The 455,469-nt window shown below is 71.0% G+C and carries 380 protein-coding genes, 2 tRNA genes, 3 rRNA genes and 4 pseudogenes (1 of these 389 only partly in view); 210 read left to right on the top strand and 179 right to left on the bottom strand.

The genetic code is table 11. The annotated features are described in order from the left end of the window. On the bottom strand, nt 1-615 hold the 5' portion of the coding sequence (locus I3V78_RS01945) for a hypothetical protein (RefSeq protein ID WP_204484613.1). 93 nt of this gene lie to the left of the window's left edge; only the first 615 of its 708 coding nucleotides appear in the window; its start codon is at nt 613-615; its stop codon lies beyond the left edge, outside the window. A 102-nt stretch (nt 616-717) separates the two neighbouring features. Here I3V78_RS01945 and I3V78_RS01940 point away from each other — a divergent pair, with 102 nt between their 5' ends. The 4 genes from I3V78_RS01940 to I3V78_RS01925 all read left to right on the top strand — a co-directional run bounded on the left by I3V78_RS01940 (nt 718) and on the right by I3V78_RS01925 (nt 5,161). Further along, nucleotides 718-1,827, top strand: coding sequence for a Kelch repeat-containing protein (locus I3V78_RS01940; RefSeq protein WP_204484612.1), 1,110 nt, complete (start codon nt 718-720; stop codon nt 1,825-1,827). 240 nt (nt 1,828-2,067) lie between these two features. Next, the gene (locus I3V78_RS01935) at nt 2,068-2,424 is read left to right on the top strand and encodes a DNA-binding response regulator (protein ID WP_338023445.1); all 357 of its coding nucleotides are present in this window, start codon (nt 2,068-2,070) and stop codon (nt 2,422-2,424) included. Continuing rightward, on the top strand, nt 2,417-2,935 hold the full coding sequence (locus I3V78_RS01930) for a DUF6232 family protein (protein WP_204484611.1): 519 nt from the start codon (nt 2,417-2,419) through the stop codon (nt 2,933-2,935). Before I3V78_RS01935 ends, I3V78_RS01930 begins: the two co-directional genes overlap by 8 nt. 72 nt (nt 2,936-3,007) lie before the next feature. Next, on the top strand, nt 3,008-5,161 hold the full coding sequence (locus I3V78_RS01925; RefSeq protein WP_204484610.1) for a sensor histidine kinase: 2,154 nt from the start codon (nt 3,008-3,010) through the stop codon (nt 5,159-5,161). A 46-nt stretch (nt 5,162-5,207) separates the two neighbouring features. On the opposite strand, the gene I3V78_RS01920 is transcribed toward I3V78_RS01925, so the two are convergent. Continuing rightward, nucleotides 5,208-5,849, bottom strand: a complete 642-nt coding sequence (locus tag I3V78_RS01920; RefSeq protein ID WP_204484609.1) for a response regulator — start codon at nt 5,847-5,849, stop codon at nt 5,208-5,210. Between the two features lie 166 nt (nt 5,850-6,015). On the opposite strand from I3V78_RS01920, the gene I3V78_RS01915 reads away from it, so the two are divergent. Both I3V78_RS01915 and I3V78_RS01910 read left to right on the top strand, forming a co-directional pair. Continuing rightward, nucleotides 6,016-6,576, top strand: coding sequence for a DUF4879 domain-containing protein (locus I3V78_RS01915; protein ID WP_204484608.1), 561 nt, complete (start codon nt 6,016-6,018; stop codon nt 6,574-6,576). Nucleotides 6,577-6,807: 231 nt separating this feature from the next. Next, the gene (locus I3V78_RS01910) at nt 6,808-7,317 is read left to right on the top strand and encodes a PTS sugar transporter subunit IIA (protein ID WP_204484607.1); all 510 of its coding nucleotides are present in this window, start codon (nt 6,808-6,810) and stop codon (nt 7,315-7,317) included. A gap of 24 nt (nt 7,318-7,341) precedes the next feature. On the opposite strand, the gene I3V78_RS01905 is transcribed toward I3V78_RS01910, so the two are convergent. After that, nucleotides 7,342-7,545, bottom strand: a complete 204-nt coding sequence (locus tag I3V78_RS01905; RefSeq protein ID WP_204484606.1) for a hypothetical protein — start codon at nt 7,543-7,545, stop codon at nt 7,342-7,344. A 237-nt stretch (nt 7,546-7,782) separates the two neighbouring features. On the opposite strand from I3V78_RS01905, the gene I3V78_RS01900 reads away from it, so the two are divergent. From I3V78_RS01900 to I3V78_RS01890, 3 genes are all read left to right on the top strand, one after another. Further along, on the top strand, nt 7,783-8,412 hold the full coding sequence (locus I3V78_RS01900; RefSeq protein WP_204484605.1) for a hypothetical protein: 630 nt from the start codon (nt 7,783-7,785) through the stop codon (nt 8,410-8,412). 33 nt (nt 8,413-8,445) lie between these two features. Beyond that, nucleotides 8,446-9,108 carry a hypothetical protein gene (locus I3V78_RS01895; protein WP_204484604.1) on the top strand — a complete coding sequence of 221 codons (663 nt, stop codon included), beginning with the start codon at nt 8,446-8,448 and terminating at the stop codon, nt 9,106-9,108. A 165-nt stretch (nt 9,109-9,273) separates the two neighbouring features. Then, nucleotides 9,274-9,498: a hypothetical protein gene (locus tag I3V78_RS01890; RefSeq protein WP_204484603.1), complete on the top strand. Its 225-nt coding sequence runs from the start codon at nt 9,274-9,276 to the stop codon at nt 9,496-9,498. 31 nt (nt 9,499-9,529) lie between these two features. Here I3V78_RS01890 and I3V78_RS40450 read toward each other — a convergent pair whose 3' ends face one another. From I3V78_RS40450 to I3V78_RS01865, 5 genes are all read right to left on the bottom strand, one after another. After that, nucleotides 9,530-10,171: a DUF7738 domain-containing protein gene (locus tag I3V78_RS40450; protein ID WP_476756481.1), complete on the bottom strand. Its 642-nt coding sequence runs from the start codon at nt 10,169-10,171 to the stop codon at nt 9,530-9,532. A 3-nt stretch (nt 10,172-10,174) separates the two neighbouring features. After that, complete coding sequence (locus I3V78_RS01880) at nt 10,175-10,702, bottom strand: DUF7738 domain-containing protein (protein ID WP_204484601.1); 528 nt, start codon at nt 10,700-10,702, stop codon at nt 10,175-10,177. A 29-nt stretch (nt 10,703-10,731) separates the two neighbouring features. Beyond that, on the bottom strand, nt 10,732-13,086 hold the full coding sequence (locus I3V78_RS01875; protein WP_204484600.1) for an HET-C-related protein: 2,355 nt from the start codon (nt 13,084-13,086) through the stop codon (nt 10,732-10,734). 68 nt (nt 13,087-13,154) lie between these two features. Then, a complete protein-coding gene (locus I3V78_RS01870; protein ID WP_204496384.1) occupies nt 13,155-14,501 on the bottom strand; it encodes a sigma-54-dependent transcriptional regulator in 1,347 nt (448 codons plus the stop codon). A 60-nt stretch (nt 14,502-14,561) separates the two neighbouring features. Further along, nucleotides 14,562-15,308, bottom strand: a complete 747-nt coding sequence (locus I3V78_RS01865; protein ID WP_204484599.1) for a GNAT family N-acetyltransferase — start codon at nt 15,306-15,308, stop codon at nt 14,562-14,564. Nucleotides 15,309-15,542: 234 nt separating this feature from the next. Between I3V78_RS01865 and I3V78_RS01860 the strand changes: the two genes are divergently transcribed. Then, a complete protein-coding gene (locus I3V78_RS01860) occupies nt 15,543-16,535 on the top strand; it encodes a glutathione S-transferase C-terminal domain-containing protein (RefSeq protein ID WP_204484598.1) in 993 nt (330 codons plus the stop codon). A 4-nt stretch (nt 16,536-16,539) separates the two neighbouring features. Here I3V78_RS01860 and I3V78_RS01855 read toward each other — a convergent pair whose 3' ends face one another. Beyond that, nucleotides 16,540-19,227, bottom strand: a complete 2,688-nt coding sequence (locus I3V78_RS01855) for an AsmA family protein (protein WP_204484597.1) — start codon at nt 19,225-19,227, stop codon at nt 16,540-16,542. Between the two features lie 300 nt (nt 19,228-19,527). On the opposite strand from I3V78_RS01855, the gene I3V78_RS01850 reads away from it, so the two are divergent. Continuing rightward, nucleotides 19,528-19,860, top strand: a complete 333-nt coding sequence (locus I3V78_RS01850) for a hypothetical protein (protein WP_204484596.1) — start codon at nt 19,528-19,530, stop codon at nt 19,858-19,860. Here I3V78_RS01850 and I3V78_RS01845 read toward each other — a convergent pair. The 7 genes from I3V78_RS01845 to I3V78_RS01815 all read right to left on the bottom strand — a co-directional run bounded on the left by I3V78_RS01845 (nt 19,832) and on the right by I3V78_RS01815 (nt 31,492). After that, entirely contained in the window at nt 19,832-20,737 is a 906-nt protein-coding gene (locus I3V78_RS01845; protein WP_204484595.1) for a hypothetical protein, read from the bottom strand. The genes I3V78_RS01850 and I3V78_RS01845 overlap by 29 nt on opposite strands. A 147-nt stretch (nt 20,738-20,884) precedes the next feature. Next, nucleotides 20,885-22,585 carry a lamin tail domain-containing protein gene (locus tag I3V78_RS01840; RefSeq protein WP_239577096.1) on the bottom strand — a complete coding sequence of 567 codons (1,701 nt, stop codon included), beginning with the start codon at nt 22,583-22,585 and terminating at the stop codon, nt 20,885-20,887. Nucleotides 22,586-22,731: 146 nt separating this feature from the next. Continuing rightward, a complete protein-coding gene (locus I3V78_RS01835; RefSeq protein WP_204484593.1) occupies nt 22,732-23,811 on the bottom strand; it encodes a hypothetical protein in 1,080 nt (359 codons plus the stop codon). 12 nt (nt 23,812-23,823) lie between these two features. Then, on the bottom strand, nt 23,824-25,248 hold the full coding sequence (locus tag I3V78_RS01830; protein WP_204484592.1) for a vWA domain-containing protein: 1,425 nt from the start codon (nt 25,246-25,248) through the stop codon (nt 23,824-23,826). Between the two features lie 40 nt (nt 25,249-25,288). Next, a complete protein-coding gene (locus tag I3V78_RS01825) occupies nt 25,289-28,123 on the bottom strand; it encodes a PAS domain S-box protein (RefSeq protein WP_204484591.1) in 2,835 nt (944 codons plus the stop codon). 139 nt (nt 28,124-28,262) lie between these two features. Next, a complete protein-coding gene (locus I3V78_RS01820; protein ID WP_204484590.1) occupies nt 28,263-30,821 on the bottom strand; it encodes a sensor histidine kinase in 2,559 nt (852 codons plus the stop codon). A 152-nt stretch (nt 30,822-30,973) separates the two neighbouring features. Further along, the gene (locus I3V78_RS01815; RefSeq protein WP_204484589.1) at nt 30,974-31,492 is read right to left on the bottom strand and encodes a GreA/GreB family elongation factor; all 519 of its coding nucleotides are present in this window, start codon (nt 31,490-31,492) and stop codon (nt 30,974-30,976) included. A 63-nt stretch (nt 31,493-31,555) separates the two neighbouring features. On the opposite strand from I3V78_RS01815, the gene I3V78_RS01810 reads away from it, so the two are divergent. After that, nucleotides 31,556-31,837 (top strand): rhodanese-like domain-containing protein, encoded by a 282-nt coding sequence (locus I3V78_RS01810; protein WP_204484588.1) that lies wholly within the window; start codon nt 31,556-31,558, stop codon nt 31,835-31,837. 3 nt (nt 31,838-31,840) lie between these two features. On the opposite strand, the gene I3V78_RS01805 is transcribed toward I3V78_RS01810, so the two are convergent. Further along, nucleotides 31,841-32,644 (bottom strand): prolipoprotein diacylglyceryl transferase, encoded by an 804-nt coding sequence (locus I3V78_RS01805; RefSeq protein WP_204484587.1) that lies wholly within the window; start codon nt 32,642-32,644, stop codon nt 31,841-31,843. Between the two features lie 365 nt (nt 32,645-33,009). Here I3V78_RS01805 and popC point away from each other — a divergent pair, with 365 nt between their 5' ends. Both popC and I3V78_RS01795 read left to right on the top strand, forming a co-directional pair. Next, nucleotides 33,010-34,434, top strand: a complete 1,425-nt coding sequence (gene popC, locus I3V78_RS01800) for a subtilisin-like protease PopC (RefSeq protein WP_204484586.1) — start codon at nt 33,010-33,012, stop codon at nt 34,432-34,434. Nucleotides 34,435-34,492: 58 nt separating this feature from the next. Then, a complete protein-coding gene (locus tag I3V78_RS01795) occupies nt 34,493-34,894 on the top strand; it encodes a hypothetical protein (RefSeq protein WP_239576253.1) in 402 nt (133 codons plus the stop codon). A gap of 442 nt (nt 34,895-35,336) precedes the next feature. Here the strand turns inward: I3V78_RS01795 and I3V78_RS01790 are convergent, their stop codons facing one another. Continuing rightward, nucleotides 35,337-36,083 carry an SDR family oxidoreductase gene (locus I3V78_RS01790; protein ID WP_204484585.1) on the bottom strand — a complete coding sequence of 249 codons (747 nt, stop codon included), beginning with the start codon at nt 36,081-36,083 and terminating at the stop codon, nt 35,337-35,339. A gap of 114 nt (nt 36,084-36,197) precedes the next feature. Here I3V78_RS01790 and I3V78_RS01785 point away from each other — a divergent pair, with 114 nt between their 5' ends. The 6 genes from I3V78_RS01785 to I3V78_RS01760 are packed head-to-tail and all read left to right on the top strand — an operon-like array spanning nt 36,198 to nt 42,879. Continuing rightward, on the top strand, nt 36,198-36,887 hold the full coding sequence (locus I3V78_RS01785; RefSeq protein WP_204484584.1) for a TetR/AcrR family transcriptional regulator: 690 nt from the start codon (nt 36,198-36,200) through the stop codon (nt 36,885-36,887). Nucleotide 36,888: 1 nt separating this feature from the next. Next, a complete protein-coding gene (locus tag I3V78_RS01780; protein ID WP_204484583.1) occupies nt 36,889-37,884 on the top strand; it encodes a 3-oxoacyl-ACP synthase III family protein in 996 nt (331 codons plus the stop codon). Between the two features lie 20 nt (nt 37,885-37,904). Next, on the top strand, nt 37,905-39,449 hold the full coding sequence (locus I3V78_RS01775) for an acyl-CoA synthetase (RefSeq protein WP_204484582.1): 1,545 nt from the start codon (nt 37,905-37,907) through the stop codon (nt 39,447-39,449). A gap of 47 nt (nt 39,450-39,496) precedes the next feature. Beyond that, nucleotides 39,497-40,126: a hypothetical protein gene (locus tag I3V78_RS01770; protein WP_204484581.1), complete on the top strand. Its 630-nt coding sequence runs from the start codon at nt 39,497-39,499 to the stop codon at nt 40,124-40,126. 54 nt (nt 40,127-40,180) lie between these two features. Next, on the top strand, nt 40,181-41,842 hold the full coding sequence (locus tag I3V78_RS01765) for a hypothetical protein (protein ID WP_204484580.1): 1,662 nt from the start codon (nt 40,181-40,183) through the stop codon (nt 41,840-41,842). A 2-nt stretch (nt 41,843-41,844) separates the two neighbouring features. Further along, nucleotides 41,845-42,879, top strand: coding sequence for an alpha/beta fold hydrolase (locus tag I3V78_RS01760; protein WP_204484579.1), 1,035 nt, complete (start codon nt 41,845-41,847; stop codon nt 42,877-42,879). A 55-nt stretch (nt 42,880-42,934) separates the two neighbouring features. On the opposite strand, the gene I3V78_RS01755 is transcribed toward I3V78_RS01760, so the two are convergent. Then, nucleotides 42,935-43,945 (bottom strand): lipase family protein, encoded by a 1,011-nt coding sequence (locus tag I3V78_RS01755; protein WP_204484578.1) that lies wholly within the window; start codon nt 43,943-43,945, stop codon nt 42,935-42,937. Between the two features lie 395 nt (nt 43,946-44,340). Here I3V78_RS01755 and I3V78_RS01750 point away from each other — a divergent pair, with 395 nt between their 5' ends. Then, nucleotides 44,341-44,517: a hypothetical protein gene (locus tag I3V78_RS01750; protein WP_204484577.1), complete on the top strand. Its 177-nt coding sequence runs from the start codon at nt 44,341-44,343 to the stop codon at nt 44,515-44,517. Continuing rightward, nucleotides 44,511-45,614, top strand: coding sequence for a hypothetical protein (locus tag I3V78_RS01745; RefSeq protein ID WP_204484576.1), 1,104 nt, complete (start codon nt 44,511-44,513; stop codon nt 45,612-45,614). The genes I3V78_RS01750 and I3V78_RS01745 overlap by 7 nt, the downstream gene beginning before the upstream one ends. Nucleotide 45,615: 1 nt before the next feature. Here I3V78_RS01745 and alr read toward each other — a convergent pair whose 3' ends face one another. From alr to I3V78_RS01730, 3 genes are all read right to left on the bottom strand, one after another. Then, nucleotides 45,616-46,821, bottom strand: a complete 1,206-nt coding sequence (gene alr / locus I3V78_RS01740) for an alanine racemase (RefSeq protein WP_204484575.1) — start codon at nt 46,819-46,821, stop codon at nt 45,616-45,618. Nucleotides 46,822-46,935: 114 nt separating this feature from the next. Continuing rightward, nucleotides 46,936-47,670, bottom strand: coding sequence for an Imm52 family immunity protein (locus tag I3V78_RS01735; protein WP_204484574.1), 735 nt, complete (start codon nt 47,668-47,670; stop codon nt 46,936-46,938). A 12-nt stretch (nt 47,671-47,682) separates the two neighbouring features. Next, the gene (locus I3V78_RS01730; protein WP_204484573.1) at nt 47,683-48,912 is read right to left on the bottom strand and encodes a Tox-REase-5 domain-containing protein; all 1,230 of its coding nucleotides are present in this window, start codon (nt 48,910-48,912) and stop codon (nt 47,683-47,685) included. A gap of 518 nt (nt 48,913-49,430) precedes the next feature. Between I3V78_RS01730 and I3V78_RS01725 the strand changes: the two genes are divergently transcribed. The 4 genes and pseudogenes from I3V78_RS01725 (at nt 49,431) to I3V78_RS01715 (ending at nt 52,328) form a co-directional block, all read left to right on the top strand. Beyond that, a complete protein-coding gene (locus I3V78_RS01725; RefSeq protein ID WP_204484572.1) occupies nt 49,431-50,816 on the top strand; it encodes a hypothetical protein in 1,386 nt (461 codons plus the stop codon). Nucleotides 50,817-50,819: 3 nt separating this feature from the next. Beyond that, a pseudogene (locus tag I3V78_RS40445) lies at nt 50,820-51,143 on the top strand (AHH domain-containing protein); the annotation flags it as partial. 83 nt (nt 51,144-51,226) lie between these two features. Further along, a complete protein-coding gene (locus I3V78_RS01720; RefSeq protein WP_204484571.1) occupies nt 51,227-51,682 on the top strand; it encodes a SitI3 family protein in 456 nt (151 codons plus the stop codon). 109 nt (nt 51,683-51,791) lie between these two features. After that, nucleotides 51,792-52,328 (top strand): hypothetical protein, encoded by a 537-nt coding sequence (locus tag I3V78_RS01715; protein WP_204484570.1) that lies wholly within the window; start codon nt 51,792-51,794, stop codon nt 52,326-52,328. A 12-nt stretch (nt 52,329-52,340) separates the two neighbouring features. Here the strand turns inward: I3V78_RS01715 and I3V78_RS01710 are convergent, their stop codons facing one another. Then, the gene (locus I3V78_RS01710) at nt 52,341-54,158 is read right to left on the bottom strand and encodes an acyl-CoA dehydrogenase (RefSeq protein ID WP_204484568.1); all 1,818 of its coding nucleotides are present in this window, start codon (nt 54,156-54,158) and stop codon (nt 52,341-52,343) included. A gap of 130 nt (nt 54,159-54,288) precedes the next feature. Between I3V78_RS01710 and I3V78_RS01705 the strand changes: the two genes are divergently transcribed. Beyond that, nucleotides 54,289-55,161: a hypothetical protein gene (locus I3V78_RS01705; protein ID WP_204484567.1), complete on the top strand. Its 873-nt coding sequence runs from the start codon at nt 54,289-54,291 to the stop codon at nt 55,159-55,161. Nucleotides 55,162-55,733: 572 nt separating this feature from the next. Beyond that, nucleotides 55,734-56,114: a DUSAM domain-containing protein gene (locus I3V78_RS01700; protein WP_204484566.1), complete on the top strand. Its 381-nt coding sequence runs from the start codon at nt 55,734-55,736 to the stop codon at nt 56,112-56,114. Between the two features lie 91 nt (nt 56,115-56,205). Here I3V78_RS01700 and I3V78_RS01695 read toward each other — a convergent pair whose 3' ends face one another. Further along, nucleotides 56,206-57,585, bottom strand: a complete 1,380-nt coding sequence (locus I3V78_RS01695) for a serine hydrolase (RefSeq protein WP_204484565.1) — start codon at nt 57,583-57,585, stop codon at nt 56,206-56,208. Between the two features lie 184 nt (nt 57,586-57,769). Here I3V78_RS01695 and I3V78_RS01690 point away from each other — a divergent pair, with 184 nt between their 5' ends. From I3V78_RS01690 to I3V78_RS01670, 5 genes are all read left to right on the top strand, one after another. Beyond that, nucleotides 57,770-59,488 carry a glycoside hydrolase family 99 protein gene (locus I3V78_RS01690; RefSeq protein WP_204484564.1) on the top strand — a complete coding sequence of 573 codons (1,719 nt, stop codon included), beginning with the start codon at nt 57,770-57,772 and terminating at the stop codon, nt 59,486-59,488. Nucleotides 59,489-59,621: 133 nt separating this feature from the next. Next, nucleotides 59,622-60,449: an SH3 domain-containing protein gene (locus I3V78_RS01685; protein ID WP_204484563.1), complete on the top strand. Its 828-nt coding sequence runs from the start codon at nt 59,622-59,624 to the stop codon at nt 60,447-60,449. Between the two features lie 77 nt (nt 60,450-60,526). Continuing rightward, on the top strand, nt 60,527-61,639 hold the full coding sequence (locus I3V78_RS01680; RefSeq protein ID WP_239576251.1) for a bifunctional UDP-sugar hydrolase/5'-nucleotidase: 1,113 nt from the start codon (nt 60,527-60,529) through the stop codon (nt 61,637-61,639). 36 nt (nt 61,640-61,675) lie between these two features. Next, nucleotides 61,676-62,800, top strand: coding sequence for an NHL repeat-containing protein (locus I3V78_RS01675; protein WP_204484562.1), 1,125 nt, complete (start codon nt 61,676-61,678; stop codon nt 62,798-62,800). Nucleotides 62,801-62,804: 4 nt separating this feature from the next. Continuing rightward, nucleotides 62,805-64,373: a tetratricopeptide repeat protein gene (locus I3V78_RS01670; RefSeq protein WP_204484561.1), complete on the top strand. Its 1,569-nt coding sequence runs from the start codon at nt 62,805-62,807 to the stop codon at nt 64,371-64,373. A gap of 3 nt (nt 64,374-64,376) precedes the next feature. Here I3V78_RS01670 and I3V78_RS01665 read toward each other — a convergent pair whose 3' ends face one another. The 11 genes from I3V78_RS01665 to I3V78_RS01615 form a co-directional block, all read right to left on the bottom strand. Then, a complete protein-coding gene (locus I3V78_RS01665; RefSeq protein WP_204484560.1) occupies nt 64,377-66,026 on the bottom strand; it encodes a methyl-accepting chemotaxis protein in 1,650 nt (549 codons plus the stop codon). A 23-nt stretch (nt 66,027-66,049) separates the two neighbouring features. Continuing rightward, the gene (locus tag I3V78_RS01660; RefSeq protein ID WP_204484559.1) at nt 66,050-66,289 is read right to left on the bottom strand and encodes a hypothetical protein; all 240 of its coding nucleotides are present in this window, start codon (nt 66,287-66,289) and stop codon (nt 66,050-66,052) included. A gap of 111 nt (nt 66,290-66,400) precedes the next feature. Next, complete coding sequence (locus I3V78_RS01655) at nt 66,401-67,930, bottom strand: ATP-binding response regulator (RefSeq protein ID WP_338023444.1); 1,530 nt, start codon at nt 67,928-67,930, stop codon at nt 66,401-66,403. After that, nucleotides 67,923-69,953 carry an ATP-binding response regulator gene (locus I3V78_RS01650; protein WP_338023443.1) on the bottom strand — a complete coding sequence of 677 codons (2,031 nt, stop codon included), beginning with the start codon at nt 69,951-69,953 and terminating at the stop codon, nt 67,923-67,925. Before I3V78_RS01650 ends, I3V78_RS01655 begins: the two co-directional genes overlap by 8 nt. After that, complete coding sequence (locus I3V78_RS01645) at nt 69,950-70,654, bottom strand: hypothetical protein (protein WP_204484558.1); 705 nt, start codon at nt 70,652-70,654, stop codon at nt 69,950-69,952. The genes I3V78_RS01650 and I3V78_RS01645 overlap by 4 nt, the downstream gene beginning before the upstream one ends. After that, nucleotides 70,651-71,286 carry a cobalamin B12-binding domain-containing protein gene (locus I3V78_RS01640; protein ID WP_239576250.1) on the bottom strand — a complete coding sequence of 212 codons (636 nt, stop codon included), beginning with the start codon at nt 71,284-71,286 and terminating at the stop codon, nt 70,651-70,653. The genes I3V78_RS01645 and I3V78_RS01640 overlap by 4 nt, the downstream gene beginning before the upstream one ends. 242 nt (nt 71,287-71,528) lie before the next feature. Then, a complete protein-coding gene (locus I3V78_RS01635) occupies nt 71,529-72,161 on the bottom strand; it encodes a pentapeptide repeat-containing protein (protein WP_204484557.1) in 633 nt (210 codons plus the stop codon). A gap of 96 nt (nt 72,162-72,257) precedes the next feature. Continuing rightward, entirely contained in the window at nt 72,258-72,890 is a 633-nt protein-coding gene (locus I3V78_RS01630) for a pentapeptide repeat-containing protein (protein ID WP_239576249.1), read from the bottom strand. A gap of 28 nt (nt 72,891-72,918) precedes the next feature. Further along, complete coding sequence (gene sitA5, locus I3V78_RS38920; protein ID WP_239576248.1) at nt 72,919-74,487, bottom strand: SitA5 family polymorphic toxin; 1,569 nt, start codon at nt 74,485-74,487, stop codon at nt 72,919-72,921. Nucleotides 74,488-74,497: 10 nt separating this feature from the next. Continuing rightward, nucleotides 74,498-75,130: a pentapeptide repeat-containing protein gene (locus I3V78_RS01620; protein ID WP_204484556.1), complete on the bottom strand. Its 633-nt coding sequence runs from the start codon at nt 75,128-75,130 to the stop codon at nt 74,498-74,500. Between the two features lie 478 nt (nt 75,131-75,608). Next, nucleotides 75,609-77,177 carry an ORC-CDC6 family AAA ATPase gene (locus I3V78_RS01615; RefSeq protein WP_204484555.1) on the bottom strand — a complete coding sequence of 523 codons (1,569 nt, stop codon included), beginning with the start codon at nt 77,175-77,177 and terminating at the stop codon, nt 75,609-75,611. Nucleotides 77,178-77,829: 652 nt separating this feature from the next. Here I3V78_RS01615 and I3V78_RS01610 point away from each other — a divergent pair. Then, the gene (locus I3V78_RS01610; RefSeq protein ID WP_204484554.1) at nt 77,830-78,612 is read left to right on the top strand and encodes a hypothetical protein; all 783 of its coding nucleotides are present in this window, start codon (nt 77,830-77,832) and stop codon (nt 78,610-78,612) included. 52 nt (nt 78,613-78,664) lie between these two features. Here the strand turns inward: I3V78_RS01610 and I3V78_RS01605 are convergent, their stop codons facing one another. The 5 genes from I3V78_RS01605 to I3V78_RS01585 form a co-directional block, all read right to left on the bottom strand. Further along, nucleotides 78,665-79,261 (bottom strand): superoxide dismutase, encoded by a 597-nt coding sequence (locus I3V78_RS01605; RefSeq protein ID WP_204484553.1) that lies wholly within the window; start codon nt 79,259-79,261, stop codon nt 78,665-78,667. 126 nt (nt 79,262-79,387) lie between these two features. Beyond that, nucleotides 79,388-81,274, bottom strand: a complete 1,887-nt coding sequence (locus I3V78_RS01600; protein ID WP_204484552.1) for a sensor histidine kinase — start codon at nt 81,272-81,274, stop codon at nt 79,388-79,390. Between the two features lie 18 nt (nt 81,275-81,292). Further along, a complete protein-coding gene (locus tag I3V78_RS01595; protein WP_204484551.1) occupies nt 81,293-83,566 on the bottom strand; it encodes a hypothetical protein in 2,274 nt (757 codons plus the stop codon). 32 nt (nt 83,567-83,598) lie between these two features. Then, nucleotides 83,599-85,851, bottom strand: coding sequence for an invasin domain 3-containing protein (locus I3V78_RS01590; RefSeq protein ID WP_204484550.1), 2,253 nt, complete (start codon nt 85,849-85,851; stop codon nt 83,599-83,601). 134 nt (nt 85,852-85,985) lie between these two features. Beyond that, nucleotides 85,986-86,537 (bottom strand): DUF6748 domain-containing protein, encoded by a 552-nt coding sequence (locus I3V78_RS01585; protein WP_204484549.1) that lies wholly within the window; start codon nt 86,535-86,537, stop codon nt 85,986-85,988. A 179-nt stretch (nt 86,538-86,716) separates the two neighbouring features. On the opposite strand from I3V78_RS01585, the gene I3V78_RS01580 reads away from it, so the two are divergent. From I3V78_RS01580 to I3V78_RS01565, 4 genes are all read left to right on the top strand, one after another. Next, complete coding sequence (locus I3V78_RS01580; protein WP_204484548.1) at nt 86,717-88,396, top strand: DUF4215 domain-containing protein; 1,680 nt, start codon at nt 86,717-86,719, stop codon at nt 88,394-88,396. A 196-nt stretch (nt 88,397-88,592) separates the two neighbouring features. Beyond that, complete coding sequence (gene dnaN / locus I3V78_RS01575; protein ID WP_204484547.1) at nt 88,593-89,699, top strand: DNA polymerase III subunit beta; 1,107 nt, start codon at nt 88,593-88,595, stop codon at nt 89,697-89,699. A gap of 17 nt (nt 89,700-89,716) precedes the next feature. Beyond that, nucleotides 89,717-90,802: an acyltransferase family protein gene (locus I3V78_RS01570; RefSeq protein WP_204484546.1), complete on the top strand. Its 1,086-nt coding sequence runs from the start codon at nt 89,717-89,719 to the stop codon at nt 90,800-90,802. A gap of 49 nt (nt 90,803-90,851) precedes the next feature. Continuing rightward, nucleotides 90,852-93,968, top strand: coding sequence for a sensor histidine kinase (locus I3V78_RS01565; protein ID WP_204484545.1), 3,117 nt, complete (start codon nt 90,852-90,854; stop codon nt 93,966-93,968). On the opposite strand, the gene I3V78_RS01560 is transcribed toward I3V78_RS01565, so the two are convergent. Beyond that, nucleotides 93,965-95,536 (bottom strand): aromatic amino acid hydroxylase, encoded by a 1,572-nt coding sequence (locus I3V78_RS01560; protein ID WP_204484544.1) that lies wholly within the window; start codon nt 95,534-95,536, stop codon nt 93,965-93,967. The genes I3V78_RS01565 and I3V78_RS01560 overlap by 4 nt on opposite strands. A gap of 71 nt (nt 95,537-95,607) precedes the next feature. After that, on the bottom strand, nt 95,608-96,543 hold the full coding sequence (locus tag I3V78_RS01555) for a LysR family transcriptional regulator (RefSeq protein ID WP_204484543.1): 936 nt from the start codon (nt 96,541-96,543) through the stop codon (nt 95,608-95,610). Nucleotides 96,544-97,571: 1,028 nt separating this feature from the next. On the opposite strand from I3V78_RS01555, the gene I3V78_RS01550 reads away from it, so the two are divergent. From I3V78_RS01550 to I3V78_RS01525, 6 genes are all read left to right on the top strand, one after another. Beyond that, nucleotides 97,572-99,107, top strand: a 16S ribosomal RNA gene (locus I3V78_RS01550). Between the two features lie 181 nt (nt 99,108-99,288). Next, nucleotides 99,289-99,365: transfer RNA gene (locus tag I3V78_RS01545), tRNA-Ile, on the top strand. Nucleotides 99,366-99,434: 69 nt separating this feature from the next. Then, a tRNA-Ala gene (locus tag I3V78_RS01540) sits at nt 99,435-99,507 on the top strand. Between the two features lie 251 nt (nt 99,508-99,758). Next, nucleotides 99,759-102,725: ribosomal RNA gene (locus tag I3V78_RS01535) — 23S ribosomal RNA — on the top strand. Nucleotides 102,726-102,903: 178 nt separating this feature from the next. Next, nucleotides 102,904-103,020: ribosomal RNA gene (gene rrf, locus I3V78_RS01530) — 5S ribosomal RNA — on the top strand. The 16S, 23S and 5S rRNA genes sit together here with 2 tRNA genes alongside, the layout of an rRNA operon. A gap of 204 nt (nt 103,021-103,224) precedes the next feature. After that, a complete protein-coding gene (locus I3V78_RS01525) occupies nt 103,225-103,674 on the top strand; it encodes a hypothetical protein (RefSeq protein ID WP_204484542.1) in 450 nt (149 codons plus the stop codon). Nucleotides 103,675-103,700: 26 nt separating this feature from the next. Here the strand turns inward: I3V78_RS01525 and I3V78_RS01520 are convergent, their stop codons facing one another. Continuing rightward, complete coding sequence (locus I3V78_RS01520) at nt 103,701-103,904, bottom strand: SlyX family protein (protein WP_204484541.1); 204 nt, start codon at nt 103,902-103,904, stop codon at nt 103,701-103,703. A gap of 63 nt (nt 103,905-103,967) precedes the next feature. On the opposite strand from I3V78_RS01520, the gene I3V78_RS01515 reads away from it, so the two are divergent. After that, entirely contained in the window at nt 103,968-104,264 is a 297-nt protein-coding gene (locus I3V78_RS01515) for a hypothetical protein (RefSeq protein ID WP_204484540.1), read from the top strand. An 8-nt stretch (nt 104,265-104,272) separates the two neighbouring features. Here I3V78_RS01515 and I3V78_RS39780 read toward each other — a convergent pair whose 3' ends face one another. The 3 genes from I3V78_RS39780 to I3V78_RS01500 all read right to left on the bottom strand — a co-directional run bounded on the left by I3V78_RS39780 (nt 104,273) and on the right by I3V78_RS01500 (nt 106,107). Next, the gene (locus tag I3V78_RS39780) at nt 104,273-105,211 is read right to left on the bottom strand and encodes a tetratricopeptide repeat protein (protein ID WP_204484539.1); all 939 of its coding nucleotides are present in this window, start codon (nt 105,209-105,211) and stop codon (nt 104,273-104,275) included. A gap of 8 nt (nt 105,212-105,219) precedes the next feature. Next, a complete protein-coding gene (locus I3V78_RS01505; protein ID WP_204484538.1) occupies nt 105,220-105,567 on the bottom strand; it encodes a putative signal transducing protein in 348 nt (115 codons plus the stop codon). 123 nt (nt 105,568-105,690) lie between these two features. Further along, the gene (locus I3V78_RS01500) at nt 105,691-106,107 is read right to left on the bottom strand and encodes a hypothetical protein (protein ID WP_338023843.1); all 417 of its coding nucleotides are present in this window, start codon (nt 106,105-106,107) and stop codon (nt 105,691-105,693) included. 231 nt (nt 106,108-106,338) lie between these two features. Between I3V78_RS01500 and glpD the strand changes: the two genes are divergently transcribed. Both glpD and I3V78_RS39775 read left to right on the top strand, forming a co-directional pair. After that, nucleotides 106,339-108,063 carry a glycerol-3-phosphate dehydrogenase gene (glpD, locus tag I3V78_RS01495; protein ID WP_204484536.1) on the top strand — a complete coding sequence of 575 codons (1,725 nt, stop codon included), beginning with the start codon at nt 106,339-106,341 and terminating at the stop codon, nt 108,061-108,063. Between the two features lie 149 nt (nt 108,064-108,212). Beyond that, the gene (locus I3V78_RS39775) at nt 108,213-110,093 is read left to right on the top strand and encodes a S8 family serine peptidase (RefSeq protein WP_338023441.1); all 1,881 of its coding nucleotides are present in this window, start codon (nt 108,213-108,215) and stop codon (nt 110,091-110,093) included. 4 nt (nt 110,094-110,097) lie between these two features. Here the strand turns inward: I3V78_RS39775 and I3V78_RS01485 are convergent, their stop codons facing one another. Both I3V78_RS01485 and I3V78_RS01480 read right to left on the bottom strand, forming a co-directional pair. After that, nucleotides 110,098-110,595: an anti-sigma factor family protein gene (locus tag I3V78_RS01485; RefSeq protein ID WP_204484535.1), complete on the bottom strand. Its 498-nt coding sequence runs from the start codon at nt 110,593-110,595 to the stop codon at nt 110,098-110,100. Further along, nucleotides 110,592-111,230, bottom strand: a complete 639-nt coding sequence (locus I3V78_RS01480; protein ID WP_204484534.1) for an RNA polymerase sigma factor — start codon at nt 111,228-111,230, stop codon at nt 110,592-110,594. Before I3V78_RS01480 ends, I3V78_RS01485 begins: the two co-directional genes overlap by 4 nt. Nucleotides 111,231-111,412: 182 nt before the next feature. Between I3V78_RS01480 and I3V78_RS01475 the strand changes: the two genes are divergently transcribed. After that, the gene (locus tag I3V78_RS01475; RefSeq protein WP_204484533.1) at nt 111,413-112,264 is read left to right on the top strand and encodes a hypothetical protein; all 852 of its coding nucleotides are present in this window, start codon (nt 111,413-111,415) and stop codon (nt 112,262-112,264) included. Nucleotides 112,265-112,314: 50 nt separating this feature from the next. After that, nucleotides 112,315-113,148, top strand: coding sequence for a coiled-coil domain-containing protein (locus I3V78_RS01470; protein ID WP_204484532.1), 834 nt, complete (start codon nt 112,315-112,317; stop codon nt 113,146-113,148). A 67-nt stretch (nt 113,149-113,215) separates the two neighbouring features. Here I3V78_RS01470 and I3V78_RS01465 read toward each other — a convergent pair whose 3' ends face one another. Genes I3V78_RS01465 through I3V78_RS01455 form a run of 3 tightly spaced genes read right to left on the bottom strand, consistent with a single transcriptional unit; the run spans nt 113,216 to nt 115,749 of the window. Next, a complete protein-coding gene (locus tag I3V78_RS01465; protein WP_204484531.1) occupies nt 113,216-113,875 on the bottom strand; it encodes a sigma-70 family RNA polymerase sigma factor in 660 nt (219 codons plus the stop codon). Further along, the gene (locus I3V78_RS01460) at nt 113,839-114,465 is read right to left on the bottom strand and encodes a cupin domain-containing protein (RefSeq protein WP_204484530.1); all 627 of its coding nucleotides are present in this window, start codon (nt 114,463-114,465) and stop codon (nt 113,839-113,841) included. The genes I3V78_RS01465 and I3V78_RS01460 overlap by 37 nt, the downstream gene beginning before the upstream one ends. Nucleotides 114,466-114,519: 54 nt before the next feature. After that, nucleotides 114,520-115,749 carry a cytochrome P450 gene (locus tag I3V78_RS01455; RefSeq protein ID WP_204484529.1) on the bottom strand — a complete coding sequence of 410 codons (1,230 nt, stop codon included), beginning with the start codon at nt 115,747-115,749 and terminating at the stop codon, nt 114,520-114,522. Between the two features lie 206 nt (nt 115,750-115,955). On the opposite strand from I3V78_RS01455, the gene I3V78_RS01450 reads away from it, so the two are divergent. The 4 genes from I3V78_RS01450 to I3V78_RS01435 all read left to right on the top strand — a co-directional run bounded on the left by I3V78_RS01450 (nt 115,956) and on the right by I3V78_RS01435 (nt 121,547). Continuing rightward, on the top strand, nt 115,956-116,876 hold the full coding sequence (locus tag I3V78_RS01450) for a hypothetical protein (protein WP_204484528.1): 921 nt from the start codon (nt 115,956-115,958) through the stop codon (nt 116,874-116,876). A gap of 32 nt (nt 116,877-116,908) precedes the next feature. Further along, nucleotides 116,909-117,412, top strand: coding sequence for a hypothetical protein (locus I3V78_RS01445; RefSeq protein WP_239576247.1), 504 nt, complete (start codon nt 116,909-116,911; stop codon nt 117,410-117,412). A gap of 86 nt (nt 117,413-117,498) precedes the next feature. Continuing rightward, on the top strand, nt 117,499-119,367 hold the full coding sequence (locus tag I3V78_RS01440; RefSeq protein ID WP_204484527.1) for a glycoside hydrolase family 15 protein: 1,869 nt from the start codon (nt 117,499-117,501) through the stop codon (nt 119,365-119,367). A gap of 407 nt (nt 119,368-119,774) precedes the next feature. Then, nucleotides 119,775-121,547, top strand: a complete 1,773-nt coding sequence (locus I3V78_RS01435) for a hypothetical protein (RefSeq protein WP_204484526.1) — start codon at nt 119,775-119,777, stop codon at nt 121,545-121,547. Here I3V78_RS01435 and I3V78_RS01430 read toward each other — a convergent pair. The 6 genes from I3V78_RS01430 to I3V78_RS01405 all read right to left on the bottom strand — a co-directional run bounded on the left by I3V78_RS01430 (nt 121,507) and on the right by I3V78_RS01405 (nt 129,037). After that, entirely contained in the window at nt 121,507-122,619 is a 1,113-nt protein-coding gene (locus I3V78_RS01430) for a glycoside hydrolase family 3 N-terminal domain-containing protein (RefSeq protein WP_204484525.1), read from the bottom strand. The two genes, I3V78_RS01435 and I3V78_RS01430, sit on opposite strands and share 41 nt — an antisense overlap. A gap of 70 nt (nt 122,620-122,689) precedes the next feature. Further along, on the bottom strand, nt 122,690-123,103 hold the full coding sequence (locus I3V78_RS01425) for a VOC family protein (protein WP_204484524.1): 414 nt from the start codon (nt 123,101-123,103) through the stop codon (nt 122,690-122,692). A gap of 28 nt (nt 123,104-123,131) precedes the next feature. Next, complete coding sequence (locus I3V78_RS01420) at nt 123,132-124,823, bottom strand: protein kinase domain-containing protein (protein WP_204484523.1); 1,692 nt, start codon at nt 124,821-124,823, stop codon at nt 123,132-123,134. A 190-nt stretch (nt 124,824-125,013) separates the two neighbouring features. Beyond that, entirely contained in the window at nt 125,014-126,972 is a 1,959-nt protein-coding gene (locus I3V78_RS01415) for a serine hydrolase domain-containing protein (RefSeq protein ID WP_204484522.1), read from the bottom strand. Next, nucleotides 126,969-128,450, bottom strand: coding sequence for a GDSL-type esterase/lipase family protein (locus I3V78_RS01410; protein ID WP_204484521.1), 1,482 nt, complete (start codon nt 128,448-128,450; stop codon nt 126,969-126,971). Before I3V78_RS01410 ends, I3V78_RS01415 begins: the two co-directional genes overlap by 4 nt. 89 nt (nt 128,451-128,539) lie before the next feature. Beyond that, nucleotides 128,540-129,037: a hypothetical protein gene (locus tag I3V78_RS01405; RefSeq protein WP_204484520.1), complete on the bottom strand. Its 498-nt coding sequence runs from the start codon at nt 129,035-129,037 to the stop codon at nt 128,540-128,542. A 136-nt stretch (nt 129,038-129,173) separates the two neighbouring features. Here I3V78_RS01405 and I3V78_RS01400 point away from each other — a divergent pair, with 136 nt between their 5' ends. Next, on the top strand, nt 129,174-130,298 hold the full coding sequence (locus I3V78_RS01400; RefSeq protein WP_204484519.1) for a hypothetical protein: 1,125 nt from the start codon (nt 129,174-129,176) through the stop codon (nt 130,296-130,298). A 2-nt stretch (nt 130,299-130,300) separates the two neighbouring features. Here the strand turns inward: I3V78_RS01400 and I3V78_RS01395 are convergent, their stop codons facing one another. The 3 genes and pseudogenes from I3V78_RS01395 to sitA5 (I3V78_RS01390) form a co-directional block, all read right to left on the bottom strand. After that, nucleotides 130,301-130,864 carry an imm11 family protein gene (locus tag I3V78_RS01395; protein ID WP_204484518.1) on the bottom strand — a complete coding sequence of 188 codons (564 nt, stop codon included), beginning with the start codon at nt 130,862-130,864 and terminating at the stop codon, nt 130,301-130,303. A gap of 15 nt (nt 130,865-130,879) precedes the next feature. Beyond that, a pseudogene (locus I3V78_RS40440) lies at nt 130,880-131,032 on the bottom strand (AHH domain-containing protein); the annotation flags it as partial. Between the two features lie 510 nt (nt 131,033-131,542). After that, the gene (sitA5, locus tag I3V78_RS01390; RefSeq protein ID WP_204484517.1) at nt 131,543-132,919 is read right to left on the bottom strand and encodes a SitA5 family polymorphic toxin; all 1,377 of its coding nucleotides are present in this window, start codon (nt 132,917-132,919) and stop codon (nt 131,543-131,545) included. A 493-nt stretch (nt 132,920-133,412) separates the two neighbouring features. Between sitA5 (I3V78_RS01390) and I3V78_RS01385 the strand changes: the two genes are divergently transcribed. Continuing rightward, a complete protein-coding gene (locus I3V78_RS01385) occupies nt 133,413-134,822 on the top strand; it encodes a deoxyribodipyrimidine photo-lyase (protein WP_204484516.1) in 1,410 nt (469 codons plus the stop codon). Nucleotides 134,823-134,840: 18 nt separating this feature from the next. Beyond that, nucleotides 134,841-136,811 (top strand): PAS domain S-box protein, encoded by a 1,971-nt coding sequence (locus I3V78_RS01380; RefSeq protein ID WP_204484515.1) that lies wholly within the window; start codon nt 134,841-134,843, stop codon nt 136,809-136,811. Here I3V78_RS01380 and I3V78_RS01375 read toward each other — a convergent pair. The 4 genes from I3V78_RS01375 to I3V78_RS01360 form a co-directional block, all read right to left on the bottom strand. After that, nucleotides 136,771-138,303, bottom strand: coding sequence for a phytoene desaturase family protein (locus I3V78_RS01375; protein WP_204484514.1), 1,533 nt, complete (start codon nt 138,301-138,303; stop codon nt 136,771-136,773). The two genes, I3V78_RS01380 and I3V78_RS01375, sit on opposite strands and share 41 nt — an antisense overlap. A gap of 19 nt (nt 138,304-138,322) precedes the next feature. Beyond that, a complete protein-coding gene (locus tag I3V78_RS01370; protein ID WP_204484513.1) occupies nt 138,323-139,651 on the bottom strand; it encodes an SGNH/GDSL hydrolase family protein in 1,329 nt (442 codons plus the stop codon). A 165-nt stretch (nt 139,652-139,816) separates the two neighbouring features. Then, a complete protein-coding gene (locus tag I3V78_RS01365) occupies nt 139,817-140,377 on the bottom strand; it encodes a hypothetical protein (RefSeq protein WP_204484512.1) in 561 nt (186 codons plus the stop codon). 59 nt (nt 140,378-140,436) lie between these two features. Further along, a complete protein-coding gene (locus I3V78_RS01360; RefSeq protein ID WP_204484511.1) occupies nt 140,437-140,853 on the bottom strand; it encodes a response regulator in 417 nt (138 codons plus the stop codon). A gap of 309 nt (nt 140,854-141,162) precedes the next feature. Here I3V78_RS01360 and I3V78_RS01355 point away from each other — a divergent pair, with 309 nt between their 5' ends. Continuing rightward, nucleotides 141,163-142,338 (top strand): macrolide family glycosyltransferase, encoded by a 1,176-nt coding sequence (locus I3V78_RS01355; protein ID WP_204484510.1) that lies wholly within the window; start codon nt 141,163-141,165, stop codon nt 142,336-142,338. 37 nt (nt 142,339-142,375) lie between these two features. Here I3V78_RS01355 and I3V78_RS01350 read toward each other — a convergent pair whose 3' ends face one another. Both I3V78_RS01350 and I3V78_RS01345 read right to left on the bottom strand, forming a co-directional pair. Then, on the bottom strand, nt 142,376-142,807 hold the full coding sequence (locus tag I3V78_RS01350) for a hypothetical protein (protein WP_204484509.1): 432 nt from the start codon (nt 142,805-142,807) through the stop codon (nt 142,376-142,378). A 176-nt stretch (nt 142,808-142,983) separates the two neighbouring features. Further along, entirely contained in the window at nt 142,984-143,349 is a 366-nt protein-coding gene (locus I3V78_RS01345) for a Kelch repeat-containing protein (RefSeq protein WP_204484508.1), read from the bottom strand. Between the two features lie 51 nt (nt 143,350-143,400). Between I3V78_RS01345 and I3V78_RS01340 the strand changes: the two genes are divergently transcribed. Genes I3V78_RS01340 through I3V78_RS01330 form a run of 3 tightly spaced genes read left to right on the top strand, consistent with a single transcriptional unit; the run spans nt 143,401 to nt 145,331 of the window. Further along, nucleotides 143,401-143,583, top strand: coding sequence for a hypothetical protein (locus I3V78_RS01340; protein WP_204484507.1), 183 nt, complete (start codon nt 143,401-143,403; stop codon nt 143,581-143,583). Between the two features lie 38 nt (nt 143,584-143,621). Next, complete coding sequence (locus tag I3V78_RS01335) at nt 143,622-144,785, top strand: phosphoglycerate kinase (protein WP_204484506.1); 1,164 nt, start codon at nt 143,622-143,624, stop codon at nt 144,783-144,785. 12 nt (nt 144,786-144,797) lie between these two features. Beyond that, nucleotides 144,798-145,331, top strand: a complete 534-nt coding sequence (locus I3V78_RS01330; protein ID WP_204484505.1) for a WbuC family cupin fold metalloprotein — start codon at nt 144,798-144,800, stop codon at nt 145,329-145,331. Between the two features lie 4 nt (nt 145,332-145,335). Here the strand turns inward: I3V78_RS01330 and I3V78_RS01325 are convergent, their stop codons facing one another. The 4 genes from I3V78_RS01325 to I3V78_RS01310 all read right to left on the bottom strand — a co-directional run bounded on the left by I3V78_RS01325 (nt 145,336) and on the right by I3V78_RS01310 (nt 146,915). Then, a complete protein-coding gene (locus I3V78_RS01325) occupies nt 145,336-145,806 on the bottom strand; it encodes an SRPBCC family protein (RefSeq protein ID WP_239576246.1) in 471 nt (156 codons plus the stop codon). Then, entirely contained in the window at nt 145,806-146,147 is a 342-nt protein-coding gene (locus I3V78_RS01320; RefSeq protein ID WP_204484504.1) for an ArsR/SmtB family transcription factor, read from the bottom strand. Before I3V78_RS01320 ends, I3V78_RS01325 begins: the two co-directional genes overlap by 1 nt. Before the next feature lie 288 nt (nt 146,148-146,435). Then, complete coding sequence (locus I3V78_RS01315; RefSeq protein ID WP_204484503.1) at nt 146,436-146,621, bottom strand: hypothetical protein; 186 nt, start codon at nt 146,619-146,621, stop codon at nt 146,436-146,438. Between the two features lie 93 nt (nt 146,622-146,714). After that, nucleotides 146,715-146,915: a cold-shock protein gene (locus I3V78_RS01310; RefSeq protein ID WP_204484502.1), complete on the bottom strand. Its 201-nt coding sequence runs from the start codon at nt 146,913-146,915 to the stop codon at nt 146,715-146,717. 359 nt (nt 146,916-147,274) lie between these two features. On the opposite strand from I3V78_RS01310, the gene I3V78_RS01305 reads away from it, so the two are divergent. Further along, the gene (locus I3V78_RS01305) at nt 147,275-148,024 is read left to right on the top strand and encodes a proline and serine-rich protein 1 family protein (RefSeq protein ID WP_204484501.1); all 750 of its coding nucleotides are present in this window, start codon (nt 147,275-147,277) and stop codon (nt 148,022-148,024) included. A 44-nt stretch (nt 148,025-148,068) separates the two neighbouring features. Further along, a complete protein-coding gene (locus I3V78_RS01300) occupies nt 148,069-149,229 on the top strand; it encodes a dienelactone hydrolase family protein (RefSeq protein WP_204484500.1) in 1,161 nt (386 codons plus the stop codon). A gap of 21 nt (nt 149,230-149,250) precedes the next feature. Here I3V78_RS01300 and I3V78_RS01295 read toward each other — a convergent pair whose 3' ends face one another. Then, a complete protein-coding gene (locus tag I3V78_RS01295; protein ID WP_204484499.1) occupies nt 149,251-149,586 on the bottom strand; it encodes a tellurite resistance TerB family protein in 336 nt (111 codons plus the stop codon). A 144-nt stretch (nt 149,587-149,730) separates the two neighbouring features. On the opposite strand from I3V78_RS01295, the gene I3V78_RS01290 reads away from it, so the two are divergent. Further along, complete coding sequence (locus I3V78_RS01290; protein WP_239576245.1) at nt 149,731-151,101, top strand: sigma 54-interacting transcriptional regulator; 1,371 nt, start codon at nt 149,731-149,733, stop codon at nt 151,099-151,101. Here the strand turns inward: I3V78_RS01290 and I3V78_RS01285 are convergent. The 8 genes from I3V78_RS01285 to I3V78_RS01250 form a co-directional block, all read right to left on the bottom strand. Then, a complete protein-coding gene (locus I3V78_RS01285; protein WP_204484497.1) occupies nt 151,094-152,494 on the bottom strand; it encodes a serine/threonine-protein kinase in 1,401 nt (466 codons plus the stop codon). The genes I3V78_RS01290 and I3V78_RS01285 overlap by 8 nt on opposite strands. 10 nt (nt 152,495-152,504) lie before the next feature. Further along, nucleotides 152,505-153,983 (bottom strand): hypothetical protein, encoded by a 1,479-nt coding sequence (locus I3V78_RS01280; RefSeq protein ID WP_204484496.1) that lies wholly within the window; start codon nt 153,981-153,983, stop codon nt 152,505-152,507. 81 nt (nt 153,984-154,064) lie between these two features. Next, entirely contained in the window at nt 154,065-157,799 is a 3,735-nt protein-coding gene (locus tag I3V78_RS01275; protein ID WP_338023440.1) for a serine/threonine-protein kinase, read from the bottom strand. Nucleotides 157,800-157,964: 165 nt separating this feature from the next. Next, entirely contained in the window at nt 157,965-160,259 is a 2,295-nt protein-coding gene (locus I3V78_RS01270) for a TonB-dependent receptor (protein ID WP_204484494.1), read from the bottom strand. A gap of 133 nt (nt 160,260-160,392) precedes the next feature. Then, the gene (locus tag I3V78_RS01265; protein WP_204484493.1) at nt 160,393-161,754 is read right to left on the bottom strand and encodes a PepSY-associated TM helix domain-containing protein; all 1,362 of its coding nucleotides are present in this window, start codon (nt 161,752-161,754) and stop codon (nt 160,393-160,395) included. A gap of 17 nt (nt 161,755-161,771) precedes the next feature. Further along, a complete protein-coding gene (locus I3V78_RS01260) occupies nt 161,772-162,512 on the bottom strand; it encodes an energy transducer TonB (protein WP_239576244.1) in 741 nt (246 codons plus the stop codon). Between the two features lie 258 nt (nt 162,513-162,770). Further along, complete coding sequence (locus tag I3V78_RS01255) at nt 162,771-163,451, bottom strand: Fe2+-dependent dioxygenase (RefSeq protein ID WP_204484492.1); 681 nt, start codon at nt 163,449-163,451, stop codon at nt 162,771-162,773. 12 nt (nt 163,452-163,463) lie between these two features. Further along, on the bottom strand, nt 163,464-165,674 hold the full coding sequence (locus I3V78_RS01250; RefSeq protein ID WP_204484491.1) for a PhnD/SsuA/transferrin family substrate-binding protein: 2,211 nt from the start codon (nt 165,672-165,674) through the stop codon (nt 163,464-163,466). A 239-nt stretch (nt 165,675-165,913) separates the two neighbouring features. On the opposite strand from I3V78_RS01250, the gene I3V78_RS01245 reads away from it, so the two are divergent. The 3 genes from I3V78_RS01245 to I3V78_RS01235 all read left to right on the top strand — a co-directional run bounded on the left by I3V78_RS01245 (nt 165,914) and on the right by I3V78_RS01235 (nt 168,440). Beyond that, nucleotides 165,914-167,035 (top strand): Kelch repeat-containing protein, encoded by a 1,122-nt coding sequence (locus I3V78_RS01245; protein ID WP_204484490.1) that lies wholly within the window; start codon nt 165,914-165,916, stop codon nt 167,033-167,035. Nucleotides 167,036-167,038: 3 nt separating this feature from the next. After that, on the top strand, nt 167,039-167,308 hold the full coding sequence (locus tag I3V78_RS01240; protein WP_204484489.1) for a hypothetical protein: 270 nt from the start codon (nt 167,039-167,041) through the stop codon (nt 167,306-167,308). 88 nt (nt 167,309-167,396) lie between these two features. Next, the gene (locus I3V78_RS01235) at nt 167,397-168,440 is read left to right on the top strand and encodes a hypothetical protein (protein WP_204484488.1); all 1,044 of its coding nucleotides are present in this window, start codon (nt 167,397-167,399) and stop codon (nt 168,438-168,440) included. 19 nt (nt 168,441-168,459) lie between these two features. On the opposite strand, the gene I3V78_RS01230 is transcribed toward I3V78_RS01235, so the two are convergent. Next, entirely contained in the window at nt 168,460-169,290 is an 831-nt protein-coding gene (locus tag I3V78_RS01230) for an alpha/beta hydrolase (RefSeq protein ID WP_204484487.1), read from the bottom strand. Between the two features lie 94 nt (nt 169,291-169,384). Between I3V78_RS01230 and I3V78_RS01225 the strand changes: the two genes are divergently transcribed. Both I3V78_RS01225 and I3V78_RS01220 read left to right on the top strand, forming a co-directional pair. Continuing rightward, nucleotides 169,385-170,776, top strand: coding sequence for a M24 family metallopeptidase (locus tag I3V78_RS01225; protein ID WP_204484486.1), 1,392 nt, complete (start codon nt 169,385-169,387; stop codon nt 170,774-170,776). A gap of 104 nt (nt 170,777-170,880) precedes the next feature. Beyond that, nucleotides 170,881-172,236, top strand: coding sequence for an NAD(P)/FAD-dependent oxidoreductase (locus I3V78_RS01220; protein WP_204484485.1), 1,356 nt, complete (start codon nt 170,881-170,883; stop codon nt 172,234-172,236). A 1-nt stretch (nt 172,237) separates the two neighbouring features. On the opposite strand, the gene I3V78_RS01215 is transcribed toward I3V78_RS01220, so the two are convergent. Further along, nucleotides 172,238-173,404 carry a cytochrome-c peroxidase gene (locus I3V78_RS01215; RefSeq protein ID WP_204484484.1) on the bottom strand — a complete coding sequence of 389 codons (1,167 nt, stop codon included), beginning with the start codon at nt 173,402-173,404 and terminating at the stop codon, nt 172,238-172,240. Nucleotides 173,405-173,558: 154 nt separating this feature from the next. Beyond that, nucleotides 173,559-174,470 (bottom strand): flagellar motor protein MotB, encoded by a 912-nt coding sequence (locus I3V78_RS01210; protein WP_204484483.1) that lies wholly within the window; start codon nt 174,468-174,470, stop codon nt 173,559-173,561. Nucleotides 174,471-174,752: 282 nt separating this feature from the next. On the opposite strand from I3V78_RS01210, the gene I3V78_RS01205 reads away from it, so the two are divergent. Genes I3V78_RS01205 through I3V78_RS01180 form a run of 6 tightly spaced genes read left to right on the top strand, consistent with a single transcriptional unit; the run spans nt 174,753 to nt 180,775 of the window. Continuing rightward, entirely contained in the window at nt 174,753-175,133 is a 381-nt protein-coding gene (locus I3V78_RS01205) for a response regulator (protein ID WP_204484482.1), read from the top strand. Beyond that, nucleotides 175,130-175,531 carry a chemotaxis protein CheW gene (locus I3V78_RS01200; RefSeq protein ID WP_204484481.1) on the top strand — a complete coding sequence of 134 codons (402 nt, stop codon included), beginning with the start codon at nt 175,130-175,132 and terminating at the stop codon, nt 175,529-175,531. The genes I3V78_RS01205 and I3V78_RS01200 overlap by 4 nt, the downstream gene beginning before the upstream one ends. Beyond that, the gene (locus I3V78_RS01195) at nt 175,521-176,075 is read left to right on the top strand and encodes a chemotaxis protein CheW (RefSeq protein WP_204484480.1); all 555 of its coding nucleotides are present in this window, start codon (nt 175,521-175,523) and stop codon (nt 176,073-176,075) included. The genes I3V78_RS01200 and I3V78_RS01195 overlap by 11 nt, the downstream gene beginning before the upstream one ends. A gap of 14 nt (nt 176,076-176,089) precedes the next feature. Next, nucleotides 176,090-177,541: a globin-coupled sensor protein gene (locus tag I3V78_RS01190; protein WP_204484479.1), complete on the top strand. Its 1,452-nt coding sequence runs from the start codon at nt 176,090-176,092 to the stop codon at nt 177,539-177,541. Further along, complete coding sequence (locus I3V78_RS01185) at nt 177,538-179,721, top strand: response regulator (protein ID WP_204484478.1); 2,184 nt, start codon at nt 177,538-177,540, stop codon at nt 179,719-179,721. The genes I3V78_RS01190 and I3V78_RS01185 overlap by 4 nt, the downstream gene beginning before the upstream one ends. Beyond that, the gene (locus I3V78_RS01180) at nt 179,702-180,775 is read left to right on the top strand and encodes a chemotaxis protein CheB (RefSeq protein ID WP_204484477.1); all 1,074 of its coding nucleotides are present in this window, start codon (nt 179,702-179,704) and stop codon (nt 180,773-180,775) included. Before I3V78_RS01185 ends, I3V78_RS01180 begins: the two co-directional genes overlap by 20 nt. Before the next feature lie 15 nt (nt 180,776-180,790). On the opposite strand, the gene I3V78_RS01175 is transcribed toward I3V78_RS01180, so the two are convergent. Next, complete coding sequence (locus I3V78_RS01175) at nt 180,791-181,153, bottom strand: hypothetical protein (protein ID WP_204484476.1); 363 nt, start codon at nt 181,151-181,153, stop codon at nt 180,791-180,793. Between the two features lie 162 nt (nt 181,154-181,315). Between I3V78_RS01175 and I3V78_RS01170 the strand changes: the two genes are divergently transcribed. The 9 genes from I3V78_RS01170 (at nt 181,316) to I3V78_RS01130 (ending at nt 192,694) form a co-directional block, all read left to right on the top strand. Beyond that, complete coding sequence (locus I3V78_RS01170) at nt 181,316-182,209, top strand: Vgb family protein (RefSeq protein WP_204484475.1); 894 nt, start codon at nt 181,316-181,318, stop codon at nt 182,207-182,209. A gap of 63 nt (nt 182,210-182,272) precedes the next feature. After that, nucleotides 182,273-183,694: a hypothetical protein gene (locus I3V78_RS01165; RefSeq protein ID WP_204484474.1), complete on the top strand. Its 1,422-nt coding sequence runs from the start codon at nt 182,273-182,275 to the stop codon at nt 183,692-183,694. 339 nt (nt 183,695-184,033) lie between these two features. After that, nucleotides 184,034-185,041: a hypothetical protein gene (locus I3V78_RS01160; RefSeq protein WP_204484473.1), complete on the top strand. Its 1,008-nt coding sequence runs from the start codon at nt 184,034-184,036 to the stop codon at nt 185,039-185,041. Nucleotides 185,042-185,081: 40 nt separating this feature from the next. After that, nucleotides 185,082-185,879 (top strand): hypothetical protein, encoded by a 798-nt coding sequence (locus tag I3V78_RS01155; RefSeq protein ID WP_204484472.1) that lies wholly within the window; start codon nt 185,082-185,084, stop codon nt 185,877-185,879. A 112-nt stretch (nt 185,880-185,991) separates the two neighbouring features. Further along, nucleotides 185,992-187,494 (top strand): hypothetical protein, encoded by a 1,503-nt coding sequence (locus tag I3V78_RS01150; RefSeq protein ID WP_204484471.1) that lies wholly within the window; start codon nt 185,992-185,994, stop codon nt 187,492-187,494. Between the two features lie 47 nt (nt 187,495-187,541). Beyond that, the gene (locus tag I3V78_RS01145; protein ID WP_204484470.1) at nt 187,542-189,935 is read left to right on the top strand and encodes a hypothetical protein; all 2,394 of its coding nucleotides are present in this window, start codon (nt 187,542-187,544) and stop codon (nt 189,933-189,935) included. A gap of 410 nt (nt 189,936-190,345) precedes the next feature. Beyond that, nucleotides 190,346-190,942 carry a WD40 repeat domain-containing protein gene (locus tag I3V78_RS01140; RefSeq protein ID WP_204484469.1) on the top strand — a complete coding sequence of 199 codons (597 nt, stop codon included), beginning with the start codon at nt 190,346-190,348 and terminating at the stop codon, nt 190,940-190,942. A 20-nt stretch (nt 190,943-190,962) separates the two neighbouring features. Continuing rightward, on the top strand, nt 190,963-191,661 hold the full coding sequence (locus I3V78_RS01135) for a TVP38/TMEM64 family protein (RefSeq protein WP_239576243.1): 699 nt from the start codon (nt 190,963-190,965) through the stop codon (nt 191,659-191,661). Between the two features lie 136 nt (nt 191,662-191,797). Next, nucleotides 191,798-192,694, top strand: a complete 897-nt coding sequence (locus tag I3V78_RS01130; RefSeq protein ID WP_204484468.1) for a peptidoglycan-binding domain-containing protein — start codon at nt 191,798-191,800, stop codon at nt 192,692-192,694. Between the two features lie 68 nt (nt 192,695-192,762). Here I3V78_RS01130 and I3V78_RS01125 read toward each other — a convergent pair whose 3' ends face one another. Next, nucleotides 192,763-193,155 (bottom strand): DUF779 domain-containing protein, encoded by a 393-nt coding sequence (locus I3V78_RS01125; protein WP_204484467.1) that lies wholly within the window; start codon nt 193,153-193,155, stop codon nt 192,763-192,765. Next, the gene (gene adh / locus I3V78_RS01120; protein ID WP_204484466.1) at nt 193,155-194,684 is read right to left on the bottom strand and encodes an aldehyde dehydrogenase; all 1,530 of its coding nucleotides are present in this window, start codon (nt 194,682-194,684) and stop codon (nt 193,155-193,157) included. The genes I3V78_RS01125 and adh overlap by 1 nt, the downstream gene beginning before the upstream one ends. Before the next feature lie 234 nt (nt 194,685-194,918). Here adh and I3V78_RS01115 point away from each other — a divergent pair, with 234 nt between their 5' ends. The 4 genes from I3V78_RS01115 to I3V78_RS01100 all read left to right on the top strand — a co-directional run bounded on the left by I3V78_RS01115 (nt 194,919) and on the right by I3V78_RS01100 (nt 200,850). Further along, a complete protein-coding gene (locus tag I3V78_RS01115) occupies nt 194,919-196,169 on the top strand; it encodes a putative DNA modification/repair radical SAM protein (protein ID WP_204484465.1) in 1,251 nt (416 codons plus the stop codon). Between the two features lies 1 nt (nt 196,170). Next, entirely contained in the window at nt 196,171-197,571 is a 1,401-nt protein-coding gene (locus tag I3V78_RS01110) for a UdgX family uracil-DNA binding protein (RefSeq protein ID WP_204484464.1), read from the top strand. A gap of 677 nt (nt 197,572-198,248) precedes the next feature. Continuing rightward, nucleotides 198,249-199,238, top strand: coding sequence for an AAA family ATPase (locus I3V78_RS01105; RefSeq protein ID WP_204484463.1), 990 nt, complete (start codon nt 198,249-198,251; stop codon nt 199,236-199,238). 175 nt (nt 199,239-199,413) lie between these two features. Next, on the top strand, nt 199,414-200,850 hold the full coding sequence (locus I3V78_RS01100; protein ID WP_204484462.1) for a S8 family peptidase: 1,437 nt from the start codon (nt 199,414-199,416) through the stop codon (nt 200,848-200,850). Here I3V78_RS01100 and I3V78_RS01095 read toward each other — a convergent pair. Next, a pseudogene (locus tag I3V78_RS01095) lies at nt 200,838-201,434 on the bottom strand (IS630 family transposase); the annotation flags it as partial. The gene I3V78_RS01100 and the pseudogene I3V78_RS01095 overlap by 13 nt on opposite strands. Before the next feature lie 217 nt (nt 201,435-201,651). Next, nucleotides 201,652-201,777, bottom strand: a pseudogene (locus I3V78_RS40295) (helix-turn-helix domain-containing protein); the annotation flags it as partial. Between the two features lie 114 nt (nt 201,778-201,891). Here I3V78_RS40295 and I3V78_RS01085 point away from each other — a divergent pair. Next, complete coding sequence (locus tag I3V78_RS01085) at nt 201,892-202,875, top strand: S8 family serine peptidase (protein ID WP_204484459.1); 984 nt, start codon at nt 201,892-201,894, stop codon at nt 202,873-202,875. A gap of 112 nt (nt 202,876-202,987) precedes the next feature. Here I3V78_RS01085 and I3V78_RS01080 read toward each other — a convergent pair whose 3' ends face one another. Continuing rightward, nucleotides 202,988-203,383, bottom strand: coding sequence for a hypothetical protein (locus I3V78_RS01080; protein ID WP_204484458.1), 396 nt, complete (start codon nt 203,381-203,383; stop codon nt 202,988-202,990). Nucleotides 203,384-203,527: 144 nt separating this feature from the next. Here I3V78_RS01080 and I3V78_RS01075 point away from each other — a divergent pair, with 144 nt between their 5' ends. Next, nucleotides 203,528-203,803, top strand: coding sequence for a uracil-DNA glycosylase family protein (locus I3V78_RS01075; RefSeq protein WP_239576242.1), 276 nt, complete (start codon nt 203,528-203,530; stop codon nt 203,801-203,803). Nucleotides 203,804-203,855: 52 nt separating this feature from the next. Further along, on the top strand, nt 203,856-205,505 hold the full coding sequence (locus tag I3V78_RS01070; protein ID WP_204484457.1) for an LVIVD repeat-containing protein: 1,650 nt from the start codon (nt 203,856-203,858) through the stop codon (nt 205,503-205,505). A 2-nt stretch (nt 205,506-205,507) separates the two neighbouring features. Here the strand turns inward: I3V78_RS01070 and I3V78_RS01065 are convergent, their stop codons facing one another. Beyond that, a complete protein-coding gene (locus I3V78_RS01065; RefSeq protein ID WP_204484456.1) occupies nt 205,508-206,368 on the bottom strand; it encodes a class I SAM-dependent methyltransferase in 861 nt (286 codons plus the stop codon). A gap of 227 nt (nt 206,369-206,595) precedes the next feature. On the opposite strand from I3V78_RS01065, the gene I3V78_RS01060 reads away from it, so the two are divergent. Then, nucleotides 206,596-207,768, top strand: a complete 1,173-nt coding sequence (locus I3V78_RS01060) for a zinc-dependent alcohol dehydrogenase (protein ID WP_204484455.1) — start codon at nt 206,596-206,598, stop codon at nt 207,766-207,768. A gap of 60 nt (nt 207,769-207,828) precedes the next feature. Beyond that, nucleotides 207,829-208,437, top strand: a complete 609-nt coding sequence (locus tag I3V78_RS01055; RefSeq protein WP_204484454.1) for a hypothetical protein — start codon at nt 207,829-207,831, stop codon at nt 208,435-208,437. A gap of 5 nt (nt 208,438-208,442) precedes the next feature. Here I3V78_RS01055 and I3V78_RS01050 read toward each other — a convergent pair whose 3' ends face one another. Then, a complete protein-coding gene (locus I3V78_RS01050; RefSeq protein ID WP_204484453.1) occupies nt 208,443-209,684 on the bottom strand; it encodes a hypothetical protein in 1,242 nt (413 codons plus the stop codon). Between the two features lie 245 nt (nt 209,685-209,929). Here I3V78_RS01050 and I3V78_RS01045 point away from each other — a divergent pair, with 245 nt between their 5' ends. The 4 genes from I3V78_RS01045 (at nt 209,930) to I3V78_RS01030 (ending at nt 223,718) form a co-directional block, all read left to right on the top strand. Continuing rightward, on the top strand, nt 209,930-212,875 hold the full coding sequence (locus tag I3V78_RS01045) for a DEAD/DEAH box helicase (protein ID WP_204484452.1): 2,946 nt from the start codon (nt 209,930-209,932) through the stop codon (nt 212,873-212,875). 616 nt (nt 212,876-213,491) lie between these two features. Next, nucleotides 213,492-217,595 (top strand): hypothetical protein, encoded by a 4,104-nt coding sequence (locus I3V78_RS01040; RefSeq protein WP_204484451.1) that lies wholly within the window; start codon nt 213,492-213,494, stop codon nt 217,593-217,595. Nucleotides 217,596-217,743: 148 nt separating this feature from the next. After that, entirely contained in the window at nt 217,744-223,365 is a 5,622-nt protein-coding gene (locus tag I3V78_RS01035; RefSeq protein WP_204484450.1) for an RHS repeat-associated core domain-containing protein, read from the top strand. Next, nucleotides 223,362-223,718, top strand: coding sequence for a hypothetical protein (locus tag I3V78_RS01030; protein WP_204484449.1), 357 nt, complete (start codon nt 223,362-223,364; stop codon nt 223,716-223,718). The genes I3V78_RS01035 and I3V78_RS01030 overlap by 4 nt, the downstream gene beginning before the upstream one ends. 77 nt (nt 223,719-223,795) lie before the next feature. Here I3V78_RS01030 and I3V78_RS01025 read toward each other — a convergent pair whose 3' ends face one another. The 3 genes from I3V78_RS01025 to I3V78_RS01015 all read right to left on the bottom strand — a co-directional run bounded on the left by I3V78_RS01025 (nt 223,796) and on the right by I3V78_RS01015 (nt 228,864). Further along, nucleotides 223,796-224,896 (bottom strand): sterol desaturase family protein, encoded by a 1,101-nt coding sequence (locus I3V78_RS01025; RefSeq protein WP_204484448.1) that lies wholly within the window; start codon nt 224,894-224,896, stop codon nt 223,796-223,798. 141 nt (nt 224,897-225,037) lie between these two features. After that, a complete protein-coding gene (locus tag I3V78_RS01020) occupies nt 225,038-227,896 on the bottom strand; it encodes a TonB-dependent receptor (RefSeq protein ID WP_204484447.1) in 2,859 nt (952 codons plus the stop codon). A 26-nt stretch (nt 227,897-227,922) separates the two neighbouring features. Beyond that, nucleotides 227,923-228,864, bottom strand: coding sequence for a hypothetical protein (locus I3V78_RS01015; protein ID WP_204484446.1), 942 nt, complete (start codon nt 228,862-228,864; stop codon nt 227,923-227,925). Between the two features lie 270 nt (nt 228,865-229,134). Here I3V78_RS01015 and I3V78_RS01010 point away from each other — a divergent pair, with 270 nt between their 5' ends. Then, nucleotides 229,135-229,842: a PaxA gene (locus tag I3V78_RS01010; RefSeq protein ID WP_338023439.1), complete on the top strand. Its 708-nt coding sequence runs from the start codon at nt 229,135-229,137 to the stop codon at nt 229,840-229,842. A gap of 7 nt (nt 229,843-229,849) precedes the next feature. Here I3V78_RS01010 and I3V78_RS01005 read toward each other — a convergent pair whose 3' ends face one another. The 5 genes from I3V78_RS01005 to I3V78_RS00985 form a co-directional block, all read right to left on the bottom strand. Beyond that, on the bottom strand, nt 229,850-230,590 hold the full coding sequence (locus tag I3V78_RS01005) for a DnaJ domain-containing protein (protein WP_204484445.1): 741 nt from the start codon (nt 230,588-230,590) through the stop codon (nt 229,850-229,852). A gap of 22 nt (nt 230,591-230,612) precedes the next feature. Next, entirely contained in the window at nt 230,613-232,145 is a 1,533-nt protein-coding gene (locus I3V78_RS01000) for an Hsp70 family protein (protein ID WP_204484444.1), read from the bottom strand. Between the two features lie 32 nt (nt 232,146-232,177). Continuing rightward, on the bottom strand, nt 232,178-234,121 hold the full coding sequence (locus I3V78_RS00995; RefSeq protein WP_204484443.1) for a serine/threonine protein kinase: 1,944 nt from the start codon (nt 234,119-234,121) through the stop codon (nt 232,178-232,180). Continuing rightward, on the bottom strand, nt 234,118-235,203 hold the full coding sequence (locus I3V78_RS00990; RefSeq protein ID WP_204484442.1) for an AAA family ATPase: 1,086 nt from the start codon (nt 235,201-235,203) through the stop codon (nt 234,118-234,120). The genes I3V78_RS00995 and I3V78_RS00990 overlap by 4 nt, the downstream gene beginning before the upstream one ends. Before the next feature lie 127 nt (nt 235,204-235,330). Then, a complete protein-coding gene (locus I3V78_RS00985; RefSeq protein ID WP_204484441.1) occupies nt 235,331-235,903 on the bottom strand; it encodes a TFIIB-type zinc ribbon-containing protein in 573 nt (190 codons plus the stop codon). A 256-nt stretch (nt 235,904-236,159) separates the two neighbouring features. Here I3V78_RS00985 and I3V78_RS00980 point away from each other — a divergent pair, with 256 nt between their 5' ends. Beyond that, on the top strand, nt 236,160-236,843 hold the full coding sequence (locus I3V78_RS00980) for a Crp/Fnr family transcriptional regulator (protein WP_338023438.1): 684 nt from the start codon (nt 236,160-236,162) through the stop codon (nt 236,841-236,843). 525 nt (nt 236,844-237,368) lie between these two features. Here I3V78_RS00980 and I3V78_RS00975 read toward each other — a convergent pair. From I3V78_RS00975 to I3V78_RS00965, 3 genes are all read right to left on the bottom strand, one after another. After that, nucleotides 237,369-238,007 (bottom strand): hypothetical protein, encoded by a 639-nt coding sequence (locus I3V78_RS00975; protein WP_239576240.1) that lies wholly within the window; start codon nt 238,005-238,007, stop codon nt 237,369-237,371. A gap of 120 nt (nt 238,008-238,127) precedes the next feature. Next, nucleotides 238,128-238,826, bottom strand: coding sequence for a suppressor of fused domain protein (locus tag I3V78_RS00970; RefSeq protein WP_204484439.1), 699 nt, complete (start codon nt 238,824-238,826; stop codon nt 238,128-238,130). A gap of 111 nt (nt 238,827-238,937) precedes the next feature. Beyond that, nucleotides 238,938-240,119: a GNAT family N-acetyltransferase gene (locus I3V78_RS00965; protein ID WP_204484438.1), complete on the bottom strand. Its 1,182-nt coding sequence runs from the start codon at nt 240,117-240,119 to the stop codon at nt 238,938-238,940. Nucleotides 240,120-240,402: 283 nt separating this feature from the next. Between I3V78_RS00965 and I3V78_RS00960 the strand changes: the two genes are divergently transcribed. Beyond that, nucleotides 240,403-241,470, top strand: coding sequence for a terpene synthase family protein (locus I3V78_RS00960; protein WP_204484437.1), 1,068 nt, complete (start codon nt 240,403-240,405; stop codon nt 241,468-241,470). A 66-nt stretch (nt 241,471-241,536) separates the two neighbouring features. Here I3V78_RS00960 and I3V78_RS00955 read toward each other — a convergent pair whose 3' ends face one another. Beyond that, the gene (locus tag I3V78_RS00955) at nt 241,537-243,354 is read right to left on the bottom strand and encodes a methyl-accepting chemotaxis protein (protein WP_204484436.1); all 1,818 of its coding nucleotides are present in this window, start codon (nt 243,352-243,354) and stop codon (nt 241,537-241,539) included. 258 nt (nt 243,355-243,612) lie between these two features. Between I3V78_RS00955 and bioA the strand changes: the two genes are divergently transcribed. Beyond that, complete coding sequence (gene bioA, locus I3V78_RS00950; RefSeq protein WP_204484435.1) at nt 243,613-244,923, top strand: adenosylmethionine--8-amino-7-oxononanoate transaminase; 1,311 nt, start codon at nt 243,613-243,615, stop codon at nt 244,921-244,923. A 10-nt stretch (nt 244,924-244,933) separates the two neighbouring features. Here the strand turns inward: bioA and I3V78_RS00945 are convergent, their stop codons facing one another. Further along, nucleotides 244,934-246,028, bottom strand: a complete 1,095-nt coding sequence (locus I3V78_RS00945; RefSeq protein ID WP_204484434.1) for an alkene reductase — start codon at nt 246,026-246,028, stop codon at nt 244,934-244,936. Between the two features lie 144 nt (nt 246,029-246,172). Here I3V78_RS00945 and I3V78_RS00940 point away from each other — a divergent pair, with 144 nt between their 5' ends. The 3 genes from I3V78_RS00940 to I3V78_RS00930 all read left to right on the top strand — a co-directional run bounded on the left by I3V78_RS00940 (nt 246,173) and on the right by I3V78_RS00930 (nt 248,159). Next, a complete protein-coding gene (locus I3V78_RS00940) occupies nt 246,173-246,766 on the top strand; it encodes a TetR/AcrR family transcriptional regulator (RefSeq protein ID WP_204484433.1) in 594 nt (197 codons plus the stop codon). A 66-nt stretch (nt 246,767-246,832) separates the two neighbouring features. Continuing rightward, on the top strand, nt 246,833-247,084 hold the full coding sequence (locus I3V78_RS00935; protein WP_204484432.1) for a GlsB/YeaQ/YmgE family stress response membrane protein: 252 nt from the start codon (nt 246,833-246,835) through the stop codon (nt 247,082-247,084). A 340-nt stretch (nt 247,085-247,424) separates the two neighbouring features. Then, nucleotides 247,425-248,159, top strand: coding sequence for a carboxylesterase family protein (locus tag I3V78_RS00930; RefSeq protein ID WP_204484431.1), 735 nt, complete (start codon nt 247,425-247,427; stop codon nt 248,157-248,159). Nucleotides 248,160-248,184: 25 nt separating this feature from the next. On the opposite strand, the gene I3V78_RS00925 is transcribed toward I3V78_RS00930, so the two are convergent. Further along, nucleotides 248,185-248,769 (bottom strand): GNAT family N-acetyltransferase, encoded by a 585-nt coding sequence (locus I3V78_RS00925; protein WP_204484430.1) that lies wholly within the window; start codon nt 248,767-248,769, stop codon nt 248,185-248,187. 95 nt (nt 248,770-248,864) lie between these two features. Here I3V78_RS00925 and I3V78_RS00920 point away from each other — a divergent pair, with 95 nt between their 5' ends. Both I3V78_RS00920 and I3V78_RS00915 read left to right on the top strand, forming a co-directional pair. Continuing rightward, entirely contained in the window at nt 248,865-249,746 is an 882-nt protein-coding gene (locus I3V78_RS00920) for a 5'-3' exonuclease (protein ID WP_204484429.1), read from the top strand. 63 nt (nt 249,747-249,809) lie between these two features. Continuing rightward, entirely contained in the window at nt 249,810-250,280 is a 471-nt protein-coding gene (locus tag I3V78_RS00915; RefSeq protein WP_420840412.1) for a group II truncated hemoglobin, read from the top strand. Here I3V78_RS00915 and I3V78_RS00910 read toward each other — a convergent pair. After that, nucleotides 250,277-251,332, bottom strand: a complete 1,056-nt coding sequence (locus tag I3V78_RS00910) for a hypothetical protein (RefSeq protein WP_204484428.1) — start codon at nt 251,330-251,332, stop codon at nt 250,277-250,279. The two genes, I3V78_RS00915 and I3V78_RS00910, sit on opposite strands and share 4 nt — an antisense overlap. A 180-nt stretch (nt 251,333-251,512) precedes the next feature. Here I3V78_RS00910 and I3V78_RS00905 point away from each other — a divergent pair, with 180 nt between their 5' ends. From I3V78_RS00905 to I3V78_RS00890, 4 genes are all read left to right on the top strand, one after another. Next, nucleotides 251,513-255,112 (top strand): hypothetical protein, encoded by a 3,600-nt coding sequence (locus I3V78_RS00905; protein ID WP_204484427.1) that lies wholly within the window; start codon nt 251,513-251,515, stop codon nt 255,110-255,112. Nucleotide 255,113: 1 nt separating this feature from the next. Further along, nucleotides 255,114-255,860, top strand: a complete 747-nt coding sequence (locus I3V78_RS00900; RefSeq protein ID WP_204484426.1) for a DUF4184 family protein — start codon at nt 255,114-255,116, stop codon at nt 255,858-255,860. A 211-nt stretch (nt 255,861-256,071) separates the two neighbouring features. Continuing rightward, the gene (locus tag I3V78_RS00895) at nt 256,072-256,428 is read left to right on the top strand and encodes a type II toxin -antitoxin system TacA 1-like antitoxin (RefSeq protein WP_204484425.1); all 357 of its coding nucleotides are present in this window, start codon (nt 256,072-256,074) and stop codon (nt 256,426-256,428) included. A gap of 32 nt (nt 256,429-256,460) precedes the next feature. Next, nucleotides 256,461-257,033: a hypothetical protein gene (locus tag I3V78_RS00890; protein ID WP_204484424.1), complete on the top strand. Its 573-nt coding sequence runs from the start codon at nt 256,461-256,463 to the stop codon at nt 257,031-257,033. A 25-nt stretch (nt 257,034-257,058) separates the two neighbouring features. Here the strand turns inward: I3V78_RS00890 and I3V78_RS00885 are convergent, their stop codons facing one another. From I3V78_RS00885 to ptsP, 3 genes are read right to left on the bottom strand one after another with little or no spacing between them, the layout of a single operon-like run. Beyond that, a complete protein-coding gene (locus I3V78_RS00885; RefSeq protein ID WP_204484423.1) occupies nt 257,059-258,870 on the bottom strand; it encodes a PTS fructose-like transporter subunit IIB in 1,812 nt (603 codons plus the stop codon). Beyond that, nucleotides 258,867-259,832 (bottom strand): 1-phosphofructokinase, encoded by a 966-nt coding sequence (gene pfkB / locus I3V78_RS00880; protein ID WP_204484422.1) that lies wholly within the window; start codon nt 259,830-259,832, stop codon nt 258,867-258,869. Before pfkB ends, I3V78_RS00885 begins: the two co-directional genes overlap by 4 nt. After that, nucleotides 259,832-262,696, bottom strand: a complete 2,865-nt coding sequence (ptsP, locus tag I3V78_RS00875) for a phosphoenolpyruvate--protein phosphotransferase (RefSeq protein ID WP_204484421.1) — start codon at nt 262,694-262,696, stop codon at nt 259,832-259,834. The genes pfkB and ptsP overlap by 1 nt, the downstream gene beginning before the upstream one ends. A gap of 139 nt (nt 262,697-262,835) precedes the next feature. Here ptsP and cra point away from each other — a divergent pair, with 139 nt between their 5' ends. Genes cra through mtnC form a run of 5 tightly spaced genes read left to right on the top strand, consistent with a single transcriptional unit; the run spans nt 262,836 to nt 266,768 of the window. After that, nucleotides 262,836-263,819: a catabolite repressor/activator gene (cra, locus tag I3V78_RS00870; RefSeq protein ID WP_204484420.1), complete on the top strand. Its 984-nt coding sequence runs from the start codon at nt 262,836-262,838 to the stop codon at nt 263,817-263,819. Nucleotides 263,820-263,858: 39 nt separating this feature from the next. After that, nucleotides 263,859-264,914: an LLM class flavin-dependent oxidoreductase gene (locus I3V78_RS00865; RefSeq protein WP_204484419.1), complete on the top strand. Its 1,056-nt coding sequence runs from the start codon at nt 263,859-263,861 to the stop codon at nt 264,912-264,914. Between the two features lie 11 nt (nt 264,915-264,925). Continuing rightward, nucleotides 264,926-265,546 (top strand): methylthioribulose 1-phosphate dehydratase, encoded by a 621-nt coding sequence (locus I3V78_RS00860; protein ID WP_204484418.1) that lies wholly within the window; start codon nt 264,926-264,928, stop codon nt 265,544-265,546. Continuing rightward, entirely contained in the window at nt 265,543-266,085 is a 543-nt protein-coding gene (locus tag I3V78_RS00855; protein WP_204484417.1) for a 1,2-dihydroxy-3-keto-5-methylthiopentene dioxygenase, read from the top strand. The genes I3V78_RS00860 and I3V78_RS00855 overlap by 4 nt, the downstream gene beginning before the upstream one ends. A gap of 5 nt (nt 266,086-266,090) precedes the next feature. Continuing rightward, nucleotides 266,091-266,768 (top strand): acireductone synthase, encoded by a 678-nt coding sequence (mtnC, locus tag I3V78_RS00850; protein WP_204484416.1) that lies wholly within the window; start codon nt 266,091-266,093, stop codon nt 266,766-266,768. A gap of 8 nt (nt 266,769-266,776) precedes the next feature. On the opposite strand, the gene I3V78_RS00845 is transcribed toward mtnC, so the two are convergent. Next, nucleotides 266,777-267,184 (bottom strand): hypothetical protein, encoded by a 408-nt coding sequence (locus tag I3V78_RS00845; RefSeq protein WP_204484415.1) that lies wholly within the window; start codon nt 267,182-267,184, stop codon nt 266,777-266,779. A gap of 130 nt (nt 267,185-267,314) precedes the next feature. On the opposite strand from I3V78_RS00845, the gene I3V78_RS00840 reads away from it, so the two are divergent. The 7 genes from I3V78_RS00840 to I3V78_RS00810 all read left to right on the top strand — a co-directional run bounded on the left by I3V78_RS00840 (nt 267,315) and on the right by I3V78_RS00810 (nt 280,385). Then, entirely contained in the window at nt 267,315-269,237 is a 1,923-nt protein-coding gene (locus I3V78_RS00840; protein WP_204484414.1) for a potassium transporter Kup, read from the top strand. Nucleotides 269,238-269,359: 122 nt separating this feature from the next. Further along, the gene (locus I3V78_RS40290; protein WP_204484413.1) at nt 269,360-269,848 is read left to right on the top strand and encodes a helix-turn-helix domain-containing protein; all 489 of its coding nucleotides are present in this window, start codon (nt 269,360-269,362) and stop codon (nt 269,846-269,848) included. Then, nucleotides 269,794-270,324, top strand: coding sequence for an IS630 family transposase (locus I3V78_RS00830; protein ID WP_204484412.1), 531 nt, complete (start codon nt 269,794-269,796; stop codon nt 270,322-270,324). Before I3V78_RS40290 ends, I3V78_RS00830 begins: the two co-directional genes overlap by 55 nt. Before the next feature lie 487 nt (nt 270,325-270,811). Then, a complete protein-coding gene (locus I3V78_RS00825) occupies nt 270,812-271,996 on the top strand; it encodes a S8 family peptidase (RefSeq protein WP_204484411.1) in 1,185 nt (394 codons plus the stop codon). A gap of 106 nt (nt 271,997-272,102) precedes the next feature. After that, nucleotides 272,103-273,971 (top strand): hypothetical protein, encoded by a 1,869-nt coding sequence (locus I3V78_RS00820; RefSeq protein ID WP_204484410.1) that lies wholly within the window; start codon nt 272,103-272,105, stop codon nt 273,969-273,971. Nucleotides 273,972-274,120: 149 nt separating this feature from the next. Then, nucleotides 274,121-277,897: a choice-of-anchor A family protein gene (locus I3V78_RS00815; RefSeq protein ID WP_204484409.1), complete on the top strand. Its 3,777-nt coding sequence runs from the start codon at nt 274,121-274,123 to the stop codon at nt 277,895-277,897. A 295-nt stretch (nt 277,898-278,192) separates the two neighbouring features. Then, the gene (locus tag I3V78_RS00810) at nt 278,193-280,385 is read left to right on the top strand and encodes an HYR domain-containing protein (RefSeq protein WP_204484408.1); all 2,193 of its coding nucleotides are present in this window, start codon (nt 278,193-278,195) and stop codon (nt 280,383-280,385) included. Nucleotides 280,386-280,415: 30 nt separating this feature from the next. On the opposite strand, the gene I3V78_RS00805 is transcribed toward I3V78_RS00810, so the two are convergent. Continuing rightward, entirely contained in the window at nt 280,416-281,156 is a 741-nt protein-coding gene (locus tag I3V78_RS00805) for a metallophosphoesterase (protein WP_204484407.1), read from the bottom strand. Nucleotides 281,157-281,327: 171 nt separating this feature from the next. Between I3V78_RS00805 and I3V78_RS00800 the strand changes: the two genes are divergently transcribed. The 3 genes from I3V78_RS00800 (at nt 281,328) to I3V78_RS00790 (ending at nt 285,880) form a co-directional block, all read left to right on the top strand. Further along, on the top strand, nt 281,328-282,932 hold the full coding sequence (locus I3V78_RS00800; protein ID WP_204484406.1) for an N-acetylmuramoyl-L-alanine amidase: 1,605 nt from the start codon (nt 281,328-281,330) through the stop codon (nt 282,930-282,932). A 200-nt stretch (nt 282,933-283,132) separates the two neighbouring features. After that, entirely contained in the window at nt 283,133-284,764 is a 1,632-nt protein-coding gene (locus tag I3V78_RS00795) for an N-acetylmuramoyl-L-alanine amidase (RefSeq protein WP_204484405.1), read from the top strand. 12 nt (nt 284,765-284,776) lie between these two features. After that, entirely contained in the window at nt 284,777-285,880 is a 1,104-nt protein-coding gene (locus I3V78_RS00790) for a TolB family protein (RefSeq protein ID WP_204484404.1), read from the top strand. Here the strand turns inward: I3V78_RS00790 and I3V78_RS00785 are convergent. The 4 genes from I3V78_RS00785 to I3V78_RS00770 all read right to left on the bottom strand — a co-directional run bounded on the left by I3V78_RS00785 (nt 285,877) and on the right by I3V78_RS00770 (nt 289,834). Next, the gene (locus tag I3V78_RS00785; protein WP_204484403.1) at nt 285,877-286,728 is read right to left on the bottom strand and encodes a carboxypeptidase regulatory-like domain-containing protein; all 852 of its coding nucleotides are present in this window, start codon (nt 286,726-286,728) and stop codon (nt 285,877-285,879) included. The two genes, I3V78_RS00790 and I3V78_RS00785, sit on opposite strands and share 4 nt — an antisense overlap. Nucleotides 286,729-286,815: 87 nt before the next feature. Then, entirely contained in the window at nt 286,816-287,874 is a 1,059-nt protein-coding gene (locus I3V78_RS39770) for a hypothetical protein (protein ID WP_275583468.1), read from the bottom strand. Nucleotides 287,875-287,979: 105 nt separating this feature from the next. Further along, nucleotides 287,980-288,651 carry a DsbA family oxidoreductase gene (locus tag I3V78_RS00775; RefSeq protein ID WP_204484402.1) on the bottom strand — a complete coding sequence of 224 codons (672 nt, stop codon included), beginning with the start codon at nt 288,649-288,651 and terminating at the stop codon, nt 287,980-287,982. 151 nt (nt 288,652-288,802) lie between these two features. After that, nucleotides 288,803-289,834 carry a RimK family alpha-L-glutamate ligase gene (locus I3V78_RS00770; protein WP_204484401.1) on the bottom strand — a complete coding sequence of 344 codons (1,032 nt, stop codon included), beginning with the start codon at nt 289,832-289,834 and terminating at the stop codon, nt 288,803-288,805. Between the two features lie 68 nt (nt 289,835-289,902). Between I3V78_RS00770 and I3V78_RS00765 the strand changes: the two genes are divergently transcribed. The 5 genes from I3V78_RS00765 (at nt 289,903) to I3V78_RS00745 (ending at nt 296,641) form a co-directional block, all read left to right on the top strand. Further along, the gene (locus I3V78_RS00765; RefSeq protein WP_204484400.1) at nt 289,903-291,351 is read left to right on the top strand and encodes a sigma 54-interacting transcriptional regulator; all 1,449 of its coding nucleotides are present in this window, start codon (nt 289,903-289,905) and stop codon (nt 291,349-291,351) included. A gap of 55 nt (nt 291,352-291,406) precedes the next feature. After that, a complete protein-coding gene (gene ileS / locus I3V78_RS00760) occupies nt 291,407-294,298 on the top strand; it encodes an isoleucine--tRNA ligase (RefSeq protein WP_204484399.1) in 2,892 nt (963 codons plus the stop codon). A 91-nt stretch (nt 294,299-294,389) separates the two neighbouring features. After that, entirely contained in the window at nt 294,390-295,721 is a 1,332-nt protein-coding gene (locus tag I3V78_RS00755) for a cytochrome P450 (protein WP_204484398.1), read from the top strand. Continuing rightward, nucleotides 295,718-296,308, top strand: coding sequence for a TetR/AcrR family transcriptional regulator (locus I3V78_RS00750; protein WP_204484397.1), 591 nt, complete (start codon nt 295,718-295,720; stop codon nt 296,306-296,308). The genes I3V78_RS00755 and I3V78_RS00750 overlap by 4 nt, the downstream gene beginning before the upstream one ends. A gap of 96 nt (nt 296,309-296,404) precedes the next feature. Next, nucleotides 296,405-296,641, top strand: a complete 237-nt coding sequence (locus I3V78_RS00745; protein ID WP_204484396.1) for a hypothetical protein — start codon at nt 296,405-296,407, stop codon at nt 296,639-296,641. A gap of 25 nt (nt 296,642-296,666) precedes the next feature. Here the strand turns inward: I3V78_RS00745 and I3V78_RS00740 are convergent, their stop codons facing one another. The 5 genes from I3V78_RS00740 to I3V78_RS00720 all read right to left on the bottom strand — a co-directional run bounded on the left by I3V78_RS00740 (nt 296,667) and on the right by I3V78_RS00720 (nt 301,110). Next, entirely contained in the window at nt 296,667-297,035 is a 369-nt protein-coding gene (locus I3V78_RS00740) for an MmcQ/YjbR family DNA-binding protein (RefSeq protein ID WP_204484395.1), read from the bottom strand. Further along, complete coding sequence (locus I3V78_RS00735; protein WP_204484394.1) at nt 297,032-298,279, bottom strand: cytochrome P450; 1,248 nt, start codon at nt 298,277-298,279, stop codon at nt 297,032-297,034. Before I3V78_RS00735 ends, I3V78_RS00740 begins: the two co-directional genes overlap by 4 nt. Before the next feature lie 30 nt (nt 298,280-298,309). Further along, the gene (locus I3V78_RS00730) at nt 298,310-299,152 is read right to left on the bottom strand and encodes a hypothetical protein (RefSeq protein WP_204484393.1); all 843 of its coding nucleotides are present in this window, start codon (nt 299,150-299,152) and stop codon (nt 298,310-298,312) included. Next, on the bottom strand, nt 299,149-300,312 hold the full coding sequence (locus tag I3V78_RS00725) for an endonuclease/exonuclease/phosphatase family protein (RefSeq protein ID WP_204484392.1): 1,164 nt from the start codon (nt 300,310-300,312) through the stop codon (nt 299,149-299,151). The genes I3V78_RS00730 and I3V78_RS00725 overlap by 4 nt, the downstream gene beginning before the upstream one ends. A gap of 72 nt (nt 300,313-300,384) precedes the next feature. Next, a complete protein-coding gene (locus I3V78_RS00720) occupies nt 300,385-301,110 on the bottom strand; it encodes a type 1 glutamine amidotransferase domain-containing protein (RefSeq protein WP_204484391.1) in 726 nt (241 codons plus the stop codon). Nucleotides 301,111-301,213: 103 nt separating this feature from the next. On the opposite strand from I3V78_RS00720, the gene I3V78_RS00715 reads away from it, so the two are divergent. Next, the gene (locus tag I3V78_RS00715) at nt 301,214-302,113 is read left to right on the top strand and encodes a LysR family transcriptional regulator (RefSeq protein WP_204484390.1); all 900 of its coding nucleotides are present in this window, start codon (nt 301,214-301,216) and stop codon (nt 302,111-302,113) included. On the opposite strand, the gene I3V78_RS00710 is transcribed toward I3V78_RS00715, so the two are convergent. Then, entirely contained in the window at nt 302,110-302,853 is a 744-nt protein-coding gene (locus I3V78_RS00710; RefSeq protein ID WP_204484389.1) for a Mut7-C RNAse domain-containing protein, read from the bottom strand. The two genes, I3V78_RS00715 and I3V78_RS00710, sit on opposite strands and share 4 nt — an antisense overlap. Next, a complete protein-coding gene (locus I3V78_RS00705) occupies nt 302,850-303,191 on the bottom strand; it encodes an FAM210A/B-like domain-containing protein (protein WP_338023437.1) in 342 nt (113 codons plus the stop codon). Before I3V78_RS00705 ends, I3V78_RS00710 begins: the two co-directional genes overlap by 4 nt. 135 nt (nt 303,192-303,326) lie before the next feature. Here I3V78_RS00705 and lspA (I3V78_RS00700) point away from each other — a divergent pair, with 135 nt between their 5' ends. The 8 genes from lspA (I3V78_RS00700) to I3V78_RS00665 all read left to right on the top strand — a co-directional run bounded on the left by lspA (I3V78_RS00700) (nt 303,327) and on the right by I3V78_RS00665 (nt 309,296). After that, nucleotides 303,327-303,947 (top strand): signal peptidase II, encoded by a 621-nt coding sequence (gene lspA / locus I3V78_RS00700; RefSeq protein ID WP_204484387.1) that lies wholly within the window; start codon nt 303,327-303,329, stop codon nt 303,945-303,947. A gap of 10 nt (nt 303,948-303,957) precedes the next feature. After that, a complete protein-coding gene (lspA, locus tag I3V78_RS00695; RefSeq protein WP_204484386.1) occupies nt 303,958-304,587 on the top strand; it encodes a signal peptidase II in 630 nt (209 codons plus the stop codon). A gap of 12 nt (nt 304,588-304,599) precedes the next feature. Beyond that, nucleotides 304,600-305,895, top strand: a complete 1,296-nt coding sequence (locus I3V78_RS00690) for a prolipoprotein diacylglyceryl transferase (RefSeq protein WP_204484385.1) — start codon at nt 304,600-304,602, stop codon at nt 305,893-305,895. Nucleotides 305,896-305,931: 36 nt separating this feature from the next. Beyond that, nucleotides 305,932-306,978: an MXAN_5187 C-terminal domain-containing protein gene (locus tag I3V78_RS00685; RefSeq protein WP_239576238.1), complete on the top strand. Its 1,047-nt coding sequence runs from the start codon at nt 305,932-305,934 to the stop codon at nt 306,976-306,978. 6 nt (nt 306,979-306,984) lie between these two features. Next, complete coding sequence (locus I3V78_RS00680) at nt 306,985-307,494, top strand: KdsC family phosphatase (RefSeq protein WP_204484384.1); 510 nt, start codon at nt 306,985-306,987, stop codon at nt 307,492-307,494. Nucleotides 307,495-307,652: 158 nt separating this feature from the next. Then, the gene (locus tag I3V78_RS00675) at nt 307,653-308,036 is read left to right on the top strand and encodes a hypothetical protein (protein ID WP_204484383.1); all 384 of its coding nucleotides are present in this window, start codon (nt 307,653-307,655) and stop codon (nt 308,034-308,036) included. 58 nt (nt 308,037-308,094) lie between these two features. Next, on the top strand, nt 308,095-308,352 hold the full coding sequence (locus I3V78_RS00670) for a hypothetical protein (protein ID WP_239576237.1): 258 nt from the start codon (nt 308,095-308,097) through the stop codon (nt 308,350-308,352). Further along, complete coding sequence (locus I3V78_RS00665; protein ID WP_204484382.1) at nt 308,349-309,296, top strand: tetratricopeptide repeat protein; 948 nt, start codon at nt 308,349-308,351, stop codon at nt 309,294-309,296. The genes I3V78_RS00670 and I3V78_RS00665 overlap by 4 nt, the downstream gene beginning before the upstream one ends. 9 nt (nt 309,297-309,305) lie before the next feature. Here I3V78_RS00665 and I3V78_RS00660 read toward each other — a convergent pair whose 3' ends face one another. Continuing rightward, nucleotides 309,306-310,226: a DUF6929 family protein gene (locus I3V78_RS00660; RefSeq protein WP_204484381.1), complete on the bottom strand. Its 921-nt coding sequence runs from the start codon at nt 310,224-310,226 to the stop codon at nt 309,306-309,308. A gap of 372 nt (nt 310,227-310,598) precedes the next feature. Here I3V78_RS00660 and hemL point away from each other — a divergent pair, with 372 nt between their 5' ends. The 9 genes from hemL (at nt 310,599) to I3V78_RS00615 (ending at nt 320,220) form a co-directional block, all read left to right on the top strand. After that, nucleotides 310,599-311,894, top strand: a complete 1,296-nt coding sequence (gene hemL, locus I3V78_RS00655) for a glutamate-1-semialdehyde 2,1-aminomutase (RefSeq protein WP_204484380.1) — start codon at nt 310,599-310,601, stop codon at nt 311,892-311,894. Between the two features lie 31 nt (nt 311,895-311,925). Further along, nucleotides 311,926-313,260, top strand: a complete 1,335-nt coding sequence (locus I3V78_RS00650) for a serine/threonine protein kinase (RefSeq protein WP_338023436.1) — start codon at nt 311,926-311,928, stop codon at nt 313,258-313,260. 113 nt (nt 313,261-313,373) lie between these two features. Next, nucleotides 313,374-314,255, top strand: coding sequence for an STAS domain-containing protein (locus I3V78_RS00645; RefSeq protein WP_239576236.1), 882 nt, complete (start codon nt 313,374-313,376; stop codon nt 314,253-314,255). A 15-nt stretch (nt 314,256-314,270) separates the two neighbouring features. Beyond that, nucleotides 314,271-314,672, top strand: a complete 402-nt coding sequence (locus I3V78_RS00640; RefSeq protein ID WP_204484379.1) for an STAS domain-containing protein — start codon at nt 314,271-314,273, stop codon at nt 314,670-314,672. Between the two features lie 4 nt (nt 314,673-314,676). After that, nucleotides 314,677-315,057 carry an anti-sigma regulatory factor gene (locus tag I3V78_RS00635; RefSeq protein WP_204484378.1) on the top strand — a complete coding sequence of 127 codons (381 nt, stop codon included), beginning with the start codon at nt 314,677-314,679 and terminating at the stop codon, nt 315,055-315,057. After that, a complete protein-coding gene (locus I3V78_RS00630) occupies nt 315,054-316,073 on the top strand; it encodes an ATP-binding SpoIIE family protein phosphatase (RefSeq protein WP_204484377.1) in 1,020 nt (339 codons plus the stop codon). The genes I3V78_RS00635 and I3V78_RS00630 overlap by 4 nt, the downstream gene beginning before the upstream one ends. Continuing rightward, nucleotides 316,070-317,827, top strand: coding sequence for an ATP-binding protein (locus I3V78_RS00625; protein WP_204484376.1), 1,758 nt, complete (start codon nt 316,070-316,072; stop codon nt 317,825-317,827). The genes I3V78_RS00630 and I3V78_RS00625 overlap by 4 nt, the downstream gene beginning before the upstream one ends. A 39-nt stretch (nt 317,828-317,866) precedes the next feature. Next, the gene (locus I3V78_RS00620; protein WP_204484375.1) at nt 317,867-319,783 is read left to right on the top strand and encodes a response regulator; all 1,917 of its coding nucleotides are present in this window, start codon (nt 317,867-317,869) and stop codon (nt 319,781-319,783) included. Between the two features lie 44 nt (nt 319,784-319,827). Further along, nucleotides 319,828-320,220, top strand: a complete 393-nt coding sequence (locus I3V78_RS00615) for a hypothetical protein (protein WP_204484374.1) — start codon at nt 319,828-319,830, stop codon at nt 320,218-320,220. Nucleotides 320,221-320,236: 16 nt separating this feature from the next. On the opposite strand, the gene I3V78_RS00610 is transcribed toward I3V78_RS00615, so the two are convergent. Further along, nucleotides 320,237-321,865, bottom strand: a complete 1,629-nt coding sequence (locus I3V78_RS00610; protein ID WP_204484373.1) for a fumarate hydratase — start codon at nt 321,863-321,865, stop codon at nt 320,237-320,239. Nucleotides 321,866-322,025: 160 nt separating this feature from the next. On the opposite strand from I3V78_RS00610, the gene I3V78_RS00605 reads away from it, so the two are divergent. Then, nucleotides 322,026-323,726 (top strand): dipeptidase, encoded by a 1,701-nt coding sequence (locus I3V78_RS00605; protein WP_204484372.1) that lies wholly within the window; start codon nt 322,026-322,028, stop codon nt 323,724-323,726. Between the two features lie 34 nt (nt 323,727-323,760). Next, the gene (locus I3V78_RS00600; protein ID WP_204484371.1) at nt 323,761-324,540 is read left to right on the top strand and encodes a PP2C family protein-serine/threonine phosphatase; all 780 of its coding nucleotides are present in this window, start codon (nt 323,761-323,763) and stop codon (nt 324,538-324,540) included. A 157-nt stretch (nt 324,541-324,697) separates the two neighbouring features. Here the strand turns inward: I3V78_RS00600 and I3V78_RS00595 are convergent, their stop codons facing one another. Continuing rightward, on the bottom strand, nt 324,698-325,219 hold the full coding sequence (locus I3V78_RS00595; protein WP_204484370.1) for a hypothetical protein: 522 nt from the start codon (nt 325,217-325,219) through the stop codon (nt 324,698-324,700). 135 nt (nt 325,220-325,354) lie between these two features. Between I3V78_RS00595 and I3V78_RS00590 the strand changes: the two genes are divergently transcribed. Both I3V78_RS00590 and I3V78_RS00585 read left to right on the top strand, forming a co-directional pair. After that, the gene (locus tag I3V78_RS00590; RefSeq protein WP_204484369.1) at nt 325,355-326,629 is read left to right on the top strand and encodes a DUF4082 domain-containing protein; all 1,275 of its coding nucleotides are present in this window, start codon (nt 325,355-325,357) and stop codon (nt 326,627-326,629) included. 67 nt (nt 326,630-326,696) lie between these two features. Further along, nucleotides 326,697-328,118, top strand: a complete 1,422-nt coding sequence (locus I3V78_RS00585) for a ComEC/Rec2 family competence protein (RefSeq protein WP_204484368.1) — start codon at nt 326,697-326,699, stop codon at nt 328,116-328,118. 9 nt (nt 328,119-328,127) lie between these two features. On the opposite strand, the gene I3V78_RS00580 is transcribed toward I3V78_RS00585, so the two are convergent. From I3V78_RS00580 to I3V78_RS00560, 5 genes are all read right to left on the bottom strand, one after another. After that, a complete protein-coding gene (locus I3V78_RS00580) occupies nt 328,128-328,514 on the bottom strand; it encodes a hypothetical protein (protein ID WP_204484367.1) in 387 nt (128 codons plus the stop codon). Beyond that, a complete protein-coding gene (locus tag I3V78_RS00575) occupies nt 328,511-330,886 on the bottom strand; it encodes an FdhF/YdeP family oxidoreductase (RefSeq protein WP_204484366.1) in 2,376 nt (791 codons plus the stop codon). Before I3V78_RS00575 ends, I3V78_RS00580 begins: the two co-directional genes overlap by 4 nt. 85 nt (nt 330,887-330,971) lie before the next feature. Beyond that, on the bottom strand, nt 330,972-332,531 hold the full coding sequence (locus I3V78_RS00570; protein WP_204484365.1) for an ADYC domain-containing protein: 1,560 nt from the start codon (nt 332,529-332,531) through the stop codon (nt 330,972-330,974). 142 nt (nt 332,532-332,673) lie between these two features. Further along, complete coding sequence (locus tag I3V78_RS00565) at nt 332,674-336,489, bottom strand: nSTAND1 domain-containing NTPase (protein ID WP_204484364.1); 3,816 nt, start codon at nt 336,487-336,489, stop codon at nt 332,674-332,676. Continuing rightward, nucleotides 336,486-338,309, bottom strand: coding sequence for a sigma 54-interacting transcriptional regulator (locus I3V78_RS00560; protein ID WP_204484363.1), 1,824 nt, complete (start codon nt 338,307-338,309; stop codon nt 336,486-336,488). Before I3V78_RS00560 ends, I3V78_RS00565 begins: the two co-directional genes overlap by 4 nt. 229 nt (nt 338,310-338,538) lie before the next feature. Here I3V78_RS00560 and I3V78_RS00555 point away from each other — a divergent pair, with 229 nt between their 5' ends. From I3V78_RS00555 to I3V78_RS00545, 3 genes are all read left to right on the top strand, one after another. Beyond that, nucleotides 338,539-339,186 (top strand): hypothetical protein, encoded by a 648-nt coding sequence (locus I3V78_RS00555; protein WP_204484362.1) that lies wholly within the window; start codon nt 338,539-338,541, stop codon nt 339,184-339,186. A 31-nt stretch (nt 339,187-339,217) separates the two neighbouring features. After that, entirely contained in the window at nt 339,218-340,135 is a 918-nt protein-coding gene (locus I3V78_RS00550; protein ID WP_204484361.1) for a dienelactone hydrolase family protein, read from the top strand. A 98-nt stretch (nt 340,136-340,233) separates the two neighbouring features. Further along, complete coding sequence (locus I3V78_RS00545; protein WP_204484360.1) at nt 340,234-340,938, top strand: endonuclease V; 705 nt, start codon at nt 340,234-340,236, stop codon at nt 340,936-340,938. Here the strand turns inward: I3V78_RS00545 and I3V78_RS00540 are convergent. From I3V78_RS00540 to I3V78_RS00530, 3 genes are read right to left on the bottom strand one after another with little or no spacing between them, the layout of a single operon-like run. Then, nucleotides 340,925-342,652, bottom strand: coding sequence for an OPT/YSL family transporter (locus I3V78_RS00540; RefSeq protein WP_204484359.1), 1,728 nt, complete (start codon nt 342,650-342,652; stop codon nt 340,925-340,927). The two genes, I3V78_RS00545 and I3V78_RS00540, sit on opposite strands and share 14 nt — an antisense overlap. A 14-nt stretch (nt 342,653-342,666) precedes the next feature. Further along, nucleotides 342,667-343,263: an HD domain-containing protein gene (locus I3V78_RS00535; protein ID WP_204484358.1), complete on the bottom strand. Its 597-nt coding sequence runs from the start codon at nt 343,261-343,263 to the stop codon at nt 342,667-342,669. 30 nt (nt 343,264-343,293) lie between these two features. Continuing rightward, nucleotides 343,294-343,914: a hypothetical protein gene (locus I3V78_RS00530; RefSeq protein WP_204484357.1), complete on the bottom strand. Its 621-nt coding sequence runs from the start codon at nt 343,912-343,914 to the stop codon at nt 343,294-343,296. A gap of 226 nt (nt 343,915-344,140) precedes the next feature. On the opposite strand from I3V78_RS00530, the gene I3V78_RS00525 reads away from it, so the two are divergent. The 4 genes from I3V78_RS00525 to I3V78_RS00510 all read left to right on the top strand — a co-directional run bounded on the left by I3V78_RS00525 (nt 344,141) and on the right by I3V78_RS00510 (nt 349,367). Further along, on the top strand, nt 344,141-344,947 hold the full coding sequence (locus tag I3V78_RS00525; protein ID WP_204484356.1) for an alpha/beta fold hydrolase: 807 nt from the start codon (nt 344,141-344,143) through the stop codon (nt 344,945-344,947). After that, nucleotides 344,944-346,242: a sensor histidine kinase gene (locus I3V78_RS00520; RefSeq protein WP_204484355.1), complete on the top strand. Its 1,299-nt coding sequence runs from the start codon at nt 344,944-344,946 to the stop codon at nt 346,240-346,242. Before I3V78_RS00525 ends, I3V78_RS00520 begins: the two co-directional genes overlap by 4 nt. A 69-nt stretch (nt 346,243-346,311) precedes the next feature. Then, the gene (locus I3V78_RS00515; RefSeq protein ID WP_204484354.1) at nt 346,312-347,472 is read left to right on the top strand and encodes a bifunctional methionine sulfoxide reductase B/A protein; all 1,161 of its coding nucleotides are present in this window, start codon (nt 346,312-346,314) and stop codon (nt 347,470-347,472) included. A 62-nt stretch (nt 347,473-347,534) separates the two neighbouring features. After that, nucleotides 347,535-349,367 carry a hypothetical protein gene (locus I3V78_RS00510; RefSeq protein ID WP_204484353.1) on the top strand — a complete coding sequence of 611 codons (1,833 nt, stop codon included), beginning with the start codon at nt 347,535-347,537 and terminating at the stop codon, nt 349,365-349,367. 3 nt (nt 349,368-349,370) lie between these two features. On the opposite strand, the gene I3V78_RS00505 is transcribed toward I3V78_RS00510, so the two are convergent. Further along, nucleotides 349,371-350,540, bottom strand: coding sequence for a zinc-dependent alcohol dehydrogenase (locus I3V78_RS00505; RefSeq protein WP_204484352.1), 1,170 nt, complete (start codon nt 350,538-350,540; stop codon nt 349,371-349,373). A gap of 137 nt (nt 350,541-350,677) precedes the next feature. Here I3V78_RS00505 and I3V78_RS00500 point away from each other — a divergent pair, with 137 nt between their 5' ends. Together I3V78_RS00500 and I3V78_RS00495 are read left to right on the top strand one after the other, a co-directional pair. Beyond that, the gene (locus I3V78_RS00500; RefSeq protein WP_204484351.1) at nt 350,678-351,697 is read left to right on the top strand and encodes an aldo/keto reductase; all 1,020 of its coding nucleotides are present in this window, start codon (nt 350,678-350,680) and stop codon (nt 351,695-351,697) included. A 95-nt stretch (nt 351,698-351,792) separates the two neighbouring features. Then, nucleotides 351,793-352,044, top strand: coding sequence for a hypothetical protein (locus I3V78_RS00495; protein WP_204484350.1), 252 nt, complete (start codon nt 351,793-351,795; stop codon nt 352,042-352,044). Between the two features lie 26 nt (nt 352,045-352,070). Here the strand turns inward: I3V78_RS00495 and I3V78_RS00490 are convergent, their stop codons facing one another. The 4 genes from I3V78_RS00490 to I3V78_RS00475 all read right to left on the bottom strand — a co-directional run bounded on the left by I3V78_RS00490 (nt 352,071) and on the right by I3V78_RS00475 (nt 355,978). After that, entirely contained in the window at nt 352,071-353,090 is a 1,020-nt protein-coding gene (locus I3V78_RS00490) for an SDR family oxidoreductase (protein WP_204484349.1), read from the bottom strand. 125 nt (nt 353,091-353,215) lie between these two features. After that, nucleotides 353,216-353,749 carry a hypothetical protein gene (locus tag I3V78_RS00485; RefSeq protein ID WP_204484348.1) on the bottom strand — a complete coding sequence of 178 codons (534 nt, stop codon included), beginning with the start codon at nt 353,747-353,749 and terminating at the stop codon, nt 353,216-353,218. Between the two features lie 136 nt (nt 353,750-353,885). Then, on the bottom strand, nt 353,886-354,143 hold the full coding sequence (locus I3V78_RS00480) for a hypothetical protein (protein ID WP_204484347.1): 258 nt from the start codon (nt 354,141-354,143) through the stop codon (nt 353,886-353,888). A gap of 122 nt (nt 354,144-354,265) precedes the next feature. Then, the gene (locus tag I3V78_RS00475; RefSeq protein WP_204484346.1) at nt 354,266-355,978 is read right to left on the bottom strand and encodes a glutamine--tRNA ligase/YqeY domain fusion protein; all 1,713 of its coding nucleotides are present in this window, start codon (nt 355,976-355,978) and stop codon (nt 354,266-354,268) included. 233 nt (nt 355,979-356,211) lie between these two features. Between I3V78_RS00475 and I3V78_RS00470 the strand changes: the two genes are divergently transcribed. After that, nucleotides 356,212-356,661, top strand: a complete 450-nt coding sequence (locus I3V78_RS00470) for a hypothetical protein (protein ID WP_204484345.1) — start codon at nt 356,212-356,214, stop codon at nt 356,659-356,661. Between the two features lie 9 nt (nt 356,662-356,670). Here I3V78_RS00470 and I3V78_RS00465 read toward each other — a convergent pair whose 3' ends face one another. From I3V78_RS00465 to I3V78_RS00420, 9 genes are all read right to left on the bottom strand, one after another. Then, nucleotides 356,671-357,660 (bottom strand): ketopantoate reductase family protein, encoded by a 990-nt coding sequence (locus tag I3V78_RS00465; RefSeq protein WP_204484344.1) that lies wholly within the window; start codon nt 357,658-357,660, stop codon nt 356,671-356,673. Nucleotides 357,661-357,672: 12 nt separating this feature from the next. Beyond that, complete coding sequence (locus tag I3V78_RS00460; protein WP_204484343.1) at nt 357,673-358,137, bottom strand: hypothetical protein; 465 nt, start codon at nt 358,135-358,137, stop codon at nt 357,673-357,675. Nucleotides 358,138-358,239: 102 nt separating this feature from the next. After that, nucleotides 358,240-359,226 carry an ABC transporter substrate-binding protein gene (locus I3V78_RS00455; RefSeq protein WP_204484342.1) on the bottom strand — a complete coding sequence of 329 codons (987 nt, stop codon included), beginning with the start codon at nt 359,224-359,226 and terminating at the stop codon, nt 358,240-358,242. A gap of 36 nt (nt 359,227-359,262) precedes the next feature. After that, the gene (locus I3V78_RS00450) at nt 359,263-359,997 is read right to left on the bottom strand and encodes an ABC transporter permease (protein WP_420840446.1); all 735 of its coding nucleotides are present in this window, start codon (nt 359,995-359,997) and stop codon (nt 359,263-359,265) included. After that, on the bottom strand, nt 359,903-361,579 hold the full coding sequence (locus I3V78_RS38885; RefSeq protein ID WP_239576235.1) for an ATP-binding cassette domain-containing protein: 1,677 nt from the start codon (nt 361,577-361,579) through the stop codon (nt 359,903-359,905). Before I3V78_RS38885 ends, I3V78_RS00450 begins: the two co-directional genes overlap by 95 nt. 295 nt (nt 361,580-361,874) lie before the next feature. Further along, a complete protein-coding gene (locus tag I3V78_RS00435; RefSeq protein WP_204484340.1) occupies nt 361,875-362,342 on the bottom strand; it encodes an ankyrin repeat domain-containing protein in 468 nt (155 codons plus the stop codon). Nucleotides 362,343-362,406: 64 nt separating this feature from the next. Beyond that, nucleotides 362,407-363,816 (bottom strand): hypothetical protein, encoded by a 1,410-nt coding sequence (locus I3V78_RS00430; protein ID WP_338023435.1) that lies wholly within the window; start codon nt 363,814-363,816, stop codon nt 362,407-362,409. A 14-nt stretch (nt 363,817-363,830) separates the two neighbouring features. Then, entirely contained in the window at nt 363,831-364,823 is a 993-nt protein-coding gene (locus I3V78_RS00425) for a hypothetical protein (protein WP_338023434.1), read from the bottom strand. 261 nt (nt 364,824-365,084) lie between these two features. Beyond that, on the bottom strand, nt 365,085-367,148 hold the full coding sequence (locus I3V78_RS00420; protein WP_204496332.1) for an ATP-binding protein: 2,064 nt from the start codon (nt 367,146-367,148) through the stop codon (nt 365,085-365,087). A 209-nt stretch (nt 367,149-367,357) separates the two neighbouring features. Here I3V78_RS00420 and I3V78_RS00415 point away from each other — a divergent pair, with 209 nt between their 5' ends. The 9 genes from I3V78_RS00415 to I3V78_RS00375 all read left to right on the top strand — a co-directional run bounded on the left by I3V78_RS00415 (nt 367,358) and on the right by I3V78_RS00375 (nt 372,809). Then, nucleotides 367,358-367,624, top strand: a complete 267-nt coding sequence (locus I3V78_RS00415) for an AtpZ/AtpI family protein (protein WP_204484338.1) — start codon at nt 367,358-367,360, stop codon at nt 367,622-367,624. Then, a complete protein-coding gene (locus I3V78_RS00410; RefSeq protein ID WP_204484337.1) occupies nt 367,621-368,019 on the top strand; it encodes a hypothetical protein in 399 nt (132 codons plus the stop codon). The genes I3V78_RS00415 and I3V78_RS00410 overlap by 4 nt, the downstream gene beginning before the upstream one ends. Further along, a complete protein-coding gene (gene atpB / locus I3V78_RS00405) occupies nt 368,019-369,059 on the top strand; it encodes a F0F1 ATP synthase subunit A (protein ID WP_204484336.1) in 1,041 nt (346 codons plus the stop codon). Before I3V78_RS00410 ends, atpB begins: the two co-directional genes overlap by 1 nt. Nucleotides 369,060-369,178: 119 nt before the next feature. Further along, a complete protein-coding gene (locus I3V78_RS00400) occupies nt 369,179-369,412 on the top strand; it encodes an ATP synthase F0 subunit C (RefSeq protein ID WP_204484335.1) in 234 nt (77 codons plus the stop codon). Between the two features lie 114 nt (nt 369,413-369,526). Beyond that, the gene (gene atpF, locus I3V78_RS00395) at nt 369,527-370,063 is read left to right on the top strand and encodes a F0F1 ATP synthase subunit B (protein ID WP_204484334.1); all 537 of its coding nucleotides are present in this window, start codon (nt 369,527-369,529) and stop codon (nt 370,061-370,063) included. Between the two features lie 23 nt (nt 370,064-370,086). After that, nucleotides 370,087-371,196 carry a redox-regulated ATPase YchF gene (gene ychF / locus I3V78_RS00390; RefSeq protein WP_204484333.1) on the top strand — a complete coding sequence of 370 codons (1,110 nt, stop codon included), beginning with the start codon at nt 370,087-370,089 and terminating at the stop codon, nt 371,194-371,196. Nucleotides 371,197-371,287: 91 nt separating this feature from the next. Beyond that, nucleotides 371,288-371,842 carry a hypothetical protein gene (locus tag I3V78_RS00385; RefSeq protein WP_204484332.1) on the top strand — a complete coding sequence of 185 codons (555 nt, stop codon included), beginning with the start codon at nt 371,288-371,290 and terminating at the stop codon, nt 371,840-371,842. Beyond that, a complete protein-coding gene (locus I3V78_RS00380) occupies nt 371,839-372,267 on the top strand; it encodes a hypothetical protein (protein ID WP_204484331.1) in 429 nt (142 codons plus the stop codon). The genes I3V78_RS00385 and I3V78_RS00380 overlap by 4 nt, the downstream gene beginning before the upstream one ends. A gap of 35 nt (nt 372,268-372,302) precedes the next feature. After that, nucleotides 372,303-372,809 (top strand): hypothetical protein, encoded by a 507-nt coding sequence (locus I3V78_RS00375; RefSeq protein ID WP_204484330.1) that lies wholly within the window; start codon nt 372,303-372,305, stop codon nt 372,807-372,809. On the opposite strand, the gene I3V78_RS00370 is transcribed toward I3V78_RS00375, so the two are convergent. Next, a complete protein-coding gene (locus I3V78_RS00370; protein ID WP_204484329.1) occupies nt 372,806-373,810 on the bottom strand; it encodes an aromatic ring-hydroxylating oxygenase subunit alpha in 1,005 nt (334 codons plus the stop codon). The two genes, I3V78_RS00375 and I3V78_RS00370, sit on opposite strands and share 4 nt — an antisense overlap. A gap of 103 nt (nt 373,811-373,913) precedes the next feature. Between I3V78_RS00370 and I3V78_RS00365 the strand changes: the two genes are divergently transcribed. Next, nucleotides 373,914-374,585 carry a TetR/AcrR family transcriptional regulator gene (locus I3V78_RS00365; protein ID WP_204484328.1) on the top strand — a complete coding sequence of 224 codons (672 nt, stop codon included), beginning with the start codon at nt 373,914-373,916 and terminating at the stop codon, nt 374,583-374,585. Here the strand turns inward: I3V78_RS00365 and I3V78_RS00360 are convergent. Beyond that, a complete protein-coding gene (locus I3V78_RS00360; RefSeq protein WP_204484327.1) occupies nt 374,582-375,124 on the bottom strand; it encodes a hypothetical protein in 543 nt (180 codons plus the stop codon). The two genes, I3V78_RS00365 and I3V78_RS00360, sit on opposite strands and share 4 nt — an antisense overlap. A gap of 175 nt (nt 375,125-375,299) precedes the next feature. Between I3V78_RS00360 and I3V78_RS39760 the strand changes: the two genes are divergently transcribed. From I3V78_RS39760 to I3V78_RS00330, 5 genes are all read left to right on the top strand, one after another. Beyond that, on the top strand, nt 375,300-376,520 hold the full coding sequence (locus I3V78_RS39760; RefSeq protein WP_338023433.1) for a metallophosphoesterase: 1,221 nt from the start codon (nt 375,300-375,302) through the stop codon (nt 376,518-376,520). 143 nt (nt 376,521-376,663) lie between these two features. After that, nucleotides 376,664-377,188, top strand: a complete 525-nt coding sequence (locus tag I3V78_RS00350) for a DUF2062 domain-containing protein (protein ID WP_204484326.1) — start codon at nt 376,664-376,666, stop codon at nt 377,186-377,188. A 169-nt stretch (nt 377,189-377,357) separates the two neighbouring features. Next, nucleotides 377,358-380,423, top strand: a complete 3,066-nt coding sequence (locus I3V78_RS00345) for an ATP-binding protein (protein ID WP_204484325.1) — start codon at nt 377,358-377,360, stop codon at nt 380,421-380,423. After that, entirely contained in the window at nt 380,420-380,878 is a 459-nt protein-coding gene (locus I3V78_RS00340) for a response regulator (protein ID WP_204484324.1), read from the top strand. Before I3V78_RS00345 ends, I3V78_RS00340 begins: the two co-directional genes overlap by 4 nt. Further along, nucleotides 380,875-383,325 (top strand): hybrid sensor histidine kinase/response regulator, encoded by a 2,451-nt coding sequence (locus tag I3V78_RS00330; RefSeq protein WP_239576234.1) that lies wholly within the window; start codon nt 380,875-380,877, stop codon nt 383,323-383,325. The genes I3V78_RS00340 and I3V78_RS00330 overlap by 4 nt, the downstream gene beginning before the upstream one ends. Here I3V78_RS00330 and I3V78_RS00325 read toward each other — a convergent pair. Beyond that, nucleotides 383,322-384,053: a DNA-methyltransferase gene (locus I3V78_RS00325; RefSeq protein ID WP_204484323.1), complete on the bottom strand. Its 732-nt coding sequence runs from the start codon at nt 384,051-384,053 to the stop codon at nt 383,322-383,324. The two genes, I3V78_RS00330 and I3V78_RS00325, sit on opposite strands and share 4 nt — an antisense overlap. A 543-nt stretch (nt 384,054-384,596) precedes the next feature. Between I3V78_RS00325 and I3V78_RS00320 the strand changes: the two genes are divergently transcribed. The 5 genes from I3V78_RS00320 to upp all read left to right on the top strand — a co-directional run bounded on the left by I3V78_RS00320 (nt 384,597) and on the right by upp (nt 390,731). Further along, nucleotides 384,597-385,832, top strand: a complete 1,236-nt coding sequence (locus I3V78_RS00320) for a cytochrome P450 (RefSeq protein ID WP_204484322.1) — start codon at nt 384,597-384,599, stop codon at nt 385,830-385,832. A 207-nt stretch (nt 385,833-386,039) separates the two neighbouring features. Next, nucleotides 386,040-387,524: a CoA-acylating methylmalonate-semialdehyde dehydrogenase gene (gene mmsA / locus I3V78_RS00315; protein ID WP_204484321.1), complete on the top strand. Its 1,485-nt coding sequence runs from the start codon at nt 386,040-386,042 to the stop codon at nt 387,522-387,524. Between the two features lie 72 nt (nt 387,525-387,596). Next, nucleotides 387,597-388,850, top strand: a complete 1,254-nt coding sequence (locus tag I3V78_RS00310; RefSeq protein ID WP_204484320.1) for a GTP cyclohydrolase II — start codon at nt 387,597-387,599, stop codon at nt 388,848-388,850. Continuing rightward, nucleotides 388,843-390,045, top strand: coding sequence for a URC4/urg3 family protein (locus I3V78_RS00305; protein WP_204484319.1), 1,203 nt, complete (start codon nt 388,843-388,845; stop codon nt 390,043-390,045). The genes I3V78_RS00310 and I3V78_RS00305 overlap by 8 nt, the downstream gene beginning before the upstream one ends. Nucleotides 390,046-390,092: 47 nt before the next feature. Next, entirely contained in the window at nt 390,093-390,731 is a 639-nt protein-coding gene (gene upp, locus I3V78_RS00300) for a uracil phosphoribosyltransferase (protein ID WP_204484318.1), read from the top strand. Between the two features lie 22 nt (nt 390,732-390,753). Here the strand turns inward: upp and I3V78_RS00295 are convergent, their stop codons facing one another. Next, the gene (locus I3V78_RS00295; protein WP_338023432.1) at nt 390,754-393,699 is read right to left on the bottom strand and encodes a hybrid sensor histidine kinase/response regulator; all 2,946 of its coding nucleotides are present in this window, start codon (nt 393,697-393,699) and stop codon (nt 390,754-390,756) included. Between the two features lie 792 nt (nt 393,700-394,491). Here I3V78_RS00295 and I3V78_RS00290 point away from each other — a divergent pair. Continuing rightward, nucleotides 394,492-395,400 (top strand): hypothetical protein, encoded by a 909-nt coding sequence (locus I3V78_RS00290; RefSeq protein WP_204484316.1) that lies wholly within the window; start codon nt 394,492-394,494, stop codon nt 395,398-395,400. Nucleotides 395,401-395,449: 49 nt separating this feature from the next. On the opposite strand, the gene I3V78_RS00285 is transcribed toward I3V78_RS00290, so the two are convergent. The 7 genes from I3V78_RS00285 to I3V78_RS00255 all read right to left on the bottom strand — a co-directional run bounded on the left by I3V78_RS00285 (nt 395,450) and on the right by I3V78_RS00255 (nt 404,204). Then, nucleotides 395,450-396,865, bottom strand: coding sequence for a cytochrome P450 (locus I3V78_RS00285; RefSeq protein WP_204484315.1), 1,416 nt, complete (start codon nt 396,863-396,865; stop codon nt 395,450-395,452). After that, nucleotides 396,862-398,157: an MFS transporter gene (locus tag I3V78_RS00280; RefSeq protein ID WP_204484314.1), complete on the bottom strand. Its 1,296-nt coding sequence runs from the start codon at nt 398,155-398,157 to the stop codon at nt 396,862-396,864. The genes I3V78_RS00285 and I3V78_RS00280 overlap by 4 nt, the downstream gene beginning before the upstream one ends. Nucleotides 398,158-398,305: 148 nt before the next feature. Further along, nucleotides 398,306-400,195 (bottom strand): S8 family serine peptidase, encoded by a 1,890-nt coding sequence (locus I3V78_RS00275; protein WP_239576233.1) that lies wholly within the window; start codon nt 400,193-400,195, stop codon nt 398,306-398,308. Nucleotides 400,196-400,329: 134 nt separating this feature from the next. Further along, the gene (locus tag I3V78_RS00270) at nt 400,330-400,968 is read right to left on the bottom strand and encodes a hypothetical protein (RefSeq protein WP_204484313.1); all 639 of its coding nucleotides are present in this window, start codon (nt 400,966-400,968) and stop codon (nt 400,330-400,332) included. A gap of 148 nt (nt 400,969-401,116) precedes the next feature. After that, entirely contained in the window at nt 401,117-402,208 is a 1,092-nt protein-coding gene (locus I3V78_RS00265; RefSeq protein ID WP_204484312.1) for an Ig domain-containing protein, read from the bottom strand. Then, nucleotides 402,205-402,945 (bottom strand): hypothetical protein, encoded by a 741-nt coding sequence (locus I3V78_RS00260; RefSeq protein WP_239576232.1) that lies wholly within the window; start codon nt 402,943-402,945, stop codon nt 402,205-402,207. The genes I3V78_RS00265 and I3V78_RS00260 overlap by 4 nt, the downstream gene beginning before the upstream one ends. Next, a complete protein-coding gene (locus I3V78_RS00255; protein ID WP_204484311.1) occupies nt 402,942-404,204 on the bottom strand; it encodes a caspase family protein in 1,263 nt (420 codons plus the stop codon). Before I3V78_RS00255 ends, I3V78_RS00260 begins: the two co-directional genes overlap by 4 nt. Before the next feature lie 233 nt (nt 404,205-404,437). Between I3V78_RS00255 and I3V78_RS00250 the strand changes: the two genes are divergently transcribed. Both I3V78_RS00250 and I3V78_RS00245 read left to right on the top strand, forming a co-directional pair. Continuing rightward, nucleotides 404,438-405,055 carry an RNA polymerase sigma factor gene (locus I3V78_RS00250; RefSeq protein WP_239576231.1) on the top strand — a complete coding sequence of 206 codons (618 nt, stop codon included), beginning with the start codon at nt 404,438-404,440 and terminating at the stop codon, nt 405,053-405,055. After that, nucleotides 405,052-405,798 (top strand): anti-sigma factor family protein, encoded by a 747-nt coding sequence (locus I3V78_RS00245; protein WP_204484310.1) that lies wholly within the window; start codon nt 405,052-405,054, stop codon nt 405,796-405,798. The genes I3V78_RS00250 and I3V78_RS00245 overlap by 4 nt, the downstream gene beginning before the upstream one ends. Nucleotides 405,799-405,822: 24 nt before the next feature. Here I3V78_RS00245 and I3V78_RS00240 read toward each other — a convergent pair whose 3' ends face one another. Then, the gene (locus I3V78_RS00240; RefSeq protein WP_204484309.1) at nt 405,823-406,323 is read right to left on the bottom strand and encodes an ureidoglycolate lyase; all 501 of its coding nucleotides are present in this window, start codon (nt 406,321-406,323) and stop codon (nt 405,823-405,825) included. A gap of 101 nt (nt 406,324-406,424) precedes the next feature. Between I3V78_RS00240 and I3V78_RS00235 the strand changes: the two genes are divergently transcribed. The 7 genes from I3V78_RS00235 to kynU all read left to right on the top strand — a co-directional run bounded on the left by I3V78_RS00235 (nt 406,425) and on the right by kynU (nt 415,098). After that, nucleotides 406,425-406,856, top strand: coding sequence for a thiol-disulfide oxidoreductase DCC family protein (locus tag I3V78_RS00235; RefSeq protein WP_204484308.1), 432 nt, complete (start codon nt 406,425-406,427; stop codon nt 406,854-406,856). A gap of 111 nt (nt 406,857-406,967) precedes the next feature. Next, nucleotides 406,968-411,182, top strand: a complete 4,215-nt coding sequence (locus I3V78_RS00230; protein ID WP_204484307.1) for a HAMP domain-containing protein — start codon at nt 406,968-406,970, stop codon at nt 411,180-411,182. Then, complete coding sequence (locus I3V78_RS00225) at nt 411,179-412,747, top strand: ATP-binding response regulator (protein WP_420840411.1); 1,569 nt, start codon at nt 411,179-411,181, stop codon at nt 412,745-412,747. Before I3V78_RS00230 ends, I3V78_RS00225 begins: the two co-directional genes overlap by 4 nt. A gap of 40 nt (nt 412,748-412,787) precedes the next feature. Beyond that, nucleotides 412,788-413,186, top strand: coding sequence for a hypothetical protein (locus I3V78_RS00220; protein WP_204484306.1), 399 nt, complete (start codon nt 412,788-412,790; stop codon nt 413,184-413,186). Continuing rightward, nucleotides 413,179-413,436, top strand: a complete 258-nt coding sequence (locus I3V78_RS00215; protein WP_204484305.1) for a DUF5985 family protein — start codon at nt 413,179-413,181, stop codon at nt 413,434-413,436. Before I3V78_RS00220 ends, I3V78_RS00215 begins: the two co-directional genes overlap by 8 nt. Beyond that, nucleotides 413,433-413,681, top strand: coding sequence for a DUF5985 family protein (locus tag I3V78_RS00210; RefSeq protein ID WP_204484304.1), 249 nt, complete (start codon nt 413,433-413,435; stop codon nt 413,679-413,681). The genes I3V78_RS00215 and I3V78_RS00210 overlap by 4 nt, the downstream gene beginning before the upstream one ends. A gap of 136 nt (nt 413,682-413,817) precedes the next feature. Further along, nucleotides 413,818-415,098 carry a kynureninase gene (gene kynU / locus I3V78_RS00205; RefSeq protein WP_204484303.1) on the top strand — a complete coding sequence of 427 codons (1,281 nt, stop codon included), beginning with the start codon at nt 413,818-413,820 and terminating at the stop codon, nt 415,096-415,098. Nucleotides 415,099-415,120: 22 nt separating this feature from the next. On the opposite strand, the gene I3V78_RS00200 is transcribed toward kynU, so the two are convergent. Beyond that, entirely contained in the window at nt 415,121-415,927 is an 807-nt protein-coding gene (locus I3V78_RS00200) for an alpha/beta hydrolase family protein (protein ID WP_204484302.1), read from the bottom strand. 172 nt (nt 415,928-416,099) lie between these two features. On the opposite strand from I3V78_RS00200, the gene I3V78_RS00195 reads away from it, so the two are divergent. Both I3V78_RS00195 and I3V78_RS00190 read left to right on the top strand, forming a co-directional pair. Next, entirely contained in the window at nt 416,100-417,689 is a 1,590-nt protein-coding gene (locus tag I3V78_RS00195; RefSeq protein WP_204484301.1) for a glucose-6-phosphate isomerase, read from the top strand. Nucleotides 417,690-417,902: 213 nt separating this feature from the next. After that, nucleotides 417,903-418,307 (top strand): response regulator, encoded by a 405-nt coding sequence (locus I3V78_RS00190; protein WP_338023431.1) that lies wholly within the window; start codon nt 417,903-417,905, stop codon nt 418,305-418,307. On the opposite strand, the gene I3V78_RS00185 is transcribed toward I3V78_RS00190, so the two are convergent. Then, the gene (locus I3V78_RS00185; RefSeq protein ID WP_204484299.1) at nt 418,297-418,734 is read right to left on the bottom strand and encodes a DUF4174 domain-containing protein; all 438 of its coding nucleotides are present in this window, start codon (nt 418,732-418,734) and stop codon (nt 418,297-418,299) included. The genes I3V78_RS00190 and I3V78_RS00185 overlap by 11 nt on opposite strands. 245 nt (nt 418,735-418,979) lie before the next feature. On the opposite strand from I3V78_RS00185, the gene I3V78_RS00180 reads away from it, so the two are divergent. Both I3V78_RS00180 and I3V78_RS00175 read left to right on the top strand, forming a co-directional pair. Continuing rightward, complete coding sequence (locus I3V78_RS00180) at nt 418,980-420,386, top strand: hypothetical protein (RefSeq protein WP_204484298.1); 1,407 nt, start codon at nt 418,980-418,982, stop codon at nt 420,384-420,386. Between the two features lie 108 nt (nt 420,387-420,494). Further along, nucleotides 420,495-422,189: a CotH kinase family protein gene (locus I3V78_RS00175; RefSeq protein WP_204484297.1), complete on the top strand. Its 1,695-nt coding sequence runs from the start codon at nt 420,495-420,497 to the stop codon at nt 422,187-422,189. A 43-nt stretch (nt 422,190-422,232) separates the two neighbouring features. Here I3V78_RS00175 and gloA read toward each other — a convergent pair whose 3' ends face one another. Together gloA and I3V78_RS00165 are read right to left on the bottom strand one after the other, a co-directional pair. Next, nucleotides 422,233-422,628: a lactoylglutathione lyase gene (gene gloA / locus I3V78_RS00170; protein ID WP_204484296.1), complete on the bottom strand. Its 396-nt coding sequence runs from the start codon at nt 422,626-422,628 to the stop codon at nt 422,233-422,235. Between the two features lie 5 nt (nt 422,629-422,633). Then, nucleotides 422,634-423,365: a hypothetical protein gene (locus I3V78_RS00165; protein ID WP_204484295.1), complete on the bottom strand. Its 732-nt coding sequence runs from the start codon at nt 423,363-423,365 to the stop codon at nt 422,634-422,636. Between the two features lie 198 nt (nt 423,366-423,563). Between I3V78_RS00165 and I3V78_RS00160 the strand changes: the two genes are divergently transcribed. Then, nucleotides 423,564-426,962 (top strand): ATP-binding protein, encoded by a 3,399-nt coding sequence (locus I3V78_RS00160; protein ID WP_338023430.1) that lies wholly within the window; start codon nt 423,564-423,566, stop codon nt 426,960-426,962. A 28-nt stretch (nt 426,963-426,990) separates the two neighbouring features. Further along, a complete protein-coding gene (locus I3V78_RS00155; RefSeq protein ID WP_204484294.1) occupies nt 426,991-428,280 on the top strand; it encodes a CapA family protein in 1,290 nt (429 codons plus the stop codon). Here I3V78_RS00155 and I3V78_RS00150 read toward each other — a convergent pair whose 3' ends face one another. Next, the gene (locus I3V78_RS00150; protein ID WP_204484293.1) at nt 428,281-428,889 is read right to left on the bottom strand and encodes a hypothetical protein; all 609 of its coding nucleotides are present in this window, start codon (nt 428,887-428,889) and stop codon (nt 428,281-428,283) included. A 302-nt stretch (nt 428,890-429,191) separates the two neighbouring features. On the opposite strand from I3V78_RS00150, the gene I3V78_RS00145 reads away from it, so the two are divergent. Next, a complete protein-coding gene (locus tag I3V78_RS00145; protein ID WP_239576230.1) occupies nt 429,192-429,551 on the top strand; it encodes a helix-turn-helix domain-containing protein in 360 nt (119 codons plus the stop codon). 313 nt (nt 429,552-429,864) lie between these two features. Here the strand turns inward: I3V78_RS00145 and I3V78_RS00140 are convergent, their stop codons facing one another. Next, a complete protein-coding gene (locus tag I3V78_RS00140; RefSeq protein WP_204484291.1) occupies nt 429,865-430,395 on the bottom strand; it encodes a pyridoxamine 5'-phosphate oxidase family protein in 531 nt (176 codons plus the stop codon). 337 nt (nt 430,396-430,732) lie between these two features. Here I3V78_RS00140 and I3V78_RS00135 point away from each other — a divergent pair, with 337 nt between their 5' ends. Continuing rightward, entirely contained in the window at nt 430,733-431,074 is a 342-nt protein-coding gene (locus I3V78_RS00135; RefSeq protein WP_204484290.1) for a hypothetical protein, read from the top strand. A 10-nt stretch (nt 431,075-431,084) separates the two neighbouring features. Here the strand turns inward: I3V78_RS00135 and I3V78_RS00130 are convergent, their stop codons facing one another. Together I3V78_RS00130 and I3V78_RS00125 are read right to left on the bottom strand one after the other, a co-directional pair. Continuing rightward, nucleotides 431,085-431,768 (bottom strand): amino acid ABC transporter ATP-binding protein, encoded by a 684-nt coding sequence (locus I3V78_RS00130; RefSeq protein WP_204484289.1) that lies wholly within the window; start codon nt 431,766-431,768, stop codon nt 431,085-431,087. After that, nucleotides 431,765-433,321 (bottom strand): ABC transporter substrate-binding protein/permease, encoded by a 1,557-nt coding sequence (locus tag I3V78_RS00125; RefSeq protein WP_204484288.1) that lies wholly within the window; start codon nt 433,319-433,321, stop codon nt 431,765-431,767. Before I3V78_RS00125 ends, I3V78_RS00130 begins: the two co-directional genes overlap by 4 nt. Before the next feature lie 192 nt (nt 433,322-433,513). Here I3V78_RS00125 and I3V78_RS00120 point away from each other — a divergent pair, with 192 nt between their 5' ends. Beyond that, nucleotides 433,514-434,014 (top strand): hypothetical protein, encoded by a 501-nt coding sequence (locus I3V78_RS00120; protein ID WP_204484287.1) that lies wholly within the window; start codon nt 433,514-433,516, stop codon nt 434,012-434,014. A gap of 201 nt (nt 434,015-434,215) precedes the next feature. Here the strand turns inward: I3V78_RS00120 and I3V78_RS00115 are convergent, their stop codons facing one another. The 3 genes from I3V78_RS00115 to I3V78_RS00105 all read right to left on the bottom strand — a co-directional run bounded on the left by I3V78_RS00115 (nt 434,216) and on the right by I3V78_RS00105 (nt 436,503). Next, nucleotides 434,216-434,446, bottom strand: coding sequence for a hypothetical protein (locus tag I3V78_RS00115; RefSeq protein ID WP_204484286.1), 231 nt, complete (start codon nt 434,444-434,446; stop codon nt 434,216-434,218). Between the two features lie 135 nt (nt 434,447-434,581). After that, complete coding sequence (locus I3V78_RS00110) at nt 434,582-434,947, bottom strand: response regulator transcription factor (RefSeq protein ID WP_204484285.1); 366 nt, start codon at nt 434,945-434,947, stop codon at nt 434,582-434,584. Further along, a complete protein-coding gene (locus I3V78_RS00105; protein WP_204484284.1) occupies nt 434,944-436,503 on the bottom strand; it encodes an ATPase domain-containing protein in 1,560 nt (519 codons plus the stop codon). Before I3V78_RS00105 ends, I3V78_RS00110 begins: the two co-directional genes overlap by 4 nt. Before the next feature lie 39 nt (nt 436,504-436,542). Between I3V78_RS00105 and I3V78_RS00100 the strand changes: the two genes are divergently transcribed. Both I3V78_RS00100 and I3V78_RS00095 read left to right on the top strand, forming a co-directional pair. After that, the gene (locus I3V78_RS00100; protein WP_239576229.1) at nt 436,543-436,902 is read left to right on the top strand and encodes a (2Fe-2S) ferredoxin domain-containing protein; all 360 of its coding nucleotides are present in this window, start codon (nt 436,543-436,545) and stop codon (nt 436,900-436,902) included. Between the two features lie 240 nt (nt 436,903-437,142). Further along, complete coding sequence (locus I3V78_RS00095) at nt 437,143-438,369, top strand: GYF domain-containing protein (RefSeq protein WP_204484283.1); 1,227 nt, start codon at nt 437,143-437,145, stop codon at nt 438,367-438,369. Here the strand turns inward: I3V78_RS00095 and pdxA are convergent. The 5 genes from pdxA to I3V78_RS00070 all read right to left on the bottom strand — a co-directional run bounded on the left by pdxA (nt 438,366) and on the right by I3V78_RS00070 (nt 443,445). Next, the gene (gene pdxA, locus I3V78_RS00090) at nt 438,366-439,307 is read right to left on the bottom strand and encodes a 4-hydroxythreonine-4-phosphate dehydrogenase PdxA (protein ID WP_420840410.1); all 942 of its coding nucleotides are present in this window, start codon (nt 439,305-439,307) and stop codon (nt 438,366-438,368) included. The genes I3V78_RS00095 and pdxA overlap by 4 nt on opposite strands. A gap of 35 nt (nt 439,308-439,342) precedes the next feature. After that, nucleotides 439,343-440,311, bottom strand: coding sequence for a peptidylprolyl isomerase (locus tag I3V78_RS00085; RefSeq protein WP_204484282.1), 969 nt, complete (start codon nt 440,309-440,311; stop codon nt 439,343-439,345). Between the two features lie 14 nt (nt 440,312-440,325). Continuing rightward, on the bottom strand, nt 440,326-441,315 hold the full coding sequence (locus I3V78_RS00080) for a peptidylprolyl isomerase (protein ID WP_239576227.1): 990 nt from the start codon (nt 441,313-441,315) through the stop codon (nt 440,326-440,328). 20 nt (nt 441,316-441,335) lie between these two features. Next, on the bottom strand, nt 441,336-442,364 hold the full coding sequence (locus I3V78_RS00075) for a peptidylprolyl isomerase (RefSeq protein WP_204484280.1): 1,029 nt from the start codon (nt 442,362-442,364) through the stop codon (nt 441,336-441,338). 64 nt (nt 442,365-442,428) lie between these two features. Next, nucleotides 442,429-443,445: an alpha/beta hydrolase gene (locus tag I3V78_RS00070; RefSeq protein WP_204496310.1), complete on the bottom strand. Its 1,017-nt coding sequence runs from the start codon at nt 443,443-443,445 to the stop codon at nt 442,429-442,431. A gap of 177 nt (nt 443,446-443,622) precedes the next feature. Between I3V78_RS00070 and I3V78_RS00065 the strand changes: the two genes are divergently transcribed. The 3 genes from I3V78_RS00065 (at nt 443,623) to I3V78_RS00055 (ending at nt 445,584) form a co-directional block, all read left to right on the top strand. Next, nucleotides 443,623-443,880, top strand: coding sequence for a CBS domain-containing protein (locus tag I3V78_RS00065; protein ID WP_239576226.1), 258 nt, complete (start codon nt 443,623-443,625; stop codon nt 443,878-443,880). Nucleotides 443,881-443,976: 96 nt separating this feature from the next. Beyond that, the gene (locus tag I3V78_RS00060) at nt 443,977-444,210 is read left to right on the top strand and encodes a GIY-YIG nuclease family protein (RefSeq protein ID WP_204484278.1); all 234 of its coding nucleotides are present in this window, start codon (nt 443,977-443,979) and stop codon (nt 444,208-444,210) included. Between the two features lie 90 nt (nt 444,211-444,300). Then, nucleotides 444,301-445,584: a sensor histidine kinase gene (locus tag I3V78_RS00055; RefSeq protein WP_204484277.1), complete on the top strand. Its 1,284-nt coding sequence runs from the start codon at nt 444,301-444,303 to the stop codon at nt 445,582-445,584. Between the two features lie 22 nt (nt 445,585-445,606). Here I3V78_RS00055 and I3V78_RS00050 read toward each other — a convergent pair whose 3' ends face one another. The 3 genes from I3V78_RS00050 to I3V78_RS00040 form a co-directional block, all read right to left on the bottom strand. Then, nucleotides 445,607-446,521, bottom strand: a complete 915-nt coding sequence (locus I3V78_RS00050) for a type VI immunity family protein (protein WP_204484276.1) — start codon at nt 446,519-446,521, stop codon at nt 445,607-445,609. A 98-nt stretch (nt 446,522-446,619) separates the two neighbouring features. Next, a complete protein-coding gene (locus I3V78_RS00045; protein ID WP_204484275.1) occupies nt 446,620-447,243 on the bottom strand; it encodes a hypothetical protein in 624 nt (207 codons plus the stop codon). A 228-nt stretch (nt 447,244-447,471) separates the two neighbouring features. Beyond that, a complete protein-coding gene (locus I3V78_RS00040; protein ID WP_204484274.1) occupies nt 447,472-447,789 on the bottom strand; it encodes a hypothetical protein in 318 nt (105 codons plus the stop codon). A 73-nt stretch (nt 447,790-447,862) separates the two neighbouring features. On the opposite strand from I3V78_RS00040, the gene I3V78_RS00035 reads away from it, so the two are divergent. Then, on the top strand, nt 447,863-448,144 hold the full coding sequence (locus I3V78_RS00035) for a hypothetical protein (RefSeq protein ID WP_204484273.1): 282 nt from the start codon (nt 447,863-447,865) through the stop codon (nt 448,142-448,144). Between the two features lie 46 nt (nt 448,145-448,190). Next, nucleotides 448,191-448,646: a hypothetical protein gene (locus tag I3V78_RS00030; RefSeq protein ID WP_204484272.1), complete on the top strand. Its 456-nt coding sequence runs from the start codon at nt 448,191-448,193 to the stop codon at nt 448,644-448,646. A 10-nt stretch (nt 448,647-448,656) separates the two neighbouring features. On the opposite strand, the gene I3V78_RS00025 is transcribed toward I3V78_RS00030, so the two are convergent. Continuing rightward, complete coding sequence (locus I3V78_RS00025; RefSeq protein WP_204484271.1) at nt 448,657-449,349, bottom strand: radical SAM protein; 693 nt, start codon at nt 449,347-449,349, stop codon at nt 448,657-448,659. A gap of 101 nt (nt 449,350-449,450) precedes the next feature. After that, nucleotides 449,451-450,287 (bottom strand): NAD(+) diphosphatase, encoded by an 837-nt coding sequence (gene nudC / locus I3V78_RS00020; RefSeq protein WP_204484270.1) that lies wholly within the window; start codon nt 450,285-450,287, stop codon nt 449,451-449,453. 86 nt (nt 450,288-450,373) lie between these two features. Here nudC and I3V78_RS00015 point away from each other — a divergent pair, with 86 nt between their 5' ends. The 3 genes from I3V78_RS00015 (at nt 450,374) to I3V78_RS00005 (ending at nt 455,459) form a co-directional block, all read left to right on the top strand. Continuing rightward, the gene (locus tag I3V78_RS00015; protein ID WP_239576225.1) at nt 450,374-451,750 is read left to right on the top strand and encodes a cytochrome P450; all 1,377 of its coding nucleotides are present in this window, start codon (nt 450,374-450,376) and stop codon (nt 451,748-451,750) included. A gap of 88 nt (nt 451,751-451,838) precedes the next feature. Then, complete coding sequence (locus tag I3V78_RS00010; protein WP_204484268.1) at nt 451,839-453,758, top strand: CotH kinase family protein; 1,920 nt, start codon at nt 451,839-451,841, stop codon at nt 453,756-453,758. A gap of 42 nt (nt 453,759-453,800) precedes the next feature. Beyond that, complete coding sequence (locus tag I3V78_RS00005; protein ID WP_204484267.1) at nt 453,801-455,459, top strand: M14 family zinc carboxypeptidase; 1,659 nt, start codon at nt 453,801-453,803, stop codon at nt 455,457-455,459. Nucleotides 455,460-455,469: the final 10 nt, after the last annotated feature.

The following is a 455,469-nucleotide window of genomic DNA, read 5'->3' as shown; positions in this document are numbered from 1 at the left end:
CACGCTGCCCGGTCCCAGGCGCTGCGGCACGTAGAGCGCCGAGTTCCACCCGATGCTGATGAGGAAGCTGCGGCTGAGCTGGAACTCCAGGTCCACGCCGAGCCGGGCGCCGGGCCGCAGGAAGTGCGTGGCGGGCAGGGTGTCCGAGTACAGATAGGCGTAGGTGAGCAGCAGGCCCGCGTCGAGTGACAGGCGCACCGGGCTGGGGCTCAACGCGAGCCCCACGCCCAGGGGCTTCCAGGTGGCGCCGTACATGCCCGTGTTCTTGTACTTGGGGGAGATGATGAGCGCCTCCGGGATGAGCGCGGTGACGGCCGGCGCGAAGCGGATCTCCCCCGACTTGAGCGCGCGCGCCCGGTACTGCCGGGGGATGAGGGCCTGGTTCTTCTTGAGCCACTCCGCGTCGAGCACCGCCTCCACGTCGAGCGTGAGGCCGGTGTGCACGGGCTGATCCCTGAACACCGGCCCGAAGAAGAAGAAGGCCGCGGGGCCGATGGCGAAGTCCACGGGCGCGGTGACGGACCGCTGGGCGTGCGCGGCGCCGGGCAACAGCAGGCAGAGCAGGGCGAGGGCGAGCACGCGAGGCGCGGCGCGCCTCCAGGAGAAGAGGGTCATGCCCCGCATCCTAGTGAATAGAACCCGGACCCGGAGCGTCCGGGGACGCGCCTTTCCCCCCGCGGCCACTTCCCGGCCGCATCTCCCGACGGATGGTGCTCCATGAAGACAACCCCCCTGTCGTTGCTCCTGGCGGGTCTCGCCACCCTGGCCACGGGCTGCCAGCCCGAGGACACCCTCGCGGCGCCGGCGTCCCCCGAGGCGCTCGTGTCCCAGTCGGCCGCGCTGAGCGTGGGCACCTGGACGGCCAACGCGCCCTCCCAGAACCCGTACCCCTCCGGCCACACCGCCACCCTGCTCAACGGATCGGGCGACGTGCTGGTGACGCGCGACGGCACGGCCGAGGTCTACAACCCCTACACGAACACGTGGCGGAGCACGGGCGCGATGTCCTTCCCGCGCTCGCGCTATGCCGCCACCGCGCTCGCCTCGGGCAAGGTGCTGGTGTCGGGCAGCGGTTTCAGTGACCGGATCGTCCCGTCCCCGAGCGCCGAGGTGTACGACCCGGCCACCGGGACGTGGAGCAACACGGCGCCCATGCTCGCCAACCACATGAACCACACCAGCGTGTTGCTGGACTCGGGCAAGGTGCTGGTGGTGGGCGGCGAGCAGGCCTGGAGCCGCAGCGGGCCGGTGGGCCCCTCCTGCGAGCTGTACGATCCGGACACCAACACGTGGACCGACGCCGCCCAGGGCTTCCTGCCGCGCACCCGGGTCGCCTTGACGGTGCTCTACTCGGGCAAGGTGCTGGCGTCGGGTGGAGGCCTGTGGCTGACGGGCAGCGGCGAGAGCACGGGGCTCGTGAACTTCTATGATCCGGCGACCAACACGTGGTCCCTCGCGGGCTCCCTGACGCCTCGCCAGGGCCATTCGGCCATCCAGCTGTACTCGGGACTGGTGATGCTCGTCGGCGGCCTGCAGACCGGCCCCGTGGAGCTCTTCAACCCCTACACCGGAGACGTCACCCAGACGGCCCCCCTGCCGCTCGCCAACGTCGTCTCCGCGACGATGCTCTACTCGGGCGAGGTGCTGGTGACCAACGACGCGGGCCAGGCGGCGGTGTATGACGCAGGCGCCGACACGTGGCGCTCCGCGGCGAACCTGAACGTGGCGCGCGGCGCGCCCACGGCCACGCGGCTGCACACCGGCGAGGTGCTGTTCGTGGGCGGCTCGGGCACCAGCCCCCAGGCCGTGGAGCGCTTCACGCGCTAAGTCATGGCGCCCGGCCCCGGGCGCGCGCCGCGTCATGAGCGCGGGGGTGTGGGAATCCGCCAGGGCACCGTGGCAGGTTGCCAGGGCGGAGGTCTCCCCGCGCCCATGCCCCGAGGCGGACGGTCGGGGCATGTGGCTTGCTGGAGGGAGAGGGGGAGAGGAGCCCCCCTGGTCCATGTCCCCCACCGTGTCGTCCCGCGTCATGATCGTGCCGGACGCCCCGCTCCCGCCGAGGCCGCGGTGAGCCTGGAGGGGGCGCTGCCCCGCGAGGCGCGGCTGCATGGGGCGGACGAGTCCCTGCGCGCGCTCCTGCGCGACGTGCTGGACGACATGGGCATCCGCCTGGCGCCGGAGGAGGACGCGGCGCGGCCGGACGTGGTGCTGGCCCTGGTGGAGCGCGAGGACAGCGTGTCGCGCGTGCTTCAAGAGGTGGCGGAGGCCTCGGGCCCCACCCCGGTGCTGGTGCTGTTGCCCTTCGAGGACGCGCGGCTGCGCTGCCTGGCCATGCGGCTGGGCGCTCGGGGCTGCTACGCGCTGGGCACGCCCCTGGAATCGCTCAAGCGGTTGTTGCGCGGCACGGAGGTCCCCCATGAATGACGCTCGCTTCCCGGCACGTCCCCGCTCCCGGCCGTGGGGCCTGTGCGCCGTGGCGCCGCCGCCCCCGGCGCCCCCGGGCGAGCACGTGTGGGTGGAGGCCGAGGGCCTGCGCCTCACCAACGAGCGGCTGGAGGTGGCCGGGGGCTCCTGGGGCCTGGCGGAGCTGCGCGGCTATGGCACGCGGCGCGAGTCCCCGGGCCTCGTCCTGCCGCTGGTGCTGGGCGCGGGCGCGGCCCTGGTGGTGCCCGCCCTGCTCTTGCAGCCCGGCTCCTTCCGGGTGACGGCCGCGCTGGTGGTGGCCACGCTGCTCGTCTTCGCCGCCATTGGCCGGCTGGTGGCCGCCGCGGACACCTACTGGCTCGTGGTGCGCACCGCCGAGGGCGAGCGCCCCATCTGGCACTGTCAGGACCATCAGCTCTTCGCCCGGGTGGAGCGGGCGCTCGGCGAGGTGCTGCCGCCCGCGTCGGCCGCCCGCCCTCCGGCGGCGCGTCGGCTTGTCCTGGTGCGCTGACGCGGGGCGCGTCTGGCGCCTCTCGCGGTGCGTCGTCTAGCGTCCGGCCCCTTCTTCTTCCCGGGATGGTGCATGGCCGGATGGTTTTCCTCTCCCCCGCGGGTCTCCCCGCAGACCTTGCTGGCCCTGGCGGCCGGCGTCTGCGCGCTCGTCGCGGGAGGGGCCCTGTTCCTGGCGAGCCAGGCCCCGGCGCTGGGGCTGCGGCTGGTGGAGCACGAGGCGGGCGGTGTCCGGGTCGCGGAGGCGTCCGAGGCCGGGCCGCTCGCGCCGGGCACGGTGCTGCGCGCGGCCCTCACGCCCTCGGGCCGGGTGCCCCTGGAGGGCCTGCTCCTGGTGGACGAGCCGGACCAGCTCGGCCCCTGGGAGCGCTACGACGACTTCATCGCGCGGCACACGGCGCTCGCGGACGCGGCGGCGCGCGGGGCGCTCGTCGTGGAGCGGGAGGACGGGGGCACGGTGCCGCTCGTCACCCACCCGCGGGGCCTCGCCGCGCTGCCCTGGCTCTTCTGGTACCAGGTGCTGGTGGGGTGCGCGGGCTTCCTGCTCGCCGCGGGCATGCTGGCCTTCCGGCCCTCGGACGGGCCCGCGCGCCACTTCGCCCTCTCCGGCCTGGGCATGCTCCTGTTCTGCTGCGCCGCGGCCGTGTACAGCACCCGCGAGTTCCTCCTGGACGGCCGCCTCCTGTGGGCCCTGTCCATGACGAACATGTTTGGCGCCACCTTCTTCACCGCCGCGCTGGTGGCGCTGCTCGCGTGCTACCCGCGCCACCTGGGTTGGGGCTGGCCCCTGGCGTACGTCGTGCAACTCGCGGTGGCGGGCGCCGCCATGCTCGGGTGGACGCCCGGGGTGAGCTGGATTCACGGCTTCGTGCTGGCGCTCTTCTCCACCACCTTCGTGCTGGCGCTCGTGCAGTGGTGGGGCACGCGGGGCCGGCCCGTGGAGCGCGCGGCGCTCATGTGGTTCCTCCTGTCCATCTACCTGGGCACGTGCCTGTTCGCGGGCGCGGTGCTGCTGCCCGCCTTCCTGGGCGTGGCGCTGCCGGTGGCGCAGGGGGTGATGTTCGCGGTGTTCCTCTTCATGTTCGCGGGCATCGCCCTGGGCATCACCCGCTACCGCCTGTTCGAGCTGGACCGGTGGTGGTTCCGGGCGCTGAGCTGGTTTCTGGGCGGCGTGGCCGTCATCCTCTTCGACTTCGCGCTGGCGGCGGTGCTGCAGGTGTCGCAGCTCGGCGCGCTCGGGGTGGCCCTGGCGGCGTCCGGCTGGCTCTACTTCCCGCTGCGCCAGGCGGTGTGGTCGCGCTGGCGGCGCCGGGCGGGACGGGACCGGGGAGACCGCGCGGGCCAGTGGATGCTCGCGCTCTTCTCCGCCCGCACCGAGGAGGCGCTGCGCTCCCAGTGGCATGGCCTCTTGCGCGCCGAGTTCGCCCCCCTGGAGCTGCTGGAGAGCGAGGAGCCCGTGGCCACGGCGCGCGTGTCCCAGGACGGCCTGGAGCTGACCCTGCCCGCGCTCCGGGACGGGCACGCGCTGCGCTTGCGCCACCCCGCGCGCGGCAGTCGCCTGTTCCGCCGCGAGGACATCGAGGACGCCCAGGTCATCGCCGGCATGGCGCGGCGCGCCCTGGAGGCCCAGCGCGAGCGCGAGCAGGGGGCGCTGGCCGAGCGGGGCCGGCTCATGCGCGACCTGCACGACGACCTGGGCGCCAAGCTCCTGTCGCTCGTGTACATGGCGCGCGAGAGCGAGACGGAGGCGCTGGCGCGCTCGGCGCTCCGGGACATGCGCGACGTGCTCACGGCCCTGGAGGCGGCGTCGTGCTCGCTGGCCGAGGCCCTGGGGGACTGGGGCGCGGAGACGCGGGGGCGCGCGGAGGCCATGGGCTTCCAGCTCGTCTGGACGGAGGAGGGCACGGGCGCGGAGCGCTGGCAGCTGAGCGCCCGCCAGCGCACCAACATCGGCCGCGTGCTGCGCGAGTCCATCACCAACGCGCTCAAGCACGCGCGCGCCGAGCGCCTGGAGGTGCGGGTGCGCTGGAGCGACGGTCAGCTCTCCCTGTCCGTCGAGGACGACGGGGCCGCGGGGCCCAGCGAGCCCTCGGCGTGGAAGACGGGCACCGGCACCCGCGCCATCCGCCAGCGCGCCGCGGACCTCGGCGGCACGGTGTCGTGGGAGGCGGGCGCGGCCGGGTGCCGGGTGGAGCTGCGCGTGCCGCTGGAGGCCCCGGCGGCGTGACGCCCGCCTCCCCGCCCGGGTGGCCGCCCCCCCGCGTTCGCGGGAGTCAGTCCCCGATGGGCACGATGCCCCGGCGCGCCGCCTCCAGGGCCGCCTCGGCGCGGGTGGACACCCCGAGCTTGCGGTAGATGTCCTTCACGTACCCCCCCACCGTGTGCCGGCTGAGCGCGAGCACGTCCGCCGCGGCGGCGATGCTCAGGCCCTTGGCCAGCAGCGTGAGCACCTCCACCTCCCGGGGCGTCAGGGACTCGTGGGTGGGCTCGGTGGCGGGCGGCGCGAAGAAGCCGAGCAGCCGCCGGGCGATGGAGGGCGAGAGCACGGGCACCCCCTCGGCGATGCCCTGGAGCATCTGCACGAGGTGCGTGCGCGACTGGTCCTTGAGCACGTAGCCCTGGGCCCCGGCGCGCAGGGCGGGAAACAGGTGCTGGTCGCCATCGAGGATGGTGGTCACGATGCGCAGCGTGGTGGGGTGGCGCTCGCGCAGCGCGTGCAGCACGTCCACCCCGCTGCCGTCCGGCAGCCCCAGGTCCACCAGCGCGATGGCCGGCGAGCGCCCCGCGAGCCGCTCGAGCGCGCCGCGCACGCTCGCCACCACGTCCACCTGGATGCCTGGAAAGGCCGCGATCAACACCGCCCGCAGCCACTCCTGGGCATCCTGCCGGTCCTCCACGATCAACCCCGAGTTCATCGTCCGTCTCTCGCCCGCGACGTGTCACCCCCGTGTTCACGGGCTGACGCTCGCCGACGCCTCCAGGTAGTCACTTTCGCACCTCGCCCCGGGCCACGCATCCTCGCGACGCCCTGGGTGTGGGTCGCGTCACCTGCCGTGACGCTCGAACCGGGGGTTCACACGCATGAAGAAGCACGTGGTTGGCGCCGTGATGGGGCTGTGGATGCTGGGCGGCTGTGGCGTCGAGGCGCCCGGGGAGGCGCCGTCCGCGGAGGCGGCCCCTGCTCCGGCGGCGACCCTGCCCCTCATGTCCCCCCTGCGGGCGCACCCGGCGGAGAGCGCCCCGCTGGCGCCGCCGTCCGACGAGGTCCGGGCCCAGGGCCCCGCGCCGGAGCTGTACAAGGTCGTGGTCCTGGCCGTGTGCTCGGCGGCCTTCGAGGCCGTGTACACGCCCTACCAGTGCGAGGCCGTCACCAGCGGCGGCACCACCGCCTTCAACCACGGCGGCGCGTGGATGGAGGTCATCACCGAGGAGCGCGGCTACCGCGCCTCTGGCTCGGCCACCATGGCGGGCAACGCCACGACGCAGCTGGCCACGCAGAACATCGTGGATCCGAGCACCAGCACCATCATCGGCTACTACCGCTGGTGGCTCGCGGACGGCTACGCGAGCGGCACGTTCACCTATACGGCCACGTCCATCAACACCTACCAAGTGTGGAACGCCTCGGTGTCCATCCTCTGAACCGCGCCCCCATCCTGCCCCGAGGGGCGGGACGCGCGTTGGTTGGACGTCCTTGTTTTTCCTCGGGTGCGCCAGCCGACATCCCGCCCCGGCGGACGCTTCTGTCCGGGGCGTGGGGGACTTGCCGATACGCGAGACCATTCCGAGCATGTGCGTCGGGGGGAGGCTGACGCCCCGGCCGCCGCGCCACCGCGCGCACCGGAGACGCCGCCTCATTCAGGGAGGCACCCAATGCGCTTCACCGAGCACCTGCCGGAGAATTGTATCGTCCCGACCCTGTGGAGCCGGGACCGGGGAGGCGTGCTGCACGAGCTGGCGGGGACGCTGGCGGCGAGCACCGGCGCCTCCCTGAAGAAGGTGGAGGAGCAACTGAGCCTGCGCGAGCGCCTCTGCAGCACGGCCATCGGCGAGGGCGTCGCCATTCCGCACTGCCGGGTGGAGCGGCTGCGCCAGGTGATGGCGTGCGTGGCGGTGAGCCCCGAGGGCGTGGACTTCGGAGCCCGGGACGGCCGGCCCGTGCGGCTGTGGGTGACGCTGGTGTCGCCGGAGCAGGACGCGGGCCACCACCTGCGCATGCTCGCGCGCATCGCGGCGCTGCTGCGCGACGCGCGGCTGAGCCAGGCGGTGCTCTCCGCGCCGAGCGCCTCGGCCATCCGCGGCCTCTTCGTCCGGGCCGAGGACGCCTACCTGGCGTCCCGTCCGCCCCGCAACGACCTGGCCCTGCCCGCGATGGGGCTCTGAGCGAGGGGGCTCTGAGCCCCCGGCTCAGTGCACCTGGCGGACGTTGAAGGCCTGGGGTCCTCCATCCAGGCCCTCCAGCTCCAGGTCGAACTCCACCGGCGTGCCCGGCCCGGCCTCCTCGAGGTCGCGGCTCAGGTTGAGCGACAGGAAGCTCACCTCCTGGCCATTGGCGAGTTGAATGCGGCCCGGCTCCAGCTCGCCCGCCGGGCGGATGATGGTTCCGATCATCGTGGACTCCTCGTGGTGTGTGGGAAAACCCCTCCTGCGAGCGTGTGCACCCGGGCGGAGAGGTTCAACCCGCGCCCCTCCAGACAGTTTGTCCCGCGGGCCCCCGGGGGCGCCGGGTCAATCTGTCGGTGAGCGGCCAGGGCCTCACCGCTCCCTCTCTCGGACGCCTTGCTGGCATGTGGGCTGCAATTCCTCCTGGCACGCCGCGGACAACAACGGCGCCTGGGGAGGATGTCCATGCGGACATGGCTGAGTTGGATGGGAAGTCTCGGGTTGGGGCTCGCGGCCCCGCCCGCGGGGGCCGACACGGGCCCGGACACACGCCACACGGTGTTGTTGGTGCAACCCCTGCGCATGGGCACGGGCACGCTGGGGCTGGGGGTGGAGCACGCCGTGGGGGAGCGGGTGGCGCTGTCGGGCGCGCTGCACGGCTCGCTCGTCGTGGACTCCTTCCGGCTGGCGCCCGGGATCGATCCCGCGACCTCGCAGCGGGTGGGGGTGGACGTGGACCCCGGCGTGCACGTCTACCTGACGGGCCGCGCGCCCGAGGGCCTGTGGGTGGGTCCCCACCTGGAGGCCTCGTGGGAGCGCAACACCACCCAGACCTTCTTGTTCGACGGCGTGACCCGTCGGCCGGTCGAGCTGCGGTCGACGACGCTCTACTACGGGGCGAGCGCGCGCGTGGGTTACACGGCCATCCTCGCCCCGGGCCTGTCGGCGCAGGTGGGGCTGGGCCTCACGGCGCTGCGCATCCACGCGGTGACGCGCAACCCCACCCGGGACGGCTCGGAGACGGTGGAGGTGACGACGAACCGCCCCTGGTCCGTGGCCCCCCGGCTGATGGTGGGCGTGGGCTGGGCGTTCTGACGGCGTGTCTCTCTTTCCTGAAAGGAATCAACCATGCGGACGTGGATGAAGGCCCTGATGGGCGTGGGTGTGTCGTTGCTGCCGTTGAGCGCGGTGGCCCAATCCGGGACGGACCTGGAGACGGAGGCCGGGGGGGCGCGGGAGGTGCGGCGCACGGTCCTCCTGGCGCAGCCGGGCATGCTGGGCCAGGTGGGCGTGGGCGTGGAGCGGGCGCTCGGCACGCACGTGGCCCTGGCGGGCGCGGTGACGGCGAGCGTGAACCTCAATGACTTGCGGTGGGGCGAGGGCGAGGACACGGGGTTCTCCTCCTCGCAGTGGGGGCTGGGCGTGGACCCGGGCGTGCACGTCTACCTCGCGGGCCGCGCACCCGAGGGCCTGTGGGTGGGGCCGCACGTGGAGGTGAGCGGGGTCTACAACACCTCGCGCCACGAGGGCGTCTCCTCGGAGGGCCCCCAGAGCGAGGAGAGCGGGTGGCGCTCGTTCACCTACGGGGCGAGTGCGCGGGTGGGCTACACCCTCATCCTCTCGCCGGGCTTCTCGGCGCAACTGGGCGCGGGGCTCATGGCGCAGCGCACCTACCAGCAGGACGGAGTGATCGGGGGCCCCCTCTCGGCGCCCTCCGGGGGGGAGAAGAGCTACCTGCGCTCCTGGTCGGTGGCACCGCGCATGACGCTCGCGGTGGGCTGGGCGTTCTGAGCCGGCCCCTCCCCGTGGCGCGATGCCCCGGTGTTCCAGATCGCCCCACCCCGGGACGTGGCGGGACGCCCCAAGGGGGGGCCGGGCGCCGGTGCTTCCGAGGGGACGCCGGCTGGCACGCCCGTCGCACTGCCTCCGTGGGTCTGGTCAGGAGCGGAGCGCGTCATGAATCTGGGAGCCGGGGTGCTGGGGTGCGTGGGCGTGGGCACGGTGCTGGCGCTGGGCGCGGTGGTGGCGGACTGGTGGAGCCCGAGTGTCACCACGCTCATCTGCCTGGGGCTGGTGTCGGCGCAGGCGGTGGCGCTCGCCGTGCCGTTCTGCCGTCCGCGCGCGCCGGTCCTGGACGAAACCCCCGCCCCTCAAGGCGGGGCGAGGGCGCCTCGCGGGTGAGGGCGCGGTCACCCGCCTTTGGCGGCGACACTCACGGCTGGCCGGTCTCCTGCTTGATGCGGAGCTCCTCCTGACGGACCTCCTCGAGGCGCTCGGGAGGCGTTTCGAGGAGGGGCTTGGACATGCCGAAGGTCGTGAGTGAGCGGTCGTGGCCATATTGGAGGTGGATGGCGAAGGCCGCGACGTTGTACCGGTAGAGCCCCTGGGTGTGCCCTCGGCCGAAGGACTTGCCCTTCTTGTCTCGATTGATGTCGTTGATGTCGGACTTGGATGTGATGGGGCCGCCATCCACGAAGAGTCGGCCTGGGAAGAGCTTGTGGGGCCAGAAATCGGGCTCGCCCGTGGTGAGCGGGGAGCGCATGGTCCGGCCCATCAAGACCTCGAAAGACTCGGGTCCGGGACGGTGCGGTTCCTGATCGTAGAGATAAAGTCCAAGTTCGTCCCAGGTGAGGATGCCGTCGCGTTCTCGACTGGGAGGTCCGAGGACTTGCCGCCAGCTTTCGGTGTTCTCCCAATCCAGGAGTTGCCCGTTGTAGCGCACGGAGATGCCCTCCACTGAGAGGAGGGGAGACGTCGCGGTGCCTGGGGCTGGGGGCGGCGGGGGCTTTGATTCCTGGCACCCGCTCAGCAGCAGGAGCACGAGGCTCCACTTTATCCACGTGGTGATGTTCATTGCTTATTGTGTGATGCTGAAGACCGTGAGCGAACGGTCATGACCATAGTCAAGGCGAAGGTAGAATTCGCCGAGGTTGTAACTGTAGACCCCACTCATGTAGTCACGGCCGAAGGATTTGCCTTTCTTGTCCCGGTTGATGTCGTTGATGTCAGATTTGGAGGTAACCGGACCGCCATCCACGAAGAGCCGACCTGGAAAGAGTTTGTGTGGCCATGACTCGGGCTCTCCCTGAGTGAGGGGAGAATGCATGGTGCGTCCTAGGAGCACTTCGAGGGACTCGGGCCCGGGACTTTGATCGTTTTTATCGTGGAGGAAGAGCCCGAGTTCATCCCAGGTGAGGATGCCCTCGTGCTCCCGGCTGGGCGGTCCGAGAACCTGTCTCCAGCGCTCTGTGTTGCCCCAATCCAAGAGCTGCCCGTTGTACCGGACCGCAGTGCCATCCACGGTAAGGAGCGGAGACGTGGCGGTTCCTGGGGATGGGGGCGGCGGGGGCTTTGACTCCCGGCACCCGCTCAGCAGCAGGAACATGAGGCCATACCTCACCCAGGAGAGGGGACTCATCGCCCACCCTTTTGCATGAACTGGAGGGCTCGCTTCTTCATCGACTGGAGGCGTTGGGAGGACTGTTTTGTCCAGTCCACCATCCAGCTCTTCGAGCCCAAGCGGGTGAGGGTTGCCCGGTGACCGGGAATCCATGCCTGGACGTGTTCCCTCATCCACCCAGCGCTCCCTTGTGGCGCGATCAGCGCGGGGTGCAGGAAATAGCGGGACGCCGTGAGGACGACCTCCTCCGCGGTGGCCCGACCACTCCAGGCGCGCTGCATGGCCTTCCCCACGTCCAGCACGGCACCCGCCGCGAGATTGGCCGCCAGCGTGTGCAGGGGGTGGTCATCGTGGTCCTTGGCCAGCTGGGTATGGGTGGGGTCGGTGCTCATGGGGTTGCGCAAGAAGGCCGTTTGCGCGTCGTCGATGACATTGGCCACGGAGTGGATGATGCCCCCCAGTGTCGCCGTGACCGCATGCAACGTCATTCCCACGGTCGCGCAGCCCAGGTTGGCGAGCGTGGGGTATTCTTTCTCCAAGGCATGGAGCTTCCCCAGGAATCCCCCCAGGGTATTGCGGCTCTCGTTGTACCCTTGATCCTCCAAGATGATCAGGCCGATTCGCGTGCCGGACGTCATCTCTCCCGCGATGCATTTCTTTTCCTTGCTCATCGATTCCGCGAGGCCCAGGGTGAGGCTCGCCACGGTGTCCAGTCCGCCGAACTGACCACTGGTCAGGACCAGCGCGGAGGCGTTTCCCGCCTTCGCGCCTTGTGCGGGAACCCAGGGCTCCACCCACACCCCGAGATGGATGAGCATCAACTCCACGAAGTTGGTGTGGCTGAAGAAGTCCTCCAGGGTGTGCAGGGCATGGCCGAAGTGCCGGTACCCGTCGGGCGTGCGGCCGTGCTTCACCGCGATGCGCAATTGATTGCTCAGGTAGTGGAACGCGCTGTAGGGCGCGTCCGGCGCGGGGCCGCCGCGGGTACCGGGAATCTGGATGAGCCCAGGCGTGTCCTGACTCGTGAAGATGTAATTCAGGCCATCGAAGGTCTTCTTTCGACAGCCGATCTTCGTGAAGAGCTGCCGAGAGACCTCGGCCTTGCTGTCGGTGCCGAAATTGTGGTGTGCGAGTTCCTGCCAGGTGAGCCCGTTGGCGCGTGCGATGCTGTCCAGTGTCTCACCGTCCTTCACGCGATGCGCCTTCGGCGGCCGTTCTCCCGTGTGGCCACCGGTGCGAATGAAATTCTTCATCCTCAGGGAGTTGACCGCCAACTCCTCGGCCATGACGGCCCCTCGGAACGCCGGGTCGACGGACCGGGCATCCGTGATGCCATTCGGGTTGTCGATGTGTTCCTCGTTCCGGTAGACGCCCAGTCTTTGACTGTCGACGCGAAATGACGATGTGTCCGACAGGTCTTCGTTGCTGAACTTCTCACTCGCCAGGACATCCACAACGCGTGTGATGGTCTCTCGGGACAGCCCTGTGTAGACGGGAGCGCCCTTCTTTCGGACCAGTTTGGGGTCGACGAGCTGGGAGTGGTCGCGCAGCCAATTACCGAAATAGATGGCGGTTCGAACCTGAAGCGGAAAACCCGCCTTCTCCAATGCATCCTCGATGGACTCATGTCCGAAAGAGTCCGCGCGTCCCGAGCCCCGCCCCGCGCCGAAGTACTCCAGCCCTCCCGCTCGGGCGTCGTCCCACTGCTCCGGCGCGCGCACGAAGCGCTGCACGGCCGCCGTCATCCCCGCGTATTCCACCTCCAGCTCCACGGAGCCCTCGGTGGTGGTGTGGCGGGCGAACGCGCGGCGCTGCTGACCCTGGGCGTAGCCGAAGTCGATGAGCGCGTAGGCCAGCCGGGCGCCCTCGTCCAGCGGGGCGTCTCCCTTCACCGCGCTGTAGTGCGTGCGCAGCAGGTGATCCACGTGGTGGCCAAACTCCTCGACGAGGCAGGCGAGCAGCTTCCAGGCCTCCTCATTGTCCCGCCGGGCCTGGAGCACCAGCGCGTGCGCGACGAGGATGGAGCGGCTCTGGGCGTGGTAGGCCGCCGGGTGTCCGTCGAGTAGATCGCACACGAGGACGAGCCGGGCCGGAGGCAGGGCGCCCTGGAGCACGTCGGTGCGCAGGCGCAGGGACGCGGTCCGGGGAATGTCCTCGCCGAAGAGCAGCCGCAGCCATGTCGCCCACTCCTCGGGTGGCATCGACTCGGCGAGCGAGCGCAGCTCGTCCGGGGCCAGGGTGCTGTGGAGCGCTTCTCCTTCCACGGCGACCCAGGTGACGGTGTTCCGGGGCCGAGGGGCCTCCGTGCCGCGCCGTGGACCCACCCCGGACGACGACCCCTTCGACAGCACCTCGCGCGGCCACGTCATGACGCCCCCCTCGGGTGAACTCGCGGCGCCAGTGTCCCGTCGGGTCCTCGCCCCGGTCAAGCCAGGGCTCACCCGGGCCCGGGCGGGGCCTCGTACTTCTTGCGCTTGCGCCAGAGCGTGGAGGCGTCGATGCCGAGCACCCGCGCCGCCTCGTCCAGGGTGGGAGCGCCCGCCATCACCCGCAGGACGTGCTCGCGCTCCACCTCCTCCAGCGTGTGCGGCCCCCCGAGCACCACCTGCTGGCCCGTGGCCGCCGCGATGCGCTCGGGAAACGCCTGGGGCTCGAGCACCGCCGCGGGCCACACGATGAGCGCCCGCTCCACCGCGTTCCTCAGCTCGCGCACGTTGCCCGGCCACGGGTACGCCTGGAGCATCGCCTCCGTGGCCCGCGACAGCTCCGGCACCGGCCTCCGCGCCGCCCGCGCGAAGAAGCCCACGAAACGCCGCGCCAGGGGCAGGAGGTCCTCGGGCCGCTCGCGCAGCCCCGGCAGCTTCACCTCGATGACGTTGAGCCGGTAGAGCAGGTCCTCCCGGAAGCGCCCCTCGGCCACGTCCTTCTCCAGGTTCCGGTTCGTCGCCGCCACCACCCGCACGTCCGCGCGCCGCGTGCGCCCCTCGCCCAGCCGCTCGAAGCGCTTGTCCTGGAGGAAGCGCAGCAGCTGCGCCTGCAGGGCCGGGCTCATCTCCGCCACCTCGTCCAAAAACAGCGTGCCCCCTTCCGCCTGCTCCACCCGCCCGGGCTGGTCGCGCACCGCCCCGGTGAAGGCGCCGCGCGCGTGGCCGAACAGCTCGCTCGCGAGCAGCTGCTCGGACAGGGTGGGGCAGTTGACGGTGACGAAGGGCCGCTGGCGCCGCGCGCTCCAGGCGTGCAGGGCCCGGGCGAGCACGCCCTTGCCGGTGCCGCTCTCCCCGCGCAGGAGCACCGCCGCGTCGGAGGCCGCCGCCCGGGTGACGAGCGCCACGGCCGCGTGCATGGCCGGGGAGGCCGTGTCCAGCGAGGCCTCGGGCACGGCCTCGGCGAGCTGGCCCTCCAGGCTGCTCAACCGCGCGTCGCGCTCGCGGTGGGTGCGCGCGCGTTCCACCTGATGGCGGATCTGCGCGGGGGTGAAGGGCTTGGGCAGGTAGTCGCGCGCGCCCCGGCGCATGGCCTCCACGGCGGTGTCGAAGGTGGCGTAGGCGGTGATGAGCACCAGGTCCAGCGTGGGGGACTCGGCGAGCAGGCGCGGCAGCAGGTCCAGGCCGCTCGCGGTGCCCAGGCGCAGGTCCACGAAGGCCAGGTCCACCGGGGCCTGGGCGAGCGCGGCGAGCGCGGCCTCGGCCGTGGCGGCCTCGCGCACCTCGCAGCCCAGCCCCTCCAGGCACACGCGCAGGGTGGTGCGGATGTTGCGCTCGTCATCCACCACCAGCACCCGCATGGGCGGGGCCACTGCCTCGGGCACGACCGGTCCTGAGTCCATGGTCCCGACTGTACGCCGCTACTCGTCCTTCGGCGCGGCGGGGGCCTTGGCGGCGGGCGAGGCCTTCTTGCGGCCGCTTCCAGCACCGGACAGGGCGCGCACGAGCTTCGCCTTGCGGCTGCTGGTGACGGCGGGGCCTCCGTCCGGGGACGCCACGCCGATGTTCGGGTTGCCCTCGGGGGTGGCCGCGGGGCGCGGCTTGATGCGGCGGGGGGGCAGGAGGTCCGGCCCGCCGGGCACCTTCTGGGCCATGAAGATGGCGGCGTCCAGCTTGGTGAAGTTGCGCGTGCGGTACCAGCTCAGCGCGGACTCGTTGTTCTCGGCCACCTCCAGCACCAGGTGGGTACAGCCGCGCGTGCGCGCCAGGTGCTGCAGCTGCTCGAGGATGAAGCTGCCCACGCCCCGGCCCTGGTAGTCCGGGTGCACGGCGAGCTCCTCGACGAACAGGGGCCGCATGCCGCGCTTCTCGAACCAGCGCGGGTTGACCCAGTTGTCGTCGCCCGTGGCCTCGAAGGCGCACTCCGAGTAGCCGACGATCTCGTTGTCCACCTCGTAGACGAGCTGTTCGATCCACTCCGAGGAGTACACCTCCAGGAAGCGCCGCTTGGAGCGGGGCCGCTGGTACTCCACCGTCTCCCGATTGACGTCCCGGAAGACGAGCTTGAGGAACTCCCAGGCCCGGTTGAGGTCGCGGCGGTGGATGCGCCGGACCCGGACCTCCAGGGGGCCCGTCTTCTTCTTCGCGGGAGGCTTGCTCTCGGCCATGATTCCCCGTCCTAGCCGAGTCCTCGCGGTGATGCGCGCACAACCGTCCACCCGGGGGCGCTTCCCCGTGGGCCGGGCGTCCGTCTGCCCCTTTTCCCCACTCGGGGTCCCACTTTCTTGGGGCGGACGGGTGACTCATGGCCTGATATCAGCGCACCCACGTCGGGTGGCGACGTGGGGCTTCAACGCTTCAACCCAAGGGCATGTTGTGGGGATGCCGGGAGGCATGTGCACGTGGGACTGTTGGTGGACGGAGAGTGGAAGACGGAGTGGTACGCGCCGGACGCGGACGGTCGGTTCGTGCGTCCCCAGACGCGCTTTCGCGACCGGGTGACCGCGTCGCGCGAGGGGCGCTTTCCCGTGGAGCCGGGCCGCTACCACCTCTATGTCTCCCTGGCGTGTCCGTGGGCGTCGCGCGTGCTCTTGATGCACGCGCTCAAGGGCCTCAAGGACGTGGTGGGCGTCACGGTGGTGGACCCGCGCATGGGGGTGGACGGGTGGTGCTTCGCCAACTTCCCGGGCTCGGATCCGGACCGGCTCAACGGCGCGCGCTTCCTGCGCGAGCTCTACCAGAAGGCGGACCCGCACTACACGGGGCGGGTGACGGTGCCGGTGCTCTGGGATACCCAGGAGCGCACCATCGTCAACAACGAGTCGCGTGAGCTTTTGCGCATGTTCGACACCGAGTTCGACGCCTTCGCCCTGCACCGGGTGACGCTCTGGCCCGAGGGCCTGCGCGAGCGGGTGGACGGGGTCATCAGCGCGCTCTACGAGCCGGTGAACAACGGCGTGTACAAGGCGGGCTTCGCCAAGAGCCAGGCGGCCTACGAGCAGGCCTGTCTGGAGCTGTTCGCCTCGCTGGAGGGCTGGGAGCGGGTGCTGGGCCGGCAGCGCTACGCGTGCGGCGACGTGCTCACCGAGGCGGACATCTGCTTCTACACGACGCTCGTGCGCTTCGACACCGTCTACTACTCGCACTTCAAGTGCAACCTGGCGCGGCTCCAGGACTTCCCCAACCTCTGGCACTACCTGCTCGACCTGTACCAGACGCCGGGCTTCACCCAGGCGACGAACCTGGAGCACATCAAGGTCCACTACTACTGGAGCCAGGACGCGGTGAACCCCACGCGCATCGTGCCCCTGGGGCCGCAGCTGGACCTGACGGTGCGGCACGACCGGGAGCGGTTCGGGCCCCGGCGGGTGACGCCGTTGCCCGAGACCGGGTGAGGCTTTAGCGCCCGAAGAGGCCCTTGAGGCGCTTCTTCGCCTCGTCCTCGGCCTTCTTGCGCGCGGCGTCCGCCTCCTGGCGGGCCTTGGCCTCCAGCTCCGCCTTGCGCTTGTCGGCCTCGGCCTGGGCGGCCTGTTTGGCGGCGTCCGTGCCGCCGGTGATGATGTTGCCCACCGCCTCGCCCTTGGAGCCGAGCAGCCCCTTGGCGGCGCCCGCCGCGGCGAGCTTGATGAGGGCCGTGGCCGCGGGCTTCACGTCCAGGCCCGTCACCTCCGGGCTCCACGCCTTGCCCGTGAGCTTGAGCGCGAGCGGCAGGGGCTCGGGGGGCGTCACCTTGCCGAGCGTGAGCGTCTGGATGAGCGGCGGGGCCAGGCTCACCGTGCCCGCCAGGTCCAGCGTGCCGTCCAGGCGGATGCCGCCCGCGAAGCTCATGCCCGCCTCGGGCCGCGTCCAGGTGATGGGCTTGGACAGCTGCGCCACGCCGTCCTTGATCTGCAGGCTGAAGGGCAGCTGCTCGGCGAGCTTCGTCAGGCCCTCGCTGCTCATCTGCTTGCCCTTGAAGGGCAGCGCCTTGGCGAGCGGTCCCGCCACGGCCGCGGGCAGGTCCGCGCCGAAGAAGACGCCGCCGGCGAGGTTGCCCTGGATGGCGCCCGCCATGCGCTCCTGGAGGCTCGCCATCTCGTAGCCCACGCCCTGCAGGTCCATCTGGCCGTCGAACTTGCCGCCGAGCACCTTCTTGGGCGTGCGCGTGGACAGGGCCTGCTCCATGTCCAGCCCCTTGGCGTCGGCCTTGAGCACGAAGGGCCGCTGGGCCTCGGGCGGCCCCAGGCGCACGGAGCTGCCGCTGGCGGACACCGTGCCGCCGTACACCCCCGTGGTGAAGCGCTCCACGGTGATGAGGTCCCCCGCCATCTTCAGCTCGGCGACCAGGTCACTGAAGTCCATCTCGTTCATGCGCAGCGCGCCCACCTCCAGGCGCACCGTGCCGTTCATGCCGTCGAAGCGCCGCGGGTCCTCGGGTTTCTCGGGGGCGGGGGCGCTCGGCTCGGCGGGGGTCTCCGCCTTGACGAGCAACGCGTCCGCGTCGAGCCGGGGGCTCTTGAGCGCCACGGTGAAGTCCGTGGTCTGCCTGGCTCCCTGGCCCGCGAGCGCCACGGAGGCCGTGCCCGTCATCGTGTACTCGCGCACCGCGAGCGCCATGCGGCTCAGGTCCACCTTCATGGGGCCCTTGCCCTGGGCGGGCTGGTAGGTGCCGGCGGTGTCCAGGGTGAAGGTCTGCCCGGGGCGCTTGTCGAGCAGGGCGCCGGGGCGCAGGTCCACGCCCGTCATGTCCGTCTTGGCGTCGAAGCGCAGCGCGCCGCCGCTGGCCGGGGCGCCGGTGAGCCGGGCGGTGAGCTTCATGATGCCGCCGGCCTCCTTGGTGAGCTGCGCGGGGATGTTGAGCCGCACGGGCGTCAGGTCCACGCTCACGTCCAGGGCCTGCTGGGCCTGGTTGCCGCCGCCGCGCACCGTGAAGCCGATGGGCCCGGCGACCTGGTTGCCCACGGACTTGCGCAGGGGCGGGTAGTACTCGGCGAGCCGCGCCGGATCGAGGTTCTGCCCCACCAGCTCGAAGTCACGCACCGAGGGGCTGGGGGTGAGCAGGCCCTGCACCTGGCCCTTGCCGGTGAGGCGCGCGGGGCCCAGCTCCATGAGCAGCTTCTGCAGGGACAGGTCCCCGGTGGCCATGTCGCCCGTCACGTCGGTGTCGAGCACCACGTCGAGCGCCTTGCCGCCCTCGGCGCCGGCGAAGCGCAGGCCGCGCGCCTGCAGGCCGCCCTTGAGCGCGGTGGGGCCGGTGCCGCCGGGCACCGCGGCGCCCAGGTCCGCCGTCCAGTCCGCCTGGAGCGTGCCGGCCTGCAACCCCACCTCGGGGCCGAGGAAGGGCCCGAGCGGGGTGAGGTCGATGGGCTCCGACTTGAGCACGAGGCTCTCGGGCACGGGCACGAGCGAGGCGGGCAGGGGCGCCGTCTTGAGGTCCAGGTGGAAGTTCTGCTTCTCGGCGAGCACCGCCGCGTGGAGCGCGACTTCCAGGGCCTTGCCCGCGCGCAGGTCCTTCACCTCCACGTCCAGGTGGGAGATGGCCAGCTCGCGCCGCGCGCCGGCGCTCAGGTCGATGAGGCGCAGGGTGGCGTCCACGAGCGCCGCGCGGTCCACGCGCACGCCGGACAGGTCCTGCGCGGGCTCCTCGGGGGCGGGCTCGCTCGGGGCGGGCTCCGCCTGGGCGAGCTTCTCCTGCACCCGCGACACGTTGGTGGTGCCGTCCGGCAACTGCACGAGGTTGAGCGTGAGCCCCTTCACCTCGGCGTTCTTCACCTGGATGTTTTTTCCCTTGGACGTCAGCGCGGGCCAGAGGGCCACGCCCACCTCCAGGCGCTTCATTTCCAGGAGCGGCGCGGGCTCGTCCGGCCCGGCGCCCACCTGGACGTCCTCCACCTCCACGCCCACCGAGGGCAGCAGCCGGGTGGACAGCGCGCCCAGGGTGATGGGCCGGCCCAGCTTCTGGGCGTAGACGGCCGCCTCGGCGCGGGCCTTCTCCAGGAGGAAGGCATCCAGCCGCCACAGGGCGAGGGCGAGTCCCACCCCGAGCACCAGGACGATGCCTCCCAGGACGTAGGGCCAGCGCTTCTTCTTCGGCTGCTGTACGGACATCGGTTGGTTCCTCCTCCCGCGAAGGGGACTCTGGGGCGCTTGGAGTCCACCCGGGCGGGCTGGGGCGACGCTTAGCCCAGGCGGACGTCCACCGCACGCCCGACCCGCTCGGAGTGACCGGGTGGAAACGTGGAAGGTGGCACGCTCTTCCGGAGACGGGAGGCGCCCCCCTTCAATGCAGGGCCTTTTTCCGGGATTCAGCCACGAGGCGGGCCGGGGCCTGTCCGCCCGCCCGCCGGTTACCGGGTGGGGGCGGGGCGACCCACCTTCTGGGGTGGGACCTCGTGCCGGGAGACGGGAATGACGAAGCGCAAGGGGAAGACGGCCGACAAGGGGACGCGCGGGGCGTCCGGGGGCAAGACGCGGCGGCGCTCGGAGGCGGTGGGGCGGATCGCGCGGCCCCGGGAGACGTCCGAGTACCGGACCCTGGCCCTGGACGAGCACTCGGTGCAGGTGCGCGAGCAGATCGACGTGGCGCTCTCGGAGGCCCTGCGCCTGCGCGAGGACATCACCCAGCGCATCGACGCCGGGGTCTACGAGGTGCCCGAGGTGTCCAAGGTCCCCGACAGGTCCTTCGGACGCCCGCTCGGGAGCCGGGAGCAGCTCACGGCGCGCCGCGGCCCGCGCGGATGAGCTCGAGCGCGCTCTCCAGTTGGGGCGTGTAGTCCACGCCGGTGATGTCGTCGACGAAGCGCTCGTCCGGGGCCAGGAAGTAGCGGGACTGGCCGTAGGCGCTCTGGAGGAACTGCTGCTGCTGCTCGGGGTCCAGCTCGGCCCAGCCCCGGCCCTGGTTCAAGGCCGCGCGCCAGTTCATCGTCTCGGCGAAGCGCTGGCTCCAGAGCGTTTCGCAGCCGTAGTCCGTGCCGCCGTGCTGGTACTGCCACACCCGGCACAGCTCGCGCACCAGTTGCCGCAGGGGCCGCTGCGCGGCGCTGGAGATGGGCGTGGGCGAGTCCCAGGGCACGTAGAGCACCGAGCCGAACACGAAGGCACGGCCGGGCAGGGCCAGCAGCCCGAGCTTCCCCATCTTGAGCATCACCCGGTCGTAGTCGAGGCTGTCGCCGAACACCTTGCGCAGCTCGGTGATCTGCCGCGCGCCCAACCTGCATCCGGGGGGCTCATGGCCCAGGCGCGTCTGCACACCGCTCACCAGCCGCAGCCCCACGCTCAAGGCCGCGTCCAGCACGATGCGCACGGGCGCCGCCACCGCCTGGCCCAGCCGCCGCGTCCCCATGCGCACATGGCCGCGTGCCAGGGCCCCGAGTCCGCCCACGACGTCCCGGGCCGCCCGGCGGGCATGGCGCGAGGCGCCCCTGAAGGCGCTCGTGCACCCCGCCCACAGCAGCGGGGACAGGGCCCCCTCCCGCGGGGCATGGCGCCGCGTGGCGCGGTGCGGGCGGGCGACGTGCTCGCGGGGCGTGCACAGCCGGGCCACCGGGACCTGGGCGTCTTCCGGGGGGGCGGGCGTGGTGGTGGTGGGCGAGGGGGGCGGAACGGAGCGGGCGCGCATGGGGTCTCCCTGAGAGCGGGCAATCCAGACCTCGCACGATTGCTCTCTTGCTCCTGGGAGGACACCCGCCCGGAGGTGCCGGGAGATGACCGTTCGCGGACACCCCTCCCCGCGCCGAGGCGTCGGGGAGGGGGACTTCGCGGAGGCCTAGAACGCCGAGCCGTCGGCCTTCGTGCCCGCGGAGGACGCGGCGCTCGACAGGCTCGTGTGCAGCACGTAGCCCGTGCCGGTGATGTCCGGGCCGCGGTTGAAGGACACGCCGTCGGTGCCCGCCAGCGACGAGGAGTAGGTGACGGTGTCGACCGTGGCGCCCGCCGCGCTCTTGAGCGTCACGGTGTCCCCGCTGTTGCTCAGGTTGAGCTGGCCGGTGGTGGCGGCCACGGCGTTGGGCGTGGAGCCAATGCCCGAGGCGCCGCCGAAGACGACGATCGCCTTGCCCGCGGCGAGCGAGGTGCCGCTGGCGAAGGTGTGGCGCACGCTCGTGGCGTCCGAGAGCGTGTAGCCGGAGAGGTCCGCCGCGCTGCCGCCCGTGTTGACGATCTCGATGAACTCGCCGTTCACGTCCGAGCCCGCCTCGTTGGCGAGCACCTCGTTGAGGATGAGCCGCGCGCTGCCCGTGCCGCCGCCGCTGGAGGTGGTGAGGGCGAAGGCGCCATCGCTCGTGTCGGTGGTGGCCGAGTTGGCGGCATCGCTCACGCGCACGCGGGCGGTGGTGGTGGCGGTGGAGGGCACGGTCCAGGCGTAGCGGCCGGTGCTGGCGGCGGTGCTGGAGGTGAGGGTGGTCCAGGTGGAGCCGTTGAGGGTGTACTCCAGCTTCACGTTCGTCACGCCCGAGGCCGTCCAGGTGATGGCCTGGGCGCTGCCCACCGTCCAGCTCTCACCGCCGTTGGGCGACGTCACCGTGACGGCCGCGCTCACCGTGTCCGAGGGCACGAGGAAGTCCTTGATGATGGCCATGTGCTGCATGTTGGTGGAGCCGCTGTCGCCGCTCTGCGCGGGGGAGATCTCCGACAGGGGCGAGTACACGCGCGTGTCCACCACCAGGCCGCCCGCGAAGGAGCTGCCACCAATCACGGTCGCCGTCTGGTAGGCGCGCAGGTTGCTGCTCACCAGCACGTGGTCGTACGGCTTGCCCCGGCTCGCGTTGGTGTTGGTGTTGCCGTTCTTGTCCGCCGGGTAGGGGCTCGCCGTGGACACGAGCGAGGAGAACGTGGAGAAGAGCGCCTCGCTGCGGCTGTCCGAGTTGAAGTCACCGCCGATGGACAGGTAGTCGCCCGCGGGCACCTTGCCCTTGATGTAGTTGACGAGCTGGTTGGCCTCGGTGTTGCGCACGCCGCTGCCCGAGGTGAGCAGGTGCACGCTCACCACCCAGAGGTCCTTGGGCCCGGGGATGTCGATGCGCGCCCAGGCGAAGTCCCGGTTGCTCACCTGCGAGTCCGTCCACTCACCGGCCTCGAGGATGGGGTAGCGGCTGATGACGCCGTTGGGGATCTGCGCGCCCGTCTCGCGGTAGTAATAGAAGTTGGAGCCGAAGGCCGTGTTGACGAAGGTGCGGATGTCCGCGGCGGAGTTGGAGCCGTAGTTGAACTCCTGGATCATCACCACGTCCGGCTTGGTGCCCTGGAAGATGCGGGTGCCGTGGCCCGGGTCGTAGCTCTGGTTGTTGCCGCTGGAGATGTTGGCCGCCATGAGCCGCACCCGGGTGGTGGCCAGCTCCGACTGCTGGGTGCTCACGACGTCCTCCGCCGCGCCGTCCTCCGGGGACGGGGCACCGCACGCCGTCAGGGCGAGGGTGAGCAGGGCGGCCCAACGGCCGGCGCGGGTGGGAGTCGAAGCGGGGGAAGACATTCGCACGAAGGGCATCCTGCTCCAGCAATGGAGCGGTCGAGGGGATGCGGAGACCGCCGATCCGGGCGGAAGGTCCGGGTCGGTGCTCCGTGCGCGAATTATCGCCCGGTGAGAGGGCGCTGTTGCGTGACTGTGAGGTGTCAGCCTCACTGCAACCGTTGGAGCACGGACGATTCCTGGCCGGTGGTCTCCTGGCCCAGTTCGGCGAGCCGGAGCGCGAGCTGCTCGGCCTGTTCGCCCTGGGTGGCCAGGTCGCCGCCGCGCACGGACACCAGGGAGACCCGGGCCCGCTCCATCATCGCCACCTGGGCGTGGAGCTGCGCGAGCATCCGGTCCCGCTTGCGGCCCAGGCCGTCCAGCCGGTTGAGCTCCTCGCCGAGCGCGCCCGCGGCCAGCTCCAACTGGCGCCGGGCCACGGGGTCCGCCGCCGCCGCCGCCTTGGCGCGCAGCGCCAGCACCTGGGCGTCCACGTCCTGGGTGCGGGCGCCCTGGAGCTGCGACTCCAGCTGGGTGTGGGCCTCGGCGTGCTTGAACACCTCGAGGGCCAGGCCATCCAGTACCCCCTCCAGCCGCGCGCGGCCCGGGGCCCGGCCGAGCCGGGCCGTCTCCTGGAGACACTCGCGGTGGAGCGTCACCGTGCGCTCCACCAGCTCGCGGGGCTCGCCCGCGAGGCGCGCGCGCAGCCGGGCGCCCTGGGACTCCACGGCGTGGGCGTGCACCTCCAGGTGTCCGGCCAGGCGCCCCACGCTCCAGAAGAGCGCCACCACCGCGAGGCCCGGCGCGGCGTGCAGGGGCCCCAGGTCCTTGTCGAAGAGCCGCGCGTCGAGCACCCGCTGCACGTACAGGCCCAGCGGCATGAGCGCGCCGGCCCCGAGCACCCCGGCGACATACGCGCCCCAGCGGGACGTCCACAGGGGGTGGACCAGGCCCGTCAGGCCCGCGGCGATGACGCCCATGCTCACCCAGGCGAGGGGGGCGGGCAGGTGCAGCTGCGTGGGCAGGCTCAAGAGCAGGGGCAGGCCCATGAGCATCATCGCCCAGGGCTTCCACCCCACGCGCAGGCTGCCCAGGGCCGCGCCCAGCAGGGCGAAGAAGGCCACGTCCACGCGCAGATGCAACCACTCGCCGAGCGCCACCAGCGGGGCCATGCAGGCGGCGCCCGCCAGGGCGCGCAGCGTGCGCACCTCGAAGTCCTCGCGCGCTTGGAGCTGGACGGACAGGGGCATGGCGGGGCTTTCCTAATAGGAGTTGGACTGGCCGAAGGAGCGCAGTGACGTGTTGTGGAGCTTCAACGCTTCACGCTTCACGGAAGTTTCATCGTGGGCGTTGAGATAGGCGGCCTGGGTGCGTTCCACCTCCGCCACCTCGCCCGAGAGCGCCGAGGCCGAGGCGCCAAAGAGGTTGCGCGCCCCGTCCAGCAGGCCCAGGGCCCTTCCGCGGTCCCCCTGCTTCATCGCCTCGGCGGCCGCCTGGAGCTGCTGCGCGCCGAGCGCCCGGGTCACCGCGAGCGCCACCTCCGGGTCCATGCTGTCGCGTCCGTCCGGGGCGCCGGGCTCGGCCCGGGCCTCCAGGTCCAGCGCGAGCGCCACGGGCCGCTCGTGCTCCACGTCCTGGTAGCGCAGGCGCGCGTGCAGCATGGGCCGGTCCTTGGAGGTGGCGTCCAGCGCGAGCGTCAGCTTCACGAGGACCTGGGCCTGTTGGCCCCCGGCCAGGTCGTAGAGGGGAATCACCCGCGCGCCCTCCTCCAGCCGCGAGGCCACGCCCAGGGGCTGGGCGTCCGTGACGCCCTCGGGCAGGGTGAGCCGCAGCTCCACGCCGCTGGCCAGCGTGGTGGCGGCCTGGTCCACCTCGCGCTGGAGGATCTCCGTCAGGCGCTCGGAGTCCTGGAGGTAGCCGTAGAAGCCGCCGCCCTGCTCGGCCAGGGCGCGCATCAGCCGCTCGTTGAAGTCCTCGCCCACGCCCAGGCCGCTCACCGCCATGCCCTCGCGCCGGTAGGCCACCGCCAGCTCCGCCAGCGCTCCCGGGTGGGTGGTGCCCACGGTGGGCACGCCGTCACTCAGGAGGATGAGGCGGTTGGCGCGGAAGTCCGCCAGGTGGGGCCTGAGGGCGCGCGCCCCTTCCTCCAGGCCGCCGCTGAGGTTCGTCTGGCCCTCGTCCTCGATGCCCGCCACGAAGGCGAGCATCCGCGCGCGGGCCTCCTCGGTGACGGGCTCGCTCGGAAAGGTCACCACGTCGGTGCCGTAGTGCACGATGGCCAGCCGATCCTGGGGCCCCAGCCGTCCCACCAGCATGCGCGCGGCGCGTCGGGCATCCGAGAGCTTCTGGCCGCGCATGGAGCCGGAGCGGTCGATGACGAGCGCCAGGCTCACCGGCACGCGCCGCTCCTGGGCGGGGCGCTCGGCGCGCACCGTGAGCAGGGCGTAGGCCTCGCGCCCGGTGCCCGTCGCGAGCACCGCCGAGGACAGCTGGCCCTCGAAGCCGAGCGCGCCCTCCTGCCGCTGGAAGCGAGGCGAGGCGGGGCCGGGCGCCGGGGCCGCCTGGGGCGCGGGCGGCGCCTTCGGGAAGAAGGGGTCGTGGGGCGCGTGGGGCGCGGGCAGGCCCGCCACCGCGGCGCCGAGCGCGAGCAGGGCGGCGGCGGCGAGCAGCACGTGGGTGCGGTTCATGGAGCACAGCCTGCCGCGAGGCGAGGCGCTTGCCCATCCGTCAGCCGACGGAGCTCATCACCAGCTCGCGCACCACGCGCTTGACGGCCGCCTCGTCGAAGGGCTTCTCCAGGGTGGGGTTGGGCACCCGGGCCAGGAAGTCGCGGGCGCCGGGGGTGAAGGCGCCGCCGGAGACGAAGACGAAGCGGCGCTCGAGCCCCGAGCCGTCCTGCTGCACGGCCTCGTACAGGTCCTTGCCGCCCAGGTCCGGCATCATCACGTCGCAGAGCACCACGTGGAAGCGGCTGTCGGTGCGCAGGCGCTCCAGGGCCTGGCGGCCGCTCGTGGCCAGCTCCACGTCGTGCTCGCGCAGGATGCGCCGCAGGGCCCGGCCCACCGCGGGCTCGTCGTCCACGATGAGCACCCGGCCGCGCTGGGTGGGCACGGGGGTGGGCGCGGGCGCGGCCTTCTCCTCGCGCACGCCTTCCTCGCTGGCCGGCAGCACCACGCGCATGAGCGTGCCGCGTCCCGGCTCGCTCTCCACGGAGATGTCCCCGCCCAGGCTGGTGATGATGCCGTGGCAGATGGCGAGCCCCAGGCCCGTGCCCACACCCACCGGCTTGGTGGTGAAGAAGGGGTCGAAGATGCGCCCGAGCACGTCCGCGGGAATGCCGCTGCCCGTGTCCTGCACCTCCACCACCACGCGCCCGTCGCGGCCCCGGCGCGTGAGCAGGCGGATCTCGTTCTTGTCCGCGGCGCCCTCGGGAATGGCCTGGGCGGCGTTCACCACCAGGTTGAGGAACACCTGGCACAGCCGACCCTCGTTGCCCATGACCCGCGGCACCGGTCCGTACTCGCGCCAGAGCTTCGCGCGGTGCTTGATTTCGTTCGCCGCCAGCATCACCGCCGAGTCCAGCACGGCGTGCAGGTCCACCGCGTCCACCCGCTCCTCGTCCGGGCGGGAGAAGGCCTTGAGCTGGCGGACGATCTGCCGCACGCGCTCGGCGCCCTCGCGCGCCTCGGTGAGCACCCCGCGCCACTCATTGGCCTCGGGGCGGGCGGCCAGGCCGCCGGGCGGCATGATGGAGGGCATGCGCCGCAATTCGTCCGAGAGGAAGCCCAGGTTGGAGATGACGAAGGCGAGCGGGTTGTTGATCTCGTGCGCGATGCCCGCGGCGAGCGTGCCCATGGAGGCCATGCGGTCCGCCAGGCTCAGGCGCGACTGCAATTGGCGCTGATCGGTGACGTCCCGGGCGATGGATACCACGGCGGGCTTGCCGTCGAAGAGCAAGGGCAGCGAGGCGAACTCCGCCACGCGCACCTTGCCGTCGCACCGGCGCAGCCGCCGCTCCCCGGTGACCAGCGGCACGGCGTCCGGGGGGGGGGGCGGCTCGTCGAGCAGGAACTCTTGGAGCGTGCGGCCCATGAGGTCCGCGGCCTTCTCGAAGCCGAGCGAGGTGCTCAGGGCGCTGTTGGCGTAGATGATGCGGCCGTCGCGCTGGATGGCGGCGGGCTCGGGCACGCCCTCCAGCAGGATGCGGAAGCTCGCCTCGGACAGCTTGAGCGCCTCCTCGAACTGGCGGCGCTCGCTGATGTCGCGGGCGATGCCCTCCACGGCCACGCACATGCCGCCCGGGTCGAGCACCGGCGTCACCACATGCTGCAGCCACACCGTCCGGCCGTCCGGCTTGGTGAAGCGCACCACCTGGGGCGTGTCCGCCACGCGCTGGGGCTCGGAGAGGAACTGCTCGAGCACCTCCAGGTCATCCGGGTGCACGCGCCGGTGCCACAAGAGGCTGTCGCGGTAGTGCTCCTCGGGAGTGAAGCCCAGGTTCTTGGTCACCACGCCGCTCACGAACGCGAACGAGCGCGTGCCCGCGAGCTGGTAGCGGTAGAGCACGTCCGAGGCGTTCTCCGCGATGCGTCGGAAGCGCTGCTCGCGCTCGCGCAGGGCGCGCTCGGCCTGGCGGTGCTCCATGGACAGGGAGATGGCGCCGGTGGCCGCCTGGAGCAGATCCACCTCCAGCTTGTCCCAGGGCCGCTCGTCCACGCAGTTGTCGAAGCCGATGAAGCCCGCGAGCGTGCCGTGCACCCACAGGGGCAGCGCCAAGAGCGAGCGGATGTCCTGGGGCTCGAGCAGGGCGCGCTCGTCCGGGGGGAAGTCCTTGACGAGGCCGGAGATGGCCTGGCCGCGCGACATGAGCTCGTACCAGCGCGGCAGCTGGTTCTCGAAGGGCAGGCCCTGCAGGTCCGCGTTGTCCAGCTGCGGCGTGATGGACGGCGCGCACCACTCGGCGCGCTGGCTCACCAGCACGTCGCCCTCCACGCTGCGGTGCACCTCGAAGGCGTAGACGCGGCTGGCGCCCGAGGCCTCGCCGAGCGGCTGCATCAGCCGCTCGAAGAGGTTGGGGGACGAGCCCACCCCGAGCAGCCGCTGCTGGATGTCCACCAGCGCCGAGAGGTAGCGCTCGCGCCGCGCCAGCGCCACCTGGGCCTCGTGCCGCTCGGTGACGTCGTGCAGGGTGCCGAGCAGGCCCACGTAGGTGCCGTCCGGGGCATGCACGGGGCGCAGGAAGACCTCGCCCCAGCGGTAGCCGCCCTCGCGGGTGAGGTAGCGCAGCTCGCGCTGGCGCACGTCGCGGGCATCGCTGGCGAGCCGGCGGCCCAGGGTCTCGTAGAGCGCGCGATCCTCGGGGTGCACGTAGTGCCAGCCGGGCTGGCCGAGGCTCTCGTCGAGGGGGAAGCCGGTCAGCTCCGACCACGAGGGCGTCAGGTGGGTCAGCCGCCCCTGCGCATCGAGCTGGAAGACGGCCTCACCCGGGTAGTCGGCGGACGGGGAGGCCGTGCGCTGGGCATGCGCCGAGGGAGATGCGGTCGGTTGGGGCTTCACGTGCATGGAAGAGAAGGACGTCGCGTCCCGGAAGTGGGGGCCTTCCGTGGACCGCCCCGTTGGACGACGACGTTACCTCGCCCGACGGGTTTCTGCACCCCACTCTCGTCGATCCGGGTTTCCACGAGGGGAGAGGGGGGGGCTGTCAGCTGGCGGCGGCGGCCGGGGTCGGGGTCGGGGGCGCGTGGGGAAGGAGGGCGGGGACCTGACGGGGCAGGCGGACATGGAAGCAGCTGCCCTGTTGGGCGCCGGGGCTCTCGGCCCAGATGGTGCCGCCGTGGCGCTGGACGATCTCCCGGCAGATGAACAGGCCGAGGCCCAGGCCGCCGTAGTGGCGCGCGGTGGCGTTGGAGGCGCGCGCGAAGGGCTGGAAGAGCAGGGCGAGGCTCTCGGGGGGAATGCCGATGCCCTCGTCGCGCACGCGCAGCTCCACCCACTCGGGCGCGAAGTGGAAGGCGGCGCGCACGGTGCCGCCGTGGGGCGAGTAGCGCACGGCGTTGGACAGGAGGTTGGTCACCACCTGCTCCAGCCGGGGCCCGTCCCACACGCCCTCCACGGGCGCTTCGGGCTCCTCGAAGAGGAAGCGCAGGCCCTCGGTGCCGCGCAACTCGAAGCGCTCGATGACCTCGCGCACCAGCGGCACCAGGTCCACCCGGGCGCACTCCAGCTCGAAGCGGCCCGCCTGGATGCGCGAGGTGTCCAGCAGGTCGTCCACCAGGCGCGTGAGCCGGTCGGTCTGCCGGGCCATGGAGCGCAGGGCCTTGAGGGTGCGCTCGCGCTCGGGGAAGTCGCCGCCCTTCTCCACGCGGCTGAGCGTGAGCGCGGCGAAGCCCTTGAGGGGCGTGAGGGGCGTGCGCAACTCGTGGCTCGCCACGGAGAGGAACTCCTCGCGCAGGCGGATGGCCTCGCGCAGCTCGCCCTGGGCCAGCTCCGTGCGCTGGGCCATCTCGTTGAAGCCGCGGCACAGCTCCGCCAGCTCGTCGTCCTCGCCCACCGGCACGCGCTGGCTCAGCTCGCCCCGGCCGATGGCGGCGGTGGCCCCGCGCAGCGTGTCCAGGCGGCGGATGATGTCGCGCGCCACGAACTGGGACAGGCCCAGCATGAGCAGCACGCCCAGGCCCAGCATGATGACGAAGGCGGCGCTCGTGCGGGTGATGGCGCGGTAGGCCACGCCCATGTCCTGGGCCACCACCACGCTCCACTCGGTGCCGGGCACGGGCGCGTCCGCGGCGAGCAGGAGCCGCTGGTTGTCCGGACCGAACGTCTCCACCACGCCCTCGTCGCTGCTGGCCAGGTGCAGGCGCAAGGCGTCGGGCAGCTGGGCCACGCTGAGCAGGGGCGCGCCCGCGAGTGTGTCGCGCAGGAGCAGGAGCCCCCGCCGGTCCAGCACCTGCACGCGGAAGCGCTGGGCCGCGGGCGTCACCGCGGCGCTCAGCCGCTCGAGCGACAGGAGGCCCACGAGCAGGCCCTCCATCTTGCCCTCGCGCTTGAAGGGCAGGGCCACGGCCACGTGGGGCAGGCCGAGCTGGCTGATGTAGGGGCGCGAGACGTAGGGCGCGTTGGTGCTCAGCACGCCGGCGTAGAAGTCGCGGTGGGCGAACGAGCCCAGCTCCTCCTTGCCGTAGCTGGCCGCCATGCCCTGGCCGTCCTTGTCCAGGGCGATGGCGGCGTCGAAGGCGCGCGCCTGGGCGGGGAGGTTGCGCAGGTAGAGCTCCAGCTCCTGGCGGTCGCGCGAGGCGAAGGCGGAGCGGAAGCCGGGCGACTCGAGCAGGAGCTGCAGGGACTCGCGCGAGTCGTCGAGGTAGCGCACGAGGAAGTCCGCCTCGCCCACGGCGGCGCGGATGGTGTCGTCGCGCACCTGCCGCTCGATGGCGCCCTGGGCGAGCCACGCCGCGAAGCCGCCGAGCGCCAAGAGCGGGATGACGCCCGCGAAGGCCAGGCCCCGCAGGAGCTTGAAGCCCACGGTGCGCGGCGCCCGGGGGCGGAAGCCCGTGGCGGCGGCGATGCAGGCGAGCGTGAGGATGACGTAGATGAGCGCCGCGGGCCCCGAGCCGATGCGGCCCAGCCCCCAGGCGAGCAGCGAGAAGTCCACCGCCAGGAGCGAGAAGAAGACGCGCGACCAGCCCGGGTGGCGCCGGCGGATGGGGGGCGCGAGCAGGCCCACCCCACAGCCCAGGAACACGAGCCCCATGGGCACGAGCAGGGGCGTGAGCGCCGCGTAGAAGACGGAGGGAAAGCGCTGGTGGGCCACCAGCATGATGACGCCGAAGGCGAGCGCCAGCAGCGCCACCACGCCGCGCAGCACCTCGCGCTTGCGCCAGCGGGGGCTCGCCTCCAGGGCGAGGCCCGTGAGCAGCAGCGGATAGAGGATGGCGCCGGTGAGCGCGGCGGTGCGCACGTTGAGCACCCACCAGTACAGCGCCGTCACGGCCCCGAAGCCCAGGCGCCCGAGCACGTCCAGCCACCGGGGCGCGGGCGGGTAGAGCATGGTGGCCATCAGCACGATGCTGCTGACCAGGTACGCCATGCCCATGAAGCGCACGTACGGGTAGAGCGGCCGGAACTGGGCGGCGTGGAACTCGTAGGGCGCGTACGTCATCGCCACGCCGAACATGAGCCCGAAGAGGGCGGCGGGCCAGGTGATGGGCAGCGAGGGCGTGCGCGCGGGCCCGGTGGCCGGGACCGGCTCGGTGGACGAGCGCATGAGGCTCCCTTCCAAATCAGCTTGTGTGGGTCAAATCCACCGTCCGCCAGAGGATCGTCCATCGTAAGACACGAGCGGGGGGCGGCGAGTCGAGCGCCAGCCCGTCCCGGCCAGCCTGACCAGGACCGGAGGAGGGCTTCAAGCCCGGGGGGTCAGGCGATCTCCAGCACCGTCCACTCCCGCACGTCCCCGGCGAGCTTCACCTCGATGGTGTCACCCGTGCGACGTCCCATGAGCGCGCGGCCCACGGGCGAGGAGGGGGTGATGACGGACAGGAAGCCATCGCCCCCCGGCCCCGTGAGCTCCGTGCCGGCCCCCACGGGCAGGAGGAAGAAGGTGCGCTCGGCGAAGCCCTCCTCGTCCTCGGTGGACATGTCGATGATGGCGCCCATGGCCACGGGCCCCCGGGGGTCCTGGCGCGGCAGGCCCGTGCGCTGCAGGTCGGCCAAGGCCTGCAGCTCCTCGTGCACGCGGCGGGCGCGCTGGGCCTGGCCCGTGGCGAGGCTGCCGTACTCGATGGCGGCGCGGCCGTCTTCCTTCTTCTCGGACTCGGTGGCGAGCGAGCGGGCCGCCTCGCGCGCGTCGGCCTCGGCCCGGTGGGCGAGCCGGTCGCTCTGGTGGAGCCGATCGACGAGTTGGGTGAGCAGGGCGTTCTTGTCCAGCGGTGGCATGCGCGACACAGGACTGTAGCGCCGCGCCGCCGGGTCTCCAGTTTCCGGCTAGAGTCCGGGCCCATGACGCCGAAAGAGCTGTCCGAGAAGGCCCACCAGCTGGTGGGCGAGGGGTGGGTGTTGCTGGACGTGCGCACGCCCGAGGAGTTCCAGCAGGGGCACCCGGCCCCCGCGCGCAACATCCCGGTGCAGGAGCTGCCCCAGCGGCTCGCCGAGGTGGGGCCGCCGGGCACGCGCGTGGTGGTGTACTGCGCGGCCGGGGGCCGCAGCGCCGTGGCGACGCAACTCCTGCGCGCCCACGGCTTCCCCGAGCCCTTCGACCTCAAGTCGGTCAACTACTGGTAGGGCCTAGCGCGCCTGGGGCTGGATGTTGCCGGACGGGCCCGTGGCCCGGGGTCCCGGGACATGGGACTTCCAGGTGGCCAGCCCGTAGAGGCCGAACAGCACCAGCCCGATGCAGCCGTACTGGGCCGGGGTGAGGCCGAGGTAGCGCGCGTCCACGTAGGACAGGTCCGTGGCGCGCAGCGAGTCGAAGAAGAACCGGCCGCAGGCGTAGAACAGCGACAGCAGGGGCAGCAGCTTGCCGCGCATGCCCTCGACGTTGCGCAAGCCCCACAAGAGGGCCGTCAGGGCGAAGAGGAACAGCGCGTCATACAGGCCCAGGTCGTGCCGCGCCCCGCCGGGAAAGTCCACGGCGAGGAAGAAATCGGTGCGCACCCCGGGGTGGTCATGCACCGCGAAGCATCCGAGCCGGGCCACCGCCCAGCCCGGCGCCACGGCCAGGGCGAAGGCATCCGCGTAGTCGCGGAAGCGCAGCTTCTTCACCCGGAAGAAGACCACCGCGGCGAGGATGCCGCCCAGCAGGCCCCCGAAGGAGGACAGCCCGTCCCACACCTTCAGGATCTGGAAGGGGCTCTTGGACAACTCCTCCGGGTGGTAGGCGAAGAGGTGCAGCAGGTGGCCCGCCACGATGCCCGTGCCCACGCCCCACGGCGCGTAATCCTGCAGGGCGTTAGAGTCCAGGTGCCGCCGCTCGGCCTGGGTGGCGAGCAGCCGCGCCGCCAGGAAGATGCCGAGCGCCACGAAGATGCCGAACGGCTCGATGGTGAAGGGGCCGAGCTTGAGGGGAGGAACGTGCAGGTAGGGAATCAATGGGGTCTCCGGCGGGCGGACGGCGGGGCGCCATCATCCGCCTTGGCGCCGAGGTGGCGAGCAAAACAAGGGGGCGAACAACGATATGGGGGAGTGGCTTCCCGGGCGGACCTCCCCGGCGGACCGGCGTTCTGGGCCCGTTTCGCGTCGTATTACGCTTCGGGTGGAGAATGTTTTCCAGTTTCGGACGTTGGGGCGGCGGGCCGGTGGAACGCTCGGGGCCCATCCGGCGTCCACATCGGGGAAGGTGGGGGGGCGTGTCAGGGGGAGACGCTCTAGTCACACCATGGGTTCCCCGGTGTGAACGATGACGCTGTCCCTTTCCGGCCTCGGCAGTGGGTTTTCCGTCAAGGAGCAGAACCGCCATGAAGTCCTATCTCCTGGTCCCGAAGGAGTCGATCGAGACCCACGCCCGGCCGGGTGTCCGGGGCACGGAGCAGGGAGAGCGCGTGCTGCAGCGCAGCACCGCCCTGCAATTCCTCATCAGTGGCCGGGCGCCGGACATGCTGCGCAGCCTCGGCCTGCACTCGGCCACGCTGCCCGGGCGCCTGCCCCAGGTGAGCGCCCCGCTCACGCCGCCGCGCGGCAAGCGCAAGGCCGCGGGCAAGCGCGGCGCCAAGGCCGAGGAGGTCCAGGTCGCCGCCAGTGAGGGGCCGGTGATGGAGCCGCCCACCGCCGCGGAGGTGGGCACCTACCGGCACATGCCGCTCATCGGCGCCACCATGGCCCACTTCGTCTCCGAGCAGGCCGAGCGCATCGCCCGGGCGGAGCTGGACAAGGACTTCGAGTTCATCCCGGACACGGTGCACCTCACCTTCCCGGGCCCGGTGGCCGCCGGCCAGGTGGGCCCGCGCAACCGGGGTCTGTCCTCGCTCGTCAACCGCGAGTGGCCCGAGGAGAGCGGGGTGTCCTCCGCGCATGCCCAGGGCATCAAGGGCGCGGGGGTCATGCTGGGCATCCTGGACACCGGCGTGGACGCGGACCACCCGGAGCACCAGGACCGCGTCATCCAGTTCCGCTACGTGTCGCTCTTTCCCAACTCGCCGCAGAACCCCGCGCGGGACGTGCGCGGCTTCGATCCGGACGGCCACGGCACGCACGTGGCGGGCATCGCCGCGGGCACCTTCCATGGCGTCGCCCCCGAGGTGGACCTGTACGTCGCCTCGGTCATCGAGTCGGAGACCATCCGCACCAGCCTCGGCCGTGTGGCCGCCGGCATGGAGTGGCTCCTGCACCAGTTCTCCCGCCCGGAGAACGCCACCCGCCCGGCCGTGGTGAACCTGTCGCTCGGCTTCCCCGTCCAGGCGCCCCCGGGTGTCAGCGACATGGAGTACCGTCTCAACATCCGCGCCCTGCAGACCCTGGTGCGCCGCCTGGTGGACTCCAATGTCCTACCCGTGGTGGCGGCCGGCAATGGAGGCGCTGGCACGGCTGGCTACCCAGCGGCCTTCCCAGAGGCTCTGTCCGTGGGGGCGGTCGACTTCGCGCGTCGCGTGGCCAGTTTCTCCGCGAGCGGGGTGGTGAATCAGCGCCCCGTCCCCGATGTGATGGGCTACGGCGTGAACGTCTACTCGAGCACAGAACGACGCTGTAACAATCAGGCGTTCTATGAACGAATGAGCGGAACGAGCATGGCCGCCCCTTACGTCGCCGGTCTGGCCGCGCTATATCGCTGCCGGTCGCCTGACTTGACGGCCCTTGAAGTCAGGGATTTGATTCTCGACAATGTGCTCAAGCTGCCGCGAACCGCTGAAGGACGAGCGGGTCGGGGTCTGGCAGTTTATAGGTAGGCACAGCGGCTACCAGGGCCGGCGGCGGATGAGCGCCGGGCCTGGGGGAGGAAGTCGGATGACCAGGAAGACGACAGCCACGCAGCCGCGCCGGAGTTCCGGCCGCTTTCCGCGCATCTCCGCCGTGTCCCCGTTGCCGGGGTCCCGGCTGGAGATGAACCCGGATTGGATCGAGGTCATGGTCATGAACCGCGAGGACGCGGAGGCACCCTGGCAGCCCTCCCTCCAGCGGGACCGCTCCGTCGTGCAGCGCTCCGCCCTGGAACAAGGCAAGCGCTTCCATGACTCGGTGCTGAGCTATCTGCACGCGCACCAGTTGATGGGCTCGGTCCGGTGGATCAGCGATCCCGGCTCCGTTCCCATGATGACCCTCGTCTGTACGCCCCGCGTCCTCGAGCAGCTTCAGCGCTCGAACCTGTTCGACGCCGGCCGGACCGCGGGTCTTGAGATGTATACCTGAGTCAGCCCCTCTGATTGGACATCCGAGCGGGACTCCAGGTTCCCTCGTTCGTCGGGTCTTGCCTCGCCCCATGGGACCGGTGGTGACCAGACTTCGGGTGACGTGTGCTTCTGGGAGCACTGCGTCTTTCCTGTCTAGTCTGACCTTCTGTGCGTCCCATCTATTCCCGACTGGAAATGATTTACTCACTTGACTGCGATGCCGCAACCCCCCTGAACACCCGTGCGGCTTGCGTTTGAGCGGAGACGTCCCAACTTGCACCCCTTTGTCCTGGGCGTGGCGCGGCCGCCACACGCCTGCTCGCCTGCTGGCCGACGGGCCTGTCTTCGGAGGAGAGGGGCCGAGCCGCCTCCCCCCGAGGTCGAATCTCCCTGCTTTCCTTGTAACGAACGAGGAGCGCAAAAGGATCTGACGCGCGCGGCGCTCGGCCCCTGGGGCGAGGCTACATGCTCAGGCCGCCATCCACGTCGATGGTGCGGCCGTTGAAGTAGTCGCACTCGAGGACGAAGCGCACCGCGATCCAGATGTCCTCGGGGACACCGATGCGGCCCACGGGGATGTTGGCCACGAGCAGGTCGCGGGCCTTCTGGTTCATGCCCTGGGTCATGGGCGTCTCGATCATGCCCGGGGCCACGGCGCCCACGCGGATGCCGAAGGCGGCGAACTCGCGCGACCAGGTGAGCGTGTTGGCCGCGAGCGAGGCCTTGGCGGACACGTAGTTGCTCTGCCCGCGATTGCCGTGCCGGGCGATGGAGCTCATGTTGACGATGACGCCTGGCCGCTCGCCCGCCTGCGCCATCTTCGCCACCACCTCGCGCACCATGAGCGTGGCGCCGGTGAGGTTCACCCCGATGACGGCGTTCCAGTCCGCGGTGGACAGCTTCTTCACCTCGCCCGTGGTGCGGTCCTTCTTCACCAACAGGCCATCGCGCAGGATGCCCGCGTTGTTGATGAGGCCATTGAGGCCGCCCATGGCCTCGTGGGCCCACGCCACGAACGCGCCACAGTCCTCCTCGTTCGCCACGTCCAGCCGGCGGCGGTGGATGCCCGCGGGCAGCGCGGCGAGCAGCGTCTCGTTCACGTCACCCACGGCCACCTGGGCGCCCGCCTCGTGCAGCCGCGTGGCGAAGTGCGCGCCCATGCCCTGGGCCCCGCCGGTGACGATGATCTTCAAATCCTTGAGTTGCATGGTGAGGGCGCTCCTGAGGGGCTGACGCGATGCGCTGCCTGCACGCGCGCACGGGCGTCTGGAAAGGATGGTTTTTGACAATACTGCGAGGGAGGTGTTACGCAAGGTTGAAAGATGAATCGGTCTTCAACTCCGCCCGCGCCCCGCGTCGTGCCCTTGACCCCGCGGGGCCAGCGCACGCGCGGCAAACTCCTGCGCGCGGCGGAGACGCTCTTCGGGGAGAAGGGCTACGAGCACGCCTCCATCGCGGACATTACCCGAGAGGCGCAGGTGGCGTTGGGGACTTTCTATGTCTATTTCCCCGACAAGCAATCCATCTTCGTGGAAGTGGTGGATGACCTGGGCGCGCGCCTGCGCCGGCTCATCGCGGAGGCGGTGGCCGAGTGCGAGGACCGCATGGCGGTGGAGCGCGAGGGCCTGCGGGCCTTCTTCCGCTTCGCCAGCCAGCAGCGCCACCTCTACCGCATCGTCCGGCAGGCGGAGTTCGTCGACGAGGCGTGCTACCGCCGCTACTACGACCGCTTCGCGCGCGGCTACGTGACGGGCCTCAAGAAGGCCATGGACGCGGGCGAGGTGCACCGCCTGGACCCGGAGACGATCGCCTACTGCCTCATGGGCCTGGGGGACTTCCTGGGCATGCGCTGGGTGCTGTGGGAGGGCGACGCCGGCCTGGAGCAGGTGGTGGACACCGCCATGGCCTTCATCCGCCATGGCCTGGAGGCGCGGCCGGCCCGTCCGGCCCCTGCCGTCCGGGGCGCCGCCAAGCGCCGCGCGGGGGCCCGCGCGCCCCGGAGCAAGGGCTGAGATGCGCTACGCGAGGGTCCTGGCCACCGGCCGCTACGTCCCCGAGAAGGTCCTCACCAACGCCGACGTGGAGGCACTGCTCGGCGAGCCCGTGGACGCGTGGCTCCAGCAGCACGTGGGCATCCAGCGGCGCCACCTCATGGCCGAGCACGAGGTGACGTCCGACCTGTGCGTGAACGCGGCGCGCCAGGCGCTCGGGCGCGCGGGCGTGAAGCCGGAGGCGTTGGACCTCATCATCGTGGCCACGGACACGCCGGACTACCTGAGCCCGGCCACGGCCTCGGTGGTGCAGGCGCGGCTGGGCGCGAGCCACGCGGGCACGTATGACCTCAACAGCGCGTGCGCGGGGTGGGTGACGGCGCTGGACGTGGCCAGCAAGACGATCGCCGCGGACGACAGCTACCAGCGCATCCTCGTGGTGGGCGCCTACGGGATGAGCCGCTACGTGGACTGGAAGGACAAGCGCACCTGCACGCTCTTCGCGGATGGGGCGGGCGCGGTGGTGCTCGGCGCGGGGGACACGCCCGGGGTGCTCGGCGCCCGGCTGCTCGCCGCGGGCGAGTACCACGACGCGCTGGGCATCTACACCGGCGGCACCTGGCGGCCCGCCACCCCGGAGACGCTGGCGCTCACCGGCGGCCGGCCCGTGGTGCAGTTCGCGCGCAAGTTCCCCGCCACCTTCAACACGGACCGCTGGCCCCCGCTGCTCGCGCAGGTGCTCGCGCGCGCCCGCCTGGGGCTCGGGGACGTGGACCAGTTCATCTTCACCCAGCTCAACCTGCGCACCATCGAGGCCACCATGGAGGTGCTCGGGCAGCCCCTGTCCAAGACCCACTGGACGATGGACAAGTGGGGCTACACGGGCGCGGCGTGCATCCCCATGACGCTCGACGACGCGGTGGAGCAGGGGAAGATCCGGAAGGGAGACCTCATCGCGCTGTGTGCCAGTGGAGGCGGGCTCGCCATGGCCGCGGCGCTCATTCGCTGGACGGTCTGAACCGAGGGGACGCGGACACCATGTTCATCGGGGATTGGATGGGCCGCGGCGCCCTGTACTGGCCCGAGCGGACCGCGGTGGTGGACACCGCCCGGGGCACGGGCGGCCGCTTCACCTACCGGGACATGAACGCGCGGGCCGAGGCGCTCGCGGGCTGGCTGCGCGAGGCGCTGGGCGTGCGCCGGGGCGACCGGGTGGGGCTCGTGGCCCACAACGGCGTGGAGTGTCTGGACGTCCTCTTCGCCTGCGGCAAGCTGGGGGCGCTCTTCGTGCCCTTCAACTGGCGCCTGCGCGCGCGCGAGCTGGCGGAGCTCCTGCGCGACACCTCGCCCCGCGTGCTGTTCCACAGCGGCGAGTTCGGCGAGGGGCTCGCCGCCGCGCTCGGGCAGGCGGGGGGCGCGCCGCCCACGCTCGTGCACCTGGACGGGGAGGGCGCGCCCGGAAGCCACGCGTACGCCGAGGCGCTCGCGCACCGCGCCGCGGCGCCCGTGCTCAACCCGGACGTGGAGGCCGAGGACATCCTCTGCCTGTTGTTCACCGGGGGCACCACGGGCCGGGCCAAGGGCGCGCGCATCAGCTACCGCATGGTGGCGTGGAACACGCTCAACACGCTCGTGCACGAGCTGCGGCCGGACGACGTCACCGTGACGCACACGCCCATGTTCCACACCGGCGGGCTGCTCGTCTACACGCTGCCCCTGCTCACCGTGGGCGGCACGGTGGTGCTCTTGCGCCGCTGGGACGCGGACGAGCTCTTGCGCCTGGTGCCCCGCGAGCGCGTGACGCTCTTCTTCGCCGTGCCCACGCAGTACCAGCAGCTGCACGACGCGCCCCTGTTCCGCGCGGCGGACCTCACGAGCCTGCGCTTCATGACGAGCGGGGGCGCGCCGCTGCCGGAGGCGCTCGTGCGCGCGTGGGGGGCCGTGCACCCGGTGCCCTTCAAGCAGGGCTTCGGCATGACGGAGCTCGGCCCCGGCATCTTCAGCATGGGCCCCGAGTCCGCCCTGGCCAAGGCGGGCTCCATCGGGCGGCCCAACTACTTCGTGGACGCGCGGCTCGTGGACGAGGAGGGCCGGGACGTGCCCGAGGGCGCCACGGGCGAGCTGCTGCTCAAGGGCCCCAGCATGTGCTCGGGCTATCACGAGGACCCCGGGGCCACGGCGGAGGCCATCGACGCCCAGGGCTGGTTTCACTCCGGGGATCTGGCGCGCCGGGACGCGGACGGCTTCTATTTCATCGTCGGCCGGAAGAAGGACATGTTCATCTCCGGCGGCGAGAACGTGTACCCCCTGGAACTGGAGTCCGCCCTGCAGGAGCACCCCTCGGTCCAGGCCAGCGCCGTGGTGGGCGTGCCCGACGCGCTCTGGGGCGAGGTCGGGCGGGCCTACGTTGTGCTCAAGCCCGGGGCCTCCACCACCGCCGAGGCGCTGCTCGCGCACCTGCGCGGCCGGCTGGCGCCCTACAAGGTCCCCAAGCGCCTGGACTTCGTCGACGCGCTGCCCGTGTCGGCCGCGGGCAAGGTGCTCAAGCGCGAGCTGCGCGAGCGGGCGCTCCTGGACGCGTGACGCCCGACGCCGAACTTCTCGAATCTACCCCCAAGGAGAGTCGTCCCATGAAGAAGCAACTGTGGTCCACGCTGATGCTGTGCACGCTGGGGCTGATGGGCTGTGGCATCGAGGATCCGCCGTCGACCAACCCGCCCGTGGACACCGGGCCCAAGTACAACACCGCGGCCAAGCTCAACGCGGCCCTGGTGGGCAAGACGCTGGTGATGACGGGCGCGGACGTGCCCAGCCACCCCAACGGCTATGACGAGGATGTGAACTACGGCCAGGCCACCCAGTGCTACAAGTCCGTCACCATGAAGGTGGAGGGTGAGCAGCTCTACAAGGTCACCAGCGCCCTGGGCACGCTGCGCGATGCGCCCAAGGTGCTCGACCGCGGCACGTGCGACCACGACGCCGTCTCGGGCCAGCTCGAGTTCACCTCCACCACGGTGCTGCTCGAGAACGTGAAGGACGACGGCACGTGCTTCGACGTGACGTACACCTTCCCGGGGGGCGTGGTGCAGGAAGGCCGCGGCGTGCTGAGCCAGGATGGCAAGACGCTCAAGCTGGAGCTGTTCTTCACCACCCAGGCCACGGGCCACCGCTGCGCCAGCGGCGCGCCGGGCGCGTCGGGCGTCACGCTGCAGGGCAAGCCGTTCACCGGCAACGCCGTGCAGACCTATACCCTCCAGTAATCCACCCGTGCCGCGCCGGCGTGCGGCCCCCCCTTCCCCGGAGACGAGACGGACATGACGTGGCGGTTTTCCGAGACAGACAGACGACCGGGAGGGAGTGCGCTGGCGCTGGCCCTGGGCCTCATGGGGCTCGCCTCGCCCGCCTGGGCCCAGGCGAGCCCGCCCCTGCCGGGGGCCTACGCCGGCTGGTATGACACGCGCGACCGCGCCGAGGACGCCGAGCCGCGCGAGTTCACCCTCATCAACTACTTCTTCACCCGGGCCTCGGCCACCAACCTCATCGCCGACCCCGCCGGGCTCAAGGGCGTGTCGCTCGGGCCCTTCGGCGTGGGCGCGGGCAGTGCGGTGACGGTGACGCCCGGGCGCTCGGCCTTCTGGGTGGAGCAGCGCTGGATTCCCGTCCTCGAGTACAGCCCCCACTTCATGGACGGCCTGGCGAGCTTCCGCGCCCAGCTGGAGGTGGACTATCTCTGGGGCCGCTCGGCCAACGCCCTGCAGCAGAACGAGGGTGGCGGCTTCAACGCCGACCAGGTCAACATCCAGACGAAGAACGTCAACGTCGCGCTCTACCCCACGCGCAAGCCGAGCGAACTCGCGCTCATCGTGGGCACCCAGCCCGTCTACGACGCGTACTTCGATCCCACGCGCACGAGCCTCAACGACATCATCCGCACCGGCTACAAGCTGGCCTTCCTGGGCAGCGACGCCACGGGCCTGTCGGCCTTCGGCATCCGCGGGCGCCACCACGGCCGCCTGAGCCTCTTGCCGCTGGGCAGCGCGCAGTCGGACAAGGCGCTCTTGAGCGACCCGCGGCTCAAGTACGCCATCCTCGGCATGGCCGACTACGCCTGGTCCCTGGCGCCCGGCACGAACGTGGGCGTGTCCGCGTGGTACCTGCGCGACGACACCAAGGGCGACGCCTACGCCTTCGAGGGCCTGGTGAAGAGCGGCCCCTCGTCCACGGGCCTGCCGTACTTCGTGGGCACCGCGCGCTTCAACATCGACCGGCCCACGGGTTGGGTGGGCTGGCTCGGCGCCAACTTCCACCACAACATCGACTTCCGCACCGGCCGGCTCGGCGCCTCCGGCTTCGTCATGTACAACGGCGGCCGCTTCACCAGCACCAAGGAAGACACCACGCTCAACCGCGCGGTGGACATCGGCGGCCTGTCCGCCAACCTGGAGGTGCTCTACAACTACGGGCGCACGTCGAACGACTTGCTGACGCTCGAGGGCATGTTCTCCACGGGCGACTCGGACCTCAACGACGGCCGCTACACGAGCGCCTTCACGCTCAACCAGTACGGCCTGCCCGGCGCGGTGTGGTTCAACCACAAGATGCTCTTGCTCTTCCCCTTCACCAGCACCGTGAACAACTACACGGGCGCGGTGACGGACCTGTCCAACCAGGGCTACGGCCTCCAGGCCCTGCTGGCCACGGGCGCGTATGACCTCATCCCCAACAAGCTGCACCTGAAGGTGGGCGCGGGGTATGCCCAGAGCTCCGTCACGCCCACCGAGCTCACCGCGGGCACGGCGCGCGGCCGGGTGCTGGGCACGGAGATCAACGCGGAGCTGCGCTACACCCTCCGCTACCTCATGAGCGTGGGCCTGCACGCGGGCTACCTGTTCCGGGGCAACTTCTACAGCGGCAACACCTTCGTCACCACCAACCCCTGGGCCGGCTTCACCACCTTCACCTGGTACGCGTTCTGACCATGAAGACTCCCATCGCATGGGCCCTGCTCGCCCTGGCGGGCCTCTCCTCCGGCTGCGTCACCTCGTACGCCGCGCGTCCGGCCCTGTCCTTCCAGGACTTCGACTACTCCTCCACCGACGGCAAGCCCTGGCCCACCGCGCGCCTAGCCCTGCCGGACACCGCCGCCGCGCTCGCCCTCCAGCAGGTGCCCGAGGTGGCCTACGTCGAGCTCAACCCCCAGGGCACCCGCACGATCGTGTTCATCCACGGGCTGGGCTCGTACCTGAAGTTCTGGCGCTACCAGCTGGATGCCTTCGCCGCCCAGGGCTACCGCGTGCTCGCCCTGGACCTGCCGGGCTTTGGCAAGTCCGACAAGCCCGCCTCCTTCCCCTACACCATGGAGGCCATGGCGGACGTGGTGCACGAGTTCTCCCGGAAGCTCGGCGCCCCCCGGCCCATCCTCGTGGGCCACTCCATGGGCGGCCAGACGGCGCTGTCCTACGCCCTGCGCTACCCCCAGGACGTCCAGGCGCTCGTGCTCACCTCGCCCGCGGGCTTCGAGCACTTCAGCCCCCGCGAGAAGGCTTGGTTCAAGCGCGCCTTCAGCACCTCCTTCATCAAGAGCGCGACCGAGTACGCCATCTGGGGCAGCGTGCGGCAGGGCAACTTCGAGCACTGGCGGCCGGAGCTCGACTGGCTCATCGAGGAGCGCGTGCGCGTGGCCAGGAGCCCCGAGTTCGACGCCTACGCCTACGCCAACGTGCGCACCGTGAACGGGCTGGCCCACAACGACTTCGTGCGCGACAGCCTCGCCCAAGTGGCCGTGCCCACGCTCATCATCTACGGCGAGGCCGACCGCCTCATCCCCAATGCCTTCCTCCACGGCGGCTGGGCACGGGACGTCATGCGCTACGGCCACGAGCGCATCGCCGGCTCCACGCTGGTGGGGCTCGCCGGCTGCGGGCACACCGTGCAGATGGACTGCCCGGAGGCCTACAACCCCCGGGTGCTCGGCTTCCTGGAGGGGCTCGCGCCGCCGCCCGCCACGCCGTAGCCGCCCGGCACCCCGGAGCCCGTGTGCGCTCCGGGGCCCCGGCCCCCGCGGGGACTCAGGGCACGGCGTGCTTGTTCACCATGCTCCACTGCACCGCGCCGGTGAGGTCCTTCGAGTTGAAGTGACCGTAGGGCGCGGACGAGTAGCGCTTCTCGCCCGTCTGCCCGGGAATCTGCGAGGTGTAGCTGCCGTACACCACGCCCCCGTAGCCGACGATCTCGTCCGCGGTGGAGTAGATGCTGTAGCGGAAGGCGCCCTCGAAGCCCTTCTGGGCGAGCAGGTCATCCAGGTAGTTGGAGCGGCCGCTCACGCCGAACGCCGTCATGTAGCCGGGGTAGAGGCCGTTGGTGTTGCCGCAGGTGTACGTGGTGGTGCCCGTCTGGTAGCACGAGGTGAGCCCGAGGTTGGCGCCCGCGATGCCCACGAAGGTGTCCACCGAGGACGTCAGGGGCTCGCCGATGTAGTACCGGCCGCCCTCGAGCGCGTCCGTGGCGTAGCCGCCGAGGATGGCCTTGCGCGCCAGCGTCACGCCCATGGAGTGCGCGATGACGTCCACCTTGGCGGCGCCCGTATACGCCTTCACCGCCTCGATGAACTTGCGCACCTTCATCACGTTCGTCTTCGAGTGGTACTGGTAGGCGGACATGGACGCGCTCGCGGGCCCCCACGTCGTGGCGTACAGCTCGCTCGTCTTGTAGCCCTTGCTCTGGAAGTACTCGATGGAGGCGTTCCAGCCGGACTGCCCCAGGCCGCCCGTGCCAATGGCCTTGTCCGAGTTGCCGTGGATGAAGATGACGGGCTGGTTGACCACCGTGTCCGAGGAACTCGCCTTGCCGCCGTAGCTGCCGCCGTCCAGGTCCGCGCGCACCAGGTTGTACGCGGGCTCGTACCCGTTGCTCTTGAGCCACGTGGCGAAGTGCGAGGTGACGCCCGTCGTGGACAGCTCCGCCTGCCGGAGGCTGACCGGGGCGGCCTCGGCGGCGGCGTCCTGCTCGGGACCGCAACCACTCACCAGCGAGCCCAACACCAGCGCGCCCATCAATGAGAGGGAATGACGCAGCTGCATGGTTCTTCTCCTGATTGTCTTGAGAGGGGGGAGGCGGCGCCGGGGGAGCCGCGCCGCGCCGCGGATTGTAACAGCGTTCAGGTTCGTCTCCCCGCGCTCCCGACACGCGAGGCGTTGACGCGCGGAGTCGACCCTCCACGTCACGCGAGGGCGTACTGCCGGTCAGCCCCCCTGTCCCGTGGGGTGAGTTGGTGGGTACACGGTCGCCCACTCCAGGCCTCCCGTGGGATGGGCCTCTTGGTTAGGTTGGATGACACCTGAGGTCGGGGCGAAAGCGCCCAACCCCAGGCGTTGCGTGGGACGGGTGTGTCCAGGGGGGCCCGCGCACGAGCGATCTGTCCGGTGCTGTGTGGTGGGTGGGGGGGATTCCTGCAGTCATCATCCCGGAGGTCATCATGCGGACGAACAAGAAGGCGGTCTGGCGGCGCTGGATGTTGGCCCTTGGCACGGCGGCGGTGCTGTGCGGGGGCGGCGCGGCGTATGCGATGCGCAAGGACTGCTGGCAGTGCGCCCCCTGCGGCTGCGGCACGGACGGTGGCCAGCTGCTGTGCTGCGGTGTGGCCGCGTGCTGAACCGCGACGGCAGACGGACGGGGCGCTCGGGTCGGGTGGCGCTCGCGTGCGCGGGTCCGGGACTGTTGGTGCTCCTGTGGTCCGCGGCGCTGCCCCCCGCCGACGCGTGGACGCCTCCGCTCCCCACGCCCCAGGTGCTCGCCTCGGCCCCCCAGGGTCGCGGTGCGCCCGCCAGGCGCGAGCCCGCGGCGGTGGAGATCCGCGCGAGCCCCGCGCCCGCCCCGGTGCCGGCCTCGTTCGCGCCGACCCCCGTGCCGAGTGTCTCGCCGCCTTCCGCCGGGGTGGTGCTGCCGCTGGCCGCCCACGAGCTCGCGTCCGATGGGCTGCCCGTTTCGGCCATGCGCTGCACGCCGGGGGCCGAGGGGCTGTCCTGCGGGAGCTGCCGCGCGGATGGCGATTGTCCCCAGGGGCAGGGGTGCGTCGCCAACCGGCAGACGCGCCGCTTCGAGTGCATGGCGTCGGAGTGCGAGGCCGACGGCCACTGCTTTCCGGGGGACGTCTGCCGCGCGGTGACGACCGGGGCCACGGGCATCGTCGTGCGCCGCTGCGCCCCCGAGGGCGTGCGCGGCCCGGGCGAGCCGTGTGATGCCTTGCCCTTGTCCGCCGCGGGCTCCTGCCGCGAGGGCCTGCGGTGCGTGAATCAGGTGTGTGCCCCGCCGTGCACGCTCGATGGGCGCGTGCGGTGCGAGGCGGGCTTCACCTGCGCCGAGGGCCTGGAGGGGCCGGGCTGCTTCCCGGACTGCCAGCGGCGGGGGTGCGCCGAGGGCCAGCACTGCGCGCGGGTGCGCGAGGGGGACTACCAGTGCCTCCAGGACGCCCAGGGGGCGTGTCAGGACAGCCCCTGCGCCGAGGGGGAGCGGTGCAACCTGCGCATGTCCCGGGGGCGGGCCACGTTCTGGTGCGCGCGGGTCTGTGACTCCACGCGCCAGGATAGCTGCGGGGCGGGCCAGGTGTGCGGCATGGGCAGCGCCACGGCGAGCACCTGCTTCCGCCAGTGCGACCCCCTGGCCCCCGAGCCCTGTCAGTCCGGCTGGTCCTGCGCCACGGTGACCGAGGACATGTCTGTGTTTGGCTGCACGCCCGCGCTGGCCCCGTGAGTCAGGGCGCGACGACGCGCTTGAGGTGGGCGCCCAGCCGGGTGAGCAGCTCGTAGTTGATGGTCTGGGCCCAGGTGGCGAGCGTCTCGGCGTGCAGGTGCTCGTCGCCGTCCTGGCCGAGCAGCGTCGCCACCAGGGGGCGCTCGTCGCGCGTGGCGTGGGTCACGTCCACGATGACGTGGTTCATCATCACCCGGCCCACCACCGGGCAGCGCCGGCCGTTCACCAGCACGTGCGCCTTGCCCGACAGGAGTCGGGGGTAGCCATCGAAGTAGCCCACCGGCAGCACCGCCACCCGCGTGGCGTCCGCGCACCGGTAGGTGCACCCGTAGCCGACGTAGCTGCCCGCGGGCAGCCACTTGACGACCTGACTCGGGCAGCGCCAGGAGAGCACGGGCTTCAACTCCGGCACGCGGCCGAGCACCAGCCGCGCGGACAGCCGCGTCTCCACCGAGGGCCACAGCCCATACAGCGAGATGCCCACGCGCTGCGCGTCATAGCGGGCCCGGGGCAGCACGAGCGTCGCCGCGCTCGCGGCCATGTGCCGTTGCACGGGCTCCTGGACGGGCACGCGGGCGCGCAGGGCCGTCAGCCCGGCCTCGAACACGTCGAGCTGGGACTCGGCGTACTGCTGCTCGGTCACGTCCTCGGTGTTGGCGAAGTGGCTCAGCACGCCCACGACACGAATCACGTCCGCCGCGTCGCGCAGGAAGTCGAGCTCGCCCGCGGCGAGCTGCCCCGGGGTGAAGCCCTCGCGGCCGAGGCCCGTGTCCACGTGCACGTGCACCCGGAGCGGGTGGGGGACCTGGGCCCGGCGCAGCTCGGCCACGAGGCCCGGCCAGGTGCCATCGCCGAGCACCGCCTCGATGCCCGAATAGGCGAGGGCCACGGCCTCCTCGGCGTCCACGGCCCCGATGACGAGCACCTGCCGGGCGGGCAGGCCGAGCGCGCGTTCATGGGCCCGGACGGCGAGGGCGTCTCCCGGGGTGATGAAGTAGAGGACGTCGACGAGGGGATGGACGAGGGGCAGCGCCTGGGCGAGGCCATGGCCATAGGCGTTGCCCTTGAGCACGGCGCCCAGGGAGCGAGGGCCCCCGGTCTCGGTGGACAGCGCGCGCAGCGTGGCCACGTTCGTGGCGAGCGCGCCCGCCGACAGCTCCAACCATGACGCCACCTTGCCCGTGGCTCCCACCAGTCCCTCGTGCATCGTCCGTCCTCTCGCGCCTGCCGCCCGCGTCCCGGTGTTCTGCGCCAGAACCGGAGGCTTTGCACGCGCCATCCGGACAGGCGGGGAGGGAAGCGGATGCGCGGGTGCTTCCGCTCAGGCGATCCCCGCGTCGGTCGCCGTCATCTTCCCGAGAAAACCCCGCTCCTCAAGAAGCCGTTGCACCTGGTGGCCCAGTGCCACCCGCTCGGAGTCGTTGCGAGTGAAACGCTCTGGCGCCAGGACGATGAGGCTGCCCGTGTCCCCCACGGATTCGATGCGGACGGGCTCCGGGAGGGAAGGCAGCCCCTCCCGGAGCCGGGGAAGGTAGGTCATCCACCCGAGGAAGGTGTCCGCCTCGTCATGGCGCGAGAACTCCTCCCAAAGTCCGTCTCCCGTTACGAGGGCCCACTCGGGCTCCCAGGCTCGCGCGAGGGCCTTCAGCACGCGTTCGGCCACGGCGGCGGTGAGCAGCGGCTCGACGCCAGGGGCGTCCTTGGGGAAGGACAGCCGGACGCTGTTCGGTCCTCCCGTCGCGGTCGAGCCACAGTGGAGCATGACCACTCCGCCCTCACCCGACTGACGCTCGTGGCCGGTCCAGGCACTGAAATGGAAGCCATCGCCGTCGTTCTGGTACTTGCCCTGGCCGAAGAAGCGCAGGAAGGCGTCCCGCGTGGGCTCGAAGCGCTGCTGGAGCGCCTGCTTGGGCGAGCGGGCTTGTTCGTACCAGCGCGCATAGCTGGGGTGACAGTCCGCCAGGAGTTGGAAGAAGGATGCCGCGCGCGATGCGCAGGCCTCGGCGGATTCCTCGCGGCAGCCCCAGTAGGCACCCGCCAGATGGGAGTCGCTCATGCGTGATGGGCCTCAGGGCAGGGGCGGCGTATGAACGACCTCTATACCCGGGATCCGCGCCTCCCTGAACGCCCGCTGGAGGATGGGCACCATGCGCGCTTCCGCCACGTGCCAGCGAAGTGGCACCCCGCCGGTGAGTCCTTTCTGCCGTCGGGCTTGTTGCACCATGCCCTCCAGTCCTTCGTATCCCCACCTGGGCTGGAGGTCGGCGTCGAACCACTTCTCGTATTCGCGTGCCTTGGCTTCGAGCAGTGTGCCCGTGCGGGAGTCATAACCGTCGTAGTCCACGCACTTGTCGCCGCGACAGACCTTGTAGGCCCAGCCCTTGGGGGCACCCGTGACCTGGGCCTGATAGGTCCGGGCCTGCTCGGACATGCTGGAGGCGTCCTCCACCCAGTGGCCAGGCCCACCCGCTGGCGGCCACCCGCCTCCCGGACCGGGCAGTCCCGTGTGGGCCATGTGCAGGACGTAGGTCGCTCCCAGTGCGTGGCCTGCCGAGGACACGACCCTGCCCGTGGGCACCGCCACGAGGCGGAGCGCCAGAAGTCCCTCTCCGGAGAGGGACAGCAGGGGCGTCGTGGTGCTTCCCAGTGCACCGCCCCAAGTGGCCGCCTTCGCACTCCCCGCTCCCGCGGAGCCCACGGTCAGCGCGATCCCCGTCGCGAGCCGCGACACCGTACGAACCCTCTCCGCGTAGGGCTTGTGGCGGAACTCCTCCCAGTGTCGCGGTGCATTCGCGTAGAGCTGGCGCACGGTCGCTGGCAGGTGGGCCAGTTCCCGGAGCGTCTCGTCCGTGTGGAAGACCAGTCGATAGAGACCTTCCACCATGTCGACGACCGCGAGGCCCGCCCCTTCGGCGAGCGCCAGGCCGGCATGATCGTCCGGCGCGTAGCGCCCCACGGGGTGCGCGCCGCTTGGTACGTCCAGGGCTCCATCCACCGGGAAGAGCTGCCCTCCGACGATCGCGTAGAAAGGGCCGACCTCGAAAGCGCCCGCGCGCAACGTCCCGTCCTCGGCGAGCCTGGGCGGTCCTGCCTTCTGTACCGCAATGCCCGTGAGGGGTTTGACCAGATAGCCATCCGGACGCAGGACGAGCAGCCGCGCGAAGCGACCCATGCGCGTGTGCAACTCATCCCTCGATACGGGTGCTTGTCCTTGGGCGACCCCCAGCAGGAGGTGGGCCGCCATGCGCCGGGGACCGAAGTTCCCGAGCGTCACGGGCGTGGCCAGCAATGGGGGCACCAGCTCCAACGCATGGTGGGGACGGAGCGAATGGCCATCCGTGGGCAGCGCGGTGGCGGGGACTCCCGCGTGCAGGAGGAATCCCTGGAAATAGTCGAGGACGATAGGGACGGCGTAGGGGCGGCCATCGCCTACGCCGTCAGGCCATCCCAGCCCTCGTTCATCCTCCGCTTCATTCACCGGACGTTCGTCGTGTGCTTGCCGGTGGTGTCGCACGGGGGCACGACCGTCGCCCGCCTCCATGCGATCCTCTTGTGCCTCAGGGCTCGTCTTGGACGCGAGGTGCGTCTCAGTGAGAGACGGGCGCTGTACGTGGACCGGTCTTCCTGACGCTTCGCCCGAGGGGTGGAGCGTGGCACAGGCCAACTGCGATACCAGGAGGGCGATTGCACGCGTCGCGGTCCACCACCTCCTGGGCGAGCCTGTGTCTCCCTTGGGTTCTTCGTGCATCCGTCCGGTGCTCCTGTTCAATGCTCTGTCTGGAAAACAAGGAAAACACACGGTAAAGGGAAAGTCCCATGAGACCCTCCCTCCTCAAGAACCTCCTCGCCTGGCTGCTCACGGGCGTGTGTCTGGCCTCCAGCGCCGCCGTGGCGCAGAGCCTCTTCCTCGTGCCCCAGTTCCGCTACAGCTCGGGCTCCAGCAAGGAGAGCAGCAGCACGTTCATCGCTCCGGCGAACACCGTGCTGACGGGCCGCTGGCATGGCGGCGATGAGAACGGGCAGACCGTCTACCAGTACGCCACGCTCCAGGCCGTCAACGAGTTCAACGAGCCCGTCGCGGGCACCATCGCGGTGCAGACCCTCGGCTGGAGCCACTGGATCAAGGAGTCCGCCGGCATCTGGTTCGACGCGCCCCAGGGCACCGTGTTGATCGGCCGCCAGCACACCGGCGACGAGAACGGCAACACGCGCTACCTCACCGGCCGCGTGACGCTCAACGGGCTGCCCACCGAGGTCATCGATCTGGCCACCTCCGGCGGCATCAAGGAGTCCGGCTCCATCTGGTACACCACGGACGCGCGGCGGGTGATGACCGGTCGCATGCACCAGGGCGACGAGAACAAGAACTCGTACTACCGCGGCGGCACCCTGCGCGTGGCCCTGCCGCCTCCGCCCAATGCCTTCCGCATCATCGTGAAGCTGCATCCGCAGGAGGGCTACTACCCCATGGCGCCCATGGACTTCATTCGCGCTTCCCGCTTCCGCCACCACAAGGGCTGGGGCACGGACCAGGGCTTCAACAAATCCTCCTTCTCGTGGGTCTCCGGCAACGACAAGTCCTGGGAGTACTTCGACGTCCCCGTGAGCTTCATCAACAGCTACACGATCAACCCGGATGGCTCGAACCGTCGCCCCCGGGATTCGAAGTCTGGCAGTGACTGGAACGTCTTCCTCCAGCCCGAGGGCCACCCCCAGGGCAACTTCTCGCCCACCGGCCAGGTGCCCTCGTTCCGCCACCGGCTGCAGGACGGGCGTCAGCAGTACTGGCTCTTCTACGGCTACAACGAGTCCTCCTACATCCTCAGCTTCTCCCACCAGGGCGACTGGGAGGACGTCACCGTGCACACCGCCAATGGACTCATCACCGGCGCGTCGCTGAGCGCTCATGGCGAGCGGACCCTGTACCCTGTCTCCTCATTGCAGACGTATGTCGATGGCAACGTGCAGGTGCTCGTGGTGTACGCGGCCAAGGGCACCCACGCGCTCTACCCCGCGGTGGGCAACTTCCACACGGCGGGCACTGACGAGACGCGGGACGGGGGCGTGTCGTGGGTCATCACCGACAACGTGCAGGAACTCGAGGAGCAGCCGTGGAAGGACTACGCGGGCGCCTGGGGCGAGGTGGGGGAGACGGCCACCACCACCGGCCCGCTGGGTCCCTGGCACAAGAAGATCCAGTAGCCCATGAAGCTGTACTGCACGGCAGTGATGCTGGCCCTCCTCGTGGGGTGTGGCACGGCGTCCCGGGTCGTGCGCCTGGACACGGGCCAGACCGACGCCCTCGTCTTCCACCCACGTTCCGGCGCCAAGCCGGTGGCGCTGGGCCACGGCGAGTTCGAGGAGGCCGTGTCGGAACTGGCTCAAAATGCTCGGCCCCTTCCCTGGCCCCAGGACGCCGCCCGGCGACTGTTCGAGGTAGGGGCGCGGAGCGGTTCGTACACGTACGACACACCGAGTCGCCGCATCACGCCGTTCGCGCCGGGCGAGCACCTGGAGGGGCGGCACACTCCGGAGGTGGTAGGGTGGCGATGTTTCTATCCTGGTCTCATAGCCCAAATGCCGCGCACCCGATTCACCAACGCGGGGAGAACATGGGATTGGACAACAGTCTCGAGCTATCAACGGGCTTGAAGCCCGTGCGGGCATTGCGACTCATGGCCGAGAGCTTCGGGCTCGAGTGGGTCGATGATGCCCATCTCCTCGGGCCAGCGGTATGGGTCAGCGCGATCGAACCCGATCAAGACTTCAAGCTCATGATCGAGGCAGCCTTTCACTTCAGACCCGATCTGTCCGTGGGATTTCGACTCGATCCCAATAGCAGTGAGTACGAGGAGGGAAATCGCATCATGCTGCGCGCGACGATGCTCCTGTTGGAGCAGGGGCGAGAGGGGGTCCTGCTCTTCAACGGGGAGCACATCGTTCTGCAGAGGCTCGGCGGGAACCTGGTGCTCAACGAAGACTCACGGAACTGGACGGACGGGCTCCGGCTGGAAAACGAGATTCGCCTGCCCCACGAAAAGCGGCCCTTGCCCTCGCCCCTGTTGTAGTGGGCTCGAGCCGCTGTCGTGGCACTTCCACCTGGACTCCAGGCACTGCAACGACAACGCCAGCAGCGCGTACGCCTTCTCCGAACTGGGTCGCGCGTATGATTCGCCCATGAACTTCTGGACGGCGAGCTGTGTGCTCCTGCTGGCGGGCTCCGCGTGGGCGAAGCCCGCACCGGTTCTCGGGATGAAACTCGACTGCTTCGATGCGTGGAAGAGCCGGAGCCTGCGAGAGCCGGGTGGCGGTCCTGGGGGCGCGCAGTGGAACACCGAGGCCGTCGTCTGCGCGGTGCGCCTGGATCCCCCGCCGGAGTCCCCGGTGCGCACGGTGCGGTTGCGGCTCCAGGTGGGGGCGCGGGGCTCGCTCACGCCCGTGGGCGAGCTGTACGTGCCCGCCGAGCCCCGGCAGGTGCTGGCCCTTGGCGAGGCGAAGCCCGAGGTGGAGGCCCTCGCCCAGGTCGCCGAGGGACGGCCCGTCTTCTTCGTCCCCGCGTCTGTATTTCACCGCGTCCTGCGCGAAGCGGCCTGTCTGTCCAAGCCGGTGTGCTCGCTGCGCTTCGTCGTGACCGCGCAAGGGCTCGACGCGGAGGGCCGAGCGGTGGCGTCCGCCCGGGAGGAACTCCGGGCGGACTTCGCCTTCGGCGAGTGACCGCTGGACGGCTCAGAACGACTCGTCGGGCAGGTCCATCAGCACCAGGTCACCGCGCTCCACCATGCGCGCGGCGTGCTCCAGCCCCGGTAGCACCTCGTGGCAGAACCAGCGCGCGCTCGCGACCTTGCCCTCGTAGAAGGTCTTGTCGCCGGGGTTCTCCTTCATGCGCTCGAGCGCCACCCCCGCGTGCCGCACCAAGAGCCATCCCACCACCAGGTCCGCCAGCGCCATCAGCACCCGGTTGCCCTGGAAGCCCACGTGGTACACGGACTCGCCCAGCTTGCCCATCAGCGTGCCGAGCATCGTCTCCATCGCCGTGAGCCCCTGGCCCAGCGCCGCCCGCTCCGCCTTGAGCGTCTCTCCGCCCTCGTCCCCCTCCGCCGTCGCGCGCACCTTGCTCAACAGGCCCTGCAGCGTCGCGCCGCCGTCACGCGCCACCTTGCGCATCAGCAGGTCCAACGCCTGGATGTGCGTCGTGCCCTCGTAGAGCGTGTCGATCTTCTGGTCCCGGATGTACTGCTCCATCGGGTAGTCCTTGAGGTAGCCCGAGCCCCCCAGGCACTGCAGCGACAGCGCCAGCAGCTCGTAGGCCTTCTCCGAGCTGTAGCCCTTCACCATCGGCAGGAGCAGGTCGTTGAGCGCGTCGTACTCGGCGGCCTCCAGCGCCCGGTGGCCGCCCTTCATCTCCACGTGGTCCTGCATGAACGCCGTGTAGAGCGCCAGCGCCCGCATGCCCTCGGCGTGCGCCTTCTGCGCCATCAGCATCCGCCGCACGTCCGGGTGCCGCAGGATGGACACCCGCGGCGCCTTGGCGTCCCGCGCCCCCATCAGGTCCGTGCCCTGCTTGCGATCCTTCGTGAACTCCAGCGCGTTCAAGTACGCCGTGGACAGCGTGGCCATGGACTTCATGCCCACCGCCATGCGCGCCTGCTCGATGATGTGGAACATCTGCCGGATGCCGTCGTGCACCTCGCCCAAGAGCAGCCCGCGCGAGGGCCGACCGTCCCCGAACGTCAGCTCGCTCGTGACGGAGCCCTTGAGGCCCATCTTGTCCTCGATCTTCGTGCACACGACACCGTTGTGCTCGCCCAGCACGCCGCCCTCGTCCACCCACAGCTTGGGCACGATGAACAGCGACAGGCCCTTGGTGCCCGGCCCCGCGCCCTCGGGCCGCGCCAGCACCATGTGCACGATGTTCTCCGCGTGGTCCGTCTCCGCGCTCGTGATGAAGCGCTTGACGCCCTCCAGCTCCCAGATGTCCCCCTCCACCCGCCGTGCCTTGGTGCGCGCCGCGCCCACGTCACTGCCCGCGTCCGGCTCGGTGAGCACCATGGTGCCCACCCACCGCCGGTCCATCATCGCCGGCAGGTAGCGCTTCTTCTGCGACTCGGTGCCCAGCCGGTCGATGACCCGCGCCAGCACGTTGCCCAGCGTGAAGAAGGCCAGCGCGGGGTTGGCCCCCACGATGAGCTCGAAGGAGGCCCAGCCGAGCGTGGGCGGCGCCCCCATGCCCCCGAGCGGCACCGGCAGCTCCAGCTGGTGCATCCCCGCGTCGTAGTACGCGTCCAGTGAGCGCTTCATCCCCGGCGGCAGCTTCACCTCGCCGTTCTCCAGCCGCGGCGGGTTCAGGTCCGACTCGGCGAAGCTCGCCGCCAGCTCGTTCGTGCTCACCGCCGCGAAGGTCTCCAGCGTCTGCCGCGCCGCCGTCTCGTCGAAGTCCCCGAAGGGCGCCTTGCCCAGGGTCGTGCGGCCGATGTCCAGGAACTCGAAGAGGTTGAAATTCAGGTCTCGCAGGTTCGGCTTGTAGTGGCTGGACGCGGATGACATGCGGGCCTCGTACGCAAGGTGTGGGAGGGCATCCAGGCTCGCTTTTTCGAGGGGGGTTCGCAACCCGGACCCGCTTGCTGCGAGAATGGCCCCCCGCGCAGTCCCCCTCCGTGTCCCACGAGGCCCGTCCATGAGCATCCGCAGGGTTGGTTTCAACCCCTTCGTCGCCACCGCGAGCCTCGTGCAGGCCCAGCGCCGCGTGGCTCCGGTGGAGAAGCACATCGGCGCCGACAACCCGGAGCTCCAGACCGAGGAGGACGGGCTCGACTCGCTCAACAGCCACTACCGCGCCGAGCTGGAGGCCCTGGAGGCCGAGCGCGCCAAGAAGGCCAAGCAGGTCGAGACGCTGCGCTCCAAGCTCATGCTGCGCGATGGCTACGAGAAGCTCCCCGAGGAGCTGCTCGACCTCAAGGGCGGCGCGCGCGACGAGATGGAGCAGCCGGACCCCCGCCAGGCGGGCAAGCCCGGGGTGTCGCTCGCCCAGCTCGCCCGGGCCAACATCTACGAGCGCGTCTCCCGGGAGGAGCGGGCCGCGGCGCAGCGCGCCGAGCTCGAGCGCGCCGAGGCCGAGCTGCGCGCCGCCGAGAATGCCCTGGCCGCCCAGCAGGCCGCGCTCACCGCCGCCACCGAGTTGGAGGAGGCGGCGCTCCAGGACGAGCCCCTCGCCGAGGATGACGCCGCCGACTGGATGGCCGAGGAGCTCGAGGCACTCCAGGAGGGCGCGGAGGAGGACGCGGACGCCGAGGAGGAGCTCTACAGCGATCCCGCCGCGGACCTGTTCCTCGCGAGCCTGGACGACATCGAGAACCTGGAGACGGCCCCGGTGGAGGACCCCCACGCGGGCGCGTTCGTGGCGAGCCTGGATGACATCGAGCACCTGGCGCCCGAGGTCGAGGTGGCCCCCGAGCCCCGGGCCGCCTCGCCGTCGCTCGAGCTCGAGATCGACGTGGAGGAGCCCGTGTTGCTGCCGTTCGACGAGGACGAGAAGGACCCGGCGGACTGAGTCTAGACGGTGTGGCGCGGTGGCGCTCGGCGGAACGCGTCGACCACGACAACCGACACCGCGCGATGTTCGAGAAGAGCACTCCCATGAAACACGTGACTTCCATTGCGGTCGTGGTCGCGAGCCTGATGGGGTTGGAGTTCGTGTCAGGGTGTTCGCCACGCAGGGCGAACTTGCGCACGGAGGAAGCGCAAGGCAGTCGGTCCGCGCTTTTGGCGCAAGCGGTCACGGTGGCCTGCCGCCCCGGTGATTCGACCATGGCCTGCTGTATCAAGAAGCACCCGTACGATCCCTCGGGCGCCTGCGGTGCTACCGCATCGGACGTCGAGGCGGCGGTCAATGCCGGAGCGAGGAGCGAGACCGCGCTGGAACGAGGGGTGAAGGACAAAGAGGCCGAGGCGGAGGACGACCCCGACGAAGGATGGAGAGCGCACTGCCGGGATACGTATGTTCTGTGTAGGGATCAGAACAAGCCGCGCTGGGTGGGGCCCTGCTACGATTGTTTCAGGCTGTGCGAGGGGCAACGTCAATGGCCCTTCACGTTGTGTTGGCAAAAAACAAGGTAACGCGAGATGAGTGAGTCTCACGACTGGGACAAGGTGCTTGGCGTTTATGCCAAACTGGAGCGGGGCGAAGCGTTGGATTTAAATGCTGATATGCGCGAACTCTTGGGGCGAGTGGCTCAAGATGTGGCGCTCAGTCCTGAAGACGCGGATCGAGCACTTCGTTCCCCACCGGGAGCGGAGACGCTGGTGCGGGAGCTTCGCCGTCGGATTTTCGAAGGAAGCCGGCGGTTGTCCCGGGCGCTCGTTGATTCCGCGCGCCGGAAGAAGACCGGTGATGTCACTGGCGCGCGAGCGGTGCTGGATGCGGTGCTGGCTGTCGAAGTCGTACCGCTCTACCGGAAGCAGGTTGAAATCGCGCTTGACTACGTGGATGAGCCGGAAGGTTAAGCGGGTGTACGCTGAACCCTCCCCTCATTTTCGTCAGTGCCCGTGACCCGTCGGGGTTTTCTCGGTGCACTCGGGATGTAGCCTCTTGACGCTACGGCGCCTTGTCAAAATGAGGGAAGGATTCAGCGGAGGCGGCGCCGCGCTGCTTCATCACCTCGTCCACCCGGTGGCCCAGCTCCGCGAGGGTCTGGGTGAAGTGGATGCCCGTCACCACGCGCGGAAAGCCATTCTCCTCGTCCTGGAAGTTGGCTGACGGGGCCACGCCCGCGTCGTAGTAGCGGTAGCCCAGGGTGGACAGCAGCGCGATGACGTAGTGCCGCGGTGTCTGGCCCGGCAGCGCGCGCACGATGCCCGCGTCACTGCCGTAGTTCTCCGTCTGGCCCGTCTTGTGGAGGAACTCCACCTGGGCCGCCGCGTTGCACGGTCGCGTGTCCCGCCCGAAGACATTGGTGCCCACCGTGGCCCGGCCCTCGGCGTCCAGGAAGCGCGCCGGCACGGCCACGGGCAGCCCGGGCCGGGCGTTCGGGTCTCCGCAAATCACCGTGGAGCTCAGGCCCTCGGCGAAGCCCTGCTCGGCGAGCAGTCCCTTGAGGAACGCGCGCGAGGGCTCGGACAGGGTGGCCGCCGTCACCTCGCGGCCCCGGGTCGTCTTCCACAGCAGCCCCGGCCCTCCGTCGATGAGCAGGAACAGGCGCGCCGTGTCCAGGGCCGTCATGTGGATGCTCCCGGGCTGCCAACCGCGGCCCGTCACCGGCGAGGTCCCATTCACCTGGAGCGTGCCCAGGTCCAGCGCCGCGAGCTCCGCGTTGAGCCGCGCCATGCCGCCGCGCTCGTGCAGCAGCTTCACCAGGGCCTCGGTGGCGCCGTTGTTGGATTCGGTGATCATCGGATCCATCCAGCCACGCACGGGTCGCTCGCCCCGATCCTCCTGGCCCGAGGTGAAGTGGTAGGGCGTGTCGAGCGTCAGCTCGCCCTGGTCCACCATGCGCAGCACCCCGTAGGCGACGAGGATCTTGAACAGCGAGGCGGGATAGGGCGCCATGAAGCGCAGCGGGGCGCTCGCGCGGCCCGGCACCAGGTCCTCCTCGGGGCCCGCGTCCGCCCAGCCCTTCTTGCCGTTCCACCGCTCCGGATCCCAGCGCGTGAAGCGCACCGCGCGCGTGCCCCAGCGCTTGGGCTCGAGGGGCACGACCCGGCCCCGGGGGTAGTCGCGCGAGAGCAGCACGTTGGCCGCCGCCACGGGGCGTCCCTCGGCGTCCAGCTCGATGACGGCCACGTCCAGGTTGGGCGGGGTCGCCAGGCGCTGGCCCGACCGCCGCCAGTCGAGCACCGGGGTGAAGTCCACCGCGCGCACCGCGCCGAGCAGCTCCTGCTCCAACGTGCGCGAGCGGGCCACGGCGGACGAGGCGCGAGGCGCCGCCAGACCCGGCGCGGCGAGGACGAGGACGAGGCAGCACGCCAGCGGTCGCATGCGTCCGCTCTAGCCCCGAGGGCTCCGCGCGTCCATGCCGCCCGACTGTGTCTTTTCCTTCAATGTCGTCCGTGATGGCCGTTAATTCGGTTTAAGTAGGTATTCCAGGTTGGTCGGATTCGTGTTAGGGACGCGCCCGGTGACTCGTGTCCACGAGGACTCACTGCATTCAAGGAGCAATGCCATGACGCGTCGTTTCGTGACCGAGGGGGCGGGGGTTGTCGCCGCGCTCGTGTTGGCGGGCTGTGGTTCGGCGGTCCCCGAGGCCGAGCGCGTCGAGCCGGCGGAGCCCACGGCGTCCGTGGCGTCCCCGGTGGCGGTGAGCAAGAGCTTCACCAAGAAGGTCTACGTGCACCTGATGCCCTGGTTCGAGAGCAACACCACCTCGGGCACCGGGGCGTGGGGCGCGCACTGGACCATGGACAACCGCAACCCCAACGTGGTGGACAGCTCGGGCAAGCGGCAGATCGCCGCGCACTTCTATCCGCTCATCGGGCCGTACGGCTCGGGGGACAAGGACGTCATCGAGTACCAGCTGCTGCTCATGAAGTACGCCGGCGTGGACGGCGTGCTCATCGACTGGCCGGGCACGCTCAACTGCGTGGACTACCCGAAGAACAAGCAGAACGCCGACGCCTTCATCAAGAAGATCGAGTCGGTGGGCCTGGAGTTCGCCATCGTCTACGAGGATCACAACCTCGCGCTGGCGCCCACGTATGGGTGCTCGGTGCCGGACCGGCTCGCCCAGGCGCGCAATGACATGGCCTTCCTGCGCGACAACTACTTCGGCCGCGCCAACTACATCCGCATCAACAACGCGCCCCTGCTGATGGACTTCGGGCCGCAAACGCTCAAGTCGCCGTCGGACTGGACCAATGTCTTCTCGGTGCTGCCCACCAAGCCGACCTTCCTGACGCTCTGGTACCAGAAGGGCGAGGCCGGGGCGAACGCCCAGGGCGAATACCCGTGGATCTACTCGGACTTCACCAGCGGGCTCAATCACTGGTACGCCAACGTGTGGCCGGGCGTGAAGTTCGGCGTGGCCTACCCGGGCTTCAAGACCTTCTACAACGAGGGCGGCTGGGGCAACCCCGCCACGTGGAGCATCGCCCACAACGGCACGGGCACCTTCGGCCAGACCATGGACCTGGCCAAGAACAGCGGCGTGAACTGGATCCAGCTCGCCACGTGGAACGACTACGGCGAGGGCACGATGATCGAGCCGACGCGCGAGTTCGGCTACGGCGCGCTGACCACGCTGCAGCAGAAGCTCGGCGTGCCGTACGGGCAGAGCCAGTTGGAGCTGGTGGCCAAGCTGTATGACCAGCGCAAGCAGTACGCGAGCAACACCGCCAAGCAGAGCGAGCTGAACACCGCCTTCAACTACTTCGTGGCGCTGCAGCCGGACAAGGCCGCCAGCATCCTCAATGGTGGAGGCACCACGACGCCGCCCTCGGGCGGCAACCCCACCGTCACCAACGCGGGCTTCGAGAACGGCCTGACGGGCTGGACCACCTGGTCGCCCAATGGCACGCAGAGCGCCGCCTTCACGGAGACCTACAACGGGGGCTACAACAACAGCGCCTACCACCTGACGCACTTCAAGGCGGGCCCCTTCGAGACCTGGACGTACCAGCAGCTCAGCGGCATCCCCAATGGCAACTACCGGGTGCGCGCCCAGGTGCGAAAGGGCGGGGACTTCGGCTTCTCGCGGCTGCAGGCCAAAACGTGCGCCGACTGCACCCCGGCCGCCACCCAACTGGGCACCTACAGCGGCTGGACGCAGATCGAGACGCCCACCCTCTCCGTGACCGGGGGCTACTTGGAGTTCGGCCTGCACACCCAGGCCACCACCGGCAGCAGCTTCGTCCACCTGGACGACGTGCAGGTCATCCGCCAGTAGACGTCGGCCCCACCTCGGGGGAAATGAGCGATAAGCGCGGCTTTCCAACTTTCCGGGAAAGTGATATCGCGTCGCGCCGGGTCCGGGTGTGGAGACAGCTCCCCTGGACCTTCCCCTGAGGTGGAGGTCAGTCATGCGCGGTGCGACGAAGAGCGGTCATCCCCTGAAGTGGGTGGCGGTGCTGGCGTGGATGGCGGTGGGCTGCGGTGGCGGCCAGACGTCCGTGGACGGCACGGCGCTGGTGGGCGTGGACGAGGGCGAGAGCGCCAGCGCCATCACCGCGTGTGTCACCTCGGGCGCGAGCCTGCAGACCACCACGGACCTGAACGTGCGCAGCGGCGTGGGCACGAGCTATGGCGTGCTCATCACCATTCCGGGCGGCGGCATCGCCAAGGAAGCGGGCGGCGGCTGTCCCACGAGCGGTTGGTACAAGGTCACCTACAGCGGCGTGACGGGCTGGGCCTCGGGCACCTACCTCACGGTGGCGGGCACGGGCTCCACCGCCAGCCGGGACGCGGCGATCGCGCGCTCGCAGACGGCCATGGGCTTCTCCTACTGGTGGGGCCATGGCGCCTTCAAGTCGGGCGCCGCCGTGGGCGCGTGCTCCGGCAACTGCCCGAGCTGCACGCACTCCGGCTCGTACGGCGGGGACTGCTCCGGTTTCGTCGCCAAGGCCTGGGTGGTGCCCAGCACCAACAGCAACATGGCCACGGACTCGCACCCCTACAGCACCGGCAGCTTCAACGTGGACAGCAGCCAGTGGAGCACCATCTCGCGGGACGCGCTGCTCAAGGCCGACGCGCTCGTCTACAACGACGGCGGCGCGGGCCACATCGCCCTGTACGGCTCGGGCGACGGCTGGGGCAGCATGAACCTCTACGAGTGCAAGGGCTGCGCGGCCGGCTGCGTGTACAACGCCCGCTCCCTGGGCACCACCTACCACGCCATCCGCCACTACTAGTCCCCGCTTGCCCTTCGCGCCCCGAGGCGTCCGCGCCTCGGGGCGTTGTCGTTTCAACGGCCGTTCAAGAGGACGTCATGCGCGTGCGCTCGGCGCTGCGGATTCTGTGGGTGTCGGGGCTGCTCGCCGCGGGCGTGGAGGCCGCGCCCCGCGAGGCGGTGGTGCTCTTCACCGGGGACAACGCCGGGGAGATCTCCGACTGCGGGTGCCGACAGGGCCCGGCGGGCGGACTGGCGCGGCGCAAGACGGTGATCGACCGCGAGCGCGCGGGCACCGCCGCCGTGGTGGTGCTCGACGCGGGCAACGCGCTCTTCAAGACGCCGGACGCCGGCCGCGCGCCGGGAGACCGGGAGCGCGCCGCGTTGCTGCTCGAGCAGATGGGGGAGATGGGCACCCAGGCCATGGCCGTGGGCGAGCGGGACCTGGCGCTGGGCACGGGCTTCCTCACCCAGGGCGCGCGCAAGCGCAAGCTGGTGCTGCTCTCGGCCAACCTCACCGACGCGGCCGGCGCGCCCGTGTTCGCGCGCTCGCGGGTGGTGCGGGACAAGGGCGTGGCGTTCGGCCTCATCGGCGTGTCCCCCGAGGGGCCGGTGGCGGGCGAGGCCCGGGTGGTGGGCCAGCCCGTGCTGCCCGCCGTCCAGGCCGAGGCCCGCGCGCTCCGGGCGAAGCAGAAGGTGGACGTGGTGGTGGTGCTCGCCGCGCTGCCGCTCGCCGAGGCGCGCGCGCTCACCGAGCGGCTCGGGGCCGAGGTGGACTTCGTCCTGCAATCCCACGAGGGCCGGCTGCCCGGCGTGGCGCAGCACCCGGGGCAGGGCACGCTCGTGTCCTCGGGGGAGCGGGGCCGGCAGGTGGGCCGGCTCGCGCTGTCGATCGACGGGCCGGGCGCGTTCGTGGACCTGGCCGAGCGGGAGCGGGCGCGGCAGGGGCTCGCGCTGCTGGAGGAGAACATCCAGCGGGGCCGGGCGCGGCTGACGGCGGCCCGGGACGAGACGAACCGCGCGGCCCTCCAGCAGTCCCTGGCGGCGCTGGAGGCCCGGCGGCCCCAGTTGGAGGCCCAGGCCCGGCCGCCCGAGACGGCGCCCGCGCGCACCCAACTGCTGTCCTTTCTTCCGCTCGGGCCGGAGGTGCCGGAGGATCCCGAGCTCACCCAGCGGGTGGCGCCCCTGTTGCCGCCCTCCGCCAGGCCCTAGCGCCACGCCCTGGCGCCACATCGAGGACACGAGATCATGACGTCGCGTAAGCGCGGTGGGTGGGTGCTGCTGGCAGTCGTCGTCCTGGTGCTCGTGGGCGTGGCCCTGCTGCGGCCCCGTCCGGACGCGTCGGTCCCCCCGACCGGCACCGAGGCCCGCCCGGACGCCGCCCCTGGGGCCCCCGTCGCCAAAGCGCCCCCGGGCACGCCCCCGAAGGCCCCTCCGCCGGCCGCGCCCGCGGGAGCGAAGCCGTCCGCGCCCGCCGCTCCCGGACGCGAGGTCATCGCCGAGCTGGGGTGGGGCAGTGGTCCGGACCAGCTCGGGCGGGACCGGCCCCAGGAAGCCAACCCCGAGGGCCCCATGTCGCTCGCGGTGACGCCGCTGGGGGACATCCTGGTGATGGATCAGCTCAATGGCCGGCTCCTGCGCCTGGGGCAGGACGGCAAGGTGCTCGGGAGCACGCCGCTCACCCAGCAGGTGCCCCAGGACGTGACGGTGGCCCAGGACGGCTCGATGCTGGTGCTCGACCGGCTGCGCGACAAGACCGTGGCCATCCTCGACCCGCTCACCGGCACGCTCAAGGGCGAGCTGCCCCTGCAGGGCAAGCACCTGCCCGAGACGGGGCTCATCACCGGCACCTTCGTGGATGGGGATCAGGTGTACGTCGAGCGCGAGCACGGCACGCTGGTCAACATCGGCAGCCTGTCCGGCCAGGCCAACCCCGAGCAGCCCGAGCTCAACGGCCGACCCACGCGGGATGGCCGCTCGCTCATCGTCGCCAATATCGTCGAGGCGCGCGCGGGCCGGGTGCTCGTCAACTCGATTGACCGGGCGTCGAACTCGCGGCGCTTCACCCGCCAGTACCCGCTGGGCTTCCCCATCCTGTTCCTCACCCTGCTGGACTCGGATCGCTCGGGCGTCATCTACCTGGGCGTGGCGGGGGAGCTGCCCACGGGCCGTGCCTCGCCCGCCACCGCCGAGGGCGTGCGCCTGTTCTGTCTGGACCCGCTGGAGGGCAAGGTGCTGGGCCAGGTGGACCTGCCGCTCAGCCCCATGCCCGAGGAGACCTTCCGGGACTTCGCCGTGCTCGACGAGGGCGGCGTCATCTACAAGCAGATGACCGAGACGGGCGTCACCCTGCGCCGGGCGGACTGCCGCTAGCGCCATGAGGCCGCCGAGGGTGTCCGCGGGGGTCTGGGTCTTCATCGGGGCGCTCGCGGTGCGGGGCGCCTATCTGCTCACCGCGCACGGGCCCGCCTTCGACGCGCCGCTCATCGACGCGGACTACTACGACTACCTCGGCACCCGGCTCGCCCGGGGCGAGGGCTTCGACCCCGGTCCCTTCTGGCAGCCGCCGCTCTACCCGCTGGTGCTCGGGGGGCTCTACCGGCTCCTGGGCCCCGCGCTGCTCTGGCCGCGCCTGCTCCAGGCCCTGCTCGGGGCGCTCACCGCGGGGCTCGCGTATGGCCTCGCGCGCCGCGTCTCCGGGCAGGGCTGGGTCGGCGTGCTCGCGGGCGTTGCGGTGGCGCTGCACGGGCCGCTCGTCTTCTATGACGGGGAGCTGCTCGCCACCTCGCTTGGCACCTTCCTGGCCACGCTCGCGCTCTGGCTCGCCGTGCGCGAGCCCCCCACCTGGCGCGCGGCACTGCTCGGCGGGGCGTGCGTGGGCCTGGGCGCGCTCGCCGTGGCGCCCCTGCTGTTGCTCGGGCCGGTGGTGGTGGTGGCCGTGGGCCGCGGGCGGTGGACGCGCGGCGCCCTGGGCGCGCTGGCCTGTGGGGCCGTGGTGGCGTGCGCCACGGGGGCCAACCACGCGCGCTCGGGCGAGTGGGTGCTCATCTCCGCCAACGGTGGCATCAACCTGTGGCTGGGCAACAACGCGGACGTGGATGGGGCCATGGCGCTGCGGCCGGGCGCCGCCTGGGAGACGCTTGTCGAGGAGCCCGCGCGCCAGGGGCTGCACGCTCCCGGGGCCCAGGACGCGTACTTCACCCACAAGGCCCTCGCCTGGTGTGGTGCGCACCCCGGCCCCTGCGCGCGCAACCTCGTATGGAAGGCCCGGCTGCTCGTGCTCGCGCGGGAGCTGCCGCGCAACGAGGACCTGTATGTCGTGCGCACGCAGTCCCCGGTGCTCCAGGCGCTCACCGCGCGGGTGGGGGACGTGGCCCTGCCCTATGCCCTGCTCTGGCCGCTCGCGGCGGTGGGGCTCGTGGGCCTGCTCTCGGGTCCGGGGTCCCGGCGGGCGGGGCTCACCGTGGCGGCGGCCGCGCTCGTGCTGGCGCTGCCCTCGGTCGTCTTCTTCGTGACGGGCCGCTACCGCGCGCCCCTGGCCCCCGTGCTGTGCGTGCTCGCGGCCCTGGGCGTGGCGGCGCTGGGGCGCTGGCGGGGCGCCGCGCGGGCGGCGGCCGGGGGAGGCGCGCTGGCCGTGTTCCTCCTGGCGGTGTGGCCCGTGCGCCTGGCGGTGGACGCCGTGGATTTCGAGGCGGAGCTGCACTACGCGGTGGGGGGCCGTCACGCCCGGCTCGGAGACGACGGGGCGGCGGTGGACGCCTGGCGGCGGGCGCTGGCGCGGCGGCCGGACTACCTGGAGGCGGGCTACAACCTGGGGCTCGCGCTGGAGCGCCTGGGCCGGGAGGACGAGGCCCGGGCCCTCTACGAGGCGCTCGTGCGCGCCCACCCCCGCGAGGCGCTGCCGCGCGACCGCCTGGAGCGCTTGCGCGGGGCGCGCGGACCCTGAACCCTAAGGAGGCGCGTCCTTCTGGAAGCGCGTCGCCCGCTCGCGCAGTTGGCGCGCCCGGGAGGTGAGGCCCTCGGCCGCCTGGGTGATGTGCTCCACCTCCTTGGCCGCCTCGGCCGCCTGGCCCGACAGGGTGTGGATGCTCAGCGCGAGCGACTCGCCCGCCGCCGCCTCCGCCGCGTGGGCGCTCGCCGTCTGCTTCACCTGCCGTTGGATCTCCTCGGCCCCGGTGACGATGCGCTCGAGCGCCTTGGCCGTGTTCGACGACAGCCGCAGGCCCTCGTGCACCCGGGCGCGGCCCTCGCGGATCTGCGCCGCCGCGGCCTCCGTCTCCGTCTGGCTCTGGCGCATGAGGGTGCGGATGCGCTCGGCCGCCGCGCGGGCCTGCTCGGCGAGCTTGCGCACCTCGAGCGCCACCACCGCGAAGCCCTTGCCGTGCTCGCCCGCGCGCATGGCCTCGATGGAGGTGTTCACCGCGAGCACCCGCGTCTGGTCCGCCACGTCGGAGATGAGCTCCATGGCGCGCTCCACCTCCTCGCTCCACTCGGTGAGCCGGTCCACCGTGCGCGCCGAGCGATCCACCACGTGGGCGATCTCCTTCATCTTCTCGTCGGTGACGCGCACGCCGGCGCCGCCCTCGCGCGCGGCCTGCTCGTTGGCCTCGGCGGTGCGCGCGGTGAGCTCCGCCTGATGGGCGCCCTGGGCGAGCTGCTGCGTCATGCGGATGACGGTGGCGGACACGTTCTGCATGCCCCAGGACTGCTCCTGGGCCGCTTGCCTGAGGCCGTCCGTGGCGCGGTGGATGTGGCCCGCGTCCGACTCGGTGACGCGGGACACCTCGGCCATCTCCCCGAGCATGCGCTGCACGTCGGCCACCATGGCGTTGAAGGCCCGGCTCAGGTCCCCCACCTCGTCGAGCGCGGGCGTGGGCACGGTGATGCCCAGGTTGCCCCGGGCCACCTCGCCCGCCGCGTCCGCCAGCGCGCGCATGGGCGCGAGCATCCGCCGCGACAGGTACGCCCCTCCGAGCGCCGCCATGCCCGCGCCGGCGAAGAGCGCCGCCCACATGCGCCGCTCCACCGCCGCCACCTCCTCGTCCAGGTCCTCCATGTAGACGCCCGTGCCCAGCACCCAGCCCCACGGGGCGAACAGCTTCACGTAGGACAGCTTGGGGATGGGGTCGGCCGAGTAGGGGCGGGTGGCGAGGTACTCCACCGGGCCCTCGCCCTGGGCGCGCGCCAGCTCCACGATGTCCCGGAACACCGGCTTGCCCGCCCGGTCCACGTAGCCCGTCATGTCCTGGCCCAGGCGCTGGGGCAGGAAGGGGTGCATCACCAGCCGCGTCTTCAGGTCGTTGATCCAGTAGTACTCGTTGCCCGCGTAGCGCAGGGGCTCCAGGAGGGCGGCGGCGGCGCGGCGCGCCTCGTCCGGGGTCAGCTCCCCCTGGCGCACCCGGGCCTCGTGGGCCTCGAGCAGGTGGTAGCCCACCTCCACGAGCTGGCGCACCTCCCGCAGGCGATCCTCGCGCAGCTGCTCGCGCATGGCGGGCAGCACGTAGGCTTGTTGCAAGAGCAAGAGCGGCAGCACGCTCAAGAGCAGCGCGCCGTGGAACTTCATGAGCAGGCTGGGCCGCCATCCCGGGAGGAACGCCATGTCCCCCCGAGCCTAGGTCAACCTCAACACCGGGGCGAGCGCGCGTCGGGGGGACAGCTCCACTCGGCGTGGCAGCAGTCCCGGCCGTCCCCGCCACAGGGCAGCTGACACGTCTCCACCCAGTCACACGGGTGATGCCCGGACGTCTGGGACGGTGCCTCCCGGGAGGCGGGCGCCGGTGGGGGCTCGGGAGGCGCGGGCGCGGCGGTGGCGCCCGCGACGAAGCCCGCCAGGGCCAGCAGATACCGCCGCATCTCCCGCATGCACCCACCTCCGCGCGTGAGTCGTCCCATCCCCGACGGGGGGCTCTATGTGTCCACGGCGGTCCGGAGCGCGAAGGGGGGGCGCGGGGCGGGGGTGTCGGGTGGGCGACGTCACAGCTCGGACAGCAGGCGGCACAGCTCGTCGGGTGTCACCGGGCGGACCAGGTGCAGATCGAAGCCCGCCTGGCGCAGCCGGCTCGGGTCGCCGGGGGCCTCCTGGGCGGAGAGGGCCACGAGCCGGATGGTGTTGCCCAGCCGCGCGCGGAGCGTCTCGGCCATGCGGTAGCCGTCCTCCCCGGGCCGCGAGAGCGCCACCAGGGCGACCTCCGGCGCGCGCCGCACCGCGAGCTCCAGCCCCCGCAGCGCGTCCGCGGCCACCTCCACCTGGTGACCCCACGTCTCCAGCCGCTCGCGCAGCGCGTGGCTCACCGCCTCGTTCTCCTCCACGAGCAGGATGTGCCGGCCGCGCCGGGGGCCCTCGGAGGAGGACACCTCATCGGGGGCGGCGGGCAGGAGGGGCAGCCACACCACGAACTCGCTGCCGCGGCCGGGCCCCTCGCTGTGGGCCTCCACCTGGCCGCCGTGCAGCTCCACCATGTTGCGCACCAGCGTGAGCCCGATGCCCAGGCCCCCGCGCGAGCGCTCGAGGGACTCGTCCGCCTGGGCGAACAGCTCGAAGACGGTGGGCAGCACGTCGTGGCGGATGCCGATGCCCGTGTCGCGCACGCTCACGCGGGCCCCCGGCAGGTGCTCGGCGTTGGGGGCCGGGCTCAGGTCCAGCCAGAGCGTGCCGCCCCGGTCCGTGTACTTGGCCGCGTTGTCGAGCAGGTTGGTGAAGACCTGCTCCAGGCGCGTCGTGTCCGCGTCCACCCACGCGGGCGCGTCCGGGACCCGGGCCGTCAGCGTGAGGCCCCGCGCCTCGGCCACGGGCCGGAAGGAGAGGAGCACCTGCTCGAGCACGTGGCGCAGGTCCACCCGCGCGCGGCGCAGCTCCACCTTGCCCCGGGTGATGCGGCTCACGTCCAGGAGGTCATCCACCAGCCGCGACAGGTGGTTGGTCTGCCGCTGGATGATGGCGATCATCCGCGACTCGCGCGGGTCCACCGGCCCGCGGCGCTCGAGGATGCCGGCGGCGGTGCCGATGGCGGCGAGGGGGTTGCGCAGCTCGTGGGCGAGCATGGCGAGGAACAGGTCCTTGCGCCGGTCCGCCTCGGTGAGGTGCTCGGCGCGCCGGCGCAGGGCCTGCTCGGCGTGGCGCATGCGCAAGAGCGAGCGCACCGTGGCCAGCAGCTCCTCGCCCTCGAAGGGCTCGGTGAGGTAGGCGTCCGCGCCGCCATCCAGGCCGCGCACCTTCTTGTCCGGCGTCACGAAGGTGGCCGAGGTGTGCATCACCGCGAGCGAGGCCGTCTCGGGGTGGGCGCGCAGGCGCTTGCACACCTCGTAGCCGCTGATGTCCGGCAGCTTCACGTCCAGCACCACCACGTCCGGCCGCTCGCGCTCGGCGATCGCCAGCGCCGACAGGCCCGTGGCGGCCTCGAAGACCCGGTAGCCCGAGGTCTGCAGGAGCCGCGAGGCCAGGTAGAGGCTCGCCGGATCATCGTTGACGACGAGGATCGTCTCTCCCAACGCGTGCTCAGCCACGGTGGACCTCCGCGCCGCTGCCCAGGTTCTTGTGCAGGGCGTCCCGGATGCGCGCGATGGCGACCTCGCGGCTCACGGTGTGCTTGGCCAGGATGGTGGAGGTCTCCTTGGCCAGGCGCTGGCGCTCCTCCTCGTTGAGCTGGTGCGAGGTGTGCAGGATGACGGGGATGTCGCGCGTGCGCGGATCCACCTTGAGCTCGTCCAGCACGTCGAAGGCCGTCATGTCCGGGAGCACGAAGTCCAGGAAGATGAGGTCCGGGGATTGCTCGCGCGCCAGGCGGATGCCCTCCGGGCCGTTGTCGGCCTCGTTCAGCACGTAGGGCGTGCCCGAGAGCATCTGCCGGAAGAGGTAGCGGTGCACGTCGTCGTCGTCGATGATGAGCAGCTTCTTGACGGGCGCGGCGCGGGCCATGTTGGCCAGCTTGCGCAACAGCTGCTCCTCGGCCACGGGCTTGAGCCAGAACTCGTCCGCGCCGAGCGCGCGCGCCTTCTGCTCGCGGTCCATGAGCGTCACCACGAGGATGGGGATGTCGCGCGTGGCCTCGTTCGTCTTGAGCTCGGACAGGAAGCTCCAGCTCGTCTCGCCCTCGAGCATCACGTCGAGCACCACGGCGGCCGGGCGCACGCGCTGCAGCGTGCGGCGCGCCTCGTCCACCGTGCGCACGGGCAGCACCTGGAAGCCCGAGCGCGACAGGTACTTCTCGTAGAGGAAGAGCGTCTGCCGGTCGTCCTCCAGCACGAGCACCGGCGAGCGTCCGGGCTCCAGCTGCTGGCTGCGCTCGGTGATGACGTTGAACTCGGCCACCTCCGGGTGCACGCGCGGCAGGCTGAAGGTGAAGGTGGAGCCGTGGCCCGGGGTGCTCTGCACGGTGAGGTCCCCGCCGAGGAACGTGGCCAGGCGCCGCGACAAGGACAGGCCCAGGCCCGTGCCGCGCACCTTCTTCTGCAGGGGGCTGTCCACCTGGGCGAACTCCTCGAAGATGTGCTGGTGGTACTCGGGCGCGATGCCGATGCCCGAGTCGCGCACCTGGAAGAGCACGCGGTCGTCCGGGCCGGCCTTCACGGACACCGTGACGTGGCCCTTCTCGGTGAACTTGAGCGCGTTGGACACGAGGTTGCGCAGCACCTGGCTCACCTTGGCCTCGTCCGTCTCCAGCGTCAGCTCGTCCAGGGGCTCCGCGAAGCGCAGCTCCACCGGCGAGTCCGACGTCAGCAAGGGCCGCATCATCCCGCGCAGCGCGCCGAGGAAGTCCCGGGCGCCAAAGCGCGTGGGCCGCAGCGTCGTCTTGCCCGACTCCAGCTTGGACAGGTCCAACAGGTCACTCACCAGCTCGAAGAGCGCCTCGGCCGAGCTGCGGATGAACTGCACCTGCTTCTGCTGCTCGCCGGACAGCGTCCCGTTGGCGGGGTTGAGCAAGAGCCGCGCCAGGCCCAGGATGGAGTGCAGCGGGGTGCGGAACTCGTGGCTCACGTTGGCCACCACCCGGCTCTTGATCTCCGCGGTGCGGATCATGCTCTCCGTCTTCTCGTCCAGCTCCGCGTGCAGCTTGCGCACGCCGCGGTTGGACTCCTCCAGCTCGCGGTTGAGGCGCAACAGCTCGTCCGCGCGCCGCTTGAGCTCGCGCTGCTGGCGCTCCGTCTCGCGGTGCAGCGCCGCGAGCTCGCTGAGCGTCTCGCTCACCTGGGACAGCGAGGCGGCGTAGTCCTCGGGGACCAGGCTGCCCACCAGCGCCACGTGGCCCTCGTGGGGCATGCCCCGGAAGGCGAAGGTGCGCGGCTGGCCCCCCACGCACAGCACCACCTCCCAGCCCTCCACGCGCTCGTCTCGCGCGAGCGTGAGCAGCCGCTCCACCTTCTCCTCCAGGCCCGGGGCCGCGAGCTGGCGCAGCGCCGCGCCGGGCACGGCCTCCAACATCCGCACCGCGCGCTCGTCCGCCCAGAGGATCTCCCCGGAGGGGGCACAGGCCAGGGCCACTTCGCGGCTCAGCGCATGCCACACGGGCGTGGGAACGGCGTTCGTCACGGGTGCTCCTCGTCCAGGGCCGTCAGCCCCATCGCCACGGTGACCCGCGGCAGTTCCGCCAGGGACGCATCACCGGCCAGTGATGCCTCCAAGGTCCGCAACACCGTGCGGTAGTCGCCCCCCCGTCCCCGTCGCGGCCAGAACCCGGCGTACCACCTCACGTGGTCGACGAACAGTCCGCTCCGGCCCGTGCCCAGGGAGTCCGCGAGGTAGGAAAATTGCAGCCGGACTTCCTCTTCCAGACCGGCCAGGGAGACGCCTCGTGCGGTGAGTTCACGCACGGTCTGGGACACCAGGCCCTCCAGGGCCCGCTCCAGGGCCAGGGCGGGACCCTCGGTCCACTGGAGCGCCTGCTCGGCGGCCCGCATGTACTCCACCGCTTGGGGGGGCGAGGTCAGGCCCTCGTGCACGAGCGCGGCGCGCAGGCCCTGGAAGTGGGTCGCGATGTGCCGCGAGGACATGCCCCGGGGCACGAGCAGCCCCCGGAGCCAGCGCGCGTAGCGCTCCATGACGCCCGCGTCGCGCGTCTCCAGCGCCTGGACGAGGTAGCGCACGTGGAAGACGGCGTCCTCGCTGCCGAAGCGGCGCGCGCGGGCCTCGCCGTAGCGGGCGAACCAGAAGGGGTCCTGGTACAGGCCCTCCACCGACGCCGCCGCCAGCCGCTCGGTGCGCGCGGCCACCTCCTGGGCCAGCGCGTTCATTCCGGCACCTCCAGCAGCCGGCACGCCGTGGCCACCAGACCCCGCGCGTCCGTGCCGATGAAGGGCACGCCCAGCTCCTCCTGCACCCCGGGCGCCCACTCCAGGGCCAGTCCCCCCACGAGCAGGGGCAGCCGGGGCGCCACCGCGCGCACCGCCGCCACCGCCTCGCGCAGCGCCGGCAGGTGGAAGGTCATCGTCACCGAGAGCGCCAGCAAGTCCGGCGGCGCGCTCTTCACCTCGCGCACCAGATGCTCCACGGGCACACTCGCGCCGAGGAAGCGCACGTCGAAGCCCGCCATCTCCAGGAAGTCGCTCGCCATGCGCGCGCCCAGCTCGTGCAGCTCGCCCTCCACGCACGACACCACCACCGTGCGCCCGTTGGGGGCGTCTCGCGGCAGGTAGCGGTAGAGGTGGGACAGGGCGAGCTGGGAGATGGCCGTGGCCATGTGCTCCTGCGCCACGGAGATGATGTTCTCCTGCCACAGGCGGCCGATCTCCCACTGCGCCTTGCGGATGACCTCGGATTGCAGGGTGGCGAAGGGGATGCCGCGCAGCAGGCCCTCCTCCACCACCAGGCGCAGGGCCTCGCGGCGATTGCCCTTGAGCTGGGCGGACAGGTAGGCCTCACGCAAGGCCGTGAGCTCATCGGTCGATGGGGAGTGGGGGACGGTGATCACGGAAGGGGGCGGGGATGTCGGGGGGGGCAGCGGGCACAGGCTAGCTGGATCCCTGGGGGATGGGGGCCACGGGGGGAGTTCCTTTCCGACGACTCCCAGCAGTCAACATCGCGCACGGGCCCGATGCAGTTCCCGTGGAGCCACGCCCGCTCGCCGGGCTTGTACGCGGGCGAGCGCTCCCTGGAGCCATGGGTGGATCAGAAGAGGACGCCGGGGCAGGTGTCGAGCACGGCGCGGAGGGCCTCGGCGGTGGTGCCGCTCTCCTTCGCGAGGGTGGGGGCGTGGTAGGTGACGGCGACGGTCGCCGAGGGATCCCGGACATGGCCCGCCATGACGATGGACGAGATGTTGCCCGGCCAGGGCAGGCGCGCGAGCTCCTGGCTGCGCGGGATGGGGTCCAGCACGGTGAAGCAGGGCCACGTGGGAAAGCGCAGGGTGCTCGGATCGCAGCCCATGAAGCGGCAGCCGTCCAGGCGCGCCTCGGTGAAGTCGCAGTCCTCGATGACGCCCACGCCGAACTCCGCATAACTGCCGAACTCGGGCGAGTAGCCGAAGTCACAGCCCGACATCCGCCCCTTGAACCGGCAGCCCTTGAGCGTGGCCGAGACCCAGTCCTGATGGTTCTTGAGTTCCTGTTTCACCTCGATGGTGCAGTCGATGAAGTGGGCGCCTCGGAGGAGCAGGTTTCGCCCGCTGACCTTCAAGACCACCTCGCAGTCGCGGAGGGTGAGCTTCGGCCCGAGGAAGTAGAGCGCCCCCTTTGAGGTGAGCTGGACGCGCTCGTTCTGGAGGTCCTTGTGCTCGAGGATGACGTTTTCAAGCCATGCCATGACGTGCTCCTTGACTCAGAAGGTCAGCATCCGGAAGAACTGCTCGGTCATGCGTCTGCCATGCCGCGCCAGATTGCTCGGGGTACCGGACAGGATTCAGAAGATGACGCCGGGGCAGGTGTCGAGCACGGCGCGGAGGGCCTCGACGGTGGTGCCGCTCTCTTTCGCGAGGGTGGGGGCGTGGTAGGTGACGGCGACGGTCGCCGAGGGCGAGTGGGCATTTCCCTCCATGACGATGGGCGAGATGTTGCCCGGCCAGGGCAGGCGCGCGAGCTCCTGGCTGCGCGGGATGGGGTCCAGGACGGTGAAGCAGGGCCACTTGGGAAGGCGCAGGGTGCTCGGGTCACAGCCCATGAAGCGGCAGCCGTCCAGGCGCGCCTCGGTGAAGTCGCAGTCCTCGATGGCGCCCACACCGAACTCATCGTCGCCGACGCGCTCGGGGGAATGGCCGAAGTCACAGCCCGACATCCGCCCCTTGAACCGGCAACCCTGGAGGATGGCACTGCGCCAGGCCAGATGATTCGTCAGCTCCTGCTTCACCTCGAAGGTGCAGTCGATGAAGCGAGCGCCCAGGATGAGCAGGCGCCTCGCACTGACTTTCAGCACGAGGGTGCATTCCCTTAGCTCCAGGTTCGGACCCAGGAAGTAGAGGGAGTTCTTGTCCGTCAATTCCAGACGCTCTCCGCGAAGCTTCTTGTCCTCGATGAGGACGTTCTCCAGCCAGGCCATGGTGTGTGCTCGCTGTGTGCTCGTTGATTCAGAAGGTGAGCATTCGGAAGAATTCGCCTGTCATCCGTCGACCGTGCCGCGCCAGGTTCGATGGTGTACCCGAGAGGATTTCGTACTTGAATCCCGTGGCCACGTCTTCCACATCGACTCCCTGGCGGTTCCACTTGAGCCGACCACGAAATTGGGCGTACACCCGAGCCTCGACGAAACGACCTCGGGCCTCGCGCTCCAGGAGACGCGCCAGCCAATATTTGCCCCGTCGCTGAGCCTCCGCGATGGCGCGGCGCTCCCTGTCGGTGAACTGTGAAGTGCCCCATTCCTTCGCCGCGCGGGAGACTGCCGCCTGGAGCTGGTCGCCAACCGGGTCGGATTTCGGAATGGCCTCGGGCGAGGTGTCCCGCGGCAGGTGCCAGCGCTGGCCATTGCCCAGGAGGACCTGCCGGTTGCCGCCCCGGTGTCTCAGGTCCACGGTGACGGACGGGCCTTTTCCGGGGGCGGTGGGGCCGGTGCCTCGCTGCCGGAGTAGCACCACCGCGAGCGGTCCACCCGGCGTCGCCGCGACCAGCTCCACCGTCGCCACGGCCCGGGTGAGGGCTTCACTCGTGGCCAGGACGTCCAGCGCGCCCGCCGTCCCGGGATGCGTCTGGAGCCCCCAGCGCATCGTCGCCGCCTCGGCTCCGGGCAGCAGCTTCACGCGGGCGGCGACCTCGCCAAGGGTGCGTCCCGTGAGCGCCGCCGCGCCCAGCAGGAGGGCTCGGGCCGCGCTCTCGCCCAGGACGCGGGCATAGTCCCTGCCCGCGCCCCGCAGCTGCGAGAAGCGAGTCGCGGCATGGGCGTCGCGGGTGAGTACCGCCCAGCCCTCCACCAGCCGCCACAGCGTCTCCACGCCGAGCCAGGCCACCATCAACACGGAGAGCGCGGCGGCCAGGCCCTTCGTCACGGGCTCGGGCACCAGCCAGAGCATGGCGTACAGGCCCACGGTCCACACGAGCAGGGACACGACGGCGCGAGGGTGGGTCACCTCGTGTTCCAGCGCGCCGCGTGTCTCCTCCAAGACGCCGCCCAGGGCCAGGGCCAGCGCGAGGGTGCGCCGGTCATCCGCGCGCAGGTCCGGTCCATCGTCGAGCAGGGACAGGCAGTCGCCTCCGCCCTGGCGCTGACACCAGTGGGCGTAGTCGCGGCGCAGGGCGAGCTGGGCCTCGGAGGTCAGGGGTGTCTCGTCCAGGGGCAGCAGGGTCAGGACCCGTCCGTCGGAGACCTCCGCGAGCCATTCGCCCTCCAGCCCTCCGGCGGGCTCGGCGTGCTCGGCGGGGGTCTCCAACCATCGCCGGGCCGTCTCGCGCGGGCTCCCCGGGAGCGGACGGTCCAGACCGAGCCGTCGCAAGGCGACACGGAAGTCCTGGGGCCCTATTGGCAGGGGCTCCTCCAGGCCGCAGACGGGTTCGGCCTCCTCGACCTCCTGGGCCGTGGGGCGCTCGGGGACGGCGCGCCGGAGGGGCTGGGTCGGCACGCAGGCGCTCCACACGGTCAGCAGCAGCAGCGCCCAGGTTCCGAGGAAGCGGCGGGCGCCCTGCCACCATGGGCTCGAAGGAGTCATCGGGGGGATCTCAGAAGAGGACGTCGGGGCAGGTGTCGAGCACGGCGCGGAGGGTCTCGGCGGTGGTGCCGCTGTCCCGCGCGAGGGTGGGGGCGTGGTAGGTGACGGCGACGGTCGCCGAGGGGTCCCGGGCGTGGCCCGCCATGACGATGGACGAGATGTTGCCCGGCCAGGGCAGGCGCGCGAGTTCCTGGCTGCGCTGGAGGGGGTTCAGGAGGGTGAAGCAGGGCCACTTGGGCAGGCGCAGGGTGCTCGGGTCGCAGCCCATGAAGCGGCAGTCGTCCAGGCGGGCCTCGGTGAAGTCGCAGTCCTCGATGACGCCCACGCCGAACTCCGCGTCGCTGACGAACTCGGGCGAGTAGCCAAAGTCACAGCCGGACATCCGCCCCTTGAACCGGCAGCCCTTGAGCGTGGCCGAGACCCAGTCCTGGTGGTTCTTGAGTTCCTGTTTCACCTCGATGGTGCAGTCGATGAAGTGGGCGCCTCGGAGGAGCAGGTTTCGCCCGCTGACCTTCAAGACCACCTCGCAGTCGCGGAGCGTGAGCTTCGGTCCGAGGAAGTAGAGCGCCCCCTTGGAGGTGAGCTGGACGCGCTCGTTCTGGAGGTCCTTGTGCTCGAGGATGACGTTTTCAAGCCATGCCATGACGTGTTCCTGAACTGTTGACGCGGTGAGGTGGTCAAAAGTCCAGTTTTGCGCTGAGTTGGATGTTATACGTATCCACGGGAAAACGGTATCGGCCCGACCCGGCAGATGCTGGTCCATTGCGTTGTGTCTGACTGCTCTCTAAGCACAAAATGTGGCGTGCCACCGGTCTGTTGCCGGTGAACGGTCACGAGTTCGCATGGTCCAAACTCAAGGGATTGCTCCGGACGGCAGAGGCGCGCACCGTCACCGCACTTCGTCAGGCGGTCTAGGACGCCATGATGCTCATTTCTGCATCGGATGCGGCCCAATGATTCAAAGCCTGTGGCTTTCAGTCTCAAGCCACGTGATTTCCGCTGTCAGGTCAACGATGCTCGGGTCCGGTGGAGAAAGGGCACGGCAGCCGAAGCGGTCCAAATGACCCGACATAGCAGATTGCCTGCTATGCATTTGTTCGGCTGCTTCAGCGACCGCTAGATTACTCCGCAGCGGCAACTAGCTCTTGCGCGAGGGACTGCTCAACGTCAGGGGGCGCATCCCTCCAAAAACTTTCAAGAACGGCAACCTCGATAACGGGCGCACCTCGAATCTCTTCCTTTGCATCCTTTTCAGCGATGTCGATCTCCCTGAATTTGCTGTCGAGTTTGCGCATATGCGCATAGCTTCCTAGGTCAATCATGAACGCCTGGAATGAGCCTAGTTGCTTTTTGTGTGTGATGGCCGTGTCGAGACTGTGGATGATACGGTAATCGAAGAGACGATTGAACAGATACCTCAGATTTTCTCGTTCCTGTAACGTCTTCTCGGATATGCAAAAAACATTGCTCTTCCTGTCGAGACAGAATTGACGAATGACAAACGTCGCTCGGAGTAGCGCATCCTGCTCGCTGTGCTCGGAATCCCGTTTCATCTCTTGAATTCGATGTTGGAGATTCTGTAAGGACAATTGTCGCACATCATCTTTCCCGATGCGTGGATCGGCTTGATTGCTTACGTTCTCCAAGGCCTCAAGGAAAAGTGAGAGACAGTCCCGAGGTACTCCTCCGCCAGCGAGAATGAGGCGCCGGAAGCCGTCTCCCTTGAAGAGCTGGTCGTTGAATTCCTTCGGGGAGATTTCGGCTTTCTCCGCAAATTTGTGAAAAATATTTCGGAGTTGCTTCTCTGTCCTATGAAAATCTTGGAGCGTGAAGTCCACGTTTATGGGCTGAAAATCGTGGCGCTCCTGAACTCCAATGGGCTGGCCAGAACGCTCCGCGTAAAGATCGCTAGAGTGACGGAGTGTAGCAATTTTGAAAAATAGAGGCACGTCCTTGCACAGTCGATGAACAAAGTCAGCTATGTGTGGCTGCGCTGCTCGAGGCAGGTGGTAGAAATCGTCGAGCTCAATAAAGACCGACTTGATTTTGGTGCTGTTCTCGAACACCTCTCTGATCCTCTGCTTGAATGGAGGGATCGCGAGGTTGAGCTTCTGAAGCTTCATGTCGCTTCGTTGGTACAACTTCTCGAAACCGCTTTTGATTTGGGCCTTTTCTGCGTCTGATATGGTGAGGTCTAGGGTCTTCTCGAAGAGTTTGGTGCCAACAGTTGCAGATGAGGCCGTTTCCTGACTTGTCTCGCCAGTCTCTTTAATGCTTTGGTTGATTTCATCGGCTTCGGCCTTGAGGCGGTTGAGTTCGGCTATGATTTCTTGAACTAGTTGCCTGACGGCCCTTTTGCGACCGAACCAACCGCCGAGATTTCTTTCAAGTTCACGAAATACCGCTGTCAATATTTCGACCAATACATTGGGAAATGAATGTGTCTTGAAGTCTTCGCAGTTGAGATACACGCGCCTCGTATTCGTGGCGAGGAGCCGAGCTGAATGGTGCAGCAGCAGGGTTTTCCCGCATCCACGCCGACCGAAAACAACATGATTTTGTCGTGCGACAATATCGGTCAAGGTGTTTGAGGGGTCGATGTACTCGATATGGTCTGCCCCTCCCTGCTGCACGCGCAAGGATTCACTTATTACTACACGCAGCTTTTTGAGCTTATCCTCGTCTACCATTTTACGATGCTCCGATTGGCTGTTTGGTCGGGATCATGGGACTTCGAAGGGGAAAATCCATCAAAATACACCTGAAGTCCAAGAGTAAGGAGACTGTGTGGCGAAGGCAGGCACTTAGCCTACAGGATACGACTCCTCCGGAGACGCGGAGTCAGTGGGGGACATCTCTATGGATGGGCTCAGGCATTGGTGCCAGAAGCCAGCCAGGGGGCCAAGGACTCATCGCCCGGCGAGCGGTCCACGGGGGCCAAACCGAACGGACGCGAATGGACTCGCTCGGACAGATGGATGCCTCCTTTTCAGAGGGGAAAGGGGAAAATGGAAGCGAGCCTCTAGTCTCAAAGGAAGGCGGCTCCGCTCACAGCGGGTTGCGCCTCCTGGGCCGTGGGGCGCGCGGTGACGGCTCGCCGGAGCGACCGGGTCGGCACGCAGGCGCTCCACACGGTCAGCACCAGCAGCGCCCAGGTTCCGAGGAAGCGGCGGGCGCCTTGCCACCATGGGCTCGAAGGAGTCATCGAGCGTCATCTCAGCGCGAGGCCCGCGCGCCCGTCCACAACCCCCAAGGTTGCCCACGTCTGACCCAACAGGCTCGTTTCTCGGACTTGACTCGAAAGGTCACGTCCAGGAAGAGTCCTCCGCGAGGGAGGTGCACATGTCGAAGGAAAAGACGGAGACGGATCGCGGGCCGGGCCCGTTCCGGTTGCTCAGGCGCTGCGAGGAGGTCGACCCCCGACTGGGGCGGCTCTACGAATCATGGAACGTGGTCACCGGCAGGCCCGCCCTGACGCTGTTTCCCAACAACAGCGTCCAGTGGCAGCCCCTGCGCGCGATGCTCGGATGGCTCCACTTCTGCCCCGGGCCGGACTCGGTGTCCCTGGAGCTGGAGTGCCAGCCCGACCTCGCGCACGCCATGGATTGGGTGAACCTGCTGACGTGGCTCCACGTGGTCGGCCAGCAGGTGGAGGACAGTGTCCAGACCCAGGCGCACTTCATGGGCCAGACGCTCCCGCCGCCGGAGCCTCCGCGCGGGACCCTGCGCATGACGGAGCGGGCGTGGGGCCGGACGGGCTGGGCGCTCGCGGGCCTCTCCCTGCTGGCGTTGGGGGTGCAGACCTGGCGCCACTGGCCGGCCGCCACCGACATGGCCGCGCCGTCCGGGGAGCCCATCGGGGTGTTCCTCGCGAGCGCCCCGTCCACGGTGAAGCTGGAGAACGAGCGGGTGCCACTCGTGTCCTACCCCCTGCCGGGCAGGCCCTTCGGCGATCAGGCCGTTCCCCCCTGCGAGACCCGCAAGGGTGCGGTGGAGATCAACAGTGGGTGCTGGGTCGCGCTGGAGAAGAAGCCGCCCTGCTTCGACACCCAGGCGGAGTACCAGGGCAAGTGCTACCTGCCCGTGGCGAAGAAGGAGCAGCCGCGGCAGGCCGTGGAGCCGTAGCGCGGCCGCTCTAAGCGGCGCGGACGCCCCGCTCGGCGGGGCGTCCGGTGTCTCAGGCCTTGAAGGTGTTGCCGGCGAACTGCTGGGAGACGAACTCCCAGTTCACCAGGTTCCAGAAGGCCTCGACGTACTTGGGACGCAGGTTGCGGTAGTCGATGTAGTAGGCGTGCTCCCACACGTCGCAGGTGAGCAGCGGGGTCTCGCCGCTGGTCAGCGGGTTGCCGGCGCCGGTGGTGCTGGCCAGCGCGAGCGAGCCGTCCGCCTTCTTCACCAGCCAGCCCCAGCCGGAGCCGAAGGTGCCCACGGAGATCTTGGTGAACTCCGCCTTGAACTTGTCGAAGGAGCCGAACGTGGCGTTGATCGCGTCCGCCAGCGCGCCCGTGGGCTGACCGCCGCCGTTGGGCGACAGGCAGTGCCAGTAGAAGGTGTGGTTCCACACCTGGGCCGCGTTGTTGAAGATGCCACCGGAGGAGGCCTTGATGATCTCCTCCAGGCTCTTGCCCTCGAACTGGGTGCCGGGGATGAGGCCGTTGAGGTTCACCACGTAGGTGTTGTGGTGCTTGTCGTGGTGGTACTCCAAGGTCTCCTTGGAGATGTGCGGCTGCAGGGCGTCGTGGGCGTACGGCAGCGGCGGCAGTTCGAAAGCCATGGGGTTCTCCTGATCTGGTTGGTCGCGGTGGGCGCGAAGTTCCACCTTATAAACGCCTCGTCGGGCACCCGCGAGTCGTAATTCGGGCGGCGCCCGTCCCGGCGCGTGGACCGTTTGCGAGAGGACTCACGCGAGGGGGCGGGCCGCCGGGGCCGCCGGGAGCACGAGGGTGACGGTGGTGCCCACGCCCTCGTCGCTGTGGAGGGTGAGGGTGCCGCCATGGTCCTCCACCACGCGGTGGCACACGGCGAGCGACAAGCCCCGGCCCGTCCACTCCTGTTTGGTGGTGAAGAAGGGGTTGAAGATGCGGTCCAGGTGCTCGCGGGCGATGCCCCGGCCCGTGTCCCGGAGCTCCACGCGCACCAGCTGCGTGTCCACCACGCGCGTGGCCAGCGTCAGCGTGCGCTCGGGCCGGTCCTTGAGGGCGTTGAGCGCGTTGCACAGCAGCCGGGCGAAGACGTCGCCCAGGGCCTGGGTGTCGCCGAGCACCCGCGCCTCGCCCGGGTGGAACTGGCAGTCCACGCGCACGCCGCCCCGGACGAGCTCCGCGTCACGTGTGTGCAGCGCTTGTTGGAGCACCCGGTGCAGGTCCAGCGCCTGGCGGCCCCGGTGCTGGCGCTCGGAGAGCAGTTGCAGCTCGCGCACGATGCCGGCGATGCGTTGGGCCTGCTGCTGCACCGCGGTGAGCATCCGGTGCGGGTCCTCGGCCGGCGGCAGGTCCAGGAGCACGAGCTGCACGTTGCCGAGGATGGCGGCCAGCGGGTTGTTCATCTCGTGCGCCATGCCGGCCGCCAGGTCCCCCATGGCGGCCAGGCGCTGGCTGCGCGAGAGCTGGTCCTGGGCCTCGCGCAGCTCGCGGGTGCGCTCGTCCACCTGGGTCTGGAGCTGGCCGTTGAAGCGCACGAGCTCCTCGTGGGCCCGCTGCAGTTCCTGGCCCATGTCGTTGAAGGCGCGCGCCAGGTCCCCGAGCTCATCCGCGCGTTCGGGGGGCAGGCGGTGGGTAAGCTCTCCTCGGGCGAGCGCCCGCGCGCCGTCCGCGAGCCGGGCGATGGGCCGGGCCAGGGCCCGCGCGAGCAGCGGCGCCAGGACGAGCACTCCGAGCAGCGCGAGCTCCAGCACGCCGAAGGAGCCCCGGGCGAGCGCGAGCAGGGGCGCGAGGGCCTCGTCCCGGGGCCGCGCCACCACGGCCACCCACCCCAGCTCCGGCACCGGGCTGTAGGCGGCGAGCCACGCCTGGCCCCCGTCCTCGTACGTGCCCAGGCCGGGGGCCCGGGCGCCCACCACCGGGGGCAGGCGCGCCGAGAAGTCCGCCGACGCCCGCTCGTGCGCCTCGTCGCCGTCCAGCAGCAGCCGCCCGCGCGCGTCGAGCAGGAAGGCGCGCTCGGCGCCCGCGCCCCGCCGGGAGCCCGCCCCGAGCCGCGCGGACAGCTCCTCCAGGCCCAGCTCCGCGGCCAGTCCCCCGCCCGCGTCCCGGGGCGAGCGCGCCACCACCACCACGGCGGGGCGCTGGCGGGTGGCCGTGAGGTAGGGCGGGGAGACGGCGTGGGCCTCACCCGGAGGCAGGCGCGCGAGCACGTCCACGGCCCGGCGCCGGAAGTCCGCCACCTCGGCGGCGGAGACGGTGTCGTGGCGGCGGAACTGGGGCTCGCGCCGCGCGAAGGCCTCGGCATCGTCCACGAAGACGCTCGCCGTCATCCCCCCGCCCGCGTCGAGCAGGCCCACGAGCGCCAGCCGCTCGCGGCGCAGGAAGACGCGGGTGAGGAACTCCTGGGTGTCCGCGGGGCCCAGGGCCCAGGGGTCCTGGTGCACGAGCGCCCCTTCCAACTCCGCCGCCACGGTGCGCACGTGCGCCCGGGCGTGCTCCGCCTCGGCGAGCGCCGTGCGTTGGTGTTGGCTGGCCACCGCCTCGGACAGGGCGCTCTCCGCGCCCCGGTAGGTGAGCCACCCCACCGCGCCCGTGGGCAGCGCGGCGGTGGCGATGAGCACGAGGAGCAGTCGGGTGCGGATCCGCATGGGGCGTGCTCCGGGGGTTCACGGACAGCTCGTCTGGAGGGACAGGTCGAGCGTGCCCTGCTTGTCCGCGTCGGCCGTGTCCCGCGCGGTGAGCGTCACGCCCGTCCGGGGCGCGCGGATTTCGTTGAGGCTCAGCTGCAGCCAGGTGCGGCCCGAGACGAAGGGCGCCGTCTCGCCGGGGCTCGGCGTGCCCCGGGGCGCGACGGACAGGCGCGCCTTGCCCGTGTAGCCGGGCACGCGGTTGCCCCAGGCATCCCGGGCCATCACGCCGAGCGACCAGTGGTCGGTCTCGGTGATGCACGCGGGGCCCGTGAGCGCGTAGCCGGCGAAGGGCCCGGCCTGGACGGTGAAGGCCTTGGCCTGCTGGCCCTTCACGCCGCCCGCCTCCACGGTGAGGCGCGTGGGCACGTGGGCCCGGGTCAGGGTGACGGAGACGTGGGCCGTGCCCTGGAAGCTCGCGAAGCGGGTGGGGGTGAGGCCCAGGTCCTCGGGGCCCTCGGTGCCGAGCGTGAGGTCGTGCACGTCCTCGGTGGGGTTGCCCCACGCGTCCACGGCGGACAGGCGCACGGGGAAGGCGCCGCCCGCGGTGGGCGCGACCGGGGTGTCCTCCACGAGCAGCCGCCGGGTGGGGCCGGGCCGCACGGTGAAGCCGCCCGTGGTGGCGCTCAGTCCGGGGGGGCCCTCGCCACTCTCCTCCTCCAGCACCAGGTGCGTCTCGCGCACGGCGGCGGTGAGCGTGACCCGGAGCGTCGTCGTCCCGACGAAGGTGCCGCTGGTGGTGGGGCTCAGCGCGCCCTTGGGCACGCCCGGCGCGGCGAGCGTCACCGACAAGGGCGTCTGGGCGCGGTGGCCAAAGCGGTCCAGGGCCTCCAGCGTGAGGGCGAAGGGCTCGCCGGCGCGCACGGGCCCCTCCACGTCCGTCACCCGCAGGCGCACCGGGGGGCCGGGGCTCACCCCGAGCGGCGCCGACGTGCCCCGGACTTCCGGCTGGTGGGGATCCCACACCCCGAGCGACTGGGGGCGGGCCTGGCGGAAGAGGGCGGTGAACGAGGCCCGGCCGTCCACCAGGGCGAGGGCGCCGGGGGTGAAGTCCGCGTCCGTGGGCTGGGTGCCCAGGAGCACCGGGCCGGTGTAGTCGGTGGGGTTGTCCCAGGCGTCCACCGCCTGGAGGGTGAAGGGCTCGGGCTCGCCCACGCGCGCGGGCCCCATGTGCTCGCGCAGCACCTCGAAGCGCCGGGTGGGCCCGGGCACCACGGACAGGCGCTGGTCATCCGGCCGGAGCGTGGCGAGGGTGTCCCGGTTGATGGCGTGGGCGCTCAGGCGCACCTGGGTCGCGACGCGCGTGTCCCGGTAGACGAGGGGCAGTCGGCCCTCGGTGCGGCCGAGCAGCAGGGTGAGCGCCGGGTGGAAGGGCTCGTCCAGGGTGCGCGCCAGGCCCCCCGAGGGCGCGTCGGTGCGCAGCTCCACGCGCACGCCGGTGAGGGGCAGGGCCGCGGGGCCGCCGGTCGCGTCGAGCACCTCCAGGGCGAGCGCCACGGGGGTGCCCGCCTGGAGCGGCGCGAGGGGCAGCCGGGTGAAGCGCACCTGATCCGGGGGCCCGAGCTGGCCCACGGCCACCGTCTGGGTGATGGGGGGCAGGCCCAGGCTGCTGCCCTCCAGCGTGTGGTAGCCGGGCGTGGTGTCCCGGTAGATGAGGTTGCCCCCGCTCTCGCCGGGCGCGAGCGTCAGCTCCATCACGGCCAGGGGCTCGCCGCCCCCGAGCGGCGTGAAGCGGCCCGTGGCCGAGTCGCTCGTGAGGCGCACCGTGCGCGGCCGGGATGTGGGCGAGGGCCGGTCCTCGCCGTCGCGCAGCTCGATGCGGATGGGCTCGCTCCACTCGCCCGTGTGCGCCGAGCGCATGGAGGTGACGAAGACGAGCCGGTGCACGTCCCGGTCCACCACCTCGAAGCCGCCGGAGAGCGTGGTGCGCTGGCCCCGGGCGTCGGTGACGGTCAGGTCATGGCGGCCCGGAGGCAGGTGGGCGGGCAGCGTGGCCTCGAGCACCTCGCGCGACAGGAAGCGCACGTCGCGGACGTCCTCGCCGCCCACGAGGACCTGGAACTGGTTCTCCAGCGTGGGCGGCGCGTCCGAGTCCAGGTCCACGCGCAGCTCCGGCGCGAAGTGGCCCCCCAGGCGCACGCGCGTCACCGTGCCGTAGTCGGCCCGGGCGGGCACGACGGTGTCCAGCCGCGGGGGCTCCGGCGCCGAGCCGCACGCGAGCACCACGGCGAGCAGGGGAAGCAGGGTGCGCATGGGGTCTCTCCGGAAGGGGGCGGCCCGAGGGCCTAGAGTTCGAAGCGGTAGCCGAGCGAGACGGAGGGACCGCCCACGGGGCCCTGGAAGACACTGGCCGCGGGCAGCCGGGCGAGGCCGTGGCGCGCCTGCACCAGGAGGGCGCCCGTGCCCAGGCTCCAGGCGAGGCCCACCCGGGCATGGCCGCCGAGGACGGGGGTGAGCTGCTGCTGACGGCTGGACTCCAGGCTCAGGTGCCAGTCGAGGTGCACGAGGTGCGCGTCCAGCCCAGCGCCCACGTAGGCCGAGAGCGAGCGGGTGAGGGGCAGACGCCAGCGTCCGCCCAGGGACAGGGTGGAGGTGAGGGCCCGGGCGGTGAGGGAGAAGGGCTCGCGCGCCGCGCTCTCGCCCTGGAGGGACAGGCCCCCGTAGGCCACCTGGAGCGCGGCCGTGGCGGCCAGCCGTTCGCCGAGCGCATAGGGGCTCACGTCCGCCTCCACCTCCAGGGCGGGCTGCACGCGCGCGCCGAGGGTCCCCTGGGCCCCGAGCCGCACGGAGAGGCCCCGGGGCGTGCGCGGCTCCAACTGGAGCCGGGTGTCCGCGCGGGCTTCTCCCACCCGGGCGAGCAGCGTGGCGGTGCCGCCCTCACACCGCGTGGGCGCGTGGTAGCGGGTGACGAACTCCCCGGGGCCCAGCGCCGCCACCGGCTCGAAGCCGCCGTGCTCGGCCTGGGTGCCCACCGCGCGCAGGTCGATGGGCACGCCGTCGAGCGGATTGCCCTGGGCGTCCTGGACGACGAGGTGCACGCGGGCGCTGTCCTCGCCATCGCACCGCACGGGCCGCGCCTCGGCGCCCACGCGCAGCCGGGCGGGCGGGCCGGGCACGAGCCGCACCGGGGTGCTCGTGCTCGCCGCGTCCCAGCGGGCCTGGACGAGCGCTTCCCCGGCGCGCGTGTCGGCCACGTACTCCACGCGCGCCCGGCCGCCCTGGGTGCGCACGGTGGCGGGCACGGCGCCGAGCGGGGTGGACAGGGCGAGCTCCGTGCCGTCCGGCGCGAGCTGGCCCTCCGCGTCCCGGGCCGTCACCTGGAGCATGAGGCGCGTGTGGCCATCGGCGGGCAGCGTGTGCGCGGAGGCCTCGAACTGGAGGCGGGGCGGCACGCGCAGGGTGAGCCCGAGCGTGGCGGACGGGGTGCCCTCGAGCAGGGCGGTGAGCTGGACGCCGCCGCCGCCATGGGGGGCGCGGTAGCGGGCCAGGTAGGTACCATCCCCCCGGTCCTGGGGCGGAGACACCTGGCCGCGCGAGGCCTGCAGGCGCACGGCCTGTCCCGGCAGGGCCCGCCCGCGCTCGTCGCGCACGTGCACGGTGAGGTCCGTGCCCGAGTCCCCATCCGCCAGCACCTCGTGGGCGGAGGCCTCCAGGCGCAGCACGGGCCGCACGCCGGGCCGCAACTCCAGGCGCGCGGTGGCGGACACGCCGTCCCCGCTCGCCGTGAGCACGGCCTCGCCCGGGGTGGGGCGGGCAAAGGGCACGAAGGGGCCCACCTGGACGCCGGGGGCCACGGCCTGGGGCTCCCACGTACCGCCCGAGCGGGTGAAGACGGGCGGGGTGCGCGCGGGCGCGCCCTGGGCCTCCACGCCGAAGGCCCACACGCGCACGCCCCGCTGGCCCGAGGCCTCGACGCCGTCCGCCTCGGGCAGCAGCACCAGCGCGGCGCGCGAGGCCACGGGCAGGGGCCAGGGGCGCTCCTGGGTGGGCTCGCCGGGCACGGTGGACAGGAGCGTGGCGTGGGTGTGGCCGGGCACGAGCAGCACGGGCACCTCGGCCTGGCCGGTGGTGTCGGCGCGCACGGGGCCATGGAGGCGCTCGCCGATGCGCACCTCCACGCGGCTCAACGGCGGCAGGCCGGACAGGGGCAGCACCTGCTGACGCCGCGTCTCCAGCACCACGGTGGCGTGGGCGCCGGTGGACGGGGACACGGCGGCGCACAGGATCGGGGCGAGCGTGTCGGCCGGGGGCGCCACGTAGGGGGCCTGGAGGGTGTCCGGCGAGACGCGGGTGGGCGCGTGCACCTGGCCCGCGCTGCACGCCAGGCGGGTGTCGTCGGGCAGGCCCGTCAGGGTGAGGGTGGCGCGCCCATCCCGTCCGGCGAGCAACTGGCGCGGCGAGGCCTCCATGCGCGGCGAGGCCTGGCCCGTGCCCGGCGCGAACAGGCCGCCCAAGAGCGGGGCGCTGGCGACCAGCGCCCCGACGACGCGCCTCGCGCCTGCCTTGACGGGTGCTCGCGCGTGGGTGTGCCCCACCATCCGGATTCATCCCCCCCCTGCCCGGGTGAACGGGCGGGGGCAGGATACCGGCTCGCCCGCGCCGTGCGCTCCAGTGCCGCGGCGAGTGATGGCCGGGGGACGGCTCCGGAGCGGGAACTCCGGAGATTCAACAGTTACTTGCCCTCGAGCACCCGGTTGACGCTCAGGCGCGTGGCGGTGCCCGCCGGGCCGGCGTTGGGGACCTTGATGAGGGTGGCCTCCACCTTGAGGCCGCGGCTGCCGTCGTGGGTGGACTCCAGCATCCGGTCGCGCTGCGCGTCGGTGGCGCCGAGCGCGGCCAGGTCCAGGTCGGTGATGGGGATGCCCTCCTCGTCGGGCTTGTCCACGCGCCGGGCGATGAAGCTCGGGCAGGGCGCGGCCATGCAGCGCACGCCGCTGTCCTTGACGTAGTAGGTGGCCTTGCCCTCGGCGGCCATGCCTTCCCCGGCGGTGGCGGGCGTGCCCCCGGACTCCGCGCTCGGCATCTCCGGCGTCTGGCCGGGCGCGGTCTCCAGCTTCTCGCCGGGCGCGGCCTCCATCTTCTGGCCGGTGGCGGCGGGCGTGCCCCCGGACTCGGCGGCGGGCGCCGACGGGGTGTTGGCCGCGGGACGCGGGTTGGAACTGCACCCGGCGAGCAGGCCCAGGGCGAGGGAGGAGGCGAGAAGCAGGGGACGGGGAGACGGCATGGCGACGGACTCCGAGGCAAGACTCACTCCCAGTCTCGCCGCCTCCGGGGGTGGATGCCACTTCCCGTGTTCGCCCGGGTTTCACAGGAGGGAGTCTCACTGGACGGCGGCGCACGCTCCCAGCCACGGCCGGGCGGGAAGCGTTGACACGCCCCGCCCTCACTTCCAGCATCCGCCCCATGAAGAACCTGCCCCCCGGTGGATCTCGCTTCGCGGGCCTCGTGCTCGCCGCCTTCTTCGTGACGTTCGTGAGCGCCGGCTGTGGAGGCGATGCCTCGGCCCGGTGTGGGGACGGTGCCCGCCAGGCGGCGGAGGCGTGTGACGACGGCAACACGCTGGACGGCGATGGCTGTTCGGCCACCTGCGGCGCCATCGAGGAGGGCTGGGCGTGTGACACGCCGGGCCAGGCGTGCGCGCGCACCACGTGCGGCAACGGGACGCTGGAGAACACCGAGGCGTGTGACGACGGCAACACGGCCACCGGGGACGGGTGCGACACGCGGTGCTTCGTGGAGCGCGGCTGGACGTGCCTCGTGCCGGGCGGCCGGTGCCAGGCGGCGGCGTGCGGGGACCTCGTCATCGCCGGGGACGAGGAGTGCGAGGACGGCAACGCCGTGGCGGGCGACGGCTGCGGCGCCACGTGCCGCCTGGAGCCGGGCTTCAAGTGCTCGGAGGGCGTGGGCGTGGCGTGCGTGCGCACGGTGTGCGGCGACGGCATCGTCGAGGGCACCGAGGAGTGCGACGACGGCAACACGTCGCTCGGCGACGGCTGCTCGACCGCGTGCACGCGCGAGCCCCGGTGCGTGAACGGCACGTGCGAGAGCCGGTGTGGGGACGGCGTGCTCCTGTCCAACGACCCCTCGGAGGAGTGCGATGACGGCAACACGCGCGCCAACGACGGGTGCTCGCCCACGTGCAAGTTCGAGCCGGGCTTCGCGTGCCAGCCGGTGGAGGCCGCGGCGCCGGAGAAGGTCTCCATCCCGGTGGTGTACCGGGACTTCCGGGGCTACGACCTGCCGGCGGCCAATGGCCTGCCGCGGGGCCACATCGACTTCGAGAACAAGAACGGGGTGGAGCGCGGCATCTGCGGGCCGCTCTACGCGTCGTTGAGCGGGGACGGCAAGCCCGTGTACGCGAAGGAAGGCGTGGCGAGCAACACCACGCACGGCCGGGCGGCGTTCGACCAGTGGTACCGGGACACGCCGGACGTGAACAAGACGGTGGCGGGCACGCTGGAGTTCCTGCGCCAGGGCACCTCGCGCTCGTACGTGTTCGACAACAAGACGTTCTTCCCGCTCGACACCGCGGGGTGGGTGGCGCTGGGCCAGGAGCCCCTGCGCACCGCGGGCCAGCACAACTTCAGCTTCACGAGCGAGGCGCGCTACTGGTTCGAGTACAAGGGCAGCGAGGTGCTCAACTTCCTGGGGGATGACGACCTGTGGGTCTTCATCAACGGCCGGCTCGCGCTGGACATCGGCGGCGTGCACGGGGCGGAGGCGGGCACCATCACCCTGAAGGATCACGCCACGGGCCTGGGCCTGCGGGTGGGCGGCATCTACGAGGTGGTGGTGTTCCAGGCCGAGCGGCACACCTCGGCGTCCTCGTACACGCTGACGCTCACGGACTTCGTGGCGCGCCGCACCGAGTGCACGTCCCTGTGCGGCAACGGCACGCTGGACCCCGGCGAGCAGTGCGACGAGGGCGCCAACAACGGCCAGGGCGAGTGCTCGCGCACCTGCACCCGGGGCCCGCGCTGCGGCGACGGCATCGTGCAGCCCGAGGCGGGCGAGCAGTGCGACGACGGCAACCGGGTGGGCGGGGACGGCTGCGACGCCGTGTGCCGGGTGGAGATCAACTGAGGGCGCTGTCCCACATCCACCCATGGTGCTAAGTCCCTGAATTCGGACGGGTTGGGGGGTGGACAGGCTGTCGATTTGGAGTGACGTGGGACGTCACATGCGTTGACGGTTGGAGGGGGGCGGGCTACATCCGGGAGGACGGCGGTCTCCGGGCCGCCCCCCCTTTCCGACCCCCCGGCACTCCAAGGTCTCCGAGATGGAATTCCGCATCGCCGCCGATGAGCTGAAGAAGGCCCTCTACCGCGCCCAGGGCATCGTGGAGCGCAAGACGACGATGCCCATCCTGGCCAACGTGCTGCTCACCGCGCACAAGACGGGCGTGACGGTGACGGCGTTCGACCTGGAGATCGGCATCGTCTCCGAGCACGCCGCCGAGGTCATCAAGCCGGGCGCGGTGACGCTGAGCGCCAAGTACGTCTTCGACATCGTGCAGAACCTGCCGGACGCGCAGGTGACGCTCAAGAAGCTGGCCAACAACTACGTGGAGATCACGAGCGGCCCGGCGCACTTCAAGATCGTCGGCACGGCGCCCGAGGAGTACCCCAAGCTGCCGCGCGAGGAGAGCGCGCCGCTCGTGCAGGTGACGGGCAACACGCTCCTGGAGATGATCAAGAAGACGCAGTTCGCCATCTCCACGGACGAGACGCGCTACATCCTCAACGGCGTGTTCTTCGAGCCGCAGCCGGGCGGCAAGGTGCGCATGGTGGCCACGGACGGCCACCGCCTGTCGCTGGTGGAGCGCGAGCTGGCCGGGGACTTCAAGCTCAAGAGCGGCGTCATCATCCCGCGCAAGGGCCTCATGGAGCTCAAGCGCCTGCTCGACGAGGCGCCGGACGCCGAGTGCCACCTGGGGTTCGCGGAGAACTCGGCGCTGTTCAAGAAGACGGGCCTCACCATGGTGATGCGGCTCATCGACGGGCAGTTCCCCGAGTACCAGCGCGTCATCCCCAAGGAAGGGGACAAGGCGGTGCTGGTGCCCAAGACGCGCCTGCTCGAGGGCCTCAAGCGCATCGCGCTGCTCAGCGCGGACAAGAGCTACGCGGTGCGCATCGGGCTGGCGGAGAACCAGCTGCTCATCACGGCGAACAACCCGGACCTGGGCGAGGCCAAGGACGCGCTGGACATCGCGTACCGGGGCGCGGGCATCACCATCGGCTTCAACGCGCGCTACCTCATCGACGTGCTGGGCGTGACGGACACGGACGAGGTGGCGTTCGAGCTGGGCGACGAGCACAGCCCGGGCGTGCTGCACGCGCCGGGCGATCGCAGCTTCACGGCGGTCGTGATGCCCATGCGCGTCTGAGCCGCTGAGTGGGTGGAGTGACTTCCCAGCCAGCGCCCGTGGCCGCGTCGCGCGACCACGGGTTGGATCGTGCCCGGGCCGTGGCGGTCATCGCCATGGTGATGGGGCACACGTTGGACGCGGTGTTGAAGGACACGGCCCGTCAGACGACGGGCATGCTCGTGTACTGGTCCTTCCGCGCGGTGACGGCGCCCCTGTTCCTGTTCGTGGCGGGGTGGGCGTTCGCCACCACGGTGCGGCGCACGGGCCTGGGCGGCCCGCGGCTCTTGCGGCGCTACCTGCCGCGGGTGGGGCTCCTGCTCTTCTGGGGCTATCTCCTGCGCTGGCCGGGCTGGGGCCTGCCGGCCTTCTTCGCGGGAGACCCAAAGGTCTGGCGGCACTTCCTGGCCTTCGATGCGCTGCATGGCGTGGCGGGGGCGCTGCTGGTGGGCGCGCTCGTGCTGGCGGCGGTGCGTCCCCCGGCCGCGCGGCTGGCGGTGCTGGGCGGCCTGGCGCTGCTCGTTCCGTGGGTGTCGCCCTGGATGCGCGCGGCGGTCAACGGGGGCCCCCTGCCCCTGGCGCTGACGCAGGCCCTGGCGGGCATCACGTCCGCCTTCCCGCTGTTTCCCTGGTCCGCGTACTTCCTCATGGGCGGGGTGACGGGGCTGGCGCTGGGCGAGGTGAAGCGGGCCCCGCACTGGCTCGTGTTGTGCGCCGGGGGCACGGGCCTGCTCGCGCTGCTCACGCTGCGGGGCGAGGCCCCCGGGGCGGGGGACCTGCCGCTGGTGCTCTGGCGCCTGGGGCTCGTCGCCGTGGTGGCGGGGCTCGCCATGCGGCTGCCGGCGCGGCTGGATGGACTGCTCGGGCCGGTGGGCCGCGCCTCGCTCTGGGTGTACGTGGCGCACCTGCCGCTGGCCTATGGCTGGTCCACCCTGCCGGGCCTGGCCTCCCGGGTGGGCCGCACCCAGGACGCCCTGCCCGCGTTGGGCCTCGCGCTGGGCGTGCTGGCGATCTGCCTGGCCGTCACCCTTCCCCTCAAGAAGGCCTATGGCGCATGGCGCAAACGCGCGAAGGCGCCACCGGGGGTGTCCCATCCCCGGGATTCCCAGGACATGATAAAATGACTCGAAGGGTCGCGCGGCGGGGCCGCGGTGGAAAGGCCTTGAGAGTCTCATGAGGTCGTATCGAATCGCCGTGCTGCTCGGCGTGGCCCTGGCCGCGCTGGGGCCCGCCGCGAGCTGGGGCGCGGAGCCTCCGGGCCGGGTGAACTTCCGGAGCTATGGCGCGGAAGCGGGCATCCAGAACCAGGACATCACGTGGCTGACCCAGGACGCGGAGGGCTTCGTGTGGGCCTGCGCCGCGGACGGGGTGTACCGCTTCGACGGGGCGCGCTTCGACCGCTTCGGCAAGGAGTCCGGCCTGCCGTCGATGGCCGTGGCGGACGCGACGCTCGACGAGAAGGGCCGCCTGGTGCTGGTGACGCGCGCGGGCGTGGTGCGCTGGGACGGCGGACGCTTCGTGGCGCTGTCCATGGAGGGCGTGGGCGGGGGAGTGGGGACCCTGCGGGTGGACTCGCGCGGGCGCCGGTGGGTGGGCAGCGAGCAGGGCCTCTTCATGGAGGGGGCGGACGGACGGTTCGTCCCGGCGCCCGGCTGGCCCGGCGGCCCGGTGTACGGGATGTGGATGGACCCCTCGGACGCGCTCCAGATCATGGGGGACAAGCGCCTGTTGAGCCGGGAGCCCGAGGGGACGTGGACGGTGTACGACGTGCCGGGCACGCCCCACGCGGCCTCGTCGGCCCTGGCGCGGGACGGACAGGGGCGGTTGTGGGTGGGGGGCCTGGGGTGGCTGGCCATGCAGCCGTGGCCGGGCGCGGCGCTGGAGGACCGCACCGCGCTGCTCAAGGGCATGTCGGGGGCGGGCAACCGCCTGCGGGTGGGGCGCCGGGGGCAGTTGATGGTGCCCAACAACAACGGCCTCCTGGAGGTGGAGGGCGAGCGCGCGGGGCTGCGGCGGCTCGGCCTGCCCGAGCGCATCGCGCGCATGTGGGACGTGCTGGAGGACCGGCAGGACACGCTCTGGGTGGCGAGCATGGGCGTCAACCGGGCGCTGGGCCGGGGCCTGTGGACCGTGCATGACGTGAGCACGGGCCTGCCGGCGAGCATGACGTGGAGCTCGCTCCGGGACCGGGCGGGGACCCTGTGGGTGGGCACGGACAAGGGGCTGTCCCACGGCACGGCCACGAAGTGGGAGCCGGTGCCGGGGCTGGCCGACTACGCCATCAAGGCCCTGGTGGAGGCGGAGGACGGGAGCCTCTGGGTGGCGGGGACGCCGTCGGGGCTGCACCACTACACGCCGCGCACGGGGGCGCTGCGCACGTTCGGCGAGGAGTCCGGCTACTTCGCGCGCTACACCTTCAAGCTGCTGCGGGCGCGGGACGGGACGCTGTGGGCGGCCACCACCTCGGGGCTGCTGCACGGCGTGCCCAAGCCCGGGGGCACGTGGTCCTTCGCGCCCGCCATGCCGGACGCCGCGCGCTCGAGCGTGGTGGGGCTGGATGAGGACGCCCGGGGGCGCATCTGGACCACGGGCACGGGCCTGTTCGTGCGCGAGCCCGAGGGCTTCCGGCGCATGGGCAAGGAGCACGGGCTCCTGGACGATCACGTGCGCCACCTGATCGTGCGCCGGGACGGACGGCTGTGCGTGTCCTACCGCGAGCCCCTGGGCGTGAGTTGTTTCACCTACCAGGAGGGAGGCCAGCTCACCGGCATGTCGCACCTGAGCCGGAGCACGGGCCTGCACAACGACGTCATCTACCAGCTCGGCGAGGACGCGGCGGGGCGGCTGTGGGTGGGCACGGGGGCGGGGGTGATGTTGGTGGGCGACACGGGCCCGCTGGAGCACTTCGACTCGACGGATGGCGCGCCGGGGGACGACTTCAGCGGCAACGCCTTCATGGCGGAGCCGGATGGCACGGTGTGGGTGGGCACGTCCAATGGACTGGGGCGCTTCGAGGGCGCGCGCTACACGGGGGCGCCGCCGCCGCCGCGCGTGGTGCTGTTGGAGACGCACCTGGGCCCGCGCACGTTTCCCCGTCCGCCGGCGCAGGGGCTGGAGACGGGCTCGGACGACACGGGGCTGGAGGTGCACTTCGCCGACCTGGGCGCCATCGACGAGGGGGCGCTGGAGCACCAGGCGCGCTTGGAGGGCCTGGACACGTGGCATCCGGTGCCGGGGCGGTGGGTGCAGTACAGCGGGCTGCCGCCGGGCGCCTATCGCTTCGAGATGAGGGCGCGCCACGGGCGGGGCGAGTGGGGCGCGGTGGTGGGCTTTCCCCTGCGGGTGCTGCCGCCGTGGTGGGCGACGTGGTGGGCGCTGGGGTTGTGGGGGGTGCTCCTGGGGCTGGCGGGCGCGGGGGTGGTGCGCTGGCGGAGCGTGGCCCTGCGGCGGCGCAACCTGGAGCTGGAGCGGCTGGTGGAGGCGCGCACGGTGGAGCTCGCCCGGGAGCGCGAGAAGGTGGCGCAGGCGGAGAAGCTCTCGGCGATGGGGCAGCTCATGGCGCGGCTGTCGCATGAGATCAACAATCCGCTCACGGCCATCCACAACAACCTGCCGCCGGTGCGCGAGTACTTCGAGCAGCAGGCGGAGGCGCTGGCGCGCTGTCGCGCGGTGCTGTCCGAGCGGCCCGAGGGAGCGGAGGAGGTGGCGCGGTGGTGGAAGGAGCTGGACCTGGAGTTCGTGCTCAAGGACACGCCGGAGGCGCTGGAGGCGATGCGCTTCGCCACCGAGCGCATCCGCTCCATCCAGGCGGACCTGCGGGCGTTCCTGCGCGGGGAGCGGCCGCGGCTGGAGCGGGGGGACATCAACCGCACGGTGAATGACACGGTGGAGTTCGTGCGGCGCTCGCTGCCGCCGGGCACGCGGGTGGACGTGTGGTGCGGGGAGGTGCCGGACGTGCCCTTCCACGCGGGGCAACTGGGGCAGGTGCTGCTCAACCTCTTGCGCAACGCCCTGGACGCGGTGGGCGAGGGGGGCGCGGTGCGGGTGAGCACGCAGGTGCGCGAGGGCCGGGTGGAGCTGGTGGTGGCGGACGACGGCCCGGGGATTCCGCCCGAGCTGCGCTCGCGCATCTTCGAGCCGTTCTTCACCACGAAGGACGTGGGGCAGGGCTCGGGGCTGGGCCTGGCCATCTGCCGGCAGATCATCGCGGAGAACCACGGCGGCACGCTCGAGTTGGACGAGTCGGTGCCGCGGGGCGCGTGCTTCCGGGTGGGGATTCCGCTCGACTAGGCGCGCGGGGCGCGCAGCTCCTCGAGCTCCTGGCGCAAGAGCCAGTCCTCGGGGAAGGCGGTGGTGGCGCGCGAGAGCTGCTCCAGCCGCTTGGTGTCGAAGGCGTGGGACTCCCGCAGGGCGCGCACCTCGCGGTAGAGGGCGGCGAGCGGGGTGGGCAGGGCGGAGGCCTTGCGGGCGCGGGCCTGGGACTCGCCCTCGCCCTCGGTGAAGGCGTTGAGCTCACCGAACCAGTGATCCCAGGCGGCGGGATCGGCGGGGCCGCCGGCGACGGAGGGCAGGCCGGCGGAGAGGAAGAGCTGGGCCACGTTGGGCAGGTCCAGGGTCTGGCCGGCGAGGGTGCCGCGCAGGTTGAGCACCTCGCCGCCGCCCACGGCGAAGCCCTCGAGGGTGAGGCCGCTCGGGAGCGTCACGCGGAAGTCGCCCTGCTCCGGGAGCGAGCCCTCGCCAAAGGCGACGAGCGCGAGCCCGGACCACGGCTTGCCCTGGGCCTGGCCGCCGCGCGAGAGCAGGACGGGCCCCTCCAGGCGGACGAGGGCGGTGGAGAGCCCCTCGGCCACGGGGTGCGGGCCCGGGAGCGCCTCGACGACGCGGCCGGTGAGCTCGCGGCCATCGGCGAGGACGAGGTGGTTGACGGTGCGCGCGCGCAGGGCCTCCTGGAGGCCGTGGTCGCCGCCGCGCTTGAAGGCGAGCGTGGACTCGAAGGCCTCGAGCACCTCGAAGAGGTGTTCGAAGTCCCGGGCGACGAAGAGCTGGGGCTGCATGCGGGTGATGTCGTACTCGGTGTCGGCGCACGAGGCGTCCAGGGGCACCTTCCTCACCTCGGAGGTGAAGCAGTGCCGGGCCTCGCCGATGCTGGAGAGCAGGCCGGCGCCGTAGATGCGGGGCGCGTCGAGCGCGCCGATGAGGCCGTACTCGGCGGTCCACCAATAGAGGCGCGAGGCGCGGGTGCTCTCGCTGACGTAGCGGCGGCTCTGGTTGGCGGCGTGGAGGCGGGCCTCGGCGTGCTGGACCTCGGCGGGCGTGGCGGTGGGGTCCTCCTTGACGATGCTCAGGTGGCGGATGGCCTGGAAGACGGCCTCGTCCTCGATGGTGGAGATGGCCTTGAAGCCCACGAGGCCGCAGCGCTTGAGGTACTCGGCGTAGCGGGCATGGGCGAGGATGGGGGCGTGGCCGGCGCTCTCGTGGACGATGTCGGGCGCGGGGGTGTACTGGATGTGCTCGTGGGTGCGGATGTCGGCGGCGATCGCGAGCACGCCGAGCGACTGCAACTCGGTGAACACGGCGGGAGGAATGAAGCCGCGCACGCTCACGGCGCCCCAGCCGAGGGCGGAGAGGCGCTCATTCATCTCCTCCATGCTGGGGATGCGATCCATGCCGATGCCCGTGGCCTCCAGGCCCTCGAGGTAGACGGGGTGGGCCTTGGTGGCGAGGTGGGCGCGGAGCTGGCCGAGGACGTGGCGCCACACGGCCTGGTCCCGGGGCGTATAGGCGGCGTAGTCCTGGCTCACCACGAAGCGGCGGAGGTGTGGGGGTAGACGAGCGAGGGTCCGTTCGGTGGCGTTCATCGGTATTCCTCCCGGTACCTCCAAATCTAGGGATGAAACCGGGTGGCGGAAATCCGATAAAAAACGACGTCTTAGTCGTTTTTCCGCCGTTTGGGCGCGGCGCGTTGACGCAGTCCGGCAAGGACGAGCTGGGCGGCCTCGGAGGGGGCGCCGCCGGAGGACTGGAGGGCGACCACCTCGACGGCCTGGGGCTCTTCCTCGCGCAGGAGCCAGACGCAGAGGTCCTCGGGGAAGGAGCGCAGGACGCGCAGGTCGGGGGCGATGGCGCAGGCCTGGTAGGCGCGCAGCAGGTCGAAGAGGAGGAGGAAGCTCTGCACGCGCGCGACCTCGCGCACGGACACGGTGTGGGCGCTGAAGCGGGCGCTGTTGGCGGTGCCGTAGGGGTCATCCCGCTGCCAGTCCACGAAGGCCTGTTGGGTGAGATCCCTCACATGGAGGGAGCGACGCCCGGCGTGCTGGGCGGCGAGCGGGCTCCTGGGGCCGGACAAGACGACGAAGGGGAGGCGCAGGAGGGACTCGGCCTCGACCCCCCGGTGTGGAGGCAGGGGAGTGAAGTCCACGGCGAGGTCGAGCTGGTTCGTCTGGACCTGACGCACGAGCTCGAAGGTGCTCCCGAAGCTGACCTCCAGCTTGATGTGGGAGCGGGCGACGTCCTCGGCGATATCGGAGAGGAGGAACTGGGACAGGGTGGGGTTTAGGCCGAGGCGCAGACTGGACTCGGCGCTGGCGAGGTCGCGGAGGCGCTTGAGGTCGAGCTGGTGGAGGGGGGTCTGGGTGCCCTCGTAGAGCTTCTGGCCGCGGGCGGTGAGTTGGAGGCGGCGGCCGGGACCTCTCTCGAGGAGCGACTGCCCATCCGCGAGGGCCTCTTCGAGGGCGCGCAGGTGTTCGCTGATGACGGAGCGAGCCACTCCGAGATGGTCGGCGGCGGCTTCCAGACTTCCGGACTCGACCGCGGCCGCGAAGGACTCGAGCCAGACCAGGTGCCGGGGCAACTTACGGGGAGGCATCGCGCGCATCCTGACATGGGGCACGGAGGGCGGCGCCGACGGGGAAGAAATGCGGACGGATGGCGGTTGACTCCAGACGCGGCGGTGGTACAAGCCGCGCCCCCTGGACCCAGCAGGCGAAACCGCATTGGCGGTGGAACGCGGTCGAGGACAGTCGAAATACGGAGTCGACGCAGTGGGGTTGACTCGAAACGCGGTGGTGGTAGAAGCCGCGTCCCTTCGAACGGGCAGGCGTCACCGCACTGGCGGGGGCAAGTCGTTCGAGGCCAGAAGAAATAAAGAGTCGACGCAGCGAGGTTGACTCGAAACGCGGTGGTGGTAGAAGCCGCGTCCCTCCGGAAGACGGACTGTCGCGCAGGTGACAGAAGGTCGGGCGGAAGGAAAACGAGGGTTGACGAAGCGGGTTGACACTCGGGAGGGCGAAAGGCTAGAAGCCGCGCCCCACGGACGGGAAGGACGAAGTCGCACTGGCGACGGGGACCTCCGGACGAGCAGGACGCAGACGAAATAAGCAGTCAGCGAACGAAGTTGACTCGAAACGCGGTGGTGGTAGAAGCCGCAGCCCCGCTGGAACGGCGAGAAGCAAACGCCGGGCAGCGAAGGAAAAAACGAGTCGACGAAGCGAGTTGACAGGGAAGGCGGAACGGCAGTAGGTTCCGCGCCCCTTCGAAAGAAAAGCCGCCTCGGCGGTTTGGCTTCGAAGCGAAGCGGTGAGACGAAGCAACATCGGTTGCTTGACAGTCGAGCCGGTTCGGAAGTAAAGAAGGCAGCCCGCGCAGCACGGTGGGCGGCACCGACACGGTGAAGCCGACGGTAGCACAGCGCAGGGGCCGCGACAAGCGGTTCGGTCTTTGAAAACCAGATAGCAAGCCCAAAGAAGACAGATTGCGGAAACCGCAGTCAATTCTTGTAGTCCCGGGCACCTGAAGCGAGTCGGCGGGAGTCGATTGGCCGGGTGCCCGTAGAACAGCGAAGGTCAGGAAACCCCTTAGCCGGGACCTGGCTCAGCCGGTTCGACACTTCAAATTCAATTGGAGAGTTTGATCCTGGCTCAGAACGAACGCTGGCGGCGTGCCTAACACATGCAAGTCGAGCGCGAATGGAGCAATCCTAGTAGAGCGGCGCACGGGTGCGTAACACGTGGGTAATCTGCCCGGATGTCTGGGATAACCAGTCGAAAGATTGGCTAATACCGGATAAGCCCCCAGGAGCTTCGGCTCTCGAGGGAAAAGGTGGCCTCTGTATACAAGCTATCACATCTGGATGAGCCCGCGGCCCATCAGCTAGTTGGCGGGGTAATGGCCCACCAAGGCAACGACGGGTAGCTGGTCTGAGAGGACGATCAGCCACACTGGAACTGAGACACGGTCCAGACTCCTACGGGAGGCAGCAGTGGGGAATTTTGCGCAATGGGCGAAAGCCTGACGCAGCAACGCCGCGTGTGTGATGAAGGTCTTTGGATTGTAAAGCACTTTCGACCGGGACGAAAACCCCTTGGCTAACACTCAAGGGCTTGACGGTACCGGGAGAAGAAGCACCGGCTAACTCTGTGCCAGCAGCCGCGGTAATACAGAGGGTGCAAGCGTTGTTCGGAATTATTGGGCGTAAAGCGCGTGTAGGCGGCTTTGCAAGTCGGATGTGAAAGCCCTCGGCTCAACCGAGGAAGTGCGTTCGAAACTGCAGAGCTTGAGTGCCGGAGAGGGTGGCGGAATTCCCCAAGTAGAGGTGAAATTCGTAGATATGGGGAGGAACACCGGTGGCGAAGGCGGCCACCTGGACGGTGACTGACGCTGAGACGCGAAAGCGTGGGTAGCAAACAGGATTAGATACCCTGGTAGTCCACGCCGTAAACGATGAGAACTAGGTGTCGTGGGTGTTGACCCCCGCGGTGCCGTAGCTAACGCATTAAGTTCTCCGCCTGGGAAGTACGGTCGCAAGACTAAAACTCAAAGGAATTGACGGGGGCCCGCACAAGCGGTGGAGCATGTGGTTTAATTCGACGCAACGCGCAGAACCTTACCTGGTCTTGACATCCTCGGAATGCCTCAGAGATGAGGCGGTGCCCGCAAGGGAGCCGAGAGACAGGTGCTGCATGGCTGTCGTCAGCTCGTGTCGTGAGATGTTGGGTTAAGTCCCGCAACGAGCGCAACCCTCGCCTTTAGTTGCCACGCAAGTGGATCTCTAGAGGGACTGCCGGTGTTAAACCGGAGGAAGGTGGGGATGACGTCAAGTCCTCATGGCCTTTATGACCAGGGCTACACACGTGCTACAATGGCCGGTACAAAGCGTTGCCAACTCGCGAGAGGGAGCTAATCGCATAAAACCGGTCTCAGTTCAGATTGGAGTCTGCAACTCGACTCCATGAAGGCGGAATCGCTAGTAATCGCAGATCAGCACGCTGCGGTGAATACGTTCCCGGGCCTTGTACACACCGCCCGTCACACCATGGGAGTCGATTGCTCCAGAAGTCATCTCACCAAGAGGTGCCCAAGGAGTGGTCGGTAACTGGGGTGAAGTCGTAACAAGGTAGCCGTAGGGGAACCTGCGGCTGGATCACCTCCTTTCTAAGGAGACCGGGTACACGGTGAGCGCTTCGGCGCCACAGGGTGTACCAGCCACTTCGGTGGCCGAGGTCGACCAGGTCAACGTTTCTGCAATACTGTCGAGGGCTTGCTGTCTGGTTTTGAGAGGCCGAGCTGAGGCTCGGTTCTTTGAAAGAATTGGACGCTGTGAGGGAAATCCACTGGGCCTATAGCTCAGCTGGCTAGAGCGCGCGCCTGATAAGCGCGAGGTCGGTGGTTCAAGTCCACCTAGGCCCACCAGTCCCCCGAGAGGGGTTGCACTGGGAGACGCGAGGAAGGCCGGCAAGTGGATACCTACGACGAAGGTTTGGGGCTGTAGCTCAGTTGGGAGAGCGCTAGCTTTGCAAGCTAGAAGTCGTCGGTTCGATCCCGTCCAGCTCCACACGGTTGTCCGATGAAGAAACACGTCGGAAGCGTTCTTTGACAAGTGCATACGAAGGGTAGAAATCAATTTCTGCTGAGAAGTTCAGCATGAAGTGGAAGGCCGTCGACTGCGAGAGCAGTGGGTGGGCCGGAAGCTCATGCACTCAAGCAAGTGTAAGTTTTCCGGGTCCGCGACGAAGAGTCGGGGCCTGGGACCTGGACTCGAGTTGTTGGGTGCCGCCGGGAGGCGGGCTTTTGAGGGATTCAGGTAAGTAAGCTACTAAGGGCGTGCGGTGGATGCCTAGGTGCCAAGAGGCGATGAAGGACGTGGGTGGCTGCGAAAAGCTCCGGGGAGTTGCCAACCGAACGTTGAGCCGGAGATGTCCGAATGGGGAAACCCAGCGAGGTGAAAGCCTCGTTACCTCGGCCTGAATACATAGGGCCGAAGGAGCGAACCAGGGGAAGTGAAACATCTCAGTACCCTGAGGAGAAGAAAACAACGAGTGATTCCCAGAGTAGCGGCGAGCGAAATGGGAGGAGCCTAAACCGGTGTCACGCAAGTGGCATCGGGGTTGCGGGTCCGCGGTAGGACCTTTGTCTGTTAGCGGAATCACCTGGAAAGGTGAACCAGAGAGCGTGAGAGTCGCGTACGCGAAAACGGACGGAGGCTGAGCGGGTTACCCAAGTAGGGCGGGACACGTGCAATCCTGCCTGAATCTGCCGGGACCATCCGGTAAGGCTAAATACTCCTTGGCGACCGATAGTGAACTAGTACCGCGAGGGAAAGGTGAAAAGAACCCCGGTGAGGGGAATGAAAAGAACCTGAAACCGCATGTCTACAAGCAGTCCGAGCACTACGGGGCAACCCAGTGCGAGGGCGTACCTTTTGCATCATGATTCGGCGACTTAATGTACGTAGCGAGGCTAAGCCGATAGGTGGAGCCGGAGCGAAAGCGAGTCCGAAACGGGCGACAGAGTTGCGTGCATTATAACCCGAAGCGGGGTGATCTACACATGGCCAGGTTGAAGTGAGGGTAACACCTCATGGAGGACCGAACTCATGAAAGTTGAAAATTTCTGGGATGAGCTGTGTGTAGGGGTGAAAGGCCAATCAAACTCCGTGATAGCTGGTTCTCCCCGAAAGATATTTAGGTATCGTCTCGAGGAATTCAATACTGGAGGTAGAGCACTGGAACGGCTAGGGGTCTCACCAGATTACCAAACCGTACCAAACTCCGAATGCCAGTACTTGTTATCTCGGGAAGCAGTCAGTGGGTGATAACGTCCATTGGCAAGAGGGGAATAACCCAGACCGACAGCTAAGGCCCCCAAGTCTAGTCTAAGTGAACACTAGAAAGGATGTGGCAGGTCATTGACAACCAGGAGGTTGGCTTAGAAGCAGCCATCCTTTAAAGAAAGCGTAATAGCTCACTGGTCGAGACAGGCCGCGCCGAAAATGTAACGGGGCTCAAGACTAGCGCCGAAGCTTCGGATTGCATGCGTCAGGCGCATGCAGTGGTAGGGGAGCGTTGCAACAGCGGAGAAGCTAGACCGTAAGGGCTGGTGGAGCGGTTGCGAGTGCTGATGCCGAAATGAGTAGCGATAAAGGGGGTGGGAAACCCCCTCGCCGTAAACCCAAGGTTTCCTGGGTCAAGTTAATCTTCCCAGGGTTAGCCGGGACCTAAGCCGAGGCCGAAAGGCGTAGGTGATGGCAAGCAGGTTAATATTCCTGCGCCATCTTGTAGACGTTGAACCGAGGAAGGACGGAGAAAGCTAGGCGAGCTGACCGGTGGTTGTGTCAGTCCAAAGGCGTAGGGGTGTCGCGTACGAATAAAGGCGCGGCAGCTATCCCCGAGACCCCATGGCCCCCCTCACGGGGCAAGTCGCTGATGCTCGGCTTCCAAGAAAAGTTCCGCGGGGAGTCTACAGGGTGTCCGTACCGCAAACCGACACAGGTGGGTGAGGAGAAAATCCTAAGGCGCTTGAGAGAACTCTCCTCCAAGGAACTAGGCAAATTTCCACCGTAACTTCGGAAGAAGGTGGGCCCCTGGTAGGTGTAGGCGTACAGCCGAAGCCCAGAGGGGTTGCAGAGAAATGGCGGTAGCGACTGTTTACCAAAAACACAGGACTCTGCGAAGGCAAGAAGCCGACGTATAGGGTCTGACTCCTGCCCGGTGCTGGAAGGTTAAGGGGATTCGTCAGCCGCAAGGTGAAGCGATGATCCGAAGCCCCAGTAAACGGCGGCCGTAACTATAACGGTCCTAAGGTAGCGAAATTCCTTGTCGGGTAAGTTCCGACCTGCACGAATGGAGTAACGACTTCCGCGCTGTCTCGGAGAGGGACTCAGCGAAATTGAAATAGCTGTGCCGATGCAGTTTACCCGCAGCAAGACGGAAAGACCCCGTGAACCTTTACTACAACTTGACAGTGACACTAGGGTTCGACTGTGTAGGATAGGTGGGAGCCTTTGAAGCCGGGCCGCTAGGTTCGGTGGAGGCAACGGTGAAATACCACCCTGTCGGATTCTGGTGTCTAACCATGCTCCCTCATCGGGAGTTGGAACACTGTCTGGTGGGTAGTTTGACTGGGGCGGTCGCCTCCCAAAACGTAACGGAGGCGCGCGATGGTTCCCTCAGCCCGATTGGAAACCGGGCGGCGAGTGCAATGGCATAAGGGAGCTTGACTGCGAGACGGACACGTCGAGCAGGTGCGAAAGCAGGTCATAGTGATCCGGTGGTCCTGAATGGAAGGGCCATCGCTCAACGGATAAAAGGTACTCCGGGGATAACAGGCTTATCTCCCCCAAGAGTTCACATCGACGGGGAGGTTTGGCACCTCGATGTCGGCTCATCGCATCCTGGGGCTGGAGCAGGTCCCAAGGGTTTGGCTGTTCGCCAATTAAAGCGGTACGCGAGCTGGGTTCAAAACGTCGTGAGACAGTTTGGTCCCTATCTGCTGTGGGCGTAGGATACTTGAGAGGCTCTGACCTTAGTACGAGAGGACCGGGTTGGAGACACCGCTGGTGTACCAGTTGTCTCGCCAGAGGCATCGCTGGGTAGCCATGTGTCGATTGGATAACCGCTGAAAGCATCTAAGCGGGAAACCGACCTCAAGAACAGGTATCCCGGGCGCAAGCCCCAGAAGACCCGTCGAAGACGACGACGTTGATAGGCCGGGTGTGTAAGCGTGGTAACACGTTGAGCTAACCGGTACTAATTGGTCGAGAGGCTTACTTTACCTCAATCTCTCAGGAGCCCCCGGTAACCGGGAGGTGTCCGACGAGTCGAGGCCAGGTTCGAGGCCCCGAGCAGCTCCCGAGAGGGAAGCGCCGGGCCCGGAAAGCGGCACTTGCGAACTTCGCAGCCGGAAGTTGATTTCCCTACCCTTCGTATGGACTTGAGACGTACACCAGTTTTCCGGTGGCAATGTCGGAGGGGTCCCACCCGTTCCCATCCCGAACACGGAAGTTAAGCCCTCCAGAGCCGATGGTACTCCGCGGGAAACCGCGCGGGAGAGTAGGTCGCTGCCGGATTTTTTTCTCTTGAAGGCCCCGCGCCTCCACTTCACCGTGGACGCTCGGGGCCTTCTCCTTTTGCGGGCTGAGGCTCTCAAACGCTCGCGTTTGTCTCGTGACAGTCCAGCCGCGAAGGCTTTGTGCTTTTGATCTTCGCGCTGGCAGGGCTTCTCCAGGCTTGGTTGATTGGCATTCCATCCACTCAACCTGGAGCGCTTCACGATGAATCCACTGCTTCGTCCCGTTGTTGGTGCGCTGCTCGCGCTCGCCGTTTGCCTTACGCCCACGCAATCCGAGGCGCGGACCGATTTCCGCCTCACGCTCGGCGCGGACTACCACTTCGATAATGGCGCCTTCTTCCCGTTCACGGGCGCCGTCGACTTCGTTTTCGTGGGTCCTCTCTCGGTCGGCGCCCGGTTCGGTGCGCTGCTCACCACGAACCCCAGCTCCCTGGGCATTCCCCTCGACTTCGATCTGCGAATCACCCCCCGCAACACCCCCATCTACATCGAGGGGCTCGTGGGTCCGTGGATCCTCTTCTCGGGCAAGGCCTTGCGCGCCCACGCCGCCTTTGGCTTCGGTTATCAGGGCCGCTCGGCCAGTGTGGGTATCGAGATCGGCTACCTGGATCCCTCGCCCCATGTCGGTCTGCGCGTGGGTTGGCGGTTCTGAGGCCCTGACGCGGGAACGCTCTTCGCTTAGTAGTGGGGAGGGCGTTCCTGCTGCCGTGCATCCACCAGGCCGGGTTCATCCGCGAGCTTCTTCTTCAGGAGCTCCAACTCGGCCCGTAGCGTGTCGAGCTCCCGCCGCTGCTCGTAGAGCACGCCGCTCAGTTCCTGCAGCAGTTCCTGCTGCTGCATGTACCTCAGCTCCAGTTCCACGATGCGGGGCTCGTTATCCATACCGCCTGGGATAACCCGCCCGCGGCCGGCTTGTCCTCCCTCCTGTTTTCCCCGAGTCCTCCCATGGATGCGTCCCGTCACCTCCTGCGCGCGCGTGAACTCCTCCAGCGGGGTCGGCCCGAACTCGCGGAGTCGGCCCTGGGGGACGCCATCGACGCCGCCTCTCGTGCCGAGGATCTCGTCCTGCTCACCCAGGCGCGCCTGGCGCTCGGTGACCTGCTGGCCGAGCAACAGCGTGAGGAAGAAGCCCTCCCTTTCCTGCAAGCCGTCGTCCGCACGGAGATCGCCAGCGGCGTCGTCGATCAAGAGGTGAAGGCCGCCGCGCGCCTGCTCCGGAGGATTCGCGGCATCCCCGAATGACCCGAGGCTCAGTGCATGCCGCAGGCGTCGCGCACGGCGTCCAGTTTCTCGGGGAAACGGCGCTCGAGGTCCATTCGCGTCACCGTCAGGTCGTTCATCCGTCCGGTCCGTCGCTGAATCTCACACAGCGCCGACAAGGCCTTCATGCTGGTCATCTCCAGGCGGTCCGCTTCCCGGAGGGACTCTTCCGCTCGCTCGATGTCCCCCAGCCGGAACGCCGTGAGGCCCAGGTAGTAGTGCGCCGGCGCCAGCTTGGGGTTCTCCTCCGCGGCCCGGGCGAAGAGCTTGCGGCCGTCTTCCAGCCGACCCTGGTCCACCCGGACGTGTCCCTGCTCGACCCACATGCGTGCCTTGCCCAACGCCTCACCCTGTGTTTCCAACACGCGCATGGCCGCGTCACCTCGCGCCGTGGCGCTCAACAACCGCGCGTACCGCACCCCCACGCCCGTCTGCCCCGGTGCCATCTGGTAGGCCCGTTCCACCGCCCGCAGCGCCCCCTCCTTGTCCCCATCCCGCTCGTGGAAGTCCGCCCGGAGCAGCGCCGCGCGTGGATCCTTCGGCGCCAACTCCTCCGCCCGTCGGAAGGCCTCTTCCTCGCAGCGCTTCATCCGCTGGCCATGGCAGATGCGCGCCAACAACAGCTGCGTCTCCACCGCGCCGGGCTCCTTGCGCTCCGACGCCCGCGTCAGCTCGTAGGCGTCCATCGGCGAGCCCTCGCGCAAGAGCTCCGCCGCCTCCCGCAGGTTGGCGCCCGTCGCCTTCGGATTCTCCAGCAAGGGCTTGAGCAGCGTCACTCGCTTGGCGGGGTCCGGGATCGCCCGGGCGATCGCCAGCTCCTGCTCCGGCATGTTCCGGGGCAACAACATCACCAGCAGGTGAAACCCCAGCGCCGCGCCGCATACCCCAAGCGCCTTCTTGACTCGCGGATGCAGGGGCGCGCGTTCCATGCCCGCCCTCAGGAGACCGCCCTCAGACTCGGACGCCCCTCTTCCGGCAGATCCTCGCCGCAGTTCCAGCACAGCTCGAAGTTGCCCGGGTTCTCCTCCCGGCACCCGGGACAGCCCACCGTCCGGCGCGCCTTGTCCCCGTTGGCCTCCACCTCCGCCACCAGCTCCCGCGCCCGGGCCAGCTCCTCCTCCGGCAACCACAGCTCCACCCACGTCTCCGTGTTCGGAATCTCCCCCCCGAGTGGCGCCAGCGCCTCGCCCCGGACCTCGACCGCGAAGCCCGAGCCCGACAACAGCCCCTCCAAGAGCCTCGCCTCGCCCACCGTCCGGAGCACCGCGAACCGCACTCGCTTCATGCCCTCTTGTCTCGCACGGCCCCGACCTCCCCGCAACAGGGGTCGCCGGCCCGCATCCCCCTCACCCCGGGAGGCGCTCCGGCTCGCTCCTCGGGCAGGCGGGAGGACACCCCGCCGCCCGCGTCACTCCTCCTGCCGCAGCTCGTGGGGCAGGACCGCGTGGGCGTGCCGCGGCGCGCGCGTGTGCAACTCCTTGCTGAGCAGCGCGTCCAGCTCCGCGAGCAGCGTGTCGTAGGGCGTCCCCATGTCCCTCGCCGGCCGCCCCGGCCGCAGCGCCATCCTCACCCGCGGCGCCGCCTCGTCCTCGAAGCCCAGCGTCACCGCCAGCACGTCCGGCCCTCCCGGCGCGGGCACCACCACCGCCGGCGCGGGTTGGCGCTCGGCCTGCTCCACCAGCGGGCTCAGGTGCTCGCGCTCCTCGGCCGTCAGCGCGCGCTCCACCACCGTCTCCCCCTGCTCCAGCACCCGCAGGTGCTTCAGCCGCTCGATCCGCACCGCCTGGGCGCCCGTGTTCGTCCGCCCGCTGCGCTCGTATGTCACCGTCTTCAACGCACCACCTCCTCGCTCGGGTCCCTGCTGGGAGGTATGCATGCCGCTTCTTCCCAGCACCCCTTGACCGTCGGTGGCCAACAGTCCTGGGCGCCTTCCCGCCCGGAGATGTTCTCCCACCCGGCGCCGGACGGACGTCCCACCCCCTCTTCCGTCGTTCGTGTGACGCGTCGCGTTCCGTTCTCCCTGCCACCCGCCGCCGCCCGCCGTTACACTTCTCGCGTGCCTTCCGACTCCGCCGCTTCCGTCTCCGTTCCGGCCTCCGCCGTCCCGCGCGGCGCCCAGGCGCTCGCCTCCCTGCCCGCGCCTCAGAAGCCCCCCACTCGCGCCGAGCGCCTGGCCGCCCTGTCGTCCCAGGCCTTCGATGTGCTCGTCATCGGCGGCGGCGTCACCGGCTGTGGCATCGCCCGCGACGCGGCCCTGCGCGGCTTGCGTGTAGCGCTCGTCGAGCGCGAGGACTTCGCCTCGGGCACCTCCAGCCGCTCCTCGCGCCTGGTCCACGGCGGCGTGCGCTACCTCGAGCATGGCCACCTCGGCCTCGTCTTCGAGTCCAGCATCGAGCGCTACCGCCTGCTCAAGCTCGCCCCCCACCTCGTGCGGCCGCTCGCCTTCGTGTGGCCCACCTACAAGGGCGCCCGGCTGCCCCGCTGGAAGCTCGCCGTGGGCCTCAAGCTCTATGACGCCCTGGCGCTCTTTCGCAACGTGCGCAGCTCGCGCGCCCTGAGCGTGCAGCGCGTGCGCGAGGAAGTCCCCGGCCTGCGCTCGGACGGCCTCACCGGCGGCGCCCGCTACTACGACGCCGCCACCGATGACGCGCGGCTCACGCTCGCCAACGCGCTCTCCGCCTCCGAGGCCGGCGCCACCGTGCTCAACCACGCCGCCGTCCGGGGGCTCGTCATCGAGGCGGGCCGCGCCCAGGGCGCCACCGTGGTGGACGTCCTCACCGGCCAGGAACTCTCCGTGCGCGCCCGCGTCATCGTGAGCGCCACCGGGCCCTGGAGCGATGAGATCCGCAAGCTCGACGCCCAGGACAACGCCCCCGCGGTGCGCGGCTCCAAGGGCGTGCACATCGCCGTGCCCCGCGCGCGCCTGCCCACCCCCGACGACACCGCCCTCACCGTGCTCTCCGGCGTGGACGGCCGCGTCATGTTCATCCTCCCCGCCGAGCACCACACCATCATCGGCACCACCGAGACCACCACCCACGCCCACCCCTCCGAGGTGCGCGCCAGCGTGTCCGACGTGGACTACCTGCTCGCCTCCGCCAACGGCTTCTTCCCCGACGCGAAGCTCGTGCGCGACGACGTGGTGAGCGCCTGGGCCGGCATCCGCCCCCTCGTGGCCAGTGCCTACGGCGCCGGGGGCGCCAACAGCGCCAGCCGCGAGCACGCCATCCACGCGAGCCCCTCGGGCGTGCTCGCCATCTCCGGCGGCAAGCTCACCACCTACCGCGTCATGGCCAGCGACATGGTCAACGCCGTGGAGAAGGCCCTGGGCACGCCTCACCACAAGGCCCTCACCGGCTCCCTGCCGCTGCCCGGTGGCGAGTTCTCCTCCTTCGACGCCGAGGTGGCCAGCGCCCGGGCCGAGGTGGGCCGCGAGGACGTGGCGCGCCACCTGGTGCGCGCCTACGGCCGGCGCTGGCGCCTGGTCTGGGAGCTCACCCGCGAGCGGCCCGAGCTCGCCGAGCCGCTCGCCCCGGGCCTGCCCTACGTGCGCGCCGAGTCCCTGTATGGGGTCTCCCACGAGTTCGTCCACACCCTGGATGACCTGCTCGTGCGCCGCCTCAAGGTGGCCTTCGAGACGCGCGACCTGGGCCGGGCCGCCGCCCGTCTGGCCGCCTCCGACGTGGCCTCCGCCCTGGGCTGGACACCAGAGGACATCGCGCGGCAGCTGGCCGACTACGAGCGTCATGTGACGCGGCTCTTCGGAATCGATCCCGCCTGAGCGCCCTATCGTCCGGTGGGCGGACAGCCTAACGTCCCCCAGTGGGAATGAGCGCCGCGACGCCATGGGTTCGTCAGCGCTCCGTCCTCCGTCGGGACCCGGGTCCCACGGCCGCCATCTCCCCCGGACGGGGTGCAAGGAGAGGTCACGTGAGACGACTGGTGCTGCTGAGCCTGCTGGGTGTGAGCGCGTGCGTGCAGGACCCGCCCGAGGAACCCGTCCAGCAGGAGCGGCCCCTGTGCCCGGACCTCGTCGTGCGGGATGCCTCCGCGGACCCCAGCGCCCTGGCCCACCGCGCCACGGCGCGCATGGACCTGCCCCCCGGAGCGCCCGCCGCTGAGTTGTCGTCGGAGACCCCGGCGGCTTCGGGCGCGCAGCCCGTGATCGTGCGCTTCCGCTCCCAGGCGGGCTCGGTGCGCTCGGCCGCCCTGGCGCGCGCGCGCGAGGACAAGCTGGAGGCGCTCGGCGGACGCGTGAAGTACCACTGGCCCGCGCTGGACACCCTGGCCCTGTCGCTCACCCCCGAGGCCCAGGCCCGGCTCGCGGCGGACCCCGACGTGCTCTCCGTGTCGCCGGACCGCGTGGTGCGCGCCCTGGACCTCGGCACGGGGGCGCGGGTGCTGCCGCTGGCCACCACGCCCAGCACCCAAGGCAGCACCTCCGAGTACACCTACGGCGTGAAGATGACCCAGGCCTCGGACGTGTGGGATCCGGACGGCGAGGGCGTGCTCAAGCCGGGCGCCCCCACCGGCGCGGGCATCCGCGTGTGTGTCATCGACAGCGGCATGGACGTGAACCACCCCGAGCTCCGGGCCGCCTATGTCGCGGGCAAGGACTTCATCGACGGGGATGACCTGCCCGAGGACAAGGACAAGGACGGCAACTGGGGCGGCGGCCACGGCACCCACGTGGCGGGCACCATCGTGGCGCAGCTCGGCCTGCACGGCGCCGTCAACCCCAACGACGCGACCCTGAGCCCCCAGGGCGTGGTGGGCGTGGCACCCGGCGCCGAGCTGTACGTGGCGCGCGTGCTGGACACCTCGGGTGGGGGCCGCACGTCGGACGTCATGGCCGCGGTCACCTGGTGCAACGAGACGGTGCACGCGCACATCGCGTCGCTGTCGCTCGGCGCGCCGGACAAGAACGCCGCCGAGGAGGCCATCTTCAACAAGGCGCTGAGCGACGGCATGTTGTCCTTCGCCGCGAGCGGCAACGGCGGCGAGACGGCCACCGAGTCGAGCCGCAGCTACCCGGCCGCCTATGACTCCGTCATCGCCGTGGGCGCGGTGGACAGCAAGCGCGAGCACCCGCGCTTCTCCCAGGGCGGCCCCCACCTGGCGCTCGTGGCGCCGGGCGTGAGCGTCTACTCCACCTACCCGCGGGGCCACGCCCCCTACGCCAACCTCCACGCGGGCGACACCTTCTACAACTCGTCCGTCTTCGACTTCGTGCCCTTCGAGTCGTACGAGGGCACGCTCGTGGACTGCGGCCTGGGCGGCAGCCTGCGCTCGTGCGCCGAGAACGCCTCCGCCACCTGCGAGGGCTTCGTGGCCTACGTGGACCGCGGCGGCGACATCCGCTTCACCGACAAGGTGAAGAACGTGCGCTCGCAGGGCGCGCGCGCCGTCATCGTCGGCAACCACAACCCCGAGGACGACGCGACGCTGTCCTTCACCCTGGGCTCGCCGGCCACCTGGCCGCCCGTGACGGCCATCCCCACCACGCTCGTGCCCACCTTCAAGTCCCTGGCGAGCGCCGGCGCCAAGGTGCGCGTGGGCATCCAGGGCGCGGACTACTCGACGAGCACCGGCACCTCCATGGCCACGCCCCACGCGGCCGGCGTCGCCGCGCTCGTGTGGAGCGCCAACCCGGCGCTCACCGCCGCCCAGGTGCGCGAGGTGCTCGAGAAGACGGCGCTGCACCTGGATGACCCCGCGGCGCCCGCGCCCGGCCGCAACAACCTCTTCGGCCACGGGCTGGTGCAGGCCAAGAAGGCCGTGGACGCGGCCCGCTCGCTGCCCTCCCGCTGAGGCGTCAGCGCGGCGGCCGGGTGGGCGAGGCCATCAGGCACGCGCCCACCTGGGCCTCCATGCGCGCCGCCGCCTCCAGGCTCGGGTCGAGGCACACCTCCACCCGCGCCATGGACATGAGCCCCTCGCTCCAGGACTCGCCCGCTTCCGACACCCCGCCGTGCACCGGGGCGCGCGTGGACGGGCCCACGTGCAGCACCACGCCCAAGAGCGCCGCCGTCACCGCCGCGAGCCCCAGGCCCCGCCACTCCCAGAAGACGAGCGAGGGCCGGGGCCGCGCGGGCTTCAAGCGGGCCTCCAGCGCGCCGTAGTCCAGCGCCCGCCGGGGCACCGGGCGCCGGGCCCGCCGCGCCATCCAGCCGCGCTCCATGCGCAGCCACTCCAGCGCGCGGCGGCACGTGTCGCAGTGCTCGGCGTGCGCGCTCACGCGCCGGGCATCCGCCTCGGACAGCTCCCGGGCGACCAGCGCGTCCAGGTCCTCCTGCCGGCAGGGGGGATTCATGACCGACCTCCAGTGCTCTCCACGTGGTCCGCGAGCCGCTCGCGCAGCTGCATCCGGGCCCGGTGGATCTCGTTCTTCACCTTGGGCAGCGTCCAGCCCATGACCTGGGCGATGTCCTCGTAGCCGAGCCCGTGGTCGATGCGCAGCAGCAGCGCCGCTCGACGCTCCTCGCGCAGGCTTCCCAGGGCCTCGCTGAGCAGCCCCTCCAGTTCGCGGTCCAGCAGCAGGGCCTCGGGCGTGGGCGAGGGCAGGGCGGCCTCCAGCAGCACCTCGTGCTCCTCGTCCGCCACGTCCAGGTGCGTGGGCCGGCCGCGCAGGGACTCCAGGTGCAGGTGGCGCACGATGCCCAGCAGCCACGAGGACAGCCGCGTGTCGTCCCTCAGGCTCGCGAGCTTCCCGTGGGCCCGCACGAAGGTCTCCTGGGTCGCCTCGTCCGCCGCCGCCTCGTCCTGGAAGAGATCCCGCGCGAAGCGCCACACCGCGGGGGCGTGCCGCTCGAAGAGGACCCGGAAGGCCGCCGCCTCTCCCCGCCGCGCGCGCACGAGCAGGGAGCGCTCGCTCTCGGGCTCCCGGGTCCTGCCGCCCGCGAGGGCCATTCTGACGGCGAAAAGTTGGGCCACGTGCCGGAGTGACATGAACCCGCCCCTGGTTTCAGCGCCCCTTCTCTTTCGTCTCAATCCCCCCGGGCCGTCAAACCCGGACCGCCCTCTCCTGGAGCGGCCGGACGGTCGAGCGCTCGTCGCCCCCCGGGGTGTGTCTCGCGGGGAACGATTCCCACATTGGCCCTGCACAGGACTCATCACCTAGGAGGAACAACATGCGCGGAGCCAAGTGGATGGCGCTGGCGTTGCTGGGGACGGCCCCGCTGGCCCTGGCGCAGCCGCCCTCGGGCGTGGGCACGGGCGTGGCCGCCCCGGCGTCGGAGCAGCCCGCCGCGAGCCCCTCGGGGGCCGTGAGCATCGAGCGGGGCGAGGACTCCGCCGGGACGAGCGCGGCCTTCGGCACCACGGGCCAGCCCGCGGGGGGCGCCATTTTCCCGGGGATTCCGGGACTCAATGGCATCCCGCTGCAGACGCCCGCTACCCAGGGCGGGGTGTTCTTCGGCACGGGCGGGTCCGGCACGGGCGGGTCCGGCATGACGGGCTCGAACCCGGGGCCCACCTATTATGGAGCGCCCGCGGCGCCCACGGACTTGGGGGGCACGTCGTCGTCGTCCCAGGACGTGACCGAGCTGAACCAGCGCGTGAACACGCTGGAGCGCGAGGTCTCCGCCCTGCGGGGCACGGGCGGCTCGGGGGCGGCGGCGCCGAACACGGCGGCCCAGGCGCCCGCGGGGCAGGCCCAGGGGACGGCGGGCACGAACGCCTCGGGGACGCCCGTGACCGGGGCCCCCGATGAGGCCCTGCCCGCCGTCACCGTGGAGTTCGACGGCCGGGTGCGCGACGTCACCTCCAAGTACGTCGAGGTGGAGGACAGCACGGACGGGACGGTGTCCCGGCTGCGCATCGATGACCAGACGCGGGTGTTCCGCGGCTCCACGCGCAACCCCATCCCGGTGAAGCAGCTGTCCGAGGGGGCCCAGGTGCGCACGTCGTTCGCGTACGTGGATGGCGAGGAACTCGCGCGCGACATCGTCGTGCTGTCGCGTGCCCGGGGCTCCCAGCGCTAGGGCACGGCGCGCGGCGTCCCTCGTTCAAACGCTTGGAAAGGAGTGGTCTCATGAGGAAACACACCTGGATGGGCGTGGGGGTCGCCGCGGTGGGCATGGTGCTCGTGCTGGGCGCGGAGCCCGGACGAGCGCAGACCCCTTTTCCGTCCTTCTACCCGTCGCCCACGCCGGGCGCGTACTCGGGGGATGACATCTCCCTGGGCTCGCGCGTCTCGGGGACCGGGGCGAGCACGGGCGTGATCACCCTGACCCAGGACACGTCCACGAGCCAGGACACGTCCACGAGCCAGGACAGCTCGGGGATGTCCCAGCAGGACATGTCCTCGTCTTCGTCTTCGTCCTCCCAGCTCACCGAGGCCCAGTACCGGCTGGAGGTGGCGCGGCTGCGCACCCAGGTGGCCCAGCTCCAGCAGGAACTGGCACGCATGCGCACGCAGCTCGGCCAGGCCCAGGCGGGGCAATCCACCGCCGGCACCTCGGGCACGGGCGGCTCGGGCATGACCGGCACGGGCGGCTCGGGCACGGGCTCCGAGAGCACCTCGGCCATCGGCGACCCCAACGCCGCGGCGCCCGACGGTGCCACGGGGATCGGCTACCCCACGGGCTCGGAGGGCACGGGCGGTGGCGGGGACTCGGACGGCTATGCCGTGGCCAACGTGCTCTACACGGGCCGCATCCGCTCGGTCTCCGCCCAACAGCTCGTGCTGGAGGAGGCGGGCGGGGGCACGCGGACGTTCTCCCTCGGCCGGAGCGTGCGGGTGCTGCGCGATGGCCGGCCCGCGAGCCTGGCGAGCCTGGAGAAGGGCATGCGCGTGAAGACGTCCGCGGACCTCTACGCCCAGGGCAATCCGGTGACGCGCATCGAGGTGCTGGCCGCGCCGTAGCCGGAGCGCGGGGCGGGGTGAATCCATTCCCCGCCTCGTCGCGTAGGGTCCTCGTATGCCGGGCCCTTCACTCCCCCTCCACCGCCGTGAGGTTGCGCGCCAGCCGCTCGAGGCCCCGGCGGATGCGCGTCTTCACGGTGCCGAGGGGCTCGCCGGTGCGCGCGGCGATCTCGCTGTGGCTCAGGCCCTCGTGGAAGGCGAGCTCGAGGGTCTGCCGCTGCTCGGGCGAGAGCGTCGCCAGGGCGGTGTTCACCCCATGGCTGTCGCGGGCGCGCTGCGCGAGTTCCATCGGCGTGGCCGGTGGGGTGGCGAGGGTGCGCGCCTCGTCCTGGCTGGAGGCGAGCTTGTCGCGATGGGCGCGCGCGCGGAGCCGATCCAGGGCGCGGCTGCGCGCGAGCATCGTCATCCACGCGGTGAGCGTGCCCCGGGCGGGGTTGTAGTCGCGCGCGTGGGTCCACAGGTGCACGAAGGTCTCCTGGGTGACTTCCTCGGCGTCGGCGCGATCGCGCAGCACGGCCAGGGCCACCGCGTACACGGTGCCTGACAGCCGCGCGTAGAGCGCCTCGAGCGCCGTGTCGTCGCGCAGCACCACCCGGTGGACCCAGGCCCGCTCGCGCGCCTCGGCCGAGGGCGGCTCCGACGTGGGGTCCGCCCGGGGCTCCGCCCGCCGTGCTTTCAGGTCGGACTCGCTCAGGAGGCCCCCTCGGCGAACTCGACCACGCCCCACAGGATGGAGGCGGCGATGCAGTCGGGGCCCTCGAGCGCCACGTAGGCGTGGGACGACTCGGCGGCCTTGTCCAGCCGCTCGCCGGGCCACACCTCGTGCCCCGAGTCCTCGCGAAAGCCGCCCTGCAGGACGTAGTTCACCTCCGCACCGGAGTGCCGGTGGGCGGGAAACAGCGTCCCCGGCGCGAGCTTCACGAAGGCCGCCATGGCGCCCTCCAGCCGGGGGCCGCCCGCCACGGGCAACAGGAGCACGCCGGGCGCGGGGCCCTCCATCCACGCGTCCGGCTGGGGCAACTGGGCCACCAGCGCGCGCGCCGAGGCCTCGTCCAGGTCGAACAGGCGGGCGAGCTCGGGCACGAAGTCCGCGAAGCGCCCCTCGCCGCGGATGTACGCGAGCAGCCGCGTGCCCAGCCCGGCGGGCGGGGCCACGGGCGTCACGCTCGCGGCGAGCGCCTCGGTCGCGGGGCGCAGGCCCTCCAGGGCGGCCGAGCAGGCCTCGCAGCGCGCCAGGTGGTGCTCCACCGCGAGCCGGGCCTCCCGCTCCAGCGTCCCCAGGAGGTACTCGGGAAGCTGGTCGTCGACGTGAATCATGGGTCCTCGGAGAGCGGCGTGGGTCCAGACAGGCGGGTGGGTGCCCTGGGCTCCCTACGCCTGGGACGGGGGATTGGATGCGGGCGGGCCGCGCCGGAGCCAGAGCGAGCGCATGCCGCGCACGCCGAAGGACGGCGGGTAGTCTGGGCGGGCGGGCTGCCGGGCGGCGAAGTCCAGCCGAGGACACTGCTCCACCAGCGCCTGGAGGGCCAAGGGGGCCTCGATGCGGGCGAGCGGCGCGCCCAGGCAGTAGTGGATGCCCTGGCCGAAGGACAGCACGCCCTGGGGGGCGCGCTGGATGTCGAAGCGGTCCGGCTCGGGGAACTTGCGCGGGTCGCGGTTGGCCGAGGACAGCACGAGCACGAGCATGGTGTCCTCGGGCACGCTGCCGCCGCTGAGCTCCACCGGGCGCGTGGTGCGGCGCAGCGCGGACACCACGGGGGACTCGTAGCGCAGGGCCTCCTCGATGGCGGCGCCGCAGTCCGAGGGGTTGCGCGTGAGCCCGTCGTACTGCTCGGGGTGGGTGAGCAGCGCGTGCAGGGCGTTGCCGATGAGGTTGGTCGCCGTCTCGTTGCCGGCCAGGAGCAGCAAGAGTGCGAAGGAGTTGACCTCCTCGGGCGTGAGGCGCTGCTCCTCGCTGCCCTGCACGAGCAGGGAGATGAGGTCCCCCTGGGGCCGCTGGCGGCGCTCCTCGGCGATGCCCGTCATGTACGCGTGCATCTCGCGCGCGTCCCGCCGGGCCTCGGGGCCGGGCCCTCCCGCGGACGCCACGGAGATGAGCGCGTCGCTCCAGCGCTTGAAGTCGTGGCGGCGCCCGGGCTCGATGCCGAGCATCTCCGCGATGAGGATGACGGGCAGGGGCGTGGCCAGCCCCTCCATGAAGTCGAACTCCTCCGCGCGCACCATCCCCGAGACGAGCTCCCGGGCCAGCGCGCGCACGCGCGGCTCCAGCTCGGAGATCTGCTTGGGGGTGAACGCGCGGCTCACGATGGCGCGCAGGCGCGTGTGCAGGGGCGGGTCCGTGTTGATGAGCGCCGGGGAGGCGGGCCCCCCGAGGATGGTGCCGATGGCGTCGATGGGCTGGCCCCCCAGCCGCGGGCTCGCCGAGGAGAACAGGGCCGGGTTCTTGAGCGCGTGGGCCACGTCCTCGTAGCGCGTGACCAGGTACGCCTGGAGCGGGGCGTTCCACAGCAGGGGGGCCCGCTCACGCATCTCGGCGTAGTAGGGGTAGGGGTCCTGCATGACCTCGCGATCGAAGAAGCTGAATCGGTCCAACAGGCTCATGGGGGGCTCGCGGGAGGGGGGGGCGGAAAGGGGGGCGGCACTATGGCGCCGCCCGCCCCGGGGCTCAACCCGCGCCCCGAGTGAAGCCCGGAGCGACTTGGGGGCTCATGGGGGATGATCCACGGGGGGAGCGCAACTTCCGCCCCGCTCGTGCGACAATACTTCAAAGATTTTCTCCCTTCCGAATCCCCGACACGGAGTGCCCCATGACCACCATCCGTAACTCCTCTCCGAACACCGTGCGCACGGGGACGACGTCTCCCGTGGAGAAGACCGCCCAGACCGTGGCGGCCCAGACGACGGCGCCGGCCGCCGCGCGCCGCAACGTCGTGGCGGACACCTTCGACAGCGCCGCCTCCAAGGTGAAGGGCGCGGTCAACAAGCTGTTCGGCAAGTCGGACAAGGTGTTCGACGGCGTGATGGTGGGCGCCGGGGGCCAGACGTTCCCCGCGGGCACCCCGATGGGCCAGGTGCCGGGCGTCACCCCGCGCAACAACCCCAACCCCTCCGAGACGGTCCTCTACGTCAACGGCATCCAGAACGACAAGGACACCCAGTTCGCGAGCATGCAGCAGATCGCCGACCGCACGGGCGCCAAGGTCGTGGGCGTGCACAACGCCACCGAGGGCATCGTGGCGGACCTGGCCCAGTGCGTGGCGGACAAGCTGGACAAGGGCAAGAACCCGGCCGTGGACTCCATGGCGGACGCCATCTACACCGAGCTCAAGGCGGGCCGGGGCGTGCACGTGATGGCGCACAGCCAGGGCGCGCTCGTCACCAGCCGCGCGCTCAAGGACGTGGCCAACCGGCTGCGCATCGAAGACGGGCTGAGCAAGGCCGACGTGGAGAAGAAGATGAGCGGCGTGAAGGTGGAGACCTTCGGTGGTGCCGCCGCCAACTTCCCGGACGGCCCCCAGTACGTGCACTACGTGAACAACAAGGACATCGTCCCCACCTGGTTCGGCCAGGGCAACGGCAAGGGCGTGGACGAGTGGGCGCGCAACGGCGGCAAGGGCGCCGTCATCAAGCGCTTCGAGTTCGGCTCGGGCATCGGCGGCGCGCACTCGCTGGCCGACGCGTACCTGCCGCAGCGCCAGCCCTTCGATCAGGCCCGCGCCGCCAAGTAGTCCCCGCCGCTCTCTCGAGGAGTGCACGCCCCATGCTCCAGTGGTTGATGTCCGCGGTGGGCCTCGGCCCGCCGCCGCCCCCGAGTGGTGGCCCCGTGACGCGGGAGTCCGCCGGGGAGCTGGTGCGCTGGTACGTGCGCTCCCAGGGCGCGGTGCTCAGCCCCGGGCTCAATGCCCAGGGCTTCGGAGGCATCGGCACGGGGGACTCGCAGGTGTACTTCGAGTTCCACGAGGCCCCGGGCGCGCTGGAGTGCAGCGCGCTCGTGTACAAGTTCAGCGAGCCGCCCAAGCCCGGGGTGCTGGAGGCCTTCCAGGCCGAGGCGCGCGAGGGCATGGACACCGGCGGCGGTGAGGTGGACTACGAGCGGGAAAACCGCGGGCTCTTCCTCAGCCGCCAGTACACCACCATCCCCGAGGGCAAGCAGTTCGCCCAGGACATGAAGCGCCTGGCGGCGGCGAGCGCCGTGTGGGGCGATGAAGTCCTCGACCGCGTGGCCTCGCGCGTCTTCCACCCCGAGGAGCTGGAGAAGCCCTGATTCCAGGCGCCCGGGCCGTGGAGCGGCCAGGCGGCACGGGTGTTGGACCCCCGGCCAAGGTGTCCGGGCATGCCTACCGTCCCGGGATGGGTCCTTCTCGGCGTGACGGCTATCTGCCCCTGCGGGAGTACGCGCTCGTGGGCGACATGCGCACGGCCGCGCTGGTGGGACGCGATGGCTCGGTGGACTGGTGGTGTCTGCCGCGCTTCGACGCGCCTGCGGTGCTCTGTCGGCTGATGGATGCGCGCCAGGGAGGCCACATGCGGGTGGGGCCCACGGGAGCCCATGGCGCCACGCGCCGCTATGACGGCGACAGCTGCGTGCTGGTCACGGACTTCGAGACCGCGCGGGGCCGGGTGCGGCTCACCGACTTCATGCCCGTGGAGCACGAGGGGCGTGAGCCCCGGCTGCTGCGGCTCGTGGAGGGCCTGTCCGGAGACGTGGAGGTGGAGACCGTGTTCCGGCCCACCTTCGACTTCGCCCGGGCGCCCGTGCACCTGGAGGCGCGCGAGCGGCTCGCGCGGGCGTGGGGCGGCGGACAGGCGTTGGCGCTGCGGGGGCCCGGTCGGCTCGGGCCCGGCGCGGACGGCGCGCTCACGGCCCGGACGCGGGTGCGCGCGGGCGATCGCCACTGGGTGACGCTGACGTCCGGCGGCGCGCACGCGGACCCGGCGCCCACGGACGCGGAGGCGGACGCGGCCCTGATCCACACGCGCGCCCATTGGACGCGGTGGATTCAAGCGGGGGACTACGGCGGGCCTCACGCGGCCTGGCTGCGCCGCAGCGCCCTGACGCTCAAGCTGCTCATCCACGCGCCCAGTGGCTCCTTCATCGCCGCGCCCACCACGTCCCTGCCCGAGTGCGCCCGCGGCACGCGCAACTGGGACTACCGCTACGCCTGGCTGCGCGACTCGGCGTGGGTGATGCACGTGCTCATGAGCCTGGGCTACGTGGACGAGGCGGGCGCGTTCCTGCGTTGGCTCGAGTCCCTGGGCCTGGATGAGCGGCCCCCCGGGGTGCTCTACCGCCCGGACGGGGGCTGCCCGGAGGAGGAGACGTGCCTGACGCACCTCGAGGGCTACCAGGGCGCCCAGCCGGTCCGCGTGGGCAATGGCGCCAATGGCCAGCTGCAATTGGATGTCTTCGGCGAGGTCATCACCGCGGCCTACCTCTTCTTCGAGACGTCGCCCGACGGGCATGAGATGCGCCCGGGCGCCTGGCGGATGGTGCGGGCCTTGGCGACCCAGGCGGCGCGGCGCTGGCACGAGCGGGACAGCGGCCTGTGGGAGCAGCGCTGCACGCCCAAGCACTACGTGAGCTCGAAGCTGATGTGCTGGGTGGCGGTGGACCGCGCGCTGAAGCTGTCCCAGCGCCACGGGCTCAACGGCGGGCCGATCGGCGAGTGGGCGGCGGCGCGCAACGCGCTGCGCGAGCTGCTGGAGACGCGCGGCTTCGACCCGGAGGTGGGCGCCTTCACCCATGCCCTGGGCCGCACGGAGCTGGACGCCTCGGTGCTGTTGATGGCCAACCACGGCTTCCTTCCCGCGACGGACCCGCGCATGCGCTCCACGCTGGCTCGGGTGCGCGAGCAGCTCGGAGCGGGCCCCCTGGTGCGCCGCTATGTCCATGCGGACGGACTGCCGGGCGAGGAGGGCGCCTTCCTGCTGTGTGGCTTCTGGGTCGTCGACTCGCTCGCGCTGGAGGGCCGACTGGACGAGGCGTTCGGGCTCTACGAGCAGCTGCTCGGCTACTCCAACGACGTGGGCCTGATGCCCGAGCAGGTGGACCCGCGCACGGGCTGCTTCCTGGGCAACTACCCGCAGGGCCTCACGCACCTGGCGCTCATCGCCTCGGGCCTGTTGCTCTCGCGGCTGTCGGGGCACTCCAGCCGCTGCGCGATGATCGACGCGCGCTGTAGCCAGTCGCTTCCCGTCATACCCGCGCTTCACGTGTGAGCGCAGTGAGCCGCGTCACAGCTTCCCTGTGATGCGCTTCACTGCGCGCCCCGAGCGCACCGGATAGATCGAAGGGGATGTTTTTGGTGAGGGGGCGGCTCCTGGAGCCAATCCCTCATCAAGACCAGGCATGGGCCCCACGGGCCCGTGCTCCGCGACGAGGCCGGGCTTTCTTCCCCCCACCCGGCCTCGTCCGGTTTTTCCCTGCCACCTGGGGACCCTCCTCAAGGAGGCCGGACCTCCGCCTCCGCGACACACGACAGACCGCTGCCGTAGAATGAGGGGCCACTTGTCAGCTTCGGGGAGCAGGTGAGTCCCTGGCGCTGGCTCGCGGTCTCGCGGGCCTCGGGGGGGAGGGACGCATCGCCCGTCTCCTCCGTGGTGACAAGACAGACAGGAAGTGCCCCATGGACCTTCATCCGTTTCACGGCCTGACGCGCGTCTGCGCGCTCGGGGCCGTGCTCCTGCCCCTCGTGGGCGGAGCGCAGCCGTCCCCCCAGAACATCGTGCTGCTCGTGGACAACCACGAGTCCATGCAGAACTACCCCGTGCCCCTGCCCGAGGTCTTCACCCCGGGCTTCTACCCCACGCCCGTCAACCCCGCGCCCGGCGAGCCGGGCGGCAACGGGCCCGCGGGCCATTTCATCAACACCGGCTGCACGGACCCGGCGCTCGTCGAGGCGATGAGCTGGTACGACAAGGACAGCCTGTCCGTGCGCAAGAACGGCGCCATTCCGTACGACGCGGATCCGACGCTCGGCTCGCGCTTCTTCGAGGCGGAGAAGTTCTACCATTCCCGGGGCCGGCGCCTGGGCTGGCAGGTCCGGGAGTCGCCCTACGCCTTGACCTATGACTTCAAGACCCTCGACGCTGGCAACAACACCCTCAACGCCTGCTACCAGACGGTGGGCTGGGAGTCGGTCTACTACTTCACGCCCGTCATCGACGAGTGCATGAAGTGCCTGGAGACCAAGGGCTGGTGGCGGGGGCCGGTGGTGTCCGCGCTGTCGACGGGGTCGATGAAAAGCCCCACCCGGGCCGTGGATGAGCCGCCGCTGTCGCAGGAGGCCCTGCGCAAGTGGGTGGTCAAGGGCGGGGTGCTCAACCTGCGCCCGCCCAAGTTCGTCATCGCGCGCAAGGTGCTCAAGGACCTCGTCGCGTCCGCGACGGACGTGCGTCTGAGCGTGGCCACGTTCGGCCCAGACCATGGCTGGTATGACCCGCCGGATATCCTGTCCGGGATCGCGCTGCGTCCCACGTGCGAGGCCGCGACGGGCGGAGCCCTGCCCGTGGCGGATCAGGACGCCCTGCGCACGGCCCTCAACAACATCCAGTACCGCAACAACGAGCGGTCCACGGGCGAGGCCCTGTTCGGCCTGGGCGGCTACTTCTCCTCCTCCAAGCGCACGGGCCCGTACAACACGTGGGAGAACTGGTTCAAGCAGCCCCTCCATCCGGGCTTCGGCTGGCCGGGCTGCTGCAACGGGGGCACTTACGACAACACCCAGACGGGGCAGTCGGGACAGCTCTGGGGCTTCGCGTCGGACGAGTGGGTCAAGCCGCCCCGGGCCGTCAACGGGGTGTACCTGCCGGGTCAGCCCTTCGAGTCGGCGGACCCCAAGCTGAAGCATTACTGCTCGCCGACCCAGGGCAGCCAGGTGGTGGTGATCACGGGCGGACGGCCCTTCTATGACAACACGGTGCCCATCACCCGGATGATGCAGCTGCTCATCCAGCAGGGCGCCCGGCACCCGGATGGCTCGCTGCTCACCTTCAATTCCCATGACCCGGAGCGCAATCCCGACGTGGGCGGTGTGAATTACTGCGAGCAGTTCGCGCGCTCGAAGGAGGTGTGTGATTACACGGACTGGAACTGGCCCACGGGCCTGGGCCGGGGCAACAAGAACTTCATGGATGACGTGGCGTTCTTCCTGGCCAACACGGACCTGCGCGAGGACCTGCCTGGCGTGCAGTCGTTGCGCACGTCCATCGTGAACTTCGCGGGGCCGGACGAGCCCATGCTGCACAGCATGGCGCTCGCGGGCAACGGCGTGTCCCTGCACGCCCACACCTCGGAGCAGCTGCGCGCGGCGCTCCAGGTGGCCCTGTCCTCCTCGTTCCGGAGACCGGGCCCCGGCATCATCCCGTCCAGCCCTCCAGCAGACCCAGCCGATCCTTGAGCCGCAGCACCCGCCGCACCGCCGCGTCCAGTTGCTCCAGGTACTTGGGGTCTGACTGGACGAGCGGCACGAGGATGCCGAAGTAGTCCAGGCCCCCGGACCAGTCCGGGGGCTCGGTGGTGAGGATGAGATCGTTGCCCGCGAGGAAGGCGCGCCGCACCACCTCCTCGCGGGTGCTTCCCAGATGCTCGGCGAGCGCGGCGATGGCCACGTCGTCCGTCACCGCGAGGCCGCCGCCCTCGTGCGCGAGCGCCACGAGCGAGGGCTCCAGGATGGCGGGGGCCTGGCCATACGCCGTGTAGACGATGTTGGACATCATCACCCCGCCCAGGACGGCGTCGGCCGCGCGGAACACGGCGGCCTCCTGGCGCACGCGCTCCTGCGTCCAGTCCGCCAGCGCGCGCACGTGGTCCGAGTCCGCGTCCAGGTCCCCGTAGCCCGGGAAGTGCTTGCCGATGGGCGCCACGCCCGCGCGCGCCAGGCCCCGGGCGAAGGCGGTGGCCTTCTGGCGCACGCGCGCGGCGTCCCCGGAGAAGGCCCGGCCGTTGCGGAACATGTGCCCCCGGGACGCCACGTCGAACACGGGCGCCAGGTTCATGTTGAGGCCCACGTCGCGCATGGCCGCGCCCACGCGCGCGCCCCAGGCCTCCACCTCGCCGTCCTCCAGGGCCGCCAGCTCCTGCGCTCCGGGCAGCTTCTGGAGCGCGGGGTGGCGCTGGAGCCGGTTGAAGTTCCCCCCTTCGATGTCCACCGCGAAGAAGGGCGGCACGCGCGCGCGCTCCCGGGCCGAGCGGATGCGCTCGCGCGCCGCGTCGAGCTTGCGCAGGGTGGTGCCCACGAACAGCACGCCGCCCACCTCCACGGGCGTCTCCTTGCCCACCTGGGGATAGGCCAGGAGGAGCTGCCCCACCTTCTCGCGCACGGACAGGGCCTGGAGCACGCGCTCCACGCGGGCCGCGTCGGCCTGGCGCTCGGGGAAGCGCGGCGCCTTGCGCGCGGGCGCGGCGGGGGCGAGCAGCGGGACGAGGAGCGTCAACAGCACGGGCAGCGGGGAGCGGGCGACGGCGGACATGCGCGCAGTCTTCCACGGCGCCCCGGACAGGGCCCGAGGGGATTCTCGGCGGAGGGCCCGTGGGCCCGGCTCAGGAGTCGGCGAGCGCGTCGTAGCCCGCGCCGTGGAACTCGAGCAGGCACAGGCCATGGCCAAAGGGGTCCGCCAGCACGGCCATGCGGCCCCAGGGGCGCGTCTGGAGGCCGCCGCGCTCCAGGGTGGCCCCCGCGTCCCGGGCACGCTGGACGGCGGCGTCCAGGTCGCGCACGGTGACGTCCAGGTGCACGGGGGTCCAGTGGCGGTGGTAGTCGCGCACCGCGGCGATGCCCGGCACGGGCGCGCTGCCCGCGGGCTGGGCGAGCAGATCGATGGGCGAGGTGCCGCCGAGCAGCTCCACCCAGTCGTCGCCCTTGCGCCGACCCGGCGTGAGGCCCAGGGCCCGGGTGTAGAAGGCGAGCGCCCGCTCCAGGTTCTCGACATCGATGCAGATGCGCAGCTCGATCATGCCGGGCGTGAAGGCGGCGGGGCGCGCCTCACTCCTCCTGGAGGTTGAGCTTGAGCATGGTGGACTGCTCGGGCTTGACCTCGATGGAGCGGGTCACCGTCTTGGCGAGCGTCGTGTTGACGAGCTTCACGGTGTGGTTGCCGGCCGGCAGCAGCACGGGCGCCATGGGCGTGTCCCCCAGGCGTCGGCCATTCACGTACACGGTGGCGTAGGGGACGATGCGCAGCTCGAGCGAGCCCCGGGGGCCCGTCCGTGCCGCCACGGCGCGCTTGGCCCGCGCGGGCGCCGTCCGCTCGGCGGTGGCCTCCGGGGACTCGGTGGACTCCTCCGAGAGGTCCTCCTCTGCGTCCGGCTCGACGGGCGCGGGCTCCACGGCCGGCGGCGGGGCCGCGACCTGGGGCGCCGCCTTCGCGGCCGCCACCTTGGGGGCGGGGGCCTTGGGCTCGGGGGCCTTGGGGGCGGAGGCCTTGGGCGTGAGGTCCGTGGGCGCGCGGGCCTGGAGGGGCGTGGACACCGGGGTCTCCTCCGGCTGGCTCGCCCGCCACCCGACGATCGCCGAGGCCGACAGGAGCAGCGCGCCGCCCACGAGCGGCAGGGCCCAGCGCCGCGGGGCGCGGGCGGCCGGGGCGGGCGGCGGCTCGGCCCGGGTCGGCTCCTCGGCGGTGGCGGCGGGCGGCGGCGCGGCGACGGGCGCGGGCTCGGTGCCCGGGCGCGAGGCCGTGGCCGGACGCGTGGGCGTGCCGGACAGGCTCAGCCGGCCCCGTCCCGAGCCGGAGTAGGACGTGGGCGTGGGGCACTCGGTGCCCGAGAGCGTGTGGGTGATGTACTGGGCCACGTACTGCGTCGTCACGGGCCGGCCCACCGAGAGGATGAAGTCCTCGAGGTCCGCCTGGAAGCTGGCGCAGTCCGGGTAGCGCTGCTCGCGGTCCTTGGCGAGCGCCAGGTCGAGGATCTCCCCCATGGCCTCGGGCAGGTCCGGCCGCAGCTGGGTGACGGGCACGGGCTGCTGGTGGAGGATGGCCTGCATCAGCTCGGCGTCCGTGGGCGCGACGAAGGGCTTGCGCGCGGTGAGCAGCTCGTAGAGCACCACGCCCAGCGCGTACACGTCCGCGCGCTGATCGAGCGGCTTGGAGCGCACCTGCTCGGGGGCCATGTACGGCAGCTTGCCCTTGAGGGCGCCCGTCTCCGTGCGCGCGCTCTGGCCGGTGGCCTTGGCGATGCCGAAGTCCACCACCTTCACCTCGCCCTGGCGCGACAAGAGGATGTTGTCCGGGCTGATGTCGCGGTGGATGAGGCCCAGGGGCTGCTGGGTGTCCGGATCGATGAAGCCGTGGGCGAAGGCGAGCCCGTCACACGCGTCCGACATGAGCCGGGCGCACACGGTCGCGGGCGCGACGAGGCCATGGGACGCGGCGCGCTTGATGAGCGTGCGCAGCGTGGGCCCGTCGATGTACTCCATGGCCAGGAAGTAGGCGCCCTCGGACTCGCCGAAGTCGAAGATCTGCGCGATGCGCGAGTGCGTCAGCCGGGCGGCGAGCTTGGCCTCGGCGAGGAACATGTCCACGAAGGCGGGCTCCTCGGCCAGGTGCGGAAGGATGCGCTTGAGCACCAGCGTCTTCTCGAAGCCCATGGGCCCGGCGGCCTTGGCGAGGAACACCTCGGCCATGCCTCCCGTGGCGAGCTTGCGCACCAACTCGTATTTGCCCAGCCGCTCCGTCACGTCCTGCGTCTCCCTCGGGCGGACCCGGTGCGCGCTCCTCGACCCGTCCGGCGGACCCCGCCCGGGACAGGGCTCCTGAATAGCAGGTGGCGTCCGAAATGTCCGGGCTTCCCGTGATTTCACTGACAGGGGAGCAGGCGGGCGTGCGGGCGTCAGGTCGTCCCGGTGCCCACGCACCACCGGTCCGGATTCAGGGCCGGGGGCGGCGGGGCAGGCCGGCGTTGTCGGGCACGGGGCCCTCGCCAAGCGCGGCGGGCACGGTCCGGCCGGGCGCCGTGCCCGCGGGGGCACGCACCCGCGCGAGCGCCAGGCGCGCCTCCTCCGAGCGCGGGTGCAGGGCCACGGCGCGCTCGAGCCAGCGCCGCTGCTCCTCGGGTCGGCCGAGCCGGGCCTGGTGCGCCGCCACGCGCAGCATCTCCTCGGCGTAGTCGGGATGGGGGTAGCGGCCCGCGCTCGCGGCCTCCACCGAGGACCAGAGCGACTCGGGCCGCGGCACCTCGTCCCAGCGGGTGCGCACCAGCGCGGGCACCTGGGCGCGCCGCCACGTGGCGTCGAAGCGCCGCGCGTCCTGGCGCACCGACTCGCTGAAGCACAGCCCCGCGGGGTGCTCCGCGCGCTCGCACTCGGCGAGGTAGTCCGTGAAGAAGGCGAGCGGACCGCGCCGCGCGTACGCCTGGAGCGCGTCCCGTCCGTGCGCGCGCTCGAGCGTGCGCGCCATCTCCAGGCCCACGTGGATGAGCCGCGCGCCCTCGCGGGGCTGATGCGCGGCGCGCACCCGCGCGAGCGCGGCCACGGGGTCCGCGGCGATGCTCGCGCGCTCGAGCAGGGCGGTCATCTGGGCGAAGGCCTCGGCGAGCGCGGGGGGGCCGCCGGGCTCCGGCATCCCGGGCGGGTCGATCACCCCGGCCTGGTAGGCGAGCCCGTAGGTGAACAGCCGCGCCAGTCCCTCGTGCACCACGGCGTCCACGGGGTCCGCGAGCGCGCCTTCCCGGCGCACGTGGCCCTCCTCGCGCAGCACCTCGATGATCCGGTGGGACAGGCGCCGCATCCGCTTGGCGTCTCCCTCCAGGTTGGTGGCGAGCGCGATGACCACGTCCTCGGCGGGCAGCATGAGCAGCAGGGTGGTGGTCTCGGGCTGGCCCCCGGCGTGGGCCACCACGGCGTGGCCGCGCAGCGGATAGGTGGCGAAGCCCATGCCGTAGTCGGTGGACAGGCCGTCGCGGGTGCTCATGGGGGCCCACATCCGCCGCGTGGTGGGCTCGGACACCAGCTGGTGCTGGAGCAGGGCGCGCCCGAAGGCGAGCAGGTCCTCCACCGAGCCGCGCGTGCCCCCGCCGGCGAAGCGGCTGGAGACGTCGAGGTAGTGCGAGGGCGCGAGCCGGCCCTGCGACAGGCGGTAGCCCACGGCCTGCTCGAGGTCCCGCGTGCGGTAGTCGTCCAGCGCCGCGGTGTGCATGCCCGCGGGGGAGAAGACGTGCGCGCGCAGGTACTCGCCATACGCCTGGCCGGAGACGGCCTCCACGGTGGCGCCCAGCAGGTTGTAGCCCCAGGTGCTGTAGACGAAGCGCGTGCCCGGCTCGGCGACCAGGGGTTTGTTGACGAACAGGGCGAGCGCGCCCGCGGTGTCCAGGCGGCGCACGTTCTCCGCGGCCTCGGGCCCGTCGTAGTGCGACACGCCGCCCAGGTGCCCGAGCAGCTGGCGCACGGTGACGGGCCAGGGCTGGGCGGGCACGCCGGGCACGAGCGTGTGCACCTCCGCGTCCAGGCTCAGCCGCCCCTGCTCCACGAGCTGGAGCACGGCCACCGCGGTGAAGGACTTGGTGATGGAGGCGAAGCGGTAGGTGGTGCGGGGCGTGGCGGGCTTGTGCCGGGCCTGGTCGCGCAGCCCATACCCGCGCACCCAGCGCCGCTCGCCCTGCATCACTCCCACGGACAAGCCCCCATGGGGGCTCCGCGCCAGCTCGGCCCGCACGAGCGTGTCCAGCGCGCGCTCGGTCTCCGGGGACAGCCCCTCCACCGCGGGCGGGAGGGGAATGGGGACGCCAGGGACACCAGGGACTCCAGGGACGAAGGGGTCCGGCCGCGCCTCGGGGATCCGCTCGGCGGGCGTGCTCCCCAGCAGGAGCGCGGAGAGCACCCACGCCTTCATGGGACGGCCTCGCTGGTGCGCGGCGGGGCGGCTCGAGGCGGGGTGTCCGCGCCTTCCACCCAGGCGGTCACGAGCGCGTCGGTGATGAGCTGCCCGAGCAGGTCCAACCCCTGCCCCCGCGGGTGCACCAGGTCCTCGTGCACGAGCCCGGCCTCGACGAAGCGCGCCAGCGAGCCCTCGCCGCCCATGGCGGAGAAGATGTCGAAGAAGGCGCAGCCCTCGGCCAGGGCGATGCGGCGCTCCACGGCGATGACCTCGTCCAGGTAGGGGCGTTGCACGAAGCGCTGGGCCCCGGTGCCGCCGCGCACCGCGTCGATGGGGCCCACCACCAGGCACGCGGCGTCGGGACCGGCGGCGCGCGCGCGGCGCACGAAGTCGCGCAGGCCCTGCTCCACCTCCTCCAGGTTGGAGCGGCCCCACTCCAGGCGCTTGGCCTCGTTGCCCCCGAGGATGAAGACGAGCAGCCGGGGTGCGCGCTCGGCGAACTGGGCGCGGAAGATGTCCTCGTTCGCGCGCAGGAAGAGGTTGGCGTCCGAGGAGGGCACGCCCAGCGTGTCCAGCACGAGCCCCGGGTGCGCGCGCTGCAGCACCACGCCGAACACCACCGCGCCCTTGCCCTCGGCCACCACCTCCAGCGAGCGCGTGCCCTTGGGGATGTCGAAGGCGAGCGAGCGCGCCTCGCCCTCCCCCCGGGGCTCGGTGGCCGCGAGCACCTGGCCCTCGGTGCGCACCGACAGCGCGCCGCCCTCGGGCACGTCCAGCCACCAGAGCGTGCCCCGGCGCTCGCCCTCCACCGTGAAGCGGCTGCGGGCCCGGGCACTCACGGACTGGTGGTAGGTGCCGCTCAGGCCGAAGGGCAGGGGCGCCTGCTGCATCTCCCCGAGCGTGCGCGGCTCCCACTCGCCCTGGGCGTGGCCCGAGCGCGCGCGCGGCCCGTAGGGCGCGAGCCTGTCCACCAGCAGCACGCCCCGGCCCGCGTCGCCGAAGGTGGCGCCCAGCTCCTCGCGCACCACGTCCACGATGCGGTCCCCCGCGATGAGCGAGTTGCCGAACGCGGCGATGGTGGTGGGGCCGGTGGCCCGGGCGGCCATGAGCGCGTCGAGCGACTCGAAGAAGGGCTCGAGCGCGGTGCGGGCGCAGGGCGCGGCCTCGGGGCCCGTGTCGGCGCCGGGCTCGGGGGCCACGCAGGGGTTGTCCAGCCGGGGCGGCGCGGTGCCGAGCTTCTCGCCGAGCTGGTGCAGGCGCAGGGCCCGAGGCGAGGGCGCGGGCCGGAGGCGGCGCACGGGAGCGGGCGCGGCGGGCGGGGCGCTCGCGACGAGCACGGGCTTGGGCGGCTGGGGCCGGGCGGTCCGCTTGGCGCGGGGACGGCGCTGGGGCGCGGGATCCGAGGGGGGCCGGGACAGCCCCCAGGCGAGCACGCCGAGCAGCGGCACGAGGAGGAGGCCCGTCCACCGTCGGGCACGAGGAGCATCGAACATGCGAGGGCGGAGTCTAGACGCAAACCCCGGGGCCACCCAGGAACCGGCCGGCGCGCGCCGACGTCAGGGGACGCCTGCTCGCTCGCTGCTCAGGGGAGGTACTTGAGGGTCCGGCGCGGCCGGGCGGGGGCCTCGGGCGCGGGGGCCTCGGCCTGCGCCACCACCTCGGCCTCCACCACGGTGCCGCCCTCGGGGGACACGGGCAGTCCGAGCACCGTCACCAGCTTGCGGTACGCCTCTTCCAGGCGCCGGTGCAGGGTGTTGAAGGTGTGCTGGGCGGTGCTGGGCATGTCCTCGGTGTAGGTGAAGTACCAGCGCAGCGTGTCCAGACACTCGTAGAACTGGTCCACCACCGTCTGCTCGCGCGCGGGCAGGTGCATGAGCTCGTGGAAGGTGGCGCTCGTGTAGCGCGTGGCGAGCGTCTCCAGCATGGGCGCGCGGCTGCGCAGGCGCGAGAAGAGGATGAACATCTCGTCCCGGCGTGCATTGAGCCGGCGCATGAGGTGCGCGGCGTCCAGCGCGATGAGGTTGCGCACGCGCAGGGTGCTTTCGTCGGTGGCGGCGGGGGCCTTCTTTCGGCGAGCCATGGCGACACCAGTCTACCTGGGCGCCGTCTGCCCACACCCCCCCCCCAGCAAGGTTTTCCTTGCATGTCCAGGCCTGTTTGTGTGAGTTCGGCGCGTGAACTTGAAATCCGCTCCAGACCAGGAAAGTCAGGAAAGCTTGAGCGAGACCCTGAGGGCCATCGTTCACCCCTTTCTCTCGGAGCGGTTGCTGTCGCGCGGGGCGTTGACGCACCTGGACGCGATCAGCGCGCGGCTGCCGGCCCGGCTCACCTCGCACTTCGGCTACGTGTGCCGGCTGGGGGGCGCGGAGGCGCGGGCGGACCTGCAACTGGCCGTGCGGCGGTGGCCGGGCGGGGAGCTGGTGGCGGAGGGGCGGGGCATGGGGCTCTTCGAGGGGGTCGCCTGGGAGCGCCTGCGGGCCTTCTGCGGCCTCTGGAGCCAGTCGGAGGAGGCGCTGGCGGATCGCGTCCTCCACGTGTGGTGGGAGTTCGACGGGGAGGCGTCGGGCGCGGCGGACCCGGTGCCCGCGGTGTACCTGCGGCCCCGGGAGGATCTGCTGGTGCCGGGGGCGGACCTGGGCTGGTGGGCCGAGGCGTCCCGGGTGCTGACGGGCCGCGTCCTGTCGGCGCCGGTGATCGCGCGGGTCGGCCGGTGCCTGGCGGCGCTCCCGCCGGGGGTGTGGGTCTACCAGCTCGCGGCCCGGGGCGAGCCGCGGCCGTCCTCCGCGAGGCTGCGGCTGCGCGGGTTCGTGCCCCACCAGGTGCCGGCCTATCTGGAGGCCGTGGGCTGGACGGGGGATCGCACGGCGCTGGGGGAGGCGCTGGGCCGGGCGTCACCGTTGCTCGACACGCTGGCGCTGGAGTTGGACGTGGGCGAGGAGGTGCGACCCGGGGTGAGCCTGGACTGCTACGTGCGGCCGGGGCCGGATCACTCGCCGCGGCTCTGGCGGTTCCTGGAGGCGCTCGAGGGGTGGGGCCTGTGCTCCGCGGAGCAGCGCGCCGGGCTCATGGCCTTCCCGGGGGTGATCCACCAGGGGGCGGCGCCGGAGGACTGGCCGGGGCATCTGCGCGGTGACGCGCCGTTCGTGCCGCCCGGCGCGGTGAGCGCGTTCGTGCGGCGGCTTCACCACGTGTCGCTGGCGCTGCGGCCCGGCCGCCTGGAGGCGAGCGTCGCCCTGCGGGTGCGGCACCAGTGGTGCTCGCGGACGCAGCTGGACGCGCTGCTGTTCTGGGAGCGCACGGAGGCCCGACGCGGACCCCGGCCGCCCCGCCTGGCGCGGTAGCGTCAAACCTCCTCGAAGCGTGTGCCCGTCGCGCCCATGCGCTCCAAGGCGTCCTTGATCTCCTCGGAGACGATCAGCGCGACCTCCCACCCCTCGGGACGGAACACCTTGGCGTCGCCGACCCGCGCTTTGTCGATGCGCAAGCAGTCCACCCCCATGTAGTGCCCGACCTTCTCGGGCACTCCATGCTCGGGCTTCCAGAAACTCACCTCGGACGCCGCTTCGTCGATGCAGGAGACGCGACGGGTGGTCACGAGGATGCGGTACTGCGCTGACTGGCCTTCGATGTCCGTGACGATGAGTTGCACATCATGGGGGGCACGCTCCGCCAACATCACGGCTACCTTGACGTGGACGACGGGAATTCGGATTCCGGCCTCGGAGAAGTCCAGCGGCTTTCCGTGGGTCTCGATGGCAGTCTTCAACCGTCCCTCCACGCGCAGGGGCGAGCCGCTCTTGAAGTCCCAGTCGTGGACCTCGCGGCCCTGCTCGTCGAGAGGCGTCCCCAAGTGCCAGCGGTGGGGAACCTGGACGTCGTCCGCCAGTCTGAAGAATCGCTGGGACATGGGGTTGTTCTAACGTCATTTCCCCAAGGTGACGAGCCGGTTCAACTCCGTTCCGGGGGTCGAGATTCGTCGGGCGAGTTCATCCAGCGCGGGCCGCAGCCGCGCCCGGCATTCCGCGATGCTGCGACAGTTTCCCAGCGCTTGGTCCACACGAGCGTAGACAAGCTCACTCTTCGAGTACACCGCACTTGATGTGCTTCGAAGAGGCAAGCAGGCACGGCGCGCTCGGGCAACTGGCCAGACGCACACGGGCTGCACACAAACCGCGGGAGAGCCACAAAAGCGCATCAGTCCCAGTGCCGCGGCAACGACCGCGACTCCACGCCTCGCCCTACAAGATGCCATTACAGCGTGTCGCGGTTGAAGATGGCCAGGGAGTGCCATATCAGCCCGTCTCGGCCGTAGAAGAACAGGATAAGACAGTAAGGACTGTCTGACGGCTCATCCGGATGAGGCGTCCACACGAGCCGGAGACCATCCAGAACCCTTGGACCCACGTCCGGAGAGTGGTTTTGGCACTCCGCTGCGAGCGCGTCTGTTGGGTCGAGTTGCCGGAGATCCCGCCACACACCGGCTGGACTGGAGAGAAGTGTCCTCAGCACTTCCTGATGGCGCTTCATGCCAACGATGTCGCCAGAAACGAGTTCCAGCACCACCTCCAGACTCATGGGTTCCATATCACCTCTCGAAGAGAGACTTGAATGCATTGAACTCGTGTTCGGTCGCCAGCCGGAGAACACCACTTTGGACTCTACTCCTGTGCGCGGCCGCGCTGCGCACAGCTACAGTCGTAACGTGCGTACCGTTCTGCTCGAAGATGTGTTCTCGACCGTTCGGACCCCGAATGACGAATCTGTCGTTCTCCGACTGAATGAATACATCGGCAGGGCGAGCGTTCCTCGCATCGTTGAGCGCTGTCCCGACAGGCCGGCCCTCTATCTGTCGCTGCCGGGCATGCTCGGACTTCGATGGCCCGTCCACCGTCATGGCCAAGACATTGGCGGGAAGGACGACACGGATGGTGCCCTCGGCCACGACGACCTTCACCTTGTCCGCCTCCCGCACGGCCGTCAGCACGTCTCGGATGCCGGCATGGGACTCGATCGCACCGGCGGCTTTCGCGAAGCCCGGCAGCTTCGGAGTCTTGGACACCAGCGCGGCCGTCTCCCCCACCGCCGCCGTGCCCAGCAGGAGGAGAATCCGCACGCTGTTGGGCCCGATGACCTTGCCGAAGCGGTCTCCCGCCTCGCGCAGCTCCGCGAACGTGCTGGCCTCCGCCGCCTCCTCCCAGAGCTTGAACCAGGCCCGTACCAGGTCGAAGAGTTCCCATCCCAGGTAGCCCCACATGAGCAGGGCCAGCGCCGCGGCCACGCCTTTGGAAACGGGCTCGGGTGCCACGACCAAGGCCATGTATCCCATGAGGGTGATGCTCAGCGTCGTCCACAGCTGCGTCCTGGAGAACATGCCGCGCAGTTCCGCGTCGCGGGCCTCCAGCGCCGCATTCACTGAGAGCGCCAGGGCCAGGTCGCGCTTGTCCTCGCCGCCCAGTCCCGGCCCGTCCTTGAACAACTCGAGGCAGTCGCCCGGCGTGCCTTGCTGTTCGCAGAAGCTCCCGTAGGACCGCGCCAGGGGCGTGCGCCACTCCTCGCCCGTGAGCGGGAAGGAGGCCAGCGCCAGCTTCCGGTGGAGGTAGAGTGGGAAACGGGAGTCGGCCACCCGCAGCGGCATGTTCAGCACCAGGGTGGCGAGGGCTTCGTTGAGCTCGAAGTCCCTCACCTGCACGGCCCCGAATCGTGTGGGCAGGGAGAGGCGAACCAGCCCGTCCGCAACCTCGCCCTCCTCCGCCCCCCTGGCCTCCGCTTCAGCCGTGGGAGGCCGGGCGTCCTCATGGAAACGGGGTGTCGGTGGCTGGTAGGACGAACCCACCAGCAGGCAGCTCCGAGGAACGCCCGTGGCGCATGCTGCATGGAGGGTGAGGACAATGAGAAACCAGACGCGCAGCAGGAGGCGCAGCGGAACGCCAAGCATGCGCGGGCCAGCAATACGGGTGGACACGGCGCACCTCTGAAAGCGATGCGACCAAAAACCGTCGCTCTGGAACTACACGGAAACGCGGGTGCGCCCGTCAAGCCACCAGGTTGTCCACGGATAAAAAGACCCATTGGGTTGGCTGAGGGCTCGGCAGGCCCCCTCCTGTCGGCGCTACGCGAACCTCACCGTCTCCAGGGGGACATACGGGAATGTCACGTTGTCGAGAACGAGGCTGCGCCCGTCCGTGTCCCACCGCGCCAGGGTGTACGCGCCCCGGGCCTGCTTCATTGTTGGGACTTGTGGCTCTCCCGCGGTTTGTGTGCAGCCCGTGTGCGTCTGGCCAGTTGCCCGAGCGCGCCGTGCCTGCTTGCCTCTCCGAAGCACCTCAAGTGCGGGAGAGCCACAAAAGCGGATCAGTCCCAACTCCCGCCTCCGTCTGTTGGCGAGGGGACGGCGGGGGCGCGGGAGCCCTTGGGGGCAGGCAAGGGCGCTCGGGGGCCATGCTATCCACCCGCCCATGGCGAACAGTCGCATCGAGGACAGCCGCATCCGCACGCTCGGCGAGCGCGAGGCCAAGGGCGGCGACTACGTCTTCTACTGGATGCAGCAGAGCGCTCGGGCCGAGCACAACCCGGCCCTGGAATACGCGGTGCAGCGCGCCAACGCGGCGAAGCTCCCCCTGCTCGTGGGCTTCGGCCTCATGGACGACTACCCGGGCGCCAACGTGCGCCACTACCGCTTCCTCCTGGAGGGCCTCCAGGACACCGCCCAGGCCCTCGCGCGCCGCAAGATTCCCTTCGTCGTCCAGCGCGGCAGCCCGGAGGCCGTGGCGATCAAGCTCGCCCGCAAGGCGGCGCTCGTGGTGTGTGACCGGGGCTACCTGCGCCACCAGAAGCAGTGGCGCCAGAGCCTCGTGGACGAGGCCCGCTGTCCCGTCATCCAGGTGGAGGGCGACGTGGTGGTGCCCGTGGACACCGCCTCGGGCAAGGCCGAGTACGCCGCGCGCACCCTGCGCCCGAAGATCCACCGCTTGTGGAACCAATACCTCGTGCCCCTGTCCGCCACGCCGCTCAAGGTGGACTCCTCGCGGCTCGGCGTGAAGGGCATCTCGCTCGACGACCTCGACGGGCTGCTCGGCCGGATGAAGCTGGAGCGCCACGCGCCGCCCGTGCACCACCGCTTCCAGGGCGGCACCACCCAGGCCAATCGCATCCTCAAGGCCTTCCTCGCCCAGTACCTGCCTGGCTACAAGGAGAGCCGCCCCCATCCCGAGACGGAGCACGTCTCGCACATGAGCAAGTACCTGCACTTCGGCCAGGTGAGCCCGGTGCGCGTGGCGCTCGCCGCGCGCGAGGCCAAGGCGGCGGACCTCGAGCGCGACAGCTTCATCGAGGAGCTCATCGTGCGGCGCGAGCTGGCGCAGAACTTCTGCGAGTACACGCCGAACTACGACACCTACGACTGTCTGCCACGCTGGGCCCGCGACACGCTCCACCAGCACCGCGGCGACGAGCGGCACCACCAGTACTCCCAGGCCCAATTGGAGGCGGCGCGCACGCATGACCCGTACTGGAACGCCTCCATGCGGGAGATGCGCTACACGGGCTACATGCACAACGCCATGCGCATGTACTGGGGCAAGAAGATCCTCGAGTGGAGCAGCACCCCCGAGCATGCCTACCGCACGGCGTTGACCCTCAACAACACGTACTTCCTGGACGGGCGCGACGCGAACTCGTTCGCCAACGTGGGCTGGGTGTTCGGCCTGCACGACCGGCCCTGGGGTCGGCGGGAGATCTTCGGGACCGTCCGCTACATGTCCTCGGGTGGACTGGAGCGCAAGGCGGACATGGACGCGTACGTCCAGAAAGTGGATGGACTCGTGGCCGAGGCCCAGGCGGCGGGAGTCCGGTTCACGGGCGATTGACGGGAAGGAGTGGTTTCTGTGGTCGACGCATCACGCGCGAGCATTCTGCTGGTGGATGACTCCGACGCGGAACTCGAACGCCTGGAGCAGGTGCTCGCCCCCCTCGCGCACCCCTTCCTGCGCGCCCGCTCCGGAGAAGACGCGCTCGCCCTGCTGCTCGCGCACGACGTGGCCTGTGTGCTCCTGGACGTGCAGATGGGGGGCCTGGATGGCTTCGACGTGGCGCGGCTGCTCGACTCCCAGGCCCATGAGCACGTGCCCCTGGTGCTGCTCACCGAGCTGGCGCGGGACGAGGCCCACGTGCTGCGCGCCTACAGCCGGGGCCGGGCGGACTACGTGCTCAAGCCCTACGACGCGGACACCTTGCGCGTCCGGGTCCAGGGCATGCTGGACGCGCACGTGCGCTCGTCCACGCCGCCGGCCGCGCTGGACCGGGTGGCGCGCCACTCGTTCGTGGAGGTGGAGCGGCAGCGCGACCGGCTGCATGCCTTCCTGATGCAGTCGCCCGCCATCATCAACATCTTCCGGGGCCCCGAGCACACCTTCGATTTCGTCAACACGCGCTTCCTCCAGGTGCTCGGCGACCGCGCCTTCGTGGGCCGCACGGTGCGCGACGCCCAGCCGGAGCTGGAGGGGCAGGGCCTCTACGAGCTGCTGGACGAGGTGTACCGCACGGGCGAGCCCTTCCACGGCGAGACGGTGCCGGTGCGCATCGCGGCCGAGGCGGGGGCGTCCCCGGTGGAGCGCTACTACACGTTCACCTACCAGCCCCTGCGCTCGGCGGACGGCCAGGTGCGGGGCGTGGGCTCGTTCGCGTTCGACGTGACGGAGCAGGTGCTCGCGCGCCAGCGGCTGGAGCAGCTCACGCGCGAGCTGGGCCACAACGAGGAGCAGTTGCGCGCCATCATCGAGGGCATCCACGAGCACGCCATCTTCCTCATGTCGCCCGAGGGCATCATCGAGAGCTGGAACCCCGGCGTGGAGCGCGTGAAGGGCTACACGGCCGAGGAGTTCGTCGGCAAGCCCTTCGCCATGGTCTTCACCCCGGAGGATCGGGAGAAGGACTTGCCCGGCCGGGAGCTGCGCGACGCGGCCCGCCTGGGCGTCTACAAGGGCGAGGGCCCGCGGCTGCGCAAGGACGGCACGCTCTTCGAGGCGGACGTCGTGCTCCAGGCGCTGCGGGGCGAGGACGGCATGCTGCGCGGCTACGTGAAGGTGGTGCGCGACGTGTCCAAGCGCCGGCGGGCGGAGCTCGAGCGCGAGCGGCTGCTGCGCGAGCTGTCCGAGGCGGTGCGCCTGCGCGACGGCTTCCTGTCCATCGCCAGCCACGAGCTCAAGACGCCGCTCACGCCGCTCACGCTCAAGCTGGAGGCGCTCGCGCGTCGCATGGCGCCCTCGGAGGCGGACGGCACGCTCCTGTCGCGCAAGGACCTGGACCTGATGCGGCGCCAGGTGGCGCGGCTGAGCAACCTCGTCAACGACATGCTGGAGGTGACGTCGCTGGGCACCGGGCGCATCCCGATGAAGCGCGAGCGGGTGGACCTGGCGGCGCTCTTGCGCGAGGTGGTGCAGCGCTTCCTGCCCGAGGCCGAGCGCTGTGGCTGCGTGCTGTCCGTGGAGGCGCCGGACGTGGTGGTGGGGCCGTGGGACCGCTTGCGCCTGGAGCAGGTCATCGAGCGGCTGTTGTCCAACGCCCTCAAGTACGGCGCGGGCAAGCCCGTGGCGCTCTCGCTCGTGGGCGAGGCGGAGCGGGTCTGGCTCGTCGTGCGCGACCGGGGCATCGGCTTCGACCCCGCGCTCAGCCAGCGCATCTTCGACAAGTTCGAGCGCGCCAGCTCCGAGCGGCACTACGGGGGCCTGGGGCTCGGGCTGTACTTCACCCGCTACATCGTCCAGGGCCTGGGCGGGAGCATCTCCGCCGAGGGCCGGCCGAACGAGGGCGCCACCTTCACCGTGGAGCTTCCTCGGGAGCAGCCCGCCCCCGGGTGATGCGCGCGGCGGTGCGCACCCCGCCCAGCGCCGTGGCCAGCGTGCTCTGGCCCGGGAACACCGAGTCCCCCACGAGCCACAGCCCCTCCAGCACCGGCCGGGGGCTCATGCCCGTGTAGTGGTGCAGGCCCGCGCGCCGGGGCACGCCGCCCACCGCGCCGCCGTCCCGTCCGGTGAAGCGCTCGAAGGTGCGCGGCGAGCCCGGCAGCTCGTGCCGCACGTCCCCCATCCACTCGGGCGCCAGGCGCCCGAGCCCCTCGCGCATCCGCCGCTGGATGGCTTCCACCCGCCGGGCCCGCTCCTCGGGCGGCTGGCCCGCGAGCGCGGCGAGCGGCACGTGCGTGGACACCGTCACCGTGCGCTGGCCCGGCGGCGCGCGGCCCGGGTCGGCCTCGCCGCTCAGGGACACGAAGAGGTGGTTGCCCTCGAGGAAGGGCGCGTCCGGATCCTGGATGAGCTCCAGGTGGTGCGCGTGCGGCGAGGCCCCCGCCGGCGCGCCCACCACGAGGTAGCGCATCACCGCGCCCCAGCCCCCGTCCACCCGGCGCGCGAGCGCGTTCACCCGTGCGGGCAGCCGCGGGGCCGCGGGGCCGAGCAGCCGCGCGAGACCCTGGGGCAGCACGTTGGCCACCACGTGGCGCGTGCGCAGCGGCCCCTGGCGCGTGTCCACCCGCCAGCCACCCCCGGGCTCGGGCACGAGCGCCTTGACCCGGTTGGCCAGCCGCACCTCGCCCCCGGCGGCGGTGAGGGCGCGCGTGAGCCCCTGGGCGAGCTGGCCGATGCCGCCGCGCACATGCCCCGTGCCCCGCCAGTAGTAGTCCATGGCCGCGAGCGCGAACGGGGCCTCGGCCTCGGCGGCGGTGCACTGCACGGTGATCTGACAGAGCGCGTCCAGGTACGTGCGCAGGGGCGCGAAGCCGCGCAGTCCCAGGTGCTCGAGCACCGCGCCGAGCGGCCGGCCCATCCAGCGCGCCAGGGGCAGGTAGCCCCAGGCCCGAGACGTGTGGCGCAAGAGCGCGCGCAGGTCGAGCGGCGGCAGGAGCGTGGGATCATCGAAGAGGGGCCAGAGCGCGTCGGCCACCTGGCGCTGCAGGGCGAAGAAGTCCCCGAGCGCCTGGACGGGCGCGCCGGGCAGGGCCTGGAGCTGGCCGAGGAAGCGCGCGCGGTCGCGGTACACGGCGAGCCGCAGCGCGGGCGTGCGCAGCTCCACGAGCGGATCCACCCAGTCCACGGTGACGTCCAGGCCGAAGGCGCGCACCCACTGGCCGAAGAGCTGCGACTCGGCGAGACCGGAGAAGAGCGTGGCCCCGGCCTCGAAGGCGTAGCCGTCGCGGTGGAAGGTGCTGGCGCAGCCGCCCGGGTAGTTGAGCGTCTCGCAGAGCACCACCCGGGCCCCGCGCCGCGCGAGCTCCAGCGCGGCCCCGAGGCCCCCGAAGCCCGCGCCCACCACCACCGCGTCATAAGGGGCGTTTGAAGAAGGGGCGTCTGACATGCCCCGAGCCTACCCGCGCTCAGCGCCCGGGGTAGCCGTCCTCGCCGGGCACCAGTTCAGGAGCGGGCAGGGGCTGCACGCCCGCCTCGGCCTTCACGCCCGCGGCGCTCAGCACCCGGACGACCTCGGCCGCCATCACCTGGTGGCCGCGCGCGCTCGGGTGGATGCCGTCCACCTCCAGCCCGTCGATGAACAGGTGCACGTTGCCCGGCTGGCGCGTCACCGCCTCCAGGTCGATGAGGTTCGGGAAGGTGGTGCGCACCCAGTCGTTGAACGCCAGCCGATCGCGCTTCACCGCCGTGTAGTCGCCGTGGTTCGTCTTCTCCTTGGGCAAGAGCGTGCTCACCCACGGCCGGCACAGGGGCGACAGCCGCGACACCAGCGTGCTCATGCGCGTCTTGAGCCCGGTGATGTCCAGCGAGGACAGGTCATTGGTGCCCAGGAGGATGACGCAGTCGGTGATGCCCTTGAGCGAGAGCACCTCTTGATCCAGGTTCTGCAGCTCGTCGTAGAAGCCCTGGCCGGAGACGCCCGCGTTGACGATGGGCACGCCCAGCTGCGCCTCGGCCACCGAGGGCCAGGCCTTGCGCGTGTCGTCGTGGTCGGTGATGTAGCCCTCGGTGATGCTGTCGCCGATGGCCACGAAGGCGCGCGCCGGCGGGCCCTCCACGTCGATGGTGGCCAGGCCGATGCCCTTGGCCCACGCCGTGCCGCCCATCGCGCCCGGGGTGCTCGCGTACGCGCCCTGGCGCGAGTAGCTGCCGGGCAGCGTCTCGATGGCGCTCACCGCCAGCGCGCCCTGCACCTCGAAGGACACGGCGAGCTCGTCGCGAAAGCCCACGATGAAGGGCACGGGGTCGGACTCCACGCGCTTGCGCGCGCCCGCCGTGAAGCCCGCCGCGCCGCCGAACGTCACCGCCACCGGCGCCGTGGCCAGCGAGCCATTGGGCCCCGCCTTGGCCACCGTCACCTTGGTGAGCACCATGGTGCCGTCCCCCGAGCGGAAGGCCAGCCGGATGCGGCTGCCCGCGCGGCCCATGGGCACCCGCAGGCGGTAGGTCGTGGCGCTCGTGCTCTGCGACCAGCGCAGGGCCTGGTGGAAGCCCGGCTGGAAGAGCGGCGCGAGCGGCTTGGGTGGGGTATTGGACTCGTCCGGGCGCACGGGCCCCACGATAATCGTGTCCTCGGGCAAGGGCTGCGGCTGCCCGTCCGAGGGCGACGTGGGCGCGGGCAGCTCGCTCGGAGCCTCTCCCGGAGCGGGTTCCAGATCGCCGCTCTCGGGCCCACATCCGGCCACGAGCAGCGCCCAGGCTCCCACCCACTTCCAACTCCGACCCATTCCGCCCATGCCGCCCCTCCCAGGTGATCGCGCTGCAAGGGTGTGCACTCCTGGCGCCGATGGGGAGATGCGCTGTCGTCGCATCCGGGACGAAAGAAGCCGGAAAACCAGAAGGCCTCCCCCCGCCCTGGAAGCGAGGAGAGGCCGGGGTCACCGCCGCGCGGCGTCAGGGCTTCACGGCAGGAAGCGGGCGAGCGCGTTCCACTTGAAGCTCTTCGAGGCGGTGTTGTCGAGCCACGTGGACACGCCGATCAGGCCCGCCATGGCGATGATGCTCACCACGCCCAGGCTGTTGACGAGCGTGGTGGCGCGCTGGACGTCCTGGGGCGCCTCGGGCGCGGCCTTGAAGCCCGAGTCCATGGGCACGCCGTCCTTGAGGGAGCGCTTGGCCAGGAAGCCCCCGGTCACCGTGTTGACCAGGCCCGTGAGGAGCGTGACGCCCAGCAGCACGTCCTTGGCGATGACGAGCTTGCGCGCGTCCGAGGAGATGGCGCGGCCGTCGATGCGCGAGCGGCCCGCGAACCAGGTGAGCGCCGTGGTGCCAATGCCCAACATGCTGATGATGTTGAAGCCGTTCCACGCGGCGTTCACGATCTTCGCCCGCTCCTGCTTGTTGGAGATGAGCTTCACGGACGGGTTGAGCGCCGTCTGTCCGAAGAGCGAACCGCCGAATCCGGCGGCGAGACCCAGGTTGTGCAGGACGTAGGCGCTGGTGGTGAAGGTCGGTGCGAGCATGGTGGTCCCCTCCTTGGGGCACTGCGTGAAGTGGTGTGTGCTGCGGTGTGGGAGTGAAGCTACACACGGGGTGAGAGGTGGCAGATCGGGGCGAGATGCCCGCCCGTGGAGCAGGCGGCCCGGCTTGGAGCGCGCTCGATGCAGCGGCTGACGACCTCCTCGAAGCGCGAGAGCGTGGTGGCCTTGGAGAGGAAGGCGGTGACGCCGGGGGCGTGCGGGTCGCGCTCGGCGCTGTGCATGATGATGGGGATGCCCTGGAACTCCTCTTCCTGCAGGAGGCACTGGCACAGCTCCACGCCGCTCATGCGCGGCATCTGCCAGTCCGTCACCACCAGGTCGGGCCGGCGCGCGTGGGCGAGCGCCAGGGCCTCGTGGCCGTCATGCGCCCGCAGCACCCGGTGGTCCATCTGCTCCAGCACCTCGGTGTAGAGGTCGAGGAACTCGGGCTCGTCATCGACTAGCAAAATCGTGCTCATGGCCGCACCGGCTCCTTTCCCCTAAGACACGAGCGATCCTGGCTCCGGGCGGAGGCCCCGCGACGTTCCCCCTCCGGGGACGCTCCGCTCACTGGCTCACATGTAAGATGTGGTGCGCATCGGCCCGGATGACCACTGGTACGGCCGAGGTGCCCGCCTGCTCCGCCGCTGGAGGCGGAAGGGGTGAGGGGCCCCGGCCTCTCCCTCTTGCACGAGCCCCGCTCCGGACGGAGGGCGAGCAGAGCGACAAGCGCTCGCCGCGCCGCGCCATTAGAGTGCGCGCTCCCTGAATCGATCCGGAGAGCGGTCATGGCCCGAGGCGTCTTCTGCAACGTCCCCTTCCACGGTCACACCAACGCCACCTTCCCCGTGGTGCGCGAGCTGGTGGATCGGGGCGAGGAGATCATCTACCTGCTCACCGAGTCGTTCCGGGGCCCCGTGGAGCGGGCCGGGGCGCGGCTGTTGCCCTACGTGAGCACGGTGGAGGCGGACCTGAAGGCGGGCACGGTGGGCTTTCTGCCCGCGCGCATGCCGGTGGAGGGCCGGGCGGTGCTGGAGCAGGTGGTGGAGGCGGTGCGCGCGCTGCGCCCGGACTACCTCGTGTACGACCCGTTGTGCATCTGGGGCTTCTTCCTGGCGCGCATCCTGGGGGTGCCCGCCATCTCCTTCCGGCCCACCATGGTGGTGGGGCCGCACTCGCCCGCCGCGGCGGCGTTCCTCCAGAACGCGAGCGCGCGGGCGCCCGAGGCGTTCGCGCGGGCGGGACAGGCGCTGGCCGCGCTCGCCCAGGAGTATGGGCTGCCGCCGGTGGACCTGTGGACCGCGATGCGCCACACGGAGCCGCTCAACCTGGTGTGCGTGCCGCGCGGCTTCCAGGCCGGGGGCGACACCTTCGACGAGCGCTACGTGTTCGTGGGGCCGTCCATCCGCGCGCGCGGCGACACCGGGGACTTCCCGCTCGCGCACCTGGAGGGCGGGCCGGTGCTCTACATCTCGCTGGGCACCGTCTTCAACAACTGGCCGGACTTCTACCGGATGTGCTTCGCGGCGTTCGGCGGCACGTCCTGGCGCGTGGTGCTCGCCACCGGGCACGCGGTGAACGTGGCGGAGCTGGGCGAGGTGCCCGCGAACTTCGTGGTGCGCCCGTCGGTGCCCCAACTGGAGGTGCTCGAGCGCACGAGCGTGTTCGTCACCCACGGTGGGGCCAACAGCCTGATGGAGTCCTTCGCCTACGGGGTTCCGGTGGTGGTCATCCCGCAGATGGCCGAGCAGCCGCTCAACGCCGTCCGGGTGGACGAGCTGGGCCTGGGCGTGGCGCTGCAGAAGGAGGCCGTCACGGTGGAGGTGCTGCGCCAGGCGGTGGCGCGCGTGGCGGCCGAGCCCGGCTACCGCGAGAAGGTGGCGGGTCTGCGGCAGGAGGTGCTGGACTCGGGCGGCTACCTGCGCGCCGCCGAGGCCATCCTCGCGTTCCGCCCCGGCGCCTGAGTCATCCAGGGGGCGCGGTGCGTCCGAGCACCGCTCCCTACTGATCCGAGATCTGCATGAAGATGTCGTTCGTCGTCGGGTCGCTCACGCCACGGCCGTCCACGGTGACGTTGATGCTGTTGCCGCTCGCCGCGCTCTTGTCCTGGGTGTCCGCCGTGACGGCGAAGCCATTCTGCGCGAGCAGGTTGACGTACTGATCACCCCCGCTCGACGACCAGAACCGCGTGGGGATGCCGATGCCATTCACGCTCGCGACGCTGACGTCGCCGATCTCCAACGTGTTCCCATTGGGGACGGTCAGGCCGCACGTCACGGACTGCCTCGGGGGGAGCGTGCCCTGCAGGTTGGCGGGCTCGTCGAACCGGACGGCGGTCTGGTTGGAGATCTGGGTGAAGTCGTAGCTGATGCTCTTCGTGCTGTTGTTGGCGACGGTGATCTGGGTGTGCTTGACGTTGGTGAAGGTGGCCATGATGTTTGTCCTGTCTGGGTGGTGAAATCACGCGGGAGCCGGAAGGCGTTGCCGTCTGGCTCCGTCGTGGTGAAGACAGGAATAGATGGAGCGTGCGCTCGAGGCTGTGCGCCCGCTCACGGCGGGGGCGTGACGCGCGTCACACGTGGCCCTCGACGTGCGCGCGCCCCCGCGCCTCAGGGCGTGTAGAGCTCGGCCGAGGACAGGTACGCGCCCGAGGCCGTGCCGCCCACGACGAGCACCCGCCCGTCGGCGAGCCGCGCCACGGCGGGCCGGCCGCGCGACTGGTTCATGGGCACCGCGCGCCAGGTGCCAGTGCCCGGGTCGTACCGCTCGGCGGAGACCGCGTCCGGGGTGCGGGTGCCGGCCACCTCGAGCACCTGGCCATCGGACAGCGCGACGGCCCGGTGCTGCATGCGGGAGCCCGTCGTGCGACCCGTGGCGCTCCAGGTATTGGTCGCCGTGTGTCCTTCCCGCGCCAGGACCATGCCGCTCGTGGCGACCCAGCCCGAGGGCGGGGCGCAGTCCGGCAACCCCTTCACGGCGAAGTCGTGCGAGGCCGTCAGGGCGTGGCCCCATGGGTGACGCGGACCATGACGAGGGGCCGCGTGCTCGAGGGCACGCAGGCGGGCGCCGTCCAGGTGACGCGGTTGGTGGTGGCGCCGTTCTCGGGCCTGCCCAGCGTGCCGAGCCTGGTGCTCCAGGCGAACATCAGCGGGCTGTCCTCTTCCACGCGGCGCGAGAGCGCGTCCAGACAGGGCCCGGAGATGTGCTAGGCACGGCCCCGTCGAAGCACCCACGGGAGGCTGTGCCAATGAGCGTCATCAAGATGGCGGACCTGGATCTGTCGGGCAAGCGCGTGTTCATCCGCGCGGACTTGAATGTGCCGGTGAAGGACGGGCGCGTGACGTCGGACGCGCGCATCCGCGCCACGCTGCCCACCCTCGAGGCGGCGCTCAAGCAGGGCGCCAAGGTCATGGTCACCTCGCACCTGGGCCGCCCCACCGAGGGCGAGTACAACGAGGAGTTCTCGCTCAAGCCCGTGGTGGACTACCTCCAGGAGAAGCTGCCCGGCAGCCGGGTGCGCCTGGTGAAGGACTACCTCGGGGGCGTGGAGGTGGCGCCCGGCGAGCTCGTCGTCCTGGAGAACGTGCGCTTCAACAAGGGCGAGAAGAAGGACAGCGAGTCGCTCGCCCAGAAGTACGCCGCGCTCTGTGACGTCTTCGTGATGGACGCGTTCGGCACCGCGCACCGCGCCGAGGCCTCCACGCACGGCGTGGGCAAGTTCGCCCCCGTGGCCTGCGCGGGCCCGCTGCTCGTGGCGGAGCTGGACGCGCTGGGCAAGGCGCTCAAGAACCCCGCGCGCCCCATGGTCGCCGTGGTGGGCGGCTCCAAGGTGTCCACCAAGATGGACGTGCTCAACTCGCTGGTGAAGATCGCCGACACGGTCATCGTCGGCGGCGGCATCGCCAACACCTTCGTCGCCATCGACAACAAGGTGGGCAAGAGCCTGCACGAGAAGGACTTCGTCGAGACGGCCCGCAAGCTCCGGGATGAGTACAAGATTCCCGTCCCCACCGACGCGCGCGTGGGCACGGAGTTCTCCGAGACGGCCGCCGCCACGGTGAAGCCCGTGTCCCAGATCCAGGACAACGAGGAGATGATGGACATGGGGGATGCGTCCGCCCAGCGCGTGGCCCAGCTGCTCAAGGACGCCAAGACGATCCTCTGGAACGGCCCGGTGGGCGTGTTCGAGTTCCCCAACTTCCGCAAGGGCACGGAAGTCGTCGCCCGGGCCATCGCGGACAGCGACGCGTTCTCCATCGCGGGCGGTGGAGACACGCTGGCCGCCATCGACATGTTCGGCATCGAGGACAAGATCTCCTACATCTCCACGGGCGGCGGCGCCTTCCTGGAGTTCGTGGAGGGCAAGACCCTGCCCGCGGTGGCGATGTTGGAGGCGCGCGCGCGCAAGTAGACTCGGGGGGCCATGACCGCCCCCCACCGCCGTGCCCTGGATGCTCCCGAAGGAACCCTCGTCGTGCTCTCCCGCGCCCAGGTGGACGCGGCGGCGGAGGCGGCGAGGGCCAGTGACCGCCAGCGTGTCATCCAGCCCCTGCACAAGAGCGAGGCGGAGCCGCTGCAGCGCATGTTCAACGTCATCCAGCCGGGCAGCTACGTGCGGCCCCACCGGCACGTGCGGCCGCCGCTCGCCGAGTCGTGGGTGGTGCTGCGCGGGGCCGTGGCCTTCTTCACCTTCGAGGACGACGGGCGCGTGCGCGACTGCCTGCGGCTGGAGGCGGGCGGCGAGCGCTTCGGCGTGGACCTGGGGCCGGGGCCCTACCATGGCCTGGTGGCGCTCGAGCCGGACACGGTGCTCTTCGAGGCCAAGCAGGGCCCGTACGCGCCGGCCAACGAGACCACCTTCGCGCCGTTCGCGCCCGCGGAGGGCTCGCCCGAGGCGCGGGTGTACCTGGAGGCCCTGCGCGCGGAGTTCCAGCGGCGCGAGGCCTCGCGGGGGTGAGCCGCTACAGGGTGGCGAGCAGCTCGGCGAGGCGCGCGAGCGTCTCCTGACCGCCCTGATCGGCGCCGTACTTGCGCGCCTCGACGAGCACCTGGGGGTTGGGAAACACGAGGTGCATGGTGAGGCGCGTCTTGTCGCCCTGGGCCTCGAACGTCACGGTGACGTGGAACTGCTTGTGCTCGGTGAAGGTGCCGTGGTCGTAGACGAGGCGCTCGGGGCGGACGACCTCGCGGTAGGTGATGAGGTTGTCGAAGGTGCCGTGCTGGGCGTGCGTCATGAGGTACTTCCAGGTGCCGCCGGGGCGCGCGTCCATGGACTCGGTCTGGGTGGAGTAGCCCCGGGGCCCCCACCAGCGATCGACATGCTCGGGCTTCGTCCACAGCTCGAACACGCGCTCGCGCGGGGCGTCGTACACGCGCGTGAGGAGGATTTCCCGGTCGGTGGTGCTCACCACGTCGCGCTTCATGTCGATCATCACTTGGTTCCTTTCGAGGGCTGCTCGAGTTCCTGCAGGTAGTCGCCGAGCCGATCGAGGCTCTCGTCGAAGAAGCGGCGGTAGTGCTCGAGCCAGTGCGCCACCTCCTTGAGGGACTCGCCCTCCAGGCGGCAGGGGCGCCACTGGGCGGAGCGGCCGCGCGAGATGAGCCCCGCGTGCTCCAGCACCTTGAGGTGCTTGGAGACGGCCGGCAGGCTCATGTCGAAGGGCGCGGCGAGCTCGTTCACCGTGGCCTCGCCCGTGGCCAGCCGCGCGAGGATGGCCCGGCGCGTGGGGTCCGCCAGCGCGGCGAAGGTGGTGCTCAGACGGTCTGGGCTCATGGCGTACTTAACCGGCGGGTTGATTAACCTGCGGGTTAATTAACGCCGGAAGCCGTGGCCGTCAAGGGGGTGCACGATCGCGCACGGAGTGGGGGAGGGTGCATCGACCGCTGTTCCAGCGCCTCGCGCGTCTGGCGGCGTGCAGCTTGCCTCGCCAGGACGGAGGGCGACAGTTCGGCCGTGCTTCACTTCATCCCGTCGGGTGCCTCATCCAGGACAGCGGGCCCGTGCTGGGGTGCTGTCCCGGATGAGCCCGGACGGAATGTTCACCGCGCATACGAAGGGGGCTCAGAACCCCTCGGGCAGCGGCTGCGGTCCGGGCACGATGTGGGCGATGTCCGGGTCCACGTCCCCGGGCTGACGCGTGGGGCGGGCCTCCCGGTCACGCTGGCGCTCCTCCTTCTTCTGCTCCTTGTCCCGCTGCTTCTGCTGGCGAGCCATTTCCTTCTGTCGCTTCGTCGACCTTCCCTGCATGGTTGCTCCGCGGATAGAGGAAAAAAGAGGCCCGGCCTCACAGGAGACCGGGCCCCTTACACTAAAAGTAAGGCATGTGCGTCGCGGGTTCAGCTACTCCGCGCGCACGTTCTGGGCCTGCAGGCCCTTGGGGCCCTTCGTCACGTCGAACGTGACCCGCTGACCCTCCTGGAGGGTGCGGAAGCCGTCCATGTTGATGGCGGTATGGTGGCAGAACACGTCCTCGCCACCGTCCTGCGCGATGAACCCGAAGCCCTTCGCGTCGTTGAACCACTTCACGGTACCAGATGCCATTGACTTGATGCTTTCCTGTACAGCAGGGCGTCCATCGCCAAACTGTCCGCTCATTGTCGAGCGCAGATCGGACCTATACCCCGCTCGTCTTGAAGTCGAGGCAGGAAATCTCCCGACCCCTTTTTCAGGACATCCGGTGCACGGGCACGATCATCCGGAAAACAGGGCTCGCCGCGCCTCTGTTCCCAGCGTCATCTGGAGTCCGAAAAGACCCCGTTTTCGATGCGCTCGCTCGCCTGCCTGGTCGGCCTCCAGCCGAGGGCGCGGTTGCCGTGGGAAGGGAATGTTTGAATGCGCACGCCGTGGGCGCGTCAGGAGGAGTGGATGCGCCCGGCGCATCCTTCCCGAGAGAAGAGCCCATGAAATCGCTGCTCGCCGCCCTGGTGTTGCTCGCCGCCCTGTCCGCCTCCGCTCAAACCACGCCGTCCATGGCGCCGCCCTCGGGTGAGCCCACTGGAGCGTCGCCTCCGGGCGCCGCGTCCTTCCGCGGGGGCGGCTCGGACCGCGGGGGCGGCTCGGATCGCGGGGGCGGCTCGGATCGCGATGACGACCGGTGGGGCAACGGCAATGGCAACGGCTCGCGCGCCACGCCCGTGGTGGTCGAGCGCGAGGAGATGGAGCAGCGCATGGCCCGCATGGAGGCGTTGCTGGCCGAGGCCCTGGAGCGCGGCCGCCGGTGGGAAGGCCGGGACCGGCTCAACGCGGCCTACCAGGAGCTGAGCGCCCTGCGGCGGGTGGTCCAGTCCGCGCCCGACGCGCGCTCGTACTACCCGCCCCAGCCGCCGCCGCGGCCCACGCCGGCCCCGCCCCCGCCCCCGATGTACACGCCCATCGCGGACGGCGCGCTGCGCCGCATCACGGACGCCGTGTCGCGCGAGTCCATGTCCGACAACAAGATGCGCGTGCTGGAGCAGGCGATGGGCGGCCACTCCTTCCTCGTGTCGCAGGTGCAGCAGATCCTCCCCCTGTTCTCCTTCTCCGCGGATCGGCTCAACGCGGTGCGGCTGCTCTGGCCGCGCGTGCTGGACCGGCAGAACGGCTACCAGCTCAACAGCTCCTTCTCCTTCTCCAAGGACAAGCAGGAGCTGCAGCGCATCCTCTCCAACTGAGCGGCACTGGTGGGGGGGCCTTTCGGCCTGATTGAATGGCCCCCATGCGTCCTCGTTCACGCGCGCGGCGGTGGTGGCTCGGAGGCGTGGGCGCGCTGCTGCTCGCGGTGGGCCTGGCCGGCGCCTGGATCCGGCCGGGGTTGTCGTTCGTGGCGCGCGCGGCGGGCTTCCAGGACGGGCTCGCCGGGCGCCTGGCGCGGTGGGACCGCGGGCCCGTCACCCTCTCGGATTTGGACGTCCCCTCGCGGCATGGCCCCCTGCGCGCCCGGCTCCACCGGCCCGCGCGACCGGGGGGCCGCACCGTCCTCCTGGTGCCCGGGGTTCACGCCGAGGGCGTCGACGAGCCCCGCCTGAACCGGCTCGCCGGAGACCTGGCCGCCCAGGGGCTCACGGTGCTCACGCTCGAGCTGCCGGACCTCTTGCGCTACCAACTCACGCCCCGCGCGCCGGACATGATCGAGGACGCGGTGCGCTGGGCCGCCGGCCAGCCCGCGCTCGCGCCGGACGGGCGGGTGGGGCTCATGGGCATCAGCTTCTCCGGAGGCCTGTCGCTCGTGGCCGCGGGGCGGCCCGCGCTCGCGGGCGCGCTCGCCTTCACCGTGTCGCTGGGCGGTCATGGGGACCTCGCGCGGGTGCTCGCCTTCCTGTGCACGGGCGTCCAGGCGGATGGCCAGGCGCGCCGACCCCATGACTACGGCGTCGTCATCCTGCTGCTCAACCTGGCCGATCAGCTCGTGCCGCCCGCGCAGGTGGAGCCCCTGCGCGAGGGCATCCGCACGTTCCTGCGCGCCTCGCACCTGGCGATGCATGACCCGCGGCGCGCGGAGGAGACCTTCGCCGAGGCGCGGCGTCAGCGCGAGCGCCTGCCGGAGCCCGCGGGCACGCTCCTGGGCCATGTGAACGCGCGGGACGTGGCCGCGCTCGGGCCGGTGCTCGCGCCCCACGTGAAGGACTTCGCCGGGGCGCGGGCGCTCTCGCCCGAGGGCGCCGCGCCGCCCACGCACCGGGTGTTCCTGCTGCATGGCGCGGAGGACACCGTGGTGCCCGCCCTCGAGGCCGAGCGCCTGGCGCGCGCGCTCGAGCCCCGGACCCGGGTGTGGCTGTTGCGCTCGCCGCTCATCGGCCACGCGGAGCTGGGGGCCGTGGCGGACCCCTGGGAGGTGCTCCGGCTCGCGGCGTTCTGGGCGGCGGTGCTCGACGCCTGAGCGGGTCCGGGCGGGCCGGGCTCAGGCGGGCGGCAGGCCCAGCATCTCGCGCACCTGGCCGAGCATCTCCTCCTCGGCGAAGTGCACCTGGCTGTCGGTGGCGATGAGCGTGCGCACCGTGGACAGCACTTCCTCCGGAGACTGGCGCAAGAGGCCCAGGTTGGGCACGGGCAGGGGCTCGCCCAGCTCCAGGCACCGCTCGAGCCGCTGCAGCTCGTGCGGGGGCACGCTCCAGCGGCGCGCGGCGCCAATCAAGGCGTGGGCCTCGCGCGGGTCGAGCTCGTCGTCGCTCCAGGCGACCTGGAGCAGCAGCTTGAGCAGTTCGATGTAGAAGCGTTCGTCGGTGGGTGAGGTCATCCCGGTGTGTTCTCCGCGAGGGGCAGCGTCGCTCTTTCGCTCGCCCGCGTCCATGGCGCACGCGCCGCCCGCTCGCCAGCCGACGCGCCCGGGAGGCCGCGTGATAGCGTGGGGGTCATGACTTCGTCTGACCGAACCCGTGGCATGCCTCCTTCCGGGAAGGAGGCCGGCGCGTCCGGCGAGCCGCTCGCGCCCCAGGACGTGAGCGTGACGCGGCCCTATACCCACCAGACCCACGCGCCCGAGGGCCCCGCCGTGCGGCGCTTCGTGCTCACCGTGGTGGAGGGCCCCTCGCCCGGTGCGGTGTGGGACTCGGTCTCGGATGCGTGCTCCATCGGTTCGCACCCGAGCAACGACTTCAACCTGGATGACGCCACGGTGTCGCGCTTCCACTGCGAAATCCGCGTGGGGCCCCGGGGCGCGCGGGTGAAGGACCTGGACAGCACCAACGGCGTCATCCTGGACGGGGTGCAGGTGGCCGAGGGCTACCTGAGGGGCGGCAGCCTCCTGCGCCTGGGCCGGGCGGTGGTGCGCTTCGACTACACGCCGGACAACAACCGGCTGCCGGTGTCGGAGCTCACGCGCTTCGGCTCGCTCGTGGGCGAGTCGGTGCCCATGCGCATGTGCTTCGCGCTGCTCGAGCGCGCGGCGGGCCGGGACGTGACGGTGCTCTTGGAGGGCGAGACGGGCACGGGCAAGAGCCAGGCGGCGCAGGCCATCCACCAGGCGAGCGCGCGCCGGGACAAGCCCTTCCTCACCGTGGACTGCGGCGCCATTCCCGCGGAGCTCCTGGAGAGCGAGCTGTTCGGCCACGAGAAGGGGGCCTTCACGGGCGCGGCGGCCCGGCGCATCGGCGCCTTCGAGGAGGCGCACGGCGGCACGCTCTTCCTGGACGAGATTGGCGAGCTGCCCGCGGAGCTGCAGCCCAAGCTCTTGCGCGTGCTGGAGGCGCGGGAGATCCGCCGCGTGGGCACCAACACCTACGTGCCCGTGGACGTGCGCATCATCGCCGCGACCAACCGGGACCTGCGCGCGGAGGTGAACGCGGGCCGCTTCCGCTCGGACCTCTTCTTCCGGCTCGCGGTCCTGCGCATCCCCCTGCCGCCCATCCGCCAGCGGCCCGAGGACCTGTCCCTGCTCGTGGAGCAGACGCTGCTCGGGCTGGGCGCGGATCCCGAGCGGACCCAGGCGCTGCGCTCGCCGGGCTTCATCTCCAAGCTGGAGCAGGCGGCGTGGCCGGGCAACGTGCGCGAGCTGCGCAACTACCTCGAGCGCTGCCTGGTGTTCGAGGACGCGGTGGCGCTCTCGGACGTGGCGCCCCAGGGGGGCCGCTTCGAGGTGGACGCCAAGGTGCCCTACGCCGAGTCGCGGCGGCTGGCGCTGGACGACTTCGAGCGGCGCTACCTGCGCGCGCTGCTCGCGCTGCACCAGGGCAAGGTGTCCCAGGCGGCGAGCAGCGCGGACATGGACCGCGTCTACCTCTACCGCCTGCTGCGCCGCCACGGCATCAAGTGAAGAGCGGGCCGTCCCGCCAGACGTGATGCAGCTGGGCGCGGCCGGCCAGGTGCCGCGTCTGGAAGCCGCCCGCGAGGCCGGAGAAGGCGGCCTCCGTCACCACCACGCCATGGCCCGGGTGGCCCCCGGTCCACGAGGACAGGCGCATGAGCCGGCCGCCGCCCAGGCTCTTGCGGCCCAGGGCTCCGGCGCGCAGCGTGGCCAGGTCCACGTGCAGCGTGGGCGCGAGCGACACCCGCGCCGTGCCCGTCTCCGACAAGGGCTCCTCGGAGAGCGCCAGCGCCATGTCCAGCACCCGCTGCCGCGTCTCGCGCTCGGCGTCGGGCTCGTCCGGCAGCACCGCCACGCCGAGCAGGAAGCTGCCGCCCTCCACCAGCACCTTGAGGCCCAGGGCGTCCGCGCGCGCGCGCACGTGCTCCAGGCGCGCGTCCACCGTGTCGAGCACCGTGTCGTCCACGGGGCCCTCCAGGCGCGCCTCCACGAAGAGGCCCACCGCGCGCACCTGCTGGATGGCGCCGGGCCCGTGGCCCCGCACCGCGCGCCGCAAGTCGTCCAGCATGCCCTCCACCGTGGGGTAGCGCTCCTCGCGCCGCTTCTCCATGCAGCGGGCGATCACCGCGTCCACCGTCCGGGGCACCGCCACGCGCTCGCTCGCCCGGGGCGCCGGCACGTGCAGGTGCTGCTCCTCCAACTCCAACTGGGTGGTGCCCAGGAAGGGGGGCTGGCCCGTGAGCAACTGGTAGAGCAACACCCCCAGGCCGTACAGGTCCGTGCGCGCATCCGGCGTCTCGCCGCGGATCTGCTCGGGCGCCATGGACAGGGGCGTGCCCAGCACCAGGCCGGTGCTCGTGGCGCCCGTGCCGGCGTCCTCCGGCGCGAGCAGCTTGGCCACGCCGAAGTCCACCAGCTTCACCTGGCCGTCCGGGGCCACCATCACGTTCTGCGCCTTGACGTCCCGGTGCACCACGCCCGCGCCGTGCGCCGCGCCCAGCGCCGAGCCCACCTGCTCGAGCAGCTCCAGCGCCTCGTGGCCCGACAGCGGCCCGCGTGCCTGGAGCTCCGCGCCCAGGTCGCGCCCCTCCAGCCACTCCATGGCGATGTAGGGCCTCCCGTCCGACAGCGTGCCGTGCTCGCGCACGTCCACGATGTGCGGGTGCTCCAGGCGCTTGAGCGTCTCGGCCTCCTGCTGGAAGCGGCGCAGCGCGCCGCGCGCCGTGGCGAAGCTCGGGTGCATCACCTTGAGCGCCGCCAGGGTGGGGCCGTGCACCGCGCGGGCGCGGTAGAGCGTCGCGACGGCGCCGCGGTAGTGCACCGCTTCCACCACGTACCCGCCCACGAGCGCTCCAGCGGAGAGCTCCTCGCCATACAGGGATCGCGCGCCGTCGTCCTTCATCCTGGACTCCCTACCGGGCCTGGCAGACGTCCCCGGGGGCCCCGGGAAGGGCGCTGCAGGCGTTGTGGAGGAAGACGGTGATGGGCTCCATCCATTTATTGCCCCCCGTGTCGGTGCAGATCTCGAAGTCCCCGTCCCCCTTCACCAACGGACCATCATCATACTGGCAATGGCTCGTCCGGGGCTCCTTGGGATTGACGCACAGGCCCACGGACGTCGCCGCGCAGTTGGCGCCCGAGCCGGGCAGCGCGCACAGCCGGTGGGTCGCGTAGGCGGCTGAACCGCTCCAGCCCGCGGCCTGGCAGGAGTACATCTTGCGGTACACCGCGCCGTCGACGATCTCCTGCCCGCGACGCACCTTGCCGTCCCGGTCCACGTACACCGTGGTGGCCAGCGCCTCGGCGTCGAAGATGTTGCCGTAGTAGGCGCCCTCGCGCAGGAAGAAGGTGTCGGTCTCCGACAAGGGGTAGCGCGTGGCCGCGCTCGTGCCCGTCTCCACCTGCACCGCCACCGAGCCCGACTGGGTGCTGGAGTAGGGCGCGGACATGACGTTGAAGAAGCCCGACGCCGGGCAGGTGAACGTCACCGAGGGGGACGTCGTGGCGCAGGCGCCCTCGCTGCTCGCCAGCTTGCGCGCGTCCCCGGCGTCACACCCGGCGATGTCGTCGCACACGCGCAGCATCATCCGCGCGCCGGCCGTGGTGCCCAGCAGGCCGCCCGTGCCGCACTGGTCCGGCGCCCGCGCCCCCGCGCCCAGACGCACCACGGCGCCCGGCACGCACCGGCCCAGGCCCTCGGGCCTCCAGCCGCAGTCCCGTCCCTCCGTGGCGTCCGGGACGAGGCAGGCCGCGTAGCTGGGCACCGCCGCGTCCGTGGCCGGGTGGTACAGCACGGGCCGCGTCACGCTCTCCGTGGAGAAGAGCGTGGGGCGGCTCGGGTCCTGGCCGCGCAGGGACAGCTCCACCCGCCGGCCCTGGGCGTTGTTGCGCGCCAGCAGGCACGCGGACACCCAGTTGAGGCACGCCGGGCTCGGCGCGCCCGTCTTCCACTGCGGACACAGCCCGAGCTTGCCCTCCCACGGCGTGCCCGGCAGCCCCGTGGTGGGGTCCGTCCAGGACACCTGGATGCCCACCGGCAAGGCGCAGCTCACCAGGTACGGCATGACCTCGCGCGCGGCGGGATCCTTCAGCTGCTGCTGGAGGTAGGGGTTGGCCGAGACGCCGGAGAACAGCGGCACCAGCCCGTTGCCGATCAGCAGCGGAATGGCCTGGGCGTTGGTGGTGAGGGCGTTGAACACCAGCGCCTGGGTCGTCAGCGAGTTGGCCACCCGCAGCTCCTGGGCCTGGACCGTGGACGGCCCGGCCGGGGGCGCTTCCCCGAGTTCGGGCTGGCAGGCCGTCGTGCCGAGCAGCGCCGAGACCGCCAGTGCGGTCAGTGAACGCGGGGAGTAAGCGGAGGGAGGGGTGCGCCGAACTCGCGGGAAATCCATGTTCAGGGATCGATGCATGGGGTGGGCCAGGGCAGGGAGAGGTGTGTGGCGGGAGGAGCGGGGAGATTGTGGCGCGGGGGGCTACACACGGGGGGGGAGGGGTGTGGTTTCCCAGTCCTCACGCAGCGCGTCGAGGCGGGTGCCCCACAGGGGCGAGGCGGCCGCGGTGCTCCGGGCCCGTTCCAACCAGTGGTGGGCCTCGGGCGCCCGGCCCACCGCGCGCGCGCCCAGGGCGGCCTGGTGGAACACCTCGGTGAGCTCGTCGCCCGAGCAGTCCGGCTCGGCCTCGGCCGCGAGCGCCGTCCAGGCGGCCTCGTTCCACTGGCCCTCGGCCATGTCGTGCACCCGCAGGGCCACCATGCGCCAGAGCAGGCGGGTGTTGGGCGGGGTGGCCTCGGGGGCGCAGTGGGCGGAGAGCCAGTCGAGTTGGGCGCGCGCCCCGGCCTCCTCCCCGAGCGCCGCGTGCACCCGCGCGAGCAGCACCGCGTCCACCGCCACGGGGTGCTCGCGGAAGAAGCGCTCGCCCAGCGCGTGGGCCCGCTCGGCCAGACCCAGCGCCTCGCGCTCGCGCCCCATCCAGTGCAGACACTCGGCGAGCTGGCCGAGGCTCCAGCGCTCCACCTGCGCGTGGCCCAATTCGCGGCCCAGGTGGATGGCCTCGCGCAGCTCCCGCTCGGCCCCGGCGAGGTCGCCGCGCAGCCGCCAGAGGAAGGTGCGGTTGATGAGCGTGGCGGCCCGGTGCAGGGCGTCGCCCTCGCGCTGGCACAGGCCGAGCGCCTCGTCGAAGGCCGCCGCGCTCGAGGGCTCGTCCCCGGCGAGCGCCAGCCCCGTGCCCTGCATCATCAGCGCGATGATGCGCGTCTCCGTGTCCCGCGCGAGCGTGGCCGACTCCACCGTGGCCGTGAGCAGGCGCGTGGCGCGCGTCCAGTCCCCCTGGCGCCAGGTGTGGCGCGCGCGGGCGAGGGCGCAGCGCACCGACAGCCGCGGGTCATCCAGCGCCTCGGCCTTGTCCAGGGCCTCCTGGGTGCGCGCGGCCGAGCCCTCCGCGTCCTCGAGCCAGTCCACCAGCGTGGCCTCCTCGAGCAGCAGGTCCACCTCCAGCGCCGTGTCGCGAAGCGCCTGGGCGAGCGCGCGCGCCGCGCTCAGGTCCGCCAGGGCCTCGCGGAAGCGGTGGGTGCGGTAGCGCACCCGGCCCCGTCCGGCGAGCACCTGGGCGCGCCGCGCGGGCTCCGTCTCCGGCAACTGGGCCAGGGCATGGGTGTAGTCCTGCTCGGCCTCCACGTGGCGGTGGGCCCGGCGCGCGGCCTCGCCCAGGGCGAACCACGCGTGGAACGCCTCCTCGTGCGCGCCCGAGGCCGCGGCGTGCAGGGCGCGCGGGCGCCGCGTGGCCTCGGTGTCCGGGCCCAGGGCGCGCAGGGCCGCGGTGTGCAGGGCGCGCCGCCAGGGGCCGGGCAGGGCACGCTCCAGGGCCTCGCGCACCTGGGGCTGACGGAAGGCGTAGCGCTCCGCGTCCACCGCGCGCAGCAGGCCCGCGCGCGCGAGCCGCGCCAGGCCCGCCCCCGCGTCCAGCCGCGCCGCCCGCGCGGCTTCCGGCGAGGACTCCAGCAGGGGCTCCAGGTGGCGCTGGGCCGCGTCCAGCCGGGCCACCGTCGGCTCGGGGCCCAGCACCGCGCACAGCTCGGCGAGGCCCCGGTGGGAGGCGGGCAGGAGCGCCAGGGCGCGCGCGGCGAGCCGCTCGAAGAGGGGCGTCACCGACACGTGCAGCAGCGCGTCCGCGGCCACGTAGCCCTCGCCCCCGGCCGCGGTGCGCAGCGTGCCCGAGGCGCGCAGGGCCTCGGCCACCTCCACGAGCGACAGGGGCACGCCCTGGGTGAGCGTCTCCAGGTGCTCGAGCACGGGCGCGGGGATGAACTCGGCGGGGTGCAGCAGGTGGCGCAGGAGGCCGCGGCGCGCCTCGCCGTCGAGCGGCGGGAGGTCCACGGCGGCGAAGAGGCCCGCGCGCTCGCCCCACGCGGGTCGGGGCCCGAGCAGCTCCGGACGCGCGGCGGCGCACACCCACAGGCGCGTGTCCGGCGCGGGCAGGGTGGCCATCTCCAGGACCTCCAGGGCGGTGGGGTCCGCCTGGTGCGCGTCGTCCACCAGCAGGGCGAGGGGCCCGGGCCGCGCGAGGGCCTGGAGGGACGTGGCCAGGGCGCGGGAGAGCGCGTGGCGCCGGGCCCCCGGGGGCGTCGCGGGCGGGCGCTGGCCCGGCGTGGCGAGGGCCCACAGGGCCTGCAGCAGGGCCTCGGGCGCGCCCGTGTCGGGGGGCGGGGCGGTGAGCCGGACGACGCGGGCCCCGGGCTCCAGGCGGAGCGCGAGCGCGTCCAGGACGCGGCTCTTGCCCTGGCCCGGCTCGCCGAGCAGCCGCGTGAGGCCCGGCGAGGCCTCGGTGAAGGCGCGCGCCGCATGCGCGGCCAGGGTGTCGAGCAGGGCCTCGCGGCCGAACAGCGGCGGGGGCTCGGTGGACACGGGAGCGGTGGCCTCGTCCGCTCCGTCCGTCAGGTGCGCGGCGGCCTCGGGGGTGGGGCGGGGGGCCGTCTCCGAGTCGGCCGGGTCGTCGACGGGCCACCAGTGCTCCGGGTGCTCCAGGGCCTCGCCCGCCAGCCGGAGCACGGCGGCGCCGGGCCGTACCCACAGGGGCGCCACGTGGAGCACGCGCCGGGTGTCGGGGGCGTCCAGGGCTCGCGCGGCGCGCAGGGCGGCACGCAGGCCCGCCTCGGCCGAGGGGTGCTCGGGAAAGGCCACCAGGGCGCGCTCGGGGTGGAGCCGCGCGAGCAGCCCACCCTCGGGGGCCACGGCCTCGGCGAGCGCGAGCAGGTCCACCTCGCCCGCCACGCCGAGCAGCGCCACGCTCCGGACACCCCGGGCGCGCGCGGGCGTCGGCTCGGGGACGGCCTCCGGTGCGCGCGGCGTCGCCTGGCACGCGGCGTCGAAGGCGGCGAGCAGCTCGGCCACCGAGCCGAAACGCGCGGCGCGCTCCTTGGCGAGGGCGCGCGCGAGCACGTCATCGAGGGCCCGGGGCACCGGCGCGCGCTCGGAGACGCGGGGGGGCCGCAGGTTCACGTGGCCGTGGAGCACCTCGTCCGGGCCGCCGGTGAAGGGGGGCGCGCCGGTGAGCCACTCGAACAGGAGCACGCCCAGCGCGTAGAGGTCCGCGCGCGGGTCCACGTCGGGCGACTCCTGGCACTGCTCGGGGGCCATGTAGAAGGGGGTGCCGAGCCGCTGGCCGGTGCGGGTGAGGTGCACGGGCGCGGCATCCGGCGCGGCGCCGTCTTCCCGGAAGCGCGCGAGGCCGAGGTCGAGCACGCCCAGGGGCCCGTCCGCGCGCAGGAAGAGGTTCTCCGGCTTGAGGTCCCGGTGGACGACGCCCGCCTGGTGCACGCGCGCCACGGCGGCGCCCACGTCCGCGAGCAGGGCGCGCACCCGCTCCAGGGGCAGGGCGCCGGTGCCGGGCCAGGCCGCCAGCGCCTCCGCGAGCGTCTGGCCGCGCAGCCGCTCGAGCACGAGGAAGGGGTGGCCCGCCACCTGGCCCTCGCCGAGCAGGGCGGGCACGGTGGGGGCGCCCACGCGGCGCAGGGCGGCGGCCTCGCGGGCGAAGCGCTCGGAGAAGTCCCCGCGCGACGCCTCCCGAGACACCTTGAGGGCCACCTCGCGGCCATCCGCCTCGCGCACGGCCCCATAGACGCGGGAGAAGCCGCCCGTGCCCAGGGGCGCCCCGAGCCGCAGGCCGGGCACCTCGGGGGGCACCCACGGCTCGGCCTCCACGGCGGGCCCCAAGGGGGGCGCTCCATGGAGGGCACAGGCAACGCCGACGGAGAGACGGCGGTAGCAGACCGGACAGCGCATGGGAGGGCGGCGCGAGGCCGTGGAGGGGGAGGTTACCAGAGCCCCCCGGCCCTTCGCTGCATCCCCTGTCCGCTGCCTCCCCCGGAGGGCGGGCGACTAGAAGCGCACCCGAGCGGTGAGGTAGCCCGTGCGCGCGGCGGTCGGCACGGCCTGGCCCGCGTAGTACTGGTCGTAGAAGAGCTTGTTCGTGAGGTTGTTCACGTTGAGCTGCAGGTCCAGCCAGGTGAGGGGCGAGTAGCTCGCGAAGACATCGAAGCGCCAGTAGTTGGGCACCTTTGTGAGCACCGCGGTCTCCGTGGCCGGGTTGTTCACCACCGTCACGTCCTGGTAGACGGCGCCGCCGCCCAGGCTCAGCTGCTCGAAGGGTTGCACCGTGGTCCACAGCGAGAAGCTGCGCTTGGGGGTGCTCGGCAGCTCCTGGCCCACGAGCAGGGGGTTGGAGTTCTTGAGGATCTCCGAGTTCAGGTGGGTGTAGTTGGCCAGCACGCGCCAGTAGCGGTTGAGGGTGCCGGTGGCGCCCACGTTGAAGCCCTGCACGCGCTGCGCGCCGTCCAGGGTGACGGGGGGCAGGGTGGGGTCGGTGTTGGTGACGCGCGCGTTGGTCTTCTCGATGCGGAACACCGAGCCGCTCACGCTCAGCCGCTCCTCGAGCAGGTCCGCCTTGGCGCCCACCTCGTAGATGCGGTTCTTCTCCGGGGCGAGCGTGGCGGTGTTGTTGGCGAGCGTGCCCGCCTCGGCCGAGGGGTTGGCGGACGTGCCGTACATGGCGTACACGCTCGTCCTCTCCAGCGGGTGGAGCACGAGCCCGAGCCGCCAGTTGAACAGCGTGTCCTTGTTCTCCAGGTCCGTGCGCTCGTTGGTGGCGCTCAGCGCCGAGTAGCGGGTGCGGAAGACGTCCACGCGCGCGGAGGCGAGCACCTCCACGTACTTCGTGAGCTGCACCTGGTCCGCGGCGTACACGCCCACGTCCCACTGGCGGCTGGTGTTGGAGCCCGCGGACACGCGGCTCACGCCGGACAGGTCCGGCGCGGGGTCCGGGTTGAACAGGTCCGCGGGGATGTTCGCGGTGCCCGAGCCCACCAGGTTCACGCGGTCCTGATCCCGCGACTCGCGCGACAGCTCCAGGCCGATGTTGGCCACGTGTTTGGCGATGCCCGTGGTGAGCTCGCCGCGCAGGTCCGTCTGGTTGATGAGGTAGAGGTTGTCGGTGTTCGTCTGGAAGCGCTGCCGGCCGATCGTCTTCGGGTCCACCGCGGGCGCCAGGCCGCGCGGGGCCGTGGGGCGGGCGAAGCGATCCACGCCGCCAAAGCGCAGGGTGTTGGTGAGCCGGGGGCTCGCGGCGCTTCCCTCGCCGAAGCGGTGCTGGAAGCGCGCGGTGCCCACGTGGGCGTTCACCCGCTCACGGTCCTCGGCCGCCACGCCGTACCAGTTCTGGCGCGGCACGTCGTAGCTGATGCCCACCGGGTAGCCCTGGTAGTAGGGCTGGCCGTAGTCGGGGATGCTGCTCTCGTGCTGGTAGAAGTAGTCCACTTCCAGCGAGGTGTTCCGCCCCAGCGCCACGGCGAGCGAGGGCGCGAAGCCCACGCGGTTCTCCTGCACCTCGTCACGGCCGGCGATGTTGGCGCGCTGGCCGAGCACGTTCACGCGCAGCTGCACGCGCTCGCTGAGCACCTGGTTGATGTCCGCCTCCAGGCGGCCCGAGGGCGCCGTGCCACCGGTGAGGCTCACGCTGCGCAGGTCGCGCCGGACCGGCTTCTTGGTGACCAGGTTGATGGCGCCGCCCGTGGAGCCGCGGCCGAAGAGCACCGAGGACGGGCCGAAGAAGACCTCCACGCCGCCCAGGTTGAAGGTGTCGCGGGTGAACCAGCCCAGGTCCCGCACGCCGTCGCGGAACGTGTCCGTCTGCGCCGAGAAGCCGCGCAGGTTGAAGGTGTCGCCCTGACGGCCGCCCTCGCCCGCGCTCACGGTGATGCCGGACACGTTGCGCAGCGCATCGCGCACCGTGGTGGAGAACTGCTCCTCGATGACCTGCTCGGGCACCACGCTCACCGACTGCGGCGTGTTGACCAGCGGCCGGGTGAGCCGGGGCAGGGCGCTCTCCGGCGTGTTGTACTCCTTCTGCTCGGCCGCCTCCTGCACCTGCACGGTGGGCAGCACGTAGGTGTTCTCCGCGCCCGGGGCCTCGGGCGTGGCGGGCACGGCGGGCTCGGTCCTCGCGGGCGGCGTCGTCCCGGGCGTGGCGGGCGTCTCCTGGGCGAGCGCGCCACCGGTGGCCAGCGCCGAGGCCAGACCCACGGCCACCGGGCCCACGGGCCACAGCGCGCCACGGACGCCTCCCTGCGTGCCCTTCGACGAACGGATGCCCGGGGGGGTGGAATGCTTGGATGACATGTCGGTCCTTGGGTGCGGCGGCCGGGGCGACAGGACCTCCCTGTTCCCGGACCGGAAAGTGATTGTGAGAATCAGTTGCAGTGACGCGGCGTGAAAAGGGCGGCGAGAGGGGGGACTCGCCGCCCGGAGAGGCTCAGACGCTGGGTTCGGTGCGGTCGACGGGAGCCACGCTGGCGCGGGCCCTCCGCCACGCGAGGAAGCGGCGCCAGGACAGGGCGAAGCCCGTCCACACGAGGAACAGTCCGCCGAGGCTGCCGAGGGCCGCCACGGTCTGGCCGGGCACGCCGAGCGCCTCGCCGGTGTGGAGGAAGCGCAGCCAGCGGCGCACGCGGCTGGCGGTGGACATGTCCGCGAAGGCCTCGCGGCGCAGTTCCTGGGCGGTGAAGGGATCCATCACCACCTGGGTGGAGGCGAACAGGGGCCAGCCGTCCCTCTCGCGCAGGGCGAGCGTGACGGCGGCGGGGCCCTCCTTGCGCGCCTCGCCCGCGGGGGGACGCTCGGGACGGCCACCGCCCTCGGGACGGGCGCCCTCGGGACGGCCACCGCCCTCGGGACGGCCACCGCCCTCGGGACGGCCACCGCCCTCGGGACGGCCACCCTCGCGGGCACCGGGGGGCCGACCCTCGCCCGGGCCGCGCGCGGGGGCGCCGCCGCCCAGGCGCAGGGTGACGCTCTCCCAGGCGGGGGTGCGCTGCTGGGCGGAGGCGAGCAGCGCCTCGAGCGGCAGGGGCGAGGTGCCCGGAGCGGGCGGGGGGACGGAGGCGGTGAGGGGCGCGCCGGGGCCGCCCGCGGTGGGGGGCGTCTCGCCCAGGGCGGTGAAGACGAGGTTGGAGGCCCAGCGGTAGGAGATGACCATGCCCGAGGCCGTCAGGACGATGAGCACGGGCAAGAGCCAGAAGCCGATGACGTTGTGCCAGTTCCAGTCGCGCGCCTTGCCCTGCAGGCCCCGGCGGAACCAGAGCGAGGGCCGCACGGCGCGCCACGTCCACTTGCGCGGCCACCACAGGTACAGGCCCGACACGCCGAGGAACAGGAACACGGCGTTGCTCGCGCCGGTGAGGGCCTTGCCCACGGGGCGGTTGTCGCCCTGGGCGGCGAGCCACCGGTGCCACTCCACCATGAGCTGGAAGAACGAGCGCCAGCCCTGGGCGCCCCACTCGCGCACCTCACCCGTGTAGGGGTTCACGTACACGCCGGCGTTGCGGCCGGTGCTCACGAGCACCGCGGCGTCCGGCTCCGGGTACACCGTCACGCCGGTGGGGGGCGTCTGGGGCCTGGCGGCACGCACGCGCGCGAGCAGCTCGTCCACGGGCAGGCGGGGCGCGTCCGGGGTGGGGCGCTGGACGGTGCGCGCGTCGCGGTCCGCCCAGTCCAGCACCTGGTGCTCGAAGGCGAGGGCCACGCCCGTGAAGGACATGATGGCGATGACGAGTCCGGCGATCACTCCGGCCACCAGGTGGGGCCAGAAGAGGACGTTGTGCAGGGTGAGGCGCATGGCGTGACGTCTGACCTTCACTTCAAGGTGAACTGAACGGGAATCTCGACGATGACGCGCACGGGCCGGCCCTGATGGCCGAGCGCCGGGGTGAAGCGCCACTGCCGCACGGCTTCCAGGGCGGCCGCGTCGAGCGCGACCACCGACTCGACCACGCGCGGGCTGTCGGGCTCCACGCGCCCGTCCACGCCGATGATGAGGCGCACCAGCACGCGGCCTTCGATGCCCTCGCTCCGGGCGCGCCGGGGGTAGTGGGGCCGCACCTGCTCGAGCACGCGCGGCGCCCGGGCCACCTGCTTGAGGTCCACCGCATTGCCGCCGGTGGCGCCCACCAGCCCGCCCTCGCGGCCTCCGAGCACGCCGCCGAGCACGCCGTCCAGGGCGCTGGCCACCGCCGCCGCGTCCGCCACCGCGTCCGCGCTCGGCTCGGGCACGTCCTCTTCCACGGGCGCCTCGGGCTCGGGCTCCACGGGCGGCGGCTCCGGACGCTTCTCCACCACGAGCGCGGGCACGCTCGGGCGGATCACCGGCCGGGGCACGCTCCGGGCCTGGCGCTGCACCGGGCGCGCCGTCCGGGTGACGCTCGCGCTCGCGGCCGGGGGCGGCGGCGGCGCGAACTGGAAGAACACCAGCTCCGGCTCCTTCGGGGGCTCGGGCTCGCGCACCGCCGGGGAGGCCAGCGCCAGGCCCGCGCCCAGCAGCCCCACGTGCACGAGCACCGCCACGCCCACGGCCCAAGCCCACCGCAGTCCCGGCATCCGTCCCCGAGGGGACTCCCCCATCAGGAACAGGCGTTCACGCGGCCCGGTGTGCACCGGACTCTCGGAGGGCGTCTCATCCATGGAGAGGGGGAAATTGAGAATCATTCTCATTTTCGGTCCCAACGAATATCCCACGCGCCGCGCCCGGTCAAACGGGGGGGGGCGTTGAATCGTTCATGGGGGCGGTAAGCCCGCCTCGGCCCGTGCTCCGGGTGTGAGGGGCTCGCACGTGCGGGCCGACGCCACCCGAGGGACTCAGGGGTCGGACCACTGGCGCAGGAGGTTGTGGTACACGCCGGTGAGCATGACCAGCGAGGGGCTCTGGGGCACCTCCTGGTTGAGCCGCATGATGGCCATGTCCAGGTCGAAGAGCAGGGCGCGCTGGGACACGTCGCGCACCATGCTCTGCACCCAGAAGAACGAGGCCAGGCGGGCGCCGCGGGTGATGGGCGTCACGTGGTGCAGGCTGCTGGCCGGGTAGACGATGAGGTCGCCCGCGGGCAGCTTCACCGCGTGGCTGCCGTAGGTGTCCTCCACCACGAGCTCCCCCCCGTCATAGCTGTCCGGCTCGGACAGGAAGAGCGTGGCGGACACGTCCGTGCGCAGGCGCTCGGCGCCGCCGGGCAGGGGGCGGATGGCGTTGTCCACGTGCGAGCCGAACGCCATGTGCGGCTCGTACCGGTTGAACAGGGGCGGGAAGACGCGCCGGGGCAGCACGGCGGAGATGAACAGCGGGCTCTTCTCCAGGCCGCCGAGCACCAGGTCGCCCAGGGCCCGGGCCTCGGGGCCGCCCTCGGGCAATTGCAGGTTCTTCTTCACCCGGGCGGACTGGTGGCCGGCGGTGCCGCGGCCATCCTCCCAGGTGGCGCGGGCGAAGACCTCGCGGCAGTGGGACACCTGTTCGGCGGAGAGGACCTGGGGGATGTGCACCATCATGGGTGCCCTTCCTTATATGGCGTCCGAGCCGAGCGGGCGCGCCTCGTGGGCGGCGGCGGGCGCGGCCGGCAGCACCACGGTCAGGGTGGTGCCCTGGCCCTCGCGGCTCGTGGCGCTCAGGGTGCCGCCCAGCCCCGTCACGATGGCGTAGCTCACCGACAGGCCCAGGCCCTTGCTGGAGGGGCTGATGGTGCAGAACGGCTCGAACAGCCGGGCGAGCACCTCCTGGGGCATGCCCCGGCCGGTGTCCTGCACCTCCACCACCGCCTCGCCGGTGGGGGCCGTGTACGTGGCCACCCGGAGCACGTGCTCGGCCCCGCCGCTCATGGCCTGCGAGGCGTTGAGCAGCAGGTTGACGAACACCTGGCCCAGGCGCGCCTCGTCGCCCACCACGGCGGGCACCTCGCGGAAGTCGCGCTCCAGGCGCACGCCCGGGCGCAGGTCGCCGCGCAGGATGCCCAGCGCGTGCTCCAGCACGGGCGTCACGTCGATGGTCTGGTGGTGCTCGAGCGGGGCGCGCGACAGGGTGCGCAGGTCCTGGACGATCGTCTTGAGCCGCCCGGCGCCATCGGCCGCCTCCACCAGCGCCTCCACCACCTCGGCCACGTCCCGCGTGAGCGGGTTGTCCTGGGCGCGCAGGCTCTCGCCCACCCGCTGCAGCTCCTCGCGCGCGAAGCCGAGGTTGGCCAGCATGTACGCGAGCGGGTTGCCCATCTCGTGGCCCACCGCCGCCGCGAGCGAGCCCAGCGCGCCGAGCCGATCCGCCTTGAGCTTGGCCTCCATGCGCTTGCGCGCGGTGATGTCCTTGGCGAACACCCGCAGGCCCTCGGGGTCGAGCAGCGGGAAGACGGTGAGCTCCCAGGAGCGCTGGTTGAGGTGCAGCACGCCCGGCGTCACGCCGAGCCCGTCCGGGGGCACCTCCTGGCGCGACCAGGCGAGCGCCGCCTCCACGAGCGGATGCCGGGCGCCGCGCGAGAGCAGATCCGGGAAGGCCAGGTGCGCCGCGGGGTTGGCGTAGCGCAGCAGGCCGTCCGGACCCACCTCCAGCATGGGCTCGGGGTGCAAGAGCGGGAAGGAGGCGAGGCGGTAGAGGGGCTCCTCCTGGGCGCGCAGCTCGGTGACGTCGCGCACGAGCAGCATGGTGGGCGCCGTCTCCGCGCCCGGGCCGCGCGCGCGCACGCTGGCCTCGGCGGCGAACCAGTGCGTGCGGCCGGCCACCTGGGCGCGGTACTCCACCCGGCCACTGCCGCCCCCGTGCCGCGCCGCGCGCGCGAGCGCCACGAGCGGACCCGCCGCCTCCAGGCCGAGCACGTCCTCCAGGCTCCGGCCCTCGGCGTCCCTCAAGTCCTGGCCGAACACCTCGTCGCCGGGCGTCCACACCCGGAGGCAGCGCGCGTGCGCGTCCAGCTCCACGGCCAGGTACTCCGTCTGCCGCGAGGGCGGCGGGCGGCGCCGGCGCGTGCCCCGGCCGGAGGACGGCACGAAGCCCTCGCTGTCGAAGAGGCCCAGCAGCGGCTCCAGGCCCCCGGTGCGATCGGTCAGCGAGGTGAGGGCGGACACGAGCACCGCCGCGTCGTCCTCCGTCAGGCGCGAGGTGAGGATGAGGCCGTCCGCGGGCGTGGGCCCCGTGTAGGCGAACGGGGTGAGCCGCCGCTCGTCGGCGCCCAGGTGCTCGGCGAGGAAGGCGCGCACGGTGCTCTCCTCGGGGTGGCTCGTGTAGATGGCTGTCAGGTCCGCCTCGCCGGAGAGCACCGCGAGCAGCGCCTTGCGGTAGGTGCCAAAGAAGCGCTCCTCGCTGAAGGCCTCCGCCAGGCTCACGCCCCGCTCGGACAGGTGGCGGATGGGCAACAGGTAGCCCGCGGTGGCGCGCGGGGCCACCCAGGCGGCGCGGGCGCCCTGGAGCCGCTCGAGCGACAGCGGCTGACTGGCGCGGCACAGGAGGGCCGCGTGGTACTCGCCCCGGCCGGCCCGCACCGCGCGCAGCACCGCCCGGGCGCGGGGCTCGAACGCCGTGCATTGCTCCGCGGTGCCCCAGACGAGCTCCGCCCGCTCCTCGGCCAGCTCCCGCTCCAGGGCCTCGAAGGAGGGCGCGATCTCCACCACCACCGCGCGGCCCAGTCGCTGGGTGAGCGCCCGGCCGAACAGCTCGGCGCGGACATGCTCCTTCACCTCGCCCATGGACGGAGCGAGGACAAAGCGAATCGGCGTGGCCGGAACGCTCACGTGGGTGCCTCCTGGAATGGCCGGATTCACAGTATCCCCCCCGGCGTGTTGCCCTCCAAGCATGCCGGACATTTCACCAGCGTGCATCGCCCCCCGGCCGTGTCGCACGGCGGGAGACATTCCCATCGTCCTCCAGTGAAGGTCCGCCCTTGCCCGCGGGGATGCGACATCCCTCCACACGCCGCCGCGCCACGTCAGAGGGGGCGCGTAGAACTCCGGGGTTCTCTCGCGGAGGGTGGATGGCTCGGGGTTGGGTGGGACGCCTGCTGGGAGTGGTGGTCGCATGGGGCTGCGTGGCGGGAGTGTGCCCCGCGTCCGCGCGCGCCCCGCGCGGGGCCCCGGCCGTGGGCCTCGCCGTGGGGCCGCATGTGGTGCTCGACGACGGGCGGGTGCTGGCGGCGGGCGGGGGCGGGGTGTTCTCGCCCGCGCACGGCACCTGGCGCGCCTCGGGGCCCGGGCACACGGCGCGCACCCAAGCGGCGGCGGTGAGGCTGGGCGATGGGCGGGTGCTGGTGGTGGGCGGCGCCACGGCGGCCGCGGAGGCGATCACGCGCGCGGAGGTGTACGTGCCCCGGACCCGCACGTGGATCCGGGTGGAGCCCATGCACGAGGCGCGGGTGGACGCCGCGGCGGTGGTGCTCGCGGACGGGCGGGTGCTGGTGGTGGGCGGGCTCGACGCGCGGCGGCTGCCGGTGCGCTCGGCGGAGGTGTTCGAGCCCACGCGGGGAACGTGGACCCGCACGGGCGCGCCGCGGGCCACGCGGCGCGGCGCGGGCACGGGCGTGGTGCTGGAGGACGGCGACGTGCTCTTCGTGAGCGGCCTCCAGGCGGAGCGCTATTCGCCCGCGAGCGGCACCTGGCGCGAGGCGGGGCCGGTGGGCGGCGCGGCGGGCACGCACCGCGCGGGGCACTCGGTGACGCGGCTCGGGGACGGGCGGGTGCTGGTGGTGGGCGGGGGCATGGCGCGCGCGGCGGCCACCGCGGAGGTGTACGCGCCGCGGACCGGGACGTGGCGGCTCGTGGCCCCGCCCGGCACGCCGCGCGAGGCGCATGCGACGTGGGTGCTCCCGGACGGGCGGGTGCTGGTGGTGGGCGGCGCGCACGCGGCGCGGGGGCCGCTGGCGTCGGTGGAGGCGTATGACCCCGAGACGGACACCTGGCGCGAGGCGCCGCCCCTGCGCGAGGCGCGGCGGGACGCGTGGGTGCTCGCGCGGGAGGAGGGCGCGCTGTGGGTGGGGGGCGGCGCGGCGCCGGGCGAGGCGTACGTGCCCGGGCGGTGGGAGGCGCCCCCGCCGGTGGAGGTGTCCTGGACGAGCGGGGCGCGCTTCTGGGAGGTTCTCGTGGACGCCTTGAGGAGGTGACCCGTGATCGCACCCGAGAAGTCGCGCAACGCGCTCTCCGCGCTCCATTCCATCTTGATCGCCGCGAGATCCCTGGCCGAGCAGGAGTCGAGCCAGGAGTCCGCGCGGGTGTTGGACATGGCGGAGTACCTCGTCGTGTTGATGCAGGACGAGGGCGACCAGACGGCGAGCTTCCGGAGTCACCTGCTCGAGCTGGCGCGGGAGCACTGGCTCTGCCAGCTGGCGGTGCAGCGCTTCGACGACGCGTCGGGCGGCTGGGGCCCGGGGGCGTAGGGGCCCGTCGCTCCCGGGACTGTACTCCAGCCGGGGCGTGGTCCAATGAAGCACCCACCCGCGATGGACTCCACGAAGGAAGGCACGCATGGCTCAGGTTCAACTGCGGATCGCGCTCTGGCATGGCGAGGCTCCCCTCTCCGCCCCCAAGCACCTGCTGGAGGGCGACTTCGACGCGCGCCTGGGGGCCGTGAAGACCGCCCTGAAGGTCGCCCGGGAGCAGTGGCTGGACGCGGGCTCGGGCGGGTCGCTTCCCGTGTTGAAGATCTTCGTGGGGCCCGAGGGCGTGCTCGTCAAATCCGACGACGAGGCCGCCATCGGCCACGACCAGTTCAAGCTGGAGGCCGCGGGGCTCAAGGAGGCCAGTGACGGGCTCCTGTTCATCCCCGGGACGGTCATCTGGAAGAAGCCCGCCGTGAAGACCTCGGGAGAGGTTCCGGTCAATCGCCTGGACGGGATCGAGAGCAAGCTGAAGCGCTACCACCAGCGCGGCCTCGACTTCTCCGGGAAGAAGAACCTGTCGTACAGCCCTCAGACGCACACGCTCGTGGGGGACGCCCGCGTCAGCGAGGTGACGAAGAAGCTCATGAAGCTCCGCGCGGATTGGACCCACGGCGAGAACGTCTTCATCGTCCGCAACGTCGCGTATGCCTATTACGAGAAGACCCAGCTGCTGAAGTACTACAAGCAGGCCGAGTACAAGCTCAATCGGGGCAGGAAGACAGGCGAGTTCACGCAGAAGGACAAGGAGCAGAGCAAGGCCATCAAGTTCATCCCGGGCCATGAAGAGGGCGTCTTCACCGTGCCGCTGACGGAAGACGCGCGCATCCGCTGTGGCCTGGAGATCTGCGCGGACCACTACGATGGCCAGCTGAAGCACTCGGCCACGGGCGGTGGGGTCCACCTGCACTTCCTGCTGTCCGACTTCAGCTACACCTACGCGAACAGCGTCGCCGTGCAGGAGGGGGGCTACATCATCCACGCGAGCACGGCCCGGAGTCCGTCCGGGGTGTATACGCGTGACCTCAAGGCCCTCACGCCGAGCCATTCGGTCGATCCCCTGGAGCCGAGCCAGTCGAAGGGCAAGGCCGCCGGCACGCTGTCGTTCTACGCGGTGACGCTCGAGGTGTGAGGTCCCGGCGCGGGGCCCGCTACTCCGTGGGGAACTGAGGCCACCGGGCGGTGAGCCACGCGAGCAGCTGCTCCGTCCACGCGCCCGCGTCGGAGCGGTCCCCCAGGGCGAGCCCCATGCCGTGCGCGCCCTGCTCGAAGAGCTTGAAGGTGACGGGGACGCCGGCCGCCGTGCACGCCTCGGCGAAGCGCTGGGACTGCGACCAGGACACCAGGGTGTCGCCCCGCATCGTCCAGAGGAACACGGGCGGGTGCTCCGGCGTGACGTGCAGTTCGTTGGAGAAGCGCCGCCGCAGGTCCTCGGGCAACTCGCTCCGGCTGAAGAAGCTCTCCGCCGAGCCGGCGAGGCCTCCGGGCCGGTACCCCTCGACGAAGGAGATGACCGGATAGCCGAGCACGACGAGATCCGGGCGCGCGGAGACGGTGCCCGCGAGGTCATCGGCCGGGTCCAGATGGAGCGCGGGCTGGGTGCTCAAGAGGGACGCGAGGTGTCCCCCCGCCGAGTAGCCGAGGACACCCACGCGGGTCGGATCGAGCTCCCACCGCGCGGCGTGGTGGCGCGCGAGCCGCACGGCGCGGGCGGCGTCGGCGTAGGGCGCGAGGAAGGCCTCGGGGGCGTTGCGCACGCGGTAGTCCACCTCGATGCCCACGAAGCCATTCTTGGCGAGCCACTCGGCCGAGCCGCCGCCGCTGCCCGCGTTGGTGGCGTAGCCGCCGCCCCGGAGGACCACCAGCGCGGGCGCGGGCCGGGAGCGCGGCCGTCGGGGGCGATGCAGCCGCAGCTCCGGGGCCGCGCGCCCAGGCCACAGGGGAATGCTCTCGGGGGCGTGCGTCGGCGCGGTGTGGGGCATGGGGGGCTCTCCTGGGGAGGCGTCTTGCCACGATTCAACCATGGGTGGCGGACCCGTTCATCGGGCCTCGGGGCCCATGCGAAGCTGCGCGCCCATGAAGACCTCCCGGCTCCGCTTCCTCGCGCCCCTCTTGCTCCTGTCCTCCGCCTGCGCCACCACGGCCTCCGCGCCCGCCGTGTCCAAGGCCCCCGAGGCCCCGCGGCCCTTCGGCACCCTGCGCGAGCAGGCCGTGCGCCAGCAGGCGTGGCTGCGCGAGCGCATGGACACGGCCCTGCCCGCGCTCATGCGCCAGTACGGCGTGGACATGTGGGTCATCTCCATGCGCGAGTACAACGAGGACCCGGTCTTCCCCGCGCTCGTGGCGCCCACGACGTTCGCCGCCCGGCGGCGCACCATCTACGTGTTCCACGATCGGGGCCCGGACAAGGGCGTGGAGCGGCTCGCGCTCGGCGGTGGCACCCAGGGCGGTGTGTTCGAGGCGTGGCGCTCCACGCGGCAGGTGGACGGGGGCGGCGTCACGCGCAAGGCGGAGCTGTGGGGCACGGAGCAGTGGCACGTGCTCAAGGAGGTCATCGAGGAGCGCAAGCCCAAGGTCATCGCCATCGACGTGTCGCGCACCACCGCGTTCGCCGACGGCCTCACCCATGGCGAGTACGAGGGCATGGCCGAGGTGCTGGGCCCCGCGTGGGTGGCGCGGATGAAGCCCGCCGAGGGACTCGCGCTGGACCTGCTCGCCTGGCGCACCGCGGACGAGGCGCGCTTCTACACGGACCTCACCCGGCTCGTGTGGGAGGTCATCGGCACGGCGTTCTCGAATCAAGTCATCACCCCGGGCCAGACGCGCACCGCGGACGTGATGTGGTGGATGCGCCAGCGGCTCAATGACCTGGGCCTGGGCACCTGGTTCCACCCCTCGGTGTCGGTGCAGCGGCGCGGGCAGACGGAGAAGGACCTGGGCGAGGACCCCGTCATCGAGCGCGGGGACGTGCTGCACTGCGACTTCGGCATCACCGCGCTCGGGCTCAACACGGACACCCAGCACATGGGCTACGTGCTGCGCGAGGGCGAGACCGAGGCGCCCGCGGGGCTGCGCGAGGCGCTCGCGCGCTCCAACCGGCTGCAGGACATCGTGGTGGAGGAGCTGCGGGCGGGCCGCTCGGGCAACGAGGTGCTCGCCGCCTCGCGCGCGCGCATGAGCGCCGAGGGACTGGACGGCACCGTGTACTCGCACCCCATCGGGCTCAACGGCCACGGCGCGGGGCCCATGATTGGCCTGTGGGACCGGCAGGAGGGCGTGCCGGGCCGGGGGGACCACCGCGTCATCCCCTCCCAGTGGTTCTCCATCGAGTTGCAGGTGACGAGCCCGGTGCCGGAGTGGGACGGCCAGAAGGTGCGCTCGGCGCAGGAAGAAGACGTGGTGATGGACGCCCAGGGCCAGGTGCGTTGGGCCTTGGACCGTCAGACGGCCTTCCATCTGGTGCGCTGAGGGCACAGGGGGAGCGGGCGGGGCACCGGGGCCTCTGTCCACTCGTGGACGTGACTCGGTGCGCCAACTGGTCAGACACACCGTCTGTCCGCATTTTTCCCGGCATGGAAAGCAACCGGGACGACGTGCATCACGTGGTGGTGGTGGGGGCGGGCTTCGGCGGCCTGGAGGCCGCGCGCAAGCTCGGCAAGGAGCACAAGCGCGTGAAGGTGACGGTGGTGGACCGCTACAACCACCACCTCTTCCAGCCGCTGCTCTACCAGGTGGCCACCGCGGTGCTGAGCCCCGCGGACATCTCCGCGCCCATCCGCAACATCCTGCGCGGCAAGAACACGCAGGTGCTCCTGGCCGAGGCGCGCGAGGTGGACACGGCGCGCAAGGTGCTGGTGTGTGACGGCGGCGAGCTCGCCTACGACACGCTGGTGCTGGCCACGGGCGCCACGCACTCGTACTTCAACCACCCCGAGTGGTCGAAGATCGCCCCGGGCCTCAAGACGATCAACGACGCGGTGGGCATCCGCGAGCGCATCCTCCTGGCGCTGGAGGCGGCCGAGCGCGAGACGGACCCGGCGCGCAAGGCCGAGTGGCTCACCTTCGTGATCATCGGCGCGGGACCCACGGGCGTGGAGCTGGCCGGGGCGCTCTCGCACATGCTGCGCTACTCGGTGCCCAAGGACTTCAGCCGCATCGACACGCGCACCGCGCGGGTGATTCTCCTCGAGGGCCTGCCCCGGGTGCTCTCGGCGTACTCGGAGAAGCTGTCCGAGGACGCGCGGCGGGACCTGGTGAAGCTGGGCGTGGAGGTGCGCACCGGCGCCATGGTGTCCGGCATGGACGAAGAGAGCGTGTCGGTGGGCGAGGAGCGGATCGCCACGCACACGGTGCTCTGGGGCGCGGGGGTGGCGGCCTCGCCGCTGATGCGCTCGTTGGGGGTGCCGCTGGACAAGGCGGGCCGGGTGAAGGTGGAGCCGAGCCTCACGGTGCCGGGGCTGCCGGACGTGTATGTGATTGGCGACGTGGCCTCGGTGCAGCAGGACGGCAAGCCCGTGCCCGGCATCGCCCCGGCGGCGCTGCAGATGGGGCGGCACGTGGCCAAGGACATCCTCGGGCGGCTCGAGGGCAAGGCCCCCTCGCGCTTCCACTACCTGGACAAGGGCAGCTTCGCGGTGATTGGCCGCGGCTACGCGGTGGGCAACATGTTCGGCAAGGTGGAGCTGAGCGGCTTCCCGGCGTGGGCCCTGTGGGCGGGCGTGCACGTGGTCTACCTGGTGGGCTTCCGCAACCGGCTCGCGGTGCTGCTCAACTGGTTCTTCTCCTTCCTCACCCGGGGGCGCGACGTGCGGCTCATCACCGGGGCCTACGCGCCCCGGCTGCCGCCGTTCTCGCCCCGCGCCGAGCCGCCCGGGGACGGCATCCACGCGGGGCCGGATCCCGCGCACTCGACGCCCCCCATGCACTGACTCAGGGCGCGGCGCCCGTCATGGACTCCAGCAGGGCGACGAGGGCGTGCTTCTCCTCGTCGGTGAGCTCCAGGGGCTTGATGCTCACGGAGACCTGACCGGCGAACTGGCCCGCGGGCTCGCCGCCCTTGTTGTACAGCTCCACGACGTCCAGGAGCGTCTTCTGCTCGCCCAGGTGCATGTAGGGCGCCGTGAGGGCCACGTTGCGCAGGGAGGGCGTCTTGTAGGCGCCCTCCAGCTCGCCGGCCTTGCTCGTCAGGTCGCTGCGCAGCCGCTGTAGGCGCGTGGACTCGGCGCCGATGGGCGCGTCGCTGTAGGGCCCCGCCGAGTTGAAGGCCCACGTGAGCATGGGGTCCGCGCCGGTGGCCACGCCGCGTCGGCCCTCGGTGTCGTCGCGCACGCCGATGTTGTGGAACTGCTCGTCGCTGAGCATGGGGCCCTTGTGGCACGCGGCGCACTGGCCCTTTCTCACGAACGTCTTGAGCCCGAGGTAGGCCGGGTCCTTCTCCTGGGTGCCCGCGTCCACCGCGACGAGGAAGCGCCGCACGTCCTGATCGAAGGGCGCGTCGTTGCGCACCAGCGTGCGCTCGTAGGCGGCGATGACCTTGCCGAAGTTGGCGAGCAGCTGGTCGTCGTCCGTCTCCGCCTCGGGCGTCTTGCCGAACAGGCCCTCGTACTCGGCGGTGTAGGCCTCGCTCAGCCGCGCGCGCAGGATGGCGGGGCTGCTGGCCATCTCCACGGGGCTGAGCAGCGGCAGCAGGGCCTGGTTCCACAGGCGATCCGCGCGGCCGTCCCACATGTACCAGGTGCTGTAGGCGGCGTTGATGACCGTGGGCGGGTTGCGGCCCGTCACGTGGCCAAAGCAGCCCTGGGCCACGGGCGTGTCCACGGTGCGGCCCTCGCCGTCGTGGCAGCTCTGGCAGGAGATGGTGCCGCAGCCGGACAGGAGCGGATCCTTGAAGAGCCGCAGGCCCAGGACGGCCGCCTCGGGGCGACCCTCGTAGCGGTTGGTGGGATCCGCGGGCGGGGTGCGCGTGGGCGAGTGCAGGCTCTGCAGCAGCTCCAGCTCGTCGGCGGAGGGGAAGACCTCTTCGCTCGTGCAGCCCAGGGCGAGGCCACCGGCGAGGGCACTCACGAAGAGCCAATGGCGCGGGGAGTGACGGCTCATCAACGTGTTCTTCCTCATTCTCGTGCGAAGGCGCGCGGACAGGCCGGGGAGTCCAGGCCCGTGAACACTGTAACCCGTGGATATTCCGCGAGGACACCCGCCGGGAGGATGCCCGGCCCACGCGCGGGGTATGGCTGCCTGGTGGCTCGGGGTCCTAGTCGGCGGCGCCGGAGCTGAAGGACGCGCCCGCGAGCACCCGCAGGGTGGGCACGTCCACGGCGGTGCCCAGGCCGGGGCCGCCCAGGAAGAAGAGGTCCACGGCGGAGGCGACGTGCTTGCGCACCCCCAGGAGCACCTCGACGCCCACGCGGCCGCCCTGGGTGGGCACGCTGAGCAGGGTGCTCACCTCGGGCCGGGTGGCGGTCTTGTTCTGGCCGAGCGCGGTGACGGTGGCCCCCAGGCGCAGCTCGTTGCCCAGCACGTCGTGGGCGCGGCCGGAGAAGGCGCCCAGGTCATGGCGCGGGCGCAGGAGCAGGCCCAGCTCGCCGCCCACCTGGAAGTCGCCGCCCGTGTAGCCCAGCTGCACCCGGGGCAGCAGCGCGTAGGCGTCGTGGGCGAGCAGCCGCGCCTGGCCCACGGGCAGCGCCGCGGCGAACTCCGCGGCCACGTTGAGCGGAAAGCCGCCCCGCATGCGCCAGGGGGCCACCCGCGCCGACACCCAGGCCGCCTCCAGGCCCCCACCGTCCGGCGCGCTCAACCCGAGGATGTTCTGGCCCCGCTGGCCGATGATGTAGGCGAACTGGCCACCCACCTGCAGCCACGGCGTCACGCCCACGGCGGCGGTGAGGTGGCCCGACAGCTTGTTCTCGATGAGCGACGTGGTGGTGACGCCCGGATCCCAGTCGCGCGCGAAGTTGAGCGGCAGGTGCTCGTAGTGCCCCTGCATGGAGACGCGCACGACCCCTGGCTCCAGCGAGCGGCCCGTGCCCACCACCAGCGAGCCCAGCCCCGAGGTGTCGAAGCGCAACCGCTCGAGCGCGAAGACGGGCAGCGATCGCGCCCCCTGGGCACCACTCACCCCGGGCAGCAGCAGCGCGCCGAGGACGAGGAGCATGCGAGAAGCCATACCGCTGGACTCCATGAGATGAGAAAGGGGCATTGTTCAGGAAGGCCGACGCGGCGCGCAAGTTCACGCCCGGTCTTCTCGCCTTCCGAGAAGTTTCGTCACCCAACAGTTCAGCCCCGCACGCCGGAATCACCCCGGGGCCTCATTGACCTGCACTGAGCAGTGGACGATACGAACCGGGCGAGGGTCAGCAGACAGCGCCCCCGTCCATTAACAAGTCTCTTGGAGTTCCAGCTCTTTCCTGTCTGGAAGGCCCCCCCGCTGTCGACTCCAGGGAAAACCATGGCCCGCATCCTCGTCATCGATGACAGCCCCACGGTCGCGCTGTCCATGTCCCGCTTGCTGCTGAGCGATGGGCACCTCGTGGAGACGGTGCACGACGTGGCCGAGCTGCCGGGCTACCTGGGCAGCTCGCGGCCGGACCTGGTGCTGTTGGACCTGGAGATGCCGGCCCTGCCGGGGGTGGAGTGGGCCGCGCACATGCGGCGCTTCTACCAGCAGAAGCTCTCCCTCATCATCCACTCGTACAAGCCCTGGGACGCCATGGAGGCCGCGGCGCAGAAGGTGGGCGCGGTGGGCATCATTCCCAAGGGGGCGTCCGCGGATGCCGCGCGCTGCATCATCAACAGCGCCCTGCGCCGCACGGCGAGGCCCATGGGATGAGCCGACCGCTCGTGCGCGTGCACACCGGCGGCCAGCGGTGGCTGGTGCGGGTGGAGGACTTGCAGGAGGTCGTCCCGATGATGGCGCTGACCCGCGTGGCGGGGCAGGGCGGCGGGTGCCGCGGCCTGCTCAACCTGCGCGGCGAGCTGGTGCCGGTGTTCGAGGGCAACGGGGGTGAGGCGCCCCTCGCGTCCACGCGGCTCATCCTCGTGCTGCGCGAGCGCGCGGGCGGGCGCGTGGGGCTGATCGTGGACGAGGCGCGCGACGTGCTCTTCCTGTCCGACGCGGAGCTCTCGGCGCGGCCGGTGGGCGGGGGCCGGATGTGCCACGTGGCGCTGGTGGACGGCGCGCTCTTCACCCTCCTGGAGCCCGACGAGGTGGCGGCGCATGGCGCCTGAGACCGACCCGGTTCCGGACGCGGTGGCGCACGAGGCGCCGGACGCGCTCGCGGACGCGGCCCTGCTCGAGCGGCGCGCCGCCCGCTACGCGCGCCCGGGCACGCCGGGGCTCGAGGCGGTGGCCGAGTACGTGGCGTTCGCGCGGGGCGCGGGCCAGTACGCCCTGCCGCTCGTGTCGCTGCGCGAGGCGCGGCCGCTCAGGCACCTGGCGCGCGTGCCCGGGGCCTCGCCCGTGGTGGCCGGCGTCTTCCAGTTCCGGGGCGAGCCCTTGAGCGCGCACGACCTGGCCGCGTGGATGACGCCGGAGGGGACGCCCGGGGCGCGGGCCGAGTGGGTGCTGGTGGTGGAGCACGCGGGGGCGCGCCTGGGCCTCCTGGCCGACTCCCTGGCCGGCATCGAGCGGTTGCGCGTGGCGGACTGCCACCCGGTGCCCCTCACGCTGGGCGCGCGCGGCGAGTGCTTCCGCGGGGTGCTCGGTGGCCAGCGCCTGCTGCTCGAGCCCGAGCGGCTCTTCTCCCTGCCCGCCTTCTTCCGGGCCTTCTGAAACGGATGTGACCCATGGCTCCCTCCCCCTCGCATGTCGATGGTCGTCTGGGCTCCGCCGCCGAGGAGCTCGAGCGGCGCAAGCGCGTGCTGGACTTCTCCGACGCGGACGCGCGGCGCCTGGCCGACTTCCGCCCCATGGCCGAGGCGAGCAACGGCGCCGTCGTGGAGCGCTTCTACGAGCACCTCATGGCGCACGGGGAGATGCGCTCGCACTTCCAGAGCCCCCAGCACATCGAGGCGCTCAAGCGCGCCCAGTCCCAGTACTTCCTGGAGCTGTTCGGGGGGGCGTATGACCCGGCCTACGTGGAGAACCGCCTGCGGGTGGGCCGCGCCCACGAGCGCATCGGCCTGGGGCCCCTGTGGTACGTGGGCGCCTACAGCCAGTACCTCTGCTCGCTCATCCCGCTGGTGCTCGAGCGCGGCGGGGCCGAGCCCCAGGCGGCGGCGTCCGCTGCCCCCGGGCCGTCCGGCGCCCTGTCCGCCACGCTCCAGTCCCTGGTGAAGGTCATCTGCCTGGACATGTCGCTGGCCATCGACACGTACATCGAGGCCATGCGCGACCGGGAGGCGTCGCAGGTCAACCGCTTCGCCAGCGCCCTGGAGAGCATGTCCGCGAGCCTGGCGTCCTCCTCGGGGGACATCCTGGACGCCACGTCGCGCCAGACGGGCGCCGCCCAGCAGCAGGCGAGCGCCATCGCCGAGGTGACGAGCACCCTGTCCGAATTGCGCCTCACCTCCATGCAGGCCCTGGAGAAGGCCGAGGGCGTCATCACCGTGTCCGAGCGCTCCATCGAGTCCTCGCGCCTGGGGGGCCAGGCGGTGGAGGCCTGCATCCAGGGCATGCGGGAGATCCGCGAGCAGGTGGAGGCCATCGCGGACAAGATCCTCTCCTTGAGCGAGCAGACGCAGCAGATCGGGGAGATCATCGCCTCGGTGAACGAGATCGCCGAGCAGTCCAAGCTCCTGGCGCTCAACGCGGCCATCGAGGCGGCGCGCGCGGGCGAGCACGGGCGGGGCTTCGCGGTGGTGGCCACGGAGATCCGCAGCCTGGCGGATCAGTCCAAACAGGCCACGAGCCAGGTGCGCAAGCTGCTCGGCAGCATCCAATCGGCCACGAACTCGGCGGTGGTGGCCACCGAGGCGGGCACGCGCAAGGTGGAGGCCGGGGTGGAGCTGGCCAACCGCGCGGGGCAGAGCATCCAGCAGCTCGGCGGCAGCATCGAGGAGTCCTCGTCCGCCGCGCGGCTCATCGCCAGCGCCGCGCGCCAGCAGACGGCCGGGGTGCAGCAGGTGGCCGACGCCATGGTGGACATCCGCGACGCCATGAACAGCACGCTCACGAGCCTGGGCCAGACGGAGACGTCCGCGCACCAGCTCAACGACCTGACCCAGAGCGTCAACCAGCTGGTGGACACGTTCTCGCGGCCCAAACAGCCCAAGGCCCCCGAATACCGGCTGACGTGAGCGTCTGGTCCGCCATGACCCCCACGAGCGAGGAGTTGGAGCTGGCCATCCAGAGGGCCTTCGCCACCGAGGCGAAGGACCTGTTGCGCCAGGTGGAGCGCGCGCTGCACGGCCTGGTGGGGGGGGACCTGACGGAGCGCGGCGCGCGCTGCCAGGACATGCTGCGCGGCCTGCACACCCTGAAGGGCGCGGCGGCGGCGGCCCGGCGCGAGCCGGTGGTGGCGCGCACCCACGCGCTCGAGGAGCACGTGCGGGGCGTGCAGGACGGGCGGCTCGCGCTGGAGGGCGAGGGCCTGGACGGGCTCTTCGGCGGGCTCGAACAGGTCTACGAGGCGCTGGGCACGCTCGCGGTGGAGGCGGATCCGGGGGCGGACACGGAGCCCGTGGGGCTGCCCGCGCCGACGCTGCCCGAGGGGGAGCTGCTGCGGGTGTCCCCCGCGCGGGTGGAGGCCCTGGACGCGCTGGTGGGGGAGCTGGTGCTCACGCGGCTGCGCCAGGAGGGCCTGACGCGGCGGCTCCTGGAGACGCGCGCGCGGCTGGGCGAGGCCATGGACCGCTGGCGGGAGCTGGGCGCGCGGCTGGAGCCCTGCAAGCGCACGTTGCCCCGGGCGCAGTGGGCCAGCGTGAAGTCGGCGCGCGATGCCCTGGGCCCGGCCATGGCGGGCGCCTGGCAGTTGCTCTCGGCGGTGGCGCGCGAGGCGCCCGGCCTGCTGGCGCACGGGGTGGGGGTGGACGGGGAGCTGGAGGCGGGCCTGCGCGAGCTGCGGCTCATGCCCCTGCAGCCCTTCCTGGAGGAGTATGCCCGGGTGGCGCGCGAGACGGCGCGCGCGTGCGGCAAGGAGGTGCGCCTGGAGGTGCGCGCGGCCGGGGCCGAGGTGGACCGGGTGGTGCTCATGCGGCTGGGGGACGTGCTGCTGCACCTGGTGCGCAACGCCGTGGTGCACGGGGTGGAAGTGCCCGAGCAGCGCCGGGCGGCGGGCAAGCCGGAGGCGGGCACCCTCACCCTGGAGGCGCGGTGCGAGGGGGCGCGCGCCTTCCTGCGCGTGGCGGACGACGGGGCGGGGGTGGACGTGGCGCGGGTGCTCGCGCGGGCCCGGGAGGCCGGCGTGCGGGTGGACCTCCAGGACACCTCCCCCGAGACGCTGCTCGGCCTGCTCACCCGGCCGGGCTTCTCCACCCGCGAGGCGGCGGATGCCTGGGCCGGCCGGGGGGTGGGGCTGGACGTGGTGGCCGCCTGCCTGCGCGAGCTGGAAGGTCGGCTGCGGCTCGAGCACACGCCGGGGCGCGGCACGGCGTTCCTCGTCGAGGTGCCCGTCTCCACCTCCTCGCACCGGGGGCTGGTGGTGCGGGTGGGGGAGGATGGCTTTGGAATCTTGCTGCACCACGTCGAGCGCGTGGTGCGGGTGGGCCCCCAGGACGTGACGCACCTGGAGGGGCATGCCACGGTGCGTCTGGAGGGCGAGCCGGTGTCGCTCGTGGCCCTGGCGTCGCTGCTCGGCACCCGCGAGGCGGACGCGGGGGGCACCCGGCGCACGGGCGTGGTGCTGCGGCACGACGGCCAGCGGCTGGTGGTGCTCGTGGACGACGTGCCGGGCGAGGAGCGCCTGGTCATCAAGCCCCTGGGGCCCGCCTTCGCCGGGGCGCCCCTGGTGCTCGGGGGGGCCCTGCAGCCGGATGGCGCGGTGCTGCCAGTGCTCCAGGTGGCCGCCCTGTTCGCCCGGGCGCGGGAGGGGGTGGGGTGGGGCAGCGCCTCGACGTCCCTCGCCCGCCGGGCGCCGGCCGCGCCCGCCACGGTGCTGGTGGTGGACGATTCACCCACCCTGCGCACGCTCCTGCGCAACGTGCTCCGGGCCGCGGGCTACCCCGTCGTCCTGGCGCATGACGGCTTCGCCGCCACGGAGCTCTGGGCCCGCCAGTCCTTCGCCCTGGTGGTGACGGACCTGGACATGCCCCGCATGGACGGCGCCGAGCTGTGCCGCTTCGTGCGGCGCTCGGAGCGGCCCCGGACGCCCGTCATCCTGATAACCTCCCAGTCTGGCGTGGAGGCGCGGCGGCGGGCCCTGGACGCGGGCGTGGATGCTTACGTGGTAAAAGGTGAATTCGAGCAGGCCACCTTCCTGGGGTTGGTGCGCCAACTGACGAACACGGGAGAGCACCTCGTTGAAGCTGCTGTTGGTTGAGGACTCGCGCTCCGTCGTCGCGTTTCTCGAACAGATATTGCGCAAGGAGCCGGACATCGAGCTGCTGCCGCCCGTGGACAACGGCCACGACGCGGTGCTCGCCGTGCAGCGCTGGAAGCCTCACCTCGTGCTGATGGACCTGGTGCTCCCCGGCGGCATGGGGGGCGAGGAGGCCATCGCCGCCATCATGGCCACCGCGCCCTGTCCCATCGTCGTGCTCAGCGGCCAGCTGGGCACGCGCGGCCGGGACCGGACCTTCGAGTCGTTGAGCGCGGGCGCGGTGGACGTGCTGGCCAAGCCCACGGCCGGGGGCGTGGAGGCGGTGCGCGAGTTCCGCGAGCGGCTGCTGCGCACGGTGCGCACCATGGCCCACGCGCGGGTCACCAGTCGGCGGCGCACGTCCATCCGCACCCCCTCGCTGACCGCCCTGCCCTCGGTCACCCCGCTGGCCACGCCCGCCACGCCCGTGCCCGCGCCCGCCGAGTCCCCGCCGTGCTCGCTGCTGGCCATCGGGGGCTCCACGGGCGCGCCGCCGCTGGTGTACGAGCTCTTGCGCGCGCTGCCCGCGCCCGCGCCCTTTCCGGTGGTGGTGGCGCAGCACATCGTGCACGGCTTCGAGCCGGGCTTCGCCCAGTGGCTGTGTGGCACGGGGCACTCGGTGGTGGTGGCGCGGGCCGGGGACTGGCTGGATGCGGGGAGCGTGTACGTGTCCCCGGCGGATCGCGACCTGCTCGTGCGGGGGGGCCGCTTGCGCACCCAGCCCGCCAAGGGCGTGGCGGTGCCCTCGGTGAACGTGCTCTTCGAGAGCGTGGCGAGCTTCTACGGGCCGCGCGCGGTGGGCCTGTTGCTCACGGGCATGGGCGTGGATGGCGCCCAGGGTCTGCTCGCCATGCGCCAGGCGGGCGCCCTCACCGTGGCGCAGGAGGGCTCCACCTGCGTGGTGGATGGCATGCCGGGCGCGGCCCGGGCCCTGGGCGCCGCGCGCCAGTCGCTCACGCCCGCGGGCATGGGCGCGCTGGTGGCGTCGCTCGCCCGGCAGGCCATGAAGGGCTGAGCGGCCCCTCGGGTCTCAGGGCGTCGCGGGGCTGGACACGGCCGTGTCACAGTCCGAGCCCGTGCAGGTGCCCGAGCACGCCACCTGGGCGGGGTAGGACTCCAGGATGACGCACTGGGTGCCGCCCGAGCAGCGCAGCCAGTCGGTGCACACCTCCGTGCCCAGACAGCGCTGCTCGCGCTTGCCGTCCAGCATGAAGGACATGCACTGGGTGCCCGCGGCGCACGCGGGGCCCTCCAGGGTGCACGCGGGCGCCTCCGCCACGTTCTTGCCCGTCCTCAACTGGAGCCGTCCCGTCTTCGTCGTGTCCTCCGTGTCGCCGCAGCCCGCCACGCTCCACGCCATCAGTCCCATCACCAGCCAGCTTCGCATCCGCATGTCGCCGTCCTGTCGTCCTTCGAGGTGCGGGGAGCCCCGAGCAAGCGCCGGACCAGCGCCGTCCGCCTGGGCATCGCCTTCCGGACACGGCCGGGCGGGCGGCCCGTCCCCTCAGGAAATTGAGAGGGCCCCGTGGATTTCCCGGCCCTAACGTCCGGGGGCATGACGCCTCCCGTCCCGTCGTTGCGCGAGTTCCCGGTGGCCGCTCCCGGCGAGGGCCCGTATGGCATCACCTCCGGTCCGGAGGGGGCCTTGTGGCTCACCCTGGTCCACGCGGGCGCGGTGGTGCGGCTGACCGTGGACGGCCAGGTGACGCGCCATGACCTCGGGGCGCCCCAGGGCGGGCCCGCGCTCATCACCCCCGGTCCGGACGGCGCGCTCTGGTTCACCGAGTCCCGGGGCCATCGCATTGGGCGGCTCACGCCGGACGGCCAGCGCGCCTTCTTCCCCGTGCCCACGCCGGGCGCCGGGCCCTTCGGCATCACACCGGGTCCGGATGGCGCCCTGTGGTTCACGGAGATGAACGCGGACCGCATCGGCCGCATCACCCCGGCGGGCGACCTCACCGAGTTCCCGCTGCCCACGACGGGCGCCTTCGCCTCGATGATCGCCCCGGGAGCGGATGGTGCCTTGTGGTTCACCCTGAACCAGGCGAACGCCATCGGCCGGCTGAGCGTGGCGGGGGCCTTCACCCTCTATCCCCTGCCCACGCCGAACGCGGCGCCCGTGGGGCTCACGGCGGGCGCGGACGGCGCCCTGTGGTTCGTGGAGATTGGCGCGGGCCAGGTCGGCCGCATCACCCTCGAGGGGCGGATTCACGAGTTCCCCCTGCCGGACCGGGCCGCGCGGCCCCACGCCATCGTCGCGGCGCCCTCGGGGGGGTGCTGGTTCACGGAGTGGGGGACGGGCCGCCTGGGGCATATTTCCCCATCGGGACGGGTCCACACGCATGCCCTGCCGACGCCCGCCTCGGAGCCTCATGGCCTGTGCCTCGGGCCGGACGGGGCGGTGTGGGCCGCGCTGGAGGTGGGGCGCGTCGTGCGCCTCTCGCCTTGAGGCGGCGCCTTGAAGCAGGATGCGGCCCTTTTTCTCCGCCGGTGCGCGGAAGGGGGCCTGGCAGTGACGACTCGGAAGACGAAGCGGCGGTGGCTCGCGGTGGGACTCGCCTTGCCGCTCACGGGCTGTGCCCTGGGCTCCGTGCGCCAGGTGAAGGTGGACGCGCTGGGGCCCTATGACGACGCGCGGGGCGTGGACGTCCAGGTGACGGGCGACGTCCCCCCGGCGCTCGCCGAGCCGCTCCAGCGCGCCTTCCAGGGCGGGGTGGAGGCGCGGGCCCGGCGGCCGGTGGAGGCCCAGGGCGCGCCGCTGCGCGTGGAACTGCGGGTGCTGGAGGCGCTCGCGCCCGAGGCCGCGCCCACCACCGACGCCGATCGGGTGGCCGTCCAGGCGCGCACGGCGTTCGGGCTCACCGCGTTCGAGAAGTCGAGCGGGCGGCTGGCGCTGGAGGGCGTGCTGCTGGCGCCCGAGGACGGCAAGGCGCTGGGGCTCGTGCGGTGGGAGTCGGCGGGGACGCCGGAGGCGCTGGCGGCGCGCGCGGGACGCGAGGCGGGCGAGGCGCTGGGCCAGCGGATGGCGCGGCGGCGCGACGAGTTCGTCAACCGGCGGGCGGCCGACGAGCGGCTGTTCCTCACGCCCACGGCGCTCACGCTGGAGCCCGGCGAGGTGGTGCTGAGCAACGACGAGCTCTTGCTCTTCCGCCTGGGCGTGGGCCTGAGCCGGCGCGTGCAGTTGGACATGTGGGGCGGGGCGCTGCCCATTCCGGCGGCGGGCGGCGTGCCACTCTTCGCGATCCACGCGGTGGGCGGCGCGGGCGCGGCGGGGCTGGGCGTGCTGGGCACGTTCGACCTGGGCCTCAAGGTGAAGGTGCTGGAGGAGTCGCGCTACGTGCCGGGCCTGGCGCTCTCCTATGACTTCCTCAACGTCTTCGCGGGAGCGATTGGCGGCGGCGGCGTGGTGCTGCTGGGCAATGGGGTCGCGGCGGGCGGAGCGGCGGGGGCGGGGGGCGCCAACCTCCAGTTCAACCTCTTCACCCTCACGGCGGCCAAGCACTTCGGGGACTTCCAGCTCACCGCGGGCGCGTACGTGCTGGACAACCACCACCTCATTCCCCAGGGAGCGGCGGTGGTCGCGGGCGGCGCGGGCAGCGTGGACGACGTGAACGGGGGCGTGGTCGCGGGCACGCCGCTGGAGCGTCTGCCCACCTCCGTGCAGGGCTTCATCGGGGCCCAGTACGTGCTCGGGCCCCACAGCGAGCTGGCGGCCGAGTTCCTCCCCCGCGCGCCCTTCGAGCAGTCCGTGCTCACCACGGGCGTGCGCTGGCTCCTGGGCGGCTCGGAGCCCCGGGGCCCGCTGGCGGCGGACCGGCTGCGCGTGCGGCTGGACCTGGCGGCGCTCTGGACCATTCTGCCGACCACGGAGTCCGGTGGCGGGGGCCACCCCTTCCCGCTGCCCTGGGTGGGCGTGGGTCTCTACAAGCTGTGAGGCGCTCGGACGCCCGGGGATGCCATCGAGTGAGGACGCCTCTGGCTCTCCCCGCGCGTCTCGTTTCCAAGAAAGTGAAAGCCAGACATGGCGTTGCTCTCACGCCATGAGAGATAAGTCTTTGGCGCTTAAATGGAAGCCGCGGGGTGGGGGGGCCTGTACAAGGCCATCCACTTCGCGGACGTCTCGTCGCGCGGGTGTCCCTTAGGGGGAATCCAACTTCATCCTGGTCATCACAATGCCCGCCGGAGGTCTGGCGGACGTTGGCGGGCGCTTGCGCCCGGGGCACCCGTGCATCCTCCGTCTGGCTGGCTTCTCGAAACCCATCCGTCCTCCATCATGATCAAACACAGACTGCTTGGCTCCTTGCTCGTCGCGTCGCTCTGGAGTGGTTCCTCCCTGGCGGAGACCGTCTCCGTGGATCTCATCTCTCCGGCCACCTGTGTCCCGGGTGGGGGGCGCCTCGCCCACTGCACCGTCGCGACCCGGCTGCTTGAGGGGACTGATTTCAAGACCGCGGTGCCCCTGCGCACGGTCTTCCAGCGGGTGGTGTCTGGGAATTGCTCCACGCGCTATCCCCTGGAAGTGACCCTGACGCCCGAGGGGAACTCCAGCACACGCTACATCTACATCTCCGAGGCCCAGACCGTCGTCCGAGGCGCCAACCAGCGGCTCCTGACGCGGATCGAGCTCAAGGACTCCTCCTCTTGGACGCCCTATGCGTCCTTCGCCGACTCCTGCCGCATCTCGCTGAACATCCAGTGGAACCAGGTCGACGTGGACTCCGCCGCGCAGGCGAGCGCCATCCTGAGCAGGCTCCAGGCGGACCTGGCCACGAAGGTGGCCCACCGCGATGCCCTCTCCAACCTCGTCGAGTACAGCTCCGCCTTCAGCTTCATGCGCACGCTGAGCAACAGCCTGCTCACCGAGCTGAACAACGAGATGATGCTCTTCCTGCGCGAGCAGGCGAAGGAGTCCGGCGACACCGTCTTCAAGGCGACGCTGCCGTGTGAGTGCGATCCCACCATCCAGGACTGTTCGGGAGCGCTGAACGACACGGAGAAGATTGGCCTCGCCAACCTGTACTTCGCTCTGGGCGTGCTCGGAGACAACTCCAACTACCTGCGTCCGGACGGAACGCCCATGACGTTGGAGGAGTACATCGGCGCGTCGCCCGGCGGCGGCACCGCAAGAGACATCATCGCGAAGCTGTCCCTGCGGACCACGCCGGAAGTCCTCGCCCAGTACCAGGCCCAGCTGCTGGTGGCCTCGGCGCTGGTCAAGGAGGCCCAGGACCACCTGCTCTTGGCCAGGCAGCAGCTCTCCGCCTGGATTCCCCTTCCTTGAATCCTGTTCGTTCACGCCACTTCAAAACGAGCGCAACGCCATGCACAAGACCCTGAACCTCCTCCTCCGTCCGTTGTTCCTGCTTTGCATGCTGGGGGGGCTGCCAGCCTCCGCGCAGTCCTTGTCAGGGGACGCCGAATCCTCCACGGACGTGCGCGACGCCGAGTACGCGCCGATGCAGTGCCCGTGGTGTGAGCCTCCCGAGAGTCCGGATCCGCCGAGCGTTCCCATCCTCCATGGATACGAGATCAACCTTCCCCTGCTTCGGATGGACATGTTGCCGCCGGGCTGGATGCTCATGCCAGTCGGCTACGGAGATGGGCACATCTGGCCGATCTCAGGCGACTACCGGGCCGATATGAACTGGGGCGGTGGCAACGTCGTGTTCAATGCGATCAAAGACAGTTGGTACGATGCCCACGACTTCTATCACGGGCGCATCGTGACCATCGTGGACCCGGGCACGAGCTACGTCCCCATCGCCCAGGTGATGGGCTACTACGAGAATGTGGACCCGGGTCTGGTCCGGGGGTCCGTCGAGATGATCATCCCCAATCAGCCGGATCTTCCCGATCCAGCTCAGGGGCAGGTCGTTGTCGCGCTCCAGGTGCAGACGCCGACGGACTGGCGCGATGTGGCCACTTCCTCCGTCATCCACATCACCAACATACGTCAGATGCATGAAATCGAGGCGACCATCGCGCCCTATCAAAATGTGCGCTTCGAGGTTCGGGTCAAGGCCCATCCGAGTAACGCGAACAAATACATGCTGTGGAAGGTCCGGATGTTCGGCGCGGAGTGCTACCCGGACTTCTTCAACAACGCCCAGTGCCTGTGAGGCCGGGGCTCGCGCGGAGCCGGGCCGTGTGCCTGCTTCGCGGCGTCTTTCCAAACATCGCCAATGCTGGAGCAATCGCGTGATTTCGTGTGAGCGAGGAACGAGGACGGTCGTGCTGGGCATGCTGTTGCTGGCCTGGGGACCCGCGTGTGGCCAGGACGAGGTGCCCCCGGCGTCGGAGGCGCTGGGCGGGACGCCCGCCACCCAGGCTCGACCGCTGGGCCTCGTGGGGGAGATCTGCGCCGACTTCCGGGTCTGGGGCGGCTCGGGCAAGAGCATCTGCAAGTCCAGGGGGACGGATCCCGGCGTGGTGCTCCAGGAACTCGAGGAGGCCCGGCCGGGCGCATGCGAACTGCTGTTCGGTGGCAATCCCACGGGGAAGGCCGAGTGCATGAACACGGTGGCGCGTGTCTACGCCGAGGGGGGCACGGGGTCCGATCCCGTCCTCTGGCTGCAGGGCGCCAACTCCATCCAGCGCCACTTCCGGCTGACGACCAATGCCTCCATGCCCGTCTATGAGAACAGCCTGCTGCGGCTCGAGCAGATCGCCAAGGACATCGTCGGGCCCTCCGAGCGCAGCCTGGAGGACAAGACCAAGACGCTGCGGGATGCCCGCCAGCACGTGGCGGATCCGCTCAAGGCGCGTGCCACGGCGGACAAGGGCGCCGCCAGCGCCGAGGCGGCGTCCCAGCGCGAGCGACTCGCGGCCTTCCAGCGTGACTTCACGGCGTACAAGAGCGCGGTGGACGCGCTCCAGCCGGAGTTCTCCACGACCCTGACGGACTTCCTCGCCTACCGCGCGCAAGAGGCCGCCGTCATCGCGCGGCTCCAGGACCTCGCCCAGCGTGCGTCCGCCGCGGACCTCAATGGCATCGGGCCATTGCAACTGGAGCTCGTGGCGCTCGCCCGCGAGGAGAGCGCCCGGCCCCAGGACGTGCAGCTCCACGCCCGGCGGCTCATCCAGCAGCTCGCCTCCATCGAGGAGACGCACCTGCCGCGGCTCGTCGAGCACGCTGAGTTCCTGACGCAGCACACCCTTTCCCGGCCCGACCTGACCCGGCACTCCGCGGAGGTTCTCCAGTCCATGGGCGGCTACACGGATGCGCGGTATGCCCGGGTCGCGGCCGCCGTGAAGAAGCTACTCGAGGGGCTCCGGCTGCGCCGGGAGGCGCTCGTGGTCTCGCAGTCGGACGAGACCACGCGCCAGTCGTTGGCGAACGCGGCGACCTTGAAGGCCTCCGAGGACTTCCTCGCGGAAGCGAACGCCCGCACGCAGGCGCTCTGGAAGCTGCCGCCCCGCAGCTCCAAGCTCAAGCTCTTCTTCCTGGCCCAGAAGCACGTCGACTTCGAGAGCATCCTCCAACTCGAGCCCGTGTGCCTCAACGCCACGCCCTGGATGGATTCGGGCTGTGTGGCCCTGCGGCGCCAGTTCGGCAGCGCGCGCGGCTACCTCAACACGACCCTGCCGAACATGGTGCGCTCGAACATCGTCAGCCTGCGGCGGAGCGGTGTCTCCGAGAATCTTCTCAAGGACATCGAGAAGTACCTGACCGCCGCGAATCTGCGTCAGGCCGTGATCGCCCACGATGTCGCGCTCCGCGCGTCCGACCTGTGAGCCCGGGCATGTCTCTTTCTGCTTCCCCCTCGCGCGTGAGTTCTTCCATGCGACGCCTCGCTTCCTTCTTCCTCCTCCTGCTGACAGGGCCGGTGTTGCTGGCGGCTGGGTCCGCCCGCGCCAGCTCCCGTGGCTACGAAATCAAGTGGCAGTGCACCTCATTCAAGGCCGCAGGAAGCTGTCTGGATGTCGCCTTCCTGGGCGTGGAGGGCCAGGCCAACTTCGCGGTCAATTCAGTCCCCATTCCCACGCGGACCATTCCAGGCCACTTCATCCGGGATCAGTACCAGAACGAGCAGAACCTCTACGGCGCGCCCTTCAGCTCGGCCCTGCTCCGCTGGGGCCCGAACCAGTTCTTCTTCGACGTCCAGGCCCAGTCTCCGTCCCAGTCGTGTGTCATCGCGGATGACATCGTGACCCTGGAGACAGGGGGGCTGACCGCGCGCCCACTCTTCATGGTCGCGCGCCGGGGCACCGCCTTCCATGGCGCCGCGGATGTCTCCCTGGACCTGCGGGAGATCAACCCGGGGCTGTCCGAGAACATCATGCGGCTGGAGGACGCTTTCGAGCGGCGCAAGCTGCAGCTCACCTCCATCGCGGACAACATCGAGGCGGCCAAGGCGGAGCTGGCGCTCCTCGACAAGCTGCGCGCGGACATCAACGAGCTGGCAAAACGCCCGTTGGACTCTATCTCCGAGCAGGACCTCGAAAACCTGCTTCAGAAGTACGAGGGGATCGACCCGAGCGTCCGTCGCGAGTTCGTGCAATTGCTGCGGGATCTGAAGGCCGACATTGAGACGCTGCGCTCAGAGCTCAACCGCATCATGGCGGACTTCCGCGGGCAGATGGGCGCCCTGGATGATTGGCTCGTGTCCGCGCCGCCCTCGGGTGCTCCGGACCTGGACGCGCCGGGGACCTACACGCCTGGCCTGGAGACCGAGACCCTGCCTCCGGTGCAACTGCCCGACGTGAACGTGGGCGATGACTTCGACGAGAGCAAGGACCCCTACCTCGCCTACGCCATGAACGTCCTGAACCAGCTTCAGGGCACCGAGGCGAACGACGAGGTGGTGAACCGGGGCGCGTTCCTGTCGATCGTCCGCAGCTGGCGTCAGAACCAGAACGTCATGGAGAAAAGCCTCCAGAGCCGGGGTGTCGTCTCCCAGGAGGAAGTGGGCGCGTTCCTCAACGCCCAGCAGATGGTGCTGACGCACGTGCGCGGCTTCATGGACGAGCAGGGATGGTTCCACGACAGCCCCGTCCGGCCCACGACCAAATCGCTCATCGCCTACCTGCGCAAGCGTCCGGACACGAATGCCCAGGCGGAGGCGCTCCAGGCGCAGCTCAACTACTGGCGCGGGACCGAGCCCAGCCTTCAGCAGAAGCTCATCCTCGACACTCTGGACTCACTCACCGGGGGCTGGCGGGCGGTGGACGAGGGCGCGCTCGCGGAGGACCCCACCATCCTCACCCAACTGCTTCGCATCGGGGATTCCGCCGAGGTCCTCATCAAGGAGGTCACCCTGTTTGGCGTGGGGTTGACCCCCGTGGGGGACTTCATCGACCTCTGCGAGGTCGTCACGGGGTGGGAGACGTGCAATCCCCAGGGCAATCAGCTCACCACGGGTGACCGGATGGTCACGTCGCTGGGCATCGTCGGCGGCAGCGGAAAGTTCTGGCGGTTCGTGGCGGCCTCCACGGTGAGCGCGGTCGGCATGACCGTGGCGAAGAAGGCGGCCGACCTCATCGAGCGCTGGATCGACCTGAGCAAGGAGCGGCGCAAGGAGCTGCTCACCGTGCTCGGCGAGCCGGTCATCGAGCGCATCACCAACATCTCCGGCAAGCAAGTGGAGGCCCTGCTCAAGCGACTTGGGCCCGAGACGGTCAAGAAGCTCGGGGCCCACCTCGATGGCAAGGCGCTCCAGGAGCTCGAAAAGCTCAGCATGCTGACGATTCCGGATCCCAGCCGTAGATTGCACGTGCTGACCCATGGGCAATCCGTCAAGGGTCTCGGCGCCATGGACGGCACCCGGCTGGCGGACTTCGAGAACTCGCTCAAGAGCCTCGGCTTCAAGAACGCCGGGCTCGCGGAGAATGGAGACAAGGTCTGGACTCATGTCGATTGCTCAGTGATTCGCGTCGCACCCGCGAGAAGCTCCTCTCCTCCCTATTTCCGAAAGGAAATCTCGATGACGCCTGGCCAGTACAATCGTGATGCCATCGCGGCCAAGGTCACGAGTACGGTCAGCGAGGAAGGCGAGCTGGTATTGAGTCTGCCTGAGTGGTCCGAGAGCACTATCGGCGCGAGCCCTCAAGTGACGGCGTGGTTCGCCAACAAGCTCAAGAAGTCCGTCTCCGAGGTCAGGGCCAATCACGGCGCGGAATTGGAGGAGATGAGGAAGTGGTGGGCCTCCCAGACCCACTTCAATCTCCTGCCGTAAGCCATGTTACGGTCGCCGTGAACGCCCCGGCGCGTGGCCGACGTTCACGGTGACTGAAGGGGAAGGGAACGATGGAACGTCGGCTGACGCCCATGAATGGGGCTGGGTGGCGTCGGGTTGCCCGGTGGGGGAGTCCGAGCCAGAGGCCCTGTGAGTATCAGGTGCTGAGTCGCTCGCTTCACGGAGGACTGTTGTTCTCCCTGGAGCGCGGAGGGGACGAGCGCCTGCGCTGGGGCCCGGGATGGCCTGGTGCCGCGGTCGGACGCTCGGGTGAACTCGCCGTCCCAGGAGGCCTTTCGGTCCAGGCGCTGCCGACCGGCGAGGGTTTCATCTCGGGGGACACCCGCTACGGCTTGCGCATCCACGAGGTAATGGAGGGGGGCGCGCTCCGGTACGCGAAGACGGAGGTCATGCCCTGGCGCCTGGTGATTCGACCGGACGGCGCCCGGTTGGCCATCAACGACCTGGACGGCAACATCCTCTTTTGGGACGTCGCGCGCTGGTGCGCGATTTCCTCCGTGCAGGCGCCGGAATGCGCGGGAATGGCCTTCTCTCCGGATGGGACGCTCTTCGCCGCGGCGTGCCTGACCGGACGCGCCATCGTGTGGGACGCGGACTCGGGACGCGTGGTGCACACCATCGAACTGGAGGCGGGATCGAGCTGTCTCGATGTCGCATTTCATCCGGATGGACAAATCCTGGCGGTGACCACGTGGGGCTCGCGACTGCTTCGCTTCTCTCTCCGGGAGGGCCGGTTGGTGACGCCGCTGGTGGGACCCGCCGCCGGTGCGCGCAGCGCGATCTTCAACCCCTCGGGTGACCTTTTGACGGTGACCCGCTTTGGCTTCCTCGCCCTGGGCGTGGAGGACGGCGAGCGGGTCTTCCGCCATGAGGTCGACAACGACTTCTATGGCAGCAACGTCGTCTTCTCCCCCGATGGGCACTTCCTGGCCTGGGGAGAGCCCGAGGGAACCGTGGGCATCTGGGGCCTCGACCCCGACCCATGACGTTTGAAAGAGTCACCGGCATGGATCCCCTCCGCGACCCGATGACTCCCACGAACGCACGGGGCGCCCGCCCGCCCTGGCGGGTGCTGCTGGGCTGGTCGTGCTTCTGCGGCCTGCTGCTGGCCGGGGTGCTCGTCCCGTTCTTCCTCTTCGCCTCACCCCTGGAGGCGGTCGCCCGGGGCTTCCTCGATACGGCGCCTCCACCCTGGCAGGTGTCGCTGCTGCTCGCGGGGCTGCTGGCCGGGGACATCTTCCTGCCCGTGCCCTCCAGCCTCGTGGGCGCGGCCTCCGGAAGCCTGCTGGGCTTCTGGGGCGGCATGCTCACCTCCTGGGTGGGCATGATGGGGGGCTGCTGGCTGGGCTATCAGTTCGGCGCGCACGCGGGGGGCGCGGCCCTGCGCAAGATGGCGGGGGAGGCGGAGTGGGACCGCGTCGCGCGCGTCTCGGAGCGCTACGGGGCCGCGTTCCTGCTCGTCTTCCGGGCGGTGCCGGTGCTGGCGGAGGTGTCCGTGGTGTTCGCGGGCACCAGCCGCATGCCCCCGCGCACGTTCCTCGCGGTCTGCGCCCTCGCCAACCTGGGCGTCTCGGGCACCTACGCGGCGGTGGGCGCCTTCGCCGCGGGGCTCGGCTCGTTCCTCGTCTTCTTCGCGGGCATGGTGCTCGTGCCCGGCCTGGCCCTGGTGCTCATCCACCGCTTCCTTCCGTTCCGGGCGCGGTAGCGGATGCTTGGAAGGCAAACGGAGTCCGGGGGGAGGGAATTCTCGGACAGGAGGAAACTCTCTTCCCCGTCTTCCGATAATCCGTTTGTTCCGCCTGCCCACGGGCGCGGAATTCTCCTTCCTCAGGGTGTCTTCCATGAACGTTTCGGGTTCGTCGCGGTCCTCGGGTTCCTCCAGCACGTCGCGGTCCTCGGGCACCTCCAGCACGCCCCGGACGACCAGCACCCCCAGCACGCCCCGGACGGCCAGCACGACCCCGGCGGGCTTCTCGGGCACCAGCTCCTTCTCGCGCACCGCCACGGCCCCGCGCACGGCGGCCACCAGCTCCACCGCGCGCAGCAGCTTCGCGGCGGCGCCGGCGTCGGGCTCGCTCAAGCCGGGGATGAGCGGGCCCGCGGTGCGCTCGCTCCAGGACAAGCTGCGCACGGCGGGCTTCAACCCGGGCACCAGCGACGGCAAGTACGGCCCTCGCACCGAGAGCGCGGTGCGCGACTTCCAGCGCTCGCGGGGCCTGCAGGTGGACGGCATCGCCGGCCGCCGCACCATGGCCGCGCTCAACGGCGCCGGGGGCACGTCGGGCACCACGCCGGGCGCTCCCGCCGGGTCGCCCGCCAACGGCACCGCGCGGCTCAACAACCAGCCCGCGGGCAAGGGCATGACCACCGGCACCATCACGGTGAACGGCCGCTCCTACCAGTTCAACTCCGGCTCGCGGAACCTCTTCTCCACGCCCCAGGGCACCTACCGGGTGACGGCGCACCGCAACAGCCGCAGCGAGGCGGCCTTCACGCGCGACGGCGTCGGCTTCAGCTTCCGCCTGGAGGACGCGCGCCGTCCCAACTCGGACGCCATGTACGACCCGCGCGCGGGCCGTGACCGCACCGCGCTGCGCATCCACCCGGACGGTGGCGCCACGGGCACCGCGGGCTGCATCGGCGTGGTGGGCGATGCGCAGACCATGCGCAACTTCCGCGACGACATGAACGCGGAGCTGCGCCGCAACGGCGGCTCGTACACCCTCACCGTGCGCTAGTCCGCGCGCGGTCCCGAGGCACCCAAGGCCAGCCTCCGCGCACGCGGGGACTGGCCTTTTTCACGTCCTCACTCCGGCGGGGGGCCCCGGGGCGGCGGGCCTTCCCGCTGGAGCGCCGCGTACTCGTCGTCCGTGAACACCCGCGAGCGGATGAGGAAGCGCACGCCCTCGGGCGCCTCCGCGGAGAAGCCGCTGCCGCGCCCCTTCACCACGTCCACGGTGAGGTGCGTGTGCCGCCAGTACTCGAACTGGGCGCCGCCCATGTAGAAGGGCGTGTCCACGATGCTGCCCAGGTACACGTCCTCCTGGCCCAGCTTGAAGTCGCCGCGCGGGTAGCACATGGGCGCGCTGCCGTCACAGCATCCCCCGGACTGATGGAACATCAGGGGGCCGTGAATGCCTTGCAGCTTGCGCAGCAGGGCCTCGGCGGCGGGCGTGACGGTGACGCGCTCGAGCGCCATTAGAAGAAGCCCATGGGCTTGGGGTCGTAGCTGACGAGCAGGTTCTTGGTCTGCTGGTAATGGCTGAGCATCATCTTGTGCGTCTCGCGGCCGATGCCCGACTGCTTGTAGCCACCGAACGCCGCGTGCGCGGGGTACAGGTGGTAGCAGTTGACCCAGACGCGGCCCGCCTGGATGGCGCGGCCCATGCGGTAGGCGGTGTTCGTGTCGCGCGACCACACGCCCGCGCCCAGCCCGTAGAGCGTGTCATTGGCGATCGCCAGCGCGTCGTCCAGGTCCTTGAACTTCGACACCGACACCACCGGGCCGAAGATCTCCTCCTGGAAGATGCGCATGCGGTTGTGGCCCTCGAAGATGGTGGGCTGCACGTAGTAGCCCTCGGCGAGCGCGCCGGACAGCCGCGCCCGCTCCCCGCCGAGCAGCACCTGGGCGCCCTCCTGCTTGCCGATGTCGATGTACGAGAGAATCTTCTCCAGCTGGTCGTTGGAGGCCTGCGCGCCCACCTGCGTGGCCGTGTCGAGCGGGTTGCCCTGGATGATCTTCCGCGTGCGCTCCACGGCGCGCTGGATGAACTCCCCGTACATGCTCTCCTGCACGAGGGCGCGCGAGGGGCAGGTGCACACCTCGCCCTGGTTGAGGGCGAACATGGCGAAGCCCTCGAGCACCTTCTGGGCGAAGTCGTCGTCCTTCGAGAACACGTCCGCGAAGAAGACGTTGGGCGACTTGCCGCCGAGCTCCAGCGTCACCGGGATGAGGTTCTCGCTCGCGTACTGCATGATGAGCCGGCCGGTGGTCGTCTCGCCCGTGAAGGCGATCTTCGCGATGCGCTTGTTGCTCGCCAGGGGCTTGCCCGCCTCGATACCAAAGCCGTTGACGATGTTGAGCACGCCCGGAGGCAACAGGTCCCCCACGAGCTCGGCGAACTTGAGGATGGTGACGGGCGTCTGCTCGGCGGGCTTGAGCACGATGCAGTTGCCGGCGGCGAGCGCGGGCGCCATCTTCCACGCCGCCATGAGCAGCGGGAAGTTCCAGGGGATGATCTGCCCCACCACGCCAAGCGGCTCGTGGAAGTGGTAGGCCACCGTGTGCTCGTCGATCTCCGACAGGCTGCCTTCCTGCGAGCGCAAGCACCCGGCGAAGTAGCGGAAGTGGTCGATGGCGAGCGGCAGGTCCGCGGCGAGCGTCTCGCGCACGGGCTTGCCGTTGTCCCACGTCTCGGAGACGGCGAGCATCTCCAGGTTGGCCTGCATCCGGTCGGCGATCTTCAGGAGCACCTCCGCGCGGGCCGCGGGCGAGGTGCGGCCCCAGGCGCCCTTGGCCTTGTGGGCGGCGTCGAGCGCCTTCTCGATGTCCTCGGCGGTGGAGCGGGGCACCTCGCAGAAGGGCCGGCCGGTGACGGGGCTGATGTTCTCGAAGTACTGGCCCTTCACGGGCGGGACGAACTCCCCGCCGATGTAATTCCCATACCGCGGCAGGTACTGCACCTTGCTGCCCTTCTGACCCGGCGCTTCATAGACAGTCGACGACATGCGGACCTCGGGAGTGGGGAATGCCCGGCGAGGAGAGCACCCGGGCCCTGGCCCTGCAAGCCGCTCCCCGGGCGAGCGTCGTGCTGACGCGTTCAGGACGCATCGCGTCGCGACAGCGTTCGAGTGCCCCGCTGGTGGGCGGCCAGGCAGTCACCTCCCAGGTGGGTCTTCCGAGGGAAAACAGGGGGTGGGCGCGAGACGCCGCGCGTCGGACGGGGTGGTTAGACTTGCGGCATGGACGTACGCAAGAAGCTCGAGATCCTCGCCGATGCCGCCAAGTACGACGCCTCGTGTTCGAGCAGCGGCGGCAAACGCAAGGCCGGCAAGGAAGGGCTGGGCAGCGTGGAGGGCATGGGCATCTGCCACAGCTACACGCCGGATGGCCGGTGTGTGTCCTTGCTCAAAATCCTGCTCACCAACTTCTGCATCTACGATTGCCAGTACTGCATCAATCGCATCTCCAGTGACACGGCCCGGGCGCGCTTCACGCCAGCGGAGGTGGTGCAGCTCACGCTCGACTTCTACAAGCGCAACTACATCGAGGGCCTGTTCCTCAGCTCCGGCGTCATCAAGAGCCCGGACTTCACCATGGAGCAGCTCGTCGAGGTGGCGCGCACCCTGCGCGAGGTGCACGGCTTCCAGGGCTACATCCACCTCAAGGCGGTGCCGGGCGCGTCCAAGGAGCTCATCGACGCGGCGGGGCGGTACGCGGACCGCCTGAGCGCCAACATCGAGCTGCCCACGGATGGGGACCTCAAGAAGCTCGCGCCGGAGAAGAGCTTCACCGTCACGGGCGAGACGATGAAGGAGATTTCCTCGCGCGTGGCCCAGTCCAAGGCCGAGCGCGAGGAGAGCCCCAAGGCGCCCAAGTTCGCCCCCGCCGGCCAGAGCACGCAGATGATCGTCGGCGCCACGCCCACGCCGGACGCCACCATCCTCGACACGGCGAGCCGGCTCTACACGCGCTTCAAGCTCAAGCGCGTGTACTACTCGGCCTACAGCCCCATTCCCATCGTGGACGCGCGCCTGCCGGCGAAGTCCCCGCCGCTCGTGCGCGAGCACCGGCTGTACCAGGCGGACTGGCTGCTGCGCTTCTACGGCTTCCGCGTGGACGAGCTCGCCCCGCCCGAGCACCCCGACCTCTCGCTGGAGATGGACCCGAAGCTCGCCTGGGCCCTGCGCCGCCGCGAGTCCTTCCCGGTGGACGTGAACCGCGCGGCGCGCGAGCTGCTCCTGCGCGTGCCGGGCATGGGCGTGCGCACCGTGGACCGGCTCATCCGCATCCGGCGCTGGCACCGCATCACCCTCGCGGACCTGGCGCGCCTGCGAGTGCCCCTCACGCGCGTCAAGCCCTTCATCGTGACAGCGGACCACCGGCCCACGCTGCTGCTCGACTCCTCGCGGCTCGTGGAGAAGGTGAAGCCCGCGCCCACGCAGCTCTCGCTCTTCACCGCCGCCCAGGAAGCGCTCACGGGAGAGCTCTGACATGCGGGTGGAGGTGTCGGACCTGGCGTCCTTCCGCGAGGCGGCGCGCGGCCTGCTCGTGCGGGGCGTGCCGCCCGACAAGGTCCTCTTCACCGAGGAGCGGGAGCGGCAGGCGTCCCTCCTGGGGGCGGACACGGTGGCGTCGAGCGCTCCGGTGGCCGGGCTGAGCGTGCCCCCGGCGTTCCTGGACCTGGCCGAGCGCGTGGCGTGTCACCGCTCCCCCGAGCGCTGGGGCGGGCTCTACCGGGTGCTCTGGCGGCTCACCCACGGCGAGCGCAAGCTCCTGGAGGTGGTGAGCGACGAGGACGTGTACCGCCTGCACACGCTCGCCAAGGCGGTGCAGCGCGACGCGCACAAGATGAAGGCCTTCGTGCGCTTTCGGAAGGTGGACCGGGAAGGGGAGGAGTACTTCATCGCCTGGCACCGGCCGGACCACCTCATCGTGCGCCACGTGGCGCCCTTCTTCGCGCGGCGCTTTCCCTCCATGCGCTGGAGCATCCTCACCCCGGACGCGAGCGTGTCCTGGGACCGGGAGCGGCTCACCTACGGGCCCGGGGTGCCGCGCTCGGAGGCGCCCGAGGGGGACGCGCTGGAGGAGATGTGGAGCACGTACTACGCCTCCACCTTCAACCCGGCGCGCCTCAACGTGCGGGCCATGCGCGCGGAGATGCCCCAGAAGCACTGGGCGACCCTGCCCGAGGCTCGGCTGATTCCGGAGCTGGTGCGCGGCGCCCCCGAGCGCACGGCGAAGATGGTGCGCCCGCGCATGGAGGTCTCCGACGCGAGCCTGTACCTGCCCGAGCACCAGGACCTGGCCTCGCTGGCGCGAGCGGCGCACGGGTGCAAGGCGTGTCCGCTGCACGAGCGCGCCACCCAGACGGTGTTCGGCGAGGGCCCGGTGGACGCGCGATTGATGCTCGTGGGCGAGCAGCCCGGCGACAACGAGGACCGGGAGGGGCGGCCCTTCATCGGCCCGGCGGGCCAGCTCCTGGACGAGGTGCTCGCGGGAGTGGGGCTCGACCGCCAGCAGCTGTACGTCACCAATGCGGTGAAGCACTTCGGCTGGATGGAGGGGGACGAGAAGAAGCGGCTGCACGCCAAGCCCGGCCGACGCGAGGTGCTCGCGTGCAAGGCGTGGCTGGAGGCGGAGGTGCGGCAGGTGAAGCCGCGCATGATCCTGTGCCTGGGGGCCACGGCGGCGCAGTCCTTCCTGGGGCCGGGCTTCCGCATCAACCTGAGCCGGGGGCAGGTGTTCGAGACGCCCTGGGCCCCGGCGTGGATGGCCACGTTCCACCCCTCGGCGCTCCTGCGCATGCCGGACGAGCGCGCGCGGGCCCAGGCGCGCCTGCACTTCGAGGAGGACGTGCGCCGGGCGGCCGAGACCCTGCGCGCTATGCGCTAAGATGGGTTGGTGCTCAATTGTGGCTACATCTGACATGAAGTTGTGCTGAAGGGCTGACTATTGACGCCTCGTGCCGCAGCGTATGGCCACAGAGGCCAGCCCCGACCGCTACTCTAACAGTGAAATGCGGGCCAGTCTCTCGGCTTTATTGAGATCCACTGTTTGTGGAATTTAGCTTGGCGGTTTTACGCCTAGTGTTTGTGCTGACTTAAACTGAAATACTGAAGACCAGTGCAGAGCTATTGGGTCCCGTGCGACGTTGCTACATCCGTGCACAGGGATGTTCCGAATGGGGCGGTAGTTGCGTCTTCGATGAGAGGTGCCTTCGAGGGCGTAGTGCGCTATGGTCAGGTGCGCTGCGCCTTGATGCAGGAGTGTTCTAGACAGCTATGTTGTAACGCGTTTTAATGGTTCACGGTAACTTTCGAGGATGAAATCTCGCTGAGATGTTCACATCGGTTTGCTACAGGAGGCACAGTGATGTTGTCTGAGGTAGTGTGGGTGCGGATGCTGTCCGCAGGCTCATGGAGGGCTTCTTTCCTTTGGGGCCCAGCAAGAACTCGGCGGTGATTCGAGCAAGAGACATCTCCCGGCTGATTTTTTCTAGAGAAGGCTAACTGCCTCTGACAGTAGTAAGCAGATTCAGTCTGCTACTCTGCGCCTTCAAGAGAGCGATTGTGCATTCAGACACCCTCAAGCGACTGTTTAGAGCCATCGGCAATCGCTCTTGGAGCGATGTCACTCAGGTCTCCCAGGTAATCCTCTCTGAAGAGAAGAAAAAGGGACACACGCAGCTTGTGAAGCAGCTTCAGGGGATATTTGATGGTGCGAGCATCGCGCCACCCCTGGCACAAGATTCCTCCCGTAAGGTGAGTGCACTCAGCGAACTGCCGCGAAACCGTAGAAGTAACCAAGTTCTGATGTCTAAGGTGCCACTTGATCGCTTACGGCGCCACATGGTTCTTCGCTCAGACATCGACAATCGACTTGGTCGAATCGAGAAAGAGTTCGCGGCTAGTGAACGATTGTCTCGTTTTGGTCTTAGGAATAAACAGAAGATTTTGCTGTATGGGCCGCCTGGGTGTGGCAAAACGCTTGCGGCGGAGCGTTTGGCGTTTGGTGTTGGGTTGCCCTTGTTTAAGGTTCGTTTTGATGCGGTTATGTCTAGCCTGTTCGGGGAGTCTGCGTCGAACCTTCGGCAGGTATTTGATGCCGCAGAAGATACGCCCTGTGTGCTTCTGTTGGATGAGTGTGATTTCGTGGCGCGAACAAGGCTACAGCAGAACGATGTTGGTGAGGCTCCGCGAATTGTTAATACGTTTTTGCAGATGCTAGATGACTACAATGGTCGTGGGCTCGTTGTCGCCACAACCAATCTGCACACTGTTTTAGACTCAGCTGTCTTCCGCAGATTCGATGAGTCGATAGAGATGCCACCTCCTGAAACTGGGCAAGTCGAAGAATTGCTTCGCTCTACACTGTCATCAATCGATGCTTCTGTTGATATCCGTTGGCAGGAGATTGAAGAGCAGTTGCTAGGGCAGTCTGCGGCGACCATTGTTCGTGTTGCTCAAGAGGCAGCGAAAGAAAGCATTTTGTCTGGGGGACGGGTAGTTGAGCAAAAGCACTTTGCGCGTGCGCTCTCCGCACTGGCGCGTGGACCTTAATCAATTAGAAGAGGCATGCTAAATCGTGACTCCTCCATCTCTTGGTCTCCCTCATTTGAGTCTGTTGGCCCGCCAGTCGGGTAGGCCCAAATTGCGTGGCGGAGGTCGGACAAATGAGCAGACGAATGTAAATAAGTCTCAGCCCGTAGTGCATGCCAACCGGCTCAGCGCTAGTATGAAACGCGTTCAGGCACTCCGTGGCGCAGTCGAGCAAAGTCGTGCCGCGGAGGGGCTTCCTGTCTTGCCGGCAGCTGGGCCGATGCTGTTGAGAGTCGATCCTGATGCTGATGTTGACTACATTCGCAGTTCATTTGGCTTGGAGGTTGTTAGCGAACAGGAGAATGGATTCGTTGTTGCTGTTACTCCAGACTTTGATTTTTCTAAGCTTGAGCAGTGTGTAGACAAGTTTGTTAAAGGGAAAAGAGGGGGCGGCAGCGCTGCGAAGCTGTACGAATTGTATGGTCAAGACGAAGCCGTATTGCGCCCAGAGCGCCTTCTTTCAGAAGGGCTTTACGCTCTTTGGCCTAGGATTGTTGAGGACGGTATATACCTTGTCGATATAGGCATAGAGTGCCTCGGAAGTGTTGAGCTTCCTGATCCTCCTGAGAAAAAGGAAGAAGAGGAAGACTCACGCTTTTTGAATCGACTTGCGGCGTGGCAGCGTAAGCGTGACGCTGTTTATGTGAAGTGGGATGAACTCAAGATGGAGCGTGAAGAACTTCTTGAGCGCTTTGTTAATGCGTACGAAGGAGAGATTGTAAGTAATGTGGATGGTGGGGTAGGTGGTTTTTCTGAGTTGCCAGATAGGTTTACGGCGCGAGTACGAATAAGTGGAAGAGGACTTCGCGATGTCGTGCTGAACATGCCGTATGTTTTCGAGGTGGTGGAACCACAAGATGTAATGAGTCATCCGGGCTTGAGTGCTGTCCGAACTGCTGGTGCACAATCCGTTGCCATTCTGGCGCCGTCGGACGACGCTCCTCGTGTTTGTGTGATCGATAGCGGTATCCAAGAGGAACATCGGCTTCTGTCTGCGGCTATCGACACTGCTGTGTCGCTGAGTTACGTTCCTGGGGATCCAGACGTATCAGATCGAGTGCGTCCTGGTGGCCATGGCACCAGAGTCGCGGGTGCTGTGCTTTTCCCTTTTTCGATACCCGTAACTGGAGCAGTTGCTGCGCCTTTTTGGATACAAAATGCGCGTATTCTGAATGAGGAAAATCAGTTGCCCAAGGGGCTTTTTCCTCCATCCACGCTCACGGCTATTGTTGAGAGGTTAAACTCTTCTTCGCCTAGTACTAAGATATTTAACCACTCGGTTTCGAGTTATTTCCCGTGCAGGCTTCGGCATATGTCAGCGTGGGCTGCGTCTATAGATATGCTGTCGGCGGTGCATGATGTGTTGTTTGTGCAGTCGGCCGGTAATCTTCCTGCTCTTGAGACGCGAACAAATAGATTGGGTATCATCAACCATCTTCAATCAGGTCGAACCTACCCACGCTTTCTTCTTGAGGACTCATGCCGAATTGCGGACCCTGCTCAAAGTCTGCATGCGCTGACGGTCGGCTCGATTGCCTATGGTGCGCCTCACAGCGGAGATCACGTGGCTTGAGGCTGAAAGCCACAGGCTTTGAACCATTGGGCCGCATCCGAGGCAGAAATGAGCAGCATGGCGTCCTCGACCGCCTGACGAAGTGCTGTGACGGTGCGCGCTTCTGCCGTCCGGAGCAATCCCTTGAGCTTGGACCATGCGAATTCAATGGGGTTGAGGTCGGGTGAATACGGAGGCAGGTAGAGCACCTGGCCTCCATGCTGCTCAATGAGGGCGATGGCTTCCTTTCGAAAGTGCGCCCCCGCTCTGTCCAACAAGACGATGTCTCCAGGCCGCAGCATCGTCAGGAGATAATGGCTGACGAAATGGAGGAAGACATCCCCAGTCGTGGCTCCCTCATTCATCATGACGGTTTCCAGCCCATCGAGACTGAGCGCGCCAATCATGCTCAGCACGGTGCCTCGATTGCGAGGGACAGCTTGCGCCACGCGTTGTCCCGTCGGGGCCCAGGCTCGTTCGCGCATCATGTCGATGGTGCAGCCCGCCTCGTCGATGCTCAACACCTTGGGAGTCGGAAGCTCGGGTTGTCGTTGGTGAAAGGCCTCTCGTTGGGCTTGGACGTCGGGTCGTTCGCGTTCGGTCGGGTAGCGGACTTTTTTTGAGCGTGTAGCCCAATCGCGTCAGCGTCCGGCCGATGGTTGCCACGCTCACTCGCACGCCTGTGCGCTCCGTCCACGCTCGCGCCATCTCGGCTCGGGTCCGGTCGGGTTGTTCATCGACCAGGCGACGAAAAGCGCTCAGCTCCCCATCGCCTATTAGGTGGGTTTGCCCACCCCCGTGCGGCCGCGGAGCAGGGCTTCCCGTCTCACGAGTGAGACGCATCCAGCGTTGGACCGTGGCCCTACCCACTCCGAAGCGACGTGCCAATTGCTTGGACGTCCCCTCTCCTTGCTGGAAGGCCTCAACCACCCGTTGCCTCAAGTCCATCGAGAGTGCTGTCGTTCCCATCGCTCCCGATCAACCCCTGGGCGCCTCAGCTCATTCGATTCCCGCTGTCAGGCCCATTCTCCTGAGGAACACAGAGCCCCTGGTGGGCCGTCTATGTTTTCTGCTTCAGGTTTTGGGATCTGGTCTACGATTAAGCCAGATGTTGTCGAGTTTGGAGGCAACTACTCTGTAAACAATCAAACGGAGCCTGTATCTCTCTCCTTCCCTGTGGAGGTTTGTCCTCCGCTCGTAAGGGCAACACGCTTCCCCCCCAGTCCCGAGTGGGACCGCGATTTGATTGGAACGTCGTTTGCTGCACCCAAAGTGGCACACATCGCAGCTGCGCTTCAGTCGTTGTTTCCGGAAGATAGTGCTCAGACATGTCGTGCACTGATTGCTCAGTCTGCCCGATGGCCAAGTTGGGCTCAGCATCTTTCCGAAGACAAGTTAATTGCAGTGCTCAGAACGTTGGGCTTTGGTGTGCCGAGTCTTGAGCGCGCGACTCAGAATGATGAATTCAGGGTAACTCTGAAGACGAGCGGCCGACAAACTGTTAGGGCTAGGGAAGCCCTCGTCTATGAGGTGGCAGTGCCAGATTCTTTACGGGCTCCAGGATTGAATAGTCGGATTTTAATTGAAGTGACGCTTGCTTATGCTGCGCGGCCTCGTAGGACGAGAAGGAACCTGCGCGGATACTTATCGACATGGGTTGACTGGAAGTCGAGCCGACTTGGTGAGTCCGCACAGTCGTTCGTTAATCGAATTTTGCATGATCAGCAAGATGTCGAGGCTGATGGCGAAGGTTCGATTCCTTGGGTTATTGGTGAACGTATCGATAATGGTTATTTACCTGGGATAAGAAGAAACGCGGGAACCTTGCAGAAGGATTGGGCTGTGGTCAGTGCCTACCAGTTGCCCTCGTCTTTTTGTGTGGCTGTCGTCGGACACCCAGGTTGGGATAAGGATCCCAATGCAAGTGCGACGTACTCCCTGGCCGTCTCATTCGAGTCGCTTGAGCGAGATGTCTCGATTTATGAGCCTATTCGAATTCAGCAGGAAATTGCTGTTGATGCTTACGTGGGCGCAGGAGGTGCGTAGTGCGGAGTTTGGCGTGGTTGGATTCTGTCCAATCGCGTCCCAAGGGGGGGGGGCGCTGCAGTAACCTGAGTGGAAATTCTTCTCGAAGGACGCCCCATGTGATCAGGTCGTATTAATAAAACCCAACTCGGTAGCCGTCCCTAGCGAGCGAAAACGCCCCCTGTGGGTGCCGCTGGATGAACTCGCGAACGGCGTTGGTCGGCATGACCAAGCAGGTCTGCCCCTTGGGGTGAAAGCAGTTTTTGCCGTTGTAGTAGAAGGAACCGAAGCTTCCCAATCCAAAACGACCCTTGCCGAGATAATTCACTGAGGCAATAGTGTAGCGAAGGATGTGTCCCTGCGTTTCCCGCACCGCGACCTCGGTGCCCATCTTTACGTTGACTCGGAGCCATGTCTCGATCTGTTCCTTGGTTTGGTCGAAGCAGGGCGAGGGCTGGCGGTCGTCCACGTAAGCAGGGCGAGGGTTCCTCTCGGCCTCACGACGCATTCTCTCGATGTCGCGACGCATCCACTCCTGCAGCGACTCGCCACGTCGGGGTCCATTGTGCTTGTTGGGGGAGGCGTACCGTTTCTTGCGACTAGGCATGGCGTGTTCTCCTTTAGGGCGAGGGTTTACAGGCAGATGCGGGTCTTGTACGAGAGCGTTGATCCGATGGCTGTGTGGCTGGAGGCGGAGGTGCGGCAGGTGAAGCCACGCATGATTCTCTGCCTGGGGGCCACGGCGGCGCAGTCCTTCCTGGGGCCGGGCTTCCGCATCAACCTGAGCCGGGGGCAGGTGTTCGAGACGCCCTGGGCGCAGGCGTGGATGGCCACGTTCCACCCCGCGGCGCTCTTGCGCATGCCGGACGAGCGCGCGCGGGCCCAGGCGCGCCTGCACTTCGAGGAGGACGTGCGCCGGGCGGCCGAGACCCTGCGCGCCCTGGCCTGAGCGGGGGCGTGCCGTGTATGCAGGGGGCTCTCTTGTCGTCGGGGGCCCACACATGACCTGTTCTCGTCTCGTTCCGCTCACCTTGCTCGTGCTGTCCCTGGCGCTTGGGGGTTGTGAGCCGCCCCCGCCGCCGACGCCCCCGGGGCCGGGCGCGGCGGACGACGCGGGCGGCAAGACGCCCTCGGACGCGGGCACGGAGCCTGGCCTGGATGGCGGCACGGACGGGGGCACGGAGCCCGAGTGGGATGGGAGCGCGGTGCCGCTCGAGGAGGTGGGCAACTGGCCCGAGGACACCGGGCCGTTCGCGACGTGCCGGGCCCTCACGGCGGGCACGGGCAACTGCGGCCTGTCCAGCTTCGACCTGTCCACGTGTGACACGGCCAGCCTGGCGCGGGTGCCCGACGAGGGGGTCCACGTGCTGCTCCACCGGCAGGCGGCCTTCAACTTCTACGCCTCGTTGCTCACGCTGCGGGGGGATGGCGGCACGCCGAGCATTGGCACCCGTCCGGCGATCGCGGAGCGGCAGGGCGACGCGCGGGCCTATTCCGTGACGACGAGCAGCTTTCCGGATGGGGGCACGCGGCGCACGGGCGTGGCGCTGTGCGAGTCCTCCGCGGAGGGCGTGTTCACGGGCTGCTATGCGAGCTGCCGCAATGGCCAGGTCATCACCCAGGGCACCTTCCGCTCCCGGCGCATGAACGGGGCGCGGGGCGAGGGCGCCGCCTCCGGTCTGGAGCTCGTCTCGGAGAACCCCGTGGACGTCGGGACGCCCGCGGACGTGTATGTCCATCGGGGCCATGCCTACGTGGTGTCCCTCAACCGCGGGCCCCGCCTGGGCGGGCTCACGGTCTTCGACGTGCGGAACCCTGCCGCGCCCGTGCTGCTGAAGACCGTGCAGTTCGAGGGCGACAACTACTGGAATGGCGTCTGGGCCCAGGGCGATGCCCTCTACGTCGCCAGCGCCCAGCGGGGCGTGCTCGTCTTCGACATCACGACGCCCGCCGAGCCTCGTCTGGTGAGCAACCTGCCCGGAGGCGTCGCCAACAACCACACCGTCTTCGTGGACGGCGACCGGCTCTACGCCACGATCGACGAGTCGGTGGTCCTCTTCGACATCGCCAACCCCCTCCAGCCCGTCGAGCTCCACCGCTACGCGCCCGAGGGCTACTACACCTATCCCCATGACATGTTCGCCGTGGGCGACCGGCTCTACGTCAACTTCGCGGACATTGGCTTCTACGTAGTGGACGTGAAGGATCCCCGCGCCCCGGTCACGCTCGGCGCGTACACGTATGCCTTGCAGTACAGCCATGCGAACGCGGTGGGCGTCTTCGCGGGCCGCACGCTCGTCTTCGAGGGCGGTGAGGGCGTGGGCGAGCACCTGCGCGTGCTGGACATCACGGACCCGACGAGGATGGTGAAGATCGGCCGCTTCCAGCTCCGCCCGGAGGTCTCCATCCACAACCTGCTCCTGGTGGGCAAGAAGCTCTACGTCGCCTGGTACCAGGAGGGCGTGCGGGTGCTGGATGTCTCCAACCCCACCCAGCCCCGGCAGACCGCGTACTACAACACCTTCCGGGAGACGGACCCCAACCGGGGCGAGTCCTACTACGAGGGCGCCATCGGCATCCGCGTGCCCGGGGATGGCTTCATCTACACGGTGGACACCTCGCGCGGCCTGCTCCTGCTGCGCGAGCGCTGAGTTCAGCGCGCGCGGATCCACGCGCTGACGAGCCGGCCCACCGAGACACTCGGGTCCAGGCCGTCGGTGCGCTGGGCGAAGTAGCGGGCCCGGAGGTCCTCGCCATTCAAGTCCTCCAGGTCCGTCAGCCCCCGGCGGGTGAGCTCGGCCGCCATCTCCGCGCGCGGGAACATGAGCCGCAAGGGCTCGCCGATCCGATCCACCTGCTGGGTCACCGCGTCCAGCGACCGCTGCTGCACCGGGCGCATCTCCTCGCGCGTCGTGAGGTAGTCCAGGCACACGCCGCTGCCCGGCGGCCGCGCGGCGATGTACCCGAGCGTGCTCTGGAAGGACTCCCGGGGGAGGTAGATCACCACGCCCAGCCAGGAGAAGAACGCGGGCGCATCGGGCGCGAAGCCCACGGCGGCCAGGCCCTCCGCGAGGGGGTGGGACTCGAAGTCCACCGGGGCGTAGGTGACGGTGTCGGGCAGGGCGATGCCCGCGGCGCCGAGCCGCTCGCGCTTCCACGCCTGGGTGGCGGGGTGGTCGACCTCGAAGACGCGCAGGTGCGGGAAAGGATTGCGGTAGGCGAAGGTGTCCAGCCCCGCGCCCAGCACCACGTACTGCCGCACCCCGGCGGCCACCGCCCGCGCGAGCGCCTCCTCCGTGTAGCGGCTGCGCGCCACCCCGAAGGCCCGGATGGGCCGCGAGGAGCGGAAGGTCGTCGCGCTGTCCTGCTCGGTGAGCTCCGCCCGTTGCCGCTCGGTCAGCAGGCGAGGGGCGATGGGGTCCTCGAGGACGTGCGGCGCCGCGTCGATGACCTGATGGGCCGCGCGCGCGTGAGCCATCCAAAGCGCGGTCTCGCTGGGTTCTCCGGGCTTCATGACGGGCTGCCTCCTGCTCTGGAACAACCCCCCACCGCCGGGGGTCTCTTCCTCGCCTGCCGGGGATACGGCCCGCTTTTCCCGGAGGCCTGGGTATTCCGCCGGGAAAGCCCCCTCGGGCGCAGCCAAGCGGGTTGGCCCGACGTGGGGCGGTCTGTCACCGGGTGCCTTGCGTGCACACCTGTAGGCGGGCGTCGCCAATGACGCACGATTGACAGGGGGAGCACATGAAAGCGCTTTGCTGGCACGGCAAGAATGACGTTCGCGTGGACTCGGTACCGGATCCGAAGATCCAGCATCCCCGCGACGCCATCATCAAGGTGACGTCCACCGCCATCTGCGGCTCGGACCTGCACCTGCTCGACGGCTTCATGCCGACCATGAAGTCCGGCGACGTGCTCGGCCACGAGTTCATGGGCGAGGTGGTGGAGGTGGGCTCGAGCGTGAAGAACCTCCAGGTGGGGGACCGCGTCGTGGTGCCCTTCACCATCTCCTGTGGCGAGTGCTTCTTCTGCCAGAAGGGCCTGTTCTCCTGTTGTGACGTGTCCAACCCGAACAAGGAGATCGCGGCCAAGGCCATGGGCCAGTCGCCCGCGGGCATGTTCGGCTACTCGCACATGATGGGTGGCTTCGCGGGCGGCCAGGCCGAGTACGTGCGCGTGCCGTACGCGGACGTGGGCCCGCTCAAGGTCCCCGCGGCGCTCAAGGACGAGCAGGTGCTCTTCCTGTCGGACATCTACCCCACGGGCTACATGGCCGCGGAGAACTGCGGCATCGAGCAGGGGGACACCGTGGCCGTCTGGGGCTGCGGCCCCGTGGGCCTGTTCGCCATCAAGAGCGCGTGGATGCTCGGGGCCGGGCGGGTGATCGCCATCGACCGCGTGCCCGAGCGCCTGCGGCTGGCGGAGACGCAGGGCAAGGCGGAGACGCTCGACTTCTCCGAGGTGGACGTGCACGACAAGCTCCTGCGCCTGACCAAGGGCCGGGGCCCGGATCGCTGCATCGACGCGGTGGGCACCGAGGCCCACACCCACGGCAGCATCGACGCGGTGATGGACACGGTGAAGGTGGCCACCCACCTGGGCACGGATCGGCCGCACGTGCTGCGCCAAGCCATCATGGCGTGCCGCAAGGGCGGCACCGTGTCCATCCCGGGCGTGTACGTGGGCCTCCTGGACAAGATTCCGTTCGGCGCGGCCATGAACAAGGGCCTGACCATGAAGATGGGCCAGACGCACGTGCACCGCTACCTCAAGCCGCTGCTGGAGAAGGTGGAGACGGGGGAGATCGACCCGTCCTTCGTCATCACGCACCGGCTGAAGCTGGCGGACGCGCCCAAGGCGTACGAGATGTTCCGCGCCAAGAAGGACGCCTGCATCAAGGTCGTGATGACGCCGTGAGCCCGGGCTGATGCAACGGGGGGTGCATGCGGGGGCCGGGACTTGCTAGGAGTCCGGCGCATGCGCCCCTCGTTCTTCCTGTCGCTCTGTGTGTCGTCCACCCTGGCCTGCACCTCGCCCTGGGTGGTGCCGCCGGTGCAGTCCTCCACCACCTCGCCGTCCACCCCGCCCGAGGCGCCCACGCGCAAGGAGATGGAGGCGATGCAGGCCCACAAGCCCTTCCTGGGGCGGTGGACCGGCTCGTTCGAGACGCGCGAGTTCACCAGCGAGGACCGCGTCTGGCGGACCACGAAGCTCGACGTCACGCCCAGCCGCGACGGGCGCGTCATGCACTTCCAGTTCCTCTACGAGGACGGCCCCATGAAGACGGTCCGGGAGTCGTCCACCGTGAGCATCGACTCCACCGAGCGCACCATGACCTTCGTGTCGGACACGGACGGCACGCGCGACGTGTACCGCTTCGCCGAGGACGCGAACCTGGCGGGCCTGCGCCAGCGGGGCGAGGGCGTCTTCACCCTGAGCGGCAAGGGCATGGAGAACGGTCTGGAGGTGGCCGTGCGCCTGACGCTGAGCGTGAACCGCGAGCGCTTGCAGCTCCTCAAGGAGATCCAGTTCCCCGGCGACCCCTTCCGCGTCCGGACCGAGTACGTGTTCACCCGGGCGGGATAGTCGGCTCAGAAGGGGGACTCGGAGAGCAGCCGCTCCTCGATGCACCCGATGACGCGGGTCATCGGGTCGCCGCCCGTCGAGCGGCGTCCCACCCAGAAGGGCTCGGCCGAGAACGAGAAGTCGTAGGGCCCGCCTTGGACCTGGAGCGTCATGCAGAGCCGGGAGCCCGCCCGGACGACGCCCTGGAACTGGGTGTGGTCCGGAAACCGCAGGGTCCACTCGGGCTGACCCTGGGGGGAGAGCCGGGTCAGCAGGGGCCCGTGCTTTTCCGCGCGCCGTCGCTGATCCGGCGGCCGGAGGTCCTTGCCTCGCGGCGCATGGAGCCCGGTGCCCGCGAGGCCCGCCACCAGGGCGCCGCCGTCCGACGCGAGCTCGATCAGGCCGAGGCTGGTGCCGAACGAGGGGCTCGTGTCCGGCAGGCTCCAGAGGACCCGCTCGCCACCCGGCTCCACGCGGATCAGGGCGTAGTCGGAGGTGACGACGCCCTCCGGCGCGAGGGGGTTGATCAGGGCCCACAGCACCCCGTTCTCGTCATACCCGGCCTGGGCGAAGCGTCGCGAGGGCCAGGTGCGCGTGACACGGCGGCGTCCCTCGGGGGTCAGGAAGGTCACGAAGCCATCCCGTCGGTCCACCGCGCGCACGACATGGCGGCCCGAGGAGGGGTCGAGATCCTCCGCGCCCGAGAAGCTGCCCAGCAGCGCGGTCGCTCCGCTGGGGCTCACGGTGACCGAGGCCTCGAGCCAGGAGGGGAGGATCCACACGCCCCGGTACGCGCCATCGTGCGTGAAGCGCGACACATAGCGGCCCCGGCGGGGCTCGTCGGGCGGCGGCTCGCCGGGCGCGACGGGCGGGACGGGGTTGCGTCGGACATCGGTGCCGGGGCCGGGATCGAAGTCCACCGCGCCCCGGAAGTGGCCGGACACGGTGACGCCCTGCTCGGAGACGGTGAGTCGCTCGGCGCTGCCGGGCCAGGTGCGCACCCAGAGCAGGCGCCCATCCGGCGCTTGCTTGCGCAGGAAGGCGTGCTCGGATTCGTTTGGGCCCACGCGTCTCACCTGGGGCGGTCCCTCCGGCGCGAAGTCCACGGTCCAGGCGAAGTTCCCCACGCTCCAGAGCGCCCCGGAGGGCGCGATCCATAGGTGCGTGACGACGAAGTGCCCGTTGTCCTCCACGGGCGTGGGTGGCGCGATGGGGGCGCACGCGCGTCCCTCCACCGTCAGGCACTGACCCTCGGGGGTCCGGAGCACGCCGCCCGGGCCGGGGACGAGGACGCGCGCGCCGTCCGTGATCGCCTGTGTCCACCACCACCCGGAGGGCGGCCCGGCCTCCTCGCCGAGGGCCGGGGAGGACAGCAGCCCGGCCAGGAGCAGCGGCGCGAGGGTCGGGGCTCTGGCGGACAGGGTGTGCAGGGTTCTCCACCTCTCGGGCCCAGCCTAGCTCGCTCCGGGAGGCCATTGCGCGGGGGGCCGGGCGGGCGTAGGGAGCACGTCCCATGTCCGCGCTCGCTCAATTGCTGGAAGCCGTCCGGAAGGAAGCCCGTCCTGGCATCTGGACCGTCGGGGTGAACCTGGCCCGCTCGGGGGCCGTGGCGCTGCAGAAGCGCACGGACAAGGAGCTGCAGCTGCGGGTGAAGGCCCCGGGCCGCACCGTGGCCCTCACCGTGTCGCTCTACCCGGGGGACGACGTCTGGGAGTGTGACTGCCCCGCCCAGGTGGATCCGTGCGAGCACGTGGTGGCCGCCGCCATCGCCGTGCAGCAGGCGGAGAAGCAGGAGGCGCCCATGGAGGTGACCGCCACGCGCTGGTCCCGGGTCGTCTACCGCTTCTCGCGCGTGGAGGGCGGCCTGGAGCTGCACCGGCACATCGCCCACGCGGACGGCACGGCCGAGCCCCTGGAGGAGAGCCTCGCCCTGGTGCTGGCCAGGCCCGCGCGCGCCGCGAAGCTCCAGGTGGAGAACGCGGACCTGCTCGCGGACCGGCTCCTGGAGAAGCGCACCCGGGGCGCCCTGCCGCCCGAGCGCCTGGAGGCCCTGCTCAAGGTGCTGGAGCCCGCGCGCAACGTGCTGCTGGACGGACAGCCCGTGGCCGTGGCGGACGAGGTCGTCTACCCGCGCGCGCTCGTGGAGGACAAGGGCGGGCAGATCGTCATCACCGTGGCGAAGGATCCACGCATCACCGACGTGGTGAGCCCCGGGGTCGCCGTGTGCGGCGACGCCCTGGCCCGCCTGGGCGAGACGGCGGTGACGGGCGCGTGGTTGCAGAACCTGCCCAGCACGCGCGCCTACCCGGCCGAGCAGATTGGGGAAATCTCCTCCAAGGTGCTGCCGGAGCTGGCGCGGCGCATGCCCATCGACATGCGCAGCCGGCGCCTGCCGTCGATCGACAAGGACCTCAAGCCGCGCATCCTGGTGGAGCTGCAGCAGCTGGAGTCCGGCCTGTCCGTGTTTCCCACGCTCGTCTACGGGGCGCCGCCGGCGGTGCGCATCGACAACGGCCGCATGACGTACCTGCGGGGCTCGGTGCCCCTGCGCGACGAGGTGGCCGAGCAGAAGCTCATCCACCAGTTGCGCGACGAGCTGAACCTGGTGCCCGGGCGGCGGGTGATGGTGCAAGGCCAGGAGATGGTGCGCTGGGCGGACAAGCTGCGGCGCTGGCGCGGGGACCTCACGGGAGACGGCTCGGGCGTGGTGAGCCCGGACACGCGGCTGGTGCCCTCGCTCAAGGTGGAGGCCGGTGAGGCGGGCGCGGGCATGCCCGAGGTGCGCTTCACGCTCGACTTCCAGGTGGAGGGCATGAAGGGCGGCCCCCGCACGGTGGACGCGGCGGCGGTGGTGCGCGCGTGGAACGAGGGCCTGGGCCTGGTGCCGCTGGAGGGCGGGGGCTGGGCGCCGCTGCCCCGGGCGTGGCTCGACCAGCACGGCGCGCGGGTGGCGGACCTGCTCGCGGCGCGGCAGGCGGATGGCAAGGTGGCGAGCTTCGCGCTGCCGCAGCTCCAGGCCCTGTGCGAGACGCTGGAGCAGCCGCCCCCGCCGGGCCTGGACAAGCTGGCCCCCCTGGTCGAGGGCTTCGAGAAGCTGCCCGCGCCGGTGCTCCCGGGGGACCTCACGGTCACGCCGCGCGCCTACCAGTTGCAGGGCGTGAGCTGGCTCGGGTTCCTCAAGAGCGCGGGATTGGGCGGCATCCTCGCGGACGACATGGGCCTGGGCAAGACGCTCCAGACTATCTGCGTCTTGGGGGCGCGCTCGCTCGTCGTGTGTCCCACGAGCGTGCTGCCCAACTGGGCCGCGGAGCTCAAGCGCTTCCGGCCCTCGCTCAAGGTGAACACGTACCACGGCCCGGGCCGCGCCCTGGACGAGGCCGACGTGACGCTCACCACGTACGCGATCCTCCGCTTGGACGCGACGGTGCTCGGCAACCGCACGTGGGAGACGCTGGTGCTCGACGAGGCGCAGGCCATCAAGAACCCGGAGAGCCAGGCGGCGCGCGCGGCGTTCGGGCTCAAGGCGAACTTCCGGCTGGCCCTGAGCGGCACGCCACTGGAGAACCGGCTGGAGGAGCTGTGGAGCCTCATGCACTTCTCCAACCCGGGCCTGCTCGGGGCGCGCCGCCAGTTCGAGGAGAAGGTGGCCCGGCCCATCATGGACGGGCAGAAGGGCGTGGCCGAGTCCCTGCGCCGGCGCATCCGCCCGTTCGTCTTGCGCCGCCTCAAGCGCGAGGTGGCGCCGGAATTGCCGCCGCGCACCGAGGCCGTCATGCACGTGTCCATGGATGAGCGCGAGCGCACCATTTACGACTCGGTGATGGCGGCGACGCGCGCCGAGGTGGTGGCGCTGCTCAACGAGGGGGGCGGGGTGCTCAAGGCGCTGGAGGCCCTGCTGCGGCTGCGTCAGGCGGCGTGCCATCCGGCGCTGGTGCCGGGACAGCGCGCGAACAACTCCTCCAAGGTGCAGATGCTGGTGGACTCGCTGGAGACGGCGGTGGCCGAGGGCCACAAGGCGCTGGTGTTCTCGCAGTGGACGTCGCTGCTCGACCTCATCGAGCCGCACCTCAAGTCGGCGGGCATCGCCTTCGATCGGCTGGACGGCTCGACGGCGGACCGCGGCGCCGTCACCGAGCGCTTCCAGGGGGAGAACGGGGCGCCGGTGCTGCTCATGTCGCTCAAGGCGGGCGGCACGGGCCTGAACCTCACGGCGGCGGACCACGTGTTCCTGATGGACCCGTGGTGGAACCCGGCGGCCGAGGCGCAGGCGGCGGATCGCGCCCACCGCATCGGCCAGGAGCGGCCGGTGATGGTGTACCGGCTCGTGTCCCAGGGCACGGTGGAGGAGCGCATTCTTGGTTTACAAGAAAAGAAGCGCGCCTTGTTCGAGGCGGCTTTGAGCGAGGCCTCGACCGCCACGGCCATCACCCGGGACGACCTGTTGGAGCTGTTCGCCTGACCCCGCTTGTCGTTTCGATTTGAGATGAGTCCTCCTGATGACCAGTATCATCAGGAGTTACGTGTGACATATTGTTCACCGGCTGCGCATATTTCTATCTGCGCGCGGCTCCTGTATTCACGCCAACCTTTTTGGCGGCTCCAGGGGGGGAGAGCGTCCGCGATTCGCGCGGCATGAATACCCCTGGGCTGTGTTCAGGGGGCAGTGCGTGAGAGGCAGTAAATGGTTGTGGTGGGTTGGATGTGTCCTGTGGCTCGCGGGTTGCGGCTCCACCGACGTCGTGGAGCCCCAGCAGTCACTGAATCAGGATGCGCAGGCCGTGGTGAGCAACGCGTGCAAGGCGGAATCGCTTTCATGGCCCTCGGGGACAAACCCCAAGGCGGGCATCTGCGAGGGGCCGCAGGCGTGGTCTTTCAAATGTTATAATCAAAAGGTCAACGATCCCACCTGTGGCATCCAGTCGCATACGCCTCGGCCGAAGACGTGTTACGAGACGTGCGACGCCGTCGTGGGCTATCGCGAGGAGTCGCATACCACGCAGCTGGTTCCCTATCCCACCGACCTTGAGACGCGGTGTGAGTGCGAATATGGGCCCGGCTGTGATTATCCCCGCTGCGTGGAAATTCAGCACTGGGGTTTCTCTCCCGCGTCGTGTGATCAGGCCGCGGGTGAGCACGCCGCGAGCGCGGGAGCCTCGGGCTACAGCATCACGTATCAAGAGTACCCGTGGGAGGGCGATCCCCGGAACTACGCGTGCGCCTACGTCCTTCACAATGTCCCGATCATCGAGACGCGCAACGACAGCCACTGTCCGGTGCGGTCGTGCCGTGAAGACGAACTCGTGTACGACACCGTCTACAAGACCTGCCGGCACCCCAGCTTCGGTGAAGCGCCGGAAGGCGCGTGTGGTAGCGCCGCGGGTCCCTTCTTCATGCCTGGCCGCTCGGCCAACAGCATCGAGCAGGATGCGCAGACGGAGCAGGCCTGGCGGACGTTGACCGGCACCACCCTGCCTGTCGAGATCAAGAGCATGGAGTGCCTGACGTGTGACCACGTCTCGAACCCCTTCGACAAGTTCCAGTGCCTGCGGACCGAGATCCAGAAGCTCGATTCCCGGGGAATGAGCACGACGGCGCGCGACACCCTGGAGCAGCAGCTCGTCCACCACCTCAAGCTCCTCTTCGAGACGCGGTCGGATGCGCTGGTCATCGAGCAGCGCAATCACGCCATCTCCTTCTATGAGAGCAAGCCCCAGCTGACGAGCGGATGTGGCACGGCGTGGACGGCCCCCGTGACTCCGTCCTGCACGGTTTCGGCGCACTTCAAGTCCTTGTTGTCCATGTGCAACCAGCTGCGCTCCGAGCACGTGCCGCTCGCCGTCATCCCCTCGTTGTACTATCAGTGCCTCTCGCTCAACCCGGCGACCTACCTGTCCGCCTCGTGCTCGAGCGCCGACACGAATCGCTACCGCGAGGAGTATCTGGAGCTCTCCACGGCGATGATGCGCCGGATCGTGGCGGACCCGATGGCACCCCTGGGAAACACCCCGGCCGAGGAGCTCGTTCGCACGGATGCGCTGCATGGCAAGCTCAAGTCGATTCAGACCTGGTACACAGCGGTGCGCGGTGCCTATCCCGACTATGCCGCGGATGGGCCCTTGATGGCGCGGGTCAACGAGCTGTTCAAGCTCTTCTGGAACGTCGTCTATATCCAGGGTGAGACGTCTCACATCATCAACGAGAACACCACGCCCGAGCAGGCCGAGGCCATTCGCCAAGGAATCCTCACGCGGGGCATGCAGGCCGAGCGTCAGGTGCTGCGAGCCACGTTCGCGGGAGGCTCCAGCGCGGAGCCGCCCTTGACGGGCGATCTGGTGTTCTACGTGACGGGTGATGCCCTTCAGGGCGCCTACCGGAGGCTCGAGGATCTCAGCCTGCTGCATGACCTGAGCTGCCGCTTCACCTCGTGCGCGCAGACCCGGACCAAGACGCGTCAGCTCTGGGGCTTGTTGGGCGCACTGCATGACCCGTCGCTGTTGAGCGCGGAGCTGAACGCCATCAACCAGCTGACCAGCTCGGCCCGTCTCGACAAGCCCTGGCTCGACACCTTCGCCCAGATGCACCAGCGGCACGATATGATCAGCCGGGGCGGTGCGGTGGTCTTTGGCCAGAGCTACATGCCGCGCGACTGGTTCTCCGCCGCTCCGTCCACCCTGCCCGCCACGGCTTCGGCATTCTCCTCCTTGCTGAAGACCGCGCGCGCGCGGACGGTGGGCTATGACACCAATACCCTTTTCGTGCTCAGTGCCGCTCGCCAGCTGGAGGTGGGGCTCGATGCGCAGAAGCAGACCATCATCAACGATGAGCTGGTGCGGAGCACGACCGCCCTGGACGCGCGCATCACCAAGTACAAGGACGACCGCAAGTCCTTGATCGCGAGCTTGCTGTCCCAGCTCTCCAACCAGCAGGAGATGACCAACGGCAGCGCTCAGATGGACATCATCTACGACCAGACGCTGCAACTCAGCAAGGACCTGGACGGTCTGCGCGCCAGCCAGGCCATCGACGAGGTCCGTCACGGCGAGTTCATGAAGAGCTTCGAACTGCTGAACGCGGGGACGGCCGCTTCGGGTCGGGCGGTGCTCAAGTCCGAACGGAACTTCTCCGTCTCCGCCGTGCAGGCGACCTATACGGGACAGGGGGGGGTGACCGACCTGGTGGGGGTGGCGGTGCATGACTCCACGAACAGTGTCTTCAAGCTCAATGCGAGCGAGGGCGACATCGTCAACATCCAGGTGACGGGCCAGTGGTCACCCACGTGCGCCTTGAGCCAGACGGTGGGCTTCGACGGCACCAAGGTGAAGCCCGTGAACCCGGATCAGACGGTCGCCATGGCGGGACCCGAGGGGTTCTCGGTGACGACTTCCGCGGGCAACTACTACTCCAACGGGGATCAGACGGTCACCTCGGGAGGCAGGTACGAGAACTGGACGGCGAGCGTCAAGGCGTGCGCGGGAATGGGTCTGCCCAAGCCGGTCAGTATGGTCAGTGTCCAGGCGTGTGCTGGCTTCGACGCGGGCAAGACCTGGAGTCAGACGAAGAGCCAGACCGATGGCAGTGGCTCGGAGTCCAGCTCCACCCTGACGCTCTCCCGTGGCCTCCGGGCCAGCCGTACGCCCTTCCCAGACCAGCCCGCGGGCAGCCTGTTGCTGGTGCGAGCCGCGCATCAGCCCGTCCCGAATCCCACCTCCATTCCCGCGTCGTCCATCCAGTCCGTCCAGGTCGTTCGGGCGCCGAACACGTCCATCGTGATGGACAGCACGTCGGATCTCTATTTCGTCGTGAACGATCTGTCGGACGCTACGAATTGTGGACCGGTGAATAACTCCACGCTTGGCGTGACGGTGTCCCACCTGCAGCCGGCGGCGGCCGTGTCCCGCAACATCTTCCGGGCCATGGCTTCCGCCGAGAAGAAGGTCCGGACGGATGCACAGGCCTATGTGGCACAGGGCCGGTTGCTCCCGAGCCAGGCCGCGCTGCTGCGGGGCTCGGCCTACAATCGGGTCTACGCCCAGTGCCAGGAAGACTGCCCCACGGGACAGACCTGCGCCTGTGGCAATCTGTCCTCTGTCACGGACGAGAGCCTGCGCAACCTCTTCGAGACGTGGTTGGCCCAGGACCTCGTGGGCATCGAGCGCGAGGTGGAACTGGTCAACATCGAGCGGCAGATGCGCGCGCTCTCCCTGCAAATCGAGGCGTTGTCGAAGAACTACACGGTCGCGGGAGAGCGTTCCCGTCTACTGGCTCTCGAGCCCATGTGGTCCATGCAATCGCTGGATGGCGCCGAACTGCGCAGCAGCCTGGGCCAGGTGAACAATGTCTTGACGCGCTGGGTGGAGCCGGTCGTGAGACTGCGTCACAGGAATTTCGAGACGACGCTCCTGCCCGACGATGTCGCGAAGATCAAGACCTTCACCACGATCGATCCGCTCAACTCGAACCTGATCACGCTCGCGGGCAATGCGGTGGAGGTCGCGACGTTGATCAACAACAAGCTCAGCGCGGCGCGGAGTGATCCGGCGCTGGTCTTCGCGAATGTCATCATCAGCATTCCCCGGGTCGACAAGGGCGTGCAGTCCGATTATGCCACCGTGGACCGTGAAGTGGCCGCGGGCATCTGGCGTCAGATCCTCGCGGGAAAGGATCCCATCATCACGTTGAATCCGGAGCACCTGTACCAGCCTGATGGCGGCAGCTTCGTGCTGGCATGCACGCAGTCAGCTCCCATCATCAACTCGATGGCGTTCTTCGTGGTTCACAATGTGTACACGCACTACACCCCGCGCAGTCTGAGGACAGACATCGCGCCCTCGATGTCCTTCCCGACGACGACCCAGAAGTACGAATACACCTTCGCCAACAACGCGTATCTGGCGCCCACGGTCCAGATGATGCTGGGTCTGCCCGAGGAGGTGGAGTCCTCTCTGGCGAGCTACTGGACGACGCCGGGGACGCCGGTCGCGGCGGGCCTGTCTCCCTTCAGTTCCTTCAACCCGCGGCTCGGGAGCTTCCGCACCGACTCGCGCTACCCCAACAACCCCGACGGCTCGTTGGGCCCCACCAATCCGCTCGTGTATGCGGACGAGCTGCTCATCGCCTTCCGTCTGGAGCCGCGCGCGGAGGGAACCGGCGTGCTGCCGGGCGTGCCGATTTGTCACTGATGTGGCTTGTCTGACGCGACCGCCTCTCCGTCTGGAGGGGCGGTCGTGTCATGTCCTGGGCCGCGCGCGGTCCTCTTGTTCCCCTCGACTCCTTCTTCCTTCTTCTCCGTCACGCGAGCGCCTCGTGCTCTCGTGAGGAGGCCGTGCCATGTTCCGTTCCTTGATGTGCCTTGGCCTGCTGCTGGCGCTCCCCGCGTCGGCTCAGACCGTCAACGACTACCAGGTTCAGGCTCCCGAGCTGACGGCCCCCCAGCGGGGCTCGCTCGTGGGCCAGTATGCGAGCACGGCCTTTGGTCCCGCGGATGTCAGCCGGGGCGGCTTCTCGCTGTCCGCTCCTTTCGTGGCGCCCACGGAGCGGGGCCCCTTGCTGGGCCCGGTGTTTCCCTCGTACTCCCCCGACAACGGCATCTCCGAGTGGGGACAGGGCTGGCGCTCCGCTCCCTTCATCGTGCGCTCGCGCGTCCTGGGTGACCTGGACTACGCCACGGACGAGCTGACGGGCCCCTGGGGCCGGATGGTGCAAGGCCACGATGGCTTCTGGTACCCGCAGGGCCTGTCGAGCCCCATCCGGGTCGAGCCTGTCCCGGGTGGATTCATCGCCCACCTGCAGGACGGCAGCCGCTGGACGTTCGGTGGCGCCGCGCGCATCCAGACGTCGGATGGTACCTACGCCTGGTACCTCACCGAGGTGGTGCAGGCCACGGGCTACACCACGCGGCTGGCGTATACGGCCAATGCCTCGGGACGGCTCTTCCTGCAATCCGTCCTCTATGGCGGCATGGGCCCGCAGTTGCTGTCCCGCGTGGACTTCGTCTACGAGCCGCTGACCACCTTCTTCTCGGACCTGCGCTCGGGCTCGGAACTGGTGTTGGACCGTCGCATCCAGCGCGTGGAGATGTGGGCGAAGGACTTCTCCACGGGGACGTTCGCGCCGCGCTGGTTCTATGAGCTGGGCTACGTGGGTGAGGGGCTGGGCCCCACCTTCCTGCTCACCTCGGTGCAGCAGGTCTTCGCCTCGGGCGAGCGCGCCCCCGTGGTGAGCTACGAGTACGAGCAGGCCGAGCCCACGCTGACGGCGGCGCCGCTCCGCGCCACACCCGCCTTCGACACCGTGCTGAACACCTACTCGCCCGCGGTTGTCATGCCGACGCGCTCGAGTGTCCTGGATGAAGACCTGGACGGATGGACGGACCTGGAGGAGCGCACGGACTTCACGCTCATCCGGCAGGGTCCCCAGGGCTTCAGCTACGAGCCGCTTCCCGCCGCGCCGGCCGATGCGCGCGTGGAGTGTCGCGCCCCGCCCTCGACGGGCAACTATCCGCGCACGCTGGCCCGTATGCGCGCGGATGTCTCCACCCATCAAGTGGTCCGGCTGCTCATTCAAACAGGCCGGGGGCAAACGAAGCTTCTCTTGTGCGAGCGTGATGGCGCGCAGGTCCATGAGTCGACCCTCCAGGGCACGTGGTCCTTCAACGCGACCACCCGTCTGGCGGACCTCAACCGGGACCGGCAGCCGGACGTGCTGCGGGTCTTTCGCAATGGCTACTGGGTGATTCCCAACCAGAGCACGAGCGGAGGCTATGCCTTCGGGTCTCAGATCACGGGCAGCCTGGACATGAACTTCACCCCCTCGGCCATCTGGGTGCAGGACTTCAACGGGGATGGGCTGCCCGATCTCATCATGCGCAACTCCGCGCTCCTCGTGGTGTATCGGGGCCGGGGTAACTTCCGCTTCGAGCCCACCGGGCAGATCTTCCGAGGGTATGGCACCGCGGGGACCGTCGACCTGTCGCGCTACCAGTTGAGCTTCGTGGATGCCAACCGGGATGGGCTCACGGACGTGCTCATCAACACCTCCGCGCGTGCCTTCCTGCTCGTGAACGTGGGCGACCGGCTCGTGGAGAAGGCGGTTCCCGGGCTGAACTCCTCGGGGCTCGATTCGGCGTTTCCCATCGTTCAGGACTTCGCGGGCACGGGCAACACGGAGGTCTTCTTCGCCCGGGAGGGCAAGGCGCACTCGGTGGCGCTCAACACCCCGGGCACGGGCCTGCTCAAGGGCGTGGAAGATGGCAAGGGCACCCGGCTGGAGTTCCTGTACGGGCGCGGCCCCTCCGCCCCCGGCAGTGGCGTGCGCCAGTCCGTGTTGGACGAGATGACGGTGAAGTCCAGCGGGCAGGATGCCGTCACCTATCATTATGACTATCAGAATCCACGCGTTCACTCGGTGGGAGGCTTCCCGCTGGGGTACGCGACGGTGTCTCGCACGGATGCGCGGACCGCGTACGTCATGGACTTCCGGATGGAGGACCACATCGCGGGCCTTCCGGTGTCCTCCGTGCGCACGGATGTGGGCGCGCCCCAGGTCCGGCCCTTCGAGTCCTGGGAGTATCAGGACGTTGCCTTCCAGGGCTTCTCCTGGCCGCGCCCCTCCGCGAAGGTGAAGGGGTGGATGAATCCGTCGGGAACCCAGCGCGTCTCCGAGCGGACGGACTACGTGACGTATACCGCCGAGGTGTGCCCGTCCCAGGTGCGCATCACCCAGGAGCACGGCACGTTGGTGTCGTTGCACACGCGCGCGTCCCTGTCCGGCTGGAGTCAGTCCCTGCACTGCCTGGACTCCTACCTGGAGATGATGGGCACGCACACGGACAGCTCCCTGGACTTCCATCACGAGAGCCGCATCGAGCGCAATCAGGCTGGTCTGATGACGAAGCTCACCAGTGTGGTCCCCGGGCAGTCCATCGTCTTGCAGGAGGTGGCGTACAACCCGGACTTCTCGGTGAGCTCCATCGCGATCCCGGGCCGTGGGGTGATGGGCTTCGACTATGAGCGCCGCATGTTGCGGCAGGTGACGTCTCCCGAGGGCGTGGTGACCCAGGTGACGGAGCGTCATCCGGTGACGGATGCCATCCTCGCCATGGAGTTGGATCGTGGCGGTACTCCCTATGAGCAGTTCTTCCGCTTCGACGGTCAGGAGCGGCTGAGCCGGCAGTGGGACAGCCTGGGGGGCACCGACCTCAACCCGAAGGAGGCCTACGCCTACCGCTACGCCACGGCCAATGCCCCAGGTTCCGTTTTCGTGTCTCAATTGGTGGATGCGGCTTCCGCCTCGGTCCGGGAGTTCATCGACTACTCCACCGCCTCGGGCGCTTCCGTGACGACGGCCCGCCTCGTTCCTGGGGGCTGGGTCTTCGATGGTGTGGTGGAGCGACTGCCGTCACTGGCCCAGACCCATACGTCGATGCGGCCGGGCATGGCGGCCTCGGTGGACATGCAGGCGCTGGATTACGCCACGCTGCTGGCGGGGTCGCAGCGGGTGTCGTCGAGCACCTCCGCCTTTGGCTCGTCCGTGTTCGCGTCCACCCGGTTCCACGACACCGTGGAGCAGCAGCTCGCCACGTCCCTGGGACTGGACGCGGGCCGGATGACCCGCACGGTGCTGGAGAATGGAACCTGGAGCCGGAGGCAGGCGCTGGACTCCTCCGCGCGCGTGGTGGAGTCCAAGGACGAGGCGAACGTTCGCACCGGCTTCCGCTACGACGCCCTGGGCCGGTTGCGGCAGGTCGACTTGCCGGATGGCCGGTTCCACCGCGTCACCTATGACGCCCATGGCCGGGTGTCGTCGCTGCTGCGCGAGGACCTGGCGAGCGTGGAGTACGTCTACGCGCCCGTCACGGGCCTGCTCACGGCGAAGCGCTATGGGAATGCCGTTGGGGCACTGCGGCGGCAATTGACCCTGGGCTACGACGCCCTGGGCCGCGTCTCCACGGAGACCTACTCCGATGTCTCGGGTGCGGCGGACCTCGTCTACCGCTACTACCGCGACGGCGCGACCCCCGCCCACCCTGGACTGCGGACGGCGCTGGGCCTGGTGAGCGCCATCGAGGGTCGGGGCTATCTCAAGCTCCTCGAGTACCGGCCGGATGCCAGGTTGGAGCGCAGCGTGCTGAGGCTCGATGACTGGCGCAGCGTGGAGACGCAGCTGTTCTTCACGGAGGGCGGTGAGGTGCGCTCCGAGGTGACGTCGGTCCGCGAGGCAGATGGCACGCTGGTGTCCACCCTCACCAAGGGCTGGGTCCGGGATGCATACGGGCGGCTCTCGGAGCTGTGGCTCAATGGCGTGCCCAAGGCCCTCCTGGGCTATGACACCCAGGGCCAACCCCAGTCCATGTCCTTCCCGGGGGGACAGGTGACGCTGGGCTACGATCCGTTGACGCGCCGCCGGGTGTCGCTCTCCCAGGTGGGCCCGGGCTGGACCTCCTCCTCGGGGCTTCAGCTCAATGCGCGAGGCCTGCTCGACGTGGAGTCGGTCTCCGCGGGCGGCACGAGTCTGTCGCGGGTGTACGGGTATTCGTCGCGCGGCTTCCTCTCCAGTTCGACGGATGCGCAGCACGCGTATGCCTATGGCTTCGACTCCTCTGGCCTGCCCTCGTCCATCGAGGAAGGGGGCGTGCGACGCGATCTCCTCCGGTCCGGACAGACGCTCACCGCCGGAGGTGTGACCTACACCTTCGATGACCAGGGCCGCGCTGTCTCCCGGGACGATCTGGCCTTCCGGTATGGCCCGGATGGGAACCTGGCGGCGGCGGGTCGCGATGGCGTCGAGCAGTGGTCCTTCCTGTACGACGAGAAGGGACAGCGGCTGATGAAGTTCGCGGACGGGGTCCCCGTGGCGGCCTACCTCGATCAGGGCCTCTATCTGGACGCGACGGGCCTCACGCAGCCCCTGCATTTCGGCGGTCAACTCGTGGGGCTGGTGCGCGGAGGCGACCTGCACCTGGTGGCCACGGACCTGCGTGGCACGGTGATCGCGGACGAGGATGGCTCGATGCGGCTCGCGTCTCCGTTCGGAGACCGGTCGGTGCGGCCGGCCCTGTCGGCGGTGATCGATTACGTCCAGAAGGGCCATGACGCCGACCTGGGCCTCATCCGGATGGGCGTGCGGGACTACGACCCCAAGCTCAACCGGTTCCTCACGCCGGATCCGCTCTTCCTGGAGGAGCCCGGGCGCTGTGTGGGCAGCCCGGTGGAGTGCAACCTGTACGGCTACGCCCGGAACAATCCGCTGCGCTATGCGGACCCGAGTGGCATGGCCGCATGGGATTTCAAGGATCTGTCAGCGGGCGCGACCATGGGCACCATCGCGGCGGTCCTGCCCGCGGGCTCGATGCTGCCGGTGCCTCCGGATCAGTCCGAGTCCTTCTACGTGGGCTATGCGGCGGCCATGACGGCGGGCACCATCTACGAGGGCATTGTGAGCATCAGCCTGATGGTCGGCGGAGGCGGGATGATGGGCGGGGGTGGGGCCTTGAGCGCCACGGGAGTGGGGGCCGCGCCGGGCATTCCCGCCATGGCGGCGGGTTACGCGACGTTCGGCGCTGGATTGGCGCTCGGCGCCGATACCGTGGCGGACGCCCGCCATACCTTCCAGGTCCTGCAGATGGCCAACAAGTCGGGGAAGGGGGGCGGTGAAGCCTCGTCGCCGAAGAACCAACAGCAACCAGGGACACGAACCAAGAATCGGTTGCCCGACGGGCGTAAAGAAAAGGGCCCTTCTAATGGAGTTCTTGAGAGAAAGGATCCCCAGACCCGACAGCTTCAACAGCAACGCCGTTACGATTCTGACGGGAAGCCAGTAAAGGATTGTGATTATGATCATCATCCAGAACTAGGCACACCTCACGTGCATGATTGGAAATATGAGCAGCCTCAAGCCCCTAATCGAACGCGACAAGATCCTCGGTCGCTTGAGCCTGGAGAGACTTTGTGAGTGCATCCCGATTCGATGTGCACGATGCTGAAATTGTAGCGTTGGAAAACCACCGCGAAGCGAAGGAACTCAGCTTGGGTCTGCGCATGGTCGGCGGTGCGAGAGCCCTCCTGGTCTTTTCAGGCGTGGAGAGTGTTTCCTTGGGTCCATTCTACGACCAGAATGTACTTCTCGCTCTATACGAGTGGACTGCGGCTCATTCGGGTGCAAGGGCGCGCTGCCAGGAGTTTGAGCTTTCTGTCGAAAGCACTCGTGCCGTCCTGGAGGGGCAGGTGAAGTTTTATGAGCTTGACCCTTCTGTTGGATTGGGCGGGTACATCCTCGCGAGGGATGCGGTGATGACAATGCTGTGAGAACACTTTGAAAGGACGCCGCGACCCCAGCGCAAGTAAAGGCGTCCTCCTTGAGGCCAAGCGAGCGGGCGTGATTTTCAAATTGCCGCTACTGCGAGTGGCAACAGCATCAGCCGCACGGCCTCCACCCACCGTGCCCACGGGCGGCCTTCCAGCACGCCGCCCAGGCCCCCGAGCGACGCGAGGAACCACGCCGCGAACGCGAGCTTCCACGGGCCGGACAGGGCTCCGCCCTTGAAGAGGAAGAGCACCGTCACCCCGAGCGTCAGTACACCCACGACCGCCAGGTAGAACACCACCCGGCGGGAAGGGCTCACCTCGTACCGGGCCCGGCCGGGCTCCACCGGGACGTGGGGGTCCGTCACGCCGGGCGGCATCCACTCGGGGGGCATGAACCAGAAGCGCAGCTTGTCCCAGAGGCGCGGCGTCCGGCGCATGAGGCTCCACGCCTCCCGGAAGGGCCGCCACGCGGCGCGCAGGGGATTGAAGGTGCGCACGGGCGCCACGGTGCCGTAGGTGACGGGCTCGCGCTCGGGCTCGAAGGTGCCGAAGAGCCGGTCCCAGACGATCAGCATCGCGCCGTGGTTCTTGTCCAGGTAGCGGCCGTTGCAGGCGTGGTGCACGCGGTGGTGGGACGGCGTGACGAACACCCACTCCAGGGGCCCCAGCCGGTCGATGAGCTCGGTGTGCACCCAGAACTGGTAGAGCGTGTTGAGCGCCACGGCGGTGGCGAACATGGCCGGGGGAAAGCCCACGAGCGCCAAGGGCAGGTAGAAGGCGCGCGAGAAGAGCGGCTGCACCGGGCCCTGCCGTAGCGCCACGGACAGGTTGAAGTCCTCGCTCTGATGGTGGGGCGCGTGGCCCATCCACCCCAGGTGGGTGCGGTGCGAGACGCGGTGGAACCAGTAGTAGCAGAAGTCCGTGCCCAGGAAGAGCGCCACCCAGGCCCATGCGGACGTGGCGGGAATCTCGAACAGACGGACCGAATAGAGCGCCACGTACGTGCCCGCGAGCAGGCCCCCGGCCACGGCGCCGAACACCGTCTGGGCTGCGCCGAGCGACAGGTTGGCGAAGACGTCCGGACCCCGGAACACCCGGCGGCCCCGCAGGCGTCCGGCCACCCACTCGGCGCCCATCAGCACGAAGAAGAGGGGGATGGACAGGACGATGAGGCTCATGGGCTTCATCCTACCCGGCGGCCGCGCGCCCCACCGCGCGTCTCGCCCGCCCGGATGGGCTCCCACCGGGCGCCGGAAACGACGAGGGCCCTCCGCGCCAGCGTCGCGCGGAGGGCCCGGGGACTCATGTCACGTCGGCGCTCAGTTGCGGAAGCGCAGGGTGAGCTGACCCGCGACGGGGCCGTTGGAGCGCGAGCGCACCAGGCCGTAGTTGTTGTTGGTGCCCGTGCTGTACTGGTCGTAGTAGGCGGTGGCGTCCGTGTTGTTGAGCACGTTGGTGATGAGCAGCATCAGCTCCATCTTGTTGCTGCCCAGTTGCACCAGCCGGCCCACGTCGTAGCGCACCTGGGCGTCGATGACGAGCTGGGAGGGGTTGCGCAGCTCGGACACGGTGGTCGGATCATTGAAGTTCGCCGTGCCCCGGGTCACCGCGTAGCCCGTGCCGCGCGGCGAGCGGTAGAAGTTGGTGCTGCCGGGGGCGCCCGTGGCGGTGCTGTTCAGCTGCTGGTACTGCCAGAGCGGCGTGCCGGTCAGGTAGCGCGCGCGCAGGTTGAAGTCGAGGCCGAAGGGCGTGCTGTAGCCCACGGCGCCCTTGAGGGTGTGGCGGATGTCGTCGGGCGTGGGGCCGTTGAACAGGTACTTCAGGCGGGGGTTGCTGCCGTAGCCGTCGAAGTAGCTGCCCACGGTGCCGTTGTTGAACGCCAGGGTGTAGCTGGCGAGCAGGTCCCACCGGCCCAGCTTGCCCTGCGCCCACAGGTCTCCACCCTTGTAGTCGCGCCAGGCGTCGGACGGGTTGTGGATGCGGTAGACCGTGCTGTTGACCTTGGCCGGGTCCACGTAGCCAATGACGCGCGTGCCGCTCGGGTCCCAGATCTGGTTGACCTCCTCGTCCACCCACATGTTGTTGTAGCGGCGGTAGGTCAGGTCCACGCCCACCACGGCGCCCTCGGACACCTCGCGGTGCAGGCCCAGGCTCACCTCGTCCACGCTCGGCGGCGTGTGCGTCTTGTCGAAGAAGCGGCCGTTGGCGCCGCCCGCGACGGTGCAGCCCGGGGTGCCCGCCGGAGTCTCGGGCGTGCAGTCATTGAAGGTGTTGGTCGTCGTGTTGAAGGTGGCGCTGTACTGGAGCAGGTCCGGGTTGGCGCGCTGGGCGACGAAGACATCGCCCATTTCGTTGGAGCGGCCGTAGTGGGCCTTGAGCAGCGTCTTGCGGTCGTTGGTGACGTCGTACGTCGCGGAGACGCGCGGCCCGATGCCCACCAGGTTGGTGATGAAGGTGGAGTTGTTGCCGTAGAGCCGACCCACGTCGGCGCGCAGACCCGCCACCACGGTGAGCTGGCGGTTGACGGTCCAGCGGTCCTGCACGAACGCGCCCAGTTGGGCCACCGAGGCGTCGGTGTTGTTGGGGCCGAGCACGCCGTTGGCGCCGTAGAACGACACGCGCGTGTCACAGCCCGCGGGGTAGCTGGGCGAGCTGGGATCGCAGTAGCCGTTCCTGTCGAGGTAGCGCAGGTTGCCGGTGGTGCCCAGCGACTGGTCGCCCGCGAGGTAGCCCACCTGGATGCCCGCCTTCATCTGGTGCGCGCCGCGCTTGAAGAGCAGTGTGGGGTCGAACTGGAAGCGGTAGCGGTTCTCCGTGGAGTAGTTGCCCGGCAGGGTGCTGCTGGACAGGGCGGTGGACGAGTCGCGCACGAAGCTGGTGCTCGAGTCGACGTGGGCCACGGCGTTCAGATCGTCGTTCTGCGGGCCCTGGTAGACGTCCTTGTAGGTGAAGCCCGTCTGCAACTGGAAGAGCGTGCTGTCGTTGATGTTGCGGTCGTAGTTGGCGATGAGGAAGTAGCCCCCCCGCGCGATGCGCGACTCGGCCTCGGGCGAGGTGTTCGCGTTGGAGTAGTTATTGCTGATGGTGTTGCGATCCACGTTGACGGCGAGCGACAGGCGGTCGCGGCTCGTGGGCTGCCAGGTGAGCTTGAGCCGGGCGAGGTTCGTCCGGGTGTCGCGAGGCCGGTTCTCCTGCACGCCGTTGATGGTGAGCGGGGTCTCGCGCAGGCTGAAGTTCATCTGACCGCTCAGGTAGAACCACAGCCGGTCCTTCACGATGGGGCCGCCCAGGGCGAGCACGGGCGAGTAGAAGGTGGTGATGGGCTGGGGGCCGCTGCTGTTCTGCAGCAGGCCGCCGGTGCTCGCCGGCTGGTTGGAGGAGAACTGCGTCTTGGCGCCGGCCCAGGAGGGCTGGAGCACGAGCGCGGCGTCGTAGGTGAAGCGGTTGGAGCCCGTCTTGGTGACGATGTTCTGCACCACGCCCAGCGCGTTGTACTGCGCGTCCAGGCCGCCGGTGATGATCTCGAAGTTCTCCACCGCGTAGAAGTTCATGGTGGAGGTGATGGAGCCGTCGGACACGTCCGTGGTGTCCATGCCGTCCACGTAGAACTTGCCCCAGCGCGAGATGCCGCCGCGGCTGCTCGGCGCGGTGCCCGGGCCCACGCCCGCCACGAGCTGGGCGATGCCCTGGGGCTGGGTGAAGATGGGCGTCTGGGCCGCCTTGTCCGCCGTCACCACCGCGCCCGTCTGGGCCGAGTCCGGGTTGATGATGGGGTTGGTGCGCTCGGTGATTTCATACGTGGCCTGCGCCTGCGTCTCCGTGAAGACGTCCAGCTTCACGTCCACGGGCGTCGTCTGGCCCAGGCGCACGGCGATGTTCTTGAGCTTGAGGGGGGTGAAGCCCTCGACCGTCACTTCGATCTGGTAGCCCTCGCCCGGGGGCAAGAGGTCGAACTCGTAGCGGCCGTCCTCGCCGCTCGTGCGGGAGATGGGCTGCTGGAGCGCGGGGCCGCTGATGGTGAGGGGAACCTCGGCCAGCGCGCTGCCGGTGGGGTCGTACACGTAGCCGGAAACGCGGCCGTAGTTCTCGCCCGCGGCCAGCGCGGACGCCGGCAGCAGCGCGAGCGTGAGGAGCACGAGCAGCGGCGCCCAGCCGCGCGTCGAACGGTGAGTCGTCATGGAGGCAGTCTCGGAGGGGGAGGGGTTCACGGCGTGCTCGGCACGAGGAAGAGCATGCCGGTGTAGGTGGCGTTCGCGCTCAGGTCGTAGGCGTCGGCGGCGCACGGCGCGGCGTAGCAGAGCGAGGTGTAGGTCGTGCTGCCGCCCGCCACTTCGCGCAGGCGCACCACGGGGGAGAAGTCCGGCTCGCCCGGGCGGGCCTGGAACACCAGGCGCGCGGTGAGGTCGCGGGCCGTACCGCTCGAGCCCTTGAACCACACGCCGTCCATGGTGCGCACGTTGCCCTCCTCGGTCACGGCCACCGCGCCGCCATCCAGATAGGCGAGTTGCAGACCGAGGTACCACCCCGAGGCGGCCTGGGCCGAGGGCCGCGTGGGCAGCACCGACAGGTCGATGACGGCGCGCAGCGCGAGCGACTCGTCCGCCGAGGCCTCGCCGCCGAACACCCCGTCCTTGAGCGACTGGGCGCTCTTGATGGCGTTGCAGTCAAAGGGCGTCACGCCCGTCCAGGCGCTCGTGCGCACCAGGGGCAGCGCCGCCGGGGCGTTGGTCGCGGGCGTGAGGGGCAGGGCGTCGAACACGGCGAACTGCGCGTCCTGCCGGTAGGCGTCCGTGCGCTCGTCGAAGGCCTTGCCGGCCGTGCATGCCTCGGGGAAGTCATACGCCCGGGCCGTGACGGCACTGGCCTTGAGCGTGGGCCGCTTCTGCGCGTCCTCGGTGAGCTTCGCCTTCTCCACCAGACCCAGGTTGTAGAAGGACTGCTCCACGCCATTGGAGAAGGCCTTGGCGGGGGTGTAGCAGCGCTGCCTGCCATCCTTGCCACAGGCGCTGAAGGGCTGGAACTTGGCGTCCAGCGCCGAGGGATCGATGGCGCCCTGGTACGCATCCACCGGACCGGCCGAACCACCACACGACATGGCGCCCCACGCTGTCAGCAGCGTGAGGGCCCACTTCTGCTTCGTCTGCACGAGAGCCTCGCGGGGAATAGAGGGGGGCTCACGGCACGAGCATCCGAAAGCGTGCTTGGCCGCTGCCGGAGCGTCCGTCTATCAACAGACCGCGCGGAGCACAAAGAAGGGATTCGCTTTTCACCCCAGGTTCACATCCCAACCCGGGGAGTAGGGAGGACAGCCCCCCGGACTGTGCTATACGAGGGTGACCCTCTCCGTTGAGGCCCCATGTTCGCGCAACAGAGCACTCCGCCCGATCCCCACTTTTTCGGTCCTGCCCTGATTTCCGTGGCTGTCCATGTGGGCGCGATCGCGGCCTTGTTGGCCGTGGCCAACCCCATGGCCAAGCCCGCCGTGGCGGCGCCCAAGGACGTGGAGCTGACGCTGATGCGGCACCTGCCGCCTCCGCCTCCGCCGCCCCCGCCCGCGGGCGGCCCGACGCCGACGGTCCAGAAGAAGCCCACGCCGCGCAAGGAGCTGGTGCTGCGGCAGCCGGACAAGATCGAGCCGATCAAGGAAAAGCCCGAGGAGAAGGCGCCCGAGCCGGAGCCCACGCCGGAGCCCGTGCCGGAGACGGTGGCCGCCGCGGAGCCCGCGGGGGTGCCCGGGGGCGTGGCGGGAGGGGTGGAGGGCGGCGTGGTGGGCGGAGTCGTGGGGGGCGTGGTGGGCGGTCAGCTCGGAGGCCAGCTCGGCGGAACGGGCGAGGCGCCCAAGCCCAAGAACGTGCCGCCGTTCGTGATCCAGCGCGACGTGGTGCGCCAGACGCCGCCGCGCCTGTCCGAGGTCTTCAAGCAGTCGCACCGCAACCAGGGCACCCTCAACGGCATGTACCGCATCTGCGTGGCGACGAGCGGGGACGTGTACGAGGTGACGCCGGTGAAGAACGTGCCGGGCGCGGACGAGGACATCATCTCCGGCATCCGCGAGGGCTGGCAGTACAAGCCCCAGAAGGTGCCGGTGTGCTTCCTCTACAACATCCCCATTACCATCACCTGATCGCGCCCTACCGGCCGCGGTGGTAGCGGCTCACCTGCTTCTCGAGCAGCTCGAGGCTCACCTGGGCCTCGCGGCACGAGGGCAACAGCCGCAGCGCCTGCTCGAAGCTCTCGCGGGCGCGATCGAAGAAGCGGGTGCTGAGGTACTGCTGGCCCCGGCACACCAGCTCCATGGCCTGGTGGCGGGGGATGGGCATCAGCTTCGCGGCGCGGGAGAACAGGCCGAGCGCCTTGGCGTAGTCCTGCGCCTCCAGCGCGCTCATGCCCATGCGGTAGAGCTGGAGCGCCGCCGTCTCGGGCGAGGGCGTGGCGCGGGCGCCGGACTCGCTCACCGCGGGCCGCGGGCCCGACGTGGGCGCGGGGGCGCCCGGCGCGGCGGCGGTGGGCAGGCCCGGCGGCGGGGTGAACGCGGGGCCCATGGCCGGAGGGCTCCCGGGCGGTGGGCTCACGGGCGGGGCGCTCACGGGCGGCGGCGTGCGGGCGGGTCCCGGGGCGGCGCGGAGCATGCGCTCGCTCCACTCGCGCCGCTTGTCCGGCGGGCTCAGCGCCTCGAAGGCCTTCTTGGCCACGAGGAACATCTCCAGCGCCTGGGCCTTCTCCTCGGGGGACTTCATCCGCAGCCGGTCCGGGTGGGTGCTGGCGGCGATGAGCAGGAAGGCCTTGCGGATGGCGGGCAGCTCCTCGGTGCCTTGGAGGCCGAGGACCTCGAAGGGATTGCGCTCGGAAGGGGGGGCGGGGGCCTGGGACATGGCGGCGTCTCGTCGGGGCCGCTCAGGGCGAGGCGGCGGTGGGCGGGCGCAGCGTGGCCTGGGCCTCGCGGCCGGTGCCGGGCTCGCGCGCGGTGATCTGCAGGATACCGTCCGCGTCGATGGTGAAGTCCACCGCCACGCGCACCGCGCCCGCGGGGGCGGCGGGCAGGTCCGTGAGCCGCAGCTCGCCGAGGTAGCGGTTGGCGTCCACGGTGGGGGATTCCCCCTGGTACACCTCCAGGTCCACGTGCGTCTGGCCGTCGAAGGTGGTGGTGAAGACCTTGGTCTCGCGCGTGGGGATGGTGGTGTTGCGTGGGATGAGGACGCTGAAGCGGCCGCCCTCGGTGCGCAGCCCCAGGCCGCGCGAGAGCACGTCGAGCAGGATGACCTGGGGGGGCAGGGGCGAGGTGCCCGCGACGATGTCCGCCTCGAGCGCGGCGCCCAGGGCCACGGCCTCGTCCGGGTTGACGGAGCGCTCGCCGGGGCGGCCCAGGTACAGCTCGGCGCGCGCGCGCACCGCGGGCATGCGGGTCATGCCGCCCACGAGCACCACGCGGTGGATGTCCTCCAGCGTGAGGCCCGCGTCCTCCAGGGCCTGCTCGCACGGGGTGCGCAGCCGCTCCAGCTCGCGCGCGGACAGGTTCTCCAGGAGCGCGCGCGAGAAGGTGGGCAGGGACAGGTGCAGGGGCTGGCCCTCGTGCGTGGCGAGGAAGGGCAGCTCCAGCGCGGTCGCCTCGCGCTCGGACAGGGCGCGCTTGGTGGCCTCGGCCGCCTCGCGCAGCCGCCACAGGGCGTCCGGCGCGCCGCCCAGGTCCACCCCGGTCTGCTTGAGGAAGATGCGCCGCAGCGCCTCCACCAAGAGCTCGTCCACGTTGTCGCCGCCCAGGGTGTTGTCCCCGCACGTGGCTAGCACCTGCACCACCTCGCCCTCCACGTGCAAGAGCGAGATGTCGAAGGTGCCCCCGCCCAGGTCGAACACGGCGATGTTCTCCGGGCGCGACGCGTCCACGCGGCAGGCGAGCATGGCCGCCGTGGGCTCGTTGAGCAGCCGGTGCACGGTGAGCCCCGCGCGCTGGCCGGCGAGCTTCGTCTCCTGGCGCTGCACCTCGTCGAAGTAGGCGGGCACGGTGATGACGGCGCCGTCCACCGTCTGGCCCAGCCGCGCCTCGGCGCTCTCCTTGAGGTAGCGCAGGACGTGGCTCATCACCTCGGTGGGGCTCTTCACCTGGCCGTGCACCCGCACCGCGGCGTTGCCCGCCCCGTCCGCCACGACTTCATAGGGCAAGAGCCGGCGCAGCGCCTGGATGACGGGATCCGAGAAGCGCCGCCCGAGCAGCCGCTTGGCGGCGAAGACGGTGTGGGTGGGGTGCAGCGCGGCCTGGCGGCGCGCGGCGCTGCCCACCGACACCCGGCCCGAGGCGTCGAAGTGGACGACGGACGGGGTGGTGGTCTCGCCCTCGCGGTTGGGCAGCACGCGGGCCTGGCCGGTGGCCGGGTCCACCCGGGCCATGCAGCTGTTGGTCGTGCCCAGGTCGATGCCCAGCGCGATTCCCATCACACCACCCCTCGTCCCTCCGCTCGCCGCGCTCAGGCCGCCGCGAGCAGTCCCAACTCCGTGAAGAGCAGCGCCACGCGGCGCAGGGCTCCTTCATCCTCCGGTCGCTTGAGTTCCGCAAGCGCGGCGGACAGGGTCGTGCCCGGCTTGTTCAACAAGGAGGCGCTTCTGAGCTCCTGGGCCGACAGGTTCAGGTCACTGGGTGACAGGAGCGCGTCCAGGTTGCGGTAGAGCGGCTTGTGGCGCAGGGGCTCCTGCTCGCGCACCAGCCGCTCCAGCGGGTAGTGCACGCGCAGGCCCTCGTTGAGCAGGGCCAGGCCCCCCAGCCGCTCCTCGGAGCCGTCGGTGATGGGGGCGTCGCGCTCGAAGAAGGCGTAGCGGCCGCGCGTCCAGCCCAGCAGGCCGAGCGCCACGTGGCGGCGGTGCTCGAGCGACCACTCGGCGAGCTCCGTGGGCGACAGGGCCCGGGCGGCGAGCAGCGCCTCCACGAGCCGGCCGGTGAAGGGGCGCGTGCCCTCCATGGCGCGCTGCCACTGCTCGGCGGCGAGCTTGCCGGTGCTCAGCACGAAGGGGCCGAAGCGGTCGGCCGCCAGGCTCGAGCGCACGGCGATGATCTGCCCGGCCTTGAGGAACAGCTCCTTGTGGACGCGGTTGTCCTCGAAGTGCAGCCGGCCCGTGGCGCGCGTGAGCATCAGCCGGGACACGACGCGGAAGGGGTGGGTGAGGGTGAGGTTGCCGGCGTAGCGGGGCCGGGGCGCGGTGGCGCGCCGGGCGTTGAGCCGCTCCTGGGCGGTGGCCGCCGCGGCGCCGATGCGCGGGAAGGCCGAGGGGGACAGGAAGGGCCCGCCGGACTGGGACACCTGCACCTCGGGGGACAGCTTGCCGCTGGCGAACAGCAGCTGCACGTCCTCCTCGCCGAGCTTCATGAGGTACAGGCCGCCGCCCGGCTCGCGCACCGTGTAGGTGATGGCGGCGGGGGCGTCCTGGCCGAGCAGCTCCGGGGGGATGGGCGGCTGCACCGGGGGCGTGCGCACCTCGGGCTCGTAGCAGGTGGCCAGCAGCGCCGCGAGGTCGCGCTGGGACACGCGCAGGCCCGCGCCCATGAGGAACTCGTCCAGCGCGTCCAGCACGTCCGCGGCCGTCTGGTAGCGCTCGTCGGGGTTGGCGAGCATGCACCGGTTGACGATGGTGCACAGGCCCTCGGGCAGGAAGGGCGCCGCGTCCTGCAGCCTCAGGGGCCGCGCGCGCAGCGCCACCGTCTGCTTGAGCACGTCCATCACCGAGCCCGGCTTGAAGGCATGGCGCCGCGCGAGCATCTCGTACAGCGTGATGCCCAGGGCGAAGATGTCGCCGCGGCCGTCGGCCTTCTTGCGCGCGAGCTGCTCGGGCGGGATGTAGCCCGGCTTGCCGCGCACGTTGTTGGTGGCGCCCGCGTTGCCCACCAGCGCCACGCCGAAGTCGAGCAGCTTCACCTCCCCCTCGAAGGAGAGGATGATGTTGGTGGGGTTCACGTCCCGGTGGACCAGCTGCAGGGGCTCGCCCGCGGCCGAGCGCGCCCGGTGCGCGTAGTCCAGCCCCTTGAGCACCTCCATGGCGATGTAGCAGGCGATGTGCACGGGGATGCCCTGGCCCCGCGCGGCGATGCGCCGCATCATGTCGTGCAGGTCACGCCCATGGATGAACTCCATGGCGATGAAGTACTCGCCGCGCTGCTCCCCGAAGTCGAAGATCTGCGCGATGTTCATGTGCTGCAGGAGCGCCGAGAGCCGCGCCTCCTCAATGAACATCTTCACCGCGGATTCCTGCTGGATGGCCTCGGTGAGCACGCGCTTGACGACCACGGGCTTGGCGAAGCCGCCCACGCCCAGCGCGACGCCCCGGTAGATGTCCGCCATGCCGCCGCGGCCCAGGTGACTGAGCAGCACGTAGCGGCCAAAGCGCGTCGGCAGTGAACGGTCTCCGGACGTCGTGCTCATTTCCTACCGCTGGGTGAGAGGGAGTCGGCGACGAGCACGTCCTGGAACATGTCCTCGCTGATGATGAGCGTGCCCGGGCGCGCGGGCGGCCGGGGGGACTCGGAGACGGCAGGGGCGGGGAGGGCGCGCGCGCCGGCCCGGGCCATGGCCGGGGTGGGCGTCGTGGCGAGCCGGGCCTCGGCGGGCACGGGCGGCGGCTCGGAGGCGGTGGCCTTCTGCAGCTCCTCCTCCAGTTCGTCCAGCGGCCCGAGCATGATCTCCATGCTGGGCGTGCGGGGCGGATCCCCCAAGGACTCCAGCATGCCGTGGGCGAGCTCCATGCTGTGCTGGCCGAAGATCTGCTCGGGCTTCTTGCCGGGGGGCGACTCGCCGTGGACCGGCGGGGGCCGCGCCGTCACCCGGGGCTCGGCGCGGGGCACGACGCGGGGAACCTCGACGGGGGCTGGCAGCGGCTGGGGCTCGGCGGGCGCGCTGAAGCTGTCGCCGGTGAGCAGGACGATCATCCGGCGCAGGTCCGCGAGCGTCTGCTCCTTGGCGTTGAGGGCCTCGTCGCGCGCGGTGAGCTCGCGCTCCAAATCCTCGACGCGCTGTCCGAGGCGCTCGCGCTCGGCGCGCAGGCGCACCGCCTCCTCGCCCTGGGCCAGGTCTCCGGAGGCGTTGGCGTCCGCGGCGCGCTGGCGCAGGGACAACAGCTCGCGCAGCCACAGGCGCTTCTCCTCGCGCGCGAGCGTGTCCTGCTCGTCCAGGCCGTGCTGGAGCCGCTCGCCCAGGTTGCCGAGCGCCGAGCGCAGCGCCTCGAGGCCCCGATGGGTCTGCTCCATGCGCCGCACGTGCTGGCCCTGCTCCTCCAGGCGCTCGAGCATCCGGGGCAGGACCACGGGGGGCGGGGCCTCGGGGGCGGCGGCCTTGCGCAGCTCCTCGCACTGGGCCTCCAGCCGGGCCAGGTCCTGCGTGGCCTGACGCAGCACGGGCAGCACCTGCTCGGCCAGCTCCTCCACCTGGGGAACGAGCCCGGCATAGCCGCGGCGGATGTCCTGGAGGTCGCCCTCGCGGGGTGGCCTGCTGCTTGCGGTCCTCTTCACGCTGCGTCCACTCCCTCCAGGCGGGGCCTGCGGGCGCCATGATACCGCACGCCACCTGCTTGAATGGGGGGATGGATGGACGGGGGCGGCTTCCCCGCCTGCTGGGCGGGCCCTCACTCAGGGGCCCTCACTTGGGGCGCGGCGGGGTGCCGGGGCCCCGGGCCGCGGCGGCCGCGTCGCGCGCGGCGGGGGTGTCCGGCCGCAGCGGCAGGGGCGGCAGGGCCTCGAAGCTCTCCAGCGCGAGCTGGCCCAGGCTGGCGCTCGCCTCGGGCAGCCGCTCGATGTCCTCGGCGTACCAGGGGGTGTCGATGCTGATCGGCGCCTGGGGCGCGGGGGGCGGCGGTGGCAGGCGCGCCGGCGCGGCCTTGGACTCGAGGCCCTCCGTGTCGATGTCCGACTGGGACAGCTCCACCGTGAAGGTGTGCACCGGACGGGCGGACTCCGCGCGCCGGGGGCCGGACACCTCCACCATGGGCCCGCGCCGGGGCCGGAGCACCTCGTCGGTGGGCGGGGAGATGGACACCGGGATGGACAGGGGTGCGGTGGTGGGGTCCACCGGACGCACACTCACCTGCAGCGCGGCCCCGCACCCGGAGCAGCGGATGACCTGGGTGCCCGCGGTGAGCAGGGGCACCTCGGTCCCGCAGCGGGGGCACAAGGCACGGGGAACGGTGGCGGATGAGGAGGCCTCGACAGTCATGCGCTCGTTGAGCTTCGAGGATCGCCGACGTGGCCTCCACGTGTGCCAAGACTGGGCGTTACCCGAGCCGCCCATCCTTTCGCAAGCGCTTTCGCCGGTCAACGACTTCGCCATGCCGACGCGGGACCTCGGGCGCGGGGCCCACGAATGAGCACTTGCCCCCCGAGGCCGCTTCATGAGGGATTGGCCCCGCTCCCGGAGAAGACGAGACTTCCCTGGGTCTGGTGCTGCTCTCGTTCCGACGCCGAGGCGAACCGTGCCCTCCTACGCGCAGCTGCTGAAGAAGATTCCGTTGTTCGAGACCCTGTCGGAGGAGGAGTACGAGCTCCTGTCGAAGCTCTTGCAGGAGCGGCGCTACGCCAAGGGGGAGGTCATCTTCCACGCGGGGGACGTGGGGACGGCCCTGTTCATCGTGCGCCGGGGCGAGGTGGCCATCCGCCTGAGCTCGCCGGAGGGCCGCGAGGTCATCCTGTCCATCCTCCGGCGCGAGGCCTTCTTCGGGGAGCTGGCGCTCCTGGACGGGGAGCCGCGCTCGACGGACGCGGTGGCGCGCGAGGAGACCTACCTGTTGAGTCTGCACCAGGAGGACTTCCGCCGCTTCGTCATCGAGCACCCCCAGGTGGCGATGCAGCTGCTGGCGACGCTCAGCCGCATGGTGCGGCGGGTCACCCAGCAGGTGCACGACGTGGCCTTCCTGGAAGGGCCCGCCCGGCTGCGGCGCGTGCTGCTGGAGCTGGCGCGCACCCAGGGCCAGCCCTGCCCCGAGGGCGTGCTGTTGCCCAAGCGCACCCAGGCGGACCTGGCCAACCAGTGCGGCGTGTCCCGCGAGAGCGTGAACAAGTGGCTGCGCGACTTCGTGCAGGCCAACGTGCTGTCCTACGAGAAGAGCGGACAGATCATCCTGTTGGACATGGAGCGGCTGCGCAACAACCTGGATTGAGCGAAACACGGGGAGGGAGGCCGCGCCCAGTTGGCGCGGCCCCCTCGGTCCTCCGAGGATCCCGGACAATGGCCCTGGAGAGCGGACTCCCCAGGCATGGACGTGTCCGTCTTCCGGTGAAGGGGCCCTGACCGCGAGCCTCTTCACCGCGTCCGTCGGGCTTCGTGGCGATGTCCCCCCCCCGGGGCAGGTTGTTGTCGGCGACCCCTCCGTGCTGGAGCTGGCCCGCGGCGACCCCACCCAAACATCGCCTCGCCCTCACTCCTGGCGCGGCTTCCGGATTCAGCGGAGCGCGTGTCCCTGATCCCAAGGCGGTTCTATCGTCCGGGGGGAGGCCGGGGCTGTGAAGCCGTTCACACAACTCGTGTGAAGCGCTTCACAGACACGCGGGCTTTTTTGTGCCGGGGGGCCTCGGGAATGCTCCGGAGTCCACCCGCACGGCAAGATTGCAGTCTCGCGCGAAAGCGTCGGCCCCGCCAGGACAATGTCTGACGGGGCCGGGGTCCGGGCGTTTGGGCTGGTTTCTTAGAAAGTGGAGCCGAGGTTCACCGTGCCCGTGTAGATGCCGCCGGTGCCGGTGGTGCTGGTGGGCGTGGTGGTGTCGCTGGGCAGGCTCGTGGCGAACTGCTGATCCACCAGGACGTTGTAGTTGATGCGCGCGTCGGCGGTGAAGTGGCCCAGGTGCAGCCGGAGCCCGCCGCCCAGCGGCACGTTGCCCACGGTGTCGCTCTGGAAGCCCGCGGCGGTGGCGCGCACGTTGTAGCGGCTGATGCCGACGCCGGCCAGCAGGTAGGGCTGCACGGGCGCGGCGGTGAGGCCCAGGGTGGCCACGGCCTGACCGCCGTTGCGCATCACGTCCGGGCCGCGGACGCTGTCGCTGACCGCGACGTTGCTCCGATCGAAGTTGTTGGAGGCGCCCGCGTACCCGAGCTCGAGCCCCACCACCTTGGTGGGCCGGAGGATGACGGTGGCGCCGTAGGCGGCGCCCGGCTGGATGTCGGCGCCCAGGCTCTGGGTGTAGCCCTCGATGCCACCGCCCACGAGCACGGACACGCCCCGCATGTCCGCGCTGGACTCACGGCCCGCCGCCGCCAGGGCTCCGCTCGCGCAGAGCGACGCCACCGCCACGCCCGCCGCCATCACTCCCATCCGCGTCCTCTTCATGCCTGCCTCCTTGGGGCCCTCTGTGGGTCACCTCTGGAGGCACAAGCTGGAGGGAGTGGGGGCGGCGTGCCACCCGGCGGGCGGACGGGCGGGCCCCGGACCGGTCCTGTCTTCCCGGACCTAGAGCTTCACCTCGTCCCGGTCGGGGTGGGTGATGTAGGGCGGGCCGGCGGTCGCCAGCCGCTCGAGCAGGCGGGGCATGCCATTGGAGCGGGCGAAGGCCATCTCGTTCTTCGTCACGCCCACCAGGGTGAGGAGCTGCACCCGGCCCGAGGGCAGGGTGAAGTGCGAGGGGCGCGTGGGGTCGGTCACGAAGGCGAAGCCGCTGAGCTTCGACTCCCCGCCCGTGAGCGAGCCGTCCACCGGGTAGCGGTGCCCCACGGCGAACAGCCGCGCGCACACGAGGTTGTAGGCCATCAGGTCCAGCAGCCGCAGCACCGGCCAGCGCTCCTCCTCGGGCGTGTGGATGACCATCTCGTAGCCAATCCCGCTCGCGGCGTCCTCGGCGACCTCGTCGCCCGGCGCCAGGGTGAACGGGTTGGACAGGCCGCTCGTCACGTAGGTCCAGTACGGGTACTCGGGCGAGGGGGGCGCCACGCGCACGCCCATGGGCAGCCAGTTCGGGTCCACCGCGAGCTGCTGGCTGGGATCCTCCTCCATCATGCTCTCGATCCACGCCTCCAGCGCTCCCGTCCCCTCCAGCAGGGTGACGTCCTCGCTGATGGCGCCGAAGAGCTTCGGGTACTCCACCTCGTCCCGATCCGCCCAGCAGTCCTCGTACCACTGCACGAAATCTTCGTCCTTCTCAGGCGCTCTCATTGCGGCGGACTCTACCGGGTTGTCTCCGCCGGGTTCACTTTTCCATCACCCCTCCGTCACCCCGCCGTGTCCGGTGGCCCCGGGTCCAGGCGGCGGGACGAGCCCGAGGGGCTAGCGGCCGGGCAGCGGCCACGGCTTGAGGCCCGAGAGTTGCTCGGCCTGCTCCACCGCGGGCCGCAGGTGCTCGTGCTCGCGGCGCAGGAAGTCGCGCACGGCCCGGTCCAGCGTCCGATTGAAGATGAGGTGGGCGCTGTGCACCGCCGTGGGCTCGAAGCCGCGGGAGATCTTGTGCTCGCCGCCCGCGCCGGGCTCGAACACCCGCCGCCCCGCCTGGATGCACTCGTCCACCGAGTGGTACAGGCACACATGGAAGTGCAGGAAGGGGTGCTCCTCGTGGCACCCCCAGTAGCGCCCGTAGAGCCGCTCGGGCGTCACCAGGTTGAACGCCCCCGCGATGACCTTGCCCGCGCGCTCGGCCTGCACGAGCTCCACCTGGCCCGGCAGCGCGCGGAAGGCCCGCACGAAGAAGTCCTCGGTGAGCTGCACCTGGCCCCAGGGGCCCCGGCTCTCGCACGTGGCCTCGTAGAAGCCATAGGCGCGCCGCGCGTGCTCCAGGCCCAGCTCCTCGCCGCGCACCGTGCGCACGGTGATGCCCTGGGTGGCCGCCGCCGCGCGCTCGCGCTTGAGCTGGGAGCGGCGCTTGGAGTCGAAGCGCGCGAGGTACGCGTCGTAGTCTGGGTAGCCCGGGTTCTTCCAGTGGAATTGCAGGGTGATGCGCCGCGCGAGCCCCTGCTCCTCCAGGAGGTCCGCCTCGTCCTCCAGCGGGTAGAGCACGTGCACCGAGGAGCAGCCCGTCTCCTTCGCGCTGTCCACCGCGGCCTGCAGCAGCGCGAGGCGCAGGGCGCGCACGTCCTTTTCGCCCGGGGCGATGAGGAAGCGGGGGCTCGTGGCGGGCGACAGCGGCGCGCCCACCACCAGCTTGGGGTAGTACGCCACGCCCATGCGCTCGGCGGCCCCCGCCCACGAGAAGTCGTAGACGTATTCACCCATGCTGTGGTGCTTGCGGTAGGCGGGCGAGGCGGCCACGAGCGTGCCGCCCCGCCACAGCGTCAGGTGCTGGGGCTCCCAGCCCGTCTCCCGCGTCGCGCTGCCGCTCTCCTCCATGGCCGCGAGCCACGCATGGCGCACGAAGGGCGGCGCCTCGGGGCCCGCGAGGGCGTCCCAGTCGGCGGCGGAGACATCGGTGATGGACTCGAGCAGGCGGAGACGGAGTTGGGCGGCCACGGATTCCATTTAACGCGGGTTTTCGTCCTCCGCCGCCCGTTCGCCCCGCCTCGCGAGAGGACTCGGACAGGCCACCGCCCGCCTGGTCTCCAGGCCGAGGCGCTGCTTCCCTCCAGGTCCGGGGATGATTACTCCTGAACCCTCCAGGTCCTCGCGCGCCTGATCCCCTTCAGACCCCGCCGTATCTTCCGGATCGTCCATGCCCAACTCCGGTATCGATTCGTCGTCTTCGTCTGCTTGCTCCCACCGGACCCCCTCGCCAGGCGCCGCCGCACCGGCCCGCAACGAGGTCGTGCCCACCGCCGCCACGAGCCCGTGGGAGGCCCCGCGCACACCCCGCCAGGAGATGGCGGCCCTGCTGCGCCACGCCGCCTTCCTGCTCAACCCCGACCACTGGGGCTCGGGCCCCGCGAACACCGAGAGCCCGGCCTTCGCGGAAGTCCGCGAACACTTCCAGCGCGCCCTGAGTCAGCCGCCCTTCCACACGGCGCCCGCGGCGGCGTGGCGGGGGCTCGTGGAGCTGGCGATCAGCTACTCGGCGTACACCTTCCGGCCGCCCCGCGAGGTCAAGCGCGAGGAGGCCGAGGCGCTCGTCACGTGGTTCGCCTGCTTCTGGAAGCTGGACGACCTGGTGGACGCGGATCGCGAGGCGCTGCCGGCCGGGTACCTGCCCGAATTGCGGCGGCTGCTGGCCCAGGCCTGGTGGGGCGATGAGACGGACGCGCCGGCCGAGGCGGACGCGCGGGAGGATCGACAGGCCTTCGCGTCCCAGGCCGTGGCCCTGCTGATGGACCACCGGCGGCAGCTGCGCGCGCTGGGCTTCCCCCTGGAGCACCACCCGCGCTACCAGCGCGCGGTGTGGGATCACATCCAGAGCCAGACGGGCGAGGTGCCCCGGGTGGACTCGCTGGCCGAGTACTTCGGCGTGCGCCGGGTGCGCGGGGGCATGGAGTGCGTCTTCCTCATGTACCTGGCCTTGCAGGGCGTGGAGTGGCGCGACGAGTTCGAGCGCATCGTGGACGTGGCCAACGTGGTCACCTGCATGACCGATGACCTCTTCTCCGCGCCGCGCGACGCGCGCGAGGGCGTGGTGGGCGCCGTGGCCCTGTGCGGCTCCGAGCGCTCGCTGCTCACGGTGCGCTCGCTGCACCACGAGCTGCTCGATCGCCTCACGCGGCTGGTGGCCTTCGACGACGGCCCGTCCACGCGCCTGTTCGTGCGCACGGTGCTCGACGTGGTGCTGGGCATGCTCGACTGGCAGAGCCGCAACCCGCGCTACCGCGAGGGCGCGCGGTGGCTCGCGGACTTGCTGCACTCGGGCGCGCCGGCCAACGCGGGCGCCGACTCCTCCGAGCACTGAGCGGGGGGGAGGTGGGCCGGGCCGGGCGGGTCGCGACGGCGCCCGGCCTCCTTCCGGGGCGTGCCGCTAGCCCTGGGCGCCGCGCTCCCAGCCGTGCTGGGTGATGAGGCCGTGCACGTCGGTGGCCACCTCGGTCACGCTGCGCGACACCTCGTCCATCTCCCCGAGCTGGGTGAGCGTGTCCACCATGATGCCGCTCAGGTCGTTGATGGCCTCGAAGATCTGCGCCACGCCCGTGTCCTGCTGGCCCACGGTGGCGTTGATCTGCCGCACCGAGTTGACGCTGTCGTGCACGAGCGTGGTGAGCGAGCGCAGGCTGTCACCCGTGGCGCGCACCTGCGAGACGCTCGCGTTCACCGACTCGGCGCCCTTCTCCGTGAGCTCCACGGTGGCGCGGATGGCGTCGGTGAGGCCGGTGAGCAGGTCGCGCACCTCGCTGGCCGCCTTGCTGGACTGGTCCGCCATCAGGCGGATCTCCCGCGCCACCACGCCAAAGCCCTTGCCGTGCTCCCCCGAGCGCACCGACTCGATGGCCGCGTTGAGCGCGAGCATGTTCGAGCGCGTGGTCAGGTCCTTCACCACCCGGGCGATGGAGTCGATCTCCCGGGCGCGCACGCTCAGCTGGCGGATGCTGCCCGCCATGGTGTCCACCTGCTCGTGGATGGTCTGCAGGCCCACGAGGCTGCTCTGGATGGTGCGCTCGCCGCTCGTGCCCAGCTCTTGGAAGCGCGCCGTCTGCTGGAGGATGGCCTCGGCCTTCTGCGCCGTCATCCGCGACGTCTCTTGAATCTCCCGCGCCGTCTCCTGCGCCTGCTGCAGCGCGGCGGCCTGGCGGGTGATGGCCTCGTTCTGCCCGCGGTTGGCGTGGTTGAGCTGGGCGGCGCTGCTGCCCAGCTTGCTCGCGGTGCGATCCAGCGACAGCGAGAAGTCGCGCAGCTGGTGGTAGGCCCGCGCGGTGGCGCGCACCAGGTCCCCCGTCTCGTCCGTGGTCACCCAGGCGGGCATGCGCGGCGCGCCGTTGGCGAAGCCCTCGATGGAGTCGCGCACCGCGAGCGTGCCCTGCTCCTGCTGGCGCGTGAGCAGCCACGCCGCGCACGCGCTCGTCACCACCATGTAGAGGCTCACCAGCACGAGCGGCGTGGCCGCCTGGCCGAGGAAGTCGGCGATGGCCGCGTTCACCACGGACACGGAGCCCTCGGGCACCAGCCGCACCAGCCGCGCGTACAGGTCCATGCCCAGGCGCACGACGATGGAGCCGAGCGACAGCACCGTGCACGTGACGAACAGGGCGAAGCAGTAGGGCAGGTACCAGCGCTGCCGGGGCCAGAACACGCCGCGCGAGTCGGGCAGCCGCGCCTGGGTGCTGCGCGAGAACTCCTCCACGGCGTAGGGCATGAGCTGGCGCTGGATGAACACGCGCGTCCAGATCATCACCAGCATCATCATCACCAGGATGACCGCCGAGCCCCAGGGCACGATGTACAGCGGCCGCTCCAGCCGCACCGACAGCCACAGGAGGTAGGCCGAGTTGCCCAGCATGTACACGGACAGCACCCCCACCTCGAGCCACTGCGGCAGCTTGAGCAGGCGCACCAGCCGCGCCCCGGGCGCCTCGCCGGGCTTCACCGCGAACGCGCGGTGCGTCAGCCACCACACCAGCGCCATGGGGATCGCCGTGCCACACGTCAGCGCGAACACCGGGATGGGCATCATCGCCACCGAGGTCTGCTCGGGCGGAATCTGGGCGATGAGCAGCACGATGTAGATGGCGCACGGCAGCGAGGTGAGGAGGTTGAGCTGCTGCAGCAGGAACAGGCGCCAGGCGATCCGGCCCACCGCGGGGGTGGCGCCGTACGTCAGGGGGATCGCGGAAGCGGTCGACATGGGATTCACCGGGGGTGGGGCGACCGCCCATGCATTGACACGGGACGTTGGAACGCCAACCCCTTCGCCGCGCCAAGCTTCGCCTTCCCGACACATGTTCCCCGTCCGCACCGGAGTTCCATGGAGTCGGGGCTTCCCGGACATCCCGTCCGTGCAGGGTTGGAAGCGCGTCCTCGACCGAAGCCGCGTCTTGGCCATCGACAGCCCCGGGCAGGCGCTGCTAGCCCGCGTCTGGACTCTCGGACTCGGGGACAGGACATGGAGCGCTCGGAGGTCGTCGCGCGGGACAAGCGGCACGTGTGGCACCCCTACACCGCGATGGACGCGTACATCGCCGGGACGGACCCGCTCGTGGTGGTGGAGGCCGAGGGGCCCTACCTCTGGGACGCGGATGGCACGCGCTACCTCGACGCCAATGGCTCGTGGTGGGTGTCCACCCTGGGGCATCGCCACCCCCGGCTCGTCCGGGCGCTCGTCGAGCAGGCGGGGCGCTTTCCCCACACCTCGCTCGCGGGGGTGACCCACGCGCCCGCGGCCCGGCTCGCCGAGGAGCTCGCCGCCTTGTCCCCGGGCGGGCAACTGCCGCGCGTCTTCTACTCGGACAACGGCAGCACCGCGGTGGAGGTGGCCATCAAGATGGCGGCGCAGTACTGGGCGCAGAATGGCCGGCCCGGGCGCACGCGCTTCATCACGCTCTCCGGGGCCTTCCATGGAGAGACCATTGGGGCCACCAGCGTGGGCGGGGTGGAGGTGTTCCGCGACGTGTTCGGGCCGCTGCTCTTCGACGTGGTGCACGTGCCGTCCCCGGCGGAGCCGGCGGGGTGGGAGCGCGCCTTCGCCCAGGTGGAGGCCACCCTGCGCGCGCACCCGGACGAGATCGCCGCCGTCATCGTGGAGCCGCTGATTCAGGGCGCCGCGGGCATGCACCTGTACGCGCCCGCCTTCCTGCGCGTGGTGCGCGAGGCCACGCGCGCGGTGGACACCTTCCTCATCGCCGACGAGGTCTTCACGGGCCTCGGCCGCACGGGGGCGCGCTTCGCGTGCGACCTGGCCGGGGTGGTGCCGGACCTGCTGTGCCTGGCCAAGGCGCTGTCGGGGGGCCTGTTGCCCTTCGCGGCCACGCTCGCCACCGAGCGCGTCTTCGCGGGCTTTGGCGGCGGGCCCGAGCGGGCGCTCTATTACGGGCACTCGTACTGCGGCAACCCGCTGGGCGCGGCGGTGGCGCGCGAGGTGCTGGCGGTGTACCGGGACGAGGACGTGCTCGGCCAGGTGGCGCGCAAGGCGCCCCGGGTGAAGGCCGCGTTCGAGCACATGGCGGAGACGATTCCCGGGGTGACGCGCCCCCGGGCGCTCGGCATGGTGGGGGCGGTGGACCTGGGCACGGGCGGCTACCTCGCGCGCGCGGGCTGGCGCGTGTACGAGGCGGCCCGGCGGCGGGGGCTGTACCTGCGCCCCCTCGGGGACACGGTGTACATCGCCCCCGCGCTCACCATCCCCGACGCCGCCCTGGAGGAGCTGCTCGCCGGGGTGGAGGCGAGCCTCGGCGAGGTGGCGCTCGGCGCGGGGTGACGCGCCGGCTTCAGCGCCGCGCCGGGTAGTCCGTGTAGCCCTGGGCCTCGCCCCCATAGAAGGTGGCGAAGTCCGCCGAGGCCAGCGGCGCCTGCTCGCGGTAGCGCTCGGGCAGGTCCGGGTTGGCGATGAACGGCACGCCGTAGGACACCAGGTCCGCCTCGCCCCGGGCGATCGCCGCCTCGCCGGAGGCCGCGTCGTAGCCCCCGTTGGCGATGAGCGTGCCCCGGAAGGCCGCGCGCAGCTTCGGGGTGATGCGCTGCTCGGCGCTCGGGAAGCTCTTGCCAGACACCGCCTCGGTCACGTGCAGGTAGCCCAGTCCCAGCGCGTTCAGCTCGCGCGCCATGTAGGTGAACGTCTCCACGGGCGTGCTGTCCGACATGCCCCCGTAGGGGAAGTTCTGCGGCGAGAGCCGGTAGCCCACGCGCGGGGCTCCCCACACCTCGGCCACCGCGCGCGCCACCTCCAGGGGCAGGCGCGCCCGGTTCTCGATGGAGCCGCCGTACGCGTCCGTGCGCCGGTTGCTGCTGTCGCGCAGGAACTGGTCCAAGAGGTAGCCGTTGCTGCCGTGCAGCTCCACGCCATCGAAGCCCGCGGCCAGGGCGTTCCGGGCCCCGGCGCGGAACTGCTCCACGATGCCGGGCAGCTCCCCGAGCTCCAGCGCCCGCGGCGTCACCGTGCGCGTCTTGCCCTTGTAGGTGAACACGTCCACGTCCACGCCCACCGCCGACGGGGCCACCGGCAGCGCCCCGTCATGGAAGTCCGGGTGCGACATGCGCCCCACGTGCCAGAGCTGCGCGTAGATGCGCCCGCCCACCGCGTGCACCGCCTCCGTCACCTTCTTCCAACCCTCCACCTGCTCGGGCGAGTGGATGCCCGGGGTGCGGATGTAGCCCACGCCCTGGGGGCTCACCTGGGTGGCCTCGGTGATGAGGAGGCCCGCGGAGGCGCGCTGCGTGTAATAGGTGATGGCCAGGGGGTTGGGCACGTTGCCGTCCACCAGCGCCCGGCTGCGCGTCATGGGCGCCATGACGATGCGGTTCTTGAGCTCCAGCGCTCCGAGCGTGTACGGCGAGAACAACGTTCCGTGCGGGTGGGTGGCCATGGCATTGCTCCGGGACGGCGGAAGGGGGAAACATCGCGGCCCCACCCCCACAGAGGGGATGACGGCGGCTCCCAACGATGTTACCGATGGGTAACGTCGCAGAGATACCGACCGGTAACATCGCTGTCAAGACAAGGTGAGCGCATGGCGGAGGACACGGCGAAGGTCGAGCGGGTGGCGCCGCGTGAGCGCATCCTGGTGGCGGCGGGGGAGCTGTTCTACCGCCACGGCATCCGCGCGGTGGGCGTGGAGGCGGTGGCGGAGGCGGCGGGCACCAACAAGATGACGCTCTACCGGCACTTCACGTCCAAGGACGAGCTGGTGGCCGAGTACCTGCGGCGCGCGGCGGCGGAGTCCGACACGCGCTGGGCGCGCTACGCGCGGGAGCACCCGGGGGCGCCCTTCGAGCAGCTGCGCGCGTGGCTGCGGCAGATGGCCGAGCACGCGACGTGCGTGGACCAGCGCGGCTGCGCCCTGGCCAACGCCGCGGTGGAGCTGGCGGACCCCGCGCACCCGGCCCGGCCGGTCATCGAGGCGTACAAGGTCGCGCAGAACGCGCGGCTGGTGGCGCTCTGCCAGGCGGCGGGCCTCAACGAGCCGGAGCTGCTCGCGGACGCGCTGGGCCTGCTCCTGGAGGGCGCGCGGGTCACCGCCCAGAGCGTGGGCCGCGAGGGGCTGGGCGAGCGCCTGGTGCGCATCGGCGAGGGACTGTTCGAGAGGCATCGCCCGGCGCAATAGAACTCGCCCGGTCGCGTACTTCATGCACACTGGGGGTTTCCGGTCCCAAGAGGAGACGAGGACGCGATGTTCAACCTGTGTGGGTGGGTGATTTTCGGTTTCTTCGCGGGCCTCATCGCCCGCGCCCTGATGCCGGGCCGGCAGTCGATGGGCTTCCTGGCCACCACGGCGCTGGGCGTGGCCGGCTCCTTCACGGGCGGCTTCCTCGCGTCGGTCATCTGGGGCGGCTCCTGGCGCTTCTTCACCTCCAGCGGCCTCATCGGCTCCGTGCTCGGCGCCGTGGTGCTGCTCGCCCTGGGCCGCGCCCTCTCCAAATGACGCGCAGCCCGCCTGCTTCCCCGGCAGGCGGGCAAAAACGGATTTCCCCGAGAAATTTACTTTCCGGTTGACCGGGTTTTCCGGTATAGGGCGTGAACGCGGACAGCGTTCATTCCCCTCCAAGGTGGCGTTTCTGGTCGCGGCTGGCCGCGCGCGCTCTCCCGGAAGTCTCATTCCGGAGACGCGCGCGGTCGCACTTGGGGGCAGTTGATGGAAACGCAACCCTTGCCCCTCCCTTGAAGCCCAGGCCCGTGCCGGCCCCGTGAGGGGAGCGCTAGCGTGGCGTCCTTTCCCTGTCCCCGCCCGAGCGCGGCCCCTGGACGGGTGGACGAGGAGGCCCATGGGCGCGGTGACGCTGGTGCTGGTGGGGTGGTTGTTGGCGGGAACGCCGGAGGCGAGCCCCGCGGAGGGTCAGCCGGGGACGTTCGTGGCCAAGAGCCTCTCCGTGCGGGGCACGACGTACGTGTACTCGGTGTACCTGCCGCCCACGTACCGCGCCGATCGCACCTGGCCCGTCATCCTGGCGCTGCACGGCGCGGCGTCCCGGGGCACCGAGGGCACGCTGCCGCGGCGCCAGCACCTGGCGGCGGCGGTGCGCCAGCACCCCGAGCGCTACCCGGCGGTGCTCGTGCTGCCCCAGTGCCCGCCCGGGCGGGACTGGAGCGGGGACGTGGCGGACTTCGCCCTGCTGGCGCTCGAGCGCACCCTGGAGGAGTACAAGGGAGACCCCAAGCGGGTGTACCTGGCGGGGGAGTCCATCGGGAAGCAGGGCGCGGTGCGGCTCGCGGCGCGCACGCCCGAGCGCTTCGCGGCGGTGCTCGCGGTGTCCGAGCACTCGGGGGACCGGAGCGTGGCGGAGCGGCTCAAGGGCACGCCCCTGTGGGTGTGGCACGGCGAGGTGGACGCGGAGGTCCCCGTGCGCGAGAGCCGGGCCTTCATCGAGCTGTTCAAGGCCCTGGGCAACTCCTCCGTGCGCTACACGGAATTGCCCGGGCTCGGGCACGACATCTTCGACACGGTGTACCTCGACGTGGCGGTGAGCACCTGGATGTTCGCCCAGCGGCGCGCGCCGTAGTCCACCGGCGAGTCCCGAGGGGGCCTCAGCGCTCCAGGGCGCTCGGGGCCAGGCGCGCCGTGAGCACGTGATCGCGCCAGCGCCCGTCGATGAGCACGGACTGGCGCGCGAGCCCCTCCACGGTGAAGCCCGTGCGCCGCAGCACCGAGGCGCTGCGGTGGTTGTCCGGCAGGTGGTTGGCCTGGAGCCGGTGCAGTCCCAGGGGGCCGAAGGCGTAGTCGCACACGGCGTGCACGGCCTCGCTCATGAGGCCCAGGCCCTGGTGGTGCGCATCCAGGCCAAAGCCCAGCTCCGCGTTCTGCAGCGCGCCCCGGCGGATGTCGGACAGGGAGACGCTGCCCACCACGGGGCTGGAGACGGGCGGGCACTCGCGCGGCAGGAGGAACAGGCGCAGGGCGGTGCCGCGCCGCCAGTCCTCGGCGTCCTGGGCCAGGCGCGAGCGCCACCAGGTGACGGTGAAGAAGTTGTCCGGGCGCGACGGGGACACCGGGCCCAGGTGGTCGCGGTTGGCGGTGTGGTAGGTGAGCACCCGCGCGGCGGCGTCCGGAGGCAGGAGCGCGAGGTGCAGCCTCGGCGTGATGAGCAGGGCCTGGAGGGATTCCGGACGCATGGTCCCGCGGCACGCTAGCGCGCGGCGGCGCGTCCGGCATCCCGGGTGTCGCCCGGCGTTGACTGGTGGAGGGTCCACCCCCTACACCCCTGCCCATGCGCCTGCACCTCGTCGACGGCACGTATGAGCTCTACCGCGCCCACTTCTCGCCCCGGCCCGGCACGCACGCCCCGGACGGGCGCGACGTGAAGGCCACGGTGGGGCTCGCCTCCAGCCTGCTCGCGCTCTTGCACGACGCCGACGAGGCCGTCACCCACCTGGCCGTGGCCTTCGACAACCCCATCCGCTCGTTCCGCAACGATTTGTTCCCCGACTACAAGTCCGACGAGGGCGTGCCCCCGGAGCTGCACGCCCAGTTCGACAGCGCCGAGGAGGCGGTGCGCGCGCTGGGCGTCACCGTGTGGTCCATGAAGGAACTGGAGGCGGACGACGCCCTGGCCTCGGCCGCGGCGCGCTGGGCGGGGAAGGTGGAGCAGGTGCGGCTGCTCACCCCGGACAAGGACTTGGGCCAGTGCGTGCGCGGCCGTCAGGTGGTGCAGGTGGACCGCAAGCAGCAGAAGGAATTGGACGAGGACGGGGTGCGCGCGCGCCTGGGCGTGGCGCCGGCGAGCGTGCCGGACCTGCTGGCGCTCGTGGGGGACGCGGCGGACGGCATCCCCGGGCTGCCCGGCTTCGGCGAGAAGGGGGCCACGGCGCTCCTCGGGGCCTATGGCCACCTGGAGGCCATTCCCGACGACGCGGCGGCCTGGGCGGTGCGGCCCCGGGGGGCGGACAAGCTCGCGGCCACCCTGCGCGCCCAGCGCGAGGACGCGCTGCTCTACAGGCGGCTGGCCACCGTGGTGACCGACGCGCCCTTGAAGGAGTCCCTGGAGGACCTGGCCTGGACGGGGGTGCCCCGCGCGCGCTACCTCGCCTGGTGTGAGTCCCTGGGCCTCACCACGCTGCGCTCGCGCCCCAAGCGCTGGCGCGAGGACTGAGCCCCCGAGTCCGGACGTCCCGAAGTGAAATGCCCGAGCGGCCCGAGAGGTTGAGCCCACCCCATGTCCACCGAGTCCCCCCAGATGAAGCCCGTGCCGCTCAACGTCCCCGGCCCCGACGACGACACCTGGACGCCCAGCGCCGAGGACATGCCCTTCCACCGGCTCGGCGGCGAAGCGGGCGTGCAGGCGCTGGCCCATGCCTTCTACGACGCCATGGATGAGCACGAGCCGACGCTCGCCCGGCTGCACGAACTGGATGCCCAGGGCCGGGTGAACGCCGGCACGCGCGAGCGCTTCGGCCTGTTCCTCATGGGCTGGCTGGGCGGCCCGCAGCACTACATGCAGCGCCACGGGCACCCGCGCCTGCGCATGCGCCACGGCCACCTGCCGGTGAACGTGGACCACCGCGATGCGTGGGTGCGCAGCATGCGGCGGGCGATGGACGCCCGCGGCGTGAAGGGCAACGTGCGGCGCTTCCTCGACCAGCGCTTCGCCGAGGTCGCCGACTTCCTGCGCAACACCGAGGGCTAGAAGCGCAGCAGCATGCCGGGGCCCGCGGTGAGCGAGTCCCCGCGCTCACCCGCGCGCATGAACACCGGCACGGGCATGGCCTTGAAGGCCTGGCCGCGCTGCGAGCGCAGGCGCCGGCCGGTGCGCGAGGGCGGATAGTCCGTGTAGTCGTCCGCGGTGGCCAGCGCGGTGATGACGAACGAGGCCACCACGCCGCCCATGGCCGTGAGCGGCACCGCGGGCCCGTCGGCCAGCGCCGTGCCCACCACCAGGAGGATGGCGCCCACGCCCAGCGGCACCGCCGTGAGCTTGAAGACGCGGCTGGGCCGCAGCTCGAAGGGCACCGCGAGCAGACCGCCAATGCCCATGCCCACCAGCGGCGCCACCAGCGAGGGCGCCAGGTTGATGCGGCCCCGGTCGTCGTCGGCCAGGTAGAACGTCGCCTGGGTGAGCCCGGTGAGCACGAACGCGTAGAGCGCGCTCATGGCCACGAGCGAGGTGTCTCCGTCGCTCACGTCGCCCACGGACGAGGTGGCCGCCAGCACGCCGATGATGCCCAGCTGCGTGGTGAGCAGCGTGGTGACGGCGCGGCTCTTGTCGCTGAGCTTCGCCTGGGTGCCGTAGCCAAAGCCGGCGAGGAAGCCGAGCGCGGCGCCCGTCGCGGCGAGCGCGGCCTCGTTGCGCTCCACCGGCACGTAATACTGGTAGAGCGCCGCCGCGGTGCCGAGCGTCAGGCCCGTCACCACGCCGCCCACGTACGCCCCGTTCGTCTTGCCCAGCGCGTGCCCGTAGAAGGAGCCCGTCACCGTGCCCGAGATGAGCTCGGTGAAGATGAGCAACAGGCCGCCCTCGCCACTGGAGAAGCGGCTGTAGCGGCTGTAGCGCTCGGCGCGCTCGCCCGGGGTCTCCACCGGCCCCTGGCTCGGGGGCGCGGGGACGTACTGGGGCTGGGGCGCGGGCGCCTGCTCCATGGCGGGCGGCGGCGCATAGGCGGGCGTCGGGGCGGTCTGCGCCCGGGCGACGCCCTGCGCTCCGAAGAGGCTCAGACACATCAGCGAAACGGCAAGCCGCATAGACACGGGTCTCCTGGTCATACCGAGAGCGACAACATGGGGCGTCCCCTCGCGCCGCGCACCACCCACCCCCCCGTACCCACGCGCCTTCGGGGGCACCCCGGTGTTGACTGCCGTGCACGCGCGGCCCCGAGTGTCCTGGGGTGGAAAGACGCCCCCGCCATGGCACGATGCCGCCCCATGAGAACCCCCTCGGCCCTGGGCCCGCTGCTCGTGAGCGCCGTGCTGCTCGTGCTCGCCGGGGCGGCGCGGGGCGAGGCCCCCCCACCGGGCCCGACGGCCACCCTCGAGGGCCACTGGCTGCGGCCCTTCGCCCGGGGCACGCGCCTGGCGCCCTGCGCCCACGGCCTGCACGCCTGGGTGTGGACGCCCCAGCGCGCGGGCCTGGCGCTCGTGGACGCGGACGGACGCGAGGTGACCAGCGTGGGGCTGGGCGGCCAGAACCCCTGGGACGAGGACGTGTGGGTGGTGGACGTGCTGCCCTCGGCGGACCCCGAGCGCGCCTGGGTGCACGTGCAGGAGCGCTCGCTCATGGTGGGCAAGGTCATCAGCTCCGTGTACGCCGTGGACCACCAGGGCACGCTCACCCGGCTGCCCCTGTCCTTCCATGACCTGATGCTCGCCCCTTCCGAGGGCCGCGAGCGGCTGTGGATCGTCCCCACCCTGGACGTGCGCGCGCTGTGGGTGTTCGACGCGGCGGGCGGGGTGAAGGAGGTGCCCTTGGGCGCCTCGGGCCAGCCGCTCGCCACCGTGGGCCAGGTGCTGCCCGTGGGCAATGGCGAGCAGGGCTGGCTCGTGCTCGACCAGAGCCTGTACCAGGTGGACCTGCGCGCGCGCGTGCCCTTCAACCCCAAACCCCTGCGCGCGCGGGACGTGAAGGAGGTGCTGCCCACGTCCACGCCGGGCGTGGCCTGGGTGTTCACCCGGGCCACGGGCCCCTCGGGCACGCAATTGGTGCGCGTGGGGGGCGCGGGCCCCGTGCGCGCCAAGGCCCCGGGCGCCGCCGAGGTGCAGCGGCTCTACCCCCAGCCCGAGGGCCAGCGCTTCTGGCTCGCGCGGCCCTCCGCGGCGGGCGCCGCCACCTCCGCCTCGCTGCTGCTCGCGGACGCCGAGGGCCAGGAGGTGGGCCCGGGCGTGGAGGTGCACGGCCGCTACGCGCTGGAGTACGCCCCGGACGGCGAGGCGTGGCTGAGCGACGAGCGGCGGGTGGTGCGGCTCGGGGACGCGGGGAACGTGGTGGCGTGGAGCGCGGAGTCGCTCGGGGGCGCGCGGCTGGTGCCCGTGTCGGGCGAGCGCGCGTGGGCGGTGTCGCGCGCGGGCACGGTGTCCCTGCTCGGCGTGTCGGGCGCGACCATCACCGTGCTGGCCTCGCGGGACACGGGCCTGAGTGGCCCGAGGCTCCAGGCGCGGGATGACCGGGAGGGCTGGGTGCTCTCGGACGAGGGCACGCGGCTGCACCGGCTCACGCGGGGCCTGGAGGGGCTCGTGCTCACGCCGGTGCTCGAGGGCGTGAGCCTGGGCGAGGTGCTGCCCATTCCCGGCACGGCGCGCTTCTGGCTCGCGGGCACGCCGCGTGGCCACGTGTACGGCCCGGCCTCCGAGGTGCGGCGCGTGGAGGTGGGCTTCGCGGGCGGCGGGCGGCTGACGCGGAGCGCGGATGGCCAGGTGGCGGTGGCGGGCCGGCTGGAGGCGGGCGCGCCCCTGGAGTCCCTGGTGCTCGACTGGCCGGGGCTCGCGCAGGCCGAGGCGGCGGGGCGCTCGTTGCAACTGGACCTGTCCACCGCCGAGGGCGAGCGGGTGGGGCAGGGCGTGCGGCGCTTCGGCGACTTCGAGGGCCTGCTCTTCCAGTGGTCGATGCCGCCCGGGGGCGCCGAGCAGTACTACCGGGCGGTGGTGTCGCACGAGGTGGAGAACGGCACCCGGCTGGCCGTCACCTTCCAGGACGTGCCCTTCGGCCTGCCGCTGCTCGAGCGGATGTGGTTCCGCACGCTGCTCGTGTGCGGGGTGCTGACGCTGCTGCTCGTGGTGCCGCTCGTGCTCTTGCGGCCCACGGGCGTGTCGCGCCGGTGGCTGCCCCTGGTGGCCTACACGGTGTCGCTGGTGGGCCTGGGCGGCGGCGAGCTGTGGGGCTGGCTCGGGGGCCTGCGCGTGCACCTGCCCACGGTGGTGGCGGTGATGGTGCTGGACGTGGTGCTGTGCGCGGGCCTGGGCCTGCTCTCCCCGGCCATCTTCCGCCGGCTCGTCTACACGCACCCGTTCTCCTGGGCCGCCGCGCCGCTCCTGCGCTGGCCCGCCTTCCGCCGCCGCTTCTTCGCGGGCCACGTGCGCCAGGTGCTGCGCCGGGTGGAGGTGGCCTCGGCCCAGGCCAACGGCGAGGTGTTCGTGGACCTGTCCACCCACGTCGTCGACCACGCCGCGCCGGGCCTGCCGCCCTCGGCCTCCGAGCGCTCGGCGAAGGACCTGGCCCTGCTGCTCACCCAGGAGCGCGCGCACCTGCTCATCCAGTGCGCGGGCGGCCGGGGCAAGAGCGCCCTCTTGCGGCAGCTCGTGCGGCTGTCGCTCGCGCGCTTCGTGGACAAGCCCGCCTCGCCCCTGCCCGTGTTCATCGATCCGGCGGCGGAGGACCTGGAGGCCGCCGCGAAGGACGCGCTGCGCGAGCTGGGCCTGCCCGAGGGCCTGCGCGACGCGCTGCTGGAGTCCGGAGACTTCTTCCTGGTGCTGGACGGGCTCACCGAGTCGCGGGTGTCGCCCGAGGCCCTGCGCCGCTACCTGGAGCGGGAGGTGGGCCTGCACGCGCCGCTGCTCCTGTCCGCCCGGCCCAACGAGGCCTTCCACGCGGCCATGTCGCACGCGCTCCGGTGGCTGGCGGTGGAGCCCAAGCGCCTGGACGAGGCGGGCCTCGCGCGCTTCCAGGAGGCCTACCCCGGGCCGGATGGGAAGCCCTCGGCGCTGTCCGAGCCCCTGCGGCGCATCTGCCGGGGCCGGGCGGCGGATGGCACCTACGTGCCCCTGCTCGCGCGGCTGGCGCTGCGCTTTGGCGGCGAGGGCGTGGACAGCGTCATCAACCTGTACCGGGCGGTGTTCGCGGGCCTGCTCAAGACGGCGCCGGACGATCCGGCGACGTCGGAGATGCTCGCGTTCGCCGAGGCGCTGTGCCTGGGCAGCTACTGGGCGCATCGCCACCGGCTGCTCGTGTTCCGCGACAGCCCGGACGAGGCGAAGCTGCGGCGGCTCCTGGACGCGGGGCTCCTGGTGCCCGCGGATGCACGGCCGGGGCCGGTGCCCACGCACGTGCGCTTCTTCCACGACTCCATGCAGAGCTACCTCACGGCGCGGGCGCTGTTCGCGCGCCACGCGGCCGAGGCGCATTGGGACTGCCTGTGGCGGGCGGCGGGCGAGCCGGGCTTCGCGCGCGAGCAGTCGGACCTGATGACGGAGGCGGGCTCGGAGCTGTTCCAGATGTGCACGTACGTCTTCGGCCACGACGCGCGGCTCAAGGCCGAGCTCACGCGGCACCTGGAGCTGTGCGCGGAGGCGAACGACGAGCGGCTGACGAAGGAGGGCATCCTCGCGGCCCTGCCCGAGTCCCTGCGGAGCGCGGCGCGACGGTCGGGGAGGGCGTTGGGGCCGGGAGCGCTCTTGGCCGAGGTGACGCGGGTGTGCGTGGCGCACCCGGAGCACGACGCCTTGTTCCTGCTCTACGCGCGCATCGCGCCGCTCGCGTGGCCGTGGCGGCCGGACGAGGCGGACGCGGCGGCCCCCCGGAAGGACGTGGCCTGAGATGCCGGTGACCCTGCCGGCGCACGCGGCGGCCATCCTGCCCTTCTGGCGCCGCTTCCCGAGCGGCTGGGCGCGCGCGGCGCTGGTGGTGGGCGCGTGCACGCCGGACCTCTCGTACGTGCACCTGATGCCCGGGCGGAGGCTGTCGCACCTCTTCCCGGAGTGCTTCCTGTTCGGCGTGCCGGTGGGGCTCGCGGTGTTGATGACGTTCCAGGGGCTGGTGCTGCCCGCGCTGCGGAGGGGGCTGCCCGAGTGGCGGGGTGTGCAGTGGGGCCGCTTCGCGGGGGCCACGCCGCCGCCCCGGACGGTGCTCGGGTGGGGTGCGGTGGTGGGGGCGCTGGTGCTCGGCATCTGCACGCACGTGCTCTGGGACGGCTTCACCCACTACCGCATGTGGCCCGCGCGGGAACTCTACGGCCCGGTGCGGGTGACACTGTTCGGCAAGGAGCTGCTGCTCTCGCGCGTCTTGCAGCACACGTCGTCGATCATCGGCTCGGTGCTCGTGCTGGGCGTGCTGGCGCGGCGCTATCCCCACCTGACCCCGGTGCCGGGGGGCTCACGCGCGGACTTCCTGCGACTGCTCGTACCGTCGCTGCTGGGCGCAGGCGTGGGGCTCCTGCTGCGGCTGTCGCACTACGAATCCATGGGCGCGCTGGAGGCCCAGGTGTGGTGGGCCTTCTGGCCCACGTTCACCGGCGGGCTCGCGGGCCTCTTGGTCGGGTGCGGGCTCGTGCGCTGGCGGGGATGATTCACGAGTCCCGCCCAGGCAGCCAGGCGCTTGTGGCTCGGGTGTACCTCCTCGTGGGGTCTCGGTCACCCGTGTTCCCCTTCGAGCATGCCTGCCACGGAGGGTTGTAAACCCCTCTGGGGTGAGTAGATAGTCAGTACGAAGTCAGTCAGAATTCACTCAGCTTCTGGCTGCTGTCCCGTCGTCGACTCGCGCTCTGGAGGTACCGCTCATGTCTTCGTCCTACCGCTTGCAGGCGACGCTGCCCGCCCCGTTCGAGACGCAGCTCGAACAACTCCGGACCGTGCTCGAGATCGATACGTCCGAGGTCATCAAGGAGGCTCTTGGGTTCTTCGCCAAGGCTGTCCTGGAAGCGCGACAGGGCCATCGCGTGGCGATCGTGGACGAGAAGCAGAAGGTCCTCTTCGAGTACAGCTCCCCCTCGCTCACCCGCCTGGAGTGGAGCGCGCGAGATGAGCGGCGCATCGTGTTGCCCGACAGTGATTTCGACCGGCTCGTGGACGAGCTCGAGAAGCCGGCCAAGCCTTCGCCGCGCCTTCGCGCCCTCGCGAAGCGCAAGTCTCGCTGACTTCTGGTCGAGGACTGGAACGAGACGTTCTCATGAGAACCCCCGGCAGCGGCCTGTCGCGCTTCGATGACCTGCGGCCCATCACGAGCACGGACGCGGCCAGCGGCTTTCGCTGCGAGCATGAAGCCCTCAACGTCTTCTTTCGTCAGTACGCCACGCAGCAGGGACGGCGTGAGGAGAACCGCACGTGGGTCCTTCCACGACCCGAGAACGCGGCTGGACTGCCGCTCGTGCTTGGCTTCTATACCCTGGCCATGACGCAGGTGGAGCGCGGCACCTTGCCCGCGCCCATCATCAAACGGCTGCCCGACTATCCCATCCGCGCGTTTCTCGTTGGGCGGCTCGCCCGCGATGAGCGGTGCAAGCGAATGGGCGTTGGAGAGCACCTGCTGGACGACGCCCACCGCCGTATTCTCCGGGTGAATGCGGAGGCGGGCGGCCTGCTCGCCATCGTGGATGCGAAGGACGCACAGGCGGCGAAGTTCTACGCGGATCGTGGTTATGCGCCGCTCGTTCGCGCCGAGGCTGAAGCCAACCGGTGGCCTCAGCGGCTCTATGTGACGCTCGCGACACTCCGGGCGTCCTACGTGGCGGCATCTCGGTAATCGCTGTGGCCGTCGCGGATGCGATTCAGCTCTGCCCCACCGTGGCGCCCTTGTTCCCGCGCCAGCCCTTGTCCTTAGGGCTTGCCGCGCCGGGCAGCTCCGCCTGACCCGTCTTCACCAGCGCGTAGCTCACGCCCGTGACGAGCGAGCCCACGGCGATGGCGAACAGGTACGCGAGCACGTGGTTCACCGCGTGGGGGATGAGCAGTACGAACAGGCCGCCGTGCGGCGCCATGAGCTGCACCCCGAAGTACATGGACAAGGCCCCGGTGAGCGCGCCGCCCAGAAGGCTCGTGGGAATCACGCGCAGCGGGTCCTTGGCCATGAAGGGGATGGCGCCCTCGGAGATGAAGCACAGGCCGAGCACCATGGACGCCTTGCCCGCGTCGCGCTCGGGCTCGGAGAACTTGCGGCGCGCCAGCACGCTCGCGATCCCCATGCCGATGGGCGGCACCATGCCCGCGGCCATGATGGCCGCCATGGGCGCGTAGGTGCTCTCCGACAAGAGGCCCACCCCGAAGGCGTACGCCGCCTTGTTGATGGGGCCCCCCAGGTCGAAGCACATCATCGCCCCGAGCACCACCCCGAGCAGCAGCGCGTTGCCCGTGCCCATCGTCTTGAGGAACGTGGTGAGCGAGGCCAGCATCGCCGCCACGGGCGTGCCCACCACGTAGACCATCACCAGCCCTGTCACGAGCGTGGCGACCAGCGGGATGATGAGGATGGGCTTGAGCGCGTCCATGCCCGTGGGCAGCTTCACGTACCGGCTGAGCGCCAGGGCCGTGTAGCCCGCGAGGAAGCCCGCCACGATGCCGCCGAGGAAGCCCGCGCCCAGGGTGCTCGCGAGGTAGCCGCCCACCATGCCCGGCGCGATGCCCGGCCGATCCGCGATGGAATAGGCGATGTAGCCCGCGAGCAAGGGCACCATCAGCTTGAACGCCGCCCCACTGCCAATCTCCATCAGCGCCGCGGCGAGCGTGCCCTTCTCCTTGAAGGCCTCGATGCCGAACACGAACGACAGCGCGATGAGCAGGCCGCCCGCCACCACCATGGGCAGCATGAACGACACGCCCGTGAGCAGGTGCTTGTAGATGCCCGCCCCGACGCCCTTCTTCTCGGCCGGAGCCGCGGCCTCGGTGGCGCCGCCCGCCGCGCCCTGGAGCACGGAGGCCTTCTCCAGCGCCTCGCGGATGGTCGCCTGGGACTTCTTGAGCGCGGCGCCCGTGGACGTGCGGAACACGCGCTTGCCCGCGAAGCGCGCGGTGTTCACCTCGATGTCGCAGGCGAGGATGACCACGTCCGCGGCGCGGATCTCCTCGGGCGTCAGCGCGTCCCGGGCGCCCACCGAGCCCTGCGTCTCCACGCGCACGGGGTAGCCGAGCGCCTGGCCCGCCTGGGTGAGCGCCTCGGCGGCCATGAAGGTGTGGGCCACGCCGGTGGGGCACGCCGTCACGGCGACGATGCGCGGCGTGCCCGAGGGCGTCGCGGCCGTCACGGGCGCGGCGGCCGGGGCCACCGGCACGGGCGTGTAGGGCTGGGCGAGCGACTCGGCGCGCGCGAGGAAGGCGACGGGGTCGGGCAGGGCCTCGGCGATGGGGGCCTGGTACAGGCGCTTGCCCGCGAAGCGCGAGAGGTCCACCGGGGCGCTCGCGGCGACGACGACGAGGTCCGCCGCGCCGAGCGTGGCCAGGTCCACGGGCTTCACGGGCGCGAGCTGGCCGTGCATCTCCACGGCGCTCGTCCAGCCGCGCAGGGCCGCGGCGCGCTCCAGGCCCCGGGCCGCGAGGAACGTCGTGGCCACGCCACTGGGACAGGCGGTGATGAGGATGACGTTCATGGGTGGTTCTCCCCGGGGCGGCGCTCCGCGGTCGGGTCGCGGAGCTGGGTGGCGTGCAGCAGCTGCTCGAAGTCGGGGGCGTCGGGCTCGCCCAGGCCGATGTGGCGCACGGACTCGGCGGACAGCGCGGTGGCGAAGCCCAGGGTGCGCTCGCGGCTCCAGCCGGAGAGCACGCCGTGCAGGGTGGCCGCGAGCAGGGTGTCCCCCGCGCCCACGGTGCTCACCACGGAGACGGCGGGCGGGGTGGCGGCGAGCGCCTGTCCCCGCGACGCCCACAGCACCCCGTCCGCGCCGAGCGACAAGAGCACGTCGTCGATGCCCGAGGCGTTGAGCTTCAAGGCCGCCTGGAGCTGGGCGTCGGGGGTGTCGAGCGGATGGCCCGCCCACGCGGCGAGCTCCACGTCGTTGGGCTTGACGCCCGAGGGCCGCGCGGCGAGGCCCGCCGCCAGCGCCGCGTCGCTCGTGTCGAGCCAGACGGCCACCTGGCGCGCGCGCAGGCGGGTGATGAGGGCGGCGAGGTGCTCGGGGGCCACGCCCGGAGGCAGACTGCCGGAGATGGCCACCGCGTCGAGCCCCGTGACCAGGGACTCCAGGCGCTCGAGCAGGGCCTCCAGCGCGGCGGGGGGCACGCGGGCGCCGGGGCCGTTGAGGTCCGTCACCCGGCCGTCCGGCTCGGAGATCTTCGCGTTGATGCGCGTCTCGCCGGGGATGCGGATGAAGGCGTCGGTGAGGCCGCAGGTGGCGAAGGCCTGCACGAAGGCGGTCTGGTTGTCGGCGCCGAGCAGGCCGGACACGGTGACGGCATGGCCCAGCCGGGCGAGCACACGCGCCACGTTGATGCCCTTGCCCGCGGCGTCCAGCCGGGTGCTCTGGGTGCGGTTGACCTCGCCCAGCCGCAGGGGCCCGGTGCACAGGGCCAGGTCCAGGGCGGGGTTGAGGGTGAGGGTGAGCACGCGGGCCATCAGGCGGTCTCCAGGACTTCACGCACCGCGGCGGCGGTGGGCTGTTGCAGGGCGAGCGCGGCCAGCTCCCGGGCGCGCGGCAGGGTGAACTCGCGGATGCGGGCCTTCACCAGGGCGATGTAGCGGCTGCTCACGGACAGCTCGTCCACGCCCAGGCCCACGAGCACGGGGATGGCCTGCGGGTCCGAGCCGAGCTCGCCGCACACGCCCACCCAGCGGCCATGGGCGTGGGCCGCCTCCACGGTGAGGCGGATGAGCTGCAAGACGCCCGGGTGGAGCGCGTCGGACTGGGCGGACAGCTCGGGGTGGCCCCGGTCGATGGCGAGCGTGTACTGGGTGAGGTCGTTGGTGCCGATGGAGAAGAAGTCCACCTCGCGCGCGAGCGTGGGGGCGAGCAGCGCGCACGAGGGCACCTCGATCATCACCCCGAGCTGCACGTCCGCGGCCTTCACCTGCGCCTGGACCCGGTCGAAGAGGGCCTTGCCAGCGCGGAACTCCTCGATGTCCTTCACCATGGGGAACATGATGCGCAGGGGGCGCGTGCCGGCGGCGGTGAGCAGGGCGCGCAACTGCGTCTCCATCACCTCGGGCCGGGTGAGCGTCAGGCGGATGCCGCGCAGGCCGAGGAACGGGTTGTCCTCCTGGGGCATGGGCCAGTAGGACAGGGGCTTGTCGCCGCCCACGTCCAGCGTGCGCGCCACGAGCGGCCGACCCCCGAGCGCGTCGAAGGCCTTGCTGTACTCGGCGATCTGCGTGGCCAGGTCCGGCTCCTGCGGGTGGGCCATGAAGACGAACTCGGTGCGCAAGAGGCCCACGCCCTCGGCGCCGCGCTCCACGGCGTCCGCGGTGTGCGCGGTGCTGCCCAGGTTGACGGCCACCTCCACGCGGTGCCCGTCCTGGGTGCGCGCCTCCTCGTGGCGCCGCCCGTGGGCCGCCTGGCGCCGCGCCTCCTGCTCGGTGATTCTGCGCTCGGTGCGCTCGCGGCGCTGGGCGCTCGGCGCGGGGATGACGCGGCCGAGCTCTCCGTCCACGATGAGCTCCGTGCCCGAGGCGAGCGTCATGACGCGCTCGCCCGCGCCCGCCACGGACGCGATGCCGAGCGCCCGGGCGAGGATGGCGCTGTGGGACGTGGCGCCGCCGCGCGCGGTGACGAGGCCCCGCACCTTGGACGTGTCCAGGCGCGCCACGTCCGAGGGGCCCACGTCCTCGGCGACGAGGATGTAGGGGTGCTCGGGCGGGGTGGGCAGCTCCACGCCGCACAGGAGGCCCAGCACGCGCCGGCCCACGTCCCGCAGGTCCGCGGCGCGCTCGGCGAGGAGCCGGTCGGACAGGGACTCCTGGGTGCGCGCCGCCGTGTCGATGGCGCGCCACCAGCCCGCCTCGGCCGACGCGCCCTCGCCGATGGCCTCCACCGCCGAGTCGCGCAGCGCCGGATCCTCCACCATCTCCAGGTGCACGGAGAGGATCTGCGCCACCTCGTTGCCCACCGTGCGCTGCACCATGGCGCCCAGCTGCTTCCGGGCGCCGCTCAGCGCGGTGTCCAGCCGGGAGCGCTCGCGCGCGGCGTCCGGGGCGCGCTCGGGGTAACGGAACTCCAGGGGCCGCACCACGTAGGCGGGGGCGATGGCGAGGCCGGGCGCGGCGGGCACGGCCGTCAGGGGCTCGTCGGCGGGCAGGGGCGCCGGAGCCTCGCGCGGCGCCACGGGCGGGGGCCGGGGCGCGGCCTCCTCGCGTGCCTCCTCCAGGGGCGTCACCGGCTCGCCCAGGCCACCGCGCACCGCCGTGACGAGCGCGGCCACCACGCCCGCCGCGCCCTCGCCCTCGGCGGAGAACACCAATGTCTGGCCCCGGCGCGCGCCCAGGCCGAGCACCTTGCTGAGGCTCGTGGCGGACACGGCCTCGGCGCTGCCCTCCAACAGGCGCAGGCGCACGGGCAGCGGCTGCTCGCGGGCCACCTGCACCAGGGCCCGGGCTGGCCGCGCGTGCAGGCCGTGCGCGTTGAGCAGCCGCACCCGCGCCGTCTCCGCCTTCGCCGACTCCCCGGCCAGCCGGGAGAGGATGCCCTCGGCGGGCAGGCCCAGGAGTTTGTCGCCGTCGCCCCGGGCGATGAGCCCGTCCAGTCGCTCGAGCAGCGCCCGGTGGGTGTCCCCCTGGGCGGCGAGGCAGAAGACGCCCGTGACGTCCGCGCCCTCGTCGCTCAGGCGCTTGTCGGGGGTGGCCAGCGCGAGCGCCGGGGCGAGCACGCCCGTGGTGCCGTACACGAGCCACAGGCCCTGGCCCAGGGGCACGGGCCGCTGGCCGGCCACGGTGGCGACGAAGCCCGCGTCCACGCAGCCCACGTGGCGCAGGCGCGCCGCGGCCGCCAGTGCCAGCTCCCACCGGTCCTTGGCGGGCTGGCCCAGGCAGAGCGTCTCCGCGTCGAGCCGCGCGGCCACCGGCGCCCGGGACAGCGCGGCGATGACCTCGTCCGGGCTCGTGGCGCGCGCCAGGGACTCGGCCACGCCCTCGCGGTCCAGCACCCGCGTGAGCTGGCGCAGGATGTCCAGGTGCTCGTCGGACTGCGCGGCGATCGTCACCAGCAGGTGGACCCGCGCGCCGTCATGCCAGGTGACACCTTGGGGAAATTGCAGCACCCGCACCCCCGTGGACCGCACGAATCGGCGGCTGTCCGGAGTACCATGCGGAATGGCGATGCCCTTGCCCAGGTACGTGGACGACTGCGCCTCCCGGGCGAGCAACCCCTCGCCGTACTCGGGGGCTGCCCGACCGGCTTCGACCAACGCCCGCGCCGCCTGCTCCAACGCGCCTCGCCAGTCAACGGCCTGGCAACCGAGCCGGACATCCTCCCGCGTCAGCATTAGCATCTGTAGGGGTCTCCTTGGACTCTACTTATAGCCATGTGGCTGAATCGTGTCACCTACTGCGTTCTAATAGCCGAGGGCCGCCGCGAATTTCCATTCAGGGGCCGACTCGGGAGAGGGTGTTGGAAGTGAGGACGTCGCGATGACTTTGACGGATATCGCCCGCCTGGCGGGGGTTTCGAGGACCACCGCCAGCTATGTACTCAACGGCCAGGCCGAGGCGCGGCGCATCAGCGCCCAGACCGCGGCCCGGGTCATGGCGGTCGTGGAGCACCACAATTTCCGCATCGACGCCCAGGCGGCGGCGCTGCGGCGGGGCGCGAGCCGCACGCTCGGGCTCATCGTGCCGGACCTGGAGAACGCGAGCTACGCGCGCCTGGCCAAGCTGTTCGAGCGCGGGGCGCGGCGCGAGGGCTACCAGCTGCTCATCGTCGGCTCCGAGGATGATCCGGCCACCGAGCGCGAGCTGGCGCTGATGCTGCGCGCGCGGCGCTGTGACGCGCTCATCGTGGCGAGCGCCCTGCCGCCCGAGGACCCCTTCTACGCGGGGCTGATGACGGCGGGCCTGCCGGTGGTGGGCGTGGACCGGGCGCTGGACCCCGGGCGCTTCGTCTGCGTGGTGAGCGACAACGGGCCCTCCGCGGAGGTGCTCACGCGCTCGGTGGTGGACGAGAAGACGCGCAGCGTGGTGTGGCTGGACGCGGTGGCCTCGCTGGCGGTGACGCTGGAGCGGCGCGAGGGCTTCCGGCGCGCGGTGGAGGGCCGGGTGCCGGGCGTGCACGAGCTGTCCGGGCCCCGCTACGACCGCGAGACGGGCGCGGGCTTGATGCGCGACTTCCTCGCCGTGCACGGCCTGCCGGACGCGCTCGTCACCAGCTCGTTCACCCTCATGCAGGGCGTGCTGGACGCGCTCCTGGAGCTGCCCGGCGGCCTGCCGCGCGCGTTGCGCATGGCGACGTTCGGGGATGACCGCCTGCTCGACTTCCTGCCGGTGAAGGTCAACTCCCTGCCCCAGCAGCACGAGCGCATCGCGGAGGTGACGCTCACGCGCGCGCTGGAGGCGGTGCGCGGCAGTTATGCCCCGGGCTGTCAGGTGGTGGCGCGCGCGCTCAAGCGCCGCGACTGAGCGTTGCCGCGAGGGGGGAGGCCCGTTAGGCAAGGGCCCATGCCCGTCCTCTCGGTCCTCGATCTCTCCCCCATCACCCAGGGCGCCGACGCCTCGGTGGCCTTTCGCAACACGCTGGACCTGGCGCGGCACGCCGAGCGCTGGGGCTTCCACCGCTACTGGCTCGCCGAGCACCACAACATGACGGGCATCGCCAGCGCGGCGACCGCCGTGGTCATCGGCCACGTGGCCGGAGGCACCTCCACCATCCGCGTGGGCGCCGGCGGCATCATGCTGCCCAACCACGCCCCGCTCGTCATCGCCGAGCAGTTCGGCACGCTCGCCTCGCTCTACCCGGGCCGCATCGACCTGGGGCTCGGCCGGGCGCCGGGCACGGACCAGCGCACCGCCCAGGCCCTGCGCCGCTCGCTCCTGAGCGGCCCGGACTCCTTCCCCGACGACGTGATGGAGCTGCAGTCCTATTTCCGCCCCGCCCAGCCCGGCCAGGCCGTGCGCGCGGTGCCCGGCGCGGGGCTGGACGTGCCCATCTGGCTGCTCGGCTCGAGCCTCTTCAGCGCCCAGCTCGCCGCGGCGCTCGGCCTGCCCTTCGCCTTCGCCTCGCACTTCGCGCCGGACCACATGGGCCAGGCCATTGAGCTGTACCGCTCCCGCTTCCGCCCCTCGGCGGCGCTCGAGAAGCCCTACGTCATGCTCGGCGTCAACGTCTTCGCCGCCGACACGGAGCGCGAGGCCCAGCGCCTCATCACCTCGCTGCAGCAGCAGTTCGTCAACCTGCTGCGCGGCACGCCGGGGCTCTTGCAGCCGCCCGTGGACAGCATGGAGGGGCGCTGGACGGAGCTGGACCGCGCCCGGCTGGAGCACATGATGTCGTGCGCCTTCGTGGGCACGCCGGACACCGTGCGCCGGGGCCTGGAGGGCTTCGTGCGGCGCACCGGCGCGGACGAGCTCATGGTGACGGCGCAGATCTACGACCACACGGCCCGGCTGCGCTCCTATGAGCTCGTCGCGGGCCTGCGCGCCGAGCTCGACGCCGCGCTCGCCGTGCCCGCGCCCGGCGCCACCCCCGAGCCAGCGCCCCCGCGGCGGACCGTGTAGAGTGCGCGGTCATGGACCGCGAGCAGGACGCACGGGTCCGCGCGGAGGAGCTCGCCCGCGCGGGCCGCTTCTTCTTCGAGCGGGGCTGGGTGCCCGCCACCGCCGGTAACTTCTCGGCCCGGCTGGACGCGCGCCGGGTGCTCATCACCGTGTCCGGCACCCCCAAGGGCGAGCTGGACGCGGAGGGCTTCCTGGTGGTGGACGGGGAGGGCGCGGCGCTGACCCCCGGGCGCAAGCCCTCGGCGGAGACGGCGCTGCACCTGCAACTCTACCGGCGCCTGGCGGACGTGGGCGCGGTGCTGCACACGCACTCGCTGGCGGCCACGGTGCTCTCGCGCAAGAGCCCGGGGGCCGTGGTGCTCGAGGGCTACGAGGTGCTCAAGGCGCTGCCGGGGGTGGGGTCGCACACGGCGCGGCTGGAGGTGCCCGTCTTCGGCAACGAGCAGGACATCCCCCGGCTGGCCGGGCGGGTGGAGGCGTACCTCGACGCGCACCCCGGCCTGCCGGGCTATCTCATCGAGGGCCATGGCCTGTACACCTGGGGCCGCACGGTGGCCGAGGCGCGGCGGCACGTGGAGGCGTTCGAGTTCCTGCTCGCGTGCGAGCTGGAGATGAGGAGGCTGGGCGCATGAGTGAGTTGAGGGTGTTCGACGAGGGCGATGGCGCCCGGGCCCGGGTGCACACGCGGGACTTCGAGGCCATCCGCCAGGAGCTCGCCGCGGTGGGCATCCGCTTCGAGCGCTGGGAGGCGCGCCAGGCGCTGCGCCCGGGCGCGAGCCAGGACGAGGTGCTCGCGGCCTACCAGGACTCGGTGGAGCGGCTGATGCGCGAGCGGGGCCTGCGCTCCGCGGACGTGCTCTCCATGGTGCCGGACCACCCGCAGCGGGAGGCGGCGCGGGCGAAGTTCCTCCACGAGCACACGCACAGCGAGGACGAGGTGCGCTTCTTCGTGGAGGGGCAGGGGCTCTTCAGCATCCACACCGCGGGGCGCGTCTACTTCGTGCTGTGCGAGAAGGGGGACCTGTTGAGCGTGCCGGAGGGGACGCCGCACTGGTTCGACATGGGCCCCCAGCCGCACTTCACCGTCATCCGCCTGTTCACGGACACGGCGGGTTGGGTGGCGAAGGCGACAGGCCACGACATCGCCAGCCGCTTTCCGCGCTTCGAGTGAGCCCCATGCTCCGGGCCATCGTCACCGACATCGAGGGCACGACGTCCAGCCTGTCCTTCGTGCACGAGGTGCTCTTTCCCTACGCGGCGCGGCACCTGCCGGCCTTCGTGCGCGAGCAGGGTCAGGCGCCCCAGGTGCGGCGGCTCCTGGAGGGGGCGCGGCAGGCGGCGGGCGGCGGCCTGGACGACGCGGGGCTCGTGGAGGTGCTGCTCGGCTGGATGCGGGAGGACCGCAAGGTGGGGCCGCTCAAGGGGCTGCAGGGCCTGCTCTGGGAGCGGGGCTACCGCGAGGGGCACTTCCTGGGCCACGTCTACGAGGACGCGGTGCGGCGGCTCGGCGAGTGGAACGCCCGGGGGCTGCGGCTGTACGTGTACTCCTCGGGCTCGGTGCACGCGCAGATGCTGCTCTTCCGGCACACGGCGCATGGGGACCTGACACCGCTGTTCCGCGGCTACTTCGACACGGGCCTTGGCGGCAAGAAGGAGCCCGAGTCCTACGCGGCCATCGCCCGGGAGCTGGGCCTGCCGGGGGGGGAGATCCTCTTCCTGTCGGACGTGCGGGCGGAGCTGGACGCGGCGGCGGCCTCGGGGCTGCGCACCACGTGTGTCATGCGGGGCGAGGGCCCCGAGGTGGACCCGGGGCCGCACCCGGTGGCGCGCTCGTTCGACGACCTCGCGGTGTGAGCGCCGGCTCAGCGTTTGGCGCGGGGCACGGTGGGCGGGCGGGGCAACTGGTAGGGGGACCGCCGGAAGGGCCAGTCCTCGTGGGTCACTTCCTCGAACGAGAGGGCGCTTTCCATGTAGTCCATGCCGTACACCACCACGGTGGGCGCGGCGGTGAGGAAGAGCTCCAACTGGCGGGGGATGCCCCAATCGGGTTGGGTCTGCTCCTCGTGCCGCCAGACGTCCGCCGCGTCCTTCCAGGCGCGTTCGGCGTCCGTGGGGTCGTGGAGGGGGAGGGTGAGCTTGCCCGCGAGGGGAGGACAGAAGGGGGGTGGTTGCTCGTACAGGTCGTCGATCTCCCGACCACAATGGCTACAGCGAACCCTGTCGTTGGAGTTGTAGCCGCAGGAGGCACAGAAGAACTGTTCGCCGCTCATGACTTGGCCTCCCGAGAGAACGGCGGATGGGGTTGGAGTGCCCCGGTTTCCACTGTGGCTGGAATCCAGGGGGACGCGAGGACGACGAAGTGATGTGCGCGGGCCAGGGTTGGGCTAGAGGGGGCGTCCTATGACCGCCTCTCCTCCCTCGTCGACCTCCATTCCCTCGGTGCCACAAGCACCCGATGGCCGCAAGCGCGTGGCCGCGCTGGCGGTGGGGGCGTTGGGCATCGTCTTCGGGGACATCGGAACCAGCCCGCTGTACGCCCTGCGCGAGTGCTTCACGGGGGACCACGGCGTGGCGCCCACGCACGACAACGTGCTCGGGGTCCTGTCGCTCATCTTCTGGGCGCTCATCGTCGTGGTGTCGGTGAAGTACGTGGTGTTCGTGATGCGGGCGGACAACCGGGGCGAGGGCGGCATCCTCGCGCTCATGGCGCTCGCCATGCAGCGCAAGCGGGGCGAGGAGGTGAAGGTGCGCCCGGTGGTCGTCACCCTGGGCCTGTTTGGCGCGGCGCTGCTCTACGGCGACGGCCTCATCACCCCGGCCATCTCCGTGCTCAGCGCGGTGGAGGGCCTGAGCGTGGCCACGCCCCTGTTCGAGGACTACATCCGGCCGCTGGCCATCGTCATCCTGGTGGGCCTGTTCCTGCTGCAGCGCCGGGGCACGGCGGGCATTGGCGCCATCTTCGGGCCCTTCATGGTGGTGTGGTTCGTGGCGCTCGCGGTGCTGGGCCTCAAGGAACTGGTGCAGACGCCGGCGGTGCTCGGCGCGCTGTCGCCGACCATGGGCGTGCGCTTCTTCCTGGAGAACCGGGGCCATGGCTTCCTGGTGCTCGGCGGCGTGTTCCTGTCGGTGACGGGCGGCGAGGCGCTCTACGCGGACATGGGCCACTTCGGCGTGCGGCCCATCAAGTGGGCGTGGTTCTCGCTGGTGCTGCCCGCGCTGATGCTCAACTACATGGGGCAGGGGGCGCTGCTGTTGCGCGATCCGCACACCGCGCGCAATCCCTTCTTCCTCCTGGCGCCGGACTGGGCGCTCTACCCGCTGGTGGTGCTCGCCACGGGCGCGGCGGTGATCGCCGCCCAGGCGCTCATCTCCGGGGCGTTCTCCATCACCCAGCAGGCCATCCAGCTCGGCTACACGCCGCGCCTGGAGGTGGTGCACACCTCGGCCGAGGCCCAGGGGCAGATCTACCTGCCGGGCGTCAACTGGGCCTTGCTCGTGGGCATCATCCTCCTGGTGATGGGCTTCAAGTCCTCCACCAACCTGGCGGCGGCGTACGGCATCGCGGTGACGACGACCATGACCATCACCACGGTGCTCGCCTACGTGGTGGCGCGCGAGCGCTGGAACGTGTCGCGCGCGGTGGCGCTGCCCATCGCGGGCGTGTTCCTGCTGGTGGACCTGTCCTTCTTCGGAGCCAACGCGGTGAAGATCGCCGCGGGCGGCTGGTTCCCGCTGGTGCTGGCGCTGTGCGTCTTCACCCTGATGACGACGTGGAAGCGCGGCCGCGACATCCTGGCCACGCGCCTGCGCACGAGCAGCATGCCCTTGCAGCAGCTGCTCGGCAGCTTCGGGGACCATCCGCCGGTGCGCGTGCCGGGCACGGCCATCTTCATGACGGGCAACCCCGAGGGCACGCCGCCCGCGCTCCTGCACAACCTCAAGCACAACAAGGTCATCCACGAGCAGGTGATGCTGCTGACCATCGCGTCCGAGGACGTGCCGCACGTGCCGCCCGAGGAGCGCGTGGAGGTCATCCGGCTGGAGGAGGGCTTCGTGCGGGTGATTAGCCGCTACGGCTTCATGGAGAACCCGAGCATCCCGGACATCCTCAAGCGGGGGCGCGAGAAGGGGCTGCAGTTCAACCTGATGAGCACGTCCTTCTTCCTGGGCCGCGAGACGCTCATCCCGAGCAAGAAGCCCGGCATGGCCATGTGGCGCGAGGCCCTGTTCGCGTGGATGAGCCGCAATGCCCGCAGCGCGACGTCCTATTTCCGCATCCCGCCCAACCGTGTGGTGGAATTGGGCGCGCAGGTGGAACTGTAGCCTCCGGTTTCGAGTAACCCCCGTCCTCCGGCGCCTAGCCTCCCCCGCGTGAGCGGGGTCGAGGCCGCCGTTAACCCAAGGCTCGATTGACATGACCTCAGAAGTCATGTCCAACTGAGGGGATGAGCGTCGGTCAGGCCACCCCGGAGAAGCTGAGGCAGGCGATTGTTCGGGCCTTCCACGAGGAGGACATGAGCTACGCGCGCATCGCCCACCTGCTGGGCGTAGCGCAAGCCACGGTCAGCCGAGTCCTTCGGCTGCATCGGGAGACGGGCGACGTCACGCCCCGGCCGCGAGGGGGTGGCAATTTCTCGCCTCTGCGAGGGGCGGTGGCCGAGCAACTCAAGCGCTTGGTGCGCGAGCGCCCGGGGGCCACCGTGCGGGAGTTGCTCCGCGAGCTGAAGGCGCGCACGGGCGTCGTCACCAGCCGCCCCTCGCTTCAGCGCGCCCTGCACCGGCTGGGTTTCTCACACAAAAAAAGTCCCTCGTCGCCACCGAGCGTGACGCGCCCCCCAACCTCTGGCGTCGTAGGATTATCGCCGCCCTGCTGTGCCTCGTGGATGCCCGTCGACTCGTCTTCCTGGACGAGTCCTTCTGCAACACCTGCATGACGCGCGAGTACGGCTGGGCCCCCGTGGGTGAGCGCGCCGTGGGTCTGCGTCCGGGCGGCTGGTGGACGAGCCTGACCCTGATAGGTGCCATCCGCCTGGACAGCCGCCCCAAGCTGATGACGCACCGCGGAGCCGTCAACGGTGCTGTCTTCCTGAGCTTCGTGCGTGAGCGGCTCTGCCCGTGGCTCAGGCCCGGAGACATCGTGCTGATGGACAACCTGGGCGCCCACAAGGTGCGGGGCGTACGCCAGGCCATCGCGGCCGTGGGCGCCTGCGTGGTGTACCTGCCCACCTACAGCCCTGACTTCAACCCCATCGAGCTGTGGTGGGCGGACCTCAAGCGGCATCTGCGCCGCCTTGAGCCTCGCGCTTTGGCTGACCTGCGCCAGACCGTGCGGCGGCTTCGCGCCTCAACTTCCCTCGCGAAGCTCTCCGCCTGGTTCCGCCACTGCCTTTCCTTCCCTCAGCTCAACTGATCTCGGCGTTAGCGTGGGGTTGTGTGCTCTCGCCCATGACATCACCCTGCGCGTGGTGTGCAGCGTCCGGCGTGAGCCGGGCTGTCGCTCGAGGGTGCACGCTCCGCTGATGCCTCGCCTCAATGCAAAATTGAAGCAATCCTGGAAGACGAGAAATACTGCATAGAGGGCCTGCGGCACGACTCTTCAGTAGCGAACGATGAATTCGATACTGAAAAGATGGAGCCGCTGCGCGGACAGGGGTTCCTCAGCGCCCATGTCTTTGAACTGGTTGTGGAGCGGTTTGACTGGGGGTGCCGTTCGTGCGGCGAGCCGTCTGTTCCTGCCCGTGGTTTTCGGTGGGCCCATCGACGTACAAGCGGACAAGACCGTACCAATCAGGGCAATAGGATGGCGTTCATGGGGATTGAGGCGCCACGACTCTCTTGCATGGTGGGGGGTGTTGGCGCTTGGGTGGAGTCTAGGGTGTAATGAAATTCAGGCGCCCATGGTGCCTCGTCCTCCCGTACCGGACGATTACTTCGCTCCGCTCCACAATGCACCGCCGAAGACTCGTATTCCAGGCGAGTACATTGTCGTCTTTGTTCCGGGATTGCCGGAGGCCGCCACGGAGTCGGTCTCGGATTGGGTGTCGCAGGCTGGAGGACCCAATCGACTGCTGTACCAGTACGCGGTTGTGTCTGGCTTCGCTACGCACCTGGACGACATGGCCCTGGATTGGATTCGCCGCAATCCATATGTGGCCTATGTCGAGGAAAGTCAGTTCTTCGAGCTGGCCGCCGTGTCGGAGAGCCCTGCGTGGGGCGTAGACAGGGTGGATCAGCGGAGCGGACGGGATGGACTGTACAACGATCACGGCCGGACTGGCGCTGGCGTCCACCTGTATGTCTTGGATACTGGAATCAATACGAAGCACACTGAGTTCACGGGCCGACTTGATGGAGGATTTACAGCCATCAACGACGGTCTGGGCGTCGAAGACTGCAACGGCCATGGCACGCACGTGAGTAGTTCCGCGGCGGGAACGGCTTATGGCATGGCCAATCAGACGCTTGTCCATCCAGTGCGCGTATTGGACTGTCAGGGGAGGGGCTCCTTGTCTGGCGTCCTTGCTGGAGTGGACTTCGTTCATCGTGATTGTCTGGCTAAGAGACTGTGCGTCGCAAACATGAGCGTGACCGGTGCGGTGAGCGTTGCACTGAATCAGTCCCTGGAAAATGCGGTGACGCGGGGCGTTACATTTGTGGCCGCTGCGGGTAACGAGGACCGTGATGCGTGCGAGAACTCGCCTGCGGGCGCGGCGAACGTTATCACCGTCGCCGCCATTGACGAAGAGGACAGGCGCGCCAGCTTCTCGAATTGGGGAAGCTGTGTAGACATTTTTGCTCCAGGGACAGACATTCTTGGCGCCTGGATTGGTGATTCCGCGTCTACTCGGTCACTGAGTGGTACGTCCATGGCGAGCGCACACGTCGCTGGAACTTCGGCGCTGTACTTGAGTGCCTACCTGGACGCGACTCCTGCTCATGTCAGGTCCGGACTCCAGGATTCTGCCAGCCTTTACTGTGTGGGTGACCCCAAGGGAATTCCTAATGTATTGCTCTTCAGTGACCTGAGCCAGGGCAATGACTACTGCGGACTCACGGAGAAGCGCATGCCTGGGTCTTGGTGAGATCACGTGCTGGATGTGGCGGCTTTGTTGTGTGCGTATCAGGACGCGCTGTTGATTGTGGTGTGAGAACACGGTCGTCTGATTGTTGATCAAGAGAGGCAAGGGGATGATGCGAAATCGGAGCTACCTGTTGGGCGCGGTAGGTGTCACGTGTTTGAGTCTGCTTGCTTCCTGTCGAGCAAATACGGATGAGGCGGCGCAATCTGCGGCTCAGGGCTACAGCGAGAAATCACTCGGCGATTATGGCCGACTGACTCCGTCGGAATACTCGCTGTACATGGCTGATCAGCGCTACGTGCATTCACTGACCCGGCCGGACGTGCGTATTCGTTTGAACTTCGCGGACCCCCAACAGCACCGGTTCGCCATGGCTCGGCTCAAGCTCGCGGGTAAGACGCCAGAGAACTCACCACAATTGTTCCAGTCCGTGGAGGAGCGGCGCCAACTCCACTTGGCCAAAGGTTACAAGACGGGCCTCCTGCCCCAGCAGGACCAGGGGCTCTCCCAAGCATCGGATCTTCAAGAGATGCACTTCATTTCGGCGGCAAGCGCGGGGAGTGATCCGAGCCGTCCGAACGAGGGCGCGGGCTCCGCGAGTTCCACCTACCCACGCGGCGCATATTACACGTACGTGGACGTGAGCTATACCGACGCTGGCGGTTTTCCCCTGGGCGACCTATCTCAGACGGAGGATTTCAACAACGGCAAGAATACTGTGGCGAATGCCGTTAGCTATTTGGACCGGACCCGTGGTCGTCTGTATCGAGTTTCGTCCTACAAGATGGAGGACTCGGTGACTGGCTTCACGGACTCGTTCGTCTACTCCGAGATTGGAAGCGCCGCCCCCTCCGTTGGTCCTCCGAAATGGTATGATCTGATCGTCGATCACCCCGTCGATCTCAAGAACCTCGACAACAAGAACACCATTTTTGTGTGTCTGGACCGGGGAGGGGACGATTGCGACTACCGTGTGCCTCCTACGGAGGCTCACATGGTGGTGATGCCTTTCAAGGGCTCGGTGCGGGTGCAGAAGGAGCACCTGTTCGATGTACGGAAGATCCAGGCGATTCGAGACGATCTGAACGCGAACCGTCATCGGGATGACGCAGGATCCATCCGGCTGATCTTCACTCCGACGGGGGGGGGGTGTGAATTCATCGAGCCCAATACCCTGCACGCGGGCATGAAGCAGTTTTGGAATAGTGTTCGTGTGGACGAGGGACAAAGTCGGTTCTCGTGGGACCTTTCGGGCATCAATCCCGTGTATTTTGGCAAGGGCTGCCGCCTGACGGGCGAAGACATCAAGATGGTGGCGATTATCAAACTGCCATTCGTCGGGGCGACGAACTCAAGCACGGAGTACAGTTCGTCCATTACCTTGTCCAACGATGCCCTGATTCGTCGGGATTATTCGTTCAAGAAGATGGCCATCCTCAACAGCTGTCTCGCCGAAGGCACGATGATTGAGCTGGCCTCAGGGGAGGCGGCGGCCATCGAGTCTGTGCAGTCAGGCGCGTTGATCTCCAACTCGGCGCGGTCCTCGCTGACGGTCATGGACAAGTCGAGCGGTATAGAGCGCTCCCCTATGGTTCGTATCAAGGACGAGGCTGCGCGCGTCCTTTCGATGACCGAGATGCATCCCATCCAGGTCGTGGCCCGTGGAATGGTTCAGGCCAAGGATCTGCGCAAGGGGGACGTTGTCATGACGAAGACCGGGCCCAGTAAGCTGGTGCTTGTGGAGCGTCATGCGTACACCGGCAAGGTGTTCAATCTCAGGTTGGGGACCGCCGACGAGAAGAAGGCCCTCTCGGACGAGCAGACCGTGATGTACGCCAATGGCTTCCTGGTGGGCGATAGTCAAATCCAGACGAAGTACGAGTTCATGGCGCAATCGCCCCGTACGCAAGGTGACGTGCTGGCCTTGCTGCCCGCGAAGTGGCATCGGGACTACCTGTTGTCTGTCGGGAAGCGGTAGGCCACCGGGAGCGCTCATCCGTGGGCGCTCCGGTCCTCAAGAAAACCGTTTGGCCATCCGGTGCTGTCCTGCCGGATGGCCAATTTTATTTCTATTCACGCTCTTCGCTCAAGCCGTCCTGAGTGTTTGGTTGTCATGGAGTCGAGACGATGAAGTCGACAAGACTGACTGTTTTCTGGATTGCGTTGTGCGCGGTAGCCGCATGTGACAGCCCAGGCCGTTCGGAGCCGGGAGCGCGTAGTGGATCCAATACCGCTGCCGTCTCCAAGCGGAGGGCTTTTGCAAGCAACAACCTGGTCGTCGAGGCGGACGGTGCCTCGCGGACGGCGGTAGATGCTCTGAACGTGGCCGCGGCCTTGGACATTCCGAAGGAACTGATTGCCAGTGCGCGGCTCGTGAGCTCGGACGCGCGAGCGACAATCATTGCTGATAATTACGGTGTCATCAAGCCGCGCAAGGGGACGTCATTGGCCGTGCTGAGTACAGGCCTCGTCATGAATGACGGAGCACTACCCGAACCAGGAACGGACTTCGCGCCCAGTGGGTTCGATGGCGATGCCGTGACGCTCGAACTCAAGCTCAATGTGCCCAAGGGGAGTCACCGCATTTCTTTCGACTACCACTTCTTGAGCGCGGAATCTCCCGAATACGTCGGATCTGACTATAATGACGCGTTCAGTGTGAATCTGACGGATGCGAATGGGCGCAGGCAAGTCGCGTATGCCTCGGTGGACAGTTCATTTTTCTATGATGTTTCCGAGACAAGAGCAGGGGGAACCGGGTTCGAGTTCTTGATGGCTGATGATCCTCAAGGTCTTGACTCGTTTCCTCCAAATTATCTACCTCAAATCCAGATCTTCGCGGACGCGGGGATGACGGGTTTGCAGAAGGCAAACTTCAAGGTCGAGAGCACCGGTGTCGTCACGCTGGTTTTCGATATCCGCGACTCGGGTGACGGACTCCTGGATTCCACGGTGGTGCTCGATAACTTCACCCTCTCGGTCATTGAAGCCGTGAATCCGAATCCGGAACTGATTGATGTCACGACGGGACACACTTTTTCAGATGTGAGGCGTCTGGTGGGAAAGGGCAAGCCCGTGAGCGAGGTCGCAGCCGATGGAGTGTCGGAAATACTTCTTCGCGTCGAGGTTCCAGGCCCTGGCCTAGTCGAGTTCTCCTTGCCCGAAATCGGAGGCACGCAGAGTGGGACGCTTGTCGATGTCGGCAGGACCAGTCCCGCGGACACTCGGGTGAACGTGCCTGCCACTCCAGTGGGGGCCCAGTACTTTGCGTTCGCGGTGTACACCAGTCCCGAGGACTTCTGTAATAGCCCGGAAGGAGAGTGCGCGCAGAAGTCGAGGCGGGACGTGAACATCGTGGCGCGGTACTTCGATGCGGAGCCTCCCACGGTAATGGCTTTCGAAGGCGTCTTGGCTTTGTCCGTGATTCGTCCTCCGGTGGTCATCGTTCCTGATGTCTGGGCGGGCTGCGTCTCGTGGAAGAATGTTTTTCCTCTTTTCGTGGACGAGCACAATCGCTTCGCGGTGTCTTGCGCGGACTATCGTGAGGACAATTCCGAAAGTCTGCACTCGCCCTTGAACCAATCCGTTGTCCGCGATGCGATACGGGATGCGTTGTTGGACATGCGCTTGGCGGGGGCCGCGGTGAGTCAGGTGGACGTCATCGCTCATGGTGCTGGAGGTTTGCTCGTCCGAAAGTTTGTTGACTCCGAGGAGTACCGTGCGCGCGATAATTTCAAGACGGGGTATGTGAATCGGTTCATTTCCGTGAACACGCCGCACTTGGGGATGCGATTAGCCAGCGCGATCGTGGATATGCGCAATGCGGTTCAAGATGCTGACAGGCGGGGGGTGGAGGATTTGGTTGACTGGGAAGACATTCGGGATGGTTTGGTCATCTCTAGGATCGGTATCGAGGAGGGGTCGGCGGTAGATGATCTGGCGTTGGGGAGCGCTTATGTCAGAAGCATTGGCCAGACGAGTATCCCTTCTCACTTGATGGTGAGCACGAAGGGCAAAGTGGGATCGCTTTCGTTCGATAATGCTCTGCAGTGGGGCTATGTCCCGGACCGGCTGAAGCCCTTGTATGCCAGCATGAGTGTCTACCACCCCTACGCCAAGTCCGAGTTGGGGGTGAAGGACAGCGATTTCGTTTTTGGCCTGAAGAGCAAGGTCTTTTGTGATGACGATTTCGACATGTTCGTGTCCGAGTCTGAGCAGAAGGGTGGAAATACGGCTGACAAGTTCAGCAATTTCATCGAGACATTCAATTTGGCGACACCGCGCAACAGCCTCACGGCCCACCATTTGGCTCCGTTCGAGCGGGCTCATACCTCGCGGTTCGTCGAATTGTTGAACAGTCAGGCGGGGGGCAATCAGTTCACTCCGTTCCTCGAGAGCCCGGCTCGTGTGAGCGTGGACTATGGTTGTTTCAAGACGAAGGGCGCTCCGGTTCTGTCGTCGGCAAATGGTTCACAGCGGGGTGGTCTTCCCGTTTTGGGTCATGAGGGCTTGAGGTCTTCGGCTGATGTCGGAAGCGGAATCAGTGCGTTTCAGTCTTTGCTGCGTCGCGGCTTGGCCATCAGCACGCCATCGGTGAGGGCGCCTGTTGCTCCCGGTGAGCGTGTGACGATCTCCGTGACTCCGACTGGAGGATTCAATCCTTCGCTGGTGTACATCGTGGCGGCGGGACAAACGCTCTACCTCGAACAGGCACCTTTTGTTTTCGAATGGGTGGTTCCTTCGTCGGTAGTTGGTGCTGCTGATCTTGTCGCGGTGGGCATTGGTGATGGGGGCGAGTTGTTAAGGTCGGAGCGAATCTCCCTTTCTGTGGACCTCAAGACGCCGTTGGTGGCCGTCGAGGTGCTCAACAAAGACGTGCTCCTTTTACCCAAAGCTGAGCGACGACTGCGCGTGCTTGGCGTCTATGCGGATGGCGTCCGTCGAGACATCTCTTCTCCTATTCATGGAACTGTGTATTCTAGTTCCAATACGGAGGTCGTAGCGGTGACGGGCGATGGCATTGTGCGCGGGGAGCGCCCTGGGGTCGCAACGATTGCCATTCGCAATGGTGCGGTCTTCACGAGCATCTCGGTGTACGTCGAGGCACACGATGTTCCCGAGGGCGGCGGGGACGGTGATGGCGAATGCATTCAGATCCGCCTCGGCGACTACAACCTGTTTGTCCTCAAGGACTTTCTTCAGGGGCACTATGTCCAGGGCCGGGTCGCGGCGGGCGGCAACATCGTTCTCGATGACTTCTCCGTGGGTAGATCGCTTCCGGATACGGACATCTCCAATGTACTGGTCGGGGGCGGAGACATCTCGCTCTCACGCGGTGGTGTGTGGGGAGATGTCCGGTATGGCGGCCGTTTCTCCGCGAATGACTCGGTCAACTTCCTTCGCGGTACGGTCTCGTCAGGAAGGCCAGTTGACTTCGAGGCCAGGGAGACGTTGTTGAAGACTCTCTCATCTCGTCTCTCCGCGCTCTCCGTGAACGGGACGGTGGAACTCTCCTGGGGTGCCATCTTGTTGAAGGGAACCTCCTCCGAGGTCAACGTCTTCAACCTGGAGGGCACTCTGCTTCCAGGCTCGACATTGATTCGTATTGAAGCGCCGGCGGGCTCGCTGGCGGTCATCAACGTTCGGGGAACGGCGGTGTCCTTTTCCAACCTGGGACAGGATCTGGTGGGAGGGATCGATGCGAAGGGCGTTCTCTTCAACTTCCCGGAGGCAACATCGTTGACCACCTCGAGTTACAGCTTCCAGGGCACCGTGCTTGCGCCCACGGCGGATGTGTCCTTCACGGATGGTGTCTGGGAGGGCGGTCTCTACGCGCGTTCCCTCACGGGAGACAACGCCTCGGGCCATCTCAACCCGCTGCGCGAGCGGGACATTTGCCGGTAAGCATCGGAGTACTCGCGAAGTAGGCGTGCCCCTCCGGGACCCTAGCTCCTCCCGGAGGAGCCGCCGTTGTCTTGACGACTGCCGCGCGCTCCCTCGACCGTGTTGTGTCAGTATCTGTCGGATAGCGGATGGTTCTCGGGAAGAATCAGCGCTCGCCCCCTCGCCGGGCGGGTCGGGAGTTCCTACTGATGGCCCCCAGCCCGTGGGCATTTGTTTGCCCACGTTGGGGAAAACCATGCTCCGACCGACTCCGCCCGCCCGTTCTCCGCGTCTCCGCCCCTGGCTGGGGATGTCGGTGTCCCTGCTGACATTCGTGAGCACCGCGAGCGGCTGCGGGGGCTACTACTATTACGACGAGCCCACCGAGGTGTACCCCTCGAAGCCCCCGGGCCATGGGCACTCGCCGGTGCCGGGCAAGGACGATGGGACCTCCTCGGGCGGCCGTCCCGGTCCCACGACGCCCACGACCCCGCCGACGACGCCCCCCACGACCCCGCCGACGACGCCCGCGCGCGGCGGCTTCGTGGTGGTGACGGGCGATGACGCGGACGACCTCTGGCACTGCGAGGGCGCGCTGTGTGGCGGCCTCTACCCCGCGCTGTTCAAGGACGCGCTCAAGCGCTCGCGCTCGGGGGGCAAGGGCATCCTCGCCATCGGCGTGAACGACCGCCAGGCGCTCATCGCCTTCAACAGTTGGAACGACCCGGCCCAGGGCGGCCCCGGCGCCCAGGTCACCCACGCGCGCTCCACCGAGGACATCTCCCGGGTGGACTTCGCCCAGTACGCCTTCGTCTACCTGCCCTCGGCGGGGGAGCACACCCTGGGCGGCCTGTCCGTGCGGCAGATCGCCACCCTCAACGAGCGCCAGGCGGACCTGGCGCGCTTCGTCAACGAGAAGGGCGGCTCGCTGCTCGCTCTCACCCAGGCGGGCGTGGAGGGCGGCTGGGGCTTCCTGCCGGTGCCGCTCACCACCGTGGACACTTCCTTCGACATCGCCGAGCCCACTGCGGCGCTCCAGGCCTTCGTGCCCACGCTGACGGCGGTGGACTTGAGCCACAAGTCCTTCCACAACGTCTTCACCGGTCCGAGCGGCTACTCGGGCCTGCAGGTGCTCGCCGTCAACGACGAGGCCTACCACCCGCACGTGGGCCAGCCGGTGATGCTCGGTGGCACCTCGGTGGTGCTCTCGGCCGAGGACTGCGCGGACGGCAAGGACAACGATGGCGATGGCCAGGTGGACTGGGACGACACGGACTGCCACGTGTGCGGCAACGGGCACGTGGACCCGGGCGAGGCGTGTGACGACGGCAACACGGTGAGCGGGGATGGCTGCAGCGCCACGTGCACCCAGGAGAACCGGGCGCCGGTGGCCACGTGCCAGGACGTCTCGGTGTGCACGGACCCGGGCGTGTGCGTGGCCACGAGCCCGAGCGGCATGGCCACGGCGGTGGACCCGGACGGGGACTCCATCTCCTGGGACGCGCACCCGGTGGGCCCCTACGCGCCGGGCACGCACGGCGTCTGCGTCACCGCGTCGGATGGCCGGAAGCAGGACTCGTGCTGGTCCAACGTGACGGTGCGCGACTGCGAGGCCCCGGCGCTCACGTGCCCCGCGTCCTTCCAGGTGGAGTGCACGTCCGAGGGCGTCGCGCTGGTGCAGCCGCCCGAGGCGACGGCCCGGGACAACTGCGGCGCGGCCCCGGTGGCGCCGCCCAAGGCGGGCGCGCTGCCGGTGGGCTCGCACACGCTCACCTATACGGCGACGGATGCGTCCGGCAACACCGCCACGTGCTCGACCCAGGCCGTGGTGGTGGACACCAAGGCGCCCGCCGTGTCGTGCCCGGAGTCCGTCCTGGCCGAGTGCACCGGCCGCAACTCCGCCTGGGTGACGCCCGGCGCGGCGAAGGGCTCGGACACGTGCTCCCCGGTGACGCTCGCGGGCCCCGCGGCGGACTTCTACCCGCTGGGCACGAGCACCGTGAGCTACACGGCCCGGGACGCCTCGGGCAACGCGTCCACGTGCACCTCCACCATCCAGGTGGTGGACGTGACGCCGCCCGCCGTCACCCTCACGCCGCCCGCGCCCCTGTGGCCGGTGAGCGGCGACTACCACACGGTGCGGCTCGAGGACTGCATCACCGTGTACGACCGGTGCAGCGGCGGGCTCACCCAGACGGGCGCCTCGGCGTCCATCTCCTGCGTGGCCTCGGACGAGGCCCAGGGCGCGGGCGCGCCGGACATCGTCTTCCTGGACGCCACCACCGTGAAGGTGAAGGTGGACCGGGCCGCCGCGGGCAATGGCCGGGTGTACTCGCTGCACTTCGAGGTGCAGGACGCGGCGGGCAACCGCACCCGGGGCATCTGCCCGGTGGGGGTGCCGGTGGAGCGCGGCGCGCCCGCGACCGACAGCGGCGAGCAGTGGCGCACCTGCCTGGGCGCGGACGACGCCACGCGCGCCTGGAAGCCCGTGCTGTCGCGGGGGCCGTGAGACGGGCCCCCGCCCGGGGGACTCAGGGCCTCAGGGCTCGCCGTCGAGCAGCAGCGGGGTGAAGCCCGCCGCGTCGCACGAGGCGAGCACGTAGCGGATGCCGGCGCGCTCCCCGGTGAAGCCCGCCGGGATGCCGCCGGCGTGCAGGTGTCCGTAGACACAGACCTTGGGGTTCCACGCCTCGATGGGCCCGGTGAAGGCGGTGGGCTTCTCGTTGGCGTACAGGGGGGGGAAATGCACGGCCACCACGCGGGTGAGCGGCGTCGGGCTCTCCTTTTCCTTCTTCTCCGCGTCGGCGATGGAGGTGGCCAGCCGCCGCGTCTCGCGCTCCACGTAGCCCGCGTCCCCGCCCTCGTCGCCCATCTCCCCGCCGGGCATGGGGGGCGCCTCGGGAGCCGTCCACAGCCGCGTGCCGGCGATCACCCACCGGCCGATGACGACGGCGCTGTTGTGCAGGAAGTTCTCGATCGTCTTGTACGGCTCGAGCAGCCGACGCAGCTTGGCGGCCGAGTCCCCCCACCAGTAGTCGTGGTTGCCGCGCACGAGCACCTTGCGCCCCGGCCGCTCGTCCAGCCACTTGAGGTCCTCCAGCACCTCGTTGGGCCGGGTGGCCCAGGAGATGTCGCCCACCACCAGCACCACGTCCTCGGGGCGCACCTTCTCGTCCCAGGCGCGCTGCAGCGGCAGCGGGTGCTCCGTCCAGCCGAAGCGGTGCATGTCCTTGTTGCGGGTGGAGGGCAGGTGGGTGTCGCCGATGGCGAAGAGACGCATGCCCTCCTCCTAACCCAACCCGTCCTCGCGCGGTGGCCCGGTCGCCTTTTCCGGGCTCTCCCCTGACTGCTTGGCATTCCAATTAAGGCGGACTTTTCCTGTAGTGACAGAAAATGTATGGTGTCGCGTTTCATTCCCTCCGCTGTCCCCCCGCCGAGCAAGGAGTCTCCCATGCGTCCGTTCCGTCAACCGTTGGTGGCCGCCACCCTGGCCCTGTCCCTGGCCGCCTGTGGTCCGCAGGAGACCTCGCAGCCCGCCGTGTCCGCCCCCGTGGAGGACACGCGCACCCCCGCGCAGCGCGAGGCCGAGCGCACGCCGTACGCGCTGGACGCGGCGTTCGCCCGCGCGGGCCAGGACTTCGGGGTGCCGGCGGACCTGCTCAAGGCCATCGCCCACGCCGAGACGCGCTTCGAGATGATCCAGGGGCACGAGGAGTTTCCCGGTATGCCGGCGGCCTCGGGCCTGATGGCGCTGCGCGGGGAGAACCTGGTGGAGGGCGCGCGCCTGGCGGGCGTGAGCGTGGAGGCGGCGCGCACCGAGCCCGAGGCGAACATCCGGGCGGCCGCGGCGCTGCTAGGCGCGTGGGCCCAGGCCGAGGGCATCGCGCGCGAGGACGTGGGCGCGTGGGCGCCGGTGGTGGTGCGGCTCAGTGGCATCACCCACCCCGAGGCCCAGGCGCAGTACGTGCACCGCAACGTGTACGGGGTGATGCGCGAGGGCGTGGTGGCCCAGACGCCGGCCGGTGACGTGGCGGTGTCGCTGATGCCCAGCCAGGTGCAGGCCCAGTTCGCCTCGCCGAGCGTGCGCGCCCAGGCGGCGGGCCCGGACTACGCGGCGGCCATCTGGCGCGAGTCGCTCAACTACAACGCCCGCCCCACGGGCGCGGGCGGCGGCGTGCAGGTCGTGGTCATCCACACCTGCGAGAGCAGCTACGCGAGCTGCTGGAGCTGGCTGGTCAACAAGGACTCGGGGGTGAGCGCGCACTACGTGGTGAACGAGAGCGGCTCGGAGATCTCCCAGCTGGTGAGCGAGGCGAGCCGTGGCTGGCACGTGGGCGCCACCTACGTGAGCTCGCTCAACGGCGACCAGATGACGCACCTGGAGGGCACGTCGGTGAACAACTTCGCCGTGGGCATCGAGCACGGCGGCTCGGCGAGCCAGACGAGCTTCCCGGCGGGACAGATCGAGGCCTCGGCCAAGCTCACCTGCGACATCACCCGGGACAACGCCGTGCCGCGCGACGCCTTCCACATCGTGGGCCACGGCAAGCTGCAGCCCTACAACCGCACGGACCCGGGCGCCAACTGGCCCTGGACGCAGTACATCGCGCGGGTGAAGGAAATCTGTGGTGATCCGCTCATCGTCGACAGCGACAACGCCTTCAACGACGCCGCCCGCGCCAGCTTCACCGTGCCGTCCACCTGGACGGGCTCCTCCGGCACGGCGGGCTACTACGGCTCGGGCTACTTCTTCGGCAACACCGCGAGCGGCGCCACGGACCCGGCCGTGTTCTCCTTCTACTCGGCCACCGCGGGCACCAAGACGATCGACGCCTGGTGGACCCAGGGCACCAACCGCTCGGCGGCGGCCCCGTTCGAGTTCGTCAACGCCGCGGGCACGCTCGTGAAGACCGTGAAGGCCAACCAGCAGACCGGCGGCGGCGTCTGGAACACCCTGGGGACGTTCACCGTCACCGTGGGCTGGAACAAGGTGCGCCTGAGCCGCAACACCACCACGGGCTTCGTGGTCATGGCCGACGCCATCCGCGTGCGCTAGTTCCCCACACGCGGTGACGCTCACGCGGGGCGGTTCTCCTCGGGGTCCGAGGGCGAACCGCCCCGTTGTCATTTTCCTCTCCAAAAATCACTTTCCGAGAAAAACTGGCTTCCCTTGGGATCTCGGACAAGGCATTTTGAGCTCCTCTCGCCCCCAGGAGGGGGCCGAGCCGCCGTCCAATCCCCCAGAGGAGTGCTCGTATGCGCCCGTTCCGTCAGCCACTCGTGGCCGCCACCCTGGCCTTGTCCCTGGCCGCCTGTGGTCCGCAGGAGTCCAAGGAAACCGCTGCTCCCGCCGCCGTCGAGGACGCGCGCACGCCCGCGCAGATCGAGGCCCAGCGCACGCCGTACGAGCTGGACGCGGCGTTCGCCCGCGCGGGACAGGACTTCGGGGTGCCGGCGGACCTGCTCAAGGCCATCGCCCACGCCGAGACGCGCTTCGAGATGATCCAGGGCCACGAGGAGTTCCCCGGCATGCCGGCGGCCTCGGGCCTGATGGCGCTGCGCGGGGAGAACCTGGTGGAGGGCGCGCGTCTGGCGGGCGTGAGCGTGGAGCAGGCGCGCACCGAGCCCGAGGCGAACATCCGGGCGGCCGCGGCGCTGCTGGGCTCGTGGGCGCAGGCCGAGGGCATCGCGCGTGAGGACGTGGGCGCGTGGGCGCCGGTGGTGGTGAAGCTCAGCGGCATCTCGAACCCCGAGGCCCAGGCGCAGTACGTGCACCGCAGCGTGTACGGGGTGATGCGCGAGGGCGTGGTGGCCCAGACGCCGGCCGGTGACGTGGCGGTGTCGCTGATGCCCAGCGCGGTGCAGGCGAAGTTCGCCTCGCCGAGCGTGCACGCCATGGCGGCGGGCCCGGACTACGCGGCGTCCATCTGGCGCGCCTCGCCCAACTACAACGCCCGCCCCACGGGCTCGGGCGGCGGCGTGCAGATGGTGGTCATCCACACCTGCGAGGGCACCTACTCGAGCTGCTGGAGCTGGCTGACCAACACGGCCTCGGGCGTGAGCGCGCACTACGTGGTGAACGAGAGCGGCTCGGAGATCTCCCAGCTGGTGCGCGAGGCGAGCCGCGGCTGGCACGTGGGCGCCACGTACGACCCGAGCCTCAACGGCGGGGCGGAGGCCGGGCTCAAGGGCACGTCGGTGAACAACTTCTCGGTGGGCATCGAGCACGGCGGCTCGGCGAGCCAGTCGAGCTTCCCGTCGGGGCAGATCGAGGCCTCGGCCAAGCTCACCTGCAACATCACCAAGGACAACGGCGTCCCCGTCGACAGCTACCACATCGTGGCGCACGGCAAGCTGCAGCCCGCGAGCCGCACGGACCCGGGCGCCAACTGGCCCTGGAGCTCCTACCTCTCCAAGGTGAAGGGCTACTGCGGCTCGGGCGGCACCACGCCTCCGCCGTCCACGGGCGGCCTCATCATCGACAGCAACAACAGCAACAACGACACGGCGCAGGGCTACATCGAGGTGTCGGCCAACTGGGTGTCGGCCACCTCGACGCCGGGCTACTACGGCTCGGGCTACTTCTTCGCCAACACGGCGCCGGTGTCGGACGCGGCGACGTTCTACGTGTACGCGGCCAGCGCGGGCACCAAGACGATCGACGCCTGGTGGACGGCGGGCACCAACCGCTCGGCCGCGGCGCCCTTCGTGTTCTTCAACGCCTCGGGCACCAAGGTGGGTGACTTCAAGGTGAACCAGCAGGCCAACGGCGGCACCTGGAACACCGTGGGCTCCTTCCCCGTCACCGCGGGCTGGAACAAGGTGCAGGTGAGCCGCTGGGCCGCGGACGGCTACGTCGTCATCGCGGACGCCATCCGCGTGCGGTAGTGGTGGGGCGTGATGACGCGTGAGCAGCGGAAGGGTCGGGGACGGGGAGGCGCGCGGCGATGGGCCGTGTGCGCCCTGGCCCTGGCCGGGTGCAGGGCGGGCGGGTGTGGTGCCTCCACGGGCCCCCTGTCCGAGTCGGAGCGCCGAGGGCTGCCCGGCGTCATCGCGTTCGTGTCGGAGCGGGCGCCCCAGAAGGATGTCTGGCTGGTGCGGCCCGCCACGGGCGAGCAGACCCAGCTCACGCGGGGCCCGGAGGACGAGTACCCCGCCGCGCCGTCTCCGGACGGCTCGGCGCTGTTGGTGGTGGCCGCGTCGGACACCCAGGGGCAGCACGTGGAGCAGCTGCGGCTGGTGCCCTTGGGCGGCGGCGCTCCGGTGGACGTGACGGCGCCGCGGGGCCGGGCGCGCAACCCGAGCTGGTCCCCGGACGGCGGCTGGTTCGTGGCCGAGTCGGACGCGGAGGGCTTCAGCGACGTGGTGCGGCAGGCGCCGCGCGCGGGCGCGGAGGTGGCGCGGCTGGCCACGGCGCGCGAGGGCAACTTCGAGCCGAGCGTGTCCCCGGACGGCACCCAGGTGGCGTTCGTGTCCAGCCGCGAGGGCGACCCGGAAGTCTTCGTGATGAAGGCGGATGGCTCGGACGTGCGCCGGCTGACCACCTTCCACAAGGAGGACATGGCGCCCCAGTGGAGCCCGGATGGCCAGTGGTTGTCCTTCCTGAGCGACCGCGAGGGCCGGGTGCGGCTGTTCGTGCTCAAGCCGGACGGCACGACGCTGCGCGCGGTGTCCGGGAGCGGCAAGCTCGGCGAGGAGCGCGAGCCCGCGTGGAGCCCGGACGGGCGCAAGCTCGTCTTCGTGGCGCCCTCGCCGGGCACCAAGGCGCGCATCTGGGTGGCGGACGTGGCGGCGGGCGGCGAGCCCGTGGCGCTCACGGACGGCAAGGCCGTGGATGACCAGCCGGCGTGGAGCCCGGACGGCAAGCACCTGGTGTTCGTCTCGGACCGGCTCGGGGACGTGGAGCTGTTCCTGATGCGCGCGGATGGCAGCGGCCAGACCCGGCTCACCGCGTCGCCGGGCGCGGACTGGCTGCCGCGCTGGTTCGTGCCCCGGGGCGGCTAGGGCGCCGCCGGGTCCGCCGGGTAGAAGGTGACGATGAGCGCCGAGCCCTGGCTGGCGCCCACGTTGCGCGTCAGGTAGGCCTTCTCGCCCTTCACCGCGAGCCCGAACACGTCCGGCGCTCCTCCCGAGTGCACGTAGACGAAGAGGCCCGTCTCGCTCGTGAGCTTCTGGTTGGCGCCCTGGAAGTCCGCGCTGGGGTAGTAGATGTGGGCGGTGACGTCGTTGTTCTCGCCCACCACCCGCACGCCCGCGCGCGGGGCGCCCTTGGCGTCCACCACGCGGCCGAGCAGGAAGCCCGCGTCCTTCAAGGTCCCCGCCGCGCCGCCCGTCTGGGCGCGGATGGCCTGCTCGCCCACCGCGCGCGTGAGCGCGTCATGGAAGGCATTGGGCAGGGCCCACACGCGCGTGTCCACCAGGTCCAGCGTGGGCCGCGTGCGCGTGAAGACGGTGTCGAAGAGGATGGTGGAGCTGGGCACGAAGCCCTCGTGCTCCACGCGCGCGGCCAGGCTCAGGTGGATGCCCTTGACGGCCACGTCCGGCACGGTGAAGCCGCCCCCGGCCTCCACCCGGCCCTGGCCGAGCACCGCGTGCGCGTCATTGACGCCCACGCCCAGGGGCTCCTCCAGCGTGAGGCCGAAGCCGTCGAGCGCGGGGGCCGCCTGGCCCTGGGTCGCGAGCAGGCGCGTGGCCTCGGGGAACACCTCGGCGCGGCCGGAGACGGTGATGGTCGGATTGTCCGGATCGATCGCCGTGCCCGAGCCGTCGGACTCCGGCTCCAACCCGGGGCCGCACGCGGCCGGGGCGAGTCCCAGGAGCACACAACAGAAGAAGACATTCGGACGTTTCATGGCTGAGAGCCAAGCTCTCCATGCCCTGGCGCGTTGGCAATCCACCCCAGGGGTCCGCACTGTCCTGGGGTGGACGTCCCGCGCGGACTAGCGGCCGGAGCGCGGGCCGCGGTCGCTGCTCCGGGGGGCCCGCTCGCCGCCGCCCCGGGAGGAGCCGCCGCGGTCACCGCCCCGGTCGCCTCCCCGGTCACCGCCGCGGGACGGAGGCGAGGAGACACCCCCACCACTCTGGCCCCCGCCACTCTGGCCCCAGCCGCCGCCCTGGCCCGGCGCCGGGGACGACGAGCCGCGGTCCGGACGGCGTCCGGGCGGGTCCGTGTTGGGGTTGCCCGGGGTGCTCGGGGGCGGGGTGACGGGGCCACCGCCACCGCCCGGAGGCGAGGAGGGCGGGGGATTGGTGTTGCCGCCCCAGCCGCCGCCCGGAGGCCGCGTGCCGGTGCCCGTGCCCGGAGGCGGCGAGCCCCAGCCGCCCGAGTCATGGCCCGGGGACGGACGCGGCTCGCCCGCGCCGGGGGGCGGACGGTTCACGGGGCCCTGGCCCCAGCCACCGTCGTTGGGCCGGTCGCTCGGACGCGAGGGGGGCGGACGGTAGCCGCCGCCGTCGTTGGGCCGGTCGTTGGGCCGCGAGGGGGGCGGGGTGTAGCCGCCACCCCGGGGCGGGGGCGCGGGCCGGGAGTCGTGGGAGTCCCAGTCCCGATCCCGGGGCCGCGACGGGGGCGGGGTGTAGTTGCTCGGCCGGGGCGCGGGCCGGTAGTTGTTGTAGACGTACACCGAGCGGCCGCGGTCCCAGTTGTACGTGCTGCCCGCGTAGGTGCGCGGGAAGTAGTCGTGGTGGTGCCGACCGTTGAGGTAGCACGTGTCGCCGCTCGCCCCCGGGTGGTAGTCGTAGTACCAGACCTGGCGCGGGCCCCGGTACACGTACACCGAGTTGGAGTAGTTGTACGTGGTGACGTCCACGGGCAGGTAGTCGTGCACGTGATCGTAGGACAGCGTGCACCAACCCCCGTAGGAGTCGGGGTGCTCGCCCATGTAGCGGTACTCGTAGGTGCTCACCGCGTAGGAGGCGGGGCGGTGGTGGGCGTGGACGACACAGCCCGAACCCATGAGCAGGGCGGTCGGCAGGGCGAGGACGAGCAGGGGACGCATGAGGTTCTCCACGGCTGGCGGCGGACCCGCCCGGCACGATTTCATCGAGTCAACGTGCACTGGGACGCGCTCCGGGCGGGGAAATTCAACCCGGGCGCAGAGGACTCAGTGCACCACGCGGTCCGCGGCGCCAGGGCGCGGGGTGTACAGCTTGCCCAGGCACGCGAGGATGTGCTCGCGGTACTCGCTCACCTCGCGCAGGCCGCACACCATCCACCGGCCGGCGATGACGAGCGTGGGCACGCCGCGCACGCCCCGGCTCGACGCCAGCTCGTGCTCCTCGAGGATGAGCTTGCGCGTGTCCTCCGAGTGGTACGCCACCGAGAAGGGGCCCATGTCCAGGCCCGCGCGGCTGGCCAGCTCGAAGATGACGTCCGTGCGCGTCACGTTGATGCCCTGCTCCAGCGCCGCGCGCTGCATCATCCGCGCGAGCTGCGTGCGCGCCGAGGGGCTCTGCAGCCGCGCGGCCTCCAAGGCCGCCAGGGCGGGGATGCTCGAGCGCGGCGCGTCGCCTCCGCGCCACAGCTCCGTCGTGAGCAGCCGCGCCGCGGGCTCCGGCTCCTCCTGCGCCCGCTGCACCTCCTGACTCAGGCCGCGCAGCTCCTTCTCCGTGGGCCGCTTGTCGTGCACGCGCAGCGGGTAGGGCCTCACGCGCCAGCGGATGATGTCGCCGAACTCATGCTTGAGGGTCTCCAGCCGCAGGTCGGCCAGGTAGCACCAGGAGCACAACACATCCTGGTAGACGGTGATTTGCAGGGGTTTGGGGGCGGGCTTCATGGGCGAGGGCGCCCAGACTACGAAGGCCGCGCTCCACTTGCCAATCCCCCCGGTCGGGCCGCTCCGTGCCCATTCCCAGGAGGGCCAGGCATGGGGCTTGGCCGCCCGCCTGCCTTCGTGCGCCTTTACAAAGCCGTGGGCCATGCCCTGTCTACAGCGTGGGCCGGGCGGTGGCGGGCGGCGCGCCGCGCTCGGACAACAGCAGCGCGTGGTCGATCATCCCGCCCGCGATGTCCTTCTTCGTCGCCTTCTCCAGGCCCTCGAAGCCGGGGCTGGAGTTGAGCTCCATGAGGCGCGGGCCCCGGTGGCCCTCCAGCATGTCCACGCCGGCGATCTCCAGGCCGAGCAGCCGCGCGGCCTTCACCGCCACCTCGGTGTACGCGTCCGGCAGGTCCACCGGCGTGCCCTCGCCCCCGCGGTGCAGGTTGGAGCGGAACTCGCCCTTCTTGGCCCGCCGCCGCATGGCGCCCACCACCCGGTCCCCCACCACCAGCGCGCGCACGTCCCGGCCCTTGCTCTCGGCCACGAACTCCTGGAGCACCACCTCCTGCCCCAGGTCCCAGAAGGTGTTGACGATGGTCTGCACCTCCTGGAGGGAGTGGGCGATCATCACCCCCACGCCCTGGGTGCCGCGCAACAGCTTGATGATGATGGGCAGCCCGCCCACCTCCCGCACGAGCGTGCGGACATTGCCGCGATCATGCGCCATCACCGAGCGGGGCACGTCCATGCCCGCGCGGCACAGGAGCTGGAGCGCCCGGAGCTTGTCGCGGCTCTGCGAGATGGCCGCGGCGCTGTTGAGCACCGGCACCCCCATCATCTCGAAGTGGTGCACCACCGCCAGCCCGTAGCCGGTGATGGACGCGCCGATGCGCGGAATCACCACGTCCACGCCCTTGATGTCCACGCCCCGGTAGAGCATGCGCGGCTGGCTCGGGGCGAGCACCATGGTGCAGCGCAGGGTGTCGAGCACCAGGGGCCGCTCTCCGCGCTGCTTGATGGCCTCCACCAGCCGGCGCGTGGAGTACAGCGAGCGCTTGCGCGAGAGGATGACCACGGTCTTCTTGGCCCTCGGGCGGCGCGGGGGCGGCTCGGCCGGGGCCCGGGGCTGCGCCGCGTGTATCGGGGCCGGACCGGGTTCCCGGACGGACGCCTTCTTGGTCGATACCTTCTTGGCGGGCATGGGGGGGCGGGACCCTACCACGGCCCGCTCCGGGCCGCGTCCGTGGTGTTTGCTATCATCCATCTCGCATGCCCACTCCCCCTCCCCACCCGGATGACATCCTCACCAATCCGGGAGACGACGGGCTCGACTCCGTCGTCCTCCCCGAGGCGGGGGCCGCGGGCTCGAACACGCAGGTGTTGGTGCTCCAACCCAGCGCCACGCTCAAGCTGCGCCGCTGCCGCCTGCAGGTGACGGCCGGGCCCCACGAGGGCCGCGCGCTCGTGTCCGACAAGGAACGGCTGCGCTGCGGGGCCCACGCCTCCAACGACCTGGTGCTCGCCGAGGACCGCGCCGTCAGCCGCCACCACTTCGAGATCCTCGCCACCGAGCGGGGCTGGCTGCTCGTGGACCTCAACTCCACCAACGGCACCTACCTGGAGGGCCGGCGCGTCGAGCGCGCCTACCTGTCGCCGGGCACCCAGGTGCGCGCGGGCTCCTCGGTCCTGACGTTCGCGCCCATCGACGAGGAGGTGGTGCTCGAGCCCGACGGCGAGGGGGAGCTCGGGGGCCTGGTGGGCCAGAGCGTGCGCATGCGCCAGGTGTTCGCGCTCATCAAGAAGATCGCCCCCATGGACGTGTCCGTCATCGTCGGCGGCGAGACGGGCACGGGCAAGGAGCTGGTGGCGCGCGCCATCCACGAGCACAGCGGCCGGGGCAAGGGCCCCCTGGTGGTGCTCGACTGCGGCGCCATCCCGCCCGAGCTCATCGAGAGCGAGCTGTTCGGCCACGAGAAGGGCGCCTTCACCGGGGCCCTGACGGCGCGCCCGGGCGCCTTCGAGCGCGCCCACGGGGGCACCATCTTCCTGGACGAGCTGGGCGAGCTGCGGCTGGACCTGCAGCCCAAGCTCTTGCGCGTGTTGGAGAACCGCGAGGTGCGGCGCGTGGGCGGCAACGACGTGCTGGAGGTGGACTGCCGCGTCATCGCCGCCACCAACCGCGACCTGGTCAAGGAGATCGCCGCGGGCAACTTCCGCGAGGACCTCTTCTTCCGCCTGTCCGTCATCCACCTGCAACTTCCCCCCTTGCGCGAGCGGTGCGAGGACATCCCCCTCATCCTCAAGCGCGCCCTGGCCGACCCCGAGGTGCTCGCCCGCCACGGCAAGAAGCGCATCTCCCCCGAGGCCCAGGCCCTGCTCACCGCCTACCCCTGGCCGGGCAACGTGCGCGAGCTGATGAACGTGCTCTCGCACGTGCTCGCCTTCAGCGAGGGCGAGGAGGTGCTCCCCCAGCACCTGCCCGCGCGCGTCCAGGGCCAGGCGCGCGAGCTGCCCCTGCCCTTCAACGAGCACCTGTCCTTCAAGGACGCCAAGGAGCAGCTGCTGGAGAACTTCGAGCGCGAGTACGTCAACCGCGTGCTCTCGCGCTGCGAGGGGAACCTGTCGCGCGCGGCCCGGGAGAGCGGCCTGCACCGCAAGTCCATCGAGCGGCTGGTGAAGAAGTATCAGCTGGACGCCAAGGGCATGAAGCCCCGGTGAGCCGCCGGGCGGGGCCCATTGAAGCCCCGGTGGGGGCCATGCTACGCGCCCAGGCATGAGTGACCCGGCGGCGCCCCCCCAGGACTACAAGGACTCGGTCAACCTTCCCAAGACGGACTTCCCCATGAAGGGCAACCTCGCCCAGCTCGAGCCGCGCATGCTCGAGCGGTGGGGGGACCGGGACATCTGGGCCAAGATGCTGCGGCGGCGCGTGGGCGCCCCGCCCTTCGTCATCGCGGACGGCCCCCCGTACGCCAACGGCCACCTGCACGCGGGCCACGCGCTCAACAAGGTCCTTAAGGACATCGTCGTGAAGTACCGCGGCCTCGCCGGCCACCAGGTGGACTTCATCCCCGGCTGGGACACGCACGGGCTGCCCATCGAGCAGGCCGTGGAGAAGCGGCTCAAGGACAAGAAGATCGACAAGCGCACCCTGGACCGGGACACCTTCCTGGAGCAGTGCCGCGCCTACGCCCTGGAGTTCGTGGAGATCCAGCGCGCCGAGTTCAAGCGCCTGGGCGTGCTCGGTGACTGGGACAACCCCTACCGCACCCTGGACTTCCCCTACGAGGCCCAGGAGATCCGCGAGCTGGCCACCTTCGCCCGGCGCGGCATGCTCTACCGGCGCAAGAAGCCCGTGTACTTCTGCCTCACCGACCAGACGGCGCTCGCCGAGGCCGAGGTGGAGTACGAGGAGCACGAGAGCCCGTCCGTCTACGTGGCCTTCCCGGCTGGCCCCGAGCTCGCCGAGCGCGTGCCCGCCCTGAAGGGCCAGACCGTCTCCTTCGTCATCTGGACCACCACGCCCTGGACGCTGCCGGCCAACCTCGCCATCGCGGTCAACGCCGACTACGAGTACGTCTTCTACGCCCTGGGCGAGCGCGTCATCTGCGTGGCCAAGGACCTGCTGCCCAAGGTGCTCGCCGAGGTGAAGGCGGACGAGCTCCAGGTGAAGACGGTGAAGGTGCCGGGCGGAGAAGTCGCCGCCGCGGCCCTGGTGGACCCCGAGCGCATCATCGCCTACGCGCGCGGCGACGAGCTGGAGGGCTGCACCTACCAGCACGTCTTCTACCCGCGCACGGGGAAGATCCTCCTGGGCGAGCACGTCACCCTGGATGCCGGTACGGGCCTGGTGCACACCGCGCCGGGCCACGGCCAGGAGGACTACGAGGTGGGCCTGAAGTACGGGCTCGACATCTACAACCCCGTGCGCCACGACGGCCGCTACGACGACAGCGTGGGCGAGGGGCTCGCGGGCAAGAAGGTCTTCGAGGCCAACCCGCTCGTCATCGACCGGCTCGTCGAGCGCGGCGTGCTGCTCAACGCCCGCACGGACACCGTGGCCCACAGCTACCCGCACTGCTGGCGCTGCCACCACCCCGTCATCCTGAGCGCCACCTACCAGTGGTTCATCCCGCTCGACCAGCCGCTCACCCAGGGCCGCACGTTCCGCGAGCGCGTGCTCGACGAGGTGGACCGCGTACAGTGGGTGCCCGGCTGGGGCCAGAGCCGCATCCGGGGCATGCTCGAGACGCGTCCGGACTGGTGCATCAGCCGTCAGCGCACCTGGGGCGTGCCCATCCCCATCGCCTACTGCGCGGGCTGCGAGGACGCCGTCATCTCCCCCGAGCTGATGGAGAAGGTGGCCGCGGCCGTGGAGAAGGAGGGCGCGGGCGTGTGGTACCGCACCCCGGTGAAGGACTTCCTGCCCCCGGGCCACGTGTGCGGCAAGTGCGGCGGGGCGGAGTTCCGCCGCGAGACGGACATCCTGGACGTGTGGTTCGACTCGGCGTGCATGTTCAGCGCCGTGCTGGACCGGCGCCAGCGCATCCCCGCGGACCTGTTCCTCGAGGGCAGCGATCAGCACCGCGGCTGGTTCCACTCCTCCATCCTCGTGTCCGTGGGCACGCGCGACGTGTCGCCCTACAAGGCCTGCCTCACCCACGGCTTCGTGGTGGATGGCCAGGGCGAGAAGATGTCCAAGAGCAAGGGCAACGTGGTGGCCCCGGACAAGATCATCCAGCAGTACGGCGCCGAGGTGCTGCGCCTGTGGGTGGCCAGCAGCGACTACCGCAACGACGTGCGCCTGTCGGATCAGATCCTCAAGGGCCTGAGCGAGGGCTACCGGAAGATCCGCAACACCCTGCGCTACGCGCTGAGCAACCTGTACGACTTCGACCCGGTGAAGGACGCGGTGGCCCCGGAGGCCTTGCCCGCGCTGGACCAGTGGGCGCGTGGCCGGCTCGCGGAGGTGGTGACGCGCGTGAAGCGGGCCTACGAGGCCTACGAGTTCCACCTCGTGTACGCCACGGTGGTGGACTTCTGCGCGGGCGACCTGTCGGCGGTGTACTTCGACATCCTCAAGGACCGGCTCTACACGTCGCGCGCCTCGGGGCCGGCCCGACGCGCCGCCCAGACGGTGCTGTACGAGGTGGCCTCGGTGCTCCTGCGGGTGCTCTCCCCCATCATGAGCTTCACCGCCGAGGAGGCCTGGCAGTACCTGCCCGGGGACAAGACCGAGAGCATCTTCCTCACCGACTTCCCCGAGCCCGGCGTGCAGCCCGACCCGGCCCTGGCCGAGCGCTACACGAAGCTCTTCGCGGTGCGCTCGGCGGTGCAGGGCCTCTTGGAGGCCGCGCGGCGCGAGAAGATGATCGGCGCCTCGCTGGAGGCCCGCGTGGTGCTCTCCGCGCGCGGCGCGGCGCGCGACTTCCTCCAGGCCCACGCGGCGGAGCTGCCCGGCCTGCTCATCGTGAGCCAGGTGGACCTGGCGGACGCGGCGGGGGACAAGGCCCGGGCGCTCGACGTGACCCAGGCGCTGGGCGGCGACGTCTCCGCCGAGGTGCTGTCCGCCCGGGGTGCCAAGTGCCCCCGCTGCTGGACCTACGCGGAGGCGGTGGCCGAGGGCGCGCCTGTCTGCGGCAAGTGCCAGGACGCGCTCGCCTGAGCCGCCCGCCTCCCGGGGGGAGCTTGCCGGAAACTCGGGAAACGTTTAGGGTTTCCCGAGTTTCCGTCCCACTTCTTCCGAGGAGGCTCCCATGCAGCCCCAGTCCTTGCCGCCGGGTCCACGCTTCAAGCCCGTGCAGACGTGGCGGTTCTTGAGGGATCCCACCCGTTTCGGACTCGAGGCGCGGGCGCGGCACGGCGACCCCTTCACCGCGCCCTTGCCGGTGGGCCAGGTGGTGATGACGGGCAAGCCCGAGGGGCTCCGGGAAATTTTCAGCGCGGACCCCTCGGTGTTCGAGCCCCTGGGCGGCCTGCCGCTGGGGCCGGTGGTGGGGCCCCGGTCGATGCTGCTGCTCGGCGGCGCGCGGCACAAGCGGGAGCGCAAGCTGCTCATGCCCCCGTTCCATGGCGAGCGCATGCGCGCGTATGGGCAGACCCTGCGCGAGCTCGCCCTGCGCGCGGCGGCGGGCTTGCGTCCCGGCGAGGGCCTGCGCGCGCAGGACCTCACCCAGGACATCTCCCTTGAGGCCATCATCCAGATCGTCTTCGGGGTGCAGGAGCCCGCGCGCGTGCGGCGCTTCCGCGAGGAGATCGTGCCCGCCCTGGAGACGTACACGCCGCTCTTGATGATGGCCATTCCGCTGCGCCGCTCCTTCGGCGGGGTGGGGCCCTGGGCGCGCTTCCAGCACCACCTGGCGCGGGTGAATGCCCTGCTCCACGAGGAGATGACGAACCGGCGCGGGCACGAGGCGGGGCACACGGACATCCTCAGCCTGCTGCTGTCCGCGCGGGACGAGGACGGCCAGGGCATGACGGACGAGGAGCTGAGCGACGAGCTGCGCACGCTGCTGCTCGCCGGCCACGAGACCACGGCCATCGGCATGGCGTGGGCCCTCCACTACGTGCACCGCCAGCCGGAGACCCTGGCGCGCCTGCGCGAGGAGCTCGCGGCCCTGGGCCCCTCGCCCGAGCCGGAGGCGCTCGCCCGGCTGCCCTACCTGGGCGCGGTGTGCGACGAGGCGCTGCGCATCCACCCGGTGGTGCCGGTGGTGGGGCGCCGCACGCTCGCGCCCTTCACGCTGCTCGGGCGGGAGCTGCCCGTGGGCACCGCCGTCATGGCCTCCATCTGCCTGGCGCACGCGAGCCCGGAACTCTACCCCGAGCCGGAGCGCTTCCGGCCCGAGCGCTTCCTCGAGCGCAAGTACTCGCCGTTCGAGTACCTGCCCTTCGGAGGCGGGGCCCGGCGCTGCATCGGCGCGGCGTTCGCGCAGTACGAGATGCGGGTGGTGCTCGGCTCGTTGCTCGCCGCGCACCGCTTCTCCTCGCCGCCCCACGCCGCCGACGAGCGGCCCCAGCGCCGCAACGTCACCATCGGACCGCGGGGGGGCGCGCCCCTGGTCTACGAAGGCCCCGTGCCCGCATGACGGACGTGGAGGACGTGCGCGCCCGCATCCTGGACAAGGCCCGCGAGCTGTTGCTCACCCGGGGCTACTCCCAGATGACCATGGAGGCCCTGGGCGGCGAGCTGCGCATGAGCAAGAAGACGCTCTACCGGGTCTTCCCCAGCAAGGAGGCGCTGGGGGAGGCCGTCATCGCCGCGTACTTCGCCGACGTGGGCGAGGAGCTGGCGGGCCTGCGGCATCGCGAGGACCTGGACTTCGACGCGCGGCTGCGGCTGTACGTGAAGACGATCGCCGGGCACTACCACCGGGGGGCCCGGGCGCTCGAGGAGCTGCAGCGCGAGGCCCCCGCGCTCTGGAAGACGCTGCTGGAGGTGCGGCGGCGCGCGGTGCAGGACAACTTCGGCGCGCTGGTCACCCTGGGCGTGCGCGCGGGCGCCTTCCGCTCGGACGTGGAGCCGCGGCTGCTCTTGCGCATGATGCTCACCCTGGTGGACCAGCTCCTGCGGCCCGACGTCCAGGCGGAGCTGGACCTGTCCACCGAGCGCATCTTCACCCACATGATGGACGTCCTGCTGGACGGGCTGCGCACGGACCGCGCCACCGGTTAGCGGCCCGTCACGCTCCCGTCACGCCTGCTCCCGCATGGTGCGTCCACCGTCCCCGCACGGAGTGGGGCGGGCGTGGTCCATCTTGGGAGGTACATCATGAAGAGCTTCTGGACGAAGAAGGGGTCGATGGTCCTGGCGTTGGTGGTGGGGGTGATGTCGGGCGCGGCGACTGGCGCCGATCTGGCCCCGGCGGCTCCCCTGGAGCCATTGGTCGGCGTGACGTGTCCGACGCCCGCCCGGTGCCAGATGGCCAACCGGAGCTGCCAGGATCCGATTCGCGACCAGGCGGCGTGTGACACCTGGGCGCAGTGCATCGTGTGTTACGACCTGTGAGCGGCCCGCCTCCCCGGATCGGGCGTTACCCCGTCCGGGGCGGCAGCTTCGCGCGCAGGGTCTTGGGCGCCACCGTGAGCCAGGCCTCGCGGATGAGGTTGGCCACGGTGTCCCAGTGCTCGCCCCGGTCCAGCCGCACGCCGATCCAGCCGCGGTGCCCCACGTAGGGCGGCACGAAGAAGCGCTCGGGGTCCGAGCGCACCAGGTCCGCCTGGAGCCCGGGCGGCGCGGCGCACCATAGCGCCAGCCGCCCATCGTCGTGGTGGTGGTCCAGGAAGCTCACGAACGTCTTCTTGTCGCGGATGAAGAACGTGGGCGCGCCGTGGCTCGGCCGCTCCGTGGTCTCCGGCAGCGCGAGGCAGAGCGCCCGGACGCGCTCGAGCGCGGGGGTCACGCGCCGTCCACCGTGACGTCCAACCGGCTCATGGCGCGCATGAGCGGGTGGGGCTGGAACTCGGGCTTGTCCGCGAGCTTCATCGTGGGGAAGCGCCGCACGATCGTGCCGATGACGGTGTCCAACTGCATCCGGGCCACGGCGGCGCCCAGGCAGAAGTGCTGGCCGCCTCCGAAGGCGATGGTCTGGCTCACGTCGCGGCGGATGTCGAACCGGTCCGGCTCGGCGAAGACCTCGCCGTCGCGCAGCGCGGCGGGGATGTGCGGGATGACCATCTGGCCCTTGCGCAGCGCCACGCCCGCGAACTCCAGGGCCTCCTTGGCGAAGCGCGGCACCCCCGTCTTGCCGAACAGGTCGTAGCGCAGACACTCCTCGACGGCGTTGCGCAGCAGCGTGGGCTCGGCGCGCAGGAGCGCGAGCTGGTCCGGGTGCGTGAGCAGGGTGTGGAAGGCCCAGTTGGCCGCGTGCACCGTGGTGTCCGAGCCCGCGGCGATCATCGCCTGGACGATGGAGATGAGCTCGATCTCCGAGAGCTTGTGGCCCTCCTCCTGCGCGGCGATGAGCGTGCTGAGCAGATCATTCTCGAGCGGTTGGGCCCGGCGCGCCTCGATGACGCCCCGGAGCATGCCCAGCCAGCGCGGCATGGGCGCGATGAGCTCGAACATCCGCTCGGCGTTGTTGAAGAGGATGGAGCTGCGCACCACGGCGAGGCCGAACTCGCGGAAGTCCGCGCGCAGCTCCGTGGGAATCTTGAGCATGTCGCTGATGACGGTGATGGGCAGCGACTCGGTGATGGCGGTGAGGTTGAAGCGAGGCCCCCGCGCGTGGGTGTCGATGAGGTGGTCCACCGTGGCCTGCACCTCCCCGCGCATCCGCTCGGCGGCGCGGGGGGTGAAGGCGCCACTGACGAGCTTGCGCACCCGGAGGTGGTTCTCGTCCGACAGCGCGAACAGCCCGTGGTCGATGACCGCCTTGTACTCGGCGTGCTCGGCCGGCCAGCGCGCCTCCTGGGCGAACTCCCACTGCCGGTAGTCATTGGTGAAGCGGCGGTCGAAGACGAGCGCCCGCACGTCCGGGTGCCGGGTGAAGACCACGGCGTCGGCATGGGCGCGCCAGCGGTAGGCGGGCGCGTGCTCCCGGAGCCACTGGTAGGTGGGGTAGGGGTTCTGGATGTAGGCGGGGTCTTCCAGATCGAGGACGAAGTCGGGACCGAACGTGCGGTGCGGCTGGGACTGGGTGCTCATGGGCTGTCTCCGGGAGGGTGTGCCGCGGCGTCAGAGCCCCGCCCAGATGAAGTCCAGGGTGGGGAGGAAGTCGTTGCTGCGCACGCGCTGGCGCTCACTGTAGCCATCCGCGCCCACCGTGAGGCGGGTGGCGCCCTGGTCGGAGTTGGCCCACAACACTCCGAGCGTCACGCGGCTGTGACGGAAGACGGCCAGGTCCAGGCCCACGTGGGCGGTGGCGATGAGCGGGGAGACGGACGCGAGCGCGCCCACGTCCCGGCCCGACACGAAGAGGTCTCCCTGGGAGCCGGTGAGGTAGAGGTTCACCTCGCCGCGCAGGCGCAGGCGCCGGGTGAGGGCATGGTCGTAGGCGCCGCCCACGCGCGTGCACAGGCCGGTGAGGGGCGCGGCGAGCAGCACCTCCAGGGGCGCGTAGGTGTTGAGGGGCGCGGCGCTGTTGGGGCCGAGCTTCACCCGGAAGGCCGCGTCCGCCGTGACGGTCCACACCCCGCGCGGCGAGGCATCCCCGGAGAGCACGAGGCCCAGGCGGGGGATGAGCATCCAGCCGATGTCGTTGTCGCTCGTGGCCCACAGCGGGAAGAGGTAGCCCTTGGTCAGGCGCAGCCCGAAGGTGGGCAGGCTCAGACCGGCCTCGGCCGTCAGGCGCAGCGAGGAGCGCAGCAGCGCCACGCGGGCGTCCACGTTGGGCGCCACGAAGAAGGTGAGCGGGTGGGTCTCGAACTCCACGCCGTCCAGCGGGGAGAAGCGCAGGGGGTTGAACACGCCCACGCTCCACGAGCCCCGGGGGCCCACGTCCGCGGTATTCCGCGCGGGCAGGGTCTGCGCGGAGGCGAGGCCCGCGGTGAGCAGCACGGCCAGCAGCGCGGCCTTCATGGCAGCCTCCAGGTGCCCACCACGGGGGCGTGGTCGGACAGGCGCAGGGGGTCGGACTGGATGCCCATGTCGTTGGGTCTCTGGAGCACGCCCGTGTCTGTCCACGTCTCGCCCTTGCGCACGAAGAGGTAGTCGAGCGTGCGGTTCCAGTCGCCGGGCTCGCCCTGCTCGTTGACCACGTCCGGGCCGAGGGTGGAGTGCGTGAAGTAGCGCCGCTGGTTCTCCTCGCCCACGCCGTAGCGGCTCAGGGGGATGGAGGGCTCGAAGTCGTCGTAGTACTGCTTCATGACGCTGGGCGTGTAGGGCGGCTGCTCGAAGTCGGTGCCGATGCTGCTCGCGCGCTCGTCGAGGAAGCCGGACAGCTTGAGCTTGCCCTCGCAGGAGTCCGGCGTGCCGGGCGCCGCGCGCTCGTCGCACACCGGGGGCAGCTCGTTGAGGTCGCCTCCGAGCACCCAGGGCAGCGTCTCCGCGCGCACCACGTCGTGGATCTGCTGGATGTGCTGCTGCTTGGTGCCGTCCTGGTCATAGGCCTCGGTGTGCACCACGTAGGCGGCGAGCGTGCGGCCCTCGCCCACGTCCACCTCGACGCGGCCGATGCCGCGCTTGAGGTAGAAGGTCTCCGTGAGCGGATCCTGATCCGTGCGGTCCTTCTGGCGGATGCGCTCGGCGCGGGTGATGGGGTAGCGCGAGAGGATGGCGTTGCCCAGGTCCATGCGGCCCACGCCCTCGGAGGGCACGTAGCGCGCGTTCCACGTGGACATGTAGGCCCCGTAGCGCAGGTTCGTGTTCTCCAGGAGGTAGCGCACCTGGTCCACGTAGGCGCTGCGGCGCGAGTCGACCTCGATCTCCTCCAGCATGAGCAGGTCCGGGTCGTACTCGCGGATGAGCGCGGCCACGCGGGTGAGGCAGTCATCCACCTCGGTGGGCGTCATCTGCACGCGGTCGCCCCAGAAGTCGAACCAGAAGTCGATCCGGCACGCGCCGTACTTCACGTTCCACGTCATCACCTTGAGCGCGGTGGGACGGGGATTGGGCTCGGGGTGCGCCGCGTGGGCCTTGAAGCGCGGCACGTCCTCCCGGGTGTACTTCATGGGGTTGGCCACCCATTCGCAGCCAGCCAACAGGGGCAACAGGGACAGCAGGAGGAGGGGTCGTCTCATGGGGGGCGGGGATGTTACGCGAGAAGGGCTCGCGGAACGGTGCGTCATCGTCCCCGCCCCGGAGAGGGGCCCTTACTTCTTCTTCGCCTCGGCCTTCTTCTCGCCCGCCTTCTCGGTCAATGCCGCGATGACCTCACGCGCGGCGGCGGCGGACGAGGCGGGGTTCTGCCCGGTGACGAGCCGACCATCCCGCACCGCGAAGCTCTGCCACATCGGGCCGGACTCGTAGCGCGCGCCCAGCTCCCGGATGCGCGTCTCCAGGGCGAAGGGGACGACGGTGTCGAACTTGGCCGCCGTCTCCTCGGCGTTGCTGAAGGCCGCCACGCGCTTGCCCTTCACGAGCGGCTCGCCGTCCGGGCCCTTCACGCCCACCAGCGCCGCCGGGCCGTGGCACACCGCCGCCACCACCGAGCCCCGCGCGTAGCCCTTGGACAGGAGCGTGTGCACGGGCGCGGACGTGGCCAGGTCCCACATCACGCCGTGGCCGCCCACCACGAAGTAGGCGTCGTAGCGCTCCTTCACGTCGGAGATCTTCAGCGTCTGGGCGGCCTTCTTCTGGGCCGCGCCGTCCGCGAGGAAGGCCTTCGTGGCGTCGGTGGGCTCCTGCTGGCTGCGCGGGTCCACGGGGGCCTTGCCGCCCTCGGGCGAGGCGATGTCCACCTGGGCGCCCGCCTCGACGAAGGCCTCGTAGGGGGCGGCGAGCTCCTCCAGCCAGTAGCCGGTGGGCTCCCCGGTGTTGCCGAACTGCGAGTGGCTGGTGACGATGAGCAGGATCTTCATGGCGGCCAGGATCTTCATGGGTTTCTCCCTCGTGCCCCGGGGTGGGGCGCTGCGATGGACGAAGAAGTACCCCGGGCCCGTTCCCAAGAAAACCGAGGGGCTCTTGCCATAAAGTGAAGCCATGCTTGGCAATCGCGAGGCCCTGTGGACGCTGTGGGAGGTGAGCCGGGCGGGGACGCACGCCGCGGCGGCGGCGCGGTTGGGCATCACGGCCTCGGCGGTGGGGCAGCAGCTCAAGGCGCTGGAGGCGCGGCTGGGCGTGGTGCTGTTCGAGCGGGTGGGGCGGCGGGCGCGGCTCACGGCGGCGGGGGAGGCGCTGGTGGCCCGCCTGGGCGAGCACTTGCCGGCGCTGGACGCGGCGCTGGAGGCGGCGGGCGAGGCCCAGCGCGCGGTGCGGGGTGAGGTGTCGCTCGGGGGCCCGTGGCCCTTCTTCCGCTACTGGCTGCGGCCGCGGCTGCCGGGCCTGTTGGAGCGCCATCCGGAACTGCGGCTGGACGTGCGCTTCGACGTGCCGAGCCGGGTGGCGCGGCGGCTCCTGGACGGGGAGCTGGACCTGGGCATCCTCGGCCTGTTGCCGGAGGCGCCGGGGCTGGAGACGCGGCCGGTGGCGCAGGAGGGCTTCGTGGCGGTGGCGGCGCCGGCCTACGTGGAGCGGTGGGGCGTGCCCCGGAGCGCGCGGGACTTCCAGGCGCACCGCTTCATCGCGTTCGACGCGGACCTGGCGATGCTGGCGCCGTGGTGGCGCGCGGCGTTCGGGGCGCGGGAGCGGGCGCCGGAGCGGGTGGTGTGCCGCATCGCGAACCTGGACGAGATGCTGGCGCTGGCGGAGGCGGGCATGGGCATCGCGGTGCTGCCGGACTACCTGGTGGAGCCCGCGGTGCGCGCGGGGCGCGTGGAGGTGCTCGAGCCGGAGCGGCGCTCCTCGCGGCGGCCCCGGGGCACGCTGTGGGTGGCGTGGCGCAAGGCGGCGGCCCCCACGGCGCGCTTCCTCGCGGTGCGCGACTGGCTGCTGGAGGGCTAGACGGCGGCGCGCAGCGCGTCGATCACGGCGAGCATGCGCGTGTGGTGCGAGCCGGCCCAGAAGACGCGCGGGCAGCCGGTGCACCGCTGGAAGCGGGTGTGCGTGGCCCGGACGTGCTCGGGCACGCGCTCGTGCACCTCCGCGAGCGGGGCCTCCACGAGCGGCGCGTTGCAGGCCATGCAGCGCGAGAAGGGCCGCATGCACGCGGTGAGCCCGTGGCGCCGCGCCACCTCCACGAGCTGCCGCGACGGGTCCGTCTCGCGGGGGAAGTAGCCGTACGCGACCTCGGCGCGCTTGAGCACGCCCAGGTCCCGGGTGAGCAGGATGCGCCGCTCGTCGTGCGAGCGCCGGGCGAGCTCCGCGTCCGCGAAGTCGTTGCGCCACACGGTGTCGAAGCCGAGCATGCGCAACAGGCCCGCGAGCCGTCCGAGCCCCACGTCGAGCAGGAAGCGGGGCTCGGGAAGGGGCGGGGGACCCAGGCGGGCCTCGGGGGGCACCTCGGGCGGCGCGGGGGCGGGGTGCACGTCGAGCCACTCCCCGGGCCGCACGCGGTGGCCGAAGCCCACGGGCTGGCCGTCCACGCACACGGCATCCACCTCGGGGTGGGGGGGACCGAGCGACTCGACGAGATCTTTCACCGAGCACGGGCCCGGCAGGGGGTGGGGGAAGGCCGTGCCGCGCCGCTCGGGGGACAGGAAGTCGTTGAGGGGCCCGTGAAAGCGCAGCGTGACGAGGCTCACGGGGCGGGCGGCGGTGCCTGGTGCCGGATCCGGCGGATGAGCCGATCGATGAAGGGGGTGATGACGAAGGTGAGGGCCGCGCGGGGAATCTGGGTGGCCTTGTAGATGACGTAGGCGCCCGCGAACGCGCCCACGGAGCCCTCGGCGCTGTCGATCTTGAAGCCCGCGCGGATGAGCGCCATGAAGCACAGGAAGAACACGGCGCAGGACACCACGTGCACGACGATGGCCAGCCTGCCGTAGCGCGCGATGAATTCCTTGAAGCGCGCCATGTAGCGCTCGTAGCGCTCGCGGAGCGTGAGGCTGCGGTTGGAAGGCTCGTTGGGAGTCGGTGTCACGGGGGGCTCAACAGTCTCCATTGGGCCCACCATGCCGCACTTCGGGCGGACGGGCGAGTCAGGCCGCTCGCCCTGCGGCCACCCCCGGGGCGGATTGTCAGGATCCAGGCGGGCGGGGTAGAGGTGGGGGCCTCTATGGCGAACCGCTTTCGTGTCCTCCTCCTCGTGAGCCTCGCGACGCTCGCCGTCGACCAGGTGACCAAATATCTGGCGGTGTCCCGGCTCACCGAGGCCCTGGACGGGCGCTCGGGACTGGCGCGGGTCGAGGGCTTCTTGTCCGAGCGCAACCTCGACAATGATCCGCCGGTGGAGGGGGCCTGGCGGCGCTCCACGCGGCCCTACCGCTTCATCGAGGACTACTGGCACTTTCGCTACGTGGAGAACCCGGGCGCGGCGTGGGGCTTGTTCTCCACCCTGCCGGAGAACGTCCGGCGGCCCTTCTTCCACCTGGTGAGCGTGGTGGCCCTGGGCTTCATCTTCTCCATGTACCGGCAACTGGAGCCGGGGCAGCGGGCGGCGCGCTGGGCGCTGGCGCTCGTCACGGGCGGGGCGCTGGGCAACTTCGTGGACCGGCTGGTGCGCGGCTACGTCATCGACTTCATCGACTGGCACTGGCGCAACCAGCCCGGCATGCGCTGGCCGACCTTCAACGTGGCGGACGTGGCCATCTGCGTGGGGGTGGGCCTGCTCTTGCTGGACTCGTTCCAGCCCCGCCGAACCGTGGAATCCGTGACGCCAGGGGGGCAGGTGGTGTAAGCCGCCAGCCGTGCCCCGCAAATACCTCCTCCTCCTGACGGTGGCGCTCGGCGTCATCGTCCTCGATCAGTGGACGAAGTACCTCGTCGTGCGCGAGCTCACCACGCGCTTCGATGACCGCCCCACGCTGGGCGAGCGCCTGTCGGCCCTGTACGGCGAGCCGCCCGCGCCGGGCCTCTACAACCTGCACTACCGGCCCAAGCGCGCCATCGAGGTGCTGCCCGAGTTCTTCCGGCTGCGCTACGCGGAGAACCCGGGCGCGGCCTGGGGCCTGTTCCGCACACTGCCGCCGAACGTGCGCGGGCCGCTCTTCCACGTGGTGAGCCTGGCCGCGGTGGTGTTCATCACCTGGTACTTCAGCAAGCTCGGCGGGAAGGATCCGCAGGAGCGCTGGGCCTTGTGGGGGCTGCCGCTCGTGCTCGGGGGCGCCATCGGCAACTACATCGACCGCATCGCCCGGGCCTTCGTCATCGACTTCCTCGAGGCGCACTGGCACGACAAGGTGGCCTGGCCTTCCTTCAACATCGCCGACTCGGCCATCGTGGTGGGCGTGGGCCTGCTCATGGTGGACGCCTTCGTGCGCAAGGAAGAGCCCAAGCCCAAGAAGGACGCGCCGGGCGCGGCGGACGCGCGCTCCTGACCGAGGCGGCCCATGCTCCCCGTCATCGTCCACTTCACCTTCACCCCGCTCTGGAGCCAGGTGCTGCTCTACGCCGTGGCGCTCGCGGTCGTGGGGGGCATCGCCTTCAACGGCTGGCGGGGCGTGCCTGGCGCGGCGTCCTCGTCCCGTGATCGCTGGCAGCGGGCGCTCGGCTATGGCGTGCTCGCGCTCGTGCTCGCGGGCTTCGGCCTGCGCTACGCCCTGCCCCCGGGCGCCATCCCCGGCGGCCGGGGCGAGGGCATCCCCATCCACACCTACGGGGTGATGCTCGCCACGGGCTTCCTCATGGCGGTGACGGTGGCCTCTCGGCTGGCCGAGGACGAGTGGCGGCGGCTCACGTGGGTGGCGGACGCACAGGGCGGGGGAAGGTGGGTGGACACGGAGGGCCCGCGCAAGCGCGAGGCGGTGCTGGACCTGGCCTTCTACGTGCTCGTGGGGGGGTTGGTGGGCAGCCGGGTGCTCTACGTGCTCGTCAACTGGAAGGACTACGCGCGCGATTGGACGCAGGTGTTCTCCCTGGGCGGGGGGCTCGTCTTCTACGGGGGCCTCATCGGCGCGGCGCTGGCGGCGTATGTCTTCGCGCGTCAAAACGACATGGACTTCCTGCGGCTGGCGGACCTGGCGCTGCCCACGGTGTCGCTCGGCCAGTGCCTGGGTCGGCTGGGGTGCTTCTCGGCGGGGTGCTGCTGGGGGGATGTGTGCGCGGCGGGGGCGCGCTTCGTGGCGCGCTTTCCCGGGGGCGAGCGGGCGCAGGACCTGTTCGGGCGGCTCACCGGCTCGGCGAGCCTCGCCTACCAGTCCCAGGCGCATGATCCGCGCTACGTGGTGGAGGGCACGGGGCAAATCCTCCACCAGGCGGCCCCGGGCGCGGTGCGCATCTCCGACTGGGTGGCCCAGCACGGCTCCACCCTGCCCGTCTACCCCACGCAGCTCTACGAGTCGGTGGGGCAGCTCGTGCTCTTCGTGGCGCTCCTCTACGCGCGGCGCTTCCGGCGCTTCCACGGGCAGATCTTCTGCCTGTGGCTCATGTGCTACGCGGTGCTGCGCACCTCGGTGGAGCTCTTCCGGGGGGACACCGAGCGCGGCACCCTGCACGGGCTGCTGCGCTCCCTGGGGGCCTCCGGGCTGGCCGAGGCCGTGCCCCTGGAGGCCTGGTTCAATATTTCGACCAGCCAGTTCATCTCCCTGTGCATGTTCACCTTCGGCGCGACTTTGCTGTACCGGCGGATCCGGCAGGCAGGCGAGGCGGCGGGCATGTCGCCGACGGTGGGTGGTACGGGAGGTTGATATGGGGCCGCGTCTTGGGGACACTCAGGGTCGCCCATGGCGTACGAGTCCTCGAAGTCGTCCACGAAGAACCAGAGCCTGAAGCCCGGCACCTCGGCCAAGTCCTCGGCCAAGCTGGCCGCCAACTCGGGAGACACGAAGTCCGGTCTGCCCACCATGTCGGGCAGTGAGACGACGTTCCACGAATGCGACGCCATCGAGGCGGAGCTCGCGTCGCTCAAGGTGGCCTACGAGCACTACTTCCTGGGCGCCGAGCGGATGCCGCCCACCAAGCAGCACGAGGATCTCAAGAAGCGCGTGGACCGGCTCAAGACGAGCTTCGTGCGCAACACGTCGGCCAAGTTCCGCGTGCAGTCCATCCACGGCAAGTTCGTCACCTACGATCGGCTGTGGCAGCGCACGATGCAGGAGATCGAGAACGGCACGTACAAGCGCGACATCGCCAAGGCGCGCCGCCGCGTGGAGAAGGCGAAGAAGCCCGCCCAGGGCCGTCCCCAGGAGCCGATGGAGCTGGCGGACGAGGACATGGACGAGGTGATGCCGCTCTCCGCGTCGCCGAGCAAGCCGCAGCCGCACCACCTGCCCTCGGTGGCGCCGGTCATCCCGGCGGTGGCGCCGAGCATCCCCTCGGTGGCGCCGGCCATTCCGGCGGTGGCGCCGCTCGTCCCCGCGGTGCGCCCCCTGGCGCCGGGCATCCCCTCGGTGGCACCGGCCATTCCGGCGGTGCGCCCCCTGGCGCCGGGCATCCCCTCGGTGGCGCCGGCCATCCCCGCGGTGCGCCCCCTGGCGGCCCGTCCGCCCGTCGCCGCGCCGCCCCGGGCCGCCGCGCCCCCCGCGGGGCGTGCGCCGTCGGCCTCGGGCGCGGGGGACCTGTCGGACGACAAGCTCAAGACCGTGTACGACGCGTATGTGGCGGCCAAGCGCCGCAACAAGGAAGACACGTCGAAGATGAGCTACGACAACATCGCCGCGTCGCTGCGCAAGCAGGTGCCGGAGTTGATGAAGCAGCACAACGCCAAGGCGGTGGAGTTCAAGGTCGTCATCAAGGACGGCAAGGCCGTGCTCAAGGCCGTGCCGAAGTAGCGCGCCATGAACCACGATCTGGAGTCCCTCAAGGCCCGCGTGGCGCGCCTGTCGGTGATGATCTTCGACATCGACGGCACGCTCACCGACGGGCGCATCTTCTGGGTGCCCGGCTCCGGCTGGACGCAGATGTACAGCGTGCGCGACGGCATGGGCATCAAGCGGCTGCAGGAGGCGGGGCTGGAGGTGGCGGCCATCTCCGGCGGCGACAGCCTCTCGGCGCAGATGCGCATGCAGTCGCTGGGCATCAAGCACGTGCACTTCGGCAGTCAGGACAAGGTGGCGCACTTCGAGAAGCTGCTCGAGCTGCTCCAGGTGTCCGCCGAGCACTGTGGCTACATGGGCGACGAGGTGGTGGACCTGCCGCTGCTGCGCGCGGTGGGCTTCTCCGCCGCGCCGCCCGAGTCCCCCGACGAGGTGCGCGCGGGCGTGCACTACGTGGCACAACGGGCCGCGGGTTTTGGCGCGGCGCGTGAGGTGTGCGAGTTCATCCTGCGCCACCGCGCGCGCCCCTGAGCCCGGAGACGTTGGGTAGTGGATGGCCGCGACGTTCGCTGGCCGCGTGCTGCCCTCCAGGCCGGTTGTGCAGGGGACGGGGCCTTCCTAGGTTGGCCGCTCGCATGGCGGGCGGAAAAAAGCCGTGCGCTCATGACGGACCAACGGAGGAGCGGGCGATGGCGGGAGGGACGCGGCGCGGAAGGCTGGGCCTGGCGGTGGTGACCCTGGCCCTGGGGGCCGGGTGCGCCGCGCCGTCGGCGGAGGCCGAGGCGCGTCTGGCGACCCTGGCGTCGGACGAGGCGCTCATGGACGCGGCCTTCGACGAGGTGGAGACGCGGCTGCTCGGCAATCAGGCCCGGGTGCACCTGTGGCGGGAACTGGAGCGGCGTCACGGCGAGGTGTCCGCCATCCAGTGCCGGGTGTCGGACGGGCACCTGCGCGGCATCGCCACGCTGCTGGCGCGCCAGCAGGAGAAGGCCCTGGACCAATTCCGGCGTCGACACGTGGCGTCAGCGGACACCGTGCTGAGCGCGGGCGGCCCCACGCCCCTGAACAACTAGGCGGGCGGGCGGGCCCCCGCGTGACGTGGGGGCGGAATCCGGATAGAAACCCTGCTCCGTGAGAATCTGGTCCGCCTCCCTCCTCCTCGCCGCCGTGACCGGGCTCGCCGGGTGTGGGGCCACGCGCTACGAGTGCCCCTCGCGGGTGCTCAATCCCCAGGGCGAGCCCTACCGGTGCATCGCCTCGGAGGACTGTCCGCGCTCGGCCAACGAGACGCTGTGCGTCACGGACACGGGCTCCCTGCTGGAGTGCATCCGGTGCCAGGAGACCTACTGCATCCGCGTGACGCCCGCGGAGGAGGCCTGCCCGTCATGAGGCGATCGCTGCTGCTCGTGTCCCTGCTGCTCGCGCCGGGGTGTACCCGGGACGGTGCTCCCGAGCACATGCAGCGCGCCCGGGACGCCATCTTCGAGAAGCGCCCCGACGAGGCGCTCGTGGAGTACCGCAAGGCGCTGGATGCGCTGCGGCTGGAGGACTCGCCCCAGGCGCCGGTGCTCCGGGCGCGCGCGCTCAAGGGCGCCGCGGACGTGTACTGGCTGGAGCTGCGCAAGGTGAAGGAGGCGGTGAGCGTCTACAAGGAGCTCATCGCCCAGTGCCCCGAGGCGCCCGAGTCCCAGGAGGCCCGGGTGGTGCTCGCCGAGCTGTTGCGCGTGCACTTCCGCGACCCCCGCGGCGCCATCGATCAGCTCACCGCCGCGCTCGCGCGCAACCCGCCGCAGGGCGCCGAGCTGCACTACCAGGTGTCCAAGCTGTACTTCGAGCTGCAGGACTACCAGCAGTGCGTGCTGGAGGCGCGCAAGCTGTCCGAGCGCTTCCCCACCAGCGTCTTCGTGGACGACGCCCTCTTCCTGCAGGCGCAGGCGCTGCACATGCAGGCGCTGCAGGGCGGCGCCGCGGGCACGCCCGAGGGCTCGCGCTACCGCCAGGAGTCGTCGCGCACCTACGCGGACCTGCTCGCGCGCTTCCCGGACTCGGAGCTGGCGCCGCACGCCGTCTTCGAGTCGGGCAAGCTCAAGGCCGAGGCGGGCGAGAACGAGAAGGCCATCGAGCTGTGGGTGCAGGCGCTCAAGCACCACCCGGAGCCCGGCATGGTGCAGGACGCCATCGCCCGGGCGCGCCGTCGGCTCGCCGCCACCACGCCCCAGGAGATCGGCTCGCGCGTGGCGGCGTTCGCCAAGGGCCCGACGCGCCCGCCGCGCAACTCCGTGGAAGCCGCGGGCGGCTCGGCCGAGGAAGCCGCGCGCGACCACGGGGACTGACTCCGGGGACTAGCCCGGCAGCCACGTCTCGAACAGGGGCGCGGCCCGGGCCGGATCATCCGCGTCCGCCACGAGCAGCAGGCGGATGCGCCCGCCCTCCACGCGCGCGTCCACGCCCTCCAGCTTCACCTTCGCGTCCACGCCGTCGAGGAACAGCGGGGTGCCGTCCGGCGCGAGCAGGCCCACCGCCGAGCCCAGCACGGCGCCGTCCTGGTACGCATCGCGCGTGTCCTCGGCCGCGGCGGTGAAGACGATGCGCCCGTCCGGCAGGGGCGAGGCGTCCGTGAAGCTCAAGCGCACCGCGCCCGTGCGGCCCAGCTCCCAGCGGCGCACGGTGCGCACCGCGTCACCTCCCAGGGGCTGTCCGGCCTCCAGCGCGCGCAGCACCCGGCCCAGGTCCAGGTCCACCACCGCGTCCGTGCCCGCGTCCCCGTTGCCCCGGTTGAGCAGGCGCAGGCGCCCGCCCGACACCGCCGCGCCCTCGATGTTCAGCGGCCCCAGCTCCCGCGTGAGGTGCTCGTGCACCGGGCGCCAGTCCACGCCGAGCGCGGGCCCCGCGGGCCGGCCGTCCGCGCCCAGGGCCACCCGGGCGCCCTGGTGCCGCGTGCGCGCGCTGCCCGAGGGCACCGCCAGGAGCACCCCGTGGGGCGCGTCCGCCACCCCCGGCAGGAGGCAGAGCGCCTCCAGGTCCGGCTTGAGCGCCTTGCGCGCCCCGGGCTCGAGCGGCAGCGCGCCGGGCAGGAGGCGCCACGTGTCCCCGGGCGCGTCACCCTCCAGGGGGAAGGTGGCCAAGAGCAGCGAGTCGTCCGCGACCACGTGCAGCCAGTCGCCCGCGCGCACGAGGCCACTGGCGGCGGCCACGTGCGCGGGGCCGCCCGGGGTCTCGGGCGCGCGCAGGGTGAGGGTGCGACGCGGGGTGAGGGTGAGCATGGTGGGCCGCGAGCCTACCCGGGCCCGGCGCTCCATGATGGGAGAAGACCGGAGCGGGGGCCTTCCCCCCGGATGCCCCCGCTCCGGTCCTCCATCAGCCTTCCGGTCCGGTCCCCTGGGATGATCGGTGGAGACGGGTGCCCTCGCTCGGTGCTCGCCGGGGGGCCTCTGAATCGCCACCCGGGGTCCGGAAAATGAGCGGTGGGGCCACCGGCGCTGCCCAATGCGGTGAAAATTTTCTTCTGGCCTTATAACGACAGCCAGCACTGTAAGTGAACATAATGTGTAGACGAGTGCACGCGGAGAAGCAAGCCATTCACGGGGCCCCGGGACGGGAGGAGGGGGGCGGGGGCGGCGTGTTATGGATTGAGCATGAACCACTCCCAGAGCAGGGCCCTCTTCTCCCGCGCGCAGGAGACCATCCCGGGCGGGGTGAACTCGCCGGTGCGCGCGTTTCGTGGTGTCGGTGGTGAGCCCGTCTTCTTCAAGGAAGGCGCGGGCGCATGGCTGACGGACGTGGACAACAACCGGTACGTGGACCTGGTGGGCAGCTGGGGTCCGCTCATCCTCGGCCACGCGTGGCCGCCGGTGGTGGAGGCCATCACCGAGGCGGCGCGCCGCGGCTCGACGTTCGGCGCGCCCACGGAGGCGGAGGTGCGCTTCGCGGAAATGCTCTGCGCCACGGTGCCCAGCGTGGAGAAGGTGCGCCTGGTCTCCAGCGGCACCGAGGCCACGGTGGCGGCCATCCGGCTGGCGCGAGGCTTCACGGGGCGTGAGTTCATCCTCAAGTTCGAGGGCTGTTTCCACGGCGCGGGGGACCCCTTCCTGGTGAAGGCGGGCAGCGGCGTGGAGACGCTGGGCCTGCCGGACTCGCCGGGCGTGCCCGCGGCGGTGGCGAGCCTCACGCTCACCGCGCCCTACAACGACCTGGGCGCGGTGGAGCGCCTGTTCACCGAGCGCGGCAAGGACATCGCCTGCGCCATCATCGAGCCGGTGGTGGGCAACATGGGCGTGCTCATCCCCGAGGAGGGCTACCTCCAGGGGCTCCAGGCGCTGTGCCGGGCGCACGGGGTGCTCTTCGTGCTGGACGAGGTGATGACGGGCTTCCGGCTCGCGCGCGGCGGCGCCCAGGAGGTGTACGGCCTGAGGCCGGACCTGAGCACCTTCGGCAAGGTGATTGGTGGCGGCATGCCCCTGGCGGCCTACGGCGGCCGGCGCGACATCATGTCCAAGGTGGCGCCCGAGGGGCCCGTGTACCAGTCCGGCACGCTCTCCGGGAATCCCGTGGCGGTGGCCGCGGGCATGGCGGCGCTGCAGGCCCTGCGCGCGCCGGGCGTGTACGAGCGGCTGGACGCCATCGGCCGCGAGCTGGAGGCGGGCCTGCGCGCGGAGGCCGAGGAGGCGCGGGTGCCCGTCACCATCAACCGCGTGGGCAGCATGTTCACCGTCTTCTTCACCGAGGGGCCGGTGTTCGACTACGCGAGCGCGAAGAAGAGCGACACCGCGCGCTACGGCCGCTTCTTCCACGAGATGTTGCGCGAGGGGGTGTACCTGCCGCCCAGCCAGTTCGAGTCCGCCTTCCTGTCCCTGTCCATCAACGAGCCCGAGGTGGCGCACATCCTCCGGGCCGCTCGCCGTGCGCTGCGCGCGCTTGGCACCGCCGCCTGACGCCCCCCGCCCGGCCCCGTCCCCCGGGGCCGTGTCCTTTGGCCCCTACACCCTGGTGCGCCGCATCGGGTATGGGGGCATGGGCGAGGTATTCCTCGCGCGCGAGGAGGCGCCCGGCCGCGCCTGCGTGGTGAAGAAGGTGCTGCCGGGCCTGGCGGGCAACGCGAACTTCCTCGCGCGCTTTCGCGACGAGGCGCGCGTGGTGCGCCGCCTGTCCCACCCCAACATCGCCCGCGTCTGGGACATGGGCGAGGTGCAGGGCGAGCTCTACCTGGCCATGGAGTACGTGGCGGGCAAGACGCTCAACCGCCTCATGTGGCGCCTGCGCAAGCTCGGGCGGGTGCTGTCCCCGGGGCTCGCGCTGCTCGTGGCCGAGCGCATGTGCCAGGGGCTCGCCCACGCCCACGCCGTCACGGACGAGCAGGGCCACCCCCTGCACCTGGTGCACCGCGACCTGTCCACCGCCAACGTGTGCATCTCCTACGCGGGCGAGGTGAAGATCATCGACTTCGGCGCCGCGCAGTCCTCCCTCAAGGAGGCCCAGACGGCCCCCAGCGTGGTGATGGGCAGCCTCGCGTACATGGCCCCCGAGCACGCGCGCAAGCAGCGTGTGGACCGGCGCGCGGACGTGTACGCCACGGGCGTGGTGCTCTGGGAACTGCTCGCCTGGCAGCCGCTCGCGCAGCAGGGGGACGTCGTCGAGCGCTGGCGGCGCGCGGCCTACCCCCAGTGGACGCCCCCGAGCGCGCACCGCGCCGGCCTGCCCCCGGCCCTGGACGCGGTGGTGATGAAGGCGCTGTCCACCGAGCCCGAGGCGCGCTTCCAGGACGCCCACGCCTTCGCCCAGGCCCTCTGCGCGGTGCGCGAGTCCCTGGCGCCCGGCCTCACGGACGCGGACCTGGCGCGGCTCATGCGCGAGGCCTTCGCGCGCGAGAAGACCGTGGAGGACGCGGTGCTCGCCGAGCTCGTGCGCGGCCGGCCCACCCTGCGCCGCCCCCTCACCGAGCGCGAGCTGCCCGCCTTCGCGCCCCCCACCGCGCTCGCCTTCGAGCACCGCGCGCTCGACGCGCCCGGCGACTTCCTGCCCTCCTCCCAGGTGGAGCTGGTGGAGCCCGCTCCCCCCGAGGCCGCCACTTCACGCGAGGTGCGGGTCGCCTTCGACGTGGACCTCACCACCCACGAGACGGCCCTCGCCGAGCGCAGTCCGGGCTCGGGCCTGGTGCGCGCGCCCGAGGAGGCCCGGGGGGTCTTCTCGGAGGAGGTGCCCGAGGTGTCCGAGCCGCCCGCGCGGACGGGGTGGCTCGCCCTCGGCCTGTTCCTCGCCGCGCTCGCCTCGGGCTTCGCGCTGATGTGGTGGTGGGGATGAAATCTCACGCCCTTATCGTTCATTGAACAGTCGCGGGAGACCCGGGAGGGGTGGGCGCTCGGCCGGACACGCGGGATGTGGCCGTATGGTAGAGCCTGCTCGACAGGAGGGGCATGTTGAGCACCCGGATCCACGACATTCTCAAGAATCATCTCTCTGAGTTGCAAACCGAGTGGTTCGCCACCATGGCGAGTCAGGGGGGACGCCGCGACTCCCTGACGAAGGACGCGGAGCTGCGCGAGCAGTGCGCCGAGTTCCTCCGGCTGTTGATGGAGGCGACCCGGCAGGGGACCTCCTTCGACATCAACGCCTCGGTGTACACCCCGGTGCGCGAGCTGCTCGAGCGCATGTCGCGCGCGCGCAGTCTCCAGGGCCACTCGCCGTCCGAGACGGCCACCTTCATCTTCAGCTTCAAGCATCCCCTGTTCAACGCGCTGCGCCGCGAGTGGACGCGGGATCCGCAGGTGCTGGGCGACGAGCTGTGGAACGCCACGCTGCTGCTCGACAAGCTCGGCCTGTTCACCACCGAGGTCCATCAGCGCACGCGCGAGGAGGTCATCCACCGCCAGCAGCAGGAGATGATGGAGCTGTCCACCCCCGTGGTGCAGCTGTGGGATCGCATCGTGGCGCTGCCGCTCATCGGCACGCTGGACAGCGGCCGCACCCAGACGGTGATGGAGACGCTCCTGCAGCGCATCGTGGAGACGAGCGCGGAGATCGCCATCCTGGACATCACGGGCGTGCCCACCGTGGACACGCTGACCGCCCAGCACCTCATCAAGACCGTCACCGCCACGCGCCTGATGGGCGCCGAGTGCGTCATCAGCGGCATCCGTCCGCAGATCGCCCAGACCATCGTCCACCTGGGCGTGGACCTGTCCGGCGTGGTGACCAAGTCGAGCCTCGCGGGGGCCTTCAGCTGGGCGCTCAAGCGGCTCAACCAGAGCGTGCACACGCCTCCTTCCCCGCGCGCCACGCCGGCGGGCAAGGGTTAGCGGGAGGCCTGTCCTATGGAGCGAATTGCCATCCTCCGCATGGGCCGCATCCTCATCGTCACCATCCAGGTCGACATGCACGACCAGGTGGCGATGTCCCTGCAGGACGATCTGACGGCGAAGATCGTCGAGACGCAGGCGCGCGGCGTGCTCATCGACATCTCCGCGCTCGAGGTCGTGGACTCCTTCATCGGCCGCATCCTCGGCAACATCGCCACCATGTCCCGCGTGCTGGATGCCCAGACGGTCGTGGTGGGCATGCAGCCCGCGGTGGCCATCACCCTGGTGGAACTGGGCATGTCGCTGCCCGGCATTCGCACCGCGCTCAACCTCGAGAAGGGCATGGCGCTGCTCCACGCGTCCATCGATGCGGACGAGGCTGGGATCGAGGTCTCGGATGCAAACCTTGAGGAGTGAGGTGATGCCCATCCGCTCGTCCCAGGACCTGGTACTCGTGCGCCAGGCGGTGAGAACGTGGTCGGCGGAACTCAAGTTCAGCCTCGTGGAGCAGACCAAGATGGTGACCGCCGCGAGCGAGCTGGCCCGCAACACCCTGGATTACGGGGGCGGCGGGGAAGTCACCCTCCAGATGCTCCAGGATGGTCTGCGCAAGGGCCTGCGGCTGTCGTTCGAGGACAAGGGGCCGGGCATCCCGGACCTGGATCTCGCGCTGCGCGATGGCTACACCACAGGGGGCGGCATGGGCCTGGGACTGAGTGGCTCCAAGCGGCTGGTCAATGAGTTCGAGATCGTCAGCAAAGTGGGCGAGGGCACACGGGTGACGGTGACACGATGGAAATGAGCACCACGGCCCTCGCCGTCACGGAGAGCAGTCAGGCGGGCCACGCCCGTCGTACGGCCGCCGCCCTGGCCGAGCGCCTGGGGTTCAAGGAAGAAGCCGCGGGCCGCGTGGCGCTGGTGACGAGCGAGGCGGCCAAGAACCTCGTGGCCCATGCCCGCGAGGGCGTCATCCTCCTGCGGCGGCTCCAGACGGACGGCCACGTGGGCGTGGAGGTGCTCGCGCTGGACAAGGGACCGGGCATGGCGGACGTGGCGCGCTGCATGCAGGATGGCTACACCACGGCGGGCACGGGGGGCTCGGGGCTGGGGGCCATGCGGCGCATGTCCTCCACCTTCGACATCTACTCCCAGGTCGGGGTGGGCACCGCGGTGCTCGCCCAGGTCTGGGCCGACAAGCCCGCCCCCGCCGACAGCATGGAGGTGGGCGCGGTGTGCGTGCCCCTGCCGGGCGAGGAGGTGTGTGGAGACGCCTGGAGCCTGGACCTGACGGAAGGGGCCTCGCCGCGCTACCGCTTCTTCGTGGCGGACGGGCTGGGCCACGGGCCGGACGCCGCCCGGGCCTCGCGCGCGGCGGTGGTGTCCTTCCGGGAGTTGACGGGCCAGGACGCCGCCTCGCTCATCCGGGGCGCGCACGAGGAGCTGCGCAGCACCCGGGGGGCCGCGGTGGCGCTCGCCGAGCTGCACCCCCGGGACGGGCGGCTCGAGTTCGTGGGCGTGGGCAACATCACCGCGGCCGTCGTGACGCCCACGGGCATCCAGCGCATGGTGTCCATGAACGGCACGCTCGGGCACCAGATGATGCGCCTGCAGTCCTTCAGCTACACCTGGAGCCCCGACGCACGGCTGGTGATGTGCTCGGACGGGCTCGCCACCCAGTGGCGCGTGGACCGCTACCCCGGGCTGCTCGCCCACCACCCCGCGCTCCTGGCCGGGGTGCTCTATCGGGACTTCTGCCGGGGCCGGGACGACGCGACGGTGCTGGTGGCGGCGCCGGCCGCCGGGACGGCGCGCCCATGAACGCTCCGCTCTTCCAGTCCGAGCTGCGCACGGGCCGGGACGTGGTCAACACGCGGCAGCGCGGGCGCCACATCGCCCAGGAGATGGGCTTCGACGCGCAGGATCAGGTGCGCATCGCCACCGCCATCTCCGAGGTGGCCCGGCTCGCCGCCGCCCAGTCCAATGGCCACATCTGGTTCCTCGTCGAGGACTCCCAGCCGCACTCGCTGCTCGTGCGCGTGCGCGCCCCCGCGTCGACGCCGGGCCTGATGGCCGGCTCCGCCTCCCAGCCCCGCCCCGGGCCCGCGCTCGTGCCCGCCCAGCGGCTGATGGATCGGGTGGTGGTGCGCCTGGACGCCGACGGCTGGCTCATGCTGGAGCTCGCCCAGCGCCTGCCGCAGGCCTTGTCCCCCGCCGCGCTGCAGGCCCTGCGCGGCGCGCTGGAGCAGCAGCAGCGCGCCACCGTGTCCGACGAGCTGGCCCGCCAGAACGAGGAGCTGGTGCGCATCCTGGACGAGCTCCAGTCGCGCAAGGCCGACGTGGAACGGCTCAACCGCGAGCTGGAGGAGACCAACCGCGGCGTGGTGGCGCTCTACGCCGAACTGGAAGAGAAGGCCGAGGCCCTGCGGCGCGCCTCGGACATGAAGACGCGCTTCATCTCCAACATCAGCCACGAGCTGCGCACGCCCATCAGCTCCGTGGTGAACCTGTCGCGGCTGTTGATCGAGCGGCTGGACGGACCGCTCAACACCGAGCAGGAAAAGCAGGTCGTCTTCATCCGCAAGTCCGGCGAGGCCCTGCAGGAGCTCATCGACGACCTGCTCGACCTGGCGAAGATCGAGTCGGGCCGCTCGGAAGTGCTGCCCTCGTACTTCTCCGTGGCGGAGCTGTTCGGCTCGCTGCGTGGCATGCTCCGGCCCCTGCGGGTCCACGAGGGCGTGTCGCTCGTCTTCGAGGAGAGCGGCGAGCTGCCGGAGCTGCACACCGACGAGCGCAAGCTGTCGCAGATCCTGCGCAACCTCGTGTCCAACGCGCTCAAGTTCACCCGCCAGGGCGAGGTGCGGGTGTCGGCGGCGCCGGGCCGCCCGGGCACGGTGGTGTTCGCCGTGCGGGACTCCGGGGTGGGCATCGCGCCCGAGGACCAGGAGCGCATCTTCGAGGAGTTCGTGCAGGTGGAGGGCCCCCACCAGCAGGGCGTCAAGGGCACGGGGCTCGGGCTGCCCCTGTCGCGCCGCATGGCGGAGCTGCTCGGCGGCTCGCTCACCGTGGAGAGCCAGCCGGGCCAGGGCAGCACGTTCCGCGCGGTGGTGGCCATCGACTACACGAACCCGCCGGACTCCGAGGGCGGCAAGGACCCGTCCTCCCCGCCCTTCCCCCCGGGGTCCGCCCCGTCCCGGACGGTGCTGCTCATCGAGGACGACGAGGTGGTGCGCTACCTCTTGCAGCGCATGCTGGCCGAGCCCCACCTGGACTTCCGCGAGGCGGAGACGGGCCTGGATGGCCTGCGCCTGGCCGAGCAGGTGCGGCCCTCGGTCATCATCCTCGACCTGTCGTTGCCGGGCATGAATGGCTTCGACGTCCTGGACGCGCTCCGCCACGAGCCGAAGACCCGGGACATTCCCGTCATCATCCACACGAGCCGCTCCCTGACCGAGCAGGAGCGCGGACGCTTGCTCCCCAACGCGGTGGGCATCCTGTCAAAGGCGGGCTTGACGCGGGACGCGGCTTCGGAGCTTCTTCATCGCGCCTTGTCAGGAAACGACCGGCGGGCCTGACGCGGTCCCCGTCGCGACGCTTCCGAGGAGTACATCTGCGTGTCTCAACGTGAACCGATCCTCCTCAATATCAACGACAACGAGGCCAACCGTTACGTCGTGACGCGCATGCTGCGCGCCGCGGGCTTCCGGGTGATGGAGGGCGGAACGGGCGCCGATGCGCTGCGGCTGGCCTCCGAGGTGAGCCCGGACCTGGCCATCCTCGACGTGAAGCTGCCGGACCTCAATGGCATCGAGGTGTGCCGGCGCCTCAAGGCGGACCCGCGCACCTCGGGCATCGCCGTGATGCACCTGTCGGCCAACTACATCCGCATCGAGAACAAGGTGGAGGGGTTGGAGAGCGGCGCGGATGGCTACCTCGTGCAGCCGGTGGACGCCTCGGAGCTGCTCGCCACGGTGCGCTCGCTCTTGCGCATGCGCCGGGCCGAGGAGGAGTCGCGCGTCGCCTCCATGCAGTGGCAGTCCACCTTCGACTCGCTGGGCGACGGCGTGTGCCTGCTGGACGAGGGCGGCCGGGTGATGCGCGCCAACCGCGCCTTCCTCGCGCTCGTGGCGCTTTCCGCGGAGCAGGTGCTCGGCCGCTCCTTCGCGGTGCTCATGCGCGAGGCGGGCGCCGGGGACAGTCTGCCGGCCAGCTGCACGGACACCCTGGACTGCCGCGACGAGGCCACGGTGTGCCTGGACGCGCGCTGGTACCGCGTGGCCGCCACGCCCGTGCAGGGCGAGGGCAGCGCGGTGACGGGCGCGGTGCGCATCCTCACGGACATCACCCCCCACCGCGAGCTGCAGGACGTGCTGCGCCAGCGCGCCGCGGACCTGGCCGAGGCGGACCGGCGCAAGGACGAGTTCCTCGCCATGCTCGCCCACGAGCTGCGCAACCCCCTGGCCGCCATCGTCAACTCGCTGCACCTGGCGGAGACCACGCGCTCGCCGGGCTCGGAGTCCAAGGCCTTGAGGGTCATGGCGCGGCAGAGCCAGCACATGGCGCGCATGGTGGACGACCTGCTGGACGTGTCGCGCTTCAACCGCGGCCACATCGAGCTGCGGCGCGCGCGGGTGGACCTCAAGCAGGTGGTGCAGCACAGCCTGGAGGCGCGCCGTCAGGCGCTCGAGGACAAGCGCCTCACGCTGGACGTGGAGCTGCCCGAGACCGAGAGCCTGTGGCTCAACGGCGACGTCACGCGGCTGGAGCAGGTGGTGTCCAACCTGCTCGACAACGCGCGCAAGTACACCCCCGAGGGCGGCTTCGTCTTCGTGGGCGTCGCCGTGGAGCGCGACGCGCGAGGCCGCCGGGCGCTCTTGCGCGTGCGCGACTCGGGCATCGGCATGACGCCCACGCTGCTCTCGCGCGTCTTCGACCTCTTCGTCCAGGGCGAGCAGCAGCTGGACCGCTCCCGGGGCGGTCTCGGCATCGGCCTGACGCTGGTGCGTCGGCTGGTGGAGCTGCACGGCGGCTCCGTCTCGGCGCACAGCGAGGGCGAGGGCAAGGGCAGTGAGATTCTCGTGACGCTGCCGCTGGCGGCCGAGGACGCGCCGGTGGTGAAGGCGGAGAGCAAGGGCGCGGCGCCGGTGCGCACGGGTGCGCGGCGGGTGCTCCTGGTGGAGGACAACGAGGACACGCGCGAGGTGCTGCGCGAGCTGTTGGAGATGTGGGGCCACGAGGTGGCGGTGGCCGAGGACGGCTTCAAGGGCGTGGAGCGCTTCCCCTCGCAGCGGCCCCACGTGGCGCTGGTGGACCTGGGGCTGCCCGGCATGGATGGCTTCCAGGTGGCCCGGAAGATCCGCGAGAGCGAGGGCGGCCAGGACGTCTACCTGGTGGCGCTCACGGGCTACAGCGGCGAGCATCGCACCCGGGCCGTGGAGGCGGGCTTCGACCTGCATCTGGTCAAACCCGTGCGCCCGGACGAGCTGGAGCGGCTGCTGCAAAACCTGCCCGAGCGCCGCCCCGCGTCCTGAATTGGCCGTGCCCTCCCGGGCCCGACTTGCGGTATGTCGGGAAGATGTCGATCGAGACGGAATCGGGAGCGACGCTCCCCTTCGAGCGCTTCTGGGACTGGGTCCTGGACCACACCAACTGCATCCTCGGGGTGGGCACCGAGGATGGCTGGCTGTACGACGCGGAGGCCCTGCACTGGGTCCTCTTCTCCGAGGAGAGCGGCACGCCCGTGGTGCAGCTCATCCTGGGCAAGCGCCTGGTGGGCGAGCTGGTGCTGGAGACCTCGGACCTGATGCACGTGCAGGTGCTGCCGGATCCGGAGAACGTGGAGCGCGGCGCCTTCCTCTTCAAGGTGTATGGCGGCACCAAGTCCGCGCCCCGGGTGCGCTACACCTTCCAGCTCGCGCACGGGCTGGAGAACATGCCCACCCCGCACGTGGCGGGCCTCAAGCACTGACGAGGCCCGCGGTGCCCTACTTCTTCGTGGGCTTGTTGATGTTCGCGAAGAAGTCGTTGCCCTTGTCGTCCACGACGATGAAGGCGGGGAAGTCCACCACCTCGATCTTCCAGACGGCCTCCATCCCGAGCTCCGGGTACTCGAGCACCTCCACCTTCGTGATGCAGTCCTTGGCGAGCCGGGCCGCCGGGCCGCCGATGGAGCCCAGGTAGAAGCCGCCGTGCTTCTTGCAGGCCTCGGTGACGGCGGGCGAGCGGTTGCCCTTGGCCAGCATCACGAAGCTGCCCCCGGCCGCCTGGAACTGGTCCACGTACGCGTCCATGCGGCCCGCGGTGGTGGGGCCGAACGAGCCCGAGGCGTAGCCCTCCGGCGTCTTGGCCGGGCCCGCGTAGTACACCATGTAGTCCTTGAGGTACTGCGGCAGGCCCTCGCCCTTGTCCAGGCGCTCCTTGATCGTGGCGTGGGCGATGTCGCGCGCCACCACCAGCGGGCCGGTGAGCGACAGGCGCGTCTTGATGGGGTAGCGCGACAGCTCGGCGCGGATGTCCGCCATGGGGCGGCGCAGGTCGATCTTCACCACCTCGCCCGCCAGGTCCGCCTCGGTCGTCTCCGGCAGGTACTTGGCCGGATCCGCCTCCAGCTGCTCCAGGAAGACGCCGTCCTTCGTGATCTTCCCGAGCGCCTGCCGGTCCGCCGAGCACGACACGGCGATGGCCACCGGGCACGAGGCGCCGTGGCGGGGCAGGCGGATGACGCGCACGTCATGGCAGAAGTACTTGCCGCCGAACTGGGCGCCAATGCCCGTGCGCTGGGTGAGCGCGAGCACCTGCTGCTCCAGCGCCACGTCCCGGAAGCCGCGGCCCAGGGCGTTGCCCTCGGTGGGCAGCGTGTCCAGGTAGCGCGCGGAGGCGTACTTGGCCGTCTTGAGCGCGTACTCGGCCGAGGTGCCGCCCACCACGATGGCCAGGTGGTAGGGCGGACACGCGGCGGTGCCCAGCGCGCGGATCTTCGCGTCCAGGAAGGCGAGCAGGCTCTTCTCGTTGAGCACCGCCTTGGTCTCCTGGAAGAGGTAGCTCTTGTTCGCCGAGCCGCCGCCCTTGGCCATGAAGAGGAACTTGTAGGCGTCACCGTCCGTCGCGTAGAGCTCGATCTGCGCGGGCAGGTTGTTGCCGGTGTTGACCTCCTTGTACATGTCCAGCGCGGCCATCTGTGAGTAGCGCAGGTTGGCGGTGCGGTACGTGTCGAACACGCCCCGGGAGAGGGCCTCCTCGTCGCCGCCGCGCGTGAGCACGTACTGGCCCTTCTTGCCCATGATGATCGCCGTGCCCGTGTCCTGGCAGCTGGGCAGCACCCCGCCCGCGGCGATGTTGGCGTTCTTGAGCAGCTCCACCGCCACGAACCGGTCGTTGGGCGAGGCCTCGGGATCCTTCAGGATGTGGGCGAGCTGGGCCAGGTGTCCGGGCCGGAGCAGGTGCGAGATGTCCTTCATGGCCTCGCGCGTGAGCAGCGACAGGGCCTCGGGTTCCACCTGGAGGAACGTCTTGCCACCGGCCTCCAGCGTGGACACGCCGTCCTTCGTGAGCAGCCGGTAGGGCGTCTCGTCCTTGCCGAGCGGCAGCATCTCCTGGAACTGGAACTCGTTCATCTCGGGCCTTTCTTCGTCCGGGGGTCGGCGCGCGATTGTAGGGGGAAGGCGGGCGGCTTGGCGCGCCCCGTGTGCCCGCTCCTCCGCCAGGGAAGCCGCCCCCTGCACGCGGGGTCCGGGATGGGTGCATTCCCGCGTCCCCTTGGTAGCATCCCCCGCCATGACCCAGCCCATCTCGAAGTTCCTGCCGGCCCTGGCCGTCTCGGCGGGACTGGTGGCGCCCTCGGCGCTCGCGTGTACCAGCCTCCTGGTGAACAAGGGGGCCTCCGCGGATGGCTCCACGCTCATCACTTATTCCGCTGACTCGCATGAGTTGTACGGCGACCTGACGCACACCCCGGCGCGCCGCAACGCGCCCGGCGCCTGGCGCGACATCATCGAGTGGGACACGGGCAAGTTCCTCGGCCGCATCCCCGAGGTGCCCGTCACCTACTCGGTGGTGGGCAACATGAACGAGCACCAGCTGTCCGTGGGCGAGTCCACGTTCACCGGCCGCAAGGAGCTCGCCGGGCCCTCGGGCCTCATCGACTACGGCTCGCTCATGCAGCTCGCCCTGGAGCGCGCGAAGACGGCGCGCGAGGCCATCCAGGTCATGACGGGCCTGGTGGCCGAGCACGGCTACGCCTCCACCGGCGAGTCCTTCTCCATCGCCGACCCGCAGGAGGCGTGGATCCTGGAGATGATCGGCAAGGGCGAGGGCCAGAAGGGCGCGGTGTGGGTGGCGCGCAAGCTGCCCGAGGGCACCCTGTCCGCCCACGCCAATCAGGCGCGCATCCGCCAGTTCCCCCTCAACGAGCCCTCCACCACGCTCTACTCGAAGGACGTCGTCGCCTTCGCGCGCGAGAAGGGCTGGTTCACCGGGGCGGACAAGGACTTCAGCTTCGCGGACACCTACCACCCGCTGGACTTCGAGGGCACGCGCTTCGCCGAGGGCCGCGTGTGGAGCATCTTCCGCCGCGCCGCGCCCTCGCTCGGGCTGGGCGTGGAGTACGCGGATGGCTCGGCGCCGGCCAAGCGCCTGCCCTTGTGGGTCAAGCCGGACAAGAAGCTCGCGGTGCAGGACGTCATGGGCCTGATGCGCGACCACTTCGAGGGCACGCCCCTGGACATGACCCGGGACGTGGGCGCGGGGCCCTACGCCGCCCCCTACCGCTGGCGCCCCATGACCTGGAGTGTGGATGGCAAGGACTACGTGCACGAGCGCGCCATCTCCACCCAGCAGACGGGCTTCTCCTTCGTGGCGCAGATGCGCGCGTGGATGCCGGCCCCGGTGGGCGGCGTCCTGTGGTTCGGCGTGGATGACACCTTCACCACCGTCTACACCCCCATGTACGCGGGCATCCGCCGCGCCCCCGCCCACTTCGCGCAAGGGGTGGCCAGCCGCGGCGAGTTCTCCTGGGACTCGGCCTTCTGGGTGTTCAACTGGGTGTCCAACCAGGCCTACGCGCGCTGGAGCGACATGATCGTCGACGTGCAGCGCGCCCAGGGCGAGCTGGAGGGCCAGTTCCTCGCGGATCAGCCGGACATCGAGAAGGCGGCGCTGGAGCTCTACAAGCGCTCGCCGGAGCAGGCGCGCGCCTACCTCACGGACTACTCGGCCCAGCAGGGCGACAAGGTCCACGCCCGGTGGCGCAAGCTGGGCGAGCAGCTGCTCGTCAAGTACATCGACGGCAACGTGCGCGACGCCCAGGGCAAGGTGAACCACCCCGCCTACCCCGCCTCCTGGTACCGCACCATCGTCCAGGACGCCGGTCCGCGCCTGGCCGCGCCCCCGGCCCAGGCGACCCCCGAGGTCAAGCCCACCCCGGCCAAACCCGCCGCGCCCCCCGCTTCTTCGCCCACGGTCGCACCCGCTCCTTGAGCCGCGTCAGCCTCGCGCCCTAAAAAGGGGCTTCATGCCTGCCTGGTCACGAATCGACAGCGGAGCGGCCACCCACATCGGCCGCCGTTCGAACAACGAGGATGCCTTCTGCCAGAAGCCGGAGGTGGGCTTCTTCGCGGTCGCGGACGGCCTGGGCGGGCATGAGGGCGGCGAGGTGGCGAGCCACCTCGTGCTGCGCACCGTGCTGGAGTTCCTCTCCACCGACGAGCACACCGCGCCCTCGGCGCCCGCGCTCCTCACGCCCCACCCGGACGCCGAGCCCCTTCCGGAGGAGGGCGCCACCGAGCGCATGCTGCGCGAGGCGGTGCGGCTCGCGCACCACGAGGTGCGCGCGCAGCAGAAGGGCAAGCTGCACATGATGGCCTCCACGCTCACCGCGCTGCTGTTCGTGGAGGACGAGGTGGTGGTGTGCAACCTGGGCGACAGCCGCAGCTTCCTCGTGCGCGACGGCGAGGTGCGCCGGCTCACCAAGGACCACACGGTGCTCGCGGAGATGGAGGCGGCGGGGCTGGACATCAAGACGCCCTTCGCGCTGCGCCACCGCAACTCGCTCACGGGCGCGGTGGGCATGGAGGAGAGCGTGGAGCCGGAGTGTGGCCGCGTGGCGGTGCGCCCGGGCGACGTGCTGCTCTTGTGCAGCGATGGGCTGTACGAGCCCGTGCCCCCGGCGCTGATGCTGGAAGTGCTGGCCGAGGGCGGCTCGGCCCAGGAGTCCATCGAGCGGCTCGTCACCCGCGCCTATGACCGGGGTGGCACGGACAACATCACCGGCATCGTGCTGCGGCTGCTGTAGCGGAGGGCGCGAGGCGACTCGGGGGGCCCTCCAGGCGGACTCTGTTGCAGGAGTCCGCGGGCAGCACGGTGGGCGTGAAGCGCGCCGTCGCCGTGCCGTTGCCCGTGAACGTGCCCGCGCAGGTGCTGCTCCACGGGTCGTCCAGGATGTTGCTGTCTCAGTCCTCGGTCCTGACGGACAGCTCCGTGGACTGGCCCACGTCCAGCCGGGACTGCGTGGTCTCAAGATAGCCCACCCGCGGCGCGGTGTTGAACGTCGCCCCCACCTCCAGTCCTCCTTCACCTTGGGGGCGCTCCAGGTCCTGGAGGTTCAGGGTGACGAGGGTCATGGCGCCCGCCATGATGGTGAGGTTCTTCGCCTCGCCCTTGTATCGGACCGTCCCGTGCTCATCGAGGGCCTCGGCCCGGAGGACGCGGTCCGTGCCGACCGGGATGCCCGTGAGCACGCCCGCCCAACCCTCCCTCCCCTCGTGCAACTCGGTGGAGAGGGGCGCCAGGTCGTCCGCCGAGATGGTCGCGACGATGCTCCGGATGCCGCTCGGATCGCCCAGGGCGTGCGCGGTGACGGTGAGGGACAGGGTTCCAGCGGGACTCTCAGGTGAAGGCGAAGGCGTGGACGGACCGCAACTGGCGAGCATCACCAGCAGCAACGACAGACAGCGCAGCGGGAGCGAGTGCATGTTGCTCAGCCTAGGCGCGGGCGCGCGGCCGCCGCTGTGAGCCAGGTCACTGCGCGTCACGTCGCGGAGAGGCAACCCGCTCCCGGTCTTTCACGAGAATCGCGGATACCTCTCGCGCCGTCCCTGGAGTGTGTCATGCGTCTCCGCGTCCTCGCCGTCCTGCTCGCCCTGGTCCTCCCTGGCTGTGCTCCCCCCGACGCTCCCGAAGCCGATCCGGCCGGGGAGGCCACCCAGGCGCTCACGCCGGGCGGGGGCTTGCGGTTCATGACGTACAACATCAAGCACGGGGAGCTGAGCAGCCTCGAGGCCATCGCGGGCGTCATCACCGCGCAGGCGCCGGACCTCGTCGCGCTCCAGGAGGTGGATGTCCTCACCACGCGCTCGGGCAAGGTGGACCAGGCGGCGCGACTCGGCCAGCTCACGGGCATGTCTGCCGTGTTCATCCCCTCGCTGCTCAGCTTCGACGGCGGGCAGTACGGCCTGGCGCTCCTGTCGCGCTACCCCATCCGCTCCTCGCAGCGCATCGCCCTGCGCTCGGCTTCCGAGCAGCGCGTCCTCGCGCTCTACACGGTGGAACTGGAGGCCGGGCGGGTGCTGCCCGTGGGCGTCACGCACCTGGGTACCACCAGCGCCACCGAGCGGCTCGAGCAGGTCGCGGACCTCAAGGCGGCGCTCGCGGGCAAGCCCTGGGCGCTGCTCGGCGGAGACTTCAACGCCACGCCCTCCGAGGCCAGCATCTCCAGCCTGACGCAGCAGTTCTCCGACGCGTGGCGCCGGGGCGGCTCGGGCAATGGCTACACCAGCTCGGCGGGCCTGCCCACGCGGCGCATCGACTACCTGATGCTCGGCGCGGCGTGGACCTCGCCAGTAGTGGCCAGCGTGCCCGGGGCGTCGAGCCAGTCGGACCACCGCCCCGTGGTGGCCACCGTCATTCCGCCGTGGAGCCAGACGCTGCTCGGAGACCGGGTGCCCGGCACGCCCGTCCAGGCCGATACGAAGCCCGTGGAGGTGGGCGTGCGCTTCCAGAGCCGGGTCGCGGGCAGTGTCACCGCGCTGCGCTTCTACCGGGGCACGGGCAATGCCAGTGGTTACGTGGCGCGCCTGTGGACGTCCTCGGGCACCCTGCTGGCCCAGATCCCCGTCCGCGATGTCAGGCTTCCCGGCTGGCAGGAGGGCATTCTGTCCACGCCGGTGCGCCTCACCGCGGGCACGACGTATGTGGTGTCCTACTCCTCGTCCAACGGCCAGTTCGCGCGGGACGTGGATGGCTTCGCGAGCGCGTTCGTCAGTGGGGACCTGACTGTGCCCGTGGGCGGCGGGGTGTATGTCTACGCCCCGGGCAGCTTCCCGACGAACTCCTACAAGGACACCAACTACTGGGTGGATGTGCGCTTCACGCCCTCGCCCTGAGCCGCACGGCGCAACGCGCTACACTCGTCCGCGGATGCCGTGAGGGGTCCACCGTACGGGGTGCGCGATGATGGGTTTCAAGGGGATGTCCTCGGGACATCCGTCGACGAAGGGCAAGGAGACGTCCTCGGGTGAGGTCTCGCTGGAGATCCACCACATCGACGTGGGGCAAGGCGACGCCACGCTCCTGCTCGTCCGGGGAGCGGATGGCGGCCTCACCCGCTCCATCCTCATCGATGCCGGCAGGACGGGCTTGCAGGTGATTGCCTATTTCGAGGAACTCAAGAAGCGCACGGGCGGGTTTCGCAAGCTCGACATGGTCATCACGTCGCACTACGACTCCGACCATATTGGGGGCTTCGCCCTGCTGTTCGGGGACGAGAAGTACGTCCAGGACGACGTGATCTTCTACGACCTGGGACGGCCAGCCAACGCGGACACCGACTACCAGAACTATGAGAACCTCGTCTGGCTCCAGGAGCATCGCCAGCGCATTCCGTTCGGGCCGATCCTGGAACTGTCTGGCATCACGCTGACGTGTCTCGCGCGGAACGCCGCCATGGCGGGCTCGAACGCGAAGCGGGTCTGGTCTTTCGACGCGGGCGGCGAGGTGGCGCCCTCGCAGCACATCCCGCCCCTGGACAAGAACGCCACCAGCGTGGCGCTGCTGCTCGAGTTCGGTTCGTTCAGATACTTCACGGCGGGAGACCTCTGCGGGTTCTATGAGGAGGGGGTCGTCCACTTCCTCCACCCCTACTTCCTGAAGGACAGCTCCCACGTCTGTGCCTGGAAGCTGGGCCACCACGGGGCGAACGAGGCGAGCAGCCAGGATGTCCTGCGTCTGATGGTGCCTCGCCTGGGGGTGATTTCCTGCGGCGCGGACAATGTGTTCGGTCACCCGGCGCCCGGAACACTGCTCCGGCTGGAGGAGCTGAGCAAACACGAGGTCTGCAACTACATGGCGACGGCGAAGATCGTTCCCGAGACGGGAATGGGCTTTCCCATCGGACAGATTCCGTCCGGGGGCCATGGCTCCGACGGGCATGGTCCCATCGTGATCTCGGTCACGGAGACCCAGGCGAATGCACACATGTTCTCCGTGCGCTCCAAGAAGTCCGCCGAGCAGGTTCTCCAGTGCGGGACACGCCAACCTCTCTCCTCTTCCGTCAAGCTGGAGGAACACCGGGTGTCGGGAAAGAGGAAGCAGACCGAGGAAGGCGAGCGCGCGGCGAAGATGCGGCAAGAGGATCGTCTGAAGGACATCCTCGCCACGCTGCGCTCCGCGCTCGCGACGAAGCTCGGCGATGCGCCCCAGGTGGACCTCGCGGACCTCGACGTGGGCGCTCAGCTCATCCGGATCGCCAAGCGCATCTACAATCAGGCCGCGATCGATGCGCGCGAGGAGTGGGCGTCCAACGCGTTCGCCAAGTCCGCCCTCCACGGCATGATGGACAAGGCGGATGTGCTCAAGACGCTCAAGAAGCTCTGAGGCCGTGCGTCAGGGCGCCCCGTGCGCCGGGACGAGCGTCATCTCCACGGGCTCGCCCGGGTTGTGCATCCGGAGTCTGAAGGTATTCGCCGTCAGCTCCAGGATGTCCGTGGGGTAGGGGCGCGACTCCTCCACCATCGTGAGCGCGCCCTTCTCGTAGCGCCACGTGCCCAGGGCGGGCGTGCCCGTCTCCGAGGCGATGACCAGCGTGCCCTCGGAGAGGAACACGTAGAGCTGGCCCTTCTGGATTTGGGGCGAGGCCTCCACCTTCCAGACCTTGTTGACGAAGCCCGTGGGCGCGGTCACGGGCGTGGGGGCGGGCGCGGGCTTCGGGGACGTCGTGGCGCAGCCGGCGAGCAGCAGGGCGGCGGCGCCCAGGGTCTTCACGGTCTTCATTGCACGGCCTCCAGGGCGGGAAGGTCCACGGACGGCGCCAGGGTGATGACGACGGACTTGGACGTGGGGGTGCGGCTCTTGTCCGCGAAGCTGTTGAGGGGCACGAGCACGTTGGCCTCGGGGAAGTAGGTGGCCGCGCACCGCCGGGGGATGTCGTAGGGCACCACCACGAACTTCCGGGCCACGCGCCGCTCGCCCTCGAAGTGGCTCGTGAGGTCCACCGGCTGGCCCGCCGTGACGCCCAGTTCCTTCATGTCCTCGGCGTTGAGCATCACCACGCGTCGCCCGGCCTTGATGCCCCGGTAGCGGTCATCCAGGCCATACACCGTGGTGTTGTACTGGTCGTGCGTGCGGACGGTCATCATCATCAACTGGCCCGGCTCCAGCCGGTGCCGGGGCAGGGGGTGCACCGTGAAGTGGCCCTTGCCGCTCGGCGTGGTGAAGCGGCCCTCGCGCGGGCCGTTGGGCAGCGCGAAGCCGCCCGGCTCCAGCACCCGCCGGTTGAAGTCCTCGAAGCCGGGAATCACCCGCGAGATGCGCTCGCGCACCCGGCCGTAGTCCGCCGCCAGCTCCTCCCAGGGCACGTCGTCCGCCGGGCCCAGCACCGCGCGCGCGAGCCTCGCCACCAGCGCGGGCTCGCTGAGCAGGTGCTCGGAGGCCGGGGGCAGCGTGCCGCGCGAGGTGTGCACCACCCCCATGGAGTTCTCCACCGTGACGAACTGCGGCCCCGTGGCCTGCGTGTCGCGCTCGGTGCGGCCCAGGCACGGCAGGATGAGCGCCCGCCGCCCCGTCACCAGGTGCGCCCGGTTGAGCTTGGTGGACACGTGCACCGTGAGCCGCGTGCGGCGCAGGGCCTCGGCCGTGGCCTCCGTGTCCGGCGTGGCCGACAGGAAGTTGCCCCCGAGCGCGAAGAAGACCTTCACCTTCCCGTCGCGCATGGCCCCGATGGTGGCCACCGTGTCCAGGCCGTGGTGCTCGGGCGCGGTGAAGCCGAACTCCTGGCCCAGCGCCTGGAGGAAGGCGGGCCGCGGCCGCTCGTTGATGCCCATGGTGCGGTCGCCCTGCACGTTGCTGTGGCCGCGCACCGGGCACAGCCCCGCGCCCGGCTTGCCGATGGCGCCGCGCACGAGCGCCAGGTTCACGAGCTCCTGGATGTTGCCCACGGCGTTCTTGTGCTGGGTGAGCCCCATGGCCCAACACCAGATGACGCGGTCCGTCTCCGCGAGCCACCCGGCCACCGTCTCCACCTGCTCGCGCGAGATGCCGCTCTCTTCCACCACGTCGTCCCAGGACACGCCCGCCAGGTGCGCTGACCAGGCCTCGAAGCCGAGCGTCTCGGCCGCCACGAAGTCGCGCGCCACGACGGTGCCCGGAGCCGCCGCCTCGCGCGCGAGCAGCGCCTTGCCCAGGCCCTGCAGGAGCGCCACGTCCCCGTTGATGCGCACCTGGAGGAAGGCGTCCGCGAGCGGCGTGCCCCCGCCGAGCACGCCGCGCACCGCCTGCGGGTGCTTGAAGCGTTGCAGGCCCGCCTCGGGCAGCGGGTTGATGCTGACGATGCGGCAGCCCTGGCGCTTGGCGGCCTCGAGCGCCGTGAGCATGCGCGGGTGGTTGGTGCCCGGGTTCTGCCCGATGACGACCACGAGCCGGGCCTTCTCGAAGTCCTCCAGCGTCACCGTGCCCTTGCCGATGCCCACCGTCTCGGTGAGGGCCGTGCCGCTGGACTCGTGGCACATGTTGGAGCAGTCCGGCAGGTTGTTGGTGCCCAGGCGCCGCACGAGCAGTTGGTAGAGGAAGGCCGCCTCGTTGCTCGTGCGCCCCGAGGTGTAGAAGGCCGCCTCGTCCGGAGAGCCGAGCGCGCGCAGCTCGTCCGCCACGAGCGCGAAGGCCTCGTCCCACGGCAGGGGCGTGTAGTGCGAGGCGCCCTCGCGCAGCACCATGGGGTGGGTGAGCCGGCCCTGCTTGCCCAGCCAGTGGTCCGTCTGGGCCGCCAGGTCCACCAGGCTCCACTGCTGGAAGAAGTCGGGCGTCACCCGGGCCGTGGTGGCCTCCTCGGCCACCGCCTTCGCGCCGTTCTCGCAGAACTCGAAGGCCGAGCGGTGCGCGGGGTCCGGCCAGGCGCACCCGGGACAGTCGAAGCCGTGCGTCTGGTTCACCTGGAGCAGCGTCTTCGTGCCGCGCACCGGGCCCATCTCGCCCCAGGCGTGCTGCATCGCCTTGACCACCGCCGTCACGCCGCCCGCGGCGCTCGCGGGCGCGCCCACGCGCAGGGGCTCGGCGAGCACGGGGGGCTGGGCGCTCGGGCGGAGCCCGGGGGCCGCGGGCACGGGGGCCTCGGCGGCCGGGGTCTGGGGGTCGTGCTTCGTGTCCGCCATGGGTGCTCCTCCTGGGCGGGAGGAGTCTAACCCCCGGCGACCGGGGGCGGCGGGTCGGCGTGCTCGGCCGCCCTGCGGACGGGCCTCAGGGGGTTCCCGCGTCCTCCCCGTGGAGGGCCGAGTGGTTGAACAGCAGGAGGGGGTTGTTGTAGTTCGAGTAGTTCAGGGCCTCTTCCGGTGTGTTGCAGACGGTGGGGCACAGGGTGTTGGGGCTGCTGGGCCCGACCCAGACCTGGCCGGGCGCGCAGTCCCCCGCGATGCTTCCGTCGGCGAGCAGCGACGGGGCGATGAGCTGGCACTGGGTGGGGGGCGGGGGCAGGGTCTTCCAGCGGGCGTGGCTCAGGCACACGGCGCCCAAGGTGTTCCACCCGGCCTCGAAGGGGGCCTCGGCGGGAATGACGCTCGGGGTGGGGCGGGCGAGGTTGGCGGGTGACACCTGCTCGTCCCAGAAGAGGATGGGGGTGCCCTCCTGGGTCTGGGTGCCGCCGTTGCCGCAGTAGTCGGCGCGGGCCATCCGGGTGCAGACGGCGTGGGCCTGGCCATGGTTGCCGGTGGTGCCCCCCGCGGGGCTGCTGGCGTTGGTGTAGCCCTTCCAGGGCTGGTAGCCCCAGCGGTAGCACTTGGCGATGACATCCTGGGTGCAGCCGAAGGTGAAGCGCGCGGGGGGATTGCCGTCGCGCACGCCCGTGTCCTCGTCATAGGTCCCGAACAGCGGCACCATCCAATTGGAGCCGTCCGGGTTCGAGCCGCGCTCGCACTTCTCCGGCAGGCCCAGGCGCGTCAGCCGCGTCTTGTAGAGGAAGGTGGCGCCGCTCGCGTCCCAGCGCGCCGGGCCGCTCGTCGGTTGCACGTCCGGGTCCACGGTGTCGGCGTTGATGACGTCCTCGATGGAGACGAGCATGTCGGGCGTCTGGGGGTTGTGCACGGAGTAGGCATGAAGCCGCGCGCCGATGAGCTCCGTGCCCCGCACCTCGCGGCGCGCGGGAAACACGCCGCTGGAGGGCACGAGGCCCACGCTCCACGCGGGGGTGCCGCTGTGCTTGGGGCCCGCGAGCACCGTGTAGCGGCCCGAGGCCGGGCAGACGAAGGTGACGTGGGGGCAGAGACTGCCGCCACAGCCGTTGTCTCCCGAGACGAGCGCCTGGGCCTGGGTGCAGGACTGGGGGCCCGGGCAGACGCGCAGCACGGGGTCTCCCGAGCAGGTGCCCAGGCCACAGCCGCCCGCGCCCAGGCTCACGAGGGTGCCCGGCGTGCACGCGCCCACGCCGCGCCACCCGTAGCCGCAGTCGCGGGTGGCGCCCACGGTGGGCTGCGCGCAGGCGGCCAGCACGGGGTGGGTGGTGTCCCGCTCGTAGTCGACCGCGCCGACGAGCTCGCCCCGCTCCAGGTGCAGGTCATGGAGGGCCTTCTTGGTGGCCGAGAAGTCGGCGCTCAGAAAGGAGACGCTCTCCAGCGCGGAGCCGTGCAGCAGCCGGCCCTGGGTGGGCCAGCCGGGGGGAACGGGATCGCCGTCCTGGGCGAAGGACCGGCTGGCCGGGGAGGCCGTCGTCTCCGGCGGAGGAAGCTCGCCCTGGCAGGCCAGGAGCAGGCCCAGACAGGCGACGAGACACAGCGGCGACACGGGACGGCTCGACGGGGTGGACATGGGGGCTTCTCTCTCCAAGGGACGACGGGGCTTCATTTCAACCGCCGTGCCAGGGCGGGTCCTCGGAGGGAGGGGGTCTGGGCGCGCCCTCTCCGGCAACCCTGGCGGGCAACCCTTGCCAGCTCCGGCAAACCTTGCCGTCCTAGCCCCCGTCCCGACCCTCCGGCGCGGGCGTGGCGCACAGGCGCAGGCCGACGAGGGGCTCGCGCAGGGTGCGCTCCATGGCCTCGCGGTTGGCGCTGCGGCTGCCCACCTCGGCCTGGAACCAGCTGCCGCCCCGGATGATGGGCTGGCGCGGATCTTCCGCCGAGCGCACCCACTCCCACACGTTGCCGGCCATGTCGTCCGCGCCGAAGGGGCTGCGCGAGCGGGGATGGCTGCCCACCTCGTCCGGCCCGAAGCCGAGCGGCTCGCGGCCATACGTCACGTCGATGTTGGCGTCGTCCGGGGCGAGCGTGTCGCCCGAGGGGTAGCGGCGGCCGTCGGCGCCCCGGGCGGCGCGCTCCCACTCGAGCTCGGAGCACAGCCGGGCGCCGGGCACGCGGCCCGTCCGGGCGAGCCAGGCGGCGTAGGCCTCCGCGTCCTCGAAGGAGATGGCGGAGACGGGAAAGCGGCGCCAGTCCTGCACCGCGCGCCGCTCGCGCTGGGCGTAGCGCACCGGCTCGCCCTCCCAGGCCACGTACGCGCGCGAGGCGGGCCGCAAGGTGAGGCGCCAGCGGCCGGCGATCTTCTCCAGCGCCACGCCGCCGCGCGCGCCCCGGGTGCCCGGCAGCCGCGCCAGCCGCTCGGCGGGGGGCAGGGTGTCCAGCCACGCCATCCAATCGGCGAACGTCACCTCGTGCCGGGCGATGAGGAAGGCGGGCGTGTGGGCCTCGTGCAGGGGCGCGGCGTTGAAGAAGGCGCGGCGCAGGGCCTCCTCGTCGCTGCCCTGGAGGAAGCCGCCGGCGGGGATGGGGAGGAAGCCCGCGGGGACGTGCTCCGGCCGGGGCAGCGCCACGTCCAGCGTCAGGTGCTCGCCGGGGCGCAGCCACAGGGGCAGGCGCACCTCGGTGTGTCCGGGCGCCTCCAGCCGCAGCAGGTAGGCGCCCTCGGCGAGCGCCGCCGTGCCGGGCGCCACGCCCCACTGTCGCTCGGGGGCGGCCCGGGGCCCGGACGCGCTCAGCCACAGGCGGGTGCCCTCGGGCCGGGCGCGCACCTCGAGCCGCGCGGGCGTCGTCCAGGGCCGCGCCCACGCGCCGGTGGGGTCGTGCGCCTGGAGCCGCGCGAGCAGCTCCGCGCGTCGGGCCGTGGGCCCCGCGCGTCCGGCCAGGGCCACGCGCTCGGCGAGCAGCTCGGCCAGCCGCTCGCGCACCGTGGCGTGGCCGGGGGCGAGCCCCGTCGTGGCCTCCAGCGCGCTGGTGGCCGCCACGTAGGCGCCGTCCGCCGCCGCCTCCCGCTCCAGGGCCCGGGCCCACAGGGCCTCGGCGGCGTCGCGCTGGCCGGGCGTGTCGAAGCGCTGGAGGGCCTCGTGCCGGGCACGTCCCCCCTCGGTGGCGAGCCGCCGGGCCTCGTCCCACTGGTGCCGGGCCTCGTCCAGCCGCGCCCGGACGGTGGCCTCCAGGCCCGCGCGCACCTGCCAGCGCACCGCGCCCACGCCCGCGAGCACCGCCAGGGGCACGCTCGCCGCCAGGGCCCAGGCGCGCAGGCGGCGGCGGCGGCGGGCGTGCCGGGACTCGGCGAGCAGGGCCTCCTCCCGGGGCCCCAGCTCGTCGAGCTCCGCCGCGGCCACCTCCGCGAGCAGCGTGTCGCCGTACAGCAGCTCCGCGGGCCGGCCCAGCCGTGTCCACTCGGCGGCGGCGCGCTCCAGGCGGTGGCGCACCGCGCGCCGCTGCTCGCCCTGGCCGAGCCACCCGCGCAGCGTGGGCCAGCCGAGCAGCAGGCTCTCGTGGGCGAGCGCGTAGTGGCCCTCGCCGCTGTCCGTCTCCCCGGCGAGCACGAGCCGTCCGCGCACGAGCGCCTCGAGCACCTCGTGGCCCGGCTGCCGGGGGCCGGCGCGCAGCTCGGTGGCGGTGCGCCGCGCGCGGGTGCCCTCGGGGGTGACGAGCGCGAGCAGCAGCGCGCGGGCCCCGGGCCGCTGCTCGGGCCGCAGCCGCGCCACCACCCCGTCCGCGTGCCGCGCCAGCGCGCCCTCCACGCCGCCCATGGCCTCCAGCGCCGCGGCGGGGATGACGCCGTGCGCGCCGTCGCGGGCCTCCCACAGCGCGGCGAGCGCGAACTGGAGCAGGGGCAGGCCTCCCTCCGCGCGGGTGGTGGCGGAGACGAGCGCGTCCACCACGGCCTCGGACTCGAAGCGCACGCCCAGCGCCCGCGCCGGGCCGGTGATGGCCTCGCGCAGGGCCGCCGGGGACAGGGCGGGCAGCAGGTGCAGGGCGCGCGGCAGCTCCTCGTCCAGGCCGGGCAGCGCCATGAGCCGGGTGAGGCAGTCGCCGCGCGCCGTGCCGAGCACCCGCGCGCCTGGCACCCGGCGCACCACGAGCACCAGCTCCCCGGCGAAGCGCGCCGCGTCCTCGGCGGGCGCGAGCGTGACGAGCTCCTCCAGCTGGTCCACGAAGAGCAGCGGCGCGGGGGCTCCGGGGGGGCGCCGCCTGAGCACCTGGGCCAGGGCGCCGGGCTCCTCGGCGAGCCGGGCCTCCAGCGTGGCGGCGGGCCACCCGGCCTCGGGCGCGAGCGCCTCGGCGAGCGCCATGAGCGGGCGGCGCCCGGGCACCAGCCGCGCCACGCGCCAGCGCCGCGCGTCCTCGCCCAGGCCCGACTCCTCCACGGCGGGCAGCACGCCCGCGCGGCACAGCGAACTCTTGCCCACGCCCGAGTCGCCCGCGACGAGCACGAAGGGGTCCGCGCGCAGCCGGTCCACCACCTCGCGCACCTGGGCCTCGCGGCCGAAGAAGACGCCGCGGTGGTCGGCGTCGAAGGCGAGCAGGCCCCGGTAGGGGTTGCCCGGCGGGGGCGGGCCCGGGCGCGGGGGCGCGGCCAGCGCCTCCAGGGCCTCGCGCAGCGCGTCTCCCGAGTCGAAGCGCGCCGTGGGCTCGCGCGCGAGGCAGCGCTCCACCACCGCGGCGAGCCCCGGGGGCAGGGCGGGGGCCACGTGCGCGAGGGGCGGCGGCGCGTCCTCGCACACGGCGCGCGCGAGCCCCTCCAGGGGGACGTGCTCGTGCGGCGCCTGGCCCGCGCACAGCTCGTAGAGCAGGACGCCCAGGGCGTAGATGTCGCTCGCGCGGCTGGCGGGCTCGCCGCGCCACAGCTCCGGCGCGAGGTAGAGCGGCGTGCCGGCGGCGGGGACGTCCGCGCCGGGCCCCGGGACGGGCGTGCCGGGCACGGGGGCGGACGGCGGGGGGGCCAGGGGCCGCGTCTCGCGCGCGGGGGCCAGGGGCCGCGTCTCGCGCGGGGGGGCCGCGGGGGGGGCCGCGAGGGGGACGGCGGGCGCGGGCGGCGCGCGCTCGGCGAACTCGGCGAGGCCGAAGTCGAGCAGCTTCACCTCGCCCTCCTCGGAGAGCATGGCGTTGGCGGGCTTGAGGTCGCGGTGGAGGATGCCGCGGCGGTGGGCGGCGGCCAGTCCGCGCGCCAGGCCCACGGCGATGCGCAGCACGTGGGGGCCCTCCACCGGCCGGGGCAGCGCCTCCAGGGACTGGCCCCGGACGAACTCCGACACCAGGTAGGGCCAGCGCCGCGCCTCGCCCACGCGGTGGATGGCCACGACGTTGGGGTGCTGGAGCCGGGCGATGGCGCGCGCCTCCTGGAAGAAGCGCGCGCGGGCCGCCTCCTGGCTCACCTGGCCGGGCGCGATGAACTTCACCGCCACCAGCCGCTCGAGCAGCGTGTCCTGGGCGAGGAACACCTGCCCCATGGCGCCCTGGCCCAGGGGGCGCAAGAGCCGGTACTCCTCGAACTCGCGCGGGGGCTCGTCCCCGGCCCGCGTCATGGCGGGGGCGTCCCCCGGCGGGGCGCGCGGGCCTGGAGCCCGAACTGCCGCATCTTGAAGCTGAAGGTGCGGATGGGCATGCCGATGAGCGCCGCGGCGCGCGTCTGCACCCCCTCGGCCGCCTCGAGCGCCTCGCGCATGCGCCGGTGCTCCAGCTCGCGCAGCTCCTCGGCCAGGGGCTGGAAGGCGGCGCGGCCCGGCGGCGGCGGCGGGGGACGGGCGGGCTCGGGGGGCGCGGGGGCGGGCACGGGCGCGGGCGCGACGCCCCGGACGCGCTCGGGCAGGTGGTGGGCCTCGAGCACGCCGCCCTCCACGGCGGCGGCGGCGTAGTCCATGAGGTTGCGCAGCTCGCGCACGTTGCCGGGCCAGGCGTGGTGCGCCAGGGTGGCCAGCGTCTCCGGGGCCAGCACCAGGGGCGCGCGGCCCAGGGCCTCGCACGCCCGGTCCAGGAAGGCGCGCGCGAGCAGGGGCACCTCCCGGGGCCGCTCGCGCAGCGGCGGCAGCAGCACCGTGGCCGCGCCCAGCCGGAAGTACAGGTCCTGGCGGAAGCGGCCCGCGGCCACCTCGGCCTCCAGGTCGCGGTGGGTGGCGGCCACCAGCCGCACGTCGATGGGGCGCTCGCGCACCTCGCCCACGCGGGTGATGCGGCGCGACTCGAGCGCGCGCAGGAAGCGCGCCTGCACCGCCAGGGGCAGCTCCCCCACCTCGTCGAGGAAGACGGTGCCGCCCTGGGCGCTCTCGAAGATGCCCGCCTTGGCGCTGGAGGCGCCGGTGAAGGCGCCCTTGTCGTGGCCGAACAGCTCGCTCTCCACCAGGCCCTCGGGCAGGGCGGCGCAGTTGAGGGTGAGGAAGGGGCCCGCGGCGCGGCGGCTCCAGTGGTGCACCGCGAAGGCGGCGTTCTCCTTGCCCACGCCCGTCTCCCCGGAGACGAGCACGGGCAGCTCGCTCGGGGCCAGGCGCCGCACCAGGGCGTAGAGCTGCACCATGGCGGGGTCCGCGACGAGCACCGTGCGCTCGGCGAGCGTCAGGCGGGTGGCGCTGCTGGCCGCGGAGGCGCACTGGCCGGGCGGGGCGGACTGGGCGGCCTCGCGCGCGGCGGCGACCAGCGTGTCCGCGTCACACCCGTCCGTGGGGCACACGGCCCAGCCCAGCCGCGCGCCGGGACAGGCGGCGGCCAGGGCCTCCAGGCACTCGCCGGGGCCGTCCTCGCCGGGCTCCCCGGACACCTCGGGCAGCACCCCCACCAGGTGGCCCGCGTCGAGCCACCCCGCCGCCCCGGCCGAGCCCAGCACCGCCGCGCACGTCGCCTCCACGTCCTCCCGGCCCGCGCCCGGCGTGGGCGGCACGAGCGCGAGCACCGTGAGGGGCCGCCCGAAGCGCAGGGCCCGCCGCACCTCCATGCCCAGCCGCTCGAACAGCGCCTCGGCCTCCAGCACCCGCGCGGGGGGCGCCACGCGCGTGGCGGTGCGCAGCACCAGCGTCACCGTGCCCAGCGTCACCACGTCCCCGGAGACGAGCGCGTGCGCGCCCTCCACGCGCTGGCCGTTGACGCGCGTGCCGTTGTGGCTGCCCAGGTCGATGATGCGCGCCTCGCCCCCCTGGAGCACCAGCCGCGCGTGGCGGCGCGAGACGCTGTCGTCCCCCAGCCGCACGTCCGCCTCCGGGTCCCGGCCAATGAGGAGGATGCCCGAGCCGGGCAGGGAATGGCGCGAGGACGAGGCTCCCTCCAGCACCAGCAGCGAGGCGGGGCCCGGGCCCCGTGGGTCGCTTCCCGGCGACAGGGGCCGCGTGGCGTGGACAGGGGGCGGCGCGTCGGACATGGCGCGGAAAAATCCCATACCCCCCGCGCGGGGCGCAATCCGTCCCCGTGCCTTCCGGCAAGGGCTGCCGGGGGGGCACGCAAGCCTTGCCGTCCCCCGCGCAAGCCTTGCCGGGCTCCGCGTGCGCCAGGCGGGGCCGTCCCTCGGAGGCCACCCCTGGCATCGCCCTTGCTCTGACGTCCTCGCGTCGCACGCCTTCCTCGCCATCCCGCCTTCAAAGGAACCCCTCATGACCTCGCTCGCTCCCCTCGCTCGCCGTGCCTTCCTCCTGCTGGGCCTCGGCCCCCTCCTGGGCGCCTGTGGGGGCCCCGACGCCATGGGGCTGGAGCCGGAGGAGGACTTCACCACCCGGGCCTCGGCGCTGTGCACGGATCCGGACATCGCCGACGTCTCGGCCACGCTCGGCACGCAGCCGGGCAGCGCCGTGAGCGGCGAGTCCAATGGCGATGCCTATGGCAGCCCGGAGTGCCCCCGCCAGTACGTGGTGGAGGCCCTGTCCACCTCGGGCAAGCACGTGATCATCAGCGCGGCGTGGGGGGACTCCTCGGTGCAGAGCAGCGCCGCGCTCTGCCGGGCCGCGTGGCTGCGCGCCACCGCGTACGGCTCCGCCACGGGCGCCTCCTGGACGCAGCTCGGCTCGCTCACGGTCCAGGGCTCCTGGGACGACACCTTCGGGTGCTCGTTCATGTGGCCGCAGGACAAGGTGGTGCTGACCCTGTCGTCCTCGCCCCACGCGCGGCTGCGGGTCACGGCGCGCGCCTACATCACCAAGAGCACGGGCACCGAGTACCACCGGGTCAAGGCCCGCATCGCCATCCCCCTGCCCCCGCCGCCGCCGCCCGAGCTCGCGCCGGGCGACGAGGCCCCGTCGTTCTAAATCCCCTCTCCGCTGCCCGAGGAGTTCCACCATGAAGACCCTGACACGTGTTTCCCGGATGATGCTCGCCGCCGCGTCCCTGTTCGCCTCGGCGGCGGGCGCCCAGTCCGCCACCCTCGTCACCTTCCCCGGTGACCCGTCCGACAGCACCCTGGAGGGCGGCCAGCTCTCGGGGGTGCTCTACAAGCCGGCCCACTACGCCACCTCCACGTCGCTCCGGGCCGTGGTGCTCCTGCACGGCTGCTCGGGCTACTGGTCCAACCGCACCGTGGGCGCCACCAACGCCAACGGCACGCCCAACCTGCAGAACCAGGTGGAGAAGTGGGGCCTGACGCTCGCCTCGCAGGGCATCGTCGCGCTGGCGGTCGACAGCTACACCCGGCGCAAGCCCTCCACGGCGCCCTCGGCCTCGTGGCAGGACCAGTGCGCGGGCAAGACCTACGCCGGCCGGGTCGACCCCTACACCACCCGGGTGCGCGACGCGGAGCGGGCCCACGCGTGGCTCGCGGCCGACAGCCACATCGACGCCACGCGCATCGGCATCCTGGGCTGGTCCCAGGGCGCCCAGGCCGCCCTGGTGGAGACGGCGGAGCAGGTGTCCAACACGCCCTTCCGCACGACGGTGCTGTTCTACCCCGGCTGTGGCGCGGCCCTGGGCTTCGGCACGCCGGGCGCGAGCACCTGGCGGCCCCACCATGACCTGCGCTTCAACATCGGCGACGCCGACGGCTTCCACGGCGACTGCGCGGCGCGCGCCACCACGGCCCTCACCACCTATGGCTCCACGGCGGGCAGCGGGCACGAGCTGGTGTTCGTCTCCTACGCGGACGCCGGCCACGGCTTCGACGGCGAGTCGCAGGCCTGGAATCCCTCCTGCACGACGCCGGACGAGTGCGCCATGGTGTCCGCGGACGTGGCCTCGCTGAGCTTCCTGTTGTCGCGGCTGTAGGCGGAAGGACTGGACAGCGGCCCCGGCGGTCCTTATCTCGGAGGTCATGCCGCGCGTCCCACCTTTCCAGGCGGGACGCGCCGGGTCCGGGAGGTGGGATGGAGCGCACGCCGCTGCATGGCTGGGACGTGACCCCCGAGCGCGCGGTGGCGCTGCAACGGGAATTGCGCGAGCGCGTGGTGCTGCGCGTGCCCGAGGGCTGGCGGGTGGAGCGGGTGGCGGGGGCGGACATTTCCATGAGCCAGGGCGCGCCCTGGGCCTCGGGGGGCTTCGTGGTGCTGGACGCGCACACGCGCGAGCCCGTGGCCCGCTCCAGCGCGGTGACGCGGCTGGGCTTTCCCTACGTGCCGGGGCTCTTGTCCTTCCGGGAGCTGCCGGTGCTGGAGGCGGCCTGGGACCGGCTCGGGACGCGGCCGGACCTCATCATCTTCGATGGGCAAGGCACGGCGCACCCCCGGCGCCTGGGCATCGCGAGCCATGGTGGGCTGCTCTTCGGGGTGCCGTCCATCGGCTGCGCCAAGTCCCTGCTGGTGGGCCGGCACGGCGCGCTGGGCGAGGAGCGGGGCGCGGTGGCGGACATCCTCCACCAGGGTGAGGTGGTGGGGCGGGCGGTGCGCACGCGGGCCCGGGTGGCCCCGGTGTACGTGTCGCCGGGGCACCTGATGGACCTGGACACGGCGGTGGACTGGGTGCTGCGCATGACGTCGCGCTACCGGGAGCCGGAGACGACGCGGCACGCGCACCGCTGGGTGAACGAGGTGCGTCGGGCGGCGCTGGCGGACCCGGCGCTCACGCGCTGGTGAGGAGCACGGCGGCGAGCCCCACCAGGCTCTCCCCGGCGATGAGCCCCGAGGCCAGGGGCACGGTGAGGCTCTCGGCGGTCGCGGGCCTCGCGCGGGCCAGGAGCGCCGCGGCCAGCGCGCCGAGGAACAGCGACACGGAGAAGGACGCGGGCAGCACGAAGGCGAGGCCGAGGCCGATAGGAGAGGGCAGCCAGCGCTGGAGGCGGGCGGGGCTCCAGCGCTCGAGCAGCACGAGCCCCACGCCGAGCACGACGCCGCCCAGCACGCCGCCGCGCGCCGCCGCGTCCAGGTGGCCCAGGCCCGAGGCGAGGGCGCGCGCCATGGCGGCCACGAAGTAGCCGCTGGGGGCGGGAAAGCGCTCCTCGCTCAGGGCGGAGCCGTCGGGCACGAGCAGGTAGAAGACGGGGACGATGAGGAGCGAGCCGAGCACGCTGCCGCCGAGCTGGGCGAGGAAGGTGTGGCGGGGACGCACGCCGAGCAGCGTGCCCGCCTTCACGTCGGTGAGCAGGTCCGCGCTGGCGGAGGCGATGTTGCCCGTGAGGCTCGCGGCCATGGTGTTGGGGAGCGCCTGTCCGGGAAGCAGTCCGCCAAAGACGAGCTGCGCCACGTGGCCGAGGGTGCCGTAGGGCGTCACGTCCGTCTCGCCCGTGGCCCGGCACGCCACCGCCGCCAGCGCGAAGGACAGCGCCACGCCCAACAGGCCCAGCGCGAAGGGGACGTCGAAGGCGGCCCGGCCCACCGCCGCGACGGCGACCGCGAGCAGCCCCACCCCGGCGAGGAACACCCCGCGCGGGACGTCGTGGGGCTCGGTGGGCTCACGGGCCTCGGGCGCCGGGCGCAGGGCGGCGAGGGCGCGGCGCACGAGGCCCGGCTGGAGCGCGAGCTGGGTGAGGGAGGCGCTCGTGGCCAGGGCGGCGCCGGGCCACAGGCTCCACTCGAGGATGCCGGTGTAGCCCAGCGTGGGCAGCAGGCCCTGGGTGTGGAGCACGGGGGCGAGCACGCCGAAGCACAGGCCCGCGCCGAGCAGCAGGGAGGTCGCGATGCGGAGTCCCACGATGGCGCCGGTGCCCAGGGGCAGCAGGGTCAGGTCCAGGGCGAAGGTGAGCGAGGCGAGCGGCACGCCGAGCACGGCGCCGGGCAGGGCGAGGGTGGCCGGCAGCCAGGCGAGGCCATCGCGCAGGAGCGCGAGCAGCCCCGCGCCCGTGGCGCCCCAGCCCAGGGCCCGGGCGCTCCGCTGGCCCGCGGCGTCCCCCGCGTGGAAGGAGCGCGCGAGCGACGCCGCGGCGAGGCCCGAGGGAAAGGGCAGGGGCTCCTGATGGAGGAAGGGACGCTGGAGGGGCAGGGCGATGAAGACGCCGAGCGCCGAGCTGAAGAGCGTCCAGAGCAGCAGGGCCCAGAAGGGCGGGTGGTGGCCGGCGAGCAGCAGGTAGCCCACGCTCGCGTTGATGATCGTCCCGCCCGTGGAGTAGCCGGCGGAAGAGGCCACGGACTGCATGATGCTCGTCTCGGACAGGCTGAGCGTGGGCCCGAAGACCGAGGGCGCCAGCCGCAGGAGCGCCCGCCACGTGCCCACGCCCACGACACAGGCGATGAGGGCGGCGGGAAAGCCCAGGCCCGTCTTCAACCCCACGTACAGGTTGGACAGACACATGAGCGCGCCGAGCACGCCGCCCAGTCCCAATGCGCGGGGGGTGAGGGCCGAGGGGGTGGACATGGCTCAAACCCTACTCAATCCCGGGGGCGCAGCGTCTCCAACTCGGCGAGCAAGGCCTGGAGCTCGGGCGCCTCCAGGGCCCGGCGCACCGAGGCGAAGAACTGGGAGAGGTCCCCCGCGCCCTGGTGCTCGTAGACGGTGGCCTGCAGGCCCATCTCCAGCCTGTCCACCTGCCGCACGAGCCGCGCCTCCAGCGAGGTGCCCCGCTCGTACTCCTCCCACAGCGCCAGGTAGTCGGCCCCGCGCGGCAGCGGGGCGAAGAGGTGCTCCACCGCCTCGCGCTCGCGCCGCAGCTTGTCCTCGCGGCTCACGCCGTCATGCGGCGTGATGTCCCCGGCGCGCGCCTCGCCCACGTCGTGCAGGAGCGCCATGCGCACGAGCTTGGTGGCGTCCGCCTCGGGGAAATGCCCGTCGGCGAGGAACAGGCACAGCATCGCCACGAAGTAGGAGTGCTCGGCCACGCTCTCGCAGGTCTCGCGCGGGATGCCCACGCGCAGCCAGCCCTGGCGGAAGAGGTGCTTGAGGTGGTGCAGCTCGAGGTAGGCCTCGATCAGGGGCGAGACGCCGCGGCCCTGGAGGAGCGCGCGGGAGGGGGCGGCCTTGGTGTGCATGGCGCCCGAGGCTAGCCGAGCGGCGCGGGCTCAGCGATTCCGGGGGCCGAACGGCTGAACGCGGTCGGGCGGGGCGATGCGTCGCTCGGGCGAGATGATGGTGGAGTAGGTGGGCGTGGAGTTCACGAGCGCCAGGATGAGCAGGCTGGCGCTCTCGCCGGGGCTGCGCTTGAAGAGCGGGGCGGGGAAGTTCACCCGGAAGGCGGCCTCCAGGGGCCCGCCGCAGCTGCGCTCGCCCAGGAAGCCCAGCGCGCCGCGCATCAGCTTGTAGCGGCAGCGGCCCACCTGTCCCTCCAGCCGATCCGGCTTGAGCGTGTAGTCCACGCGCACCGCGCCGAAGTAGCCCCAGACATGGAAGTCCTCGCCCTGCTCCAGCGTGAGCCGCGCCTGGCGATTGCCCACCGAGCCCGCCACCTCGGTGGCCGTCAGCGACACGTCGATGGGCGCGCCCTGGAACTGGCCGCGCAGCGTGTCGTGCGAGAGGAACAGGGCCGAACTCGGACCGGTGATGCTCTCGCCGTCGACCCGCAGGGCCTCTCCGGCGGGCTGTCCCAGCGGATAGCCGGGCGCATCGCTCCGGGTGAGGCCCTGGGCCCCCGCGCATCCGCTGGCGAGCACGACGAGACACGACCACAGCGGAAACCTGGACATGGGAACGACCTCCGAGACGGGGTGCCGAGACATCCGGAACAACGCCAGGGACCGGCGGCCATATCGGCGCGGAGGTTTGTTGTTCCCCGGTACAACGGACGGGGGGTGCAGTGCTTGTTAGTCCACAGGACTTGAATTCAAGGGGTTCCCGTTTTCGATGGGAGGTCGCATGAATGACTCCCGGCTTCCTCGCGACAGACGTCCATCTCCCAGGATCTCGGACTCCATGGACTCGACCATCCTCGTCAGGAACAACGTCACGCTGCGCGGTCGCGGAACCCGACCCATGCTGTTCGCGCATGGCTTCGGGTGTGACCAGAACATGTGGCGCTTGCTGACCCCCGCCTTCGAGGCGGACTACCGGGTCGTCCTGTTCGACTATGTCGGCTCGGGCCGCTCGGACCTGCGCGCCTACAACCCGGAGCGCTACGCCAGCCTCCAGGGCTATGCCCAGGACATCCTCGACATCTGCGGCGCGCTCTCGCTCCGGGACGTCGTGCTCGTGGGGCACTCGGTCAGCGCGATGATCGGGCTGCTGGCCGCCATCCAGGCGCCCTCTCTCTTCCACCGCCTCATCCTGGTGAGCCCCTCGCCCCGCTACCTCAACGACGGGCCCCAGTACCCGGGCGGCTTCGACCGGAGGGATCTCGAGGAACTCCTGGCGACGATGGACCGCAACTACATCGGCTGGGCGAACGTGCTCGCGCCCCTCGTCATGCGCAACCCCGAGCGGCCGGAGCTCACCCAGGAGCTCTCCGAGAGCTTCTGCTCCACGGATCCCGTCATCGCCCGGCGCTTCGCGGAGGTGACGTTCTTCTCGGACAACCGCCGGGATCTGGCCAGCGTGACGGTGCCCTCGCTCATCCTGCAGTGCTCGGAGGATCTGCTCGCGCCCGTGGCGGTGGGCGAGTACACCCATCGCCACCTGCGGGGCAGCACGTTGGAGGTGATGCGCGCCAAGGGCCACTGTCCGCACATGAGCGAGCCCGAGGAGACACGCGCGCTCATCCAGCGCTACCTGTGTGCCACATGAGCGCCCTGGCCACCCATCCCCACGAGGACCTGCTGCGACGGGCACCGTGTGGCCTCTTCGCGTTCAGCGCGGAGGGCACCCTGGTCGCCGTCAACGACACGCTGCTGGAGATGCTGGACCAGGCCCGGGAGGACGTGCTCGGCCAGCCGGTGAGCACGCTGCTGACGCTCGCCAGCCGCATGTTCTACGAGACCCACGTCTTCCCGCTGCTCCAGATGCACGGCCGGGTGGAGGAACTCTCGCTGTCGCTGCGCGCCCGGAGCGGCGAGTCCGTGCCCGTGCTGCTCAACGCCGTGCGGCGGGAGGCGGGCGCGGACATCGTGCACCACTGCGCCGTCATGTCGGTGCGCGAGCGCGGAAGGTACGAGGACGAGCTGCTCAAGGCCCGGCACGAGGCGCAAGAGGCGCTGCGGAGCAACGAGGCGCTCACCCAGGCCCGGCGGGAGCTGGAGGCCCACGCGCGGGAGCTGGACCAGAAGCTCAGCCTGCTGGAGCTGCGCAACCAGGAGCTCACGCGCGTGAGCACCGTGCTGTCCCAGGACCTGCGCGATCCGGTCCGGCAGCTGTCCACGTTCGCCTGCCTCTTCACCCGCGAGGATCGGCTGGGCCTGTCCCTCACGGGTCAGCGCTCGCTCGAGCGCATCAAGACCGTCAGCGCCCGGCTGGAGCAGCTGGTCGTGGGACTGCACCAGTTCATGGCCCTGGACTCGTTGGAGGAGCCCCTGGAGGAGGTGGAGCTGCTCGAGACCGTGGGAGACGCCCGGCAGTGGGTGGCCGAGATGGGCGCGGGCCGCGTGACGGCGCTGCGGTGTGAGGCGCTCCCCATCGTCCAGGGCCGTCGCCGCCAGTTGATGATGCTCTTCTACCACCTGCTCGACAACGCGGTGAAGTTCCACAAGCCCGGCGAGGCGCCGCGCATCGACATCCGTTGCCAGCTCCTCCAGCAGAACAGCTTCCGCTCCATCAAGGATCGCTACCACTACACGGACTTCGCGCGGATCACCGTCACGGACCAGGGCCTGGGCATCGACCGCCAGTATCTCGGCTACGTGTTCGAGGTCCTGCGCAAGCTGGACGCGGACTCGCCGGGCCTGGGCGTGGGCCTGGCCATCTGCCGCAAGGTGGTGGAGAACCACCAGGGCTCCATCTCGGTCGAGTCGGAGCCGGGCGAGGGCACCCGCTTCACCCTGCTCCTGCCCCTGCGGCAGCGGGTGGCTTCCCGGGGCGAGGTCTCCCAGGACGACCCGGCCCCCGCCTGTCCGCCCGCCGAGGAGCCCACTGTGGCGAAAGGCTGAAACCGTCCGCCGGGGTCCCGCGTAGTCGGAGGGGTACGCCCGCGCCGGGCGTCTGGAGCCCGAGACCCCATGCCGTCCTCCCTCCCCGCTGTTCTCCGCGCCCCCGCCGGGGGCGTGTCCTGGCTGTGGCCCCTGGCCCTGGCCCTGCTCGTGGTGTCGAGCGCCTGCAGCGATGCGCGGGGCGCTCCGCCCGCCGCGCGGGCCGAGGCGGCCGCCGCCCTGCCCCGGGCGGTCGAGGGCGAGCGGTACACGAAGCCCTCGGACGAGGCGCTGCGCCGCGCCCTGTCGCCCCAGGCCTACCAGGTGACGCAGCACGAAGGCACCGAGCCCGCCTTCCGCAACGCCTTCTGGAACCACCACGAGGAGGGCCTCTACGTGGACGTGGTCAGCGGCGAGCCGCTCTTCTCCTCGCGGGACAAGTTCGACTCCGGCACGGGCTGGCCGAGCTTCACCAAGCCGGTGGACGCCCGCCGGGTGGTGGAGAAGCGGGACGTGAGCCTGGGCATGGCGCGCGTGGAGGTCCGCTCGAAGGACGGCGACTCGCACCTGGGCCATGTCTTCGAGGACGGGCCCGAGCCCACGGGGCTGCGCTATTGCATCAACTCGGCGTCCCTGCGCTTCGTGCCCGTGGACGCGCTGGCCGCGCAGGGCTACGGCGCCCTCCTGCCCGCGTTCGGCCGCGCGGCCCCGGCGCCCGAGGCCAAGGCCCCTCCCGCCGCCAACATCAAGGACGCCCTGACGGAGACGGCGTACCTGGCCGGCGGGTGCTTCTGGGGCATGGAGGACCTGCTGCGCAAGATTCCCGGCGTGGTGGAGACGGAGGTGGGCTACACGGGCGGCACCCAGGCCTTCGCGCACCCCACCTACGAGGACGTGCACACGGGGAAGACGGGACACGCGGAGGCGGTGCGGGTCGTCTTCAATCCCAAGGTGCTGACGTACGAGTCGCTGCTGGAGAAGTGGTTCTTCCGCATGCACGACCCCACGACGCTCAACCGCCAGGGCAATGACGTGGGCACGCAGTACCGCTCGGCCATCTTCTACCTGTCGGACGCGCAGCGCCGGGCGGCCGAGGCGGTGAAGGCCCGGGTGGACGCGTCGGGCAAGTGGAAGCGTCCCGTCGTCACGACCATCACCCCCGCGGGCCCGTTCACCCCGGCCGAGGGCTACCACCAGGACTACCTGGTGCGGAACCCGGACGGCTACACCTGCCACTACCTGCGCGACTGAGCGGGGCGGGACGGGGAGCGCCCTGGACACCCCGGGGGCCGCTGACATAGACGCGACGGGGCATGGACGCTCCCTCCTACCGGACCGAGACGTGGGTGACGGGCGGGCTCGTGGTGGCCGCGATGCTCGTGCTGGTGCACCTGTGCGGCTACCTCGCCGTGCCCATGGTGGACGACGCGGCCATCTCGCTCGCCTACGGGCTCACCTTCTTCGCGGGCGAGGGCTTCCGGGTCACCCCCGCCTCGCAGCCCGTGGAGGGCTTCTCCAACCTCCTGTGGACGCTGCTGCTCGGGCTCAGCGGCCCGCTGCGCCTGTCGCACGAGGTGTATGGCCATGGGCTGGGTGTCCTCTTCGGGGTGCTGGCCCTGCCCGTTTTCGCCCTGTGGGGGCCGGCGTGCGAGGACCGGGCGCCGCGCTGGGAGGACGCGCTCGGGCCCTGGGTCGTCGCGCTCAACCCCACCTACGCGTATTGGATCTCCAGCGGCATGGAGACGGGCCTGGAGGCGTTCCTGCTCGGGCTCAGCGGACTCTTCCTCTTGTGGGAGCTGCGCACGGGCCGCTCCGCGCACGTGGGCTGGGCGCTGGGGCTCCTGTGCCTCACGCGGCCCGAGGGCGCGCTGTTCACCGTGGCCGCGGGGGTCGTGTGGATGGCGCGGCGCTCGGCGTGGCGCCAGTGGCCGGGCCGTCAGGAGGCGCGAATCGCGGGGTGGTTGCTCCTGCTGGTGGGCGGGTGGGCCGTGCTGCGCTGGTGGTACTTCGCGGACGTCGTGCCCAACACGTACTACGCCAAGCGCTTCTGGGACTTCCACGCGCGCGAGTACCTCACGGGCTTCTTCACCACGTACCGGCGCTTGAGTGGCCTCGCGCTCGGGGGGCTCGTGCTCGGGGCGCTGGGGGGCGGGGCCGGGCCGCGCCGGAGCGCGCTGGTGGCGCTCTTCGCCGGGTGCGGCGTGTTCTTCGCGTGGAACTCCAAGGGCGACTGGATGCGCGAGTGGCGTTTCCTCGCGCCGGTGCTGCCGCTGTGGGGCGCGGCCCTGGCGGTGGGTGTGTCGGGCGCGCGGGCCCTGGCCGAGCGGCTGGCCGCGCGCGCCGGGACGTGGCCCGCGCGGGGCGTGCACCTGGTCGTCGGCGCGGGGCTCGTGGGCGTGCTCCTGCCGGCGCTGGGCGCGGCGGTGGCGCGGGCGCCGGCCATCAAGAAGGACCCGGAGCTGCCCTATTCGTTCATCGCGGGGCTGTTCAAGCCGGTGCGCGAGCAGACGCGGGCCTGGGGGCAGGTGCGGCCGCTGCTGGCGTTCCCGGACCTGGGCGGACAGGCCATGATGCTGCGCGAGGCGGAGATCATCGACGTGGCGGGCCTGGCGGACTACGCGCTGGCGCACCACGCGAACAACCCCGCGGCCATGGAGGACTACCTGCTGTCCGAGGGGCCTGGAATCCTCATGGACGTGCACGGGCCGAGCATCCACCTGGGCCGCTACGAGCGGCTGATGGCCCGCTACGAGCGTCACCAGGGGCCGGTGTGGCGCCTCAAGGGCCTGAGCGCGACGGAGGACCCGCGCTGTCCCGGAGGCAAGGCGGCGGTACTGGCGCTGGACGTGAAGGCGCTCACCGAGCGCTTCGCGGCGCTCATCCGCGAGGGGCAGGCCGAGGAAGGCCTGGGGCTGTGGCGCTGCGCCACCGCGTACCTGCCCAAGGACCGGCTGCCGGACAGGCGCACGCGGAGGCGGCTCGCGGACGAGGCCCAGGCGCGGGCCGAGGCCTTGGCGCGAGGCAACGAGCCGCTGTCCGCGCTGCGCCACCACTCGCTGGCGACGCTGCTGGACGACGGCGACGCGCACCGCCGCCGCGCCACGGAGCGGCTGCGCGCCCAGGTGTTTCCCCGGACGGGTGCGTGACGCTCAGGGCGTGAACACCGCGCGGATGCAGCCCTCCTCCTTCTTCTTGAAGAGCTCGTAGCCGCGGGGGGCCTCCTCGAGCGACATCCGGTGCGTGGCGAGGTAGGAGGCATCCAGCTCCCCGCGCCGCACGTGCTCGAGCAGGCGTGGCACATAGGCCTGCCCATGCTGCAGGGCGCTGCGCACCGTGAGGCCCTTGGTCACGATGGCGCCGATGGGGAACGCGTCCATCACCCCGTAGACGCCGAGGATGGACAGGGTGCCGCCCTTGCGGCACGCGCGGATGGCCTGGCGCAGGGCCTGGCCGCGGTCGGAGTGCAGGTGCAGCGCCTGCTTCGCCCGGTCATACAGCCCCTCGAGCCCGGTGCCGTGCGCCTCCATTCCCACCGCGTCGATGCACGAGTCGGGGCCGCGTCCGCGCGTCAGCTCGCGCAGGGCTTCCAGGACGTCGTCGGTCTGGGTGTAGTCCAGGGTCTCCGCGCCCGCCTTCTCCCGGGCCAGCCGCAGTCGCTCGGGAAAGCGGTCGATGGCGATGATGCGCTCGGCGCCCATCAGCCGCGCGCTCTGCATGGCCAGGAGCCCCACGGCGCCCGCGCCCCAGACCGCGACCACGTCACCCGCGTGGAGGTTGCAGAACTCGGCGCCCATGTAGGCCGTGGGCGCGGCGTCGGACAGGAAGAGCACCTGCTCGTCGCGCAGCCCCTCGGGGACGCGGAAGCAGCCGTGGTTGGCGTAGGGCACGCGCACGTACTGCGCATGGGCGCCCGGGTAGCCCCCGAAGGCATGGGTGTAGCCGTAGATGCCCGCCGAGGCGTATCCGAACGCCTCGCGCTGCACCTCGGGCTTCGGGTTGGTGTGGTCGCACAGGGACCAGAGGTCGTGCTCGCAGTACCAGCACCCGCCGCAGCCGATGAAGGACGGCACCACCACCCGGTCGCCCTTCTTCACCCGGTGCACCTCGGCGCCGGTCTCGACGACCTCCCCCATGAACTCGTGGCCGAGGATGTCCCCCTGCTTCATCGTCGGCACGTACCCGTCGATGACGTGCAGATCCGAGCCGCACACCGAGGACATCGTCACCCGGAGGATGACGTCCTGGGGGTGGAGGATGACGGGGTCCGGCACGGTCTCGACCCGGAGATCGTTGACACCATTCCAGCACAGCGCGCGCATGTGGCCTCCCTGTCCAGAATGCTGGGGAGGCCTCCGCTCCCGGACAACCGCCGGGAATCGGGAGGGCCCGCTCGCTCCTCGGCCAATCGTGGACCTGTTATGTCTGTCCTTCGTGTTGTTGGGAGGGAGGACCGCACATGAACTACCGGATGCTGGGCCGCACGGGCCTGTATGTCTCGGAGCTGTGTTTTGGCGCGATGACGTTTGGCGGGGAGGGAATGTTCAAGGTGGTGGGCAACCAGGGGCAGGCCGAGGCCGATGCCCTGGTGGGCCGCTGCCTGGACGCGGGCATCAACTTCTTCGACACCGCGAACGTGTACTCCAATGGCCAGTCCGAGCAGATGCTCGGCAAGGCGCTGGGCGAGCGGCGCAAGGACATCGTCCTGGCGACCAAGGTGCGCGGGCGCATGGGACCGGGGGTCAATGAGGTGGGCCTGTCGCGGGGACACATCCTGGACTCGGTGCACGCGAGCTTGAAGCGGCTGGGCACCGACTACATCGACCTGTATCAAATCCACGGCTTCGATCCCGTCACGCCCCTGGACGAGACGCTGCGCGCGCTCGATGACCTCGTCCGCCAGGGCAAGGTGCGCTACCTGGGCGCGTCCAACCTCGCCGCCTGGCAGTTGATGAAGGCGCTCGGCATCAGCGAGCACCGGGGCCTCTCGCGCTTCGAGTCGCTGCAGGCCTACTACAGCATCGCGGGCCGGGACCTGGAGCGGGAACTGGTGCCCCTGATGAAGGACCAGCAGGTGGGCCTGATGGTGTGGAGTCCGCTCGCCGGCGGCTTCCTGAGCGGCAAGTTCCGCCGGGACACGCAGGGGCCGGAAGGCGCGCGCCGCACGTCGTTCGACTTCCCGCCGGTGGACCGCGAGCGGGCCTGGCCCATCATCGACGTGATGGATGGCATCGCCCGGGCCCACGCCACCTCGGTGGCGCGGGTGGCGCTGGCGTGGCTGCTGCACCAAGCGCACGTGACGACGATCATCATCGGCGCGCGGACGGCCGAGCAGCTCGAGGACAACCTCCAGGCGCCCTCCCTGAAGCTCACCGCCGAGCAGCTCGCCGCGCTGGACAAGGCCTCCGAGCTGTCGCCGGAGTACCCGGGTTGGATGGTGACCCGGCAGAGCCAGAACCGGGCCCCCGAGTCGAAGTAGCGCGAGGGCGGGCGGCCAGGCGGCTCGCTGGTCGCCCGGACAGGGGGGCTCGCCGGGTGCTTCTCCCGGTGCCACCTTCCTCGCGGGAGGTCGTCATGGGCACCTGCGAGGTTTGTGGCAACGAGTACAGCATGGCGTTCCAGGTCATCACCGCCGGGGTGACGCACACCTTCGACTGCTTCGAGTGCGCGGCACACAAGCTGGCGCCGATCTGCGAGCACTGCGACTGCAAGGTGTTGGGCCACGGCGTGGAGGCCGGGGGCCGCTTCTTCTGCTGCGCCCACTGCGCCAAGGCCGAGGGCGCCCGGGGCGTCGTGGACAACGCGGAGCACGCGCCGTCGCCGTGAGCCCCGGGGCGCCCTTTCGGCGCGGGTCAGGGGTTGCCGGCCCCGCCGCTCGCGCCGTACACCTGCCCGGTGATGTAGCTCGCCTCGTGGGAGGCGAGCAGCACGTAGACGGAGGCGAGCTCCACGGGCTGGCCCGGGCGGCCCAGCGGCGTGTCCTGGCCGAACCCGGGCAGCTTGTCCGGGAACTGTCCCCCGCTGGGTTGCAACGGCGTCCAGAAGGGCCCGGGGGCCACGGCGTTCACGCGGATGTTCTTGTCCGCGAGCTGTTTGGCCAGGGCCTTGGAGAACGTCACGATGGCGCCCTTGGTGGTGGCGTAGTCGAGCAACTGGGGCGAGGGGGCATAGCCCTGCACCGAGGCGGTGTTGATGATGGCCGCGCCGGCGGGCAGGTGGGGCACAGCCGCCTTGGTGATCCAGAACATCGCGTAGAGGTTGGTCTTGATGGTCCAGTCGAAGTCCTCGGCGCTCAGGTCGAGGATGGAGGCGTGGGGCTTCTGGCGGGCGGCGTTGTTGACCAGGATGTCCAGGCCGCCGAGCTGGGCCACGGCCGAGGCCACCAGCTTCTTGCAGAAGGCCTCGGTGCGGATGTCCCCCGGGAGGGCGACGGCCTTGCGGCCCTCGGCGCGGATGAGGGCGACGACCTCCTTGGCATCCGGCTCCTCGGCGGGCAGGTAGCTGATGGCGACGTCGGCGCCCTCGCGCGCGTAGGCGATGGCGGCGGCGCGACCGATGCCGGAGTCCCCGCCGGTGATGAGCGCCTTGCGTCCGCGCAGGCGGCCCGAACCGACGTAGCTCTTCTCACCGTGATCCGGGCGCGGGTCCATCTTGCTGGCGAGACCCGGCCAGGGCTGTTGTTGAGCGGGGAAGGGCGGGCGGGGATGGTCCGGAACGGCGGGCGGCGGAGTGGCCTGGGCGGCGGCGGGGACCCCCGCGTCCGGCGCGGGCTGGGCGGCGGCGGGGGAGGCGACGGTGGCGACCGCGACGCCGGTGAGCAGACCACCCACGGCCTGGCGTCGCGAGAGGATGTCCGAGTCTTTCTTCGTCATGGTGCGGGTTCCTGGGTGGGGGAAAGACGCCCAGGATGCTCCCGCCAGTGACTCACGCCATGGTGTCGCGGGCCCAGTGTCGGCGAGCGGGAACCCGACGACGCGAGATTGTGCACGGGAGGACGTCAGCCCGCGTCGGGTGCTGGCGGGTGTTCCTCGAGGGGTGCGGACACGCCCGGCTCGGCGGGAGTCCAGGTGCCGTCGGAGTCGGTCGAGGGCTCACGCGGGAACTCGGGTTGCCCATCCAGGCGGCGGCGAAGAATGCGGCCGTCTCGGCGGATGGCATATCGCGCGCCCGAGTCGAGGGCGGGGGACTCACGACCGCAGTGGGCCGGGTTCTCGGAGATGGAGATGAAGAAGACGTCGCCCTGTCGGAGGATGCGGTAGCTCTGGGCCTCTTTCTTCAGGGCACATGGCACGTCCGCGGAGTCGGGCGGAAGGAAGTCGTTGGCGGCGATCTGGAGGGCGCGCAGGGCCTCGCCATCCACGAGGGTGATGCCGCCCGAGGCGCCGACTTCGGTGGGAACACGGTCGAAGAAGGGCGGGAAGACGACGGAGGGATCATCCTCGAGCGGAATCAGCGGTGGACCCTGTCGCACGAACAGGCCGCATCCGGTGAGCGCGAGAAGCGAGGCGAGAGCGATGTCTTTGACGTTCACGGAAGGTCCCTCGGCCGGGCAGGGGTGGGCGTCCGGACGATGGAGAACGTGCCATCGAGCGCCCAGTTCACGACGCCAATGCGCTTCTTCCTCCACCCTGCAGATGGGTTGTCCCACTGCAGTAGTTCACGCGAAGTCACGCCGGGAGACTGCTCACGCCTGTCACGAGGATGCTGCGCTGGGCGTGGTCCACTTCGTAGGTGAAGCCATAGCGCGCCTCGTGGAACGTGAGGTGTCCCTTCGTGGGCGTGAGTTCGGGCTCCTTCGCGGCGCGTTGGGCCAGTCCTTCCAGGGTGTGCACCAGGTACATGTGCGGCAGGCTGGGCAGGGCGACGACCTGCATCCGCGCCAGGTTGCTGAACTCGGTGCGGTACGGCGGGGGATCCTGGGACATGAGGGCGGGCACTCGGACGACGGGAAGGGTGAATCACGAGCCATCCCACGCGGGCACGCAGCGCCCCGGCGGGACCCCGGCGGCGCGCGCACCGCGCCCCGGGGTACATCACCGCGCCAGGTCTAGCTGGCGCCCTTGCTGTCCTTGGCCTGCTCCTTGGCCCAGGTGTCCTTGAGCGTCACCGTGCGGTTGAACACGGGCGCGCCCGGCTTCGTGTCCGCGTCCACGCAGAAGTAGCCCAGGCGCTCGAACTGGAAGCGCTCGTCCGCCTGCGCCGCGCCCAGGGCCGGCTCCATCTTGGCGCGGAGGACTTCCAACGAGTTCGGGTTGAGGTTCTGCTTGTAGTTGAAGGTCGCGGCCAGCTTGGGATCCTTGGGCGTGCGGTCCGGCTCGGCCACGTTGAAGAGCCGATCGAACAGCCGCACCTCCGCGTCCACGGCGTGCGCGGCGGACACCCAGTGGATGGTGGCCTTCACCTTGCGCCCATCCGGCGACTCGCCGCCGCGCGTGGCGGGGTCATACGTGGCGCGCACCGCGGTGATGTTGCCCGCGGCGTCCTTCTCCACCCCCGTGCACTTGACGAAGAAGGCGAAGCGCAGCCGCACCTCCTGCCCGGGTGCGAGCCGGAAGAACTTCTTGGGCGGGTTCTCCATGAAGTCGTCCTGCTCGATGTACAGCTCGCGCGAGAAGGGCATCTGGCGCGAGCCCGCGGACGGGTCCTCCGGGTTGTTCACCGCGTCGAGCATCTCCACCTGGCCCTCGGGGAAGTTCTCGATGATGAGCTTGAGCGGGCGCAGCACGGCGAGCCGGCGCGGCGAGCGGCGGTTGAGGTCGTCGCGCATCGCGTTCTCCAGCCGGCCCACGTCGATGCTGGCGTCGAACTTGGTGACGCCCACGTCCTCGCAGAAGGCGCGCAGGGCCTCGGGGGTGCAGCCGCGCCGGCGCAGGCCGGACAGCGTGGGCATGCGCGGGTCGTCCCAGCCGCGCACGTGCTTGCCCTGGACCAGCTCCAACAGCTTGCGCTTGCTCATCACCGTGTAGGTGAGGTTGAGCCGCGAGAACTCGATCTGCTGCGGGTGGTAGACGCCCAGCTGATCGAGGAACCAGTCATAGAGCGGCCGGTGGTTCTCGAACTCGAGCGTGCACAGCGAGTGGGTGATGCGCTCGATCGAGTCCTCGATGCCGTGCGCCCAGTCATACATGGGATAGATGCACCATTTGTCGCCCTGGCGGTGGTGGTGGGCGTGGATGATGCGGTAGAGCACCGGGTCGCGCAGGTTGAAGTTGGGCGACGCCATGTCGATCTTCGCCCGCAGGGTGCGCGCGCCGTCGGGAAACTCGCCCGCGCGCATGCGCCGGAACAGGTCCAGGTTCTCCTCCACGCTCCGCTCGCGGAAGGGGCTGTCGCGGCCGGGCTCGGTGAGCGTGCCGCGGTGCTCGCGCATCTGCTCGGCGTTCAGGTCGCACACGAACGCCTTGCCCTTCTGGATGAGCTGCTCGGCGTAGGCGTACATCTGCTCGAAGTAGTCCGAGGCGAAGAAGAGCCGATCGCCCCAGTCCGCGCCCACCCACTTCACGTCCCGGAGGATGGAGTCGACGTACTCCTGCTCTTCCTTCGACGGGTTGGTGTCGTCGAAGCGCATGTGGAACTGGCCGCCGTGCTCCACCGCCATGCCGTAATTGAGGTGGATGCTCTTGGCATGTCCGATGTGCAGGTAGCCGTTGGGCTCGGGAGGAAAGCGGGTGCGCACACTTCCGCCGAACTTTCCGGACTGGTTGTCCTCCGCGATGATCTGACGGATGAAGTGGACGGGCTTGGTCTCGGTCTCGGCCATATGGAAACGGGTCTCCTCTAGAGGGCCCACACTCGCCCAAAAGACGGGGGGAACGAAAGAGAATCATCCGGGCCCGGGGGGAGATTCCGGGCGGGCGGGAGGGCGGGCGGCCGGGTGGTGTCCTCGGGGGAGCCCACCCCGGAGGACCCCCGGGTCTCGTACCGGGGGGCGGTCGCGACGGTGGCGGGGGCGTGTCATCGTTCCGTCCTCCCCCCACGCAGGAGTTCCGGCCCATGCAATTGAGGCTCAAATACCCCCCCACGCCCGAAGCCGCGCCCAAACACGCCGCCCTGTGCGTCTGCGCGGCCCTGCTCCTGCACGACCTGGAGCTGGACTACTCCGTGGAGAGCCTGCTGCCCCTGGACGCGCTGCTCGGGCGGCTGCGGCACGAGGGGGTGCCGGCCGAGCAGGTGGCCGAGGTGCTCTTCGCCATCGGGTGCTACGTGGGCGAGGTGTTCGTGCGGCACGCCGGGGCCGGGTGGTGTCGGACCGAGGGCACGTCCATGGAGGGGGTGACGGGCTTCCCCCTGCTGATCCGACTGGGCCCCGAGCGCTACTGCAACCCGGTGGGCAAGGTGTTCAAGCGCATCGTCGAGGGCGAGGAGCACGGCCTGCCCTCGTTCTACGCGTTGTTCTCCCGGCGCGAGGCCCCGGCGCGTGACTTCCTGTATGACCGGCACTGACGGCCGGGCTCACCGTGGGGCGCGGGGGGCGTCCTGGGGGAGCAAGGCCTGGAGCTGGCGCGTGTCCAGGTTCGCGCCGCGGCCCATGTCGATGTAGGTGCGCGCCATCAAGCGGGTCTGATCGTTCACCTTGGTGAAGTGGGCCCGGAAGAAGGCCTCCAGGTCCACCGGGGCCAGGCGGGTGGCCACGGCCAGCGCGGACTTGAGCACGAAGGGCTTGAGCAGGGCCTGGACGGAGGCGGAGGACGCCCCGGTAGCCCACTCGGCGATCCGCGCCGCCTCCCGCGCGGCGCCCAGGGTGCGCGCCAGGGGCTCGGGCTGGAGCAGGCGCTCGAAGCTCCACCCCTGGGTCTCCAGTCCGAGCATCAGGGCGCAGAGCACCGCGCTGGGCACGGACACGGCGCGCGTCACGTCGGGGTCCTCCTGGGCCGGGTAGCCCCCGGCGCGCAGCGCGGAGAGCACGGGCCAGAGCCGCTCACGGGTGCCGCTCAGGAGGCCCTTGGTGAGGGGCGGCATCCAGAACGCCGTGCCCGGCCCGGCCAGCGCGTCCCCGGGCGTCAGGGGCGCCTGGAAGGCGAGGAAGGGAATCATCCCGGTGAGCAGTCGCTCGGGCGGCACCCACTGCGACAGCCACTCGCGATCGTCGAGGGCGGGCTGGAGCATCACCCAGGTGGCGTCGCCGGTGCTCGCCGCGAGCTTCTTCACCCAGTCCCCCGCGCGCAGGGCGGTGGAGGACATGCACAGCCAGACCTGGTCCCAGCGCGTCTTCTGGACCTCGCGCTCGGAGGTGAGCACGCCCACGCCGCTCAGGGGGCGGGGGGCGGGCGCGCGCTCGCGGATCGTCAATTCGTACAGCGCGAAGCCCTTCTGGGCCTCGGCGGCGTACTTCGGCTTCACGAAGAAGGTCACGGCGCAGCCGGCCGCCTGCAGGTAATGGCCGAAGACCTGTCCCACGGCCCCCGCGCCCACCAGGAGGACGCGCGGTTGTTCAGTCGTCATGCGCCCAGCATGTCACGCGATGCGTCGCGCGGGGGGCTCATCGAAGTGGGCGAGCGCCGCCTCGGCGTCGATCGTGAAGCCGAAGTGCCGCAGCTGGTCCGTGCTCCAGTCCACCGCGTCGGCCAGGGTGGGCAGCAGCACGTGGGGCATGGGCATGGGCTGCACGTGGTGCATGATGCTCAACAGCAGCCGCAGCGCCGCCGAGTCGGTGACGAAGACGACGCCCATCATGCACGCGCGCAACTGGGCGTCATGGGCCCGGAGCCAGTCCGTCTGCATGCGCCGCTGCTCGGAGGAACACGTGACGCTCGCCCGGCGCATGTCGTGCACGAGCACGTGCCGCTCGCCGCGCGCGAGGTAGCGGCTGCGCTGCGCGAGCGCTTCGGACAGGTGGGCATTCGAGGCCCGCCCGTCGTAGCGGATGAGGAGCAGGGGGTGCAGGCTGTCGTCGAAGGTGACGGTGCGCGAAGGAATCATGAGGGCAGGGGCTGAACCGCCCGCCATTCTAACCGAGCCGGTGGGGCCTTCGCTCGGGACTTCCTCATTTTCCTGGGAGGACCTGGACCCACATGTATGGATTCAGGGCGCGGGGTCTTCGCGCAGCACCTCGTTGAGCAGGCTGGTGTCCACGAGGCCCGACAGGTCGGAGCTGGAGATGAAGCCGAGCTGGCGTGCGTGGTCCGCGGCCTGCTTGAGCTGCTCGGGCATCACCTGGAGGGCGGGCTCCAGGCGCGAGAAGGCATCGTGGAGCACGGCGTTGGCGATGGGGCGGCCGGCCGTCTTGGCGAAGGCGGCGTTGACGCGGGGCACGAAGGTGTCGGGGTGCTGCTGCCACTCGCGGGTGAGGGCCACGTGCACGCGCAGGAGCTTCTTGAGGGGCTCGCGCTGCTTCTCCAGGGCCTCGCGCGTGGTGACGAGCACGGTGGTGTGGAAGCGGCGCTGGGGCCAGAGGTCCCGCTCGTCCACGAGGATGTGGCCGCCCCCCTCGGCCACCATGCGCGCGCCCCAGGGCTCGGGCACCCACGCGCCCTCGAGCTTGCCGTTGAGGAACAGGCCGAGGATGTCCGGGTTGCTCAAGGGCGTGACGGTGACGTCCTGGCCGGGCTTGAGGCCCTGCTGTCCGAGCCAGTGGCGCAGGGCGATGTCCTGGGTGTTGCCGAGCTGGGGCGTGGCGAGCGTCTTGCCCTTGAGCTCCGCGGGCGAGCGCGCCGTCTTGGTCACCAGCACCGCGCCCGAGTCCACCGCGGCGGCGATGATGCGCAGCTGCTTGCCCGCCTTGAGGAAGGTGTTGATGGCGGGGCCCGTGCCCACGTACGTCGCGTCGAGCGAGCCCGCGGTGAGCGCCTCCATGGCGGCGGGGCCCGCGTTGAACATCTTCGTCGTGAGGCCGGGCACGGCCCGCGTGAAGTCCCCCGAGTCGTGGCCCACCAGCGCCTGGGCATGGGTGATGTTGGGGAAGAAGCCCAGCCGCAGCGCCCCCGCCTCGCCCCCGGCCGGCTCCTTCTTGCAGCCGACCACCAACCCACACAGCACCGCGAGGCCCACTCCCAACAATCCAGCGCGCATGACCCGTCCCTCCACTCCCCCGCCACCAGAGCACGCTCAGCCCGTCGCCAGGCCCCAGCGTCGGCGGATCCGCAGCTCCACCGTCTGAAACAGGACGCGATCGATGAAGGTGCCCACGGCGATGATGCACACCATCACCGCCATCACCTGGGGAATCTCCATGAGCTCCCGGCCCATGGTGAGCAGCTGGCCGAGGCCGCCGGACACGTACAGCAGCTCGCCCGCCATGAGCGCGCGCCAGGCGAAGCTCCACCCGAGCTTGAGGCCGGTGACGATGCCGGGCAGGGCCGCGGGCAAGAGCACCCCGTAGAACAGCCGGGGGCCGCGCACGCCGTAGGTGGCCGACATGCGCAAGAGCAGCGGGTCCACCCCCATCACCCCGTCCTCCACCGCGATGGCGATGGCGAGCACCGAGCCCATCACCACCACGAAGATGATGGACGTCTCGGTGAGGCCGAACCACAGGAGCGCCAGGGGCAGCCAGCAGATGGAGGGCAGGGCCTGCAGTCCCACCACGATGGGGCGCAGCGCGCGGCGCAGCACCGCCGCGCGGCCCATGGCGAGCCCCAGGGGCACGCCGATGAACACCGACAGGCCATAGCCCTGGGCCAGCCGGCGCAGCGACAGGAGGAGCGCCTCCCCCAGCCGCCCGTCGCGCATCATCCCCCAGAGGCTCTCAGCGACCACCCTCGGTCCCGGAAACAGGTGATGGGGCCAGGGGCCGAATCGCGCGAACAGTGCCCAGGCGCCCAGCAGGCCCACGAGCACCAACAGCTTCTGACCCAGGTGCCATGCCTTCGTCATGTGCTCCGTCCTCGCCCGGTGTGCCGGACCCCTCGAGGGACTCACTCTCGTGGAGCATGGTGCGGATCTGCCGCGCCAGGCCCACCAGTTCCATGTCATCCGGCCCGCGCGGCATGGGCAGCCGGACCTCGAAGTCGCGCAGGATGCGGCCGGGCCGGGGCGCCATCACCACCACGCGGTTGGCCAGCACCAGGGCCTCGGTGACGTCGTGGGTGACGAACACGATGGTCTTGTGGGTCTCCAGCCAGATGCGCTGCAGGAGCTCGTGCATGTGCTGGCGCGTCTGGGCATCCAAGGAGCCGAAGGGCTCGTCCATGAGCAGCACCTGCGAGTCCACCGCCAGGGCCCGGGCGAGCGCCGTGCGCATCTTCATGCCGCCCGACAGCTCGTGGGGCATGACGTCCTCGAAGCCGTCCAGGTGCACGTAGTGCAGGAAGCGGCGGGTCCGCTCGGCGCGCTCCTTGCGCGACAGCCCCCGCGCGGCGAGCACGAACTCCAGGTTCTGCCGCACGGAGAGCCAGGGGTAGAGCGCCGCCTCCTGGAACATGAGCAGCCGGTCCGGACCGGGTCCTTGGATCTCCCGCCCGTCCAGGCGCACGTGGCCGCCGGTGGGGTGGATGTGGCCGGCCAGCGCGTAGAGCAGCGTGGACTTGCCACACCCGGACGGGCCCAAGAGACAGACGAACTCCCCCGAGCGGATGTTGAGGTTGACGTCCTGGAGCGCCACGACCTTGTTGGCGTAGCGGTGCTCCATGCGCTTGACGGCGATCTTCGCCGACTGCTCGTCCACGCGCGCGGGCACGAGCGTCTCCTTCACCGTCTCCTTCACCCGCCGCATGCTCCGGAAGAGCGTGCGCCAGAAGCGCCCGAAGCGCCGGGGCGCCGGACGGGAGGCCGTGGAGGGACGCGTCGGCTCGGCGGCGGGAGGCGTGGGCGTCATGACGCGGTCGTAGCGGAGGACGCGGGTTTCACAGCGCGAGTTCTGAAGGTCATAGGAGAGACACGTGTCGATGGGCCGTGAATAGACATGCAGCGAGATGGCGGTGCCGCGCCCGGCGGGGCGCACCGCGTGGAGTTCCTGGTCCACGGTGTTGTGGGCCACCGTGCCCGGGGGCAGGCGGTAGGGCGCCCCCTCGTGCTCGATGACGGCGGGACCGGGCGCCCGCCCGCCCGCCACGAGCCGGTAGTCGCTGACCTCCAGCTCGCCGGCGATGACACTCAGCACGCAGTCCTGACCGTCATGGCCGTGGATGGGCGAGCACGAGCCCCGGCCCCAGCCCATGACGATGATCTCCAGATCCTCGTCCCGGTAGACGAGCGTGCGCGTGTAGCGGCCCGTGGGCTTGAGCGCGTAGGGCTCCACGTGGCGCGCCTCCAGCCGCCCCCGCCGCATCACCTGGGCCAGTGCCGCCACGCCGCCCACCGCATGCGCCTGCCGCAGGCGCTGAATGAAATGCGCCAGGGAGGGAAAAGAAGTCGCCTCGGACGTCTCCTTCTCGGAAGCGAGCGCGTCCCCTGGCGTCCACAGACTCGTTGGGCTCCCTTGCATGGTCGCTCTCCTTCCTTTCTTCTCCCCTGTCCCCATGGGTGGGGTGAGGCTCCCCAAATGTGTGTCTTTGGCCTTCAAGCGCCAAGGCAGGCGAAGTGCCGCAAATTGCGACTTCCCGCCTTTTTGGGCAGGGGTGGTGGTGCAAGGAGGGCGCCACCGGGGTGGAGATGTGTGGAGTGGCGGACCGTTGGACCGTTCTGGAGCGCTTCCTTCCTCGCTCCCGTCCCACACGCGGGCGTCGCGCATCGACCCGGAGGCGGGGAGGGCCTCCGGGGACGCGGCTGGACGCCTGGGGTCAGGACTTCTTGTTGTTCTTCTCCGCGCGCTGCATCCGCTCGAGCCGCTCGGTGCTGCCGCCCAGCTTTCCCGCCACGTAGGCGCCCGCCGTGGCGAGGCGGTGGCCCAGGCCGGGGGCCGCGGTGGGCGCGGCGCGGGACTGGGTGAAGAAATCCGTTCCCACCTGGAGCAGGGCGCGCGCCATCTCCTGCTCGTCCCGCGAGGCGCGAGGGTAGAGCAGGGCGGCGACCCGGCCGTGGCCATGCGCCGCCGCCTTGAGCAGGGGCACCTCGCCCAGGCGGTCGGGCAGACCAGGGTCCGCGCCCCGGGCGAGCAGGGCATTCACGAGCGCTTCCTCTCCCTGCTCGGCGGCGAGGGCCAGCGGGGTGCGGCCCTCGGCGTCGAAGGGATTGGGATCGGCGCCGCCCGCGAGCAGCGCCTCCAGGCGTTCGAGGTCTCCGGCGCGAACGGCATCGAACAAGGTCATCAACCGCCTCCTGGTCGCGGAGCATGGCGCGTTCCCGGAGCGCGCGCCATGGGGGAGCGGGCGGTCAGCGGGCGGGGTTGCGCGGCGGGGCGCCGGTGGGCGCGGGCGGGGCCGGCTCGACCTTCAGGTCCTGGAGGCGGCCCTCGCGCTCCAGCCGGAAGATGTCCTCGTCGGTGACGAACTCCTGGTGCAACAGCTCGCGCGCGCGCTTGATCTTCGCGAGCAGCACGGGCTCGAGCACCGCGGTGCTGTTGTCCCGGGTGGGGCGGGGCGGTGGCCGCATGACGGAGAAGGTGCCCCGGGCGGGGTGGCCGTCGGCGCTCTGGCCCTCCAGCGCGTAGGTGATGGCGAACACGTCCGGCTCGGCGCGGGTGTCGAAGGCGATCTTCACCTCGACGCCCTGGCCGGGGGGCACCTCGCCCACGGGCAGGCTCGCCGGGTCCACTTGCTCGGGCGGAGGCGGACCGTGCTCGGTGCCCTGGAAGGCGCGGATGGCGCTCACGCGGGTGAGGCGCACCGGGCCCTGGAAGTGGTGGGTGAGGCGGAAGGTCTGCCGCACCACGCCGTCCGCGTCGAGCACGGGGAAGCGCGGCGTGCCCTGCGCCAGCAGGGTGACGATGCCCTTCTGGGCGAAGTTCTCGAAGGACGTGTTGAGCAGTTGCAGCGAGCTGCGGCCCGTCTCCTTGCGGCCCGCGGCGTCGTACACGTCCACGCGCACCAGGTGCTGGTCGTACAGGCTCGTGGTGCCCGCGCCGCTCGCGAGCGTGTGCGACACCAGGGGCCCGGAGGTCGTCTGGGTCGCCGCGTCGTCGAACGTCCACACGTAGCGCACGGGCACGAAGGGCGGGGGCCGGGGCTGGCCGGGCGCCACGGGCTTGTCCACCACCTGGGCGAGGAACTCGAAGTCCGCGTCGGTGTTGGACTGCCGCCGCGACATCACGTGCACGAGCCGCTCGGGCTCGCAGTCCTTCACCCGGTAGGCGGGCACGGGCACGGTGACGGACACGTTGTCGCGGGTGAACACGGTGACGCGCGGCAGCTCGTAGGAGCCATCCGCGTCGTTGCGCCACACGCGCACGGGGATGCGCTGGCCGGTGCCGTCGCCCACCGTGTAGTGCAGGTACGCGTCGTTGCCGTCCGGCGTGTGGGCGCGCACGGTGATGAGGTTGTCCTCGCCCGAGCACACCTCCGGCTTCTCCACGCGCACCTCGTCCACGATGGGCTCGGCGGCCCGGGGCGTGTCGGGCGGGGCCTCGCTCGCGGTGCCCGGCGGGGGCGGGGCCGAGAGGGTCGCGGGCGCGCCCTCGCGGGGCGGCGCGGCCTGGGCGAGCGCCTGGGGCGCGGGGCCCTCGGCGGGGGCGTCGGAGCGGAAGAAGAGCCAGGCCGCGACCGCGCCGAGCAGCGGCGGCAGCAGCCAGGCCCGGCGACGGCGGCGGGAGTCAGCGGGAGGCGTCGTCGAGGCGGGCGTCGTCACGGGCGGTCCCTGGATCACTGCCAGCAGCCGTAGACGTTGCCACCCGAGTTCCATTGGAGCTGGTGCGAGAAGTCCGGCCCCCAGACGGTGTTGTGCATGGAGTGCACGCCCCAGCCGCCGATGCGGTCCGGGCTGATGGAGGTGGCGGTGGTGGAGGGGTTGTCGCGCACGCTCTTCCAGGGCGAGTCACTGGAGTTGTTGCACGAGTTGGTGGACATGCAGTTGGCCACCTGGTTTCCGGCGTTGCCGCACACGTTGTAGAAGGGGCAGGCCACGGTGAGCGCCGCGTTGATGAACCAGCCGAGCGAGGCCTTGCACTGGTTGTAGACGCCCGCGTAGAGCGCGTTGGAGGCGTTGGCGATCTGCGCGTGCGAGTAGGTGTAGGGCGACACGTAGCCCCGGCCCGCGTAGTTGTGCGCGTAGGCGAGGAAGGTGGAGCACACCATGCCGTTGTTCGCCGCGTCCCCGGGCATGTGGTGCACGCTCTCCAGGTCACGGTACTGGAAGAGCGAGTAGTTGACCCGCATGCTGTGCCACAGGGGCCGATCCAGGGTCTGCCCGTAGTCGGCGCGCGAGCGATCCGTGACGAAGGGGTGGTTGTACCAGATGGAGTCGCCGATCAGCGCCGCCTGGGTGGGGTTGCCCTGCTGCCAGCCCGTCCACTCGACGCCGCCCTCCGAATAGAGGGAGCTGTAGGCGCCGCCCTGGTTGACCTGCTGCAGGCCCGGGTAGCCGTACTGCAAGTGATTGCCATTGATGGGCTTGGTGCACACGCCCGGCCAGTCCGTCTGGGTGGGCGTGGCCAGGGTGGCGTGGGTCATGCTGCCGCCGGGCCCGTGCGAGAGCATGGAGTGGGTGCGGTACTCGCCAATCGCATCCATCACCGGGCGGATGGGGCCGAGCCCCCGGTTGAACACCACCGCGCCATTGGGGGCATTCCAGCCCGCGGAGGTCGACCCACACCCCTCGGCGGCGGCGGCGTTTCCCGCCCATACCAGCGCGGACACAGCGACAGTCCCTGCGAGCAGATGACGCATCCCGACACCTTTCAGGGTGGGCGTGGGACTCGATCGCCCCGCGCCCGGGGTGGTGCGCTCCTTCTTTCCCGGGCGGCGCGGACGCGCGCCGTTCACACCGGACAGTCCGGAAGACCTGGGAGGGCTTCTTTCTTCTACCCGGCCCTCCCGCCGAAAACCAGCGACCGTCCCTGGAATGTCTTGACAAGACGCGGCAATTGACTCCCGGCCAACGGAGTCCGGCGGACGCGTCTACCTGGGGGGCGGGCGGGAGGGCATGGAGGGGAGCTCGAGCGGCAACTGCACGCGGAAGGTGGCGCCGCCGGCGGGGGGTGACTCGATGGAGATGTTGCCCCCGTGGGCGCGCAGGGTGCGCCGGACGATGGCGAGCCCCAGGCCGGTGCCCGTGGCCTTGGTGGTGAAGAAGGGCTCGAAGAGCCGCTCGTGCAGGCCCGGGGGGACACCGGGGCCGGTGTCGGTGAATTCCACCGTGGCGCCGGGCTGACCCTGGCAGCGCCGGGCGTGGATGCGCAGCGTGCCGCCCTGGGGCATGGCCTGCACGGCGTTGAGCGCGAGGTTGAGGAAGACCTGCCGCATCATCCGCGCGTCCACGGGCAGGGGGGGCACGTCGGGCTCGAGCGCCCACTCCACCCGGAGGCCGGGTTGTCCCACCGTGGCCGTGTTCACGGCCTCCTCCAGCAGGGGCGGCAGGGGCACGGGCTGGGGCTGGGGGCTGGAGGGCCGGGCGAAGTCGAGCAGATCATCCACCAGCCGGTTGAGCCGGTGCGCCTCCTCCGAGAGGATGCCCACCAGGGTGAGCGCGGGGCTGGCGGGCTCCTGGAAGCGGCGCAGGGTGGCCAGGGCGTTGAAGATGGCGCCCAGGGGGTTGCGCACCTCGTGGGCCACCACCGCGGACAGCTCGCCGAGGGCCGCCAGGCGCTCGCGCTCCACGAGCTGCCGCTGGGTGTCCGCGAGCTCCGAGTGCAGGCGCGTGAGCTCCTCGGCGCGCTCGCGCAGCTCGCGCAGCAGCCGGTGGGTTTCGATGGTGGCGGCGAAGTGCGCCCCCATGGCCTGCAGCGTCTCGCGCTCCAGGTCGGTCAGCACCCGCGGCGCGTCGAAGGCCAGGGCGATGGTGCCCACCATGTGGGAGCGCACCTGCAGGGGCACGAGCACCACGCAGACCTGGCCCGACGCGCGCAGGAACGAGCGGACCGGATCGGCGAACTCCGCCACGTCCACCACCCGGGGCACGCCCTCCTCCATCACCCGCGCGGACATGCTGCCCGCGTGGGCGATGCGCTGGAAGCGGTGCTCCGCCCCGGGGCTCACGCCCTGGTGCCAGGCGAGCTCCAGGGCGTCGGCGCCCTCGGCGCGCAAGAGCAGGATGACCGTGCGGCTGCCCATGAGCGAGGCCACCTCCCGCCCTCCGGGCTCGAAGAGGTCCTGGGGCTTGAGCGCGGTGGCGGCCGCCGCGGCCAGGCGGTTGAGCGAGCTGAGGGCGGTGTTGCGCCGCCACAGGGTGCCAATGGTGCGCGCGGCGTCGAGCGCGGCGGACACCTGGGCGGCGAACATGCGCCACGGGGCCAGGTCATCCTCGCCCACCCGCTCCGAGCGGAGCGCGAGCAGGGCCCGGGGCGCACCGTCCGTCTCGATGCGCAGGCACAGGGCGCGTGGCACGCCCCCGCCCCGGGTCGGGGGGCCCGCCAGGGCGGCCCAGTCCGGTCCGAGCACCCCCCCATCGCCCGACGGCAATTCCTGATAGGCGAGCCCCTCGCGCCAGGCGTCGCGCAGCAGGTCGCACCAGTCGCCGGAGGGCGCGACGAGGGGCGCGGCCCCGCCCCCCACGTCCACGTGCGCCAGCCGCACCCGCTCCCCCTCGGGCACCAGATAGCCGTGGGGAATCCGCAGCTCGGCGAGCCCCTGGAAGGCGTGGCGGAGCACCGCGTCCTCGGAGTGCAGGCGGATGAGCGAGGCGCCCAGGGCCGCCAGCCGCTGGAGCAACTGGCGCTGGCACACGCGCCCGGACGCATCGCGCACCAGGACATAGAGGTCCCCCCCGGACTCCGAGAGGGTCAATTCCACGGGCAGCGCGCCCCGAGGGGTCCGCCACACCGTCTCCTGGGGGAGGGCCTGGGGCTCGCGTCCCTCCAGGAGGTGGACGAGGGGCGTGCCCAGCACCTCCGCGGGCTCCACGCCCAACAGCGTGAGCAGGGCCGGGTTGGCATGGACGATGCGGCTGTCGCGGATCACGGCCAGGGCGAAGGGCAGGCCGTCGAGATGCTGGTACGGGCCCCCCCGGGCCGTCTCGCGCGTCATCACCCACAGACGATGCCACTCCCAGGGAGCGGAGGGAAGTCTCGGGCCTTGCGCTTGGGCGAGACATTTGCCGTCCTACTGGCGCGGGGGGGGCTCGAGCGTGCGTGTTGCGCGGTGCGCGCGTTCAGTGCTAAGCGGCGCCCGCGTGTCAGGACGGTGGGGTGGGGTGGGCGGGGCGAACCCGTGGTTTCCCGAGGCTGGTCGAGGCGATGGCGGACAAGGAGCCCGGGGAAGACGACAAGGGCCGTGAGTTGTCGGAGACGGCCCAGCAGATGCGCGCGGCCGAGCCGTACATCTCGGCGGTGTGGAAGCTGGTGGGTGGGGCGGTGGTGGGCGCGCTGGGCGGCTACTTCCTCGACAAGCGGTTGGGGACGACGCCCTGGTTGCTGGTGGGGTTGAGCGTGGCGGGGATCTCCGCGGGGTTCTACGGGTTTCTCCGGGAGATGAGCCGGTTGGGGCGGAAGGGGCGGCGGTGAGCGCGGGCGGCGAGGGCACGTTCCGCACGTACGCGGGGCTGGCGGCGGTGGGGTCGGGGGTGGCGCTGGGCCTGGCGGCGTGGCTGCCGGACACCGAGGCGTCGCGCGCGGTGGCGCTGAGCGCGGTGGCGCTGGCGGTGGTGACGGGGGCGGTGGGGTTGGGGCTCAAACGACGGGCGGTGCGGCGGGACCTGAATGGCGCGCTCAAGGTCGTGGCGCTGGTGTTCGGGATGCGGGCGGTGGGCGTGGCGCTGGGTTTGATGTGGGTGGTGCGGCGGGACCTGGACGCGCTGGCGTTCGTCGCGGGGTTCTTCGGCACCTACCTCGTTCTTCAGTCGGTTGAACTGGGCTATGTGATGGCCGCGTCGCGGCATGCGGCGCGCGGAGGCGAGTGATGCGCAAGGCAATGGGTCTTCTCGTCGGGCTGATGGCGAGCGTGGCGTTCGCCGACGATGGGCACGGCGATGGCGCCACCGCCCTGGAGCAGCAGGAGCAGGACGTGGCGGGCTACATCCTCCACCACGTCACGGACTCGCCCGAGTACGAGATCGAGATTCCCGGCAGCAACGACCACGCGGTCGTGCACCTGCCCCAGTTCGGCATCCCCATCCGCGCGGGCGCCTCGTGCGAGCCGCGCGAGGTGGCCGGTGGCCACGGCAAGGTGGTGCCCGGCTGGGGCGAGGGGTGCCTGGACCTGTCCATCTCCAAGCACACGGTGATGATGTGGCTGGCGGCGCTCCTGCTCGTGGGCTCGCTGCTCATGTTCAGCAACCGCGACAAGTCCAAGCTCGTGCCCCGGGGCACGGCGGCCAACCTCTTCGAGATGCTCGTGCTGTTCGTGCGCGACGAGCTGGCCATCAAGAACATTGGCAAGGAGGAGGGCCCGCGCTACACGCCCTACCTGCTCACCGCGTTCTTCTTCATCCTCTTCATGAACCTGCTGGGCCTGTTTCCCTGGATGGCCACGGCCACCGCGAACATCGCCGTCACGCTGTCGCTGGCGCTCTGCACGTTCATCCTCACCCAGGTGGCCGGCATCCGCGCCGCGGGCCTGGGCGGCTACCTGGGGCACCTGACCGGCGGCGTGGCCCCCTGGCTCTGGCCCATCATGGTTCCGGTGGAAATCCTGGGCCTGTTCACCAAGCCCTTCGCCCTCACGATGCGTCTGTTCGCCAACATGCTGGCGGGCCACATCGTCATCTTCTTCCTGCTCGGCCTCATCTTCATGCTGCGCAACCCCGCCGTGGCGCTCGTCAGCGTGCCCTTCGCCATGGGCATCTACCTGCTGGAGCTGTTCGTGGCCTTTGTGCAGGCGTACGTCTTCACCATGCTCTCGGCGCTGTTCATCGGCATGGGGGTGGCCATGGCCCACCACCACGATGACCACCACGCCGACCCGGCGCACAGCCACGACCACGGCCGCGCGCACCACTGAGTCAGCGATTTGTGTAGGTACCCGGCGGTTCGAAAGGCCGCCGGAGGTCGTCCCAAAGGGCCAACACGCGACCCCCCCACAAGTGGGTCCTCCCCCCGAAGAAAGAAGACGGAACTCCCATGCTCAGCAACCTCGCGCTCGCCTTCCTCGCCGCCGGTATCGGCGCTGGCCTCTCCATCATCGGTGCCGGTCTCGGCATCGGCAAGCTGGCCGCCGCCGCCATGGACGCCACGGGCCGTCAGCCCGCCGCCGCCGGCGACATCCGCACCACGATGATCATCGCCGCGGCCCTCATCGAAGGCGCCACGCTGTTCGCGCTCGTGGTCTGCATCCTCCTGGCCACCAAGGCCTGAGGCTGGCTTCACGCAGTCCGGTCGGCGCCCGCCCGCTTCCGTGGCGGGGGGCGCCCGCCCCGCAGTCCCCGTGGAACCCGCTGTCACCTGACGCCGTCGCACCCCAAGGCCGCCATGCTCCTGCCCAACGTTCTCGCCGCCAGCATCGTGGAGGTCCGCCCGGGCCTCATCTTCTGGACCCTCGTCACCTTCCTCCTCGTGGCCTTCGTCCTGCGCTGGAAGGCGTGGGGCCCCATCCTCGCCGTGGTCGAGGAGCGCGAGAAGCAGATCACCAGCTCCATCGAGGCCGCCAAGCGTGAGCGCGTCGAGGCCGAGAAGCTGCTCGCCGAGCAGAAGACGGCCATCGCCGAGGCCCGCCGCGAGGCCCAGGAGCTCTTGCGCCGCAACCAGCAGGAAGTGGAGAAGTTCCGCGAGGAGCTCATGGCCAAGAGCCGCAAGGAGGCCGACGAGTTCAAGGCGTCCGCCCAGCGCGAGATCGAGGAGCAGAAGGCCAAGGCCATCGCCCAGGTGAAGGCCATGACCGTGGACCTGGCCGTGGAAGTGGCCGGCAAGCTGCTCAGCGAGCGTCTGGACGACACCAAGCACCGCGCCCTGGCCGAGCAGTTCGTGCGTGACCTGCCCGTCAAGGCCGGCGCCGAGCGCCGCTCGTAATTCGAGATTAGAGGAACCGCACCATGGCGCTTTCCATCGGCATCGTCGGTCTGCCCAACGTGGGCAAGTCCACCCTGTTCAACGCGGTCTCTGCGGCGGGGGCCCAGGCGGCCAACTACCCCTTCTGCACCATTGAGCCGAACGTGGGCGTGGTGCCGGTGCCGGACGAGCGGCTCGACAAGCTGACCGCCCTGGTGAAGCCCCTCAAGAAGATCCCCACGTCCCTGGAGTTCGTGGACATCGCCGGCCTCGTGCGCGGCGCCTCCAAGGGCGAGGGCCTGGGCAACCAGTTCCTCGCCAACATCCGCCAGGTGGACGCGGTGCTGCACGTGCTGCGCTGCTTCGAGGACGACAACGTCACCCACGTGGAGGGCGGCGTGAACCCGGTGCGCGACCGGGACGTGGTGGACACGGAGCTGTGTCTCAAGGACATGGAGACCGTGGAGAAGCGCCGCGACCGCACCTCGAAGAACACCAAGGTGGGCGGCAAGGCCGCCGAGGACGCGAAGGCCGAGGTGGCCCTGCTCGACCGCATCAAGGCGGCCCTGGACGCGGGCACCACGGTGCGCGCGCAGAAGCTCACCGACGACGAGCGCGCCGTCATCCGCGACCTGTTCCTGCTCACCGACAAGCCCGTGCTGTACGTGGCCAACATCGGCGAGAAGCAGATCGGCAAGGAGGACGGGGACCCGTTCGTGCAGCAGGTGCGCGACATGGCCGCCAAGGAAGGCGCGGGCGTGGTGGTGCTCGCCGCGGCCATGGAGTCGGAGATCCAGCAGCTACCCGAGGAGGAGCGTCCGGGCTTCCTGGAGAGCGCGGGGCTCACCGAGCCGGGCCTGAGCAAGGTGGTGCGCGAGGGCTACAAGCTCCTGGGCCTGCAGACGTACTTCACCGTGGGCGAGCAGGAGTGCCGGGCGTGGACCATCCACAAGGGTGACAAGGCCCCGCAGGCGGCGGGCGTCATCCACTCGGACTTCGAGCGCGGCTTCATCAAGGCCGAGGTCATGCGCTGGGAAGACCTCATCAAGCTGGGCAGCGAGTCGGCGGTGAAGGAGAAGGGCCTCTTGCGCGTGGAAGGCAAGGAGTACGTGGTGCAGGACGGCGACTGCATGCACTTCCGCTTCAACGTGTAGCGCCTCGCCCTTGTCGGGGCAGCAGGACTCGAGGGTGCCAGGTGGGCCGGTCTGACGGCTCCCGGCACCCTCGGTCGTTTCGGAGTCATGCATGCGCTTTTCGTCACTGCTGCTGGCGTTGTGGGTGAGCGCTTCACCCCTTCCGGGTGTGTCCTCCCTCGTTCTCTCGTCGCCTCCGTCTCTGGGCGACGACTCCATCCGGGCACGGCTGAAAGCCTGTCTTCGTCTGGGCGACATGTCGTGCGTCGTCGACCAGTACCTGCTGCTTCGAGACATCGGACGGGTGCCGGCATGGTTGGTGTCCTTCCAGAATGCCTTCACTGCGGCGAGCCGACGCGCGGGCGAGTGCGTCAGCACCGCCAGACTCATTCATGAGGGTTTGCGCCAATTGGGCGAGAAGCCGACCTACCTCCGGTTGACAGTCGAAGGTCGTTACAAGCTGCTCGGCTTCGATGAGCTGGCGAATGGTGAGCGGATTCGCACCCACCAACTCGCGGTGACGGGTCGGCATGTCGCCGTGCAATGGGAGGGGCGGATCGTCGATGCCTATACGGGTCTGGTGGGTCTACCCCTCCAGGAATACATGAACCGACTGGTCGTGCACCCGACGAGCCGGATCGCCTATGAGGCGGTGAGCGAGCCATGAACGAGAAGATCGTCGTCAGGCAGGAACCCCTTCCCGCGGAGTGGGAAGGGCGCAGGGTCGGACTCCTCGATGCGCTTTGTTACGTGCGGCATCAATTGAGCCTGGGCCGTGGGCTCTGGTTCACGACGGGCGCGGAGACGGTCGAGTCGCTCTTCGTGTTCACCAATGGCTGGGCCGCCAACAGTCAATTCAACGCCCGCTTCAACGCCGGTCAGGACGAGGATTGGATGGACTTCCTGGACTGGCTCCGGGACATCAAACATGAGCTTCCCGAGGAGGGCTGGCACGTCAAATACCTGCGGGACTGCCAGGGCGATCATGAACAGGCCGCGCGCAAGTTCCTCGATTTCGTGTCTGAGTACGTGGCGTTGAATCGCGCGGCCCCATCGCGCGGAGCTCGGAATGGTCAGAACGGGCCCACGTAGCGGGCGCGCGGGCGCGAGATAGACTCGCGCGTGTCATGGCTTCCCTCCTGGACTCGCTCGCCCGGCTGCGCCTCCTCAAGGACTCCGAGGACGCGCGCGAGCGCTTGCGCCCCGAGGACCTCCCCCACCTCGCGCTGCTCCGGCTCGCCGACGCGGGCCTGCTCGTGGGCGGCCTCACCGCGTCCTTCGGCGTGCGCGCCGACGAACTCGTGGGCCCGCTCACCCTCGCCATGGGCGGCGCCGCCCGGCGCTTCAAGCTGCTCGACGTGCGCGAGCGCCCCGTCCTGGAATTGCACATCCTCGCTGGCGACGTGTCCGAGCGCTGGGAGGTGGAGGACCTCGCCGCCTTCGTGCACAACCTCAATGACCTCTACCGCGCCGCCGCCGACGTGCGCGCCATCGCCGTGCTCGGCGAGTGGAACGACGCCCTGCAACTGCTGTGCGTGGACAAGGCCTCGCTCGCCAGGCTCCTGCGCGAGCCCTTCTTCCAACCCTGGAACCGCGCCGCCCTCGCCTCGCTGACGTCGTCCAAGGCCCGCTAGCTGGCGAGCGAGGGCGCCGCCTCGGCCGCCACGTCGCCGCCGTGCTTCTTCCTCTCCAGGTACCAGCGGCGGAAGGCGAGGGTGGCCCGATCCGTTGCCACGCTGCGCTCCTCGGACACGGGGGGCGCCTCCAGGGGCTGGCTCGACTCCACCACCGCCTTGTCCTCGCGCAGGATGCGGGTGTTGTAGCGGTCCACCAGCGCCGCCAGGGGCTGCGTGCGCACGAAGTCCCGCGCGCTCGCGAGCATCATCCGCACGTGCGTCGCGTCCACCGGCACGCACCACATGTGCAACTGCATGAGCCGCCCGGGAATGGGGATGTTCAGCCGCATGCCGTTGGGCCGCAGCCAGTCGAGGAAGCCCTGGGGCTTCTCCCCATCCAGGCTCGCGTACGTGCGGAAGCCCGTGGGCGTGGGCTCCACCTCCACGTCCATGCGCGAGTCCGGCTTCATCCGCCGGCGCAGGGCGCCACCGATGGTGCGCCGGTGCACGAAGGGCAGGTGCGGCGAGTCGAGCATGTTCTCCATGGCCCGCGTCCAGTGCGCGTTCCACGTCTCCGCGTACAGCCACACGTGCACCCCGGGTTTCTCCAGGGCCTCGGGGACATGGGGCTCGTCGGGGGCCTCGGCGCCCGGACGCGTGTACAGCCACACGAGGCCTCCGCGCTCGCGCACCGGGAACGCCGTGGCCGCGAAGCGCTGCCGCTTCTCCTCGGGCATGGGGTTGAGCGGGATGTGCGCGCACTGGCCGTCCGCGGCGAAGCGCCACCCGTGGAAGGGACACTCCAGGCACCCGTCCGCGCCCACCTTGCCGAGTGACAGCTTCACGCCCCGGTGCGGGCACTGGTCCCTCAGCGCCGCGAGCGTGCCCTTCGCATCGCGGAACAGCACCAGGCGCTCGCCCGCCAGCGTCAGCCCATACGGCGCCCGCCCCACCTCCCGCGACATGGCCACGGGTGTCCAGACCTCCGCGAAACCCTCCTGGGTGAAGCCGTCGCGCATCGTGTTCCTCCCGCCGGGGACCAAGTCCCCATAGAATATCCAACGTGGTCTATTCAATTTCAAGTCAACCGTGTCCGGGCGGGGAGGGGGCCTGGTCCGATCGTTGGATTTCCTCATTCATCCGGGCTATCCAGCGGGCATGGCCCGGGTGAAGGGAAGTCGCAACGCGGACTACGCCCAGGAGCGCGAACGGCTCCTGACGGCCGTGCGGCAGCGGCTGCTCGCGCGGGATGGGGCGCAGGCGAGCTTCCGGGAGCTCGCCGAGGTGGCGGGGGTGAGCGTGGCCACGCTGCGCCACTACTTCGGCTCGCGCGAGGCGCTCATGGCCGAGATGATGGCGGACATGCACCGCCGGGGGCTGCCCCACCTGCTGTCCGTGGCCACCGGGGCGCGCGGGCCGGTGCGCGAGTCCCTCCAGTGGTTCCTGCGCGCCTTCGCCAAGGGCTGGCGCGAGGGCGCCGTGGGGGAGGTGCACGCCTTCGGGCTCACCGCGGGGGTGGGCCACGCCACGCTGGGGCCGGTGTACCTCCAGGAGTTGTTGGAGCCCACGCTCCAGGCCGCCGAGGCACGGCTGTCACGCCATATCGCGGAGGGCGAGCTGCGCCGCTGTGACGTGCGCCACGCCGCGCTGGAGCTGGTGAGCCCCGTGGTCCTGGGGCTCCTGCACCAGGTGCAACTGTCCGGGGCGAGCAGCCGGCCCCTGGACGTGGAGCGCTTCCTGGAGGATCACCTGGACACCTTCCTCCGGGCACACGCGGCCACTCCGCCGGGCTAGACGTTGCCCAAGAGCATCGCCAGCGTCGCCACCGTCAGGGGCGTGCCCTGCTGGGTGAGGTTCTCCGGGATGCTGAGGAGGACGGGCCGCTGGGGGATGCCGCCGCAGCTGCGCGAGCCCTCGTAGAGCCCGTTCGCGTGGGCCTTCAACTCGTAGCCGCACCGGCCGAGCACCCCGGTGAGCCCCTGGGGACCCACGCTGAAGTCCACGAGGCTGCCCATGAAGTTGCCCTTCACCTGCGTGGTGCCGTCCTTGTCCTGGAGACGGAGCCGGGCGAGCTGACTGCCCACGGTCCCGCCCACCGTGTCCTCGCCGAGCGACAGGAAGACCACCTGGTCGAACGCCCGGCCGCGCAGGCTCTTGCCGTCATGGGACAGCTGGAAGTCGGCGCTGGTGATGTCCTTGCCCGTCACCTGCACGGTGAAGGCGTTCTGCGGCGTGCGCAGGAAGAGGTAGGGCCGCTCCTCGTCCTTCGCGGTGGCCGTCCCCAGCGCGAGCACGGCCGCCAGCGTGAGGGCCCGACGGACGGTTCGCTTCACATTGGATGGCGTCATGTGAGGAAAGATAAGGCGAGGGGGTGGCGGTGTCCGCGCATTCGGCCGGACGCCTGGCGTGCGGCGGAGACTCCGGAGAGCGGGCGAGCACTCGCGGGGGCTGTTATGTCCCCGCGTCCACCCCGCCATCGCCGCGCCCCGCCGCGCGAGGAGCCCCGCCGTGCAGGCCTCATCCCCCTCTCCCGCCGCGCGCACCCAGGCCCCCCCGGTCCCCGGGACGATGCTGCTGATGCTGCTGGTCATGCTGGGCCTCGTGGCGGGGTTGCACGTGTACCTCGGACTGCGGCTCATCGCGGCCCCCGCGCTGCCCGCGCCCTGGGGGGCCCTCGGCTGGACGGCCCTGGCCCTGGGCTTCTTCTCCCTGCCGGCGGCCATGGCGTCCACGCGCATGCGCTCCTCCTGGGTCGAGCAGGTGCTGCACTGGGGCGGCATGCTCTGGATGGGCGCGTTCGGCCTGCTGCTCGTGGCCACGGCCGCGGGGGACGTCGTGGGGTGGGTGTGGCACCTGACCGGCACGGCGCCCGAGGGGGTGGCCTGGGCCCGGCTCGAGGCGCTGGCGGTGGTGGGCGTGGTGGTGCCGGCGCTCGCCATCGCCTTTCGCACGGCGCGCGCCCCGGCCCGGGTGGAGCGGGTGACGGTGCCCGTGGTGGGCCTGGGCGAGGGGCTGAGCGGCCTGCGGGTGGTGCAGTTGTCCGACATCCACATTGGCCCCACCCTGGACCGGCGCTTCATGCGGCGGGTGGTGGCGCAGGTCAACGCGCTGCAGCCGGACCTGGTGGCGGTGACGGGGGACCTGGTGGACGGGAGTGTCGCGCGGCTGCGCGACGAGGTGGCGCCGCTCGCGGACCTCGAGGCCCCGCTGGGCGTCTACTACGTCACCGGCAACCACGAGTACTACCACGGGGGCGCGGCCTGGAGCGCCGAGGTGGCCCGGCTGGGGCTCACCGTGCTGCACAACAGCCACCGGGTGGTGGAGCGTGGCGGGGCGCGGCTCACGGTGGCGGGCGTGCCGGACCTGGAGGGCGGGCGCATGGACGCGGAGCACGCCTGCCGGCCGGACGTGGCGCTCGCGGGGGCACCCGAGGGGGTTCCCCGGCTGCTGCTCGCGCACCAGCCCCGCGTGGCCCTGCGCGCGGGCGGCCTGGGCGTGGATCTGCAGCTGTCCGGTCACACCCATGGCGGCCAGCTCTTTCCCTTCATGGCCTTCGTGAAGCTGCAGCAGCCCGTCATCCAGGGACTGGCCACCGTGGCCGGGGTGCGCGTCTACACCCACCGGGGCACCGGCTACTGGGGCCCGCCGCTGCGCCTGGGGCCCTCGCCGGAGATCGCCGAGTTGACGCTCGTCCGTGCGTCGCCGGGTGCTTCGTCCTCCAAGAACTAGGAGCCCTCGTCGCTGGAAGCGCCACTGCCAGGCGCCCGTGAAGGGGGCCTGCGAAATCCCGGGCGCCGCGTTAATGTGACGCCAGCGTCGGCGCCGCCCGACGCGAAGAAAAGTGGTGGACCGTGTTGTCGTGGTGGAAGCACGTGAAGAGGAAGCTGCGCCGGGTTCGGGTGCGGCTGATGCGGGGCGCGGGCGCCCCGTCGGAGATCGCCGGGGGCATGGCGCTCGGGTTGTTCGTCGCGCTGCTGCCCGTGCTGGGTCTGCAATTGCCGCTGGCGCTGCTGCTCGCCGAGGTGCTGCGGCGGCTCGCCCACCTGCACCTGTCTCGGGTCGCCGCCGCCGCGGGCGTGTGGCTCACCAATCCGCTCACCGCCGCGCCGCTCTACGGCCTGTGCTACGTCGTGGGCCGTCCGTTCGCGCGCTGGCTGCTGCCCGCGTCCCCCTCCGCCACGGCGCGTGACGCGGGGGGGTTGGATCTGGCCGCGCTGTCCGGTCCCGAGGCGCTCTCGGTGGTGACGAGCCTCATCGTGGGCGCCGTGCTGCTGGGCGTGCCCGTCGCGTGGCTGGGCTACCGCATCACCTACGGCATGGTGTCGCGGCAGCACGCCCGCCGGCAGGAGCGCCGCGCACGCCGGGTGCGTCCCGCGACGCTCGTCGCGAGCACCTGAGGCCTCCGGTCCTCCTCGCGGGCGCGTCCAGCGACGGGCAGTGAGGGGTCGGGGGGTGGAAACTTTTCACGGGACATGAAGGGAACCGGCCCGGCGGGGGGCGGAGGGCGAGATCCCTCCACCGGATTCCGCCCGTTCCACGTTAGGGTCCCTCCGTGAGGAATCCTTCATGACGAAGCCGACGAGCGCCGCTCCTCCCGCTCCTTCCGAGGACGTGGAAGGGGTGCTGATGGGGGGCGGCGCGGTGGGTGCGCTGCTGCGCTCCGTCGATTGGTCCCAGTCGCGCCTGGGGCCCGTGAGCACCTGGTCCGCGAGTCTGCGCGCCGCCGTCAGCATCTGTCTGGGGTCCGGCTTTCCCATCGCCCTCTACTGGGGGCCGGACCTGGTGATGATCTACAACGAGGGCTATGCCCCCATCGCCGGAGGCAAGCACCCGTGGGCCCTGGGGCGTGCCGGCGCGGAGGTGTGGCCGGAGATCTGGGACAGCGTGGGCCAGCAGTTCGCCCGGGTGCTGGAGGTGGGCGAGGTCACCTACAAGGAGGACTTCCTCCTGCTCATGCGCCGCCATGGGTACACGGAGGAGTGCTACTTCAACTACACCCTGAGCCCCATCCGCGGGGCGGGGGGCCGGGTGGAGGGCATCTTCAACGCGGTGATGGAGACCACCTACCGCGTCCTCAACGAGCGGCGCACCCAGGTGCTGCGCGAGCTGGCGGAGCGCACGGCCCCGGCGCGCACGCCCCAGGAGGTGTGTCTGCTGGCGGCCCACACCCTGGGCTCGGCGACGCTGGACGTGCCCTTCTGCGCCTTCTACCTCGTGGACGAGGCGGGGCGGGAGGCGCGGCTCACCGCCTCGGCGGGGCTGCCCCCGGAGAGCCCCGCCCTGGCCGCCCGCGTGTCGCTGGAGCCGGGGGCCCAGGCGCCCTGGCCGCTCGCGGAGGCCCGCGCGACGGGCGGGGTGGTGCGGGTGTCGGCCCTGCGCGAGCGCTGGGGCTTCGAGCCCCCGGGGGGCCCGTGGCCGGAGCCCGCCCACGCGGCGCTGGTGGTGCCCATCCTGGTGGGCTCGGGGGAGCGGGCCTCGGGCTTCCTGTGCCTGGGGCTCAGTCCACGCCGGGCGGTGGACGAGGGCTACGTGCAGTTCGCCGAGCGGGCCGCGGCCCAGGTGGCCCGGGTGCTGTCCATCGCCGAGTCCTTCGAGGTGGAGCGTCGGCGCGCCGAGGCGCTCGCCGAGCTGGACCGCTCCAAGACGGCCTTCTTCTCCAACGTGAGCCACGAGTTCCGCACGCCCCTCACGCTCATGCTCGGCCCCACCGAGGACGCGCTCGCGGCCCCCGAGCCCGCGCTCACCGGGGAGTCGCTGGAGACCGTGCACCGCAACGCCCTGCGCCTGCTCAAGCTCGTCAACGCGCTGCTGGACTTCAGCCGCCTGGAGGCGGGGCGGGTCGAGGCGGCCTTCGTGCCCACGGACCTGGCCGTGCTCACGCGCGAGCTGGCCAGCACGTTCCGCTCCGCGGTGGAGCGCGCGGGGCTGCGGCTGCGCGTGGAGTGCGAGCCCCTGCCCGAGCCCGTCTACGTGGACGCGGACATGTGGGAGAAGATCGTCCTCAACCTGCTGTCCAACGCGCTCAAGTTCACCTTCGTGGGGGAGATCGCCGTCACGCTGCGCGCGGTGGACGCCACCCACGTGGAGCTGGGCGTGCGCGACACCGGCACGGGCATCCCCCCGGACGAGCTGCCGCGCATCTTCGACCGCTTCCACCGCGTGCACGGCTCGCGCTCGCGCACCCACGAGGGCAGCGGCATCGGGCTGGCCCTGGTGCGCGAGTTGGTGGCGCTGCACGGCGGCACGGTGCGCGCCGAGAGCCAGCCGGGCGAGGGCACCACCTTCTTCCTGACGCTGCCGCGGGGCCACGCGCACCTGCCCGCCGAGCGGCTGGGCGCGCCCCGTCCGCGCGGCGCCTCGGGCTCCCGGGCCTACGTGGAGGAGGCGATGCGCTGGGTGGACGCTCCAGGGGACACGCCAAGGGCGGCTCCGGCGTCCACCCCGGCGTCGGCCCCGTCCGCCGCCGCGGCGGCCACCCCGTCCCGCGTGCACCCCACCGCGGGCGCGCGCATCGTGCTCGCGGACGACAACGCGGACATGCGCGAGTACGTCACCCGACTGCTCGGCGCCACGTGGCGCGTGGAGGCGGTGGCCGATGGCCAGGCGGCGCTGGAGGCCGTGCACCGCGAGCCTCCGGAGCTCGTGCTCTCGGACGTGATGATGCCCCGGCTGGATGGCTTCGGGCTCTTGCGCGCGCTCAAGGAGGACCCGGGCACGCGGCTCATCCCCGTCATCCTGTTGTCGGCGCGCGCGGGCGAGGAGTCCCACGTGGAGGGCATGAACGCGGGCGCGGACGACTACCTCGTCAAGCCCTTCTCCGCGCGCGAGCTGCTGGCGCGGGTGGGGGCGCGCCTGGAAATCCATCGGCTGCGCGCGGAGCTGGACGCCGAGCTGGAGCGCAAGGTCGTCGAGCGCACCGCCCAGCTCCTGGAGTCCAACCGCGAGCTGGAGAGCTTCAGCTACTCGGTGAGCCACGACCTGCGCGCGCCCCTGCGGCACATCCTCGGCTTCGCGGAGCTGTTGGCCAAGAGCAGCCGGGGCTCCCTGGACGACAAGTCCCAGCGCCACCTGCGCACCATCGCGGAGGCGGCGCAGCGCGGCGGCCAGCTCGTGGATGACCTGCTCGCCTTCAGCCGCCTGGGCCGCGCGGAGCTCAAGCGCGGCCGGGTGGACCTGGGCCGGCTGGTGGACGAGGTGCGCTCGGACCTGGGGCCGGACGCCGAGGGGCGGCGCATCCACTGGCGCGTGGCGTCCCTGCCCGCCGTGTACGCGGACGCGGCGCTCCTGCGCATGGCGCTGCGCAACCTCCTGGCCAACGCGGTGAAGTACACCCGGCCGCGCGCCGAGGCCCACATCGACATCTCCGCCGAGCAGGGCGCCGACGAGGTGCGGGTGCACGTGCGCGACAACGGCGTGGGCTTCGAGATGCAGTACGTGGACAAGCTCTTCGGCGTCTTCCAGCGGCTGCACACCACCGAGCAGTTCGAGGGCACGGGCATCGGCCTGGCCAACGTGCGGCGCATCATCACCCGCCATGGCGGCCGCGTCTGGGCCGAGGGCGCGGTGGACCAGGGCGCCAGCTTCCACTTCACCCTTCCCCGGGCGCTCGCGCCAGAGGGCTCCCAGCCATGAGTGAACTCAAGCGAATCCTCCTCGTCGAGGACAGTGACAACGACGTGCAGCTCACCCTGGCCGCGCTCGAGGAGACCCACCTCGCCAACGAGGTGGACGTGGTGACCGATGGGCAGCAGGCCCTCGACTACCTCTACCGCCGGGGCACGCATGGCGAGCGCGTCCCGGGCCACCCCGCGGTGGTGCTCCTGGACCTGAAGCTGCCCAAGCTCAACGGGCTCGAGGTGCTCGCCCAGCTCAAGGGCGACCCGGACCTGCGGCAGATTCCCGTGGTGATGCTCACGTCCTCGCGCGAGGAGCCGGACCTCGCGCGCGCCTACTCCCTGGGCGTCAACGCGTACGTGGTCAAGCCCGTGGGCTTCGACGCCTTCTCCTCGGCGCTGCGGGAGCTGGGCCTGTTCTGGGCCATCCTCAACCAGCCGCCTCCGGGCACGGTGCGCAAGGGCGGCGGATGAGCGGGACGGAGCGGGTGCTCTCCGCGCTGCTCTTGGAAGACAGTGCCCTGGACGCCGAGCTGCTCCAGGCATGCCTGGAGGACGGGGGCCTGCGCGTGGCGCTCGAGCGGGTGGACACCCGGGAGGACTTCACCTCGGCGCTCGCGGGGCGGCCCTTCGACGTCATCCTCTGCGACTACCACGTGCCGGGCTTCGGCGGCGGCGAGGCGCTCGCCACCGCGCGCGCGTCCCACCCGGAGACGCCCTTTCTCTTCGTCTCCGGCGCGCTGGGCGAGGACACCGCCATCGAGCTGCTCAAGCGCGGCGCCACCGACTACGTGCTCAAGGACCGGCTCGAGCGCCTGGTGCCCTGCATCGAGCGCGCCCTGCGCGAGGCCCACGGCGCCGCCGAGCGCGCCCGGGCCGAGCGCGCCCTGCGCCAGTCCGAGGAGCGCTACCGCCTGGCCACGCTCGCCACCTCGGACGCCATCTGGGACTGGGACTTGCTCACCCAGCGCGTCACCTGGAACGACGCCTTGCGCGCCACCTACGGCTACGGGGTGGAGGACGTCGGGGCGGACACCGCCTGGTGGTTCGAGCGCATCCACCCCGAGGATCGCGAGCGCGTGGTGCGCGAGCTCCGGGCCGTGGTCGCCGACGGCGGGCCGCGCTGGGGCGCGCGCTACCGCTTCCGGTGCCGGGACGGGAGCTACACGCCCGTGGTGGACCGGGGCCAGGTGGCGCTCGACGCCGCGGGCCGGCCGGTGCGCATGGTGGGCGCCATGCAGGACATCTCCGCGCACCAGGAGGCTCAGGAGGTGCTCGCGCGCCAGGCGCGCTTCAGCGGCCTGATGGCCAGCGTGGGCCTGGCCCTCACGCGCGGACGGGACCGGGCGGACATGCTCGCGCGGTGCGCCGAGGCCCTGGTGCGCTTCCTCGAGGTGCCGCTCGCCCGGGTGTGGCTCCTGGAGGAGGGCGCCCAGGTGCCCGTGCCCGGGGCCAGCGCGGGGCCGCGGAGCGAGGGGGCGCTGGACGTGGAGTGGGTGGAGCGGGTGGCGCGCTCGCGCGAGCCGCTCGTGGCGTCGCTGTCCGGGGCGGAGCGCTTCCTGGGCCATCCGCTGCTGGCGGGCGACCGGTGCGTGGGCGTGGTGGCGGTGGTGTCCCGGGGCGAGCCGCTCGCGGGCACCGCCGAGGTGCTGCGGCACGCCGCGGACAGCATCGCCCTGGGCGTGGAGCGCCTGCGCGCCCAGGAGGAGACGGCGCGCCTGTTCGAGCGCGAGAAGGCCGCGCGCACCACCGCCGAGGAGGCCAACCGCCTCAAGGACGAGTTCCTCGCCACGGTGAGCCACGAGCTGCGCACGCCGCTCACGGCCATGCTCGGCTGGGTGGGCCTCTTGCGCGCGGGCGGCCTGCCCGCGGACAAGAGCGCGCGCGCCCTGGAGACGGTGGAGCGCAACGCCCGGGCCCAGGCCCAGCTCATCGAGGACCTGCTCGACGTGAGCCGCATCATGGCGGGCAACCTCAAGCTGGATCAGGAGCGCGTGGACCTGTCGGTCGTGGTGGAGCAGGCGCTCGAGACGGTGCGGCCGGCGGCCCAGGCGCGCGCCCTGCGAATCCGCTGCGCGCTGGACGCCAGCGGACGGGTGATGGGCGATCCGCACCGGCTGCAGCAGGTGGTGTGGAACCTCTTGTCCAACGCCGTGAAGTTCACCCCGCCCGAGGGCGCCGTGGAGGTGTGGCTGGAGCGTGACGACACCACCCTCACGCTCTTCGTCCAGGACACCGGCCAGGGCATCTCCCCGGACTTCCTCCCCCACGTCTTCGAGCGCTTCCGCCAGGCGGAGGGCGGCAGCACGCGGCGCTTTGGCGGGCTCGGCCTGGGCCTGTCCATCGTGCGCCACCTGGTGGAGATGCACGGGGGCACGGTGGGCGTGGAGAGCGCGGGCCTGGGCCAGGGCGCGTGCTTCTGGGTGCGGCTGCCCCTGGCCACCCTGTCCCGGCGGAGCGGCCCGTCCCAGGGCGCCGTCACCCCCGCGCCCGTGCCCCCGCCGCCGGACACCGGCGCGCCCTCGCTCGAGGGCCTGCGCATCCTCGTGGTGGAGGACGAGGAGGACACGCGCGAGCTCTTGCGCACGCTGCTCACCTCCCGCGGGGCGAGCGTCCACGTGGCGGCCTCCGCGCGCGAGGGTCTGGAACTGCTGCGGCGCGTGACGCCGGACCTGCTCGTGTCCGACATCGGTATGCCCGGCGAGGACGGCTACGCGCTCATCCAGGGCGTGCGCGCGCTGCCCGCGAGCGCCGGGGGCCGGCTGCCCGCCGTGGCCCTCACCGCCTTCGCCCGGGCGGAGGATCGCACGCGCGTGCTGCTGGCCGGCTTCAACAGCCACGTGCCCAAGCCCGTGGAGCCCGCGGAGCTCTTCGCCGTGCTGCTGTCGCTCGTCGGGCGCCGCCCCGGCGTGCCCCGCTAGCCGCCCAGGGCCCGGAGCAGGTCGTCATCGCTCCGGGTCTGGGGCAGCTGGGGCAGGGCGCCCGCCAGCCGCAGGCGCTCCTCGGTGAGCGCGCGCGCCCGCGGGTGGATGTCCGTGCCGAGGAAGTCCCGGCCCAGCCGCGCCGCCGCCACCCCCACCGAGCCCGAGCCCATGAAGGGGTCCACCACCGTGTCCCCCGGCGCGCTGCTCTGGCGGATGAGTACCTCGCTGAGCGCCACGGGCTTCTCCGTGGGGTAGCCCCGGTGCACCCGCGGCACGCTCAGCACGTCCGCCACCCCCAGGTCGCTCAGCCGCCGCCGGCCCTTCTCGAAGAAGAGGATGCACTCGTAGCGCGCCCGGTAGTGGTAGCCCATGCCGATGTGCTGCTTGTCCCAGATGAGCGGCTTCCAGAAGCGGAAGCCCGCGGCCTCCGCCACCGGCCGGGCCACGAACATCGTCTCCGCGTCACAGAACAGATAGAGGTGCGCGTCGCGCTTGAGCACCCGCCACAGCGCCTGGAAGAGCGCCGGGAAGCGCGTGTTGGGGAAGATGGGGAACCAGGGGTTGCTCGAGCCCTTGCCCTGCTTGAGCCGCGTGGTGGTGCCCACCGCCCGGTGCTTCTCAAGCGATTCGTAGGCGGGATCCGTGATGACCAGATCCGCCGAGCCCGCGGGCAGGGAGCGGAGCCAGTCGACGGCATCGTCATCGGTCAGGCGGTAGTGGGGCATGGGCGCACGGGACGGCCAGCCCAGGGGAGCCAGCGGCGGCGTCCATGATGCCCGCCCCCCCTGACACCCTTCCCCCCAGGCTCCCACCCCCCACGTCCTGTCCCCCCGCGCACTGTCAGGGGTCCTCCGGGGGCCGGGTCGCGCGGGACCTCCCGCGCCCACCCCCTGGTTCTGGCACTCCGGGGCCCCATGACACCCGCCCTGCGCACCCGGCCGCCTCACCGCAAGCCGGACAGGACACCCACGGTGCTGCGCGCTACCCGACATGTCCTTCGTCCGAGGGGGACCGAGGTGGTTCAAGGGGACCCCCTGGGTCGTGGCGTACTCCGCCCGCGGTTCAGGATGGCGGCGACAAAGGTCCATCACCCGGCACTTTTGGGGGGCTGCTTTCCAGCCCCACGCCGTCTTTTGCAGCGGGGGTGCGTGTCCGACGCCGCCGCGCCGCTGGCCCGAGGTCTGCAAAGGTGGAACGCAGAATCCGAGAACATCCGGAATAGCAAGCAATCTTTCTAAATTTTCGCAGCCCGAGAAAAGAGGACCGCCATGTCGAGCGCCGCCCGCAAGCTCTCCCTCGCCGTTCCCGGCTTCCCGATGGGTCTCTCCGCGGAGACGACGGGTGCCCAGGCGGAGGGGGGCGCGGACGAGGGGCCTCGCTGGTCGGACGCGCTGGGGGCCTGGGTCTTCCTGAGCCACGCGGACGTGCGGGACGGCCTGCGGGATGAGCGGCTGGGGGCCGCGCGCGTGGACTTCCACGAGGCGCCGTTGCAGGGGCCGGGCGAGGAGCTGCTCCAGGCCTTCCGCAAGGGCGCCTCGGGGCGCGCGGAGGGCAGCCGGGAGTGGATGGCGCTGCGGCGGCAGGCCGCGCCCGGCTTCTCGCCCGAGGCGCTCGAGTCCTTCCGGCCCGCCCTGCGGCGCCAGGTGGGGTTGCTGCTCTCGCGGGTGCGCGGCCAGGGACGCATGGACGCGGTGCGGGCGGTGACGGGGGTGCTGCCGGGGCTCGTGCTCGCCGAGTTGATGGACCTGCCCGCCCCCCACCGGGAGGGCTTCCTGGCCTGGACGCGCGCCATCGCCGAGGTCCAGTCGCCCGTGACGGGGCTCGACGCGGGCGCCCTGGCCCGCCGCGCCCTGCTCGCCACCCGCGAGTTCCTCGACTATCTCGGGCCGCTGCTCGCCGCGCGGCGCCAGTCCCCCGGGGCGGACCTGCTCAGCCACATGCTGCGCGCCCACGTGCCGGGCACCCCCAACCCCGAGCCGCGCGTGGCCACCGTCGCGCTGCTGCTCGTCTCGGGCCTGGCGTCCTTCGCGGATCAGCTCGGCAATGGCTTGCACGAATTGCTGTCCCAGCCCGACCGGGCCCCGGCGCTGCGCGCGCAGCCCGCGCTCATGACGGGCGCGCTGGAGGAGATGCTGCGGCTGAGCCCCGCGGTGCCCGTGCTGCACCGCACCGCGCGCCAGACGTTCAGCCTGCGCGGGCGCACCGTGCGCGAGGGCGATGGGGTGATGCTGTGCATCTCCGCGGCCAACCGCGACGCCAGCGTGTTCCCGGATCCCGACCAGTTCCTCATCGATCGGGACCCCTTCCTGCAGAAGCACCTGAGCCTGGGCTTCGGGATGCACCACCGGCTGGACGCGGGGCTGGTGAAGCACACGCTCCGGGCGCTGCTCGAGGGGATGCTGGAGGAGCTGCCCCAGGCCCGGCTGGACGAGGAGCGCTGCTCGCGGCTCAAGAGCCAGGGCCTGCACGCGCGGGGCTTCGAGTCGCTGCCCGTGCGCTGGTGACACGCTCCCGCGCCCCCACGCGCGCGCGCGCCCGGTGACTGAGGGAGGGAGCGGCCCACCCGACTTTGACGCCTCCCGCCATGCCAGGAGGGTGTCGGGTAGCATACCGTCTTCTCTTGCCCCGCGGTGCCCCCGGATTGCGGGTTTGTCCGGCCCACCTGCTAGGCTTTCACCGACGTCGCCGTCCATTCTCCGTGGGGGAAGTGCGTGTCCTTCGTTCAATTGCCCGAGAGCCCCATCACCTGCCGCAACCTCGTGGGAGGCGAGTGGCTCTTGCCGCCCGGCGCGCCGCTGCTCGAGGTGCGCAGCCCCTACACCGGCGGCGTCATCGGCCGGGTGCCGATGACCTCCGAGGCCGGTGTGGCCCAGGCGGTGGAGGCCGCGCGCGTGGCGAGCGTGGGCTGGCGCGCGGTGTCCCTGCGCGAGCGCACCGCCATCATGGCGCGCTTCCGGGCGCTGCTCGAGCAGCACCTGGATCGGCTGGCGAACCTGGCCGCGAGCGAGGCCGGCAAGACGGTGGCAGAGGCGCGCGCGGGTCTGCTCAAGGGCATGGAGGTGTGTGACTTCGCCCTGTCCCTGCAGAACCTGGACACCGGCGGCGCGCTGGAGGTGAGCCGGGGCGTGAGCTGCGAGTTCCGCCGCGAGCCCCTGGGCGTGGTGGCCGGCATCACCCCGTTCAACTTCCCCGCCATGGTGCCCCTGTGGATGATCCCCACCGCGCTCACGGTGGGCAACGCCTTCATCCTCAAGCCCTCGGAGAAGGTGCCGCTCACGGCGTGTGCCCTGGGGGAGCTGCTCCAGGAGGCGGGGGTGCCGCCCGGCGTCTTCTCCGTGGTGCACGGCGGGCGCGAGGCGGTGGAGGCGATTCTCGCCCACCCGGAGGTGCGCGCGGTGGGCTTCGTGGGCTCGTCCGCGGTGGCGCGGCGCGTGTACGCCGAGGGCAGCGCGCGGGGCAAGCGCGTGCTGGCGCTCGGGGGCGCGAAGAACCACCTCATCGTCGTGCCGGACGCCGAGCCGGGCCTCACCGCCCAGTCCGTGGTGGACTCCTTCACCGGGTGCGCGGGCCAGCGCTGCATGGCCGCCAGCGTGCTGCTCGCGGTGGGGGACGTGCAGCCCATCCTCGACCAGGTGCTCGAGCGCGCGGGCCGCCTGGAGTGCGGCCCCGGCATGGGCGCGCTCATCGATCGGGCGAGCCTCACGCGCCTGGAGACGGCCATCGCCGCGGCGGAGCGGGCCGGGGCGCGGGTGGTGCTGGATGGCCGGGGCAAGACGCCCGCGGGCGAGCGCTGGGCGAATGGCCACTGGCTCGGGCCCACGGTGATCGACGGCGTGCGGCCGGACATGGAGGCCGCGCAGCGCGAGCTGTTCGGCCCGGTGCTGGCCATCGTGCGCGTGCCCACGCTGTCGGCCGCGCTGGAGGTGGAGAACGCCTCGCCCTACGGCAACGCCGCCTCCATCTTCACCACCAACGGCGCCGTGGCGCAGGCGGTGGTGGAGGGCGCGCGCGTGGGCATGGTGGGCGTCAACGTGGGCGTGCCCGTGCCCCGCGAGCCCTTCTCCTTCGGTGGGGTGGGGGAGTCCAAGTTCGGCCACGGGGACATCACCGGCGTGGCGAGCCTGGGCTTCTGGACGGACCTCAAGAAGGTCACCCGCAAGTGGGGCGGCCGCACCGACGGCAGCTGGATGAGCTGACCCCGCCGCGCCGCTTCCCCCCGCTTCTCCCCTTCCCCCCAAGACTTCCCGAGCATTCGCAAGGAGGGCGTCATGCCCGACAAGAAGAACACCAACGCCATTCGTCTCACCTCGCACCCGGACAGCGACGCCCAGGTGCTCCCCATCCGTTGGGGCGAGTCCGACCCCATGCTGCGCGGCCCCGTGGTGGCCACGCTCACCGAGCCCGCGCACCGCAACGTGGTGGGCACGCACTCGGGCTCCTACGCCATCTACCGCGCCGTGGCCGTGGCCGCGGGCCAGCTCACCCAGGACCATCGCGCGGACCTCACCAACACCGCGCCCGCCGTGCAGATCGGCCCCCACAAGGCCTGGGGGAACCCGGACCGCATCGTGTCCCTGGATCCGTGGGGCGCGGTGGCCCCGCAGGTGTTCGGCACCTACCTCAAGCAGGGCCTGGACATCCGGCCCTCCATCGCCATCACCCGGGCGCACATCAACATGCCCGAGCTGCGCGACGCCATCACCGCGGGCCGGCTCAAGCCGGACGGGAAGATCCTCTGCGCCAACGGGGACGTGACGGTGGTGAAGGCGGCGCTCGAGCCCGTGTGGTACCTGCCCGGCATCGCCCGGCGCTTCGGCCTCACCGAGGCGGCGCTGCGCCGCGGCCTCTTCGAGCAGACGGGCGGCATGTTCCCCGAGCTCATCACCCGCTCGGACCTGGACGTCTTCCTGCCGCCCATCGGTGGCCAGACGGTCTATTTCTTCGGGGACATGGACACCATCTCCAACCCGGACATCCCGCTGGCCGTGCGCGTGCATGACGAGTGCAACGGCTCGGACGTGTTCGGCAGCGACATCTGCACCTGTCGGCCCTACCTCACCCACGGCATCGAGGTGTGCATCCAGACGGCGCAGGAGGGCGGCGCGGGCGTCATCGTCTACTCGCGCAAGGAGGGCCGGGCGCTCGGCGAGGTGACCAAGTTCCTCGTGTACAACGCGAGAAAGCGCCAGGAGGGCGGCGACTCGGCGGCCACCTACTTCCACCGCACCGAGTGCGTGGCGGGCGTGCAGGACATGCGCTTCCAGGAGCTGATGCCGGACGCGCTGCACTGGATGGGCATCACCCGCATCCACCGCTTCGTGTCCATGAGCGACATGAAGCACGACGCCATCGTGAAGTCGGGCATCGAGATCCTCGAGCGCGTGCCCATCCCGGAGGAGCTCGTCCCCGCGGACGCCAAGGTGGAGATGGAGGCCAAGAAGGCCGCCGGCTACTTCACCACCGGCAAGGTGGCCTCCGAGACGGAATTGCAGGACGTGAAGGGCAGGGCGCTGGATGCCTGACACCGTTCCCACCTCGCCCACGGTCACCCATCTGCGCAGCCCGCGCGCCATCCGCGAGCGCTGCCATGCGCTCCTGGAGCTGGGGCTCGCCGACCGGCTGGCCCACTTCCGCGTGGACATGGCCCGGCTGCCGGGCGTGGCGGACTTCGTGCTGGACGTCACGCGCGAGGCCTACCCCACGCTCGACATCCCGGTGCACAGCCGCTGGGGCCACTTCGACGTGGGCGGTGTCCAGCGCAACGCCCTCCTGGACTCGCGGCTCGCGGGGCTCACCCCCGCCGAGCGCGCCCGCGCCAAGCTGGACCTGGTCATCACCAGCGTGCTCCTGGACGCGGGCAGCGGCCCCTCCTGGAAGTACGTGGAGCCGGGCAGCGGCGGCACCTTCGCGCGCTCCGAGGGCCTGGCCGTGGCCAGCTTCCACATGTTCCTCGCGGGCGCGTTCTCCTCGGACCCCGCGCGGCCGCTCCAGGCGGACGCCGAGGGCCTGCGGCGCCTGAGCCGCGACGCGCTCGCCGAGGGCTTCCAGGTCACGGCGACGAACCCGCTCGCGGGCCTGGAGGGCCGACTGGAGCTGCTGCACGGCCTCGGGCGCGTGCTGCCGCGCCCGGGCGCGCTCTATGACCTGCTGGGCGGCGCGGGCCGCCAGGTGACGGCCACGGAGGTGCTCGGCCAGGTGCTCGAGTCGCTGGGGCCCATCTGGCCGGGGCGCATCACCCTGGACGGGGTGAACCTGGGAGACGTGTGGCCGCACTCGGCGCTGGGCGCCACGGACCATCCGGACTCGCTCGTGCCCTTCCACAAGTTGTCGCAGTGGCTCACGTACTCGCTGCTCGAGCCCCTGGAGGAAGGTGGCATCACGGTGACGGCGCTGGACGCGCTCACCGGGCTGCCCGAGTACCGCAACGGCGGGCTGCTCGTGGACACCGGGCTGCTCGTGCCCCGCGAGGCGCGGCTGCTCCAGGACGTGTTCACGCCGGGCGAGGAGCCCATCGTCGAGTGGCGCGCGCTCACGGTGGCGCTCCTGGACGAGCTGGGCAAGCGCGTGCGCGAGCGTCTGGGCATGACGTCCGCGCAATTGCCCCTGGCCAAGGTGCTGCAAGGCGGCACCTGGAGCGCGGGGCGGAAGATCGCCGCGCAGAAGCGTTCCGGGGGCCCCCCGCCCATCCGGATCGACAGCGACGGCACGGTGTTCTGAGTTTCAACCCCGACGTTTTTCAACCACGACAGGACTGGGAGGGTGACATGAAGTACGCGGACAACTGCACCGTGGTGGACCATCCACTGGTGAAGCACAAGCTGACGCAGATGCGGCGCAAGGACACGAGCACGGCCGAGTTCCGCGCGCTCCTGCAGGAGATCTCCCTGCTGCTCGGCTACGAGGCGACGCGCGACCTCAAGCTCACCGACGAGTCCATCGAGACGCCGCTGGCGCGCATGGACGCCCCGGTGCTCGAGGGCAAGAAGCTGGTGCTGGTGGGCATCCTGCGCGCCGGCCAGGGCATCCTCGACGGCATGCTGCAGCTGGTGCCCAGCGCGCGCATCGGCCACATCGGCCTGTACCGCGACCCCAAGACGCTCCTGGCGGTGGAGTACTACTACAAGGTGCCCAACCAGCTGGCGGACCGCGACGTCATCGTGTGCGACCCCATGCTCGCCACGGGCAACTCGGCGGTGGCGGCGCTCAACCGCATCAAGAAGAGCAAGCCGGGCAGCCTGCGCTTCATGTGCCTGTTGGCCTGTCCCGAGGGCCTGGCCAACCTGCGCGAGCACCACCCGGACGTGCACGTCATCACCGCCGCGGTGGACGAGAAGCTCGACGAGCACGGCTACATCATCCCGGGCCTGGGCGACGCGGGCGACCGGCTCTTCGGCACGCGCTGAGCCGCGACGGGGACGCCGCCCCTCACGCCTCCGCGGTGTGCAGGGGCAGCTCCACGGTGAGGGTGGCGCCGCCGCCGGGCGTGTCGGACACGGTGATGCTGCCGCCGTGGGCCTCCACCACCTGCCGTGACACCCACAGCCCGAGCCCGAGCCCTCCGTAGTGGCGCACGGACACCGCGCGCTCGAAGCGGTGGAAGATGCGCTCGCGATCCTCGGGCTTCACGCCGATGCCGTGGTCCACCACCTCCAGGCGGGCCCGGCCGTCCATGCGGCCCAGGCGCACCAGCACGGGCCGACCCGTGCCGTAGCGGGCCGCGTTGGACAGGAGGTTCTGCACGAGCTGGCCCACGCGCAGCGCGTCCAGCTCCCCGGGCAGGCTCGCCTCCGACTCGAAGGTGAGCGCGCAGTCGTGCCGCGCCATCTCCTCGCGCACCTGCGCCACGCTGTCCGCCACGAGCACCGCCAGGTCCACCGGCTGGCGTTTGATGCGCAGCCGCCCCGAGGCCACCAGCGACACGTCCAGCATCGTCTCGATGAGGCTCGCGAGCCGTTGGATCTGCCGGCGCACCGAGAAGATGCGCTCGCCCGCGTGGACGCGCACCTCCGCGGGCAGCATGCGCTCGAGCGTCTCGAGCTGCAGGCGCAGCGCGGCCAGGGGCGTCTTGAGCTCGTGGCTCGCCACGGACAGGAAGTCGTCCCGGGCGTGCACGGCCTCGCGCAGGGTGGCCTCGCGGCCCTCGGCCAGGCTCACCTCGCGCCGCAGCCGCGCCAGGTCCAGGTGGGCGCGCACCCGCGCCAGCAGCTCGCGCGCGCCGAAGGGCTTGACCATGTAGTCGTCCGCCCCGGCCTCCAGGCCCTCCACCGAGGCCTCCTCGCCCGCGCGCGCGGACAAGAGGAGGAAGGGCACGGCCTGCAGCTCGGGCGTGGCGCGCACCGCGCGCAAGAGGCCGAAGCCGCCCAGCCGCGGCATCATCACGTCCGAGAGGATGAGCGCGGGGGGCTCTTGGCGCGCCACCTCCAGCGCCCGCGCGCCGTCCTCCGCGAGGCTCACCTCGAAGGAGGCCCGGAGGATGCCAGCGAGGTAGGCGCGCATGTCCGCGTTGTCGTCCACCACCAGTACCCGGGCCCGGGGCGTGGACCCGGCGGGCGGCGGGAGCGGGGGCGTCGGGGCGAGCCAGCCCTGGATCTCCTCCAGGTAGGGCGTGACGGCCGGGGCCACCGGGGCGGCGTCCCGGCCCGCCTCCCGCTGCTCCTGTGTCTGGGGGGCGGTGCCGAACGGCAGGCGCACGGTGAAGGTGGTGCCCAGGCCCTCGCCGCTGCTCGCGGTGACGCTCCCGCCCTGCAGCCGCGTCAGCTCGTGCACGAGGAACAGGCCAATGCCGCTGCCCTCGTCGCTGCGCGCGCGCGTGCCCTCCACCCGCTGGAAGCGCTCGAAGACGCGGGACAGGGCGCTCGGGGGGATGCCCGCGCCGGTGTCGCGCACGGTGAGCACGGCCTCGGCGCCCTCCTGGACGAGGCGCACCGTGACGCCGCCCTCGAGGGTGTACTTGAGCGCGTTGGACAGCAGGTTGAAGACGATCGTCTCCCAGGCCGCGGGATCCACCCAGACGGGCCCGGTGAGCGGCGGCAGGTGCGTGCCCAGGGTGAGCCCCGCGCGCTGGAAGGCCGACTCGAAGTGGCTCACCAGCTCCGCGGTGAAGGCGGCGAGGTCCGTGGCCTGGGGGTGGAGCGTGGCCCGGCCCGCCTCCATCCGCGCGAAGCCGAGCAGGCTGTTGACGAGCTTGAAGAGCCGCAGGCCGTTGCGGTGCACGAGCGCCAGGCGCTCGCGGTGCACGAGTGGCAGCGGCGTGTCGGGATCGGCGAGCGCGTCCTCCACGGGGCCCAGCATCAGCGTGAGCGGGGTGCGGAACTCGTGGCTGATGTTGCTGAAGAAGGCCGTCTTGGCGCGATCCAGCTCCGCGAGCCGCTCCAGCCGCAGCCGCTCCTCCTGCGAGGCCCGGGCGCGCGCCACGTCCGCCGCCACCTGCCGGGCGAGCAGGCTCAGGAAGTCCCGGTAGGACGCGTCCAGGGGCAGCCGGGGGCTGAGGCCCACCACGAGCACCGCGGTGAAGAGCACCCCGGTCTCGCGCCCCGCCTCGCCGCCCAGGCTCAGCGGCAGGAGCAGGGCGCGGGTGGCGCCCTCCGGCCCCGCCGCCCGTCCCGGCGGCGCCTCCACGAGCCGCTCCTGGCCCGAGGCGAGTACTTCCGCCAGGGGCCAGACCGGCGCCGGGTCCGCGAGGGCGACGTGCGCGGGGGCCTGGGCGTCTCCCCGCCCGAGCCCCGTGCACACGCGCAGCGCCGCCCGCTCCTGCTCCACGCGGTAGAGCAGCACGAAGGGCAGGTCCGTGGGGCCGTGGGGGGCGAGCGCCCGCTCCACCGACTGGAAGACGGCGTCCGGGGTGGTGTCGCGCGCGGTGTGGATGGACAGCTCGCGGATGGCGGTGAAGCGCCGCTCGCCGAGCACCTGGCGCGTCGTCTCCCCTCCGGTGACGACGATGCCCGCGAAGTCCCCCCGCTCGTCCCGCGTGGGAACATAGGACCAGGTGTAGAAGCACTCCTCCAGGAAGCCGCGCCGGTCGAGCAGCACGCGCTGGTTCTCCACCGAGCATGCGTGCATCGTCTCGCGCACGCGGGCGAGCATGGGGCCGACCAGGTCCCAGAACTCCTGGAAGACCTCGCGCGAGGGCCGTCCGAGGGCGGGGTGCTTGTCCCCGATGAGGGGGCGGTAGGCGTCGTTATAGAGGTGGATGAGCTCCGGCCCCCAGTAGAGCCCCATGGGCTGCGGCGAGGCGAGCAGGGTGCTCACCCCGATGCGCAGGGCCGCGGGCCAGTGCTCGACGGGCCCCAGCGCGGTCTCTCGCCAGTCCAGGGCGCGCATGAGCGCCCCCAGCTCGCCTCCGCCGACGAACACCCGCTCCTGCTCACTCACGACCTGCTCTCCCTGTCGATGCGGCGGGCGCGGGGGTGCGCCCGAGGCCTTTCCGGGGGACCGCATCGAAGCCGCCAAGGTGGGGGGGCGCGGCGGATTCCGCAAGTCGGAGAATCAACATTCTCGTCGCGCCGGGCGTGAGCGCGCGCGGACCCGGCGTGCACAGGCATTGCAACGGCCCCTATCGCAGACAGGACACGCATACTCCCGGAGGTATTCCTCTCACTGTCTGTATCGGGCGGCGGGAGGTTTTCCACGCCCGCCCCTGGCGTTCGCCAGGCCGCATGCCTACCTGGAGCGCGCGGTGGGCGAGGGGTGGGTGGGATGAGTGCTTTCTGGGTGAACGGGTCGCGGTGTGTGGCATCGGCATGCGTCTCGCTATTCGCGCGCGCCCGTCCCGTGACGCTCCCCACGAGGCATGTGAGCGCGCCGCGCGCCCTGTCTGACACCGTCTCGGGTGGCCGCATTCCTGACAACCACTTTCCCCTAACTCCAGACATGTCCTGTCGGGAGACGTGTGGGGGTGTGAACAGCGCGTTCAACACTCAACGCGCTCCCTCGGGAACGTCCAACGCCCCACGCGTGGGATGTCTGGCCTTCCACCGCCAAGGCTTTTCTGGAGTTTCCGTGGATGCAGGGAAGACCGTGCATCCGCATTCTGGTTTCACGGCCCTGGTGAGACCCAGGTGGCCGAGAGCCGGAGGTAGCGCCATGGGTTTCACGTCATTCAAGGGTCTGTGGAGCGAGATGTCCGGGCGTGGGGCGGGGTCAAACATGGTGGTGTGGAGTCTGATGTCGTTGCTGTCTTTGAGCGGTGCGGTGGGGTGTGGCGTGGATCCCTCGCTGGAGTCCTCCCTGGACGAGGTGATGACGCCGGCCTTGCAGCGCCAGGCGCAGCAGGAGGACAACGGGCTGTCGCTCAACGGCCTGTCGCTCAATGGCTTGTCGCTCAATGGTTTGTCGCTCAACGGGCTCGGGTCGGTGGCGTTCGCCGACTGGTTCAACGGCAACGTCACGGGACACGATGCGCTGATGAGCTACATGGTGCGGTGCGCGGCGCCCGCGGGCCAGACGCACGTCTTCCGCAACCCGGACACCGGCCGGGTCCACACGTGGGTGGGCTCCCTGGGCCTGGCGCCCAACTGGGCCAGTGGCAAGTCGGCCACGGAGCCCGAGGAGCAGGTCATCTCCGCGTGCCTGCTGGCGCACGTGAACAACTATGGGCTGCACGTGCCCATCTCCGTGCTGGGCGTCAACGCCTCGGGCGACAGCATCGACTTCTCCTCCGAGGAGCTCCAGGCCTACCCGCAGCAGGAGTCGTGCTTCTTCGGCAACATCTTCAGCTCGCAGCACTCGCCCAACCCGGTGCTCCTGGCGGGCAATGACCGCGGCTCGCTGGACCCCACCCAGAGCACGCTGCGCCCGTGTGGCCTGCTGGGCAACGACGCCAGGGTGAGCCACCCGGCCTGCCTGGAGATCAAGCGCGTGGGCCAGTGCGAGAAGTACTGCACGCTGGCGCCCGGCGGGAGCTACTACACGTCGTGCACGTACAACGGCAGGACGTACCTGCCCATCACCACGCGCATCCGCCCCGCGGACGTGAAGTACTGCGGGGATGGCAAGTGCGACCCCGGCGAGCGTCCCGGTCCGGACTTCACGGCGGACAGCTGCAGCCTGGATTGCGGTGGCGGCACGCCGTGAGCCCGGGGCCCGGAGCGGCACGGACGTCCGTTCCGGGCGGCCCCCTGTGTCAGGCGGACGAGGCGCGCGCGGCCTGGGTGGGCTCCCGCCGGTGCACGTGCATGGGCAGCGTCCCCTTGGGCCGCAGGGTGAGCAGGGGCTCGGGCACCACGGGCACCCCGGGCACGCCGCGCAGCCGGAAGCGCTGGGTCACCAGGGCGAGGATGAGCTGCGCCTCCATCATCGCGAAGTTGTTGCCGATGCACTGGCGCTGGCCACCGCCGAACGGCAGGTAGGCCCACCGGGGCCGCTGTCGGCTCGTCTCCGGGAAGAAGCGCGTGGGATCGAAGCGCTCGGGATCCGGCCAGAAGTCCGGGTGGCGGTGGGTGACGTAGGGCACCAGCAGCACGATGTCGCCCTTGGGGATGCGGTAGCCCCCCACCTCGTCGTCCTCGTGGGGCGTGCGCGGCAGGGCCCAGATGGGCGGGTAGAGCCGCATGGCCTCCTCGAAGACGCACCCCGTGTAGCGCAGCCGCGGCAGGTCCTCGAGCGTGGGCACGCGCCCGCCGAGCACCGTGTCCACCTCCTCGTGCAGCAGCGCCTCCTGCTCGGGGTTCTGCTCCAGCAGGTGGAACGTCCACGCGAGCGACGTGGCCGTGGTCTCGTGGCCCGCGAGCAAGAGCGTCATCACCTCGTCGCGCAGTTGCAGGTCGTCGAAGGCATCGCCCGTGTCCGCGTCACACGCCGACATGAGCATGCCGAGCAGATCCGTGCCCGGCCCCTCGCCGCTCTTCTGGGCCTGGGCGCGGCGCTGGGCGATGAGCCCGTCCACGGAGGCGTGCAGCGTGTCCATGGCCCGCTGGAAGAGGCGGTTGTCGCGCGTGGGCAGCCGGTAGAGCCACGGCAGGTAGGGCAGGGGCGAGATGATGCGCCGGTCGGTCACCTCGAGCGCCTGGGTGAAGGCCTCGCCGATGCGCAGGCTCTCCTGGCCCACGTCCGCGCCGAACAGCGCCCGCACCACCACGGTGAGCGTCAGCCGCATCATCTCGGTGAACACCGGCACCGCCTGGCCCGCGGCCACCGGGGCCTCCCAGCCCGCGAGTGTCTCCTGGGCCGCCTGGGTCATCACCCCCGCGAGCGCGGCGAGCCGATCCTTGTGGAAGGCGGGCTGGGACAGCCGGCGCTGGCGCTTCCAGAAGTCGCCCTCGGCGGTGAGCAGGCCATTGCCCACGAGCGGGCGCGTCTTGGCGAAGATCTCGCCCTTGGTGTAGCGGGCGCTCGCGTCGGCGAGCACGTGCTTGACGTGGTCCGGGTGCGCGAGCGTCTCCACGTACACCGGCCCCATGCGAAAGCGCACCACGTCACCCAACTGCGCGCGGCCGCGCAGGAACAGGCCCAGGGGATCCGTCTCGCGCTCGCGCAGGTGGCCGAGCAGCCAGTGGCCCGGGGGCATGGGCGCGAGCGGCGGCGGGGACGTCGTCTTCATGCCCCACCCCCCGCGGGCGACAGCGGGCCGGGCGAGGGGGCCGGCGGCGCGGCGGGGCGCTCGCGGATGCCCACGCCCACGAGCACCGCGGCCACCACCAGCGCGCCCAGCATCACCTGGAAGCCCGCGGCGGCGTTGTTGTCGCTCCACTTGATGACGTAGCCGATGAGGATGTTGGTGAGGAAGCCGCCAATCTGTCCGCCCGTGTTGATGAAGCCCGAGCCGGCCCCCATCAGCCGCGTGGGCACGAGGATCATCGGCAGGGCCCAGATGGCGCCCGCGGCCATGAACAGGAGGAAGCCCGCGAGGCACTGGGCCACCATGTACTGCACCGGGTCCTCGATGCGGGTGAAGAGGTAGAGGCACACGCCGCCCACCGCCTGGCAGCCCAGCACCAGCCACTTGCGCCGACCGCGGAACCACCGGTCCGACACGTAGCCGGCGAGCATGCAGCCCACGCCGCCGAACAGGAAGGGCAGCGAGCCGAGCACCCCCGTCTTGCTCAGGCTCAGGCCCTTGACCTCCATGAGGTACTTGGGCAGCCAGTTGAGCCAGCCGTACATGGTCAGGTTGTAGATGAGCGCCACGAAGAAGAGCACCCAGATGGCCGGCGAGCGCAGGAGGTCCCCGAAGCTGCCGCGCTCGAGCGTCTGCTCGGCGTTGGCCGCCTCCGAGCGGGTGTCGCGCTCGAACTGCTCCAGCTCCTCGCGCGCCATGCGCGGGTGCTTCTCGGGTGCGTCCGCCACGCTCCACCACGCGGCCAGCACGCACAGGGCCCCCGCGGCGCCGAGCACGAGGAAGCTCTTGCGCCAGCCGAGCTCCGGCAGCATCTGCGCCAGCAGCATCATGGAGATGGCGGGCCCGAGCGCCACCGAGGACAGGATGATGGCGTTGGCGGTGCCGCGGTCCTTCTTGGAGAAGAACTGGCCGATGACCTTCCACACCGCGGCGGGGAACACGCCCTCACCCAGGCCGAAGAGGAAGCGCACCGCGAGCAGGCTCACGAGGCCCCCCACCAGGCCCGTGGCCGCGGTGAAGAAGGACCACCAGACGAGCGCCACGAGGATGACGCGCCGGGGACCGACCCGGTCCGCCATGAGCCCGCCGGGCACCTGCGACAGCGCGTAGCCCAGGAAGAAGGCGCTGAGCACCCAGCCGAGCTTCTCCGGTCCGAGCCCGAACTCCTGCGCCATGTACGGCAGGGTCATGTTGATGGCCATGCGGTCCAGCCAGGCCACGAGATAGCAGAACAGCAGGGTGAGCCCCACCGAGTGACGCGTCTTCAGGAACATGGTCGCGCACTATACCCCACCCCCGGGGGACGCCCATCCGCCGCCCGTCGCTCGCGGGGGAGGCGGCCGGGCACGAAGAAGCCCACGGCGCCGGAGGGGCAAGAGCCCGGCGCCGTGGGCGGAGGTGCCGCGAGAAGGCCGTGAATGATTAGCGCGCGACGACCGTGTCCACCTCGGCCGTGCCCGTGTAGTCCGTGGGCGCGTTGAGGAAGCCCTTGAGCACGGCCTTCCACACGCCCGCGCGGGGCGAGGGGATGCTCACCGACTCGGCCACGGACGTGCCGTTGGCGCTCGTGCCCACCAGCTTGCCGCTGGGGTCGTACACGGAGAGGTCCAGGTCATACGCGGGGTTGCCCCAGGTGGTGGCCAGCCGCAGGGCGCTGCTGCCCGCGGGCACGGTGAAGCTGTGCGTGTGCTCGGCCTCGGCCAGGGTGACGTCCGCCACCGGCACCTTCACCGCCAGGTCCACGTGGCCCGTCCAGCCGGGCAGCGCCGTGGTGGTGGTGGTGGTGCGGCCGCCGCCCAGCCGCGTGGCCGCGCGCACCGCGGCGTAGGCGTCCACGTAGCCCGCGCCCGCCTCCCACTCGGCCAGCGGCTCACTCTTGCCCGGCGCGTGGATGGGCCGGGCCGTGCTCGTCATGGCCAGCAGCACGCCGTCCAGGTTGAGCGTGGGGTTGGCCTCGAGGATGAGCGCCGCCACGCCCGCCGCGTGCGGGGTGGCCATGGAGGTGCCATCCAGCGCCGCGTAGAAGGGCTCGGGGTGCAGGCCGTCCAGGCCCGTGTAGGGGTGGGCGATGGTGGCCGTGGTGGCGCGCGCGGCGACGATGGCCACGCCCGGCAGCGTCACGTCCGGGTGGTGCAGCGCATCGCCCGGGATGCCGCGGCTGGAGAAGTCCGCGAGCGCGCCCGGCACGCCCTTGGACAGGAGCGGGTTCTTCGCGCCGGTGGTGTCCTTGGCGGCGCCGGCCGCCACGGACAGGGCGCACGGCGAGGCGCTGTAGGGGTTGAGCGTGTCGGCGCCCGGGCCGTCGTTGCCCGCGGCGAACGCCACGACGATGCCCTGGTCATACGCGCGCCTGGTGGCGATGCTCACCGGATCGAACGGCGCGAAGTGGCTGCCGCTCGTGCCCCAGGAGTTGGAGATGACGCGCAGGTTGTACGTCTCGCGGATGTCCGGGTGGGTGAGGTAGTCGAAGCCCTGCAGCGCGAAGAGGATGCTGATGGCGTCGCCCGCGCCCACCGCGAGCAGGCTCGCCCCGGGCGCCACGCCCTGGTACTTGCCGCCCGAGCGCGCGCCCGAGCCGGCGATGGTGCTCGCGCAGTGCGTGCCGTGGCCGCTCGTCAGGTCGCTGTTGGGCACGTCCAGGTAGAGCGCTCCGCCCACGCCCTGCTCCAAGGGCGAGGCCACCACCTTCACGTTCTTCACCAGGGTGGGGAAGTCCCCGTGCGTGCCGTCCACGCCCGAGTCGATGACGCCCACGCCCACGCCCTTGCCCGTCACGTCGAAGGTGGTGCGCGCCGTGTCCGCCTGGATGTAGCGCACGCTCTCGTCCAGGAAGGAGTGCAGCGGCCGGTCCTGGTAGATGGACAAGAGGCCGAGCGGCTGCAGCGTGGTGCGCACGAGCGCGAGGAACGTCGGCGTCACCGGCGCCTTGATGACCACCATGGGCAGGGTGCGCAGGGCGCCGAGACTGCCCTTGCCCAGGTTGAGCCCGAGCGGATTGCCCAGCAGCTTGAGCGCCGGGGCCACCGCCTGCTGGGTATTGAAGGAGAGGATGAGCGTCTTGAGGCCGCCGTCGGGCGTGAGGCTCGGGTCCATCACCGCCTGGGTGAGCGCCGCCTGGGCCTCGGGCGTCGCGTAGGCCTGCGCGCACGCGCTCTGGCCCGCGGCGCTCGGGCCCACGATGGCAGCCGACGCGCCGTCCTGGAGCGCGGCGGGCGTGGACGCGGCCGGGGAGGCGGGGAGGGGATCGGCGCTGCCGCAGCCCGCGAGCAGGGCGGCGGTGAGGGTGAGGCCCAACGTCTGGAGGCTCTTCAAGGGTGGACTCCCGGGAACGCGAAAGCCCGCGGCCGGGACGCCGCGGGCTTCTCGCTGGACTGCTGGCTGTTGTCGCGAGCGGCCGGGATGGGATCTCGGCCGCTCAAAAGATTTCAGCGCTGTTCAACTCCAGACTACTTCACGGGCTTCAGGTAGCTGATGGAGTAGGAGGCGTTGTCGAGGTTGAGGGTGACGCTCGAGTCCGGCGTGGACACCGGGGTGCTCGAGGTGCTGCCGCTCTGGGTGGGGATGATGACCTGCTTGCCGTCGAAGGTGAGCAGCTTGCCCGGCACGGTGAACTCGCGGCCCGTGAGGTTGAAGAAGACGGCGCCCACGTCCACGAAGCCGCCGGGCACGCTGAAGGCCGAGCCGGGGATGTAGTAGGGGATGGCCGGCACGGTCACGCCCGAGGCATCCACGCAGCGGTAGCGCGTCAGGTCGATGAGCGGGATGTTGACGCTGAAGCCCGGGATGACCTGGTTGATCTCCGGGATGGAGAAGAGCGGCGTGCCCTCGGTGCCCGCGTCCAGGCCCGGGATGGCCAGCGAGTAGCCGATGATGTTCTGCGCCGTCTCGTCCAGGTGCACGCGCACCGGCTCCGTCAGGGCCTCGCTCGCCGGGACCACGATGGGGATGGCCGGCGTGGTGACCGTCTTGCCCCCGGCCTGGCCAATCACATACACGCAGGTGGTGCCCGCCAGCGCCAGACCAGGAGCGGCGGAAGCAACGAGGGCGGCGCCAATGAGGATGCTCTTGAGGGAACGGGGGGTCATGGTCTTCTCCGGGTAGGAAGGGCGGGGTCCGGAGGGGGTTCCGACTCCCTCGCGCCTTCATCTGTTATTGGAAAAGGACCGGAGGGCTGGATCAAAACCGATTAAATAAAGATTTCCCCGAGGGTTTCCCGCACGCGGAGTCCGGAGCTCAAAGCACCTTGAGGCTCAGCGTCACGCTCCGGGTGCCGAGCACCGTGCCGAGCCATTCCGAGACACAGTAGGTGGCCTCGAAGCGGCCCGACTGGAGGGGGGTGCCGGAGAGCACGCCGTCCGAGGTGAGCTGGAGGCCCGGGGGCGGCGCGCCGACCGTGACGGACCAGGTGGGCGAACTCGTGCCGGTGGTGGCCTGGAGCGCGTAGGTGTACGCGTCGCCCACGCGCGCGTCGGGCAGGGTGCGCGTGCGCATGCAGGGCGGCGTGGCGCAGGAGCTGGCGGTGAGCTGCAGGCTGCCCGAGGTGATGCGCGGCGGCCGGGCGGAGTCCGTCACCCGCACCTCGAAGGACGAGGCGCCCGCGGAGTTGGAGGTGCCTCGCACGGCGCCCTCCTCATAGAGCGCGAGCCCCGAGGGCAGGGGATTGCCCGCGGGCAGCGTGAAGGTGTAGGGCGGCCGTCCGCCGAGCGCCAGGACCCGCTCCGCGTAGACCCCGCCGCGCGGGAAGTCCGCGAGGATGAGGGGCCCGGCCAGCCGCAGCTCGGGGTGGATGCGCACGGTGACCGATTGGCTCACGCGCTGGGGCTCGGCGGCGGCATCCCGTGCCTCGAGCGTGAAGGTGTACTCGCCCGGCGTGGTGGGGGTGCCCGAGAGCGTGCCCTGGGCGTCGAGCCCCAGGCCCGGCGGCGCGTCGCCCGCGAGGGAGAACGTCAGGGGGGGCGTGCCGCCTCGCGCCTGGAAGGCGAAGGTGAAGCCCTCCCGCTCCACGCCGTCGGGCGGAAGCGTCGCCACGAGCTCCAGCGACGGGGGTCGCTCCGGCTGCCCCGCGTCCGGAGTGCCCGCGTCCGGAGTGCCCGCGTCCGGTGCCCCCGGGCCCGCGTCCGGGGGCGCGGGCGTCTCCTCGAGCGGCGCGCAGGGGCCGCGCTCGCCGCAGTCCGGCAGGCACAGCCCCTCGGGCACGAGGCAGGTGAAGCCCGACGGGCACGCGCCCGCCGTGTCACACGAGGGGTAGCGCGAGAAGTCCGGCGCGAAGACACACGCGCCCAGCGCGAACACCCCGCCCATCCCCCCCCACGCGACGCGCCTCATGGCAGCTCCCAGACGAAGAGCACGGTTCCCCCCACGCCCAGCAGCGCCCCCGCGCCCCACAGGGCGTTGGCGGTGCGCGCCTGGAGCCGCCCGCGCTGCAGCCGTTGGGTGACGCAGTCGCGGAAGACGGCGCCCTCGCCCGCGCAGCCCGCGGCCCCGGTGGACAGGGCGGACTGGCCACCGCGCGACGCGAGCCCGAAGCCCACGCCCGCCGCGAGCGCCACGCCCCCCGCCGCCCAGAGCACCGTGGGCCAGGGGCCCCGGGCGCGCGCGGTGCCGGGGCCCTCGCCCGGGCTCCACACCGCCGCGAAGGCCGCGCGCAGCCGCTCGCCGTCCGCCGGGGCCGTGCCCTCGGACGCGAGCTCCAGCGTGGCCTGGGTCTCGTGGCCCTCGCGGTCCACCAGGGTGAGCGCCGCCGCGTGCGAGCCCCCCACGCCCAGCGCCGAGCCGCGCACCAGCCGCCGGGCGCCGAGCGCCGCCACCTGCGCGCCCCGGCACGCCGCGTCCGAGCAGCCCGCGAGCCGACCGCCCCGCGCGCGCAGCCGCGCCACCGTCTCCGCGCGCGGCTCCAGACACACGCCCGGCAGGGTGTCCATCGCCCGGCGCACGCGCTCCTCCACCCCGCGCGCCTCCGCCGCCGACAGCGCCACGGGTTGCAGGGGCAAGAGCACCACCCGCTCGCCCTGGCAGGGCGCCTGCGTGAGCGTCAGGGCGAGCGCGAGCGCGAACGGGCTCATGGCGAGAGGTCCGGCTCCAGCTCGGCCGCCACGGGCGTCTGCCCGATGCTGGCCATGTAGCCCTGGTAGAAGCGCGGGCCGAAGGGCACGGAGAAGAGCCGCTCGCGGAAGGCGTCCTCCACGGCGCCCCGCGCGGCGAAGGCGTTGTCGCGCCAGCCCAGGCCGCCCGCGTCCACCACCGCCCCCTCCCGGGCGAAGCGGAAGGGGGCCTCGCGCCCCTGGGTGCGCAGGAAGTAGCGCTCGCTCGGGGGCAGCCCCAGCACCACCGGGCGCTCGCGCTCCTTGTGCAGCTCCGCCACGCGCAGGCCCCGCGCGTCCTCCACCCACAGCCGGCCCTCCAGCCCCGGCGGCAGCAGGAGGAAGCCCAGGCGCGAGCGCTCCTTCAAGTCCACCAGCGGCAGGGTGCGGTCCATCTCCGGCGGTTGGATGGACACGTCCAGCCGGCCGCGCACGTCGTCCACGCCCTGGTTGGCCGCGGCGATGAAGGCCTGCAGCTCCGAATACTCCACGCGCCCGTCCGCGTTGACGTCCGCGGCGCCCGCGAGCGCCGAGAGCACCTGGTGGCTGAAGACGCCCGAGCGGATGGCGCTCCACTCGTGGCTCTCCTGCTCGCGCGTGGTGGACAGCACGGCGCCCACGTGCGGGTAGCGCGAGAGCTCGCGCGCGGCGAGCGTGTCGCGCACCGCGCTCAACTGCGCGGGGCCGGTGGGCAGGGCGCCGCGCGAGTTGACGAAGAAGTACGAGTCGCACGCGTCCACGATGAGGTGCACGCGGCTGGCGGTGCTGGGCGCGAGCACCTGGGTATAGAGGTCCGTCCGGGTGAAGGCCCCATCCAGCAGGCTCACCGCGCCCTCGCCCGCGGCCCCGCGTTTGCCGTGGCCGGTGAAGACGAAATAGAGCACCGGCTGGGCGCCCCGGGCCTTGTCCTCCGCCATGCGCGTGTTGAGTCGGCCGAGCGCCTCCTGGAGCGCGGCGCGGGTGGGCGGCGTGGTGCGGCCGGCCAGCCCCGGGTGCAGCGCCTGGGTGTCGGCGTCCAGCACCGTGAGCAGCACGGCTTCCTTCACGCGCGGCGCGAGCAATTCGTAGTACCGCGCCCCGTCGTCGTCCGCGTAGCGCAGGGGGGCCTGCTGGGGCTCCAGCCCCACGTTGTTGGCGACGATGAGGGCGTAGGCGGGCCGCTCGGGCGCGGCACCCGCGGACGCACTCCCGAGGAACACCGCGCAGCCGGCCACCACCAGGGCGCTTCGGAGCAGTTGCATAGGAGACAACAAGTGTCCCTGGGAGCCGAGGGGCGGGGCAAGGGTCGCCCCGTCGATTGCCGCCCCTCCCGTCTCAGGTCGCCCCTCTGTCCTCTGGGCGACCGAGACACGGTTTTTCTCACGGCGTGGGATCCAACCCCTCCGGGCCCCGACAACTGGAGGGAGAGGGGATGGATGACGTCGGAGGCTGGGCACGCTAAGTGGCCGAGGTGATGGAGTGGGACACACGGACATTGCAGGCCTTTCGGGAAGGCGACCCGGCGACGATGGGGCGGGTGTACCGGGCGCATGCGGAGGGCCTGGCCCGGATGCTCAGGGGCATGGTCTGGCGGGCCCGGGGCAGCACCTCCTTCCAGGGCGCGCTGGAGGTGGAGAACACGGTCCTGGAGACCTTCGCCCGGGCGTTCGAGCCGAGGACCCGGCAGGCCTACGACGGGGTGCGCCCCTATCAGCACTTCCTGGTGGGGATCGCCCGCAACGTGCTCCTGGAGCAGGCGCGGCAGCGCGAGGTGGCGGTGGGGCTGGAGCCCTTCGAGGAGGTGGGTGGGGAGGCGGTGGCGGAGGGGCTGGAGTCGGCGCGGATATTGGAGGACCAAGAGGTGGAGGGGCTGTTGTCGGACTTCAAGGATGGGTTGAGCACGGAGGAGCGCCGGCTCTTCGAGCTGCGCTTTGGCGAGGAGGGCCTGGCGCAGGAGGGGGCGGCGGAGCGGCTGGGGATGACGCGCATCCAGGTGCGGCGCCGGGAGCTGGGGCTCAAGACCCGGCTGCTCGAGTTCCTCCAGTCCAAGGGGTACCTCGAGGACATCGAGCTCAAGGGGTGGAGTTTCCTCAAGCGACGAGGCCAGTCATGACCCAGTGCACGGACCGACAGGCGAAGCAGGCCCTGCGGGCGCTCTTCGAGGGCAGCCTGGACCCCGAGGGCTACGCGCGGCTGCGCGAGCACGTGGCCGGGTGCGCCGCGTGCCGCGAGGTGTACGAGCGGATGAGCCGGGTGGACTCCGCCCTGGAGGGACGTGCCCTCCCGGAGAACCGCCAGGCGCTCCTGGAGAAGGAGCTGTTCGCGCGGCTGGCCCAGGCGCCCCAGGCGGCCCGTCCGCCCGCGCGGGCCCGCTTCACGCTGCCCTCCTTCGTCCTGCCGTCGTTGGCGGGGCTGGCGGTGGCCGCGGTGGCGCTCGTGGTGGTGGTGCCCCGGATGCGCGCGCCGGAGTCCGAGTGGGGCGCGCGGGGAGGCCCGGCCACGGGCGCCTGGGGCCTGCGTGCCTTCTGCGTGGGGCCGGAGGGCCGGGTGCTCGGGGAGGCGGGCCCGGGCGGCGCGCTCGTGTGCGGCGAGGGCGACGCAGTGCAGTTCAGCTACACGGCGCCCGAGGCGGCGCGGCTCACGGTGGAGGCCCCGGGCCCCGCGGGCGAGCCCCTGCGCTTCTTCTCCACCGAGGGCGACGGGGCGCCGCTCGCCCCCGGGGTGGACGTGCCCCTGCCGCACAGCACCCCGGTCCAGGGCGGCTGGCTCTCGGGGCCCCTGAAGGTCCAGGCGCGCTTCCGGGACGCCCAGGGCCGCGCGCTGTCCGAGACGTCCCTCACGCTCTCGCCCCGGTAGGCGCCAGCGAGCCCTCCAGGGCCGTCAGGTCAGCTCGAAGACCATGTCGCCCTCGAAGGGCAGCTCGTCGCAGTTGTCCCCGGGGCGCGTGTCCGCGCGCCCGAGCACGAGGAAGTCCGTCTCCACCTCCAGGGCGAGCGTGGGGTGGTGCCAGGTGCCCGGCGCGTAGTTGACGCCCTGGTGGCCGTTGGTGACGAAGACGCGCAGCGTGGCGGGGTCCGGCGCGTCCCGGCCCAGGGCCACCACCACGAGGAAGGGCCGCTCCCCGAGCGGCAGGAAGAGCTGGCTGGACGTGGGGTGGCGCTCCAACTGCGTGCAGCGCAGTGGGAAGCGCGCGGGCTGCACCCGGAAGAGGCTGAGCAGGGGCCGGCCCCCGTCGCGGTCCAGCGCCAACTCCGCCACGTCGTCGTAGCGCCAGGCCGTCCCATTGTTGATGAGGCGCCCGCCCGTGTCGGGCACCTCCACCACCTGGCCATACGCCGCGAAGTCCTCCGCCGTCAGTGCTTCCCTGATGGGCTGAATCATCGCCACTCACCCTCCCTGGGGCGCCCCCGGTCATGGTCGAGTGCGGGAGGCCTCCTGGCCTGTTATCTCATGGGTGGCCCGGATCCTTCGAGGGAGCGCGCATGCCCGCACCGAAGCACGAGCTGTTCTTCGATGGCGTTTGTGTGATGTGTGACCACTCGGTGCACTTCATCCACGCGCGCGACCGGCACGACACCTTCCGCTTCGCCGCCCTGCAGAGCCCCCGGGCCCACGAGACCCTGGCGCGCTACGGCAAGGACGCGGCGGCGCTGGACGGGGTGTACCTGCTCATCGGGCGCGACACCCCCGACGAGCGGCTCCTGTGGAAGTACGCCGCCGTGCGCGCGGTTCTGCGGGAACTGGGCGGTGGCTGGAAGGCCCTGGGCTGGGTGATGGGGCTCGTGCCCCGGCCGCTCGGGGACTGGTTCTACGACCGCGTGGCGCGCAACCGCTACCGGCTCATCGGCAAGTACGAGGCCTGTCCGATTCCCGGCCCGGCCCTGCGCGCGAAGTTCCTGGCCGACGGCTCGTAGTGCGGGCGTCCAGCCAGGCGCTCACCATGGTGGATGGGGGCACCTGGGTGGGGAGGAACCCGGGCGCGTTGCGAGGTTGGGATAACGCCAACCTTCGGCCCAGGAGCCACCGTGAAGCCCCGGTCCCGTCCCTCCACGCGTCCCTCGTCTGGAAAGAAGGTGCGCGCCGCCACGTCCGCCGGACGCAGTGTCCGGGTCCGCCGCGTCTCCACCGTCCGTGCCCTGGATGACCTCTTGGAGGCCTTGAGGGCCGCCAAGGCGGGGGATTTCTCCGCGCGCCTGTCTCCCGAGAACTGTCCGGTGGCGATGGAGGAGGTGGCGCACGCCTTCAACGGCCTGGTGGGCATGCACCAGCGCATGCGCGACGAGCTGGTGCGCATGGAGCAGGTGGTGGGCCGCGAGGGGCGGATGGACGAGCGGGCGTCCCTGGGCCTGGTGGGCGGGGGCTGGGCGAGCGGCATCGGCGCCCTCAACGCGCTCATCGCCTCCCTGGTGCAGCCCACCACGGAGGTGGCGCGGGTGCTGGACGCCGTGGCCCGGGGCGACCTCACCCAGAAGATGGCGCTCGACCAGCCGGGCCAGCCCATGAAGGGCGAGTTCTGGCGCATCGGCACCACGGTGAACGCCATGGTGGATCAGCTCGGTTCCTTCTCGGCCGAGGTGACACGCGTGGCGCGCGAGGTGAGTACCGAGGGCAAGCTGGGCGGCCAGGCCCGGGTGCCGGGCGTGTCGGGCGTGTGGAAGGACCTCACCGACAGCGTGAACCAGCTCGCCAACAACCTCACCGCCCAGGTGCGCAACATCGCCGAGGTCACCACGTCCGTGGCGCGCGGCGACCTGTCGCGGAAGATCACCGTGGACGCGCGCGGCGAGGTGCTGGAGCTCAAGAACACCGTCAACACCATGGTGGATCAGCTCCGCTCGTTCGCGGGCGAGGTGACGCGTGTGGCGAAGGAAGTGGGCACCGAGGGCAAGCTCGGGGGCCAGGCCCATGTGCCGGGCGTGTCGGGCGTGTGGAAGGACCTCACCGACAACGTGAACCTCATGGCGACCAACCTCACCACCCAGGTGCGCGGCATCGTGAAGGTGGTGACGGCGGTGGCCAACGGCGACCTCACCCAGAAGCTGGTGGTGGACGCCAAGGGCGAGGTGGCCGCGCTCGCCGACACGCTCAACAGCATGACCAAGACGCTGGGCATCTTCGCCGACCAGGTGACGAGCGTCGCCAAGACGGTGGGCGTGGAGGGCAAGCTCGGCGCCCAGGCGGACGTGCCGGGCGTGAGCGGGACGTGGAAGGACCTCACGGACAACGTGAACTCCATGGCGAGCAACCTCACCAGCCAGGTGCGCAACATCGCGCTCGTCACCACGGCCGTGGCCAACGGGGACCTGTCGCGCAAGATCACCGTGGACGTGAAGGGGGAGATCCTCGAGCTCAAGGACACCATCAACACCATGGTGGACCAGCTGCGCTCCTTCGCCGCCGAGGTGACGCGCGTGGCGAAGGAAGTGGGCACCGAGGGCAAGCTCGGCGGTCAAGCCGAGGTGCAGGGCGTGAGCGGCGTCTGGGAGGACCTCACCGACAGCGTGAACTCCATGGCGAGCAACCTCACCAACCAGGTGCGCAACATCGCCAAGGTGACCACCGCGGTGGCCAACGGCGACCTGTCCAAGAAGATCACCGTGGACGCCAAGGGCGAGATCCTCGAGCTCAAGGACACCATCAACACCATGGTGGACCAGCTCAACGCGTTCGCCAGCGAGGTGACACGCGTGGCGCGCGAGGTGGGCACGGAGGGCAAGCTCGGAGGCCAGGCCCGGGTGCCCGGGGTCGCCGGCACGTGGAAGGATCTCACGGACAACGTGAACCTCATGGCGCGCAACCTCACCACCCAGGTGCGCGGCATCGTGCGGGTGGTGACGGCGGTGGCCAACGGCGACCTCACCCAGAAGCTGGTGGTGGACGCCAAGGGCGAGGTGGCCGCGCTCGCCGACACCATCAACGGCATGACGGACACGCTCGGCACCTTCGCCCAGCAGGTGTCCAGCGTGGCGCGCGAGGTGGGCCGCGAGGGCAAGCTCGGGGGCCAGGCCAAGGTGCCCGGCGCGCGCGGGGCGTGGCGCCAGCTCACCGACAACGTGAACCAGCTCGCCGGCAACCTCACCACCCAGGTGCGCGCCATCTCGGAAGTGGCCACCGCGGTGACCAAGGGGGACCTCACGCGCTCCATCTCGGTGGATGCCCAGGGGGAGGTGGCCTCCCTCAAGGACAACATCAACCAGATGATCGTCAACCTGAAGGAGACGACCCAGAAGAACACCGAGCAGGACTGGCTCAAGACGAACCTGGCCAAGTTCTCCGGGATGATGCAGGGCCAGAAGAACCTGGAGGCCGTGTCCCGGCTCATCATGTCCGAGCTCACGCCCCTGGTGTCCGCGCACCACGGCGCCTTCTTCCTCATGGACGTGGAGGACGGCGCCCCCGTGGCCAAGCTCACCTCCAGCTACGCCTACCGCGAGCGCCGCACGGTGGCCAACCGCTTCCGCCTGGGCGAGAGCCTCGTGGGCCAGTGCGCCCTGGAGAAGAAGACGCTCCTGCTCACGGACGTGCCCCACGACTACATCCGCATCGCCTCGGGTCTGGGCGAGGCGAGCCCCCTGAACATCATCGTCCTGCCCGTGCTCTTCGAGGGCGCGGTGAAGGCCGTCATCGAGCTGGCCTCCTTCCACCCCTTCAGCACCATCCATCAGATCTTCCTGGACCAGCTCACCGAGAGCATCGGCGTGGTGCTCAACATGATCATGGCCAACATGCGCACCGAGGAGCTCTTGCGCCAATCGCAGAGCCTCGCCAACGAGCTGCAAAGCCAGTCGCGCGAACTCACCCTGCAGCAGCAGGAGTTGCGCCGCTCCAACTCCGCCCTGGAGGCCCAGGCGCTGGAACTGGAGGAGAAGGCCAAGCTGCTCGAGCAGCAGAACATCAAGGTGGAGGAGAAGAACCGCGAGGTGGAGCAGGCGCGCTCCTCGCTGGAGGAGAAGGCCGAGCAGCTCTCGCTCATCTCCAAGTACAAGAGCGAGTTCCTCGCCAACATGAGCCACGAGCTGCGCACGCCCCTCAACAGCATGCTCGTGCTCGCCAAGCTGCTCGCGGACAACCCCGACGGCCGGCTCGCCCACAAGCAGGTGGAGTACGCGGAGACCATCTACTCCTCGGGGGGTGATCTGCTCAGCCTCATCAACGAGATCCTCGACCTGGCCAAGGTGGAGGCCGGCAAGATGCAGGTGGAGCCCCAGGACGTGGCGCTCATGGAGCTGGTGGACTTCGCCCGCCGCACCTTCAGCGCCGTGGCCGAGCAGAAGCACCTGGCCCTGGTCACCGAGGTCAGCCCCGAGGTGCCCGCCACGCTCTACACCGACCCCAAGCGCCTGCAGCAGATCCTCAAGAACCTCTTGTCCAACGCCTTCAAGTTCACCAGCGAGGGCCAGGTGACGCTGCGCGTGCGTCGCGCGGACACGGAGGATCGCCTCTCCGCCCCGGAGCTGGTGGAGGCCGATCAGGTGCTGGCCTTCGCCGTCATCGACACCGGCATCGGCATCCCCGAGGACAAGCAGAAGCTCATCTTCGAGGCCTTCCAGCAGGCCGATGGCACCACGAGCCGCAAGTACGGCGGCACGGGCCTGGGGCTGTCCATCAGCCGGGAGCTGGCGCGGCTGTTGGGCGGGGAGATCCGCGTGAAGAGCGCCCGGGACGCGGGCAGCACCTTCACCCTCTTCCTGCCCTGCCGCTACGCCGGCCCCGAGCGGGCGAGCGAGCCCCTGTCCGAGGCGGAGACCAGCTTCCTGGCCCTGCTGCACCCGCCCACCGCGCCCGCTCCCACGACGGGCGCGCACGAGGGCCCGTCCGTGGAGGAGCGGTGGCGGGCACGGACCCAGGCGCTCGCCGGACACCACGTGCTGCTGGTGGACGATGACGCCCGCAACATCTTCGCGCTCACCAGTGTTCTGGAGAACCATGGCATGCACGTCACGTTCGCCCAGGACGGCCGGGCCGCCATGGAGCTCCTGGAGAAAACCCCGGAGCTGGAGGTGGTCCTGCTGGACGTGATGATGCCGGAGATGGACGGCTACCAGACCGCGCGCGCCATTCGCGCGGATCCCCGGTGGGCCTCGCTGCCCGTCATCGCCATCACCGCGCGGGCCCTCAAGGACGATCGCGAGAAGTGTCTGGAGGCGGGGGCATCCGACTACCTGTCCAAGCCCGTCGACACCGACCGTCTGCTGGAGCTGCTGTGCCACTGGGTGACACCCTCGGGAGGGCCGCGATGATGGAGACGACCTGGATGGCGGACGGACATGCTCAGCGGGAGGTGCGCGCGGACTTGCCGCGCGCGCGCATCCTCGTCGTCGATGACCATGCCCCCAACCTGCTCGCCCTGGAGGCCACGCTCGATGACCTGGGCGAGGTGGTCAAGGCCCACTCGGGCGCGGAGGCCCTGCTCCGGCTCTTGCGCGAGGACTTCGCCCTCATCCTCCTGGACGTGCAGATGCCCGGCATGGATGGCTTCGAGGCGGCGCGGCTCATCAAGGAGCGCGAGCGCTCGCGCTTCATCCCCATCGTCTTCCTCACCGCGCACAACCGCGACGCCGCGCACGTCTTCCAGGGCTATGCCCAGGGCGCGGTGGACTACGTGCTCAAGCCCTTCGCGCCGGAGATCCTCCGCTCGAAGGTGTCCGTCTTCGTGGAGCTGTTCCTCAAGGAGCAGCAGCTCAAGCGCCAGGAGGCGCTCCTGCGCCGGCGCGAGCGCGAGGCCCTGGAGCGCGAGAGCGCCCACCGCTACCGCCTGCTCGCCGACGCCATGCCCCTGTGTGTCTTCGTCGCCTCGCCCGAGGGGCGGCTGTCCTGGGGCAACCGCGCCTGGGTGGAGCTGTCCGGCCGGCCCGCGCACGAGGTGGAGAACCTCTGGCGCTCGTGCGCCGTGCACCCCGAGGACCAGGAGGACGTGCACGCCGCGTGGGGCGAGTCGGTGCGCACCGGCACGCCCTTCGAGGTCCAGTTCCGCATGTCCCGCCAGTCCGATGGGGCCTTCCGTTGGTTCCTGGGCCGCGCCGTGGCCGAGCGCGATGGCCAGGGCCGCGTCACCGGGTGGATCATCACCGCCACGGACATCGACGACCCCAAGCGCGCGAGCGAGGCCAAGGACGCGTTCCTCGCCGCCGCCACGCACGAGCTGCGCACGCCCCTGGCCGCCGCGAAGATGCAGGTGCAGCTCGCCCAGCGGCAGTACGGCGCCATCCTGGAGCCCGGGCCCCGCCGGGCGCTCGATGGCCTGAGCCGCCAGGTGGACCGGATGACGAAGCTGGTGGGGGACCTCTTGGACGTGAGCCGGCTCGTCACCGGCCGGCTCTCGCTGGAGGTCGAGCAGTTCGACCTGGTGCCGCTCCTGCGCACCTCCTTCGAGCGGCTCCAATCGCTCACCGCTCAACATCGCCTGCGCCTGGACGTCCCCGAATGCCTTCCCATGAGCGGAGACCCCGGGCGCATCGAGCAGGTCGTGACCAACCTCGTGTCCAACGCCGTGCGCTACTCGCCCCATGGCGGGGCGGTGGAGATGAGGGTTTGGACGGAGGCGGACGAGCTCGCACTGAGGGTGCGGGACGAGGGCGTGGGCATCCCGGCGGAAAAGCTGGCGCTCATCTTTGAACGTTTTGGACAGGCGCACGGCGCGCGATACGGTGGCCTGGGCTTGGGGCTGACCATCTCCCAGGGCATCATCGCCCAGCATGGGGGGCGGATCTGGGCCGAGTCCCCCGGGGTCGAGGGCGCGGGGAGTACCTTCCACGTCCGCCTGCCCCTGAGGCGCGAGGAGCCGCATCACGAACACCCGTCCTGAGAGGGGCGGGCCACACGACGGACGGAGTAGGGGATGACGTTTGCACGGCAGTGAGCTCCCCGAGGGGGTCCGGCGCTTCATCGCCGAGCACATCGAGTCGGTGGAGCAGTTGGAGATCCTCCTGCTGCTGTTCCGTCATCCCGAGCGCACCTGGAGCGCGGACGAGGCGAGCCGCGAGCTGCGCATCTCGGAGCTGTCCGCGGGTGAGCGCCTGGTGGATCTGGCCCGGGACACGCATGTGGTGCGGGCGGAGAACGGGGGACGCGACTACCGGTACGCCCCCGAGGACGCGGAGCGGGACGAGGCGGTGCGGGGGCTGGTCTCGGCGTATGCTGAGCGCCGGGTGACCGTCATCAACCTCATCTTCTCCAAGCCCACCGACAAGATCAGCACCTTCGCCAACGCCTTCCGCTTCTGGAAAGGCGGGGAGCGTGACTGAGGCCATCTACTTGCTGTGCGCGGTGGCGAGCATCGCGTGCGCGGCGCTGCTCCTGCGCGGGTACATGGCCAGTCGGGTGCGGCTGCTGTTGTGGAGCGGGCTGTGCTTCGCGGGCTACGCGGTGAACAACCTGCTCCTGGTGTTCGCGCCCGTGTTGTCCCCGGGTTGGACCGAGATGCCGGTGCGCGAGGCGGTGGCGTTGGTGTCCACCGGGCTGTTGGTGTTCGGTCTCGTCTGGGAGTCCGAATGAAGCTGTTCCTGTCCGGCGGCCTGTTCGCCCTGAGCTGGGTGGCGGGGCTGTTCTTCCTGCGCTACTGGAAGAAGTCCCAGGACCGGTTCTTCGCGTTCTTCGCCGGGGCCTTCTGGCTCATCGCCCTGCAGCGGCTGCTGCTGCTCGACCCGGGCACGCGCTTCGTCGCGTACTGCGTGCGGCTCCTGGCGTTCGTCGTCATCCTTTTCGCCATTTTCGATAAAAACCGCGCGCCGCGCCGCTAGGTCCTGTCTGGCGTTGCGCTGGGTGGTGTCTGGGCATGAGGAGACAGTGGCCGGCGGGCCTGGATGTCGGACGTCCAGGCCCGTGCTATTCGATCGCCTCGGGGCGTCCAGGCCCCTGGGCGAGGAGATGCGTGCGATGAGCGGTGCGGTGACGCGGTACGAGGCCGGCGAGGCGTTCGTCCGGAAGATGGACGCGGAGGACCCCCTGCGCGGCTTCCGCGAGGAGTTCCTCTTCCCCCTCCACGGAGACCAGCCGGAGCTCTACCTGCTGGGCAACTCCCTGGGCCTCCAGCCGCGCAAGGCGAAGCAGTACGTCCTGGAGGCCATGGAGTCCTGGGCCACCCTGGGCGTGGACGGGCACTTCCGGGGCGAGCGCCCGTGGATGGAGTACCACGTGGGGCTCGGCGAGCAGATGGCGCGCATCATGGGCGCCCGCCCCGCCGAGGTCGTGGTGATGAACACCCTCTCGGTGAACCTCCACCTGATGATGGTGTCCTTCTACCGGCCCACCCCCGAGCGCTCGAAGATCCTCATGGAGGCGAGCGCCTTTCCCTCGGACCAGTACGCGGTGGCCTCTCAGGTGCGCCACCACGGGTATGACCCGGCCCGGACGGTGATCGCGCTCGCCCCGCGCGAGGGCGAGAGCGTGCTGCGCCCCGAGGACATCCTCGAGACCATCGAGCGGCACGGCCAGGAGATCGCCCTGGTGCTCTTTGGCAACGTGAACTACCTGAGCGGCCAGGCGTTCGACATGGCGGCCATCACCCGCGCCGCGCACGCCCAGGGCTGCCGCGTGGGCTTCGACCTGGCGCACGCCGCGGGCAACCTCGCGCTGTCCCTGCACGACGACGGGCCGGACTTCGCGGTGTGGTGCACCTACAAGTACCTCAACGCGGGCCCGGGCGCGCTCGCGGGGGCCTTCGTGCACGAGCGCCATGCGAACGATCCCACCCTGCACCGCTTCGCCGGGTGGTGGGGCAATGACAAGCGCACGCGCTTCCTCATGAAGCCCGACTACGAGCCCACCCCGGGCGCCGAGGGCTGGGTGCTGTCCAATCCGCCCATCCTCCAGCTCGCCGCGCTGCGCGCCTCGCTGGAGCAGTTCGAGCGCGCCACCATGCCCGCCCTGCGCGACAAGAGCGTGAAGCTCACGGGCTACCTGGAGTTCCTGCTGGATCGGCTCCCGCCCGGCTTCGTGCACAGCCTCACGCCGAGGAATCCCGCCCAGCGCGGCGCCCACCTGTCCCTGCGCTTCAGCAAGGAGCCCCAGCGCATGCTGGAGACGCTGCGCTCCGAGGGCATCCACTGCGACTTCCGCTCCCCGGACGTCATCCGCGCCGCGCCCGCGCCGCTCTACAACAGCTTCGAGGACGTCCACCGCTTCGTGGGCGTGCTCGAGCGCCACGCCCGGAGCTGACCGGGCGTCGGGCGGCCCGCGCCTACAGGAGCGAGCCCACGGCCTCCACCACCTGGGCCCACTCGGCGGCGCGCGGGTCGATGACCGCGAAGTGCTCGGCGTTCTCCAGCCGCACGAGCCGCGCGGTGTCCCCGAGCGCCGTGGCGCGCGCCTGGTAGGCCTCGCTGAGCGCCACGGGGACGATGTCGTCCTTCACCCCGTGCACGAGCACCTGCTTGACGCCCAGCGGCAGCAGCGCCGCGGGGGAGCCGAGCCGGTAGCGCTCGGGCACCTGGGCGGGGGTGCCTCCGAGGAAGGACTCGACGATGCCGTTGCCCAGGTTCAGCGTGTGGGCGCGCGCCAGGTCCACCACGCCCGCCAGCGACACCACCCCGCGCGGCACGAGCGGCGTCGGGGTGTGCAGGGGCTCGCCGGCCTCGAGCCGGCCCCGGCCCGCGAGCCACAGCGCCAGGTGGCCGCCCGCCGAGTGTCCCATGAGCACCACGCGCTTGAGATCCAACGGGTAGTGGCGCGCGAGCGTGCGCAGGTAGTCCGTGCCCCGGGCCACGTCCTCGAAGGTGCCCGTCCAGCCGCCCTCCGGGTGGCCCACCCGCCGGTACTCCAGGCTCCAGGTGGCGTAGCCCCGGCGCGTGAGGTCCGCGCACAGGTGGCCCACGTGCTCCAGGTCATAGCGCGCGCGCCAGAAGCCCCCGTGGATCATCACCACCACCGGGTGCGGCCCCTCCCCGCGCGGCAGGCGCAGGTCGCCGAACTGGTGGGTGATGTCCCCATAGGGAATCCGCGTGTCCGCGGGCGGCGCGGGCGTCTCCAGCATCCAGGGTTGGCTCATGAGGGGGGGATCATGAGGGCCCGGGGGACGTGGTTTCAAGCAGGCGGCCGGGACGTGCCGGGTGTCTGGAGGTGGTCGCCCCTCGCATCAAAACGGTTTTCTGGGCGCGAGCGGAGCGCTAGGACACGTCCGTCAGGCCCGGACCTCGGGCCCGCCTTTCCGGGGAGTCGAGATGAGCGAGCGTCGGTTGTGGGAGCGCTACCAGAAATATCTGTGCGCGGTGGAATCGGTCGGCTTGACGTTGGACGTGTCGCGAATGAACTTCGCCGACGACTTCCTCGAGCGCATGGCCGCGCCGCTCGCCCGGGCGTTCGACGCCATGGAGGCCCTGGAGAAGGGCGGCATCGCCAACCCGGATGAGCAGCGCCGGGTGGGGCACTACTGGTTGCGCGCCCCGGAGCTCGCGCCCGAGCCCGCGCTGACGAAGGAGATTCAAGACACCGTCGCCGCGGTGAACGCCTTCGCGGCGGACGTGCACGCGGGCCGGGTGAAGCCGCCCACGGCCGCGCGCTTCACCCACGTGCTGCTGGTGGGCATCGGGGGCTCGGCGCTCGGGCCCCAGCTCGTGGCGGACGCGCTCGGGGGCCCCGGGGACAAACTGCGCGTGACGTTCCTGGACAACACGGACCCGGACGGCATCGACCGGGCGCTCGCCACGCTGGGCGACGCGCTCGCCCAGACGCTCACCGTGGTCATCAGCAAGTCGGGCGGCACCAAGGAGACGCGCAACGGCATGGTGGAGGCCGAGCGCGCCTACACCCGCCGGGGCCTCGCCTTCGGCGCCCACGCGGTGGCCGTCACCGGGGAGGGCAGCGAGCTGGATCGCACGGCGAAGCAGGGCCAGTGGCTGCGCATCTTCCCCATGTGGGACTGGGTCGGCGGGCGCACGTCGGTGCTGTCGGCGGTGGGCCTCTTGCCGGCGCGGCTGCAGGGCCTGGACACGGACGGGCTGCTCGCGGGCGCGCGGGACATGGACGGGGCCACGCGCGTGCGGGACGCGGTGAAGAACCCCGCGGCGCTGCTCGCGCTCATGTGGTTCCACGCCGGGGGCGGCAAGGGCCAGAAGGACATGGTCATCCTGCCCTACAAGGACCGACTGCTCCTGTTGTCCAAGTACCTCCAGCAGCTCGTCATGGAGTCGCTGGGCAAGGAGAAGGACCTGGCGGGCGCGGTGGTCAACCAGGGCATCGCCGTCTACGGCAACAAGGGCTCCACGGATCAGCACGCCTACGTGCAGCAGCTGCGCGAGGGGGTGAACAACTTCTTCGCCACCTTCGTGGAGGTGCTCAAGGACCGCGAGGGCGAGGGCTTCCAGGTGGAGCCGGACATCACCAGCGGCGACTACCTCTTCGGCTTCCTGCTGGGCACGCGGCGCGCGCTGTTCGAGAAGGGCCGCGAGTCGATGACCCTCACCGTGCCGGACGTGAGCGCGCGCACGCTCGGGGCGCTCATCGCCCTGTACGAGCGCGCCGTGGGCCTGTACGCCACGCTGGTGAACATCAACGCCTACCACCAGCCGGGCGTGGAGGCGGGCAAGAAGGCCGCGGGCGTGGTGCTCCAGGTGCAGCGCCAAGTGGTGGAGCGGCTGCGCGCCGAGCCGTCCCGGGCCCACTCCGCCGAGGAGCTCGCCCAGGCGCTGGGCACCCCGGACGAGGTGGAGACGGTGTTCAAGGTGCTCGAGCACCTGAGCGCCAACGCGCCCTCGGGCATCCGGCGTGAGCCGGGCGCGAGCCGCTTCCAGGCCCGCTACCGCGCCTCCTGAGACGTCATGCCCGCGCGGTAGGATGGGGCGGTCGCTCGGTGAAAATCGAGTGACCGCCGGTGCCATGTGGGTCCCGGGCGCATGCCGTATGCTTGGATTTTGCTCCAACGGGAGTGTTCGTTTCCCGTCGCTTCCGACTTTGCGGGAGAATGCGACTAGGGGAGTTCGAGCGCCCGGGGCTGGAATGCTCGCATCCGCGCGAAGGGGTTGTCCGTGAAACGCACCGTGCTACTCGTGGAGGACAGCAACACCATCCGCCACATCCTCCGGGTGTACCTGATGAAGCTCAAGCTGGACTTCCTGGAGGCGGATCGCGCGGAGCAGGGCTTGCGGCTGCTGGAGACGCGGTCGGTGGACCTGGTGATCGCGGACGTGAACATGCCGGGCGGCATGGACGGCCTGGAGTTCGTGCGCCGCGTGCGCTCGAGCGAGCATGCCCAGGTGCGGGACGTGCCCGTCGTGCTGCTCAGCGGCGCCAAGGCGCCGGACCTGGAGGCGCGCGCGACGGAAGCGGGGGCCTCGGAGTTCGTGCGCAAGCCGGTGTCCATCGACGCGCTGGCGAGCGTGGCGCGCCGGCACCTGTCGTTGGGCGAGGACCTCGGGCCGCTCATGGCTTGAGCGACTGCTCGCGCAGCTCCTCTTGCCGCATGGGCATGCGGTCGACGAGGGAGAACACGGGCGCGAGCGGGGCGGGCAGCGGAGCGCGCCACTTCTCGCCCCCATCCTTGCCCACCAGCACCGCGGCGCCCTCGTGCGCGCCCACCTTCCAGCGCGCCCGCGCCGCCGCCGCGTCCGGCAGGCGCACGGGCGCCTGGGTGTCGCCCACCATCACCACCAGGATGTCGCGTGACTCCAGCGCGTCCCGGGCCTCGTCCACGAGCCGCTGCTGCTCGGCCCAGGCGTGACGGTCCTCGCTCGGAAACACCAGCAGCACCCGGTGGTTCCACCGGGCGTCGTCCAGCGTGTGCACCTGGGCGGGTCGTCCAGGTCCTTGCAGGGTCAAGGGCGCGGCCATGAGCAACCCCAACAGCAGCGAGGAGAGCATGGCCTCAAGGTGCTCTCGGAGTGCGGCATCCGCAATGGATGGGCCGCGCAACGCCTTCACCGCCTGTCTGGGTTTGGCTTCCTGGAATTCCATACACAGCCAGGCAGCCAGGCGAGGGTATGAGAAATAAATAAATGGCGCGAGGGGATCCAAAAAAAACCTCGGACACCAATGGAGGGCGAGTGCTCGTCCGGGAACCCGGGCCGGATGGCCGGACGCGGCACCTGTTGCGTGAGGATTCCACTTTGAAGACGAACAAGACGACGCTGCGCGCGGTGTGGACCACGGTGGGCCTGCTGGGGCTGGCCACGGCCTGTGGAGGCGAGGAGATGGCGGGCTCGTCGCGGGTGACGGGTCGGGTCACCAACGGGCAGGGCACCCAGCCCCAGTCGGTGGTGCGCGCGGCGCAGACGGGTGGCGCGGGCACGCTGGCGGCCACCGCCACGGTGCGCGTGAGCGCCGTGGCCGCGGATGGCTCGCTGAGCACGCGCGCCGAGGGCACGGTGGACGCCCAGGGCCGCTACACGCTGGACCTGGCGGATGCCGGCGGGCAGTTCGTCATCCAGGCGCTGGACGCGTCCGGCAAGGTGCTGGCCTCGTCGCTGCTGGAGGCCGCGGCCCAGGGCGAGACGAGCACCGCGCCGCCCATGGACTCGGAGAGCTCGCTGGAGGCCAGCGTCTACCTGCGCGCGCGGGCGGACACGGCGGCCTCGGAGACGGTGAACATGGTGGACGTGCGCGAGCGCATCAACGCGCGCATGGCGGAGGCCGCGTCGCAGGGCTCCGCGTCGGGCGCGGCCCTGGAGGCGCGCGTGAAGGCGCTGGCCGACGGCGTGCGCGCCGCGCAGCGCACCGAGGTGGAGGTGTATGGCCGCGCCGGTGTGCAGACGAGCCAGTCGGCCCTCTTCCAGGCGGAGTTGTCGGCGATCGCGGCGCTCAACGCGTCGCTGGACGCGGGCGCGGACGCCCAGGCGGCGTACGAGACGTTCTACGCGGACCTGCGCGCCGCGGCGGAGAAGGCGGGCGCCAGCGCGCAGAAGCAGGCGGACAGCGAGCGCGCGGCGAGCGCCTCGTTCCGGGCCACGCTGGACGTGCGCCTGTCGGCGGACGCGGCGCCCCTGCTGGACGCGGCGCTGCGCCAATCGGCGGTGCTGGAGGCGCGGGCCTCGGGCGCGGCGCTGGACGCCACGCTCGCCGCGGCCGGCGCGGCCGAGGACGTGAAGCAGCAGGGCGCCACGGCCTCGGTGAAGCTCGTCGCGGACGCGCGCGCGGCCACCAGCGCCTCGGCGAGCGCCCAGGCCTTCACCACCTTCCAGGCCAACCTCTCCGGCGGCGCCAGCCTCCAGTCATCCCTGCTGGGCAACTATCTGGACCTCACCCTGGCCAACCAGCTCGCGCTCCAGGGCTCGCTCGCGGTCACGGCCCAGGCGGCCGCCACGCTGGACACCGCCCTGGACGCGGCGGTGAAGGCCGCGGTGACGGCCTCGTCCGTGGACGTGGCGCTGCTGGCCTCCCAGACGGCGGCGGCCTACCAGACGTACACGACGGCCGTGCGCGCCCAGGCCACCGTGCTCTCCTCCGCCTTCGGCTCCAAGGCCAACACCAGCGTGGAGCTGATGCTCCTGGCCCAGGGCGCCTTCCAGCTGGAGTAGTCCAGGGCTCGTCCGCCCGCCTGCTCCCGGAGCGTGGAAGCGTCCTGAACGCGTCTGCGGCTTCGGGAGCGCGTGCTTATTCCTCTCGCTCGGAATGGGGAGGGGTCCATGAGGGGCGGGGGCGCGCTGAAGGGGTGGGCGTTGGTCGGTGGGGTGTGCTGGGGACTCGTGGGGTGTGGTCCCACGGCCGGTCCCGAGGCCTCGGTGCCCTCCGTGGACGTGGAGGAGCCCGCCTCGGGCACACCTCCCACGCCGGGCCCCGGAGAGGACGGGACGCAAGCCCCCCCGGCTCCGGGCGAGTCGGCGCCGGGAGAGCCGTCCCCGCAGCCGCCCCGGCCCGCGCGCTGCGCGCCCACGGGCACACGCGCCTACTGGTTGCAGGAGGGTGAGTCGGTCACCGCCACCGTGCGCTGTGGCACGGGCTACACGTCCCCGGACCTGCGCTTCTCGGTGGCCTCGCTGCCCTCGGGCGCCTCCTTCGACGAGGCCACGGGCACGCTCACGTGGACGACGACGCGGGGACAGGCGGACGTCTGGCGTCTGCCCATCACCGAGAAGAGCACGGGCGAGACGGGGGAGCTGCGCGTGGGCGTGGCCGTGCAGCTGAGCAACCCCGGCGGCGTGCAGACGCTCCTGCGGCCGGAGACGTACACCGAGGAGTACGGGCTGCCCGTCTTCCACCTGTCCTTCGAGGGCACGCTCACCGCGGGGGGCTACCGGCCCGTGCAGCTCGTCTACCGGGGCCACCGCTACACGCTGGAGGCCAAGTACCGCGGCGCCACGTCCAGCGTCTTCCCCAAGCGCAACTACACGTTCAAGTTCCCCAAGGGCGACCGCTTCACCGAGCCGGAGAAGGCGGGCGGTGCCTTCCGCGACATGCAGCGGCTGGTGCTCATCTCGCCCTTCAATGACAATTCCTACCTGCGGCCCCGGCTCGCGTTCGACCTGTGGAACCGCATGTCCCCGGACCACGTCCAGATTCAAACCTACAGCGCCGTCATGTATGTGAATGGCCGCTTCTGGGGCCTGTTCACCGTGGCGGACCACGTGGACGACGACCTCATGGGCCGCCATGGCCTGTCCAAGGATGGGGATCTGTTCAAGGCGGTGGACGCGGACGCCAACTTCTCGGCGAGCACCAAGGCGGGCGCGGCCAAGTCCTCCCTCGCCCAGGGCTACGAGAAAAAGGAGGGCACGCCCAAGGACGGCCAGGCGGGCGCCTACAACACCATCAGCGCGCTCACCCAGTCCATCGCCCAGGCGGACACGGACACCTTCTTCGCGCGCCGCGCCGAGTGGCTCCACACGGCCGACTACGAGGACTGGTGGATCTTCAATACCGCCATCCTCGGCACGGACTCGGCCGCCAAGAACGCCTACCACTATTACGACCCGGCCACGCGCGCCCCCTGGCGCTTCATCCCCTGGGACCTGGACGCGAGCTTCGGCCAGCTCTGGGACACGCGCCGCATCGGGGCCACGGGCCGCCCGGACTTCTCGAGCGACAACCTCATCTTCTCGCGGCTGCTCGCGGACCCGCGCATCGCCACGCCCCTGCGCGCGCGCTACCAGGCCCTGCTGCGCGGCGCCTGGAGCAAGGCGGAGGTGCTCGCGCTCATCGACGGCTACGCCGAGGAGCTGCGCCAGGTGGGGCCGCGCGACGAGGCCCGCTGGCGCAAGCAGTACCTCGAGTTCGAGCGCTGGGGGGATCGCACCGACTTCACCACCCACGCCGAGGAGGTGGCCTACCTGCGCCAGTGGGTGAGCGACCGCTGGGACACGCTCGAGCAGCGCGTGCCCTGAGGGCCCCGAGGGCCCCGCGGGTCCCGAGGGTCCTGTGGGGGGCTCAGTCCTTCTGGGTGGTCTGCTCGATGAGCTCCACCTTGTAGCCGTCCGGATCCTCCACGAAGGCGATGACGGTGGTGCCGTGCTTCATGGGGCCCGGCTCGCGCACCACCTTGCCGCCGGCCTGGCGGATGGCCTCGCACTTCGCGCGGATGTCCGTCACCCCCAGGGCGATGTGGCCGTAGGCGTTGCCCAGCGTGTACTGGGAGGTGTCCCAGTTGTGGGTCAGCTCCAGCGCGGGGTGGGTGTCCTCGGGGCCGTAGCCCACGAAGGCGAGCGTGAACTTGCCGTCCGGGTAGTCCCGGCGCCGCAAGAGCTGCATTCCGAGGACGCGGGTGTAGAAGTCGAGCGACTTGTCGAGGTCGCCCACGCGCAGCATGGTGTGCAGGATTCGCATGCGCCCTAGATAACCCGGGACACGCGGCCCCACGCCTCGAATCGTCGGCGCAGGGCCGTGAGCGTCCAGAGGTCCCCGGGGTTGTCGGGCGCCACGTGGGCGAGCGCCTGGTCCACGTACGGCAGGGCGTCCGTCTCGCCCCACTCGGACAGGCGCCGCAGGGCCGACAGCGAGGGGCCCACCTCGAGCGCGCGCAGCAGGGTGGCCACCACCCGGGGACTGCGCTCGCGGCACAGCCGGTCCACCGCCTCGTGGCGCTCCTCGAACGAGGCCCCGGCATCCGCCAGCACTGCGGCGAGCCCCTGGAAGGTGGCCTCGGGCAGCAGCGGCTGGGGCGTGGGGGGCGGCCAGTGCTCGAGCGTGATGCCGGTGGGGCCCGCCGCGCTGCACTCGCGCCGCACCCCGTCCGCGCCCAGCAGCTCCAACAGCCGTCCCGGCGAGGGCTCCCCGGCGGCGAGCACCCGCTGGGCACTCGCGACGAGCCCGGCGGCGTGCCCCAGCAGGTGCAGGCGCAGCACCGACACCTCCTCGCGGGCGCAGGCGCTCGGCTCCACCCGGCGCCACTTCACGAAGACCTCGGCCAGTCCCCGGTCCTGGACGTACCAGCGGTACTCCAGCCACACCGCGCTCGTGCGCTCCGTGAAGCGCGGTTCCCCGGGCTCGAACATGCGCGGCGCACCTTCTTCCACGCCCTGGAAGCAGTCGTCCAACAGGGCTTGTGCGGCGTGCAAGCGCATGGAAATGGAGCAGGCAGTCTGGCATCCGGTGGACTGGCCGCTCAAGTCATGTCGGACGCCCTGCATGGTTCCGTGGGCCCGGGGGGTTGTTTTCCGGGCGACGTGCCCTCATGAAACCCGAACGAATTTTTACACCGGGCGGCAAGCTGGGGCGCATGGCCTCCCCGTCCATCCGGGACGCGCAGGCGGAGTGATCGCGTGAGTCAACGCAGTGCGGTGGACGAGGTGCTCGTGGGCGGTGGCGCCTGCGGCGAGCTGTTGCGCCAGGTGGACTGGGCCCGGACGCCCGTGGGCCCGGTGGAGGACTGGCCCCAGTCCCTGCGCACGACGGTGGGCATCGTGCTCGCCTCCAACTATCCGCTCTACCTCGCCTGGGGTCCCCAGTACGTGCAGATGTACAACGACGCGTACCGGCCCATCTCCGGCGCGACGAAGCACCCGGCCGCGCTGGGGCAGGCCGCGGCGGAGACCTGGCCCGAGGTGTGGACCGACGTGCTCGGGCCCACCTGGGAGCGCATCCGCGCCACCGGCGAGCCGGTGCGCGTCGAGAACCTGCTGATGCTGCTCGACCGCAACGGCTACCTGGAGGAGTGCTACTTCTCCTACAGCCACTCGCCCATCCGCGACGAGTCCGGGGGCGTGGGCGGCATCTTCGCGGCCCTCACGGAGACGACGGAGCAGATCATCAACGAGCGGCGCCTGCGCGTCATCCGGGACCTGAGCGCCTTCTCGGGCGAGCAGGCCACGGTGCACGACGCCTGCCGGGAGGCCTCGCGGGTGCTGGCCTCGAGCCCGAACGACATCCCCTTCGCCCTGCTGTACCTCGTGGAGCCGGAGGGCACGGCGCGCCTGGCGGGCTCGAGTGGCGTGGAGGTGGGCGGCGCGGTGGCGCCCGCGCGGCTGGTGCTCGGAGACGAGGCGGGGGACACCTGGCCCCTGGGGGCGGTGTTGCGCGAGGGCGCGGCGCGGCTGCTGCGGGGGCCGGAGGTGCCCGCGGCGCTCGGGCCGCTGCCCGGGGGACCCTGGCCCGAGGGCGCCTCGTCGGTGTGGCTGCAGCCCCTGATGTTGTCGGGCCACGCGCGGGCCAGTGGCGTGCTGGTGACGGGCCTCAGTCCACGCCGCGCGTTCGACGCGTCCTACGAGGACTTCCTGCGGCTCGCGGCGCGCACCGTGTCCACGTCCCTGTCCGGCGCGCGGGCCCGCGAGGAGGAGCGGGCCCGGGTCGAGGCGCTCGCCCAGTTGGATCGCGCCAAGACGACCTTCTTCAACAACATCAGCCACGAGTTCCGCACGCCGCTGGCCCTGCTCTTGGGCCCCTCGCGTGACGCGCTGGAGGACCCGCACGAGCCGCTCGGCCCCCAGCAGCGCGAGCGCCTGGACACCATCCACCGCAATGGCCTGCGGCTGCTCAAGCTCGTCAACTCGCTCCTGGACTTCTCGCGCATCGAGGCGGGCCGGGCCCAGGCGGCCTACGCGCCCACGGACCTGGCCGCGCTCACCGAGGGGCTGGCCAGCACCTTCCGCTCGACCCTGGAGCGCGCGGGCCTGCGCTTCGTCGTGGACTGCCCGCCCTTGCAGGAGTGGCCGTGGGTGGACCGGGAGATGTGGGAGAAGATCGTCCTCAACCTGCTGTCCAACGCCTTCAAGTTCACCTTCGAGGGCGAGGTGCGCGTGAGCCTGCGCGAGCGGGAGGCGGACGTGGAGCTGCGCGTGTCCGACACGGGCGTGGGCATCCCCGAGGCGGAGCTGCCGCGCGTCTTCGAGCGCTTCCACCGGGTGCAGGGCGCGCGGGGCCGCAGCTTCGAGGGCAGTGGCATCGGACTGTCCCTGGTGCAGGAGCTGGTGCGGTTGCACGGCGGGAGCATCCAGGCGGAGAGCCAGGTGGGTCAGGGCTCGACCTTCACCGTGTCCGTGCCCCGGGGCGAGGGGCACCTGCCCGTGGAGCAGCGCGCGCGCGAGCCCACGCCCTCCGCGCTGGGGGACAGCGCCGCGGCCTTCCTCAACGACGCGGTGGGCTGGCTGGACGCGCCGCCCCCGGCGACGGCGCGGGAGGTGCCCGTGCTTCCGCTGTTGCCCGGGCCCCTGGCGGAGCCGGCGCGGGACGGACACGTGCTGCTGGTGGACGACAACGCGGACATGCGCGTGTACGTGCGCCGCCTGCTGGAGGGGCGCTACACGGTGGAGACGGCGTCCGACGGCCTCGCGGCCCTGGAGGCCCTCGCGCACCGGGTGCCGGACCTGGTGCTCAGCGACGTGATGATGCCGGGCCTGGACGGGTACGGGCTCGTGCGGCGCCTGCGCGAGTCGCCCCGTACGCGCGAGGTGCCCATCATCCTCCTGTCGGCCCGGGCGGGCGAGGAGTCCACCGTCGAGGGCCTGCGACAGGGCGCCAACGACTACCTGGCCAAGCCCTTCTCGGCCCGGGAACTGCTCGCCCGCGTGGAGGGCAACATCGCCGCCGCGCGCGCGCGGGAGGCGGCGCGCCTGGCCGAGCGCGAGCGCGGGAAGCTGGCGGCCGTGGTGGAGCAGTCCTCGGAGTTCATCGGCATGGCGGACCTCGAGGGCCACGTGCTCTACGTCAACGACGCGGGACGGCGGCTGGTGGGCCTGTCTCCGGACGCCGTGCCGGGGCTGCCGGTGTTCGACTTCTTCCCGGAGTCGGATCGGGCCTTCGTGCGCGAGCGGATCCTCCCCACGGTGCACGCCCAGGGCCGCTGGGAAGGGGAGTTCCGCTTCCGCCACTTCGGCACGGGCGCGACGCTGCCCATCCATTACTCCGTCTTCGTGCTCAACGACGCCCAGACGGGCGAGCCCGTGGGCCTGGCCACCGTCTCGCGGGACATCTCCGAGCGCAAGCGCCAGGAGCAGGAGGCCGCGGGCCGGTCGGAGATCGAGCAGCAGCTCATCGGCATCGTCAGCCACGACCTGCGCAACCCCATCAACGCCATCCTCCTGTCCGCCCAGGCCCTGCTGCGGCGCGACGATCTGGGCGAGCGCGCCACGAAGAACGCCGCGCGCATCATCTCCAGCGCGGACCGCGCCATCCGGCTCATCCGCGACCTCCTGGACTTCACCCAGGCGCGGCTCGGCGGAGGCATTCCCATCAGCCGCGCGCCCATGAACTTCCACGACACCATCGGCCAGACGCTGGAGGAGGTGCAGATGGCCTTCCCGGACCGCCACATCGACTTCGAGCGGGTGGGGGAGGGCCGGGGCCGCTGGGACGAGGCCCGGCTGCATCAGGTGGTGCAGAACCTGGTCATCAACGCCCTGCGCTACAGCCCGCCCGAGACGCCCGTGCGCGTGCGCTCGCGCGCGCAGGGGGCGGGGTGCGTGCTGGAGGTCCACAACGACGGGCCCCCCATCCCCGCCGACCTGTTGCCCCGGCTCTTCCAGGCGCTGCAGCGCGGGGTCCAGGGGCCGGACATCGCCGCGCGCAGCGTGGGGCTGGGCCTGTTCATCGTGCAGCACGTGGTCCGGGCGCACGGCGGGCGGGTGGACGTGCACTCGTCCGAGGGCTCCGGCACCACCTTCACGGTGTGGCTGCCAGGCGATGGCGCGCTCCCCCCGCGCGCCGAGGAGCCCGTGGGCACCTGAGCGGGGCTCGGTTAACGTGCGCCGGGTGATGGTTCCGGTCTTCCTCGTCGCCTCCCTGGTGTGTGCCGCGCCCGCCGCCTCGCGCGTGGAGTTGGTGTTCGGCGGCGATGTCATCCCCCATGACGGGGTGAAGGAGGCCGCCCGGGCGCGCGCGGGCGCGGGGACCCTGGAGGGGTGGGACTTCGTGCTGGAGCCCATCGCCCCCGTGCTGCGGGCCGCGGATGTGGCCGTGGTGAACCTGGAGACGCCCGTGAGCGGCGACCCGCGCGCCCCCACCGCCTCGCTCATCTTCGACGCGCCGCCCGCCCTGCCGCGCGCCCTGGTGGCCGCGGGCGTGGACCTGGTGACGGTGGCCAACAACCACGCCTTCGATCAGCGCCGCGCGGGCATCCCCCTCACCTGGGCGAACCTGGAGCGCGCGGGCCTCAAATACGTGGGCTCGGCGCCCACCGAGGCCGCCGCGTGGGAGCCCCTCGTCCTGGAGTCGCACGGCATCCGCGTGGGCTTCCTGTCCCTCACCCGCTGGCTCAACGGCGCGCACAACCCGGCCGCGTGGGACGTGGCGCCCCAGGTGGCGTTCGTGCCCTATTCGCGCAAGAAGGATCCCCAGGCGCTGACGCCCGAGGCCGCCGCGGAGCTGGTGCGCGCCGCGGCCCGGCGGTGTGACGCGCTCATCGTCAGCGTGCATTGGGGGGTGGAGTACGTCCATGCCCCGCGCCCGGAGGATCGCGCGCTCGCGCGGGCGCTGCTGGACGCGGGCGCGCTCGCCGTCATCGGCCACCACCCGCACGTGCTCCAGCCCGTGGAGTCCTACCGCACCCCGGCCGGACGCGACACGCTCGTGGCGTTCTCGCTGGGCAACCTCCTGGCCAACCAGGACTGGCACTACGTGCACGGCAAGGGGGCCGAGGCGCGAGGCCGCAAGCGCGACTCGCTGCTCCTGCGCCTGTCGCTCGAGCGCGCCGGACCCGGACAGCCCGTGACGCTGGCGGGCTCGGCGCTCGTGCCGGTGTGGATCGACAACAACCACTCCGTGGCGCTGCGCGAGCGCCAGGAGCGCTCCCGCATCCAACCCGTGTTGCTGGACGAGGAGGTGACGCGGCTGCGCGAGCGGCTCCAGACGCTGCCCGCCGCCGCCGAGACGCGGGGGGACACGCGGCGCCGCGGGGAGCGCGCCCTGCTCGAGCGCCAGTTGGACCTGGCGGAGCGGCGGCGCGCCCTCATCCTGCGGCTCACCCAGCCGATGGAGGCCCCCGCGGCCCCCCCGGCTCCGAAGGAGCGTCGGGGGAAGGCCGGGGCCCGGGCCGAGGTGCGCTAGCTAGCGCGTGGTGTCGGGCGTGGTGCCCGGGTTGACCTGGCCGGCCTGGTTCGAGTTCAGGTCCGACTGTCGGCTGGGCGGGGTGGTCTCGATGGTGCCCTGGCCCGGGGTGACCATGCTGTCGTCCTGGGTGCCCGAGCCCGTGCCCAGGTCGGAGCCGGAGCCGGAGCCGCCCGTGCCGCCCCAGTTGGAGTCCGGCGTCAGGGGCGCGGGCTGGGTCGTGCCTTGCCCGGTGGTGCCCTGTTCCGTGGTCCCCGGCTCGGTGGTGCCCGGGCTCAGGGTGGTGTTGCTGCCCGTGCCGCGGGAGGGGTCGAGGGCGTCACCCGCCTGGGGCAGGTCGCCCGTGCCCGAGCCGCCCGTGCCCGGCGTGCCCAGCGAGTCCGTGGCGGGCGGAAGGGCCTGACCGTTCTGGAGGCTGTCGGTCCCCGTGCCCTGGCTGGTGCCGGAGCCCGTGCCCAGCTGCCCCGCCTGGCCGGCGCTGCCACCCGGTGGGGTGCTCTGCACGCTGCCGGTGGCGCTGGTGGACTGCGCCAGGGCGGTGCCCCCCAGGCTCAGGGCTCCCGCGAGCATTCCCACCAGGGCGAGTCGGGTCGTGTTCTTCATGGTCATGGCGCTGCTCCTGTTTGGATTTTTTGGAGTGGTGTCCTGCTGAACCAAAGCTGGGACCGGCGGGGTCGTTGCTGCATGAAGGGCCCGCTCCCCCGCTTCCCCTGCCACCCGTCCAGGCACCCCTGGGGTGACGCCCGGGGTCATGCGCCCGAAAGCGGCCCAGGGGGGTCGCCCGGAGGAGAAAGAGATGCCGCAAGTCCCTAGGCGCGGGTTGGCCTCTCGGGTAATGTCCTCCAACGTCTCTTAGGACGTCAGGCACCATGGCACCGAAACGGACTCCTCCCCCTCCCTCTCAGCAGCGCATGGATGACAAGTTGGCCCTGGCCCTGGGGGCCGCGGCGCGGGCCGCTCGGCTGCGCGCGGGGCTCACTCAGGCGGAGGCGGCCGGCAAGGTGGGCCTGGCGCCGGGCGTCTACGGACGCATCGAGCGCGGCGGCATGATGCCCAGCGTCCCCACGCTGCGCCGCCTGAGCATCGCGCTCAAGATTCCCTCGGACACGCTCCTGAGCCTGAGCCACACCGAGGTCACCGCCTGGGTGGACTCGCTGCCGGCGCGCGAGGAGCGCTCCCCGGATCTGCGGCGGCTCGCGCGCTCCCTGCGCAACCTCTCCCCCGCGCAGCTCAAGGTCCTCAACGTCATCGCCACCGCGCTCACCCGCTGAGGCCGCCGCGTCGGGGAGGCTCCGCCTACCCGATGGGAGAAGTCGGTGTCACCCGCCCTCCTGGGTCCTCCGGCCGTGCGGGGCCCGCACGCGACACGGGCCGTGAACGCGGGACCCTTCCCCGCCTTCACGGCCCGTGCTTGTCCTTGGGTCCAGGCCTGCCTTGCCCTGTCGACCAGGGCCCTGTCGACCAGGGCCCTGTCATTGACACGTCAGTCGCCGCCGCCAGACATCCAGTGCCAGACATTGAGACTCCCTGAGGGGGGTCTTCTCACGTCTTGGTATTCCTCATGAGAGGAATCCAGTCCGGCTGTCAGTGCGCGGCGCCGGAGCCCTGGCCGAGATCGATCTTCTGATGATCACCCGGCGTGTATTTTTCACCCGTGAGCACGCTCTTCACGAAGCCGACGAGCTGCACCATGTGCTTGTTGGGCGTATCCCAGTACTCGGCCTTGTCCACCGAGACACAAATGAGGGCGATGTCCGGGTCGTCCACGCCCTTGGGGAACCAGGCCTTGAGCGAGGGATCCCACAGCGCGTGGATCTTCTGCCGGTCGCGCACGATGCGCGCCATTCCACTCACGGACACATAGCGGTCCCGGCTGGCATCCGAGTAGGCGAGGTTCACGTGATGATCGTCCCGGACCTCGTCGCACTTGGGGGCCGATTCATTCGTGAAGAACCACAATTCACCGTTGAAGTTCTCATTGTGCGTCCACATGGGACGACTGCGGATGGAACCATCCGCCTCGACGGTGGTCATCATCGTGACCTTGATGTCCTGGATGAGCTCGCCGAGGTGCGCGATGGCGTCCTTCTTCGTGTCGGTCTTTTTCGTGGTCATTCCCTGCCTCCCGAGACATCACGTTAAGCAGGGCCGGTGAGGAGGGCAGGGGACACGCGCCGGACCGTGCCTCCCCGCCCGCTCCTCGGGGAAGGCCTCGCGGGGGGGTGTTGCGCCGGAGGCAACACGTGCAGGTCCCAACGGAAGACGTGGCGCATGCGGCGCCGCTCATGAGACCCGCCCGGTGCATTCCATGCGCGGCGTCAGGGCGATATTTGCTTGTCGTGAGAATGAGAACTTCTCGCTCGGCGTATCTGTGCATCGGCCATTGCCCCAGGTAGGCTGCCTTCAGTTCGTGGCGGTTCCTGACCGCCGCGCAGTCTTGGGGGAACTCGAAATGGCTGGCATCCTCGGCATTGAAGGCCTGTCGCCTGTGCAGGTCCAGGAAGAGCTCGATCGCGGTGGAAGATTCGTCGTCTTCGAATACTGCGTGTCGTTCTTCCTGACCACGAAGCGGCGTTGGTCGGACGTGTACTTCGTGCGTGCCGGCCAGGGGACGCTGGGCCTGAGCCTGGGCTACACCATGCTGTCCTTGTTCTTCGGCTGGTGGGGCGTGCCCTGGGGCATCATCTACACGCCGCGGTGCGTGCGCACCAACCTCACCGGCGGCAAGGACGTGACCGAGCAGGTCCTGCCCGCGCTGCTGGCCCCCCGGTACGACCCGGTCCTGGACTGCTGACGGCCGGAGCTCAGCCCTGCTCCTGCGCGACGAGCCGGCGCGTGGCCTCGTGCCGGGGCGCGTCCAGCACCTCGCGGGGGGGGCCTCGCTCCACGACGCGGCCGTGATCCAACACCATCACCACGTCCGAGGCGCGTGCGAGCCGCACGTCGTGGGTGACCACGAGCTGGGTCATGCCCAGGGCGCTCACGCGGCGCAGCGTCTCGGCCACCTCGCGGCGCAGGGACGGGTCGAGCGCGCTCGTGGGCTCGTCGTAGAGCAGCACGGCGGGGTCCATGGCGAGCGCGCGCGCGATGGCCACGCGCTGGCGCTGGCCGCCGGACAGGCGCTCCGGATAGGCCTCCAGCTTGTCCCCGAGCCCCAGGTCCCCGAGCAGCTGGCGCGCCCGGGCCTCGGCCTCGGCGCGCGAGCGGCCCGCGACGAGCCGCTGCGCGAGCACGCAGTTGCCCAGGGCGGTCAGGTGGGGGAAGAGCTCGAAGGACTGGAAGACGAGCCCGGCGCGCCCGCCCAGGTGCAACTGCCCCCCATCGGGCTTCTCCAGGCCCACCACGCAGCGCAGGAGCGTGGACTTGCCCGCGCCGCTCGAGCCGAGCACCGCCGCGAGCTGGCCCGTCTCCAGGGTGAAGGACACGTCGTCCAGGGTGGGCGTGGCGGCGCCGGGAAAGCGCTTGGACAGGTTCTCGACGCGGATCATCGCGGCACCCCCTTGAGGTGTTGCCCGAGCCGCGCCTCCACCGTGCGCGCCAGGTGCGCGAAGGGCAGGCCCAGCAGCAGGTAGAGCGCGGCCACCACGAGCCCCAGGCCCAGGTGGTCGCGCATGGAATTGGCCAGGTTGAGATAGGTGCGCGTGAGCTCGGTGAGCGTCACCATGGACACGAGCGAGCTGTCCTTGAGCAGGGCGATGAAGTCGTTGGTCATGGGCGGCAGCGAGATGCGCAGCGCCTGGGGGAAGACGATGTGGCGCAGCGTCTGCCAGCGCGACAGGCCGAGCACCTTGGCCGCCTCGTACTGGGCGGCGGGCACGCCGGACAGGCCCGCGCGGTAGTTCTCCGCCTCGGCCGCCGCGTAGTTGATGCCGAGCGTCAGCACGCCCGCGGCCAGCGGCGCGAGCTTCAGCCCGAGCTGCGGCAGGCCGAAGTACACGAGCGTGAGCTGCACGAGCAGGGGCGTGCCGCGCACCGCCTCGATGAAGGCCATGGCGGGCCAGCGCAGCGCGGGCGGCCCGAAGACACGCGCCACCGCCAGCGCCAGGCCCACCGCGATGGCCAGCGCCATGGACAGGAGCGACACCACCAGCGTCATCACCGCCCCGCGCGCGAACACCCCGAGCGTGGCCGGGTAGCGGTCGCGCACGCGATCGAGGAAGGGCGGAATCTTGCCCACCGCCGCCCGCCACGACTCCCAGGCCTCGGGCACGCCGTGGGGCACCGGGTCCGGGTCGCCCAGCAGCTCCGCGGTGGGCGCGTTCCACAGCCCCCAGCGCTCGTAGATGCGGCGCAGCTCGCCCTCGCGCGCCAGCGCCTCGAGCGCTTGATTCAGGGCCTCGCGCAGGGGCTCGTCCCCGAGCCGCACCGCCACCGCGTAGTCCACGTGGCCGAAGGTGCCCGGCACCACTTCCAGCTCCGGCTCGATGGCGCCGTAGTACTGGGTGATGGGGTCGTCCAGGAGCACCGCGTCCGTGCGCCCCAGCTTCAGGTCCGCGTAGATGTCGTCCTGGCCGCCGTCGTACGTCTTCACGTCGGCGCCCTCGCGCCGCAGCACGCGCTCGGCCAGGGTGCCGGGCAGCGTGCCCACGGGCCGGCCCTTGAGCTCGCCCAGGGCATGGGGGGCGTTCTTGTCGCCCCGGCGCACGGTGAGCCGCTCGGCCGCGGCGTAGTAGGGCCGCGTGAGCAGGCACACGCGCTTCTTCTCCTCGGCCACCTCGATGCCGTTGAGCACCACGTCGAAGTCGCCGCGCGCGAGCAACTCGAGCAGCGAGTCATAGGGCCCCCGCACCATGCGCGCGCGCACGCCCAGCTTCGCGGCGAGTGCGTCCGCCAGGTCCACCTCGAAGCCCACCAGACGGTTGGGGTCCATGGGATCCTGGAAGACGTAGGGCGCGCCGCCCTGGGAGTCGGCGCCCCAGAGCAGCTCGCCCCGGGCCTTGAGCGCGGCGAGTCCATCGGGGAGCGCGGCGTCGGCGGCCTCGGCCGTCTCTTCGGACTGGGCGAGCGCGGGAAGACAGACGAGCAGCAGGCCGAGACACAAGGCTCTGTTCAGGGGACGGTCCTCATGAAGGTGGGAGGAGGCGGGGAGGCGATGAAAGGCGCGCGAGTCTAGCGGCCCGGACGCCAACGGGAAGGCCCCACCTGTCACGGGAACGTGATAGGCAGCCGCGCGCCGGGCCCGGGCAGTCCGTGGCATGGCGGGCGGGCCGCACGGGTCCCCGAGGAGATGGCGATGCTGAAGTCGGCGATGAACGAGTGGGCCTTCAAGGCCATCCAGCTGGAGACCGCGGTGCTGGCGTTGCAGGAGGTCGGTCTGCCCGCGAGCATGAAGTCGCTGAGCGACACGGCGGAGAAGGCCCTGCACGCGCTGGTCAAGGGGTGGAACGGGCAGAAGCCGGCGGCGGACACGCGCCAGTGGAAGGACGCCCCCGCCCAGCCCCAGGGCGCGCCCCAGGACGAGGAGCTCACCGAGCTGCTCGCGCAGATGAAGGAAGACGGCGTGGAGGAGTGGACGCTCTACCGGCTCACCAGCGACCAGGGCGACACCGTGGAGACGCTCGTCACCGAGGACCGCGCGTGGATGTCCGCGGGCGGCGAGTACTACTCGGGCCAGTGGGACGAGGACGAGCACATCCTGGACGTGGGCCGCGATGACGAGGAAGGCGAGCTGGGCACGGGCCTGGTGCTCAACCTGCGCGGCGAACTCGTCTTCGAGTCGCAGCTCGAGGACTGAGCCCCCGCCTTCCCGTTCGCCGGGCCGCCGGGCCCGGACCCCGCCCCTGGCATCCGTGCCGCGCCCCCCTAGCTTAGAGGTGCGTGGCTGGCACGGACAGGCAGTGGGTGTCCGGTGCGTGACGGGGGTCGTACTGGTGGGATGGGGTGGCGTCGTGGGATGCCCGTGCTGGACGCGCTCCTTTTATCGCTCGCGCGAGCCTCAGGGCTCGCGTCGCGCCGCCGCCGCCTCTTCCTCGTCGTCTCCGAAGACCTCCGCGGCCGCCTCGTCGTCCTGCTGACTGGACCAGGTGGTGTGTCCACCGGCGTAGCCCTCCAGGGGACGATCGCCTCGGGCGGCCTCCACTTCCAGATCCCGCGCCTCCTGCTCCTTGAGCCGCAGTCGCTCCTGGTCCCGTTCACGCTGGTGCAGCTTGTCCATGGGATCGCGCATCGCGGTGCCCTCCTTGTCCTCTGGAAGAATGGGCCCTGTCCTCGTGACCGTCATCCGTGGACCGGGCCCGGTCCGTGGGCCCGCCGCCCGTTCGCATGCTGACGGGACAGGCCCATTCCACGCTCCCCGGAGGGCTCAGCCCGCCGGGCTCGACACCGGTTGCAGCGCGCCCGCGATCGCGCTGAGCAGATCGTCCAGGGAGAAGGGCTTGCGCAGGTAGGCCTCCACGGGACGGCCCTTCAAGGCCTCGCGGCTGCACGAGGTCTCGATGACGACGCGGGTGTGGGGCGCGCTGCCGCGCAACTGGTCGAGCACCTTGGTGCCGTCCACCCCGGGCAGCATCACGTCCAGCACGAGCACGTCCGGCGCCCGCTGGGCCAGCTGCTCGAGCGCCTCGAATCCCGTGCGGGCCACGCGCACTTCGTGGCCCTCGCTGGTGAGGATGTCCCGGAGCGAGTCGGCGAGGACCTCTTCGTCCTCGACGATGAGGATATGGCTCATTTGCGTGCCGCCGATTTGCGAGCGCGGCGCTCCGGTACCTTCTTCTTCTTCGTCCGGGAGACCGTGCGTTTGGGAAGCGGGGCCTGGGCGCGGTGGCGGGGCAGGCCCGTGAGCATCCCATCCAGCGTGGCGTAGGTCTCGCGCGCGCTCAGTCCCGTGTTGGAGATGACGAACTCGCGCAGGAACGGATCGTTCTCGCTGTCGCGCATCTTCAGCACCGACAGGAGCCGTCTGAGCCGGCCATTGAGTTCCACGAAGCGCAGGAAGATGAGGTTGTCGAGGATGGCCTCCGCCCCGCGGATGGGGGAGTGCAGATCCGGCCCGAAGAGCGTGTTGGTCTGCTCGGTGAGGATCATCGTCACGTGGCGGTCGCGCATGGCGTTGATGAGCGCGGAGATGAAGCGCGTGGTGCGCTCGGGATCGATGGCTTCCTTGGCGAAGGGCTCCAGGCCGTCGATGAAGACGCGCGTGTAGTGGTGCGTGTCGATCATCCCGATGAGCTCCTGGGCCATGGCGTCCGGCAGGGTCTCCACCGGCGCGCGCACCTCCAGGCGGATGAGCCCGCGCTCGACCTCGGTGGTGATGTCGCGGCCCACCTTGGTCATCTTGCGCATGAGCGTCTCGCCGCTCTCCGCGAAGCCGAAGTACAGCCCCTTCTCGCCCCGGGCACAGCCCTCCGCGAGGAAGTGCAGGCCGAGCAGCGTCTTGCCACTGCCCGGACTGCCCAACAGCAGGGTGGAGGAGTAGGAGACGAGGCCCCCGTGACACATGGCGTCCACGGTGGGGACCCCGAAGGGCACGCGCCGGTCCGCGTCCGGGATGACCTCCGGGGTGCGGCGGTAGACCGCCTCCCAGTGCGGGTAGATGCTCACCCCCTGGTCGTCGATGAGGAAGGTGTGGCGGCCGGGGATGTTGTTGCTGCCCCGGAACTTGAGCACCTCCACGCCCCGGATGGCCTTGAGGCCCATGAGGTCCGCGCTCAGCGCCAGGATGCCGTCGACCATGGCGGACTCGATGTCCATGGACTTGTGCTCGTCCGTGCTCAGCAGGAGGGTGGTGCAGTCCACCAGCCCGCCCAGCACGGACAGCCCCTGGAGGAACTCGCGCAGCGCCAGGGGCGTCTCCGCGCGCTCGCGCAGGAGCGACGAGCCGTCGATGACGAGCAGTCGGCTCTTCTTCTCGCGCACCGTGCGCGTGAGCAGCTCCAGCATGCCCGGCAGGCCCTTCTCCTTGAGCGTCGCCGTGCCGCTGAGATAGACGACCCGGCTGCCCACGTGCTCGGGCCGGAAGAACGACAGGGAACGCAGGTGCAGCATCATGCGCGAGTGCGTCTCGGCCAGCAGCGTGACGTAGAGGGCGTTGTCCCCCCGGTCCGCGGCGGCGAAGCACATCTGACTGGCCAGGGTGGTCTTGCCCGTGCCTGGCGGTCCCGACAGGATGTACGTCCCGCCCCGGAGCCACCCTCCGTGGAGGATTTCATCCAGGTGGGGCGTTCCACTGGAAAACCGCGGAACCCTTCCCTTGGCTTCGTCCCGATCCGTCTCGCTCCCCTTCATGCACGAGGCCCCTGTTCTGTCCGCTACCCGCGGTGAAGGATGCACATCCGAGCGCTGGAGGCACTGGGGGCGCCCCTGCTCGGCCGCCCGCTGGGGGCGCCTGTGAGCAAGGGCCGTGAACCCTGGCTGCAGGTCTGCCACCGCTGCCTGATGCGACTGCCTCCGCGCGCCGGAAGCGTGGACCTGCCGCGCCGACTGCGCGAGACGCTCGGGCCTCATTCCCCCACGAACTCGGTGGCGGTGAGCCTCACCGGGTGCATGGGCCTGTGCCCCGAGGGTCGCGTGAGTGTCCGCTGGTTGGGGGGACCCACCGCCTCCGAGGTGGGAGGGATTGATCCCATGAAGGATGGTGTGGAACTTGTCGCACACCTCCGGGGCCCGGCCCTGGAAGAGCCCTGAGGACACCGTTCCCCCCGCGCTGTTCACCGGCGGGCGCCGTGTCCGTCACGCCTGGAACTTTCCAGTCCGAGTGGCGTTGAGAAACGGATGGAGACGGCTCGCCCCGCGAGGCGAGAGCGCTGGTGGGGGTGGCGTGTCTCGCTACGTTGTCGGCACACGCGCTGTTTCGGGTGTCGGGACGGCAGGGGCTGGGGGGGCTGGGTGGACGGTCATCGGGTGGGGGTTGGGGAAGGGTCTGTCGTGTCGACGCGGGCGAGCGCGCCGGCGTCCACGGTCGAGGGCGGGTACTGGTACCGCGGGCGGGATGCGCGACCGCACGGGCCGCTGAGCCTGGGGCAGCTGCGCGAGCTGTGGCGGCACGGAGGGCTGGACGCGCACTCGCTCGTCTGGTGCGGCGAGTGGCCGTATTGGAAGCCGGTGTGTCTGGTGCCGGAGCTGTCCGGGGCGCGGGGGCCGGCCGCGCCGTCGGCGCCGGTGCCCGCGGGCGCGGCGAGGGCGCGGGGCAACACCTTCCCGCCGCTGCCCTCGCTCGCCTCCGAGGAGGAGGCCTGGCTGCGGCAGATGCGCGAGATGAAGGCGCGGGTGCGCCGGGTGGCGGCGGCTCCGGGGTGGCGGGACGCGGCGGATGCGCGGCCCACCTTGAAGCTGGAGGCGGTGGGGCGCTCGCGGCGTGGCGTCCTGTTGCTGGCCGCGGCGCTCATGGGGCCGGTGCTGCTGGGCCTGACGCTGAGCGCGCTGCTGGTGTGGGTGCCCGCGCCCTCGCTGCCCGCGCGCGCGGAGTCGCTGCTGCGCGCGGTGCTGGCGTGGCCCGAGGACGCGCCGCCGTCCCGGGTGGAGTTCGTCTTCCCGCCGGCCGCGCGGCCGCCCCGGTTCGTGCCGGGCCCGGCGACGGCGGAGGGGCTGGACGAGGTGCGCGCCTCGGTGTGGCGCGGCGGGTGGTGGGGCCAGGCGGGGGGCCGGGTGGTGCTCGCGTCGGAGACGTGCACGGCGCGCTGCCCCAAGTCGGCCGTGCGGCCCGCCTTCTCCGTGAACAGCGCCGAGTACGAGGCGCTGTTGGACAAGGCCTTCGAGCGGGAGCTGGGCTTCGACGCGGAGGCGTCCTCCCGGACCCGGGCCGCGCGTCCGCCGACCCCGCGCACCGCCTACGTGCCGCCCGAGCCGGGCCCGCGCACGCAGGAGACGCTGAGCCGCTTGGACATCCTCCAGGTGGTGAGCGCCCAGCGCGACAGCCTGCTCGCGTGCGTGCTGCGCTACGCGCCCAAGCGGGCCGCGGGCAGCGAGGCGCAGCGCGTGATGTTGCGCCTGAACATCCGCCCGAGCGGGAGCGTCACCCACGTGCAGGTGGAGGACAAGGAGGTGCGGGGCACGCCGCTGGCCTTCTGCCTGCAGGACCTGATGCGCTCGTTGACCTTCCCCAAGCACCGCGTGCCGGGGACGGAGCCCATCCGCTTTCCGCTGGTGTACTAGCGGGCGGCGAGCCGGGCGGCCTTGAGCAGGGCCTCCATCATGGGCACGCAGCTCGCCTCGCCCTTGCCCGCGAGGCCGTAGGCGGTGCCGTGGTCCGGCGAGGTGCGCGGCACGGGCAGGCCGAGCGTGACGTTCACCGTGCGCTCGAAGTCCAGCGCCTTGGCGGGGATGAGGCCCTGGTCGTGGTACATGGCCAGCACCGCGTCGTAGGGGAAGTCCTTCACCCGGGCGAAGAGCCCGTCCGCGGCGAGCGGCCCGTGCGCGTCCACGCGCAGCCGACGCGCGCGGCGGATGGCGGGGGTGATGACCTCCACCTCCTCGCGGCCGAGCAGGCCGCCCTCGCCCGCGTGGGGGTTGAAGCTCAACACGCCCAGGCGCGGCGCGCGGCCCTCGGCCTTCACCAGCGGGGCGATGCCGCGCGAGAGCAGCTGGAGCTGGGCCACGAGCCGCTCCACGGTGAGCAGGCGGGACACCTCCACCAGGGGCACGTGGTTGGTGGCGAGCGCCACGCGCACGCGCGGCCCGTCCATGAGCATGAGCACCTCGCGGCCGAACGCCTCCGCGAGCACCTCCGTGTGGCCCATGAAGGGGATGCCCGCGCGGGAGATCTGCTCCTTGGACACCGGCGCGGTGCACAGCGCGTCCACGTGGCCGGCGCGCGCCGCGGCGATGGCCGCCTGGACGTAGGCGTACTGGGCCTGGCCGCCCCGGCGCGTGGGCCGACCGGGCTCGCGATCCTTCTCCGCGAGCTGGCTCACCACGCACACCGTGGGGCCCTCGGGCCGCGCGAGCGCGTCCGGCGTCGTGCGGGCCCAACGGGCGAGGGCGGGAAAGCGCTCGAGCGTGGGCCCGTCCCCGAACACCACCGGCACCAGGGCCCGGCGCACCGCGGGCCGGGCCAGGGCGGCCACCGTCACCTCGGGACCGATGCCCGACACGTCGCCCAGGGAGATGCCGACGACGGGGCGCGCCCTCAGATCTTCGTCTCCACGGAGGCCTTCTGCCGCAGCTCCTGCACGTACTGCTCGACGTACTTCTCCGTCTTCTGCAGCTTGAGCCGCGACTCCAGCTCGGCCTTCACCTGCTCGAAGGGCGCCACGTTCACCGCGCGCTTCTCCTCCACCTTGAGCACGTGCCAGCCGAACTGGGTGCGCACCGGCTCGCTCACCTCGCCCTCCTGGAGCGCGAAGGCCACGCGCTCGAAGGCGGGCACCATCACCCCGCGCCGGAAGAAGCCCAAATCCCCGCCGTCCGAGGCGCTCGGGCCCTCGCTCTTGGCCTTGGCCAGCTCCGCGAAGTCCACGCCCGGCTGGCGCGCCTCCTGGGCGAGCACGAGCGCCTTCTTGTGCGCCGTCTCCACCTGGGCGGGCGTCGCCTTGGCGTCCACCTGCACGAGGATGTGCCGCGCGTGCACCTCGGCGTCCTCGGACTCCAGCTTGTTGTACTGGGTGTAGGCGGCCTTGAGGTCCTCCTCGGACACCTTCACCTTGGTGCTCACCTTCATCTGCACGAGCTTCATGCGCGACATCTGCTTGCGCAAAAACTCCTTGTAGGCCGCCACGCTGAAGCCCTCGCCGGACAGGAGCCGGTCGAACTGGGCCTCGTCGGTGATGTTGTTCTGCCGCTTCACGTCCGAGACGGCCGCCTCCAGCTCGGAGTCCGTCACCGCCAGGCCCAGCTCCTGGATCTGCTCCTCCATGAGCTTCTCGCCGATGAGCGTGTCCAGGGCCTGCTTGAGGATGCGCTCGCGCGCCTCGGCGTCGCGGCCCACGCGCGCGAGCTCCGGCGCGGCGCGCTTCTCCACCTCGGACAGGGTGATGATGTCGCGGTTGACGACCGCGGCCACCCGGTCCACCAGCTCCGCGCGCGCCGGGGCGGCCTGCCCGAGCAGCACCGCCACGCCGACCGCTCCCAGCCACCTCGTCCCGAGCCACTTCTTCATGATGCGTCTCTCCTTCAAGGCTTCGCCGCCGTGTGGGTGACGGGCCGTCCGCGGATGGCCTGCAGCGTGGCCTCGTTCACCCACACCTGGGCCTTGCCGCGCAAGTCCTGTTCATACTTCGCCTGGGCCTCGGCGCGCCCGCGCGCCAGCAGCCGCGCCTCCACCTGGTCGCGCACTTCGGTGAACTCCAGCTTGCGGCCCGGCTTCTTCTCCAGCACGCGGAACAGGTGGTAGCCGTACTCCGTCTCCACCACGTCGGACACCTGGCCGGGCTGCAGCGTGAAGACGACGGCGTCGAAGGCGGGCGGCATCTGGCCCCGGGGGAAGAAGCCCAGGTCCCCGCCCACGCGCGCATCCGCGCTCAGGGAGTACTTGCGCGCGAGGTCCGCGAACTTCTTGCCCGAGCGCAGCTGGGCCTGCACCCGCCGGGCCTCGTCCATGCCCTTGACGACGATCTGCGCGGCGCGCACGCGCTCGGGGGTGGTGTAGTCGGCCTCGTGCGCGGCGTAGTCCGCGCGCAGCTCCTCCTCCGTCACGCCCACGCGCGGGTAGACCTGGGTGGCGAAGAGCTTCTCGATGGTGAGGCGCGCGGCCTCGTTCGCCTTGAGCTGGGCCATGGACAGCTGGCCCTCGGCGAGCACGTCGTTGAAGTTGCCCGAGGGGTAGTCGCTCGACAGCCGGAGCACGCCCCGGTCCACCTCGTCCGGGGTGACGGTGACGTTGTGGGCGCGCGCCTCCTGCAGGAGCACCAGCCGCGCGACGAGCGTGTCGAGCAGGGCGCGCTTGTAGGGCTCCACCTCCTCGGGGGAGGGCTGGCCGGACTCGTTGCTCGAGGCGATGAACTCGCGCTCCAGCTCCTGCTCGAAGTCGGCGCGGGAGATGGCCTCGCCGTTCACGGTGGCCACCACCTGGGCGTCGGGCTCCTGCTTGTCCTTGGGGGCGCAGCCGGCGAGCCCCAGGGCGAGCAGCAGCGGGGCGGCGAGGCGGGGGGACACCAGGCGCATGGGCGGTCTCCGGGGGAGGGTCATGGCGTTTCCGACGGGGGCGAGGGGGGCGCGGGCAGGGAGCCCGGCGCGGGCAGGGTGGGGGCCCGGGGAGGGGTGAGCGCGTCCACGTGCACGCGCGCGAGCGCCGCCGTGTCCAGGGTGACGTCCGCGCGGGTGGCGAGCCCGGCGAGCAGCTCCTCCCAGGCGCGCGAGCGCCGCTCCTGGGCGAGCCGACCGGCGATCCGCTCGCGCACGTCCGCGAGGGACTGGTCGAGCGCGGGCTGGTGTCCGGTGAGCCGCAGCACGTGCAGCCCGGCGTCCGTCTGCACCACGCCGCTCAGGGCGCCCACGCCCTCGGCCACGAGCGCGCGCGCGGCGTCGGCCACCTCGGGCCCGAGGTCCTGGGCGAGCACCTCCAGGGAGCGAAAGCGCAGGTCCCCATCCAGGGGTTGGGTGCGCGGCTCCTGGCTGTGCGCGCGCGCGAGCCGTCCGAAGGCGGCGAAGTCCCGCGCGGGCAGCGCCCGGGCCTGGGCGCGCAGGGCCTCGGCCTCCCGGCGCGCGGCGGCCACCCGGGCCGCGTCCGCGCGGGGGGCCGCGAGGAAGATGTGCGAGAGCCGCACCTGCTCGGGCCGCACGTAGTCCTCGCGCTGGCGCGCGTAGGCGGCCGCCACGTCCTCCTCGGACACGCGCTGGGCGGCGCCCTCCAGCTCGTCGCGCATCAGCCGCGACACGAGCGCGCGCTTGGTGCCCGCCACCACGTCCGGGTCGTCCTGGAGCCCGCGCGCGAGCGCCTCGCGCACCAAGAGCTCGTAGCGCACCAGGCCCTCCACGTACTCGCGCTTCTGCTCCAGCGTCTGGTAGCGCTCGCGCAGGGCGGGGCTCATCTCCTCGAGCAGCCGGCGCAGCTCCTCGGCCGTCACCCGATCCCCCGTCCACGAGGCCACGGGGGTGCCCCCGGGGGCGCGGGTGTGGCGGAAATCCACCACGGCCTGGCCCGGAAGCGCGCCGCGCTCACAGCCCACGAGGGCGAGCACGGCGAGGGGGACGAGGCGGAGGGCGGAGGGCATGGCGGGCGCGGGACGTCGTGGGTAGCACGGGGACACCGCGCGGACAACGGGGCGGCGGGGCGGCTCAGGCCCGGGTCGCGTGACTCGACAGGAACGCCTCCACCAGGGGGAAGATTTCGTCCGGCGCCCGCCGGCCGAGCATCAGGTCCGCGTGGCCGTAGTCCGCGGCGAAGCCGTGCGCCTGTCCCGCCACCACGAGCTTCACCGGACCCCCCAGGTACTCCTGGGCCCGCGCCACGGCGAGCGGGGGAGCGAGCAGGTCCTTGCTTCCCGCCACGAGCAGCACGGGCAGCTTCACCCCCGCCAGGGGCTTGCGGTAGCAGGTGCCATCCACCATGCAGAAGGAGTCCTGGGCGATCCACTGGGCGAACTGGCGCGCCACGCCCCCGGAGATGTCCGAGGGCAGGTTGGCCAGGGCGCGGCGCACCACGTCCAGCTCCATGTTCTCCGCGAGCATCATGTAGCGGGTGAGCGGCCCCGGGGGCGCGCCGAACAGGGCGATGCCGGTGATGCGGCGCGCGGGGATGGCCTTGAGCCGCAGGAGCGGCTCGACGCGCTGGATGAAAATCTTCAAGCCCGGCTGCACCGCGAAGGTGAACGGACTGCCCAGCGCCACCGCGGCCCGTACGGGCGCCTGGGGGTTGCGGGCCAGGTGCCCGTACAGGGTCAACCCACCCTTGGAATGCCCCACCCAGAGCACTTCCTTGGCTCCCGTGGAGACCACGGTGCGCAACGCGGCGCGCACGTCGTACTCGGCCTGATCGTCGAAGGTGTTCTCGTGACAGGGCCCGGACAGGCCCCGGCCGCGCAGCTCCATCACCCACGTCTCGAAGCCCGCCCGGGCCAGATAGCGCGCCAGGCTGTAGCGCTCATCGAAGTCCATGTGGAAGCGGTTGACGCCCAGGCCATGGCAGAGGATCACCGGCTCGGCGTGGCGCCGTTCTCCTCGGGGATGGTAGCGCCCGAGCGCCACCGCCGCCCCATCGTCCGTGGGCACCCGGTACAGCTCGTCCGGCTTGAAGGGCAGGGTGAGCAGGCCGGCGCCCTCGCGGTTCACCGTTCGCGAGAAGAGGTCCGCCATGCGCGTGAGTCGCTGACCGTTTCGGTTCGTCACGCCGGGAGTCTAACGCGCCGGGCCCAAGGACCGCTTTGTTCAAAATCAACTCGTCCCACAGGTCGGCAAGGTGGTTGCAGAGCATCCCACCCGTTCAAGCCGGGAGGCTCGGAGATGCGGCAAAAGCCGAATGTTGCGGAAAAATTGTCGTCGGAAGAGGTCACCCTGCTGCCCACGGACACCCTGCTGAGGGCCCTGGGGATGATGGAGCGCCACGGGGTGCCGCTGCTGCCCGTGGTGGGGGAGAAGGGCCGTCTGCTCGGGCTGCTCAGCCGGTCGCACGTGCTGGCGGCGTGGGCGATGGATCCGCTGTTGCCGGTGTCGCTGGTGATGGCCGCGTGCGAGCGCTCGCTCCGGCCGGCGCTCTACCCCGTGCCGGCGCTCAGCCCCGTGGCGGGGTGAGCGCCCGGGAGGGCGCGGGTGGGAAATCGCGGCGACCGGGTGGGAAGCGCTTGGGCTATCCTGCGGGGCGCCGTGTCGGTTTCCTGGACTGTCTACATGCTGCGCTGCCGCGACGGCAGCCTCTACACCGGTGCCACCAATGATCTCGAGCGCCGCGTGGCCACCCACAACCGCGGCCGGGGCGCCGCGTACACCCGGGCCCGTCTGCCCGTGACGTTGGTGTGGAGTGAGCAGGCAGCCGATCGAGGGGCCGCTCTGCGCCGCGAGGCCGCTCTCAAGCGACTGCCGCGCGCGGAGAAACTGAGACTCGTGGCGCGGGTGCGACCCTGACCCGGGCTGGGTTCCGCCTGACCCCGAAGTGTGTCAAGTTGAGTCCCGTAACCCCCGATTCCCCGTGGAATCGTGTGAGACGGGATGGTCATGGGACAGCAGGACCGGGACGCGCTGGCGCCGGAGGAAGGTCGGATCCTGCGCGTGTTGGCGATGCGCTCGCTGCTGTTCTGGGGGCTGGACGTGCTGTCGGTGATGCACTGGACCTGGGACACCTTGATGCTGCGGGGACTGTGGGCCGGGGTGATGCTGGGCGTGGCCTGGGCCGCGACGGTAGTGCCGGGCCTGGGTCGTGAGCGGGTGCGCTTCATCGTGGGCGTGGTGTTGCCCAACGTGTTCCTGCCGCTCATCTGCTCGCGGCTGGGAGGCTCGGCCAACCCGGTGTTCGCGAGCCTGTGCGTGCTGCCGCTGTTCGCGCTGATGCTGCCCTGGAAGCGCCCGTGGGAAGCGGCGCTGCGCATCGGCCTGCCCGTGGTGGGCGCCAGCGCGGTGCTGCTCGCCGAGGGCGCGCCGTGGTCGAAGGTGGCCGCGTGGGGATTGATGCTGGTGTCCTCCGGAACGATGGGGATGATGCTCAGCCGGTACCAGCAGCGGCTGCGCCTGGCGTGGGCGCGCTCGCGCGAGGTCGAGCGCGAGGCGACGCAGGCCCTGCGCGCCTCGCAGGAGCGGGCGTTGAGGGCCGAGCGGCTCGCGCAGGTGGGGCGGCTGGCGGCGGGCGTGGCGCACGAGGTGCGCAACCCCCTGGCCTACGTGCAGGCCAACCTGCGCTACCTCCTGGAGGAGTGGCGGCAGAAGACGGAGGGCGGGGACGACGTGGAGTTCTCCGAGGCGCTCAGCGAGACGATGCAGGGCGTGGAGCGCATCCATCAGATCGTGAAGGACCTGACGGTGCTGTCGCGGGCGGAGGACGTGGTGGCGCCTGTGGGCCGGTGCGAGCTGGCGCCCGTCATCGACGCGAGCGTGCGGCTGGCGAGCGTGCGGCTCAAGTCACTGGTGAAGCTGGCGGTGGAGGTGCCGGGCACGCCGGCGGCGCAGGCCGAGCCGCGGCGGCTGGGGCAGGTGCTGCTCAACCTCCTGCTCAACGCGGCGGACGCCATCGAGGACGGCAAGGTGCGGGATGGGCGGGTGATGTTGAAGGTGGAGGTGGCGGCCGAGCGGGTGCGCCTCTTGGTGGAGGACAACGGCCCGGGTATCCGGGACGAGCACCTGGGGAAGCTGTTCACCACGTTCTTCACCACGAAGGCGCCGGAGAAGGGCACGGGGCTGGGGCTGGCGCTCTCGCGCGAGTACGTGGAGTCCTTCGGCGGCACGCTGCACGCGGAGAACCGCGCCGAGGGCGGCGCGCGCTTCATCGTGGACCTGCCGGCGGTGTGAGACTTCAGGCCGCGGGCAACGGTCACCTGCGGAACCGATGCCACCAGGTCCGCCACGCCACCGCGTCGGCTGCCTTGCCCTGTGTGTCGAGATGGCCCCAGGCGAAGGGCTCCAACCACGGTTCCAGCACATGCGCGAACTCGCGGTAGGACGTCAGGGTCTCGCCACGAAGCAGGTCTCCCGCGTCGGGTTCTGGACCCAGCGTCACGAGGGCGTGGTTGTCCCCGAGTGCTTGAAGGCCCAGGGTGGGACGAAGTCGGGCGCGCAGACCCGCGGCACCGCCGAGTTCCGTGAGTACCGGAGGGCCCAGGAAGTTCATCCAGTGGACGCCATCGATCCGAAAGCCCACCTCGTCGAGAATGCCGGCATCGCGTACGTCGAAGCCGGGATGACGTGAGAGAAGCGGACGCAGGACGTCGAGCCGTTCGAGCTGGGGAGGGGCAACCTCCAGGGCCAGCCCTGCATGTCCGGACGCCAAGGGCAGGCGTGAAGCCAGCGCGATTGCCAGTTCACTCACGGCGCTGGCGCCGCGCTCGTCGAGGTACTCCGTAGGGAGGGTCGCGCGCAGGACGCTCACTGCTTCGACTGGCTCCTCCCGCCAGGGAGTCCGTGCGTGGTACTCGAAACTGAATCCGCTGTCTTGCTTGCCATAGAGCCCGAAAAAAGGCTCCGCGCCATCCTTCACGTCAGCGGAGACCTCCTGCCCCATGTAGTCCTCCGCGAAGTGGCGCACGCGTGGGTTCAACGTGGCCCGGATGAGTTCACATCCCCTGTCATTGAGCGGGGCGGGCTCCCAATCGCAGCAGGTGTACTGGACCAGCGCATCCGGGCAGTCATTGACCGCGCGCACATAGCTGTCGAGCGCGTGGGTCACACCCACGGCGATGTCGAAGTGGTCGTGCGGCACGAAGAAGACCATGCGCACGATGTCCCGCACGAGGAGTCGGTCCCAGTACTCCACTGACTCTCCCGATTCGGGTGTCCACGACGTATAGGGGACGGGTCCCGAGAGCCGGATGCGGGGGCGGAGCGGCGTCATGGCGTACGAGATTGGCGGAGGATGGCCAGTTGAGGCGTGACGAGGGCGGGGGGACATTCTCCTCCCAGGCGCCCATAGGCGTTCATCTGAGAGACGACCGCGGGGGTCCAGGGATTGGTGCCGACCTCGTAGCCGCAAGGAAACTTGAGGTCGTAGATGCACTGAATCCGGGTGGCGTTGCGTGCGAAGTGGACGACAATGTCGGGTTGCAGTGAACCTCCCCACCGATCGGTGAGCATCACGTCCTGGGTGATGCCGTCACGCCGGAGCCGGGGTTCGATGGAGAAGTTGTCGGGGAACCGCGCGGAGAGCCGCTGCTGGATGCAGGCGAAGGCGGCCTCGTGCTTGAGCTTTCCCAGGTGTCTCCGCCAGGTCGGGGCGCGTTTCTCCTTGGCGATGGGCTCCTTTCCGCACTCGGAATCTGGGAGGGAGCGCCCCTGGCCGAAGAGTTCATTGTCCACCTGCGTGTTGGCTTCTCGCACACAGGTCACGAGGATGGTCTCGACGGCCTTTTTCTGGGACCCGTCGAGAAACCTGCTCACGGTGAGCAGTCCTTGGAGCGCCTCGGCGACCTGAACGAGTTTCTCGGCGGCTGGAGCGACACGGACCGTGGCCGGCACGAGAACCTCTCCAGTGCTCGCACTGACCGGAGCACCACATGCCGCGCCACAGGACTGATGGAATCGAGTGGGGGCGCCCGGGTTCCAACGGTTCCAATTTCCGCGAGGACCGACGCCGCCTGTCCTGTGGGGATCGGTCGCACAGGCTGGACCCAGCCAGACCATGGCGGCGAGTGCGAGCAAGAGGCGCATGGTTGGCGAGGCGGGGGAGAGGCGCGCTGGCGCTGTTCAGGCCGCGGGGCTGGCCGGGGGCGGCGCCACGGGGGGCTGGGCCGCGCGCCGCTGCTTCTTCGCGCGCGCCACCACGTACACGATGCCCAGCACCAGCATGACGCCCGCGCCCACCAGCGTGCCCGTGATCTGATAGCTGAGCAGCTGCGCGCTCACGTCCCGGATGATCTTGGGCAGGTCGCACATCATCTGGGTCGCCTGGAAGCGGGGCGTGTTGTCCCACTCGAGCCACTTGGGCCCCAGCCACGACGCCGAGGCCAGCCCCAGGAAGGCGCCCGCCAGGAGGAAGGTCAGCAGTGTCTTCAGGGTGGCCATCGTCCGGGTCCTCGGGCAGGAGTCGTGGGAGCGAGCTTTAGCACGCGCCCGGCCACGTGTTATCTCCCATCCCGTGCCGCTCCTTCCGCTCGCCGCCGTGTTCGGCGTCATCACCTTCGTGTGCGCCCTGTTCCTCCTCGTCCACGCCTTCCGGCGCAGTCTGGGCACGGGGATGATGGTGCTGCTCGTGCCCTTCTACCCGCTCGTGTACGCGTTCAGCCAGTTCGAGCACCCGCGCAAGAACCTCATCCTCGCGGGCTTCTTCGGCGGCACCGTGCTCACCGCCGTGTTCCTCGGTCTGGGGGCCCACGGCCTGGAGCAGGGGATGGTGCGCGCGACGTCCTCCGGCTTCTGAGCCCCCGCCCGCCGTGGACGCCGCCCACTGCCCCGCGCATCGCCGCATGGCGGTCGCCACCTGCGCGCGCTGCGGCACCTTCCTGTGTGGCGACTGCACGGAGCTGCTCGGGGACGCCGCCCTGTGTCCGGACTGCCTCGCCCTCGTGCGGCGCGAGGGCACGCCCTCCTGGTCCCTCACCGGGGCGCTCGGCCTGCAGTGCATCGCCCTGGTGGCCGCGCCGCTGCTCCTGCTGCTGCCCTTCGAGGCGCGCGTGGAGCCGGGCCACGGCACCATCGTCCTGCCCCTGCTGCGGCGCCTGCCCGTGCTCCAGCTCCTCGCGTTCGGCGTGGGGTGGCCCGTCGGCGCGCGCGAGCTCCAGCGGCTCGTGCACGGCGCGCTGCCCTCCTGGGCCCGCGTCCTCGCGCGGCTCACCCGGGGGCTCGCGGCGGCCAACCTCGGCTTCGTGCTCGTCCAGGGCCTGCTCGTGGCGCGGCTCGTGCTCGGCCTGTTCGGCCGCTAGCCCGCGCGCCTCACACGCCGCGCTCGTCCGGCGCCCAGATGTACTTGTGCATCTGCAACTGGAAGCGCACCGGCAGCCGGTCGGCGATCACCCACTCGGCCAGGTCCTTCGTGGACAGCTTGCCGTACACCGTGGAGAACAGCAGCTCGTAGGGCTTGTCGAGCAGCCCGTGCTCGATGATGAGCCGCCGACTCCACTCGTAGTCCTCGCGGCCGCCGATGACGAACTTGAGCTCGTCGTTGGCGTTCATCGAGGTGAGGTTGCGGTAGTCGTTGCGATCGCTCTCGCCCGAGGAGGGCGTCTTCATGTCCACGATCTTGTGCACCGCCGGGGGCACCAGCCGCACGTCGATGGCGCCGCTCGTCTCCAGCAGCACCGTCATTCCCTCGGCCAGCAGCGCCTCCATGAGCGGGTAGACGCCGGGCTGGAGCAGGGGCTCGCCACCGGTCACCTCCACGCGCCGGGCCCCGAGCGCCTTCACCTCGGCCACCACGTCCGCGTTCTTGCGCCGCGCGCCGCCGTGGAAGGCGAACTCGCTGTCGCAATAGCTGCAGCGCAGGTGGCAGCCGGTGAGCCGGATGAAGGAGCAGAGCAGTCCCGCGTGGGTCGACTCGCCCTGCACCGACAGGTAGATCTCCTTGACCACCACCGAGTCAGCGGTGGGACTACGACGGGGCTCGATCTGGGGGCGGGCGAGGGGCATGGGCGCGAGTCCGGGGGAAGCCTCGCTTCAACCCCACTCGGGCGGACGATGCAAGGGCCGAGCGGAGCCCCGAGGGCCGCCCGCCCTCCAGGGGAGCGGACTCAGCGCGGAGGCGTCCGGGCCTTCACCTGGGCCACGAAGCCGTCGATGAGGCGCCGCGCGATGCTCAGGGGGGGCGGAATCCGGGGCAGCTCGTCCACCCCGAACCAGGCCGCCTCGGCGATCTCCTCGCCGTCCACCTGGATGTCCCCGCTCGCGTACTCCGCGGTGAAGCCCACCATCAGCGAGCGCCCATAGGGCCACGGCTGGCTGCCGAAGTAGCGCGGGGTCTGGATCTCCAGCCCGACTTCTTCCTTCACCTCGCGCGCCACCGTCTCCTCCAGGGACTCGCCCACGTCCACGAAGCCCGCCAGGGCGCTGAAGAAGGCCCCGGGGAAGCGCGCGTTGCGCGCCAGCAGCATCCGGTCCCCCCGGGTGATGAGCATGATGACCGCCGGGGAGATGCGCGGGTAGAAGGGGGTGCGGCACACGGTGCAGCGGCGCGCCCGCTCGCCCGGGGTCACCGAGGTGGGCTGGCCGCAGCGGCCACAGAAGCGGTGCTGCACGTCCCACTCGGCGATGGCGAGCGCCCGGCCGCCCAGGCCGAAGAGCACCTCGTCCACCACGGGGTAGAGGTCGCGCGCGGGCATGAAGCGCAGGCCCTCGGGGGCCGCGCTCTCCTTGGGCAGGGCGGTGACGTAGCAGTCCTGGCCGTCGAGCGTGCCGAGGTACTGTGCCTGGGCGGCCAGGTCGGGCAGCCGGGCAGCGGTGGGCACGAGCGCGAGGCCCGTCGTGCCCTCGGTGACGAGCAGCTCGAAGCCGCGCACGGCGAACAGCAGGGCCGCGTCGCGGGGGCGGTCGGGGGCGTCGAATCCTGGAACGAAGCGGGGCGGGCTCACGCGCGACACCTTAGCGGGACCCGCTACGCTGGGGCAGGGGACGCCCCCCGCTCGCCGTTTTTGGAATGTCCTGGGAAGACACCGCCTTGCGCACGACACGAGACCCCGCACGCCGCCTCCCGCCCGGGCCCCAGGGCCACTGGCTCCTCGGAAACCTCCCCGAGCGCCGCTCGGACCCCCTGGGCCTCTTCCTCCGGGGCCGCGAGCGGTATGGCGATGTGGTCCGCTACCCGATGGGCCCCTTCCTGATGCACCAGATCAGCCACCCGGACGACGTGAAGCGGGTGCTGGTGGACAACGCGCAGAACTACCAGAAGACCGCGCTGATGCAGCGGCTGCGGCCCGTGCTCGGCGAGGGCCTGCTCTTGAGCGAGGGCGGGTTCTGGCGGCGCCAGCGGCGGCTCGCCCAGCCCGCCTTCCACAAGGAGCGCCTGGCGGGCATGGCGCGGGACATCACCGGCCTGGTCGAGGACGCGCTGCCGCACTGGGACGCGCTCGCCGCGCGGGGCGAGCCCTTCGACCTGTCGGCCGAGTTGATGGGCCTGGTGCTGGCCATCACCGGCCGGGTGCTGTTCGGCGCGGACCTGAGCGGGGCCGCGCGCGAGGTGGCGCGGGCGGTCACCACCGTGCTGGAGGAGATCAACCGGCAGGTGCTCGCCGTGGTGCCGCTGCCCGCGGCGCTGCCCTTGCCCGGCCATGTGCGCCTGCGCCGCGCCATCCGGGTGTTGGATCGCATCGTCTTCGGCATCATCGACGCGCGCCACCAGAGCGAGCACCCGAGCGCGGACCTGCTCGATCTGCTGATGGAGGCGCGCGACGCGGACACCGGCGAGGGCATGAGCGATCGGCAGTTGCGCGACGAGGTGATGACGCTCGTGCTCGCCGGGCACGAGACCACCGCCAACGCGCTCGGTTGGACCTTCCACCTGCTCGGCCAGCACCCCGAGGCCGAGGCGCGGCTGGTCACGGAGCTGTCCCGTGTGCTCGGCGAGCGCACGCCCACGCTGCGGGAGCTGCCCACCCTGGGCTACACGTCCCGCGTGCTCGACGAGTCCATGCGGCTCTACCCGCCCGCCTGGCTCATCAGCCGCGTGGCGCTGGCGGACGACGTGCTCGGGGGCTACCCCCTGCCCGCAGGCACCATCGTCGTCTTCCTGCCCTACGTCATCCACCGCCACCCGGCCTTCTGGGAGCGGCCCGAGGTGTTCGACCCGGACCGCTTCCTGCCCGAGCGCGCCGCCACGCGTCCCCGCTTCGCCTGGCTGCCCTTCGGGGGCGGCCAGCGCATGTGCGTGGGCAGCGGGCTGGCGCTGCTCCAGGGCCAGCTGGTGCTGGCGATGCTCGCGCGGCGCTACCACTTCCAGCCCGTGCCCGGCCACCCCGTGGAGCCCCAGGCCCTGGTGACCCTGCGTCCCCGCCACGGCCTGCGGGTCGTGGCGACCCGGCGTGCCGCGCCTCGTTGACCCTCCAGGCGGAGAGCGGTATTCGCCCTGTGACGCAGTTGTGACATTTCACGGGCCGGATGGGCTCGCACACGCGGGGAGTGCACGAATGAGCGCGAAACGGAATGCGGTGGTGTTGGCGATGCTGGGTGGGGGATTGACCGCCTCGATGGCCCTGGCCGAGGAGAAGGCGCCCGCCGCGCCGCTGACGGCGGAGCAGTTGTTCGCGCGGACGACGCCGTGGAACGCGCACCTGCGCTTCACGCCCGAGCAGTGGGCGGGGCTGGAGCCCAAGACGCTGCGCGACCCCAAGGAGATGCTGCGCCACTTCACGCCGGGGCGGATGCTGTCGGGCCGGATCGTGGCCGACGCGGACAGCGACAAGTCCGGCACCCTGTCCAAGGCGGAGCTCCAGGCGCTGGCCGAGCGCTGGTTCGCGCTCTGGGACGAGGAGAAGCAGGGCGCGCTGTCGCCGCAGAACCTGCGCGACGGGCTCAATGATCTGTTCGAGCTCAAGTCCATGCGCCCCAAGGAGGGCGAGGAGGAGACGCGCGCGGACGACATGGCCTCGATGATGGGCGTGCAGTTCGAGACCACGCACGCGGACCTGGAGTTCGAGGGCCAGACGTTCAAGAACGTGGAGCTGCGCTACAAGGGCAACTTCTCGTACATGCAGTCGCACAAGGACCTCAAGCGCTCGCTCAAGGTGGACCTGGAGGGCCTGTCCCAGGACGCGCGGTTGGGGGGGCTCGAGAAGATCAACTTCCACAGCAACGTCACGGACACGAGCTGGATGAACGAGGTGCTCTCGCACCGGCTCTACCGGGAGGCGGGCGTGGTGGCGCCGCGCACGACGTACGCGCGGGTGTCCATCACCGTGCCCGGCGTGTACACGAAGCACTACGTGGGCCTGTACTCGGTGGTGGAGAACATCGACTCGGTCTTCGAGCGGATGCACTACCGCGACGAGGCCGGCGCGCTCTTCAAGCCCGTGCTGCCCGACCTGTTCGCGGACCTGGGCGATGACTGGGCCGCCTACGAGAAGGTCTACTACCCCAAGGGCAAGGTGACCGAGAAGCAGCGCGCGCGCCTCATCGCCTTCAGCAAGTGGGTGAACCAGGCGAGCGACAAGGACTTCGCCGCGAAGATCAACCAGTACATCGACCTGGACGGCTTCGCCCGCTACATGGCGGCCACCGTGTCCCTGTCCACCATGGACAGCCCCCTGGCCCTGGGCCACAACTTCTACGTGCACCTGGATTCGCGCACGCAGAAGTTCTCCATCATCCCGTGGGACCTGGACCACTCCTTCGGCCAGCTCAACATGTTCACCAACAAGCTCATGGAGGAGCTGAGCATCGCCAAGCCCTGGCAGGGCGAGAAGCGCTTCTTCTCGCGGCTGTTCCAGACCCCGGCGTTCCAGAAGCTCTACCGCGCGCGGCTCGCGGAGCTGCAGAAGGGCCCCTTCAAGCCCGAGCGCGTCAAGGCGCTGGTGGACGAGACCGCCGCGGCCATCCGGCCCGCGGTGAAGGACGAGTCCGAGGAGAAGCTCGCGCGCTTCGAGAAGCTGGTGGCCGGCGAGCGCGTGGACCAGCTGCCCCTGCGCACGCCCGGCTCGGAGGAGGCCGCCGAGAAGTTCAAGGCGATGGGCCAGAAGGCGGGCGCGGACGGCGCGGCGCCGCCGCAGACGCCGTTCGGCAACGAGCAGGTGCGGCCCATCAAGCCGTTCATCGAGGCGCGCGGGCGCTCCATCACCGCGCAGCTCGCGGGCAAGGAGTCCGGCATGGTCATCAAGCACGCCCCCATGGGCCCGGGCCTGTTCTTCGGCCCGATGATCGTCCCCGCGCTGGACACGAACAAGGACGGCCGCATCTCCCGCGACGAGCTCGTGCAGGGCTTTGGCCGCTGGTACGACGCCTCGCCCGAGGCCGCCGGGGGCGCGCTCAAGCCCGAGCAGCTCCAGGTGGGCATCGACAAGACCCTCTTCCCCATGCCCCCGCCCAAGGCGGCCGCGACCCAGGGCGAGTGAGGACTTGACGGTGTGGGGGTGGGGCGGCTCGGATGCCGCGTCATGACCGAGCCGCTCACCCGCGCCGAAGCCTCTCAGTACACGCAGACCTCGCGCAGCACCGACGTGCTGGCCTTCGTCGATGCCCTGTGCGCCCGCACGAAGCTCGCCCGGCGGGTGGACTTCGGCCAGAGCGGTGAGGGCCAGCCCCTCGCCGCGCTCGTGGTGAGTGACCGCAACTGCTTCACGCCGGAGCTGGCGCGCAAGCAGAAGAAGGTCATCGTCATGGTGGAGGCCAACATCCACGCCGGCGAGGTGGAGGGCAAGGAGTCCGTGCTCGCGCTCGCGCGCGATCTCACCCTCACCAAGCTGGGCGCGAAGCTGCTCGACAAGCTGTGCCTGGTGCTGGTGCCCAACTTCAACCCCGACGGCAACGACCGCATCAGCCCGAACAACCGCGAGCTCGACCTGAAGAACCTCGAGGGCCAGGTGAACCCCGAGGGCGGCGTGGGCACGCGCTACACGGGCGAGGGGTGGAACCTCAACCGCGACAACATGAAGCAGGAGGCGCCCGAGACGCGTGCCCTCGCGGCGCTGCACCAGCGCTGGTGGCCCCATGTCTTCATCGACTGCCACACCACCGACGGCAGCATCCACGCCTTCGATCTCACCTACGACACCTCGCACTCCAACGAGCCCCTGTTCCAGGAGCTGCGCCACTTCAACCGCGTCCTGCTCGAGCGCGTGGCCCAGGCGGTGAGCAAGCGCCACGGCTTCGAGAGCTTCTGGTACGGCAACTACAAGGAGGAGGGCGAGCCGCGCTCGGGCTGGCACACCTACCCGGCGCTGCCGCGCTTCGGCAGCCACTACCGCGGCCTGCTCGGGCGCATCGACGTGCTCTTGGAGACCTACAGCTACCTGGACTTCCCGCGCCGCTGCGCGGTGATGCGCGCGTGGCTCTTGGAGCTGCTGCGGGACGCGGCGAAGAACGCGGGCTCGTACCTGGCCATCACCTCCGCCGAGGAGGCCCGCATCGTGGCGCGCGGCGAGACGCCCGACGTGTCCACGCTCGTGGGCATCAACTACGGCGTGGCCACGCGCGACGCGGAGGGCAAGCTCGTGTTCGAGTACCCGGCCCACGCCAGGCCCGGGGACGAGGCGGTGCTCCAGTCCTTCGACGAGGCGAGCATCACCGCGCGGCGCTACCCGGGCAAACGCGCGAAGAGCTACCGCGTGCCGCACCACCGCACCTTCGTGCCCACGCAGGCGGTGAGCACGCCCGCGGGCTACCTCGTGCCGGCGTCCCTGGCCGCCCGGCTGGAGGGGCACGGCATCCGCTTCGAGCGCCTTTCCGCCGCCCGGCGCTTCACCGTGGACAGCTACCGGGTGGCGCGGCGCGAGGAGACGTTCAGCCCGGACGTGGCCGCCAACGTGCCCCCGCCCGGCCAGGCCGAGGTGCCGCTGAGCCAGAAGCCCAAGCCCGTGCGCTTCGAGACGGTGCTCACCGTGGCCCCCGAGCGCTCCACGCGCGAGTTCCCCGCGGACACGCTGCTCGTGCCCACCGCGCAGCGCGCCGGCACGCTCGCGGTGTACCTGCTCGAGCCGCACTCGGACGACGGCTTCTGCCGCTGGCGCTTCCTCGACGAGCAGCTCACCGTGGGCGAGCTCTTCCCGGTGCACCGCGTGGTGGAGCCGGTGCGCGCGCCGCGCAAGGCCGAGTAGCCCCGCGGCC

The sequence above is a fragment of the Archangium primigenium genome (assembly GCF_016904885.1).
Lineage (GTDB): Bacteria > Myxococcota > Myxococcia > Myxococcales > Myxococcaceae > Cystobacter > Cystobacter primigenius.
Note: the sequence above shows the minus strand (reverse complement) of the source record. Positions and strands in the feature narration are given on the sequence as shown.

Bases quoted from the DNA above. Each gene is read 5' to 3' on its own strand.
- I3V78_RS01940 (WP_204484612.1), top strand. From the start codon at position 718: ATGAAGACAACCCCCCTGTCGTTGCTCCTGGCGGGTCTCGCCACCCTG.
- I3V78_RS01930 (WP_204484611.1), top strand. From the start codon at position 2,417: ATGAATGACGCTCGCTTCCCGGCACGTCCCCGCTCCCGGCCGTGGGGC.
- I3V78_RS01925 (WP_204484610.1), top strand. From the start codon at position 3,008: ATGGCCGGATGGTTTTCCTCTCCCCCGCGGGTCTCCCCGCAGACCTTG.
- I3V78_RS01920 (WP_204484609.1), bottom strand. From the start codon at position 5,849: ATGAACTCGGGGTTGATCGTGGAGGACCGGCAGGATGCCCAGGAGTGG.
- I3V78_RS01915 (WP_204484608.1), top strand. From the start codon at position 6,016: ATGAAGAAGCACGTGGTTGGCGCCGTGATGGGGCTGTGGATGCTGGGC.
- I3V78_RS01910 (WP_204484607.1), top strand. From the start codon at position 6,808: ATGCGCTTCACCGAGCACCTGCCGGAGAATTGTATCGTCCCGACCCTG.
- I3V78_RS01905 (WP_204484606.1), bottom strand. From the start codon at position 7,545: ATGATCGGAACCATCATCCGCCCGGCGGGCGAGCTGGAGCCGGGCCGC.
- I3V78_RS01900 (WP_204484605.1), top strand. From the start codon at position 7,783: ATGCGGACATGGCTGAGTTGGATGGGAAGTCTCGGGTTGGGGCTCGCG.
- I3V78_RS01895 (WP_204484604.1), top strand. From the start codon at position 8,446: ATGCGGACGTGGATGAAGGCCCTGATGGGCGTGGGTGTGTCGTTGCTG.
- I3V78_RS01890 (WP_204484603.1), top strand. From the start codon at position 9,274: ATGAATCTGGGAGCCGGGGTGCTGGGGTGCGTGGGCGTGGGCACGGTG.
- I3V78_RS40450 (WP_476756481.1), bottom strand. From the start codon at position 10,171: ATGAACATCACCACGTGGATAAAGTGGAGCCTCGTGCTCCTGCTGCTG.
- I3V78_RS01880 (WP_204484601.1), bottom strand. From the start codon at position 10,702: ATGTTCCTGCTGCTGAGCGGGTGCCGGGAGTCAAAGCCCCCGCCGCCC.
- I3V78_RS01875 (WP_204484600.1), bottom strand. From the start codon at position 13,086: ATGACGTGGCCGCGCGAGGTGCTGTCGAAGGGGTCGTCGTCCGGGGTG.
- I3V78_RS01870 (WP_204496384.1), bottom strand. From the start codon at position 14,501: ATGCGGGTGCTGGTGGTGGATGACGAGCGCAACATCCGCACCACCCTG.
- I3V78_RS01865 (WP_204484599.1), bottom strand. From the start codon at position 15,308: ATGGCCGAGAGCAAGCCTCCCGCGAAGAAGAAGACGGGCCCCCTGGAG.
- I3V78_RS01855 (WP_204484597.1), bottom strand. From the start codon at position 19,227: ATGTCCGTACAGCAGCCGAAGAAGAAGCGCTGGCCCTACGTCCTGGGA.
- I3V78_RS01850 (WP_204484596.1), top strand. From the start codon at position 19,528: ATGACGAAGCGCAAGGGGAAGACGGCCGACAAGGGGACGCGCGGGGCG.
- I3V78_RS01845 (WP_204484595.1), bottom strand. From the start codon at position 20,737: ATGCGCGCCCGCTCCGTTCCGCCCCCCTCGCCCACCACCACCACGCCC.
- I3V78_RS01840 (WP_239577096.1), bottom strand. From the start codon at position 22,585: ATGTCTTCCCCCGCTTCGACTCCCACCCGCGCCGGCCGTTGGGCCGCC.
- I3V78_RS01835 (WP_204484593.1), bottom strand. From the start codon at position 23,811: ATGCCCCTGTCCGTCCAGCTCCAAGCGCGCGAGGACTTCGAGGTGCGC.
- I3V78_RS01830 (WP_204484592.1), bottom strand. From the start codon at position 25,248: ATGAACCGCACCCACGTGCTGCTCGCCGCCGCCGCCCTGCTCGCGCTC.
- I3V78_RS01825 (WP_204484591.1), bottom strand. From the start codon at position 28,123: ATGCACGTGAAGCCCCAACCGACCGCATCTCCCTCGGCGCATGCCCAG.
- I3V78_RS01820 (WP_204484590.1), bottom strand. From the start codon at position 30,821: ATGCGCTCGTCCACCGAGCCGGTCCCGGCCACCGGGCCCGCGCGCACG.
- I3V78_RS01815 (WP_204484589.1), bottom strand. From the start codon at position 31,492: ATGCCACCGCTGGACAAGAACGCCCTGCTCACCCAACTCGTCGATCGG.
- I3V78_RS01810 (WP_204484588.1), top strand. From the start codon at position 31,556: ATGACGCCGAAAGAGCTGTCCGAGAAGGCCCACCAGCTGGTGGGCGAG.
- popC (WP_204484586.1), top strand. From the start codon at position 33,010: ATGAAGTCCTATCTCCTGGTCCCGAAGGAGTCGATCGAGACCCACGCC.
- I3V78_RS01795 (WP_239576253.1), top strand. From the start codon at position 34,493: ATGACCAGGAAGACGACAGCCACGCAGCCGCGCCGGAGTTCCGGCCGC.
- I3V78_RS01790 (WP_204484585.1), bottom strand. From the start codon at position 36,083: ATGCAACTCAAGGATTTGAAGATCATCGTCACCGGCGGGGCCCAGGGC.
- I3V78_RS01785 (WP_204484584.1), top strand. From the start codon at position 36,198: ATGAATCGGTCTTCAACTCCGCCCGCGCCCCGCGTCGTGCCCTTGACC.
- I3V78_RS01780 (WP_204484583.1), top strand. From the start codon at position 36,889: ATGCGCTACGCGAGGGTCCTGGCCACCGGCCGCTACGTCCCCGAGAAG.
- I3V78_RS01775 (WP_204484582.1), top strand. From the start codon at position 37,905: ATGTTCATCGGGGATTGGATGGGCCGCGGCGCCCTGTACTGGCCCGAG.
- I3V78_RS01770 (WP_204484581.1), top strand. From the start codon at position 39,497: ATGAAGAAGCAACTGTGGTCCACGCTGATGCTGTGCACGCTGGGGCTG.
- I3V78_RS01765 (WP_204484580.1), top strand. From the start codon at position 40,181: ATGACGTGGCGGTTTTCCGAGACAGACAGACGACCGGGAGGGAGTGCG.
- I3V78_RS01760 (WP_204484579.1), top strand. From the start codon at position 41,845: ATGAAGACTCCCATCGCATGGGCCCTGCTCGCCCTGGCGGGCCTCTCC.
- I3V78_RS01755 (WP_204484578.1), bottom strand. From the start codon at position 43,945: ATGCAGCTGCGTCATTCCCTCTCATTGATGGGCGCGCTGGTGTTGGGC.
- I3V78_RS01750 (WP_204484577.1), top strand. From the start codon at position 44,341: ATGCGGACGAACAAGAAGGCGGTCTGGCGGCGCTGGATGTTGGCCCTT.
- alr (WP_204484575.1), bottom strand. From the start codon at position 46,821: ATGCACGAGGGACTGGTGGGAGCCACGGGCAAGGTGGCGTCATGGTTG.
- I3V78_RS01735 (WP_204484574.1), bottom strand. From the start codon at position 47,670: ATGAGCGACTCCCATCTGGCGGGTGCCTACTGGGGCTGCCGCGAGGAA.
- I3V78_RS01725 (WP_204484572.1), top strand. From the start codon at position 49,431: ATGAGACCCTCCCTCCTCAAGAACCTCCTCGCCTGGCTGCTCACGGGC.
- I3V78_RS01720 (WP_204484571.1), top strand. From the start codon at position 51,227: ATGGGATTGGACAACAGTCTCGAGCTATCAACGGGCTTGAAGCCCGTG.
- I3V78_RS01715 (WP_204484570.1), top strand. From the start codon at position 51,792: ATGAACTTCTGGACGGCGAGCTGTGTGCTCCTGCTGGCGGGCTCCGCG.
- I3V78_RS01710 (WP_204484568.1), bottom strand. From the start codon at position 54,158: ATGTCATCCGCGTCCAGCCACTACAAGCCGAACCTGCGAGACCTGAAT.
- I3V78_RS01705 (WP_204484567.1), top strand. From the start codon at position 54,289: ATGAGCATCCGCAGGGTTGGTTTCAACCCCTTCGTCGCCACCGCGAGC.
- I3V78_RS01700 (WP_204484566.1), top strand. From the start codon at position 55,734: ATGAGTGAGTCTCACGACTGGGACAAGGTGCTTGGCGTTTATGCCAAA.
- I3V78_RS01695 (WP_204484565.1), bottom strand. From the start codon at position 57,585: ATGCGACCGCTGGCGTGCTGCCTCGTCCTCGTCCTCGCCGCGCCGGGT.
- I3V78_RS01690 (WP_204484564.1), top strand. From the start codon at position 57,770: ATGACGCGTCGTTTCGTGACCGAGGGGGCGGGGGTTGTCGCCGCGCTC.
- I3V78_RS01685 (WP_204484563.1), top strand. From the start codon at position 59,622: ATGCGCGGTGCGACGAAGAGCGGTCATCCCCTGAAGTGGGTGGCGGTG.
- I3V78_RS01680 (WP_239576251.1), top strand. From the start codon at position 60,527: ATGCGCGTGCGCTCGGCGCTGCGGATTCTGTGGGTGTCGGGGCTGCTC.
- I3V78_RS01675 (WP_204484562.1), top strand. From the start codon at position 61,676: ATGACGTCGCGTAAGCGCGGTGGGTGGGTGCTGCTGGCAGTCGTCGTC.
- I3V78_RS01670 (WP_204484561.1), top strand. From the start codon at position 62,805: ATGAGGCCGCCGAGGGTGTCCGCGGGGGTCTGGGTCTTCATCGGGGCG.
- I3V78_RS01665 (WP_204484560.1), bottom strand. From the start codon at position 66,026: ATGGCGTTCCTCCCGGGATGGCGGCCCAGCCTGCTCATGAAGTTCCAC.
- I3V78_RS01660 (WP_204484559.1), bottom strand. From the start codon at position 66,289: ATGCGGGAGATGCGGCGGTATCTGCTGGCCCTGGCGGGCTTCGTCGCG.
- I3V78_RS01645 (WP_204484558.1), bottom strand. From the start codon at position 70,654: ATGAACGCGCTGGCCCAGGAGGTGGCCGCGCGCACCGAGCGGCTGGCG.
- I3V78_RS01635 (WP_204484557.1), bottom strand. From the start codon at position 72,161: ATGGCATGGCTTGAAAACGTCATCCTCGAGCACAAGGACCTCCAGAAC.
- I3V78_RS01630 (WP_239576249.1), bottom strand. From the start codon at position 72,890: ATGGCCTGGCTGGAGAACGTCCTCATCGAGGACAAGAAGCTTCGCGGA.
- sitA5 (WP_239576248.1), bottom strand. From the start codon at position 74,487: ATGACTCCTTCGAGCCCATGGTGGCAGGGCGCCCGCCGCTTCCTCGGA.
- I3V78_RS01620 (WP_204484556.1), bottom strand. From the start codon at position 75,130: ATGGCATGGCTTGAAAACGTCATCCTCGAGCACAAGGACCTCCAGAAC.
- I3V78_RS01615 (WP_204484555.1), bottom strand. From the start codon at position 77,177: ATGGTAGACGAGGATAAGCTCAAAAAGCTGCGTGTAGTAATAAGTGAA.
- I3V78_RS01610 (WP_204484554.1), top strand. From the start codon at position 77,830: ATGTCGAAGGAAAAGACGGAGACGGATCGCGGGCCGGGCCCGTTCCGG.
- I3V78_RS01605 (WP_204484553.1), bottom strand. From the start codon at position 79,261: ATGGCTTTCGAACTGCCGCCGCTGCCGTACGCCCACGACGCCCTGCAG.
- I3V78_RS01600 (WP_204484552.1), bottom strand. From the start codon at position 81,274: ATGCGGATCCGCACCCGACTGCTCCTCGTGCTCATCGCCACCGCCGCG.
- I3V78_RS01595 (WP_204484551.1), bottom strand. From the start codon at position 83,566: ATGCGCACCCTGCTTCCCCTGCTCGCCGTGGTGCTCGCGTGCGGCTCG.
- I3V78_RS01590 (WP_204484550.1), bottom strand. From the start codon at position 85,851: ATGGTGGGGCACACCCACGCGCGAGCACCCGTCAAGGCAGGCGCGAGG.
- I3V78_RS01585 (WP_204484549.1), bottom strand. From the start codon at position 86,537: ATGCCGTCTCCCCGTCCCCTGCTTCTCGCCTCCTCCCTCGCCCTGGGC.
- I3V78_RS01580 (WP_204484548.1), top strand. From the start codon at position 86,717: ATGAAGAACCTGCCCCCCGGTGGATCTCGCTTCGCGGGCCTCGTGCTC.
- dnaN (WP_204484547.1), top strand. From the start codon at position 88,593: ATGGAATTCCGCATCGCCGCCGATGAGCTGAAGAAGGCCCTCTACCGC.
- I3V78_RS01565 (WP_204484545.1), top strand. From the start codon at position 90,852: ATGAGGTCGTATCGAATCGCCGTGCTGCTCGGCGTGGCCCTGGCCGCG.
- I3V78_RS01560 (WP_204484544.1), bottom strand. From the start codon at position 95,536: ATGAACGCCACCGAACGGACCCTCGCTCGTCTACCCCCACACCTCCGC.
- I3V78_RS01555 (WP_204484543.1), bottom strand. From the start codon at position 96,543: ATGCCTCCCCGTAAGTTGCCCCGGCACCTGGTCTGGCTCGAGTCCTTC.
- I3V78_RS01525 (WP_204484542.1), top strand. From the start codon at position 103,225: ATGAATCCACTGCTTCGTCCCGTTGTTGGTGCGCTGCTCGCGCTCGCC.
- I3V78_RS01520 (WP_204484541.1), bottom strand. From the start codon at position 103,904: ATGGATAACGAGCCCCGCATCGTGGAACTGGAGCTGAGGTACATGCAG.
- I3V78_RS01515 (WP_204484540.1), top strand. From the start codon at position 103,968: ATGGATGCGTCCCGTCACCTCCTGCGCGCGCGTGAACTCCTCCAGCGG.
- I3V78_RS39780 (WP_204484539.1), bottom strand. From the start codon at position 105,211: ATGGAACGCGCGCCCCTGCATCCGCGAGTCAAGAAGGCGCTTGGGGTA.
- I3V78_RS01505 (WP_204484538.1), bottom strand. From the start codon at position 105,567: ATGAAGCGAGTGCGGTTCGCGGTGCTCCGGACGGTGGGCGAGGCGAGG.
- I3V78_RS01485 (WP_204484535.1), bottom strand. From the start codon at position 110,595: ATGAATCCCCCCTGCCGGCAGGAGGACCTGGACGCGCTGGTCGCCCGG.
- I3V78_RS01480 (WP_204484534.1), bottom strand. From the start codon at position 111,230: ATGTCACTCCGGCACGTGGCCCAACTTTTCGCCGTCAGAATGGCCCTC.
- I3V78_RS01475 (WP_204484533.1), top strand. From the start codon at position 111,413: ATGCGCGGAGCCAAGTGGATGGCGCTGGCGTTGCTGGGGACGGCCCCG.
- I3V78_RS01470 (WP_204484532.1), top strand. From the start codon at position 112,315: ATGAGGAAACACACCTGGATGGGCGTGGGGGTCGCCGCGGTGGGCATG.
- I3V78_RS01460 (WP_204484530.1), bottom strand. From the start codon at position 114,465: ATGATTCACGTCGACGACCAGCTTCCCGAGTACCTCCTGGGGACGCTG.
- I3V78_RS01455 (WP_204484529.1), bottom strand. From the start codon at position 115,749: ATGAGCCTGTTGGACCGATTCAGCTTCTTCGATCGCGAGGTCATGCAG.
- I3V78_RS01450 (WP_204484528.1), top strand. From the start codon at position 115,956: ATGACCACCATCCGTAACTCCTCTCCGAACACCGTGCGCACGGGGACG.
- I3V78_RS01445 (WP_239576247.1), top strand. From the start codon at position 116,909: ATGCTCCAGTGGTTGATGTCCGCGGTGGGCCTCGGCCCGCCGCCGCCC.
- I3V78_RS01440 (WP_204484527.1), top strand. From the start codon at position 117,499: ATGGGTCCTTCTCGGCGTGACGGCTATCTGCCCCTGCGGGAGTACGCG.
- I3V78_RS01435 (WP_204484526.1), top strand. From the start codon at position 119,775: ATGGACCTTCATCCGTTTCACGGCCTGACGCGCGTCTGCGCGCTCGGG.
- I3V78_RS01430 (WP_204484525.1), bottom strand. From the start codon at position 122,619: ATGTCCGCCGTCGCCCGCTCCCCGCTGCCCGTGCTGTTGACGCTCCTC.
- I3V78_RS01425 (WP_204484524.1), bottom strand. From the start codon at position 123,103: ATGATCGAGCTGCGCATCTGCATCGATGTCGAGAACCTGGAGCGGGCG.
- I3V78_RS01415 (WP_204484522.1), bottom strand. From the start codon at position 126,972: ATGAAGGCGTGGGTGCTCTCCGCGCTCCTGCTGGGGAGCACGCCCGCC.
- I3V78_RS01410 (WP_204484521.1), bottom strand. From the start codon at position 128,450: ATGTTCGATGCTCCTCGTGCCCGACGGTGGACGGGCCTCCTCCTCGTG.
- I3V78_RS01405 (WP_204484520.1), bottom strand. From the start codon at position 129,037: ATGGCTCGCCGAAAGAAGGCCCCCGCCGCCACCGACGAAAGCACCCTG.
- I3V78_RS01395 (WP_204484518.1), bottom strand. From the start codon at position 130,864: ATGTCCCAGCGATTCTTCAGACTGGCGGACGACGTCCAGGTTCCCCAC.
- I3V78_RS01385 (WP_204484516.1), top strand. From the start codon at position 133,413: ATGGCGAACAGTCGCATCGAGGACAGCCGCATCCGCACGCTCGGCGAG.
- I3V78_RS01375 (WP_204484514.1), bottom strand. From the start codon at position 138,303: ATGTCAGACGCCCCTTCTTCAAACGCCCCTTATGACGCGGTGGTGGTG.
- I3V78_RS01370 (WP_204484513.1), bottom strand. From the start codon at position 139,651: ATGGGCGGAATGGGTCGGAGTTGGAAGTGGGTGGGAGCCTGGGCGCTG.
- I3V78_RS01365 (WP_204484512.1), bottom strand. From the start codon at position 140,377: ATGCTCGCACCGACCTTCACCACCAGCGCCTACGTCCTGCACAACCTG.
- I3V78_RS01360 (WP_204484511.1), bottom strand. From the start codon at position 140,853: ATGAGCACGATTTTGCTAGTCGATGACGAGCCCGAGTTCCTCGACCTC.
- I3V78_RS01355 (WP_204484510.1), top strand. From the start codon at position 141,163: ATGGCCCGAGGCGTCTTCTGCAACGTCCCCTTCCACGGTCACACCAAC.
- I3V78_RS01350 (WP_204484509.1), bottom strand. From the start codon at position 142,807: ATGGCCACCTTCACCAACGTCAAGCACACCCAGATCACCGTCGCCAAC.
- I3V78_RS01340 (WP_204484507.1), top strand. From the start codon at position 143,401: ATGACGAGGGGCCGCGTGCTCGAGGGCACGCAGGCGGGCGCCGTCCAG.
- I3V78_RS01335 (WP_204484506.1), top strand. From the start codon at position 143,622: ATGAGCGTCATCAAGATGGCGGACCTGGATCTGTCGGGCAAGCGCGTG.
- I3V78_RS01330 (WP_204484505.1), top strand. From the start codon at position 144,798: ATGACCGCCCCCCACCGCCGTGCCCTGGATGCTCCCGAAGGAACCCTC.
- I3V78_RS01325 (WP_239576246.1), bottom strand. From the start codon at position 145,806: ATGATCGACATGAAGCGCGACGTGGTGAGCACCACCGACCGGGAAATC.
- I3V78_RS01320 (WP_204484504.1), bottom strand. From the start codon at position 146,147: ATGAGCCCAGACCGTCTGAGCACCACCTTCGCCGCGCTGGCGGACCCC.
- I3V78_RS01315 (WP_204484503.1), bottom strand. From the start codon at position 146,621: ATGCAGGGAAGGTCGACGAAGCGACAGAAGGAAATGGCTCGCCAGCAG.
- I3V78_RS01310 (WP_204484502.1), bottom strand. From the start codon at position 146,915: ATGGCATCTGGTACCGTGAAGTGGTTCAACGACGCGAAGGGCTTCGGG.
- I3V78_RS01305 (WP_204484501.1), top strand. From the start codon at position 147,275: ATGAAATCGCTGCTCGCCGCCCTGGTGTTGCTCGCCGCCCTGTCCGCC.
- I3V78_RS01300 (WP_204484500.1), top strand. From the start codon at position 148,069: ATGCGTCCTCGTTCACGCGCGCGGCGGTGGTGGCTCGGAGGCGTGGGC.
- I3V78_RS01295 (WP_204484499.1), bottom strand. From the start codon at position 149,586: ATGACCTCACCCACCGACGAACGCTTCTACATCGAACTGCTCAAGCTG.
- I3V78_RS01290 (WP_239576245.1), top strand. From the start codon at position 149,731: ATGCCTCCTTCCGGGAAGGAGGCCGGCGCGTCCGGCGAGCCGCTCGCG.
- I3V78_RS01285 (WP_204484497.1), bottom strand. From the start codon at position 152,494: ATGAAGGACGACGGCGCGCGATCCCTGTATGGCGAGGAGCTCTCCGCT.
- I3V78_RS01280 (WP_204484496.1), bottom strand. From the start codon at position 153,983: ATGGATTTCCCGCGAGTTCGGCGCACCCCTCCCTCCGCTTACTCCCCG.
- I3V78_RS01270 (WP_204484494.1), bottom strand. From the start codon at position 160,259: ATGTCATCCAAGCATTCCACCCCCCCGGGCATCCGTTCGTCGAAGGGC.
- I3V78_RS01265 (WP_204484493.1), bottom strand. From the start codon at position 161,754: ATGCGCCTCACCCTGCACAACGTCCTCTTCTGGCCCCACCTGGTGGCC.
- I3V78_RS01260 (WP_239576244.1), bottom strand. From the start codon at position 162,512: ATGCCGGGACTGCGGTGGGCTTGGGCCGTGGGCGTGGCGGTGCTCGTG.
- I3V78_RS01255 (WP_204484492.1), bottom strand. From the start codon at position 163,451: ATGATGGTGCACATCCCCCAGGTCCTCTCCGCCGAACAGGTGTCCCAC.
- I3V78_RS01245 (WP_204484490.1), top strand. From the start codon at position 165,914: ATGGCTCGGGGTTGGGTGGGACGCCTGCTGGGAGTGGTGGTCGCATGG.
- I3V78_RS01235 (WP_204484488.1), top strand. From the start codon at position 167,397: ATGGCTCAGGTTCAACTGCGGATCGCGCTCTGGCATGGCGAGGCTCCC.
- I3V78_RS01230 (WP_204484487.1), bottom strand. From the start codon at position 169,290: ATGCCCCACACCGCGCCGACGCACGCCCCCGAGAGCATTCCCCTGTGG.
- I3V78_RS01225 (WP_204484486.1), top strand. From the start codon at position 169,385: ATGAAGACCTCCCGGCTCCGCTTCCTCGCGCCCCTCTTGCTCCTGTCC.
- I3V78_RS01220 (WP_204484485.1), top strand. From the start codon at position 170,881: ATGGAAAGCAACCGGGACGACGTGCATCACGTGGTGGTGGTGGGGGCG.
- I3V78_RS01215 (WP_204484484.1), bottom strand. From the start codon at position 173,404: ATGAGCCGTCACTCCCCGCGCCATTGGCTCTTCGTGAGTGCCCTCGCC.
- I3V78_RS01210 (WP_204484483.1), bottom strand. From the start codon at position 174,470: ATGGCTTCTCGCATGCTCCTCGTCCTCGGCGCGCTGCTGCTGCCCGGG.
- I3V78_RS01205 (WP_204484482.1), top strand. From the start codon at position 174,753: ATGGCCCGCATCCTCGTCATCGATGACAGCCCCACGGTCGCGCTGTCC.
- I3V78_RS01200 (WP_204484481.1), top strand. From the start codon at position 175,130: ATGAGCCGACCGCTCGTGCGCGTGCACACCGGCGGCCAGCGGTGGCTG.
- I3V78_RS01195 (WP_204484480.1), top strand. From the start codon at position 175,521: ATGGCGCCTGAGACCGACCCGGTTCCGGACGCGGTGGCGCACGAGGCG.
- I3V78_RS01190 (WP_204484479.1), top strand. From the start codon at position 176,090: ATGGCTCCCTCCCCCTCGCATGTCGATGGTCGTCTGGGCTCCGCCGCC.
- I3V78_RS01175 (WP_204484476.1), bottom strand. From the start codon at position 181,153: ATGCGGATGCGAAGCTGGCTGGTGATGGGACTGATGGCGTGGAGCGTG.
- I3V78_RS01170 (WP_204484475.1), top strand. From the start codon at position 181,316: ATGACGCCTCCCGTCCCGTCGTTGCGCGAGTTCCCGGTGGCCGCTCCC.
- I3V78_RS01160 (WP_204484473.1), top strand. From the start codon at position 184,034: ATGATCAAACACAGACTGCTTGGCTCCTTGCTCGTCGCGTCGCTCTGG.
- I3V78_RS01155 (WP_204484472.1), top strand. From the start codon at position 185,082: ATGCACAAGACCCTGAACCTCCTCCTCCGTCCGTTGTTCCTGCTTTGC.
- I3V78_RS01145 (WP_204484470.1), top strand. From the start codon at position 187,542: ATGCGACGCCTCGCTTCCTTCTTCCTCCTCCTGCTGACAGGGCCGGTG.
- I3V78_RS01140 (WP_204484469.1), top strand. From the start codon at position 190,346: ATGCCCTGGCGCCTGGTGATTCGACCGGACGGCGCCCGGTTGGCCATC.
- I3V78_RS01135 (WP_239576243.1), top strand. From the start codon at position 190,963: ATGGATCCCCTCCGCGACCCGATGACTCCCACGAACGCACGGGGCGCC.
- I3V78_RS01130 (WP_204484468.1), top strand. From the start codon at position 191,798: ATGAACGTTTCGGGTTCGTCGCGGTCCTCGGGTTCCTCCAGCACGTCG.
- I3V78_RS01125 (WP_204484467.1), bottom strand. From the start codon at position 193,155: ATGGCGCTCGAGCGCGTCACCGTCACGCCCGCCGCCGAGGCCCTGCTG.
- adh (WP_204484466.1), bottom strand. From the start codon at position 194,684: ATGTCGTCGACTGTCTATGAAGCGCCGGGTCAGAAGGGCAGCAAGGTG.
- I3V78_RS01115 (WP_204484465.1), top strand. From the start codon at position 194,919: ATGGACGTACGCAAGAAGCTCGAGATCCTCGCCGATGCCGCCAAGTAC.
- I3V78_RS01110 (WP_204484464.1), top strand. From the start codon at position 196,171: ATGCGGGTGGAGGTGTCGGACCTGGCGTCCTTCCGCGAGGCGGCGCGC.
- I3V78_RS01100 (WP_204484462.1), top strand. From the start codon at position 199,414: ATGAAACGCGTTCAGGCACTCCGTGGCGCAGTCGAGCAAAGTCGTGCC.
- I3V78_RS01085 (WP_204484459.1), top strand. From the start codon at position 201,892: ATGTTTTCTGCTTCAGGTTTTGGGATCTGGTCTACGATTAAGCCAGAT.
- I3V78_RS01080 (WP_204484458.1), bottom strand. From the start codon at position 203,383: ATGCGTCGCGACATCGAGAGAATGCGTCGTGAGGCCGAGAGGAACCCT.
- I3V78_RS01075 (WP_239576242.1), top strand. From the start codon at position 203,528: ATGGCTGTGTGGCTGGAGGCGGAGGTGCGGCAGGTGAAGCCACGCATG.
- I3V78_RS01070 (WP_204484457.1), top strand. From the start codon at position 203,856: ATGACCTGTTCTCGTCTCGTTCCGCTCACCTTGCTCGTGCTGTCCCTG.
- I3V78_RS01065 (WP_204484456.1), bottom strand. From the start codon at position 206,368: ATGAAGCCCGGAGAACCCAGCGAGACCGCGCTTTGGATGGCTCACGCG.
- I3V78_RS01060 (WP_204484455.1), top strand. From the start codon at position 206,596: ATGAAAGCGCTTTGCTGGCACGGCAAGAATGACGTTCGCGTGGACTCG.
- I3V78_RS01055 (WP_204484454.1), top strand. From the start codon at position 207,829: ATGCGCCCCTCGTTCTTCCTGTCGCTCTGTGTGTCGTCCACCCTGGCC.
- I3V78_RS01045 (WP_204484452.1), top strand. From the start codon at position 209,930: ATGTCCGCGCTCGCTCAATTGCTGGAAGCCGTCCGGAAGGAAGCCCGT.
- I3V78_RS01035 (WP_204484450.1), top strand. From the start codon at position 217,744: ATGTTCCGTTCCTTGATGTGCCTTGGCCTGCTGCTGGCGCTCCCCGCG.
- I3V78_RS01025 (WP_204484448.1), bottom strand. From the start codon at position 224,896: ATGAGCCTCATCGTCCTGTCCATCCCCCTCTTCTTCGTGCTGATGGGC.
- I3V78_RS01020 (WP_204484447.1), bottom strand. From the start codon at position 227,896: ATGACGACTCACCGTTCGACGCGCGGCTGGGCGCCGCTGCTCGTGCTC.
- I3V78_RS01005 (WP_204484445.1), bottom strand. From the start codon at position 230,590: ATGTCCCAGGCCCCCGCCCCCCCTTCCGAGCGCAATCCCTTCGAGGTC.
- I3V78_RS01000 (WP_204484444.1), bottom strand. From the start codon at position 232,145: ATGGGAATCGCGCTGGGCATCGACCTGGGCACGACCAACAGCTGCATG.
- I3V78_RS00995 (WP_204484443.1), bottom strand. From the start codon at position 234,121: ATGAGCACGACGTCCGGAGACCGTTCACTGCCGACGCGCTTTGGCCGC.
- I3V78_RS00985 (WP_204484441.1), bottom strand. From the start codon at position 235,903: ATGACTGTCGAGGCCTCCTCATCCGCCACCGTTCCCCGTGCCTTGTGC.
- I3V78_RS00975 (WP_239576240.1), bottom strand. From the start codon at position 238,007: ATGAAGAGGACGCGGATGGGAGTGATGGCGGCGGGCGTGGCGGTGGCG.
- I3V78_RS00970 (WP_204484439.1), bottom strand. From the start codon at position 238,826: ATGAGAGCGCCTGAGAAGGACGAAGATTTCGTGCAGTGGTACGAGGAC.
- I3V78_RS00965 (WP_204484438.1), bottom strand. From the start codon at position 240,119: ATGGAATCCGTGGCCGCCCAACTCCGTCTCCGCCTGCTCGAGTCCATC.
- I3V78_RS00955 (WP_204484436.1), bottom strand. From the start codon at position 243,354: ATGTCGACCGCTTCCGCGATCCCCCTGACGTACGGCGCCACCCCCGCG.
- bioA (WP_204484435.1), top strand. From the start codon at position 243,613: ATGGAGCGCTCGGAGGTCGTCGCGCGGGACAAGCGGCACGTGTGGCAC.
- I3V78_RS00945 (WP_204484434.1), bottom strand. From the start codon at position 246,028: ATGGCCACCCACCCGCACGGAACGTTGTTCTCGCCGTACACGCTCGGA.
- I3V78_RS00940 (WP_204484433.1), top strand. From the start codon at position 246,173: ATGGCGGAGGACACGGCGAAGGTCGAGCGGGTGGCGCCGCGTGAGCGC.
- I3V78_RS00935 (WP_204484432.1), top strand. From the start codon at position 246,833: ATGTTCAACCTGTGTGGGTGGGTGATTTTCGGTTTCTTCGCGGGCCTC.
- I3V78_RS00930 (WP_204484431.1), top strand. From the start codon at position 247,425: ATGGGCGCGGTGACGCTGGTGCTGGTGGGGTGGTTGTTGGCGGGAACG.
- I3V78_RS00925 (WP_204484430.1), bottom strand. From the start codon at position 248,769: ATGCGTCCGGAATCCCTCCAGGCCCTGCTCATCACGCCGAGGCTGCAC.
- I3V78_RS00920 (WP_204484429.1), top strand. From the start codon at position 248,865: ATGCGCCTGCACCTCGTCGACGGCACGTATGAGCTCTACCGCGCCCAC.
- I3V78_RS00915 (WP_420840412.1), top strand. From the start codon at position 249,810: ATGTCCACCGAGTCCCCCCAGATGAAGCCCGTGCCGCTCAACGTCCCC.
- I3V78_RS00910 (WP_204484428.1), bottom strand. From the start codon at position 251,332: ATGCGGCTTGCCGTTTCGCTGATGTGTCTGAGCCTCTTCGGAGCGCAG.
- I3V78_RS00905 (WP_204484427.1), top strand. From the start codon at position 251,513: ATGAGAACCCCCTCGGCCCTGGGCCCGCTGCTCGTGAGCGCCGTGCTG.
- I3V78_RS00900 (WP_204484426.1), top strand. From the start codon at position 255,114: ATGCCGGTGACCCTGCCGGCGCACGCGGCGGCCATCCTGCCCTTCTGG.
- I3V78_RS00895 (WP_204484425.1), top strand. From the start codon at position 256,072: ATGTCTTCGTCCTACCGCTTGCAGGCGACGCTGCCCGCCCCGTTCGAG.
- I3V78_RS00890 (WP_204484424.1), top strand. From the start codon at position 256,461: ATGAGAACCCCCGGCAGCGGCCTGTCGCGCTTCGATGACCTGCGGCCC.
- I3V78_RS00885 (WP_204484423.1), bottom strand. From the start codon at position 258,870: ATGAACGTCATCCTCATCACCGCCTGTCCCAGTGGCGTGGCCACGACG.
- pfkB (WP_204484422.1), bottom strand. From the start codon at position 259,832: ATGGCCCGCGTGCTCACCCTCACCCTCAACCCCGCCCTGGACCTGGCC.
- ptsP (WP_204484421.1), bottom strand. From the start codon at position 262,696: ATGCTAATGCTGACGCGGGAGGATGTCCGGCTCGGTTGCCAGGCCGTT.
- cra (WP_204484420.1), top strand. From the start codon at position 262,836: ATGACTTTGACGGATATCGCCCGCCTGGCGGGGGTTTCGAGGACCACC.
- I3V78_RS00865 (WP_204484419.1), top strand. From the start codon at position 263,859: ATGCCCGTCCTCTCGGTCCTCGATCTCTCCCCCATCACCCAGGGCGCC.
- I3V78_RS00860 (WP_204484418.1), top strand. From the start codon at position 264,926: ATGGACCGCGAGCAGGACGCACGGGTCCGCGCGGAGGAGCTCGCCCGC.
- I3V78_RS00855 (WP_204484417.1), top strand. From the start codon at position 265,543: ATGAGTGAGTTGAGGGTGTTCGACGAGGGCGATGGCGCCCGGGCCCGG.
- mtnC (WP_204484416.1), top strand. From the start codon at position 266,091: ATGCTCCGGGCCATCGTCACCGACATCGAGGGCACGACGTCCAGCCTG.
- I3V78_RS00845 (WP_204484415.1), bottom strand. From the start codon at position 267,184: ATGAGCGGCGAACAGTTCTTCTGTGCCTCCTGCGGCTACAACTCCAAC.
- I3V78_RS00840 (WP_204484414.1), top strand. From the start codon at position 267,315: ATGACCGCCTCTCCTCCCTCGTCGACCTCCATTCCCTCGGTGCCACAA.
- I3V78_RS40290 (WP_204484413.1), top strand. From the start codon at position 269,360: ATGAGCGTCGGTCAGGCCACCCCGGAGAAGCTGAGGCAGGCGATTGTT.
- I3V78_RS00825 (WP_204484411.1), top strand. From the start codon at position 270,812: ATGGTGCCTCGTCCTCCCGTACCGGACGATTACTTCGCTCCGCTCCAC.
- I3V78_RS00820 (WP_204484410.1), top strand. From the start codon at position 272,103: ATGATGCGAAATCGGAGCTACCTGTTGGGCGCGGTAGGTGTCACGTGT.
- I3V78_RS00815 (WP_204484409.1), top strand. From the start codon at position 274,121: ATGAAGTCGACAAGACTGACTGTTTTCTGGATTGCGTTGTGCGCGGTA.
- I3V78_RS00805 (WP_204484407.1), bottom strand. From the start codon at position 281,156: ATGCGTCTCTTCGCCATCGGCGACACCCACCTGCCCTCCACCCGCAAC.
- I3V78_RS00800 (WP_204484406.1), top strand. From the start codon at position 281,328: ATGCGTCCGTTCCGTCAACCGTTGGTGGCCGCCACCCTGGCCCTGTCC.
- I3V78_RS00795 (WP_204484405.1), top strand. From the start codon at position 283,133: ATGCGCCCGTTCCGTCAGCCACTCGTGGCCGCCACCCTGGCCTTGTCC.
- I3V78_RS00790 (WP_204484404.1), top strand. From the start codon at position 284,777: ATGACGCGTGAGCAGCGGAAGGGTCGGGGACGGGGAGGCGCGCGGCGA.
- I3V78_RS00785 (WP_204484403.1), bottom strand. From the start codon at position 286,728: ATGAAACGTCCGAATGTCTTCTTCTGTTGTGTGCTCCTGGGACTCGCC.
- I3V78_RS39770 (WP_275583468.1), bottom strand. From the start codon at position 287,874: ATGCGTCCCCTGCTCGTCCTCGCCCTGCCGACCGCCCTGCTCATGGGT.
- I3V78_RS00775 (WP_204484402.1), bottom strand. From the start codon at position 288,651: ATGAAGCCCGCCCCCAAACCCCTGCAAATCACCGTCTACCAGGATGTG.
- I3V78_RS00770 (WP_204484401.1), bottom strand. From the start codon at position 289,834: ATGCCCGCCAAGAAGGTATCGACCAAGAAGGCGTCCGTCCGGGAACCC.
- I3V78_RS00765 (WP_204484400.1), top strand. From the start codon at position 289,903: ATGCCCACTCCCCCTCCCCACCCGGATGACATCCTCACCAATCCGGGA.
- ileS (WP_204484399.1), top strand. From the start codon at position 291,407: ATGAGTGACCCGGCGGCGCCCCCCCAGGACTACAAGGACTCGGTCAAC.
- I3V78_RS00755 (WP_204484398.1), top strand. From the start codon at position 294,390: ATGCAGCCCCAGTCCTTGCCGCCGGGTCCACGCTTCAAGCCCGTGCAG.
- I3V78_RS00750 (WP_204484397.1), top strand. From the start codon at position 295,718: ATGACGGACGTGGAGGACGTGCGCGCCCGCATCCTGGACAAGGCCCGC.
- I3V78_RS00745 (WP_204484396.1), top strand. From the start codon at position 296,405: ATGAAGAGCTTCTGGACGAAGAAGGGGTCGATGGTCCTGGCGTTGGTG.
- I3V78_RS00735 (WP_204484394.1), bottom strand. From the start codon at position 298,279: ATGAGCACCCAGTCCCAGCCGCACCGCACGTTCGGTCCCGACTTCGTC.
- I3V78_RS00730 (WP_204484393.1), bottom strand. From the start codon at position 299,152: ATGAAGGCCGCGCTGCTGGCCGTGCTGCTCACCGCGGGCCTCGCCTCC.
- I3V78_RS00725 (WP_204484392.1), bottom strand. From the start codon at position 300,312: ATGAGACGACCCCTCCTCCTGCTGTCCCTGTTGCCCCTGTTGGCTGGC.
- I3V78_RS00720 (WP_204484391.1), bottom strand. From the start codon at position 301,110: ATGAAGATCCTGGCCGCCATGAAGATCCTGCTCATCGTCACCAGCCAC.
- I3V78_RS00715 (WP_204484390.1), top strand. From the start codon at position 301,214: ATGCTTGGCAATCGCGAGGCCCTGTGGACGCTGTGGGAGGTGAGCCGG.
- lspA (WP_204484387.1), top strand. From the start codon at position 303,327: ATGGCGAACCGCTTTCGTGTCCTCCTCCTCGTGAGCCTCGCGACGCTC.
- I3V78_RS00690 (WP_204484385.1), top strand. From the start codon at position 304,600: ATGCTCCCCGTCATCGTCCACTTCACCTTCACCCCGCTCTGGAGCCAG.
- I3V78_RS00685 (WP_239576238.1), top strand. From the start codon at position 305,932: ATGGCGTACGAGTCCTCGAAGTCGTCCACGAAGAACCAGAGCCTGAAG.
- I3V78_RS00680 (WP_204484384.1), top strand. From the start codon at position 306,985: ATGAACCACGATCTGGAGTCCCTCAAGGCCCGCGTGGCGCGCCTGTCG.
- I3V78_RS00675 (WP_204484383.1), top strand. From the start codon at position 307,653: ATGGCGGGAGGGACGCGGCGCGGAAGGCTGGGCCTGGCGGTGGTGACC.
- I3V78_RS00665 (WP_204484382.1), top strand. From the start codon at position 308,349: ATGAGGCGATCGCTGCTGCTCGTGTCCCTGCTGCTCGCGCCGGGGTGT.
- I3V78_RS00660 (WP_204484381.1), bottom strand. From the start codon at position 310,226: ATGCTCACCCTCACCCCGCGTCGCACCCTCACCCTGCGCGCGCCCGAG.
- hemL (WP_204484380.1), top strand. From the start codon at position 310,599: ATGAACCACTCCCAGAGCAGGGCCCTCTTCTCCCGCGCGCAGGAGACC.
- I3V78_RS00645 (WP_239576236.1), top strand. From the start codon at position 313,374: ATGTTGAGCACCCGGATCCACGACATTCTCAAGAATCATCTCTCTGAG.
- I3V78_RS00640 (WP_204484379.1), top strand. From the start codon at position 314,271: ATGGAGCGAATTGCCATCCTCCGCATGGGCCGCATCCTCATCGTCACC.
- I3V78_RS00635 (WP_204484378.1), top strand. From the start codon at position 314,677: ATGCCCATCCGCTCGTCCCAGGACCTGGTACTCGTGCGCCAGGCGGTG.
- I3V78_RS00630 (WP_204484377.1), top strand. From the start codon at position 315,054: ATGAGCACCACGGCCCTCGCCGTCACGGAGAGCAGTCAGGCGGGCCAC.
- I3V78_RS00625 (WP_204484376.1), top strand. From the start codon at position 316,070: ATGAACGCTCCGCTCTTCCAGTCCGAGCTGCGCACGGGCCGGGACGTG.
- I3V78_RS00615 (WP_204484374.1), top strand. From the start codon at position 319,828: ATGTCGATCGAGACGGAATCGGGAGCGACGCTCCCCTTCGAGCGCTTC.
- I3V78_RS00610 (WP_204484373.1), bottom strand. From the start codon at position 321,865: ATGAACGAGTTCCAGTTCCAGGAGATGCTGCCGCTCGGCAAGGACGAG.
- I3V78_RS00605 (WP_204484372.1), top strand. From the start codon at position 322,026: ATGACCCAGCCCATCTCGAAGTTCCTGCCGGCCCTGGCCGTCTCGGCG.
- I3V78_RS00600 (WP_204484371.1), top strand. From the start codon at position 323,761: ATGCCTGCCTGGTCACGAATCGACAGCGGAGCGGCCACCCACATCGGC.
- I3V78_RS00595 (WP_204484370.1), bottom strand. From the start codon at position 325,219: ATGCACTCGCTCCCGCTGCGCTGTCTGTCGTTGCTGCTGGTGATGCTC.
- I3V78_RS00590 (WP_204484369.1), top strand. From the start codon at position 325,355: ATGCGTCTCCGCGTCCTCGCCGTCCTGCTCGCCCTGGTCCTCCCTGGC.
- I3V78_RS00585 (WP_204484368.1), top strand. From the start codon at position 326,697: ATGATGGGTTTCAAGGGGATGTCCTCGGGACATCCGTCGACGAAGGGC.
- I3V78_RS00580 (WP_204484367.1), bottom strand. From the start codon at position 328,514: ATGAAGACCGTGAAGACCCTGGGCGCCGCCGCCCTGCTGCTCGCCGGC.
- I3V78_RS00575 (WP_204484366.1), bottom strand. From the start codon at position 330,886: ATGGCGGACACGAAGCACGACCCCCAGACCCCGGCCGCCGAGGCCCCC.
- I3V78_RS00570 (WP_204484365.1), bottom strand. From the start codon at position 332,531: ATGTCCACCCCGTCGAGCCGTCCCGTGTCGCCGCTGTGTCTCGTCGCC.
- I3V78_RS00565 (WP_204484364.1), bottom strand. From the start codon at position 336,489: ATGACGCGGGCCGGGGACGAGCCCCCGCGCGAGTTCGAGGAGTACCGG.
- I3V78_RS00560 (WP_204484363.1), bottom strand. From the start codon at position 338,309: ATGTCCGACGCGCCGCCCCCTGTCCACGCCACGCGGCCCCTGTCGCCG.
- I3V78_RS00555 (WP_204484362.1), top strand. From the start codon at position 338,539: ATGACCTCGCTCGCTCCCCTCGCTCGCCGTGCCTTCCTCCTGCTGGGC.
- I3V78_RS00550 (WP_204484361.1), top strand. From the start codon at position 339,218: ATGAAGACCCTGACACGTGTTTCCCGGATGATGCTCGCCGCCGCGTCC.
- I3V78_RS00545 (WP_204484360.1), top strand. From the start codon at position 340,234: ATGGAGCGCACGCCGCTGCATGGCTGGGACGTGACCCCCGAGCGCGCG.
- I3V78_RS00540 (WP_204484359.1), bottom strand. From the start codon at position 342,652: ATGTCCACCCCCTCGGCCCTCACCCCCCGCGCATTGGGACTGGGCGGC.
- I3V78_RS00535 (WP_204484358.1), bottom strand. From the start codon at position 343,263: ATGCACACCAAGGCCGCCCCCTCCCGCGCGCTCCTCCAGGGCCGCGGC.
- I3V78_RS00530 (WP_204484357.1), bottom strand. From the start codon at position 343,914: ATGTCCAGGTTTCCGCTGTGGTCGTGTCTCGTCGTGCTCGCCAGCGGA.
- I3V78_RS00525 (WP_204484356.1), top strand. From the start codon at position 344,141: ATGGACTCGACCATCCTCGTCAGGAACAACGTCACGCTGCGCGGTCGC.
- I3V78_RS00520 (WP_204484355.1), top strand. From the start codon at position 344,944: ATGAGCGCCCTGGCCACCCATCCCCACGAGGACCTGCTGCGACGGGCA.
- I3V78_RS00515 (WP_204484354.1), top strand. From the start codon at position 346,312: ATGCCGTCCTCCCTCCCCGCTGTTCTCCGCGCCCCCGCCGGGGGCGTG.
- I3V78_RS00510 (WP_204484353.1), top strand. From the start codon at position 347,535: ATGGACGCTCCCTCCTACCGGACCGAGACGTGGGTGACGGGCGGGCTC.
- I3V78_RS00505 (WP_204484352.1), bottom strand. From the start codon at position 350,540: ATGCGCGCGCTGTGCTGGAATGGTGTCAACGATCTCCGGGTCGAGACC.
- I3V78_RS00500 (WP_204484351.1), top strand. From the start codon at position 350,678: ATGAACTACCGGATGCTGGGCCGCACGGGCCTGTATGTCTCGGAGCTG.
- I3V78_RS00495 (WP_204484350.1), top strand. From the start codon at position 351,793: ATGGGCACCTGCGAGGTTTGTGGCAACGAGTACAGCATGGCGTTCCAG.
- I3V78_RS00490 (WP_204484349.1), bottom strand. From the start codon at position 353,090: ATGACGAAGAAAGACTCGGACATCCTCTCGCGACGCCAGGCCGTGGGT.
- I3V78_RS00480 (WP_204484347.1), bottom strand. From the start codon at position 354,143: ATGTCCCAGGATCCCCCGCCGTACCGCACCGAGTTCAGCAACCTGGCG.
- I3V78_RS00475 (WP_204484346.1), bottom strand. From the start codon at position 355,978: ATGGCCGAGACCGAGACCAAGCCCGTCCACTTCATCCGTCAGATCATC.
- I3V78_RS00470 (WP_204484345.1), top strand. From the start codon at position 356,212: ATGCAATTGAGGCTCAAATACCCCCCCACGCCCGAAGCCGCGCCCAAA.
- I3V78_RS00465 (WP_204484344.1), bottom strand. From the start codon at position 357,660: ATGACGACTGAACAACCGCGCGTCCTCCTGGTGGGCGCGGGGGCCGTG.
- I3V78_RS00460 (WP_204484343.1), bottom strand. From the start codon at position 358,137: ATGATTCCTTCGCGCACCGTCACCTTCGACGACAGCCTGCACCCCCTG.
- I3V78_RS00455 (WP_204484342.1), bottom strand. From the start codon at position 359,226: ATGCGCGCTGGATTGTTGGGAGTGGGCCTCGCGGTGCTGTGTGGGTTG.
- I3V78_RS38885 (WP_239576235.1), bottom strand. From the start codon at position 361,579: ATGCAAGGGAGCCCAACGAGTCTGTGGACGCCAGGGGACGCGCTCGCT.
- I3V78_RS00435 (WP_204484340.1), bottom strand. From the start codon at position 362,342: ATGACCTTGTTCGATGCCGTTCGCGCCGGAGACCTCGAACGCCTGGAG.
- I3V78_RS00420 (WP_204496332.1), bottom strand. From the start codon at position 367,148: ATGACGCGCGAGACGGCCCGGGGGGGCCCGTACCAGCATCTCGACGGC.
- I3V78_RS00415 (WP_204484338.1), top strand. From the start codon at position 367,358: ATGGCGGACAAGGAGCCCGGGGAAGACGACAAGGGCCGTGAGTTGTCG.
- atpB (WP_204484336.1), top strand. From the start codon at position 368,019: ATGCGCAAGGCAATGGGTCTTCTCGTCGGGCTGATGGCGAGCGTGGCG.
- I3V78_RS00400 (WP_204484335.1), top strand. From the start codon at position 369,179: ATGCTCAGCAACCTCGCGCTCGCCTTCCTCGCCGCCGGTATCGGCGCT.
- atpF (WP_204484334.1), top strand. From the start codon at position 369,527: ATGCTCCTGCCCAACGTTCTCGCCGCCAGCATCGTGGAGGTCCGCCCG.
- ychF (WP_204484333.1), top strand. From the start codon at position 370,087: ATGGCGCTTTCCATCGGCATCGTCGGTCTGCCCAACGTGGGCAAGTCC.
- I3V78_RS00385 (WP_204484332.1), top strand. From the start codon at position 371,288: ATGCGCTTTTCGTCACTGCTGCTGGCGTTGTGGGTGAGCGCTTCACCC.
- I3V78_RS00380 (WP_204484331.1), top strand. From the start codon at position 371,839: ATGAACGAGAAGATCGTCGTCAGGCAGGAACCCCTTCCCGCGGAGTGG.
- I3V78_RS00375 (WP_204484330.1), top strand. From the start codon at position 372,303: ATGGCTTCCCTCCTGGACTCGCTCGCCCGGCTGCGCCTCCTCAAGGAC.
- I3V78_RS00370 (WP_204484329.1), bottom strand. From the start codon at position 373,810: ATGCGCGACGGCTTCACCCAGGAGGGTTTCGCGGAGGTCTGGACACCC.
- I3V78_RS00345 (WP_204484325.1), top strand. From the start codon at position 377,358: ATGACGAAGCCGACGAGCGCCGCTCCTCCCGCTCCTTCCGAGGACGTG.
- I3V78_RS00340 (WP_204484324.1), top strand. From the start codon at position 380,420: ATGAGTGAACTCAAGCGAATCCTCCTCGTCGAGGACAGTGACAACGAC.
- I3V78_RS00330 (WP_239576234.1), top strand. From the start codon at position 380,875: ATGAGCGGGACGGAGCGGGTGCTCTCCGCGCTGCTCTTGGAAGACAGT.
- I3V78_RS00325 (WP_204484323.1), bottom strand. From the start codon at position 384,053: ATGCCCCACTACCGCCTGACCGATGACGATGCCGTCGACTGGCTCCGC.
- I3V78_RS00320 (WP_204484322.1), top strand. From the start codon at position 384,597: ATGTCGAGCGCCGCCCGCAAGCTCTCCCTCGCCGTTCCCGGCTTCCCG.
- I3V78_RS00310 (WP_204484320.1), top strand. From the start codon at position 387,597: ATGCCCGACAAGAAGAACACCAACGCCATTCGTCTCACCTCGCACCCG.
- I3V78_RS00305 (WP_204484319.1), top strand. From the start codon at position 388,843: ATGCCTGACACCGTTCCCACCTCGCCCACGGTCACCCATCTGCGCAGC.
- upp (WP_204484318.1), top strand. From the start codon at position 390,093: ATGAAGTACGCGGACAACTGCACCGTGGTGGACCATCCACTGGTGAAG.
- I3V78_RS00290 (WP_204484316.1), top strand. From the start codon at position 394,492: ATGTCGTTGCTGTCTTTGAGCGGTGCGGTGGGGTGTGGCGTGGATCCC.
- I3V78_RS00285 (WP_204484315.1), bottom strand. From the start codon at position 396,865: ATGAAGACGACGTCCCCGCCGCCGCTCGCGCCCATGCCCCCGGGCCAC.
- I3V78_RS00280 (WP_204484314.1), bottom strand. From the start codon at position 398,157: ATGTTCCTGAAGACGCGTCACTCGGTGGGGCTCACCCTGCTGTTCTGC.
- I3V78_RS00270 (WP_204484313.1), bottom strand. From the start codon at position 400,968: ATGACCCCCCGTTCCCTCAAGAGCATCCTCATTGGCGCCGCCCTCGTT.
- I3V78_RS00265 (WP_204484312.1), bottom strand. From the start codon at position 402,208: ATGAGGCGCGTCGCGTGGGGGGGGATGGGCGGGGTGTTCGCGCTGGGC.
- I3V78_RS00260 (WP_239576232.1), bottom strand. From the start codon at position 402,945: ATGAGCCCGTTCGCGCTCGCGCTCGCCCTGACGCTCACGCAGGCGCCC.
- I3V78_RS00255 (WP_204484311.1), bottom strand. From the start codon at position 404,204: ATGCAACTGCTCCGAAGCGCCCTGGTGGTGGCCGGCTGCGCGGTGTTC.
- I3V78_RS00245 (WP_204484310.1), top strand. From the start codon at position 405,052: ATGACCCAGTGCACGGACCGACAGGCGAAGCAGGCCCTGCGGGCGCTC.
- I3V78_RS00240 (WP_204484309.1), bottom strand. From the start codon at position 406,323: ATGATTCAGCCCATCAGGGAAGCACTGACGGCGGAGGACTTCGCGGCG.
- I3V78_RS00235 (WP_204484308.1), top strand. From the start codon at position 406,425: ATGCCCGCACCGAAGCACGAGCTGTTCTTCGATGGCGTTTGTGTGATG.
- I3V78_RS00225 (WP_420840411.1), top strand. From the start codon at position 411,179: ATGATGGAGACGACCTGGATGGCGGACGGACATGCTCAGCGGGAGGTG.
- I3V78_RS00210 (WP_204484304.1), top strand. From the start codon at position 413,433: ATGAAGCTGTTCCTGTCCGGCGGCCTGTTCGCCCTGAGCTGGGTGGCG.
- kynU (WP_204484303.1), top strand. From the start codon at position 413,818: ATGAGCGGTGCGGTGACGCGGTACGAGGCCGGCGAGGCGTTCGTCCGG.
- I3V78_RS00200 (WP_204484302.1), bottom strand. From the start codon at position 415,927: ATGAGCCAACCCTGGATGCTGGAGACGCCCGCGCCGCCCGCGGACACG.
- I3V78_RS00195 (WP_204484301.1), top strand. From the start codon at position 416,100: ATGAGCGAGCGTCGGTTGTGGGAGCGCTACCAGAAATATCTGTGCGCG.
- I3V78_RS00185 (WP_204484299.1), bottom strand. From the start codon at position 418,734: ATGCTCTCCTCGCTGCTGTTGGGGTTGCTCATGGCCGCGCCCTTGACC.
- I3V78_RS00175 (WP_204484297.1), top strand. From the start codon at position 420,495: ATGAGGGGCGGGGGCGCGCTGAAGGGGTGGGCGTTGGTCGGTGGGGTG.
- gloA (WP_204484296.1), bottom strand. From the start codon at position 422,628: ATGCGAATCCTGCACACCATGCTGCGCGTGGGCGACCTCGACAAGTCG.
- I3V78_RS00165 (WP_204484295.1), bottom strand. From the start codon at position 423,365: ATGCGCTTGCACGCCGCACAAGCCCTGTTGGACGACTGCTTCCAGGGC.
- I3V78_RS00155 (WP_204484294.1), top strand. From the start codon at position 426,991: ATGGTTCCGGTCTTCCTCGTCGCCTCCCTGGTGTGTGCCGCGCCCGCC.
- I3V78_RS00150 (WP_204484293.1), bottom strand. From the start codon at position 428,889: ATGACCATGAAGAACACGACCCGACTCGCCCTGGTGGGAATGCTCGCG.
- I3V78_RS00145 (WP_239576230.1), top strand. From the start codon at position 429,192: ATGGATGACAAGTTGGCCCTGGCCCTGGGGGCCGCGGCGCGGGCCGCT.
- I3V78_RS00140 (WP_204484291.1), bottom strand. From the start codon at position 430,395: ATGACCACGAAAAAGACCGACACGAAGAAGGACGCCATCGCGCACCTC.
- I3V78_RS00135 (WP_204484290.1), top strand. From the start codon at position 430,733: ATGGCTGGCATCCTCGGCATTGAAGGCCTGTCGCCTGTGCAGGTCCAG.
- I3V78_RS00130 (WP_204484289.1), bottom strand. From the start codon at position 431,768: ATGATCCGCGTCGAGAACCTGTCCAAGCGCTTTCCCGGCGCCGCCACG.
- I3V78_RS00120 (WP_204484287.1), top strand. From the start codon at position 433,514: ATGCTGAAGTCGGCGATGAACGAGTGGGCCTTCAAGGCCATCCAGCTG.
- I3V78_RS00115 (WP_204484286.1), bottom strand. From the start codon at position 434,446: ATGCGCGATCCCATGGACAAGCTGCACCAGCGTGAACGGGACCAGGAG.
- I3V78_RS00110 (WP_204484285.1), bottom strand. From the start codon at position 434,947: ATGAGCCATATCCTCATCGTCGAGGACGAAGAGGTCCTCGCCGACTCG.
- I3V78_RS00105 (WP_204484284.1), bottom strand. From the start codon at position 436,503: ATGAAGGGGAGCGAGACGGATCGGGACGAAGCCAAGGGAAGGGTTCCG.
- I3V78_RS00100 (WP_239576229.1), top strand. From the start codon at position 436,543: ATGCACATCCGAGCGCTGGAGGCACTGGGGGCGCCCCTGCTCGGCCGC.
- I3V78_RS00085 (WP_204484282.1), bottom strand. From the start codon at position 440,311: ATGAAGAAGTGGCTCGGGACGAGGTGGCTGGGAGCGGTCGGCGTGGCG.
- I3V78_RS00080 (WP_239576227.1), bottom strand. From the start codon at position 441,315: ATGCGCCTGGTGTCCCCCCGCCTCGCCGCCCCGCTGCTGCTCGCCCTG.
- I3V78_RS00075 (WP_204484280.1), bottom strand. From the start codon at position 442,364: ATGCCCTCCGCCCTCCGCCTCGTCCCCCTCGCCGTGCTCGCCCTCGTG.
- I3V78_RS00070 (WP_204496310.1), bottom strand. From the start codon at position 443,445: ATGGCGGACCTCTTCTCGCGAACGGTGAACCGCGAGGGCGCCGGCCTG.
- I3V78_RS00060 (WP_204484278.1), top strand. From the start codon at position 443,977: ATGCTGCGCTGCCGCGACGGCAGCCTCTACACCGGTGCCACCAATGAT.
- I3V78_RS00055 (WP_204484277.1), top strand. From the start codon at position 444,301: ATGGGACAGCAGGACCGGGACGCGCTGGCGCCGGAGGAAGGTCGGATC.
- I3V78_RS00040 (WP_204484274.1), bottom strand. From the start codon at position 447,789: ATGGCCACCCTGAAGACACTGCTGACCTTCCTCCTGGCGGGCGCCTTC.
- I3V78_RS00030 (WP_204484272.1), top strand. From the start codon at position 448,191: ATGGCGGTCGCCACCTGCGCGCGCTGCGGCACCTTCCTGTGTGGCGAC.
- I3V78_RS00025 (WP_204484271.1), bottom strand. From the start codon at position 449,349: ATGCCCCTCGCCCGCCCCCAGATCGAGCCCCGTCGTAGTCCCACCGCT.
- I3V78_RS00010 (WP_204484268.1), top strand. From the start codon at position 451,839: ATGAGCGCGAAACGGAATGCGGTGGTGTTGGCGATGCTGGGTGGGGGA.
- I3V78_RS00005 (WP_204484267.1), top strand. From the start codon at position 453,801: ATGACCGAGCCGCTCACCCGCGCCGAAGCCTCTCAGTACACGCAGACC.